The 458325-nt window shown below is 71.9% G+C and carries 411 protein-coding genes, 6 tRNA genes, 1 other RNA gene and 5 pseudogenes (1 of these 423 cut by a window edge); 176 read left to right on the top strand and 247 right to left on the bottom strand.

Translation table 11 applies throughout. The annotated features are described in order from the left end of the window. A protein-coding gene (locus ACOOHC_RS07000; RefSeq protein ID WP_420453284.1) for a diguanylate cyclase crosses the window boundary here: on the top strand, positions 1-1063 show its 3' portion. Its footprint begins 506 nt before the window's first position; 1063 of the gene's 1569 nt are visible here — the last part of the coding sequence; its start codon lies off the left edge, out of view; the stop codon is at positions 1061-1063. Between the two features lie 28 nt (positions 1064-1091). On the opposite strand, the gene ACOOHC_RS06995 is transcribed toward ACOOHC_RS07000, so the two are convergent. Both ACOOHC_RS06995 and ACOOHC_RS06990 read right to left on the bottom strand, forming a co-directional pair. Beyond that, positions 1092-2132 carry a serine hydrolase domain-containing protein gene (locus ACOOHC_RS06995; protein WP_420453770.1) on the bottom strand — a complete coding sequence of 347 codons (1041 nt, stop codon included), beginning with the start codon at positions 2130-2132 and terminating at the stop codon, positions 1092-1094. Next, a complete protein-coding gene (locus ACOOHC_RS06990; RefSeq protein WP_420453874.1) occupies positions 2129-2251 on the bottom strand; it encodes a hypothetical protein in 123 nt (40 codons plus the stop codon). The genes ACOOHC_RS06995 and ACOOHC_RS06990 overlap by 4 nt, the downstream gene beginning before the upstream one ends. A 111-nt stretch (positions 2252-2362) precedes the next feature. Between ACOOHC_RS06990 and leuS the strand changes: the two genes are divergently transcribed. Next, positions 2363-5233, top strand: coding sequence for a leucine--tRNA ligase (gene leuS / locus ACOOHC_RS06985; RefSeq protein WP_420453283.1), 2871 nt, complete (start codon positions 2363-2365; stop codon positions 5231-5233). Between the two features lie 30 nt (positions 5234-5263). On the opposite strand, the gene ACOOHC_RS06980 is transcribed toward leuS, so the two are convergent. Together ACOOHC_RS06980 and ACOOHC_RS06975 are read right to left on the bottom strand one after the other, a co-directional pair. Next, positions 5264-6214, bottom strand: a complete 951-nt coding sequence (locus tag ACOOHC_RS06980) for a lysophospholipid acyltransferase family protein (protein ID WP_420453282.1) — start codon at positions 6212-6214, stop codon at positions 5264-5266. Then, complete coding sequence (locus ACOOHC_RS06975; protein WP_420453281.1) at positions 6211-7653, bottom strand: class I adenylate-forming enzyme family protein; 1443 nt, start codon at positions 7651-7653, stop codon at positions 6211-6213. Before ACOOHC_RS06975 ends, ACOOHC_RS06980 begins: the two co-directional genes overlap by 4 nt. A gap of 148 nt (positions 7654-7801) precedes the next feature. Here ACOOHC_RS06975 and ACOOHC_RS06970 point away from each other — a divergent pair, with 148 nt between their 5' ends. The 3 genes from ACOOHC_RS06970 (at position 7802) to ACOOHC_RS06960 (ending at position 11841) form a co-directional block, all read left to right on the top strand. After that, positions 7802-9247: an HAD-IB family hydrolase gene (locus tag ACOOHC_RS06970; protein WP_420453280.1), complete on the top strand. Its 1446-nt coding sequence runs from the start codon at positions 7802-7804 to the stop codon at positions 9245-9247. Between the two features lie 93 nt (positions 9248-9340). Continuing rightward, positions 9341-10762, top strand: a complete 1422-nt coding sequence (locus ACOOHC_RS06965) for a wax ester/triacylglycerol synthase domain-containing protein (RefSeq protein WP_420453279.1) — start codon at positions 9341-9343, stop codon at positions 10760-10762. A 53-nt stretch (positions 10763-10815) separates the two neighbouring features. Continuing rightward, positions 10816-11841 carry a Vms1/Ankzf1 family peptidyl-tRNA hydrolase gene (locus ACOOHC_RS06960; RefSeq protein ID WP_420453278.1) on the top strand — a complete coding sequence of 342 codons (1026 nt, stop codon included), beginning with the start codon at positions 10816-10818 and terminating at the stop codon, positions 11839-11841. A gap of 57 nt (positions 11842-11898) precedes the next feature. Here ACOOHC_RS06960 and ACOOHC_RS06955 read toward each other — a convergent pair whose 3' ends face one another. Further along, positions 11899-13041, bottom strand: coding sequence for an aromatic ring-hydroxylating oxygenase subunit alpha (locus tag ACOOHC_RS06955; RefSeq protein WP_420453277.1), 1143 nt, complete (start codon positions 13039-13041; stop codon positions 11899-11901). 163 nt (positions 13042-13204) lie between these two features. Here ACOOHC_RS06955 and ACOOHC_RS06950 point away from each other — a divergent pair, with 163 nt between their 5' ends. Together ACOOHC_RS06950 and ACOOHC_RS06945 are read left to right on the top strand one after the other, a co-directional pair. After that, positions 13205-14020, top strand: a complete 816-nt coding sequence (locus tag ACOOHC_RS06950) for a sugar phosphate isomerase/epimerase family protein (protein WP_420453276.1) — start codon at positions 13205-13207, stop codon at positions 14018-14020. 92 nt (positions 14021-14112) lie between these two features. Further along, the gene (locus ACOOHC_RS06945) at positions 14113-15303 is read left to right on the top strand and encodes a winged helix DNA-binding domain-containing protein (protein WP_420453275.1); all 1191 of its coding nucleotides are present in this window, start codon (positions 14113-14115) and stop codon (positions 15301-15303) included. Here the strand turns inward: ACOOHC_RS06945 and glgA are convergent. The 5 genes from glgA to nadD all read right to left on the bottom strand — a co-directional run bounded on the left by glgA (position 15285) and on the right by nadD (position 19122). Continuing rightward, positions 15285-16439 carry a glycogen synthase gene (glgA, locus tag ACOOHC_RS06940; protein ID WP_420453274.1) on the bottom strand — a complete coding sequence of 385 codons (1155 nt, stop codon included), beginning with the start codon at positions 16437-16439 and terminating at the stop codon, positions 15285-15287. The genes ACOOHC_RS06945 and glgA overlap by 19 nt on opposite strands. 100 nt (positions 16440-16539) lie before the next feature. Next, positions 16540-16612, bottom strand: a tRNA-Ala gene (locus ACOOHC_RS06935). 65 nt (positions 16613-16677) lie between these two features. Further along, positions 16678-17061: a ribosome silencing factor gene (gene rsfS, locus ACOOHC_RS06930; protein ID WP_420453273.1), complete on the bottom strand. Its 384-nt coding sequence runs from the start codon at positions 17059-17061 to the stop codon at positions 16678-16680. Continuing rightward, positions 17054-18517, bottom strand: a complete 1464-nt coding sequence (locus ACOOHC_RS06925) for a hypothetical protein (RefSeq protein WP_420453272.1) — start codon at positions 18515-18517, stop codon at positions 17054-17056. The genes rsfS and ACOOHC_RS06925 overlap by 8 nt, the downstream gene beginning before the upstream one ends. Next, a complete protein-coding gene (gene nadD, locus ACOOHC_RS06920) occupies positions 18514-19122 on the bottom strand; it encodes a nicotinate-nucleotide adenylyltransferase (RefSeq protein WP_420453271.1) in 609 nt (202 codons plus the stop codon). The genes ACOOHC_RS06925 and nadD overlap by 4 nt, the downstream gene beginning before the upstream one ends. A 274-nt stretch (positions 19123-19396) precedes the next feature. On the opposite strand from nadD, the gene ACOOHC_RS06915 reads away from it, so the two are divergent. The 4 genes from ACOOHC_RS06915 to ACOOHC_RS06900 all read left to right on the top strand — a co-directional run bounded on the left by ACOOHC_RS06915 (position 19397) and on the right by ACOOHC_RS06900 (position 23046). Continuing rightward, positions 19397-20224, top strand: a complete 828-nt coding sequence (locus ACOOHC_RS06915; RefSeq protein WP_420453270.1) for a sigma-70 family RNA polymerase sigma factor — start codon at positions 19397-19399, stop codon at positions 20222-20224. Between the two features lie 123 nt (positions 20225-20347). Then, on the top strand, positions 20348-21697 hold the full coding sequence (locus tag ACOOHC_RS06910; protein WP_420453269.1) for a class II 3-deoxy-7-phosphoheptulonate synthase: 1350 nt from the start codon (positions 20348-20350) through the stop codon (positions 21695-21697). Between the two features lie 6 nt (positions 21698-21703). Then, positions 21704-22573, top strand: coding sequence for a serine hydrolase domain-containing protein (locus tag ACOOHC_RS06905; RefSeq protein WP_420453268.1), 870 nt, complete (start codon positions 21704-21706; stop codon positions 22571-22573). Then, complete coding sequence (locus tag ACOOHC_RS06900; RefSeq protein ID WP_420453267.1) at positions 22570-23046, top strand: hypothetical protein; 477 nt, start codon at positions 22570-22572, stop codon at positions 23044-23046. The genes ACOOHC_RS06905 and ACOOHC_RS06900 overlap by 4 nt, the downstream gene beginning before the upstream one ends. A gap of 59 nt (positions 23047-23105) precedes the next feature. Here ACOOHC_RS06900 and ACOOHC_RS06895 read toward each other — a convergent pair whose 3' ends face one another. From ACOOHC_RS06895 to ACOOHC_RS06885, 3 genes are all read right to left on the bottom strand, one after another. Then, on the bottom strand, positions 23106-24305 hold the full coding sequence (locus ACOOHC_RS06895) for an acetyl-CoA C-acetyltransferase (RefSeq protein ID WP_420453266.1): 1200 nt from the start codon (positions 24303-24305) through the stop codon (positions 23106-23108). A gap of 114 nt (positions 24306-24419) precedes the next feature. Further along, positions 24420-25001 (bottom strand): GGDEF domain-containing protein, encoded by a 582-nt coding sequence (locus ACOOHC_RS06890; RefSeq protein WP_420453265.1) that lies wholly within the window; start codon positions 24999-25001, stop codon positions 24420-24422. A 58-nt stretch (positions 25002-25059) separates the two neighbouring features. Further along, positions 25060-25776, bottom strand: a complete 717-nt coding sequence (locus tag ACOOHC_RS06885; RefSeq protein ID WP_420453264.1) for a PIG-L deacetylase family protein — start codon at positions 25774-25776, stop codon at positions 25060-25062. 128 nt (positions 25777-25904) lie between these two features. Between ACOOHC_RS06885 and ACOOHC_RS06880 the strand changes: the two genes are divergently transcribed. Both ACOOHC_RS06880 and ACOOHC_RS06875 read left to right on the top strand, forming a co-directional pair. Further along, the gene (locus tag ACOOHC_RS06880) at positions 25905-27161 is read left to right on the top strand and encodes a cytochrome P450 (protein ID WP_420453263.1); all 1257 of its coding nucleotides are present in this window, start codon (positions 25905-25907) and stop codon (positions 27159-27161) included. A gap of 1 nt (position 27162) precedes the next feature. After that, positions 27163-27627: a hypothetical protein gene (locus ACOOHC_RS06875; RefSeq protein WP_420453262.1), complete on the top strand. Its 465-nt coding sequence runs from the start codon at positions 27163-27165 to the stop codon at positions 27625-27627. A 69-nt stretch (positions 27628-27696) separates the two neighbouring features. Here the strand turns inward: ACOOHC_RS06875 and ACOOHC_RS06870 are convergent, their stop codons facing one another. From ACOOHC_RS06870 to ACOOHC_RS06860, 3 genes are read right to left on the bottom strand one after another with little or no spacing between them, the layout of a single operon-like run. After that, entirely contained in the window at positions 27697-28299 is a 603-nt protein-coding gene (locus ACOOHC_RS06870) for a thymidine kinase (RefSeq protein WP_420453261.1), read from the bottom strand. Between the two features lie 14 nt (positions 28300-28313). Continuing rightward, on the bottom strand, positions 28314-28637 hold the full coding sequence (locus tag ACOOHC_RS06865; RefSeq protein ID WP_420453260.1) for a hypothetical protein: 324 nt from the start codon (positions 28635-28637) through the stop codon (positions 28314-28316). Positions 28638-28646: 9 nt separating this feature from the next. Next, positions 28647-30221: an ATP-dependent DNA ligase gene (locus ACOOHC_RS06860; RefSeq protein ID WP_420453259.1), complete on the bottom strand. Its 1575-nt coding sequence runs from the start codon at positions 30219-30221 to the stop codon at positions 28647-28649. Between the two features lie 232 nt (positions 30222-30453). Here ACOOHC_RS06860 and ACOOHC_RS06855 point away from each other — a divergent pair, with 232 nt between their 5' ends. Next, positions 30454-32433 carry a 2-oxoacid:acceptor oxidoreductase subunit alpha gene (locus tag ACOOHC_RS06855; protein WP_420453258.1) on the top strand — a complete coding sequence of 660 codons (1980 nt, stop codon included), beginning with the start codon at positions 30454-30456 and terminating at the stop codon, positions 32431-32433. Beyond that, positions 32430-33452, top strand: coding sequence for a 2-oxoacid:ferredoxin oxidoreductase subunit beta (locus ACOOHC_RS06850; protein ID WP_420453257.1), 1023 nt, complete (start codon positions 32430-32432; stop codon positions 33450-33452). The genes ACOOHC_RS06855 and ACOOHC_RS06850 overlap by 4 nt, the downstream gene beginning before the upstream one ends. A gap of 25 nt (positions 33453-33477) precedes the next feature. On the opposite strand, the gene ACOOHC_RS06845 is transcribed toward ACOOHC_RS06850, so the two are convergent. From ACOOHC_RS06845 to ACOOHC_RS06830, 4 genes are all read right to left on the bottom strand, one after another. After that, positions 33478-35694 (bottom strand): acyltransferase family protein, encoded by a 2217-nt coding sequence (locus ACOOHC_RS06845; RefSeq protein WP_420453256.1) that lies wholly within the window; start codon positions 35692-35694, stop codon positions 33478-33480. 140 nt (positions 35695-35834) lie between these two features. Next, positions 35835-36710, bottom strand: coding sequence for a cobalamin biosynthesis protein CbiG (locus ACOOHC_RS06840; RefSeq protein ID WP_420453255.1), 876 nt, complete (start codon positions 36708-36710; stop codon positions 35835-35837). 3 nt (positions 36711-36713) lie between these two features. Next, positions 36714-39614 carry a UvrD-helicase domain-containing protein gene (locus ACOOHC_RS06835; protein ID WP_420453254.1) on the bottom strand — a complete coding sequence of 967 codons (2901 nt, stop codon included), beginning with the start codon at positions 39612-39614 and terminating at the stop codon, positions 36714-36716. Positions 39615-39701: 87 nt separating this feature from the next. Next, on the bottom strand, positions 39702-39998 hold the full coding sequence (locus ACOOHC_RS06830; RefSeq protein ID WP_420453253.1) for a hypothetical protein: 297 nt from the start codon (positions 39996-39998) through the stop codon (positions 39702-39704). Between the two features lie 365 nt (positions 39999-40363). Here ACOOHC_RS06830 and ACOOHC_RS06825 point away from each other — a divergent pair, with 365 nt between their 5' ends. Beyond that, positions 40364-41074 carry a dihydrofolate reductase family protein gene (locus ACOOHC_RS06825; RefSeq protein ID WP_420453252.1) on the top strand — a complete coding sequence of 237 codons (711 nt, stop codon included), beginning with the start codon at positions 40364-40366 and terminating at the stop codon, positions 41072-41074. On the opposite strand, the gene nrdR is transcribed toward ACOOHC_RS06825, so the two are convergent. Together nrdR and ACOOHC_RS06815 are read right to left on the bottom strand one after the other, a co-directional pair. Next, positions 41034-41507 carry a transcriptional regulator NrdR gene (gene nrdR, locus ACOOHC_RS06820; protein ID WP_420453251.1) on the bottom strand — a complete coding sequence of 158 codons (474 nt, stop codon included), beginning with the start codon at positions 41505-41507 and terminating at the stop codon, positions 41034-41036. The two genes, ACOOHC_RS06825 and nrdR, sit on opposite strands and share 41 nt — an antisense overlap. An 84-nt stretch (positions 41508-41591) precedes the next feature. After that, positions 41592-42056: a hypothetical protein gene (locus ACOOHC_RS06815; protein WP_420453250.1), complete on the bottom strand. Its 465-nt coding sequence runs from the start codon at positions 42054-42056 to the stop codon at positions 41592-41594. A gap of 170 nt (positions 42057-42226) precedes the next feature. Between ACOOHC_RS06815 and lexA the strand changes: the two genes are divergently transcribed. Continuing rightward, positions 42227-42856 carry a transcriptional repressor LexA gene (lexA, locus tag ACOOHC_RS06810; RefSeq protein WP_420453249.1) on the top strand — a complete coding sequence of 210 codons (630 nt, stop codon included), beginning with the start codon at positions 42227-42229 and terminating at the stop codon, positions 42854-42856. On the opposite strand, the gene ACOOHC_RS06805 is transcribed toward lexA, so the two are convergent. The 7 genes from ACOOHC_RS06805 to miaB are packed head-to-tail and all read right to left on the bottom strand — an operon-like array spanning position 42850 to position 49997. Then, positions 42850-43971 carry a hypothetical protein gene (locus ACOOHC_RS06805; RefSeq protein ID WP_420453248.1) on the bottom strand — a complete coding sequence of 374 codons (1122 nt, stop codon included), beginning with the start codon at positions 43969-43971 and terminating at the stop codon, positions 42850-42852. The genes lexA and ACOOHC_RS06805 overlap by 7 nt on opposite strands. After that, positions 43968-45122: an aminotransferase class I/II-fold pyridoxal phosphate-dependent enzyme gene (locus ACOOHC_RS06800; RefSeq protein ID WP_420453247.1), complete on the bottom strand. Its 1155-nt coding sequence runs from the start codon at positions 45120-45122 to the stop codon at positions 43968-43970. Before ACOOHC_RS06800 ends, ACOOHC_RS06805 begins: the two co-directional genes overlap by 4 nt. After that, positions 45119-46483 (bottom strand): GTPase HflX, encoded by a 1365-nt coding sequence (gene hflX, locus ACOOHC_RS06795; RefSeq protein WP_420453246.1) that lies wholly within the window; start codon positions 46481-46483, stop codon positions 45119-45121. Before hflX ends, ACOOHC_RS06800 begins: the two co-directional genes overlap by 4 nt. Beyond that, complete coding sequence (gene dapF / locus ACOOHC_RS06790) at positions 46480-47322, bottom strand: diaminopimelate epimerase (RefSeq protein WP_420453245.1); 843 nt, start codon at positions 47320-47322, stop codon at positions 46480-46482. The genes hflX and dapF overlap by 4 nt, the downstream gene beginning before the upstream one ends. Further along, positions 47319-48224: a tRNA (adenosine(37)-N6)-dimethylallyltransferase MiaA gene (gene miaA, locus ACOOHC_RS06785; protein ID WP_420453244.1), complete on the bottom strand. Its 906-nt coding sequence runs from the start codon at positions 48222-48224 to the stop codon at positions 47319-47321. The genes dapF and miaA overlap by 4 nt, the downstream gene beginning before the upstream one ends. Before the next feature lie 28 nt (positions 48225-48252). Beyond that, positions 48253-48555 carry a chorismate mutase gene (locus ACOOHC_RS06780; RefSeq protein WP_420453243.1) on the bottom strand — a complete coding sequence of 101 codons (303 nt, stop codon included), beginning with the start codon at positions 48553-48555 and terminating at the stop codon, positions 48253-48255. Between the two features lie 14 nt (positions 48556-48569). After that, positions 48570-49997 (bottom strand): tRNA (N6-isopentenyl adenosine(37)-C2)-methylthiotransferase MiaB, encoded by a 1428-nt coding sequence (gene miaB / locus ACOOHC_RS06775; RefSeq protein ID WP_420453242.1) that lies wholly within the window; start codon positions 49995-49997, stop codon positions 48570-48572. A gap of 65 nt (positions 49998-50062) precedes the next feature. On the opposite strand from miaB, the gene ACOOHC_RS06770 reads away from it, so the two are divergent. Further along, positions 50063-50500 (top strand): hypothetical protein, encoded by a 438-nt coding sequence (locus ACOOHC_RS06770; RefSeq protein WP_420453241.1) that lies wholly within the window; start codon positions 50063-50065, stop codon positions 50498-50500. A gap of 133 nt (positions 50501-50633) precedes the next feature. Here the strand turns inward: ACOOHC_RS06770 and recA are convergent, their stop codons facing one another. Next, positions 50634-51719, bottom strand: coding sequence for a recombinase RecA (gene recA, locus ACOOHC_RS06765; protein ID WP_420453240.1), 1086 nt, complete (start codon positions 51717-51719; stop codon positions 50634-50636). Between the two features lie 329 nt (positions 51720-52048). Beyond that, on the bottom strand, positions 52049-52513 hold the full coding sequence (locus ACOOHC_RS06760) for a DUF983 domain-containing protein (RefSeq protein ID WP_420453239.1): 465 nt from the start codon (positions 52511-52513) through the stop codon (positions 52049-52051). A gap of 38 nt (positions 52514-52551) precedes the next feature. On the opposite strand from ACOOHC_RS06760, the gene ACOOHC_RS06755 reads away from it, so the two are divergent. Then, on the top strand, positions 52552-53361 hold the full coding sequence (locus ACOOHC_RS06755) for a hypothetical protein (protein WP_420453238.1): 810 nt from the start codon (positions 52552-52554) through the stop codon (positions 53359-53361). Between the two features lie 18 nt (positions 53362-53379). Here ACOOHC_RS06755 and ACOOHC_RS06750 read toward each other — a convergent pair. From ACOOHC_RS06750 to ACOOHC_RS06740, 3 genes are all read right to left on the bottom strand, one after another. After that, positions 53380-53455 (bottom strand) — tRNA-Lys (locus tag ACOOHC_RS06750). A 54-nt stretch (positions 53456-53509) separates the two neighbouring features. Then, a tRNA-His gene (locus tag ACOOHC_RS06745) sits at positions 53510-53582 on the bottom strand. Between the two features lie 100 nt (positions 53583-53682). Further along, positions 53683-54570 (bottom strand): aldo/keto reductase, encoded by an 888-nt coding sequence (locus tag ACOOHC_RS06740; RefSeq protein WP_420453237.1) that lies wholly within the window; start codon positions 54568-54570, stop codon positions 53683-53685. Positions 54571-54631: 61 nt separating this feature from the next. On the opposite strand from ACOOHC_RS06740, the gene ACOOHC_RS06735 reads away from it, so the two are divergent. From ACOOHC_RS06735 to ACOOHC_RS06720, 4 genes are all read left to right on the top strand, one after another. Further along, positions 54632-55495: a phytanoyl-CoA dioxygenase family protein gene (locus tag ACOOHC_RS06735; protein ID WP_420453236.1), complete on the top strand. Its 864-nt coding sequence runs from the start codon at positions 54632-54634 to the stop codon at positions 55493-55495. Then, the gene (locus ACOOHC_RS06730; RefSeq protein WP_420453235.1) at positions 55492-56469 is read left to right on the top strand and encodes an ABC transporter ATP-binding protein; all 978 of its coding nucleotides are present in this window, start codon (positions 55492-55494) and stop codon (positions 56467-56469) included. The genes ACOOHC_RS06735 and ACOOHC_RS06730 overlap by 4 nt, the downstream gene beginning before the upstream one ends. Positions 56470-56504: 35 nt before the next feature. Further along, positions 56505-57683, top strand: coding sequence for an ABC transporter permease (locus ACOOHC_RS06725; protein WP_420453234.1), 1179 nt, complete (start codon positions 56505-56507; stop codon positions 57681-57683). Between the two features lie 125 nt (positions 57684-57808). Next, positions 57809-58306, top strand: coding sequence for a flavin reductase family protein (locus ACOOHC_RS06720; RefSeq protein WP_420453233.1), 498 nt, complete (start codon positions 57809-57811; stop codon positions 58304-58306). A 12-nt stretch (positions 58307-58318) separates the two neighbouring features. On the opposite strand, the gene ACOOHC_RS06715 is transcribed toward ACOOHC_RS06720, so the two are convergent. Continuing rightward, positions 58319-61714, bottom strand: coding sequence for a S8 family serine peptidase (locus ACOOHC_RS06715; RefSeq protein ID WP_420453232.1), 3396 nt, complete (start codon positions 61712-61714; stop codon positions 58319-58321). 209 nt (positions 61715-61923) lie between these two features. Here ACOOHC_RS06715 and ettA point away from each other — a divergent pair, with 209 nt between their 5' ends. Beyond that, a complete protein-coding gene (gene ettA, locus ACOOHC_RS06710; RefSeq protein WP_420453231.1) occupies positions 61924-63597 on the top strand; it encodes an energy-dependent translational throttle protein EttA in 1674 nt (557 codons plus the stop codon). 116 nt (positions 63598-63713) lie between these two features. Here ettA and ACOOHC_RS06705 read toward each other — a convergent pair whose 3' ends face one another. From ACOOHC_RS06705 to ACOOHC_RS06695, 3 genes are all read right to left on the bottom strand, one after another. Further along, entirely contained in the window at positions 63714-64544 is an 831-nt protein-coding gene (locus ACOOHC_RS06705; RefSeq protein WP_420453230.1) for a ferritin-like domain-containing protein, read from the bottom strand. Next, positions 64541-66517 (bottom strand): putative bifunctional diguanylate cyclase/phosphodiesterase, encoded by a 1977-nt coding sequence (locus tag ACOOHC_RS06700; RefSeq protein WP_420453229.1) that lies wholly within the window; start codon positions 66515-66517, stop codon positions 64541-64543. The genes ACOOHC_RS06705 and ACOOHC_RS06700 overlap by 4 nt, the downstream gene beginning before the upstream one ends. A gap of 79 nt (positions 66518-66596) precedes the next feature. Beyond that, positions 66597-67499, bottom strand: a complete 903-nt coding sequence (locus ACOOHC_RS06695) for an alpha/beta hydrolase family protein (protein ID WP_420453228.1) — start codon at positions 67497-67499, stop codon at positions 66597-66599. A 60-nt stretch (positions 67500-67559) separates the two neighbouring features. Here ACOOHC_RS06695 and ACOOHC_RS06690 point away from each other — a divergent pair, with 60 nt between their 5' ends. After that, a complete protein-coding gene (locus ACOOHC_RS06690) occupies positions 67560-68315 on the top strand; it encodes an inositol monophosphatase family protein (RefSeq protein WP_420453227.1) in 756 nt (251 codons plus the stop codon). Positions 68316-68325: 10 nt separating this feature from the next. After that, positions 68326-69144, top strand: coding sequence for an enoyl-CoA hydratase-related protein (locus ACOOHC_RS06685; RefSeq protein ID WP_420453226.1), 819 nt, complete (start codon positions 68326-68328; stop codon positions 69142-69144). Here ACOOHC_RS06685 and ACOOHC_RS06680 read toward each other — a convergent pair. The 4 genes and pseudogenes from ACOOHC_RS06680 to ACOOHC_RS06665 all read right to left on the bottom strand — a co-directional run bounded on the left by ACOOHC_RS06680 (position 69116) and on the right by ACOOHC_RS06665 (position 71341). Next, positions 69116-69262 (bottom strand): hypothetical protein, encoded by a 147-nt coding sequence (locus ACOOHC_RS06680; protein ID WP_420453873.1) that lies wholly within the window; start codon positions 69260-69262, stop codon positions 69116-69118. The genes ACOOHC_RS06685 and ACOOHC_RS06680 overlap by 29 nt on opposite strands. Before the next feature lie 52 nt (positions 69263-69314). Then, positions 69315-70304 (bottom strand): annotated as a pseudogene (locus ACOOHC_RS06675) (CaiB/BaiF CoA transferase family protein); the annotation flags it as partial. Between the two features lie 153 nt (positions 70305-70457). Beyond that, positions 70458-70937: a VOC family protein gene (locus tag ACOOHC_RS06670; protein ID WP_420453225.1), complete on the bottom strand. Its 480-nt coding sequence runs from the start codon at positions 70935-70937 to the stop codon at positions 70458-70460. Positions 70938-71212: 275 nt separating this feature from the next. Beyond that, positions 71213-71341, bottom strand: a complete 129-nt coding sequence (locus tag ACOOHC_RS06665; protein ID WP_420453224.1) for a hypothetical protein — start codon at positions 71339-71341, stop codon at positions 71213-71215. A gap of 82 nt (positions 71342-71423) precedes the next feature. Here ACOOHC_RS06665 and ACOOHC_RS06660 point away from each other — a divergent pair, with 82 nt between their 5' ends. Together ACOOHC_RS06660 and nucS are read left to right on the top strand one after the other, a co-directional pair. Further along, the gene (locus ACOOHC_RS06660; protein WP_420453223.1) at positions 71424-73085 is read left to right on the top strand and encodes an ABC1 kinase family protein; all 1662 of its coding nucleotides are present in this window, start codon (positions 71424-71426) and stop codon (positions 73083-73085) included. Positions 73086-73173: 88 nt separating this feature from the next. After that, positions 73174-73860 carry an endonuclease NucS gene (gene nucS / locus ACOOHC_RS06655; RefSeq protein ID WP_420453222.1) on the top strand — a complete coding sequence of 229 codons (687 nt, stop codon included), beginning with the start codon at positions 73174-73176 and terminating at the stop codon, positions 73858-73860. Positions 73861-73958: 98 nt separating this feature from the next. Here the strand turns inward: nucS and ACOOHC_RS06650 are convergent, their stop codons facing one another. Then, entirely contained in the window at positions 73959-74888 is a 930-nt protein-coding gene (locus tag ACOOHC_RS06650; protein ID WP_420453221.1) for a hypothetical protein, read from the bottom strand. Between the two features lie 53 nt (positions 74889-74941). Between ACOOHC_RS06650 and ACOOHC_RS06645 the strand changes: the two genes are divergently transcribed. The 3 genes from ACOOHC_RS06645 to manA are packed head-to-tail and all read left to right on the top strand — an operon-like array spanning position 74942 to position 77682. After that, complete coding sequence (locus tag ACOOHC_RS06645) at positions 74942-76057, top strand: S-(hydroxymethyl)mycothiol dehydrogenase (protein WP_420453220.1); 1116 nt, start codon at positions 74942-74944, stop codon at positions 76055-76057. A gap of 2 nt (positions 76058-76059) precedes the next feature. Next, entirely contained in the window at positions 76060-76680 is a 621-nt protein-coding gene (locus tag ACOOHC_RS06640) for an MBL fold metallo-hydrolase (RefSeq protein ID WP_420453769.1), read from the top strand. A gap of 33 nt (positions 76681-76713) precedes the next feature. Beyond that, complete coding sequence (gene manA, locus ACOOHC_RS06635) at positions 76714-77682, top strand: mannose-6-phosphate isomerase, class I (protein ID WP_420453219.1); 969 nt, start codon at positions 76714-76716, stop codon at positions 77680-77682. A 44-nt stretch (positions 77683-77726) separates the two neighbouring features. Here the strand turns inward: manA and ispG are convergent, their stop codons facing one another. The 13 genes from ispG to ACOOHC_RS06570 form a co-directional block, all read right to left on the bottom strand. Beyond that, on the bottom strand, positions 77727-78944 hold the full coding sequence (gene ispG, locus ACOOHC_RS06630; protein WP_420453218.1) for a flavodoxin-dependent (E)-4-hydroxy-3-methylbut-2-enyl-diphosphate synthase: 1218 nt from the start codon (positions 78942-78944) through the stop codon (positions 77727-77729). A 72-nt stretch (positions 78945-79016) separates the two neighbouring features. Then, complete coding sequence (locus ACOOHC_RS06625) at positions 79017-80333, bottom strand: M50 family metallopeptidase (RefSeq protein ID WP_420453217.1); 1317 nt, start codon at positions 80331-80333, stop codon at positions 79017-79019. After that, positions 80330-81490 (bottom strand): 1-deoxy-D-xylulose-5-phosphate reductoisomerase, encoded by a 1161-nt coding sequence (dxr, locus tag ACOOHC_RS06620; protein WP_420453216.1) that lies wholly within the window; start codon positions 81488-81490, stop codon positions 80330-80332. The genes ACOOHC_RS06625 and dxr overlap by 4 nt, the downstream gene beginning before the upstream one ends. Positions 81491-81527: 37 nt before the next feature. Then, positions 81528-83111, bottom strand: coding sequence for a phosphatidate cytidylyltransferase (locus tag ACOOHC_RS06615; protein WP_420453215.1), 1584 nt, complete (start codon positions 83109-83111; stop codon positions 81528-81530). Between the two features lie 28 nt (positions 83112-83139). Next, positions 83140-83697: a ribosome recycling factor gene (frr, locus tag ACOOHC_RS06610; RefSeq protein WP_420453214.1), complete on the bottom strand. Its 558-nt coding sequence runs from the start codon at positions 83695-83697 to the stop codon at positions 83140-83142. Between the two features lie 63 nt (positions 83698-83760). Continuing rightward, positions 83761-84495 (bottom strand): UMP kinase, encoded by a 735-nt coding sequence (gene pyrH, locus ACOOHC_RS06605; RefSeq protein WP_420453213.1) that lies wholly within the window; start codon positions 84493-84495, stop codon positions 83761-83763. A gap of 130 nt (positions 84496-84625) precedes the next feature. Then, positions 84626-85414: a translation elongation factor Ts gene (gene tsf, locus ACOOHC_RS06600; protein WP_420453212.1), complete on the bottom strand. Its 789-nt coding sequence runs from the start codon at positions 85412-85414 to the stop codon at positions 84626-84628. 5 nt (positions 85415-85419) lie between these two features. After that, positions 85420-86496: a 30S ribosomal protein S2 gene (gene rpsB, locus ACOOHC_RS06595; RefSeq protein ID WP_420453211.1), complete on the bottom strand. Its 1077-nt coding sequence runs from the start codon at positions 86494-86496 to the stop codon at positions 85420-85422. A gap of 125 nt (positions 86497-86621) precedes the next feature. After that, positions 86622-87185 (bottom strand): murein hydrolase activator EnvC family protein, encoded by a 564-nt coding sequence (locus ACOOHC_RS06590; RefSeq protein ID WP_420453210.1) that lies wholly within the window; start codon positions 87183-87185, stop codon positions 86622-86624. 108 nt (positions 87186-87293) lie between these two features. Next, complete coding sequence (locus tag ACOOHC_RS06585) at positions 87294-88055, bottom strand: FliA/WhiG family RNA polymerase sigma factor (RefSeq protein WP_420453209.1); 762 nt, start codon at positions 88053-88055, stop codon at positions 87294-87296. Beyond that, entirely contained in the window at positions 88052-88990 is a 939-nt protein-coding gene (locus ACOOHC_RS06580; RefSeq protein WP_420453208.1) for a tyrosine-type recombinase/integrase, read from the bottom strand. The genes ACOOHC_RS06585 and ACOOHC_RS06580 overlap by 4 nt, the downstream gene beginning before the upstream one ends. Positions 88991-89104: 114 nt before the next feature. Then, positions 89105-90235: a DNA-processing protein DprA gene (gene dprA / locus ACOOHC_RS06575; RefSeq protein ID WP_420453207.1), complete on the bottom strand. Its 1131-nt coding sequence runs from the start codon at positions 90233-90235 to the stop codon at positions 89105-89107. Between the two features lie 11 nt (positions 90236-90246). Further along, the gene (locus ACOOHC_RS06570) at positions 90247-91821 is read right to left on the bottom strand and encodes a YifB family Mg chelatase-like AAA ATPase (RefSeq protein WP_420453768.1); all 1575 of its coding nucleotides are present in this window, start codon (positions 91819-91821) and stop codon (positions 90247-90249) included. A 212-nt stretch (positions 91822-92033) separates the two neighbouring features. Here ACOOHC_RS06570 and ACOOHC_RS06565 point away from each other — a divergent pair, with 212 nt between their 5' ends. Beyond that, a complete protein-coding gene (locus ACOOHC_RS06565; RefSeq protein WP_420453206.1) occupies positions 92034-92465 on the top strand; it encodes a hypothetical protein in 432 nt (143 codons plus the stop codon). A 53-nt stretch (positions 92466-92518) separates the two neighbouring features. Here ACOOHC_RS06565 and ACOOHC_RS06560 read toward each other — a convergent pair whose 3' ends face one another. Further along, complete coding sequence (locus ACOOHC_RS06560) at positions 92519-93115, bottom strand: ATP-dependent Clp protease proteolytic subunit (protein ID WP_420453205.1); 597 nt, start codon at positions 93113-93115, stop codon at positions 92519-92521. Between the two features lie 44 nt (positions 93116-93159). On the opposite strand from ACOOHC_RS06560, the gene ACOOHC_RS06555 reads away from it, so the two are divergent. Then, on the top strand, positions 93160-94371 hold the full coding sequence (locus ACOOHC_RS06555; protein ID WP_420453204.1) for a hypothetical protein: 1212 nt from the start codon (positions 93160-93162) through the stop codon (positions 94369-94371). Between the two features lie 8 nt (positions 94372-94379). On the opposite strand, the gene ACOOHC_RS06550 is transcribed toward ACOOHC_RS06555, so the two are convergent. The 3 genes from ACOOHC_RS06550 to ACOOHC_RS06540 form a co-directional block, all read right to left on the bottom strand. Next, the gene (locus ACOOHC_RS06550; protein ID WP_420453203.1) at positions 94380-97007 is read right to left on the bottom strand and encodes a hypothetical protein; all 2628 of its coding nucleotides are present in this window, start codon (positions 97005-97007) and stop codon (positions 94380-94382) included. Positions 97008-97076: 69 nt separating this feature from the next. Further along, a complete protein-coding gene (locus ACOOHC_RS06545; RefSeq protein WP_420453202.1) occupies positions 97077-98408 on the bottom strand; it encodes a PLP-dependent lyase/thiolase in 1332 nt (443 codons plus the stop codon). Then, complete coding sequence (locus ACOOHC_RS06540; RefSeq protein WP_420453767.1) at positions 98405-99958, bottom strand: pyridoxal-5'-phosphate-dependent protein subunit beta; 1554 nt, start codon at positions 99956-99958, stop codon at positions 98405-98407. Before ACOOHC_RS06540 ends, ACOOHC_RS06545 begins: the two co-directional genes overlap by 4 nt. A gap of 240 nt (positions 99959-100198) precedes the next feature. Here ACOOHC_RS06540 and ACOOHC_RS06535 point away from each other — a divergent pair, with 240 nt between their 5' ends. Next, positions 100199-101662 (top strand): alkaline phosphatase PhoX, encoded by a 1464-nt coding sequence (locus ACOOHC_RS06535; protein WP_420453201.1) that lies wholly within the window; start codon positions 100199-100201, stop codon positions 101660-101662. A 21-nt stretch (positions 101663-101683) separates the two neighbouring features. Here the strand turns inward: ACOOHC_RS06535 and ACOOHC_RS06530 are convergent, their stop codons facing one another. Beyond that, positions 101684-102316 carry a nuclear transport factor 2 family protein gene (locus ACOOHC_RS06530; RefSeq protein ID WP_420453200.1) on the bottom strand — a complete coding sequence of 211 codons (633 nt, stop codon included), beginning with the start codon at positions 102314-102316 and terminating at the stop codon, positions 101684-101686. 135 nt (positions 102317-102451) lie between these two features. Here ACOOHC_RS06530 and ACOOHC_RS06525 point away from each other — a divergent pair, with 135 nt between their 5' ends. Beyond that, the gene (locus ACOOHC_RS06525) at positions 102452-104887 is read left to right on the top strand and encodes a helicase HerA domain-containing protein (protein ID WP_420453199.1); all 2436 of its coding nucleotides are present in this window, start codon (positions 102452-102454) and stop codon (positions 104885-104887) included. Between the two features lie 28 nt (positions 104888-104915). Here the strand turns inward: ACOOHC_RS06525 and ACOOHC_RS06520 are convergent. Continuing rightward, a tRNA-Leu gene (locus tag ACOOHC_RS06520) sits at positions 104916-104989 on the bottom strand. A gap of 60 nt (positions 104990-105049) precedes the next feature. On the opposite strand from ACOOHC_RS06520, the gene ACOOHC_RS06515 reads away from it, so the two are divergent. Next, a complete protein-coding gene (locus ACOOHC_RS06515) occupies positions 105050-106018 on the top strand; it encodes an endonuclease/exonuclease/phosphatase family protein (protein ID WP_420453198.1) in 969 nt (322 codons plus the stop codon). Here ACOOHC_RS06515 and rdgB read toward each other — a convergent pair. The 7 genes from rdgB to ACOOHC_RS06480 form a co-directional block, all read right to left on the bottom strand. Beyond that, positions 105993-106589: an RdgB/HAM1 family non-canonical purine NTP pyrophosphatase gene (rdgB, locus tag ACOOHC_RS06510; protein ID WP_420453197.1), complete on the bottom strand. Its 597-nt coding sequence runs from the start codon at positions 106587-106589 to the stop codon at positions 105993-105995. The two genes, ACOOHC_RS06515 and rdgB, sit on opposite strands and share 26 nt — an antisense overlap. Positions 106590-106595: 6 nt before the next feature. Then, positions 106596-107363 carry a ribonuclease PH gene (rph, locus tag ACOOHC_RS06505; RefSeq protein WP_420453196.1) on the bottom strand — a complete coding sequence of 256 codons (768 nt, stop codon included), beginning with the start codon at positions 107361-107363 and terminating at the stop codon, positions 106596-106598. Between the two features lie 10 nt (positions 107364-107373). Continuing rightward, on the bottom strand, positions 107374-108210 hold the full coding sequence (murI, locus tag ACOOHC_RS06500) for a glutamate racemase (RefSeq protein WP_420453195.1): 837 nt from the start codon (positions 108208-108210) through the stop codon (positions 107374-107376). A gap of 88 nt (positions 108211-108298) precedes the next feature. Beyond that, the gene (locus tag ACOOHC_RS06495; RefSeq protein WP_420453194.1) at positions 108299-109042 is read right to left on the bottom strand and encodes a hypothetical protein; all 744 of its coding nucleotides are present in this window, start codon (positions 109040-109042) and stop codon (positions 108299-108301) included. Further along, the gene (locus ACOOHC_RS06490; RefSeq protein ID WP_420453193.1) at positions 109039-111003 is read right to left on the bottom strand and encodes a hypothetical protein; all 1965 of its coding nucleotides are present in this window, start codon (positions 111001-111003) and stop codon (positions 109039-109041) included. The genes ACOOHC_RS06495 and ACOOHC_RS06490 overlap by 4 nt, the downstream gene beginning before the upstream one ends. 77 nt (positions 111004-111080) lie before the next feature. Then, positions 111081-112064, bottom strand: coding sequence for a PLP-dependent cysteine synthase family protein (locus ACOOHC_RS06485; RefSeq protein ID WP_420453192.1), 984 nt, complete (start codon positions 112062-112064; stop codon positions 111081-111083). A 241-nt stretch (positions 112065-112305) separates the two neighbouring features. Further along, complete coding sequence (locus ACOOHC_RS06480) at positions 112306-112722, bottom strand: Mov34/MPN/PAD-1 family protein (RefSeq protein WP_420453191.1); 417 nt, start codon at positions 112720-112722, stop codon at positions 112306-112308. 42 nt (positions 112723-112764) lie between these two features. Here ACOOHC_RS06480 and smpB point away from each other — a divergent pair, with 42 nt between their 5' ends. Next, on the top strand, positions 112765-113280 hold the full coding sequence (gene smpB / locus ACOOHC_RS06475; RefSeq protein WP_420453190.1) for an SsrA-binding protein SmpB: 516 nt from the start codon (positions 112765-112767) through the stop codon (positions 113278-113280). Positions 113281-113343: 63 nt separating this feature from the next. On the opposite strand, the gene ACOOHC_RS06470 is transcribed toward smpB, so the two are convergent. Continuing rightward, entirely contained in the window at positions 113344-115077 is a 1734-nt protein-coding gene (locus ACOOHC_RS06470) for a molybdopterin-dependent oxidoreductase (RefSeq protein WP_420453189.1), read from the bottom strand. Positions 115078-115237: 160 nt separating this feature from the next. After that, complete coding sequence (locus tag ACOOHC_RS06465) at positions 115238-116065, bottom strand: fasciclin domain-containing protein (RefSeq protein ID WP_420453188.1); 828 nt, start codon at positions 116063-116065, stop codon at positions 115238-115240. A 333-nt stretch (positions 116066-116398) separates the two neighbouring features. On the opposite strand from ACOOHC_RS06465, the gene ssrA reads away from it, so the two are divergent. The 3 genes from ssrA (at position 116399) to ACOOHC_RS06450 (ending at position 120219) form a co-directional block, all read left to right on the top strand. Beyond that, positions 116399-116784: a transfer-messenger RNA gene (gene ssrA, locus ACOOHC_RS06460) on the top strand. Positions 116785-116997: 213 nt separating this feature from the next. Next, complete coding sequence (locus ACOOHC_RS06455; RefSeq protein WP_420453187.1) at positions 116998-118641, top strand: alkaline phosphatase D family protein; 1644 nt, start codon at positions 116998-117000, stop codon at positions 118639-118641. A 741-nt stretch (positions 118642-119382) separates the two neighbouring features. After that, positions 119383-120219, top strand: coding sequence for a phosphatase PAP2 family protein (locus ACOOHC_RS06450; protein WP_420453186.1), 837 nt, complete (start codon positions 119383-119385; stop codon positions 120217-120219). A 334-nt stretch (positions 120220-120553) separates the two neighbouring features. On the opposite strand, the gene ACOOHC_RS06445 is transcribed toward ACOOHC_RS06450, so the two are convergent. Beyond that, entirely contained in the window at positions 120554-121081 is a 528-nt protein-coding gene (locus tag ACOOHC_RS06445) for a hypothetical protein (RefSeq protein WP_420453185.1), read from the bottom strand. Positions 121082-121280: 199 nt separating this feature from the next. Continuing rightward, positions 121281-121709 carry a pyridoxamine 5'-phosphate oxidase family protein gene (locus ACOOHC_RS06440; protein WP_420453184.1) on the bottom strand — a complete coding sequence of 143 codons (429 nt, stop codon included), beginning with the start codon at positions 121707-121709 and terminating at the stop codon, positions 121281-121283. A 417-nt stretch (positions 121710-122126) separates the two neighbouring features. Here ACOOHC_RS06440 and ACOOHC_RS06435 point away from each other — a divergent pair, with 417 nt between their 5' ends. From ACOOHC_RS06435 to ACOOHC_RS06420, 4 genes are all read left to right on the top strand, one after another. After that, the gene (locus ACOOHC_RS06435; protein ID WP_420453183.1) at positions 122127-123668 is read left to right on the top strand and encodes an AMP-binding protein; all 1542 of its coding nucleotides are present in this window, start codon (positions 122127-122129) and stop codon (positions 123666-123668) included. A 232-nt stretch (positions 123669-123900) separates the two neighbouring features. Continuing rightward, positions 123901-124755, top strand: a complete 855-nt coding sequence (locus tag ACOOHC_RS06430) for an alpha/beta fold hydrolase (RefSeq protein WP_420453182.1) — start codon at positions 123901-123903, stop codon at positions 124753-124755. A 404-nt stretch (positions 124756-125159) separates the two neighbouring features. Next, a complete protein-coding gene (locus ACOOHC_RS06425; protein WP_420453181.1) occupies positions 125160-125378 on the top strand; it encodes a hypothetical protein in 219 nt (72 codons plus the stop codon). Positions 125379-125600: 222 nt separating this feature from the next. Beyond that, the gene (locus tag ACOOHC_RS06420; protein WP_420453180.1) at positions 125601-125975 is read left to right on the top strand and encodes a VOC family protein; all 375 of its coding nucleotides are present in this window, start codon (positions 125601-125603) and stop codon (positions 125973-125975) included. 307 nt (positions 125976-126282) lie between these two features. Here ACOOHC_RS06420 and ACOOHC_RS06415 read toward each other — a convergent pair whose 3' ends face one another. Further along, positions 126283-126591: a DUF167 domain-containing protein gene (locus ACOOHC_RS06415; protein ID WP_420453179.1), complete on the bottom strand. Its 309-nt coding sequence runs from the start codon at positions 126589-126591 to the stop codon at positions 126283-126285. Positions 126592-126774: 183 nt separating this feature from the next. Between ACOOHC_RS06415 and ACOOHC_RS06410 the strand changes: the two genes are divergently transcribed. Both ACOOHC_RS06410 and ACOOHC_RS06405 read left to right on the top strand, forming a co-directional pair. Then, positions 126775-127167: a nuclear transport factor 2 family protein gene (locus ACOOHC_RS06410; protein ID WP_420453178.1), complete on the top strand. Its 393-nt coding sequence runs from the start codon at positions 126775-126777 to the stop codon at positions 127165-127167. Between the two features lie 360 nt (positions 127168-127527). Continuing rightward, on the top strand, positions 127528-127992 hold the full coding sequence (locus ACOOHC_RS06405) for an SRPBCC family protein (protein ID WP_420453177.1): 465 nt from the start codon (positions 127528-127530) through the stop codon (positions 127990-127992). A gap of 84 nt (positions 127993-128076) precedes the next feature. On the opposite strand, the gene ACOOHC_RS06400 is transcribed toward ACOOHC_RS06405, so the two are convergent. Beyond that, entirely contained in the window at positions 128077-128844 is a 768-nt protein-coding gene (locus tag ACOOHC_RS06400) for a helix-turn-helix domain-containing protein (RefSeq protein ID WP_420453176.1), read from the bottom strand. An 87-nt stretch (positions 128845-128931) separates the two neighbouring features. Between ACOOHC_RS06400 and ACOOHC_RS06395 the strand changes: the two genes are divergently transcribed. After that, positions 128932-129366, top strand: coding sequence for a hypothetical protein (locus ACOOHC_RS06395; RefSeq protein WP_420453175.1), 435 nt, complete (start codon positions 128932-128934; stop codon positions 129364-129366). A 58-nt stretch (positions 129367-129424) separates the two neighbouring features. On the opposite strand, the gene ACOOHC_RS06390 is transcribed toward ACOOHC_RS06395, so the two are convergent. The 4 genes from ACOOHC_RS06390 to ACOOHC_RS06375 all read right to left on the bottom strand — a co-directional run bounded on the left by ACOOHC_RS06390 (position 129425) and on the right by ACOOHC_RS06375 (position 133921). Next, entirely contained in the window at positions 129425-129823 is a 399-nt protein-coding gene (locus ACOOHC_RS06390; RefSeq protein WP_420453174.1) for a PPOX class F420-dependent oxidoreductase, read from the bottom strand. Between the two features lie 182 nt (positions 129824-130005). Further along, positions 130006-131802: an NERD domain-containing protein gene (locus tag ACOOHC_RS06385; protein WP_420453173.1), complete on the bottom strand. Its 1797-nt coding sequence runs from the start codon at positions 131800-131802 to the stop codon at positions 130006-130008. Between the two features lie 259 nt (positions 131803-132061). Then, on the bottom strand, positions 132062-132805 hold the full coding sequence (locus ACOOHC_RS06380) for an EcsC family protein (protein WP_420453172.1): 744 nt from the start codon (positions 132803-132805) through the stop codon (positions 132062-132064). 87 nt (positions 132806-132892) lie between these two features. After that, positions 132893-133921: a restriction endonuclease gene (locus tag ACOOHC_RS06375; RefSeq protein ID WP_420453171.1), complete on the bottom strand. Its 1029-nt coding sequence runs from the start codon at positions 133919-133921 to the stop codon at positions 132893-132895. Between the two features lie 163 nt (positions 133922-134084). Here ACOOHC_RS06375 and ACOOHC_RS06370 point away from each other — a divergent pair, with 163 nt between their 5' ends. Both ACOOHC_RS06370 and ACOOHC_RS06365 read left to right on the top strand, forming a co-directional pair. Then, positions 134085-135020: a hypothetical protein gene (locus tag ACOOHC_RS06370; protein ID WP_420453170.1), complete on the top strand. Its 936-nt coding sequence runs from the start codon at positions 134085-134087 to the stop codon at positions 135018-135020. A gap of 39 nt (positions 135021-135059) precedes the next feature. Further along, positions 135060-136331 (top strand): IS256 family transposase, encoded by a 1272-nt coding sequence (locus tag ACOOHC_RS06365; RefSeq protein WP_420451164.1) that lies wholly within the window; start codon positions 135060-135062, stop codon positions 136329-136331. A 249-nt stretch (positions 136332-136580) separates the two neighbouring features. Here ACOOHC_RS06365 and ACOOHC_RS06360 read toward each other — a convergent pair whose 3' ends face one another. After that, positions 136581-137060: a hypothetical protein gene (locus ACOOHC_RS06360; protein ID WP_420453169.1), complete on the bottom strand. Its 480-nt coding sequence runs from the start codon at positions 137058-137060 to the stop codon at positions 136581-136583. Positions 137061-137077: 17 nt separating this feature from the next. Then, on the bottom strand, positions 137078-140587 hold the full coding sequence (locus ACOOHC_RS06355; protein WP_420453168.1) for a DEAD/DEAH box helicase family protein: 3510 nt from the start codon (positions 140585-140587) through the stop codon (positions 137078-137080). Between the two features lie 242 nt (positions 140588-140829). On the opposite strand from ACOOHC_RS06355, the gene ACOOHC_RS06350 reads away from it, so the two are divergent. Beyond that, positions 140830-141489 (top strand): DUF433 domain-containing protein, encoded by a 660-nt coding sequence (locus tag ACOOHC_RS06350; RefSeq protein ID WP_420453167.1) that lies wholly within the window; start codon positions 140830-140832, stop codon positions 141487-141489. Then, positions 141486-141995, top strand: a complete 510-nt coding sequence (locus ACOOHC_RS06345; protein ID WP_420453166.1) for a DUF5615 family PIN-like protein — start codon at positions 141486-141488, stop codon at positions 141993-141995. The genes ACOOHC_RS06350 and ACOOHC_RS06345 overlap by 4 nt, the downstream gene beginning before the upstream one ends. A 312-nt stretch (positions 141996-142307) precedes the next feature. Here ACOOHC_RS06345 and ACOOHC_RS06340 read toward each other — a convergent pair whose 3' ends face one another. From ACOOHC_RS06340 to ACOOHC_RS06330, 3 genes are all read right to left on the bottom strand, one after another. After that, positions 142308-143018, bottom strand: a complete 711-nt coding sequence (locus ACOOHC_RS06340; RefSeq protein ID WP_420453165.1) for a GIY-YIG nuclease family protein — start codon at positions 143016-143018, stop codon at positions 142308-142310. Between the two features lie 151 nt (positions 143019-143169). Continuing rightward, a complete protein-coding gene (locus ACOOHC_RS06335) occupies positions 143170-144432 on the bottom strand; it encodes a restriction endonuclease subunit S (RefSeq protein WP_420453164.1) in 1263 nt (420 codons plus the stop codon). Further along, complete coding sequence (locus ACOOHC_RS06330) at positions 144429-146504, bottom strand: N-6 DNA methylase (protein ID WP_420453163.1); 2076 nt, start codon at positions 146502-146504, stop codon at positions 144429-144431. The genes ACOOHC_RS06335 and ACOOHC_RS06330 overlap by 4 nt, the downstream gene beginning before the upstream one ends. Positions 146505-146787: 283 nt before the next feature. On the opposite strand from ACOOHC_RS06330, the gene ACOOHC_RS06325 reads away from it, so the two are divergent. Continuing rightward, a complete protein-coding gene (locus tag ACOOHC_RS06325; protein WP_420453162.1) occupies positions 146788-147057 on the top strand; it encodes a hypothetical protein in 270 nt (89 codons plus the stop codon). Here the strand turns inward: ACOOHC_RS06325 and ACOOHC_RS06320 are convergent. Both ACOOHC_RS06320 and ACOOHC_RS06315 read right to left on the bottom strand, forming a co-directional pair. Next, positions 147010-148434 carry a DUF3427 domain-containing protein gene (locus ACOOHC_RS06320; protein WP_420453161.1) on the bottom strand — a complete coding sequence of 475 codons (1425 nt, stop codon included), beginning with the start codon at positions 148432-148434 and terminating at the stop codon, positions 147010-147012. The genes ACOOHC_RS06325 and ACOOHC_RS06320 overlap by 48 nt on opposite strands. Beyond that, positions 148431-150101: a DEAD/DEAH box helicase family protein gene (locus ACOOHC_RS06315; protein ID WP_420453160.1), complete on the bottom strand. Its 1671-nt coding sequence runs from the start codon at positions 150099-150101 to the stop codon at positions 148431-148433. Before ACOOHC_RS06315 ends, ACOOHC_RS06320 begins: the two co-directional genes overlap by 4 nt. A 152-nt stretch (positions 150102-150253) precedes the next feature. Between ACOOHC_RS06315 and ACOOHC_RS06310 the strand changes: the two genes are divergently transcribed. Continuing rightward, positions 150254-150709 carry a very short patch repair endonuclease gene (locus ACOOHC_RS06310; protein ID WP_420453867.1) on the top strand — a complete coding sequence of 152 codons (456 nt, stop codon included), beginning with the start codon at positions 150254-150256 and terminating at the stop codon, positions 150707-150709. Between the two features lie 114 nt (positions 150710-150823). On the opposite strand, the gene ACOOHC_RS06305 is transcribed toward ACOOHC_RS06310, so the two are convergent. From ACOOHC_RS06305 to ACOOHC_RS06290, 4 genes are all read right to left on the bottom strand, one after another. Then, positions 150824-151378 carry a DUF1440 domain-containing protein gene (locus ACOOHC_RS06305; RefSeq protein ID WP_420453159.1) on the bottom strand — a complete coding sequence of 185 codons (555 nt, stop codon included), beginning with the start codon at positions 151376-151378 and terminating at the stop codon, positions 150824-150826. A 190-nt stretch (positions 151379-151568) separates the two neighbouring features. Beyond that, positions 151569-151973 carry an SRPBCC family protein gene (locus tag ACOOHC_RS06300; protein WP_420453158.1) on the bottom strand — a complete coding sequence of 135 codons (405 nt, stop codon included), beginning with the start codon at positions 151971-151973 and terminating at the stop codon, positions 151569-151571. 181 nt (positions 151974-152154) lie between these two features. Beyond that, positions 152155-153438, bottom strand: coding sequence for an ergothioneine biosynthesis protein EgtB (egtB, locus tag ACOOHC_RS06295; RefSeq protein ID WP_420453157.1), 1284 nt, complete (start codon positions 153436-153438; stop codon positions 152155-152157). 320 nt (positions 153439-153758) lie between these two features. Then, entirely contained in the window at positions 153759-154082 is a 324-nt protein-coding gene (locus ACOOHC_RS06290; RefSeq protein ID WP_420453156.1) for a DUF1905 domain-containing protein, read from the bottom strand. A 294-nt stretch (positions 154083-154376) separates the two neighbouring features. Here ACOOHC_RS06290 and ACOOHC_RS06285 point away from each other — a divergent pair, with 294 nt between their 5' ends. From ACOOHC_RS06285 to ACOOHC_RS06275, 3 genes are all read left to right on the top strand, one after another. Continuing rightward, on the top strand, positions 154377-155846 hold the full coding sequence (locus tag ACOOHC_RS06285; RefSeq protein ID WP_420453155.1) for an HNH endonuclease: 1470 nt from the start codon (positions 154377-154379) through the stop codon (positions 155844-155846). A gap of 529 nt (positions 155847-156375) precedes the next feature. Beyond that, the gene (locus ACOOHC_RS06280) at positions 156376-157071 is read left to right on the top strand and encodes a hypothetical protein (protein WP_420453154.1); all 696 of its coding nucleotides are present in this window, start codon (positions 156376-156378) and stop codon (positions 157069-157071) included. 161 nt (positions 157072-157232) lie between these two features. Further along, positions 157233-158249 (top strand): hypothetical protein, encoded by a 1017-nt coding sequence (locus ACOOHC_RS06275; protein WP_420453153.1) that lies wholly within the window; start codon positions 157233-157235, stop codon positions 158247-158249. 31 nt (positions 158250-158280) lie between these two features. Here the strand turns inward: ACOOHC_RS06275 and ACOOHC_RS06270 are convergent, their stop codons facing one another. The 6 genes from ACOOHC_RS06270 to ACOOHC_RS06245 form a co-directional block, all read right to left on the bottom strand. Continuing rightward, positions 158281-160128, bottom strand: coding sequence for a flavin-containing monooxygenase (locus tag ACOOHC_RS06270; protein WP_420453152.1), 1848 nt, complete (start codon positions 160126-160128; stop codon positions 158281-158283). Between the two features lie 315 nt (positions 160129-160443). Next, entirely contained in the window at positions 160444-161040 is a 597-nt protein-coding gene (locus ACOOHC_RS06265) for a Rho termination factor N-terminal domain-containing protein (protein WP_420453151.1), read from the bottom strand. Positions 161041-161197: 157 nt separating this feature from the next. Continuing rightward, positions 161198-162847 carry an aldehyde dehydrogenase family protein gene (locus tag ACOOHC_RS06260; RefSeq protein WP_420453150.1) on the bottom strand — a complete coding sequence of 550 codons (1650 nt, stop codon included), beginning with the start codon at positions 162845-162847 and terminating at the stop codon, positions 161198-161200. Positions 162848-163247: 400 nt separating this feature from the next. Next, positions 163248-164093: an anti-sigma factor gene (locus tag ACOOHC_RS06255; RefSeq protein WP_420453149.1), complete on the bottom strand. Its 846-nt coding sequence runs from the start codon at positions 164091-164093 to the stop codon at positions 163248-163250. After that, positions 164090-164659: a sigma-70 family RNA polymerase sigma factor gene (locus ACOOHC_RS06250; RefSeq protein ID WP_420453148.1), complete on the bottom strand. Its 570-nt coding sequence runs from the start codon at positions 164657-164659 to the stop codon at positions 164090-164092. The genes ACOOHC_RS06255 and ACOOHC_RS06250 overlap by 4 nt, the downstream gene beginning before the upstream one ends. 89 nt (positions 164660-164748) lie before the next feature. Beyond that, a complete protein-coding gene (locus tag ACOOHC_RS06245) occupies positions 164749-165294 on the bottom strand; it encodes a hypothetical protein (RefSeq protein ID WP_420453147.1) in 546 nt (181 codons plus the stop codon). A gap of 368 nt (positions 165295-165662) precedes the next feature. Between ACOOHC_RS06245 and ACOOHC_RS06240 the strand changes: the two genes are divergently transcribed. Next, positions 165663-167102, top strand: coding sequence for a serine hydrolase (locus tag ACOOHC_RS06240; RefSeq protein WP_420453146.1), 1440 nt, complete (start codon positions 165663-165665; stop codon positions 167100-167102). Between the two features lie 79 nt (positions 167103-167181). Here the strand turns inward: ACOOHC_RS06240 and ACOOHC_RS06235 are convergent, their stop codons facing one another. Beyond that, complete coding sequence (locus tag ACOOHC_RS06235; protein ID WP_420453145.1) at positions 167182-168189, bottom strand: histone deacetylase; 1008 nt, start codon at positions 168187-168189, stop codon at positions 167182-167184. 45 nt (positions 168190-168234) lie between these two features. Here ACOOHC_RS06235 and ACOOHC_RS06230 point away from each other — a divergent pair, with 45 nt between their 5' ends. Both ACOOHC_RS06230 and ACOOHC_RS06225 read left to right on the top strand, forming a co-directional pair. Beyond that, a complete protein-coding gene (locus ACOOHC_RS06230) occupies positions 168235-170991 on the top strand; it encodes a GNAT family N-acetyltransferase (RefSeq protein WP_420453144.1) in 2757 nt (918 codons plus the stop codon). A gap of 102 nt (positions 170992-171093) precedes the next feature. Continuing rightward, on the top strand, positions 171094-171675 hold the full coding sequence (locus ACOOHC_RS06225; protein ID WP_420453143.1) for a nuclease-related domain-containing protein: 582 nt from the start codon (positions 171094-171096) through the stop codon (positions 171673-171675). A gap of 31 nt (positions 171676-171706) precedes the next feature. Here ACOOHC_RS06225 and ACOOHC_RS06220 read toward each other — a convergent pair whose 3' ends face one another. After that, complete coding sequence (locus tag ACOOHC_RS06220; protein WP_420453142.1) at positions 171707-172786, bottom strand: hypothetical protein; 1080 nt, start codon at positions 172784-172786, stop codon at positions 171707-171709. Between the two features lie 203 nt (positions 172787-172989). On the opposite strand from ACOOHC_RS06220, the gene ACOOHC_RS06215 reads away from it, so the two are divergent. Further along, positions 172990-174339 carry a M20/M25/M40 family metallo-hydrolase gene (locus ACOOHC_RS06215; protein ID WP_420453141.1) on the top strand — a complete coding sequence of 450 codons (1350 nt, stop codon included), beginning with the start codon at positions 172990-172992 and terminating at the stop codon, positions 174337-174339. An 86-nt stretch (positions 174340-174425) separates the two neighbouring features. On the opposite strand, the gene ACOOHC_RS06210 is transcribed toward ACOOHC_RS06215, so the two are convergent. The 4 genes from ACOOHC_RS06210 to ACOOHC_RS06195 all read right to left on the bottom strand — a co-directional run bounded on the left by ACOOHC_RS06210 (position 174426) and on the right by ACOOHC_RS06195 (position 177924). Beyond that, the gene (locus ACOOHC_RS06210; RefSeq protein WP_420453140.1) at positions 174426-175619 is read right to left on the bottom strand and encodes a Fic family protein; all 1194 of its coding nucleotides are present in this window, start codon (positions 175617-175619) and stop codon (positions 174426-174428) included. A gap of 2 nt (positions 175620-175621) precedes the next feature. Beyond that, the gene (gene cofE, locus ACOOHC_RS06205; protein ID WP_420453139.1) at positions 175622-176374 is read right to left on the bottom strand and encodes a coenzyme F420-0:L-glutamate ligase; all 753 of its coding nucleotides are present in this window, start codon (positions 176372-176374) and stop codon (positions 175622-175624) included. 16 nt (positions 176375-176390) lie between these two features. Next, positions 176391-177176, bottom strand: a complete 786-nt coding sequence (locus tag ACOOHC_RS06200; RefSeq protein WP_420453138.1) for an alpha/beta fold hydrolase — start codon at positions 177174-177176, stop codon at positions 176391-176393. A 133-nt stretch (positions 177177-177309) separates the two neighbouring features. After that, positions 177310-177924 (bottom strand): hypothetical protein, encoded by a 615-nt coding sequence (locus tag ACOOHC_RS06195; protein ID WP_420453137.1) that lies wholly within the window; start codon positions 177922-177924, stop codon positions 177310-177312. A gap of 283 nt (positions 177925-178207) precedes the next feature. Between ACOOHC_RS06195 and ACOOHC_RS06190 the strand changes: the two genes are divergently transcribed. From ACOOHC_RS06190 to purU, 3 genes are all read left to right on the top strand, one after another. Then, the gene (locus ACOOHC_RS06190) at positions 178208-179137 is read left to right on the top strand and encodes a 1,4-dihydroxy-2-naphthoyl-CoA synthase (protein WP_420453136.1); all 930 of its coding nucleotides are present in this window, start codon (positions 178208-178210) and stop codon (positions 179135-179137) included. A gap of 165 nt (positions 179138-179302) precedes the next feature. Next, positions 179303-180151, top strand: a complete 849-nt coding sequence (locus ACOOHC_RS06185; RefSeq protein WP_420453135.1) for a TrmH family RNA methyltransferase — start codon at positions 179303-179305, stop codon at positions 180149-180151. A gap of 9 nt (positions 180152-180160) precedes the next feature. After that, the gene (purU, locus tag ACOOHC_RS06180) at positions 180161-181021 is read left to right on the top strand and encodes a formyltetrahydrofolate deformylase (RefSeq protein WP_420453134.1); all 861 of its coding nucleotides are present in this window, start codon (positions 180161-180163) and stop codon (positions 181019-181021) included. A 105-nt stretch (positions 181022-181126) separates the two neighbouring features. Here purU and ACOOHC_RS06175 read toward each other — a convergent pair whose 3' ends face one another. From ACOOHC_RS06175 to ACOOHC_RS06125, 11 genes are all read right to left on the bottom strand, one after another. After that, on the bottom strand, positions 181127-181990 hold the full coding sequence (locus ACOOHC_RS06175) for an ABC transporter permease (protein WP_420453133.1): 864 nt from the start codon (positions 181988-181990) through the stop codon (positions 181127-181129). Between the two features lie 5 nt (positions 181991-181995). Beyond that, complete coding sequence (locus ACOOHC_RS06170; RefSeq protein ID WP_420453132.1) at positions 181996-183000, bottom strand: ABC transporter ATP-binding protein; 1005 nt, start codon at positions 182998-183000, stop codon at positions 181996-181998. A 307-nt stretch (positions 183001-183307) separates the two neighbouring features. Further along, positions 183308-183760, bottom strand: a complete 453-nt coding sequence (locus ACOOHC_RS06165) for a globin (protein ID WP_420453131.1) — start codon at positions 183758-183760, stop codon at positions 183308-183310. Between the two features lie 64 nt (positions 183761-183824). Next, complete coding sequence (locus ACOOHC_RS06160) at positions 183825-184016, bottom strand: hypothetical protein (RefSeq protein WP_420453130.1); 192 nt, start codon at positions 184014-184016, stop codon at positions 183825-183827. A 147-nt stretch (positions 184017-184163) separates the two neighbouring features. Beyond that, the gene (locus tag ACOOHC_RS06155; RefSeq protein WP_420453129.1) at positions 184164-185024 is read right to left on the bottom strand and encodes a crotonase/enoyl-CoA hydratase family protein; all 861 of its coding nucleotides are present in this window, start codon (positions 185022-185024) and stop codon (positions 184164-184166) included. 55 nt (positions 185025-185079) lie between these two features. Further along, on the bottom strand, positions 185080-185982 hold the full coding sequence (locus tag ACOOHC_RS06150; protein ID WP_420453128.1) for a cell division protein FtsX: 903 nt from the start codon (positions 185980-185982) through the stop codon (positions 185080-185082). 126 nt (positions 185983-186108) lie between these two features. Further along, the gene (ftsE, locus tag ACOOHC_RS06145) at positions 186109-186786 is read right to left on the bottom strand and encodes a cell division ATP-binding protein FtsE (protein ID WP_420453127.1); all 678 of its coding nucleotides are present in this window, start codon (positions 186784-186786) and stop codon (positions 186109-186111) included. 177 nt (positions 186787-186963) lie between these two features. Further along, positions 186964-187806 carry an alpha/beta fold hydrolase gene (locus ACOOHC_RS06140; RefSeq protein WP_420453126.1) on the bottom strand — a complete coding sequence of 281 codons (843 nt, stop codon included), beginning with the start codon at positions 187804-187806 and terminating at the stop codon, positions 186964-186966. Between the two features lie 304 nt (positions 187807-188110). Further along, positions 188111-189217, bottom strand: coding sequence for a peptide chain release factor 2 (gene prfB / locus ACOOHC_RS06135; RefSeq protein WP_420453125.1), 1107 nt, complete (start codon positions 189215-189217; stop codon positions 188111-188113). A gap of 9 nt (positions 189218-189226) precedes the next feature. Next, positions 189227-192076 (bottom strand): preprotein translocase subunit SecA, encoded by a 2850-nt coding sequence (gene secA, locus ACOOHC_RS06130; RefSeq protein ID WP_420453124.1) that lies wholly within the window; start codon positions 192074-192076, stop codon positions 189227-189229. A gap of 125 nt (positions 192077-192201) precedes the next feature. Beyond that, entirely contained in the window at positions 192202-192843 is a 642-nt protein-coding gene (locus tag ACOOHC_RS06125) for a ComF family protein (protein ID WP_420453123.1), read from the bottom strand. Between the two features lie 387 nt (positions 192844-193230). Here ACOOHC_RS06125 and ACOOHC_RS06120 point away from each other — a divergent pair, with 387 nt between their 5' ends. Beyond that, positions 193231-193941, top strand: coding sequence for a YczE/YyaS/YitT family protein (locus tag ACOOHC_RS06120; protein WP_420453122.1), 711 nt, complete (start codon positions 193231-193233; stop codon positions 193939-193941). A gap of 133 nt (positions 193942-194074) precedes the next feature. Continuing rightward, the gene (locus ACOOHC_RS06115) at positions 194075-194536 is read left to right on the top strand and encodes an SRPBCC family protein (RefSeq protein ID WP_420453866.1); all 462 of its coding nucleotides are present in this window, start codon (positions 194075-194077) and stop codon (positions 194534-194536) included. Positions 194537-194602: 66 nt separating this feature from the next. Here the strand turns inward: ACOOHC_RS06115 and ACOOHC_RS06110 are convergent, their stop codons facing one another. After that, entirely contained in the window at positions 194603-194890 is a 288-nt protein-coding gene (locus tag ACOOHC_RS06110) for an acylphosphatase (RefSeq protein WP_420453121.1), read from the bottom strand. 218 nt (positions 194891-195108) lie between these two features. Here ACOOHC_RS06110 and ACOOHC_RS06105 point away from each other — a divergent pair, with 218 nt between their 5' ends. Then, positions 195109-195609 (top strand): O-acetyl-ADP-ribose deacetylase, encoded by a 501-nt coding sequence (locus ACOOHC_RS06105; protein ID WP_420453120.1) that lies wholly within the window; start codon positions 195109-195111, stop codon positions 195607-195609. Positions 195610-195693: 84 nt separating this feature from the next. Further along, positions 195694-196620, top strand: coding sequence for a ribonuclease Z (locus ACOOHC_RS06100; RefSeq protein WP_420453119.1), 927 nt, complete (start codon positions 195694-195696; stop codon positions 196618-196620). A gap of 54 nt (positions 196621-196674) precedes the next feature. Here ACOOHC_RS06100 and ACOOHC_RS06095 read toward each other — a convergent pair whose 3' ends face one another. From ACOOHC_RS06095 to ACOOHC_RS06060, 8 genes are all read right to left on the bottom strand, one after another. Continuing rightward, entirely contained in the window at positions 196675-198219 is a 1545-nt protein-coding gene (locus ACOOHC_RS06095; RefSeq protein ID WP_420453118.1) for a phosphoenolpyruvate carboxykinase, read from the bottom strand. 77 nt (positions 198220-198296) lie between these two features. Then, a complete protein-coding gene (gene ahcY, locus ACOOHC_RS06090; protein WP_420453117.1) occupies positions 198297-199829 on the bottom strand; it encodes an adenosylhomocysteinase in 1533 nt (510 codons plus the stop codon). A 192-nt stretch (positions 199830-200021) separates the two neighbouring features. Further along, entirely contained in the window at positions 200022-201398 is a 1377-nt protein-coding gene (locus ACOOHC_RS06085; protein WP_420453116.1) for a hypothetical protein, read from the bottom strand. Between the two features lie 156 nt (positions 201399-201554). Continuing rightward, positions 201555-201791, bottom strand: a complete 237-nt coding sequence (locus ACOOHC_RS06080; RefSeq protein WP_420453115.1) for a Trm112 family protein — start codon at positions 201789-201791, stop codon at positions 201555-201557. A gap of 12 nt (positions 201792-201803) precedes the next feature. Continuing rightward, positions 201804-203192, bottom strand: a complete 1389-nt coding sequence (gene manB / locus ACOOHC_RS06075; RefSeq protein ID WP_420453114.1) for a phosphomannomutase/phosphoglucomutase — start codon at positions 203190-203192, stop codon at positions 201804-201806. Between the two features lie 89 nt (positions 203193-203281). Beyond that, the gene (locus ACOOHC_RS06070; protein WP_420453113.1) at positions 203282-206263 is read right to left on the bottom strand and encodes a 6-pyruvoyl-tetrahydropterin synthase-related protein; all 2982 of its coding nucleotides are present in this window, start codon (positions 206261-206263) and stop codon (positions 203282-203284) included. Between the two features lie 90 nt (positions 206264-206353). After that, a complete protein-coding gene (locus tag ACOOHC_RS06065) occupies positions 206354-207061 on the bottom strand; it encodes a CPBP family intramembrane glutamic endopeptidase (protein ID WP_420453112.1) in 708 nt (235 codons plus the stop codon). Positions 207062-207131: 70 nt separating this feature from the next. Beyond that, positions 207132-207647, bottom strand: coding sequence for a DUF3499 family protein (locus ACOOHC_RS06060; RefSeq protein ID WP_420453111.1), 516 nt, complete (start codon positions 207645-207647; stop codon positions 207132-207134). Positions 207648-207778: 131 nt separating this feature from the next. Here ACOOHC_RS06060 and ftsH point away from each other — a divergent pair, with 131 nt between their 5' ends. Then, positions 207779-209773 (top strand): ATP-dependent zinc metalloprotease FtsH, encoded by a 1995-nt coding sequence (gene ftsH / locus ACOOHC_RS06055; protein ID WP_420453110.1) that lies wholly within the window; start codon positions 207779-207781, stop codon positions 209771-209773. A gap of 75 nt (positions 209774-209848) precedes the next feature. On the opposite strand, the gene ACOOHC_RS06050 is transcribed toward ftsH, so the two are convergent. From ACOOHC_RS06050 to ACOOHC_RS06040, 3 genes are all read right to left on the bottom strand, one after another. Beyond that, positions 209849-210301, bottom strand: coding sequence for a hypothetical protein (locus tag ACOOHC_RS06050; protein WP_420453109.1), 453 nt, complete (start codon positions 210299-210301; stop codon positions 209849-209851). A gap of 90 nt (positions 210302-210391) precedes the next feature. Next, entirely contained in the window at positions 210392-211999 is a 1608-nt protein-coding gene (locus ACOOHC_RS06045; protein WP_420453108.1) for a DUF5719 family protein, read from the bottom strand. Continuing rightward, entirely contained in the window at positions 211996-215541 is a 3546-nt protein-coding gene (locus ACOOHC_RS06040; protein ID WP_420453107.1) for a glycosyltransferase, read from the bottom strand. The genes ACOOHC_RS06045 and ACOOHC_RS06040 overlap by 4 nt, the downstream gene beginning before the upstream one ends. A gap of 147 nt (positions 215542-215688) precedes the next feature. Between ACOOHC_RS06040 and ACOOHC_RS06035 the strand changes: the two genes are divergently transcribed. Further along, a complete protein-coding gene (locus ACOOHC_RS06035; RefSeq protein ID WP_420453106.1) occupies positions 215689-215889 on the top strand; it encodes a hypothetical protein in 201 nt (66 codons plus the stop codon). Between the two features lie 85 nt (positions 215890-215974). Further along, entirely contained in the window at positions 215975-217258 is a 1284-nt protein-coding gene (locus ACOOHC_RS06030) for a hypothetical protein (protein ID WP_420453105.1), read from the top strand. A gap of 7 nt (positions 217259-217265) precedes the next feature. Here the strand turns inward: ACOOHC_RS06030 and ACOOHC_RS06025 are convergent, their stop codons facing one another. After that, the gene (locus tag ACOOHC_RS06025) at positions 217266-218255 is read right to left on the bottom strand and encodes a GDP-mannose 4,6-dehydratase (protein ID WP_420453104.1); all 990 of its coding nucleotides are present in this window, start codon (positions 218253-218255) and stop codon (positions 217266-217268) included. Positions 218256-218346: 91 nt separating this feature from the next. On the opposite strand from ACOOHC_RS06025, the gene ACOOHC_RS06020 reads away from it, so the two are divergent. Both ACOOHC_RS06020 and cofD read left to right on the top strand, forming a co-directional pair. After that, positions 218347-219510 carry a glycosyltransferase family 4 protein gene (locus ACOOHC_RS06020; RefSeq protein WP_420453103.1) on the top strand — a complete coding sequence of 388 codons (1164 nt, stop codon included), beginning with the start codon at positions 218347-218349 and terminating at the stop codon, positions 219508-219510. A 2-nt stretch (positions 219511-219512) separates the two neighbouring features. Further along, positions 219513-220613: a 2-phospho-L-lactate transferase gene (gene cofD, locus ACOOHC_RS06015; protein ID WP_420453102.1), complete on the top strand. Its 1101-nt coding sequence runs from the start codon at positions 219513-219515 to the stop codon at positions 220611-220613. A 25-nt stretch (positions 220614-220638) separates the two neighbouring features. Here the strand turns inward: cofD and ACOOHC_RS06010 are convergent, their stop codons facing one another. From ACOOHC_RS06010 to ACOOHC_RS05950, 13 genes are all read right to left on the bottom strand, one after another. After that, a complete protein-coding gene (locus ACOOHC_RS06010; protein WP_420453101.1) occupies positions 220639-221553 on the bottom strand; it encodes an NAD-dependent epimerase/dehydratase family protein in 915 nt (304 codons plus the stop codon). Between the two features lie 104 nt (positions 221554-221657). Further along, positions 221658-222656, bottom strand: coding sequence for a sugar phosphate nucleotidyltransferase (locus tag ACOOHC_RS06005; protein WP_420453100.1), 999 nt, complete (start codon positions 222654-222656; stop codon positions 221658-221660). Continuing rightward, positions 222656-223573 (bottom strand): hypothetical protein, encoded by a 918-nt coding sequence (locus tag ACOOHC_RS06000; protein WP_420453099.1) that lies wholly within the window; start codon positions 223571-223573, stop codon positions 222656-222658. Before ACOOHC_RS06000 ends, ACOOHC_RS06005 begins: the two co-directional genes overlap by 1 nt. A gap of 11 nt (positions 223574-223584) precedes the next feature. Further along, the gene (locus tag ACOOHC_RS05995; protein ID WP_420453098.1) at positions 223585-224799 is read right to left on the bottom strand and encodes a glycosyltransferase family 4 protein; all 1215 of its coding nucleotides are present in this window, start codon (positions 224797-224799) and stop codon (positions 223585-223587) included. Positions 224800-224936: 137 nt separating this feature from the next. Then, positions 224937-226049 carry a glycosyltransferase family 4 protein gene (locus ACOOHC_RS05990; RefSeq protein ID WP_420453097.1) on the bottom strand — a complete coding sequence of 371 codons (1113 nt, stop codon included), beginning with the start codon at positions 226047-226049 and terminating at the stop codon, positions 224937-224939. Further along, positions 226046-227173 carry a glycosyltransferase family 4 protein gene (locus tag ACOOHC_RS05985; RefSeq protein WP_420453096.1) on the bottom strand — a complete coding sequence of 376 codons (1128 nt, stop codon included), beginning with the start codon at positions 227171-227173 and terminating at the stop codon, positions 226046-226048. The genes ACOOHC_RS05990 and ACOOHC_RS05985 overlap by 4 nt, the downstream gene beginning before the upstream one ends. A gap of 28 nt (positions 227174-227201) precedes the next feature. Beyond that, positions 227202-227789 carry a mismatch-specific DNA-glycosylase gene (locus ACOOHC_RS05980; RefSeq protein ID WP_420453095.1) on the bottom strand — a complete coding sequence of 196 codons (588 nt, stop codon included), beginning with the start codon at positions 227787-227789 and terminating at the stop codon, positions 227202-227204. 79 nt (positions 227790-227868) lie between these two features. Further along, positions 227869-228735 carry a dTDP-4-dehydrorhamnose reductase gene (gene rfbD / locus ACOOHC_RS05975; protein WP_420453094.1) on the bottom strand — a complete coding sequence of 289 codons (867 nt, stop codon included), beginning with the start codon at positions 228733-228735 and terminating at the stop codon, positions 227869-227871. A 40-nt stretch (positions 228736-228775) separates the two neighbouring features. Beyond that, positions 228776-229738: a dTDP-glucose 4,6-dehydratase gene (gene rfbB / locus ACOOHC_RS05970; protein WP_420453093.1), complete on the bottom strand. Its 963-nt coding sequence runs from the start codon at positions 229736-229738 to the stop codon at positions 228776-228778. Continuing rightward, positions 229735-230301 (bottom strand): dTDP-4-dehydrorhamnose 3,5-epimerase, encoded by a 567-nt coding sequence (gene rfbC / locus ACOOHC_RS05965; RefSeq protein ID WP_420453092.1) that lies wholly within the window; start codon positions 230299-230301, stop codon positions 229735-229737. The genes rfbB and rfbC overlap by 4 nt, the downstream gene beginning before the upstream one ends. Further along, positions 230298-231173, bottom strand: a complete 876-nt coding sequence (gene rfbA, locus ACOOHC_RS05960) for a glucose-1-phosphate thymidylyltransferase RfbA (RefSeq protein ID WP_420453091.1) — start codon at positions 231171-231173, stop codon at positions 230298-230300. The genes rfbC and rfbA overlap by 4 nt, the downstream gene beginning before the upstream one ends. A 43-nt stretch (positions 231174-231216) precedes the next feature. Beyond that, on the bottom strand, positions 231217-232254 hold the full coding sequence (locus tag ACOOHC_RS05955) for an LCP family protein (RefSeq protein WP_420453090.1): 1038 nt from the start codon (positions 232252-232254) through the stop codon (positions 231217-231219). Positions 232255-232312: 58 nt separating this feature from the next. Beyond that, positions 232313-233119, bottom strand: a complete 807-nt coding sequence (locus tag ACOOHC_RS05950) for a biotin--[acetyl-CoA-carboxylase] ligase (protein ID WP_420453089.1) — start codon at positions 233117-233119, stop codon at positions 232313-232315. A 19-nt stretch (positions 233120-233138) separates the two neighbouring features. Here ACOOHC_RS05950 and ACOOHC_RS05945 point away from each other — a divergent pair, with 19 nt between their 5' ends. Continuing rightward, positions 233139-234923: an acetyl-CoA carboxylase biotin carboxylase subunit gene (locus ACOOHC_RS05945; RefSeq protein WP_420453088.1), complete on the top strand. Its 1785-nt coding sequence runs from the start codon at positions 233139-233141 to the stop codon at positions 234921-234923. 19 nt (positions 234924-234942) lie between these two features. Continuing rightward, on the top strand, positions 234943-236844 hold the full coding sequence (locus ACOOHC_RS05940) for a glycosyltransferase (protein ID WP_420453087.1): 1902 nt from the start codon (positions 234943-234945) through the stop codon (positions 236842-236844). Positions 236845-236852: 8 nt separating this feature from the next. Here the strand turns inward: ACOOHC_RS05940 and ACOOHC_RS05935 are convergent, their stop codons facing one another. Beyond that, positions 236853-238244 carry a dihydrolipoyl dehydrogenase family protein gene (locus ACOOHC_RS05935; protein WP_420453086.1) on the bottom strand — a complete coding sequence of 464 codons (1392 nt, stop codon included), beginning with the start codon at positions 238242-238244 and terminating at the stop codon, positions 236853-236855. A gap of 137 nt (positions 238245-238381) precedes the next feature. On the opposite strand from ACOOHC_RS05935, the gene ACOOHC_RS05930 reads away from it, so the two are divergent. From ACOOHC_RS05930 to ACOOHC_RS05915, 4 genes are all read left to right on the top strand, one after another. After that, positions 238382-240631 carry an RCC1 domain-containing protein gene (locus ACOOHC_RS05930; protein ID WP_420453085.1) on the top strand — a complete coding sequence of 750 codons (2250 nt, stop codon included), beginning with the start codon at positions 238382-238384 and terminating at the stop codon, positions 240629-240631. A gap of 69 nt (positions 240632-240700) precedes the next feature. Continuing rightward, positions 240701-241240, top strand: coding sequence for an acyltransferase (locus tag ACOOHC_RS05925; RefSeq protein ID WP_420453084.1), 540 nt, complete (start codon positions 240701-240703; stop codon positions 241238-241240). After that, positions 241237-242226 carry a glycosyltransferase family 2 protein gene (locus ACOOHC_RS05920; protein ID WP_420453083.1) on the top strand — a complete coding sequence of 330 codons (990 nt, stop codon included), beginning with the start codon at positions 241237-241239 and terminating at the stop codon, positions 242224-242226. The genes ACOOHC_RS05925 and ACOOHC_RS05920 overlap by 4 nt, the downstream gene beginning before the upstream one ends. Continuing rightward, on the top strand, positions 242223-243128 hold the full coding sequence (locus tag ACOOHC_RS05915; RefSeq protein ID WP_420453082.1) for a glycosyltransferase family 2 protein: 906 nt from the start codon (positions 242223-242225) through the stop codon (positions 243126-243128). The genes ACOOHC_RS05920 and ACOOHC_RS05915 overlap by 4 nt, the downstream gene beginning before the upstream one ends. A 32-nt stretch (positions 243129-243160) precedes the next feature. Here the strand turns inward: ACOOHC_RS05915 and ACOOHC_RS05910 are convergent, their stop codons facing one another. Continuing rightward, positions 243161-244099, bottom strand: a complete 939-nt coding sequence (locus tag ACOOHC_RS05910) for a glycosyltransferase (RefSeq protein ID WP_420453081.1) — start codon at positions 244097-244099, stop codon at positions 243161-243163. 30 nt (positions 244100-244129) lie between these two features. Here ACOOHC_RS05910 and ACOOHC_RS05905 point away from each other — a divergent pair, with 30 nt between their 5' ends. Next, positions 244130-244756 carry a VanZ family protein gene (locus tag ACOOHC_RS05905; protein ID WP_420453865.1) on the top strand — a complete coding sequence of 209 codons (627 nt, stop codon included), beginning with the start codon at positions 244130-244132 and terminating at the stop codon, positions 244754-244756. A 175-nt stretch (positions 244757-244931) separates the two neighbouring features. Here ACOOHC_RS05905 and ACOOHC_RS05900 read toward each other — a convergent pair. Next, positions 244932-245543: pseudogene (locus ACOOHC_RS05900) on the bottom strand (O-antigen ligase family protein); the annotation flags it as partial. 452 nt (positions 245544-245995) lie between these two features. Beyond that, complete coding sequence (locus tag ACOOHC_RS05895) at positions 245996-247072, bottom strand: hypothetical protein (RefSeq protein ID WP_420453080.1); 1077 nt, start codon at positions 247070-247072, stop codon at positions 245996-245998. Between the two features lie 173 nt (positions 247073-247245). Between ACOOHC_RS05895 and ACOOHC_RS05890 the strand changes: the two genes are divergently transcribed. After that, positions 247246-247725: an acyltransferase gene (locus ACOOHC_RS05890; protein WP_420453079.1), complete on the top strand. Its 480-nt coding sequence runs from the start codon at positions 247246-247248 to the stop codon at positions 247723-247725. 63 nt (positions 247726-247788) lie between these two features. Here ACOOHC_RS05890 and ACOOHC_RS05885 read toward each other — a convergent pair whose 3' ends face one another. Both ACOOHC_RS05885 and ACOOHC_RS05880 read right to left on the bottom strand, forming a co-directional pair. Beyond that, complete coding sequence (locus ACOOHC_RS05885; protein ID WP_420453078.1) at positions 247789-249429, bottom strand: DUF1501 domain-containing protein; 1641 nt, start codon at positions 249427-249429, stop codon at positions 247789-247791. Positions 249430-249432: 3 nt separating this feature from the next. Next, entirely contained in the window at positions 249433-250944 is a 1512-nt protein-coding gene (locus tag ACOOHC_RS05880) for a DUF1800 domain-containing protein (RefSeq protein ID WP_420453077.1), read from the bottom strand. Between the two features lie 346 nt (positions 250945-251290). Between ACOOHC_RS05880 and ACOOHC_RS05875 the strand changes: the two genes are divergently transcribed. Continuing rightward, positions 251291-252352, top strand: a complete 1062-nt coding sequence (locus tag ACOOHC_RS05875; RefSeq protein WP_420453076.1) for a glycosyltransferase family 2 protein — start codon at positions 251291-251293, stop codon at positions 252350-252352. Here ACOOHC_RS05875 and ACOOHC_RS05870 read toward each other — a convergent pair. Further along, a complete protein-coding gene (locus ACOOHC_RS05870; protein ID WP_420453864.1) occupies positions 252287-253201 on the bottom strand; it encodes a phosphoribosyltransferase in 915 nt (304 codons plus the stop codon). The two genes, ACOOHC_RS05875 and ACOOHC_RS05870, sit on opposite strands and share 66 nt — an antisense overlap. A gap of 113 nt (positions 253202-253314) precedes the next feature. Here ACOOHC_RS05870 and ACOOHC_RS05865 point away from each other — a divergent pair, with 113 nt between their 5' ends. Beyond that, positions 253315-254691 (top strand): lipopolysaccharide biosynthesis protein, encoded by a 1377-nt coding sequence (locus tag ACOOHC_RS05865; RefSeq protein ID WP_420453075.1) that lies wholly within the window; start codon positions 253315-253317, stop codon positions 254689-254691. Further along, the gene (locus ACOOHC_RS05860; RefSeq protein ID WP_420453074.1) at positions 254688-255119 is read left to right on the top strand and encodes a lasso peptide biosynthesis B2 protein; all 432 of its coding nucleotides are present in this window, start codon (positions 254688-254690) and stop codon (positions 255117-255119) included. The genes ACOOHC_RS05865 and ACOOHC_RS05860 overlap by 4 nt, the downstream gene beginning before the upstream one ends. A gap of 54 nt (positions 255120-255173) precedes the next feature. On the opposite strand, the gene ACOOHC_RS05855 is transcribed toward ACOOHC_RS05860, so the two are convergent. Next, a complete protein-coding gene (locus ACOOHC_RS05855; protein WP_420453073.1) occupies positions 255174-256346 on the bottom strand; it encodes a nucleotidyltransferase family protein in 1173 nt (390 codons plus the stop codon). After that, entirely contained in the window at positions 256312-257376 is a 1065-nt protein-coding gene (locus tag ACOOHC_RS05850; protein ID WP_420453072.1) for a hypothetical protein, read from the bottom strand. The genes ACOOHC_RS05855 and ACOOHC_RS05850 overlap by 35 nt, the downstream gene beginning before the upstream one ends. A 177-nt stretch (positions 257377-257553) precedes the next feature. Here ACOOHC_RS05850 and ACOOHC_RS05845 point away from each other — a divergent pair, with 177 nt between their 5' ends. Then, complete coding sequence (locus tag ACOOHC_RS05845; RefSeq protein ID WP_420453071.1) at positions 257554-259608, top strand: ABC transporter ATP-binding protein; 2055 nt, start codon at positions 257554-257556, stop codon at positions 259606-259608. On the opposite strand, the gene ACOOHC_RS05840 is transcribed toward ACOOHC_RS05845, so the two are convergent. Together ACOOHC_RS05840 and ACOOHC_RS05835 are read right to left on the bottom strand one after the other, a co-directional pair. Further along, positions 259539-259904, bottom strand: a complete 366-nt coding sequence (locus ACOOHC_RS05840; protein WP_420453070.1) for a LuxR C-terminal-related transcriptional regulator — start codon at positions 259902-259904, stop codon at positions 259539-259541. The two genes, ACOOHC_RS05845 and ACOOHC_RS05840, sit on opposite strands and share 70 nt — an antisense overlap. Positions 259905-259908: 4 nt before the next feature. Next, positions 259909-260463 carry a helix-turn-helix domain-containing protein gene (locus tag ACOOHC_RS05835; RefSeq protein ID WP_420453069.1) on the bottom strand — a complete coding sequence of 185 codons (555 nt, stop codon included), beginning with the start codon at positions 260461-260463 and terminating at the stop codon, positions 259909-259911. Between the two features lie 103 nt (positions 260464-260566). On the opposite strand from ACOOHC_RS05835, the gene ACOOHC_RS05830 reads away from it, so the two are divergent. The 3 genes from ACOOHC_RS05830 (at position 260567) to ACOOHC_RS05820 (ending at position 263041) form a co-directional block, all read left to right on the top strand. After that, positions 260567-260737 (top strand): hypothetical protein, encoded by a 171-nt coding sequence (locus ACOOHC_RS05830; protein WP_420453068.1) that lies wholly within the window; start codon positions 260567-260569, stop codon positions 260735-260737. Between the two features lie 139 nt (positions 260738-260876). Beyond that, on the top strand, positions 260877-262079 hold the full coding sequence (locus ACOOHC_RS05825) for an asparagine synthase-related protein (RefSeq protein ID WP_420453067.1): 1203 nt from the start codon (positions 260877-260879) through the stop codon (positions 262077-262079). Then, positions 262076-263041, top strand: a complete 966-nt coding sequence (locus tag ACOOHC_RS05820; protein ID WP_420453066.1) for a hypothetical protein — start codon at positions 262076-262078, stop codon at positions 263039-263041. The genes ACOOHC_RS05825 and ACOOHC_RS05820 overlap by 4 nt, the downstream gene beginning before the upstream one ends. A 43-nt stretch (positions 263042-263084) precedes the next feature. On the opposite strand, the gene ACOOHC_RS05815 is transcribed toward ACOOHC_RS05820, so the two are convergent. Both ACOOHC_RS05815 and ACOOHC_RS05810 read right to left on the bottom strand, forming a co-directional pair. After that, positions 263085-263366 carry a PqqD family protein gene (locus tag ACOOHC_RS05815; RefSeq protein ID WP_420453065.1) on the bottom strand — a complete coding sequence of 94 codons (282 nt, stop codon included), beginning with the start codon at positions 263364-263366 and terminating at the stop codon, positions 263085-263087. Positions 263367-263462: 96 nt separating this feature from the next. Then, the gene (locus ACOOHC_RS05810; protein WP_420453064.1) at positions 263463-264938 is read right to left on the bottom strand and encodes a M15 family metallopeptidase; all 1476 of its coding nucleotides are present in this window, start codon (positions 264936-264938) and stop codon (positions 263463-263465) included. A gap of 119 nt (positions 264939-265057) precedes the next feature. Here ACOOHC_RS05810 and lysS point away from each other — a divergent pair, with 119 nt between their 5' ends. Together lysS and ACOOHC_RS05800 are read left to right on the top strand one after the other, a co-directional pair. Next, positions 265058-266653: a lysine--tRNA ligase gene (gene lysS / locus ACOOHC_RS05805; RefSeq protein WP_420453063.1), complete on the top strand. Its 1596-nt coding sequence runs from the start codon at positions 265058-265060 to the stop codon at positions 266651-266653. A gap of 142 nt (positions 266654-266795) precedes the next feature. Continuing rightward, entirely contained in the window at positions 266796-267749 is a 954-nt protein-coding gene (locus ACOOHC_RS05800; RefSeq protein ID WP_420453062.1) for a DapH/DapD/GlmU-related protein, read from the top strand. Positions 267750-267807: 58 nt separating this feature from the next. On the opposite strand, the gene ACOOHC_RS05795 is transcribed toward ACOOHC_RS05800, so the two are convergent. The 4 genes and pseudogenes from ACOOHC_RS05795 to ACOOHC_RS05780 all read right to left on the bottom strand — a co-directional run. Further along, complete coding sequence (locus ACOOHC_RS05795) at positions 267808-268689, bottom strand: transglutaminase family protein (RefSeq protein ID WP_420453061.1); 882 nt, start codon at positions 268687-268689, stop codon at positions 267808-267810. Next, positions 268686-270953: a circularly permuted type 2 ATP-grasp protein gene (locus tag ACOOHC_RS05790; RefSeq protein WP_420453060.1), complete on the bottom strand. Its 2268-nt coding sequence runs from the start codon at positions 270951-270953 to the stop codon at positions 268686-268688. The genes ACOOHC_RS05795 and ACOOHC_RS05790 overlap by 4 nt, the downstream gene beginning before the upstream one ends. Continuing rightward, positions 270950-271900 carry an alpha-E domain-containing protein gene (locus ACOOHC_RS05785; protein ID WP_420453059.1) on the bottom strand — a complete coding sequence of 317 codons (951 nt, stop codon included), beginning with the start codon at positions 271898-271900 and terminating at the stop codon, positions 270950-270952. The genes ACOOHC_RS05790 and ACOOHC_RS05785 overlap by 4 nt, the downstream gene beginning before the upstream one ends. 196 nt (positions 271901-272096) lie before the next feature. Further along, positions 272097-273494, bottom strand: a pseudogene (locus ACOOHC_RS05780) (circularly permuted type 2 ATP-grasp protein); the annotation flags it as partial. A gap of 65 nt (positions 273495-273559) precedes the next feature. Between ACOOHC_RS05780 and ligD the strand changes: the two are divergent. After that, positions 273560-274600 (top strand): non-homologous end-joining DNA ligase, encoded by a 1041-nt coding sequence (gene ligD, locus ACOOHC_RS05775; RefSeq protein WP_420453058.1) that lies wholly within the window; start codon positions 273560-273562, stop codon positions 274598-274600. Between the two features lie 94 nt (positions 274601-274694). On the opposite strand, the gene ACOOHC_RS05770 is transcribed toward ligD, so the two are convergent. The 4 genes from ACOOHC_RS05770 to proX form a co-directional block, all read right to left on the bottom strand. Continuing rightward, on the bottom strand, positions 274695-275609 hold the full coding sequence (locus ACOOHC_RS05770) for a glycine betaine ABC transporter substrate-binding protein (RefSeq protein ID WP_420453057.1): 915 nt from the start codon (positions 275607-275609) through the stop codon (positions 274695-274697). A 23-nt stretch (positions 275610-275632) separates the two neighbouring features. Next, on the bottom strand, positions 275633-277465 hold the full coding sequence (locus ACOOHC_RS05765) for a BCCT family transporter (protein WP_420453056.1): 1833 nt from the start codon (positions 277463-277465) through the stop codon (positions 275633-275635). Between the two features lie 125 nt (positions 277466-277590). Further along, positions 277591-278061 (bottom strand): hypothetical protein, encoded by a 471-nt coding sequence (locus ACOOHC_RS05760; RefSeq protein ID WP_420453055.1) that lies wholly within the window; start codon positions 278059-278061, stop codon positions 277591-277593. Next, positions 278025-279794 (bottom strand): glycine betaine/L-proline ABC transporter substrate-binding protein ProX, encoded by a 1770-nt coding sequence (gene proX, locus ACOOHC_RS05755; RefSeq protein WP_420453054.1) that lies wholly within the window; start codon positions 279792-279794, stop codon positions 278025-278027. Before proX ends, ACOOHC_RS05760 begins: the two co-directional genes overlap by 37 nt. 184 nt (positions 279795-279978) lie before the next feature. On the opposite strand from proX, the gene ACOOHC_RS05750 reads away from it, so the two are divergent. From ACOOHC_RS05750 to thrH, 3 genes are all read left to right on the top strand, one after another. Next, complete coding sequence (locus ACOOHC_RS05750; RefSeq protein WP_420453053.1) at positions 279979-280716, top strand: pirin family protein; 738 nt, start codon at positions 279979-279981, stop codon at positions 280714-280716. A gap of 41 nt (positions 280717-280757) precedes the next feature. Further along, positions 280758-281357, top strand: a complete 600-nt coding sequence (locus tag ACOOHC_RS05745) for a nitroreductase family protein (RefSeq protein ID WP_420453052.1) — start codon at positions 280758-280760, stop codon at positions 281355-281357. 94 nt (positions 281358-281451) lie between these two features. Next, complete coding sequence (gene thrH, locus ACOOHC_RS05740; protein WP_420453051.1) at positions 281452-282072, top strand: bifunctional phosphoserine phosphatase/homoserine phosphotransferase ThrH; 621 nt, start codon at positions 281452-281454, stop codon at positions 282070-282072. On the opposite strand, the gene ACOOHC_RS05735 is transcribed toward thrH, so the two are convergent. The 7 genes from ACOOHC_RS05735 to ACOOHC_RS05705 form a co-directional block, all read right to left on the bottom strand. Then, complete coding sequence (locus ACOOHC_RS05735; protein ID WP_420453050.1) at positions 281983-282924, bottom strand: phosphatase PAP2 family protein; 942 nt, start codon at positions 282922-282924, stop codon at positions 281983-281985. The genes thrH and ACOOHC_RS05735 overlap by 90 nt on opposite strands. A gap of 52 nt (positions 282925-282976) precedes the next feature. Next, complete coding sequence (locus tag ACOOHC_RS05730) at positions 282977-284575, bottom strand: acyl-CoA mutase large subunit family protein (protein WP_420453049.1); 1599 nt, start codon at positions 284573-284575, stop codon at positions 282977-282979. Between the two features lie 78 nt (positions 284576-284653). Next, positions 284654-285229 carry a sodium:calcium antiporter gene (locus tag ACOOHC_RS05725; RefSeq protein WP_420453863.1) on the bottom strand — a complete coding sequence of 192 codons (576 nt, stop codon included), beginning with the start codon at positions 285227-285229 and terminating at the stop codon, positions 284654-284656. A gap of 15 nt (positions 285230-285244) precedes the next feature. Continuing rightward, on the bottom strand, positions 285245-285718 hold the full coding sequence (locus ACOOHC_RS05720) for a sodium:calcium antiporter (RefSeq protein WP_420453048.1): 474 nt from the start codon (positions 285716-285718) through the stop codon (positions 285245-285247). An 81-nt stretch (positions 285719-285799) separates the two neighbouring features. After that, entirely contained in the window at positions 285800-286183 is a 384-nt protein-coding gene (locus ACOOHC_RS05715; RefSeq protein ID WP_420453047.1) for a RidA family protein, read from the bottom strand. Positions 286184-286269: 86 nt separating this feature from the next. Continuing rightward, positions 286270-287778 carry a PH domain-containing protein gene (locus tag ACOOHC_RS05710; protein WP_420453046.1) on the bottom strand — a complete coding sequence of 503 codons (1509 nt, stop codon included), beginning with the start codon at positions 287776-287778 and terminating at the stop codon, positions 286270-286272. 1 nt (position 287779) lies between these two features. After that, on the bottom strand, positions 287780-288484 hold the full coding sequence (locus ACOOHC_RS05705; protein WP_420453045.1) for a PH domain-containing protein: 705 nt from the start codon (positions 288482-288484) through the stop codon (positions 287780-287782). 110 nt (positions 288485-288594) lie between these two features. Between ACOOHC_RS05705 and ACOOHC_RS05700 the strand changes: the two genes are divergently transcribed. Further along, complete coding sequence (locus ACOOHC_RS05700) at positions 288595-289527, top strand: EamA family transporter (protein ID WP_420453044.1); 933 nt, start codon at positions 288595-288597, stop codon at positions 289525-289527. Positions 289528-289599: 72 nt separating this feature from the next. Continuing rightward, complete coding sequence (locus tag ACOOHC_RS05695) at positions 289600-290388, top strand: class II aldolase/adducin family protein (protein WP_420453043.1); 789 nt, start codon at positions 289600-289602, stop codon at positions 290386-290388. Between the two features lie 45 nt (positions 290389-290433). Here the strand turns inward: ACOOHC_RS05695 and moeB are convergent, their stop codons facing one another. Further along, entirely contained in the window at positions 290434-291594 is a 1161-nt protein-coding gene (moeB, locus tag ACOOHC_RS05690) for a molybdopterin-synthase adenylyltransferase MoeB (protein ID WP_420453042.1), read from the bottom strand. 145 nt (positions 291595-291739) lie between these two features. Between moeB and ACOOHC_RS05685 the strand changes: the two genes are divergently transcribed. Then, positions 291740-292987, top strand: a complete 1248-nt coding sequence (locus tag ACOOHC_RS05685; RefSeq protein ID WP_420453041.1) for a diguanylate cyclase — start codon at positions 291740-291742, stop codon at positions 292985-292987. Here the strand turns inward: ACOOHC_RS05685 and ACOOHC_RS05680 are convergent. Both ACOOHC_RS05680 and ACOOHC_RS05675 read right to left on the bottom strand, forming a co-directional pair. Continuing rightward, complete coding sequence (locus ACOOHC_RS05680; protein ID WP_420453040.1) at positions 292971-293147, bottom strand: DUF1059 domain-containing protein; 177 nt, start codon at positions 293145-293147, stop codon at positions 292971-292973. The two genes, ACOOHC_RS05685 and ACOOHC_RS05680, sit on opposite strands and share 17 nt — an antisense overlap. A 68-nt stretch (positions 293148-293215) precedes the next feature. Beyond that, positions 293216-293989, bottom strand: coding sequence for an SIR2 family NAD-dependent protein deacylase (locus ACOOHC_RS05675; RefSeq protein ID WP_420453039.1), 774 nt, complete (start codon positions 293987-293989; stop codon positions 293216-293218). 107 nt (positions 293990-294096) lie between these two features. Here ACOOHC_RS05675 and ACOOHC_RS05670 point away from each other — a divergent pair, with 107 nt between their 5' ends. Next, positions 294097-295674 (top strand): peptide chain release factor 3, encoded by a 1578-nt coding sequence (locus tag ACOOHC_RS05670; RefSeq protein ID WP_420453038.1) that lies wholly within the window; start codon positions 294097-294099, stop codon positions 295672-295674. Positions 295675-295719: 45 nt separating this feature from the next. Here the strand turns inward: ACOOHC_RS05670 and ACOOHC_RS05665 are convergent, their stop codons facing one another. Further along, on the bottom strand, positions 295720-297546 hold the full coding sequence (locus ACOOHC_RS05665) for a DUF2207 family protein (protein ID WP_420453037.1): 1827 nt from the start codon (positions 297544-297546) through the stop codon (positions 295720-295722). A 69-nt stretch (positions 297547-297615) separates the two neighbouring features. Beyond that, entirely contained in the window at positions 297616-298884 is a 1269-nt protein-coding gene (locus ACOOHC_RS05660; protein ID WP_420453036.1) for a DUF3048 domain-containing protein, read from the bottom strand. Positions 298885-299013: 129 nt separating this feature from the next. On the opposite strand from ACOOHC_RS05660, the gene ACOOHC_RS05655 reads away from it, so the two are divergent. Both ACOOHC_RS05655 and ACOOHC_RS05650 read left to right on the top strand, forming a co-directional pair. Next, positions 299014-299799, top strand: coding sequence for a hypothetical protein (locus ACOOHC_RS05655; protein WP_420453035.1), 786 nt, complete (start codon positions 299014-299016; stop codon positions 299797-299799). A 98-nt stretch (positions 299800-299897) separates the two neighbouring features. Further along, positions 299898-301097 carry an MFS transporter gene (locus ACOOHC_RS05650; protein ID WP_420453034.1) on the top strand — a complete coding sequence of 400 codons (1200 nt, stop codon included), beginning with the start codon at positions 299898-299900 and terminating at the stop codon, positions 301095-301097. Here ACOOHC_RS05650 and ACOOHC_RS05645 read toward each other — a convergent pair. From ACOOHC_RS05645 to ACOOHC_RS05600, 10 genes are all read right to left on the bottom strand, one after another. After that, positions 301060-302568: a leucyl aminopeptidase gene (locus ACOOHC_RS05645; protein ID WP_420453033.1), complete on the bottom strand. Its 1509-nt coding sequence runs from the start codon at positions 302566-302568 to the stop codon at positions 301060-301062. The genes ACOOHC_RS05650 and ACOOHC_RS05645 overlap by 38 nt on opposite strands. A 71-nt stretch (positions 302569-302639) precedes the next feature. Beyond that, the gene (locus ACOOHC_RS05640) at positions 302640-303542 is read right to left on the bottom strand and encodes an amino acid ABC transporter permease (protein WP_420453032.1); all 903 of its coding nucleotides are present in this window, start codon (positions 303540-303542) and stop codon (positions 302640-302642) included. Then, the gene (locus tag ACOOHC_RS05635; RefSeq protein WP_420453031.1) at positions 303539-304195 is read right to left on the bottom strand and encodes an amino acid ABC transporter permease; all 657 of its coding nucleotides are present in this window, start codon (positions 304193-304195) and stop codon (positions 303539-303541) included. The genes ACOOHC_RS05640 and ACOOHC_RS05635 overlap by 4 nt, the downstream gene beginning before the upstream one ends. Positions 304196-304237: 42 nt before the next feature. Then, positions 304238-305272 (bottom strand): transporter substrate-binding domain-containing protein, encoded by a 1035-nt coding sequence (locus ACOOHC_RS05630; protein WP_420453030.1) that lies wholly within the window; start codon positions 305270-305272, stop codon positions 304238-304240. Between the two features lie 73 nt (positions 305273-305345). Then, positions 305346-306110 (bottom strand): amino acid ABC transporter ATP-binding protein, encoded by a 765-nt coding sequence (locus ACOOHC_RS05625; protein WP_420453029.1) that lies wholly within the window; start codon positions 306108-306110, stop codon positions 305346-305348. Between the two features lie 76 nt (positions 306111-306186). Then, complete coding sequence (locus ACOOHC_RS05620) at positions 306187-307140, bottom strand: diadenylate cyclase (RefSeq protein WP_420453028.1); 954 nt, start codon at positions 307138-307140, stop codon at positions 306187-306189. A 113-nt stretch (positions 307141-307253) separates the two neighbouring features. Further along, positions 307254-309026 carry an ABC transporter ATP-binding protein gene (locus tag ACOOHC_RS05615; RefSeq protein WP_420453027.1) on the bottom strand — a complete coding sequence of 591 codons (1773 nt, stop codon included), beginning with the start codon at positions 309024-309026 and terminating at the stop codon, positions 307254-307256. Between the two features lie 5 nt (positions 309027-309031). Next, positions 309032-311059: an ABC transporter ATP-binding protein gene (locus ACOOHC_RS05610; RefSeq protein ID WP_420453026.1), complete on the bottom strand. Its 2028-nt coding sequence runs from the start codon at positions 311057-311059 to the stop codon at positions 309032-309034. Between the two features lie 32 nt (positions 311060-311091). Then, entirely contained in the window at positions 311092-311391 is a 300-nt protein-coding gene (locus ACOOHC_RS05605) for an arsenate reductase family protein (protein ID WP_420453025.1), read from the bottom strand. 163 nt (positions 311392-311554) lie between these two features. After that, positions 311555-312160, bottom strand: a complete 606-nt coding sequence (locus ACOOHC_RS05600) for a beta-class carbonic anhydrase (RefSeq protein ID WP_420453024.1) — start codon at positions 312158-312160, stop codon at positions 311555-311557. A 95-nt stretch (positions 312161-312255) separates the two neighbouring features. On the opposite strand from ACOOHC_RS05600, the gene ACOOHC_RS05595 reads away from it, so the two are divergent. Next, positions 312256-312732 carry a hypothetical protein gene (locus tag ACOOHC_RS05595; protein WP_420453023.1) on the top strand — a complete coding sequence of 159 codons (477 nt, stop codon included), beginning with the start codon at positions 312256-312258 and terminating at the stop codon, positions 312730-312732. Between the two features lie 123 nt (positions 312733-312855). Here ACOOHC_RS05595 and ACOOHC_RS05590 read toward each other — a convergent pair whose 3' ends face one another. Further along, complete coding sequence (locus tag ACOOHC_RS05590; RefSeq protein WP_420453022.1) at positions 312856-313158, bottom strand: DUF4031 domain-containing protein; 303 nt, start codon at positions 313156-313158, stop codon at positions 312856-312858. A gap of 177 nt (positions 313159-313335) precedes the next feature. Here ACOOHC_RS05590 and ACOOHC_RS05585 point away from each other — a divergent pair, with 177 nt between their 5' ends. Next, positions 313336-314001: a metal-dependent phosphohydrolase gene (locus ACOOHC_RS05585; protein WP_420453021.1), complete on the top strand. Its 666-nt coding sequence runs from the start codon at positions 313336-313338 to the stop codon at positions 313999-314001. Between the two features lie 93 nt (positions 314002-314094). On the opposite strand, the gene ACOOHC_RS05580 is transcribed toward ACOOHC_RS05585, so the two are convergent. Beyond that, a complete protein-coding gene (locus tag ACOOHC_RS05580) occupies positions 314095-314226 on the bottom strand; it encodes a hypothetical protein (protein WP_420453020.1) in 132 nt (43 codons plus the stop codon). A gap of 98 nt (positions 314227-314324) precedes the next feature. Here ACOOHC_RS05580 and ACOOHC_RS05575 point away from each other — a divergent pair, with 98 nt between their 5' ends. Together ACOOHC_RS05575 and ACOOHC_RS05570 are read left to right on the top strand one after the other, a co-directional pair. Continuing rightward, on the top strand, positions 314325-314618 hold the full coding sequence (locus ACOOHC_RS05575) for a DUF3039 domain-containing protein (protein WP_420453019.1): 294 nt from the start codon (positions 314325-314327) through the stop codon (positions 314616-314618). 23 nt (positions 314619-314641) lie between these two features. Further along, positions 314642-315166, top strand: a complete 525-nt coding sequence (locus tag ACOOHC_RS05570) for an NUDIX domain-containing protein (protein ID WP_420453018.1) — start codon at positions 314642-314644, stop codon at positions 315164-315166. 19 nt (positions 315167-315185) lie between these two features. Here ACOOHC_RS05570 and ACOOHC_RS05565 read toward each other — a convergent pair whose 3' ends face one another. Next, positions 315186-316025 (bottom strand): acyl-CoA thioesterase, encoded by an 840-nt coding sequence (locus tag ACOOHC_RS05565; RefSeq protein WP_420453017.1) that lies wholly within the window; start codon positions 316023-316025, stop codon positions 315186-315188. 63 nt (positions 316026-316088) lie between these two features. On the opposite strand from ACOOHC_RS05565, the gene ACOOHC_RS05560 reads away from it, so the two are divergent. Continuing rightward, on the top strand, positions 316089-317282 hold the full coding sequence (locus tag ACOOHC_RS05560) for a mandelate racemase/muconate lactonizing enzyme family protein (RefSeq protein ID WP_420453016.1): 1194 nt from the start codon (positions 316089-316091) through the stop codon (positions 317280-317282). Between the two features lie 43 nt (positions 317283-317325). Next, a complete protein-coding gene (locus ACOOHC_RS05555) occupies positions 317326-318255 on the top strand; it encodes a CobW family GTP-binding protein (protein ID WP_420453015.1) in 930 nt (309 codons plus the stop codon). A 124-nt stretch (positions 318256-318379) separates the two neighbouring features. Here the strand turns inward: ACOOHC_RS05555 and ACOOHC_RS05550 are convergent, their stop codons facing one another. Next, the gene (locus ACOOHC_RS05550) at positions 318380-321931 is read right to left on the bottom strand and encodes an error-prone DNA polymerase (RefSeq protein WP_420453014.1); all 3552 of its coding nucleotides are present in this window, start codon (positions 321929-321931) and stop codon (positions 318380-318382) included. Positions 321932-322098: 167 nt separating this feature from the next. Between ACOOHC_RS05550 and ACOOHC_RS05545 the strand changes: the two genes are divergently transcribed. Then, on the top strand, positions 322099-323334 hold the full coding sequence (locus ACOOHC_RS05545) for an MFS transporter (RefSeq protein ID WP_420453013.1): 1236 nt from the start codon (positions 322099-322101) through the stop codon (positions 323332-323334). 43 nt (positions 323335-323377) lie between these two features. On the opposite strand, the gene ACOOHC_RS05540 is transcribed toward ACOOHC_RS05545, so the two are convergent. Beyond that, a complete protein-coding gene (locus ACOOHC_RS05540; protein WP_420453012.1) occupies positions 323378-324178 on the bottom strand; it encodes an SDR family NAD(P)-dependent oxidoreductase in 801 nt (266 codons plus the stop codon). A 205-nt stretch (positions 324179-324383) separates the two neighbouring features. On the opposite strand from ACOOHC_RS05540, the gene ACOOHC_RS05535 reads away from it, so the two are divergent. After that, positions 324384-324623 carry a hypothetical protein gene (locus ACOOHC_RS05535; protein WP_420453011.1) on the top strand — a complete coding sequence of 80 codons (240 nt, stop codon included), beginning with the start codon at positions 324384-324386 and terminating at the stop codon, positions 324621-324623. A 70-nt stretch (positions 324624-324693) separates the two neighbouring features. Next, positions 324694-325647, top strand: a complete 954-nt coding sequence (locus ACOOHC_RS05530; RefSeq protein WP_420453010.1) for an LLM class flavin-dependent oxidoreductase — start codon at positions 324694-324696, stop codon at positions 325645-325647. 87 nt (positions 325648-325734) lie between these two features. On the opposite strand, the gene ACOOHC_RS05525 is transcribed toward ACOOHC_RS05530, so the two are convergent. Both ACOOHC_RS05525 and ACOOHC_RS05520 read right to left on the bottom strand, forming a co-directional pair. After that, positions 325735-328563 (bottom strand): hypothetical protein, encoded by a 2829-nt coding sequence (locus ACOOHC_RS05525; RefSeq protein ID WP_420453009.1) that lies wholly within the window; start codon positions 328561-328563, stop codon positions 325735-325737. 33 nt (positions 328564-328596) lie between these two features. Then, the gene (locus ACOOHC_RS05520; protein WP_420453008.1) at positions 328597-330315 is read right to left on the bottom strand and encodes a glutamine--tRNA ligase/YqeY domain fusion protein; all 1719 of its coding nucleotides are present in this window, start codon (positions 330313-330315) and stop codon (positions 328597-328599) included. A 187-nt stretch (positions 330316-330502) separates the two neighbouring features. On the opposite strand from ACOOHC_RS05520, the gene ACOOHC_RS05515 reads away from it, so the two are divergent. After that, a complete protein-coding gene (locus ACOOHC_RS05515) occupies positions 330503-331243 on the top strand; it encodes a class I SAM-dependent methyltransferase (RefSeq protein ID WP_420453007.1) in 741 nt (246 codons plus the stop codon). Here ACOOHC_RS05515 and ACOOHC_RS05510 read toward each other — a convergent pair. Then, the gene (locus ACOOHC_RS05510) at positions 331203-332087 is read right to left on the bottom strand and encodes an alpha/beta fold hydrolase (RefSeq protein ID WP_420453006.1); all 885 of its coding nucleotides are present in this window, start codon (positions 332085-332087) and stop codon (positions 331203-331205) included. The two genes, ACOOHC_RS05515 and ACOOHC_RS05510, sit on opposite strands and share 41 nt — an antisense overlap. Before the next feature lie 177 nt (positions 332088-332264). Here ACOOHC_RS05510 and ACOOHC_RS05505 point away from each other — a divergent pair, with 177 nt between their 5' ends. The 10 genes from ACOOHC_RS05505 (at position 332265) to ACOOHC_RS05460 (ending at position 342461) form a co-directional block, all read left to right on the top strand. Further along, entirely contained in the window at positions 332265-333035 is a 771-nt protein-coding gene (locus ACOOHC_RS05505) for a VOC family protein (protein WP_420453005.1), read from the top strand. Positions 333036-333133: 98 nt separating this feature from the next. Beyond that, positions 333134-334795, top strand: a complete 1662-nt coding sequence (locus ACOOHC_RS05500; RefSeq protein WP_420453004.1) for an acyl-CoA mutase large subunit family protein — start codon at positions 333134-333136, stop codon at positions 334793-334795. Between the two features lie 71 nt (positions 334796-334866). Further along, positions 334867-335733, top strand: a complete 867-nt coding sequence (locus ACOOHC_RS05495; protein WP_420453003.1) for a fumarylacetoacetate hydrolase family protein — start codon at positions 334867-334869, stop codon at positions 335731-335733. Positions 335734-335835: 102 nt separating this feature from the next. Further along, positions 335836-336303 (top strand): PPOX class F420-dependent oxidoreductase, encoded by a 468-nt coding sequence (locus ACOOHC_RS05490; protein ID WP_420453002.1) that lies wholly within the window; start codon positions 335836-335838, stop codon positions 336301-336303. A gap of 127 nt (positions 336304-336430) precedes the next feature. Continuing rightward, positions 336431-337090, top strand: a complete 660-nt coding sequence (locus ACOOHC_RS05485) for an HAD family hydrolase (protein WP_420453001.1) — start codon at positions 336431-336433, stop codon at positions 337088-337090. 28 nt (positions 337091-337118) lie between these two features. Further along, positions 337119-338348 (top strand): sedoheptulose 7-phosphate cyclase, encoded by a 1230-nt coding sequence (locus ACOOHC_RS05480; protein ID WP_420453000.1) that lies wholly within the window; start codon positions 337119-337121, stop codon positions 338346-338348. Positions 338349-338355: 7 nt separating this feature from the next. Beyond that, a complete protein-coding gene (locus ACOOHC_RS05475; protein ID WP_420452999.1) occupies positions 338356-339177 on the top strand; it encodes an O-methyltransferase in 822 nt (273 codons plus the stop codon). A 103-nt stretch (positions 339178-339280) separates the two neighbouring features. Continuing rightward, positions 339281-340564, top strand: a complete 1284-nt coding sequence (locus ACOOHC_RS05470) for an ATP-grasp enzyme (protein ID WP_420452998.1) — start codon at positions 339281-339283, stop codon at positions 340562-340564. A gap of 74 nt (positions 340565-340638) precedes the next feature. Continuing rightward, on the top strand, positions 340639-341682 hold the full coding sequence (locus tag ACOOHC_RS05465; protein ID WP_420452997.1) for a D-alanine--D-alanine ligase family protein: 1044 nt from the start codon (positions 340639-340641) through the stop codon (positions 341680-341682). After that, entirely contained in the window at positions 341679-342461 is a 783-nt protein-coding gene (locus ACOOHC_RS05460) for a TauD/TfdA dioxygenase family protein (RefSeq protein WP_420452996.1), read from the top strand. Before ACOOHC_RS05465 ends, ACOOHC_RS05460 begins: the two co-directional genes overlap by 4 nt. Before the next feature lie 11 nt (positions 342462-342472). On the opposite strand, the gene ACOOHC_RS05455 is transcribed toward ACOOHC_RS05460, so the two are convergent. The 3 genes from ACOOHC_RS05455 to ACOOHC_RS05445 are packed head-to-tail and all read right to left on the bottom strand — an operon-like array spanning position 342473 to position 344882. Then, the gene (locus ACOOHC_RS05455; RefSeq protein ID WP_420452995.1) at positions 342473-342988 is read right to left on the bottom strand and encodes an isoprenylcysteine carboxyl methyltransferase family protein; all 516 of its coding nucleotides are present in this window, start codon (positions 342986-342988) and stop codon (positions 342473-342475) included. Further along, the gene (locus ACOOHC_RS05450) at positions 342985-344067 is read right to left on the bottom strand and encodes a type III polyketide synthase (protein ID WP_420452994.1); all 1083 of its coding nucleotides are present in this window, start codon (positions 344065-344067) and stop codon (positions 342985-342987) included. The genes ACOOHC_RS05455 and ACOOHC_RS05450 overlap by 4 nt, the downstream gene beginning before the upstream one ends. Continuing rightward, positions 344064-344882, bottom strand: a complete 819-nt coding sequence (locus ACOOHC_RS05445; protein ID WP_420452993.1) for a nitroreductase family protein — start codon at positions 344880-344882, stop codon at positions 344064-344066. Before ACOOHC_RS05445 ends, ACOOHC_RS05450 begins: the two co-directional genes overlap by 4 nt. Positions 344883-345000: 118 nt before the next feature. Here ACOOHC_RS05445 and ACOOHC_RS05440 point away from each other — a divergent pair, with 118 nt between their 5' ends. Together ACOOHC_RS05440 and ACOOHC_RS05435 are read left to right on the top strand one after the other, a co-directional pair. Beyond that, complete coding sequence (locus ACOOHC_RS05440; protein ID WP_420452992.1) at positions 345001-345324, top strand: hypothetical protein; 324 nt, start codon at positions 345001-345003, stop codon at positions 345322-345324. A gap of 91 nt (positions 345325-345415) precedes the next feature. Beyond that, the gene (locus ACOOHC_RS05435) at positions 345416-346504 is read left to right on the top strand and encodes a phosphotransferase (RefSeq protein ID WP_420452991.1); all 1089 of its coding nucleotides are present in this window, start codon (positions 345416-345418) and stop codon (positions 346502-346504) included. Between the two features lie 61 nt (positions 346505-346565). Here ACOOHC_RS05435 and ACOOHC_RS05430 read toward each other — a convergent pair whose 3' ends face one another. Next, positions 346566-347870, bottom strand: a complete 1305-nt coding sequence (locus tag ACOOHC_RS05430; RefSeq protein ID WP_420452990.1) for a diguanylate cyclase — start codon at positions 347868-347870, stop codon at positions 346566-346568. Between the two features lie 87 nt (positions 347871-347957). Here ACOOHC_RS05430 and ACOOHC_RS05425 point away from each other — a divergent pair, with 87 nt between their 5' ends. Genes ACOOHC_RS05425 through ACOOHC_RS05415 form a run of 3 tightly spaced genes read left to right on the top strand, consistent with a single transcriptional unit; the run spans position 347958 to position 349582 of the window. Beyond that, complete coding sequence (locus ACOOHC_RS05425) at positions 347958-348416, top strand: RNA-binding protein (protein WP_420452989.1); 459 nt, start codon at positions 347958-347960, stop codon at positions 348414-348416. After that, positions 348413-348883: a glycine/sarcosine/betaine reductase selenoprotein B family protein gene (locus ACOOHC_RS05420; protein WP_420452988.1), complete on the top strand. Its 471-nt coding sequence runs from the start codon at positions 348413-348415 to the stop codon at positions 348881-348883. The genes ACOOHC_RS05425 and ACOOHC_RS05420 overlap by 4 nt, the downstream gene beginning before the upstream one ends. Positions 348884-348901: 18 nt before the next feature. Next, positions 348902-349582: a hypothetical protein gene (locus tag ACOOHC_RS05415; RefSeq protein WP_420452987.1), complete on the top strand. Its 681-nt coding sequence runs from the start codon at positions 348902-348904 to the stop codon at positions 349580-349582. A gap of 85 nt (positions 349583-349667) precedes the next feature. Here the strand turns inward: ACOOHC_RS05415 and ACOOHC_RS05410 are convergent, their stop codons facing one another. Next, on the bottom strand, positions 349668-350690 hold the full coding sequence (locus ACOOHC_RS05410) for a glutathione S-transferase C-terminal domain-containing protein (RefSeq protein ID WP_420452986.1): 1023 nt from the start codon (positions 350688-350690) through the stop codon (positions 349668-349670). 95 nt (positions 350691-350785) lie between these two features. Here ACOOHC_RS05410 and ACOOHC_RS05405 point away from each other — a divergent pair, with 95 nt between their 5' ends. From ACOOHC_RS05405 to ACOOHC_RS05395, 3 genes are all read left to right on the top strand, one after another. After that, positions 350786-351418: an alpha/beta hydrolase gene (locus tag ACOOHC_RS05405; protein WP_420452985.1), complete on the top strand. Its 633-nt coding sequence runs from the start codon at positions 350786-350788 to the stop codon at positions 351416-351418. Between the two features lie 81 nt (positions 351419-351499). Then, positions 351500-352390 (top strand): alpha/beta hydrolase fold domain-containing protein, encoded by an 891-nt coding sequence (locus ACOOHC_RS05400; RefSeq protein WP_420452984.1) that lies wholly within the window; start codon positions 351500-351502, stop codon positions 352388-352390. 196 nt (positions 352391-352586) lie between these two features. Next, positions 352587-354134, top strand: coding sequence for an MFS transporter (locus tag ACOOHC_RS05395; protein WP_420452983.1), 1548 nt, complete (start codon positions 352587-352589; stop codon positions 354132-354134). A gap of 169 nt (positions 354135-354303) precedes the next feature. Here ACOOHC_RS05395 and ACOOHC_RS05390 read toward each other — a convergent pair whose 3' ends face one another. The 3 genes from ACOOHC_RS05390 to ACOOHC_RS05380 all read right to left on the bottom strand — a co-directional run bounded on the left by ACOOHC_RS05390 (position 354304) and on the right by ACOOHC_RS05380 (position 357687). Then, positions 354304-355665: an acyl-CoA dehydrogenase family protein gene (locus ACOOHC_RS05390; RefSeq protein ID WP_420452982.1), complete on the bottom strand. Its 1362-nt coding sequence runs from the start codon at positions 355663-355665 to the stop codon at positions 354304-354306. Positions 355666-356062: 397 nt separating this feature from the next. Further along, on the bottom strand, positions 356063-357160 hold the full coding sequence (locus ACOOHC_RS05385) for a hypothetical protein (RefSeq protein WP_420452981.1): 1098 nt from the start codon (positions 357158-357160) through the stop codon (positions 356063-356065). Continuing rightward, positions 357157-357687, bottom strand: a complete 531-nt coding sequence (locus tag ACOOHC_RS05380) for a UGSC family (seleno)protein (RefSeq protein WP_420453862.1) — start codon at positions 357685-357687, stop codon at positions 357157-357159. The genes ACOOHC_RS05385 and ACOOHC_RS05380 overlap by 4 nt, the downstream gene beginning before the upstream one ends. A 227-nt stretch (positions 357688-357914) precedes the next feature. Between ACOOHC_RS05380 and ACOOHC_RS05375 the strand changes: the two genes are divergently transcribed. Then, complete coding sequence (locus tag ACOOHC_RS05375; RefSeq protein WP_420452980.1) at positions 357915-358589, top strand: nitroreductase; 675 nt, start codon at positions 357915-357917, stop codon at positions 358587-358589. 19 nt (positions 358590-358608) lie between these two features. Here ACOOHC_RS05375 and ACOOHC_RS05370 read toward each other — a convergent pair whose 3' ends face one another. Genes ACOOHC_RS05370 through ACOOHC_RS05360 form a run of 3 tightly spaced genes read right to left on the bottom strand, consistent with a single transcriptional unit; the run spans position 358609 to position 360777 of the window. Continuing rightward, positions 358609-360321 carry an N-acyl-D-amino-acid deacylase family protein gene (locus ACOOHC_RS05370; protein WP_420452979.1) on the bottom strand — a complete coding sequence of 571 codons (1713 nt, stop codon included), beginning with the start codon at positions 360319-360321 and terminating at the stop codon, positions 358609-358611. Continuing rightward, on the bottom strand, positions 360314-360553 hold the full coding sequence (locus ACOOHC_RS05365; protein WP_420452978.1) for a hypothetical protein: 240 nt from the start codon (positions 360551-360553) through the stop codon (positions 360314-360316). The genes ACOOHC_RS05370 and ACOOHC_RS05365 overlap by 8 nt, the downstream gene beginning before the upstream one ends. A gap of 5 nt (positions 360554-360558) precedes the next feature. After that, positions 360559-360777 (bottom strand): hypothetical protein, encoded by a 219-nt coding sequence (locus ACOOHC_RS05360; protein WP_420452977.1) that lies wholly within the window; start codon positions 360775-360777, stop codon positions 360559-360561. Positions 360778-360893: 116 nt separating this feature from the next. Here ACOOHC_RS05360 and ACOOHC_RS05355 point away from each other — a divergent pair, with 116 nt between their 5' ends. Continuing rightward, entirely contained in the window at positions 360894-361964 is a 1071-nt protein-coding gene (locus tag ACOOHC_RS05355) for an alpha/beta fold hydrolase (RefSeq protein WP_420452976.1), read from the top strand. A gap of 19 nt (positions 361965-361983) precedes the next feature. On the opposite strand, the gene ACOOHC_RS05350 is transcribed toward ACOOHC_RS05355, so the two are convergent. After that, positions 361984-363033: an LLM class F420-dependent oxidoreductase gene (locus ACOOHC_RS05350; RefSeq protein WP_420452975.1), complete on the bottom strand. Its 1050-nt coding sequence runs from the start codon at positions 363031-363033 to the stop codon at positions 361984-361986. A gap of 255 nt (positions 363034-363288) precedes the next feature. On the opposite strand from ACOOHC_RS05350, the gene ACOOHC_RS05345 reads away from it, so the two are divergent. After that, positions 363289-365214: an NAD(P)-binding domain-containing protein gene (locus ACOOHC_RS05345; protein WP_420452974.1), complete on the top strand. Its 1926-nt coding sequence runs from the start codon at positions 363289-363291 to the stop codon at positions 365212-365214. Positions 365215-365331: 117 nt separating this feature from the next. Here the strand turns inward: ACOOHC_RS05345 and ACOOHC_RS05340 are convergent, their stop codons facing one another. Further along, positions 365332-366633 (bottom strand): acetyl-CoA hydrolase/transferase family protein, encoded by a 1302-nt coding sequence (locus ACOOHC_RS05340; protein ID WP_420453861.1) that lies wholly within the window; start codon positions 366631-366633, stop codon positions 365332-365334. A 90-nt stretch (positions 366634-366723) separates the two neighbouring features. After that, positions 366724-368664 carry an ABC transporter substrate-binding protein gene (locus tag ACOOHC_RS05335; RefSeq protein ID WP_420452973.1) on the bottom strand — a complete coding sequence of 647 codons (1941 nt, stop codon included), beginning with the start codon at positions 368662-368664 and terminating at the stop codon, positions 366724-366726. A gap of 276 nt (positions 368665-368940) precedes the next feature. Here ACOOHC_RS05335 and ACOOHC_RS05330 point away from each other — a divergent pair, with 276 nt between their 5' ends. Beyond that, positions 368941-369327 carry an ArsR/SmtB family transcription factor gene (locus tag ACOOHC_RS05330; RefSeq protein ID WP_420452972.1) on the top strand — a complete coding sequence of 129 codons (387 nt, stop codon included), beginning with the start codon at positions 368941-368943 and terminating at the stop codon, positions 369325-369327. Then, positions 369324-369809 carry an SRPBCC family protein gene (locus tag ACOOHC_RS05325; protein WP_420452971.1) on the top strand — a complete coding sequence of 162 codons (486 nt, stop codon included), beginning with the start codon at positions 369324-369326 and terminating at the stop codon, positions 369807-369809. The genes ACOOHC_RS05330 and ACOOHC_RS05325 overlap by 4 nt, the downstream gene beginning before the upstream one ends. A 16-nt stretch (positions 369810-369825) precedes the next feature. Here the strand turns inward: ACOOHC_RS05325 and ACOOHC_RS05320 are convergent, their stop codons facing one another. Further along, on the bottom strand, positions 369826-370824 hold the full coding sequence (locus ACOOHC_RS05320) for an MBL fold metallo-hydrolase (RefSeq protein WP_420452970.1): 999 nt from the start codon (positions 370822-370824) through the stop codon (positions 369826-369828). 61 nt (positions 370825-370885) lie between these two features. Further along, positions 370886-372133: an acyl-CoA dehydrogenase family protein gene (locus ACOOHC_RS05315; RefSeq protein WP_420452969.1), complete on the bottom strand. Its 1248-nt coding sequence runs from the start codon at positions 372131-372133 to the stop codon at positions 370886-370888. Between the two features lie 253 nt (positions 372134-372386). Between ACOOHC_RS05315 and ACOOHC_RS05310 the strand changes: the two genes are divergently transcribed. Next, a complete protein-coding gene (locus ACOOHC_RS05310; protein ID WP_420452968.1) occupies positions 372387-373262 on the top strand; it encodes an SDR family oxidoreductase in 876 nt (291 codons plus the stop codon). Between the two features lie 99 nt (positions 373263-373361). On the opposite strand, the gene ACOOHC_RS05305 is transcribed toward ACOOHC_RS05310, so the two are convergent. Further along, positions 373362-373437, bottom strand: a tRNA-Glu gene (locus ACOOHC_RS05305). A gap of 154 nt (positions 373438-373591) precedes the next feature. Here ACOOHC_RS05305 and ACOOHC_RS05300 point away from each other — a divergent pair. After that, a tRNA-Gln gene (locus ACOOHC_RS05300) sits at positions 373592-373663 on the top strand. An 82-nt stretch (positions 373664-373745) separates the two neighbouring features. On the opposite strand, the gene ACOOHC_RS05295 is transcribed toward ACOOHC_RS05300, so the two are convergent. After that, positions 373746-374444, bottom strand: a complete 699-nt coding sequence (locus ACOOHC_RS05295) for a YdcF family protein (RefSeq protein ID WP_420452967.1) — start codon at positions 374442-374444, stop codon at positions 373746-373748. Positions 374445-374525: 81 nt separating this feature from the next. Then, positions 374526-375992 (bottom strand): glutamate--tRNA ligase, encoded by a 1467-nt coding sequence (gene gltX, locus ACOOHC_RS05290; protein WP_420452966.1) that lies wholly within the window; start codon positions 375990-375992, stop codon positions 374526-374528. 241 nt (positions 375993-376233) lie between these two features. Here gltX and ACOOHC_RS05285 point away from each other — a divergent pair, with 241 nt between their 5' ends. Further along, positions 376234-378804, top strand: coding sequence for a zinc-dependent metalloprotease family protein (locus ACOOHC_RS05285; RefSeq protein ID WP_420452965.1), 2571 nt, complete (start codon positions 376234-376236; stop codon positions 378802-378804). Between the two features lie 82 nt (positions 378805-378886). Then, entirely contained in the window at positions 378887-379255 is a 369-nt protein-coding gene (locus ACOOHC_RS05280) for a DUF2237 family protein (protein WP_420452964.1), read from the top strand. Between the two features lie 18 nt (positions 379256-379273). Here ACOOHC_RS05280 and ACOOHC_RS05275 read toward each other — a convergent pair whose 3' ends face one another. Together ACOOHC_RS05275 and ACOOHC_RS05270 are read right to left on the bottom strand one after the other, a co-directional pair. Beyond that, on the bottom strand, positions 379274-379666 hold the full coding sequence (locus ACOOHC_RS05275; RefSeq protein WP_420452963.1) for a cobalamin B12-binding domain-containing protein: 393 nt from the start codon (positions 379664-379666) through the stop codon (positions 379274-379276). 12 nt (positions 379667-379678) lie between these two features. Continuing rightward, positions 379679-380572 carry a 3-hydroxybutyryl-CoA dehydrogenase gene (locus ACOOHC_RS05270; RefSeq protein WP_420452962.1) on the bottom strand — a complete coding sequence of 298 codons (894 nt, stop codon included), beginning with the start codon at positions 380570-380572 and terminating at the stop codon, positions 379679-379681. 129 nt (positions 380573-380701) lie between these two features. Here ACOOHC_RS05270 and ACOOHC_RS05265 point away from each other — a divergent pair, with 129 nt between their 5' ends. Continuing rightward, positions 380702-382315: an alkaline phosphatase D family protein gene (locus tag ACOOHC_RS05265; RefSeq protein WP_420452961.1), complete on the top strand. Its 1614-nt coding sequence runs from the start codon at positions 380702-380704 to the stop codon at positions 382313-382315. A 107-nt stretch (positions 382316-382422) separates the two neighbouring features. On the opposite strand, the gene ACOOHC_RS05260 is transcribed toward ACOOHC_RS05265, so the two are convergent. The 4 genes from ACOOHC_RS05260 to ACOOHC_RS05245 form a co-directional block, all read right to left on the bottom strand. Next, entirely contained in the window at positions 382423-383841 is a 1419-nt protein-coding gene (locus ACOOHC_RS05260) for an aldehyde dehydrogenase family protein (protein WP_420452960.1), read from the bottom strand. 65 nt (positions 383842-383906) lie between these two features. Then, on the bottom strand, positions 383907-384950 hold the full coding sequence (locus tag ACOOHC_RS05255; protein WP_420452959.1) for a phosphotransferase family protein: 1044 nt from the start codon (positions 384948-384950) through the stop codon (positions 383907-383909). A 90-nt stretch (positions 384951-385040) separates the two neighbouring features. After that, positions 385041-386609 (bottom strand): glucose-6-phosphate isomerase, encoded by a 1569-nt coding sequence (gene pgi / locus ACOOHC_RS05250; RefSeq protein ID WP_420452958.1) that lies wholly within the window; start codon positions 386607-386609, stop codon positions 385041-385043. 152 nt (positions 386610-386761) lie between these two features. Beyond that, positions 386762-387448 (bottom strand): 6-phosphogluconolactonase, encoded by a 687-nt coding sequence (locus ACOOHC_RS05245; RefSeq protein ID WP_420452957.1) that lies wholly within the window; start codon positions 387446-387448, stop codon positions 386762-386764. Between the two features lie 64 nt (positions 387449-387512). On the opposite strand from ACOOHC_RS05245, the gene ACOOHC_RS05240 reads away from it, so the two are divergent. The 8 genes and pseudogenes from ACOOHC_RS05240 to ACOOHC_RS05205 all read left to right on the top strand — a co-directional run bounded on the left by ACOOHC_RS05240 (position 387513) and on the right by ACOOHC_RS05205 (position 398182). Beyond that, on the top strand, positions 387513-388898 hold the full coding sequence (locus ACOOHC_RS05240; RefSeq protein ID WP_420452956.1) for an EamA family transporter: 1386 nt from the start codon (positions 387513-387515) through the stop codon (positions 388896-388898). A 193-nt stretch (positions 388899-389091) separates the two neighbouring features. Next, positions 389092-389853: an ABC transporter ATP-binding protein gene (locus ACOOHC_RS05235; RefSeq protein WP_420452955.1), complete on the top strand. Its 762-nt coding sequence runs from the start codon at positions 389092-389094 to the stop codon at positions 389851-389853. Next, a pseudogene (locus tag ACOOHC_RS05230) lies at positions 389850-390554 on the top strand (ABC transporter ATP-binding protein); the annotation flags it as partial. The gene ACOOHC_RS05235 and the pseudogene ACOOHC_RS05230, both read left to right, overlap by 4 nt. A gap of 263 nt (positions 390555-390817) precedes the next feature. Continuing rightward, positions 390818-391738 carry a branched-chain amino acid ABC transporter permease gene (locus ACOOHC_RS05225; RefSeq protein ID WP_420452954.1) on the top strand — a complete coding sequence of 307 codons (921 nt, stop codon included), beginning with the start codon at positions 390818-390820 and terminating at the stop codon, positions 391736-391738. Beyond that, entirely contained in the window at positions 391735-393072 is a 1338-nt protein-coding gene (locus tag ACOOHC_RS05220) for a branched-chain amino acid ABC transporter permease (RefSeq protein ID WP_420452953.1), read from the top strand. The genes ACOOHC_RS05225 and ACOOHC_RS05220 overlap by 4 nt, the downstream gene beginning before the upstream one ends. Before the next feature lie 133 nt (positions 393073-393205). Then, positions 393206-394735, top strand: coding sequence for an ABC transporter substrate-binding protein (locus ACOOHC_RS05215; RefSeq protein ID WP_420452952.1), 1530 nt, complete (start codon positions 393206-393208; stop codon positions 394733-394735). A gap of 202 nt (positions 394736-394937) precedes the next feature. Further along, a complete protein-coding gene (locus ACOOHC_RS05210) occupies positions 394938-396434 on the top strand; it encodes an ABC transporter substrate-binding protein (RefSeq protein ID WP_420452951.1) in 1497 nt (498 codons plus the stop codon). 137 nt (positions 396435-396571) lie between these two features. Beyond that, a complete protein-coding gene (locus tag ACOOHC_RS05205) occupies positions 396572-398182 on the top strand; it encodes a hypothetical protein (protein WP_420452950.1) in 1611 nt (536 codons plus the stop codon). Positions 398183-398203: 21 nt separating this feature from the next. On the opposite strand, the gene ACOOHC_RS05200 is transcribed toward ACOOHC_RS05205, so the two are convergent. The 3 genes from ACOOHC_RS05200 to ACOOHC_RS05190 all read right to left on the bottom strand — a co-directional run bounded on the left by ACOOHC_RS05200 (position 398204) and on the right by ACOOHC_RS05190 (position 401458). After that, positions 398204-399181, bottom strand: a complete 978-nt coding sequence (locus ACOOHC_RS05200) for an alpha/beta fold hydrolase (protein WP_420452949.1) — start codon at positions 399179-399181, stop codon at positions 398204-398206. A 43-nt stretch (positions 399182-399224) separates the two neighbouring features. Further along, positions 399225-400511 carry a L,D-transpeptidase family protein gene (locus tag ACOOHC_RS05195; protein WP_420452948.1) on the bottom strand — a complete coding sequence of 429 codons (1287 nt, stop codon included), beginning with the start codon at positions 400509-400511 and terminating at the stop codon, positions 399225-399227. A 134-nt stretch (positions 400512-400645) separates the two neighbouring features. Further along, entirely contained in the window at positions 400646-401458 is an 813-nt protein-coding gene (locus tag ACOOHC_RS05190) for a glycosyltransferase family 2 protein (protein ID WP_420452947.1), read from the bottom strand. Between the two features lie 119 nt (positions 401459-401577). Between ACOOHC_RS05190 and ACOOHC_RS05185 the strand changes: the two genes are divergently transcribed. Beyond that, entirely contained in the window at positions 401578-401997 is a 420-nt protein-coding gene (locus tag ACOOHC_RS05185) for a hypothetical protein (protein WP_420452946.1), read from the top strand. A 156-nt stretch (positions 401998-402153) separates the two neighbouring features. Then, entirely contained in the window at positions 402154-403479 is a 1326-nt protein-coding gene (gene argG / locus ACOOHC_RS05180) for an argininosuccinate synthase (protein WP_420453860.1), read from the top strand. 76 nt (positions 403480-403555) lie between these two features. On the opposite strand, the gene ACOOHC_RS05175 is transcribed toward argG, so the two are convergent. The 3 genes from ACOOHC_RS05175 to ACOOHC_RS05165 all read right to left on the bottom strand — a co-directional run bounded on the left by ACOOHC_RS05175 (position 403556) and on the right by ACOOHC_RS05165 (position 406059). Continuing rightward, complete coding sequence (locus ACOOHC_RS05175; RefSeq protein ID WP_420452945.1) at positions 403556-403825, bottom strand: hypothetical protein; 270 nt, start codon at positions 403823-403825, stop codon at positions 403556-403558. A gap of 133 nt (positions 403826-403958) precedes the next feature. Next, complete coding sequence (locus ACOOHC_RS05170) at positions 403959-405017, bottom strand: M20 family metallopeptidase (RefSeq protein ID WP_420453859.1); 1059 nt, start codon at positions 405015-405017, stop codon at positions 403959-403961. Positions 405018-405066: 49 nt separating this feature from the next. Beyond that, complete coding sequence (locus ACOOHC_RS05165) at positions 405067-406059, bottom strand: PfkB family carbohydrate kinase (protein WP_420452944.1); 993 nt, start codon at positions 406057-406059, stop codon at positions 405067-405069. Between the two features lie 209 nt (positions 406060-406268). Between ACOOHC_RS05165 and ACOOHC_RS05160 the strand changes: the two genes are divergently transcribed. Both ACOOHC_RS05160 and htpX read left to right on the top strand, forming a co-directional pair. Next, on the top strand, positions 406269-407132 hold the full coding sequence (locus ACOOHC_RS05160; RefSeq protein ID WP_420452943.1) for a YihY/virulence factor BrkB family protein: 864 nt from the start codon (positions 406269-406271) through the stop codon (positions 407130-407132). 51 nt (positions 407133-407183) lie between these two features. Next, entirely contained in the window at positions 407184-408062 is an 879-nt protein-coding gene (htpX, locus tag ACOOHC_RS05155; protein WP_420452942.1) for a protease HtpX, read from the top strand. 3 nt (positions 408063-408065) lie between these two features. Here htpX and ppgK read toward each other — a convergent pair whose 3' ends face one another. Then, on the bottom strand, positions 408066-408803 hold the full coding sequence (ppgK, locus tag ACOOHC_RS05150) for a polyphosphate--glucose phosphotransferase (RefSeq protein ID WP_420452941.1): 738 nt from the start codon (positions 408801-408803) through the stop codon (positions 408066-408068). Continuing rightward, positions 408800-410086 carry an acyl-CoA dehydrogenase family protein gene (locus tag ACOOHC_RS05145; RefSeq protein WP_420452940.1) on the bottom strand — a complete coding sequence of 429 codons (1287 nt, stop codon included), beginning with the start codon at positions 410084-410086 and terminating at the stop codon, positions 408800-408802. The genes ppgK and ACOOHC_RS05145 overlap by 4 nt, the downstream gene beginning before the upstream one ends. On the opposite strand from ACOOHC_RS05145, the pseudogene ACOOHC_RS05140 reads away from it, so the two are divergent. Beyond that, positions 410073-410231: pseudogene (locus ACOOHC_RS05140) on the top strand (NAD-glutamate dehydrogenase domain-containing protein); the annotation flags it as partial. The gene ACOOHC_RS05145 and the pseudogene ACOOHC_RS05140 sit on opposite strands and share 14 nt — an antisense overlap. 153 nt (positions 410232-410384) lie before the next feature. After that, positions 410385-411455, top strand: a complete 1071-nt coding sequence (locus tag ACOOHC_RS05135) for a L,D-transpeptidase family protein (RefSeq protein WP_420453858.1) — start codon at positions 410385-410387, stop codon at positions 411453-411455. A gap of 202 nt (positions 411456-411657) precedes the next feature. Here the strand turns inward: ACOOHC_RS05135 and ACOOHC_RS05130 are convergent, their stop codons facing one another. From ACOOHC_RS05130 to ACOOHC_RS05110, 5 genes are all read right to left on the bottom strand, one after another. After that, positions 411658-412794 carry an EAL domain-containing protein gene (locus ACOOHC_RS05130; protein WP_420452939.1) on the bottom strand — a complete coding sequence of 379 codons (1137 nt, stop codon included), beginning with the start codon at positions 412792-412794 and terminating at the stop codon, positions 411658-411660. Continuing rightward, positions 412791-412967, bottom strand: coding sequence for a DUF1059 domain-containing protein (locus ACOOHC_RS05125; protein ID WP_420451729.1), 177 nt, complete (start codon positions 412965-412967; stop codon positions 412791-412793). Before ACOOHC_RS05125 ends, ACOOHC_RS05130 begins: the two co-directional genes overlap by 4 nt. Before the next feature lie 229 nt (positions 412968-413196). After that, the gene (locus ACOOHC_RS05120; RefSeq protein WP_420452938.1) at positions 413197-413682 is read right to left on the bottom strand and encodes a DUF2231 domain-containing protein; all 486 of its coding nucleotides are present in this window, start codon (positions 413680-413682) and stop codon (positions 413197-413199) included. 5 nt (positions 413683-413687) lie between these two features. Then, the gene (locus ACOOHC_RS05115) at positions 413688-414389 is read right to left on the bottom strand and encodes a hypothetical protein (RefSeq protein ID WP_420452937.1); all 702 of its coding nucleotides are present in this window, start codon (positions 414387-414389) and stop codon (positions 413688-413690) included. Between the two features lie 64 nt (positions 414390-414453). Continuing rightward, on the bottom strand, positions 414454-415305 hold the full coding sequence (locus ACOOHC_RS05110) for an LLM class flavin-dependent oxidoreductase (protein WP_420452936.1): 852 nt from the start codon (positions 415303-415305) through the stop codon (positions 414454-414456). A gap of 100 nt (positions 415306-415405) precedes the next feature. Between ACOOHC_RS05110 and ACOOHC_RS05105 the strand changes: the two genes are divergently transcribed. From ACOOHC_RS05105 to ACOOHC_RS05095, 3 genes are all read left to right on the top strand, one after another. Next, positions 415406-416224 carry an arylamine N-acetyltransferase family protein gene (locus ACOOHC_RS05105; protein WP_420452935.1) on the top strand — a complete coding sequence of 273 codons (819 nt, stop codon included), beginning with the start codon at positions 415406-415408 and terminating at the stop codon, positions 416222-416224. Next, the gene (locus ACOOHC_RS05100; RefSeq protein ID WP_420452934.1) at positions 416211-417092 is read left to right on the top strand and encodes a DNA-formamidopyrimidine glycosylase family protein; all 882 of its coding nucleotides are present in this window, start codon (positions 416211-416213) and stop codon (positions 417090-417092) included. Before ACOOHC_RS05105 ends, ACOOHC_RS05100 begins: the two co-directional genes overlap by 14 nt. A 62-nt stretch (positions 417093-417154) precedes the next feature. Continuing rightward, complete coding sequence (locus ACOOHC_RS05095; protein ID WP_420452933.1) at positions 417155-418837, top strand: hypothetical protein; 1683 nt, start codon at positions 417155-417157, stop codon at positions 418835-418837. Position 418838: 1 nt separating this feature from the next. On the opposite strand, the gene ACOOHC_RS05090 is transcribed toward ACOOHC_RS05095, so the two are convergent. Next, the gene (locus tag ACOOHC_RS05090; protein WP_420452932.1) at positions 418839-419474 is read right to left on the bottom strand and encodes a hypothetical protein; all 636 of its coding nucleotides are present in this window, start codon (positions 419472-419474) and stop codon (positions 418839-418841) included. Between the two features lie 90 nt (positions 419475-419564). Then, positions 419565-420110, bottom strand: coding sequence for a VOC family protein (locus ACOOHC_RS05085; protein ID WP_420452931.1), 546 nt, complete (start codon positions 420108-420110; stop codon positions 419565-419567). A 108-nt stretch (positions 420111-420218) separates the two neighbouring features. On the opposite strand from ACOOHC_RS05085, the gene ACOOHC_RS05080 reads away from it, so the two are divergent. After that, a complete protein-coding gene (locus tag ACOOHC_RS05080; protein WP_420452930.1) occupies positions 420219-422987 on the top strand; it encodes a DEAD/DEAH box helicase in 2769 nt (922 codons plus the stop codon). Positions 422988-423032: 45 nt separating this feature from the next. Here the strand turns inward: ACOOHC_RS05080 and ACOOHC_RS05075 are convergent, their stop codons facing one another. Further along, positions 423033-424394 carry a hypothetical protein gene (locus ACOOHC_RS05075; protein WP_420452929.1) on the bottom strand — a complete coding sequence of 454 codons (1362 nt, stop codon included), beginning with the start codon at positions 424392-424394 and terminating at the stop codon, positions 423033-423035. A gap of 147 nt (positions 424395-424541) precedes the next feature. On the opposite strand from ACOOHC_RS05075, the gene ACOOHC_RS05070 reads away from it, so the two are divergent. The 4 genes from ACOOHC_RS05070 to ACOOHC_RS05055 all read left to right on the top strand — a co-directional run bounded on the left by ACOOHC_RS05070 (position 424542) and on the right by ACOOHC_RS05055 (position 429358). Beyond that, positions 424542-426650, top strand: coding sequence for a RecQ family ATP-dependent DNA helicase (locus ACOOHC_RS05070; protein WP_420452928.1), 2109 nt, complete (start codon positions 424542-424544; stop codon positions 426648-426650). A gap of 109 nt (positions 426651-426759) precedes the next feature. Further along, a complete protein-coding gene (locus ACOOHC_RS05065) occupies positions 426760-427545 on the top strand; it encodes an SDR family NAD(P)-dependent oxidoreductase (RefSeq protein ID WP_420452927.1) in 786 nt (261 codons plus the stop codon). 51 nt (positions 427546-427596) lie between these two features. Then, complete coding sequence (locus tag ACOOHC_RS05060; RefSeq protein WP_420452926.1) at positions 427597-428898, top strand: MFS transporter; 1302 nt, start codon at positions 427597-427599, stop codon at positions 428896-428898. A gap of 91 nt (positions 428899-428989) precedes the next feature. Continuing rightward, entirely contained in the window at positions 428990-429358 is a 369-nt protein-coding gene (locus ACOOHC_RS05055; protein WP_420452925.1) for a hypothetical protein, read from the top strand. A 64-nt stretch (positions 429359-429422) separates the two neighbouring features. Here the strand turns inward: ACOOHC_RS05055 and ACOOHC_RS05050 are convergent, their stop codons facing one another. The 3 genes from ACOOHC_RS05050 to ACOOHC_RS05040 all read right to left on the bottom strand — a co-directional run bounded on the left by ACOOHC_RS05050 (position 429423) and on the right by ACOOHC_RS05040 (position 431815). Next, entirely contained in the window at positions 429423-431213 is a 1791-nt protein-coding gene (locus ACOOHC_RS05050) for an acyl-CoA dehydrogenase (protein ID WP_420452924.1), read from the bottom strand. Between the two features lie 111 nt (positions 431214-431324). Further along, positions 431325-431450, bottom strand: a complete 126-nt coding sequence (locus ACOOHC_RS05045; protein ID WP_420452923.1) for a hypothetical protein — start codon at positions 431448-431450, stop codon at positions 431325-431327. A gap of 59 nt (positions 431451-431509) precedes the next feature. After that, positions 431510-431815 (bottom strand): antitoxin, encoded by a 306-nt coding sequence (locus tag ACOOHC_RS05040; protein WP_420452922.1) that lies wholly within the window; start codon positions 431813-431815, stop codon positions 431510-431512. A gap of 291 nt (positions 431816-432106) precedes the next feature. On the opposite strand from ACOOHC_RS05040, the gene katG reads away from it, so the two are divergent. The 6 genes from katG (at position 432107) to ACOOHC_RS05010 (ending at position 436961) form a co-directional block, all read left to right on the top strand. Beyond that, positions 432107-434335 (top strand): catalase/peroxidase HPI, encoded by a 2229-nt coding sequence (gene katG, locus ACOOHC_RS05035; RefSeq protein ID WP_420452921.1) that lies wholly within the window; start codon positions 432107-432109, stop codon positions 434333-434335. Positions 434336-434607: 272 nt separating this feature from the next. Beyond that, entirely contained in the window at positions 434608-435174 is a 567-nt protein-coding gene (locus ACOOHC_RS05030; protein WP_420452920.1) for an AAA family ATPase, read from the top strand. A 152-nt stretch (positions 435175-435326) separates the two neighbouring features. Then, positions 435327-435593 carry a hypothetical protein gene (locus tag ACOOHC_RS05025; RefSeq protein WP_420452919.1) on the top strand — a complete coding sequence of 89 codons (267 nt, stop codon included), beginning with the start codon at positions 435327-435329 and terminating at the stop codon, positions 435591-435593. Between the two features lie 173 nt (positions 435594-435766). Beyond that, positions 435767-436249 carry a hypothetical protein gene (locus ACOOHC_RS05020; RefSeq protein WP_420452918.1) on the top strand — a complete coding sequence of 161 codons (483 nt, stop codon included), beginning with the start codon at positions 435767-435769 and terminating at the stop codon, positions 436247-436249. A 149-nt stretch (positions 436250-436398) separates the two neighbouring features. Further along, on the top strand, positions 436399-436638 hold the full coding sequence (locus ACOOHC_RS05015) for a hypothetical protein (RefSeq protein ID WP_420452917.1): 240 nt from the start codon (positions 436399-436401) through the stop codon (positions 436636-436638). Then, the gene (locus ACOOHC_RS05010; protein WP_420452916.1) at positions 436635-436961 is read left to right on the top strand and encodes a type II toxin-antitoxin system PemK/MazF family toxin; all 327 of its coding nucleotides are present in this window, start codon (positions 436635-436637) and stop codon (positions 436959-436961) included. Before ACOOHC_RS05015 ends, ACOOHC_RS05010 begins: the two co-directional genes overlap by 4 nt. A gap of 122 nt (positions 436962-437083) precedes the next feature. Here ACOOHC_RS05010 and ACOOHC_RS05005 read toward each other — a convergent pair whose 3' ends face one another. Further along, entirely contained in the window at positions 437084-437329 is a 246-nt protein-coding gene (locus tag ACOOHC_RS05005) for a hypothetical protein (RefSeq protein WP_420452915.1), read from the bottom strand. Between the two features lie 565 nt (positions 437330-437894). Between ACOOHC_RS05005 and ACOOHC_RS05000 the strand changes: the two genes are divergently transcribed. The 5 genes from ACOOHC_RS05000 (at position 437895) to ACOOHC_RS04980 (ending at position 440334) form a co-directional block, all read left to right on the top strand. Further along, on the top strand, positions 437895-438578 hold the full coding sequence (locus tag ACOOHC_RS05000; protein WP_420452914.1) for a DUF2975 domain-containing protein: 684 nt from the start codon (positions 437895-437897) through the stop codon (positions 438576-438578). Positions 438579-438603: 25 nt separating this feature from the next. Then, the gene (locus ACOOHC_RS04995; protein WP_420452913.1) at positions 438604-438825 is read left to right on the top strand and encodes a helix-turn-helix domain-containing protein; all 222 of its coding nucleotides are present in this window, start codon (positions 438604-438606) and stop codon (positions 438823-438825) included. A 227-nt stretch (positions 438826-439052) separates the two neighbouring features. Next, positions 439053-439622 carry a GNAT family N-acetyltransferase gene (locus ACOOHC_RS04990; protein WP_420452912.1) on the top strand — a complete coding sequence of 190 codons (570 nt, stop codon included), beginning with the start codon at positions 439053-439055 and terminating at the stop codon, positions 439620-439622. Between the two features lie 146 nt (positions 439623-439768). Further along, complete coding sequence (locus tag ACOOHC_RS04985; protein ID WP_420452911.1) at positions 439769-439987, top strand: ribbon-helix-helix domain-containing protein; 219 nt, start codon at positions 439769-439771, stop codon at positions 439985-439987. After that, positions 439987-440334 (top strand): type II toxin-antitoxin system PemK/MazF family toxin, encoded by a 348-nt coding sequence (locus ACOOHC_RS04980; protein WP_420452910.1) that lies wholly within the window; start codon positions 439987-439989, stop codon positions 440332-440334. The genes ACOOHC_RS04985 and ACOOHC_RS04980 overlap by 1 nt, the downstream gene beginning before the upstream one ends. A 166-nt stretch (positions 440335-440500) precedes the next feature. On the opposite strand, the gene ACOOHC_RS04975 is transcribed toward ACOOHC_RS04980, so the two are convergent. Next, positions 440501-441427 (bottom strand): phosphotransferase family protein, encoded by a 927-nt coding sequence (locus tag ACOOHC_RS04975; RefSeq protein WP_420452909.1) that lies wholly within the window; start codon positions 441425-441427, stop codon positions 440501-440503. Between the two features lie 23 nt (positions 441428-441450). Here ACOOHC_RS04975 and ACOOHC_RS04970 point away from each other — a divergent pair, with 23 nt between their 5' ends. The 4 genes from ACOOHC_RS04970 to ACOOHC_RS04955 all read left to right on the top strand — a co-directional run bounded on the left by ACOOHC_RS04970 (position 441451) and on the right by ACOOHC_RS04955 (position 443233). Further along, positions 441451-441840: a hypothetical protein gene (locus ACOOHC_RS04970; RefSeq protein ID WP_420452908.1), complete on the top strand. Its 390-nt coding sequence runs from the start codon at positions 441451-441453 to the stop codon at positions 441838-441840. Positions 441841-442026: 186 nt separating this feature from the next. Further along, complete coding sequence (locus ACOOHC_RS04965; protein ID WP_420452907.1) at positions 442027-442467, top strand: transposase; 441 nt, start codon at positions 442027-442029, stop codon at positions 442465-442467. Between the two features lie 131 nt (positions 442468-442598). After that, positions 442599-442910 carry a hypothetical protein gene (locus tag ACOOHC_RS04960; RefSeq protein WP_420452906.1) on the top strand — a complete coding sequence of 104 codons (312 nt, stop codon included), beginning with the start codon at positions 442599-442601 and terminating at the stop codon, positions 442908-442910. After that, positions 442907-443233 (top strand): transposase, encoded by a 327-nt coding sequence (locus ACOOHC_RS04955; protein ID WP_420452905.1) that lies wholly within the window; start codon positions 442907-442909, stop codon positions 443231-443233. Before ACOOHC_RS04960 ends, ACOOHC_RS04955 begins: the two co-directional genes overlap by 4 nt. Before the next feature lie 165 nt (positions 443234-443398). Here the strand turns inward: ACOOHC_RS04955 and ACOOHC_RS04950 are convergent, their stop codons facing one another. The 6 genes from ACOOHC_RS04950 to ACOOHC_RS04925 form a co-directional block, all read right to left on the bottom strand. Next, the gene (locus tag ACOOHC_RS04950) at positions 443399-443776 is read right to left on the bottom strand and encodes a type II toxin-antitoxin system death-on-curing family toxin (protein ID WP_420452904.1); all 378 of its coding nucleotides are present in this window, start codon (positions 443774-443776) and stop codon (positions 443399-443401) included. Continuing rightward, positions 443773-443982: a hypothetical protein gene (locus tag ACOOHC_RS04945; RefSeq protein ID WP_420452903.1), complete on the bottom strand. Its 210-nt coding sequence runs from the start codon at positions 443980-443982 to the stop codon at positions 443773-443775. Before ACOOHC_RS04945 ends, ACOOHC_RS04950 begins: the two co-directional genes overlap by 4 nt. Before the next feature lie 382 nt (positions 443983-444364). After that, the gene (locus ACOOHC_RS04940) at positions 444365-445558 is read right to left on the bottom strand and encodes an NAD(P)/FAD-dependent oxidoreductase (RefSeq protein ID WP_420452902.1); all 1194 of its coding nucleotides are present in this window, start codon (positions 445556-445558) and stop codon (positions 444365-444367) included. An 82-nt stretch (positions 445559-445640) separates the two neighbouring features. Then, positions 445641-447308 carry a hydantoinase B/oxoprolinase family protein gene (locus ACOOHC_RS04935; protein WP_420452901.1) on the bottom strand — a complete coding sequence of 556 codons (1668 nt, stop codon included), beginning with the start codon at positions 447306-447308 and terminating at the stop codon, positions 445641-445643. 52 nt (positions 447309-447360) lie between these two features. Beyond that, positions 447361-449481 (bottom strand): hydantoinase/oxoprolinase family protein, encoded by a 2121-nt coding sequence (locus ACOOHC_RS04930; protein ID WP_420452900.1) that lies wholly within the window; start codon positions 449479-449481, stop codon positions 447361-447363. A gap of 2 nt (positions 449482-449483) precedes the next feature. Beyond that, a complete protein-coding gene (locus ACOOHC_RS04925) occupies positions 449484-450302 on the bottom strand; it encodes an SDR family NAD(P)-dependent oxidoreductase (protein WP_420452899.1) in 819 nt (272 codons plus the stop codon). 247 nt (positions 450303-450549) lie between these two features. Here ACOOHC_RS04925 and ACOOHC_RS04920 point away from each other — a divergent pair, with 247 nt between their 5' ends. Continuing rightward, positions 450550-451242, top strand: a complete 693-nt coding sequence (locus ACOOHC_RS04920; RefSeq protein WP_420452898.1) for an EcsC family protein — start codon at positions 450550-450552, stop codon at positions 451240-451242. Between the two features lie 45 nt (positions 451243-451287). Here ACOOHC_RS04920 and ACOOHC_RS04915 read toward each other — a convergent pair whose 3' ends face one another. Next, the gene (locus ACOOHC_RS04915) at positions 451288-452196 is read right to left on the bottom strand and encodes an oxidoreductase (RefSeq protein WP_420452897.1); all 909 of its coding nucleotides are present in this window, start codon (positions 452194-452196) and stop codon (positions 451288-451290) included. 126 nt (positions 452197-452322) lie between these two features. Between ACOOHC_RS04915 and ACOOHC_RS04910 the strand changes: the two genes are divergently transcribed. Beyond that, complete coding sequence (locus tag ACOOHC_RS04910) at positions 452323-453729, top strand: class II fumarate hydratase (protein ID WP_420452896.1); 1407 nt, start codon at positions 452323-452325, stop codon at positions 453727-453729. Between the two features lie 110 nt (positions 453730-453839). Here the strand turns inward: ACOOHC_RS04910 and ACOOHC_RS04905 are convergent, their stop codons facing one another. The 4 genes from ACOOHC_RS04905 to ACOOHC_RS04890 form a co-directional block, all read right to left on the bottom strand. Then, a complete protein-coding gene (locus ACOOHC_RS04905; RefSeq protein ID WP_420452895.1) occupies positions 453840-454607 on the bottom strand; it encodes a sulfite exporter TauE/SafE family protein in 768 nt (255 codons plus the stop codon). Next, complete coding sequence (locus ACOOHC_RS04900) at positions 454604-456184, bottom strand: AMP-binding protein (RefSeq protein WP_420452894.1); 1581 nt, start codon at positions 456182-456184, stop codon at positions 454604-454606. The genes ACOOHC_RS04905 and ACOOHC_RS04900 overlap by 4 nt, the downstream gene beginning before the upstream one ends. A gap of 57 nt (positions 456185-456241) precedes the next feature. Beyond that, positions 456242-457273, bottom strand: coding sequence for a diadenylate cyclase (locus tag ACOOHC_RS04895; protein WP_420452893.1), 1032 nt, complete (start codon positions 457271-457273; stop codon positions 456242-456244). Between the two features lie 112 nt (positions 457274-457385). Then, positions 457386-457832 (bottom strand): ferritin-like domain-containing protein, encoded by a 447-nt coding sequence (locus tag ACOOHC_RS04890; protein WP_420452892.1) that lies wholly within the window; start codon positions 457830-457832, stop codon positions 457386-457388. Between the last annotated feature and the right edge of the window lie 493 nt (positions 457833-458325).

The following is a 458325-nucleotide window of genomic DNA, read 5'->3' as shown; positions in this document are numbered from 1 at the left end:
GATCTGGACCGATCCCTACACCTTCTTCTTCTCCGGTGAACCCGGCGTGACCGGGAGCCGGGCGCACGTCGTCGACGGGGAGATCGCCGCCGTCGTCGGCGTGGACGTCCGCCTGTCCGGACTCGACCGCATCCTCGACGACCTCGACGTGATCGAGGGGCACAACACCATGATCGTCGCCGGGGATCACGTCATCGGCAACCCGGACATGGAGGACCGCACGCTCCCCACGTCGGGCCCCCGCGCCCCCGACGCTCCCGAACTGCCCACCGCGGCCGAGGCGGGCATGACCCCTCCCGACGTCCCGACGGGGACCGTCGGTCGGGTGGACACGGCGTCCGGTCGCGATCTCGCGGTCGTGGTCGACATGGAGCGTCCGCTGGGGAAGGGGTGGGAGCTCCACCTCCACCAGGACGAGGCCGCGGCGACCGACGTCGCGACCAACCAGCAGTCGACGATGCTGAAGGTGATGATCGGTGGGACCGTCGTGATGCTGGGCGCCCTGTTCGTGCTCACGCGGGTGACCCGCCCGATCGACGTGCTCGCCGGACAGGCGGCGACGGACGCTCTCACCGGGCTGGCGAACCGACGCGGGATCGACGCCGACGGCGCCGAGATGGTCGCCGAGCTCGCGAACCGCACCGGCTTGCTGTCGGTGCTCGTGCTCGACCTCGACGGCTTCAAGGCGCTCAACGACCGCCACGGTCACCACGTCGGTGACGACGCGCTGCGCCTGCTCGGTCGCGAGCTCCGGAGCCTGACGCGGCGCGAGGATCTCGTCGGGCGGCTGGGCGGCGACGAGTTCGTCGTGGCGTCTCGCGTCGACGACCTGGCGAGCGCGATCGAGATCTCCCGCCGGGTGGTCGACCGGCTCGGCGAGCGCCTGCGCGTGGAGCTCCCCCAGTGCCCTCTCGGCGTCAGCGGGGGCCTCGCCGTGGGCGACTCCGCCACGGCGGCGTTCGGCGATCTGCTCGTGGAGGCCGACGAGTCCCTGATCGCCGCCAAGGTGGAGTGCAAGGGGATGATGCGGGTCGCCGACCGCACCGTGTCCGAGATCCTCTGATCGCTCCCGGCCTCCGGGCGATCGCCGATCAGAGGCAGGAGCGCACGGCGTCGTCGAGGCGCACGGGGCGAGGGTCACCGGCGATCCCGGCGAGCATCTGGTTCATGACGTACCCGGTGGCGACCCCGGTGTCGGGATCGGCCTGACCGAGCGAGCCCCCGGCGCCGGCGTGGCCGAACGCGTTCGGGCCGAGCAGCGGGACGAGGGCGTTGTCGAGCATGAAGCCGAGCGCGAACCGGGACTCCGCGACGAGCGAGCGGTCGGGCCCGTCGACCTGCTCGGCGGACATCGTGCGCATCGTGTCGTCGGACACGAGGCGGACGCCGTCGACCTCGCCGATCGTCGCGGCGTACATCGTCGCGAGCGAGGCCGCGTTCGTGATCCCGTTGGCGGCGGGCATCTCGGTCGCGTGCAGCTCGCGGGTGTTGAACGGGTTCGGCCCTCCGCCGAAGGCGGCGAGCGCCCCGCTCATCGTCAGCGCGTTGAACCCCATCGTCCCGGGGCCCATCACCTGCATCATCAGCGCGATCTCCTCGGGGTCCGTCGGAGCCGGCGCGGTCGCGAGCGTCGCCACCCGCCCCTCCTCGGACTCGGGGAGACCGATCCACAGGTCGAGGCCAAGTGGGCCGGACACCTCCTCGGCCAGGTACGTCCCGATCGATCGGCCGTCGACGCGCCGCACGAGCTCGCCGACCAGCCAGCCGTAGGTGAGGGCGTGGTAGCCGTGCGCGGTCCCCGGCTCCCACAGCGGTCGCTGCCGTGCCAGCGCCTCGACCACCGGGGTGACCTCGAGCAGCTCGTGCATCCCCAGACGCTGCTCGACGTACGGCAGGCCCGCCTGGTGGCTCATCACCTGACGCACCGTGACGTCGCCCTTGTCCGCGACCGAGAACTCGGGCCAGTGCATCGCGACCGCGTCGTCGTACGACAGCGCCCCCGACTCGACCAGGCGCGCGACGCAGATCGCCGCCGCCCCCTTCGTCGTCGAGAACACCAGCGCCAGCGTGTCGGCGTCCCACGCACGACCCGAGGCGCGGTCGGCCACCCCGGCGTGGACGTCGACCTTCAGCTCGCCGTCGACGCGCAGCGCGAACCCGGCGCCGAGCTCGGGTACTCGTCGAAGTTGGCGGCGAACGCGTCCGCCACCGCCCCGAAGCCGTCCTCGACCCACCCGTTCACCTCGACCATCGCCCGACCGTAGGCAGGCGCCCGCCACCGCCGACGAGCCGGGACGCACGCATCGATCCGGGAACGATCGTCGGCGGTCGCCGCACCGGCGCGACCCTAGGCTGGTCGGCTGTGACGAGCGACGACGCGGCCACCCCCGACACCCCACCCCACCGCTACACCGCCGAGCTCGCGCAGACGATCGAGTCGACGTGGCAGGATCGCTGGGACGAGCGGGGCACGTTCGAGACGCCGAACCCCGTCGGGCCCCTCGCCGACCCGGATGCCCTCGCCCGACGCGGCGAGAAGCTCTTCGTGCAGGACATGTTCCCCTACCCGTCCGGCGTCGGCCTCCACGTCGGCCACCCGCTCGGGTTCATCGGCACCGACGTGTTCTCGCGCTACCAGCGCATGACGGGTCGCAACGTCCTCTACACGATGGGGTTCGATGCGTTCGGCCTGCCCGCCGAGCAGTACGCGGTGCAGACGGGCACCCACCCGGCGATCACCACCGACGCGAACATCGCGAACATGCGGCGCCAGCTGCGTCGCCTCGGGCTGAGCCACGACACCCGCCGCTCGGTGTCGACGACCGATCCCTCCTACTACCGCTGGACCCAGTGGATCTTCTCGCAGATCTTCGAGTCGTGGTACGACCGCGAGCGCGGCACGGCGCGGCCCGTCTCCGAGCTGGTCGCCGAGCTCGAGTCGGGTGATCGGGCGACCCCCGACGGTCACCCGTGGAGCGAGCTCGACGACGCGGCGCGCGCCGCCGTGGTCGACGACCACCGGCTCGCGTACGTCAGCGAGGCCCCGGTGAACTGGTGCCCGGGGCTGGGCACCGTGGTCGCGAACGAGGAGGTCACCGTCGACGGCCGCTCCGATCGCGGCAACTTCCCCGTGTTCCGACGGAGCATGCGCCAGTGGATGATGCGCATCACCGAGTACGCGGACCGGCTGATCGACGACCTCGAGCTGCTCGACTGGACCGAGGCGATCAAGTCGATGCAGCGCAACTGGATCGGGCGCAGCCACGGCGCGACCGTGAGCTTCTCCACCCCCGCCGGTGAGATCGAGGTGTTCACGACGCGCCCCGACACCCTGTTCGGCGCGTCGTTCCTGGTGCTGTCGCCCGAGCACCCGCTCGTGGACGAGCTGACGACCCACGATCGCTCCGACGCCGTGGCGACGTACCGCGCCGAGGCGGCCGCGAAGAAGGACGTCGAACGCCAGGACGACTCGCGCACGAAGACCGGTGCGGCGACCGGATCCGACGCGGTGAACCCGGTGGACGGCCGGTCGATCCCGATCTGGATCGCGGACTACGTGCTGATGGGCTACGGGACCGGCGCGATCATGGCCGTCCCGAGCGGCGACCAGCGCGACTTCGACTTCGCCCGCGCGCACGACCTCCCGATCCCGGCGATCCAGCGCCCCCCCGACGCGTGGTTCTCGGCGCGTGACGTCGAGCCGACGCTCGACACGTCGCGCTGGCCCGAGGCGTTCGTCGGAGACGGGGAGTACGTCGACTCGACCAACGGCGATCTCGTCCTCGACGGGATGGCCGACATCGCGGCGGCGGTCGCCGCCACGACGAGCTGGCTTGCCGAGCGCGGAGCGGGGCGCGCCACGGTCACGTACAAGTTGCGCGACTGGCTGTTCAGCCGCCAGCGCTACTGGGGCGAGCCGTTCCCGATCGTCTACGACGACGAGGGCCGACCCCGCACCGTCCCCGACGAGATGCTGCCCGTCGAGCTCCCCGAGACCGACCGCTTCTCGCCGCGCACCTTCGACCCCGACGACGCGATGTCCGACCCCGAGAGCCCGCTCGACCGGCTCGGGGAGTGGGTCGAGGTCGAGCTCGACCTCGGTGACGGGCGCGGCACGCGCACCTACCGCCGCGACAGCAACGTCATGCCCCAGTGGGCCGGGTCGTGCTGGTACCAGCTGCGCTACATCGACCCCACGAACGACGAGCGCTTCTGCGCGCGCGAGAACGAGGAGTACTGGATGGGCCCGCGCACCGACGTGCGTGCGGACCACCCCGGCGGGATCGACCTCTACGTCGGAGGCGTCGAGCACGCCGTGCTCCACCTGCTGTACTCCCGCTTCTGGCACAAGGTCCTCTACGACCTCGGCCACGTGAGCTCGGTCGAGCCCTACGCCCGCCTGTTCAACCAGGGCTACATCCAGGCCGCGGCGTTCAAGGACGAGCGCGAGATCTACGTCGAGGCGACCGAGGTCGAAGGCGACGCGGAGTCGGGGTTCACCTTCGCCGGCGAACCCGTCACCCGCGAGTGGGGCAAGATGGGCAAGAGCCTGAAGAACGCCGTCTCGCCCGACGAGATGTACGACGCGTACGGCGCCGACACCCTGCGCCTCTACGAGATGGCGATGGGTCCGCTCGACGCGTCGCGCCCGTGGGAGACGCGCGACGTGGTCGGGATGTACCGCTTCCTCCAGCGACTCTGGCGCAACGTCGTCGACGAGGCGACGGGCGCGTGCGTGGTCACCGACGAGCCCGCCGACGACGCCACCCGGAGCCTGCTGCACCGCACGATCGACGTCGTCGGCACCGAGATGGGCGCGCTGCGGTTCAACACCGCGATCGCGAAGCTGATCGAGCTGAACAACGCCGTGACGAAGCTCGCGGCCACCCCGCGCGAGGTGGCCGAGCCGATGGTGCTGATGCTCGCCCCCCTGGTCCCCCACCTCGCCGAGGAGCTGTGGGAACGCCTCGGCCGCTCGACGGGGACCGGCGGCACGATCACCTACTGCGACTTCCCCGTCGCCGATCCCGATCTGCTCGTCGACGACACCGTCGAGATGCCGATCCAGATCAACGGCAAGGTCCGCAGCAAGGTCGTCGTCGACGTCGACGCCTCCCCCGGCGACGTCGAGGCCCTCGCGCTGGCCGATGCACGGGTGCTCGACGCGCTCGACGGCGAGTCGCCGCGCAAGGTCATCGTGGTCCCCGGCCGGATGATCAACGTCGTCGTCTGAACGGCCGACCGGGGCCGCCGGCTCCGCCGCTCAGGCCCCGATCCGGGCCTGATCCGCCGTGCCGCCCCGGCGACGGCGCATCTCGGGCATCGTCGGCGGGGTCGATGTGTCGGGGTCCGCGCCGTCGCCGCCCGGGCGTGAGCCTCCACGGGGTCGGCTCGGCCCCTTGGGGGACGGGATCGTCGACGGACCGGTCCCGACGACGCTGGGTCGGTCGGGGGTGATCCGCGCCTCCTCGTCGCTCGGGCGCGAGTCCGAGCCGGAGCTCCCCGACGACGACGACGAGCCCGCGTACTCGTCGACGTAGGTCTGCCCGGAGAGCTGCGAGATCTCGAACATCACCGCGTCGGTGTAGGCGCGCAACGTGCGCGGGTCGTCGCGATCGCCGAAGTCGTCGACGTGCATCTGCTCGCCGAAGCGCACGGTGACCGTCCGCCGGGGCTTCATCACCACCGAGTCGGGGGGCTGCACCTCGACCGTGCCCCGGTGCCCGACCGGGATGATCGGCGCGTCGCAGCGCAGCGCGAGGCGCGCCGCTCCGGTGCGGCCCTTGTGCAGGTCGCCGCTGCGCGAGCGCGTGCCCTCGGGGTAGATCATGAACAGGTGGCCGTTGTCGAGGACCTTCGCTGCCGTGTCCAGAGCGGCCTTGGCGGCGTCACCGCCGGAGCGGTCGACGGGGATCATCCCCATGGCCGGGAAGATGTAGCGCGTCTTCCAGCTGTCCATGTACTCGCCCTTGCCGATCGCCCACACCCGGCGCGGCAGCGCGGCGGGGACGAAGACCGAGTCGCAGAACGAGAGGTGGTTCGGGCAGATGATGCCCGGCCCCTCGATCGGGACGTTCTCGCGGCCCTCGACGCGGAAGTCCCACAACCCGAACGAGAGGTGGCGCATCCCGCCGAAGATGAGGCGCGCGAGGCGGTCGGCGCCGGGGAGCTCGGGCGCGGACTCGAAGCGGTAGTCGGGAACCCTCGTGATCATCGCAGCGCCCTCCGGATCGCCTTGCCGTTCGGAGCGATGGGGAGCTCGTCGACGAAGTGGTACTGGGTCGGCCGCTTGTAGCGGCTCAGGTTCGCGTCGGCGTGCGCCACGAGCTCCTCCTCGGTCGCCTCGCCCGAGACGTGGGCGACGACCGTCTCACCGGTGCGGATGTCCTCGGTGCCGGTGACGATCGCGCCGCTCACCCCCGGGTGGCGCATGAGCACCGTCTCGACCTCGGCGGGGTACACGTTGAACCCCGAGACGATGACGATGTCCTTGATCCGATCGACGAGGTAGAGGTATCCGTCGTCGTCGAAGATCCCGACGTCGCCGGTCCACAGCCAGCCGTCCTCGGAGAGCACGGCGTCGGTCGACTCGACGTCGTCCAGGTAGCCGACGAACACCCCGGGGCCGCGCACGACGATCTCGCCCTCGTCTCCCACGTCGACCGGCGTCCCCGACGCGTCGACCAGCGCGACGTCGACGCCGTCGATCGGGCAGCCGACCGACGACGGCCGGATCTCCCGGCCCCGCCCCGTGGTGACGACGGGGGACGTCTCGGTCAGGCCGTACCCCTGGGAGATCTCGACGCCGTAGCGGTCGCGGATCGTCTCGAACACCCCGAGCGGGAGCGCCGCCGCACCGGACCCCGCCAGGCGGACCGTGGCGAGCGAGTCGTCGGGGGCGTCGGCCTCGGCCCAGCGCTGCCACATCGGGGGAGCGCCGTTCATGATCGTCACCCCGTGCTCGCGCACCGCCCGGAGGCTGTCGACGGCGTCGAAGCGGTCCATCAGCACGATCGAGGCACCGGCGCGCAGCCCGGTGAGCAGGACGACGTTGAGTCCGAAGATGTGCGCGAACGGGAGCAGGCCGAGCAGCACGTCGTCGCTGGTGATGGTGGGCTCCGTCTCGAGCAGCGCCTGCTGGACCCAGTCGAGGTTGGCGTGGCTCAGCACGGCGACCTTGGCGTCGCCCGAGACCCCGCTGGTGGCCATGTAGAACGCGGCGTCGCCGTCGTCGCGATCGACGACGCGCACGTCGGCGTCGGACCCGTCGGCCGCGCCGCGCTCGGTCAGGTCGACGACCTCGACGCCGATCTCGTCGTCGTGGCCGAGGTAGCCGGAGCCGGCGTGCCCGACGAGGAGGGCCGACGGGGAGGCGACCTCCATCTTGCGGATCAGCTCGGGGAGGGGGCTGGTGGGGTTGAGCGGCATCACCACGCCGCCGAGGCCGAGCACCGCGAGCGACGCCACGACGAAGTCGACGTCGTTGCCGATCGCCAGCGCCACCACCGTGCCCTCACCGATCCCGCGTCCCGCGAGATCGTCCTGCAGGTCGGCGGCGAGGGCGCGCAGGCGGCCGTAGGTGATCGTCGCGTCGGCCGTGATCAGGGCCGGCCGGTCGGCTGCGTGGTCGACGACCACGTGTGCACAGTTCATCCATCCCCCTCGTCGTGCGGCGTCCCCTCTCGGTACCGCTGGTTTCAGTATTGCACGGTGGGGGTGGCAGGCTCATGGCCGGGCACGAGCGCACCCGCCCCGTTCGGTCGAGCACCGTCGGAGCCGGGGTCACGAGGGGAGACCACACATGCAATCCGCTGCCATCTTCGATCTCGACCGAACCCTGATCGCCGAGTCGTCGACGCCGATCTTCATGAAGCACATCTCCCAGGCCGGCCTGCGCGGTGAGTCGAGCGTCCCGTTCGCGGCACCGGTGGCGGAGGGCTTCTCTCGTGCCCTGCGCGCCGTGTTCAACACCGTCGGCGAGTCGCGCCTGCTGATGCAGCCCGCCAAGCTCGGGGTGCGTGCAGCCGCCGGGTGGCCGCGGATCAACGTCGACGAGGCGGCGGCGCTGGCCGCCGAGGAGCTGCTCGAGCTCGTGCTCCCGTTCGCGCGCACCGCCATCGAGGAGCACCGCGATGCCGGCGACCTGCTGGTGCTCGCCTCGACGTCGCCGATCGCGTTCACCAAGCCGCTCGCGGACGCCCTCGCGTTCGACGGGGTCGTGGGGACGGCCTGGAAGCACGACGGCGACTCCTACACCGGCGAGATCGACGGATCGTTCGTGTGGGGGCCGGCCAAGGCGACGGCCGTGCGCGAGTGGGCCGAGGCGAACGACGTCCGCCTCGACCGCAGCACGGCCTACAGCGACAGCTACTACGACGCCCCCCTGCTCGACCTCGTCGGCACCCCGGTCGCGGTGAACCCCGACCTGCGCCTCGAGGCCACGGCGCGCATCCGCGGCTGGAAGATCCGCCACTTCGACAAGAGCGACGGGATCGCGAAGTTCGGCGGCCGAGAGCTCCAGGAGTGGACCCGCCCGCTGATGCGCCCCGAGATCGTCGCGCCCTACGCCGACATCACGTTCCACGGGGTCGACAACATCCCCGCGGAGGGGCCGGCGATCGTGGTGTTCAACCACCGCTCGTACTTCGACCCCACCGTCATGGGTCTGCTGATCGCCCGGGCGGGGCGCAACGTGCGCGGCCTCGGCAAGAAGGAGGTGTTCGACGTCCCCCTGATCGGGCGGATGATGGAGAGCTCCGGCGGGATCCGCGTCGAGCGGGCGTCGGGTTCGGACGAGCCGCTCGAGGCCGCCGCCCGCGCCATCGACGGCGGCGAGCTGGTGATGATCGCCCCCGAGGGCACGATCCCGCGCGGGCCCGCGTTCTTCGAGCCCGAGCTGAGGGGCCGCTGGGGCGCGGCGAAGCTGGCCGCTCGCACCCACGCCCCGGTGATCCCCGTCGGGCTGTGGGGCACCGAGCGGGTGTGGCCGCGCAGCCAGCCTCTCCCGGACGTGAACCCCACCGAGCGGCCGCCGGTCAGCGCGACCGTCGGCGAGCCGGTCGACCTGAAGTACCGGAGCCCGGACGCCGACACCCAGCGGATCATGCGGGCCCTCGTCGACCTGCTCCCCGACGAGGCGCGCGAGCACCGGGAACCGACCGAGGAGGAGCTGATGCGGACCTTCCCACCCGGCTATCGGGGCGACCCCAACGCCGAGGTCGACCGTCGGCCCGGAACCGACACCTGACCGGCGCCCGAGCAGTCCCTCACACCCGGCCCCACGCACACGGAGACGACGACCATGGCACGACGAGAACGAGAGACCGACGACGCGGCCCGCATGAGCGAGCACGAGGCGCTGATGTGGAACGTCGAGAAGGACCCGTGGCTGAACCCCAGCGGAGGCTCGCTCGTGCTCCTCGACCGGCCGCTCGACATGGACGCGTTCCGCACCACGCTGCGCGCCGGGATCGCGAAGACGCCGCGGCTCTACCAGCGCGTGGTGCCCGGCTTCGCCCGCCTGTCGACCCCGGCCTGGGTGCCCGACCCCGAGTTCGACCTCGACTTCCACCTCCGCCGCGTGGTGCTGCCGTCGCCGGGCACCAAGCGCCAGCTGTTCGACCTCGCGACCCGGCTCTACGAGGAGCCCTTCGACCGGACACGCCCGCTGTGGAGGTTCGTCGTCATCGAAGGCCTGGAGGACGGAGCCGCGGCGATCTGGAGCATGATCCACCACTCCGTGTCCGACGGGATCGGCCAGCTGCGGATGGCCGAGCTGTACCAGCAGTACGAGCGCGACGCACCACCTCCCGACGAGGTCGACCTCGAGGGGATCATCGACGCCGCGATCGGCCGGGCCCGGGCGAAGGAGGTGGGCGGCGACCTCGCGACCAGCGCTCGCACGACCCTCCAGGCGTCGACCACCCACCTCGCACGACGCCAGGTCGGGATCGGACGCCGGGTCCTGGGTGAGCTCGCGATGTGGGGGGCGGATCCGTCGCGCATCGGCGGGGTGGTGGGGACGGCGGTCGACACCGTCCGCGGCGCCGTCGACCAGCTCCGCCCGTCCGACGACGATGAGGGCCCGAGCGGGTCGCCGCTGTGGACGAAGCGCTCCCGCCACCGCCACTTCGACTGGGTGCGCCTCGATGTCGAGGACCTCAAGCGCATCGGCAAGCTCGGCGGCGGCACCGTCAACGACGCGTTCCTGGCCGGGCTCGCCGAGGCCGCCCACCGCTACCACGCCGAGCGCGACGTCGAGATCGCCACGATCAACACCAGCTTCGTGATCAGCACGCGCACCGATGCGAGGGCCGGCGGCAACGCCTTCACCCCGGTCCCGGTGAAGCTCCCGGCCGGCGCGATGGGAGCGGCCGAACGGGTCGCGTCGATCGTCGCCGCGACCGAGTCGGCCAAGGACCGCGCCCAGCGCACCGGTGGCATGACCGGGCTGTCGGGGGTCGCGAACCTGCTCCCGACGTCGATGGTCACCTCGGCGGCGCGCAGCGCTGCGTCGCGGATCGACTTCGCCACCTCCAACCTGCGCGGCGCCCCGTTCGCCGTCTACTGCTCGGGCGCCGAGGTGGAGGCGACGATCCCGATGGGACCGGTCGCCGGCACCGGCGGGAACATCACCGCCCTGTCGTTGAACGGCAAGTTCGACATCGGCCTGTTCCTCGACCCGGCCGCGATCGACGAACCCGACGAGTTCCGCCGCCACGTCGAGGACGCCTTCGTCGCCCTCCTCGCGGCCGCGCCGTGACCCCCCGTGGCGCTCGACGTTTCGCGAACCGGGTCGCCGGGCACGAGGGAGCCATGAGCACCGACACGGCCGATCTGCGCGACCTCCTCGACGGTGAGGGGCCCTACCTGACGATCGCCCTGCCGGCTCCGAGCGCGCACCCCGACGCCGCCCACCGCTTCGACATCGAGCGCAAGAACGTGGTCCGCGCCATCCCCGGCGACTGGCCCGACGACGATCGGGACGAACTGGTCGCCGACCTCGACGACCTCCCCCACGACGCGGGCGCCGCGGTCATCGCCGTGCGCCGCCTCGGCGGGCCGACCCACGTCGAGTTCATCGCCGACGAGGTGCACGGCGCGTCGGTCTTCCAGGGTCCGCTCCCCCGCCTCGTCCCCCTGCTCGACGCCCGCCAGCGGACGATCGGCCACGTCGTGGTCGAGTGCGACCTCGCGGGCGCCGACATCGTCTCCTTCGACGGCGGGACCGTCCTCGAGACCGAGACGGTCGAGGGCGACACCGAGCACATCCACCGCGGGCACCCGGGCGGGTGGTCGCAGCGTCGCTTCCAGCAGCGCGCGGAGAACACGTGGGAGGAGAACGCCGCCGACGTGGTCGAGGCGACCATGGAGACCGTCGACCGCTCCGGCGCCCGCCTGGTGGCGGTGACCGGGCCGACGCGAGCGCGCTCGATGGTCGTGGAGGGGCTCCGCGAGGTCGTCGAGGGCCGCGGGCAGCACGCGGACGTCGTCGTGGTCGGCATCGAATCGGGTGACGCCGAGGGCATCGCCGCCGACGTGGTCCGCCACACCGCCGACATCGCGGCGCGCGACTCGATGGCGGCGATCGACGACGTCAAGGAGCGTGCGTCGTCGCCGGGCGGCTACAGCCCGGGCGAGATCTCCTCCGCGCTGGCCGAGGGGCGCGTCGAGCTGCTCCTCGTGGACGACGCGGACCCGACCGAGGTGCTCGACGATCCGGCCGAGACGCGCTTCGTCGACCACTGCGTCGCCGGCGCGCTCCGCTCGGGGGCGGACATCCGGGTGGTGCCGAACGTCGCCGTCGTCAACGACGGCGTCGGCGCGATCATGCGTTGGTGAGCGCACGGGGGCGGGCGCCGAAGCCGACGGTCGGGGTCGCGGCGGCCCGCGTCGCGATCAGTCGCGGATCTTCGCGTCCATGTTCTCGTGGTAGTGGGCGATCTTGCACTCCCGCTCGTTGAGGATGTTGCGGGTGTAGCCGCTGGAGCGCTTCGTCCGCTCGAGCTGCTCGTAGATCGCGATGTCCTCGCCGACGACCTTCTGCAGCCGGTCCCACTGGCGCATCGTCGTCTCGTGGTACGACGCGTACTCCGGGTCGTCGTGGTCGCCGGGGTAGATCAGCTCCCAGCACAGGAACCGCGTCCGGTCGACGTCGATCGGGATCGGGTTGAACACCTGCACGTGGCCCGGGTTGCAGTTGAACACCGTGTTGGGGAACACGACGTAGTGGCAGATCGCGAAGCGGTGGTGATCGGGGTCCTGCGCCAGGTCGTCGAGCTTGTCCGAGCGGGGGACGAAGCACATGTAGTTGTCGCCGAGGATGTGGAACGACGCCTGGCGGGCCGCCTTCACCCACTCGCCGTCGACGCCGTGCAGCGCCTTGGTGTGGTAGATCTCGTTGAAGCCGTCGACGATCGCCTTGTAGCTCACGGGGACGTCCCACTCGGCGACCTCGTGGAGGACCATGCCCTCCATCTCGAACCGCCCGAGGTCGGCGACGATCTCCTCCCCGATCGCTTCGGTGAGCGGGGGCGCGGCCTCGGGTCCCGCGAGGTTGATCCACACCCACCCGCCCCACTCGTCGACCGCGACCGCCGGTGAACGCAGCCCGTCGAGGTGGTCGGGGTCGAAGTCGCCCTTCTCGGGGACCCCGACGACGAGGCCGGTCGTGTCGTACACCCACCCGTGGTACGGGCAGGTGAACCGCCGGGCGCCGCAGCCGAACAGCTCGCCGACGATCGCGGGGCCGCGGTGCTGGCAGACGTTGTGGAACGCCGCGAGCGATCCGTCGTCCTGGCGGGTGACGACGACGGTCTCGCCGTGGCCCTCGAACGTCAGCCAGTCACCGGTGTCGCTCACCTGCTCGGAGCGGCCGGCGAGGATCCAGTGGGTGGAGAGCACGCGCTCGCGCTCGAGCTCGAAGCGGACCGGGTCTCGGTACACGTCGGCGTCCATCGTGCTCGGGCCGTAGTCGGGGACCAGTCGGACGTCGTCGCCGAGCCGGACCGGAACGTCACCTCGTGTCGGGATGTGGACCATGGTCCATGTATACAACGACGGTGGGGCAGCGTCGAGAGCGGGACACGATCGTCGCACCCGACGTCGACCCCGACCACGGCGCCGACGCAGGTGGGTCGACGGAGTGACCCCGGCGCTCGGATCGGGGCTCCGCCCGCGCGGGCTCGACGGGTCGGATCTGGTGATGAGCCACTTCACCCTCGGCCGCGAGCACCCCCTCGACGATCGGATCGCGCTCGCCGCCGGGGCGGGCTTCGCGGGGGTGGGGCTGTTCGCGGGCGAGCTGCGCCGGGTGGTCGACGACGGCTTCGATCTCCGCGAGCTGCACGAGCTGCTGGACGTCCACGACGTCGCGTTCGCCGAGGTCGAGGTGCTGGCCGGCTGGGGCGCCGCGCGGCCGACGGCGGAGTACCGCGCCTTCGAGGCGTTCGTGTGGGAGCTGGTCGACGAGTTCGAGGTGCCCTACGTGCAGGCGATCGGCCCCGTCGACGGCACCCCCGCCGACGCGGCGGTGGCGTTCGGTGCGCTGTGCGACCGCGCGCTCGACCACGGAGCGCTCGTCGGGCTCGAGTTCCTGCCGTTCACGAACGTGGTCGACGCCGCCGACGCCCTCGCCATCGTCGAGGGCGCCGACCGACCGAACGGCGGGGTGTGCGTCGACGTGTGGCACCACGCGCGCGGCGCCGACGACCTCGACCTGATCCGCCGCCTCCCGCCGGCCTCGATCGTCGCCGTCCAGATGAGCGACGGATCGATCGCACCGACGCTCGACGACTACAAGCAGGACTGCCTGCGCCACCGGGTGCCTCCCGGCGAGGGGGAGTTCGACGTCGAGGCGTTCGTCTCGCTCCTCGTCGAGGTGGGCGTCGACGTCCCGTGGGATCTCGAGGTGTGCGACGACGACGTGTGGGGGCCCGACCCGCGCCGCTCCCCCGCCAGCCACGTGGGCGCCGCGGCCGACGGCATGCGCCGCGTCCTCGACGCGGCTCGCCACGGCTGATCGCCGGCCGATCGGGCGTCGGTCGACGGCGCGCTCGTCAGGCGGTGCGATGACCGCCGGGTGCTCCGTCGGGTTCCGCTACGTTCGCGGACGTGAGCACGTCCGCCGGCACCCGCCTCGTGCGGGCCCTGCGGCTCCGGCACCAGGGGCTGGTCGCCGGTCGCCGGTGGCCGTCGATCCCGTCGACCGTCGCCGGGATGCTCGCCCTGCAGGCGCAGGACCGGACGGCGGCGACGGCGGCGATCTCGCTGCGCACCGATGGTCGTCCGGACGGGTCGGAGGTCCTCGCGTCGCTCGCCGAGGGCACCATCGTGCGCAACCGCCCGTCGCGGGGGACGCTGCAGATCACCGCACCCGAGGACCTGCGGTGGCTCAGCGCGCTGCAGACGCCGCGCTCGATCGCCGCGGCGGTGAAGCGACGCTCCTCGATCGGCGTGACCGCCGAGATGGTCGCCGAGGTCGAGCGGATCGTGCGGTCCGAGCTCGCCGGTGGCGCGACGCGCACCCGCGGCGAGCTCGTGGCGGCGTGCGCCGCGGCGGGGACCGAGCTCGACGGGAGCCAGGCGGGTCACGTGCTGCGGCACCTCACCGAGGCGATGGCGATCGTGTTCGCCGAGCCCCGTGGCCGAGACGACGCGTTCGCCCTGGCCGATGCGTGGATCGCCGATCCGCGTCGAGCCGAGGGCGACGCCGCGCTGGCGGAGCTCGCCATCCGGTTCGTCACCGCCCGGGGGCCGGTCACCCCGGCGTGCCTCGGGTGGTGGTCGAACCTGGCGATGGGTGACGTCCGCCGTGGCATCGACGTCGCCGGCGACGCCCTCGAGCACGTCGAGATCGACGGCGCCGCGTACCTGGTCCCGACCGGCGCGGCCGACCTCGGCGGCGACGACGTCGAGGCGGCGCTCGCCGAACCGCTGCTGCTCCCGGCGTTCGACGAGTACCTCCTCGGGTACCGCAGCCGCGACGCCGTCCTCGACGACGCCCACGCCGCGCTGGTGGTGCCCGGCCGCAACGGCGTGTTCCGGCCGATCGTGGTGGTCGACGGCGAGGTGGTCGCGACCTGGTCGGCGACCGCGAAGACGACGGAGCTCGCCGTGTCGATCCAGCCGTTCGGCGGGTCGGCTCTCGACGGGGCGGCTCTCGACGGCCCGGTCCTCGACGGCCTCGGGCGGCGCGTCGTCGAGCACGCCGCGTTCCTCGGTCGCACCGCTGACCCGACGGTCGAGCGGGCGCGCCGCGACGACGGGGCGATCGCCGTCGTCGCTCAGAGCACGTCGCGGTAGACGTCCATCGTCCGCTCGGCGGCGATGTCCCAGCCGAACTCGGTGACGGCGCGCTCGCGCCCCGCGGCGCCCATCCGCTCGGCCTCCCCGCCGTCGCGGACCACCTCGTTCACGGCCGCTGCGAGATCGGCCTCGAAGGCGCCCGGGTCGCTCTCGTCGTGGTGGACGAGTCGCCCGGTGCGCCCGTCGGCGACGACCTCGGGGATCCCTCCGACGTCGCTGGCGACGACGGCCGTCTCGCACGCCATCGCCTCGAGGTTGACGATGCCGAGCGGCTCGTACACCGACGGGCAGACGAACACCGTCGCGTGGGTGAGCACCTGGCGGACGTCGGTGCGCTGCAGCATCTCGGACACGAGGTGGACGCCGTCGCGCTCGCGGCGCAGGGCCTCGACGAGATCGTCGGTCTCGGCGGCCAGCTCGGGGGTGTCGGCCGCTCCGGCGAGCAGGACGAGCTGCACGTCGTCGTCGAAGTCGAGCGCGGCGCGCAGCAGGTGCGGCACCCCCTTCTGGCGGGTGATCCGCCCGACGAACACCGCCGAGGGACGACCGAGGTCGACGCCGAGGCGGTCGAGCACGTCGGTCTCGGCGACGGGGCGGTAGAAGTCGGTGTCGATCCCGTTGTGCACGACGTGCACCTTCGCCTCGTCGAGGTCGGGGTACGCCGCCATCACGTCGCGCCGGGAGCCGTGGCTGACGGCGATCACGGCGTCGGCCGCCGCGTAGGCCGTGCGCTCGGCCCACGACGACACGCGGTACCCGCCGCCGAGCTGCTCGGCCTTCCACGGGCGCTGCGGCTCGAGCGAGTGGGAGGTGACGACGTGGGGGATGTCGTGGAGCAGCTTGGCGAGGTGGCCGCCCATGTTGGCGTACCAGGTGTGGGAGTGCACGACGTCGCACCCCGCCGTGGCGTCGGCCATCGACAGGTCGGCGGCGAGGACGCGCAGCGCGGCGTTCGCGCCCTCCAGCGTCGGAGGGTGCTCGCTGTGGGCCGTGGCGCCCGGGCGGTCGTCGCCCATGCAGTGCACGTCGACCTCGGCGAGCTTCGCCAGCTCACGGACGAGGAAGTCGACGTGGACGCCCGCACCGCCGTAGACGTCGGGCGGGTACTCGCGGGTCAAGATGCCGATGCGCACCGGCCGATCGTAGGACCCTCCCCGCCACCGCCGTCAGCCCGAGCCCGCACGGCGACCCCCCGGGGGCGGCGGTCGACCCCGGGCCCCTCGTGCCTCGGTGTGGAGCTAAGGAGAATCGAACTCCTGACCTCTTCCATGCCATGGAAGCGCTCTACCAACTGAGCTATAGCCCCGAGATGTGCAGCCGACGACGCTATCGCACCGTCGGGCGAATCGAACGTGTTTCGCGTCGGACGCGTCAGGCGGGTGCCCACGCGAGGCGTGGGACGTCGCCGTAGAGGCGCTCGATCTCGTAGAAGTCACGCATCTCCTGGTGGAACACGTGGACGACGACGTCGCCGTAGTCGATGAGCACCCACTGCTTCTCGCGGTGGCCCTCGGTGCGCACGGGCGCACGATCCATCGACGACTTCGCCGCGGCCTCGACCTCCTCGGCGATCGTCTGCACGAGTCGACCGTTGCTCGCGCTGACGATCACGAACCACCCGGCGATCGCGAGCACCCGGCCCACGTCGAGGATGACGATGTCGTCGCCCTTCTTGTCGTCCGCCGTCCGCGCCGCGAGCACGGCCAGCGAACGGCCGTCGTCGTCGCCCTCGAGCGCACCGTCGTCGTCAGCCATCGGTACCGACCGTACCCGGCGAGGTCGTGGACCCGGCCGTGGTGCCGTCCGGTGTCGGGTCGACGGTCCCGACACCGCTCGGATCCGCGCGACCGGTGCCGCCGGTGGCGGTGGCCGGGGGCGTCGACCCGGGCGGCTCGCTCGCGGGCGCCGCGGTGCCCACCGGCCCGGACTCGCCGTCGGTCGTCGGGGCACCGGCGGCCGCCTCGCGGGCGAACACCTCGCGACGGGCCTCGAGGTAGTCCGCTCCGAGGACGACCACGACGTCGGTCTTGTCGATCAGCTCCTCCGCGACGCTCACCTCCGCCCCCGTGAGCAGCGCGTCGACGATCGGGGCCACCCCCTCCACGAAGGGTTCCTGGGACACCTCGATGCGGGTCGTCTCGGGGACCCCGTCGGGCATCGGCACCAGGTCCACCGCGACCACGTCGGCGCCGGCGAAGAGCAGCTCGGCGATGACGCGCGCAACCATGGCCTCCTTCGTCACCTCCGCGCCACGCCCGTCCCGGCCGAGGGTCGCGATCTGCTCGTCGTCGTAGCCGGCCACGAGTCGGAAGGAGAACGAGTCGTTCGGGGTCGTGACCAGCGCCGGCGAGACGGAGGCGAACACCAGCAGAGCGTCCACCCGGTCGAGGATCACGAAGTCGGCGTCGGTCTCGTTCTCCACGCGAGCCGTCTCGTTGATCCCGAGATCGCGCGCCTCGACCGGCCCGGCGAGCAGTCGTGCGAGCAGCTCGTCGACCGACGGCGGCGGGGCGGCCGGATCGTCGTCGCCTCCCGCCGAGCGCCCCGACGCGTCGGCGACCGCTCGCCACAGCGCGACGTCGACGTCGTGGTGGTCGTAGGCGTCCCCGTCGGCCGAGATCGCGGTGAGCACGGCGACGGCCTGGTCCACGTCCAGCACGGCCTCGCCGGCGGGCGCCACGACCCCGGATCCGACGGTGTCGACGTCGACCACCGTCTCGGGGAGGTCGACCTCGAGGGGTGCGAGCGGTGCGAGCAGCTCGCTCAGCTCCGCGGGACCCAGCACCGCCGATCGCTCGATCGTGGTCGAGAGGAGGGGCTCGAGGTCGCGTGCGATCTGGGCGGCCTGCTCGGGGTCGCCGGCGGCGAAGGGACGGCTGCTGATCGGGCGGCGCTCGACGCCGACGCCGTTCGAGGCGTCGGCGTTGACCGGCACGACCACGAGGCTCCCCCCGCGACCGGAGGGGTCGAGCGTCGCGACGACCAGCGACGTCAACCGGTCGAGGTCGTCGACGATGCCGATCGCGGCGTTCGGGGTGTCGGGGTAGAGCGCCACGGTGCGATCGTCGACGTCGGGGGCACGCCCCTCGCGCGACGACCGCAGCGTCGTCACCGCCAGCGCTGCGACGGCGACCACCGCCACGAGCGACGCCGAGACCACGACCGCGCCGACGACGGTCGCCTGGCGTCGACGACGTGGGTCCGCCGTCATCGCAGCGCCTCGCCGTACGACGATCGCTCGGCGATCACCGCCAAGGTGTCGTCGGTGACGAGGTAGTCGAGGGGGCGACCGTCGCCGAAGCGGGCGCGCAGGTCGGTGCTCGACACGTCGAGGCGGGGGACCTCGACGCGGATCCACTCCACGGACCCGTCGAGCTCCACCGGTGCCCCCGGTCGATCGACGACGACCAGGTGCGAGAGTCGCACCACCTCGGCGCTGCGTTCCCACGAGTGGAGCCCCGCCGCCGCGTCGTCTCCCACGATCGTGAACAGCTCCGCTCCGGGATGGTCCCGACCGAGCGCCACGAGCGTGTCGGCGGTGTAGCTGTTCCCGCCCTGGTCGATCTCGTGACGACCGGCCTCCAGGCCGGGCACGCCGTCGACGGCGGCCTCGACCATCGCCAGGCGATCGATCGCCGGGGTGATGCGTCGGGTCCCCTCCTTCTGCCACGGGACGTTCGCGACCATCATCACGACCACGTCGAGCTCCAGCGCGTGGCGGACGTTGACGGCGGTGACCAGGTGGCCGACGTGGGGTGGATCGAACGTCCCGCCGAAGAGGCCCACCCGGCGCGGCGTTCCGGTCGGTTCGGGCACGATCCGCCACTGTAGGAGGCGACGGGACGCATCCAGCGCTCCGATCCCGAATCAGGCGGGGGTGGGGGTTGACAACCTTGTTACTGTGAAACGTCCCCCACATCACCCCCCGGTTTCGATCGAGGTTCCTCCGGGAATCCTCTCTCATCGGCTCGTTCCCCCCCGAGCGCACCCTCGTTATCGCCGACGCGAGCGCGCCCCTCGCCGATCGTGTGCCTGACGGCACAACCCCCCGCCGGAATGAACAACACCACGAATGGTTGTACGAAGCATCATGAATGACTCCATCGGTCTCTACCTGAACGACATCGGCAAGGTCCCCCTCCTCACCGCCGAGGACGAGCGCGAGCTGTCGCGCACCATCGAGGCCGGGCGCGAAGCCCAGGAGGCCCTCGACAACGGCAAGCGGGGTGTGGCGCTGAAGCGCCAGGTGCGTGAGGCGGCGAAGGCGAAGGATCGCTTCATCCGCTCCAACCTCCGCCTGGTGGTCTCGATCGCCCGCCGGTACCCGCTGCCCCAGGGGATGGATCTGCTCGACCTCATCCAGGAGGGCAACCTGGGCCTCGAGCACGCCGTCGACAAGTTCGACTGGCGCCGCGGGTTCAAGTTCTCGACCTACGCGACCTTCTGGATCCGCCAGGCCATCGGTCGTGCGCTCGACCAGAAGGCCAGCCTCATCCGCATCCCGGGAGACCGCTCGGCCAGCCTGCGCGCCGCGCTGCGCCAGGCGTCGGGCGACGGCGAGACGCTCGACCAGCAGAACGCCGAGCTGCACCGCCTGACCACCCCGGTGAGCCTCGACAAGACGGTCGGCGACGATGGCGACGCGACCCTGGGCGACCTGATGGCGAACGGCGACACCACGCCGGAGGACGCCGTGATGGCCCTCGTCGAGAGCGACCTGCTCGACGAGCTGCTCGACACCCTCGACGCCCGTGCCCGCTTCGCCGTCGAGTCCCGCTTCGGGCTCGTCGACGGTGAGCGCAAGAGCTTCCGTGAGGTCGGCGAGCAGCTGGGCGTGACCGCCGAGGCCGCCCGCCGCCTCGTCTCGCGCGCCGTCGCCGGCCTGCGCGACGACGCCGAGCGCATCCTCGCGGTCTGAGCCACGGCGGCCGAGCCGCCACCCACCGCACGACGAACGGAGCCGCCGGACCCGGTCCGGCGGCTCCGTCGCGTCACGGGGACGACCTCGGAGCCGGAGCCCCGACCCGGATAGCCTGGTGCGATGCGCGATCAGTGGACGCCGTCGTCGTGGCTCGATCACCGAGTCGGCCAGCAGCCGCGCTGGCCCGACCCGGGGGCGCTCGAGGCCTCGCTGAAGACGATCGCCGAGTTCCCGCCGCTGATCTTCGCCGAGGAGGCCCGTTCCCTGCAGAGCGACCTGGCCCAGGTCGCCGCCGGCAACGCGTTCCTCCTCCAGGCGGGCGACTGCGCCGAGAGCTTCGAGGAGTTCTCGGCCGACAACATCCGCGAGAAGCTGCGCGTCATCCTGCAGATGGCGATCGTGCTGACGTACTCCGTCGGCGTCCCGACCGTGAAGGTGGGGCGCATCGCCGGGCAGTTCGCCAAGCCGCGCTCGTCGGACTTCGAGCGCGTGGGCGACGTCGACATCCCGTCGTTCCGCGGCCACATCGTCAACGACCCCACCTCGACCGGAGCCGCTCGGATGCCGAACCCCGAGCGGCTGGTCCAGGCCTACAACCAGTCGGCGTCGACGCTCAACCTGCTGCGTGCGTTCACCAAGGGCGGCTTCGCCGACCTGTCGCGCGTCCACTCCTGGACCCAGGAGTTCGTGGCGTCCAGCCCGGCCGGGCAGCGCTACGAGCAGCTCGCGTCGGAGATCGACCGGGCGCTGTCGTTCATGCGCGCCTGCGGGATCGAGACGGAGCAGAACGCGAGCCTCTCCGAGGTCGACGTCTACACCTCCCACGAGGCGCTGATCCTCGGCTACGAGCAGGCGCTGACCCGCCAGGACAGCCTGACGGGCGCCTGGTACGACTGCTCGGCGCACATGCTGTGGATCGGGGAGCGGACCCGTGACCTCGACGGCGCCCACGTCGAGTTCCTGCGCGGGGTCGGCAACCCGATCGGGTGCAAGGTCGGCCCCACCACGACCGCCGACTACCTGATCGAGCTGTGCGAGGTGCTCAACCCGTCGCGCATCCCGGGTCGGCTGACCCTGATCACGCGGATGGGGGCGTCCGCGATCGAGGACGGGTTGCGGCCCCTCCTGCGCGCGGTGACCGACTCCGGGCACCCGGTGGTGTGGGCCTGCGACCCGATGCACGCGAACACCTTCACCTCCCCGAGCGGACGCAAGACGCGCGAGTTCGACGACATCGTCGCCGAGATCGGCGGCTTCGTCCGTGCCCACCGCGCCGAGGGGACCTGGCCCGGTGGGATCCACGTCGAGCTCACCGGCGACGACGTGACCGAGTGCCTCGGCGGGGCCGAGGAGCTCGCCGACAGCCAGCTCGACGACCGCTACCAGACGGTCTGCGATCCCCGGCTCAACGGCCGCCAGAGCGTCGATCTGGCGTTCCGGGTCGCCGAGCTGATCCGCGACTTCACCTGAGCCACGATGGGCAGGGCGCTCGACCTCGTTCGCTCCTGGCCCGTCGGCACCGTCGCGGCGGCCGTCCTCGTCGGCGGTGAGCTGCACGACCGCGAGGGTCCGACCGACCACGTGATGCGGCTGGCGTCGCTCGCGAAGACCGTCACCGCCTGGGCGACGCTCGTCGCGGTCGAGGAGGGCGTCGTGTCGCTCGACGACCCGGTCGGTCCGGACCAGGCGGACGACGATCGACCCACACGGACCCTGCGCCACCTCCTCGCCCACGCCGGCGGGTACGGCTTCGATTCGCCGCGACCGATCGTCGCGCCGGAGCGCAAGCGGATCTACTCGAACACGGGGATCGAGGTGGCCGCGGCCCACGTGGCCCGGGCCGCGGCGATGCCGTTCGAGGAGTACCTCCGGCTCGGCGTGCTCGAGCCGCTGGAGATGACGTCGACGGAGCTGCGTGGCTCACCCGCCCACGGCCTCTGGTCGTGCGTCGACGACATGGTGCGGTTCCTCGCCGAGGTCCGCTCGCCGACGCTGGTCACCGAGGCCACCGCGGCCGACGCCCGACGCCAGCACTTCCCCTCCTTGGGGGGTATCGTTCCGGGCGTGGGTCGTTTCGACACGTGCCCGTGGGGACTGGGGTTCGAGATCAGGGGGGACAAGCGCCCCCACTGGACCGGGTCGCGCAACTCCGCCGACACCTTCGGTCACTTCGGTGGCGCGGGGACGATGGCGTGGCGCGATCCGAGCGTCGACGTGTCCCTGGTCGCCCTGACCGACCGACCCTTCGACGAGTGGGCCGCCGAGGCGCTGCGGGTGTGGCCCGAGCTGTCCGACGCCGTGCTCGACGAGGTGGGTGCCGGCCCGGCAGCGGAGGTGCGTCGATGACCAACCTGCGGCGGTTCAGCCACGGCGACCGGATCCGGTACGAGACCACCGGCGACGACGGCTACCCGCTCGTGCGCTACGGCTTCGTCGGCGGGGTCACCGATGACGAGGGGCCGGTCGTGATCATGCTCGACGGCGAGCTCGGCGGCGACGTCGTGGAGATCGCGCACCTGCAGCCGGTGAGCATCTGCAACGTCGTGCTGAAGCTGGAGGGCACCGACCTGCTCGACGACCCGGGCCTGCGCCAGGGACTGGTCAACCTGTGGCGGGCGGAGGCCGAGGAGGCCGGGCTGCAGATCGCCTCGCTGCACCCGATCGGCAGCGGGACGGGGGTGCGCGACAGCAGCGAGGGCTACGCGCTCGCCGAGCTCAGCACCGGCGGCGAGCAGTACGTGCTGAGGGCGACGGGTTGCCCCCACGACGCGGGCTCGGTGCTCGTGCGCTGCGACCGGCCGAACCGCTGGGACTTCTGAGCGCCACGGCGCATCGCTCGTGACCGACCGGCGCGTCGGGTCCGCCCCGACGGGGTCGATCAGATCCGCTCGATGATCATGGCCATGCCCTGACCGCCGCCGACGCACATCGTCTCGAGGCCGACGGTCTTGTCCTCGCTGCGCAGGTTGTTGATCAGGCTGGTCATGATGCGCGCCCCGGTCATCCCGAACGGGTGGCCGAGGGCGATCGCTCCACCGTTGATGTTCACCTTGTCGAGCTCGAAGCCGAGGTGCTCGGCCGACGGGATCACCTGGGCGGCGAACGCCTCGTTGATCTCGACCAGGTCGATGTCGTCGGCGCTCATCCCGGCGCGCTCCATCGCCTGGCGGCTCGCCTCGATCGGCCCGAGGCCCATGATCTCGGGGTTCAACCCCGTGACCCCGGACGAGACGATCCGGGCGAGGGGGGTGAGGCCGAGCTCGCGAGCCCTCGTGTCGCTCATCACCATCACGGCGGCGGCGCCGTCGTTGAGCGGGCACGCGTTGCCGGCGGTGATCTGACCGTCGGGGCGGAACACCGGCTTGAGCTGAGCGAGCTTCTCGACGGTCGTGCCGTCGCGCGGCCCGTCGTCGGTCGACACGACCGATCCGTCGGGGAGGGTCAGCGGGGTGATCTCGTTCTCGAAGTGGCCGCGCTGGACGGCGGCCACCGCTCGCTGCTGGCTGCGGGCACCGAACTCGTCCATCTCCTCGCGCGACACGCCCTCGACCTCACGCACGTTCTCGGCCGTCTGGCCCATCGCGATGTAGAAGTCGGGGAGCCCCTCGGGCGGGGTCCAGTCGGGCGCCCCGCCCTCGGCGCGCTCGGCGGTCCGCTCGCCCGGCTCCGAGAAGATCGGGTTCGGGGCGGTGTCGGACGCGCCCGAGGCGTAGCGGCTGACGGCTTCCACGCCCGCGGCGATGAAGCAGTCGCCCTCGCCGGCCTTGATGGCGTGGGCGGCCATGCGGATGGTCTGCAGCGACGACGAGCAGTACCGGTTGACGGTGACGCCGGGGACGTCGTCGAGGCCGGCGAGGCCGGCGACGATGCGACCGATGTTGAAGCCGGCCTCACCGGCGGGCTGCCCGCAGCCCATGATCAGGTCCTCGATGTCGGACGCCGACACCTCGGGGACCTTGTCCATCAGCGCGCGCACGATCTGGGCGGACATGTCGTCGGGGCGCAGCTCGACGAGGGACCCCTTCGCGGCGCGTCCGATCGGGCTGCGGGCGGTCGCGACGATCACTGCTTCGGTCATCGCTCCAGCGTATTCGCCGGACCCCGACGACCCCAATCCCGGTCGTGCGCCCGACCCGTGGCGTTCGGCGCTCGCGCCGTGCGGCACCGACCCGGTCGGGCGGTGGACGAGGGGTCAGGTCACGGGGGCGTGCTCGACGGCGTGCGCGCCCGGTCGCCCGCGCCGCGCCCGGCGGCGCGACCGCTCGGAGGCGCCGTCCCGGAACACCTGGTTGCGGCCGTGCGCGGTCCCGGCGACGAGTGCGCGGTCGGCTCGCTCGACCGTGGTCGCGAGGTCGTGGGACGCGCCGACGGCCAACCCGATCGAGACCGTCACCTCGGCGTCCGCCAGCTCGGGGATGCGCTCGACGTTGCGCCGGATCCGGCTCGCCACCTTCCACGCGGCGTCGTCGGTCGTGGCCGGGAGCAGCACGCAGAAGGTCGAGTGACGGGCCCGATACACGATGTCGGTGCTGCGCACCGTCGCCATCACGACCCAGGAGATCCGCTCGAGCACGGCGTCGGTGGTCCCGGCGCCGTGGCGACGGACGTGGTTCGCGAAGTGGTCGACGTCGATCCACAGCGACGCGGTGGGGCCCTCCGTCGGGTCGATGCCGGTCGCGAGGTCGCGGTCGAACTGGCGACGGTCGAGCACCCCCGTGAGACGGTCGATCTGACGTTCGCCACCCTTCGGACGACGACGGAACGAGAGGGCCATGCCAGGTCATCGACCGTGACGTCGGGCGACTTGAGCGATCGGCGGCCCCCACGGCCCCCTAGCGGGTGTCGAGCACGCGGAACGCCTCGGCGCTCGTCCCCGCCGGCATGTCGTGCTGAGCGGCGATGTCCTGCCACCAGGTGCGCACCCGCTCGACGGTGGCCTCCGGATCGGGGTGCTGGCTCTCGTGGCACATCAGCGCACGCAGCTTGCGCTCGAGCTGATCGGTGATGTCGACGGCGTCGGCCGCCCCGGCGCCGAACGGGATCCACACCTCCGACACCTTCCAGTCCGCGTGCTGCGCGATCGGGCGATCGGTGAACGCGAACGGGTTGCGCGCATCGGGGTAGACGGCCGCCATCGTGGCCTCCCCGGTCGCGATGTGGTCGGGGTGGGAGCCGTAGGTCGAGTCCAGGTCGCGCAGCGGGGACTGGGTGATCACGACCTGGGGACGCACCTGGCGGATGACCAGCGCGATGTCGTGGCGGAGGTCGAGGTCGGCGACCACCGTGCCGTCCACGTGCCCGAGGAAGCGCAGGTCCGTGACGCCGACCTCGGCCGCCGCGGCCGCCTGCTCCCGACGGCGGATCCGGGCCATCTCGGCTCGCGGGACGGAGTGGTCGAAACCGCCGGCCTGGCCGTCGGTGACCAAGCAGTAGACCACCTCGACGCCGGCGTCGGTCAACGTGGCGACCGTGCCGGCGGCTCCGAAGTCGACGTCGTCGGGGTGGGCGACGACGACGAGCGCCCGTTCGATCTCGGCAGCATCCAGCATCCGCCCAGTCAACGCGGGTCGATCGGCCGACCGCAACGTCGAGGCGGCACGGCGTGGACACCGACGGCACCCGCCCGGCTCCGTGCACGTGGGTGCCCGCGGCCCGACCGGCGCGTACAGTCGAGCGGATGGCGACGCGAACCCACCTCCCGTTGGAGCAGATCGACCTCTCGGACATGGAGTTCTGGGCTCGGCCGCGCGACGAGCGCAGCGCCGCGTTCACGACGCTGCGCGACACGCCCGGCCTCGTCCACTTCGAGGAGCGGGTGATCGAGGGCGCCCCGTTCCCGCCCGGCGACGGGTACTGGGCGCTGACGCGCCACGCCGACATCTGGCAGGTCAGCCGGAACCCGGCGCTGTTCTGCTCCGGGCAGGGGTCGAACATCGGCGATCTCCCCCAGGAGATGAACGAGTTCTTCGGGTCGATGATCAACATGGACGACCCCAAGCACCACCGGCTCCGCTCGATCGTGTCGAAGGGCTTCACCCCCAAGGAGGTCGCCCGGGTCGAGGCGGGCGTCACCGACACCGCCCGTCGGATCGTCGACCGGATCCAGGAGCGCTTCGACGGGTCGTGCGACTTCGTCGAGCACGTCGCCGCCGCGCTCCCCCTCGAGGTGATCTGCGACATGGTCGGGATCCCCGCCGAGGACCACGAGCAGATCTTCCGGTGGACGAACACGATCCTCGGGGTGGGCGACCCCGAGTTCGTGACCTCCTACGACGACCTGATGGCCCACTCGCTGGAGATGTTCTCCTACGCCCAGGCGCTCGGCGAGGACCGGCGCGCGAACCCGCGCGACGACATCACCTCGCTGATGATGGCCGCCGAGGTCGACGGCGAGCAGCTCAGCGCGCAGGAGTTCGGATCCTTCTTCATCCTCCTCGTCGTCGCCGGCAACGAGACGACGCGCAACGCCATCAGCCACGCGATGCTCGCGCTCACCGAGCACCCCGACCAGCGCGAGATCCTGTACGGCGACTTCGAGGCGCACCGCCGCACCGCGGTGGAGGAGTTCGTCCGCTGGGCGACACCGGTGATCCACTTCCGCCGCACCGCGACGGAGGACACCGAGATCGCCGGTCAGCCGATCGCGGCCGGAGAGAAGGTCGTCATGTTCTACAACTCCGGCAACCGCGACGAGCGGGTGTTCGACGACCCGCACCGCTTCGACGTCACCCGCCTGACCCAGCCGGCCCAGGTCGGCTTCGGGGCCGGCGGACCGCACTTCTGCCTCGGGGCGAACCTCGCCCGGCGCGAGATCACCGTGATGTTCTCCGAGATCATCGAGCGCCTGCCGTCGCTGCGGATCACCGGCGAGCCCGCCTACCTCCAGTCGAACTTCATCAACGGGATCAAGCGCCTGCGGTGCAGTTGGGACTGACGTGGGAGACGCTCGACAGAGCGACCTGATCCGCACCCTCACGATCACCGGAGCCCTCGTCCACGCCGCGTGGATCCTCTGGCTGTTCGACGTGGTCCAGCGCGCGACGCGCATCGGCGCGTCGCGCTTCGGGAACGTGTGGGAGGAGAAGATCGAGGCGCTGGTGTTCATCACCCTGCCCCCGAGCGCATCGGTCCTCGCCCTGGCGGCCACGGCGCTGTGCGTGGCGACCTGGCTCGCCGGGCCGACCCAGGAGCTGCCCCTCGCGATCCTGCTGCGACTCGTGCGGTGGTCCGCGAACGCGATGGTGGTCGTGGCGGCGCTCTCGGTCGTCACGGTCGTCGTCGGCGAGGCACCCGGGCCCGACCGGCTCGGGACGGTCGCCTTCCGCATCGCCGGCGTGCTGGTGCACCTCGCGATCTCGGTCACCTGCCGTGGCATCGGGCGGACCGCCCCGGGAGGCTGAACCCGCACCGCGCACCGGCCCGGTGTCGTCGCCTCGCCGGGCGGGCGTCACCGCACGGCGGCCGTGCGGTCAGCCGCCGAGGTCACCCGTGCGGAAGTGGGCGCGGCACAGCAGCTCGTAGCGCACCGAGTCACCGAAGAGGCGGTCGGCGTCGCTCCCCCGGGTGTCGCCGACCACGATCGTGTCCCCCTCGTGCACGACCGCCCCGTTCACCACCCGTGCGTTGTGGGTCGCTCGCGCGCCGCACCAGCAGCGGGCCTCGACCTGCAGCGGGACGTGCTCGTCGGCCAGCTCCAGCAGGCGCCGCGTCCCCTCGAACAGCTCGCCGCGGAAGTCGGTGAGCAGCCCGAACGCGAAGACGTCGACCGCGAGGTCGTCGACGACGCGGGCCAGCTGCTCGATCTGCTCGACGCGGTAGAACTGGGCCTCGTCGCACACCACGTAGTGGATCGGCCAGTGATCCGACGCGAGTCGGAACAGGTCGACGTCGGGCTGGACGTCGATGGCCGGCGCCGCCACCCCGAGCCGACTCGACACCCGGTGGCCGTCGCGGTCGAGCGCCGTCAGCAGCAGCCCGAAGAGCTGGCGCGTCGCCAGGTTGTGGTGGATCTGGAGCGCGACGGTGCTCTTGCCCGAGCCCATCGTCCCGAAGCTGAATCGCAGGGTCGCCATGGCGCTCCGGGAACCTAGCCGCCGTCGTCCACCCCGGCGCCGTCGTCCACGGACGCGGGTCCGTCGATCCCGGTGAGGCCACCACCGCCGCCGGGATCCGTGCCCCCGGTCGTCCCGGATCCAGCGCCGTCACCGGATCCGACGTCCGTCGAGCCGTCCGAGGCGGGCGCCGTCCCCGTCACCTCGGCGAACCCCCCGCCGTCGATCGTCGCGACGCCACCGGTCCCGGTGACCGGGTCGTCGACGTCCGGGACGTCGGGGTCGCCGTCGTCCGACGAGCACGCGCCCAACGCCATGGCGACGGTGACGAGGGGGATCAGCAACGGGCGACGACGCATCGCTCGAGCCTACGTGCGGTCGTCGCCGTCGGCCGCTCGACCGGGCGCCCCGCGCAGCATCGCCCGCACGGCCTCGATCGTGTCGGCCTCCGCCGGGGACTTGTCGTGGCGGTAGCCCTTCACCCGGGCGAAGCGGAGAGCCACGCCGCCGTCGTAGGTGGTCGAGGCCTGGACGCCGTCGACCGCGATCTCGACCACCTGCTCCGGGCGCAGTCGGACGGCGTGGCGCCGCTCGCGGCCCCGCTCGACCACCCCCTCGCCGACCTTCAGCTCGGTGAAGCGCTCGGTCTGCCACCGGAGCATCTCGTCGGTCATCCCCTTGAACGTCTTGCCGACCATCACGAAGCCGCCCGAGTCGTCGCGCGCCCCGAGGTGGATGTTCGACAGGAACCCGCGCCGTCGACCGCTGCCCCACTCGACGGCCAGCACCACCAGGTCGAGGGTGTGGACCGGCTTCACCTTGCGCCACCCCTTGCCGCGACGACCCGCTTCGTAGGGCTGGGCGAGGTCCTTCACCATGACCCCCTCGTGGCCGGCGGTGATCGCCCGGTCGAGGAACGCCTCCGCCTCGACCACGTCACCGGTCACGATCGACGGGAGCCGCGACCCCTCGGGCACCACCTCGGCGAGGACGTCGCGCCTCGCCGACAGGGGCTCGTCGTGGACCGCTCGACCGTCGGCGACGAGGACGTCGAAGAAGAACGCCCGCAACGAGACCCCGCGGGCGTGGATCTCGTCGGCCGAGAAGTCGCCCATCGTGTCCTGGAACCGACGGGGCGTGCCGTCGTCGGCGAGACCCATCGCCTCGCCGTCGAGCACCAGGTCGCCGCCGGGCAGGGCGCGCACCACCTCGACGACGCCGGGGAGGCGCGCGGTCACGTCGTTCAGGTTGCGGGTGAACAGCGCGACCTCGCTCCCCCGCCGGTGCGCCTGGAGTCGGGCGCCGTCGAGCTTCCAGTCCACCTGGGCCTCCCCGAGCTCGGCCAGGGCCTCGGACACGCCGGCCGCGGGACTCGCCAGCATCGGCTGGACCGGTCGCAGCGGCTCGAGGCGGACCGCGTCGAGCCCGGCGCGCCCGTCGACGAGCGCCGCCCGGGCGGCGGTGCCGAGGTCGCCGGCCATCATCGCCGCCCGCCGGACCGAGGTGACCGGCACGTCCGCGGCCCGGGCGACCGCCGTGGTGAGGACCCCGGCGAGAGCGCCCTGGCGCAGCTCGCCGTGCAGGATCGCGCGCAGCAGGCGCTGCTCGGGCTCGGTCGCCCGCGCGAGCAGGTCGCCGAGGGCGGCACGCCGAGCGGCCTGCACCCCGACGCCCGCGAGCGCCTCGAGGTCGCGCAGCGCCCGGTCGATCTCGACGACCTCCAGCTCGGCCACCTCCGCCGCGTCGTCGCGGGTCGACGACAGGGTCGACCACCCCACGCCGATGCGACCGATCGGCGTGGTGCCGACCAGGAAGGCGGAGGCGGGTTCGATCTCGTCGGGTGCGAGCCGGACGAGCACGTCGGCGAGCACGGCGACCTTGTCGTTGCGCTTGGTCGTGGCCGCCACCTCGTCGGACGCCACGGCGAGCTCGTGGAACAGCATCGTCGTCGAGTGTCGCAGCTCGGCACGAGGAGCGCATCGGCCAGGATCGACGGCGCTGCCGACGTCGACCACCCGTGGTGGTCGACGACGACCGAGGGTGCAGTCGCACGGCGCAGTCTCCTCGTGGGGCACCGGTTCGCTACGGTGACGCGCACGAGCTCCGGCAACGGTGCCGGAGCGTCCGGGCGTCGTGGGGACGGCGTGCGGGATCGGACGTTCCCAGGGGGACATGATGACCGACACCATCGAACGGTCGGACACCGAGGACGGCGACCGCGTCCTCGACCACCTCGTCGTGCGCTTCGCCGGCGACTCCGGCGACGGGATGCAGCTCACCGGCGATCGGTTCACCTCGGTGAGCGCGTCGTTCGGCAACGACCTGTCGACGCTGCCCGACTTCCCGGCGGAGATCCGAGCTCCCGCCGGGACGGTGAACGGGGTCTCGGCGTTCCAGGTCAACATCGCGGACCACGAGATCACGACGCCGGGCGACGAGCCGAACGTGCTCGTCGCGATGAACCCGGCCGCGCTGAAGGCTGACCTGCACCGCCTCGAGATCGGCGGGACGCTGATCGTCAACGAGGACAGCTTCGGCGACCGCGACCTCGACAAGGCGGGCTACGTCGACGACGCGGGCGAGGCGGTCAACCCCCTCCTCGACGACTCGCTCAACGGCTACCGGGTCCTGAGGGTCCCGATGACCAGCCTCACCAAGCAGGTCTGCGAGCCGCTCGGGGTGAAGCCCCGCGACGCGGAGCGCTCGAAGAACTTCTTCGCCCTCGGGCTCGTGTCGTGGATGTACACCCGGCCGATCGAGCCGACCGAGGAGTGGATCGACGAGCGGTTCTCGAAGAGCGCGCAGGTCGCGGCGGCGAACAAGGCCGCGTTCCACGCCGGGTTCAACTTCGGCGAGACGACCGAGGCCGTCGGCCACCGCTACGAGGTCCGCCCCGCCCGGCTCCCCGCCGGCACCTACACCTCGGTCACCGGGAACCAGGCGCTGTCGTGGGGTCTCGTCGCCGCCGGCCAGCTCGCCCGGCTCCCGGTGACGCTCGGCTCGTACCCGATCACGCCGGCGAGCGACATCCTCCACGAGCTGTCGAAGCAGAAGCACTTCGGGATCCGCACCCTCCAGGCGGAGGACGAGATCGCCGCCGTGGGCATGGCGCTCGGCGCCGCCTTCGCGGGGCACCTCGGCGTGACGACGACGAGCGGCCCGGGAGTCGCGCTGAAGAGCGAGACCATCTCGCTCGGCGTCGCGATCGAGCTCCCGATGCTGATCGTCGACATCCAGCGCGGCGGGCCGTCCACCGGGTTGCCGACCAAGACCGAGGCATCCGACCTCAACCTCGCGCTCAACGGCCGCCACGGCGAGTCCCCGCTCCCGATCGTCGCGGCGTACAGCCCGGCGCACTGCTTCCACGCCGCGATCGAGGCGGCACGCATCGCGCTCAAGTTCCGCACCCCGGTGATCCTGCTGTCGGACGGCTACCTCGCGAACGGCTCCGAGCCCTGGAAGCTCCCCGACGTCGACGCGCTGCCCGACATCTCGACCCCGTTCGCCACCGAGGCCAACCACGTCGACGCCGACGGGAACCCCGAGTTCTGGCCCTACCTGCGCGATCCCGAGACGCTCGCACGGCCGTGGGCGATCCCGGGCACGCCGGGCCTCGAGCACCGCGTCGGCGGGCTCGAGAAGGCCGACGGCACCGGCAACATCGACTACACCCCCGACAACCACCAGAAGATGACCGAGCTGCGCGCCGCGAAGGTGGCCGCCGTCGCGGCGGACATCGCCCCGACCGAGGTCGGCGGCGACGTCGACGCCGACGTGCTGGTCCTCGGCTGGGGCTCGACCTGGGCCGCGATCGACGCCGCGGTGCAGCGACGCCGCCGTGCCGGCGTCAAGGTCGCGAAGGCCCACGTCGTCCACCTCAACCCCCTGCCGCCCGATCTCGGCGACCTGCTCCGCCGGTACCGCCGCGTCGTGCTCCCCGAGCTCAACTCGGGTCAGCTCGCCCACCACCTGCGCGGCACCTACCTCGTCGACGTCACCTCGGTGTCGAAGGTCGCCGGGCTGCCGTTCAAGTCGCGCGAGATCGAAGCCGCGATCGACGCCGCCGTCGCCGAGGCCGCCGATGTGCCCGACCGCACCGTCGCGCCCGCCGGCGCGACGACAGCCAGCACCGACGAGAAGGGAACCGATTCATGAGCACCGCGCAGGTCGCCGTGACCACCAAGTCCGACTGGACCAGCGACCAGGAGGTGCGCTGGTGCCCGGGATGCGGCGACTACGGCATCCTCCTCGCCGTCCAGCAGCTGATGCCCGAGCTCGGCGTCTCGCCCGAGAACACCGTGTTCGTGTCCGGCATCGGCTGCTCCAGCCGGTTCCCGTACTACATGGACACCTACGGGATGCACTCGATCCACGGTCGCGCCCCGGCCATCGCCACCGGCGTCGCGACCGCTCGCCCCGACCTCGACGTGTGGGTCATCACCGGCGACGGAGACGGGCTGTCGATCGGCGGCAACCACCTCATCCACGCTCTGCGACGCAACGTGAACCTGAACATCCTGCTGTTCAACAACCGGATCTACGGGCTCACCAAGGGCCAGTACTCACCGACCTCCGAGGTCGGCAAGGTGACCAAGTCGACCCCGTTCGGATCCATCGACCCGCCGTTCAACCCGCTGTCGGTCGCGCTCGGAGCCGAGGCCAGCTTCGTCGCCCGCACCCACGACCTCGACCGCAAGCACATGCAGGAGACGTTCCGTGCGGCCCACGAGCACCGCGGCGCCTCGTTCGTCGAGATCTACCAGAACTGCAACGTGTTCAACGACGGGCAGTTCGACGACGTCACGAAGAGGAACGTGCGCGACGAGATGATGATCGACCTGGTGCACGGCGAGCCGATCCTGTTCGGGGCCGAGCGGCGCCGGGGCGTGGTCCAGGGCAGCGACGGGTTCCTGCGCTTCGCCGACGTCGACGAGGTCGGGCTCGACGCGATCCTCGTGCACGACGCCGCCGACGAACGACCGACGCTCGCGTTCGCCCTCGCCCGCCTCAGCGACGACGACCACTCGCCGACCCCGTTCGGGGTGTTCCGCGACGTCGATCGTCCCGAGTACGCGAGCGCCGTGGGCGACCAGGTCGTCGAGGCGTCCGAGAAGCGGGGTCCGGGCGACCTGGCCACGCTGCTCGCCTCGAACGGGACCTGGCAGGTCGGCTGACCGGGGCGGCGCCCGGCTCCCGGCCTCAACCGCGTCGGGCGGCGTCGAGGATCGCCTCGCCGAGGTACGCCTCCGCGAGCAGGGCGGACGCGTCCGCCGAGAGGTGGATGCCGTCGGGGCGGACGAGCGCGTCGTCGGGGATGCCTCCGGCCTCCACCGCGGCGCGCAGATCGAGGATCGCCACGTCGAACTCGCCGGCGAGGTCGCTCACGGCGGCCTCGACGACCTGCTGGCTCCCGTCGGTGAAGCTGCGCTCGACGCCGCCGCCGCCGCTCGGGCGGACCACCGGCGGGCGCACCCACACGATCCTGTCGGCACCGCCGTCGGTGACCCGCCGGGCGAACTCGCGGTAGTCGTCACGGATGCGGCGGGTGTACTCCGGGTCGGTCGGCTCGATCGTCGTCGCACCGCCGTCCCACGAGCGCGGCCAGGTGTCGGCGAGGGTGACCATCACCACGACGACGTCCACGTCGTCGTCGGCGAGCGTGGCGGGCACGGCGACGTCGTGCAGCGCCGGGCAGTCCATCTGCAGGGCGGCGTCGAGCATCGAGTCGCCGAACGTCCCGCCGCGCACCAGTCCGCACGCGCCGCTCGCCACGAGGCGCAGGTCCATCGCGTGGTCGGGTTCCGCCGCCCACCCGAGCAGGCCGGCGCCGGCTGCGACCGCGGTCGAGTCCCCGACCAGCAGCACGTCGGTCGCTCCCCCGTCGCCGGGCGCGGCGATCGTCGTGGGGGCGTCGGGGGGGACCTCCGGCGCCACGGGGGTCTCGGGTCGTTCCGGCGCGACGGCTGCGGAGCCCTCCCGTGTCCCGCCGGCGGCGTCGCCCCGCGGCGGCACCGCCGGCGGAGCCGTGGCCCGAGTCGGAGCGCCGGCGGCCACGGGCGGGGCCGTGTCGTCCTCGGCCCCCGAGCCCCTCGGCCCGGCCCGGCCCGGTTCGTCGCTCGACACGACCGAGGTCGGGATCGGGACGACCCGCTCGCGCAGGTCGGCGTCGATCTGATCGACCGAGGTCACCGACTCCGTCCCCCGCCCGGCGGCGGGGAGGGCGAGCGACGCGGCGACGAGCGCCGCCGGGACGCCGAGCGCGACGGCGATCGTGGTGGCGCCGGAGTGGACCCCACGGCGCAGGGGCGATTCCACCACCGCGAACGAGACGAGGGCGATCGCGAACGACGCCGCCCACCCGGCGAGGTCGCGCGTCCAGGCGTCGTCGGCCCACGGCTGCGACGCGACGACGACGAACACCGGCCAGTGCACGAGGTACAGCCCGTAGCTGATCGTCCCGATCGCGACCAGCGGTCGAACGGACAGCAGGGCACGGATCCGGCCGGGGCGGTCCGAACCGGCGAGCACGACCGCCACCGCCGCCGCGAAGATCGGCAGCCCACCCCGGTACGGCCAGCTCGACTCGACCGGATCGGCCACGAGCACCGAGATCGCGATCGCGACGGCCAGCGCCGCCACGATCGCGCTCCGCACGGGCCGTAGGGCGCCGCCGGCGACGAGCGACCCGACGAGGCCGCCGGCGGCGATCTCGGCCGCCCGCGCCCCGGTGCCGTAGTACACCTCGGCGGCGTCGCCACGGAGCGCCGCGAGGGCGACGTGGACGCACGAGGCCGCGAACGCGGCGGCGCACAGCGCTGCGGTCGTCCGCCACGGCGTGGCGAGCGCGACCCGACCGGTCCAGCGCGCCCGGATCGCGACCACGAGCGCGATCGACAGCGGGAAGCCGAGGTAGAACTGCTCCTCGATCGACAGCGACCAGAAGTGGTCGACCGGCGTCGGCTGGGTGAAGAAGTCGGCGTAGCTCTCGCCCGCCGCGACCTCGGCCCAGTTGAAGAGGTGCACCGCCGCCCAGGGGACGGACCCGCGGATCGCCTCGGCGTCGAAGATCCCGACGGCGGCGAGGCCGACGATCGTGGCGAGGGTCAGCGCAGCGGCCGGGATCAGCCGCCACACGCGGCGCGACGAGAAGCGTGCGAGGTCCAGGCGGCCGGTGCGACCGTGGTGCGCGAGGAGGACCTGGGTGACGAGGAAGCCGGACAGGGTGAAGAAGACCGAGACACCGAGGTAGCCGCCGTCGACGGGCTCGCCCCATCCGCTGTGGAACGCGAGCACGGCCAGCACGGCGAGCCCGCGCAGGCCGTCGAGCTCGGGGCGGTAGGTGAGCGTCCGGTCGCCTCCCGGGCGCTCGACCGCCTCCGGCACCGGTGACGGGCGAACCTGCTGCTCGAGCGTCACCGGCACACACTGCCAGCTCCTCGTGCCGCCTTCCACCCGTCTGCGCCCGATCCGCGCCCCATCCTCGTCCGATCCGCGCCCGATCCGCTCCCCACCCGCGCCCCATCCGCGTGGCGATCGGAACGGACGTGCCCGCGGGGTCAGCGGTCAGCGGCGCGCACCCCGAGCACCCACCCCTCCTCGCCCTCGACCACCGCCCGCGCCGCGGAGACACCGGGGTCGAACATCGCCGACACCTCCCCCGTGCGCACCGCGTCCGCGAGGTGCGCAGCCTGGGTCTCGACCTGCGCGTGGTCGCGCACGCGCACCGCGCCCCCGGGCACCTCGATGGCCGGGGGGAGCAGGGAGGGCCACACCTCGGCGACGACCACCGGGTCCGTCGGCGCACGCAGACCGGTCTCGAGCGGCCACAGCCGCGCCTCGCGCCCGACGGCTGCCAGTCGGTCACGCAGCCGGGCGAGCGCGACGATCCCCACCAGGGACTGGCTCGCGACCGCTCCGTTGCCGAGGAGCTGCCAGCACGAGAAGGGGCGCCGCCCGTCGTCGCGCATCTGCGCCTCGACCGTGCGCCACTCGGCCAGCGGTTCGCTCGGGACCTTCGTCGACGTGAGGGTGGGCGTCCGCTGCGACGGGGGGCACCCCCAGAACGGGCCCGGCCCCGCCGAGATGCGGCCGTTCAGCTCGGACGCGACGGCGAAGCGGTCGTTCGCGTTGTCGTCACCGTCGTGCAGCTCGGCGCGCAGCACCTCCCACATCGCACGCCACGGCGTGCCCTCGAGGCCGAGGGCGGCGGCGGTCCCGGCCGGGTAGCCGAGCGAGATGTCGATCCCGACGAGCACCCGGTCGGAGCCCGCCGCCAGCTCGGCGAGCACGTCGACGGCGGCCGCCCGGGTCGGCGGGTTGACGCTGCGCACCGACGCGTCGGCGACGGCGTGCTCGCAGATCCAGATCGAGTCCCGCCCACGCCTCGGCGTCGAGCTGGCGCTCCAGTCGACGACGACGATCCGATCGAACACCGCTCAGACGAGGGTGGAGATCAGCTCGACGAACGCGTCGCCGTACCTGTCGAGCTTGGCCGGCCCGACGCCCGAGATCTTCGACAGGTCGCGCTTGGTCGTCGGGGCCGTGCGCGCGATCGCCGCGAGGGTCTTGTTGTCGAACACGATGTACGCGGGCTTGCCCTGCGCCAGCTCGGTCCGCAGCGTCTTGAGCCGTTCGAAGCGCTGCGCCGCGTCGTCGTCGAGGTCGTCCGTCGGGTCGGACCGGCTCGTCGATCGGGCGGGTCGGGCGGCGGGCTCGGGGCGGTGCGACGTGACCGTCGAGGTCTCGGAGGGCTCGTTCGTCAACTCGTCGACGAACGGGCTCGGTGTCGGCCCGGTCACGATCGTGGCGCCGCGCGACGCCCGGGTGATCGCGACGTGGAACAGGCGCCGCTCCTCCTCGACGTCCTCGGCGAGCCGGTGCGGGTACTGCTCGGCGTCCGCGTGGTGGACCACGACGTGGGGCCACTCCATCCCCTTGACCCGGTGGACGGTGGAGAGCACGACCCCGTCGCCCGAGCGCGGAGCGGCGAGGCGGCCGCGCAACCACGAGTCGAAGTCCGACACGTCGTCGTGGAGCGCCGCGAGGTGGGTGATGGCCGTCAGGTCGTCGCCCTGCGCCGAGCGGTTCATGCCCCGGCGGGTCGTGTCGAGACCGGCCACGGAGCCGGCGAGACCGATCTCGTCGACCAACGTCAGCACGACGTCGGAGGTCGGGGCGCCGTCGCGGACCACCTTCTGCATCGTCTGGATGTCGGCGGCGAACTCCATCAGGCGATCGACGTCGCGATCGTTGTTCAACCGCCCCGCCAGCTTGAACAGCTCGACGACGTTCGCCTGCTCGGAGATCCACGACGTGATGCGCGGGTGGAACGAGCGCGACGGCCGCCGGATCGCCTCGCCGATGTCGGCCGGGGTGAACCGGCCGCGCTCGTCGGTCGAGGCGAGCCGCAGCCAGGCCAGGACGCTGCGCACGGCCGTGCGCTCCAGGAACTCGAGCCCGACCCCACCGGCCACCGGGATGCCCTCCCCCACCAGCGCGACCTGGACGGGCGCGAGCACCGAGTTCACCCGGGCGAGCACCGCGACCTGCGACGGCGCCGCTCCCGCCGAGAGCGCGCCGCGCACCGCGCCGACGGCGTCGGCGACCGGGTCCGCCGAGGACGCGACCGTCCAGCCCCCGGCGTCGTCCGAGCTCGCCCGGATCGTCTTGTCGACGCGCCGCCGGTTGTGGCGGAGCAGTCGGTCGGCCACCTCGACGACCCCACCGGGGCACCGGTAGTTCACCTCGAGGGGGTGCGCTCCGGCGCCCGGGAAGAGCGAGGCGAAGTCGATCAGCCACCCCGGGTCGGCGCCGTTGTAGCCGTAGATGGTCTGGTCGTCGTCACCCACGCCGAACACCGCCCCGCCCGGCGCCGAGAGCAGCCGGATCAGCAGGAGGTGGGCCGGGGTCAGGTCCTGGAACTCGTCGACGAGCATGACCCGGCACGCGCGCTGCGCGGCGCGTCGGGCGTCGGGCTCGGACAGCAGGATCACCAGCGCCCGGTGCACCTGGTCGTCGAAGTCGACCGCGCCGCGCCGTTCGAGCGCGTCGCGGTACGACGGCCAGAACCGCTCGAAGCCCTCGATGTCGCCGTCGTCGCGCGCCTCGACGTCACCGGGCGCGACGAGGCCGAGGCGCACCAGGCTCAGCGCCTCGATCCACGGCGCGACGGGGTCGCTGTTGCGCCGGCGGGGGAACGAGACCAGGTCGCCGATGATCCGCCGCACCTCGACCTCGTCGATCGTGCGCCACCGACGGGGCCGTGGCGCGAACGGCGCGGTGCCGTTGACGATCGCCAGCGCGATCGAGTTGATCGTGCGGATGTGCAGTCCCGGCAGGTCGGCGGTGCGCTCGCGCATCTCCTCCTGGGCCCGCTTGTTGAACGCGACGAGGCTCACCGCCCCCGGGGGGAGGTTCCACCTCCCCAGCAGGTGGCGGGCGCGCTCGGTGAGGACGCGGGTCTTGCCCGAGCCGGCCGGGGCGATGATCCGGGCGGCGGCGCCGGGGTGGGTGACCGCCGCGAGCTGGTCGGGGGCGAGGTCGGCGTCGGACTCGTTGGTCGTCGCCACGACGGGGACCCCGTGCTCGACTCCCACGACGTGGACGACGGGCGTGGACGCGACGGGCCCGACGTGGCGGACCGGTCCGGCGTCGAGCCAGACCGCGGTGCCGTCGGGGAGCACCACGTCACCGTCGACGTCGTCGGGGGTCGCGTCGAGGCCCGAGGCGACCGCCCGGTCGAGACCGTCCCAGGCGGCGCCTCCGTCGCGCAGGTCGACCGAGTTGGACCACAGCAGGTGGTGGACCTCCTCCCCGAGGAAGGCGAACTCCGCGCCGACCTCGAACGGCGCCGCGTCGGTGGCGAGAGCCGGGGCGCGCGACGCGTCGCGGTCCAGGTGCATCTCGATCGTCAGACGTCGTGCCTCGGCGGCGGCCGAGCGCAGGATCCGCAGCAGATCGGACGGCGCCGCCACCGCCTCGGCGTCGACCACGAGTCTCGGCGAGCCGCTCCACGGGTCGGGGACCGCGTCGCCCGGGCCGACCACGCAGTGCCGACCGAGCACGTCCGGCCCCGGTCGGGCGCGAGCAGCGCCACGCACCACGTCGGCTGCGGCGGTGGACGTCGGTCGTCGGGGCCGTGGCGAGGATCGCCCCGTCGGGCGGCCCGCCGGAGGGCGCGACTCCGCGGGCGGGTGAGGCGAGTCGAGCGAGACGTCGCCCTCGTCGCCGGGCACCGGGGCGACCTCGATGTCGGGCTCGCCGGTGCGGGACCAGCAGTCGCGCACCTCGGTGGGGCGCTCGTGCTCACCGCCGCAGTACGCACACGAGATCGCCATCGGTGCGACCATATCGAACCGCCGTCGGACCCGGACACCTGTTCGGTCGTGCCGCTCGGACCGACGGAGCGCTCCGACCGGTCGCGCTCAGGGCGAGAGGATCCGGTCCCCGACCTCGGGGGTGCCGTAGGTGACGCAGAGCCCGGCGCCGCTCACGACCACGAGAGCGGCGACGATCCCGGCCACCGCCAGTCGACGTCGCGGAGCGTGGCCACCCGCGGAGGCGGCACGGCCCGGCATGTACCAGTCGGGGAGCAGCCCCTCCCCGTGGCCGTCGAACGTGAACGGCACGGCGTCCGGTGCGACCTCTGCGTCGGGGTCGGCCGCGAGCGCCTCTGCGGTGAGCTCGTCGACGCCCACGTCACGTCGGTCCTCGTCCGGCACGTGGACGACGGTACACGGCGGCGCACGAGGGCCGACCGCAGCGCCACCCCACAGGTTCAGGGCACGAAGGTGCCCCAAGCGCCTCGTGGACGCATTCCGTGAGCCCCGCTGCGATCGGCCGAGCCCGACGGTAGAGGCACCCGCCTGTGTGGAGGAAGGGGGACAACTCCGACGATCCGGTGGACGAACGGTGGATGATCTCGGGTCAGCAGGGGTGCCGACTGTGGACATCTCCGCGTCGACGCTGCTCAGGCGGGTCCCCGTTCGATCGAGGTGCGCCTCGGCGCGGGGTGGACGAGGAGGCACGATCGCACGACCTCGTCGGACCGTGGCCCCGGGTCGACCGATCTGCCACGATCGCGCCCGTGCGACGTCTGCTCCCCACGCCCTCCGACACGACCACGGTCGCGGACGCCTACGCGTCGGCGCTCGGGACCCGCGCCGACGTGGGCGGGGAGCGCCCCTGGATCTGGGCGACGATGGTCCAGTCGCTGGACGGTTCCACCGTCGTCGACGGCACGTCGGGGGCGCTCTCGAGCGACACCGATTCGGCCGTCCTGCTCCAGCTCCGCTCGATCGCGGACGTCGTCCTGGTCGGCTCGGGGACGGCATCGGGCGAGGGGTACGGGCCACCGAGCAAGGAGGGTCAGCGCATCGGTGTCGTGACGGGGCGGGGCTCGGTCGACACCTCCGACGAGCTGTTCACCTCCGGGGCCGGGTTCGTGATCACCACCGAGACCGCGACCTTCGACGAGCGCGGGGTCGACGTGCTGCGGTGCGGTCGCGACGAGGTCGACCTCCTGCTCGCGGCGGGGCGCCTCGACGAGGTCTGCGCCACCGTCGACCTCGTCCAGCTCGAGGGCGGTCCGTCGCTGAACGGGGCGATGTCGGACGCCGACCTCGTCGACGAGTGGAACGTCTCCACCTCGCCCGCGGTGGTCGGCGGGGGCGGCCCGCGGCTCGTGACGGGCGCGTCCGACCTGGACAGACGCCTCGACCTCGTCCAGCTCGCCCTCGACGACGACTCGTTCGTGTTCAGCCGCTGGCGCCGCCGGCGGGAGCCATCTTCTCCATGAGCTCGAGCTCGCGGTGGAAGTCGGCGGCGGCGTCGAAGTGCTTGTACACGCTGGCGAAGCGCAGGTAGCTCACGTCGTCGACGACGCGCAGCTCGTCGAGCACCGCGAGCCCGATCGCGGCGGAGGAGACCTCGTCGCCGGCCATCCTCAGCGAGTCCTCGACGCGCGTCGCCATGGCTTCGAGATCGTCAGCGTCGACGCCGCGACCCTTGGTCGCGGCCGAGAGCCCGGACACCACCTTCGACCGGTCGAACGCCTCGGTGGTCCCGGTGGACTTGAGCACCGTCAGCGGGGCGTGGTCCACGCGCTCGTAGGTCGTGAACCGGTGGTCGCAGGACGAGCACCGGCGCCGACGGCGAGTCGCGGTCCCCTCCTCGGCGATGCGCGAGTCGACGACGCGACTGTCGACGGCGTTGCAGGCGGGACAGCGCACCCGGCCATGGTACCGAGCGCACGCGTGCACCGAGGGCACGCGTCGGCGGCGTCGCCCGCCTCCTCACGCCCTCCTCACGACGGCTCAGGGCAGGAGGACGGACTGACCCACGTGGACGACGGTCGAGGAGTTGAGCCCGATCAGCGCGTCGAGGTAGCGGCCGTGCTCGATGTCGCCGCGGTGAGCCTCGGCGATCGACCACAGCGAGTCGCCGGCCCGGGCGACGTGGGTCTCGGTGGGGGCTCCGTCGGCCCGGGCTCCGGCGGCCGAGGCAGCTCGACCACCGGAGCTCGCCACCACGCTCACCGCCGACATCGCGACGACGGCCAGCGCTGCCGTCACCACGACCGCGAGCGCACCGACCACGGCCCGCCGCACGAGGTACGTGGACGACGTGCGATCCCGCCGGCACGGGCGCGGGGCGCGGCGCTCGACGCGCCGGTAGCGGCTGGCAGGCCCACCTCCGGCGATCGGCGCCGCGCCCGGCGAGCTCGTGGTCCACGCGAGCTGAGCGGTGGGTGCGGTGGTGGTGACGGTGGGTGCGTGCATCGTGTCGGGCCTCCCGGCGGGTGTTCGGCTCGATCGCTCGAACCCAACGTGTGTTCGACATCCAAGCATCGATCGAACAGCACGTCAAGCCTCGGGCCGGGCATTCCTCGATCGCGTGTTCGCAGTACAGGTGTTTGACCCCGTCCCCGCCGTCCCGTACCATGTTCGAGATGGCACCCAAGATCAGCACGCGGCAACGGTCGATCCTCGACTTCATCGAGTCGCAGATGCGCGATCGCGGGTTCCCGCCGTCGGTCCGCGAGATCGGTGACGCCGTCGGTCTCACGTCGCCGTCGACGGTGCACAGCCACCTGAACACGCTGCAGCGGCTCGGCTACCTGCGGCGGGACCCCGACAAGCCGCGGGCGATCGAGGTCCGCTTCGACCCGAACAGCGGCGCGGTGATGGATCGGCGCCCGGCGCGCTTCGTCCCCCTGGTCGGCGACGTCGCCGCCGGCACCGACGTGCTCGCCGAGGAGAACGTCGAGGAGCTGCTCCCGGTGCCGGTCGACTTCACCGGTGACGGCGAGCTGTTCATGCTGCGGGTGCGCGGCGACTCGATGATCGATCTCGGGATCCTCGACGGCGACTTCGTCGTCGCCACCCAGGTCGACCACCCGAACAACGGCGACATCGTCGTGGCGGGCATCCCGGGCGGCGAGGCGACGGTGAAGACCTACGAGCGCTCCGGAGCGCAGGTCACCCTGGTGCCGGCCAACCCCGACCTGGAGCCGATGGTGTTCCGCGCCGACGAGGTGGAGCTCTACGGCAAGGTCGTCACCGTGATGCGGCGCTACTGAACGTCGTCTCGGCGCCGTTCGTCGTCCGAGTCGGGCGCGACCGGCGGGTACCAGGCGACCTCCCCGGGGATCGGCTGCCCGTGCGCCGATCGTTCCGGGGCGTCGGGGAGCCGGGACGGCGGCGCAGAACCCGGCGAGCGCGGCGGTGGTGGCGGGACCGCCGGAGGCGGTGGTGTCGCAGCGGTCCCGGGTCGCGGCGGAGGAGGAGGCGACGGGGCCCCGGATGGTGGAGGCGGGGCCGAGGGAGGTCTCGTCGAGCGTCCCGGATCGGGCGACGACGGGCCCGGCCACGACGCCGGCCCAGGCGGTGGCCCCATCGGCGGCCTCGTCGGCGGCCCGCTCGGCGGCGGTGGACCGGGTCGCGACGGCGGAGCCGGCGATGGGCCCGCCGGTGCGCTCGGCGGTGCGGTCATCGGCGGCCCGTCGGGCATCCGAGGTCGTCGGGGCGCGACGCCGGACGGCGCTGCGGGTCGAACCGTGCGGCCGGTCGATCCCGGGCTCCGCCGACCGGCCAGCAGGAGCGCGAGCCCCGCCATCAGCGAGGCCAGCCCGAGCGCCACCGCGCCGACGCGCAGCGCTGCGGTCTCGTCGGAGGGGTCCTGGCCCACCGACACCGCGAACCTCGCCTCGACGTCCGACTCGACTCGCATCCGGTGCTCCCCGACCTCGTCGACGTCCACGACGAAGAGCGCGGTCCCCACGTAGTCGATCCCGTCGACGTCGGCGTCGTAGGACGCCGACACGTCACCGACGAGGTCGTCGGTGAGGTCGGCCCCTTCCGGGGCGCGCAGGTCGATGCGGACCTCGGGCAGCTCGTCGTCGTCGAGCTCGAACGCCCCGTCGATCTCGCAGTCGCCGGCGACGCGCTCGATGCGCCCGGAGGTCTCGACGAAGATAGTGTACTCCCCGGTGCGCTCGAACTCGAGCGAGGTGTCGCACCCGACGGGGGCTCGCGCCAACCCCGAGACCACGTCGTCGAACCGTTGGGCAGCGACGATCCACAGCACGACCGCCGTGATCAGCCCCACGACGAGCACGGCGAGACCCAGCGCGGAGCGCACGCGCCCGCCGGCGGTGCGCGTCGCCCGCTCGGGCCCGGTGTCGAGATCGGTCACGCCGACCCCGCTCCCGCTCCCGCCCGGATGTCGCGTCGACGACCCCGCAGTCGGCGAGCGACGCGCTCGACCGCCTCGGACGGCTGCACGGCCGCGACGCGCACGTGACCGGACCCGGCGGGTCCGTAGAACTCGCCCGGGCTGACGAGCGCTCCGCCGTCACGAGCGAGATCGGCGGCGTACGACCACCCGTCGTCGGTGGGCACCCAGAGGTAGAACGCGCCGTCGGGCAGCTCGACCGCTCGCCCGGACCACGAACCCAGCGCATCGGCGAGCGATCCGAGGCGCGAGAGGTAGCGAGCGCGCTGCGCGTCGACGTGCGCGTCGTCGTCGAGGGCGAGCACGGCGGCCGCCTGGACCGGGCCGGGCACCATCATCCCGGCGTGCTTGCGCACCTCGCGCAGGTACTCGACGAGCTCGCGGTCACCGGCGTAGGACCCGACCCGCGCCCCGGCGAGGTTCGATCGCTTCGACAGCGAGTGGACGGCGATCACCCCCTCGGTCCCGTGCTCGAGGATCGTGCGCGGCGGACCCGACCAGGTGAACTCGGCGTAGCACTCGTCCGACAGGACCGGGATCTCCCGACTCCTCCCCCACCGCGCCGCGGCACCGAGGTCGTCGAGCAGCCCGGTGGGGTTGGCGGGGCTGTTGACCCACAGCAGCAGGGCACGATCGACGTCCGAGCTCGCGACCGAGTCGAGATCGAGCCGCCCGCCGCCGAGCGTGGGGACCGCGACGCAGCGCAGGCCCGCCAGCGTCGCCCCCATCGCGTAGGTCGGGTACGACACCGCCGGGTAGAGCACGGTGTCGCGATCGGGTCGGCGCAGGTGGAGGTGCCCGGGCGCCGAGGCGACGAACTCCTTCGAACCGATCGTCGCTCCGATCGCCACGTCCGAGGCGTCGACGCCGAACCGTCGCTCGATCCACCGCCGGACCGCGTCGAGGTACGCGACCGAACCCACGCTCGGCGGGTAGGCGCGGGCCGAACCGCCCCGTGCGAGCTCGGCGACCACCTCGGGGGGCGGCTCGTCGAAGGGCGTCCCCACCGAGAGGTCCACGACCTCGCCGTGGAGGGAGCGGATCGTCTCGGTGAGCTCCGAGAGCCGGTCGTACGGGTACGGGGGGGGAACGAACCCGGTCGGCGCGCTCACGGACGCACCTCCACGAGGGAGCCGGATTCGTCACGCTCCATCGGTCGGCCGTCGGCCTCGACGACGAACTCCGCGAGTCGGCCGGCGGAGGCGTCGGAGAGGCGGGCACGGATCGTCCAGCTCGTCTCGCCGTCACCGACGGAGACGACCTCACCCTCGCGGTGGACCGCTGCGAGGACGTCGCCGCGCTCGTAGGGCACGACCAGCTCGTAGACCGTGCTCAACGAGCGGAGCCGATCGCCGAGGGTGCGCAGGAAGTCCTCGACCCCCTCGCCGGAGACGGCGCTGAGCGCGACGGATCCGGGGTGGTCGGCCGCGAGCTCCTCGGCGGGCCCGGGCGCGAGATCGGCCTTGTTGAACACGAGCAGCTCGGGGACGTCGGAGGCGTCGATCTCGTCGAGCACCTCACGCACCGCAGCGATCTGGCCGGCGGGGTCCGGCGCGCTCGCGTCGACGACGTGGACGAGGTAGTCGGCGAGCGCCGCCACCTCGAGCGTCCCCTGGAACGATTCGACCAGGCCGTGCGGCAGGCGGCTGATGAACCCGACGGTGTCCGTCAGCAGGACCGGCTCACCTCCGGGGAGGGCCAGGCGGCGCGTCGTGGGATCGAGGGTGGCGAACAGGCGGTTCTCGGTGAGGACCCCCGAGTCGGTCAACCGGTTCAACAGGGTCGACTTGCCGGCGTTGGTGTAGCCGACGATCGCGACCGAGGCGAGGCCGCTGCGGCGCCGACCCTGGCGCTGCAGCGCCCGGGTCTCGGCCAGCGAGGCCAGCTCCCGCTCGAGCTTGGTGATGCGGCGCATGATCCGACGGCGGTCGGTCTCGATCTTCGTCTCACCCGATCCGAACCGGCCGCCGACGCCGCCGCGCTGCTGGCTGAGCTTGGCCGACGCGCCGCGCCGCAGGCGGGGGAGGCGGTAGCGGAGCAGAGCGAGCTCGACCTGGGCCTTGCCCTCCATCGTGTGCGCGTTCTGGCCGAAGATGTCGAGGATGACCGCGGTGCGGTCGATCGCGGTGCGTCCGAGCAGCTTCTCGAGGTTGAACTGCTGCGCCGGAGCCAGCTCGTTGTCGAACACCACCGTGTCGGCGTCGACGGCCAGGCACAGCGCCTTGAGCTCGTCGGCCTTGCCCTTGCCGACGTACCAGGTGTGATCGGGGGCGTCGCGACGCTGGACCATGCGCGCCACCTCGTCGGCGCCGGCGGTGTCGACCAGCAGCGCCAGCTCGTCGAGGCTGGCGTCGACCTGCTCGTCGTCGTCTCCGGGGAGGGCGACCGCGACGAGCACGATGCGCTCGCGGATCGAGCGGTCGATCAGGGTCGAGGCGAGCGCCTCGTCGTAGGGGCTGCTCGGAGAGCTCACGTCCGGTCGACCTCGATCGTGGCGACCATCGTGGCCGGGCCGGTGAGCACGGCGCGACGGGTGTCGTCGGGGTCGAAGGAGACGATCGCGTGGCCGCCGTCCATGTGCACGACCACCTCGGGCTCGGCGGCGGGCACGAGCCCCCACCTGCGCGCGGCGTGGGCGGCGGCGCACGCGCCGGTGCCGCAGGCGGCGGTGACGCCGGCGCCGCGCTCGTGGACGCGCATCGTGATCGCGTTCGGCTCGGGCCCCGGCTCGACGATCTCGAGGTTCACGTGGGGCACCTTCGCGCCGAGGGTGTCGAGGTCCACCGAGCGGACGTCGTCGACGCCGACGACGGAGTGGGGGTTGCCGAGGGAGAGGTGGGCGACCGGTCGGTCGGGGTGGGCCTCGAGCGCCGACCACCCGTCGGGCTCGTCGAGGTCCCCCACCTCGCCCATCTCGACCTGCGCGGTGATCACACGCGGATCGTCGGTGCTCGCGAGGGTGACCACCCGGTCGCCGGCGTCGGTGGCGATCAGCTGGGGCCCCAGATCGCCCCGGCGCGCGGCGACCGCCTGGGCGAAGCAGCGGATCCCGTTCCCGCTCATCTCGGCGCGCGACCCGTCGGCGTTGAACAGCGTCATCGTCGCGGCGTAGCCGTCGGCGGAGCCGGCGACGAGCAGTCCGTCGGCCCCGATGCCGGTGCGCCGGTCGCACAGCTCCAGCGCCAGGCGGGCGACGTCGTCCTCGGCCACGGGTTCGGCCGCGTCCGAGCCGTCGCCGACGTCGAGGTCGGCCAGGAACACGACCAGGAAGTCGTTGCCGAGGCCGTGGTGCTTCGTGAGCCGGAGAGTCATGTGGTCGTGCGGTCGAACGCCTGGATCACGGACGGGACCACCTCGGACACCGGATCGGACTCGACATCGATCCAGCGTACGCGGGGATCACGTCGGAACCATCGCTCCTGGCGCACGGCGAAGCGCCGCGTCCGGGCGATGATCGTGTGGACCGACTCGTCGAGGGAGGCACGGCCCTCGAGGTGGTCGACGACCTCCTTGTAGCCGAGCGCCTGCGAGGCCGAGCGGGAGAGACCGGCCTCGGCGAGCGTGCGGACCTCGTCCACGAGACCGGTCTCGAGCATCCGTCGCACCCGCCGCTCGACCGACTCGGCCACGACGGGGCGAGGCCGACGGATCCCGATCTGCGCGACGGCCGACGGCGGGTAGGCGTCGAGACCCGGTCCGTGGCTCGAGAACGGCCGACCGGAGCCGAGGCAGACCTCGAGCGCGCGCACGACGCGCCGACGGTTGTCGGGTTCCATCCGCGAGGCGGCGAGCGGGTCGAGCGTGCGGAGTCGGTCGTGGAGCGCCCGGGTGTCGGGGTCGGCGTCGAGCTCGGCGCGCACGGTCGGGAACTCCCCGGGGAGGTCCAGGTCGTCGATCACGGCTCGGTGGTAGAGCCCGGTGCCGCCCACCAGCAGGGCCGCACCACCCCGGGCACCGATCTCGTCGACCGCCCGCGCGTGGGCATCCTGGAAGTCGCGGACCGTGAACTCGTCGCTCGCGTCCACCAGATCGAGCAGGTGGTGGGGGATCTCGGCACGCTCGGCGGCCGTCGCCTTGGCGGTGCCGATGTCCATCCCCCGGTACACCTGCATGCTGTCGACCGACACGAGCTCGACCCCGGGGAGGCGGCGGGCGACCTCGAGCGCGACCGCCGACTTGCCCGATGCCGTCGGCCCGACGATCGCCACGCGCACGAGCCGGCGACGACCGTCGACGACGCGCTCAGAGATGCTCGCCCTCCGCGATCCGCTGGTGGTGGTGGATGACCTCGGCGACCACGAAGCGCAGGAACTTCTCGGTGAACACCGGGTCGAGCCCCGACTCCTCGGCCAGTGCCCGCAGTCGAGCGATCTGCACCTCCTCACGACCGGGATCGGCCGCCGCCAGATCGGCCTGCTTCTTGTAGCGACCGACGGCTTTGGTGATCTTGAACCGCTCCGCGAGGAGGTGGACGAGGGCCGCGTCGATGTTGTCGATGCTCGACCGGAACTCGGCCAGGCGGTCGTCGTGCTGCTCCTCGCCCACGTCGTCGTCCCGCCTCAGAGCGCCGCCACCGGGATGCGGACCGTGTGGCGCGCATCGACCGACCGCTCGACGAACTCACCGAGCAGGTGGTGGGGTGCGGCTCGGGTCACCTCGACCATCGCGTAGCTCCCGGCGCGCAGCGGGACGGGGGCGTCGAAGTGGACCAGCTTGTTCTGGCGGGTGCGACCCGAGGTGATCGACGGGTCCTTCTTCGACGGACCCTCGACCAGGACCTCCTCCACCCGCCCGACCCGGGCCTGGTGGCGGAGCAGGGCGGAGCGCTCGACGACGGTGCGCAGCCGCTCGAAGCGATCGGCGACCACGCGGGGGTCGACGAAGTCGGCCTCCATCGCCGCCGCCTCGGTTCCGTCACGCGGGGAGAACACGAAGGTGTACGCGTAGTCGTACTCGGCGGCGGCCGAGACCTCGAGGGTGCGCTCGAAGTCGTCGTCGGTCTCCCCCGGGAACCCGACGATGATGTCGGTCGACACCGCCAGGTCGGGGATCGTGGAGCGGGCCTGCGCGAGGCGCTCGAGGTACCGCTCGGCGGTGTAGCCGCGGTGCATGAGGGCGAGCACCCGGTCGCTCCCCGACTGCAACGGGTAGTGGAGGTGCTCGCACACCGCCTCCGTCTCCGCCATCGCCGAGAAGGTCTCCGGGCGCATGTCCTTGGGGTGGGGGCTCGTGAACCGCACCCGCCGGATGCCCTCGACGTCGCCGACCGCGCTCAGCAGGTCGGCGAACAACGGGCGCGGCCGCGCCGAGGTGTCGCCGGCGCGCCGCGCGGCGATCTGGAGGTCGCGCCCGTAGCTGTTGACGTTCTGGCCGAGGAGGGTGACCTCGCTCACCCCGTCGGCGGCGAGGCGGCGGACCTCGTCGACCACGTCGTCGAACGGGCGGCTGATCTCCTCGCCGCGCACGGCCGGCACGATGCAGAAGGCGCAGCGGTTGTCGCAGCCGATCTGGATGGTCACCCAGCTCGCGTAGGACGTCTCGCGCCGCACGGGGAGCGCGGAGGGGAACATCGCCTGGTCCTCGACGACGGCGGCGTCGAGGATCTCGGTGATCGGCGCACCCGCCCCCGCCGCCTCGGCCAGCAGCTCGGCGGCCCGGTGGACGTTGTGGGTGCCCATCACGACGTCGACGTGGCCGGCACGGCGTGCCACCTCGTCGCGATCCTTCTGGGCGAGGCAGCCGGACACGACGATCTGTCGCCCGTCGCGCTGCGACTTCCACGTCTTGAGGTGGCCGAGGTTGCCGTAGAGCTTGTTGTCCGCGTTCTCGCGGATGCAGCACGTGTTCAGCACGACGACGTCGGCGTCGGCCTCCGAGCCCGCCGCGACGAGGCCGTCGGACTCGAGCAGCCCGGCGATCCGCTCCGAGTCGTGCTCGTTCATCTGGCACCCGTAGGTGCGCACGACGTAGCGACGGGGGTCGGACATGGGCGCGAGGCTATCCCCGCCACGGCGGCGGGACCGGGTGGCGCGGCGCCGGTATGGTGCCGACCGTGCTCGCCATCCTGGAACCCAACGACACCGTCACCCGGATCCTGTACTTCGTCCACATCCTGAGCGCGATCGCCGCGTTCGGGCCGCTCTTCCTCTACCCGCAGATGCACCGGGCGGGCGAGACCCAGGCCATGGCGGCGCTGCACACCAAGCTGGTCCTCCCCGCCCTCGTGGTGCTGTGGATCGCGGGGATGGGGATGGCCGGGACGCAGAAGATCTCGCTCGGCGGCACCTGGTTCGTGACGATCACGATCCTGCTGTGGATCGTCGCGGTCGCGGTGAGCTGGTTCATGGTCCGCCCGGCCACCGCCGACACGGGCGATCAGGCGCGCAAGATGCTCGCCGCCGGGATCGGCATCACGCACCTGATCCTCGTGGTGTCGCTCTACCTGATGGTGTTCAAGCCCGGCGGCTACGGCGCCGGCACCGGCGCCTGACCCCGCACCGCACCATCTCCCGACGCCGACGCGCCTCGCGCCCCTTCCCGCGACGGATCCGTCGCCGGCGACGGGCCTGGTCGCCGATCGGTGCGGGGCGCAGGGCATCGTGACCAGAGCACGGCCCTGGAGGTCAATCGAGGACGATCGGCTCCTCGTCGGCCTCGGTGAAGCCCTCGGCGCCGTCGGCGTTCTCGTCGACGACCTCGACCACGGCGTTGGGATCCTCCTTGAGGCCCGAGGCGATCAGCACCTTGTCGCTGATCTCCATCATGATCTCGGGGTTGGTCCGCAGGTACTCCTTGGCCTTCTCGCGACCCTGGCCGAGCTGCTCCCCCTCGTAGGTGAACCAGGCTCCCGACTTCTTCACGATCGCGAGGTCGACCGACAGGTCGATCAGCGACCCCTCGCGGCTGATCCCCTTGCCGTACATGATGTCGAACTCGGCCTGGCGGAACGGCGGGCTGACCTTGTTCTTCACGACCTTGACGCGGGTGCGGTTGCCGACCACGTCGGTGCCGTCCTTCAGGGACTCGATGCGACGGATGTCGAGGCGCACCGAGGAGTAGAACTTGAGCGCACGACCACCGGGGGTCGTCTCGGGCGAACCGAACATGACGCCGATCTTCTCGCGCAGCTGGTTGATGAAGATGCAGATCGTGTCGGTCTTGGAGAGGTTGCCGGTGAGCTTGCGCAACGCCTGGCTCATCAGCCGCGCCTGGAGGCCGACGTGGGTGTCGCCCATCTCGCCCTCGATCTCGGCCCGTGGCGTCAGCGCCGCCACCGAGTCGACCACGACGACGTCGATCGCACCCGAGCGGGTGAGCATGTCGCAGATCTCGAGCGCCTGCTCACCGGTGTCGGGCTGGGAGATGAGGAGCTGGTCGACGTCGACCCCGATGGCCGCGGCGTAGGCCGGGTCCATCGCGTGCTCGGCGTCGATGTAGGCGCACACCCCGCCGTTGCGCTGGGCCTCCGCGACGACGTGCATCGCCAGCGTGGACTTGCCCGAGGACTCGGGGCCGTAGATCTCGGTCACCCGGCCCCGCGGGAGCCCCCCGACGCCGAGGGCGAGATCGAGCGCCAGCGCCCCGGTCGGGATCACCTGGATCTTCATGTTGGTGCGCTCGCCCATCTTCATGATGGCACCCGTGCCGAACTGCTTGTCGATCTGCTGGAGCGCGATGTCGAGGGCCTTCGCCCGGTCGTCCTTGGCCATGTCGTTGCTCTCTTTCGGTTCGTTCCTGCGAGGGAGGGGAGTCGGTCACCATCTTGACGAGGGGGTACCTCGGAGTCGGCGGGGTGCGACCGATCGGTGGTGTCGGTGCGCTGTGAGCTGATCGGCGACGACGTCCGACGCCTCGATCGGGGCCCCGCTCCGAGCCCCGTTCCGAGCTCACGGATCGAGATCGCGGTTCGATTTCCCGGGCGAGAATCCCAACGTCGTGATTCGATCGTACCCGACGAACAACCGTTCGGGCAAGCACCGCCCGGACGAACGCCGTGGGCCGTCCCTCGACGCCCGCGGACCGGATCGCTCGTCGCCGATCAGTCGTCCCCGGCGCCTCCCTCGACCCGGCCGTCGTCGCCGTCATCGCCGTCATCGCCGTCGGCGGCGTCGAGGTGGTCGAGCGCGAAGTCGTCCGGCTCGACCGGGCGCATCATCAGGTCGACCGCCTGCCACATCGAGTACGACATCGGGTACAGCACGACGGGCAGCACCAGTCCCGCGGTGAGGAACCCGATCATCAACCCGGTGACCGGGACCTCGGGCCAGGTGATCGCGAGCGCGACCGCGAGCGCCAGGATCAGCGGGCCGAGCACGATCATCGCCGCCATCGCCGCCGCCCCGAGCTCGAAGCCCACGTCGCCGCGCCGCCACCGCAGACCGCACGTCCGGCATGCCTCGGCCTTGCCGAACCAGGAGGTGAAGAAGGCTCCCCGCCCTCCGCACCACGGGCACCGCCGCAGGGCGCCGCGCAGCAGCATCCGAGCGAGACCGGCGCGTCGCATGCTCGCAGCGTAGGGGTCACGTTTGGCAGACTCGGCGGGTGCGTCGCTCGGTGGGTGGTCTCCTGTTGCTGGTGGCGGGGGTGCTGCTGGCCGTCGCGACGGGTCTGCTGTGGATGGACCGCGTCGCGTTCACCCCCTCCCCCGACACCGGATCGACGTTCGCGATCGTCGGCGACGAGGACATCCGCCTGCAGATCGCCAACGTGGTGTCGGGGTCGGACGCCGCGACGATGAGCATCTCGCCCGCAGCGCTGCGCGACCGGATCGAGGGTCACCTCCAGGTCCGCGAGATGTCGAAGGAGATCCGCGGCTTCACCGCCGACGCCCACGCCCGGCTGATCGGCGACACCGACGAACCGGTGCTGATCGAGAGCGCGGAGCAGGTCCAGCTCGTGCGCAGCGAGCGCGTCGCCCTCCAGCCGCCGATCGCCCTGCCGGTCCAGCGCGTCACGTCGCTGGCCGTGGTCGCGACGGCGACGACCTGGATCTGGATGGTCGGTGCCGGCCTCGGCCTGGTGGCGCTCGTGCTCGGTCTGCTGCTGCGCCCCGAGCGCGGCGAGTCCTCGTTCGCGTTCGCGATCGGGTGCGCCGCGATCGGGCTGTCGATCGTGACGTTCGGGTACGCGGTCCCGGCGTTCGTCGTCCCGGCGCTGTCGGGCGACGTGTGGGTCGCCGCCATCCCCCGCCTGGCGACCTACCGCCGGGCGACCACGACGATCGCCGGGGTGGTGCTCGTGGTGATCGGTGCGGTGGCGTTCCTCGCCACGACCAGGGCCCGCCAGCGACGAGCTCGCTCGACGCCGCTGTCGGTCGGCCGGTTCCGCGAGCAGCAGCGCTGGAGCGGCTGAGCGCGGCGCCGGGGCCGGTGGTGCTTCCCCTGGGACTCGAACCCAGAACCAATGGATTAAGAGTCCACTGCTCTGCCAATTGAGCTAGAGAAGCAAGGCGGAGCGGGAGGGTACCTCTCGCACCGCGGGTTCACGCATCGCTGCGCAGGGTGGCCAAGGGGACTTGAACCCCCAACCGCCAGGATCACAACCTGGTGCTCTACCTGTTGAGCTATGACCACCATGGGGCGCCCGGGTATGAGGGGCGCGTCGGCGTCAGTCTGCCAGGCGTCGGTCGGAACCGCACAGCCCGTCGAGGATCGACCCGTCCGGCGCGACCCCTCAGATGCTCACCGGCCGGCGCTCGTCGAACAGCGGGGTGATCCCCTCGCGCTCCACGTCGGCGCGCATGTCGGCGTCGTCGGGCGCGGAGAGGTCACCGGTCGCGGCGTCGACGATCATCTCGAGCTTGCGCGCGTCGCTCGTCGTGTTGAGGAACAACCGCTCGTCGCCGAGGACGTAGCGGACGGCGCGGCCGATCGGCTCGGGGTCGTCGAGCGGTTCGTACCAGCTGAAGCGGGGGCCCTCGTCGTCGCTCCACCGGCCACGGGCGATCGACTTGATCGTCTGGATCGCGACGCCGCGGTCGGTGCACGCCTCGACCAGCGCCTCCACGTCCGCTCGGTAGGTGGGGTTCTCCATGAGCACGAAGTTCACCGGGAACAGCACCGAGGCGAAGTCGAAGCGCTCCAGGCTGCGCAGGTGCTGGCCCGGGACCGGCAGCCCGTGGCCGGTGACCCCGATGTGGGAGACCACCCCCTCGTCACGGGCCCGGGCCAGACCCTCGACGGCTCCGCCGGGGGCGAAGGCCGTCTCCCACTCGTCGGGGTCGACCAGGTTGTGCAGCTGGATCAGGTCGACGCGATCGACGTCCATCCGCTCGAGCGACCGCTCCAGCTCGGCCCGTGCGGCGTCGCCGCCGCGCTCGCCCGTCTTGGTGGCGAGGAAGACCTCGTCGCGGTGGTCGGCGAGCCACGGCCGCAGGCGGTCCTCGGACTCGCCGTACGAAGCGGCCGTGTCGATGTGGTTGATCCCCCACCGCACCACGTCGGCCAGGGTCGCGTCGGCACGCTCGGGGCTCATGGCGCCGAGCGCGGCGGCGCCGAACAGGAGCCGGGTCGATCGGTGACCCGTCGATCCGAAGGGGGCGGTCGGGATCCGGGTGCTCATGGACCGACGGTACCCGGAGCCCGCCGTCGCAGGTCGCCTGGACCGGTGCGAGACTGATCCGGTGCCGTCGATCGACCCCGCCGACGTCGAGAGCTTCTCGCGCCACGGTGCCCACGTCCTGCGCGGGGTGCTCGACGACGAGTGGCTCGCCGTCCTCGCCGACGGGGTCGAGCGCAACCGCACGCACCCGAGCGGGTGGGCCCACTGGTACACCCGTGCCGACCGTGCGGTGGGGTTCTGGACCGACTACGTGACGTGGCCCGAGGTGGAGCCGCACCGTCGGGTGGCCTTCGAGGGCCCCCTCGCCTCGGTCGCGCGCACGCTGATGCGATCCGAGCGGGTCCGCTTCTTCCACGAGCACGTGCTGGTCAAGGAGCCGGGTGCGCTCGAGCGGACGCCCTGGCACCACGACCAGCCGTACTACTGCATCGACGGAGACCAGAACGTGAGCCTGTGGGTCGCGCTCGATCCGGTCCCCGCCGCGAGCGGGATGCGCTTCGTCGCGGGATCGCACCGCTGGGACCGTTGGTTCGTGCCGCGCCGCTTCCTCGACCACGACCCCTACTCCCCCGCCGTCACCGGCGGCGGGCACGACTTCGAGATCGTCCCCGACATCGACGCCGAGATCGCGTCGGGCGAGCACCGGGTGCTGAGCTTCGACGTCGAGCCGGGTGACGTGGTCGCGTTCCACTACCGGACGCTGCACGACGCCCCGGGCAACGACCTCGACCACCGTCGCCGTGCGGTCAGCTTCCGCTGGCTCGGCGACGACGCGACGTTCGCGACGCGCCCGTGGGAGGTGTCGCCGCCGTACGCGGCCGACGGCCTCGAGGTCGGCGGGCCGCTCGGCGACGACCCCCGCTTCCCGGTCGTCGACGTCGATCACCCCGTCGATCACCGCATCGGCGGGAGCGACCGCGCGTGACCTCAGCGGGCCTGCGGGTCGCCGGGCTCCGCAAGCGCTACGGCGACGTCGTGGCCGTCGACGGCTGCGACCTCCACGTCGAGCCGGGCGGGCTCGTCGGCTTCCTCGGGCCGAACGGGGCGGGCAAGTCCACCACGATGCGGGCGGTGATGGGCCTCGTCTCGACCGACGGCGGCGAGATCACCTGGAACGGCGCAGCGATCGACGGTGCCGTGCGACGACGCTTCGGGTACATGCCCCAGGAGCGCGGGCTCTACGACCGGATGCGCGTCCACGAGCAGGTGGCGTACTTCGGCCGCCTCGGGGGGCTCGACGGACGGCGGGCGCAGGCACGCTCCGACGCCCTCCTCGCGCGCGTCGGGCTCTCCCATCGCCACGACAGCGAGCTGCAGGAGCTCTCGGTCGGGAACCAGCAGCGGGTGCAGCTGGCCGTCGCGCTCGTCCACGAACCCGAGCTGCTCGTCCTCGACGAGCCGTTCGCCGGGCTCGACCCGTTCGCGATCGACGCGCTGCGCGAGATCATCACCGAGCAGACCGAGCGGGGGGTCGCGGTGCTCCTCTCGAGTCACCAGCTCGACCTCGTGCAGGAGATGTGCCGCGAGGTCGTCATCGTCGACGAGGGCCGGGTGGTCGAGTCGGGGCCGGCGAGCGAGATCCGGACGCGCTCGAGCTGGCGTGAGCTCGAGATCTCCTGGGGAGACGAATCGGTCGACGTCGGCACCTGGAGCCCGCCGGGAGCGCGGCTCGTCGCGCGCGGACCGGGCCGGTGCGTCTTCCGCCTCCCCGCCGAGGCCGACCCCACCGCGCTGATGGGTTCGGCCGCCGCGCTCGGCGCGGTGGTCTCGTTCCGGTTCGAACCGCCGTCGCTCGACGTCGTGTTCACCGAAGCGGTGTCGCGGGGCCGTGCGGATCGCGCGGACCGCGTCGACGACTCGCAGCGGGTGCGGGCGCACGACCGGGAGGTCGCGACGTGACCCGGGCGGAGGGGACCGTCCGTCGTCGATCGGCCGTGAACGAGGTGGCGCGGCGCGAGGTGGTCACCCGCGTCCGCTCGACGGCGTTCCGGGTCACCACCGTCGTCCTCGTGCTCGTCTCGGTCGCGGCGGTCGTCGGTGCCGCCCTCTTCGGCGACGGCGACGACGACGAGACGAGGACCTACGAGGTGGCAGCGGGTGCGGAGCTCGGGCCGGCGCTCCGGGCGGGCACGCCCGACGGCATCGAGGTGGACGTGGTCGAGCTCGGCGAGGCGGCCGCACGGGAGGCGGTGTCGAACGGTGAGGTCGACCTCGCCGTGCTCGCCGGCGGGACCCTGGTGTGGGAGCGCGAGGCCGACCCCGAGCTCGGCTCGATCGTCGTCGGCGCCCTCACCCGCGCCGAGCTCGACGCCCGCGCCGTCGACCTCGGGATCTCGCCGGACGACGCCGCCGAGCTGGTCGCCCCGGTCCGCACGACGGAGGAGATCGTCGATCCCGCGAGCGACAGCGCCCCCGCACGCACCGCCGTCGCGCTGATCGCCATGCTGGTGATGTTCTTCGCGATCCAGGCGTACGGCTCGCAGGTCGCGATGGTCGTCGTGGAGGAGAAGTCCAACCGGATCGTCGAGATCCTCCTGTCGCTCGTCTCCCCGCGCAGCCTCCTCGTCGGCAAGATCGCGGGGATCGGCGTCCTCGCCCTCTGCCACGTCGTGATCATCGTGCTCGGCCTGCTCGGGGCGCTCGCCGTGTCGGACTTCGCCGACGTCCCGGTCTCCGCCTACACGTCGCTCCCGCTGGTCGTGGTCGTCTTCGTCCTCGGGTTCACGCTGTACGGGACGATGTTCGCGCTCGTCGGATCGCTGATCTCGCGCCAGGAGGACGGCCAGCAGGCGATGCTCCCGGTCTTCCTGCCGATCTTCATCGGGTACGTGCTGGCGTTCCAGGCGGTCGGATCGCCCGACTCCACCCTCGCCACGGTGGTGTCGATCGTCCCGCTCACGTCGCCGTTCGCCCTCCCGATCACGGTCGCCCAGGGGACGGCCTCGCTCGGCGTGGTGATCGTCGCGCTCGCGCTCCTCGTCGCGTCGGCCGTCGCCGTTCTGGCGCTCGCCGCTCGCGTGTACGAGTTCACGCTGCTGCGGACCGGCAGCCGGATCCCGCTCGGCGAAGCGCTCCGGCTGGCCCGCGGCGATCGGTCCTCCTCGCGGCGGTGACGTGCATCGACGCCTCGGGCGTGAGGTCCTCGCCTCGGCGCGGTGACGTCCTCGCGTCGCCGCGGTGACGTCCGCGTCTCGCCGACGTGAGCGCCCCGGCGACGTCATGTCCTAGCCTCGGCGGCGTGAGCGTCGACGCAGAGCTGATCAACAAGGTGACCTGGAAGATCCCGAACGCCTTGGCGCTCGTCGGGTCGGCCCACGACGGACGCCGCAACGCGATGACCACGAGCTGGATCACGCAGCTCTCGATGGAGCCGGTGCTGATCGGCGTCGGCGTCGACGACGACGCCGTGACCCACGAGCTGATCTCGGGTGCCGGAGCGTTCTCGGTCAACCTGTGGGACGCCGAGGACACCCGGGTCTTCGTCAAGTTCTCCAAGCCCGCCGACGACGACGGGGACTCGCTCAACGGCCGCCCGGTGTCGAGCGCGACCACCGGCGCGCCGATCTTCGACGGAGCGCTGGCGTGGGTGGACTGCGAGGTCCGCCACACCCTCGCGCTCGGGACGCACACCCTGTTCGTCGGCGAGATCGTCGACGCCGGGGTGAACGACGACGAGGCGCGTGCGGCCGCGATGTCCGACACCCGGATGAAGTACGGCGGCGTCAAGCGGCACTGACGCCGCTCGACCTCACAGGCGCGAACCGTCGCACACCGCCGCCCGGCACCCCTGCCGCGGCCACGACCGCGCCGAGAGACGGGCGAGGGAGGTTCCCGACGACGGGGTCCGCATCGTCAGGCGCCCGAGGGCCCTCTCGAACGGAGGAGCCGTCGGTGTCGGAGCGGGGGCGGCGGTCGTCGGCGACGGCGAGGTCGGCGCCGGTGGCGTGGTCGGCGTGGGTGACGTCGTCGGCGTCGGAGACGTGGACGGGGTCGGAGACGTCGGGGCGCCGCTCGGCGGCGGAGGCGTCGGCGCGCCGGGCCCCGGGCCGCCCGACGGCGCGCTGGTGGGAGTGCTGGTGGGTGCGGTCGGCGGCGCCGTCGTGGGGGTCGCCGGCCCGCCACCGGATCCGCCCGGGACGGGTGGCGCGGCGGGCGCCGTCGTCGCCGGCCCGTTCGGGGTCGAGGGACCCGACGGGGAGTCGTCGACGTAGGTGAACGCCGCCGGGAGCCGCAGCTCGTGGGGCCGGTCGGTGGAGAAGCGGATGACGACGTCGCGCACCCCCGCCGAGTCGACCGCCGGGGCCTCCACGACGATCTCGTCCGCGCCCGGCCGTGCCTGGGCGGCCGCCGTGCGCTGGTCGCCGAACCACACGTACACCGGGACCGACGTCGGGAACCGCCCGTCGATCACGACACGCGTCGAGCCGGAGGTGCCTCCGACGGCGGGGCTGATCGAACCCGCCCGGTACCGACCGCCACGGGCGCCAGCGCCGGTGGGGTCGGACGGCGCCGTCGTCGGCGTGGCCGGGGCCGTCGTCGGCACCGGGGAGGTCGACGGGACCGGGGCCACGGTGGTCGTCGGGGCGATGACCGGGGTCGTCGCCGGTGTCGAGCCGGCGCCGGACGGAGCCGTCGTCACCGGCACGCTCGGGCCACCGGTCGGCGGCGTCGAGCGGCGCACCGTCGTCGGTGTCGGGCTCGCGGTCGTCGGCCCGCTCGTCGGCCGACCCGATCCACCGGGCGCGGTCGGGACGGGGCCGCTCACCGGCACCGTCGGGGCCGTCGGGCCCGATCCGGACGAGGGCGCCGTGGTGGGCGTCGGCGAGCTCGGCGGCACCGGGCTCGGCGCGGTGGACGGCGTCACGTCCGGCGTGCTCGTCGGGGTCGAGGGCGGGTTCGCCGCGGGCGGGTTCGCCGTCGACGTCGGCGTCGGTCCGTCCGCGCCCGACGGGTCCCGGGTCGTCGGCGTCGTCGCTCCGCCTCCGCTCGCGGGCGGGGGCGCGTCGGTCGACGAGACGTAGGTGACGTACGGATCGGACATCCGGTCGCCGTCCGCGTCGACCAGCTCGAGGACGAAGGCGTACTCCGCGGCCGGAAGGGACATCGACGCGGACAGCACGAGACCGTCGGCGACGAGGAGGTCGCGGTCGCGCACCGGGAGAACGGGGAAGCGCCCGGATCGGTCCGACGTCACGACCCCCAGGCCCCCGACGGCGTCGGAGACGTCGAGCTCCAGGCCGTCGACGGCGCCGACGAGGCCGTCCGCGCGCGCGGCGACCGAAACCCGCACCCCGGCGGCCGTCGTCTCCGTGGGCGCTGCGATCGTCCACGCCAGGTCGGACACGACGTCGGCGACGAGGCGGTCGGCGCCGGCGAGCGTGACGTCGAGCTCGTCCGCGCCGAGCGGCGGCTCCCAGCCCACCGCGGCGGCGAGGTCCAGGCGGCGACCCCACCCGAGATCGGCCGAGGTCGACCGCAATCGTGCGATCACGTCGCGCGGCGCCGTCGCGAGACCCGACGCGATGACCGCGGCCGCTCCGGCCGCGGCGTACGGAGCCGCCATGGAGGTGCCGAAGCGGAACCCCTCCACGTCGCCCGGCAGCGTCGAGAGCACGGCCCACCCCGGCGCGTGCAGGCCGACGTGGGAGCCGCGGTTGGAGAACGACGCACGCGCGTCGCTGTTCGTCGAGGCGCCGACGGTCAGCACGTTGTCGTAGGACGTGGAGAAGCCGGCCGGCCAGCCGGGCCCGGTCGAGTCGAGGTCCGCCCCGTCGTTGCCGGCCGCGACCACGACCAGGACCCCGCGGTCGCGAGCGTGTCGGATGGCGAGCTCGGTCGTCGAGTTCGAGCCGATCCGCGAGCCCGGTGCCGTGCCGAGCGAGACGTTCACCACCCGGGCGCCGTTGTCGACGGCGTAGCGGATCGCCGCCGCGACGCCCGACATCGGGATCGCGCCGTCGTCGCGGGCGACCTTCAGCGGCATCAGCGTCGCGTCGGGGACGGCGCCGACGACCCCGACGCCGTCGGCCGCGGCGGCGATGATCCCCGCGACGTGGGTCCCGTGCTCGCCGTCGCTGCTCGGCGGCGTGCTCGGGTCCGCGTCGCCGTTGCCGAAGTCCCATCCCCGGCAGTCGTCCACGTAGCCGTTGCGGTCGTCGTCGATCCGGTTCGTGCAGTCCTCACCGGGGTTGGTCCACCCGTTCGCGGCGAGGTCGCGGTGGCCGAGGTCCTGACCCGAGTCGATCACCGCGACCACGACGCCGCTCCCCGTCGTGACCTCCCACGCCTCGTGGGCGTCGATGTCGGCGTCCGCGGTCCCCGACCACCCCGCGGCCTGCGACCCCGCTCCGGTGTTCGCGAGCGCCCACTGCTCGGCCTCGCGGGGGTCGGCGGAGAGGGAGGCGAGGAGATCCCGCTCGACGCCGACCACCCCGTCGAGATCCGCGATCTCGGATTCGACGGCGTCGCTGCCCGCATCGGCATCGACCGACACCGTGACGATCCCCGGACCGACGACCTCGACCGCCACGACCCCCGGCAGGGCGGCGATCCGCTCGGCGATCGCCGCGTCGATCCCCTCGTCGCCCACCTGGACCCCGATCCCGTCCGAGGGGTCGGCGACCGCCGGTGCCGAGGTGTCCTCGTCCAGCTCGGCGTGCACCTCGTCGGGGTCGACGGGCGTCGCGGTCGCCGCCGCTCCGCCGTCGATCGCTCGCAGGGTGGTGAGGGTCCGCAGGTAGCGGGTCCCCGCGGGGCCCACCTCGCCGAGGACGTCGACGGCGATGAAGCTGCCGGGCCCGGCCTCGGCGACCGCCGCGATCTCGGCCGCCCCGCGCGGCGCCACCGGGGTCAGGCCCGGGGGCGGCGCGTCGAGCGCGAGCGTCGGCGCGGCACCGGTCGCCGAGCCGACCGCCGGCGTGGCCCCGACGGTCGCCACGACCAGGTGGACGTCGTCGTCACCCCACCCGACCGCGTCGGCGGCCGTCGGGTACTCGACCCGCGCGGCGCCGGAGGCGTCGTCGGCGATGGTCGACGCGGAGCACGCCCCGAGCGCGATCGACCCCGCCGCGACCAGCGACGCCGCCCGGGGCGTCCGCCTGCGCCGCAGCCCCTCGGTCGCGGGTGCGTCGGTGATGTCTCGCATTCGGTCCGGTCCTGTCCGCTCGATCGTGCGGGTGACCGTGCGCGCGCGGCGCACCCCCGACCGCCATCTGGACGGACACTTGACGGAACCGGTCCCGGTGCACCCGGTCCGACGCGCCGCGGGGCGGAGATCGCGATCGGCGCGACGGATCGCCCGGAGGCCGCCGACCGGCCGGGGCCCATCGGCCCCGGCGATAACCTGCGCGCACCATGGCGCACGAATTCATCTACCAGGCCCACAAGCTCAAGCGCGTGCACCCGCCGGACAAGACGGTGCTGGAGAACATCTCGCTGTCCTTCTACCCGGGAGCCAAGATCGGCGTCCTGGGGGCCAACGGCGCCGGCAAGTCGTCGCTGCTGAAGATCATGGCGGGCCTCGACGACGGGTACTCCGGCGAGGCCCGACTCACCGCCGGTCACACGGTCGGGTACCTGTCCCAGGAACCGCAGCTCGATCCCGACAAGGACGTCAAGGGCAACGTGATGGACGGCGTCGCCGCCGTGCAGTCGATCATCGACGAGTACAACGAGGTGATGGCCAGCTGGGCCGACCCCGACGCCGACTACGACAAGATCGGCAAGCGCCAGGCCACGCTCGAGGACCAGATCTCGGCGACCGACGCCTGGTCGCTCGAGCGCAACGTCGACATCGCGATGGACGCCCTGCGCTGCCCGCCCGACGACGCCGACGTGTCGGTGCTGTCCGGCGGCGAGCGACGCCGCGTCGCTCTCTGCCGCCTGCTGCTGTCTCGCCCCGACCTGCTGCTGCTCGACGAGCCGACCAACCACCTCGACGCCGAGTCGGTCGACTGGCTGGAGCGGTTCCTCGCCGACTACGCCGGCACCGTCGTCGCGGTCACCCACGATCGCTACTTCCTCGACAACGTGGCGAAGTGGATCCTCGAGCTCGAGCGCGGCCGCGGCCTCCCGTTCGAGGGCAACTACACCTCGTGGCTGGAGCAGAAGCAGGAGCGACTCGAGCGCGAGGAGCGCAGCAACGACGCCCGCAAGCGCACGCTCGCACGCGAGCTCGAGTGGGTCCGAATGGGGACCAAGGCACGCCAGGCCAAGGGCAAGGCGCGCCTCAACGCGTACGAGAAGCTGCACGCCGAGGCCAAGGCCGCCGAGCTGCAGGACTCCACGCTGCAGATCACGATCCCGGCCGGCCGTCGCCTCGGCGACAACGTGATCGAGGTCGAGGGCCTGTCGAAGGGCTTCGACGACAAGCTGCTGATCGACGACCTGTCGTTCTCGCTGCCGCCGGCGGGCATCGTCGGCATCATCGGCCCCAACGGCGCCGGCAAGACGACGCTGTTCAAGATGCTCGCGGGTCGCGAGGAGCCCGACTCCGGGTCGATCCGCATCGGTGACACCGTCGACCTGTCCTACGTCGACCAGGACCGTGACGACCTCGACCCCGACGCCACCGTCTACGACGAGATCACCGGTGGCGGCGAGGTGCTCGACGTCGGGGGTCGCGAGATCCACGGGCGCACCTACGTGTCGAGCTTCAACTTCAAGGGGACCGACCACGGCAAGCGGGTCGGCGACCTCTCCGGCGGGGAGCGCAACCGCGTCCACCTCGCGAAGCTGCTGAAGTCCGGCGGCAACGTGCTCCTGCTCGACGAGCCGACCAACGACCTCGACGTCGACACCCTGCGCGCCCTCGAGGCCGGCCTCGAGTCGTTCCCCGGGTGCGCCGTGGTGATCTCGCACGACCGGTGGTTCCTCGACCGCATCGCGACCCACGTCCTCGCGTTCGAGGGGAACAGCCAGGTGCGCTGGTTCGAGGGCAACTTCAGCGAGTACGAGCAGCGCCGCAAGGCGGAGCTCGGAGCCGGCGCGGACACCCCGCACCGGATCAAGTACAAGAAGCTCGCCTGACGGCGCGCGCCGCCGCGCCAGAGACCGGTGTCGGCGGCGTGCGGCGCGTCGGACGTGAGCTCGGTCGAGCCGGGATCGACGACCGGCGGGGTCAGCGACCCGACCGCGCCGCCCGATCAGGACACCAGGCGCAGGACCGGATCGGGTGCCGGCGCGCTCGTCGACGCACCGCAGACGCGGGTGCGCACGCCCCGGACGAGATCGAGACCGCCGAGGCCCGGCAGGCGGTGGATCCGGCGGTCCACCCGGTCGGCGATCGCCTCGCCGTCGGGGCCGGCGAAGAGGTGCCCGATCAGGTGCTCCGTCTCGGCGGCGGGCATGACGTTCGCACCGACGGGTGACCACTTCGCCCGCAGCGCCGCCCGGGTGACGAGCCGCGCCCCGGCCGAGCGGGACAGCCGCTCCTCGGCCTGCGACGCGTAGAAGTCGATGTGGCGGCCCTCCTGGCGCGCGATCCGGCGCAGCAGGGGCGCGAGCACCTCGTGGCGCGAGGTCTCGGCCAGGCGCAGGTAGCCGGCCTGCGTCGTCCACTCGTTGATCGCCCCCCAGGTCATCGCGATCGTCACGACGTGGTCGGTGACGCTCGACGCCGCCATGAACCCGAGGGTGCGCAGGCGGTCGCGCCCGACGCGCGAGCGCATCGCCGCGACCCGTGGCCGGCCGGCGGGCTCGGCGTGGCGGGCCAGGACCTTGGCGATCGCCTCGCCGTGCCAGAACTCCTCGTACACCCACATCGCCAGGAAGGACGTGACGGTCGGATCGTCGTGGGCCGAGGTGACCAGCAGGTCGCGCAGGTAGCACGTGGTGTGGTGCTCGACGTCGTGCATGTAGCGCAGGCACCGCAGCGATCCCTCGTCGAGCGGATCGTCGAGGAACGCGTCGTAGTCGATGTCGTCGTCGTCGAGGGCCTCCACCGCCGTCAGGTAGCGATCGATGTCGAACCTCATCGTGCGCGGGGTGCGGTCGGGACCGGACGACCGGTCGAATCCAGGACGATCGGGGTCTGCACTCTCGGGTCGTGCGCCGTCGAGAAGTCGTCCTGGGCGGCGAGCCGGGCGATCAGCTGGTCCTCGGGCATCGGACGGGCGAAGTGGTAGCCCTGGAGGAGGTCGTACCCGAACACCGTCATCAGGTCGGCGAGCTCGGAGTCCTCGACGCCCTCGGCGACGACGGTCAGACCGAGGCGGTGGCCGAGCTCGCACACCGATCGCACGATCGCCTCGCTCGCCGACGACGTGGTCGCGCCGCACACGAACTCCTGGTCGACCTTGAGCTCGTCGAGGGGGAGCTGCGGGAGGATCGCGAGCGAGGTGCAGCCGGTGCCGAAGTCGTCGATCGACACCTTCACCCCACGCGCCCGCAGCGGGGCGAGGCGCTCGACCGCCTCGGGCACGTCGAACGCCACCGACTCGGTCACCTCGAGCATCAGCACGTCCGAGGGGAGGTCGCGGACGTCGATCTCGTCGATCACCCGTTCGGCGAACTCGAGCGACCGCAGCGAGAGCGGCGACACGTTGACCGACACCGTGATGTCGTGGCCGAGCCGTCGCCAGCGCACCTGCGCGTCGAGCGCCTCCCCGAGCACCCACTCGGTCAGTCGGTCGACGAGGCCCGTCCGCTCGGCCAGGGGGATGAACCGCCCGGGCGGGACCGCGCCGTGGGTCGGGCTCGACCAGCGCAGCAGCGCCTCGGCGGCGACGATCCGACCGTCCGGCGCCCGCACCTGGGGTTGGTACGCGATCCACAGCTCACCACGGTCCGAGGCGGTCCGCAGGTCGGCGAGGATCTCGAGGTCGGCGGCGCTGAACGCCGTCTCCTCGCCGCTCCAGCGTGCGCACGAGCGCCCCTGGTCGCGCGCCTCGCGGGCGGCGAGCGCCGACTGGCGCAGCAGCTCGCCGGCGCCGTGCTCGGCGCGGGGGTCCGTCGTGGTCACCCCGACGTGCGCGATCAGCGCCACCTCGATCTGGCCGACCATGTAGCGCCCGCTGCCGATGGCGGTCTCGATGTGGCGGACCGTGCGCGCCACCACGGACTCGATCGCCTCGCGGAGGGGTCCGGTGCCCGAGGTCGCGTCGCCGTCGCGCCCGAGCGCTCCGCACGCGGGCGGCTCGACGTCGACGACCACGACGATGTCGTCCCCGCTGCGCCCGATGCCCGTCGACGCCGGGAGCACCTGACCGAGGTCCTCCACCGCACGACGGACCAGTTCGGAGCCCGCGTTGTGCCCGAGCGCGTCGCGCACCTCGTTCACCCCGCTGAGGTGGATCGTGGCGATCACCTGGTCGACACCGCTCTCGCGCGAGACGATCCGACGCTCGATCCCCCGCGCGTTCGACAGGCCGGTGTCGGCGTCGAGCAGGCCGGCCATGCGCGACGTCCGCGCCGACAGGGCGGTCATCGACGACAGCACGACGGCGAACACCAGGACCGAGGCCCCGTCGCCCGTGCCGGTGCCGTGGCTCGTCCAGCCGAGGGTCGCGAGCATGACCGCACACCCCACGAGCTGGGAGAGCAGCAGCGCCCGTGGGCGCGAGAACAGCCCGACGTACACCGACAGGATCGCCAGCAGGGGGGCGTGCAGCAGGACCCGGTCGGTGCTCGACGACGCGGCGACGGCGATCGCGATCGCTACGAGCGTGGCAGCCGCCATCGCGGTGCCCTGTCGCTGCGCGAGGGCGCGCATCGACGCCAACGACCCGACGGCGCCGGCCGCGGACGCGGCGAGGACGAGCCCGATCACGGTCGGCACCACCCCGGCGAGCGCACCGAGCAGCCAGGTCGCCGAGGCGGCGATCGCGACGACCCGTGCGATCGACAGCGGGCTCAGCAGCTCGAGCGGGGCCCCGAGGGCGATCCACGAGCGCACCTTGGGGAACATGCGGTTGGCGACCTGGTCGGTCGCAAGCCGTTCGCTCGTCACCCTCACCTCGGCGCCCGAAGCGGTGGTCGACCACCCGCTCCATCCGCTCGGCGCGCGCCCGCTCGTGCCCACGGCTCCACTATCGGGCCGGCGACCCCCCGTCTTGAGCGGTCCCTGAGGTTCCGAACCACTCAGAGATCGCGAGAGCGGCCTCGGTCCACGACCGCGACCCCGGTCGCAGGCCGTCGCGGTGGCCCTCGTCGGCGATCTCCACGAGGCGAGCGTCGTCGCCGGCGCCGACCGCGGCCTCCACGAAGCGCCGCGACTGCGTCGGCGACACCGTCTCGTCGAGCGAGCCGTGGACGCACACCACCGGGGTGCCGAGCGGGAGCCGGTGCAGCGGCGAGGTGAGCTCGAGGCGACGATCGGGGGGCGCGTCGGCGATCAGGCGCACCACGGCCTCGTCCCCCCTCGTCCACCCCGGGGCGAGGTCGCACACCCCTCCCAACGACACGACGCCGATCGGCTCGACCGGGCGAGACCGGTCGCGGTCACCCGGGCGTCCCGCATCGCGGTCGTCCGCGTCGCCTTCGCCGCGGTCGGCGCGCCTCGTCGGATCGCCACCCGCGGCCCACAGCGCCAGGTGGCCGCCGGCGGAGTGACCGACGAGCACGATCCTCGACGCGTCGACCACGTCGACGCGCCCGCCCACCGCCGCGATCGCGTCGCGGACGTCGTGGAAGGTCTGCGGCCAGCCCCCGGGCCCCGGGTCCCGGCCGAGGAGACCGAGCGAACGGTGCACCCACGCACCCCGCCCCCGCCCGCCCGGTCCGAGCAGGCGGTAGCGGATCGTCGCGGACGCCCACCCCCGCGCCCGGACGTCCCGCCCGAGCAGCACCGTGCTCCACGAACCCCACGGCCACCTCCAGAACCCGCCGTGCACGACCACCACCGTCGGGTGCGGCCCCCGGCCCGAGGGCGCTCGGAGCGAGACCACCTGTCGCAGGTGGTCGCCGTAGCGGACCGTGATCGCTCGTCCCATCGTGCTCCTCGCTCGCAGCGAGTCTGCCAGAGACGGCGACCTGCTGGCATGATGTCGGCCATGTCCCCCGTCGAGACCGATGCCGAGCTCGCGACTCGGCTGTCGGTCGACGCGGGACGGATCCTCGTCGGGCTGCGCGAGGAGCTCTTCGCCCGGGGGGCGTCGCAGTGGGACGTCAAGGACGCCGGGGACGCCGCCGCCCAGGAGTTCCTGGCTCGCGAGCTCCACGCCCACCGCCCCGACGACGCGGTGCTGTCGGAGGAGGAGGGGTCGACCGATCAGCGGCGCTTCGACTCCGGTCGGGTGTGGATCATCGACCCGCTCGACGGCACCCGGGAGTTCAGCGAACCGGGGCGCAGCGACTGGGCGGTCCACGTCGCGCTGTGGACCCACGACCGCTTCGGAGCGGCGGCGGTCAGCCTCCCGGCGATGCGCGCCGTGTTCGCCACCGAGCCGGCGCCGTCGATCCCGCCGATCGAGCGCGACCGGCCGATCGTGGTCACCTCGCGCAGCCGCGCGCCCTACTCGGCCGTCCTCGTCGCCGAGGGGCTCGGTGCCGACGCCGTGCGCCTCGGCTCCGCGGGGGCCAAGGCGATGGCCGTGGTCATGGGCAGCGCGGACATCTACGTCCACGACGGCGGCATGTACCAGTGGGACTCCGCCGCGCCGGCCGCGGTCGCGATGGCGGCCGGGTTCCACGCGTCGCGCCTCGACGGCACGCCGCTCGTGTACAACGAGCGCGACCCGTGGCTGCCGGACTTCATCGTGTGCCGGCCCGAGCTCGCCGACCCCGTGCTGCGCTCGCTCTGGGGCTGAGGTCCTCGTCGTGGTGGACGAGCTGCGCGCGACCCGCTCGGAGGTGAGCGACCGGGTGGCGACGGTGTGGCTGTCGCGCCCGCACCGGGCGAACGCGTGGACCGGGCGGATGCACGCCGAGTACCGCTCGATCATGGCCGACCTCGAGCACCGCGACGACGTCCGGGTGGTCCTGGTGACCGGCGACGGGCCGACCTTCTGCGTCGGCGGCGACAGCGAGGCGCTGCGGGGCCACGTCGAGCGTGGATCCTACGACACCGGGCTGCCGCCGCAGCACGCCACCCCCGGCGGCGGCGACCGCCTCGACGCCGACTTCGCCTGGCAGCTGGGGTACCGCCACCCGATCGTCGCCGCGATCAACGGCGCCTGCGCCGGGATCGGGCTCTCGCTCGCCCTGTTCTGCGACCTGCGCTTCGTCAGCGCGACGGCCAAGCTGACCACCGCCGCCCCGAAGCTCGGGCTCCCCGCCGAGTACGGCGCGACCTGGACCCTCCCGCGCCTGGTCGGCACGACGCGCGCCGCCGACCTGCTGCTGTCGGGCCGGGTGTTCACCGGCGCGGAGACCGCCGACTGGGGCCTGTGGAACGCCGTGCTCGGCGACGGGCCCTCGACCGTCGCGGCGGCACGCGACTGGTGCGACGAGCTGGTCGCGCGCACCGGCCCGGAGGCGGTCGCCACCACCAAGCGCCAGCTCGTGGCCGACCTGCTCCGCCACGACCCCGCATCCAGCGTCGCCGACTCGTTGCGCCTGATGGGCGAGGCGATGGCCGGCGAGGAGTACGCCGAGGGCATCGCCGCGTTCACCGACGGGCGGCTCCCCCGCTTCTGAGGTCGCCGGGCCCGGCGCCGCCGTCGGCGCCCGACCGTGCGGCGTCGAGCTCGGCGGCGATCTGCGCGTTGATCTCGTCGGTGTGCTCGCCGAGTCGTGGCACGGGGCCGGGGCGCATCGTGCGATCGTCGAAGTCGACCGGGGTGGCGACGGCCCGGAACGGCTCCTCGCCGGCGCGGGGTCATCTCGACGAAGCCCGGCTGGGCCTGGGGGTCGTCGATGACCTGCTCGATCGACTGGATCGGGGACCACCACACGTCGTGGGCGTCGAATCGCTCGCGCCACCGCTCCATCGGCTCGGCGGCGAACGTCGCCTCGAGCTCGGCGACGAGCGCCGGGCCGTGGTGCATCCGGTCGCGGCTCGTCGCGAAGCGCTCGTCCGCGGCGAGGTCGTCGCGCCCGGTCGCCGCGACCACCTTCGGCCAGTGCCGATCGCCCTCGAGGCAGATCAGCCAGAAGCCCGCTCCGTCGGAGGCGAGGTAGCTGTTGACGAGCGGGGTGGGGCTCTCGTCGCGACCCACGGTCGGGGTTCGGCGGTCGAAGCGGAGCTGGATGCCGATGTCCCACCCGATCGAGTACATCCCCGTCCGCAGCAGGCTCGTCGTCGCGAACCCGCCGATCCCGGTCCGGCCGCGCTCGACGAGCTTGGCCATCACACCGGCGGCCAGGGTCATCCCGGTCTGGTGGTCGCCCATCCCCGAGCGCGGGCTCGGCGGCAGCGCGCCGGGCGGGACCAGTGTGTGGGCGAGGCCCGACCGGGCCCAGTAGGCACCGACGTCGTACCCGGCGCGATCGCGCTCGTCGCCTTCGTGGCCGTAGCCGGTGACCAGCCCGTACACGAGGTGCGGGTGGCGATCGCGCACCGTCGGGTGGTCGAGGCCGAGACGCTCGAGGGCACCGACGCGCATGTTGGTGACCATCACGTCGGCGGACGCGAGCAGCGAGTGGAACCGCTCGAGCTCGTCGGGGTCGCGCAGATCCATCACGATCGACCGCTTGCCGCGGTTGTCGATCTCGAAGGGTGGGACGGGGATGTCGGACCGCACGCCGATGGAGCTGAACACCGCCCGCTGGGGATCGCCGGCGGCGGACTCGACCTTGATCACGTCCGCTCCCCAGTCGGCCATGATCCCGGCAGCCGACGGGCCGGCGACCCACACCGCCAGCTCGACGACGCGGATGCCGTCGAGCGGGCCCGGTGCTGCGTCGGTGTCGCTCACAGGAGCGCCAGGTTGCCAGAGGCGACGGCGGGCGGCCGAGTCGTGGCGACCTCGCCGGGTGGCGATCGGCGCGCGGCCGGGGGCGGCGACGTGTCAGCCGAGTGCGGCGACGACGTCGTCGGGCGCCTGCACCAGCTCGATCAGCACGCCCTCGCCCGAGCGGGGAGCGTCGTCGCTGCCGCGCGGGTGCACGAAGCAGACGTCGTGGCCCGACGCGCCCCGTCGGATCCCGCCGGGGGTGAAGCGCATCCCGCGCTCGCTCAGCCAGTCGACGGCGGCCGGCAGGTCGTCGATCCACAACCCGATGTGGTTGAGGGCGGGGACGTGGACCTTCGGGGCGCGATCGGGGTCGATCGGCTGCATCAGGTCGATCTCGACGGCGTGGGGGCCGCTGCCGATCCTCAGCACGTCCTCGTCGACGTTCTCCGACTCGGCCCGGTAGTCGCCGACCTTGTCGACGCCGAGCAGCCCGGACCACAGCGACGTCAGCGGGTCCTTGTCGAGCGCGCCGATCGCCACCTGCTGGATCCCGAGCACGCGGAAGGGACGCTCGTCGTCGGTGTTCTCGCTCATCGCGGCCACCGTAGCCAGCGAGGCGGCTCGACCCCAGGGCGGGAGCGCCCGCGCGACCCGTGGCGCTCGAGGAGGTCGGCGAACCGGCCCGGTGCTCCTCGGAGTCGGCGGCGCGTCGCGTCCCGGATCGTGGTCCACGCGAGGGGGCTCACCGGATCGGGGAGGGCCTCGCCGGCGTCGGCCCGGGTGCAGGAGGGGTGACGCCGCGACGGCGTGCTGCCGACGATCCAGCGGACGGCGTCCATCCGCGCGACGTCACGGTCGAGCGGTGCCGATCAGCGGTCGAGCGACGTCGGCGCCCGCGCCGGGATCGGGCGCAGCGCGCAGGTGCGCTTGCGGACGAGAGCGCCCAGCATGGTCGTCAGCGTCACGAGCTCCACCGAGGTCAGGATGATCACGGACATGGTCGTGCATCGACCCGTGTGGCGGGCGTCTTGATTCACGTTCTGATCAGGAATCCGACGCCGATCTCGACATCATGGAGCCATGACCCCCACCAGCGGTGCCGACGGCGCGACGGCCACCTCGAACCCGTCGGAGGCGTCACCGGACCCGGTGGGCTCCGATCTCGACTGGGCGTCGTTCACCCAGGTCGGCCCGTGGACGATCCACCGCTCCGACGCACGCTGGCTCGACCTCGCCCGGGTCCTGCGGCGACGCGCGGTGGCCGAGGTCCCCGAGCTCGTGGCCGAGCGGCGCTCGCCCCCCGGTCTGCGCGTGCTCACCGTCGTCGGCCGGCTCGGCCGGGCGCTGCTGCCGTGGATGGCCCGCAAGCGCCTCGGGCGCCTACCGGATCCGGCGGCGAGCCGAGCGGACATCTCGCGGCGGCTGCGCCTCGCCGCCGAGGCGCTCGGCCCGACCTACATCAAGCTCGGCCAGATCATCTCCTCGGGCGAGGGGCTGTTCCCCGCCGAGCTGGTCGACGAGTTCAAGCGCTGCCGCGACCAGGTGCCACCGGAGCCGTTCGAGGTCGTCCGGCTGACGGTCGAGCAGGACCTCGGCGCGCGCCTCGACGACGTGTTCGAGTCCTTCGACGAGACGGCGCTCGCGGCCGCCTCGATCGCCCAGGTGCACGCGGCGCGGCTGCGCACCGGCGAGGAGGTCGTCGTCAAGGTGCAGCGACCCCAGGTCGCCTCCCTCGTGCGCAAGGACCTGAAGGTGATGTCGTGGCTCGCGCCGTCGCTCGTCGGGCGGATCCCGGTGGCCGCGCTCGCGAACCCGCCGGCGCTGGTCGAGCTGTTCGCGGAGACGATCGTCGAGGAGCTCGACTTCCGCGTCGAGGCGGCGAACATGCTGGACATCGCGGGGATGCTCCACGACCTCGGCCAGGATCGCTACGTCACCCCCCGACCCCACCCGACGATGGTGACCCGACGGGTGCTGGTGATGGAGCGCGTCCACGGGTTCAACTTCGACGACGTCGCGGGGATGCGCGACGCCGGGATCGACACCGAGGACGTCGTGCGGACCGCGATGATCGCGTTCATGGAGGGGGCGATCGTCGAGGGGATCTTCCACGGCGACCTCCACGGGGGGAACCTGCTCGTGCTCGACGACGGCCGCACCGCGCTGCTCGACTACGGCATCGTCGGCCGTCTCGACAGCGGCCGGCGCAACGCGTTCCTGCGCCTGATGCTCGGGGCCACCACGAACGATCCCCGGACCCAGGTCGAGGCCCTGCGCGACCTCGGAGCTCTGCCGGTCGACACCGACGTCGACGCCGTCATCCACGACCTCCGCCTCGACCAGGAGGTCATCGACCCGACGTCGCTGACCGGCGAGGAGATGGTCGCCGAGGTGCAGCGCGTCGTCAAGGCGATGCTCGGCTACGGGGCGAAGCTGCCCAAGGAGCTGATGCTGTACGTGAAGAACCTGGTGTTCCTCGACGGGGCCATCTCGCGCCTGGCCCCCGAGCTCGACCTGCTCGGCGAGGTGTCGAACATCTCGATGCTGTTCGCCCAGAAGCACGGCGAGCGCCTCGGGCGGGAGCTCGGCGTCGACCCGAACGCCGTCGAGTTCGACCTCGACGGCGTCAAGGCGTCGATGGGCCTCGAGTCGTCGGTCAACCGGATCACGTACCGCGAGCTGCAGGAGCGCCGCGCCCTCATCCAGCGACGCATGGCCGACCACGTCGAAGGTCGCGACTGACGCGAGCTGCCCGCATCGCAGATGGGGTTCTGCCCCCCGTGCGATGTCCGGTCCGGTGGCGGCGGGGTGGTCGGTAGCGTCGGACCGCGTGCGCCTCGTCATCGCCCGCTGCTCGGTCGACTACGCCGGGCGCCTCGACGCCCACCTCCCCGAGGCGAACCGGTTGATCATGGTCAAGGCGGACGGTTGCGTGGCGATCCACGCCGACGGCGGCGCGTACAAGCCGCTCAACTGGATGAACGCGCCGAACACCCTCGTCGAGCACGCCGAGGGGGCCGACGTCGAGGGGGTCGTGGCGCGCTGGGTCGTCACCAGCCCGAAGGACGAGACCCTGACCATCACGTTGCACGAGGTGCTCAGCGACGTCTCCGTCGAGCTCGGTGACGACCCGGGGCTGCAGAAGGACGGGGTGGAGGCGCACCTCCAGGAGCTGCTCGCCGCCAGCCCCGGCTCCATCGAGGCGGGCCTGCGGCTCGTCCGACGCGAGTACCCGACCGCGATCGGTCCCGTCGACCTGGTCTGCCGTGACGGCGACGACCGGGTGGTCGCGGTGGAGGTCAAGCGGCGCGGCGAGATCGACGGCGTGGAGCAGCTGGCCCGCTACGTCGAGCGCCTGGAGATGGACTCCTCGCTGGGCGACGTGCGCGGGGTGTACGTCGCGCAGTCGATCAAGCCGCAGGCGAAGGTGCTCGCCGAGGCGCGCGGGTTCACGTGGGTCGAGGTGGACTACGACGCGCTCCGCGGCCTGCGCTCCGCCGACCTCACCCTGTTCTGACGCGCCCTTCGACGCGCCCGGCGACCGGGTTCGGCGCTCGGAGCCCGGCTCCCGGTGCCCGGGTTCGGCGCTCGGAGCCCGGCTCCCGGTGCCCGGTGTCAGCACTCGCGGCCCGGGTAGGCCGGGCGGACGGTGACCGCGTAGGTGACGCCACCCTGGCGGAAGCGGGTGAGCGCATCGGCGTCGGCCAGGATCGGACCCAGGGACTCGGCGCTCACCTCGGTGCAGCCCGACGCGGTCGCGAGGTCGACACCGGACGATCCGGGCCAGTCGAGCACCGTCGGTTCGGGCTGCGAGGGGTCCGCCTCGGGAGCCGGCTCGGCGACGATCTGGTACGCCGGGGGCTCCCACGCCGAGGGCTCACCCAGCTCGCCCGCGCCGATCAGGGATCCGGGATCCGCGACGAGCGAGTCGAGGAAGTCGGCCAGCGCCCGACGGCGATCGGTCGACTCGCCGCCGTCGAGGCCCGGTCCCCCGCCGATGCCGAGCGCGTACGCCTCGTGCGTCCAGGTGCCCTCGTCGGTGGAGATCGCGAGCGTCGCGGTGGAGGCGTCGGCGATCAGGTCGTCGCGCTCGTACTCGACGTCGGCGAGCAGCCCGGCGTCGGCGGCCGAGCTCACGATCGCGTCGATGCCGGCGGGGTCGATCGGACGGACCAGGTGCTGCGGCACCGCCGGTGGCGGGAACTCCTGGGTCGTGACCGCCGTGGTGATGAACTGCCCGCCGGCGGTGATCAGCACCAGCGGCGGGTCCTGGAAGGCGTACTCACGGGTGGTGAACCCGCCCGATTCGGTGTAGCTCAGCACCAGGTCGCCGGGGGCGTCGGACGCCGGGACCGCGGTGCCGGTCGGGCTGTCCGTCGTCGGCGGCGTCGAGAGCTCGGCGGGCGGGTCCGTCGCCGGGGGGAGCGTCTCGTCGGGTGCGGCGGCCGGGGCCGCGGCGTCGTCGATCGCATCGGAGCCGCACGCGGCGACGACCCCCAGTGCCGGGGTCGCGGTGAGCAGGGTGAGGAACGTTCGTCGGTCCATGTTCGTTGGACGACGGTAGCGACCCGTTCGGTTCCCGAACTACGGTCCCCGACATGAGTCGACACGTCCAGGGAATCGTCGCGACCGCCGAGGGCGAGCCCGTCTCGCTGGAGACGATCGTCATCCCCGACCCCGGCCCGAACGACGTGGTGGTCTCGATCGCGGCGTGCGGGGTGTGCCACACCGACCTGCACTACCGGGAGGGCGGGATCAACGACGACTTCCCGTTCCTCCTCGGGCACGAGGCGGCGGGCACGGTCGAGGAGATCGGCGATCGGGTCACCCACGTCGAGGTCGGCGACTACGTGGTGCTCAACTGGCGTGCGGTGTGCGGTGAGTGCCGGGCGTGCAAGCGCGGCCAGCCGCACTACTGCTTCGACACCCGCAACGCGCAGGGGACGATGACCCTCGAGGACGGGACCGAGCTCTCGCCCGCGCTCGGCATCGGAGCCTTCTGCGAGAAGACGCTGGTCCACGAGGGCCAGTGCACGAAGGTCGACCCCGACGCCCCGGCCACCGCGGCCGGGCTGCTCGGGTGCGGTGTCATGGCCGGCCTGGGTGCCGCGATCAACACCGGCGAGGTCACCCACGGCGAATCCGTCGCCGTGTTCGGCTGCGGTGGGGTCGGCGACGCCGCGATCGCCGGGGCGAAGCTGGCCGGTGCGTCGACGATCATCGCGGTCGACATCGACGACACCAAGCTGGAGTGGGCGAAGGGGTTCGGCGCCACCCACACCTGCAACTCGTCGAACGACGACCCGGTCGAGTTCATCCGCTCGGTCACCGACGGCAACGGCGCCGACGTGTGCATCGAGGCGATCGGCCACCCCGAGGTCTACAAGCAGGCGTTCGACGCCCGCGACCTCGCCGGCCGCGTCGTCCTCGTCGGCGTGCCGAACCCCGAGATGACGATCGAGCTCCCGTTCATCGACGTCTTCGGCAAGGGCGGGTCGCTGAAGTCGTCGTGGTACGGCGACTGCCTCCCCGAGCGCGACTTCCCGATGCTGATCGACCTCTACCTCCAGGGCCGACTGGACCTCGACGGCTTCGTCACCGAGACGATCGGGCTCGGCGACGTCGAGGAGGCGTTCCACAAGATGGAGCGCGGTGAGGTGCTGCGCAGCGTCGTCGTGCTCGACGACGCCGCGACCGACGGGAGCGCGTCGTGAGCATCGAGCTGGTCACCACCGACGGGCTGTTCAAGCTCGACGGGGGGGAGTGGGAGGTCACCAACAACATCTGGATCGTCGGGGACGACTCCGAGGTCGTGGTGTTCGACGCCGCCCACGATCACCAGCCGATCGTCGACGCGATCGGCGGTCGGAGGGTGCGCCAGATCGTGCTGACCCACGGCCACAACGACCACATCAACGCAGCCGTCGCGCTGCGCGACGCGGTCGACGCCCCGATCCTGCTCCACCCCGACGACCGGATGCTGTGGGACGAGGTGCATCGCGGCGAGTCGCCGGACCGCGACATCGAACCGGGCACGACCCTGCGTGCCGGCGGCCACGAGTTCTCGGTCCTCCACACCCCCGGGCACTCCCCCGGCTGCTGCTGCTTCCACGACGTCGAGACCGGGGTGCTGATGAGCGGCGACACCCTGTTCTGCGGCGGACCCGGGGCCACCGGGCGCACGTACTCCGACGAGCCGACGATCATCGCCTCGATCCGTGACCTGCTGCTCCCCCTCCCCGAGGACACCGTCGTCCACACCGGCCACGGCGACACCACGACCGTCGGAGCCGAGCGCGAGGGCGTGCTCGATCGGGCCGCCGAGCTCGGCGTCTGACGGGACTCGTCCGATCCGTCGTACGCTGGGTCGATGCCGGCGCGGGTGATCACGGGACACGTCCAGCACTACGACTGGGGCGACGGGGAGTTCATCCCCCGCCTGCTCGGTGTCGCGGCTCGCGGCCAGACGTGGGCGGAGCTGTGGCTGGGCACCCACCCGAGCGGGCCGAGCCTGCTCGAGGACGGCTCCGAGCTCGTCGAGCTCACCGGGGAGCTGCCGTACCTGCTCAAGGTGCTCGCCGCCGGCCGGCCGCTGTCGCTCCAGGCCCACCCGTCGCGCGAGCAGGCCGAGGCCGGGCACGACCGAGGCGACTTCGACGACCCGAACGCCAAGCCGGAGCTGCTCGTCGCGCTCACCCGCTTCGAGGCGCTGTGCGGCTTCGCTCCCGTGGGGCCGTCGGTCGAGCACCTCCGCGCGCTCGGGCTCGACGAGGTCGCCGACGTCCTCGACGGCGACGGGACCGACGCGGCGATGCGTGCGATCTACGCGCACGACGTCGACGTGGCGGGCGCGACCGCCACGCTGGAGGGCGCCGACGATCCGCACGCCCGCTGGGCGAGGCGCCTCGCCGAGACCTACGGGTCCGACGACCCGAGCGTGCTCGTCACGATGCTGCTCAACCACGTGGTGCTCGAGCCGGGCCAGGCGCTCCACCTGACGGCGGGCAACCTCCACGCCTACCTCGGAGGGGCCGGGCTCGAGCTGATGGGCGCCAGCGACAACGTCGTGCGCGGAGGCCTCACCTCCAAGGAGGTCGACGTCGAGCTGCTCCTCGAGGTGGTCGATCCGACCCCGCTCGACGAGCCGACGATCGAGCCGACCGACGGCCGCTACGCGCTCCCGGAGGCGGGGGTGGCGCTCGTGCGCCTGGAGCCGGGCGACGACCACAGGGCGGTCGGTCACGAGATGGCCGTCACCGTCGACGGCACGACCCTGCACCTCTCGCCGGGCACCCCGATCCACCCGGAGCACACGACCTACGTCGTCACCCCGCTCTGACAGCGGATGCGCCCGGCGGCGTGACCCGGCGCCGTCACCCGGGTTCAGCGCTTGCGGATCTCGACGATCCTCTCCCCCGCGTCGTTGACGTCGTCGCCCTGCTCGGCGAGCAACCGGGCGCGGTCCTTGTCGGCCTCGCGCCGCGCCTTGTCGAGATCGGCGCGCTCGAGGGCGGCGTCGATCCCGTGCTCGGCGATGAACTCGGCCCACTCCACGAGACGGTCGACCATCTCGTCCTCGGGGACGACGGCGACGTTCTGCCCCTTGATGAACAGGTGGCCGCGCTTGTTGCCGGCGGCGATCCCGATGTCGGCGTCGCGGGCCTCGCCGGGTCCGTTGACGACGCAGCCCATCACGGCCACCTGGATCGGCAGCTCGCGCTCGCCGAACGCCTCCATCGCGTCGTTCGCGACCTTGATCACGTCGACCTCGGCGCGCCCGCACGACGGGCACGCGATGAGGTCGACGTTCTTGCGCTCGCGCAGCCCGAGCGACTCGAGCAGCTGGCGGCCCGCCCGGGCCTCCTCGACGGGGTCGGCGGTGAGCGAGTAGCGGATCGTGTCGCCGATCCCCTCCATCAGCAGGGTCGCGATCCCCGCCGTCGCCTTGATCAGCCCGGCGGGAGGTGGCCCGGCCTCGGTGACACCGAGGTGCAGCGGGTGGTCGGTCACCTCGCTGAGCGCCCGGTACGACTCGACCATCAGCGGGACCGACGACGCCTTCACCGAGATCTTGATCAGGTCGAAGCCGACCTCGTCGAAGTAGCGCATCTCGGTCTCGGCCGACTCGACCATCGCCTCGGGGGTGGCCGAGCCGTACTTCTCGTAGAGCTTCGGGTCGAGCGAGCCGGCGTTCACGCCGATGCGGATCGGCAGGTTCCGGTCCTTCGCCTCCCGGGCGACGGTCTTGATGTGATCGGGCTTGCGGATGTTGCCCGGGTTGAGCCGCAACCCGTCGACCCCGGCCTCCATCGCGGCCATCGCCATCTTGTACTGGTGGTGGATGTCGGCGATGATCGGTACCGGCGAGCGCGGGACGATCCGTGCGAGCCCCTCGGCGGCCTCGATCTCGTTGCACGTGCAGCGCACGATGTCGGCGCCGGCCGCGGCGAGGGCGTAGATCTGCTGCAGCGTCCCCTCGACGTCGGCGGTCTTGGTGATCGTCATCGACTGCACGGTCACCGGCGCATCGCCGCCCACCGCGACGTCGCCGACGGTGATCTGCCTGGTCGCTCTCCGAGCCGCTGACGCCGTGACTTCCATGGACCCAGTCAACCAGCCGCCGCTCGTCGGCGCAGCCCGGCGTCGGGAGAACGCGCGCGGCGGGACCGGCGCCTACAGCGGTCGCGAGATGTCGAGGTACAGACCGGCGAACATGAACGCGAAGAGCAGGACGACGACCCCCATCGCCAGCGGCATCAACCGCTCGACGTCGGCGAAGTAGCGCTGGCGCCCGCCGCGCATCGCCTCGCGCACCCGCTCGTAGACCGCCACCGCCGCGTGGCCGCCGTCGAGGGGGAGCAGCGGGAACATGTTGAACACCCCGACGAACACGTTGAGCACGGCGAGCAGCCACAGCACCCCGAAGAAGCCCTCGGACTCGCCGACGTCGTCGGAGAGCCCCGTCACGCCGACCAGGGTCACCGGCCGCGTCGTGGGGTCGTCGTTCGATCCGTCCAGGTGGGTGAGGATGTTGATCGGGTTCAGCGCCTTGAGCACGCCCTTGGTCGACTCCCACGCCGTGGGCACCACGTCGACGATCGCGTTGCCGGCAGCGGCGGGGACGCCGTGCTCGACGTAGGTCACCGGGTTGAACGACGACACCCCGAGGTAGGTGGTGCCGAACAGCTCGTCGCTCTCGGGGACGTCGGTGCGCGCCGCCAGCCCGACCGGGATCGTGAGCTCGCGACCGTCGCGCACCACGCCGACGTCGACGACGTCGCCGGGCTCGTAGGAGCGCACCGCGTCACCCAGCTCGAGCGGGTCGGCGACGGCGGCCCCGCCGACGGCCACGATCCGGTCCCCGTCGCGCACCCCGGCCTGCTCGGCCGGGAGACCCGGGATCGCCTCGCCGACGACCACCTCGGGGACGATCGTGCGCTCGCCCTGGCCCACGTAGACCACGAACAGCAGCACGACGGCGATGATCATGTGCATGATCGAGCCGGCGGAGATGACCAGCAGGCGGCGCGGGAAGCTCTTCTGGCGGTAGGTGCGGTCCTCGTCACCGGGCTCGACGTCGGCGTCCATCCGGTTCATCCCGATGATCCGCACGAACGCTCCCAGCGGGAGGGCGCGCACGCCGTACTCGGTCTCGCCGCGTCGGAAGCTCCACAGCCGCGGGCCGAAGAAGAGGAAGAACTGCGTCGCCTTCATCCCGGTCCACTTGGCGGTCAGGAAGTGGCCGAGCTCGTGGAAGAACACCGAGATCACGACCCCCACGACGAACATGAACCACCACAGGTTGATCGTCGCGAGCCACACGAACAGGGCGATGATCGCCGCCATCGCGAGAGCGCCGCGCCATCCGCCGGCGAGCTCGTCCTCGGCGTTCTCGCGCACCGATCCGCCGGCGACGATCTCGCTGCGGAACCTGTCGGCGCGCGTCATGGGCTCCGGCGGGGGGAGCTGGCGGTTCAGTTGATCGGTCATCTGGTCTCGACGATCTCTTCGGCGACTCGCCGGGCGACGTGATCGGCTTCGATCACGTCGGCGACGGACGTGGGAACGGAACCATCATGGCGCTCCAGCACCCCGTTGCACACGTCGGCGATGGCGTTCCACGCAAGGTTTCCGGAGAGGAAGGATCCCACCGCCACCTCGTTGGCGGCGCTGAGCCACGCGGGTGCCGTGCCCCCGAGCCGACCGGCCTCGTAGGCCAGGTCGAGGCAGCGGAACGTCGAGCGGTCGGGGGGCTCGAAGTCGAGGCGCGACAGCGTCGTCCAGTCGATCGATCCGAACGGGGTCGCGATCCGATCGGGGTAGCCGAGGGCGTACCCGATCGGGAGGTGCATGGTGGGCATCGAGAGCTGGGCGATCGTCGAGCCGTCGCGGAACTCGACCATCGAGTGCACCACCGACTGGGGGTGGACGACCACGTCGATCGAGTCGTACGGGGTCCCGTACAGCTCGTGGGCCTCGATCACCTCGAGGCCCTTGTTCATCAAGGTGCTCGAGTCGACCGTGATCTTCGGCCCCATCGCCCACGTCGGGTGCGCGAGGGCCGACTCGACGGTCACCTCGGCGAGCTCGTCCGCGTCGCGCCCGCGGAACGGTCCGCCGCTCGCCGTCAGCAGCAGCCGGGCCACCTCGCGCCCCGGGGCGGACGACGAGCGCAGGCACTGGTGCAGGGCGCAGTGCTCGCTGTCGACCGGGATCAGCTCGGCGCCGGGGACGTCGCGCAACGGCTGCACCACGGGGCCGGCCGCGATCAGGCTCTCCTTGTTCGCGAGCGCCAGCCGACGTCCGGCTCGGAGGGTCTCGACGGTGACCCCCAGGCCGGCGAACCCCACCACGCCGTTGACCACCACGTCGGCCACCTCGACGACCTCGGTCGCGTCGGCGACGATCTCGACCCCCCGCCCCGACGTGCGGTCGGCGAGCTCGCGGCGCGCGTCGGGGTCGGCGACGGCCACCAGCTCCGGCGAGAACTCGACGACCTGGTCGACGACGAGGTCGATCGACGACCCCGCGGCCAGCGCGACCACCGAGTACGACCCCGGTACGCGCTCGTTCTCCGCACGGACGACGTCGAGCGTCTGGGTCCCGATGGAGCCCGTCGACCCGGCGACGGCGACGCGCGTCGTCACGGTCGGCGCACGGCGACGGGCGCGCGGCCGGCGGCGATCAGACCCGGGCGGTCCACGGCTCGAGGACCACGAACAGGTAGTAGACCCCCGGCAGGGCGACGAGGACGCCGTCGAAGCGATCGAGCACACCGCCGTGCCCGGCGATCACGGTCCCGAAGTCCTTGATCCCGAGGTTCCGCTTGAACATCGACTCGATCAGGTCCCCGAGCGGCGCGAGCAGCGAGATCACGATCCCGAGCATCAGCAGGTGGCCCATGTTGCTCCAGGTGTCGCTCCAGTCCTGGAGGCCGATGATGACCATCACGATCAGCGTGAGCACCGTGCCGCCGAGGAACCCCTCGACCGACTTCGCGGGGCTGATCCAGCTGCGCAGCGGGGTGCGGCCGAACGCCGAGCCGACGAAGTAGGCGCCGACGTCGTTCGCGACGACGCCGATCGCGAGCAGCACCATCGTGTCGGTGCCCCACGGACGTCCGTCGGGACCGCCCCCGTTGGAGAAGTCGAGGATCAGGCCGGCGTAGGAACCGAGCAGCCCGATCCACACGATCCCGAGGGTGGTGATCGCCATGTTCGGCATCGGCCCCGCCTCGATGGAGGGGGCCGCGATGAAGCCGAGCGCACCGACGAGGAAGGCGAAGGCGATCGTGATCACCATGCCCTCGGGGCCGACCCAGTAGGCCGCGAGCGTCGAGGCCGCGATCGCGATCACGCCGGGGGCGACGGCGGGTCGGTAGCCCTTCTCCGTGACCTTGCCGAAGTACTCGACGCCCGAGATCGCGAGCACCGCGACGACGAACAGCAGCGAGCCGAGCGGGCCGACGAAGATCGTCAGGGCGAGGAAGGCGGCCGCGAGGGCGAGCCCGCTGGCCACCGCGACGGGGAGGTCGCGCCCGTCGGAGTCGGTCGGGTTCAGCGAGCTCGACGGCGGCCGCTGCGGCGTCGATCCGCGTCGCGCCGGATCCGGGCGACGGGGCATCCCCGACGGGTCGGTGCCGATCGTGATCCGCGGCGGGTCGCGCGGCACGTCGGACCCGACGACCTCGGTCGAGGTGGTGACGGCGTCGCTCCCGGACGGATCGGCGCCGAGCGGATCGAGGGCGGACCCTCCGGAGGGATCGTCCTCCCAGCGCAGCTCGCCGGTCGGGTCGGCGGGGGCGTCGGGACCCCCGACGCGAGGCGTCCGTCCGGACGAGCCGGTCGGGCTGGACGAGGCGAACGCCGGTGACGGCTCCTCGGGGGCGTCGACGTCGGTGGTGCCCAGCGAGCCGGTCGGGGCGTCCACGCTGTCGCCCTCCTTCCACACGGGGGACTCCGAGGTGAACGTCGACCACACGTCGAGGTCGTCGCCGTCGTCGGTGTCGGTGGACGCGGACTCGATGCGCGGCACCTCCCCCGTCGGAGGCTCCGTCCAGTGGGGCAGCGGCCCGGTCGAGTCGTCGGAGAGGTCGAGGCCGGCGTTCTCCCCGGTCGGGGTCCGGGTCGGCTCCGAGTCGTCGCCGAACAGCGGACCGCCGAACTCCTCGGAGTCGAAGTCGTCCATCTGCGCCTCGAAGCGCCCGGGACGGCGCGAACCGGTCGACGGATCCCCGCCGTCCTCGTTGCGCCAGATGTCGTCCGTCATGTGTCTCCCCCTCGTGTGCGAGCCGCGCTCAGACCTCGAGCAGCTCCTGCTCCTTGCGACCGAGCGCGGTGTCGATCTGCTCGACGTGGTCGCTGGTCACCCGATCGAGCTCCTTCTCGGCCCGCTCGAGCTCGTCTTCGGAGACCTCGCCGTCCTTCTCCTCGGCCTCCATCGCCTTGCGTGCGTCGCGGCGCACGTTGCGCAGGGTGATCCGCCCGTCCTCGGCCATGTTGCGCGCCACCTTGACGTACTCGCGGCGGCGCTCCTCGGTGAGCTGCGGCAGCGACAGGCGGATCGCGATCCCGTCGTTGTTCGGGTTCACCCCCAGGTCGCTCTCGCGGATCGCCTTCTCGACGGCGTCGAGCGAGTTGCGGTCGTGGGGCTTGATGAGCAGCTGGCGGGCCTCGGGGACCGAGATCGAGGCCAGCTGCTGGAGCGGGACCTGCGCGCCGTAGTACTCGATCGTGATGCGCTCGACGAGGGACGGGGTGGCGCGCCCGGTGCGCACGGTCGCGAACTGCGACCGGGTGTGCTCCACCGCCTTCTCCATCTTCTCCATCGCCTCGAGCATGGTGTCGTCGATCACCGTCCGGAGGCTAGCCGTCGCGACGCGCCGGGCCTGGGACGGCTCCGGCTGCCACCGTGGCGATCAGTCGCGCACGAGGGTCCCCTCGTGCCCTCCCTGGACGATGCTGCGCAGCGACCCCTCCTTGGACATGTCGAAGACCACGATCGGGATGCCGTTCTCCCGGCAGAACGCGATGGCCGTGGTGTCCATGACCTTCAGGTCCTTGGTCATCACGTCCATGTAGCTGATCTCCTCGAACTTCGTCGCGGCCCGGTCCGTGCGGGGATCGGCGCTGTAGATGCCGTCGACCCCCGAGTGGGTGCCCTTGATCAGCACCTCGGCGTCGATCTCGGCGGCGCGCAGCGCGGCGGCGGTGTCGGTGGTGAAGAACGGGTTGCCGGTCCCGGCGGCGAAGATGACGACGCGGCCCTTCTCGAGGTGGCGCACGGCGCGGCGACGGATGTACGCCTCGGCGATGCGCGGCATCTCGATCGCGGACTGCACGCGGGTCTCCTGGCCCTCGCGCTCGAGCGCGTCCTGCAGGGCCAGCGCGTTCATCACGGTCGCGAGCATCCCGATGTGGTCGGACTGGGTGGCGTCCATCCCGCGCAGCGAACCCTCGCGGCCACGCCAGAAGTTGCCGCCGCCGACCACGACCGCGACGTCGACGTCGAGGTTCTGGCGCAGGTCGATGATCTCGCGGGCCGTCGCCTCGATCGTGTCACCGTCGAGCCCCGTCCCGCCCTCCCCGGCGAGCGCCTCACCCGACGGCTTGAAGACGATCCGCCGGAAGCTGGGGCGTGGCGTGTCGGTCATGGTCTCTCCCTGGGTGGTGCGGGGTTCGCCGTCCCTGCCCGGACGTGCGACGGCCCCGCCGACGCTACCTGCGTGGACGGGGCCGTTCACCGGGACTCCGACGGCGCTCGTGCGGCGCGCCGGCGGGGGTTCAGCCGATCTCGACCTGGGCGAAGCTCACGACCGTCGCGTCGCCGATGAACTGCGCGACGGTCTGCTTGTCGTCCTTCGCGTACGGCTGGTCGAGCAGCGCGATGTCCTTGAAGAAGCCCTGGATGCGACCGTCGACGATCTTGCCGATCGCCTGCTCGGGCTTGCCCTCGTTGCGGGTGATCGTCTCGAGCGTCTCGCGCTCGGCGCCGACGACCTCGGCCGGGACGTCGTCGCGGCTCAGGTAGGTCGGCCGAGCGAACGCGATGTGCACCGCGAGGTCGTGGGCGAGCTCGGGGGAGCCGTCGGCGACCTCGACGAGGACGGCGTTGACCCCACGCCCGCCCTGGACGTGCTGGTACTTCCCGAGGTGGTTGCCCTCGGCGGCCTCGATGCGCTCGACCCCGCCGAGACCGATGTTCTCCTTCAGGGTGACCTTCAGCTCCTCGAGCTGCTCGGCGCGCTCGGCGACGGCGTCGGTCCCCTTCCGCGCGACGAGCTGGGCCAGCGCCTCGGCCTCGTCCTTGAACTGGTCGGACCCGGCGACGAAGTCGGTCTCGCTCTTCAGCTCGACGATCGCTCCGACCGTGCCGTCGACGACGAGGGCGACGACGCCCTGCGACGCCTCGCGGTCCTCGCGCTTCGCGCTCGCCGCAAGGCCCTTCTCGCGCAACCACTTCTTCGACGACTCCATGTCGCCGTCGTTGGCCTCGAGGGCCTTCTTGCAGTCCATCATCCCGGCGCCGGAGGAGTCGCGCAGGGCCTTGACGTCGCGTGCGGTGAATGCCATCGGGATCAGCTCTCCGTCGTGGTGTCGGGGGTCGAGTCGGGCATGTCGGGCGAGCTGCTCGACGTCGCCGAGTCGGCCTCGGGGTTCGTCGCCGGGTTCGCGCCGTGATCGGCGCCGGCGGGGACGGGCGGGGTGTCGGCCGGGGTCTCGCTCAGCGGAGCCTCCGGAGCCGGCTCGTCGCTCCCGGCCGGTCCGGTCGTCTCGCCGGCGACCGAGCTCGGGGTTCGTGCGGCGTCGGAGGCGGCCGCCGACTGGTCCTTGGCGGCGTTCAGACGGGCGTCGCGGTCGGCCTGGGCCTGGGCGGCCGCGTCACGGGCGGCGCGCTGGGAGGCCTCGAACGCGGCCGTCTCCTCGAGCGTCTTCTCGGCGACGGGCTCGGGGGCCGGGTTGCGCTTCTGGGCGATGAAGCGGCCCTCGGCGACGGCGTCCGCGACGACGCGGGCGAAGAGGCTGTTGGAGCGGATCGCGTCGTCGTTGCCCGGGATCGGGTAGTCGACGACCTCGGGGTCGACGTTGGTGTCGACCACCGCGACGACCGGGATGCCGAGCTTGCGCGCCTCGGTGACGGCGATGTGCTCCTTGACGGTGTCGAGCACGAAGATCGCGTCGGGGGTGGTCTTCAGGTCGCGCAGGCCGCCGAGGTTCTTCTGCAGCTTGGTGAGCTCGCGGTTCAGCAGCAGCGCTTCCTTCTTGATCATCACCTCGGTCTCGCCGGAGGCCTCCATGCGCTCGTACTCGAGCATCTTCGCGACGCGCTTGGAGATCGTCTCGAAGTTCGTCAGCATCCCGCCGAGCCAGCGCTCGTTCACGTACGGCATCCCGCACTTGTCGGCGTAGCTCTTGATCGGGTCCTGCGCCTGCTTCTTGGTGCCGACGAAGAGGATCGTCCCGCCACCGGCGACGAGGTCGCGGACGTAGCCGTACGCCTGCTCGACGCGGGGCAGCGTCTGCTGCAGGTCGATGATGTAGATGCCGTTGCGCTCACCGAAGATGAAGCGCTTCATCTTCGGGTTCCAACGGCGGGTCTGGTGCCCGAAGTGGGCACCGGCTTCGAGCATCTGACGCATCGAGATGACGGCCATGGCGTGGTTCTCCTTGTTGCGGTTGATCCCCGCCGACCGGCGCCGCGACGAGCACGGCGACCGCGATGGATCGGAGGGGCGATGAGGTGGTGCCGCACCGGTCGGAGCGACGAGCGTGCAGGCTATCAACGCTGTCGCGGGACGCCACCGGGGCGGGGTCCCACCCGGGCGCCGCACGACAGTCGTGGCGGCGGGGCCGGGCGCGCCGGCGTCGCGTCGATCGGCACGAGGCGTCGGCGGCCGACGAGGTGCCCGATGCGCGGCATCGGGTCGAGGTAGGTCGCGCCGGAGCGCAGGCTGAGCGACGCGCGCTCCGTCGCGGACCCCAGCCGGGTCCGCGCCAGCACCCGATCCCCCGCTCGCACGGACACGCTCCCCAGTCGGCCGTAGGTGGTCCGCAACCCACCCGGGTGCTGGACCACCACGTAGAGGGTCCCGACGACCCGACCCGTCCAGGTCACCGTCCCCGCGGCCACCGCGCGCACGGCGCTGCCGTGCGCGACGCGGAAGTCGACCGCGCGGTTGCCGGCGCAGTAGGGGCAGGGAGGTTCCTCGAAGGGCTCGACGACGGACCCCACGACGGGCGGGGACCAGCACGGCGCAGCCGACACGGGCGGAGCCGACGCGGCGAGCGACGAGGCGGACAGGACGGCGACGGCGAGGCGTCGGGACGGCACGAGACGTGACACGCTTCCTCCACGGGACGGCGGGGACGGCGGGACGCGTGCGGCGTCGACGAGCTCGATCGAGCGAGGTGGGGTGACCCGGTGGGCGAGGTGGCTCGGGACGAGCGACGATCAGGAGACGCCGGCGGCGTGGAGGCGTGAGCGCAGGTGCAGCACCGACTTGGTGTGGATCTGCGAGACCCGGCTCTCGGTCACGCCGATGACGTCACCGATCTCCGAGAGGGTGAGCCCCTCGTCGTAGTACAGCGAGAGCACCAGCTTCTCGCGCTCGGGCAGCTTGCGGATCTCGACGCGCATCAGGTGGCTGAGCTCCTTGTCCTCGATCACGGCCGAGGGGGAGCCCGACATCGCCGTGTCGGGCGCGGACGGTTCGATGCCGGCCGCGATCGCCCGATCGAGCGGGCCGATCGTGGTGCTGGCGATCGACGACAGCCACTTGGCCAGCTCCTTCTCGGAGATGTCGAGGTGCGCGGCGAGCTCCTCGTCGGTCGGTGCCCGACCGGCGCGGTGCTCGAGCTCGGCGAAGGCCTTCTCGACCTCACGGGCTCGGCTGCGCACCGATCGCGGCACCCAGTCGAGCTGGCGCAGACCGTCGTAGATCGCGCCGCGGATCCGCGGCACCGCGAAGGTCTCGAACTTCACCCCGCGGTCGGGGTCGAAGCGCTCGATCGCGTCGATCAGCCCGAACACCCCGGACCCGACGAGGTCGCCGGAGTCCACGTTGGAGGGCAGCCCGGCCCCGATGCGGCCGGCGACGAACTTGACCAGCGGCGAGTAGTGGACGATCAGGTGGTCGCGCGCCGCGGTGTTGCGACGGCGCAGCCACCGCGTCCACTGCATCTGCAGGTCGGCGTCTTCGGGAACGATGCTCATGCTCGGGGGTGCGCCTCACGGTAGGCCGCCGAGAGGCGTTCCCGGCTGACGTGAGTGTACCGCTGGGTCGTCGCGACGTCGGCGTGCCCGAGGAGGTCCTGGACCGCGCGGAGGTCGGCTCCCCCGTCGAGGAGGTGGGTGGCGAAGCTGTGGCGCAGAGCGTGGGGGTGGGTGGGCACCGGTGAGCGGCGATCGACGACGCGACGCACGTCGCGCGGCGTCATCGGCCGGGCGCGCTCGTTGACGAACAGCTCGTCGCCCGGCTCGTCGCCGAGCGCGGCGTCCCGCACCGAGAGCCAGCGTCGCAGCGCCGCGACGGCCGGATCGCTCATCGGGACCCTCCGCTGCTTCGACCCCTTCCCCCAGACCGTCACGGCGCAGCGGTCGAGATCGATCGACGACACGCCGAGACCGCACAGCTCGCCGACGCGCAGCCCGGAGCCGTACAGCAGCTCGAGCAGGGCGTCGTCGCGCGAACGTCGCCACCCGTCGTCGCAGTCCTCTCCCGAGCCCCCCTCGCCGGTGACCCCGTCGCCCGTGACCCCGTCGCACGTGACCCCGTCGCTCCCGGGGGCGTCGAGCAGGCCGTGGATCTCGGCGTGGTCGAGGACGCGCGGCAGGCGACCGTCGCCGGCCGGCACCGACACGGCCGCGGTCGGATCGGCCGAGAGGAGCCCGTCGGCGAGGGCCCAACCCGAGTACCTCCGGATCGAGGCCGTCTTGCGGGCGATCGTCCGCCGGGCGTAGTCGCGGGTGGTCAGGTGGGCCAGGTAGCGACGCACGGTGGTGCGCGTCACCTCCGACGGATCCTCGATGCCCGCCCGTCGGCACCACCCGGCGAAGGCGCCGACGTCGGAGGAGTAGGCCGCGACCGTGTGCTCCGACAGCGAGGTCAGCGACGCGGCGAAGCGCACGAGGTGCCAGGCGTCGTCCATCGGCCAGATGGTAGGAGGAGTTCGAAGGTCGCGCCCGGTTTCGGACTCCGAACCCGTCGCGGACCCCCCGATCGGGCCCCTCCACGGCCGACGGCGCGACCCCGGGCGGCGCGCTCACGCCAGGTCGCCGAACTCGTCGACCGCCTCGAACCACCCGGCCGTGGCGACGAGCCACCCGGCGCTCTCGAGCCGGGCGAGCGTCATCGCCGCCTCGGCCAACGTCATCGAGGTGGCCTCGACGACGTGGTCGAGGGTGCGCGGCCCCCGCCGGCACAGCGCGAGCACCTCCGCCTCGGCGCCCGTCGGCCGCCGCCGGGCGTCGTAGCGCCGGCGACCCGACCTGCGGCCGTCGAGCCCCAGGGCCACGAGCACGGACTCCGGCGAGCAGGCCGGGTGGGCACCATCCTCCAGCAGGGCGTTCGTGCCCGACGAAGCACGACCGTCGACGGGCCCGGGGACCGCGAGCACCTCGACCCCACGCTCGGCGGCCTGGGTGGCGGTGATCAGGCTCCCGCCGCGCTCGCGGCTCTCCACGACCACCAGCACCTCGGACAGCGCGGCGATGATCCGGTTGCGCTGCGGGAACCGGAACGCCTCGGGCCGGGTACCGGGCGGCCACTCCGAGAGGACCACGCCGTTGTCGGCGACCCGGCGCCACAGCTCTGCGTGGCGGCGCGGGTACGGGTCGCCGTGGCCGTTCGCGACGACCCCGACGGCGACGCCGCCCGCATCGAGCGCCCCGCGGTGGGCGGCCCCGTCGACGCCGAGCGCGAGGCCCGAGACGATCGCGACGCCGGCCGCGGCGAGATCGTGCCCGAAGCGAGCCGCCGTCTGAGCGCCGGCACGGGTGGGGTTGCGCGTCCCGACGATGCCGACGCGCCGGCCCTCGACCGCTCGCAGGTCGCCTTGGGCGAACACGAAGGCCGGCCGGCGCGGGTCGTCGAGCAGCTGCGCCGGGAACCCGTCGTCACCGGGGAGCAGGACGCGGACCCCGAGCTCGTCGCAGCGCGCGGCGAGGCGCTCCGGCCGCGCCGAGCGCGCCGAGGCCACCCACCGTCGGCGCAGCTCCGGCTCCGCGGCGAGCAGCGCGGCGATCGTGCTGGTCGCCGGCTGCTCTCCGGCCGCGATCGCGAACGCGTGCTCGGGCGTCCGTCCGGCGAGGAGCGCGTGGAGCCGGGCGGTGGTCATCCGGTCGAGGGCGGCCAGCGCGGCCACGTGGGCATGCGCCGAGGAGATGTGGCCCACGCCGTGCACCCTCACGCCACCCACCGGGGACGGCGCCGCCGCAGCGAGGTGCGCATCTCCAGCGCCAGCGCCACCGTCGCCTCGTCGATCGAGGTGGCCTCCTCGACGCTCCCGCCCGCGCTCGCGTCGGCCGTCGCGACGGCCAGATCGGCGATCGTGCGGGCGACGCGCCGCACCCGGTGGTACCCGCGCGCGCTGAGTCGCTCCGCCTCGATCTCCGCACGGAGCAGCGTCCTCGCCCCCGAGGTCAACGGAGCGAGCTCGTCGAGGTCCCGTGCCGACAGCTGGGCGTTCAACGCACCCTGGCGGCGAACCGAACCCGAGCGGACCGCCGCGACGCGCCGTGCGACGACCTCGGTGCGCTCCCCCGGTCGGGTGTCGAGCAGGTCGTCGACCGACGGCCGCTCGACCCGCACGCGCAGGTCCAGGCGGTCGAGCAGGGGCCCCGACACCCGACCCGCGTACCGCTCGACGCGGTGCTCGCCGCAGGCGCACTCCCCGGGCCGCGCTCCTCCTCCGCACGGGCAGGGGTTCATCGCGGCCACGAGCTGGAACCGGGCCGGGATGGTGGCGTGCGCGGCCGCGCGTGCGACGCGCACCACGCCCTCCTCGATGGGTTGCCGGATCGTCTGGATCACCTTCGGGGCGAACTCGGGGAGCTCGTCCATGAACAGCACGCCGCAGTGCGCGATCGAGATCTCGCCCGGCCGCAACCCGCGCGACCCGCCCCCGACGATCGAGACCTCCGAGCTCGTGTGGTGGGGGGCACGGAACGGGGGCCGGGTGACCAGCCCGGCGGCGGGCAGCTCGATGCCCGCCGCCGAGTGGATCATCGTCACCTCGAGCGCGCTGTCGCGGTCGAGCTCGGGCAGCAGGCCGGGCAGGCGCGACGCGAGCATCGTCTTGCCCGCACCCGGCGGCCCGACGAAGAGGCAGTGGTGCCCGCCCGCCGCCGCGATCTCGAGGGCGCCGCGCGCCAGCGGCTGGCCCTGGACGTCGGCGAGATCCGGGATCGGCGCGTCGTCGGGCACCGGCGCGGGGATGTCGTGGTCGGGCCACGGAGCGAGGTCGCGGTGGACGGCGATCACCTCGGCCAGATCGCCGGCCGGGCGGACCCGCCCCGACGAGACCACGGATGCCTCGTGGGCGTTCGCCACGGGGACCACGACGACGTCGACGCCGTCGGGGCGGCCGGGGTCGGCCAGCGCTCCGACCATCGGAGCGACCCCCGTCACCGGGCGCACCGTGCCGTCGAGGCCGAGCTCGCCGATGAACGCGCACCCGCGCAACGACTCGATCGGGATCTGCTCGTCGGCGGCGAGGACCCCCAGCGCGATCGCGAGGTCGAGCCCGGAGCCGCTCTTGCGGTGCTGCGACGGGGCGAGGTTCACCGTGACCTTGACGTCGGGCCACGACGCCCCGCACGACATCACCGCGGCGCGCACCCGGTCGCGCGACTCCCGCACCGACTCGTCGGGGAGCCCGACCATGTGGAAGCCGGGCAGGCCCTTGCCGACGTGGACCTCGACGGACACGGCTTGGCCCTCGGCACCGAGGATCACCGCCGACGGAACGGATGCGAACATGCGCACCTCCCTGGATCGTGGGTGGATCGGGAGGTTCTCGGTGACCTCGAGGCGGCCGTCCGGCGCCGAGCCGGAGAGCGATGTGCGTGACGGTAGCGCGGGGGTGCCCCGGAGTCGACGCGACGGGCGGCGAGCCGTCACCGCGTCGAGCTGCGACGTGCGTGCGTCGCGCCGACCCGCGGAGGTCGCGATCAGCTGGCATGATCGTCGGCGTGCCCCGCCGTCCGTCGCCGATCGCCGTCGCGCTCGCGCTGGCCGCCGTGACCTCCGGAGCGGGCTGCGCCGACGGATCCGGTTCCGGCGGTGGCGCCGGCGACGTCGAGCGGTTCTGCGAGCAGGTCACCACCAACCGCGACGCGCTGCGCGAACCCCGGTTGACCTCGTCGGACGACATCGAGCCGTTCCTCGCCCTGTACCGCGAGATCGGCGAGTCCGCCCCCCTCGTGATCGAGCGGGAGTGGGACCAGCTCGTGGTCAACTACGAGACGGCGAGCACGGTCGTCCCCGGCGACGCCGAATCCGAGCAGATCGTGATCGCGACGGCGCTGAGCAGCGAGGGATCGGCCGCGACCGTCAACCGGTGGCTGATCGAGAACTGCGACGTCGATCTCGGGCCGGTGGCCACGATCGTCCCGCAGGAGTGAGCCCGCGCAGCACGTCCGCCGAGATCCGCGCGACGATCACACGGACCGCGGGCTCACAGGATCTCGCCGCGGCGCAGGATCACCGAGTCGCAGAGGCCGTAGTCCTTCGCCTCCTCGGCGGTGAACCAGCGGTCGCGCTCGGAGTCCTCCTGGATCTGCTCGAGCGACTTGCCCGAGTGGAACGCGATCAGCTCGGCCATGCGGCGCTTGGTGTAGCGGAGCTGCTCGGCCTGGATCGCGATGTCGGAGGCCTGGCCGCGCAGGCCGGCGAGTGGCTGGTGCATCATCACCCGGGCGTTGGGGAGCACGTAGCGCTTGCCCTCCGCACCCGCGGTGAGCAGGAACTGGCCCATCGACGCGGCGAGGCCGAGGCAGACGGTGGCGACGTCGCAGCCGACGAACTGCATCGTGTCGTAGATCGCCATCCCCGCGGTCACCGACCCACCGGGGCTGTTGACGTAGAGCCAGATGTCGGCGCCCGGGTCCTCGCCCTCGAGGTACAGGAGCTGGGCGCAGATCTGGTTGGCGATGTCGTCGTTGACGTCGGAGCCGAGCATGACGACCCGGTTCTTGAGGAGGCGGTCGAACACGGCCGATCGAGGGTCGGATGCGGTCTCGAGTGCGAGCGGAGCGGCGATCTCGGCGGTCATCGGCACATGCTACCCGTGCCGGTTTCCGAGTACGGTTCTGCGCCATGTCCGTCACCGCCTCCTTCGAGCCCGACCGCGTCCACGCGGTCCCCGGTGAGACGGCCGCCCTCGCCCTGCACCTGCGCAACGACTCCGACGCCGAGCGGATGGTCACCCTCCGCCCGGGCGGCGAGCTGGCGGCGCAGACGCTGCTGCAGACCGAGACGATCTACCTCGATCCCAACGAGCACTTCGAGGTGACGGTCATCGTCGACGCCGGCCGGAACCTGCTCGCGGGCAGCCACGACTGCGTCGTCGAGGTCGTCGACGCCGACGAGACGTCGAGCGCGGCGGCGACGCTCGACGTCGACGCCACCGAGGCGTGGAGCGCCCGGCTCGAGCCCGAGCGCTCCGCGTCGCCCACGGCCGGCCGGCACCGGGTCGTCGTCGAGAACCGGGGCAACGTCGCGATCACCACCGAGCTGGCGGTCGCGTCGAGCGACACCCTGGCGGTCGAGATCGCCGCGCCCGCGGTGAACGTCGACCCGGGCGAGACCGCGAAGGTCGACCTGCGCGCCTCGGCGCCGGGCGCGTTCTGGAACGGCCCCGCCGTCGACCACCCGTTCTCGGTCTCGATCACCGGCAGCGACGGCGAGCGGGCCGAACTGGAGGGCGCGTGGGAGCAGGGCCCGCGCGTGCGGTCCTGGTACCTCCCCGCGGCCGCGGGAGCGCTGGCAGCGCTGGTGCTCTTCACCCTCGCCTGGTTCGCGCTGCTGCGACCCTCGGTGCGCGACATCGCCCGCGAGGAGGCGGCGCGCCTCGATGCGGAGCAGCAGCTCGTGATCGACGACCGCGTCGCCGAGATGCAGGCGGCGGCGGACGAGGCCTCCGAGCTCCCGCTGGGCCGTCCCGCGGACGTCCAGCTGCGCGTCGACGCCGCGGCGGCCACCTCGGCGACCGTCGGCCAGGTCTTCAGCGATGCGACCCCCGGTCGGCGCCTGTCGGTGACCGACGTCGTGTTCCAGAACCCGACGGGCGCGATCGGGCGGCTGCAGCTCGTCCGCCAGGTGGGTGAGTCCCCCGACCCCGACGAGGACGACGTCCTGCTCGATCAGGAGCTCGCCAACTTCCGTGACCTCGACTTCCACTTCGTCGCACCGCTGACGTTCGACAGCGGTGAGACGATCGTGCTGCGCCTGGAGTGCGAGAGCCCGGGCCCCGGAACGGGAGCGTGCGAGGCCTCGGGGACCGTCGTCGGGTTCGTCGACGAGATCTGACGCTGGCGTCAGCCCAGCGGTGCGACGCCGGCACCGTCGAGGACGGCCGGGCGTGAGCGGTCGCTCGTGCGGGTGACGATCATCGAGGTGGCCACGTCGCCGAACAGGTCGGCCCGGCCGTCGACGTCGACGGCCACGGGCCCGGTCGGCACGTGGCGGGCGACGACGACGGGGACGACGAACGTGCCGTCGGCGCCGACGTCGACGTCGGTCGTCACCATCCCGTCGTCCCACGAGACCGTCAGCGTCAACCCGGTCGGGAACCCGGTCCCGCCGACGGTGACGACCTGACCCGAGGTGGCGACATCGGGGAAGACCGTCAGCTCGGGTGGCGGCGCGCCGACCCCGGTCACCTGCGCGGCGACGCTCCCGCCGCCCTCGACGAGCGCGACCAGCTCGGTCGACAGCGCGCCCTCGGCGGTGGGGGCGAAGTCGATGTCGATCGTGCAGCGGCTGCCCGCCGGGACGGCGACGTCGAGGCAGGTCGTCCCGACGACGGTGAAGTGGGGGTCACCGGGCGGGATCGAGACGCCGGTCACGACCACCGGGCCGTCCGAGGAGTTGATCAGCTCGACGCGCGCCGTTCGACGACCGGCTCCCGCGATGGTCGGCGCGAACTCGAACGTCGGCGGGCCGAACGTCACCCCCGGACCCGGGGCGACGGGGGTCGTCGTCGTGGTGACCGAGGGGACCGTCGACCGCGTCCGGTCGAACCCGGAGGTCGTGCGGTTCGACCCGGAGGTCGTCCGGGTGCGCGTCGGGAAGCCGGTCGTCGTGCGGCGCGTCGTCGTGCGGCGGGTGGTGGTCCGGGTGGTCCCCGACCCGCTCGTCCCCGTTCCGCCCGATCCGGAGCCGGACCCCGAGCCCGAGGCGGCCGTCGTGGTGGTGGTGGAGGTGGTGGGCGGCAGCGGTCCGACGGAGTCGCTGGGCGCGGTCAGCGGCCGCTCTCCGAGCGCCGTGACCTCCGTCGCGTAGCTCGTCGGCTCCCCGGGGACCGGCGGTCGGTCGACGTCGAGCGTCAGCGTCGCGAACACGTCCTCGTAGCGCTCGACCGCGAAGCTCACCTCGATCTCGCAGGTCGTCCCCGGCCGGAGCCGACCGGCGCAGGTGCTGTCGCCGAGCACGAAGGGCGACTCGACGGCGACGGCGCCGACCGCGATGCTGGCGGGGCCCTGGTTGCTGAAGGTCGCGGTGGCCGTCAGCGTGGCGCCGATGTCGCCGGTGCCCAGGTCGACCGCCTCCGACCCGAACCCGGCGTCGGCGCCGATCGCGATCACGGCGATGTCACGGTCGCCCGACGCGACGACCGGATCGGTGACCACCGTGGAGCCCGTCGCGTCCACGCTCGCCACCGACTCGCCCCGGCGGGACGGCCCGGCGACCTCGGCGAGCGAGGTGACCTCGAACGGGGCGGACCCCGCCCCCACCCACGACAGCACCGAGATTCCCGAGGCCGTCTCGTGGACGAGGTGGGCGCCGTCGGCGCTCAGGCGCGGGCGGGACGCCCCCGGTACCAGCGCGAGGGGTCCCGCGCCGACGTCGACGCGGTCGACGATCGCGGCTCCGTCGGCCCGCTCGAGCCCGACGAGCCGACCGTCGTCGGACACGCTCGGCCACGACGCTCCCGTCGCGACGGTGGTCACCGTGCCGTCGACCCAGGCGCGGACGTCGGTGACCGGGTCGTCGCCGGCCGGACCCGAGGCGAACACGACGACGGATCCGTCACCGGACACGTCGACGTCGAGGGCGGTGACCACGTCGGGCGACGCTGCGCCCGGCCCGTCGAACGCTGCGGGAGCGCCGTAGCGGCCACGCTCGCCGGTGAAGCGGAGCACCTCCTGCCCGGTGCTCACCGCGAGGACCGAACCGTCGGACGACAGCGCCGCGGCGCCGACGGACTCCGCCTCGATCGACAGGGTGGGCCGCGGGGCCGCGACCCCCGACGGGGTGCAGCGGTCGAGGAGGTGGATCGTCGTCTCGCGCGGTTCGACGGGCGGGGCGGGTGGCGCGGCGGGCGCCGTCGTCACGACGGGTGCGTCGGTGCCGGTCGGTGCGTCGGTGCCGGTCGGTGCGTCGGTGCCGGTCGGTGCGTCGGAGCCGGTGGGTGCGTCGGAGCCGGTGGGTGCGTCGGTGCCGGTGGGTGCGTCGGTGCCGGTCGGTGCGTCCGTGCCGGTCGGTGCGTCCGTGCCGGTCGGTGCGTCGGTGCCGGTCGGTGCGTCGGTGCCGGTCGGTGCGTCGGTGCCGGTCGGTGCGTCGGTCCCGGTCGTGTCGCCGGGGAGCGGACCCCGGCCGGAGCCGTCGCCGAGATCGGCGGACGCCGGGACCGAGTACGCCACGATGCACCCGTCGCCGCTGATCGCCGGCGTCCGGACGTCGGTCACCGGGGGCAGCGGGAGCAGCAGCCCCGTCGCTGCGTTGGTCCGGTCGTGGAGCACGATCGAGGCGTCGCCGGAGCCGTCCACCGAGCGGAACACGACGACGCGCCCGTCGTCGGAGATCGCGGGGCTCGAGTCGACGCCGGTGAACGGGATCGTCGTCGGCGGGGCCTCCTGCGCGCGACCGGCGGAGGTCACGGTGACGACCGTCGCGGTGATCGCCAGCACCCCCGCTCCCGCCGCACGCCCCCAGGAGGTCATCGGCTGGACTCTACTGGCAGCCGCCCGCCCCGCAGGCGCCGCGCACGCTGCATCGGCGGGCGGGGTGGATCACCGGGCGATCCCGCTCATGACGACGGCGATCCGCTCGTCGGGGGAGATCTCGCGGCCCCGGCCGGCGCCGCCGAGCTCGACGAGACCCGCCAAGCCGGCGCTCCCGGTCGGGCTCACGTCGAACCCGGCGGCGCGGGCGAGCTCGTGGGCGCGCACGACGCTCGCCTCGCTGGCCACCACCGACGTCCCCCCCGAGGCGCGCACGGCGTCGAGCACCCCGAGCCAGTCGTAGGTCTCGTCGTCGAGGATGCCGTCCGCGACGGAGCGCGGGTCGTCCCACGGCGTCATCAGCTCCGCCCAGCGCGACGCCGGGTCCTCCATCCCGTCGGCCCGCCGGCGGGCCCGGTCGAACGGAGCGCACCCCGCGGTCTGGACGGCGACGAGCGACGCGCCGGAGCCGGCCCCGGCCAGGCCGTCACCGACGCAGGTGGCGAACGCTCCCCCGCCGACCTGGACGAGGGCCCGGTCGATCGCGGGCCGGCCACCGCCCTGCGCGCCGCTCCCGGCTCCCGCCATCTCCCAGCCGATCGTTCGGCCCCCGTCCAGGCACAGGCCGTTCTCGGGACCCTGGACGGTGAACGGGACGGCTCCGTCGGTGACCGCGTCGCGGAACCGCAGCATCGCCGGGTCGCCGGGCGGGTCGTCGGAGCGACGCTCGCAGCGGTGGATGGTCGCGCCGAGCTCGTCGAGTCGGTCTCCGAACGCATCGGACATCCACGTGGGGACGTACACGTCGATCGGAGATCCGTCGGCGCGGGCGAGCGTCGCCGCCGCGAGCGCAGCGTTGCCGCACGACGCGATCGCGAGTCGTGGCCGGGGCGTCGACGGGTCGAGGATCCGGGTCGCCGCGAGGTGGAGCGAGATGGTGAACAGGTGCCGTGCCTTCTGGCTCCCGGCCACTCCCCCGGTCTCGTCCTTCACCCACACCCCGCCGTCGGCCGAGAAGCCGAGCTCGTCGCAGAGCGCGTCGCAGCGCTCGAACGGCGTCACCTCGAACCCGGTGCCGGCGACCTCGCGCACCGCGTCGTCGAGCCCGACGACGAGATCGAGGCGCTGGGCGGTGCTCATCCCCCGCGCAGCCGCCGAGGCGGCCCAGGCGAGGCGACCGTCGAACGCGACGAAGGGGTTCGTCGACGTCGAGGCGTCGACGTGGCCGCGGGAACCAACGGGGCCCGCGTGGCCGTCGGCGGTGTCGTCGTCGACCGCGCGCAGGACGTGACGGCGATCGGTGGGGCTCGAGCGCGGGCACCGCCACGGCGTCGGGTCGGTGAGCGCCACCTCGGTGCCGCAGACCCGGCAGCGCCAGCCGGTGACCAGGTGCTCGCTCACCCCGACGCGGCGACGCGCTCGTTGAACTCGCCGATCATCTCGTCCCACACCCCGACGTAGCGGCGCAGGCCGGTCCAGAACTCCTGGCGCCGGCGCGCCTCGAACAGCTCGAACGGGGTTCCCTGCTGCTCGACCCAGGTGTAGTAGCCGAGGTTGAAGATCCGCCGCCGGTCGGCTGCGGTGCAGTCGATCACGTTGTCGGTGTCGACGTCGGCCAGGTGGGCGCCCCACGCCTCGGCCGCGTCGGAGGCGTCGAAGTCGCCGTCGTAGCGGGTGGCGAGGAGCTTGGCGCGCTCGCTGGGGTAGAGCGCGGCACCGTCGGTGGCCACGGTGATCAGGGCGTCGTCGGGTCCGAGGTCCAGGACCTTGGCGGTCTTGATCGCGGCGAGCACGTTGCAGATCGAGGAGAACCCGAAGTGCTCGAGCTGAGCGACGAGCTCCTCGGGGACGCCCTTGCGGGCGAGGTGGGCGCGACCGGCGTCGGAGTTGAACAGCAGGTCGAGCTCGTCGGTCGCGTCGTCGGAGATCGCCACCACGAGATCGGTGCTCATCACGTTGTGGATCAACGGGATGTGCTTGTCGCCGATGCCCTGGATGTTGTGCTCGCCGTAGCCGTTCTCGAGCATCGTCGGGCACTCGAGGGCCTCGACGGCGACGGTGCGCGAGCCGTAGGCCTCCTTCAGGTGGTCGCCGGCGGCGATCGTGCCCGCCGAGCCGGTCGCGGACGTGAACGCGGCGAGGCGCAGGTCGCGCTCCGACGACGCACGCACCGTCTCGAAGACGTGACCGAGGGCGCGGCCGGTGACGGTGAGGTGGCCGAGGTGGTTGCCGAACTCGGAGAACTGGTTGAGCACAAAGTTCTCGGGGTCGAGGGCGAGCTCGTTGCAGGCGTCGTAGATCTCCTTCACGTTCGACTCGGTGCCGAAGGTGCGGATGACGTCCTCGTCGGGGTCCGCGCACCACCGGTCGAGCCAGTCGAAGCGCTCCTGGCTCATCCCCTCGGGGAGGATCGCGACCCCGCGGCTGGCCATGATCCGCGAGATCGCGATCCCGCCGCGGGCGTAGTTGCCGGTCGACGGCCAGATCGCTCGGTGCCGGGTGGGGTCGAACTGGCCGGTGACGACGCGCGGAGCGAGGCACGAGTAGGCGGCCAGCACCTTGTGCGCCGTGATCATCGGGAAGCGGTCGCCGAACACGACGACGATCGGCGACTCGACACCGGTGAGCGACGACGGCAGCACGACGTGGTCGGGGACCTCGACCCGGCCGCCGGCGAGGTCGCCGTACCAGTGGACCCGCCACAGGTTGCGGGCATCGGGACCCTGCGGATCGGCGTCGCCGACGCGCTCGTCGTGATCGAACGACGAGGGATCGGCGAGCTGGGCGAACGTCGGCAGCGTGATCCCCCGCTCGCGGAAGCGCTCCACGCTGTTCGCGAGGGCGTCGGGGTCGACGACCCGGTCGGCCAAGCCGAACTGGTTCTCGAGAGCGGCGGTCGTCGTGTCGCCCTGCGCGTCGGCGGTGGGGATGTCGGTGACGGTCACCGGCACAGTCTGGCGTCGGCGTGCCCCCATCGGTCACCGGCGTCGAGCGATCGGGCGACGAGCCGCGGTCGCCGACCACCGACCGTCGACGTCACGTCGGGTCCGGGGAGAGGTTCACCTGATCGACACGTGCCCGTCGCCGCGGGGACGCCCGGCCGAACGATGTGCGTCACGGGGGGTTCCTACCTTCGCCTCGTCCACTCCCCCGGGCGTCGCGACGACGTCCACCAGCCGCAGGAGAACCCCATGACCGATCAGATCCACCGCTCGTCCACCGGCGTCGACGTCCCCGGCGTCTCGCGCCGCGACCTGCTCAAGGGCGGGGTCGCCGGAGCCACGGCGATCGCCCTCACCGCGCTCGCCGGCCAGCAGGCGGCGGCCGGCCGCGGCGTCACCCCCGCTCGCGGACCCCGCAAGGGCGGCTACGGCCCGGTCCGCCCGGCCGTCGACCAAGCGACCGGCCTCGAGCTGCTCGCCCTCCCGGAGGGGTTCACGTACTTCTCCTACGGCTGGACCGGCCAGACGATGAGCGACGGCCGCCCCACGCCGACCGACCACGACGGCATGGCGGTGGTGGCCAAGCGCGGCCGAGACATCTGCCTCGTGCGCAACCACGAGCTGTCGCAGGGCGAGAGCGCCCAGGCGATCGTCGAGGGCGGGACGTACAACCCCGACGAGTACGGGGGCACGACCAACCTGGTCTTCGACACCGTCGCCGGGCGCTTCACGGACAGCTACACCAGCCTCGGCGGAACGATCCGCAACTGCGCCGGCGGGCCCACCCCGTGGAGCAGCTGGATCAGCTGCGAGGAGACGTTCCACCCGTGGGGGTCTCGAGACGACGGGGTGAACCACGGCTACGTCTTCGACGTCCCCGGCTTCGGGATCAGCGACGGCCGGGCGATCACCGCCGCCGGTCGCTTCTCCCACGAGGCCGTCGCCGTCGACCCGAAGACCGGGATCGTCTACGAGACCGAGGACGCCGGCAGCTCCGCGCTCTACCGCTACCTCAACCCCGCCGGCAAGAAGGGCATCGCCGACGGGGGCGAGCTGCAGGCGATGGTCGTGCGCGGCACGTCGCGCTTCGACCTCACGCAGGGCTTCGCCGCCGGGACCACGTTCCCGATCACCTGGGAGGCGGTGGGCGACCCCGAGGGCCGCACCGGGCGTGCCTTCGACTCCGCTCCCGACGCCGCGGTGATCAGCCGCGGGGAGGGCGCGTGGTGGGACGCCGGGCTCTGCTGGTTCGTGTCGACCGACGGCGGCGCGGCCGGGCTCGGCCAGGTGTGGGCGCTCGACCCGAAGCGCGACGAGCTGACGATGGTCTACGAGTCGCCCTCGAGCTCCGAGGTCGACGGGCCCGACAACATCACCATCAGCCCCCGCGGCGGGATCGTGCTGTGCGAGGACGGCGACTCGAACCCGAAGCGCCTCGTCGGGCTCAGCCAGCGAGGCGAGGTGTTCACCCTGGTCGAGAACCGCATCGACCTCGGCCCGGGCGACCTCGCCCGCATCGACGACGTGTTCCCGGGTGTGGGCGCGGACTTCTGGGACAACCGCTCCGACGAGCCCGACGAGGACGGCGTGGGCGACTACGCCAGCAGCGAGTGGGCGGGCGCGACGTTCCACCGCGACTGGTTGTTCGCCAACGTGCAGTCACCGGGGGTGACGTTCGCGATCACCGGCCCCTGGCAGCGTGGCGCCCTCTGAGCCCGGCGCGGCGAGGTCGCGCTAACCGACCGGTGGGAGGGTGCGCTCGATGGTGCTGAACGAGAGGAACCGCAGGAAGCGGTCCGCGATCCGCCAACCGTCGCGCGTGCGCTCCACCCGGTCGACGTAGGTGCCGAGCACCGTGAGCAGCTCGGGGGTGTCGCGGTAGACGTGGGTGGCCTGGAGGTAGCTGGTCATCGCGGCCGGCTGGTTCCGGTTGCCGCCCAGGCTCACGTCGATCGTGCCGAGGAGGTGCTGGGTCGCGGTGAACGGGGCGAACGCGGCGATCACGGCATCCGTCCACTCGTCGGGTCCGGTCGAGCTCAGGCTCGGAGCGGACGGATCGAACCCCGCGGTGATCGAGGCGTCGGCGGTGAAGATCCGCCGGTAGATCTCGCGACCGGTGTCCGCGTCGCCGACGGCGATGGCGTCGGTGCCGATCGCGTAGTCGATGCTGAGCTGGCGGATCTCGGCGGCGTCCGACGTCCGCGCCGGGTTCGAGCGGGCGGCGACACCACCGCCCGGCACGGCGAGGGCGGCGGTCCCCGCCACCACGGCGGCTCCTCCGCCGAGCAGCGACCGCCGTCCCAGCCCGAGGCCTCGTCCGGCGGTGCGGTCGTCGGTGTTCGTCGACCTGGGGTCCTGCTCGCTCATCGTCCCTCGCTTCACGTCGTCGGCGGTTCGTGCACGACGCTACGGATCGTGGTCGGGCGGGGACGATCCGGAGCCACCCGGTGGCCGGTGCCGGTCCGCCGGGCCCGGACCGGCTCGACCGCTACGGTCGCAGCCATGCCCGAGCTGTTCCTCGGCGGGTCGATCGACCCCGCCACCCACGAGCGCACCACCGACGACGCGACGAGCCACGTCCGCATCGACACCGAGGACCTGACGACGCACGCGGTGATCGTCGGGATGACCGGGTCGGGCAAGACCGGGCTCGGCGTGGTCGCGATCGAGGAGGCGCTGCGCTCGGGCGTGCCCGTCCTCGCGATCGATCCGAAGGGCGACCTCACCAACCTGTGCCTCACGTTCCCCGACCTCGCGCCGGGTGACTTCCGACCGTGGATCGACGAGGCGCAGGCCCGCGGGGCGGGGCGGACCCCCGACGAGTTCGCCGCCGACCAGGCGGGCCTGTGGACCGACGGCCTCGCCGGCTGGGGGTTGTCGGGAGCCGACATCGGCGGCCTGCGCTCCGCCGCCGACGTCACGATCTACACCCCGGGATCGGCGGCCGGCGTCCCGGTGAACATCGTCGGCTCGCTGCAGGTCCCCGCCGACTCCGGCGACGCCGAGGTGGTCGGCGACGAGATCGAGGGGTACGTCACCGGGCTGCTCGGTCTCGTCGACGTCGATGCCGACCCGCTGTCGAGCCGGGAGCACATCCTGCTGTCGAACCTCATCGCGCACTCGTGGGCCGATGGGCGCGAACTCGACCTGATGACCCTGGTGGGGATGATCGCGACTCCGCCGATCCGCAAGCTCGGGGTGTTCGAGCTCGACCGGTTCTTCCCCCCCGACGACCGGATGGAGCTCGCGATGAGGCTCAACGGCCTGCTCGCCTCGCCGTCGTTCGCCGCGTGGGCGGCGGGCCCGCCGCTCGACATCGACTCGATGCTCTTCCGCGACGGCCGGCCGCGGTGCGCGATCGTGACCACGGCGCACCTCTCCGACGACGAGCGCCAGTTCGTCACCTCGCTGATCCTGTCGAAGCTGGTCACCTGGATGCGGCGGCAGTCGGGCACCAGCGACCTGCGCGCGATGCTCTACATGGACGAGGTCGCCGGGTACCTGCCGCCGAGCGCGATGCCGCCGACGAAGAAGCCGATCATGCTGCTGATGAAGCAGGCACGGGCGTTCGGGGTCGGCGTCGTGCTCTCCACGCAGAACCCGGTCGACGTCGACTACAAGGCCATCTCCAACGCCGGCACCTGGATGATCGGGCGCCTCCAGACCGACAACGACAAGCGCCGCCTGCTCGACGGGATGACGTCCGCGGCCGGCGACGTCGACGTGGCCGCAATCGACGCGACGATCTCCGGGCTCGCGCGGCGCGAGTTCGTCCTGCGCCGTGCCGGCGAGGACCGCCCCGAGCCGTTCACCACCCGCTGGGCGATGTCGTACCTGCGCGGCCCGATGACCCGCGACCAGATCGAGCGGTCGATGGACGACCGGCGCGTCGAGTCGGAGACGGCGGCCGCGCCCGCCGCGAGCAGCGGGGTGCTGGGCGCCGCGACCCCGGTGCCGGGCGAGCCGACCGCCGAGCCGGAGCTGGCGGACGACGAGAGCGCGATGATGCCCGACGTCGCCGACGGCACCCCGGTGCGCTGGGTCGACCCGGCGGCTCCCTGGCTCGCCGAGGTCGGCGGGGACGAGCGCGGTCGCACCATGGCGGCCGCCGCGGTCGCGCGCGTCTCGCTGCGCTACGACGAGACGAAGGCCGACCTCGTCCACGACGACGAGTTCGAGTGCGTCGTGTTCCCGCTCGGCGAGCAGTTCGACGCCGACGCGATGACCCCGGTGGACCACGACGAGCGCGACCTGCGACCGAGCGCCCCCGACGGCGTCGCGTACCGGATGTGCGACGCGAAGATCGCCACGAAGACCTACTGGTCGAGCCTCGGCAGGTCGATCCGCGACGAGCTCGTGCGCACCTCGACGATCGAGGTCGCGACCAACGACGAGCTCGATCTCCACGGCCGGCCCGGCGAGTCCGACGACGACTTCGCCCGACGCTGCCGCGAGCGCGCGGACGAGCTCGCGGACGCCGAGATCGCGAAGCTGCGCGACGGGTACGAGACGAAGGCGAAGCGGCTGCGCGACCGGATCGCCGACGCCGACGACCGCATCGACGTGCTCGAGGAGCAGTCGAGCGCGAAGCGCAACTCCGAGCTGCTGTCGACCGCCGGATCGGTCATCGGCGGTCTGCTGGGGGGTCGGCGCTCGAAGGGGGGCCTGCTCGGCTCCGTCCTCGGCCAGGCCGGCTCCGCCGCGCGGCGACGGGGGTCGACGCGCGCCGCCTCCGAACGGGTCGACGCGGCGGAGAACAAGCTCGCCCGGCTCCGCGACGACCTCGCCGATCTCGAAGCCGAGCTCGTCGACGAGGTGGCCGAGATCGGCGGGCGGTGGGACGTCGCGGCGGAGGGCACCTCCACGCTCGAGGTGGGCCTGGAGTCCTCCGACGTGAAGATCACCCAGCTCGCGCTGGCGTGGATCCCCACCACGTGAGGAGCGCCGCGGCCCGGGTCGGCTGCCGTGCCGACGGTGGGACTCGAACCCACACTGACGGCCACCTAAAGACCGTGCCTCTGCCAGTTGGGCTACGTCGGCGCCCGTCGGAACACTACGCACGACGGCGGCCGACGCGTCCGGCGCCCTAGCCTCACGGCGATGGGCGTGCCGCAGATCGCCGGGCGCGCCGCCGAGGCAGCCGGGTGGGCCCTGGTGGCCGGCGTCGGCGTGGTGATGCTGACCCAGGCGCTCGGGCGTGACGTGAACCGGGTCGTCGCCGCGCTGCAGGCGTTGACCCCCTACGCGCTCCCGGCGCTGCTGGTGGTCCTCGCGATCGCTTCGCTCTCGCGACGGGTGCCGCTGGCGGCTGCCGCGGCGACGCTGGTGGTCTCGGTGCTCGTGCTGGTCGTGTCCGTGGTCGCGGGCGCCAGCACCGATCGACCGCCGGCATCCGACGTCGAGCTGCGCGCCGCGTCCGTCAACCTGCTGTTCAGCAACGACCGTGTCGACGAGGTCGCCGACGACCTCCTCGAGCGCGACCTCGACGTCGTCGTGTTCCACGAGCTCACCCCGGCGCACGCTCGCGACCTGCGCGCCCACCGCCTGGCGGCGCGGTACCCCCACCGCGTCGACCTCGACCGGGTGACGGCCGGCGGGATGGCGATCTGGTCGGTCCACCCGTTCGCCGACGAGGAGCGCCGCGAGTCGATCGCACGCACGATCGACACCGTCGTGGTGTCCCCCGACGGACCGATCCGCGTGCTCGCCGTGCACCCGTCGACGCCGATCCACGACCACGGCGCGTGGACGCGCGACCTGCGACTGGTCGCGCGGAGCGTCGAGCGCTCGAGCGGTCCGATCCTCGTGATCGGCGACTTCAACGCGACCTGGTGGAACCCGGTGATGCGACGGGTGCTCGACACCGGTCTCGTCGACGCCCACGTCGCCCACGGGCGGTGGTTCAGCGCCTCGTGGCCCACCGACCGCTGGTTCCCGCCCTTCGTGCGCCTCGACCACGCGCTCACCGGGGGCGGGCTGGTGTCGACGGGTGTCGAGGACTTCGCGATCCCGGGCAGCGACCACCGCGGGTTCGCGGTGTCGGTCAGCCTGAGCCGGTCGCCGAGCTGAGCCGGGCGACGAGGCTCCCCATCGCCCGCCCGCGGTGCGAGATCGCGTTCTTCGCGCCGGAACCCATCTCGGCGAAGGTCGACCCGTCGCCCTCGTCGGGGACGAAGATCGAGTCGTAGCCGAAGCCGCCGTCGCCGCGCTCGGAGGTGGCGATGCGCCCGGCGCACACCCCCTCGCAGACGACCTCCGACCCGTCGGGCCACCGCACGAGCACGACGGTGCGGAAGCGGGCGGTCCGATCGTCCACGCCGTCGAGCTCGCTCAGCATCCGCCGGCGGTTGTCGGCGTCGCTGCAGCCCTCGCCGGCGAAGCGGGCCGTGCGCACCCCCGGGGCCCCGCCGAGGGCGTCGACCTCGAGCCCCGTGTCGTCGGCCACCGCGCCGAGACCGGTCGCGTCCACGAGCGCTCGCGCCTTCAGCCGGGCGTTGCCGACCAGCGTGTCCGCGTCCTCGGCGACGTCGGCGACCTCGGCGGGACGCTCGACGAGGTCGACGACCCCGTCGAGCAGGGCGCGCATCTCGGCGACCTTGCCGGGGTTGGCCGACGCGCACACGAGGCGGGTCGTCGACACGGGCGCTCAGCCGCCCCGAGCGGGCGGGACCGTCGAGACCACGTCGGCCTGCATGGCGGCGATCAGCTCGAGCCCGCCCTGCGCGAGCTCCAGCATCCGATCGAGCTCGGAGCGGGAGAAGGCGGTGCCCTCGGCGGTCCCCTGCACCTCGACGAAGCGGGCCTCGCCGTCGGGGACGCCGTCGACGTTCGGCTGCAGCATGACGACGTTCATGTCGACCTCGGCGGCGGAGTCCTCGACGTAGGGCAGGTCGAGGACCGCCTCGCCGTCGACGATGCCGACGCTGATCGCCGCGCAGAACGAGTGCAGCGGGTTCGCCGGCAGCTCCCCGCGCTCCACCAGCCGCTGGAGGGCGTCGTGCAGCGCGACGAAGCCGCCGCAGATGCTCGCGGTGCGGGTCCCGCCGTCGGCCTGGAGGACGTCGCAGTCGACGGTCACCTGACGCTCGCCGAGGGCGACCATGTCGCACGCCGCACGCAGCGACCGGGCGATCAGCCGCTGGATCTCGACGGTCCGGCCGCTCTGCTTGCCCTTGGCCGCCTCCCGACCGATCCGCTCCGGCGACGCGCCGGGCAGCATCGAGTACTCGGCGGTGACCCAGCCCTTGCGGCTGCCGCGCATCCAGCGCGGCACGTCGTCGTCGATGCTCGCGGTGCACAGCACCCGGGTGCGCCCGAAGCTGACGAGCGCGGAGCCCTCGGCCATCTCGGTGAAGTCGCGCTCGAAGGTGATCGGGCGGAGCTCGTCGGGGCGGCGGCCGTCGGGTCTCGTCATGGCGAGGAACCTACCCGGCGCCCGGCGCCGCCCGGTCGTGGGTCGGCGGCCACGCCTCGGTCCGGTCGAGCTCGGGCCCGAGCAGGCGACTCCCGAGGTCGCGGAACACGTCGATGTCGCCGCTCGAGGCGAACCGGTGGTGCCCGGGTCCGCTCGCCGAGCGGATGTCGCGCACCAGCCCCGCCTCGGCCAACCGACGCCGGATCGCGAACGCGGTCTCGTCGGCCGAGCTGACCAGGGTGACCTCGGGGCCCATCACGTCGCCGATGACGCGCGCCAGGAACGGGTAGTGGGTGCACCCGAGCAGGAGCGCGTCGACGCCGGCGTCGACCATCGGGGCGAGCAGCCGCTCCGCCAGCACCGTGACCTCGTCGCCCGTGGTCTGGCCACGCTCGACGAACTCGACGAAGCCCGGGCAGGCCGCGCTCGTCAGCGTCACCGGCACCCCCGTCTCGGCGATCGAGCGGACGTAGGCCCCCGACGACACGGTGCCCACGGTCCCGATCACCCCGACCCGACCGGTGGTGGTCGTCGCGACGAGGGCGCGCGCCCCGGGCCGCACGACGTCGATGACGGGGACGTCGAGCTCGGCGCGCAGCTCGTCGAGACCGGCAGCCGTCGCCGTGTTGCAGGCGACGACGATCGCCTTGGCGCCGTAGTCGTGGACCAGGCTGCGGGCGAGCTCGCGGGCGTAGGAGCGCACGTCGTCGAGGGGCTTGGAGCCGTACGGGTAGCGGCCGGTGTCACCGATGTAGACGAGGTCCTCGGCGGGCAGGAGATCGATCGTCGCACGGGCGACGGTCAGCCCTCCGAAGCCCGAGTCGAACATCCCGATCGGACCGTCCATCGACGGCGAGGGTAGCTCCGGGCTGCCCGGGGCCGGGTCGTCTCGGCGGGCCGGGCGCTCCGGACGGACGTGCCGGTGCAGCAGCCGGTCAGCGGCCGATCGGCGACGACAGGGTCAGCTCCCCGACGAGCGGCGACCAGGTGGTCACGGCGCCGTCGGGCACGGTCCGCGCGACCTCCACGACGCGCCCGTGGGCGTCGAGCCCCACGGCGAGCTCGGCGTCGTCGGGTCCCGAGAGGGCACGGTCGCGACGCCACCGGGCGGCCAGCGACGGATCGGACGCGACGAGGTCCGCGACATCGATGCGGACGGTGAGGACCCGCGCGGCCTCGCCGTCCCCGGGCACGTCGGACACCAGGTCGGTGTACGGCCACACCTCCGCCACGACCACGTCGTCGAGCGAGGGAGGGGCGACCGACGCGAGGCGGACTCGCTCCGCGAGAGCGTCGTCGTCGGCGACCGGCGACCACGACCCGTCCGAGCTGGTCCAGATCTCCTCGCCATCGGTCTCGGACACCGAGACGACGGAACCGTCGGGCGCGATCTCGCTCACCCGCGTGCGACCCCGCGCATCGGCCTCGACGCGCTGCGAGCCGTTCCCCCCGGCGCGCACCACGGTCGAGGTCCACGACGACCAACGGGCGCGACCGGAGTCCACGTCGTCGGGCCACGGCCGTCCGACCGCCTCCGGCGGGGCGGGCTCGGCGCCTGCGGCCGCGGCGATCAGCTCGTGATCGGCGAGGTGCTCGTCGTAGCCGAACCACGCGCCGGCGCCGGCGCCCATCACGACCACGATCCGCAGCATGCGGGCGATCCCGCCTCCGCCGCTCATCCGTCGGCCCCGGTCGTCTCCGCCGCCGCCGGATCGATCGCGTCCGCGGCGCCGTCCGCGCCACCCGCCGTCGACGGCGGCGTCGCCGCGGCGACCGGACCGGCCAGGAGCGCTGCGGGGTCGTCTCCGATCCCGACGAGCTCGTAGCGGTCGCCGACGCCGAACGGGTCGCCGGTGGTGACCATGCGTCGCAGCGCACCCGATGCGTCGACCCACAGCTCGATCTGGGTCGTGCCGGTCTCGTCACCGGCCCACCCGGCTGCGACGGCCGCACCGTCGCGTGACGTGCGCATCGCCGCGACGTCGAGGATCACGACGAGGTGGCGCACCGCGACGGTCGACGGGACGGACCCATCGGCCCCCGCCCCGGGTGCGGGCGGCGTCGCCACGTCGGCCGGGGTCGGGGTCGGGGTCGGAGACGGTGCGACGGTGCCGCCGGAAGAGACCGGGAGGACGGACTCGCCGGGGACCCCGAGCGGCCGGCCCGGGATCGACTCGACCGAATCGCTGACCACGGTCAGGTGCCGGTGGGTCTCGGCGGGGAGCACGTCGGTGATCGTCAGGGCGCTCGGTCGACGCAGGAACCCCACGACGGCGCCGTCGGCGGCGAGCTGCTCCGGGGTCACCGGCACCCACCCCGCGCCGGCGTCCGCCCGGTGCTCGACGCCGCCCGGTCCCGAGCGGTAGGCGGAGCCGTCGGTCGAGGTGGCGACCGCGTCCCCGGTCGCGAGGTCGGCGGTGACGGTGACGGTGGTCCCGGTCGCGCCGGGGACGTTCGGGTCGACGTCGCCGCCGAGGCGGACGGCCAGGTGCCTCCCGGCGGGCGGGCGCACCGTCGCGTCGGGCAGCTCGGCGACCGCGCCGGACTCGAAGCTCTCGTAGCGCTCCCAGCCGATCCGACCGGCGACGACGACCAGCGCCACCACGATCGCGACGACGAGGGTGCGCACGATCGATCCGAGGGCGGCGACGAGGCCGCCGCCGGACTCCTGGGCGCGCTCGTCCGATGCGGTCGTCTCGAACGAGGTGTACGACGAGGCGGCGGGCGCCGCGGGCGAGGGCGCTGCGGCGACCAGGGAGGGGTCGGGGAGCGAGGGCGTCGACCTCGTCGCGTCGTGCACCGCAGCGGCGACCGGCGCAGCAGCGTCGGCCGGCGTGACGGACGCGTCGGGGGCGGTCTCGTCGCCGGCCCTCGGAGCGGAGGCTTCGCTCGGCGCGACGGGCGCGGCGGCGCCGGTCGTCGGGGCTCCCGGCGGTGCCGGACGCCGGGGCGGCGGCGGGGGGACCGCAGCCGTGGGCGGATCGGCGGGCGGCGCCGTGCCGGGTGACGTCGAGACGGTCGGGGCGGTGCTCCGTGTCGTCGTCGCGCTCGAGACCGCGTCGGGCGCGCCCGATCCGACGCCGGGAACCGACGGGGCGCCGTCGGGTTCCACGCTCGGCTCCGGCGTCGGCGCCTCGGCCGACGGGATCGAGAGGCGGATGGCCTGGGCGAGCGCGTCGTGGTCGATCGCGGACGTGGCCGGACCGACGGTGGGCGCATCGACGGCCGACGACCGAGCCGCGGCGCTCGCATCCGCGGCGACCGAGGCGGTGGGAACGCCGCCGGGTCCGTCGTGGCCTCCGGGTTCGTCGTGCACGTGGGGGCGAGGGTCGTCGATCGGGGGGATCGCCGGCCCGGTGCCGGTCACGAACGAGGGCAGCGTGGGGACGTCCGGCACCGAGGCGGTCGCAGCGGTCGCCCTCGCGGACGACTCGCCGGCGGACGGCTCGCGGTCGCGGTCGCGGTCGCGCTGGTCCGTCCCACCGTCGCCCGATCCCGCGTCGTCGCGGTGGTCGGCGGACGGGTCGTCGGACGGGTCGGGGCCCGGAGGGGTCCGGTCGATCGTCGACACCGACGAGCGGAAGCCGAACCGCGGCAGCGACGTCGACGGCGACTCGCTCGCGGGGGACGGATCGGACACACCTCCTCATCGGCGCGCTGGCAGCCGTGCTTGACACCCGAGATGCAGCTCGAATCGACCGCCCGACCGCGGCGGCGTCAGAAGTAGATGATCTTCTCGGCGTTGGCCTCGGCGATGTCGAGGTCGTCGGTGTACGCCCCCGTCGAGAGGTACTTCCACCCGCCGTCGCACACGATGAACACGATCGTGCCGGAGGCGATCTCTCCGGCGACCTTCGCGGCGCCCGCCATCGCCGCACCCGAGGAGATCCCGGCGAAGATCCCGCACTCGCCGACCAGGCGCCGGGTCCACTCGATCGACTCGCGCGGTCGCACGACGCGCTTGCGGTCGAGGATCTCCGAGCCGTTCCACTCGTCGAACACCGGGGGGATGTAGCCCTCGCCGATGTTGCGCAACCCCTCGACGCTCTCCCCGAGCGGGGGCTCGATCGCCACGATCTGGATCGTCGGGTCGTGCTCCTTGAGGAAGCGACCGGTGCCCATCAGCGTGCCGCTCGTTCCGAGCCCGGCGACGAAGTGGGTGATGTCGGGGACGTCGCGCAGGATCTCGGGCCCGGTCCCCTCGTAGTGGGCGCGGGGGTTCGCGTCGTTCGCGTACTGGTAGGGGAAGAACCAGTCGGGGTTCTCCGCGGCGAGCTCGCGCGCTCGGGCGACGGCCCCGTTGGACCCCTCCTCCCCAGGGGTGAGCAGGATCTCCGCACCGAAGATCTGCAGCATCTGACGCCGCTCCACCGACACCGAATCGGGCATCATGATCTTGACCGGGTACCCCTTGAGCTGGGCGATCGCAGCGATGGCGATGCCGGTGTTGCCCGACGACGGCTCGAGGATCGTCTGTCCCGGGCGGAGCCGGCCGTCCGATTCGGCCTCGACGATCATCGCCTTCGCGATGCGGTCCTTGACCGACCCGAACGGGTTCTGCATCTCGAGCTTGCCGACGATGCGCACGTCGGGGTTGGGCGACAGGTTCGACACGTCGACGACCGGGGTGTCGCCGATCATGTCGAGCACGTGGGCGTGGGCCGTGCTCGGCATCGGCAGGTTCGGGGCGGTCATGCTCATGCTGCTGCTCATCTCCCAGGGGGTCGACCTGATCGTGCCCGTCGGCATGCCGACAAAACCGATCTGCTTGCTCAGGAATCGTACCGAGCGGACGGGAGGTGGCCGCAACGCACCTGGAGACGTCACACCGCCACCTCGCGCGGAGGGGTTCCCCCGAGGGCGACCGGGGGCCCACCCGAGCACGGCCCTCGCGAGCGTGCACCGGCCGCCCGCAGCGGCTCCGGGAGGTGCTCGGAGCAGGTCAGACGACGGCGAGCTGCTCGGCGACGATCTCCCCGTCGACGATGCGGTAGCTGCGGACCTCGGGGGCACCGCGCTTGAGCCCCACGATCACGTAGTGCCAGTCGGGCGTCACCGCCGCCTCGACGTCGGTCGGGCTCGGGTAGGGCTCGGAGTGCGTGTGGGAGTGCACCACCGCGTTGATCGCCCAGTCGCGATCGTCCGCGTCCATCTCGGCGCGCATGAAGTCCTTCGGGTCGAGGGTGTACACGCGGGCGGACTCGGCGGCGTTGCGGCAGGGGTGGAAGGTCCGGCCGTCGTCGCCGGGCCGGCCGTCGTGCGACAGCGGCCCCGACACCAGGCCGCACGCCTCGAGCGGGTACTCGTCGAGGGCGAGCGCGACAAGGCGGGCGTGGACCTCACGGGTGATCCGGAACACGCCGTCAGCCTAGGTGCGCAGCTGGGTACCCTCGGCGACGACATGGCCAAGAAGGGCAAGAAGACGAAGCGGGGGACCCCCGCCGACGGGACGAAGCTCATCGCCAGCTACAAGCGCGCCCGGCGCGACTACGACATCCTCGACACGTACGAGGCGGGGATGGTGCTCACCGGCAGCGAGGTGAAGAGCCTGCGCGAGGGGAACGCGCAGATCTCCGAGGGCTACGCACGGGTGCGCGGCGGCGAGATGTGGATCGACGGGGTGCACATCCCGCCCTACACCAACGCGATCGGGTTCGGCGCCCACGATCCCGACCGGGAGCGCAAGCTGCTGCTGCACCGGGCCGAGATCGACAAGCTCGACCTGCGCACCGCCCAGGGCGGCCTGACGATCGTCCCCCTGCGGCTGTACTGGAAGGAGGGACGGGCGAAGATGGAGCTCGGCCTGGCGAAGGGCCGCACGAAGGGCGACAAGCGGCACACCCTCGCCGAGCGCGACGCCGATCGTGAGATCGAGACCGCGTTCAACCGGGCGCAGAAGTACTCGACGCAGGCCTGAGCGGGCTCCGCCCGCCGGCCGCCCGGCTCGGTCGGTGCACGCACGGTCTGCGGCGCCCGACGATCAGGGGGCGAAGACGATGATCTTGTGCCACCCCGACGCGCCGTCGGGCAGCGGATCGGCACGTTCCTCGGTCTGCACGTTCCCGTCGCCGTCGACGGCGCGGGTCGTGATCTCGACCCGGCCCGTCGAGCCGGGCGTCCAGCGGTACGCCCACTGGCGCCAGGTGTCGTCGTTGAGCGCCTCGCCGAGCTCGGCCCGCTCCCACTCGCCGTCGTCGATGCGCACCTCGACGGCGCTGATCCCGCGGGTCTGCGCCCACGCGACACCGCCGATCGCGGCCTGCCCGTCGGCGTCGAGCTCGAGGGTGCTCAACCCGTCCACGGAGTCGATGCGGCTCTGCATCTTGATCGGTGCCCGATCGGCGTAGCCACGTGGCACCCAGTACTGCTCGAAGTCCTCGAACGTCGTGAGCTCGATCTCGGTGAGCCACTTGGTGGCGGAGATGTAGCCGTACAGCCCGGGGACGACGAGGCGGACGGGGAAGCCGTGCTCGAGCGGGAGCGGCTCGCCGTTCATCCCGAACGCGACCATCGCGTTGCGCCCGTCGGTCGCGGCCTCGATCGGGAAGCCGCAGGTGTAGCCGTCGACGGAACGGCCCACCACCTGGGTCGCGTCGGGTGACACCCCGGCGTCGGCGAGCAGGTCGTCGAGGCGGATGCCGAGCCAGCGGGCGTTGCCGACGAGCTCGCCCCCGACGGTGTTCGACACGCAGGTGAGCGTGATGTCGTGCTCGACGACCTCGCGCCGGAGCAGGTCGTCGAACGACAGGTCCAGCGTCCGGTCGACCATGCCGGTGACAGCGAGTCGGTAGTCCTCGGTGCGCAGCTGGGGGACGGTCAGCGCGGTGTCGATCCGGTAGAAGGTCTCGTTCGGGGTGTACAGCTCCGACACCCCCTCGACGTCGACGCTGGCGCCACCGGGTGCCTCGGCGAGCGGGGACGCCGCCTGCGGCAGCCGCAGCGCGGCCCGTGAGTCGGCGGCGCTGAACCTGCTGCGGATGGACCGACCGATCGCCCCGGTCACCCCGCCGGCGATGGCGAACACGCCGACCGCGACGCCGGCGCCGGCGAAGAACTGGCGACGGGTGCCCGACGGGCGCGGCGCACCGGCGGCGACCGGCGTGCGGTCGACGTCCGCATCGGGATCGACGTCGTCGGCGTCGTCGGTCGTGGTCGGCGCGCCGGATCCGTCGACGGTCGCGTCACCGTCGTCGGTGTCCGAGCGGGCGGCGCGACGGTCGGGCGGTTCGTGCGCGACGAGCAGGGCGGCCGCTCCGGCGAGGGCGGCGGCGCCGATCACGGTGCCGACGATGATCGGCGTCGTCGCCGCGATCTGGGGCGAGGTCGACTTGGTCAGCACGGCGACCATCCCGATCGCGCCGAAGAGCGCGAAGCCGATGACGCCGACGAGCGCGCCCCTGCGGAACGCGAGCGCGCCGACGACCATCGAGTACAGGGCGAGCACGACGCCGATCCCGATCAGCAGCGCGGGCTTGTCGTTCGTGCCGAAGACGTCGATCGCGAACTTGGTGACGAACGAGGGGGCCAGGTCGATGACCCGGTCGCCGACGTCGAAGATCGGGGACCGCCACGTGGCGACGATGCCGGCGACGAGCTCGGCGACGCCGAGCGCCAGCGCGGCGCACGCCACGCCGACGAGCGCTCCCACGGCGGTGATCGTGCCGGGTGCGGGTCGCGGTGGGGGGGTCGATGTGGGGGTCGTCGTGTCGCTCATGGTGTCCGCCTGTTCAGGTGTGTCCGCGTGGCGCCCGCCGCCCGGATGGTGCTGACGGTGCCGAGGAAGCGAACGAGCGCCACACGGTGACGTGTGGCGCTCGTTCGGTGGTTCGATCCCCGTCGACCCCGGCCGATCGGGACGGGGGTGACGGAGGGGATCAGCCGGTCGGCATCAGGACGCCGTCGATGATGTGCACCGTGGCGTTGGCGGTCTGCACGTCGGCGCAGCCCACGGTCGCCTGGCCGTCGTTGAGGGTCAGCGTGCCGTCCTCCATCGAGAGCATGATGTCGCCGCCCTGGACGGTGGTGACCATGTCCATCTCGGCGAGATCGGTGCTGGCGAGCTGCTCGCCGCCCACGACGTGGTACGTCAGGACCGTGGTGAGCTGCTCGGTGTCGGCGAGGAGCGCGTCGAGGTCCTCCTGCGGGATGGCGTCGAACGCCGGGTTCGCCGGAGCGAAGATGGTGAAGGGGCCGTCGCCGTTCAGCGTGTCGACCAGGCCGGCGGCGTCGACGGCGGTGACCAGCGTCGACAGGGCCGGGTTGTTGCTCGCCGCGGTGGCGGCGGGGTCCTCGGTCATGCCGGCGAACGATCCGTCACCCTCTTCCGGGACCTCGGCGCAGAGCGGGCCGCTCGGCTCCATGGCCATCGCCTCGCCACCGGTTCCCTCGGTCATCGCGTCGGTGGTCTCGGTCATCGCGTCGGTCGACTCCGTCATGGCGTCGGTCGACTCGGTCATCGCGTCGGTGGTCTCGGTCATCGCGTCGGTCGACTCCGTCATGGCGTCGGTCGACTCGGTCATGGCGTCGGTGTCCTCCGTCATCATCTCGGAGGTCTCGGTCATGGCGTCGGAGGTCTCGGCCATCGCCTCGGTGGTGACGGACTCGACCGCGTCGGTCGCGTCGTTGCTGTCGCTGCCGCAGGCTGCGGCGGTGAACGAGACGGCGGCGCCGAGGGCGAGGATGGAGCGGGTGGACTTGCGCATGTGGGTTTCCTTCTGTGGGGGGTGGTCGACTCGGAGGTCGAGGTTCTCGGAGGCTCCGAGAGGATGTGCTGTTGGTTCGTGGAGCGACCCGTTCTGGATCACACCTCGTTACGCAAATCGCACAATGCCCGCGCACGACGCGCAAGAAACGTCAAGGAGCCGGATTTCTCGCCGGACTCTTGTCACGTACCGTCCCGGGGCGGACGCTTTCGGTGCCCCTCCGTGCGACGTCTCGGCGCGACCCGTCCGGGGACGACGAGGCGAGTCGAGCCGGCTCGGCTCGGCGATGGACGTCGGCGACCGGTATGGTGGTGGGTCACATATCGAATGCACGGGGCTGACTGGTTTCGACGTCAGTGACGCTGTTCGAGTTCGCGACCCGAGTTCCTCAGACTCGCTAAACGGGGGAACCAAAGAATTGCCGATGAGCAGTTCGCTCTCACCGCCTGATCTGATCAGGTGAGTGCAGAGTCATCGTGAGCAGAGATGTCGCACGGGGCCACTCCACCACAGCCCGGCAACAGAAGTGGGGGATGACGGAGGGAAAGGACTCTGACGGCGAGAAAGACCGCTGACCTCTCGGAAAGACGAGACGTGGCCGGCCTCGAGCCGGCAGCCGACCCGTCGGTGGCGCAGCGTCAGCGTCGATGTCGGGAATGGTCGTAGCGAGCACGTTCACCGGCTGATGGACGGGGGTTCGATTCCCCCCAGCTCCACCGAACGCACGAGAACCGAGGCGCACGGGTCCACCAGGGCCCGTGCGCCTCGCTCGTTCGGAGCCCTCGTCGGCGCCGGCGGCCCGCCTGCATCCGTCGGGGCGGCCCGTCTGGTCGCGCATCGGTGCGGCTCGCGCACGACATCGCGACCTGACCGACGGGGAGGTCGGTGTCGGGGGGGCGGAGGAGCGGCGCCGGACGTGCTACACCTCCCGGGTGACCGGTCGACCGACCCTCGTCCTCGGGCCGCTGCTGCGCCACGTCGGCACGACCGGGGCCACGGTGTGGGTCGAGACCGACCGGCCGTGCGCGGTCGAGGTGAACGGCGTGGCCCAGCCGACGTGGACGGTGCACGGCCACCACTACTGCCTCGTCGTCCTCGACGGTCTCGAGCCCGGCAGCCACGCGCCCTACGAGGTCCGGCTCGACGGTGAGCTGGTGTGGCCCGAGCCGGGGAGCGACTACCCGCCGTCGCGGATCTCGACGATCGATCCCGGCACGCCGACGCGGCTGCTGTTCGGATCGTGCCGCTACGCCCGGCCCGAGGCGGTGGCGGGCGACCCGAAGTTCGAGCCCGACGCCCTCGACACCTACGCGCACCGCATGCTGCGCAGCGACCCCGAGACGTGGCCCGACGCCGTCCTGCTGCTCGGGGACCAGGTGTACGCCGACGAGACGACCGCGGAGACCCAGGCCCGCATCGCCGAGCGGCGGAGCCTCGAGGTCGCTCCGTACGAGCAGGTCAAGGACTACGAGGAGTACACCTGGCTGTACTCCGAGAGCTGGACGGATCCCGACATCCGCTGGCTGCTGTCGACCCTGCCGACGGCGATGATCTTCGACGACCACGACGTGCGCGACGACTGGAACACCTCCGAGGCGTGGCGCGAGGACATGCAGGCGACGACGTGGTGGCAGGAGCGCATCGTCGGCGGCCTCGCGTCGTACTGGGTGTACCAGCACCTCGGGAACCTGTCGCCGCGCGAGCTGGAGAGCGACGTGCTCTACCAGCGCGTGCTCGCCCACGACGGCGACTGCGGCGAGATGCTCGACGAGTTCGCCCGGGCCGCGGACGCGGAGGCGGACGGCCGCAAGGGTGCCCAGTGGTCGTTCCGCCGAGACTTCTCGAACTCGGTGCTGCTGATGATCGACTCGCGCTGCGGACGGATCCTCGCCGACGATCGAAGGTCGATGGTGTCGGAGGACGAGTTCGCCTGGATCGTCGAGCAGGCCGAGGGCAGCTACGACCACCTCCTCATCGGGACGTCGCTGCCGTGGCTGCTCCCCCGGTCGTTCCACGACGTCGAATCGTGGAACGAGATGCTGACCCGCGGCGCACGCGGGCCGCGCATGGCGCGGTTCGCCGAGTGGTTCCGCCGAGCGGCCGACCTCGAGCACTGGGCGGCGTTCCGCGACTCCTTCGACGCCCTCGGCGAGCTCATCGCGCGGGTCGGGCGGGGCGAGCACGGGGGCGACGCGCCGGCGACGATCTGCGTGCTGTCGGGCGACGTCCACCACGCGTACGTCGCCGAGGCGCACTTCGACGCCCCGGTCCGGTCGTCGGTGTACCAGCTGACGTGCTCGCCGGTGCACAACTACGTCCCCCGGGCGTTCCAGCTCGGGTTCCGGGTGGCGTGGAGCCGGGCGGCGGCGCGGCTCACCCGGTTCCTGCTCGAGCGGGTGACGAAGGTCCCCGATCAGCCGCTCACGTGGACGCGCGAGGCGGGCCCGTTCTGGGGCAACGAGATCGCCACCCTCGTGCTCGACGGGCGCTCGGCCCACGTCGAGATCGAGCGAGCGGGGCGCGACGACCACGGCACGCCCGAGCTCACCCAGGTCGTCTCCCTCCGGCTCTCCTGACCGCTCCCCCACCGCTTCCCGCCGCCGCCGGCACCGCCCGGCAGCCTCCGGTCTGGTTACGATCCTCTGCGCATCCCGCACCGATCCGCGACCAATCGGCTGATCGCCTCCGGCGCCTGGCCGTCTGCGCCCGGTTCCCGTGGCGGCGCTAGTCGATCGCCCCGACCGCGCCGCCACGGACCACCGGACGACCACCGCACCGGCGCGCCGACCGTCGTCGACCACCTGCTCGGCACCACCGGCGGCTACGGGCACGTTGGAGAGCAGGATCGAGCCGGCGAGCGCAGCCACCTCGGGAGCGCCCGCGCCGATCGGCGCGACGCCGAGCGCGAGGTTCTCCGGCAGGCCGTCGAGCGAGATCGCGGCGAGCAGCCCGCCGCCCGAATCGCTGCCCGACGTCTCGTCGACGAGGTGGCCGACTCCGGTGAACACCAGCGCCCCGAGCCCGAGGAAGCGACGACGAAGGCCAGGGTGGACGCGTCGGCCGAGGGCTCGACGAGCTCGGTGACGACGGACAGCACGAGCGCGCCTCCCGCGAACGCGACGAGGACGCCCTGGACACGGTCGGGCAGCGGGCCGATCGCACCCCACACCGAACCGAGGACGAGCGCGCTCGAGACGGCGGCGACGACGAGCGACGTCGCGCTCGAGCGTGGCGCACCTCCGGCGGCAGGGTCCGAATCCCGAAGCGCTCGCCGGGTACGGAGGCGGCGCGGCGCCCGGCGCCGCCTCGAACCGACGATGACCGCCCTCGACGTCTCCCCCGCCCGGCCGCCGGCCGGGTCGCGACCGGCGACACCGGCTCGGCTCGACGCGACGACGCCGCTGGTCGCGAGGCGCGAGGTGGCGATCGTCGCGGCGACGTTCGCGCTGTTCCCGCTCGTGGCAGCCCTCGCTCCCGGGACGCCGACGTCGGCGAAGGCCCGGGCGCTCGCGCTCACCAGGCTGCAGGGCACGCACGTCGTCGGCGCCGAGGAGCTGCTGCGAGCGTGGTTCGACCGGCTCCCGCCGGCGGTGAGCGCCGCCACCGAGATCGCCTACCTGACCCTGCACGTCACCGCGATCGTCGGCGTCGGCGTGTGGCTGGTGGTGCGGCGGCCGTCCGACTACCGGCGGTTCCGGATCGCGTTCGTGATCGCGCAGCTGATGACGATCGCCACCTACGTGCTGCTCCCGACCGCGCCACCGCACCTCGCCTCCACCCCCGGTCTCGACGCCGCCTCCTGGTCCGATGTCGTCCAGTACCGCTACGCAGCCTTCCCGAGCGGCCACGTCGTGTTCGCGTGCCTGGTCGCGGGCACGGCGGCCTGGTGGGTGCGCGGGCGGCGGCTGGCGCCGCTGTACCCGACGGCGGTCGCCCTGGTCGCGATCGCGACGGGGCACCACACGGTGGCCGACGTGGTCGCCGGCGCTCTGATCGCCGCGGTGGCGCTCGTCGTGGCGCGTCGCCCGTCGCGCGGATCACGCGCCCTCGGCCCCGATCGCGTCCGGCGACGGCAGGGGCACGGGCACGGGCAACGGCGAGGGAACGGGCAGCGACGGGGGCACGCGGCGGCGCCCGTGCGCGACGGGACCTGACCGGGTCGCGCACCGCTCCGCGGCGTCGGCGCGGTGCCGACACCGAGACCACCGAGACCTCACCGCATCGGCCGACCGGGTGCTCGCCGCCTTCGGAGACCGGTCTTCGCGACGATCGAGATGGGTGACCGAGTCGCCCGGCCCGTGCCGAGTCCGATGGATGCCGGGTTCGCGCCCGTCGGCTGCCGGGTCCGGCCAGGTTCGACCGAGGTCGGGTTCGGTGGAGGTCGGGTTCGGTGGAGGTCGGCTCGGTGGAGGTGGGTTCGGTGGGGGCCGACACCGGGTGCCGGGATGCCGGGTGACGTCGCGCTGGCCGGTGCCGGTCGTCAGCCGGTCAGCTGGCGGCGGGGCCGCTCTCGCGGACCTCGTCGACGCTGCGCAGTGCGTCGCGCAGCTCGCTGAGCCAGTCGTCGGCGTTGCGTCCGACGAGTCGCACGCACCACGCCACCGCGTCCGCCCGGGAGCGAGCGATGTTGGCGCGGATCAGCGTGTCGAGCACCTGCCGCTCGGGCTGGCGAAGCCGGGTCATGACCGGCACGGCGAGGTGGGTGAACACCTCGGTCGTCTCGCCGACGGCGACCGCCCACGCCACCTTGCGGTCGAAGCGGTGCTCCGCCTCCCGCGCGATCGCCATGCGGCGATCGCGGGTCTCCTCGCGGAACTTGCGGATGCGGCCGTCGGTGGCTTCGGCGACGTCGGCCGGCGACGCGTCGTCGGACATGGACGGGGTGTCGACCCGGAGGGTCACGATGATCTCCTCCCGGTCGACCTCGACGTCGGCGGCGCCGGCGGTCGTCCAGTCGTCGGGGAGGCGGCCCGTGAACCACGAGGCGATGGACGAGTCGGTGCGATCTTCGGGCATGCTCCGACACTAGCGGGCATTACATCATTACACACTTACGAACTAGCGCCCGCTCGGCGCCCGTCGGCCGAACAGGAGGTCGACGGGTGCACCCCGGGCATCGTGACGGGCGACCGAGCCTCGTGGACGGGCACCCTCGGGCACCGCCGACACGGAGAGTCGCTCGACGACGGGTGGTGCGGTTCGCCGGCGAGCAGCGTCAGGACGACGTCGCGGCCCAGCCGTTGAGCGCCCCGAGGCGCAGCACGAGCACCGTGGTGAACGAATCCCGGTCGTACTGGCGGTACCGGTCGCGCAGGCGGTTCGACAGGTCCTCGACCAGCTCGGCGGCGGGATCGGCGACGTGCTCCAGCTCGGCACGAACCCACCAGAGCTGCGACCAGTCGGCCCGATCCCAGTGCTCGACGAGGAGGGTCGCTCGCGGATCGGCATCGAGGTTGCGCTCACGCTGGAGGCGCTGCGACGCCTTCGGCTTCACTCGGTCCACCGGGATCCCGACGTGGTCGGCATCGTCCACGGCGAACACGACCGGGACCGCGTCGACCCCGCGCTCGTGGTGCGCGGTGCACAGGATCGCGTGGTCGTGGCCGGCGAGTCGCCCCCGGCAGTCGTCGCGGTCGAGCCTCATCGGCGGCCGGCCGGAGCGGGTTCGCCGTGTCGGAGCGGGGGTCGGATCATCGTCGCTGGGCCCGACGCCACGAGGCGCGGTCGGTGCAGGGTAGGTCGACTCGAACGCTGCGGCGGTGACGGTGCAGGCGGGCTGACGCCAGACGTACTCGAGTACCGATCGAGTACCGATCGCGTCAGACGCCAGACGTACTCGCTTGCCGATCGAGTACCGATCGCGTCAGACGCCAGACGTACTCGCTTGCCGATCGAGTACCGATCGCGTCAGACGCCAGACGTACTCGAGTGCCGATCGCGTCGGACGCCAGATCGGCGGCGGGCGGTGGGTGGTGGCTACCTTCGGCGGCGTGACGGGATCCGCACGACTCCTCCATCCGACCGAGCTCCGTTCGACGGACGACACCGGGACGTTCGCACGATGAACCTGGCGTCGTGGGTCGAGCGCCACGGTCGACGGTTCGCCGACGCCCCGGCGCTCGCTTCGGGCGAGCGGGTCCACTCGGACTGGGCGACGTTCGCCGCCCGCACGGCGAGCGTGGCGAACGGGCTGCGCGACGACCTCGGCCTCTCCCCCGGCGACCGGGTCGCGATCCTGATGCGCAACCGGCCCGAGTACCTCGAGGCGATGTTCGCCGCCTGGCACGCCGGGCTCGTCGCCGTCCCGGTCAACGCCCGCCTTCACCGTGACGAGGTCGGCTACATCCTCGACCACAGCGCGACGAGCGTGGTGATCACCGACGACGATCACGCCGACGACGCCGCCGCGCTCGTCGACGACGTCGAGGTCCTGCGCGAGGTCGTGGTCGCGCCGGGCGAGCGGTGGGACCGGCTGACGTCGGCGTCCGCGCTGACCCTGGTCGATCGCGCCCCCGACCACGCGGCGTGGCTCTTCTACACCAGCGGCACGACCGGTCGGCCGAAGGGGGCGACGCTGACCCACCGCAACCTGTTGATGATGTCGCTGAGCTACCACGCCGACATCGACCCGGTCGCGCCGGGCGACTGCGTGCTCCACGCGGCGCCGATCTCCCACGGATCGGGGTTGTACGGACTCCCGCACGTGGCGAAGGGAGCGTGCAGCGTCGTCCCCGAGTCGGGGGGAGCCGATCCGACCGAGATCGCCACCCTCCTCGACAGGTGGTCGGGGATGTCGTTCTTCGCGGCGCCGATCATGGTCAAGCGCCTCGCCGCCGACGCGACGTTCGCATCGGCGAACCTGGAGCACCTGAAGACGATCATCTACGGCGGCGCCCCGATGTACCTCGCGGATCTCGAGGCCGCGCTCGAGGCGCTCGGTCCTCGGCTCGCGCAGATCTACGGACAGGGCGAGACCCCGATGACGATCACCGCGCTGTCGAAGGCCGACCACGGCGACCGCGATCACCCCCGGTGGCGCGAGCGCCTGGCGAGCGTCGGCCCCGCGCGCACCGACGTCGAGGTGCGCGTCGTCGACGGCGTCGGCCGCCAGCTGCCGACCGGCGAGGTCGGCGAGGTCGTGGTCCGCGGTGACGTGGTGATGGCCGGGTACTGGGACCAGCCCGATGCGACCGCCGAGGCGCTGGCGGGAGGGTGGTTGCACACCGGCGACGTCGGCAGCTTCGACGATGACGGGTACCTGACGCTGCGCGACCGCTCGAAGGACCTGATCATCAGCGGCGGGATGAACGTCTACCCGAGGGAGGTCGAGGAGGTGCTGCTGCGCCACCGCGGCGTCGGCGCCGTGTCGGTGGTCGGACGTCCCGACGAGGAGTGGGGCGAGTCGATCGTCGCCTTCGTCGTCGCCGCCGACGGCGAGCGGGCTCCATCGGTCGACGAGCTGGATGCGACCTGCCTCGATCACATCGCGCGCTTCAAGCGGCCGAAGGACTACCGCTTCGTCGACTCCCTGCCGACGAACAACTACGGCAAGGTCGTCAAGCGCGAGCTGCGCGAGCAGCTCGTCACCGAGTCCGGCACCTGACGCACGACGCCGCGATCGTCCGTCCGCCGGGTCGGCCGGAAGGATCGCGCACTCGGCGGGCACCCCAGGCCGTCGACCCGGTCGTGACCGGTCCCCGTGCACGTCGGACACGGAAGCCGCACCACCCCCCGTCGGCTCGCTGTCGGCCCCTCGTCGGCGGAACGTGCACGCGTTCGCCCGCCGGGCGGGTGTCGCTTCGCGTCGGCGCGTGACGATGGGACATGATGCGGCGATGCAGATCCGCAACGACGACGTGTCGCTCCACGTGGCCGTCGACGGCCCCGACGACGCCCCTCCGATCCTGCTGATCCACGGCATCCTCGGCTGCGGGAGGACGTGGGAGTGGATCGTGCCGCGCCTGTCCGATCGCCACCGGCTGCTGCGCCTCGACCTGCGCGGCCACGGTCGCTCGGACCGTGCTCCGGACCGGTACCAGCTCGCGGACTACGTCTCCGACGCCCGTGCGGCGTGCGAGCAGGTCGCCGGCGCGCCGTGCGTCGTCATCGGGCACTCGCTCGGGGGCGCGACGGCGGCCGGCCTGGCCCAGTCGCACCCCGACCTCGTGCGTGGCGTGGTGCTCGAGGACCCTCCGCTGAGCGTGCCCGACCCGACGGCCGAGGGCGCCGCACGCAACAGCCTGATGGACGTGTTCGGCGTGCTGCGAACGGTCATCCCCGAGGTGCAGGAGTCGGGCGCGAGCGTCGACCAGGTCGCGGGTTCGACGGCGATGGCACCGAGCGCCGCGGGACCACCGCTCGGCGAGATCCTCCACGACGACGCGATCCTGACGACCGCCGCGGGGACGCTCGCCGTCGACGCATCGGTGCTCGACCACGTGCTCGCCGGGACGTCCACGCCCGTGTTCGACCCCTCCCGTCCCCTGCCGGTGCCGGCGATGGTCGTCGCGGCGGACCCGTCGTCACCCGACGCGGTGACGCGGCCGACCGACATCCCGCGGCTGGCCGAGGTGAGCCCGCACGTCGAGGCGCGCACCCTCACGGGTGCCAACCACCTGATCCACGACTCGGTCGGCCAGCGCGAACCGTTCTTCGCGATCGTCGAGGAGTTCCTCGCCTCGCTCGACTGAGCGATGCGTCGACCTCGACGACCGGCGCCATCCCGCGTCCCCGTCCGGTGTGAGGCACCGGATCGGTCAACCGGGCCGGACGGGTCCGCACCACCCTCGGATCTCGTCTCGGCGCGTTACGCCGAGTCGGTGCGACGCCATCGGCGCCGACCGTCTCGGAGGGGTCGGCGGGGTCGCGGAGCACGTCAGGTCTGGTCGTGCGATCCTCATCCGGCGCGAGATCGTGATCGGACCCGTGACCCGCCCGGCGCCCGCTCCGTCCGATCGCGATCCGGTGCGGATCGCGCCGCACTTCGCGACCAGACCGGACGGCTGAGCCGCGGCGGGTGCACGAGGAGGCGGGGTACGGTCGCCGGTCATCATGGTCGCGCGAACGGAGTCCGAGGGCTGGTCGGCAGTCGTCGGTGGGTGAGGCCGGCGGGTTCGAGTGGGAGCGTCGCAAGAACGGCGACGTCGTCATCACGCACCACGGGCGGCGAGCGACCGTGCTGCGCGGTCGTCGCGCCGCCGAGTTCCTCGACGACGTCGGAGCCGGTGACGACCAGGATCTGATGGCGCGACTCACCGGGAACTACAAGCGAGGCAACGAGCGAGATGCCGGCCGCCACCCGAGGAACCGCTGATCCGGGACTCGGCGACGAGGGACGTCCGCACGGTTCGCCGTCCGGTGCTCGACGCTCGATCGAGCGACGCGCACCCCCGAGCGCTCGATCTCGGGCCGCCCCCTGGTACGCGAGCGAGCGGTCGCGTATCGTCGTCGGGGTCGGGACGCCACCGTCCGGCGAGGCCGAAGGGTCGCACGGCCTCCCGTCCCGTCGAACCCGGCGACGAGGAGAGCAACCCCGATGAGCACCACCGTCCGCTACATCGTCGACGATGTCGACGCCGCCATCGCCTTCTACCGCGATCGCCTCGGGTACGAGGTCGAGATGCACCCCGCACCCGGGTTCGCCGCGCTGGAACGTGACGAGCTGCGATTGATGCTCAACGCACCGGGCGCCGGCGGGGCCGGCACCGCGGGTGGCACGCCGGAACCGGGAGGTTGGGCGCGCTTCCAGCTCGCGGTCGATGACCTCGACGCCACCATCGACGAGCTCTCGGCGGCCGACGTGTCGTTCCGTGGTGAGCTCGTCGAGGGGAACGGGGGCCGTCAGATCCTGGTCGAGGATCCGGCCGGCAACGTCGTCGAGCTCTTCGAACCGGCACCCGATCGAGGCTGACCGCCCGCCCCGGCGGTCGCCGCGTCGAACACCTCGCCGAGCTCGACCACTCCGGTCACGATGGGGTGCGGATCCTGCGAGACGTCGCGACCAGATCGGACCTGCCGGTCGAGGGATCGGCCTCGACGGCGGCGTCGGGTCGCGATCCCGTGCGGATTCCGAACGACATCGCGAGCAGACCGGACACGACCAGCGGCGCACGCGAGCTCCGGTCGCGATCCGGTGCGGGATGCGCCTCGGATCGCTGCGCCTCCGGCGCGTCCGGCCGCCTGCACCGCACCTCGGATCGAGCCGTCGGCGCCCGACGTCAGGACCCGTCGAGGGAGCGTGCGAGCAGGACGACAGGCGGAGCCTCGATGCCGACGACGGCGACGGTCTTGATGCGCGAGCGGTGGCCCCGCCGGATGCTGACCGCGTGGCGGCGCACCTCGCAGAGGTCGGACACGAACGAGATCAGCTCGGCGTTGGCCGCGCCCTCGACCGCCCGGGCGCGCAGCCGGACGCGCACGTGGTCCGGTCCGACGTCGATCAGCCCCGACCGGGACGCACCCGGGTTCGCCCGGACCTGCAGCTCGATCCCCCGATCGGTCCGGTTCCACCAGCTCACCTCGGCCACCGCACCAGTCTCGCGTGCGCGGCCGCACCGGTCGGTCACGACGTCGGCCCCGTGGCTCGGTCGTCGACCTCGCGAACGTGACGATGTTCGGTCCGATCGCGACACCCGACGGGCGCGCCGTCCGCGACCCGGCGCGGGCCCTCCGACTGGCCGCCGCACGGCGACGGTTCGTACGGTCGCGTCGTGACCTCCACCGAGACGAACGACGACACCGCCGCCCTCGCCGAGCGGGTGTTCGCGGCGATCGAGGCGGGGGATCTCGATGCCGTGTCGCGGATGTGGGCCGACGACGTCGAGGTGTGGCACAACGACGACGGCGTGGTGCAGACGAAGGGCGAGAACCTGAAGGTGCTCGGCTGGATCGTGCGGAACACGGCGAGTCGGGCGTACCTCGACGTCGTCCGCCACGTCCACGCCGACGGGTTCGCCCAGCGGCACGTCCTGCGCCTCGAGTTCGACGACGGCCGCACCGCCGACATCCCGGCGGCGATCTTCGTCGGCGTCCGCGCCGGGCAGGTGGTCCGCGTCGACGAGTACCTCGACTCCGCCCACGTCGCCACCGCGTTCGCTCGCTGACGGCGTTCCCCCGGTCGGAGCACGACTCGGCGATCCCGAACGACCGGACGGTCGCCTCACACGAGATCGCACGCCGGCATCGATGACCGAACCCGTTCGCGACGGATGGATCCCCCGGCCCCGCCGAGCAAGCGGGGGAGGTGCCCGACGCAGATCGCGACGTCGACCCTGCGTCCATCGGCTGATCGACGCCGAGCTCGAACGTGGCGCTGACCAGGTTGCCGGCGGACCGGTCCGCCGTGACCTCGACCCGTCGCAGCGACGGTCGGGCACGCCGAGGAGGCGCGTACGCCTGCATCCGCTCCACCCCGGCAGCCGCCGGGATCGGTGCCCTCGGGCGTCGAGACTACGGTCGACGGCATGGCCGATGTGAGCGTCACCCGTCAGATCGCGGCACCGCCCGAGGTGGTGTGGAGCCTCGTGTCCGACCTCCCTCGCATGGGCGAGTGGTCACCGGAGAACACGGGCGGAACGTGGCTCGGCGACGCGACGGGCCCGGAGGTCGGAGCGCGCTTCGAGGGCGACAACGAGAACGACGGTCGGACGTGGTCGACGGTCGCGACGGTCACCGAGGCGAATGGGGGACGGTCCTTCGAGTTCGACATCGACGTCCTCCGCTTGCTCCCGATCGCGAGGTGGCGCTTCGACATCGAGCGGTCCGAGTCGGGGTGCACGGTCACCGAGAGCTGGACCGATCGGCGCCCCGGGTGGTTCACACCGATCGGGACGAAGCTCACCGGGGTCCCCGATCGGGCGGAGCACAGCCGTGACTCGATGCGCCAGACGCTCGACGCTCTCGCCGCCGAGGCCGAGACAGCGGGCTGAGCCCGGGCGGCGCCGCGGTGCCGTCCGTCGTCGGTCGCCGTCTCGTGGGCGCCCGCAGGCCGAGCGGCCGACGACCCGTCGAGCTCAGGTGCGTCGGTCGGTGACGTCGAAGAAGGTCTCGATGACGAGCTCGCTGGCGGTGACGTCGAGGGCCGTGCCGAACGTGGACACGACCGAGAGGTACTGGCGCACCTCGCCGTCGACGGTGAGGCGCACCTCGATCGCCGCGTCGGCGTTCGGGAAGTCGACGGGGTCGACGGTGGTGGTGACGAGCGACTCGGCTTCGGCGAGGAGGTCGGCGATGACGGGGTCACCGGTGACGCCGAGCTGACGCCGGAGCCGGTGCACGAGGTGCGCGGCCACCTCGTCGAGGTCGTCGATGGCCGACGCGAGGCCGTCGGGGTGCAGCGTCATGCGGATGACGTTGAGCGGCGGGCCGAGGAGCTCGGGGGCGACGAGGCGGGTCCAGGCGAACGCCGACTCGTTGGCCATCACGAGGTTCCAGTGACGGTCCATGACGAGGGTCGGGTTCGGCTCCATCGCCTCGAGCATCGACTCGAGGGTGGCGACGACGGGGCGCATCGTCGGAGACGTGAGGCCGAGCTCGGAGTAGGCGGGTGCGTAGCCGGCGGCGAGGAGGAGGTCGTTCTGCTCCCGGTGCGGCACGTCGAGGTGGGTCGCCAGGTGGATGATGAGCTCGCGACTCGGGGTGGAGCGTCCGGTCTCGACGTAGGAGAGGTGACGGGTCGACACCTCGGCGCTGGTGGCCAGGTCGAGCTGGCTCATCCGGCGGCGTCCGCGCCAGTCGCGAAGGAGCGGCCCCACCCCGCGCTGGCCGGTCCTCGTGGTCACGTCGATCACCGTAGGGCGGGCGCCGTCCGGCCTCCATGACCTGTCAGGTCATGGATCCGATGCGGCGGGACGGCTCACGATCGATCCATGGACATCGACACCGCCTCCCCGACCACCACGACCCCCTCCCCCACCGTCGGCCTCGGGCCGGCCGGGCGCCTGCGACGCATCCTCGCCGTCGACGCGCTCACGTCCGGGCTCAGCGGGCTAGCGATGGCGGTCGCCGCCGGCGGGGTCGACGACCTGCTCGGGACGGGGCGTCCCGGATGGGTCCGGGGCGTCGGCGTGGGGTTCGTCGTGTTCGCGGCGGGCGTGGCGTGGGTGGCCCGCGCCGACGAGTCGTCGCTGCGGCGCCTGTCGCTCGACGTGGTGATGGCGAACGTGGCGTTCGTCGTGGCCATGGTCGTGGGACTGGCGCTCGGGTGGTTCTCCGGGGTCGGGATCGCGATCGCCGTGGCGGTCGCCGTCCACGTCGACGTCCTCGCCGTGCAGCAGTGGCGTGAACGGCGACGGCTCGCCTGACCCGGTCGCGCGAGGGGCTGGGACCCGGGCCCGCCGGATGCACCGGCGGGCCGAGCGGTCAGGCGCCCATCTGGGTGGTGTGGGTCGGCTCGATGCGCATCACGACTCGCTCGTCGCCGGGCTGGTGGAACGGGTACTCGTCGGCGTCCATGTACTTCTTCGCCATCGAGTCGATGAACGAGTTGTCGGAGTCGTCGTCGACGCGCGCGAGGGTGCCACGGATCTCGAGGTAGCGGTACGGGTTGTCGGGGTCGGTGCCGGAGACGGCGATCGTCGGGTTGCGCTCGAGGTTGTGGAACTTCTGACGACCCTTGGTGAGCGAGAACACGAAGTGGCCGTCGTCGAAGCCGCCCCACACCGGGCTGGACTGCAGCTCACCGTCGGGGCCGAGCGTGGCGATGTGCCAGAAGGTCTTCTTGTCGAGCAGGTCGGCGTAGTCGTCGGGGATCGTGGTCATCCCCCATTCGTACCAAAGGCTCGGCCGGTTCCACACCGGCGCGCACGACCGCCGGTGTTCACGCCCCGATCGATCTCGGCGGCGCGTTCGTCGCCCGAGAGAGCCATGCTCGCCGTCGGTCGACCCGACCGGTCAGCGTCGAACGGTCCGTAGGTCGTCGTCAGGCTCGAGCTCCGCCGAGGTCACGCCACCTGATCGGGGGCGACGGCCGGCGGTGGAAGCGGGATGCCGTCCTTGAAGAGCGAGCGGAACTCGTTGAGCTCGGGGTGCGCGTTGACGATCCCGACGTAGGACCCCCGGACGTCGCTCTTGAGCCGGGTGAGAGCGACGTAGCCGAGGCGTGGGGACCACCGGGCACCGCCGATGCACACGATGACGGCGCGCGACTCCCATCCCTTGAAGCTGTGGACGGTGCAGGCCTTGATCCCGGGAGCATCGACCCAGAACCGCTGCTTGCGGCGCTGCTGCTCGGAGGGGTTCGAGGCGAAGATGTGGTTCACCTCGTGGCCTCGGCGTTCCAGTTGGCGAACGACGCGCAGACCCTGATCGTGGCTCTCGCACAGCACGACGACCTCGGAGGGATCGAGGTCGTCCTGGTTCTCGACCAGCGCAGACGTCATCTGCGCCGCCACCAGCGGGAGCGACGACGTGGAGGGCACGTTCTGCCACCGCCGTGCGGTCGGGACGTCGAACGACGAGATCCGCTCGCCTGCGTCCGGGGCCGTCGGCCCGACGATGTCGCCCGGCACGTATCGCTCGCCGAACACGCGGACGACCGACACCACGTCGGACGGGAGTCGATGCGACGCGCCGAGATCGGTCCACGGACCGGAGAACCCGGCGCCGACCATGTGCTCCTCCTCGGTCCACGGCGTCTGGTCGAAGATGTTCTGGGTCGGATCGGCCACGAGCAGCATCTCGCCGTCAGGTCGCAGCTGCGCACGCAGCAGGTTCCACCAGCTCAGCTCGAAGTCCTGGCCCTCGTCGACCAGGATCGCGTCGAACGGGATCCGTGCTCCCGTCTCGGACGCTGCGATCGCACGATCGACCACGTTCACGGTCGAATCGCCGCCGCGGCCGCCCCCGGTCGGGTCGGCCATCTCGTCGAGACGACGACAGAAGCCGTGGAAGTGGACACACGACACGAGCGCCGGGTCCGCCCCGTAGCTCGCGCAGTGCCGGGAGATCAGCGAGCGCAGGTAGTGGCTGAGCGTGATGTTGTACGAGACCACGAGGGTCGACTTCCCCTCGGCGGCGAGCGCGGCGGCGCGTGCGGCCAGGCCGTACGACTTGCCGCACCCCGCCGAGCCGCGCACCCGGCGCATCCTCGCACCGTTCGGGTTGCGGGCGATGTTGCTGGCGCCCCGGCTGAGCCGGTCGGGGGCCACGAGTCGGTTGACGTAGGTGGCGGTCTCGAGGTGGCGCTGCGCCTTGTCCAGCGAGACCGGGCAGGGCCGCGCGGGAGCGGGCCCGATCAGAGCGTCTTCGAGGTGGTCGAGCACGTCGTCGCCGTGGATCGCGACACCCGCACCCGGTGCGCCCTGCGCGCATCGCAGCACCTCTCGGGCTCGGTGCGTCGGATGGTTGAGGAGGATCACGATGGCTCGCACCGATGGTGGTACCGGTCCCCCGTCGGCGGGGCGGGCGAAGTGGTGCTCGTAGATGGTCGATCGGTAGCGCTCACCCTGCGAGCACGGGTGCTCGCGCACCGGTGCCCACCCATCGCCGGTGCGGTACTGGATCTCGCCGTTCTGGTTGCGGTACGCACCGTGCCGCCACTCCTTCACCTCGATCGCGCAGATGCCATGATCGCGATGGAGGGCGACGAAGTCGGGGCGATCGAGGCCGAGGCGCGGTTGGACGTAGACGGTCCATCGGTCGTCGATCCGGCCGAGGGCGCGAGCGACCCGCTCCTCCCCGGCGTTGATCCATCCGCTTCGGTCGACGCACTCCTGCAACGTCGGGACGAGCTCTGCCACACCCACCTCCCTGCCACGTTCGGGGTGTCGGCCAGTCATCGGCGCAGAACGCCGACGACTTGAGTTCTTGCAACGGGGTCGAGCCTCGACGGCGGCGGATCGTCTCGACGAACGACGAACTCCGCTGCTTCCGAGCACGACGTCAAGTCGAAGTCACCTCGGCCCATCCCGCGTGTTGGTCGAGCTCTCGTCGATGGGCGACGGGTCGAGCGATATTGCGGAGATCCCGGCGGTCTCGCCCGACGTCGCAGCGGATCTCTCACTCAGCAGGTGCACCACCATCACCCACGTCGACAGCGACTGCCTCATCTCCGTCGTCGACCACGATGAAGGGAAGGTCGCGGAAGAAGGAATCGGCGTGACGTGCGAGCACACGAACCGTCACGTAGTTGGCCGTGCCCCCGATGGCCATCCCGATCCCGAAAGGCAGGACGCGACCGAGCGCGACGACTCCCCGTTTGGTGCCGTACTTCGTCACGATCGTTCGTCCCATCTTGCCGTTGACCGTTCGAAGCAGCGACATCGGAACGCGGGCGGTTCCCTTCTTCCCCAGCCCCTTCCCCACCTCAGACGCGAGGCGACCGAATCCCGCCGCCGCTCCATCGCCGAAGAGGAGGACCGAGAGGATCCACGCTCGACGCTCGTCGACGGTGGCCGAGTCGTGTCCGTGAAGGGCCGCGATCGTCAAGATGAGTTCGGCGGCCCGGCCCGTGAACCAGGCGAAATCCGCAGCGGACGTCGCCAGACCTGCAGCGGTCCCGACACCGGGAACCGCTGCGACGCCACCGCTCGCCGCGCCGATCGTCCCGAGTTCCCGTGCGAACGCTCGGCTGAGCGCCTCTACCCGCTCCTCCACCGTCGCTCCAGCGACCTTCGCCGCACGCTGCTGCGCGTTCCCGTATCCGGTGTCGATGGCGCCGTCGATGGCGTCCAGGATGAAGCCCTTGCCGTCCGTCGACCTCGATGGGCCCCGTGCGAGGCGAATCGCTCTGTTCACGATCATCCTCCGAAACTAGGCCAGAGCGCGATTCTTCGTCCGAGGCGCCACACCAGCTTCGTCGAGACGTCGATGCGACGACCCCGTGTGGGATCAGCCCGCTTCGGGATCTTGGTCGACGACGAAGACCTGACGGAGCGGGATCAGCCGCTTCCAGCGAGGATCGAGTTGCTCGTAGTGCTTCGTCACCAGGTCGACGACATCGTCACCCGTGACGAGCCGGAGGTCCGATCTCGATCGCTCGAGAGAACGGGCGTCCTTCGAGTACGAGCCCAGCGTCACGTACAAGCCGAGCTCCGCGCCACCAGGTGCCAGCGTGCCGGTGAGCTGCTGCACGTCTGGCCCTCCCTTGCTCGCCTCGGTGTGCTTGCACTGCACCTTGATCAAGGGGGGCTCAAGGCCGAGTTCGTCACGATGCGCGAGGACGTCGATCCCGCCGTCTCCGCTCTTCTGAGTGACTCGAGCCTCGTACCCCATCGCGATGAGCAGGTCGGCGACGAACTCCTCGAACTCGAAGTGGTCGAGCTCGCTCATGAGCGTCGAGACGATGAAGTCGCGTGTGTGTTGCTCGATCCGCTCGGCTGTGATCGCCTGGGCTGCATGCTCGACAGCGTCTTCGATCGAGTCGTCGGGAACGACGTCGGGATCCACCTCGGGGACCGTGCCGTTGACGACGGATTCGAACTCCGCTGCGTTCGACCTGATCCGGAACATGGTGACCGCCGAGCCGATCTCGTTCCGAGCCGCCTGCGAGAACCTCGTGCGAGGGATGTCCGTGCTCACCCATTCGACATCTCGCCGGTGCGGGTGCGCCTCGCCCGCCACGAACGAGTACGGGCCCGCCACACGACCGATGTTGACGGTGCTGTCTGGCTTGTGCGGGTACACGACGAGATCCCCGATCTCCATCTCGTAGGCGAAGCGACGGAGCACACCCGCCCACACCGGGATCGCGCCGGGCTTCGCGTCCGGGAACACCTCGGCGACCCGCGCCTTGATCGAGTCGCGATCGTCCCCCAGAGCGCTGATGTCGCCGATCCCGGGCCACCCGATCCCGACGAACCCGTTCTCGACGAGATCGAGGTTGGGCCGATCGTTGTGGATGCCCCAGAAGACCGCCATGTGGAGAACGGTAGCCCGCAGAGCTTGACGAGATGGGCGACGCCCGACCGGACCGAGCGGCACGTGACCGAGACGCTGACGTGCCGCAGCGCCGGGCCCGAACACGACAGGTGGGGCTGGCGTGCTGCGTGTTTCGGAGTCAGATCGATCACGACGCTTCGGAGTGCTGCTCATCCTCTCGACACGACGAAGGAGGATCCTCCGGGACTACGACGTTCGAGTGATGGGTCAAGTCAGTTCAGATATCGCCGATCTCGCATTCATGGGCCTTCGACGAACGCTCCGACCGATCGAAGCGCGTTCCCTCGTGGGGAGGATGCTGGCATCGGTCTCGCTCATCGCGCTGCTCGGGTGCGCTCCGAGCGAGTCTTCGAACTCCGAAGGACGTCCGGCCGCGACCTCACCCGCACCGTCGGCACCACCGACCGCACCATCGACGACGGCGCCGGCCGAGCCAGCCGCAGCCGCCCCGCCCACGACGGTCGACGCGGCCCACGTCGACACCTGCGTCGAGCAGACCATGGTTCGGGCGTACATCGGCCATGCGCATTGGAGAGGGATCTGGGACGAGCTCGGCCAAGACCGTGAACGACTCACGTCATGGTGCGTCGAGGTGGGCGAGAGCGATCCGCGCGAACTGGCGCGCTTGCACGAGAACTGGCGACGCCTCGCAGAAGCGGCCACGACCACGACCTTCGCAGCACCGAGGAGACGAGCCGACATCGACGTCCAACCGTGCATGGAGTGGATGCGATGGTTCCGTGATCGAGGCGATGCCCGAGCGGCGAACGTGTGGCGTGCCGTCGGTCGTTCCGAGATCGAGCTGCGTTGGCACTGCGAGGGCGTCGGCATCGAACGGCCGGACGTGATCGACGCGATGGCCGCCGAGATGCGCGACATCGGACGCTTCCTGCGGGCCGTCTCTCAGCCCGAACCGCCCCCACCGCCACCTCCACCACCACCGCCGCCACCCGTCTACGCACGACCGCAGCCCACGCGGCCGATGTTCAGTCAGCCGTCCGGGGATTGCAATCCGAACTACTCAGGTTGCGTCCCGAATGGGGACTGTCAGATCCGCGGTGTAACTGGTCTGGCCTGAAACGCTGAGCGACTCGCTTGGCCGGAAGGACAGACAACGATGACAGACCATGATGTGGCGGTGGTGACACCGTCGGATGAGACAAGCGAGGAGCGGCCAGATCGGTCGCTTGCCGAGCAGCTCGTCGACCAGGCACGATCGGACGGGCGGAATCTCGTCGGCCCCGGCGGGCTGCTGAGCGATCTCACGAAGCAGGTCCTCGAGACGGGTCTCGAGGTCGAGATGGAAGAACATCTCGGCTATCCGAAACACGCCGTCGAGGGCCGCAACGGTGGCAACAGTCGCAACGGGACACGTTCGAAGACGGTGATCACCGAGATCGGCCCGATCGAGCTGGAGGTGCCACGCGATCGTGACGGCAGCTTCGAGCCTGAAACGGTGCGCAAGAACCAGCGCCGGCTCGACGGGGTCGACTCGATGGTCATCTCCTTGACGGCGAAGGGTTTGACGACTGGTGAGGTCGAAGCCCATCTGGCCGAGGTGTACTCGACGAACATCTCCCGCGAGACGATCTCGAAGATCACCGACCGGGTCCTGGGCGAGTTGGCCGAGTGGCAGAACCGGCCGCTCGACCGCGTCTATCCGGTCATCTTCATCGATGCGATCGTCGTGAAGATCCGCGACGGTCAAGTCGCCAACCGGCCCGTGTACGCGGCGATCGGTGTCACCGTTGACGGTCAACGCGACATCCTCGGCCTCTGGGTCGGCACCGGTGGCGAGGGCGCCAAGTACTGGTTGCAGGTGCTCACCGAGATCAAGAACCGCGGCGTCGAAGACGCCTGCATCGTCGTGTGCGACGGACTCAAAGGCCTGCCCGAGTCGATCGAGGCGACCTGGCCGTTGGCGATCGTGCAGACCTGTGTGCTGCACCTGATCCGCAACACCTTCCGCCTCGCCAGCCGCGCCGACTGGGACAAGATGGCACGCGATCTGCGACCCGTCTACACCGCCGTCAACGAAGCCGACGCCGCAGCGAGATTGGACGAGTTCCACACCATCTGGGGCAACCGCTACCCGGCGATCCAGTCGCTCTGGAAGAACGCGTGGGCCGAGTTCGTGCCGTTCCTCGACTACTCACCGGAGATCCGCCGGGTCATCTACTCGACGAACGCGATCGAGTCGTTGAACGCCCGGTTCCGGCGAGCAACGAGGGCACGCGGTCACTTCCCCAACGAGCAAGCAGCGCTCAAATGCCTCTACATGGTCGTGCGGTCGCTCGACCCGAAAGGCACCGGCCAGGAACGCTGGATGAACCGCTGGAAGCCCGCCCTCAACGCCTTCGCCATCACCTTCGAAGGCCGCCTCTTCTAAGGCCCTAAGATCCCAACAACAACCATGAGCCAGGTCAGTTACACCAACGATCTGACAGTCCCCCCGAATGCGTCCGACGTGGATTGCGCCGGCGGATCGGGCAACGGTCCGGCGTACGCACGTGGGCCGGTGCAGGTACTCGGACGAGACGTCTACGGCCTCGACCGAGACGGCGATGGCTGGGGATGCGAGTAGCCGGCGCTGCGCACCAGCCCGCCGGGCGGCGGCGCGCCGGTCGACCGCACGATCTCAGTCATCACCAGAACGCATCCCGTAGAAGTCTCCCGCTCGGTCGATGAGCGATCGAAGCGCTGACATCGTCTCAGCCCGCCCCTCCTCCCAAGCGGCATCCTGTGGCTCGAAGCCCCGCTCCGCGATCACCTTCAACTTCTCCAGCCCGGACCCGACCGCGTCGATCTCGGGGCGCAGCGCCGGGTTGGACATCGCGGCGCAGGCCTCGGCAACTCGAAGTTCGTCGTAGCGACCTCGTGAGACGTTCTTGAATCGACGAAATGACTCGGAGTCAGGTCCCCGCTTGGCCTTCGTGTGGCCCCGGTCGTAGAGCGCGCCGATCACGAGGTTGGCCGACGAGATGTAGTCACGAAGCTCGTCGAAGCCCCGTTGATCCCAGCGATGACGCAACTCCCGTCGCTCGCGCAGCCGATCGACGACGATCGTCGAGATGAGCGCGATGGTTCCACCGAGCAATGTGCCGAGCAGTCCGGTCATCTCCACAGCTTTGGTCGTCAGGCGGCCCAACGGCGGGCGATGATGTTGTCTCGTTCGACGGCGTCGCTGATCGCGTCGGTGCTGACGGGGGTGCGCCACCAGAAGAGCTGCTCCTTGCCCTTCGTCTCGTAGACCGGGTGGTCGCTCGGCTCGATGCTGATCCGGCAGACATCGGCATCGTCGATGGTGAAGAACTCCCAGTCGACGAGCGATGCAGCTGACTTGCCGAGCCGGTCGAGCAGATTCTTCAGGTGCTGACCCCACAGGTCGCGGTCACCGCGCTCGCCTCGTTTGGAGAAGGTGGCGTAGTCGTCTTCGAGGCCGTGGATTTTGCCGTCGTCGGCGACGCCGACCAGCAGGGTGCCGCCGTAGCGGGAGTTGGCGAACCCGGCGATCGTCTTGACGACGGCGTCCTCCATCACCCCAGACTTCTGACAGAGCTGCACATCCCAGCGAAGCGTCGACTTGTACTCGAGGAAGCGGGTCTCGCCGTCGGACCGAATCAGGTCGCCGACCGGACACGTCCGCTGGCGCGCGACTCGGGCCTGGGCGTAGATGCCTGGGGCGCTCCGGTCGAGCCAAGCCTCCTTCAGCTCAGGGTTGTCAAGCGCCGCGTAGACGAGGTCTTCGTTGACCTTGAGCTGTTCGATCAGCTTGGCGTCCCACTTCTGCTCGAGTCCGACTCGGAACCGCTCGAACGGGTTCGCTGCCGCCTCAGCCTGCACCTGGGCATCACCCGCCACGGCGGTGTCGACCGACCCATAGAAGACGGCGTTCTCCTCGGAGAGGTTGACTGCGAACCGCTCGTTGATCTTACGGATCTCCTCCGACAGCGGCACCTCGTCGACCTGCTTGCTGCGACCGCTCCCTCCATAGATCGTGACGACCTCGCCGTCGGCGTCGTCGAGTGAGGCGTCGCCTGACCACGCCTGCTCCATCTTCAGGTGCGTGAGCTCGACCTTGTCGCCGAGGTCGACGCCACCGGCCGAGTCGCGCTTGACCATCTGTGCGAGGCGACGGCAGAAGAGGTAGTCGCGCTCGAGCTTGACGTCGGTGAACGACACCACCTGCGAGAGGAAGCTGTAGATCCGGGTGAACCGGGTGAGGAGATCGCGGAACTCGTCCTGCCGCTCCTCGCTGAGGGCACCGAACCGGTCGACGGCCGGGCCCATCATCGACACGATGCGCTGGTGGTTCTTCTCCGGGTCGTCGAGGAGCAGGCCGACCATCGTCTCGACCTCGTCGGTGCGCAGCACGTCGAACGGCCCGAGCTCGGCGTGGGTGTCGTACAGCAGGTGCGGGTCGGTCGGCGGGGCGTGGGTGCGCACGTACCACGGGGCGAACGCCTGCTGGATCTGCTCGTGGTCGTTGCGGAAGTCGAGCACGAACGTGCCGGTCTTGGCCGGGTGCGTGCGGTTCAGGCGGGAGAGCGTCTGCACGGCGGCGAGCCCGGTCAAGGTCTTGTCGACGTACATCGCGTAGAGCTTCGGTTGATCGAACCCGGTCTGGTACTTCTCGGCGACGACGAGGAGCTGCCAGTCGTCGGTGTCGAAGCGCTTCGGCGTCTCCGACTCGGGGAAGCCGTTGACCTTCGACTCTGTCCACTCCTCGCCGTCGTCGTCGAGCTTGCCGGAGAACGCGCACAGCACGCCGACGTCGCCGATGCCGTGCTCGGTGCAGTACCTGTCAAGCGCCCGCTTGTACCGCAGGGCGTGCAATCGCGAGGCGGTGACGACCATCGCCTTCGCCTCACCGCCGACCTTCGAGGCGACGTGGGTGCGGAAGTGGTTGATGACGACATCGGCGCGCTGGGAGAGGTTGTGCTCGTGCAGCGAGACGAACCGGGCGATGGCGGCGCTGGCGCGCGCCTTGTCGAGCTCGGGGTCGTCGGTGATCGCCTTGTCGATCTTGAAGTAGGTCTCGTAGGTGACGTAGTTGGCGAGCACGTCGTGGATGAACCCCTCCTCGATCGCCTGGCGCATCGAGTAGAGGTGGAACGGCTCGTACTTGCCGGTGTCGTCGTTCCGCCGGCCGAACAGCTCGAGGGTGCGGCCCTTCGGGGTGGCGGTGAAGGCGAAGAACGACATGTTCGCCTGACGCCCGCGGGCGCGCACCTCCTCGAGGAGACGGTCCTGCACCGGGTCGGGCACCTCGTCGACGAGCCCGGCTTCGGCGGCTTCGGCTCGGGCGAGGGCGTCCGCGTCGGTGGTGGCCGGGTCGGTGTCGCCGCCGCCGAGGACCTTCTTCATCTCCTTGGCGGAGTCACCGGTCTGGGAGGAGTGGGCCTCGTCGATGATGACGGCGTAACGCCGGGCCTGGAGTTCTTCGACGTGGCGCATCACGTGGGGGAACTTCTGGATCGTGGTGATGACGATGCGAGACGACTCACCGGTGAGCGCCTCGGCGAGCTGCTTGGAGTTCTCGTCGATCTTCTGGACGACGCCGTGGGTGTGCTCGAACTGGTAGATCGTCTCCTGGAGCTGACGGTCGAGCACGAGCCGGTCGGTGATGACGACGACCTTGTCGAACACCTTGGTGTCGTCGGCGTCGTGGAGCGAGGAGAGCCGGTGGGCGAGCCAGGCGATCGTGTTCGACTTGCCCGACCCCGCCGAGTGCTGCACGAGATACGAGTGCCCGGCCCCGTGCTCGCGGGCATGCGAGGTGAGCCTGAGCACGGCGTCGCGCTGGTGGTAGCGGGGGAAGAAGACGGTGCGGTCGGCGCCGGTGCCGCGCACGAACACGAACCGGGCGAGCAGGTCGAGCCAGGCGTCGCGTGACCAGACGTCATCCCACAGGTAGCTGGTGAGGTACCCGTCGGGGTTGGCCGGGTTGCCCTTCCGGTCGCCGTCGCCCCGGTTGAACGGGAGGAACCGGGTGCCGTCACCGTCGAGCTTGGTGGTCATGTACACCTGCTCGGTGTCGACGGCGAAGTGCACGATCGCCCGGCGCAGCAGCGCGTTTCTGGGGTCGCGATCCTTGCGGTACTGCCTGATGGCATCTTCGACGGTCTGGCCGGTGAGGTGGTTCTTGATCTCGGCGGTGGCGACTGGGATGCCGTTGAGGAACAGCCCAAGGTCGAGCGTCTTGGTCGACCCCGGGTCGTACGGCAACTGCCGAGTGACCGTCAGCCGGTTGGCCTGGTACTTCGCCTCGAGGTCGGCGTTGAGCCCCGACGCCGGCCGGAAGTACCCAAGCCGGAACTCCGCCTTCTCGTGCCCGGCGTACACGACCCCGTGCCGCAACACATCGACCGCACCCCGGCTCTCGATCTCCTTCGCCAGGCGTTGCGCGAACGCCCGCTGCGCCTCATCCGGCGACGAGTGCGACTTGCGAACCTTCTCCCACTCATCCGCCTGCGTCGCCCCAATGAACGCGAACAGCTCGGCGGTGTCGAGCGCGAGTTCGGCCGAGAAATCGTCGGCGTCGCGGTCGGCGGCGTTGCCGACCTTGACCGCGGAGTACCCGCCCGCGGACGCGAGGGATTTGCAGATGGTCAGCTCGAACGCCTGCTCACTCGGGCTGCTCACCGGCCCAGTGTCGCGCATCATGGCAACCCGCTGCCGAGACACGGCCCACCGGCACCCGCGCCAGCGAGCGCAGGAATCGGTGGTCAATACCGTGAGCCTCTGCGAGTTCGGCCGCCCTCTTGTTCATGACGGCCCCAGCAACCGCCACCACAGGAGCCGTGATGGCAGCACTCGCCCATGAACCCGAGGAGTCGCCTCGTCACGGACCGGGATGGAGACAGCCCTTCGGTACTGTTCCGGACATGGCGACCAACACGATGATCGGGAGCGGCTTGTACGACGCGTCCGAGGTCGCGCTGCTCGTCGGGCTGGCCGGCGACCAGGTCGTCCGGTGGAGCACCGACACCCAGCACGGTCCTGCGGCGGTCACTCCGTCGTTCGATCGGGCGTTCTCGTTCGGCGATCTGATCGCCCTAACCGTCGCCAGGCAGATCCGGGCTGCTGGGGTTTCCGATCGGCACCTCCGGAGTGGAACGGCCTTTCTCAGAGAGCGGTTCCAGTCACACAACCCACTCTCATCGCACGAGGCGATCGAGCGGCTCGCCACGAGTGGCAACAGCTTCTTGCTCCACGAGTCCGACGACCAGTACGACGACATCGGTCAGGGCGGACAAGGCACGTTCAAGGACGTCGTGAGAATCGGGCTCAAGCGGGTGGAGTTCGACGAGGCGGGAGGCCCGCACCGGTGGGTTCCGGTCGACGGAGTCGTCATCGACCCGCGTATTCAGGCTGGTGCGCCGTGCGTGTCCGGAACTCGACTGCCCACGAGCGTGATTGCTGGGCGGGCGATCGACGAACCGCTCGACGACCTCGCCTTCGACCTCGGCGTCGAGCTGGCTGCACTCGAAGCAGCGATCCGGTTCGAAGAACTGCTCCACGACGGAGGCGGCGTACCGGCGTGACCCGAACGCGGGCGTCGGATCGTCCGAACGTCCGCCTGCTGTGGGACGAGGACGCGAGCAGGTCTGTTGCACGCGCGCTTCGCGCCCTCGGTCTCCGAGTGACATGGATTGGCGCAGACGACCATGGTGTGCCCGACAAGGGAGCGACTGACGAGGAGGTAATCGTCTTTGCGCAACAGACCAATCAGATCATCGTCACCAAGAACCACGACATGATGATGTTGTGCGACGAGGCCGGCCAACGGTTCGTTTGGATCGACTCGCGCGGCAAGTCGCTCCCGAGGGAGCGGCAGGTGATAATCGCGTTCACGCAGATTCGGGATTGGCAGCGAATCCTGCTGGGAGACGATCACTCCTGCGTCCGCGCCCTTCGCACCGGAGCGCGGCCGATCGTGAGCGCTGAGGCGGCCCGGCTGGCGCGGCAACGATTCAAGGCGATCGAGCGCAAGCGCCGCTCGGCTCGTCGCAAGAAGATGGCGGACCAGCAGTTGCTGCACGACGACTGACGTGGCGCCGCAGAATGCTTGGCGGAGCGAAGATCCGCCAAGCATGAGCGGCACGAAGAACCCACAGCTTCCGGAGGCCCGGTGAATGCTGTTCGCCACTCGTCGGTCAGCAGCAAACGAGTCGACGATGACGAGCGGGCGCACAACGCGCCTGCGGATGCGTCGTCGACAAGGGGCACTCAGATCGAGTGATACACCCGTTCGCTAGGCCGGATCTCGCCAGCGCGATCCAGCCCGGCGCTGTCGATCCGCTCGGCGACAAGCACCGCCCCGGTGCCTTGAGCTTCCTCCGGGCACACGCCCCCGGGGGAGTCAGGCTTGGCCGGTCGCGGCGACTTGGCGTTGCTTGAGGCTGACGCCGTCGGAATCGATCCACTCGGTGCGTCCGTTGGCGCTGCGGCCGAGCAGCACCGCAGCGGCCGCCGACGGCGAGGCGAACAGGGTGTCGTTCGTGAGGTGGCTACTCGAGCCGTCTGCGACCAGGTCACCGGTCTCGATCAGTCGGCGGCGCAGCCGGGAGTACGAATCGCCGATCGACTGCACCTCCTCGAGTCGCGCCTTTGCGCCGGCGAACACGAGGAAGCCATCGGACCGCTCCTCGCCCTCGCCCGAGGCGTCGGGCCCGGTGAGGAAGTAGCGCCGGGTGGTCTCGGGCGACTGGGCAACGGCGACGTCGAAGGCATCGACGCCGAGTACCGGGAAGATCGCTCGCATCTCGGCGAGGAAGCCGCTGGCGACCGCATGGTCGGCGGCCGCCATGTGAGGGGTGCCGGGCTGGTTGCCGTTGGCGACCTTCGACCGCCGGGCCTCCTTGGCGAGGCGGACCAGCTCCGACTCCAGGAACGAGATGTGCGCCCGGTTCAACGACTGGTTGCCCGACTGGGACACGATCGTCGTCCGCCACCAATCCTTTCCGTCGTCCTGCACGTGCTGCTTCAGCCGGACGTTCACGTCCTCGGCCTGCCCGACGTAGACCTGCGTGTCGAAGTCGCCGTCAGGATCGTCGCCGAGCAGCACGTACACCCCCGGCGAGGCGAGCCCCTGCTCCGACCCACCGGCAGATCGGACCGGGCGAACACGATCCCCCGCCCCGTCCAGTTCGACTTCTCGACCACCCCCACCCCGTCGGGATCACCCGCCGTGACGAGGATCGTGATGACGTACGGCTGCGCCATCATGCCGCCCCCGGCGCTGCGAATTCGCCAGTCATAGCAGCCGTGATCAACGCCTGGCGGTGCTCGACGAGGAGGTCGATCTGACGGCTCACTCGGTCGTGGAGCACCTCGCTCGATCGACTGATTCGCTCGCAGGCGTTCGCAACCTCGCCCTGAGCCTCAAGGTCGGGTGCAGGAATGCGCAGTGAACGGATCGTCTCCTGGCTGATGTTCGGCTGACCGGCTCCGTAGCTGAGGTCGATGATCTCCTTGCGGTATGCCCAGAGCCACCAGTACAGGAAGCTCTGGTCGAGCCCCCGGCCGCCGTAGAGCGCACAGCACGCTTGGTTCGTCGTTGCAGCCACCCTCAGACGGCCCAGGCGACCAACAGTTGCGCCGTACATGGCGATGAGAACGGTGCCTGCCGGGAACACCTCAAGTGCGGAGTGGGCCAGCAGCGCTTCTTCGGTGATGAACTTGTTCGTCGTGTTGATCCTGCGCTCGCGAAGTTCCGACGTCGTCACCCACGGAGTCCCTTCCTCGGCGTAGAAACGCTCGTCACCGCTCGCAGGAGTTGTGCCGCTGCCGGTTCGTTTGACCCATGCGATCTTCTTCGGTGACCAGCTCAGCGGAATGGACAGGGACCAGACGGGGCCTGGTCGCCAACGTTCGCCCGGCTGCCCGGCTCCGCTCACAACGGATCGGATCGATTCGACCCGTCGCTCTTCGAGGAGGTGGATGAGTTGTTGTTTTTTGGCGATCAGGGCGTCGATGCGGGCGGTCTCGGCGTCCAGGTAGTCGGCGATCGCCCGCTGCTCGGCGAGCCCCCGAAGCGGAATCGGCGTTTCGGCAAGAGGGGCGAGGTTGAGGGCCCGGAAGGTCGCTCCCCCGACCGAAGCGTCCCAGTGGGCGATGGCCAACCTCGACCTGAGTGCCCAGCGAAGGTAGCCAGTATCGACATTTCGGGCGGGAGCGACCCGGGCGGTGCCCTGCGTGAGGTTCGCTCCGTCCAACTCAGCGGGGACGACCATCGTCTTGCCATACGAGGGGCCGATCGACACGACGATGTCGCCGGACCGCACTGACGACCGACGGTACTGAGCGGCGATCTCATGCGAGGTCGTGCGGAGCTCACTCGGATCGGCGACGCCACCGTGCCCCGACATGTCGACGGGACGGATGTAGCGGATCCCGCCATCAACGTCCGGGCCAGCCTGGACGATGCCATAGGTGATGGGCCTACTCGGGTCGATAAGTCGCTTCAGCGGGAGGAGCGTCTTCACTCCGTCACCTCGCGGAGCAGCTCTTCAATCTCGCGCTCCAGCTGCTTGATCTCGGCGTCGATCTCTTCCTGCGGCCTCGGCGGTGTGTAGACGTAGAAGTGCCGCGTGAGGGGGATCTCGTAGCCGATCTTGGTCTTCGTGTGGTCGACCCAGGCGTCGGGGACGTAGGGATGGACCTCCTGCTCGACGTACTGCTCGACGGCCTTGGCGTAGGTGTCGGTGGCGAGGCGTTCGGTGGGGTCGGGTTCGTAGCGGACCGGGTCGGGCGGGAGCGGGACGTTCTCGTTGTCGCGCAGGTCGGCGTCGGGCTCGGGGGTGCCCTGCTTGTCGGTGATCGGGGCGGCGTCGGGGTCGCGGACCGCCAGGGCGTCAACGACGGCGGACTCGATCGGCTTGCCCTTGAGGTCGAAGTCGGCCATCCAGCGCTTCGCTTCGGCGCGGGCGTCGGCATCGGTGGCGAACGTCGTGCCGACGCGGCCGCCGGCGCGTTCGGCGAGCGCGTCACGCTGGTCATCGGTGAGCTTGGCGAGCTTCTTGTGGGCTCGCAGCGCGTCCGCGGTGTCGTCGATGATCTCGTAGCGGAGGCGGAGGGGGCGTTCGACGGTGATTCGGAGGAAGCCGAACGACTCGTTGGGGAAGCTCTTGACCCGGGCCTCGTCGGCGTCGTCGTCTTGCTGGTCGAAGTTGCCGTAGAGGCGGACGATCTCGGCGATCTGGTCGTCGGCCACTTCCTTGCGCTTCTCGCCGAGGCTCTTTCGAATCTTGGTGAAGCTCTGCCGGGCGTCGATGAGCTGCACCTTGCCCTTGCGGGCCGGGCTCTTGCGGTTGCTCACGATCCAGAAGTAGGTGGAGATGCCGGTGTTGTAGAAGAGCTGGTCGGGCAGGGCGACCACGGCCTCGAGCCAGTCGTTCTCGATGATCCAGCGGCGGATCTCGCTCTCGCCCGAGCCGGCGGCGCCGGTGAACAGCGGGGAGCCGTTGAACACGATCGCCAGGCGTGAGCCGCCCTGCTCGGGCGGGCGCATCTTCGAGATCATGTGCTGGAGGAACAGGAAGCTGCCGTCGTTGATCCTCGGCAGGCCCGCACCGAACCGGCCGGCGAAGCCCTGGGTCTGGTGCTCGGCCTTCACCGAGTCGGCCACCTTCTTCCACTCCACCCCGAACGGCGGGTTGGCGAGCAGGTAGTCGAACCGCTCGGTCGGGTGCTGGTCGCCCTGGTCGCCGGGATCGTCGGGGCTGTACGTCTTGAGCGAGTTGCCGACCTTGATGTTCTGCGCGCTCTGGCCCTTCAGCATCATGTCGGAGCGGCAGATGGCGTACGACTCCGAATTCAGCTCCTGGCCGTAGACGGTGAGGGTGGCCTGCGGGTTGTGTTGGCGGACGAAGTCTTCCGCCACGCTCAACATGCCGCCGGTGCCGCACGCCGGGTCGTACAGCGTGGCCTTCGCACCCGGCTTGGAGAGGATGTCGTCGTCTTCGATGAACAGCAGGTGCACCATCAGCCGGATCACCTCACGAGGCGTGAAGTGCTCACCCGCCGTCTCGTTGCTGAGCTCCGAGAACCGCCGGATCAGCTCCTCGTACAGGTAGCCCATCTCCAGGTTGGAGACCCGGTCGGGGTGCAGGTCGAACTCGGCGAACTTGCCGAGCACCAGGTACAGCAGGCCCGACTTGTGGAGCCGGGTGACCTGGGTGGCGAAGTCGAACCGCTCGAGGATCTCGCGGGCCTCGTCGGAGAAGCCGGCGACGTAGGCGAGGAGGTTGTCGCGGATGTTGTCGGGGTCGTCGAGCAGCTTGGCGATGTCGAACCGGCTCACGTTCCAGAGGCCGTCGGTGTCGGTCATCGCGTCGAGCAGCGGGGCGAAGTTCTCGACCCGGCCCTTGAGGGACTCGTGCTTGTCGAGCATGTCGGCCTTCACCGGGGCCAGCACGCAGTCGAATCGGCGCAGGACCGTCAGCGGCAGGATCACCTTGCCGTAGTCGGACTGCTTGTAGTCACCACGCAGCAGGTCGGCCACCGACCAGATGAAGGCCGCGTGGTTCTTGATCGTCTCGGTGCCCGCCACACCCACATGGTGCCACGGTGGCAGCGCCCTTCCAGGACAACGCACATGTCGTCGGGCCCGAGCGAAGTGCGAGCGATCAGCTCCCGGCGCGACCGGTCGAGGTGTGGAACAGTCACCCCCATTGACCGAACACCCACCGCCCGAGATGAGTGACCGAGCGGCCGTCGTCCGGTCGGGTCGCGGCGCATCGGCCGAGCAGCCCCGTGCGTCGGCGCAGCCGGCCACGCGGGACGGCACGTTCCGGTTCGACGGCGGGGCAGACACGTACATCGGCACGGCGTTGCTCGGTGTGCTGCTCACCGTCGTCACGTTCGGCATCGGTTTCCCGTTCGACGTCGTCCTGCTGGAGCGCTGGCGTGCGAAGCACACCACGATGAACGGCGCGAGGACCCGCGCCACCGGTTCGGCGACAGGCCCGCTCGCCCGGTTCGGCGAGCTGCACGCGCCTCCAGCACTCCCCCGGGTGGCCGCCACCGGCTCGACGCGGCGGCCCGAGACCGGATGGGGCGGCTCAGGCCACCGCAGCCGCGGCGAACTCGGTGAAGATGTCGCCGGGTAGGCGGTGGTGGAGGCGCCAGGTGATGGCGATCGGGCGATCGCCCTCGTGACTCACGTAGGTCGCCGGGCCGAGGCACCAGTACGAACGCTCGTCGGCCCGCAGGCGACCGAACAGGGCGACCGTCGTGTCGTCGTCCGCCTGGCTCACGTAGCGCTGGCCGGTCGGGCTGGCGAGCGACGTCGTCGACTGCGTCTCCCAGTGGATGAGGTCTCGACTGATCGCGTAGTCCCGGTACCTCGTCGTCGGTGAGAAGTCGCCGCTCGACTTGTCGAGCGTGAAGGCGAACAGGTCGGTCCGTTCGTCGGGCAGCCACTTCACGCCGCTGTCCCATCGCGGGGGCATGACCCCGTCGCCGTCGCCGAACGCCGCCTGGATCTCGAGGCGTGAGTAGCGAGCGTGAACCCGCAGCGGCACGTCGCCTGACGATTCGAACGAGTGATGGAGGTGCGTCACCCGCTCGGCCGTCACCCCCATCACCTCGGCCAGCTCGGCGCAGACCGCCCGAAACCTGCGCAGTTCGGCGAGCGCCTCGGCCAGGGTGGGCGGCGCGCTCCGGAGGAACATCGATGCGAGCAGCATCCGCAGCAGCCGCCGCTCCCGCTCGCCGAGCGCGTCGACGTCGATCGCAGCGTTCGAGACGAAGTGGGAGTAGGCCTCACCCCGGTCGTCGTCGTCGACGTGGAGCAGCCGCCCGATCGCTCTCAGGAACCGCTTCTCCTGATCTCGATCGAGGTCATCCGCCGGCGGCGGTGCGAAGCCGGCGGCACGGCGGAGGTCGGTCCAGCTCCGGCCGTTCGCGTAGACGTCGCCGAGCTCGAGGCCGCTCTCCCGCAGGAACGTCGCGAGGTCGACGTCGCCGATCGATCGCAGCTCCGCCACCCGCTGCGGCCAGTTCGACGGGATCGCGCTCCGGATGCTGTCGAGCACCACCCCTTCGGCGACCGGGTCGAGCTCGAGGTGGCACCCCGACGGCAGGAACGGGAAGCGCCGCTTGACCTGGCTCTCCAGATCGCTTCGGGTGCCACCCAGCAGCGCCCGGTACCGCAGGTCGAAGCGGAACTCGCGTCGGTGCGTGCCGACGAAGTCGAGCACGGTGCACACCGCCTTGCCCTCCGCACGTCGCAACCCACGACCGAGCTGCTGCAGGAACAACGTGGCGCTCTCCGTCGGGCGCAGCATCAGGAGGGTGTCGATCGTCGGGACGTCGACGCCCTCGTTGAACAGGTCGACGGCGAAGACGACGGCGATCCTCCCGTCGCGCAGGTCGCGCAACGCCTCGGCGCGCTCGGCCTCCGACGACTCGCCCCACACCGCACGCGCCGGGATCCCGTGCTCGACGAACCGCTGCGCCATGAACCGGGCGTGCTCGACGCTCACGCAGAACCCGAGCGCCCGCATCCCCGCGGGTCGGCCACTCGCCGCCGGAGCTGCTCGATCAGCTGGCCGACCCACACGTCGTTGCCCGTGTACACGTTCGTCAGCGCGCCGACGTCGTATCCGATCCCGCGTGTGAACGGGACGTCGCGCAGGTCGAGGCCATCGTGGATCCCGTAGTAGGTGAACGGCACGAGGTGCTGCTGGTCGATCGCGTCCCACACCCGCAGCTCGGCGGTGATCTGCCCGTCGAACAGGCCGAGGACGTCGAGGCCGTCGGCGCGCTCGGGCGTCGCGGTGAGCCCGACCAGTTCCACCGGTCGGAGGCGATCGAGGAGCCGCGAGTAGGTCGGCGCCGCGGCGTGGTGGAACTCGTCGACGATCACCACGTCGAACCGGTCGGGCTCGATCGCGTCGACGCCCGACGCGGTGAGGCTCTGGATCGAGGCGAACACCGCGTCGAAGCGATCCGGCCGCTCGCCTCCCACCCACAGCTCCCCGAACGAGGCGTCGCGCAGCGCGTGGCGGAACGTCGCCCGGCTCTGCTCGAGGATCTCACGACGGTGCGCGACGAACAGCAGGCGCGCCCGGTCGAGCCGCCCGTGCAGGCGGGCGTAGTCGACGGCGGCCATCACCGTCTTGCCGGTGCCGGTCGCTGCGACGAGCAGGTTCCGGTGCCGGCCGTGCTCTCGGGCTACCTCGATCTGCTCGACGAGGCGCTCCTGGAACGGGCGCAGCGTGAGGTCGGTCGGCGGCAGGTAGGTCAACGACGGCTCATCCGCTCGCTGCTCCGTGCGCCGGCGGAACTCGGCCACCTCGAACGGGACGAAGCCGTCACCCTCCCAGTACGAGTCGAAGATCGCCGCCATCCGGTCGACGACATCGGGGTTGCGGATCCCCGACAGCCGCACGTTCCACTCCAGGCCGGGCACCATCGCGCTGTGGGTCAGGTTCGACGAGCCGACGTACGCGGTCGAGTTCCCCCTGGCCCGATGGAACAGCCACGACTTCGCGTGCAGGCGCGTCGTCGACGTGTCGTAGGAGACGCGCACCTCGACGCCTGCGTCTCGCAGAGCGTCGAGCGCCGCCAGCTCGGTCGAGCCCGTGTAGGTCGTGGTCAGCAGGCGGACGCGCCCGCCGTCCGCGATGTGGCGAGCGAGCACGTCGAGCATCGGGCGGATGCCGGAGAAGCGGACGAACGCCATGAGCACGTCGATGCGATGAGCGGACGGGATCTCGGCCCGTAACTCGTGGCTGAGGGTCGGCTCACCGGGCGCGTTGGCGAGGATCGTCGTGTCGAGCAGCGGGGTGAGCGGTCGCTCGGGCGCCGCGAACGACCCGTCCGGCCGGCGGGTCGCGACGCTGCGCAGCGTCGTCGTGGGTTCGACGAGGGCCAGGTCGCTCGCGAGACCGGCGTCGTGTCGGGCGAGCACCGCCAGCACCTCGGCGACGATCGCGGTCCCCTCCACGAGACGCTGCCGATCCGGGAGCGAGTCGACGACGATCGAGACGGCTCGAGCCACGTGAGCAGCGAGGCGGTCGGCGGCCTCGGCGAGGCGCAGCTCGTCGTGCTCGGCGCGCCGTGACTCGTCGAGATCCTCGACGAGACGGGCCAGAGCCTCGGTCAGCAGCTCGTCGTACAACCCCGCCGGGAGCTCGCCCTTCCCCACCGGGGGGATCCTCCCACACCCGTCGACAGCAGATCCGAGAACCGAGCGCGCAGATGTTGGTGATCTCGCAGTTGGCGGTCGACTGGACGTTCATGGATCAGCGCGACCAGCTCGCAGAGAGCGGCGACCGTCCCGCTCCACGGACGGTCGTCGTGGGGCCGGGGGTGCGGGTGCCGTACCCCGAACCGACGTCGGCGGCGGCGTCGCTGATCGGGCGGGCCAACCGGCGGCGGGACACACGCGCCGAGGTGCGGCTGCGCTCAGAGCTCCACCGCCTCGGTCTGCGGTTCCGCATCGATCTGCCGATCGTGGCCGGCGGCGTGCGGGTCCGACCCGACATCGTGTTCACACGGGCGAAGGTGGCCGTCTTCGTCGACGGGTGCTTCTGGCACCTCTGCCCCGACCACTGCCACCTCCCGAAGCGGAACCGTGCTTACTGGATCCCGAAGCTCGACGCGAACCGGGCTCGCGACGAGCGGGTCACCGCCGCCCTGCGCTCCGACGGGTGGCACGCCATCCGGGTCTGGGAGCACGAGGATCCGGCAGCGACGGCGCAGATCATCGCGCCAGCCGTGCGCGCTCGCGGGCCGCGCTCGCCGAGAGGCTGATCGGCAGCGGGCCCGATCCGACGGGGTGATCCGGCGGTCGCGGCGAGCACATGCCCAACCCCGACGGATCATCGTCCGAATCCTCGAACGCCGTTCTCGGCGTCGCTCCGTCGGTCAGGAGCGAACACCGGCGACGAGGACGGCACCCGACCCCGTGAGGACACGCCGCAGGGCCTCGATCGTCATCCCGAACACGAGGTGGGAGCCGAGCTCCCAGATCCACCACGCACGAGGCATCTGGTCCGGACGGCCCTGGATCCCGATCAGGGGCAGCGACGAGGCGTGGGTGGCGAGGAACAGACCGGCTCCAGCAGCGGCGCCGAACCCGACCGCCGCTCGACGGTCGTGCGTGACGGCGACGGCGTAGGCGACACCCGCTGCCGTGCCGAACGCGTAGTGGATCGACTCCATCGCCGTCGACCGCTCGTCGTCGGACAGCTCGCTCCCCCGGGTGCGCCGGGCGACGCGATCGGCGAGCACGGCGGGCGGCATCGTCTCGTCGTCCTCGATGTCGGCGCCGAGCTCGTCCTTCGCCTCCGGGTCGGGCGGGAGCAACCGCTCCCCCAGCCTCTGCAGCTGGGGCTCGGCCATCGACTTCACCCACGACGCCGCCGCGCCCGACAGCGCGCCGACCGCGACGACGCCCGCCCACCTCGACTCGCCGCTCACGACGGTTCGCTCATCGGACGCACGGATGTACCTCTTCCCATCTCGCGCCGGTACCCCGCCGCTCGAGCGTCCATTCCACGTTCCCACGCTGCAGCCGCGGCCAGCTCGAGCGAGCGCGAACGCCGGACCCCAGCTCCGTCGTCTGACCTCCGGACATCGACGAACACCGTCCGGCGCCGGCGCACCGACCTCAGGTCGACGACGACTCGAGGATCTCCTTGATCCGGTCGAGGACCTCTCGCAGGCTCCCCTCGAGGTCGTCGCCGGCACCCTCGCGCTCGGTGTGGATCGTGATCTCGACCGTCGACGCCGTCGCGCCGTCCGACTCGACCCGCAGCGACCCGTGGTAGTCGTCGTCGCCCTCCGACCCCCACTCCACCGAGCGGGTGGCCTGATCCGTCCGGAACCACGCCTCGCCCTCGACGGTCCGGCCGTCGTCGAGCTCGGCGGTGGTCCGCACGGCCTCACCGCTGTCGACCGACTCGGCGGACGTCATCTTCGGGAAGTACTCGGGGAGGTTCGACACCTTCGAGAGGTAATCGAACAGAGCGTCGGCGGGGACGGCGACCCCGGACTGGACGGTGGATTCGGGCACGGTGATCTCCGATGGTTCGTCGGGACCGAGGTGATCCCACGAGTCGGTACCCGCGTCGGATCGCCTCGAACCACGGTCGACGCGATCACCTCCTGCGGATCGTCACACCCTCGCACCGAGGCCGTCGTGAGGACCGTTGACCTGGTTGTCGTGGCCGACGGAGAACCGTCGGAACGGTGGCTCAGGGCGTGCGGGCGAGCCGCAGACCGAGCATCTGCCAACGCTGATGCGGGTGGAAGAAGGTCCGGTAGCTCGGCCGCATCTGCGCCAGCGGGGTGGCGCAGGATCCGCCGCGCAGCACCATCTGGTTGATCATGAACTTGCCGTTGTACTCCCCGAGCGCACCGACGGGCGGCTGGAAGCCGGGGTAGGCGCTGAACGACGACGAGGTCCACTCCCACACGTCGCCCCACGGGCCGTTCCCCGGCATCGGACGCAGCTGCCCCTCGTCCGCGCCCGGACGGGTCGCCGACGCGTCGAGGAAGTTGCCGGCGATCGGGACCTCGGCGAAGGCGTGCTCGTGCTCCTCCTCGGTCGGCAGCCGTGCATCGCTCCAGCGGGCGAAGGCGTCGGCCTCGAAGTAGCTCACGTGCACGACGGGAGCGTCCAGCGCCACGAGTTGCGGACCGCGCAGCGTGTAGGTCCACCACTCGCCGTCCTGTCGCCACCAGTAGAGCGGATGCGACCACCCCTGCTCGGTCGCGACGGCGTGGCCCTCCATCAGCCAGTGCTCGGGCGTCGTGTAGCCGCCGTCGTCCATGAAGGCGATCCAGTCGCGGTTGGTGACGGGGCGGTCGGCGATCTCGTACGGCTCGAGCCAGTGCCGATGGCGCGGCCCCTCGCAATCGAACGCGAAGCCCCCGCCGTCCTGGCCGATCTCGACGAGCCCGCCCTCGTGGCGCGTCCAGGTCAGTGGGATCTCGGACGTCACCGGGAGCGGTTCGGATGCCTTGTAGACCGGCAGCAGCGGGTTGTGCGACAAGCCGTGGAGGAGGTCGGTGACGAGCAGCTCCTGGTGCTGCATCTCGTGGTGGCATCCGAGCTCCACCAGGGCCGCGATCTCGTCGCCGTCGGCGCGCCCGGCGTCGAGCAGCGCCGCGACGGCGTCCTCCACGTGCGAGCGGTAGTCGCGCACGGCGTCGACACCCGGTCGCGAGACGAGGCCGCGCTCGTCACGGGCGTGACGGGGCCCGGCTTGCACGTAGTAGCTGTTGAACAGCACGGCGAACCGGTCGTCGGGCGAGACGTAGTCCGCGACTCGGGGACGCAGGACGAAGGTCTCGAAGAACCAGGTGGTGTGCGCGAGGTGCCACTTCGCCGGAGAGGCGTCCTCCATGCTCTGGAGCATGGTGTCCTCGGGGGTCAGCGGGGCGACGAGGCGGTCCGTGCGGGCACGGGTCCGTTCGAACAGCGCGAGCGCGGCCGAGGCCGGGAGGGGTGCGGAGGCGAGAACGGGTTCAGGCATGAGCGTCTCCTTCTGCTCGCGATGCTGTCACTGCGGCACGGGTACTGGGCGGTTCACCGTCGGAACTCGTGCGAGATCGACGGATGGTGTGGGATCGCTCCGATGCGGACGGGGAGTCGGCCGATCTCGGCGCAGCCATCGGACCCGGACCCACGAACTCACGTACCCGTGCGGGGCTCGAGCATTCGTTCTGAGTTCAACGATCGGCCCAGAACTCGCATCCGTCCGGGGCTCACCCATCCGTCGAGGACTGCGAGCCCGTTCGGGGGTCACGCATCTGTTCGACAACTTGCGTCCGTCCGAGGCACTGCGTTCGACGATCACACGTCCGACGGACCGTCGTCGACGAGGACGGTGATCTCGACCTCGACGGATCCTCCCGGCTCGATGCCCTCGGCCACCCGCACCGCCTTCTTGACGGGCAGGACGAACGTCGCCTCCTCCTTGCTGGGGAAGATCGACGTCCGCCACGTCGTCGACCCGACCGTGACCTCGACCGGGAGCGAACCGAACCCCGCCGTCGACCCACCGTGACGTTCGTCGATCAGGTCCGTCGTCTCCTCCGGCAGCGACACGAAGAACCACGACGTGCGCGACACCCACTCCCACAGCTCGCCCGTGAAGCGGTAGGTGCCGGCATCCACCATCCCGATCGTACGATCTCGCCCACGGCGAGTTCGACAGCGTCGGGTCCGAAGCTCGCTCCGCCTGCGCGCCCACGAGAGGGACGTCGCGCTGGACCGAGTTGCTCGCCAACCATCCGACGTGGGTGCATCGAGGCGAACCGCATCCGACGTCGGCGCCACGACCCGATCTCGATCAGCCGACGATCCGGTCGATCTCGGACCGACCGTCGAATCTGTCTGAGTGGTGTCCCTCATCCGATCCCCGGAGCGGTCGGAGAACCCTGTGGCACCCCGATCGTACGCTTGTTCGACATGGACATCGGTGCCGCGATCGAACGTCTCGAACGCATCGCCGTCGTGCGCACCGACGCCGCTGCGATCCCCGACGAACTGACCGGCGCCCTGCGCGCCTGCCACGAGCTCACCGCGTTCCTCGCCGCCGCCGAGGCCGACCTCGCCCGGCGCCTCACCGCCAGCGTGTCGTTCCCCGAAGCCACCATCGCCGACATCACCCGCGACACCCTCTCCGCCGCCACGAAGACCATCGAACGATCCACCACCCTCGACGCGCTCCCCGCGATGGCCGCCGCCCTCGACACCGCCCGCACCACCCCCGCCCACATCGACGCCATCACCCGCGAGACCAAGAACATCGACCCGCGCGAACGCGACCACGTCAACGAACGCCTCGACACCCTCGTCGACATCGCCACCCACGCCACCGTCGACCAGTTCCGTCGACGCGTCCGCACCGAGATCGAGCGCGCCCGCAGCGACGACGGCACCGACCGCCTCGAACGACAACGACGCGCCACCCGACTCCGCACCTGGACCGACACCGACGGCATGTGGAACCTGCGCGGACGCTTCGACCCCATCACCGCCCTGCGCATCTCCTCCGCCCTCGACCGCGCCGTGGAGGCCTCGTTCGCCGACGCAGCGCCCGACACCTCCCCGAGCGACCCGATCGACAAGCAGCACCACCTGCGAGCCCTCGCCCTCGCATCGCTCGTCGACGGCACCGACAGCGCCCGACGCCCCGGACGACCCGAGTTCGTCGCCGTCATCGACATCTCCGCACCACCACCCGAGACCTCGACCTCGATGCCGGCCGCTGATGGGCCATGCGGTCATCGCGCAACCTCATCGACCGGCGGCGCACCGACCGGCGACGGCAGACCGATGACCACCCGCCGCACGACGTCACGGATCGGTGGCAGCCAACGTCGCGGCGGCTCCGAACGATCAGGGTCGCCGAACGATCGCACCGACGAGCCGGTGCTTCGAACCGAACGAGCAGACGGCGCCCCCGCTCGACCACCCACACCGGCCGACTCCTGTCGTGCCGGACCCCGGGTGACGTGGCCGATCCCGATCGAGGTGCCCACCCCGGTCCTCGCCCAGATGATCGAAGACGCCGACACCACCACCGTCGTCGTCCGCGACGGAGTGGTCCTGCACGCCCCCGGCCGACTCGACCTCGCACGCACCACCCGCCTCGCGAACCGCGCCCAACGACGAGCCCTGCGCGCCCTCTACCCCACCTGCGCCATCCCGTCGTGCACCGTCGCCTACGACCGCTGCAAGCTCCACCACATCACCTGGTGGCGCCACGGAGGAACCACCGATCTCCAGAACCTCCTTCCGGTCTGCGTCCGCCACCACACCAAGATCCACGACTCCGGATGGATCGTCCACCTCGACCACCACCGACGACTCACCCTCACCCTCCCCGACGGAACCACCCGAACCACCGACCCACCCCGCCGTGACACCTCGTGAACGACCGAGCGAACGGGCCACGGCTCCACGCCGACGGGGTGGGTGGCGTACGGGGTCCGGTTTCCGGTTCGGTCGGCCAGACACCCACTGCCTCGTCGTGGAGCGACATCGTCAGGGACCACATCGCTGCGGGCGGACACGTGCGCACCTCCGGGGCGGCAGATGCGTGCTGCGGCCCCGAGCACCGAGTGCGGGAGAGCGACCGGGCCCAGCCGACGGAGCACGCCCCGACAGATGCAGGTCGCGCTGGTCACGGTGAGCGGTCGCGAACTACGCTGGTGATCGGCGAGGCACACGAGACGGGGAACAGCGGGAAGCGGTGGGGACGACAAGGGCGACGAGAGGCGGAGCACGCCGACGGATCTGGTGCGTCGCGATCACCGCTGCCGTCGGAGTCGCTGCCTGCAGCTCGGACGGTGAGTCCACCACGACCGCACCCCTCCCCGACCGCTCGGGCGGCACGGCGTCGACGACCCCCGATACCGACGGTGTCCCTGCGACACCAGCCACGGCCGACCCCCCTCCGTCGATGGAACCCGAATCGTCGACGACCGGATCCGCGGTCGCATCGACGACGGAACCGTCGGATCCCTCGACCTCGGTACCACCGACCACCGAGGGCGAGCCCGAACGGCTGCTGCCCGACGATCTCGGTCCCATGACCGAGTCCATCCCGTTCGACGACGCACCGGGAGTCGACACCCCCGGTCAGTTCTACGAGATCTACGAGATGGGCTACCTCTACCTGCCCGACACCACCGACCCCGACGACCGCGACGTCCGACCCCCCACCGAAGACGAGCTCCCCATCATCGCTGCATATGGCCGGGCTCTCAAAGCGTTGTTTAACCAACTGACGGTGTTCCCGGTCGAACGCGAGCCGAGCCCCGCAATGAAAGAAGCCTTTGTAGATGGCGGAGTGGCGTACAGTGAGAACGCCTTCAAACGCTTTCGCGAGGACGAGGTATTCATCGGATTTCCTCTCGGGCGCCCCGACATCCATCGTCCGTACGTTCTAACAGAACCAAGGTCCGAACTTGAGGCTGTCATCTGGAACTGCAAATACGACGCCTCGATCCCGATCAGAGCTGACGGGTCGATAGCGATTGATGAAGTTTCCGAAATCTACGAACGGGCAGGGAACGAGGTTGCCGTCAGACTGATTGACGGGCAATGGAAAGTGAGTTCGATCATCACGAAAGAGGCCGCGTGCGGCGATCTGTAGCTTCGATCTTGGTGCTTCTTTGCGGGAGCATCGTCTTTGCGATGACACCCGGGAACGTTGATGCCTGTGACCGGAACAACGTGACCTGTGGGGCTACCGGTGGGAGTGGCTCGACCGCTCGCACGGCTCACGTTCGTGACGGCAACGGCAACATCGTCGCGTTGACGTCGATCGCATCGGGGTCGGCGCTGGTGACGTCGTTCCCACCGCCGGCGTGTCGGTACAACAGCTACCGGGAGGAGACCACCGTCGTCCCCGTCGAGCCGGACCCCGACGCCGACCCCGAGGCACCGCTGCCGCCGCCGGCGATCCAGACCGAGAACGTGCCGACGATCCGAGACGACGGCAGCTACCGCTACGTCGAGTTCCCGGTCGACTCGAGCATCACCAACCAGGACGTCGCCGACGACGTCGCCGACCGGCTCGAATCCGGCAACGACTACAGCCGTGGGCTCGCCCAGGCCATCGCGATCTCGTACACCCCGCTCGAGGAGGCTCGACGGCGCTTCCGGATCGGCTGCGTCCCCGACGCCGGCGACACCCTCGCCCAGACCGCGATCGAGTTCTCGCTGTACCCCGCCTTCATCGACATCGGGCCCGACGACCCGCTCTTCGACGTCCGTGGACAGATCGCCGACCTCTACAACAGCCTCCAGCTCACCCGCCCGCGGCCGCAGCCACCCGCGAGCGTCGACACCTGGGGCGGGCTGGTCGTGCGCTCCCCGGCCTGGCTGTCGATCGACGCCGACGCCTGGCGCGTCCACACCAGCGACACGGTCGACCACCTCGGCTGGCAGCTCCAGCTGCTCGCCGTCCCCTCCACCCTCCACTTCACCGTCGACTTCCAGCCGTCCGACGCCGACGCCCAGCACCTCGCCGTCAGCGGCCTCACCGTCGACTGCCTCGGCGATGCCACCACCGAGAGCCTCGGCACCGGCGGCGCACGTGTGCCGGCCCAGCCCGCCGACCTGCCCGACTGGTCCGAACCCGGCGTCGGTGGGTCGTGCCGGTGGACGCCTCCCGCGCGCGGCACCGCCACGGTCACCGCCCACGTCACCTACGGCATCACCTTCCTCGCGTCCGGCTACGGCACGGCCCTCCCCGACTACGAGTGGTCATCGGACCCGTCGCCGACGTTCACCGTCGGCGAGCTGCGCGCCGTCAACACGAACGACTGAGAGCGACCGCACCGCCGTCACCGCGGAACGGTCAGCTGATCTCGCAGCCCTCGAGGTCGCCCGAGGCTCGCCACTCCCGGATGATCTCGAAGAACCGCACCGGACCCTCGCCGTAGCTTGCGCTGAAGAAGCCGTTCGGGTTCCCGGCCCGGCCCTCGTTGTTGTAGTAGCCGGGCGTGCACTCGGCGCGGAACCGGGCGCCGATGCGCGCCTTGTCGGCCATCTCGTCGACCCACGCCTGCTCGGCCTCGGCGGTCACCTCGACACGTGAGCCGCCCCGCTCGCGCACCTCGTCGAGCACGTAGGCGACGTGGACGGCCTGCTCGTTGAGCGTCTGGGGGATGTTCACCGTCACCGCGCCCTGGATGAAGCCGAGGAAGAACGCGTTCGGGAACCCGCTGCTCTGCAACCCGTGCAGCGTGCGCGCCCCGTCGGCCCAGTGGTCGCTGAGGTGGACCCCGCCGCGCCCGACGATGTCGTAGCCGGAGCGCCGGGTGTAGCTCGTCCCCACCTCGAACCCGGTCGCGAAGACGATGCAGTCGAGCTCGTGGTGCTCGCCGTTCGCGATCACCCCGGTCTCGGTGAAGCGGTCGACACCGGTGCCCTCGGTGTCGACGAGGTGCACGTTCGGCCGGTTGAACGTCGGCAGGTACTCGTCGTGGAAGCACGGCCGCTTGCAGAACTGGCGGTAGTACGGCTTGAGCGACTCCGCCACCTCGGGGTCGGCGACGATCTCGGCGGCCCGGCGCCGGACCTCCTCCATCTTCTTGTAGTCGGCCATCTCCATCAGCTCGGCCCGCTCGGCCTTGGTCAGCCGACGACCGAGCCTGCGCGACGCCGTCTTGGCGGCGATCCCGGTCAGGTTGCGGAAGATGTCGGTCCACCCGTCGTCGACCAGGTCCTCCTCCGCGTCGGCGCCGGTGACCAACCGGTTGAAGTTGTCCATCCGCCGGTCCTGCCAGCCCGGCTCCAACGACTCGACGAAGTCGTCGGGCGTCTCGCGGTTGTCGCGCACGTCGACCGACGAGGGCGTCCGCTGGAACACGTACAGCTCCTTCGCCGACGCCCCCAGGTGGGGCACGCACTGCACCGCCGTCGCCCCCGTGCCGATCACGCCGACGCGCTTGTCGGCGAGGCGATCGAGGCCGCCGGAGCTGTCGCCGCCGGTGTAGTCGTAGTCCCAGCGGCTGGTGTGGAACGTGTGGCCCCGGTACCGGTCGATCCCCTCGACGCCCGGCAGCTTCGGTCGGTTGAGCGGACCGTTCGCCATCGCCACGTACGTCGCGGTCATCCGGTCGCCGCGATCGGTCTCGACGAGCCAGTGGCCGGCCTCGTCGTCCCACTCCATGCGCGTCACCGCCGTCGACAGCAGGGCGTCGTCGTACAGCCGGTAGTGGCGGGCGATGTTCTTCGAGTGCTCCATGATCTCGGGAGCGAAGGAGTACTTGTGCTTCGGGACGTAGTCGAGCTCCTCGAGCATCGGCAGGTAGCAGTACGACTCGACGTCGCACATCGCGCCCGGGTAGCGGTTCCAGTACCAGGTCCCGCCGAAGTCGCCGCCCTTCTCGATGACCCGGATCGATTCGATGCCGGCCTCGCGCAGGCGGCCGCCCATCAGCAGACCTCCGAAGCCACCGCCGACGATGGCGACCTCGACGTGGTCGAACAGCGGGTCGCGCTCGACGGGCTCGGCGTAGGGGTCCTCGATGAAGTCGGAGAAGTCGCCGGTGACCTCGATGTACTGGTCGTTCGCCTCGTCGCGCAGGCGCTTGTCGCGCTCGGCGAGGTACTTCGCCTTCAGCGCACCGGGGTCGAAGTCGATCCCGCCGAGCGTCTCGATCAGCAGATCGTCGAACTCGACCAGGTCGTTCTCAGCCATGGACCGACGCTAGATCGGCGATCACGACCGCACGAACCCCGGCACGCACATCACGGACCGGCCGACCGAGTGCTGCGGTCGACGGGATCCGCGCTCGCTCCGGTAACCGGCAGCCGGACGAGGGTCGACCGAGCCGCACCCGATCGACGCAGGACCGCCCGGAGCACGCCGGCGGGCGAACGTCGACGGAGGGATCGGTCCCGATCCGGGGCGCGAGCGTGCCCCGCCCTCCCGAAGGGGAGACGGGGCACGTGGTCCTCGTCGAGGCGGGCGTCGACGCACCCCTCCCTCGTCACCGGCCGGAGCCGGCGGTGATCAGGTCGCCGACGAGATGGCGTTGACGAGCTGCGCCTTCGACATGTCGGCGCGGCCCTCGATCTCGAGATCCTGGGCCCGCTCGTAGAGCTCGTCCTTGGTCATCGAGCGCAGGACGCGCTTCTCGGACTTGACCTCGGCGGCGCGGATGCCGTCGAGCTCGGCCTCGACGCGGTCGACGGTCTCGTCGGCCAGGTCGGTGACCTGGTCCTCGACGGAGTCGGCGGCGATCTTGGCCTGCGCACGGGCCTGGCCGGCGATCTGGCGCAGACCGGACGACGCGGCGTCGACGGTCTTCTCGGTCGTCCAGCGGATCGTCCCGACCACGGTGCGGACGCTGGAGTCGGTCGTCTTCGCGACCGTCTGCACCGACTCGACGAGCAGGTCGAAGTTGCGACGGTTGTTCGCCGCGGTGCGATGGGCCACGGCCCGGTTCAGCTCCATGAGCTTCGCGGGGATCGTCGGGAGACCGTTCTGGATCTCGTCGAGTCGGAACTCGATGCGCTCCGCGATCGTGCGGGCGTCGAGGTCGTCGGCGAGCTCCTCACCGACGGCGGTGCGAGTGGTGGACTTCTTGGACTTCGTTGCGGTGGCCATCAGAGCCTTCCTTCTACATTTCTGGCGGACTTCGGAATTGCGTACTATTCTACGCAACCGCTGCCGAGAGTCAACGGTCGACCTTGAGCCATCCGACACGCACCACGTGTGCGCCGTCACCCCCGGCGTGCGCGACGGCCGTGCGAGCAGCGTCCACTCACTGCACGCGCTTGATCAACCACTCCTTCCACGATGCGTACGGCGGGTAGAGCATCGAGGGGTCCGGGAACGTCCGCCGGTCGAAGACCGACTTCATGTGACTGAACGTCTCGAAGCCTGCCTCCCCGTGGTACGCCCCCATCCCGCTCGGCCCGACACCGCCGAAGGGCAGCTCGGGCGGCCCGATGTGCATCAGGGTGCCGTTGACGCTGACCCCGCCCGACGAGGTCCGCCGCACCACCCGGTCGGCGACCTCGTCGTCGCCGCTGAACACGTAGAGCGCCAACGGCTTCGGGCGTTCGTTGACGAAGTCGATCGCGGCGTCGACGTCGTCGACGGAGAGCACCGGCAGGATCGGGCCGAAGATCTCCTCCTCCATCGACGCCGACTCGAGGGGCGGGTCGACGATCACCGTCGGGGCGATGTAGCGGTCGGCTCTCTCGCTCCCGCCGCCGAACGCCAGACCGGACCGGGCCGTCGCTGCGGTCGCACCTGCGGCGGAACCCTTCCGGGCCGACCCGGCCCCTCCGAACGTCTGCTCGGCGGGGACGCCCGTGACGTCGGGATCCGCCGCGTCGCCCGCGTCCGATGAGACCGGGTCCGCGGCGGTGTCGTCCGCCGTGCCGGCGACGCCGCCGCCGCAGCCGCGGCCGCGGCCGCTGCCGCTATCCATGTCGATGTCGATGTCGTCGGCCGCGCCGCTGTCGACGTCGTCGAGGAGCGCGACGACGCGGTCGAAGTGGTCGTCGGACACCATGCGCCCGTAGTCGTCGCTGGTCTGCGGGTCGGCTCCGTAGAAGTCGCGCACGGCGTCCTCGATCGAGGCGACGAGGCGATCGCGCACCGACCGCTCGACGAGGACGTGGTCGGGGGCGATGCAGGTCTGGCCGGCGTTGACGAACTTGCCCCAGGCGATCCGACGTCCGGCGACCTCGATGTCCGCATCGGCGGCCACGATCGCCGGGCTCTTGCCGCCCAGCTCGAGGGTGACCGGGGTGAGGTGCTCGGCCGCGGCGCGCATCACGATCTTGCCGACCCGTGTCCCTCCGGTGAAGAAGATGTGGTCGAAGCGCTGCTCGAGCAGCGCGCTCGACTCGTCGACTCCCCCGCCGACGACGGCGACGGTCGAGGTGTCGAGGTACTCGGCGCATCGGGCGACGAGCGCAGCCGACGTCGCCGGCGCGAGCTCGGACGGCTTGGCCACCACGGCGTTGCCCGCCGCGATCGCCGCGGCGAGCGGCGAGAGCAGGAGCTGCAGCGGGTAGTTCCACGGGGCGATGACCAGGACGACGCCCTTCGGTTCGGGGACGATCCGTGCCGACGCGGGCCGGAAGACGAGGGGGACCTTGACCTTGCGTGGCGACGTCCACTCGTCGAGGTGATCGAGCTGGTGATCGACGTCCGCGAGCGTGAAGCCGATCTCGGTCGTCCACGCCTCCGTGCGGGGCTTGCGCAGGTCGTCGTGCAGCGCCGTGGTGAACTCATCGGCGTGGTCGCGCAGCATCGCCTCGATGGCCCGCAGTTGCTCACGACGCCACGAGAGCGGGCGCGTCGTCCGTCGGTCGAACCCGTCGCGGACGTGCTGCACGATCGCACCTGCGTCGAATTCCGCGCCGGAGCCGGTGACGTGGTCGTTCGCCGCGCTCATCGTGCGCTCGCGCCGAGGTCCGCCCGCACCGGTCGGCCACGTGCCGGATCCGGCTCACGTCGGCGTCGGTCGGGGGATCGGGATCGGCCGGTGCTGGTGGCGGTGCCGGTGGCGGTGCCGGGGGCGGTGGCCGGAGGGATCGTGGGGTGGTGGATCGTCGTCATCGGAGGGTCCGTTTCGTCGCTCACGGGATCGGCCCTGCCGAACCCGTGGCCAGCGTTCCCGATCCGACCGTTCCGACACGGCGCGACGAGGAGGCGAACGGGATCGCAGCTCTGCCGACCGTGGTCGGTCACTCGCACCCCTCCGCCCGGCGACGTGAGATCCACGCTCGTCGCTCGTCGCTCGTCGCTCCGAGCTGCGCGGCCCGGGTCCGGCGCGGCTGCCGATGCGGCCGACGTCAGGACGTGGCGAGGATCGGCTCGGTCGGCGTGTCGACCTGTCCCGAGGTCTCCTCGGTGATGCCGAGCTGCGAGTCGCCCGGGGCGACCTCGTCGATGCGCACCGTCACGGTGCCGTCGTCGTCGGGGCGGAACTCGCCGAGCGGCGTGGCTCCGTCGTCGGTGATCGACCACAGCACGTAGACCCGGTCGGCGCGGTCGGGAACCGGGATCTGGGAGCCGTCGACCACGACCGCCCGCTCGCTCGCCGATTGCACCACGGTGAACGTCCCGCCGAGGTCGCCACGGAGAGGTCGCGACACGGCGTCGTCCGCGTCCTCGATCGCCGCCAACTGGCTCGTGTCGTCGCCGCCCCGCCCGATGACCAGCGCACCGACGCCCATCAGCAGCACCACCACGGCAGCGGCCGCCGCCACGAGGAACCCGTTGCGACGCCGACGGGCCGCCGAGAGGTCGACCACCTCGGCGCGGTCGTCGCTGGGGGGCGGCCGACGACCGGAGTCGAGCGAGTCGGCGGATCTGCCCGTCGATGCCGCGCTGTCGGCGACGGGGTCGGTCCCGACATCGGAGCCGCGACCGTCCACGGTCTCGCCGCCCGGCGGTCCCCAGACCGGGGTCTGCGACGTCGCCGCCACGGCGGTCAGCACCGCGTCGCGCATCTGCGCCGGCGGCGGGGTCGCGAGCGACTCCTGGATGCGTCCCGCCACCTCGAGGGCATCGTCGAGCTCGGTCGCGAGCGCGGGATCCTGGGCGATCGCGTCGTCGAGCTCGAGCCACCCGTCCGCGTCGAGCTCACCCAGCGCGGCGAGGGCGATCAGTTCGTCGGTGCGTCCCACGTCGCTCATCGCGTGTGCCCCAGGGACGTCTTCATCTTCTTCAGCCCGCCGCGCACACGTCCCTTGACGGTGCCGAGGGGCAGGTCCAGCCGGCGCGCGATGTCCCCGTGGGCGCGCCCTTCCAGGAACGACAGGCACAGCACCTCGCGCTGGTCGTCGGGGAGCGAGGCGAGGGCGTCGCGCACCTCGACCGCCTCGATCTGCGACATCGCGTCGTTCTCCGGGCCGTCGTCGTCGATCTCGCGCAGCGTCGCGACCTGCTCGATGCGGTCCCGCTGCGACTGCTCGCGCCGGACCCGGTCGACCGCACGTCGCCGGGCCATGGTGGTCGCCCAGGTCGAGAGGCTCGCTCGCTCGGGATCGAAGCGGGCAGCCGTCTGCCACAGCTCGACGAGCACCTCCTGGGAGACCTCCTCCGACATCGCCGGGTCGCGCAGCACCCGCAGGACCGTCCCGTAGACCTTCGGTGCCACCTCGTCGTAGACCACGGCGAAGGCGGCTCGGTCGCCGTCGGTGCGCACACGCTCGAACGCGGCCTCCGCGCTGAGCGCGTTGGGTCGACGATCAGCGGGCACGATCGCGTCAGTCTGTCGATCGCGCCCGCGAATCACCACCACGGCGGTCAGGACGTCGAGGAAGGTGCCGGGCGAGAGGGCCGCGGCGATCATCCCCCGGCGTCCAGGAACTCGCCGTGGGTGAGCGCGGTGGCGGCGACGACGCGGATCGGACGCTCGGTCGCGATCTGCGAGGTCTCGAGCACGATCGGGTCGCTCCACACGGGCGGCTCGAGCGGTCGCCCGTCGGACGGGACGACGCCACCGAGCACGAGGCGGGTGTCGCCGTCGCGCAGCGCACGGTCGATCCGCACGGTTCGCCGGCCGTGATCGAGGGTGTCGAGCACGATCACCTCGGCCTCGGCCGACAGCTCGACGCGCGTCAGCAGGTCGACGAGCTCGATGGTGCGCACGTCGAAGTCGCTGAGCCGATCGGAACCCGCCAGCGCCCGCAGCTCGCCGAACGACAGCCTCCCGGTCCGCCCGCAACGGCCCGCGACCTCGAGGCCGGCCAGGGATCCGACGGTCGCCGCGAGGCGCGCCCGGTCGTCGCGACCCGGCGCGTCGTCTCCGCACTGCTCGTAGTACCCGGCGACGCGAGGATCGGATCGACGGACCGACGTCGCCCGATGTCGTCTCTGTCGTTGCTCCGCCACGATGGGTGTTCGATCCTGCGGTCGGTTCGGATCACCCGCGCTCGCTCCGACCCCGTTCGCTCGGAGGCGCGTCCCGTGGTCGTCCCGTGGCACCCGATCGCCGAACCCCGCGCCTCGACGCACCCTGACCCGCCAGCAGCGATGAGGGCCCAGCTGTCTGTTGCACCGGCTGCGATCGTGGCCCAGCTGTCCGTCGCGGCTGCGGACGTGGTGGTCCACGCCGCAGCCGACCGGGGGTCCCGTCCCCGGCGCCCGGAACTCGACGACCGACGGCGGGATCCGGGACGGGGGAACCCTCGTGCGGTGCGGGGCCGGATGGGTGGGTGGCGACCGATCGTGGACGGCCCCCAGCGGTACAGTCGCTCGGCGTGGGAGCGGGGCGGGCCGAGCGCAGGACCCGTGCGACGAGCACGCTGGCGGCGGCGCTCGCCGCGTCCGTGCTCGTCGTGAGCGGGTGCGGCTCGACGTCGACCGGGATCCCGGTCCCCGTCGTCGCCCCCCGGCCCACGCCCCCGAGCGACGCCGATGCCACGGCCGCCGCCACCTCCACCGCCACCCCGGTCACCGACGGGCGGGTCGCCGATGACGGACCGGCACCGACCGGCGCGGCCCGCTCCGGTCCGGACGACACGGTGCCGGGAGGATCGACCCCCCTCGAGCTCGACGGAGGGCCGCCCACCGACGGCTCGACCGGCGGACGGGTCCTCGTCCCGGCCACCACGTCGCCGCCCCCGACGACCGACGCCACGACCGTCCCGGCCACCGGACCGGACCCCGACGATCCGACCGGCGACGCCCGAGACGACGACGCCCCCGTCGCGGATCCGTCCCGTCGCGCCGGCCCGCCTGCGCAGGACCCGCCCGGCTCGGCGACGGGCGCATCCGCGCCGGGGACGTTCGCGACCACCGAGGCCACGTTCGCCCGCCTCGCCGCAGCGAACGTCGCCGCCTCGCTCACGATCGTCGACGACGGCGCGATCTCGCTGTCGACGGCATCGGGACCGACCATCGGCGGAGCCCCGGCCACCGGCGACTCGCCGATGATCGTCGCGAGCGTCAGCAAGGTCGTCGTCGCCGTCGCGATCGCCCGGCTGGCCGCCGAGGGCCGGCTCGACGTGGACGCACCGATCCCGTGGGCCGAGATCGGGCTGTCCCCCGACCCGGGGTGGGCCGACGTCACGGTGCGGGAGATCCTCGACCACCGCGGGGGCCTGAAGAAGGACCGCGACTCGTGGTTCGACGAGCCCGGGACCTGCCGCGACCACATCCCGAGCCTGCTGCGCATCCCACCCGACCAGCACCGGGGGCGGTGGTACTACTCGAACGCCAACTACTGCCTCCTCGGGCTCGTGGTCGAGGCCCGGGCCGGGGCCGACCTCGGCACGGCGCTGCAGCGCCTCGTGTTCGATCCGATCGGGCGCGACGGCGTCCACCTCACCACCGACGGCCTCCGCCCCGACGACACCCCCTACCGCCTCGCGCCCGAGCGCCTGTCACGCCTCGGCGGAGCCGGCACGGTGGTGGTGTCGACCGACGACCTGGCGGTGATGTTCGCGACGACGGACGCCGACGACGCCGCCGTGCTCACGCCTCCGTCGCTGTTCGTCGACCAGTACGGCACCGGCCACACGGGGACGGTGGACGGATCGCGGGCGTGCCTGTGGCGCTTCGCCGCCACCGGCACCGTCGTCGCGGCCGCGATCGCCGGCGACTCGGTGCGCTCGGGCGGGGCGCTGTGCGACCTGATCGTCCACGCCGTGGCGATCGACCTCGGCATCGACGCCGGCGTCCCCGACCGGCTGCGCTGACCACGCCCTCGGCGCGATCGCGGCTCGTCGGCCGCGGCGGGGCGGGGTCCGGGCGTCGAGCCCGTCGGCGGGTCGGTCCTCAGACGTCCCAGAGCTGGCGGGCGGCGGTGATCGTCGGCAACCCGATCTCCCCCGTCGACGCGTCCTCGGGTCGGTACTCCCCTCCGACCAGGGCGCTCAGCGTCGAGCCCGTCGACATGCTCAGCGCGTCGAAGTCGTAGCCCCCCTCGAGCACGACCGCGAGGCGGCGGGCGGGGACGAGGCCCTGCAGCGTGAGCGCCAGGTCGGCGTAGTCGGCCGAGGTGAGCTGCAGCGACGCGAGCGGGTCGTTGCGGTGGGCGTCGAAACCCGCCGAGATCAGCAGCCAGGTGGGGTCGAAGCGCTCGACGACCGGGGCGACGACCTCGTCGAACGCCCGGCGGTACACGTCGCCACGGGTGCCCGGCGGCATCGGCAGGTTGAGGTTCGTGAACGGCGCGGAGTCGCCGCCGGTCTCGGCGAGGTCGCCGGTGCCGGGGTACAGCGGCGACTGGTGCGTCGACACGTACAGCACCCGCGGGTCGTCGTAGAAGATGTCCTGGGTGCCGTTGCCGTGGTGGACGTCCCAGTCGACGATCGCCACCCGCTCCCCGCGCTCGGCGAGGGCGGCGGCGGCGACCGCGACGTTGTTGAACAGGCAGAACCCCATCGCCCGGCGCGCCTCGGCGTGGTGCCCGGGGGGACGGCTCCCGGCGAACGCGACGTCGCACTCCCCCGCCTCGAGCGCGTCGACGGCCTCGAGCACCGCACCCGCAGCCCGGCGAGCGGTCGCCCAGGTCCCGGCGGCGACGTAAGTGTCGGCGTCGACGCGGCCGCCGCCGTCCGCGCACATCGCCTCGATGCCGGTGACGAGGTCGGGATCGTGGACGCGGTTGAGCTCCTCGACCGTCGCGAGGCGCGGTTCGCGGAAGGTGGCCCCCTCGGACAGCCCGGCGGCGGGGATCCCGGCGAGCGCGGCGTCGAGGCGGCCACGACGCTCCGGGTGCCCGGTCGGCTCGACGTGCTCGTCGAGCTCGGCGGCGGCGAACACGGCGATCGGGCGATCCACGGTGCCATCGTACGGGCCCGTCCACGCGGTGCCATGCTGGAGCCCGTGAGCAGCACCGCCGGCGCCGAGGGCTCGGGTCCCGAGCCCTCGGCGGAGCCGGAACCCGAGGCGCGCTCGGACGCGCAGCGCGCGACGGGGTCCGAGCCGGGCGCGTCGGCGACGCGCACCGACCCGACACCGACGAAGCCGAGGGCGGTCGCGGGGGCGACGCCGGAGCCCGAGTCCCGGTGGTCGGCCACCGTCGTCCTCGGCGACGGCGAGTCGGCCCACATCCGCCCGCTCGTCCCCGCCGACGCCGACGATCTGCTCGCCTTCCACGAGCGCCAGTCCGGGGACTCGGTCTACCGCCGCTACTTCTCCCCCAAGCCGACCCTGACGCGACGTGAGCTCGACCACTTCACCCGTGTCGACATGGTCGACCGCGTCGCCCTCGCGGTCGAGGTCCACGACGAGTTCGTCGCGTGGTCGAGCTACGAGCGCTGGCCCGGCCGCGACGAGGCCGAGGCCGCGTTCATGGTCGACGACGAGCACCACGGCCGCGGCATCGCCACGCTGATGCTGGAGCACCTCGCCGCGATCGCCCGGACCAACGGCATCGAGCGGTTCACCGCCGAGGTGCTCAGCGACAACCGGGGGATGCTGTCGGTGTTCGCCAAGGCCGGGTGGCCGCTCCAGCGACGGTTCGAGTCGGGGGTCGTCGACCTGGACTGGGAGCTCGCCCCGACGAGCGAGTTCCTCGACACGGTCGAGGGTCGCGAGCACCGCGCCGACTCGCGCGCGGTCGCACGGATCCTGCTGCCCCGGTCGGTCGCGGTGGTCGGCGCGTCGGATCGCGAGTCGTCGGTGGGCAACATCGTGTGGCGCAACGTGCGCTCGAGCGCCTCGGTGCCGGTGTACCCGGTCAACCCCCGCCTGGAGGACCTCGACGGCCAGCGCTGCTACGGCTCGGTCGGCGACCTCCCCGACGGCGTGTCGCTCGCCGTCGTGGCCGTGCCCCCGGGCGCGCTCGAGGCGACGATCGACGCGTGCATCGCCAAGCGGATGCGCGGGGCGGTGATCGTGACGAGCGTGGAGGCGAACGACGACGAGGGTTCCCCCGCGATCGACGTCGCGGCGCTGGTGTCGCGCGCGCGCCGCAACGGGCTGCGGCTGATCGGGCCGTCGAGCATGGGGTTCGCCTCGCTCCACGCCGACTCGGCGATCCAGGCCTCGCTCGTCGAGGTCGACCTCCCGGCCGGCGGGGTGTCCATCTCGATGCAGTCGGGCAGCATCGGCGCCTCCCTGCTGCGCCGCGCCCACGGCCTCGACCTCGGCCTCAACTGGTTCGTGTCGCTCGGCGACAAGTCGGACGTGTCGGCGAACGACCTCCTCCAGTTCTGGGAGGACGACCAGCTGACCAAGGTGATCGGCCTCTACACCGAGACGTTCGGCAACCCGCGCAAGTTCGCGCGCCTCGCCCGACGGGTGTCGCGGTCGCGACCGATCGTCGCGGTCCGCACGGGGGCGGCGGCCGATGCGATGGGAAGCGCCCTGTACCAGCAGGCCGGCGTGATCGAGGTCCCCACCGTCAACGCGATGCTCGACGCCTGCCGGGTGCTCGTGCACCAGCCCGTGCTGCGCGGGCGCCGAGTCGCGGTGGTGAGCAACTCGTCGAGCCCGCGCACCCTCGCCCAGGCGGCGCTGACGACAGCGGGGTTGGAGATCGCTCCGGTGACCGAGCGACTCGACTGGAGCGCGGACTCCGCCGACTACGAGCGCGCGATCGCCTCGGCCCTCGCCGATCCCGACGTCGACGGCGTCCTCGTGGTGTTCGCCCCGCCCGTGCCGACCGCGCACGACGCGATGGGCGAGACGATCGATCGCGCCGCGTCGGGTGCCGACAAGCCGGTGGTCGCGGTGATGATCGGCTCGGAGGACGGACCCGTGTCCGCCGGTGCGACCGTCCCGAGCTTCACCTTCCCGGAGCAGGCGGCCGTCACCCTGGCGCGCTCGCACGCGTACGGCCGATGGCTGCGGACCGAGGCCGACACCGCCCCCGTCCCGACGCGCCCGGTCGACCCGGTGCACGCGGAGGAGTTGATCGCCGTCGCCCTCGCCCGACGCGGCGAGGGCCCGCCCGCACCCGATGCGGCGCCCGACGACGGCGAGGCGACGTTGGGGATCGAGGCGGCGGGCCACCTGCTCGCCACCTACGGGATCGCGACCGCCGCCGCGGTGACCACCACCTCCCAGCGCGCCGGCGAGGTCGCCGACCGCATCGGCTACCCGGTCGCGGTCAAGGCGGTCCACCGCCGCCCCGGCCGCTCCGCCCGGGCCGGCGTCGCGCTCGACCTCGCGGAGCGCAGCGACGTCGACGAGGCGGTGCGCACGATGGTCGACTCGCTCGGCGCCGGTGCGGACCGGGTCGTCGTCCAGCAGATGGTCGACCCCGGGATCGACGTGCGGATCCACTGCGAGCGCGACCCCCGACTCGGGGTCATCGTCGAGGTGGGCTACGGGGGGATCGATGCCGAGATCATCGACGACCGGTCGAGCCGGCTGGCGCCGGTCGGCCCGGCGAGCGCCACGGCGATGCTGACCGAGACCAAGGTCGGCAGCGCGCTGGCGGACGCGGGGTGGGATCCGTCGCCGCTCGTCGACGCGATCGTGCAGGCCGCCCAGCTCTGCGCGGAGCACGGCGCGATCGACCAGCTCGACATGAACCCCGTGATCGTGTCCGACGACGGCGCGATCGTCACCGACGTCACGGTGGTCCTGCGTGACCGACCCGACGTGCACGCCCCGCTGCGGCGCCTCGAGTGAGCGGCGCTCCGGCGTGCGCGCCGGCTCGAGGATCGGAGGCGTCGCGATCTCGTCGAGGTCATCCGTCGCGCGCGGGGTCCGAGGTGCTGGACTGATGGGCGCATGACTCCCCGGATCATCGTCCCCCTCGTCCTGATCGCCATCGCGATGCTCGCGTTCTGGCGGTGGTACGGCATCAAGATGCGCGAGCTGCGCCCGGACGACTCGACGCGCACGATGCCCGGGAACCGGCTCACCTCCGAGCGCTTGCGGCAGCTGTCGTCACCACCGTGGCGGGTCGTCCCCGAGATCACGGCGCACCTCGGCCGGATCGACCACGTGGTCGTCGGCCCGACCGGCGTCATCGCGATCGAGACGATCGTCCTCGACCGGCCCGACGTCGATCCGAGCGGTGTCGACGACCCCGAGCGTGGCGCCGCGGCGGCCCTCGCCCGCTCCGATGTCGACGACGTCACCAGCGCCCACGGCGTGCGCTGCGAGGCCCTCGCCAAGGTCTACTGGGGAACACCCCACCCCGAGCGCCCGGCCGGGGAGCGGGTCGCTCCCGGCCAGTTCGCGGTCGAGGGCCAACGCCTCGAGCAGTGGCTCGTCGGTCTGCCGCCGGGCCCGCTGACCCGCGAGCGGGTCGACGAGGTGTGGAGCGCGCTGCTGACCGCGATCGGCCGGCCCGACCCGCGCTCGTGAGCGCGCTGGCGGTCACCGGCGGGAGCCGACGTCAGCGGTAGAACTCCCACAGGTCCACCTCGTCGGGACCGCGGTTCGTGGTCACCGGCGTCTCCCCGGTCGGTGCGTCGGCGGACGGCATCCGGCGCGTCGTCGGCGTCGACGTGGGCGTCGGCGTGGGCGTCGGCGTCGGTGCAGACGACGGCCCGGCGCTCCCCGCCCGACGACGCGAAGGTGCCGAACCGGACGGAGCGCTCGATCCCGATGGCGCACGGCGCGCCGACGCGGCGGGACCGCTCCGCGCGACCGTCGAGCGTGGCGTCGCCGGGGTCGTGGGCCCCGGCGTCGTCGCGTGGGCGACGCCACGACGGGCCCGTCCGTGAGCGCCGGTGGGGACCGCCCGCTCCGGGACCGAACGCGGCCACACGAGCGAACCGACGACCGCTGCCACGCCGAGCGCGACCAGCGCGATCGCCGCCGGCCGCAGCCCGGAGGTCGCCTCGCGCACGGCGACCTCGACCAGGGCGTCCGAGCCGCGCACCCACCACCGTGCGAGCTGCACGGCGATCGGCGGCACGGCGACCCACAGGGCTCCGGCGAGGACGGCCCAGACGCCGATCCGGCGCACGACCCATCGGCGATCCCCGGCGGCGACGAGCGCGATCAGCGCCAGCGCCCCCGCGACCAGCGCCATCGGCACGACGGCCGACGCGACTCCCCGCCGGACGTCGCCGAGCCAGGGGAACGGGGTCCCGGGGAGCGACACGGCGGGGACCGCCACCCCCGCCGAGCCGAGCACGGAGGGGTCGACGCCGGCCGGCAGCAGCTCGGTCCCGATGTCGTCGACGACCGGGGCGAGATCGAACACGGCCGGCCGGGGATCGTCCTCGCCGAGCACGCGTGCCCACGAGCCCGCGAACGGGTCGATGAACGCCTGAGCGCCCGACGGCTCGCGCAGGGCGCGATCGACGGCGTCGGAGACCTGCGCCGAACGGGAGGTCGGGAGCCCCGTCGTCGACATCACCGACGAGGAGATGGGCGCCACCACCTGGGCGCGGGCCGCGTCGTCGTCGAGCACGGCACGGGCCATCCGCTCGCCCCGATCGGGGTCGCCGACCGTCTGGGTGAGCACGAACCCGCTCCACGCGAGCGTCGCCAGGAACAGGGCGAGTCGGAGGACCAGGCGTGCGGCGATCCCCGGATCGTACGACGACCCGACGGCCCGCGCCGGTCGATCGACGTGGGATCGGTGCGATGGTCGAACGTCACTCGTCGGGGACAGGACCGCCGGGGGGTCGCGTCGACCCGGGACCGGGCGATCGCTAGGTTCGGGGGATGCCGACCGCCGAGGAGTTCGAAGGACCGACCACGGAGCTGCTGCAGACGCTCATCCGCAACGAGTGCGTCAACGACGGGACCGGCGACACCGGTTTCGAGACGCGCAGCTCCGACACCCTGAAGCAGTACCTGGAGGGGTCCGGGCTCGACGTCCAGACCTACACCCCCCGTGACGGGCGCGACTCGATGGTGGCGCGCATCGAGGGCTCCGACCCGGATGCGCCGTCGCTGTGCCTCATGGGACACACCGACGTGGTGCCGGTCAACCCCGACGGGTGGGACAACGACCCCTTCGGTGGCGAGGTGATCGACGGCGAGGTCTGGGGCCGTGGCGCGATCGACATGCTCAACCTCACCTCGTCGATGGCGGTGGCGTTCCGTCGCCTCGCGGACGAGGGGTTCCGTCCGAAGGGGGATCTCATCTACTTCGGCGTCGGCGACGAGGAGGCCGGCGGGGTGTGGGGCGCGGAGTGGATGGCCGAGCACCACTGGGACGTCATCGACGCCGACTACGTGCTGACCGAGCTCGGCGGGTGGTCGCACGAATCCGCCGATGGGACGCGGAAGGTCACGATCAACGTGAACGAGAAGGGCATGGCGTGGCGCCGCCTGCGCGTGCGCGGGACCCCCGGCCACGGCTCGATGCCCTTCGGCGCGGACAACGCCCTCGTGAAGACCGCCGAGATCGTGCGACGCCTCACCGAGTACCGGCCGACGCCGAACCTCGACGACATCTGGCGGCGGCAGGTCGCGTCGATGTCGCTGCCCGACGAGGTGCGCGACGGTCTGCTCGACCCGGCGTCGATCTGGGACACCCTCGAGACGATGCCCGCACCGGCGGCACGCGTGTGCCACGCGTCGACGCACACGACCTTCTCGCCGAACGTGGTCTCCGGCGGCCAGAAGACCAACATGGTGCCCGACGTGATCGACCTCGAGGTCGACATCCGGACCGTGCCCGGCGAGGACGGCGACAGCGTCGACGAGCACCTGCGTCTCGCGCTCGGCGACCTGTACGACCACGTGGAGGTCAGCGAGCTGCAGAGCTCGCCGTCGACCACCTCGCCGTACGGGGAGGACAACGCCCTGTGGCGCTCGGTCGAGAAGCACACCCAGATCGCGTACCCGGGAGCGGAGCTCGTCCCGGGCCTGATCGTCGGGGGCACCGACGCCCGCTTCTACCGCGAGCGGGGCAAGACGGCCTACGGAGCCGGGCTGTACTCCGCCGACGTGGACTTCGCCACGTTCGGGTCGCGCTTCCACGGGCACAACGAGCGCATCGACATCACGTCGCTCGGGCTGTCCGGGCAGTACTTCCACGGCATCGCCCGCGACCTCCTCTCCTGACGTCTCGCGTCACGGACGGGGCCTGACCCCATCGGTGCCGTGCCCGTCGCGTTACGGGTCTGACCCGTAACGCGACGGTCGTGGAGTCAGTGGCGGCCGAAGGGGTTGATCGAGCGGGTGGTGAAGGCGTTGAGGGCGCGGACGATCTCCTGGCACACGTAGCGTTGCGACCCGGTGCCGTCGTGCTCGATCGGGGTGACCACGCGGCGCTCGTGGAGCTCGCCGAGGGCGCGCACGATCGTGGGCTCGCTCGCGCCGACGATCGACTCGAGCAGCGCGGAGTCGACCACCGGGTGCTCGAGCAGCAGGTCCACGACGCGGTGCGCGACCGCGTCCGAGCGCAGCTCGCTCGTGCGCTCCTCCCACTCCCGCCGCATCCGCAGGACGTCGTCGTACAGGTGGGAGGCGTTCTGCAGCGCCGCGAACATCGCATCCGCCCCCAGCTCGACGATCGGGACGAAGTCGCCGTGGCGGTACTCGGTGAGGGCCTCGATGTAGCGGTGCTTCTGCGACACGATCCCCGCCGAGATCGGCAGCGTCGCCGCCTTGGTCAACCCGTCGCGACGCAGCAGCGCGTGGATCAGGGCGCGACCGACCCGGCCGTTGCCGTCGGCGAACGGGTGGATCGTCTCGAACTGGGCGTGCATCACCATCGCCTGGACGAACACGGGCATGTCGGTGCGACCGATGAAGTCGCACAGGTCGTCCATCGCGTCGGGGATCCGACCCGCCGCCGGGGGCACGTACTCGGCCGCCGGCGGCCCCGCCGAGTAGCTGCCGATCCACACCGGCTCGGTCCGCCACCGCCCGGCGAGCACGGGGTGGGTGTCGGACAGCAGCGCCCGGTGGATGCCCAGCACGGCATCGGGGGTGATGTCGCTGGACAGGTCGATCGCGACGTCGGTCGCGCGCACGTTGCCGAGGACCTCGGTCACCGAGCGCGCCTGCTCACCTCCCACCTCGGCGATCAGCAGATCGGGGACGGGGGCCGCGACGTTCTCGATCCGTGACGAGGCGGAGGACTCGATCTTTCGCAGGAGCGACTCCAGCGGGGCCAGGGTGTCGCCGACGCGCACGTCGAACGCGGCGATCGCGGTGCGCACGTCCTCGGAGACGAGAGCGCACTCCGACGGCAGCAGCATGTCGTGGGTCGCGATCGACGGCACGATCGCCGAGTCGTAGCGATGCCGGCCCACCGAGCGGCGCGAGTCACCGCCCTGCTCGATCAGCCAGGTGAGACGTTCGTGGGTGACGGCGGGCCACGGCGCGTTCCGCGGCATCGTCAGCGGAAGAGGTCTCGCTCGGCGTCGCGCAGCACCGGCGCCATCGACGCGTCGTCGTCGGGCTCGAACTCGTAGCCCCGGACCACCGCGACCGGCACCCGCGACGTGTTGCCCTTCACCAGCTCCGCGGCGCTCGCCAGCTCGTCCGCCGAGCAGATCTCCTGGACGCGGAACTCGTGGCCGTGGGGGTCGTGCTGGCCGATGTAGCTGCGCAGAGGGTCCATCCCGGCGATCCCGATCGCGATGTCGGTCTGGCCCTCGCGCCACGGGCGCCCGAACGTGTCGGTCATGATCACCGCGACGTCGGCGCCGAGCTGGGCGAAGCGGGCACGCTGGGCACGGCACGTCGAGTCCGGATCCAGCGGCAGGGTGAGGATGCGCCCGTGCGCCCCGCTGGAGGACTGGTCGACACCCGAGTTCGCGCAGCAGAACCCGTGGTGCGTCTCGGTGATCAGCACCGGCCCGATCTGGCGGATGATGCGCTTCGACTCGCGCAGCACGACCTCGGTGACGCGCGGGTCCTTGTCCCACGTCGTCGACCACCGTCGGGCGAAGTCGGACGGCTCGACGTCGTCGAGCTCGACGGTGCGGCCTTCGACCTTCGACACGATCTTCGAGGTCACCAGCACGACGTCGCCGTCGACGATCGGGTCGCCCTGCGCCGCGGCCGCGTCGACGATCATCCGTGCGAGGTCCATCCCCTCGGTGATCTCGGGCAGGCCACCGACGCCGAACACCTCGAGGCGCGTCATCGGGGCCCCGTCGCGATCACGTCGGCAACCCTGCGAGGAACGCCTCGATCGCGGCGTTCACCGGCCCCGGGTCGGTCATGCTCGCGGCGTGGGCGCCACCGACCCTCACGACCCGACCTGCGCCGGGCAGGCCGTCGGCGAGGGCCTCGGCGTCCTCCATCGTGATCGCCGTGTCCTCGGTGCCGTGGGCCACGAGCGCCGGGCAGGTGATCTCACCGAGCCGGTCGGAGATGTCCTCTCGCCCGAGCAGCGCCTCGCCCGGTTCGCGCAACTGCTCCTTCGGGAGCTCGCGCCACTTGTCGATCCAGCGCTCGTCGTGGTCGGGGTCGGCGATGATCATCCCCGCCACCGCGTGCGCCAGCTCGTCGACGGGCCCGACCGTGACCCAGGTGTCGATCATCTGGCGGTAGCCCTCCACGTGCCGCGCGTCCTCGGCTCCGGCCTGGGTGTCGAGCAGGATCAGCGCACGCACCCGCTCGGGGGCCGTGAGCGCGGCGCGCAGCGAGAGGAAGCCGCCCTGGCTCATCCCGCCGAGCACGGCGCGGTCGACGTCGAGGTGGTCGAGCAGGCCGAGCACGTCGGACGCCGAGTCCCAGTAGGTGAAGGGCTCGCCGTCGAACTCGGTGCGGCCGAAGCCACGCTCGTCCCAGGTGATCACCCGGTGGTCGCCTCGGAGGAACTCGACCTGGGGAGCGAACATCTCGTGGTCCATCAGGAAGCCGTGGGAGAGCACGACGACCGGTCCGTCGCCACCGGTGTCCTCGTAGTGGAGCTGCTGGCCGTTCACCGGCGCCTGGGGCATGCGCGGAGGCTAGTCGCGCTCCGACGCCGCCGATCCAGCGGTGTCGCTGCGACCGTGGTGCCCGACCGGGGCGGATCGCGGACCGCTCGATCCCGCGACCGAGGGAGCCCGGGCCCATCGCCCCCGGCCGGGCTCAGCAGTCGTCGGTCTCGTCGCGCCCGACGACCGACAGCAGCGCGTCGCGCTCGCCGATCTCGACCCCGGGCTCGGGTGACTGGGCGACGACGACCCAGTTGCGGTCGAGGATCTGCCGGCGCCCGGCCCCGGTGGCGTCCTCGCTGCGCGACAGCAGCACCCCGCGGTCCTGGATCTCGTCCTGGGCGTCCTGCAGGATCATGCACACCACGTCGGGCATCCGCCGGTCCTCGGGGTCGTCTCCGCCGAACGGGTTCAGCCCGTCGCCGGATCCGTCCGCCGACGTGGGAGCGTCTCCCGCCACGAGTCCGTCGGCGCCGTCCTGCCCGGACGAACCCTCGCCGGACGAGCGATCGCCGGTCGAGGCACGGCCGGGCGAGACATCGCCCGTGGCCGGCGGCACCGACCCGATCACGATGGGTTCTCCCGCCAGATCGTCGGGATCCACGGTGACCACCACGTCGTCGAGCTCACCGAGGGTCGCGACCACCTCGTCGTCGACGGCGGGTTCCGGACCCGAGCACCCGGCCCCGACGGTGGCCACGACGACGGCGATCGCGACCGCCGCCCTCGTCGAGCGGAGCGCGGCGGCGCCGGGGGATCGTGGTCGCATCCCGCCCGGTCTAGCACCGTGCGCGCCGGTGCCGGCTCGCGTCGAGCGCCACCGGGCCCGTGCGCGAACGACGACGCACGCACGACCGGCGCGCTCGACGCGGCGACGGGCGGCGGACCCCTGCGCGAACGATGACGGACGGACCACCGGTGTGATCGACGCGAAGCGGGCGGCGGCCGGCGGGCGGCGGGCGGCGGGCGGCGGGCGGCGGCGCGCTCGCGCACGACGACGCCGGGGCGGCGCGTCGCACGTCGGCGCACCCGGGCACGCCAGACTTCGACCCATGAGCAGCGACGACCGCCACGTCTCGGAGATCTTCGACCCCGATGCCTGGGACGAGGTGCCCGGGTTCGACCTGACCGACATCACGTACCACCGCGCCCGCGGCGAGGGCCGGGCGTCGGGGGTGGTGCGGATCGCGTTCGACCGCCCCGAGATCCGCAACGCCTTCCGCCCGCGCACCGTCGACGAGCTGTTCCGCGCCCTCGACCACGCGCGCACGTCGACCGACGTCGGGTGCGTCCTGCTGACCGGCAACGGGCCGTCGCCACGCGACGGCGGGTGGGCGTTCTGCTCCGGTGGCGACCAGCGGATCCGCGGCGCGGACGGGTACAAGTACGCCGACGGCGAGGACGCCGCGTCGATCGAGCCCGGTCGGGCCGGGCGGCTGCACATCCTCGAGGTGCAGCGCCTGATCCGGTTCATGCCGAAGGTGGTGATCTGCGTCGTCCCCGGGTGGGCCGCAGGCGGCGGGCACTCGCTGCACGTGGTGTCCGACCTCACCCTGGCGAGCACCGAGCACGCGCGCTTCAAGCAGACCGACGCCGACGTCGCCAGCTTCGACGGCGGGTTCGGCTCCGCGTACCTCGCCCGCCAGGTGGGCCAGAAGTTCGCACGCGAGATCTTCTTCCTCGGCCGCACCTACAGCGCCGACCAGATGAAGGAGATGGGCGCCGTCAACGAGTCGGTCCCCCACGCCGAGCTGGAGGCGACCGCCCTCGAGTGGGGACGAGAGATCTGCGCGAAGAGCCCGACGGCGCAGCGCATGCTGAAGTACTCCTTCAACCTGATCGACGACGGCCTCGTCGGGCAGCAGATCTTCGCCGGCGAGGCCACCCGCCTCGCCTACGGCACCGACGAGGCCGCCGAGGGCCGCGACAGCTTCCTCGACAAGCGCGACGCCGACTGGTCCCCCTTCCCGTACCACTTCTGAACCGCACCCACGCCCGTCGGGACCGACGCGCACCGCTCGCGTCTCGCTACGGGTCAGACCCGTACCGACACGGGCCACCGTCGACCGCGCCGCGCCGCGCTGCGCCGGGCCGGGGCACCGGCCGAACCCGTGGCGCGAGGCACGCGGGCTGGCATGCTCGGCGGCGTGGCCGCGGTGATCATCGTCGACGACCCCGACGACGAGCGCTTCGCCCAGTTCCGGATGAACGAGCGCGGCCTCGCGAGCCGCAGCGACAAGCGCGACGACGCCGGCGCCGGTCGGTTCCTCGCCGAGGGCGTCCTCGTCGTCGGGCGCGCCCTCGACGCCGGCTGCCGACCGATCGCGGCGCTCGTCGACCCCGACCGGGTCCCCGCCGTCGCCGACCGCCTCGACTGCCCCGTCTACGGAGGCGGCGAGCGCGTCCGTCGCATCGTGTCCGGGCTGGGCATGCCCCAGTCGGTGATCGCCCTGTTCCACCGACCGGCGCGCCCCGCCGCGCTCGACCTCGCCCGTCGCTGCGACCGCCTCGTCGTGCTCGAGGCGGTCGACAACCCGGCGAACGTCGGCGCGATCGTGCGCAACGCCGCCGGCCTCGGCTGGGACGGGATCCTGCTCGACCACACCAGCGCCGACCCCCTCGCCCGCCGCTCGCTGCGCGTCGCGATGGGGACCGCGTTCGCGCTCGCTCACGCGCGCACCTCCTCGCTCGCCGACGACCTGCGCCGGCTCGGCGACGTCGAGCTCTACGCCCTCACGCCGGCCGCCGACGCCGTCGCGCTCGAGGAGATCGACGCCGGTCGGCGCGCCGCGATCCTCGTGGGGTCGGAGCGCGCCGGTCTGTCCGAGGAGCTGGTCGCTCTCGCCATCCCGGTGCGGATCACGATGGCGCACGGCGTCGATTCCCTCAACGCAGCCGCCGCCACGGCGATCGCGTGCTGGGCCCTGCGACCGCGGCGCGACGGCGGCCGCGGCGACGAGCGCACGTCCACCACCGACCGGGCGGGGATCGTGTAGAACGAGGCGGTGTCGAACGTGCTGCTGGTGTCGTGTGCCGATCGCCCCGGTCTCTCCGCCGCCACCGCGGAGTTCATCACCCACCACGGCGGCAACATCGTCCACGCCGAGCAGCACATCGAGCGTGGCGCAGCCCCCGACGAGGCGGTGTTCTTCCAGCGCGTCGTGTTCGACCTCCTGCGCCCCGAGATCGACGCGGAGCGCTTCGCGACGTCCTTCGAGCCGCTGGCGCGCCACTTCGGGATGGACGTCGAGCTGCACGACGACGGCGTCGAGGTCCCGACGGCGATCATGGCGTCACGCCAGGCGCACTGCCTGTACGACCTGCTCGCCCGGTGGCGGAGCGGGGAGCTGCCGATGGACCTGCGCGTCGTGGTGTCCAACCACCCGGACCACGCCGCGTTCTGCGAGCACATGGGCCTCCCCTACGTCCACCTGCCGGTGACCGCGGAGAACAAGGCGGACCAGGAGCAGCGCCTCCTCGAGGTGCTGGTCGAGCACGGCGTCGAGCTGGTCGTCCTCGCCCGCTACATGCAGATCCTGAGCGACGCGGTGATCGAGGCGTACCCGTCGAGGATCATCAACATCCACCACTCGTTCCTGCCGGCGTTCATGGGCGCGAACCCGTACCGGCAGGCCCACGAGCGGGGGGTGAAGCTGATCGGGGCGACCGCCCACTACGCCACCGCGGAGCTCGACGAGGGCCCGATCATCGCCCAGGACACCGAGCACGTGACGCATCGCGACGACGTCGCCCGCCTCACGGCGATGGGTCGCGACCTCGAGACCGTCGTGCTCGCCCGCGCCGTGCGCGCCCACCTGGAGCACCGCGTCGCCGTCCACCGGCACCACACCATCGTCTACACCTGATCGTCGACACCTGATCGTCGACCACTGATCGACGACACCTGATCGTCGACGGCGGACCGGTGGTCCCGGATCGGCGTCACACGCTCGACGACGGGACGTCCGCCCTCACTCGGAGCGACGCGACCGACGGCCGCGGGGAGCGGCTCCCGACGGTTCCCAGGAGAAGCGCGACAGCGCGACCAGGAGCCCGACGACACCCCAGGTCGCGACGAAGGCGAGGCTCCCCCAGGCGAACGCCGGAGCGTCGACGAGCGGGTTGAAGCAGTCCTGGAACGCGTTGACGAACGGCTTGAGCGGGAACGCACCCCCCACGACCTCCATCCAACGAGGCGCGTCGTCGATCGCGAGGAACACGTCGGAGACGAACGCGAGCGGCAGGATCACGGCGTTCGCCACGGCGGAGGCCGACTGGGCCTGGCGCACCAGGGCGGCGACCGCCATCCCGAGCGCCGCGAACGACGTGACCCCGACGACGAAGGTGACCAGCGCCGCCGGCATCTTCGCCGGCTCGATCTCGAGGCCGTAGAGCACGACACCCATCGCGAGCATCAGCACGACGCCGGCGAGCGCGATGAGCACGGACGAGAGCACGAAGCCCCCGATGTGCACCCAGGTCGGCAGCGGTGTCGTCCGCCACCGCTTGAGCACCCCCTCGTCGCGGCGGATCGGCACCATGTTCGCCAGGTTGGTGAACGTCGCGGACACGGCCGTGAACGCCGCGAGCCCGCCGGTGAAGAACTGCTGCGCCGTCCACGTCCCCTCGTCGGTGCGCACCTCCGAATCGCCGAAGAGCGCGTTGAACAGGACCAGCATGACCAGCGGGAGCACGAGGGTGAAGAACAGGGCGACCGGGACGCGCCGGAAGTAGGTGATCTGGTAGCCGGTCTGGCGCAGGAGCAACCCCAGCGCGGACGGGAACGCTCCCCTCGGCGTCGAGCCGGGCTCGTGCGGCGCGCTCCCGTCGGTCACGGCGCTCACGCGACGGGACCGCGCCCGGCGGCCGCGTCGGTCTCGGCGACCGAGTCGATGTCGGTGCCGGTCTCGGAGACCGGATCGGTGTCGGCGTCGGTGCCGGTGTCGGTGAGGCGGAGGAACGCGTCCTCGAGCGAGGCGCGCACGACGGTGAGGCCCTCCAGCTCGATCCGCCGCTCGATCGCCCACCCGGTGGCGCGGTGGACCACCTGGGTCGGGTGGTCGACGTTCGCCTGGACCAGCCGGCCCGACACGCGCAGCTCGGTCGCGAGCGCCGCCCGCAGCGAGTCGACGGCGTCGGACAGCTCGACGGAGTCGGGCAGCGAGAAGCTGACGGTCGTCCCGCTGATCCCCTCGATCAGCTGGGCGGGCGGGCCCTCGGCGACGAGGCGCCCGCCCATGAGCACACCGACCCGGTCCGCGAGGTGCTCGGCCTCGTCCAGGTAGTGGGTGGTGAGCAGGACCGTCGTGCCACCGGCGCACAGGGCCTCGACCAGGTCCCACGAGCGTCGGCGGGCGGTCGGGTCGAAGCCGGTGGTCGGCTCGTCGAGGAAGAGCACCTCCGGGCGGCCGACGATGCCGAGCGCGAGGTCGACGCGCCGCTTCTGTCCACCCGACAGCGAGCCGACGCGGTCGTCGACCTGGTCCTCCAACCCGACGAGCCCCAAGACCTCGTCGAGGTCCCTCGGGTCGCGGTAGGCGCTGCGGTACAGCTCGACCACCTCGCGCACGCTGAACTCGGACTCGATCCCGGCGGACTGCAGGACGACCCCGATCCGGTCGCGGAAGTCGCGGCCGGCGTCGATCGGGTCGACGCCGAGCACCGTGACCTCGCCGGCGGAGCGCTCTCGATGCCCTTCGAGGATCTCCACGGTGGTGGACTTGCCGGCTCCGTTCTCGCCGAGCAGCGCGTACACCTCGCCGGGCTCGACCTGGAACGAGACGCCGTCGACGGCACGCCGGTCGCCGTAGGACTTGACCAGGTCGCGCACCTCGATGACCGACACGGTCGCGACGTTAGCCCGGGTCCACGCGAGGGCCCACGGAAGGTCCGCTCAGCGGTGCACCAGACGAGTGTCGTCGGCGCCTGACGGATTCGGTACTCGGACGAGTGTCGTCTGCGCCTGACGGATTCGGTACTCGGACGAGTGTCGTCTCCCCCTTGTCGTCGGCGTCTGACGGATTCGGTACTCGGAGGAGTGTTGAGTGTCGTCTGCGCCTGACGGATTCGGTACTCGGATGAGTGTCGAGTGTCGAGTGTCGAGTGTCGTCTGCGCCTGACGGATTCGGTGCTCGTCCACCGTGGGGGGCCGTTCAGCGGTGCACCGGACGGCTGCTCGAGATCGGCAGGCCGGTGTCGTTGCGCAGGTGCTCGGCGGCGGGGACGAAGTAGGCGAGCAGCTCCTCGGCCACCCCGACAAGGGTCGAGGCTCCCGTCGTGGCTCGCTCCGAGCAGGCGGTCTCGACAGCGGCGGCCATGTGCGTCAACCACCGGTCCCGCTCGAGCGGTCCGACGTGGAACGGCAGGTGCCGCATCCGCAGACGGGGGTGGCCCCGCTCATCGGAGTACGTGGTCGGTCCTCCCCAGTACTGGACGAGGAAGAGGGTCAGGCGACGCCGGGCCCCGGACAGGTCCGGCTGCTCCGGGTAGAGCGGCAGGAGGACCTCGTCGGTCGCGACGGCGTCGTAGAACACCTCGACGAGGCGCTCGAAGAACGCCTCCCCACCGACCCGTTCGTACAGGGTGGGCGGATCGACGTCGGGCACGGCTCCCACGCTAGTGGGGCCGACGCCGACGCCGGTGGGCCCTCGACGGGCACGCGCCGGCTCGTCAGCCGTCGAACTTGCGGTACCCCACCAGCTCGCTGCTCTGCAGGACGAAGGGCGTCGTGCCGTCGCAGGGGTCGAGGATGACGAACTGGTCGGTCGCCAGCAGCACGAGGGCGGTCATCGCCTCGTCGGTCCTGGTGGTGACCTCGATGACGTCTCCGGTGCTCAGCTTCTCCATCAGCATGGTGACCATTGGGGGCTCTCCTCGATGTGTCGGTTCGGCGGCGCTTCTGCACCGTCCCTGATACACCATCGGATGGTCTTCAAGAACCTTGAGATGGAATCTCAAGACCACCGATCGTTCTTCAGGAGACGATGACGAAGCGAGACCGCGAGGCGATCACTCGAAGACGGGTTCGCTGCGGTTCGGGAACAGGTCGGGCAGCTCCTCGCTGACGGAGTTCGTGTAGTTCGCCGAGCGCTTCTCGAGGAAGCTCTCGACGCCCTCGCGCGAGTCGTCGCTCGATCCGCGCTCGAGGATCCCCCGTGAGTCGGCGCGATGGGCGACCATCGGGTGGTCGGCGCCGAGCATGCGCCACAGCAGCTGGCGGGTGAGCGCGACCGACACGGGGGCCGAGTTCTCGGCGATGTCCGACGCGATCGCACGTGCCTGGCCGATCAGCTCGTCGGCGGGGTGGACGCTGCGCACCAGCCCCCCGGCGAGCGCCTCCTCGGCGGGGAACACCCGACCCGAGTAGCACCACTCGGCCGCCTGGCTGATCCCGACCACCCTCGGCAGGAACCACGACGAGCAGGCCTCGGGCACGATCCCCCGGCGGGCGAAGACGAACCCGAACTTCGCGTCCTCGGAGGCGATGCGGATGTCCATCGGCAGCGTCATGGTCACGCCGACACCGACCGCGGCGCCGTTGATCGCGCCGATCACGGGCTTCTTCGAGTCGTAGATCCGCAGGCTGACGAGGCCCCCGCCGTCGCGCGGGACGCCGACATCGGTCTGGACGTCGCTGCCGCCCTTGGAGAACGTGCTGCCCCCGCCCCCGAGGTCGGCCCCGGCGCAGAACCCCCGCCCCGCCCCGGTGACGATCACCGCACGAACGTCGTCGTCGGCGTCGGTGGTGTCGAGGGCGTCGATGATCTCGCGCATCATCGTCCCGGTGAACGCGTTCAAGCGGTCGGGTCGGTCGAGGGTGATCGTCGCGATGTGATCGTCGACGTCGAACTGGATCTCGGTGTACTCCATCTCGCGACCGTAGACACCGGTCGACGACGCCCCCGATTCCGCCGGGGCGCGTCGCTCACACGTCGAGGAACTTCGACGCCGCGATCCCCGATCCGATGGCTCCCGCGACGGCACCGATGCCCAGCATCAGCAGCATCACCGTCTTGTCGTACCCGTCGGTGACCACGAGCGCCGCGAACCCGCTGTTGTCCGGGAACTCCTCCACCCCGTTCGTCCACTGCGAGTTCCAGATGAACAGCCCGAGGCTGGCGAGACCACCTCCGATGATCCCGTGGAGCAGGCCCTCGAGCATGAACGGGATCCGGATGAACCAGTCGGTGGCGCCGACGAGCTTCATCACCTCGATCTCGCGCCGGCGCGCGAAGATCGCGGTGCGGATCGTGTTCCAGATGAGCAGGACCGCCGCGAGCAGGAGGAACCCCGACAGCAGGAACAGGCGGAACCCGAAGAACGACTGGAGCTGCTCGATCAGCGAGATCTGGTCCTCCGCGAAGACCACCTCGAACACCCCGGGCCCGTCGGCGAACGCCTCGGTCACCGTGCGCAGCAGCTGGACGTCGGTCTGCTCGGTCGGGACGGCCTTGTACTGGGTCGGGATGTTGTCCGCGTTCAGCAGGTCGGCCGTCCCCGGCTCGCCGGCGAGGACGCGATCGCGCTCCTCGAGCGAGCAGTCGACGTCGCAGTAGGTCCACGACTCGATGAACTGGTCCTGGGCGTCGAGGTTCCGCTCGATCAGAGCGCGCTGGTCGTCGGTGACGTCGGGGCGCATGAAGATGATCATCTCGACGCCCCCCTCCCACTTCAGCAGGAGGTTGTCGAAGCCGTGCTGGCTGAGGAACGTCAGACCCACACCGAGCAGCGAGATCGCCGCGGTGATGATCGCCGCCACCGTGAGCGTCGCGTTGCGACGGAAGCTGTCGAGGGTCTCACGGAACGTGTATCGGAGGCGGGAGAGCAACGGTTCGGTCCTTCCTGGTCGTGTGGCGCCCGGTCGAGCCCGGCGGCGACGCCACGGGCGGTGACGGCGAGTCCGGGGTCGGCGGGGGCGTGATCTGCGGGGACGTGATCGGCGGCCGGCGCGTCGTCACTCGTACACGCCGCGGGCCTGGTCGCGCACGATGATCCCGCGGTCGAGCTGGATCACGCGCTTGCGCATCGTGTTGACGATGCGCTGATCGTGGGTGGCCATCACGATCGTCGTCCCGGTCTTGTTGATCCGGTCGAGGAGGCGCATGATGCCCTCCCCCGTCGCCGGGTCGAGGTTCCCGGTGGGCTCGTCCGCCAGCAGGATCAGCGGACGGTTGACGAAGGCGCGTGCGATCGAGACGCGCTGCTGCTCGCCACCGGAGAGCTGGTTCGGCATCCGCTCCTCCTTGCCGGCGAGGCCGACGAGGTCGAGCACGGCGGGCACCTGCTGGCGGATCACGTGCTTCGGGCGACCGATGACCTCCTGCGCGAACGCGACGTTCTCGAAGACGTTCTTCTCGAGCAGCAGCTTGTAGTCCTGGAAGATGTTGCCGATGTTGCGCCGCAGCATCGGGATGCGGCCACCGGGCAGGTCGACGATGTTGCGGCCCGCCACCCACACCGCGCCGCGCTCGGGTCGGTCCTGGCGGTTCAGCATGCGCAGGAGCGTGCTCTTGCCGGAGCCCGACGGGCCGACGAGGAAGACGAACTCCCCCTTCGCCACGTCGAAGCTCGCGTCCTTCACGGCGACGACCTCGGCCGAGTAGCTCTTGGTGACGTTCTCGAGGCGGATCATGGTGCGGGGGCCTCCACGGGCCGCAGCGAGCGTACCGCCGCTCGGAGCCCGTGCTCGGGCACCCCGACCGGTCCGGCCGGCGGCCGTGCGCGACGCCGGGCCCGCGTTGTGCGAGCCCGGCGTCGTCGGCGGCTGGTTCGTCGAGCGCCGGTTGGTCGATCCGGGCTCGCCGAGGGGTCAGAGCGAGCCGAGGAACTCCAGCAGGACCCGGTTGAACTCCTCGGTGTGGCTGTCGTTGATGCCGTGCGGCCCACCCTCCACGACGTGCAGCGTCGCTCCGTCGACCATCTCGGCCGTCCGCTTGCCGCTGACGTCGATCGGCACGATCTCGTCGCCGGCACCGTGGATCACGAGGGTGGGCACGTCGACCTTCGCCAGGTCGTCGCGGAAGTCGGTCCGAGCGAACGCGTCGATGCACTCGAGCGCCGCCTCGGTCGAGGCGTCCGACGCCAGGGCCCGCCAGTTCTCGACGGTCCCGCCGTCGACGCGCAGCTCGCCGTCCGCGGTGAAGAAGTTCTCGGAGAACTCGGAGAAGAACCCGTCGCGGTCGCTCGACAGCCCGTCCTTCATCTCCTGGACGTCGGCGTCGCCGAGGCCTCCATCGGGGTTGTCGTCGGTCTTCAGGAGGAACGGGGGCACCGCGGACGCGAACACGACACCGGAGAGGCCGCCCGTCCCGTAGCGCCCGACGTAGCGGGCGACCTCGCCGCCGCCCATCGAGAACCCGACGAGCACGGCATCGGAGAGCGACAGCTCGTCGACGATCGCCTTCACGTCAGCGGTCATCGTGTCGTAGTCGTACCCCTCCCCCGGCTTGTCGGAGTCGCCGAAGCCGCGGCGGTCGAACGCGATCACCCGGTATCCGGCCTGCTCGAGGACGTCCTTCTGCGGGCGCCACGCGTGGCCGCTGAGCGGCCAGCCGTGGATCAGCACCACGGGGCGGCCGTCGCCGCCGGAGTCGTAGGTCTCGATGCCCACCGGCGACGTGCCGGCGCTGGACTGGATCTTCATGGTGGCCATGTGTGGGAGCCTTCCTCTCGATCGAACAGGAGCGCGAGTGCCGTACCCGACCGCTCCGGGGCTCACACGTCGACCCACCCGTGGAGACCGATCACCTCCGCACGATCCTGCCGCCCGATCCCCGAGCCCGCACGACTCCCGTGTGCTCCTTCCCGTCAGGCGGAAACGGTACGAGTGTTCTTCGCGTCTGACGGGAACGGTACGAGTGCGCTTCGCGTCTGACGGGAACGGTACGAGTGCTCTTCGCGTCTGACGGGAACGGTACGAGTCGCTCGGTGCCGAGGTGGACCGGGCGCGAACCGCGTCAGGCGTCGTCGGTGCCGGAGCGGCGCAGCTGGAGGTAGCCCTCGATGAACACGTCGAGGTCGCCGTCGAGCACGCCCTGCACGTTGGCCGTCTCGATCTCCGTGCGCAGGTCCTTCACCATCTGGTACGGCTGCATCACGTAGCTGCGGATCTGGCTGCCCCAGCCGACCTGGGCCTGCTTGCCGGCGATCGAGTCGAGCTCGGCCTGGCGCTCCTCGGCGGCCTGCGCCGCGATCATCGCGCTCAGCCGGTTCATCGCCCGCTCGCGGTTCTGGAGCTGGCTGCGCTCCTCCTGCGAGCTCGCGACCAAACCGGTCGGGTGGTGGATCAGGCGGACGGCGGACGACGTCTTGTTGATGTGCTGGCCGCCGGCACCCGATGCGCGGAACACCTGCATCTCGATGTCGGAGTCGTCGATCTCGACGTCGACGTCATCGAGCAGGGGCCACACCTGGACCGCCGCGAACGACGTCTGGCGACGGCCCTGGTTGTCGAACGGGCTGATGCGCACGAGGCGGTGGGTGCCACGCTCGGCCGACATCAGGCCGTACGCGTAGCGGCCCTGGATCGTGACCTCGGCCGACATGATCCCGGCCTCCTGGCCCTCGGAGACGCCGTTGAGGGCGATGGAGAAGCCGCGCTTCTCGCACCACTTCTCGTACATCCGCAGCAGCATCTCGGAGAAGTCCTGGGCGTCGACGCCGCCGTCCTTCGCGTTGATCTGGACGATGCAGTCGCTGTCGTCGTGCTCGCCGGTGAACAGGCTGCGCAGCTCGAGCACGTCGAGCTGACGTGAGACGTCGCCGAGCTGCTCGGCGATCTCGGGCTCCTGGGTCTCGTCGTCCTCGTCGCGGGCGAGCTCGTGGAGCACCTCGACGTCCGCGAGCTGCTCGGTCAACCCGTCGAAGGTGTCGAGGTCGTCCTTGAGGTTGGAGTACTCGGTGTTGAGCTTGCGCGCCCGGTCCTGGTCGTCCCACAGCGCGGGGTCCGCGACCTCGGCCTCGAGCACGGCGAACCGCTCCCGGTTGTCGGTGATCGCCAGGTAGCTGGACGCCTCGTCGAGGCGGCGGCGCGCGTCGGAGATGTCGGAGGAGAAGTCACGCACGGCGCGCCCTCACGAACCGTGGCAGTTCTTGAACTTCTTCCCGCTCCCGCACGGGCAGGGCGCGTTGCGGGGCGTCTTCGCGAACTCGTCCTTGACGACGGTCTGCTGCTTGGTCGTCCCCTCCGGCTCGACGCGCTCGGGCATCGGGCCGGCGCCCGACGCGGCGGCCGTGAAGCCGTCGGTGTCGACGTCGTCGGACGAGCTCGTCGTCAGGTCCGCGACACCCGACTCGGCGGCGTCGATGACGCCGTCGCCGTCGGTGTCGGCCGGATCGGCGATCGCGGTGCGCCCGTCGGTCGACGTCGGGGCACCGGTGGCGCTCGGAGCGACCTGGACGTGCATCACGTACTTGACGAAGTCCTGCGCGATCCCGGTCATCATCGCCCCGAACATCTCGAAGCCCTCGCGCTGCCACTCGGTCAGCGGGTCCATCTGACCCATCGCACGGAGGTTGACCCCGGTCTGCAGGTAGTCCATCTCCTCGAGGTGCTCGCGCCAGCGCTGGTCGATGATGCGCAGCATCACCTGGCGCTCGACCTGGCGCAGCACGTCCTCACCGAGCTCGGCCTCGCGCGACGCGTAGTGGGCGGTCGCGTTCGACATGATCATGTCGTAGATCTCGTCGGTGCCACCCGCCGCCCGCAGCTGCTCCTCGGTGCTCGAGTTCGGCCAGTAGAGGGTCAGCTCCTTCTCGAGCCCGCCGAGGTCCCACTCGTCGTCGGCCGCGGACGCGCAGTGGGTGGCGATCAGCGAGTCGACGGCCTCGGCGAGGTACTCCATCCCGGCCGAGCGCAGGTCCTCGCCGTCGAGGATCTGGTCACGGCGCCGGTAGATGATCTTGCGCTGCTCGTTCATCACCTCGTCGTACTTGAGGACGTTCTTGCGGATCTCCGCGTTCTTCGTCTCGACGGTGGTCTGGGCGCGCTCGATCGCCTTGGTGACCATCTTCGCCTCGATCGCCTCGTCGTCGGGCAGAGCACGGCCCATCACGTAGTTCAGGGCGCCCGTGGCGAAGAGGCGCATGAGATCGTCCTCGAGGCTGAGGAAGAATCGTGACTCGCCCGGGTCGCCCTGTCGCCCGGAGCGGCCGCGGAGCTGGTTGTCGATGCGCCGGCTGTCGTGGCGCTCGGAGCCGATCACGTACAGCCCCCCGGCGTCACGCACCTCGTCGCCCTCCGCTCGGCAGATGGTCGAGTGGTGCGCGAGGCGCTCCGCGTACAGCTCCAGCGCCTTCTTGCGCTCGATCTGGAACTCCTCGGGCATCTGATCGGCGGGCATCGGCAGGTCGAACTCGTCGACGAGCAGGCCCTCGTCGAACCCGGCTGCCAGCACGTCGTCGGTGGCGAGGCCCTCCGGGTTCCCGCCGAGCTGGATGTCGACGCCGCGACCGGCCATGTTGGTGGCGACGGTGACCGCACCGAGGCGACCGGCCTGGGTGACGATCTGGGCCTCTCTGGTGTGCTGCTTCGCGTTCAGCACCTCGTGGCGGATCCCCCGCTCGTCGAGCAGGCGCCCGAGGGTCTCGCTCCGAGCGACGCTGGCCGTGCCGACGAGGATCGGCTGGCCGCGCTCGTGGCGGGGCTCGATGTCGTCGATGATCGCGTCGAACTTGGCCTGCTCGGTCTTGTAGATGAGGTCGGCCTCGTCGAGGCGGGCGATCGGGCGGTTGGTCGGGATCGGCACGACGCCCAGGCCGTAGGTGTTCATCAGCTCGGCCGCCTCGGTCTGGGCGGTGCCGGTCATCCCGGCGAGCTTGTCGTAGAGGCGGTAGTAGTTCTGGAGCGTGATCGTCGCGAGGGTCTGGTTCTCCTCCTTGATCTTCACGCCCTCCTTCGCCTCGACCGCCTGGTGGATGCCCTCCGACCAGCGGCGACCCTCGAGGATGCGCCCGGTGAACTCGTCGACGATCTTCACCTCGCCGCCCTGGACGATGTAGTCCTTGTCGCGGCGGTACAGCTCCTTGGCCTTCAGCGCCACGGTGAACTGGTGGACGAGGTTCGCCTGCACGTTGTCGTACAGGTTGTCGACGTCGAGCGCCGCCTCGACCTTCTCGATGCCCTGCTCGGTCGGGACGACGACGCGCTTGTCCTCCTCGAACTCGTAGTCCTCGTCGCGCTTCAGCGTGCGCACGATCGAGGCGAAGCGGTAGTACAGCTTCGCGGCGTCGGCGACGCGGCCGGAGATGATCAGCGGGGTGCGGGCTTCGTCGATGAGGATCGAGTCGACCTCGTCGACGATGCAGAAGTTGTGACCGCGCTGCTGGGTCTTGGCGTCCTTCGTGGGCGCCATGTTGTCGCGCAGGTAGTCGAATCCGAGCTCGTTGTTGGTGCCGTAGGTGATGTCGGCCTGGTAGCTCTTGCGCTTCTCGGCGGGGGTGTTGCGGAAGCCGGGCACGATGAGCCCGACGTCGAGGCCCAGCCACCGGTGGACCTGGCCCATCCACTCCGCGTCGCGCTTGGCCAGGTAGTCGTTGACGGTGACGAGGTGGACCCCCTTGCCGGTGAGCCCGTTGAGGTAGGCCGGAAGCGTCGAGGTGAGCGTCTTGCCCTCGCCGGTCTTCTGCTCGGCGACCCAGCCGAAGTGGAGGGCGGCGCCGCCCATCAGCTGGACGTCGTAGTGGCGCTGGCCGAAGACCCGGGTGCTCGCCTCGCGCATCACCGCGAACGCCTCCACGAGGAGGTCGTCGACGTCCGCGCCACGCTCGAGGCGGGTCCGGAACTCGACCGTCTTCGCCTTCAGGGCGTCGTCGGACAGCGCGGAGGTCTCGTCCTCCAGCGCGTTCACGTCGGGCACGATTCCGTGCAGCGCCTTGAGCTTCTTGCCCTCACCGGCGCGGAGGATGCGATCGAGGATTCCCATGCGACCGAGCATCCTACCGGCCGTGCCCGGCTCGGACCGGAGGTCCGTCCGACCATCGGCGGTCGAGCGACCGCGGTCCGAGACGGCGTCGAGCGCGAACGAGCGCGATCCGGCGGCCTTCCCGGTCAGGCCGCGTGCGACCGGCGGGCTCGCAGCTCGACGACGTTCGCCGGTCGACGCTCGGGGGTGGCGGCGACCGCGGCCAGCACGGGCTCGGCTCCGCGAGAAGCGAGGGCCGCGCCCGCGGCCTGGAGGGTCGCTCCGGTGGTGACCACGTCGTCGACGACGAGCACGCGTCGCCCTCCGAGCTCGGGTCGGGCCCGGAACCGGGGTCCGCGCAGCCGCTCGGCGCGCGACCGCCCCGTCTGGCTCGGGCCGGTGTCGCGCTCGAGCAGTCGCCGGCACGGGAGGCCCAGCTGGCGGGCGACGGTGCGCGCCAGCAGCTCGCCCTGGTCGAAGCCTCGCTCGCGACGCCGTCGGGGACTCGTCGGCGCCCACGTGACGACGTCGAGGCCCTGGTGCGCGCCGGTCTCGACGACGCGGTTGACGACCAGACCGGCGAGGTGGCGACCGACGGCGCGCCGGTTGCGGTACTTCAGCCCGATCACCACGTCTCGGGCGCGGCCCGTGAAGGCGAGCGCGGCGATGACGCCGCCGTCGTGTCCGTCGTGGTGGCGGGGGGCTCGGCCGAGCAGAGCGAACCGGCAGACGGTGCAGATGGCGCCGCCGGGGGTGTCGCACCCGGCGCAACGGGTCTCGAAGATCATGCCGAGATCGTGCGCACGGGGGTACCACGGAGTTCGGCGGGCGCCGCAGCACAGGGAGGACCATGGGGTCGGGGGTCGGGGGTCGGGGGTCGGGGGTCGGGGGTCGGGGGTCGGGGGTCGCAGGTCGCGGGTCGGGGGTCGGGGTCGGGGTCGGGGATCGCCACGCACGCCCGAGGCGTCGCCACGCACGCCCGAGGCTCCGCCACGCACGCTCGACACCCCGCCTCGCCCGGTCGGTCGCGCGACCCGCCCGCGGAGCGCATCGGTCGCCCGACCCGCTCGCGGAGCGCGCCCGACGACGGACCCCGTCCGGGGATCGCCGGACCTCGCCCGGCGAGCGGGCGAACCGCTCCCGTCCGGGCCGGGCGCTCCCTCTACGCTGCCGCGGTGACCGCCGCCGCGACGTCCCGCCCGTCCGCCGGTCTGCTCCTGCCCCGAGATCGCGCCGTCGAGCGGATCGTGCGGTGCGTGGTCGGCCTCGTCGTCTTCGGTGTCGGCATCACCCTGCTGATCCGCTCCGACCTGGGTGCGGCGCCGTGGGACGTGTTCCACACCGGGGTCGGCCGCCTGACCGGGATCTCCACCGGGTGGATCATCATCGCGACGGGGATCGCGCTCCTCCTCCTGTGGATCCCGCTGCGCGAGCGGCCCGGGCTCGGGACCATCCTCAACGCCGTCGTCATCGGCATCGTCGTCGACATCACCTCACCCCTGCTCGCCGACACCGACCGCCTCGTGCTGCGGGTTCCGATGATGCTCGGCGGCGTCGTGCTGGTGGCGATCGGCTCCGGCTCCTACATCGGCGCCGGCCTCGGACCGGGCCCGCGCGACGGGTTGATGACCGGGCTGGCCCGGGTGGGGATCGCCGGCCGTCGCATCTCGATCCGCGCCGCCCGCACCGGGGTCGAGATCACGGTCCTGGTCGTGGGGGTGGCGCTCGGCGGAGCGATCGGGATCGGCACCGCCGTGTTCGCGCTCGGGATCGGTCCGCTCGTCCAGGTCTTCCTCCCCCGCCTCCGGGTCGACCCCGAGACCGCGACGGGGGCGTCCACGGCCGGGACGACGCCGGACGGCCCCCTCCCGGGCCGGGGCCGGTGAGTGCCCGCACGTGGCTAGCGTCACGCCGATGGACATCCCCGTGATCGGACCGCTGCTCGAACGGCTCTCGGCGACCTGGTCGGGTCGCGAGGACGATTCCGGTGACGGGCGGTGGGGCACCGGATCGGTGACGATGACGATGCACGCCCCGGTCGAGCGGGTCTGGGACCTGGTCAGCGACGTGACGCGGATCGGCGAGTTCAGCCCCGAGACCTTCGAGGCCGAGTGGGCCGACGAGGCGGCCGAACCCGGTGTCGGCCGCCGCTTCCGGGGTCACGTGCGACGCAACCAGCGCGGCCCGACCTACTGGAGCGAGTGCGTCGTCACCGACCACGAGCCGCTGCGCCGGTTCGGCTTCGACGTGGTGGTCGGGGGCGCTCCGGTCAACCACTGGCAGTACGACCTCGAGCCGGTCGACGGCGCCGACGCCACCGTGGTCACCGAGTCGTTCCGCCTCGCGGCGTCGCCGATGACCCGTGCGTACTGGGCGGTGCTCGGCCGCTGGCGGTCGGGCACCAACGAGCGGGGGATGCGGACCACCCTCGAGCGGATCCGCGACGTCGTCGAGGCAGAGGCCAGCGCCGCCACCGGCTGAGCTGGCATCGCTCATCCACGAGCGCGTCGCTGCGCGGCGGCCCCGTCGCGGTCCACCGCGTGGCGGTCAGCCGACGACCTCGAAGCCGTGGACGGCGCGAGGGGGCTCCTCGCTCACCTCGACGTGGACGACCTCGGCGCGCGGCGGACCGGTGCGGCTCCACGCGATCAGTCGCTCGACGGCCGACGCCGGGCCCTGCGCATCGATCTCGACGGCCCCGTCGGACCGGTTGCGCACGGTGCCGGCCACACCGAGATCGATCGCCGTCGACCGGCACGAGTCGCGGAAGAACACCCCCTGGACGCGACCGGTCACGGTCACCCGGCGTCGGATCGGCCCGGTCGAGTCTCCCATCGCACCAGTGTGGACGATGCCGACCCATCCGGGGCCGTCGAGGTCCGCCCGGCGCGACGACCTCCACGACGCGCCCCGCCGCCCGACCCAGGAGCTCGGTGGGTCCGGCGCCGGGGTCCGCCTCCGCGTCGGGCGAACGGCCCGGGCGAACGGCCCGGGCGCGGCGTTCGGCGACACCGCTTCGACACGTGGGACCACCTGGCTGCGAGACTGACCTCGTGGCACCGCGGCTCGAGATCGTCCACGGAGACATCACCGTCGAGGAGGTCGACGTGATCGTCAACGCCGCGAACTCCTCGCTCCTGGGCGGCGGCGGTGTCGACGGCGCGATCCACCGGGCAGCGGGACCGGCGCTGCTCGCGACGTGCCGTGAGCTCGGCGGCTGCCTGACCGGTGAGGCCGTGATCACCGACGGTTTCGACCTCCCGGCACGGTGGATCGTCCACACCGTCGGCCCCGTCTGGCACGGCGGCGAACGCGGCGAGGCCGACCTGCTGGCCTCGTGCTACCGCGAGTCGCTGCGCCTCGCCGACACGGTCGACGCACGCAGCGTCGCGTTCCCCGCGATCTCGACCGGCGTCTACGGCTACCCGCCCGCTCCGGCGGCGCGCGTCGCGGTCGAGGCGGTCACCACGACACCCACCTCGGTGGCGGCGGTGCGCTTCGTGTGCTTCGACGAGGCGGCGATCGCGGCCTACGAGTCGGCCGTCGAGCGATGAGGCGACCGGCCCGGACGTGACCTGGAGCCGACCGAGCCGACCGAGCCGACCGCCGAGCGCGCCGCGGCGGTTTCGACCGCGGCCGTGAGCGAGCCGACCGCGTCACGCGAGCTGGTCGTGCTCGGCACCGCCAGCCAGACGCCGACGCGCCACCGCAACCACAACGGCTACCTCCTGCGCTGGGACGGCTCCGGGATCCTGTTCGACCCCGGCGAGGGGATCCAACGCCAGTTCACCCGCGCCGACGTCTCCCCCGCCGACGTCGATCGGATCTGCCTCACCCACTTCCACGGGGACCACTGCCTCGGACTGCCGGGGATGTTGCTGCGGATCGCTCTCGATCAGGGCCCCGTCCCGGTCGTCGTGCACTACCCGGCGAGCGGCCAGGAGTGGTTCGACCGGCTCCGATCGGCCAGCGCCGGCCAGGAGCACGTCGAGGTCGACCCCCGCCCGATCGACGCCGACGGCGTGATCCACGTCGAGGAGGCCTTCGAGATCACGGCGGCACGGCTCGCGCACCGGATCGACGCGTTCGGCTACCGACTCGCGGAGCCCGACGGGCGTCGGATGCTGCCCGAGCGACTCTCGGCGCGCGGGATCGACGGGCCCGACGTCGGCCTCCTGATCGAGCGGGGTGAGATCACCCTCGACGGCGTCACCACCGTGCTCGCCGAGGTGAGCGAGCACCGTCGCGGCCAGTCGTTCGCCTTCGTCATGGACACCGCCTGGTGCGAGGCCGCGGTCGAGCTGGCGTCGGGGGTCGACCTGCTGGTGTGCGAGTCGACGTTCCTCGAGCGCGACACGGACCGTGCCGCGCGCTGGGGGCACCTCACGGCACGCCAGGCGGGGCGACTCGCCCACGAGGCCGGGGCGCGCCGCCTGGTGCTGACCCACTTCTCGCGTCGCTACGACGACGTCGAGGCCTTCGCCGAGGAAGCTCGACTCGAGTTCGACGACGTGGTGATCGCGAACGACCTCGACCGCATCGCCGTGCCGGCGCGCACCACCTGAGCGCACCCGCCGCCGCCGAGCGGGGCTCGACGTCGCTCAGCCGGCGCGCACCGCTCAGCCGGCGCGCGCCACCCGGTCGTCGAGCCCGGCGAACGACGCGAGGTAGCGGTCTCGGTCGGCCTTGAGGGTCGCGACGATGTCCTCGTACTCGGCGGTGCGGCCCTGCGACTCGTAGAGCGAGCGCGGCCGCAGCTTGCCGTCTTCCACGCCGTCGATCGACTCCGCCACGTAGTAGCCGAAGTCGGGATCCTCGATCCACGCGATGGTCCCGTCGACGATCCCCTGCTGGACGGCCGCCGAGTCGGCGATCTCCACCTTCATCGACCCCGCGACGTCGGCACCCCCGCCGACCCGACCGGTCGACAGCAGGTACACCTCGAGGGGGTGCTGGGCGAGGATCTCGAGCAGCCGGTTGGCCTGGGACGCGTCGTTCTCGAACCAGAACGGGTTGGTCCCCGGGACGCGCAGCGACCTTCCGGCTTCGGAGGCGCCGCCGGCGCTCGTCCCCTTGGTCTCGCCGAGCATGAAGTAGTAGGCGGCCTGCTCGGGTCGCAGCTTCGCGACCGCCGGGATGATGTTCTCGTTGCGGTTGAGGATGAACAGGTACTTCGCCTTCGGGAGATCGGTCGGCTCCCGGTGGCGGATGTCGGCGAGCGGGAAGGTGACGCGACCGTTGGCCGTGTAGCTGTCGTCGAAGAAGTCGACGCTGCCGTCGTCCGCGACGTGGGTCGACTCGAGCCACGCACCCGGCTGGGTCGCGCCGTGGTGGATGGTCGGCTCGTCGTCGGGGTCGAGACCGAACGTCTTCGCGAAGCAGCCGTTCTCGGTGGCGTGCACGGTGCCGTCGGGCATCAGCGCGATGAAGTCGTCCTGGACCGGCATCGACCCCTTGACGTCGCGGAACGTCGTCGTCGTCTTGCCCGTGCCCGACAGCCCGATGATCAGCGCGAGCTCCTCCTCGCCCGAGCGCGTCTCCTCCGCCGGGAAGGTCTTCGCTCCCGAGTGCATCGCCAGGCCGCCGCGGTCGTACACGAGGCGGTTCCACATCCGCAGCCCGCCCATCTTCGACTCGCCGAAGTAGTCGGAACCGAGGACGCGCGTCACGTAGCTGTCGAGGTCGACGAGGATCAGGCAGTCGTTGCCGAACTGGGGGGTGCGCAACGACGGCGTGTAGACGATGGTGAACTCGGCCTCGAAGTCACCGTCGGCGCCGAGGTCCGGCTCGAAGTACAGCTGCTGCTGCATCGCCGGGATGTTCGCCTGCGTCCTCTCCATGTACAGCTGGCACGGGGTGCGGAAGTCGGGGTCGGGCCCGATCGTGCCACGGATCAGGATCATGTCCTGGGAGGCGATGTGCTCGTCCTGGCGCTTCGCCCACGTCGCGGCGTCCGAGGTGGACATCGTCGGCTTGTCGTTGGGCTCGTCGGTGACGAAGAAGGTGGACGGCGCCTGCCGGGCCTTGATCCGTGCCCGGTAGTTGAGGTTGCCGAACTCGGTCTCGGAGACGTCGTCCATGTGCTCGACCGCCCACCTGCGCATCTCGTCCTGGGTGGGGTCGACGGCGACCGATGCCGCCTCGGGGAGCGTGAAAGAGGCCATGCCCTCCTTCCTACCCGGCACCCGCCACCGCGAACCAAACGACCCATCCGGTGACGGCACCGGATGGGTCGTGGAGGTCAGTAGCGGTAGTGCTCGGGCTTGAACGGGCCCTCGGGCTCGACGCCGATGTACTGCGCCTGCTCACCGGTGAGCTGGGTGAGCTTCACGTCGAGCGCGTCGAGGTGCAGGCGGGCCACCTTCTCGTCGAGGCGCTTGGGCAGCACGTACACGTCGAGCGGGTAGTTCGCGGTGTTCCGGAACAGCTCGATCTGGGCCAGCACCTGGTTGGTGAACGAGCACGACATCACGAAGCTCGGGTGGCCCGTCGCGCACCCGAGGTTCACCAGACGGCCCTCGGCGAGCACGATGATCTGCTTGCCGTCGTCGAAGCGCCACACGTCGGTGCCGGGCTTGAGCTCGTCGCGGGTCGCCCCCGAGCGGGCCAGTCCGGCCATGTCGATCTCGTTGTCGAAGTGGCCGATGTTGCAGACGATCGCGTTGTGCTTCATCTCGCGCATGTGGTCGACGGTGATCAGGTCCATGTTCCCCGACGCGGTGACGAAGATGTCGATCGATCCGATCACGTCCTCGAGCGGCCGCACGAGCAGACCCTCCATCGCCGCCTGCAGCGCGTTGATCGGGTCGATCTCGCTGACGATCACCCGGGCGCCCTGGCCCTGGAGCGACTCGACGCAGCCCTTGCCGACGTCGCCGTAGCCGAGCACCATCGCGGTCTTGCCGCCGATCATCACGTCGGTCGCCCGCGAGATCGCGTCGACGAGGGAGTGGCGGCAGCCGTACAGGTTGTCGAACTTCGACTTGGTCACCGAGTCGTTGACGTTGATCGCGGGGAACATCAGCTCGCCCTCGCGCATCATGTTGTACAGGCGATGCACACCGGTGGTCGTCTCCTCGGTCACTCCCCTCACCTGGGCCGCCATGCGGGTCCACTTGCCCGGATCGGACCTCAGGGTGCGCTGGAGCAGGCCGAGCACGATCGCGAACTCGGCGCTCGTGGCCTCGGTCGGGTCGGGCACCTCGCCGGCCTTCTCGAACTCGACCCCCTTGTGCAGCAGCATCGTGGCGTCGCCGCCGTCGTCGAGGATCATGTTCGGACCGTCGTAGGTGGTGCCGTCGGCGGCGTCGGGCCAGGTCATCATCTGGTCGGTGCAGAACCAGTACTCCTCGAGCGTCTCGCCCTTCCAGGCGTAGACGGGGACCTCGTCGGGCTCCTCGACGGTCCCGTTCGGGCCGACGACGACCGCGGCGGCCGCGTGGTCCTGGGTGGAGAAGATGTTGCAGCTCGCCCACCGGACCTCGGCTCCGAGGGCGGTGAGCGTCTCGATCAGCACGGCGGTCTGGATGGTCATGTGCAGCGATCCCGAGATCCGTGCGCCGGCCAGCGGCCGGGACTCGCCGTACTCCTCGCGCAACGCCATCAGGCCGGGCATCTCGTGCTCGGCGAGCAGCATCTCCTTGCGACCGAAGGGGGCGAGCGAGAGATCGGCGACGCGCCAGTCCTTGCGGGCGGCGAAGCCGACGCCCGACGAGACGCCGGAGCTCGACTCGGAGCTCGCGGCGGTCTCGGCATCGGTGGTGGGGACGGACATGGGGGTACCTCCTGGTGGTTCGCGGGTGGTGCACGGAGTGCGAACCGGGCCGGGACCATCAGGTCCGAGCAGGATCAGCCCAGCGCTCGGAGTGTACCGGGCCCGGGCGCGCACGAGCCCGGCGCGCACGCTGCGGCCGGGCTCGTGAGCGTCGGGGACCGCGACGAGGTCGCAGTGGCGCCGGCCGAGGCGTCAGTCCAGCACGACGGCGTAGACGTCGAGGATGTAGTGCACCGAGCCGTCCGCGTTGTACGCGGACACCATCTCGTCGTCGCCCTCGCCGTCGGTGCCGTAGGTGACGACGGCGGAGTTCGCCACGGCCCCGCCGACCTCGAAGTTGAGGTTGGAGTTGCCCGGGGCGTCGGAGAAGCCCTCGGGGCGGCTCGGGTTGAGCGTCATGTAGCTGTTGGCGTCGCTGAAGCCCGGGTTGGGCTGGAGGCCCGCGGCGGTGAGGTTGCCCACGAGCCCGGCCTGAGCGCCGACCTCGACGCCGTTCAGGCTCACCGACTCGGCGAACTCCTGGAAGCTCCAGCTCTCCCACGACGAGTAGCCGAGACGGCGGCTGCCGAACTCCTCGCTGCGCGTGTCGAAGGAGCGGAACGGCGACTCGAGCGGGACGATGCGGCCCGTCCGGTCGTCTCCGGCACCGCCGGACCGCATGTAGCCGACCACGTCGATCGCGACGTCGGTGGCCCCGGCCCGGTTGAAGACGAAGAAGCTCCCGGCGTCGTTGACGGGGACGATGGCGAGGTTGGCCTTGACCACCCCTGCCGGGTAGTTGCCGTTGGAGCTGTTCGCCTCGCGCTGACCGTCGGCGACCGGGTCGGCGGACGCCGACAGGTAGGTGGTGGTGCTCCCCGGACGGTTGTTGATGCCGGTGAGGTTGATCACCACCGCGCTCACGTCGGGGGAGTCGGGGACCGGGCCACGCCCGCGCGCCGGCACCTCGAGCGAGTCGCGCGTGCCGAGGCGGTCGCCCGACTCACGGGTGTCGACGAGGCGCTGGGGGGTGACGGTGACGAGGCGAGCCCCGTCCTCCTCGGCGACGTCACCGTCGCCGTCGAAGGCCGACTTGGCGACCCAGCCGAAGATGTCGACCGCGACGCGCACGTCGCCGCTCGCCTCCGAGCGGACGTCGATCGTCAGCCTGCCCTCGCTGCCGACACCGATGATCCCGAAGTTGGGGACGGTCTGGCCGTCGGTCTCGAAGTTGATCAGCGACGTCGGCAGGTCGCCAGACGCGTCGTAGTCGGAGGGTCGCACCGAGACGTAGCCGCGACCGGGGGCGTCGACGAGGGTGATGTTCGCCGCGACGGCGAGCACGTCGTCGTCGGGCACCCCGCCCTCGCCCAGGACGTCGACCTCGAACGACGAGTTCACCGGGACGCGGCCGCCGTTGAGGTTGGTGTCGAACACGCGGATCGGGGTGATCGGGAAGTACTCACCTCCCGCACCGAGGTCGGCGGCTTGCGCCGACACCGTGGGCGTCGAGGTCACGGTCGGCAGCACACCGATCGTCGCGGCGCCGACCAGCAGGGCGGCGGTTCGGCGGATCTTGGACGCGGACATCATCATGGATCGTAACTCATTCGTCATCTCGGGGGCGGTCGACGGGGGGCGAAGCGAGGCGTGTGCGCCGGGCAGCCACCATGGTGTCGGCACGCGGGAGGTACGCCTTGAACCCGTCCCGGCCGGCGGTCGGGCGCGGACGTGCGCAGCTCCAGCTCACCGCTCGAAGGTGGGCTCGATCCCCGACGACTCGATCAGCGAGACGAGCCGTCGGTGCTCGTCGTCGTCGAGGGTGTCGGCCTCCTCGACGAGCATCACGGGGATGTCGTCGTGGATCCGGTACGCCCGGGTCAGGCGGGGGTTGTAGAGCAGGTCCTCGTCCTGCACGTAGTACAGGGGACCCTTGTCCTCGGGGCACGCGAGGATGGCGAGGAGATCGGGAGACAGGGTCATCGCGCCAGTGTGTCAGGTGGTGATCATGGACAGCAGCTCGGCGACGTGCTCGTCGCACTCGTCACGCGTCGGCGCCTCGAGGTTGAGGCGCAGCAGCGGCTCGGTGTTCGAGGCACGCAGGTTGAACCACCAGTCGTCGCAGCGCACGGTCAGCCCGTCGAGGTCGTCGGTGTCGCAGCCGTCGAACCGCTGGCGGATGCGTGCGATGACGGCCTCGGGGTCGTCGACCTGGGTGTTGATCTCGCCGCTGTCGCAGTACCGCTCGAAGGGGGTGCGCAGCTCCGACAGCGGCGTCCCCGAGCGGCCGATCTCGGCCATCACCAGCAACGACGCGATCAGGCCGCTGTCGGCGTTGTAGTTGCGCGCGAAGTAGTAGTGCGCCGAGTGCTCGCCGCCGAACACCGCCCCGGTCTCGGCCATCACCTGCTTGATGTAGGAGTGCCCGACGCGGGTGCGCACGGGGGTGCCCCCGTGCTCGGTGACGACCTCGGGCACCGCGTGCGAGCAGATCAGGTTGTGCAGGATCGTCGCGCCCGGCTCCTTTCGCAGGGTGGCGGCAGCGAGGATCGCGGTCGTCGTCGACCCGCTCAGCCCGACCCCCTTCTCGTCGACCACGAACACCCGGTCGGCGTCGCCGTCGAAGGCGAGCCCGAGGTCGAACCCGCCCGACACCACGCGAGCGCGCAGATCGCGCTGGTTGGCGGGCTGGAGCGGGTCGGCGGGGTGGTTGGGGAAGGTGCCGTCGAGCTCGGGGTACATGATCTCGAACTCGACGCCGTCGAGGCGCTCGAGCACGGCGGGCACGACCAGGCCGCCCATCCCGTTGGCGGTGTCGGCCACGACTCGGAGGGGTCCGATCTCGGCGGGGTCGACGAACGTGAGCACGTGCTCCACGAAGGCGTCGAGCATCGAGTCCTCGTTGCGCGACCCGGCCTCGGGCGCCCGATCGGGCTCGTCGCCGTCGAGCACCCGCTCGGCGACGGACTTGACCTGTGCGAGACCGGAGTCGGCCCCGACCGGCCGTGCGGCCGACCGGCACAGCTTCACGCCGTTGTAGCCGGCGGGGTTGTGCGACGCGGTGAACATCGCCCCCGGGACGTCGAGCTGGCCGGACGCGAAGTACATCAGGTCGGTCGAGGCGAGCCCGATGTCGACCACGTCGACGCCGTGCGCGAGCAGGCCGCGGGTGAAGGCGTCGACGAGGATCGGGCCCGACGGGCGCATGTCTCGTGCGATGACCGCACGGGGCGCCGACGCTCCCGGACTCGCCGCGCGATCCGGGTCGTCGAGGATGAGCGAGGCGAACCCGACTCCGAGGGCGTAGGCGACGTCGGCGTTGAGCTCGTCGTGCACGGTTCCGCGGATGTCGTAGGCCTTGACGATCTGGTCGAGGACTGACATGTCGGCTCGGGACGCTATCGCGGGAAGTGCGGGCCGTGTCGACGTCGCCGCCTCGTTCGGGCGCGACCCCGACGCTCGCACCGCCTCCGTCAGGGCGTGGGACCACCGTCGGCGCCGGTCCGCCGGGTGTCCCCAGGGGCCCACGGATCGTCGTCCGGGGCGACGCCACCGGCTCGCGTGCGGTCGAGGAGCACGTCGTCGAGGTCCGCGTCGCCGCGCTCCGTGCCGTGGGGGTCCGTGTCGTCGAGGGACGTGTCGTGGTCGGACCGGCCGTCGGTGGACCGGTCGTCGAGCGCGTCGTCGCTGCCGGCGCCGGAGGCGTCGTCCTCCCCGTCGCCGCGCCGCCGTCGGCGGCGGCCCAGCGAGCCGAGCGAGGGGACGGGGCCGGCGTGGCCGACGTCGCCGAGGCGCCACAGGGCGACGCACAGCGCGATGCCCGCGAGCGTCACGCCGTAGAAGAACCAGTCGAGGGTCCCGCGCGGGTCGTACGTCAGCGTCACCTCCTCGCTCGTCGGGACGACGACCATCTGGTTCGCACCGGCGCGGAAGGGGCCCTGCGCGCCCGCCACCTCCCAGTTCGGGAAGTAGCTGACCTTGACGACCACCGGGACACCGACTCGGTCGACGCGGAACGACAGCGACTGCTCACCGGTGTCGATCGCGGAGACCGCCACGGGGGGCAGGGGGGTCGGCTCGATCGGCGCGAGCGGGCGCACCCGGTCGACCTTGCGCGCCTGATCGTCGAAGGGCTCGATGCGGTCGTCCTCGGCGATGGTGGCGGTCGCTCGCTGCCACCCCTCGGGGCCGTCGTCCACCGGCATCGCCGGCCACGCGGCGCGATCCTGGAACCAGCTCGTCCCGAGCTCGAGGTTGCGCTCACGATCGTCGCCGGGCTTGTACCACGCCGCGCCCGGGTCGTGGTCGACGACGACGGGTTCGACCTCGAGCGCCTCGACCTGCTCGGATCCGCTCACCTGGTACACGTCCCACGTCCCCGACGAGACGACGAACTCGAGCCCGTCGACCTCGGCGGCCGCGCTCTTGGCCGCGTCGGTGCGCACCATCAGGTAGCGGGCCCCGATGTCGTCGAGGTGGCGCACCCCGACCTCGGTGTCGAGGTTCTCGTAGCGCAGCTGGCGCACGGGGTTGGACGAGCTCTCCGAGACAGCGGCGGCGGTGAGGAAGTGGTAGTTGGTCGAGGCCGTCGCCTCGAAGAACAGGCCCTCCGACGACCCGATGCACCCGCGCGTCCAGTGCGGGAGCAGCATCAGCGCCATCGTCGTGCCGTACTCGCTGTTGTCGCTGTTGTTCTCCCACACGGCCTTGCCGCACCCCCTCTCGGGGTCGCGACCGATCTCGGCCATCGTCTCGACCAGGTGGTGGTACGCCGGGTAGGCGGTGCGCCCCTCGTAGCCCGTGAAGTTGTACCGCGACCACCCGTCGGCGACGGCCCGCCCGCTCTCGGGGCCCTTGCGGAACGGCCCCCACGCGTAGACGGCCGACTCCCCCTCCGTCTCGACGACGCGCCCGCCGTTGGGGAGGACCTCGTACATCCACCCGAAGACGGTCACGATCGACAGCCCGACGATCGCGAACGCCGTGGCCGCCTCGCTGGCCCGCAGGCGCTCGGCGGCACGCCGGTCGCGGGCGGCGTTGATCCCCCAGGCGATCACCTCGTACGCGCCGACGACCATCAGCAGGTAGCGGGTCAGGTACACGAACGGCAGCAGCCGCGGGTTCCACAGCAGGCCGATCACCGGCAGGCTCTCCCGGGTGTTCCACACCAGGATCGCGAACACGACGCAGATCAGGCCGAGGGCGGTCCCGGTGAGCTGGCGACGCAGCACGAACGCGACCACCGCGATCACCGCGAGGGTGGTGATCGCGATGTCGAGCGCGGGCGTCAACGGGAAGTACATGTCCCAGAACGAGTCGTCCGAGCTGTTCGGGCGGTAGCCGTACTTCATGTCGGTCATGAACTCGTGGCCGAACAGGAACGGGCCCACCCACCACGCGGAGAGCAGGACCGTGGCGGCGCCGGTGGTGAGGGCGTAGCGCAACCGGGTGGAGTCGACCCACACCAGGCACAGCAGGGTCGCGGCGACCGCGACGAAGATCAGCACGATGCCGTGGCAGACCGCGGCGAGCGAGAGCACGATCGCCGCGCGGACGCGGAAGCGCCCGGTGCGCAGGCCGTGGGCGAGCAGGCCGAGGCCGAGCACCGCGAGGGTCAGCGCGATCGAGAACGAGTACTCCCCCGCCATCGTCGACTTCACGTTGCCGCCGTAGATCTCGAAGCTCTCGTCGAGCAGGAAGCAGACGCCGCCGAAGGCGAACAGCTCGGGGATCGGGTGGCGGAACGCGGCCAGGCGCCCGAACGCCCAGCACGCCACGGGGAAGGTCACGATCCCCGAGATCGCGACGAGCTTGAACGCGATGCCGTAGGGCAGGAGCACGTCGAGCGCGACGATCGCGAGCGCCGGGATCACCATGTAGAAGCGGTACAGGGGCAGCCCGCCGTACCAGTCCATGCTCCACCCCGACAGCTGGAGGTTCGGCAGCAGGTGGTCGCGCAGGAAGGCGGGAGCCCACACGTGCGCTCCCATGTCGCCGCCGGTGGGGGTCGTGCGGTCGAGGATCAGGTCGCGGCCCCCGATGAACGGGATCGGCTCGAGGTGGACGACGAGCATCACGATCACGGTCGTCACCGCGAGCGACACCGCGGTGACGACGAGCCGGATGATCCGCTCCGTCGTCCACTCCCGGTTCCACCACGCGGTCGGGCGACGCCCCGCACGGGCCAGGGCCCGTCGGGGCCGGGGCGGGGGCGGATCCGCCGGCGCGCCGCCGGCGTCGGGTGCGTCGGGGGAGGTCGCGGGGTCGTCGACGTCGCCGGGCGGGTCGTCGCCGACCGACTCGCGCCCCACCGTCGCGGAACCGCCCCCTGGGGCGTCGACGACGATCGTCGCCGCTCGGCCCCGACCGTCGTCGGCCGCCGCCTCGTCGTCCGGACTCGACGCGTCGCCGGTGCCGTCGGTCGTCGGGGCGCGGCCGAACCGTTCGTCGCTCATGGGGTGCGGATCCTCACAGGTCGACCATTCTGACAAAGGTCCCGGGCACCTCGCGGTCACACGTGCGCCTTTCGGTCACGTCGCCCACCGTCAGATGACCATCGCCAGGCCGGTGGCGTTGAACGCGAGGTGGGCGGCGATCGAGGTGCCGAGGCGCCCCGTCCACCAGGCGGCCGTCCCGAACACCAGCCCCGCGACGAGCAGCCCGGGGAACTCGACGGGCCGGAAGTGGATCGCGGCGAACACGACGGCGACGAGGACGATGGCGGGCCCGGCGGGCAGCGACGTGAGCAGGGGTCGCTGCAGCAGGCCCCGGTAGACGATCTCCTCGACGACGGGTGCGCCGACGACGACGAGCGCTCCCAGCAGCAGGATCAGAGCGCCCGGGGAGCGTTCGACGAGGTCCTCCGCGGTCTCGACGAGGGCCCCGTCGTCGAACGTCTCCGGCCAGCGTGCGCGCAACGGGACGTAGACGGCGGGCACCGCGACGATCTGCGCCACGACGCCGAGCGGGATGCCGACCAGGTCGGCGGGCGCGACCCGGATCCCGAAGTCGGATCGGACGTCACCCGAGCCGAGGCGGGTCGAGGTGAGCGCCACCCCGACGCCGTAGACGACCCAGCCGGCCAGCAGCGACGCCGCCAGCACGCCGATCGCGACGTCGTCCGTCGCACCCGCCGCCACGAGCACCACGGACGACGCGACGGCTGCCAGGAGCCAGGTGGCGAGGAACGCGACGACTCCGTCCCGGGCGTCGACGGGGCAGGAGCGCGCGACGCTGCGACGAGGGCTCGGCACGGAGCGCGACGCTACCGGCGACGGATCGAGGCCGGATGGCGCCAGCGCCCTCGTCAGACGGCGATCAGGGTCAGACGGCGATCAGGGCGCCGCGTCGGACGCGGCGGCGGTCCTCGAGGTGCCACCCGCGCGGCACCGACATCCGCCCGGCGTGGTGGGAGCACAGGTCGTAGCGGTGCGGATCGCGCTCGGGCGCGAGGTGGTCGATCCACACCTGCGAGGTCTCGTAGTGGTAGCTGAGCGTCACCGCCGCGACGTCGGAGCACCCGCTGCGCGAGCACTGGCGGTTGGCGATCCGCGGACGGTCGATCTGGGTCGAGATGTCGGGCGCGGGCCAGCTGCCGGTCCCGTCGAGCACGACCCCGCCGGGCGGGGAGCCGTCGACCCCCGATGCGCTCAGGTCGGACGGCGACACGCCGGCGGCCGCGACCCGGGACTCGGAGGACATCTCGGTCGCGATGCGCTCGAACAGGCTGTCCATCCCGCCGCCCGAGTCGGGCGGCGCGGGCGTGGCGGGACCCTCGGAGCCCGTGGGCCGTCCCGTCGCCTCGTTCGCGGTGGACTGGCCCTGCGGTCCCTCTGCCATCTCGAAAACGGTAGGCGAACGTCCGCGCGAGCTGGTGGATGGTCATCGGCGGGTGATCCACCGGTGACGGTTCGGTGAAACCGCGCGGCGCACGACCTGACGTCGACCGCGCAGCCTCGTATCATGGATCCATGAGCGACCTGCCCCCTCCCCCTCCCCCGCCCCCGCCGGGTGGCGGACGGGGTTCGCGTCGGCCGAACAAGTCGGCGCGGCCCGCCCCGAAGAGCAAGTTCGAGCCGGAGGGCTCGTCGAACCACGGCGGTGGTTCCGGTGAGACTAAGACGGGGTTCCCCAAGTGGGGCTGGTGGATCATCGCGGGCGTCGCGGTCGCGGCCCTGCTCGTCCCCAGCTTCTGGCCGAGCGACGACGGCACCGACCTGACCTACACCGAGTTCATCAGCCAGGTGGACGAGGGCAACGTCGGCTCCGTCGAGGTCGACAAGGGCAGCGGCAACATCACCGGCGAGTACACCAACGGCGACACGTTCAACACCACCGGTGGCGGCGAGGCCGGGCTGTTCGAGGGTGACCAGGCGTTCCTCGAGGAGAGCGGCGTCTCGATCACCTACGACGCGCCGAGCAACAACGCGCTGCTCAACCTGCTCGGGTTCATGCTGCCGGTGTTCCTGATCATCGGCTTCCTCGTCTGGATGCAGCGGCGCGCCGCGGGCCAGATGGGCGGGGTCATGTCGATCGGCAAGAGCAAGGCCAAGGCGTACACCACCGACAAGCCCTCGACGACCTTCGACGACATCGCCGGCTACGAGGGCGTCAAGCAGGAGATCAGCGAGGTCGTCGACTTCCTGCGCTACCCCGAGCGGTTCAAGGAGATCGGCGCACGGGTGCCCAAGGGCATGCTCCTCGTCGGCCCTCCCGGCACCGGCAAGACGCTGCTCGCCCGGGCGGTCGCGGGCGAAGCCGGCGTCGGGTTCCTCTCGGTCACCGGGTCCGACTTCATGGAGATGTTCGTCGGGGTCGGCGCGAGCCGTGTGCGCGACCTGTTCCAGCAGGCCCGCCGGATGGGTCGGGCGATCATCTTCATCGACGAGATCGACTCGATCGGGCGCAAGCGCGGCGCGGGTCTCGGCGGCGGTCACGACGAGCGCGAGCAGACGCTCAACCAGATGCTCGCCGAGATGGACGGCTTCGAGGCGTCGGAGGGCATCGTGATCATGGCGGCGACGAACCGACCCGACATCCTCGACCCGGCGCTGCTGCGCCCCGGCCGCTTCGACCGCCAGATCGTCGTCCCCCTCCCCGAGGCCGACGAGCGACGTGCGATCCTCGAGGTCCACAGCCGGGACAAGCGGATGGGCGCCGACGTCGACATGGAGACGATGGCCAAGGCGACGGTCGGGATGGCCGGCGCCGACCTGGCGAACCTGGTCAACGAGGCCGCGCTCGTCGCGGTGCGGCGCGGCTCGAAGGAGATCGAGCGGATCGACTTCGAGAACGCCCGTGATCGCGTCGTCCTCGGCGCTCAGCGCGAATCGGTCATCATGACCGCCGAGGAGAAGAAGGCGACCGCGTACCACGAGGGCGGGCACGCCCTGCTCGCGACCGTGCTCCCCAACGGTGACCCGCTGCACAAGGTGACGATCCTCCCGCGCGGCATGGCGCTCGGGGTCACCTGGTCGCTCCCCCAGGAGCGCCACACCTACTCCAAGGAGTACTTCGAGGACACCATCTGCAAGGCGATGGGCGGCCGCGTCGCCGAGATCGTCGTGTTCGGCCACCTCAACTCGGGCGCCGCCAACGACCTCGAGCAGGCCACCGGGATCGCTCGCCGCATGGTGCGCGAGTGGGGGATGTCGGATCGGGTCGGGCCCCAGGCGTGGTCGAGCCAGCAGCAGACCTTCCTCGGCGACGACCTGATGTCGTCGGGCCGTGAGTACTCCGACGACACGGCGAAGCTGCTCGACGAGGAGATCGCGAAGCTGCTCACCGATCAGGAGCAGCGTGCGAAGCGGACCCTGACGCGGCACCGCCGCGGCCTCGAGCTGATCGCCGAGTCCCTGCTGGAGCACGAGACGATCGACGGCCCGACCGTCGCCCGTCTGATCCAGCAGGGGATGATCGAGTCGGGCGAGGACGCCGAGACCCTCGACGACATCATCCTGCGCTGACCCGTCGGCGGCTCGTCGCCGCCGCGGGTTCGCCACCCCGCGCTCGGCGCTCGGACCGCCGCCCGGGCGGTGCGCTCACACGGCGTGGTGATCGCAGGCCGACGGCGTCGAACCGGGATCGCGAGCCTCCGCGACGGCGGCCCACAGATCCGTGGCGCTCATCGGCCCGAGGAACCCCCGGCGGGTGACGCCGTCGGGGCCCGCGACCACCAGCGTCGGCACGGCGTCGATGCGGTAGCGCTCGTGGAGCGCCCGCTGCTCGGAGAACTCGATCGTCGCCACCGCGACGTCGCGGCTCTCGAGCACCGCCGCCTTCGACGCCACCTGGAGGCACTGATCGCAGGTCGCCGAGGTGAACACGGCGACGAGCCAGGGCACCTCCGGTCGGGGGAAGTCGGCCCGGTCGAGCTGCTCGGGCACGTGGAACCGCCGCTGGGTCGGCGCGTCCGGCACGCGCCGGCGGGCGACGAGGTGCGCGATCGCGGCTGCGATCGCGACGATGGCCAGCGCGACGACGATCCGGGTCACCCCCTCAGGCTACCCACCCTCCCCGACGCGACGGCCGCGAGGACCGCGCCGTGACGACCCGTCGTCGGCGGACCGTCGGCGACGGACGGATCAGCCGGCCTGGGGCAGCGGCCACGAGCCGCTGCGACCGGCGAGGTCGCCGCCGCGCGGCAGGGATCGCTCGACGAACACCTGCGTGGTCGCCGACACGACCAGCTCGCGACCGAGCAGCTCGGGATCGACCAGGTCGATCGTCGCGATCGCCCCCTCGGCGAGCGGGATCTCCGACAGCGACGGAACGACGGACGCGCCGTCGGGCCCGATCACCGACACGCTGACGGTCGAGGGCACCTGGTCGATGTTCCACACGACCAGCGCGTCCTCGGTGGGCTCGGTCGGCCCGACCCCCACTCGCCAGGCGCTGGCGACGAACCCGTTCGGCGGGCGCACGGTCGCGCCCTGCACCACCGTGGTCGAGATCGAGTCGCCGCTCGGTCGCGTCAGCACCCGCTCGACGACGATCGACGGCTGGGCGAGGGTCGAGAACACGGTGGCGTGGCGACCGACGGGGAGCTCGAGGCTCGGGTCGTCGAACTCGACGAACGCATCGTCGTCCGCCCCCTCCTCGTCGTCCGTCCCCTCGCCGTCAGCGGGTGCCGATCCGTCGGGTGCCGTTGCGTCGGGTGCCTCGGTGCCGGGCGGATCAGCGTCACCCGACGTGCCGGCCTCCCCGGTCACCACGGTCGGGTCGTACACGACCACGCGGCGCGGGGGGACGACGATCGGGTCGCGCTCGTTGACCCCCGTCGCGGACAGCGGGAGCCCGCCGAAGAAGACGGTGACCTCCACCTCCTCGTCGGTCGGGTTGTACACCGAGAAGGTCTCGGTGATCCCGTCCGCCCGCTCGCCGTCGGCGAACCACCACTGGTCGCGCAGCGCCGGCGCCGCGAGCGACACGTCGTAGCCGACCCGGTCGCCCCGGTACTCCTGCGCGCGGCCGACCACCAGCCGCCCCGAGCGCGCCTCGATCGCCACGGAGATGACCGGCTCGTCGCGAGCTCCGAGGTCGGCGATGCGGATCGTGCGGACCGAGCGCGGCAGCACGATGAAGCCGTCGAACTGGCCCGGTTCGGCCTGGCGCGACTCGGTGGAGAACCGCAGGTCGGCGCTGACCGGCTCGTCGAAGGGGTTGGTGAGCACGAGCGTCTCGACGCTGTCGTCGAGGGTGTACCCGTCCGCGATGTACCAGTCGGGAGAGGTGTCGTTGGAGCACGCCGCGACCGACGTGCCGAGCGGGTGCCGGGCGATCTGCTCGACGAACCCCCGCCCGCCCTCGACCTCGACGACGACGCTCGAGAACGACGCCCCGTCCGCCGACTCGTCGACGTCGAGGCGCGCCTGGGACCGGGCGGCGACGCTCAGCTCCCCCTCGGTCACGACCCCGGCGTCGGTGAGCACGGCGTACGACGCGATCAGCTCCTCGGCTCCGCCGTTCGACACGACGATCTCCCCGCCGACGCCGTCGGCGTCGTCGGTCGGGACCCCGGGGCAGAACCAGCTCCCGCTGAGCGCCCCGGAGACCCCGACGGCGGGCATCCACGTGCCGTCGGCCGTGGCGAACAGCGGAGCGCTGCGCACCGGCGCCTCGCGACCGACGGCCAGGATCCCCCCGAGCCCGACGACGAGCAGCGCGATCGCGGGGATCGCCCGACGGGTCACCGGGTCGCCCCGCCGTCGTCCACCTGGATCTCCGAGGAGCCGCCGGGCGCGTCGTCACCCGCTCCGGTCGCGGACTCCCCGTCGGAGACCCCGTCGGACGCTCCGTCGGAGGAGGTGTCGGGCGCGGCGCCGGGTGCGACCTCGTCGGAGGGGCCGTCGACGCGCTCGGGGACGACGCCGATCGGATCCTCGACCTCCTCGATCAGGTCGTCCACCCACGGGAGCTCGTCGATGATCCCGTCCGCGGGCGCGCCCGCGCGGTCGCCCGGCGGATCGATCCCGGCCGGATCCGGCTCCCCGCCGGTCGAGGTGGCGACCGCGGGGATCGAGGCACCCGCCCCGACGGCGTCCTCGAAGCCCCGGTCGACCTCGGCGTCGATCGTGATCAGGGTCTCGTCGGTCACCACCCGGCGGCGACGTCGGGCGAACGGGAGCTCGACGCGCGTCGCGGTGTACAGCGCGACGGCCCACAGCAGGAGCTGCAGCACCAGCAGAGCGGTGCGCGACGACGCGGTGTCGTAGCTCAGGGTGGCCACCCCGCCGGCGCCGACGTCGAAGGCCGTGGTCAGGCCGAACGCCGGCCGGGCGACGACCTCCCCGCCTCCCACCTCGAGGCGCCACCGGTCGTCGAAGGGCACGGCGAGGTGGACCACGCCCGGCTCGACCTCGAAGCGCACGTCGTCGCTCGACCACGAGTCGGCACCGGTGGCGATCGCACGGACCGAACCCAGGTCCGCGCGCACGAGCGCCTCGTCGCCCGCCGAGCGACTCGCCTCGGCGGTCGGGCCCTCGAGCAGGGACAGCGTCGGCATCCACGACGCGTTGCGGTACATCTCGACGGTCGGCAGGCCGTCGGCGACGATGTCGAGCTGGTCGTCGAACGCCTCGACGAGACCGACGGGGAGCGGGAGCGGCTCGCTCGACGTCGACACGACGCCGTCGAGCTGGGGGATGACGATGTAGCGCACGCCGAGCGGCGCGAGCAGCTGACCGGCCCGCTGGGTCGATCCGAGCGCGATCTGGTCGAGGATGCCGACGACGGTCGCGTCGAGCTCGCCCGGCGACGACCACGTCGAGCGCACGTCGAGATCGGCGTCGTCGCTCAGCGCGAACGACACCCCGTCGCGGTACTCCACGGCGGGCGTGGGCAGCAGCCGGGCGTCGCCCAGGTAGAGCACCCGGTAGTGGGCGGGATCGTCCTCGGGCACGTCCGGCAGCGCCGTCTGCACCAACCGCAGCAGCGGGGTCGTCGGCGCGTCCCAGTCCCCCGGTCCGACGGCCAGCACCCCCGGAACCAGCCCGACAACGACCGCGGCGCTGGCGGCGATCCCGAGCGGCTGGCGCCACCCGAACGAGCCGCCGCGCACGTCGAGGTCGAACGCCGCGAGGGCGGCGGCCGCGGAGATCGCCACGCCGAGGGCGACCGGGACGAGCAGGATCCCGGCGGCCGGGGCCGCGACGGGCAGCGACGACCGGTCGGCCAGCACCGCGAGGAAGCCGAACACGACGACGAGGAAGCCGGCGCGCACCGCCCACGTCAGCCGCCAGGCGCGCGCGAGCAGGACCGCCGCCACCACGGGGACGTACCAGGCGAGGCAGAGCGCGGCGAACGTGATCGGCGCGATGCGGAAGGCGGCGAGGTCGGCCAGCCCCCGGCCCGGGTCGCCGACGGGGGGCGCCCCGGCGATCGCCGCCCACTCCCACGAGGTGATCCACGGCAGGTTCAGCACGGCGGCGCCGGCGAGCGCGGCGGCGGTCACGCCGAGGTGATCGAGGGCGGTGCGCCACGGGGCGAGAGCGATCAGGGTGGCGACCGCCATCGTCATCCCGACGACCGCGGCGACCGCCGCCACGGCCGGTTCGAACGCCGCGCCGAGGCCGATCACCACGGCGAGCTGGACGGTCCGCCGGATCCGCTCGGGCCACCCGAGCTCGATCACGGCGTCCGCCACGTCGCTCTCGGCGATCCGCGGGTCCGCGGTCTCCACGCCGACCGCGAGGCGCAGGGTGTGCACGACCCAGGGGACGGCCGCGTAGGTGACGAGCACGTCGAGCGACCCCAGCGCGAACGCTCCGCCGACCAGCGGGGACGCGGCGTACACGACGAGCGCCGCCACGCGCGCGCGCGTCGAGGGGAACACCGTCGCCGTCCGCCACAACCCGATCAGGCCGACGACGACCAGGCCGAGCGCGAAGGCGGTCTGCAGCAGGCCCATGCGGAGCAGGGTCCCGACCGAGAGCACGGACAGCACGGCCCACCCCGTCGGGTTGGGGCTCGTCGACCCTCCCCCCGTCGGGTTCCAGCCCCGTGCGAAGCCCTCCAGGAGGTCGCGGGGGCTCTCGGGGAAGGGGAGGAACTGCCCGACCTCGGGCAGGCCGCCCGCGAAGAAGCGGCGGGCGCCGATCGCGAGCAGCACGAGCACCGCGATCCAGGCGAGGACCGGAGCCGTGGTGCTCTCCCTCCACCGGCGCACGTTCGAGTCGGCGCCGACGTAGGTCGTCGTGTCACGGCTGCGCAGGAACGAGCTGAGGCGGGCGCTGCCGCGCTGCTGGAGCCCGATCACCTCGCGCTCGGGGACGCGCCGCAGGTCGCGCACCCGGCGACGCCGGCTCGCGATCGCCCCCGCACGCGGGATCAGGCCGACCAGGGCTCGCGCGGACGCGAGCCCCTGGCGGAGCCGTCCCGAGAACAGGCCGACGACCACCTCGACGAGGGTGAGCACGGTCAGCTCCAGCAGCCGCACCGGGAGTCGCGCCGCCCCGGTCATCGTCGCCAGGGTGCGCAACCGGTGGCGAGCCTCGAGGCGGGGGTGGTTCAGGTCGTCGCGCCGGGACTCGAGGTCGGCCCGGTGCCGGACCCGCGCGCTGGGGGCGACGACCACCCGGGCCCCGCTGTGGTGCACCCGCCAGCAGAACTCCACGCTCTCGCCGTGGAGGTCGATCGCCGGGTCGAAGCCGCCCAGCTCCCGGAACAGGTCCGCCCGCGCCAACATGCAGGCGCTCGGCACGACGAACACGTCGCGCACCCCGTCGTGCTGCTCCTGGTCGACCTCGTCGGGCTCGATCGCCTGGTCGATCTGGCCGAATCGGTCGAGGCCGAGCCCGACCTGGAGCAGGACGCCCGGGTCGTCCCAGTCGACCAGCTTGGGACCGACGACGCCGGCGTTGGACCGGTAGAGCTCCTCGACCATCAGCCGGACGGCGTCGCGATCGGGGGCGACGTCGTCGTGGCAGAACAGGAAGAAGCCGTTCTCGCCCTCGACGAGCCGCAGCACCTCGTTCGCCGCCGGCCCGAACCCCGGGTTCGCTCCGAGCGAACGGACGAAGCAGGTGTCGAAGCGCCCCGCGACGAGCGCCTCGACCTGCTCGGCGACCGCGTCGACGTCGTCGTCGGCGCCCTCCCCCGCGACGAGGAACAGCAACCGCAGGTTCGGGTAGTCCTGGTCGGCCATCGCGTCGACCACCTCCGCGAACCAGTCGCCCGGATCGTGGACGACGACGACCGCCACGACCGGGGGCGCGCTCTGGACGGGTGCTTCCACGACCATCCGAGGCTAGCGGTGCCGCCGCGGCGTCGGCCGTCACGCCCCGCTCGGTCGCCCGGGCCCGCGCCGCGACGCCGACCGCGCCTGAGCAGGCACGTCGCGGCCCCACGGGTCGCGACCGAACGGGGTTGGTAGCGTGAGCGGATGCCCGCCCCCGCCCCGTCGGGGGGACCCGAGGAGCTGCCGACGGTGGCCGGGTCCCTCAACCGGACCAGCGACGCCGCCGCGTCGGTCGCCTGCGGCCTCGTCCGCGAGGCGGCGTACGCCGCGATCGGGCTGAGCGTGCTCACCTACCAGCGGATCCAGGTGCGGCGGCGCGAGATCGAGGCGCAGCGATCTCGCTGAGCCGAACCGACCGACCCGAACGACGACCTCCGTGACGGACCACCAGCCCCCCACGCCCCGGCCCACGTCGGCAGGTCGCGCCGCCGTGCCCGACGGGACGATCCCGGTCGGCATCGCCCTGGTCGTCGCGGGGATCGCCACCTACGCGTTCTTCCGGGTCGGGCTGCTCGGGGTCGGCGGCGAGGAGGAGTTCAAGCCGATCGCCAGCCTGTGGTTCGCGACGTTCGCTCTCGCTCCGGGCTTCTTCCTCCCCCTCGAGCAGGAGCTCGGTCGGGCCCTGTCGGCTCGACGAGCGGTGGGCGAGGGCACCCGCCCCGTCGTCCAGAAGGTCGTCCGCCTGGGAGCGGTCCTCGTCGCCGCGACGGCGCTCGCGATCGTCCTCGCGAGCCCGTTGATCACGGAGGTCTACTTCGACGGCGACTGGGTGATGCTGGTCGCCCTGGTGTGCACCTTCGCCGCCTACGCCCCCGCCCACCTCGCGCGCGGGGTCTGCTCGGGGAGCGGGAGGTTCCGCGAGTACGCGCTGATCATGGGGTCGGACGGGCTGGTGCGGATCGCGCTCTGCGCCGTGCTCGCGATCGTCGGCGTCACCGCGGCCGGGGCCTACGGCCTGGTGATCGCGCTGTCGCCGCTGGTCGCCGTCGGCTACGTGTGGAGGCGGGGGGCGCTGACGACCGACGACGGCCCGCCGGCCGAGTGGAACGAGGTCACCCCGAACCTCGGGTGGCTGCTGCTGGGCTCGGTGTTCGCCGCGACCCTGCTGAACGCCGGTCCGATCACCGCGACCCTGCTGTCGGGCGACGCGGACGCCGAGAAGGTCCTCGTCACCCAGTTCTCCTACGGGGTGCTGCTGGCGCGGATCCCGCTGTTCCTGTTCCAGGCGGTGCAGGCGGCGCTGCTGCCGGGGCTGAGCCGGCTCGCCGCGCGCGGCGAGCTGCGCGAGTTCCGCTCCGGGCTGGCGCGGCTCCTCGTCGTGGTCGTCGTGGTCGGCATCGTCGGCACCCTCGGCGCGTTCGCGATCGGGCCGTGGGCGATCGAGGTCGTGTACCAGGCCGAGCTCAGCGGCGCGACCCTCGCTGCGCTCGCCCTCGCCAGCGGCACGTACATGATGGCCCTCGCCCTCGCCCAGGCCGTGATCGCGCTGAAGGGCCACGCGCTCGTCGCGCTCGGCTGGGCGGTCGGGGTCGGGGTGTTCGTCGTGACGACGGCCGTCGCCAGCTCGGACCTGTTCCGCCGGATCGAGATCGGCCTGCTGGCCTCGTCGGTCGCGTCGCTGATCGTGTTCGCGCTCGCGCTGCGGCTGCGCCTCGCCGACGGCGCCGCCCCCGACCGCGCCTCGGTCGTCCAGGCGACGGCGCCGCTCGACTGACCGGGCGTCAGCTCCGACGGGCCTTGGCCTCCTCGATCGCGACGTCGTTCGCGACCATCATCCGCACGAGGGTCTCGAAGTCGACCTCGGGCTCCCAGCCGAGCACGTCGCGCGCCTTGGAGGCGTCACCGATCAGCAGGTCGACCTCGGCCGGTCGGTAGAACTTCGGGTCCTGGCGCACGTAGCTCGACCAGTCGTCGATCCCGACCTCCCCGAACGCGAGGTCGACGAGCTCCTCGATCGAGTGCGTCTGCCCCGTCGCGAGCACGTAGTCGTCGGGTTCGTCCTGCTGGAGCATCATCCACATGCCCTTGACGTAGTCGCCCGCGTAGCCCCAGTCGCGCTTGGAGTCCAGGTTGCCCATCACCAGCTCGTGCTGCAGGCCGAGGCTGATCCGGGCGGCCGCGTTGGTGACCTTGCGGGTGACGAACTCGAGCCCGCGCCGCGGCCCCTCGTGGTTGAACAGGATCCCCGACGACGCGTGCAGCCCGTACGACTCGCGGTAGTTGACGACGATGTCGTGGCCGAAGACCTTGGCGCAGCCGTACGGCGAGCGGGGGTGGAACGGCGTGAGCTCGTTCTGCGGGGTCTCGCGCACCTTGCCGAACATCTCCGACGACGACGCCTGGTAGAAGCGGATCGGGTTGTCCACCGACCCGCCGACCATCCGGATCGCCTCGAGCATGCGCAGCACCCCGAGCCCCGAGATGTTCGCCGTCAGCTCGGCCTGCGAGAACGACAGGGCGACGAAGCTGATCGCGCCGAGGTTGTACACCTCGTCGGGCTGGGCGACCTGCATCGCGGCGACGAGCGAGGGCAGGTCCGCGAGGTCGCCCGGCACCAGCTCGAGGAACGGCAGCTCCTCCTGCAGGCGCTCGGCGCGGGGGTTGTTCTGCCCCTTGACCATCCCGTACACGTCGTAGCCCTTCGCGTGGAGGAACTCGGCGAGGTGGAAACCGTCCTGGCCGGTCACCCCGGTGATGAAGGCACGTGGCATGACCGGCGAGTGTAGGGGTGAGCGCGCCCCCGTCGGCCGACCCCGTCCACCTCGTCGGTGGCGGGGTGGGCGGCCTCGGTACGCTGCGGCGATGCCCGTGGTCGCGATCGACGCAGGACCGCTGCACGGTCGACGCACCGGTGTGGGCGAAGCCGTCGCCGGCACCCTGGGGGCGCTGCGCGACCTCGACGACGACCACGATCTCGTCCCGCGCGACGACGAGGCGCTCGACGCGGCGACAGATGCGGAGCCGATCGAGCTGGCTCCCTACGTGGTCTCGATGCGTGCGCGCGCCATCGCCCCGACCCACCGGCGCCTGCCGGTCCCCGCCGCCGTGGCGCACCGGATGTGGGCCCGGGCCTCGGTGCCCCCGATGGACCGCTGGCTGGGGAACCCCGACGTGGTGCACGGCACGAACTACGTCGTCCCCCCGGCACGAGCGCCGCGGATCGTCAGCGTGTACGACTGCTGGTTCCTCGAGCACCTGGACGAGGTCGACCCCGCGGTCCGCCGCTCCGCCGCCGTCCTGCGTCGCAGCGTGGCCGAGGGCGCGCACGTCGTCACCTCGTCGAGCGCGACGAGCGCGCGCGCCCGGTCGCTGCTCGCGACCGAGCGGGTGCACACGGTGCGCCTCGGCCCGCCACCGGCGACCGAAGATCCCGGACGCATCCCGCACACGTTGACCGGGGTCGCGCTCGACGCGGACACCCCGTTCGTGCTCGCGCTCGGGACCCTGGAGCGCCGCAAGAACCTGACCACCCTGGTGCGCGCGTTCGCGCGGCTGGGCGCGGCGCACCGGCGGGTCCACCTCGTCGTGGCCGGCTCCCCCGGTGACGACGAGGAGGCGATCCACGCCGCCGTGTCCCGCCTCGACGATCACATCCGCTCCCGGGTCCACGTCATCGGCCCCGTCGACGAGGGAGGGAAGCGCTGGCTGCTCGCGCAGGCGCGCGCGCTCGCCTACCCCTCCCTCGACGAGGGGTTCGGCTTCCCGGTGCTCGAGGCGCAGCGCGCCGGGACCCCGGTCGTCGCGAGCACCGCCGGGTCGATCCCCGAGGTCGCCGGGCCGGCCGCCCTGCTGAGCCTGCCGTCCGACCCCGATGCGCTGGCCGCCAACCTCCACTGGGTGGTGACCGACGACGAGCGGCACCGGTCGCTGGTCGCGCTCGGCGAGCGCAACCTGCGCCGGTTCTCCTGGCAGCGGACCGCCACCGAGCTCGCCTCCCTCTACCGGCGCGTCGCCGAGGAGGGATGAGCGTGGGAGCGAGCACGGGCAGCGGATCGGCCGACGGTCGGTCGACCGACGGTGGCGAGATCTCCGAGCGCGTCGCGGTCGTCTCGGGCGGGGTGGGAGCGGCGCGCTTCCTGCGCGCCCTGTCGAGCGCGATCGATCCCCGCCTCGTCACCGCGGTGGTGAACACCGGCGACGACACCGTCCTCCACGGGCTGTCGATCTCGCCCGACCTCGACACCGTGGTGTACACCCTGGCCGAGGCGATCGACCCCGAGCGCGGGTGGGGTCTGGTCGACGAGACGTGGCGCGCGATCGAGTCGCTGGAGCGCTACGAGCAGGTGCGCCCGGACGGGTCGGGGGCGGCGGCGCGCTGGTTCAACCTCGGCGACCGCGACCTCGCCACGCACCTGTACCGCACCGCCCGGATCGACGAGGGCGCCACCCTCACCGAGGTCACCGACGAGATCCGCCGGGCGTGGGGTCTCGACGTCGAGGTCGTGCCGATGTCCGACGAGCGGTGCTCGACCGTCGTCGCGCTCGCCCCCGACGCCGACGGGTCGGGCGACGACGGCGGCGCGGACCTCGACGAGGTCTCGTTCCAGGACTACTTCGTCCGGCTCCGGCACTCGGTGCCGGTCGCCGCGGTCCGCTTCGACGGCGATGCGATGCTGTCGGCCACCGCTCACCGGACGCTCGAGTCGGCGCGCACGATCGTCGTCGCGCCCTCGAACCCGTTGGTGTCGATCGGGCCGATCCGTTCGTTGCCCGGTGTCGACGATCTCCTCGCGTCACGCCGCGACCGCACGGTCGCAGTCTCGCCGATCGTCGGGGGCGCGGCGCTCAAGGGCCCGGCCGATCGGATGATGGTCGAGCTCGGTCACGAACCGACGGTGGTGGGCGTCGCCCGGCTGTACGCCCCCATCGCGTCGGTCCTGGTCGTCGATCCGGCCGACGAGCACCTGCGCTCAGCGGTCGAGGCCGAGGGGATCGCCTGCGTCGTGCAACCGTCGATCATGTCCGAGCCGGGGGTCGCCCGGGACCTGGCGATCGCCACCCTCGCCTCGGTCGGCCACGCCGTGGGCGACGCGCCGGGGCCGGCGTCCGATGGCCCGAGCGCGTCGTAGCGCACCGCGCCGGGCACGCCGCCGGTCACGTTCGGGTGCGGGCGATCCCGTCGACGAGCTCGGTCCACGGCGACCAGCCGAGGTGGATCCGGGCGCGCACCGGCGACACGGCGAAGCGGAGCAGATCGTCGGGGCGGGCGGGCGCGAGCTCGGGTTCCGGCCCGACGCCGCCGCTGATCGCGTCCCACAGGTCGCGCAGCGTCGTCTGCTCCCCGGTGCCGACGTTGATCACCAGACCGCTGCCGCGCTCGCCCGCCCGCACGAGCGCGTCGACCGCGTCGTCGATGAACAGCAGGTCGCGCGTCTGGCGGCCCTCGCCGTCGAGGCGCGGGGGCACCCCGCGCTCGTGGGCGTCGACGAACGCCGCCACGACCCCGCCGTGCGCGCCCTGCCGCGGCCCGTACACCGTCGCGAGGGCGAGCGCGGTGAACTCGATCACGTGACGTTCGCGGTACGTCGACATGAGGTCGACCACCGCACGCGCGACCACCCCGCGCACCCCGCGCGGGACGATCTCGCTCTCCTTGACCGGCAGCGACGACGCGGCCGGGTGCCCGTACAGGGCGGAAGCAGGGAGGGTGGCGACCACCTTGGTGACGCCGTGGCGCCGCGCCGACTCCATCGTCGACAGGGCGGCGTGGAACCCCGTGCCCTGGCCGCGCGCCGAGCGGTCGGTGCGCGAGAACAGCGACAGCTCGTACACCAGGTCGGGGCGACGCAGCCCGAACAGCGAGTCGCCGGCGTCGGAGCGGGCGTCGAGGTGGTGGATCGTGAGCGACCCGCCCGTCCCGTGGCCGCTCGCCGTGCGGGCGTCGGCGAGGTTCGCGAGCGCCCCCGAGGAGAGGTCGTCGACGACGTCGACGTCGTGGTCCTCGGCGAGGAGCCGATCGACGAGGTGGGAGCCGATGAACCCGGCTCCGCCCACGACCGCGATCCTCATGCGCCGAGGCTACGCACCGTCGTGGACGCGAACGACGATGCCGCGCCGAGGTGCGCCCGGCGAACGGGTCCGGCCGCCGACCGTGCGGGTCGGTGGCCGCGCGCTCACTCGGTCGCGGGCACGCTCTCGTACGCGACGTGGCCGCCGTCGTCGACCACCCCGTCGGCCCCGATGACGCAGTCGATCACCGTGGCGTCCGCACCGACGCGGCCCATCACGACCGACGACTCCACCTGGGCGCGCGCCCCGACCACCGCTCCGGGGAGGATCACCGAGTCGACGATCGTCGTCCCGGCCTCGACGACGGCGCCCTCCCCCACCAGGCTCCCGCTGACCGTCGCGCCCGGGTCGACCCGGGCGCCGGGAGCGACCGCGACGCAGCTCTCGGCCCGACGGAGACCGCCGAGCAGGTCGAGGTTCGCCCGTCGGAACAGCTCCGGGACGCCGGCGTCGATCCAGTAGTCCTGCGTCGGGTGGCCGCGCAGGGCACCGCGCTCGACGAGGGCTGGGAACACCTCACGCTCCACCGAGGTCCGCACGCCGACGGGAACGAGGTCGAGCACCTCCGGCTCGAACACGTAGGTGCCGGCGTTGACGAGGTCGCTCGGCTCGGTGCCCGGTGCGGGCTTCTCGACGAACCGGCGGATCGACCCGTCGTCGCCCAGCTCGACCACCCCGAACGCGGACGGATCGGCGACCCCGATCAGGTGCAGCGTCGCCAGCGCGCCACCCGCTCGGTGGGCGTCGACCAGGCTCGACACGTCGAGGTCGGTCATCACGTCGCCGTTCGCGACGACGAACGTCTCGGAGATCCCCGCGGCGTCGGCTGCGAAGCGGATCGCCCCGCCGGTGTCGAGCGGCTCGGGCTCGACGGCGTAGCGCAGCTCCACCCCGCCGCAGCGTCCGTCGGGGAAGGCCTCGACGAAGGGCTCCGGTCGGAACCCGAGCGCCAGCACGACCTCGGTCACCCCGCCGCGCTCCAGGCGGCCGATGAGGCGCGAGATCATCGGCTCGTGGCCGACGGGCAGCATCGGCTTGGGGACGTGGCTCGTGAGCGGCCGAAGGCGGGTCCCGAACCCCCCGACGAGGACGACGGCCTGCATCAGCTCTCGGCTTCGTCCTCCGCGCCGGTCGTCCCGGCCGGCGCGCTCGTCCCTTCGGCACCCGTGACGGCCGAACCGATCGGAACATCGTCGATGGGCACCGAATCGATCGTCACGTCCTCGCCGTCGACCTGGACACCGGGGAAGAGCTGGTCGGGGTCGAGCTGGGCCTGGTCGTTCGCGGCGGCCTCGTCGAAGGTGTCGGTCCACGGCGGCTTCTCGAGGTCGGTCCCATCGGGCACGAACCCGATCGAGACCACCATCGCGTCGCGGTCGAGGCGGATCTGGTCGAACGCGGAGCGGAACGTCTGGCCCTCGGTGTCGCTGAGGTTGTTCCACACCGTCACCTGGATGTCGGCCGACTCGGTGCTGACCTCGCCGTCGGAACCGGTGATCTCGCACTCGGTCTCGCCGGGGATCATCTCGCCGGTCTCGCGGAGCGCGTCGGGGAGCTGCCCGAGCTGGTCGTCGGGGAAGGTGAGCTGGTCGCTGTCGAGCTCGACGCCGTACACGTCGAGGAAGACCCCGAGCTGGGCCCGGCTGCCGATCGCGGCCGGCGAGAACGGGTGCCAGTGGATGAGGCCGTCGTCGTGGGAGTGGATCCCGGTGAGCACGTAGTCGGTGTTCACCGGGTTGCCGGCGGAATCGGTGCCCTCGGCGTCGCCGGTGAGCTGCACCCACTGGTCGCAGAGGTAGAAGCCGTAGACGTGGTGCCAGTGGTCGGCCTCGGTGGGCGGGACGTCGTCGAAGGTCGGACGGGTCTGTCGGGCGTAGACGACGAGGCCGGAGCCGAGGACGACGACCAGGGCCACGATGATCGGGAAGAGGGCGCCGCCCTGGAAGCGGACCTTCTGTCCCTTGCCCTTCTGGGCCAGGCGGGCGGCCTTCTTGGTGGATGACGAGGAGGGTGTTGCCACGGCTCGGCAGGCTAGCGCTGGGTCCGTGACTTCCGGGGTCGCCCACCCCCGCCGGGGGCGGCGCGGAGCCGCTCGATCGCCTCGGCGTACGCGGCCCCGACGGCCGCCGGGGAGGCGTTGTCGACGACCCACCGGCGGCCCCGCTCGCCCATCCGCGCCGCCTCCGCCGGGTCGTCCAGGACGGATCTCAGCGCGTCGACGAACCGCTCGGCGTCGTCGGGGCCGACGGCGACGCCGCCTCCGGACTCGGCGAGCATCCGCGGGACCTCGGTGCCCGGGTCGATCGCCGCAACGACCGGACGGGCGGCGGCCATGATCGAGTACGTCTTCGACGGCACCGACACACTCCCCAACCCGCGACGCAGCGGCACCACGTGGACGTCGCCCGTGGCGAGCAGCTCGGCGAGGCGGTCGGGTTCGATGTAGCCCCGGAACACCACGTTCGCCAGCCCCCGCGCCGCCTCCTCGAGGGCGGAGCGCGCCGCTCCGTCGCCGTTGACGAGGAAGGTGACCTCGTCGAGGCGGGCGGCGGCGGCGAGGACGAGGTCGAGCGACTGCGAGAAGCCGACGTTGCCGGCGTAGAGCACCACCGGGCCGTCACCGAGGCCGAGCTCGCGCCGGTAGGCGGTGCTCCGATCGAGGGGGCGGATCGCCTCGGTGTCGACGAAGTTCGGGATGACCCGCACCCGGTGCAGTCGCGCCGGGGGCATCTTCGCGCGCACGTTCTCCGCGAGGTCGTCGGAGAGCACGGTGACGACGTCGCTGGCACGGTACGTGGCGCGCTCGAGGGCTCGGGCGAGCGCGATCACCCAGCGCGAGCTGATCGCCCCGGTCTCGATCGCCGCGTCGGGGAAGACGTCCTGGACGTTGAAGATCAACGGGGCGCGCCGCCAGGCGGCCACGAGCCGCCCCGCGGCGCCGAGGGTGAGCGGCGGCGACATCGCGATGACCGCGTCGACGCGGCGCCGACGTCCGCCGGCACCGAGGGCGACGGCGGTGGCGAGGGCGCTGAACCCGACGAAGCCGGCGGCCCGGCGCACGAGGTTCGACCGGTCGCCGCCGGGGAAGGGGTCGACGCGGGTGATCGACCCCCACCGGGTGACCTCGCGACGGACCCGTCGACCGTCCCAGCCCTCCTCGATCGCGTGATCGCGGTACCACGGCAGCGACGTGACGACGTGGACCTCGTGCCCGAGCCCGACGAGCTCGTCGACGATGCGAGCCATGACCGTCCCCGTCGGGGCGTTGTCGGGAGCGAAGTGGGGGCACACCACGATCACCCGCGGATCGCCGGCCGCCTGCGGACCCCCGGGCACCCTCGGACCTCCGCCGCGCCGACCGGGTCGGGGCCGTCGGGGGAGCCTCATCGCCCGAGCGCCCGCCGGTAGGCGGCCTCCAACGCCGCCCCCGACGCCTCCGTGGTGAAGTCGCGCGCACGGCGCAGGCCGGCCTGGCGCAGCGCGGGTGCCTCGCGCTCGAGACGATCGATCGCCCCGGACCAGGCGTCCGCGTCGAGCGGCAGGACGATCGCGGCGTCCGACGCCACCTCGGCGAGGGCGGGCTGGTCGGAGCAGATCACCGGCGTCCCGAGCGCCATCGCCTCGACGATCGGCGCCCCGAACCCCTCGTACTCGCTGGGGAACACGAGCGCGTCGGCGAGCGCGATCAACCCGTCGCGCTCCGCGTCGTCGACCCTGCCGAGGCGGACCACCCGTCCCGCCAGGCCCAGCCGCTCGATCGCGGCCGTCACCTCGTCGTCCGCGGATCCGGCGCCGCCGAGGAGGACGAGACGGAGGTCGGGATCGGTCCACGAGCGCGCCACCACCTCCAGCAGGAACACGTGGCCCTTGTGGGGGTGGGTGATCGCCGGCAGCACGAGCACCGGTCCGTCGCCGAGGCCGTGGCGCGAGCGCAGCTCGTCCGCGCCGGGCGCAGCGCGCCCGAGCTCGGATCCGACCCCGTGGGGGACGACGACCACGTCGTCGGCGTCGATGTCGAAGCGATCGACGACGGTGCGGCGCACGTAGTCCGTCGGCACCGTGACCACCGTCGAGCGCTCGACCGAGCGCGGCACGACGGCGCGCAGGTAGCGCAGCTTGAGCGGGGCCGCGTAGCGGGGGAAGGTGAGGTACTGCAGGTCGTGGACGGTCAGCACGATCGGGCGCGGCCCGGCGAGCGGTGTCGTCCCGCCGCCGTGGTGGACGAGGTCGAACCCCGAGCTGCGCCGGGTCAGCCAGCCGTGCTCGGCGAGGATCCGTCGACCACGGCTCAGCCCGTCGATCGGGGCGGTGGCGGTCGGGTGGCGGGCGACGAGGTCCGGGTGGGCGCGCGCGAACGACTCCAGGCAGAGCAGGGTCGCCTCGGGCGCGCCCGCCCGGGCCGAGAGGCCGGCGAGCTGGCGGACGAGGTACTGCTCGGAGCCGCCGACCTCACCGGGGACGCACCACAGCAGGTTGACCGCCACCCGCGGCGTCATCGGCGCAGCTCCCGGTAGACGTCGAGCGTGGCGACGGCCGAGCGCTCCCAGGTGAGCTCGGCGGCGCGCGCCCTGCCGGCGGCGACCAGCTCGTCGCTCCGGCCCAGCGCCTCGGCGATCCCCCGGGCGATGTCGTCGACGTCGAACGGGTCGACGAGCACGGCGGCGCCGCCCGCGACCTCCTCGGTCGAGGTGGCCCGACTGGTGACGACCGGGGTCGACCGGGCCATCGCCTCGGCGACGGGCAGCCCGAAGCCCTCGCGCTCGCTCGGGTAGGCGAACACGGTGGCGCAGGCGTAGATGCCACGCAGGTCGGCGGCGTCGACGAACCCGGTGAAGCGCACGTCGACCGTGCCGGGCCCGACCCCGCCCGCGGCGTCGCCGAGTCCGGCGCGCACGTCGCCCCACCCGTTCGCGCCGACCACGACCAGGGGGAGCGCGGTCCCGGACGCGGCCAGTCGACGCATCGCGTCGAGCAGCCGGGGCAGGTTCTTGCGCGGTTCGAGGGTGCCGACGAACAGCACGTACTCGTCGGGGAGGTCGTGTCGACGGCGAGCGTCGGCGCGCTCGGAGGCGGTGGCGACGACGGGGTCGACGCCGAGGGGGACGACGCGCACGACGTCGGGGTCGAACCCGTGCTCGAGCAGGTCGTCGTGGGTGGCGCGACTCGAGCACACGACCCGGGCGGCGCGCTCGCGGGCGACCGCGAGGCTGCGCGTCATCAGCGCGACCCCGTGGCGGGTGAACTTGCCGGGGTCGTGGAGGAAGGCGACGTCGTGGACGGTGACGACCAGCGGCGCCGAGGACGCGCACGGGACGAGGCCGGTGGCGTGGGCGACGTCGACCGGTCCGGTGACGGACTCCACCTTCGGCCACCGCAGCCGGGTCCACGTCTCGTACAGCAGGGGCCGGGCGAGGGGGAGCATCGCGACCGGACCGGGCGGGGCGAACGTGGCCTCCGGCGGGCGGGGGTGCTTGCCGGCGACGAAGCGCACGTCGACGTCGCAGCGGGACCGGAGCTCACGACCGATCTCGACGGCTGCGACGGCGGTCCCGCCGGGCGCGTCGTGCCAGCACTGCTCGACGGCGTACGCCACCCGCACGGGGTCTGCGCCCGCGGTCACCCTCGACGCTCCCGCCGGTCGCTCGTCGTCACGGGCGCCACCCCCCGTCGGCCTCGATCACCCCGGCGGCCCGCGCGGGGGCCGCGTAGGCCTCGGCCAGGGAGTCGACGGTCTCGTGGGCGTTCAGTCCGCTGGGGTTGGGGACGATCCACAGGCGCGCCCCCTCGAACCGCTCGGCGCGCTCGCCGGTCGTCGCGGTCCGATCGCCGAACGCGACCCGGTAGGCGGTCACCCCGGCGACCGCGACCACCGCGGGGCGCCGGGCCCGCACGAGCGCTCGCAGCTCCTCGCCGCCGGAGCGCAGCTCGTCGGCCGTCAGCTCCGACGCCTTGGCGGTCGCCCGCCGTGCGATGTTCGTGATGCCGATGCCGAGCGACACCAGGTGCTCGCGGTCGTCGTCGGACATGCCGCTCCCCCGATCGATGTCGCGCTCGATGATCCCCGCGAGGCGCAGCGCCGGGTAGAAGCGGTTGCCGGGGTGGGAGAAGTGGGTCCTCGTCGCAGCGGTCCACAGCCCGGGGTTGATGCCCACGAACAGCAGCGCCAGCCCCGGTCCGACGAGGTCGTCGACCTCGGCGCCGACGAAGGACCGCAACTGGTCGCGCGTGAACCCCACGCTCCCGACCGTATTGCCTCGAGACGTCCGGCGGGCAGATCCGTCGAGCGCGGCGACCGGTGGGCGTGCGGCCGCGCGGTCAGGCGCCGGTCGAACGGAGCCGACGGACGAGCTCGTCGAGCGGAGCGGAGAACCCGCGCATCGGCGGGTGGCCACGCGACCGCCACGCCACGTCGTCGAGCACGCTGTTCGCCGGCCGCGGCGCGGGGCGGGGCGGGTCGAGGTCGGCGGTCGAGATCGGTGAGACCCGGTCGGGGTCGCGGCCGTCCGCGGCGAGGACGGCACGGACGAACTCGTACCACGACACGGCTCCGGAGTTCGTCACGTGCACGACGCCGCCGGCGCGCTCGGCGGCGAGCGTGCGCAGCGCGACCGCCAGGTCGGTGGTGAACGTCGGGCACCCGCGCTGGTCGTCGACGAAGGCGAGCGGGGTGTCGGAGTCCGCGAGGCGCAGCACGGTCTTGACCATGTTCGCGCCGTGCTCGCCGCAGACCCACGAGGTGCGCACGACCGTGGCCGCGTCGCCGAGGATCTCGGCCGCCGCCCGCTCGCCGGCCAGCTTCGACGCCCCGTACACCGAGCGGGGGTTCGTCTCGTCGTCCTCGCGGTACGGACGGTCGAGCTCGCCGTCGAACACGTAGTCGGTGCTCACGTGCACCAGGTGGGCGCCCGCCTCCGAGCACGCCCGAGCCAGGTTCGCCACCGCGCCCTCGTTGACCGCGTACGCCCGCTCGCCCTCGGCCTCGCAGGCGTCGACGGCGGTGAACGCCGCGCAGTTGACGACGACGCCGGGGTCCGCGTCGGCGACCCGCTCGCGCACCTGGTCGGCGTCGGTGACGTCGAGCGACGAGCGATCGTGGGCGACGACGTCGTCGCCGGCGGCGGCGGCGGCCGCGACGACGTCGTGGCCGAGCTGGCCGTTCGACCCCGTGACCAGGATCCTCATCGGGTCCCGGCCGTCGTCGCTCGGCGGCCCGCGGCGGCCGTCATCGGGTCGCGGCCTTGAGCGGCTCCCACCACTCCCGGTTGCTCCGGTACCACTCGACGGTCTCGGCGAGACCGGTGTCGAAGTCGCGACCCCGGGACCAGCCGAGGTCGGCGATCTTGGTGGTGTCGACCGAGTAGCGGCGGTCGTGGCCGAGGCGGTCCTCGACGGGGCGGATGAACGACTCGTCGCGACCGCACAGCTCGAGCAGGCGGTGGGTGAGCTCGACGTTCGTCAGCTCGTTCCCGGCGCCGATGTTGTAGATCTCCCCGGGCGTCCCCGACTCGAGGACGAGCTGGGCGGCGATGTTGTGGTCCTCGACGTGGATCCAGTCGCGCACGTTCATCCCGTCGCCGTACAGCGGCACCTGCTCCCCGTCGATCAGGTTCGTGGTGAACAGCGGGATCATCTTCTCGGGGAACTGGTACGGGCCGTAGTTGTTCGAGCAGCGCGTCACCACCACGGGCAGGCCGTAGGTCACGTGGTAGCTGAGCGCGATCAGGTCGGAGCCGGCCTTGGCCGCCGAGTACGGCGAGCGGGGCTGGAGCTGGTCGCCCTCGAGCGACGACCCCTCCTCGACGGAGCCGTACACCTCGTCGGTGGAGATGTGCAGGAAGCGGTCGACGCCGACCTGGTTCGCGACGTCGCAGAGGACGTTGGTCCCGATGCAGTTGGTGCGCACGAACGCCGACCCGTCGGCGATCGAGCGGTCGACGTGGGTCTCGGCCGCGAAGTGGACCACGGCGTCGTGCCCGTCCATCGTCCGGGCGACGTCGTCGGCGTCGCAGATGTCGGCGTGGACGAACTCGCAGCGCCGGTCGTCGAGCACGTCGCGGATCGACGCCACGTTCCCGGCGTAGGTGAGCGCGTCGTAGATCGTCACCTCGTGGTCGGTGGCGTCGAGCACGTGGCGCACGTAGTTCGATCCGATGAACCCGGCGGCGCCGGTCACGAACAGCTTCACGGTGTCTCCTCGTCGAACAGGTCGGGTTGGTCCGCGAGCAGGGGGGCGGCGGCGTCCTTGGTCGACAGCACCGGGTCGGGTCCGTCGATCGGCCAGTCGATGCCGAGCTCGGGGTCGTCCCAGCGCACCGCCCGCTCGCACTCGGGGGCGTAGCGACCCGACACCTTGTACGCGACGCGGGTGTCGGGCGAGGTCGTCACGAACCCGTGGCCGAACCCGGCCGGCACGAGCAGCTGGTTCCCCTCGGCGGCGGTCAGCTCGACCGCGACGTGGCGACCGAACGTCGCCGACGAGCGCCGCAGGTCGACGGCGACGTCGACGATCGAGCCGTCGACGACGCGCACCAGCTTGGCCTGGGGGTGCGGCGCGACCTGGTAGTGGATGCCGCGCAACGTCCCCACCGCGGCCGAGAACGACTCGTTGTCCTGGACGAAGTCGACGTCGACCCCCGCCTCGGCGAGCACGTCCGCACGCCACACCTCGCTGAACCAGCCGCGGTCGTCGCCGTGGCGAACGGGGCGCACCTCGACGACCCCGGCGAGCGCGGTGTCGACGACCTTCACGCCCGGCCTCCGTCGAGGCGCGACAGCAGGTACTGCCCGTAGCTGTTCTTCGCCATCGACTCCCCCGAGGCGCGCATCGCGTCGTCGTCGATCCACCCCTTCTCCCACGCGATCTCCTCGAGGCACGCGATCTGGCGGTTCTGGCGGTGCTGGATGACTCGGACGAACTCCGAGGCCTCGATCATCGAGTCGAAGGTGCCGGTGTCGAGCCAGGCGTGGCCGCGGTCGAGCAGCTCGACGGACAGCTCGCCGCGCTCGAGGTAGCGCTCGATCACCGAGGTGATCTCGAGCTCGCCGCGCGCCGACGGCTCGACCGCGCGGGCGGCGTCGACCACGTCGCCGTCGAAGAAGTAGAGGCCGGTGACCGCCCAGTGGCTGCGGGCCACCTCGGGCTTCTCCTCGATCGAGACCGGGCGCCCGTCGGTGTCGAGCTCGACGATCCCGTAGCGCTGCGGGTCCTTCACGTGGTACCCGAAGATCGTCGCCCCGCTGTCCCGCTCGGCGGCGGAGGTGACCATCGCCGAGAAGCCGGCCCCGTAGAACATGTTGTCGCCGAGCACGAGCGACGCTCCCCCGCCGTCGAGGAAGTCCGCGCCGATCAGGAAGGCCTGGGCGAGACCGTCGGGGGACGGCTGGACGGCGTACTGGAGCTCCATCCCCCACTGGCTGCCGTCGCCCAGCAGCCGCCGGAAGCCGGCGGAGTCCTCGGGGGTGGTGATGATCAGCACCTCGCGGATCCCGGCCAGCATCTGGACCGAGAGCGGGTAGTAGATCATCGGCTTGTCGTACACCGGGAGGAGCTGCTTGGAGGTTCCGATCGTGACCGGGTGCAGGCGCGAGCCGGTGCCGCCGGCGAGAACGATTCCCTTCACCGGGGGCAGGATAGGGGTGATCGCCGGGAACGGACCCCGGCCCTCAGCCCTCGGCGTCGACGGCCACGGGCGGCAGCGGGCCGGCCCCGCGGAAGTAGTCGAGGATCGCCTGGGTCTCGGGTCCGTCGACGAGGGTGAGCACCGACTTGCCGTCGATCGAGGCGTTCTGGCTGGGCAGCGTGTAGGTCGTCAGACCCGTCGAGAACGCCTTGCGGAGGGTCCCGGCAGCGCCGAGCGGGTCGAGGTTCGGGTCGAGGCGCAGCGACCCGGAGGTCGCCTCGATCAGCTCGGAGGCGAGGAACGGATCGCTCTGGAGGCGCTGGAGGGTCTGGGTGACGGTGTCGCCGATGAACGCCTGCTGGCGCTCGACGCGCCCGATGTCGGCCGTGCCGTCGGTCTGCCACTCGCCGTCGATCATCTGCTGGTAGGTGCGGCTGCGTGCGAGGGCGAGCGCCTGCTCGCCGCTGAGTCGGTTGCAACCGGCCGGCTGGTCGAGGCCGCTCTTGACGTCGCGGGTCGGGTGGTCGAAGCAGACGGTGGTCCCGCCGATCGTGTCGACGATCTCCTTGAACCCGTCGAAGCCCACGTCGACGACGTGGTTGATCTCGATGCCGTAGTTGCGGGTGATGGTCGAGGCGAGGACCTCGGTGCCGCGGTTGTACGCCGCGTTGATCCGGTCCATGCCGCCCGTGTCGGCCTGCTCGACCCACAGGTCGCGGTTGAGGCTCAGCAGCGCGGCTCCGTTGCCGTCCTCCTCCTGGCGCAGGACGATGATCGTGTCGCTGCGGCGTCCCCCGACGTCGCCCTCGCCGCCGGTGTTCGCGAAGTCGCCCGACCCCTCGTCGATCCCCTCGCGCGAATCGGATCCGATCAGCAGGTAGTTGACGGCGGGGCCGTCGACCGCGACGAGGGCGTCCTCGAGGTTCTCGATCCGGTCGACGTCGCCCACCTGGCGATCGGCGGCCGTGGTGATGCCGAGCGCTCCGGCGAAGGCGACGCCCAGCGCGAGCAGCGCCCCGATCGACGCCGAGCTGCGGCGCCGGGGGCGCGCGGGCGCTCCGTGCTCGGATGACGACTGCATCGACACGACGCTAGACGTGCACGGGCCCCGCGCCACGGCACCCGCCGGCACGCCCGCGTCATCCGGGTCGCCGTTCGAGGGGGCGGAGGTGGACGACGTCGCCCACGTCGAGCACGTGGGACCGGCCGTCGTCGGTCTCCACGACGAGGCGGCCGACGTCGTCGACGCCGCGTGCGGTCCCGACCAGCTCGCGCTCCGCCGGGAGCAGGACCCGGACCCGACGACCGATCGTGGTCATCCTCGCGATCACGGCCGCCCCGCGGCCGACGGCGTCGGCCACGAGCGCGTCGTGCGCCACGAGGAGGTGGTGCAGCACCTCGGCCGGGGCGACGTCGAGGTCGAGGTCGTCGAGCACCGACGCGGCCCCGGGGGGCGCCCAGCCGACGTTCACCCCGGTGCCGACGACGACGGCGCCGGTGGTCGTGCAGCGCTGCGCGAGCACCCCGGCGAGCTTGCGGTCGCCGATCACGACGTCGTTCGGCCACTTCAGCCCGAGTCGCGGGCCGAGCGGACGCCCGGCGAGCGACTCGAGGCCGTGGACGAGCGCCAGGCCGACGGTCTGGGTGAGCACCGACGCGACCTCGGGCACCTCGCGGAAGAGGATCGACACCAGCAGGTTGCGGCCCGCCGGGGCGTCCCAGCGCCGATCGAGGCGTCCGCGCCCCGCCGTCTGGTGGTCGGCGGCGAGGACGCCGCGGTCGGGCACCTCGTCGCGCCGGGCGGCGTGGAGCAGGTCGTCGTTCGTGCTGGTGGTCTCGGCGACGTGGTCGACGCTCCACCCGTCGGGCCAGGGTCCGCTCCACCGGCCGTCGGGCTCACCGTCGGGGCCCGACCCGTCTCGGGGAATGACGTCCGACCCGGCCACAGCACCTACATTTGCACCCGTGCTGAAGAAGATCCTGATCGCCAACCGCGGCGAGATCGCCGTCCGTGTCATCCGCGCCGCGCGGGAGATGGGCATCGCGACGGTCGCCGTGTACTCCGAGTTCGACCGCGACGCGCTCCACGTGCGGCTCGCGGACGAGGCCTACGCGCTGGGAGGGACGACCGCGGCCGAGAGCTACATCGACTCCGACAAGCTGCTCGACGCGATCCGCACGAGCGGCTGCGACGCCGTCCACCCCGGCTACGGGTTCTTCTCCGAGAACGCGGACTTCGCCCGCTCGGTCACCGAGCTCGGCATCGAGTTCATCGGCCCGCCGGCGTCCGCGATGGACGAGATGTCCGACAAGGTCTCGAGCCGCCTCGCCGCGCAGCGCGGCGGCGCCCCGATCGTCCCCGGCACCACCGAGTTCGCCCAGGGCCCCGACGACATCCGCTCCTTCGGGGACGAGCACGGCTGGCCGGTGTGCATCAAGGCGGCGTTCGGCGGCGGCGGCCGCGGGATGAAGGTCGTGCAGTCGGCGGACCAGGTGGCCGACGCGATGGAGTCCGCCCAGCGCGAGGCGAAGAGCTTCTTCGGGCGCGACGAGGTCTACGTCGAGCGCTACCTCACCTGGCCGCGCCACGTCGAGGTGCAGCTCGTCGGTGACAAGCACGGCGACGTGGTGTGGGTGTCGACGCGCGACTGCTCGGCCCAGCGACGCCACCAGAAGCTGATCGAGGAGGCGCCCGCGCCGGGGCTGCCCGACGGGGTGGAGGCAGCGATGGGCGAGGCGGCCGTCAAGGCGGCCAAGGCCGTCGGCTACCACAACGCGGGCACGGTCGAGTTCATCTACCAGGACGGCGACTTCTTCTTCCTCGAGATGAACACCCGCCTGCAGGTCGAGCACCCGGTGACCGAGATGATCACCGACATCGACCTCGTCGAGTGGCAGATCCGCGTCGCCGCCGGCGAGCCGCTGCCGATGACCCAGGACGAGATCCTCGCGGCGCGCCGCGGCCACTCGATCGAGGTGCGGATCAACGCCGAGGACCCCGCCGGCGGCAAGTTCCTCCCCTCCCCGGGCCCGATCACGACGCTCGTGCCCCCGGACGGGTTCGGGGTCCGCTTCGACAGCGGCTACCTGTCGGGCGACGAGATCAGCCAGTACTACGACAACCTCGTCGGCAAGCTCGTGGTGTGGGGACGCGACCGCGACGTGGCGATCGCCCGCACGATCCGCGCCCTCGACGAGCTCGTGGTCGACGGGGTGAAGACGACGATCCCCGCCGACCTCGCGATCCTGCGCCACCCCGACTTCGCGGCGGTCGAGCACTCGACGAAGTGGGTCGAGGAGACCCTCGACCTGTCCGGGGTGTCCGACACCGCCGCCGGCGACGCGCCGCCGCAGGTCACCGGGAGCGACGACGACGACGCTCCGGAGATGGTGCGCCGCAGCACGACGGTCGAGGTCAACGGCAAGCGCTTCGACGTGTCGATGTGGGTCCCCGAGCAGCCCGCGGTGGCCGCCGGATCGGCCCCGGCGAAGAAGCGCGAGCGCCGCGCCGCGTCGAGCGGCGGCGGGGCCGTCGCGTCGGGGAGCATCGAGGCCCCGATGCAGGGCACGATCGTGAAGATCCTCGTCGAGGTCGGCCAGGAGGTCGAGGTCGGCGCCGGGATCATCGTGCTCGAGGCGATGAAGATGGAGAACCAGATCAACGCCGAGTCGGCCGGGACGGTGAAGGAGATCAAGGTCTCCGCCGGCGACACGGTCGGCGGGGGCGACGTGCTCGCCGTGATCGAGTGACGGGAGCCGGCGGCTCGCGGTGACGGCGGCGACGGCAGCCGAGCCGGAGCGCGCTGCGCTCCGTGGGCGCGCCGCGACCGCCGAGCGCGCCGCCGGGCTGCCCCGCTCCGGGGTCTCGATCGTCGTCCCCGCCTCCGGCGAGCGCACGGCGATCACCCACCTGCTCACGTCGCTCGTCGACCAGGGCGACCTGATCGACGTCGAGGTGGTGGTCGTCGCGAACGGCCCCGACGACGGCACCGCAGAGGCTGCGGAGGTCTTCGCCGAACCGCTCGCCGCAGCCGGCGCCGCCCTGCGCGTCGCCCGCATCGAGGAGGCGTCGAAGCCGGGGGCGTTGAACGTCGGCGACTCGCTCGCCGGCCATCGCGACCGGATCTACCTCGACGCCGACGTCGTGCTCGCGCCGGGCTCGATCACCGACGTCCGCCGCGCCCTGGACGCCGCGACCGCACGCGGCGAGGTGCTGCTGTGCGCGCCGCGCATCGTCGTGCGCCCGAGCGCGTCGGCCGTCGTGGGCGCCTACGCCGACGTGTGGACACGGATGCCGTACACCAACGACCACGTGCCCGGGGTCGGCTGCTACGCGGTGAACGCGGCCGGGCGCCGGCGATGGGGCGCGTTCCCCGACATCGGCGCCGACGACAAGTTCGTCCGCCTGCTGTTCTCCCCCGGCGAGTCGACGATCCTCGGCACCTCCTCGTTCACCGTCTCGCTGCCCGAGTCGGCGCTGGAGCTCGCGCTGGTGCGGGGCCGCTGGACGTACAACAACCTGGAGCTCGCCCACCGCTTCCCCGATCTCGTGCGCCCCGACCGCACGACGCGGCGCGCGACGTGGCGCCACCTGCGCCACGCGCGCACCCGCGACGTGGCGCTGTTCGCGGTCGTGTGGGCTGTCGGGTACCTGGTCGCCGCCCTGCGAGCGGTCGGGCTCCAACCCCGCTGGTACCGCTCGGGGAGCTCGCACGTGCGCTCCACCCCCGTCGGCCCCGCCGGCGGCGCCGTCTCCGGCCCGCGACCCCTCGTGGTCGTCGTGGTCAGCTTCCGCACACCCGCCCTGATCGTGCGCTGCATCTCGTCGATCATCGACCAGCTCGGACCCGACGACCGCGTCGTCGTGGTCGACAACGCGAGCGGCGACGGTTCGGTCGAGCTCGTCCGCGAGCGCTTCCCCCACCCCGCCGTGGAGATCGTGGAGAACGCGACCAACGTCGGGTTCGCCCGAGCCTGCAACCAGGCGGCAGCCGGACGTCGCCACGACGTCGTGCTGCTCAACTCCGACGCGGTGGCCGAGGCCGGGATGCTCGAGGCGCTGCGCCGACGGGCGGGCTCGCTCGCCGAGCCGACCATCCTCGGCGGATGCGCGCTCGATGCCGACGGCTCGATCGACGTGCGCTCGTGCGGGCGCGCACCGACTCCGTGGAGCGTCGCGTGCTTCGCCACGGGGCTGTCGAGCGCGCTGAAGCGCCGCCCCATCGCGGACCCGGAGTGCATCGCGACGTGGGACCGCTCGACGACGCGGCGGGTCGAGATCGTGACCGGAGCGATGATGTACGTCCCTCGCGTGGCGTGGGATCGACTCGGCGGCTTCGACGAGCGGTACTTCGTCTACGGCGAGGACGTCGACCTGTGCCTGCGGGCCCAGCGGCTCGCCATCCCCCGCGAGTTCGTCCCCGAGGCGCGGTTCACCCACGTCGGCCAGGCCTCGAGCGACCCCGCCACGATGAGGAGGTTGCTCCTGCAGGGTCGGATCACGGCGATCCTCGCGCACGAATCGCCCCGTCGCGCGGAGTTGATGCGCCGCCTCACCGTCGGCGGGTGCGCGCTGCGTGCGGCGATCTACGCGACCCTCGGCCGGGACTCGTCGTGGCGCGACACCTGGCGAGACCGCGCCCGTTGGCGGCACGGCTACCCCGCGCCCTGACGCCGCGCCTACTCCGCTGCTTCGGCGAGCGCCTCGCTCAACGCCGGGTGGACGAGGATGCTCTCGACGAGGTCGGTCACCGTCAGGTTCGCGGTCACCGCCACCGCGATCACCGAGATCAGCTCGGCTGCGTGGCGACCGACGATCGAACCGCCGAGGATCACCCCGGTCGCCGGGTCGGAGATGATCTTCACGAACCCGCGGGTGTCGTTGTTGATCATCGCCTTGGCGGTGGCCGAGAACGGGACCTTGGTGACGCGGATCTTGCGACCCGACGCGAACGCCTCGGCCTCGGCGAGGCCGACGTCGGCGATCTCGGGCTCGGTGAAGATCGCCGACGCCGCCTTGTCGTAGTCGAGGTGGCGGTGGCTGCGGGTGTGCAGGCCCATCACGTGCTCGGCCACCTTGCGGCCCTGGATCGACGCGACCGACGAGAGCGGCAGCTTGCCGCTGATGTCGCCGGCGGCGTAGATGTGCTCGACGTTGGTCACGCAGTGGTGGTTGATCCCGACGTAGCCCCACTGGTCGACCTCGACCCCCGCCGCGTCGAGGCCGATGTCGGCGGTGTTCGGGATCGACCCGATCGCGAGCACGGCGTGCGAGGTCGTCACCGAGCGACCGTCGTCGCAGCTCACCGTCACCCGGTCGCCGTCGGGGTCGGGGTCGCCCGCGTCGTCGACGCGCTCGATCGACTGCGCGCGCGCTCCCATCAGCAGCTTGACGCCGCGACGCATGAACTCCTCCTCGAGCACGGCGGCGACCTCGGGGTCCTTGCCCGGCAGCACCTGCTGGCGGCTGACCACCAGGGTCACGTCCGCGCCGAAGGAGGAGAACATGTGCACGAACTCGACACCGGTGACGCCGGAACCGACCACGGTGACGCTCTCGGGGAAGATCGAGGGCGGGTAGCAGTCGCGGGTCGTGAGGATCCGCTGGCCGTCGGGCCGGCACCACTCGGGGATCCGCGGTCGCGACCCCGTCGAGACGAGCGCGGAGTCGAACTCGAGCGTGTCGACCACGTCGCCTCCGCGCACGACCTCCAGGCTGTTCGGGCCCGTGAAGCGCCCGTCTCCCGAGATCAGCCGGACCCCCTGGCTCTCGAGCAGGGTCGTCGTGTTGCCGGCCATGTTGTCCTTGATCCGGTCGATGCGGCTGGTCAACGCCGACGTGTCGATCGCAGGCGATTCGGGGTCGAGCCCCATCCCCTCGGAGCGGCGCATGAAGCTCATCGCGCCGCCGGTCGCGATCATCGACTTCGACGGGATGCAGTCCCACAGGTGGGCGGCCCCGCCGATCACGTCACGCTCGACGACCGTCACCTCCGCCCCCATCCGGGCGGCGTAGGTCGCCGCCACGTTGCCCGCGGGTCCGCCGCCGATGATCACGAAACGTTCTGGCACGCCGCCAGGCTACGCGGCCGTCGCCCACCGGACTCCCGGGCCCGTCGGCCGAGGCGATCCTCGCTCCCGGGCGCGGATCCGGGCGCGATCGGCGGCTCGCCGTGCGACGAAGGTCTCGCACGGCTAGCTTCGCGCCGATGCGTCGCCGGATCGCCATGTTCGCCTCATCGCTGGTCGCCGTCGCGAGCGTCGGCGCGCTCGGGGTGGGGACGGCCGTGGCCGACGAGATCCCCGAGATCGAGACGATCGTCCCGATCCGCCTCCTCGACACCCGCTCCAACGGCGACACGATCGACGGCGCGCAGGAGGGGATCGGCCGACGGGGCGCCGGCAGCGTGACCGAGGTCCAGGTCACCGGGCGACCCGGCGTGCCCTCCGACGCGACGGCGGCGGTGCTCAACCTCACCGGCATCCAGGCCTCGACGCGCGGGTTCCTCACCGCCTACCCCTGCGGCGCGGACCGCCCGACCGCCTCGAACCTCAACTACGAGCGCGGGGCGAACGTCGCCAACGGCGCGATCATCGAGATCGGCACCGGCGGCCGGGTGTGCGTGTTCAACAGCGAGGCCGTCGACCTCGCCGTCGACCTCACCGGGTACGCCCCCGCCGAGGCCGACCTGGACACCCTCGTGCCGTTCCGCCTCCTCGACACGCGCTCGGGCGGCTCCCGACTCGCGGCGGGCACCGAGACCCCGGTCCAGGTCACCGGCCGCGCCGGCATCCCCGGCGACGCCGCCGCCGCGATCCTCAACATCACCGGCATCCAGGGGTCCTCGCTGGGGTTCCTGACCGCCTACCCGTGCGGCGCCGCACGGCCCGTCGCCTCGAACCTCAACTACGACCGCGGGATCAACATCGCGAACAGCGCGATCATCGAGATCGGATCCGGCGGTCGCGTCTGCATCTTCAACAGCGCGCCGGTGAACATCGCCGTCGACGTGACCGGCTACACCCCGAACGAGGCCGACCTCGACACGATCGTGCCCGCCCGCCTGCTCGACACGCGTGGTGCCGGCGCGACGATCGACGGCCTGCAGCAGGGCGACGGCCGCGTGCCGGCCGGCGAGACGACCGAGGTCCAGGTCCGCGGTCGGCCCGGCGTCCCGAGCGACGCGGTGGCGGCGATCCTGAACATCACCGGCATCCAGGGCTCATCGCGCGGCTTCCTGACCGCCTACCCGTGCGGGGCGGACCAGCCCCTCACCTCCAACCTCAACTACGAGGCACGGACGAACATCGCGAACGGCGCGATCATCCGCATCGGCGACGCCGGCAAGGTCTGCATCTTCAACAGCGCTCCGCTCGAGATGGCGGTCGACATCACCGGCTACACGGTCGCGGTCACCGATGGCGCGGGCGTGGGGACCACCACGACCCTCGCTCCGGAGACGGCACCGCTCGCGTTCCGCGAGTTCGCCAACGCCGGCGCCCGCATCTGGTGCACCCTCGGCGACCCCGACCCCCAGTGCGACCGGGCCGTCGGCGGCGGCGAGGTCGAGCGCGACGTCTACCCGACCCTGCGCTCGGCCACGAACATCGCGGCGGGCGCCTCGTTCGGCTGCGCCCGGCTCGGTGACGGCACCGTGCGCTGCTTCGGGAACAACGGGTCCGGCCAGCTCGGCGACGGGACGACCACCTCGTCGTCGACGCCGGTGCCGGTCGCCGGCATCTCGAACGCCCGCGACGTCGACGCCGGCCTCACCGAGTTCGCCTGCTCCGCCCTGCGGACCGGGCAGGTCAGGTGCTGGGGCGAGAACGGGTCCGGCCAGCTCGGCGACGGGACCACGACCGACTCCACGACCCCGGTGACCGTGCGTGGCATCGACGACGCGATCGCCGTGTCGGCCGGCGGGACGTTCGCCTGCGCCCTGCGCGGCGACCGCACCGTGACGTGCTGGGGGTCGGGCCTGCTCGGCGACGGTCGGACGTCGATCGCGCGGACCGGTGTCGACGTCCTCGGACTGTCGGACGTGACGATGCTGAGCGTCGGCGAACGTCACGCCTGCGTGGCGATCGCCGACAACTCGGTCGCCTGCTGGGGCCGCAACGGTCGCGGCCAGATCGGCAACGGCACCCGCGAGGACGCTCCGATCACCGACATCGCGACCGGTCTCGACGACTTCATCGCCGTGTCCGCCGGTGACGCCCACTCGTGCGGTCGTCGGGTCAACGACGAGGTCGCCTGCTGGGGCAACAACTCCTCCGGTCAGATCGACTTCGACCCGGGCCCCGACGTGCTCTCACCGCAGACGATCGACGACCTCGACGACACCGAGGCCATCGCCACGGGCCAGCTCTTCACGGTGGCCCTCAGCGGTCGCCCGGCCAACAGCGCCGGTACGCTCGTCGCCGCCGATGCGACGGCGGTGCGCGGATCCCTCGGCTGACCGTCGCCGGGTCCACGATCCGCTCCCCCACGTCGCGGCCACGATCGCGCCCCCAGGAGCCACCCCGACATGGACACACCAGCTCGCACGGCACGACGGCTCGCACGCGCCGTCCGATCGACCCTCGATCCGCGGATCTACCTGCACGCGTTCCGGCTCCTGCACTACTTCAACTACTCCCACGTGTCGCAGCGCCGTCACGTCTCGGTCGGCCAGGACGTCCTGCTCGCACCGAACGTGTCGTTCATGAACGGGGCGCGGATCACGATCGGCGATCGCGCCCACATCGGTGCCCGCTGCTACCTCTGGGCGGGTGACGAGAGCGCCACGATCACGATCGGAGCGGACACCCTGCTCGGCCCCGAGGTGTTCCTGATCGCGTCGAACTACGGCCTCGACCGTGACCGGCTCCTGCTCGACCAGCCCAAGGAGGAGGCGAGCATCAGCATCGGTGCCGACGCGTGGCTCGGCGCCCGGTGCACCATCACCGCAGGCGTGACGGTCGGCGACGGCGCCGTCGTCGCGGCGGGCGCCGTGGTGACGAGCGACGTGGAGCCGTACGCGATCGTCGGGGGCGTCCCGGCGAAGCGCATCGGGTCACGCCCGTGACGACGTCGGCTCCGCAGGCGAGCCGTTCGGCCGCGCTCGAAACGGTCTCGATCCTGATGGTCGCCTACCGGGCGACCGACGAGCTGCTCGCGTGCGTGCGCAGCATCCGGGAGCTCCCCGACCGGTCTCCGAGGGAGATCATCGTGATGAACAACGACCCCGGTGACGGCCTCGTCGAGCTGATGGCCGAGCGGGAACCCACGGTCCGCGTCGTGGAGTCACCCGGCAACGTCGGCTTCGCCCGCGCCGTCAACGCGGCGGCGCACGAGGCGACCGGGCACCACCTGCTGCTGCTCAACCCCGACATGGTGATCCGCCCGGGCGCCGTCGACGCCCTCGTCGACCACAGCTCCGCCCACCCGGGCGCCGGTCTCGTGGGTGGTCGCACGCTCAACCCGGACGGCAGCGTCGAGCCCCGCTCGTGCTGGGACGCGCCGAGCCTGTGGAGCGTCTTCTGCTTCGCGACGGGGCTGTCGACCGCCTTCTCGTCCCATCCGGTGCTCGACCCGGAGGCCATCGGGGGTTGGGACCGCGACACGGTCCGCGACGTCGGGGTCGTGACCGGGTGCATGCTGATGGCGACGCGCGACGTGTGGGACCGCCTCGGCGGGTTCGACGAGCGGTTCTGGATGTACGGCGAGGACCTCGACCTCTCGCTGCGCGCCCGTGACCTCGGGTTCCGCCCGCAGATCACCCCGGATGCGGAGGCGGTGCACTACGTCGGGGTGTCGTCGTCGTCGGACGACCGCCGGGTGATGGTGCTCAAGGGACGCATGACCGTCTACCTCACCCACTTCGGGCGCGTCCGCGGACGGGTGGCGCAGTCGCTGACCCTCGGCGGCGTCGCGGCGCGCGCCGGCGCGTCGCGGCTCCGGCGTGCGACGGAGCGCGGTGACGCCGGCTCCGGGAGGCGGTCGGACTGGGAGGCGGCGTGGGTCCGGCGACGCGAGTGGCGCTCGGGGTACGGACCCGGCGACGACTCGTGATCCTGGACACCGATCTGGCCGTCGTCATCCCCCACCACGACGACGTCGAACGCCTCGAGCGCTGCCTCCGCTCGCTCGAGGCGCCCCGTGCCCGGAACCGCGGCGTCGAGGTCGTCGTCATCGACAACGCCTCGACGGTCGACCTCGCCGAGGTCCGGGCGTCGTTCCCGTGGGTCCGCTTCGACTCCCATCCCGATCCGGGACCCGGCAACGCCCGCAACCGTGGGGTGGAGGTGACGAGCGCCGGCGTGGTCGCGTTCCTCGACTGCGACTGCGTGGCGTCACCCGACTGGCTCGACGAGATCCGGGCCCACGCGCACGATGCCGACGTCCTCGGGGGCGAGGTGGCCATGTTCGACGAGGGAGCCGGGCCGCGGACCGGCTCGCAGGCGTTCGAGACCGTGTTCGCGTTCGACCAGCGACGCTACGTCGAGCGTGAGGGCTTCACGGTCACCGCCAACATGGTCACCTCGCGACGGGTGTTCGACGCGGTCGGCGGGTTCGAACCGGGCCTCGGCACGGTGTCGGAGGACGCCGAGTGGTGCCGTCGGGCGACCGCGATCGGGTACTCGCTGCGCTACGTCCCGTCGATGGTCGTCGCCCACCCGACCCGCGGCGACTGGGGCGCCCTGCGGGCGAAGTTCTGGCGCATCACGACCCAGCTCTTCCACGCCGAGCCCGCCACCGCCGCCCGCCGGGTGCGGTGGGCGGCACGGGCGGTGCTGGTGCTCGGGAGCATCGGCGTCGACGGCTGGACGCTCCTCCGGTCGGACCGTCTCGACGATCGCGTCGAGCGGGCTCGCGGGGTGGTCGCGTTGGCACGGATCCGGGCGCTGCGCGCGTGGTGGATGGTCCGCCAGAGCGTCGACCCGACGTTCGGCATGTCGTCCGGCCGTCCCTGACGAGGCGCTCGGGTGCGCCGGCGGCCGGTGGGTCAGCTCAGATCGAAGGTCGGGATCAGCTCGTCGCGGCGCGACTCGAAGCACGCGGCGCGCTCGATGTCGCTCCAGGCGATGTCGTCGACCTCGCGGACCATCGCGAGCCCCATCTCGCCCAGCCGGTTCGCGATCTGACCCTGGTGACCGTCGACGTGCTCACCGTGCTCGGCGCGACGAGGGACGATCAGCGGATGGCGACCGGCGGTGATGGCCGTGAGGGAGATGCCCGCCCCGGCGTGGGCGATGACGACGTCGGCGTCCTCGATCGCCTTCTCCAGCTTGTCGCCGGGGACCGTGGGCATCGCGTCGATCCCGAGCTCGGAGGTGTCCGTCGACCCGGTCTGCCAGAGCACGCTCACATCGGGCGGGATCACCTCGACGAGGCGCTCGAGAAGCCGACGGAAGCCGTAGGTCTGCGAGGTGCCGAGGCTGACCACGATGCTGTTCACGGTCGTGTCGCAGGTCTGCGAGGCCGAGAAGCCGTCGAGCACCGAGCCCCGGTACTGCCAGTGCTCGTCGGCCATGTGCGGCCACTGGGTGTACATCTTGACCCGTGGCGCGTGGCGCAGCACCCGGCCCGACAGCGAGAAGCTGTCGGCACGCGTCACGCTCTCGATGTAGTGGGCCGGGGTGTCGTGGATCGCCGCGATCGGCAACGACGACAACGCCAGGCTCGCGCCGGTGCTGACGATCTTCGACGGGCGGTGGCGGGCGACGACCGAGCGCATGAACTGGGTGTTGCGAGCGACCGCCCGAAGGTCCCGTGTCGGCGCCGGGTGCGTCCACTCGACGCACGAGCCTTCCAGCAGCGTCTCGGTCTGCGGGGTCGGCACCGTCGCCCACACGACGTCGTCGAGGTCCAGACGCTTCGAGAGGGTGAGCATCTGCATGAAGTGCCCGCCGTCGTTCGCCACCAACAGGGTCGTGTCACTCATCTGGCCTCGCCATCTCGATCATCGCCCAGGATGCCCGCATCCCGCCGCCACGAAGCCTACGGCACGCACCGGGAGCGAGAGACTCCTGCACCGCGATCCTGCCGACGCCTGTCACACTCGAACGGGGGAGCATCTCCGAGCAGGACGACGCCCGTCGCAGCGCTCCCCGACCTACGCTGCGCCGTCGCGATGCGCAGCGCCGACGACATCTCGCCCCGTCGGGACACGAACCGCTGGCGACCGCTCGTCGCCATCCTCCCGCTCGTGGCGGTCGCCGCCATCACCCTCGGTCCGCTCCCGGTTCGCCTGCTCGACCTGGCGACGGACCTGACGGGGTGGATCGCATCTCGCGTCGGACTCGCTCCGCCCAGCCATCCCAGGAGGGGTCAGGTCGAGGCGGCGCTGAACCTGGTCGTCCCGGCCGCCGCGGCGATCCTGTTCCACCTGGGCTTCCCCCGCGTCCGTCCACGCTCGATCGCGCTGGGCGGTCTCGCGACCACCCTGGCGATCGAGACGCTCCAGCTGATCCTCCCCGGGCGTCATCCCGATCTGCGAGACCTCGTGCTGAACTCGTGCGGAGTCCTGCTCGGGGTCCTCCTGATCGCGATGGTGCGTCACCTCGCAGGTGCCACAGGACGCCGAGCAGACCGAGGTTGACGTACAGCACACCCGAGAGGATGTGGTAGAAGAACGCGTCGAAGGTGTAGGAGCTCACGAGGGTCGCAAGCACCGACGCGAGGAGGCCGAACGCCAGGATCCGGTGCTCGGGGGCGTCCTGGGCGATGCGAACGGCCGTCCACACCATCGCCACGATCCAGAGCGCGAACACGGCCAGGCCGACGACTCCGATCTCGATCGCCAGCTTCTGGATCTCGTTGTCGAGCAGCAGGTACTCGGTGGGCGTGAAGGTCCCGTACCCGCGTCCGAACCAACGGTTCTCCGAGACGAGCCGGAGGACCTCGGGGGTCCGTGCGAGCCGGGACTGCACGCTCGGATCGCTGTCGGCGTTCGCGAAGAGCGAGCGCAGCGTGCCGACGAGCCCCGGCACGAGGGAGCCGGCGACGATCACGAACACCACCGCCCCGATCGCCAGGTTCGCACGCTGGCGCCAGCCGAAACCCAGGAGCAGGACGGCGAACATGATGCCCAGCGCGAGCACGGCCGACCGGGAGATCGAGATCATCGCGCAGAACGCGAGGACGAGGACGGAGATCCGCAGCCACGTCGATCGATCGGTCGCGGCGCGAGCGACCGCGAGCGGGACGAGCGCGCCGGTCACGACGCCGAACTCGATCGGGTGGAGAGCGGTGCCGAACGGGCGGTTGAAGATGGACCGCTGCTGGACCTCCTCGATGCCGGGCGTGTTGGCGACGAGCCCCGGGATGCTCAGCGTCGCCGCCAGATCGACCCCGAAGAAGAACTGCACGAGCCCGAACCCGCACATGATCATCGAGAAGGCGATGGTGAGGTCGACGATGCGGTTGACGGTCGCCGCGGTGCGCACCCGGCACGCGACGAAGATCGTGAGACCGGCGAGTGAGAAGATCGTGATCATCGCTCGGTCCGAGGTCGAGATCGCCAACGTCGACAGGGCCCTGACGTGCGCGTTCGCGTAGCCGGCGACCGTCACCGCCAGGTAGGCGAACATCCCGTGGACGATCGGCGACGTCTGGAAGCGGTTCGACTCCCCGTGCAGCGCGGTGAGCACGACCAAGCCGAGCATCACCAGGCCGACCAGGGAGGCAGGCGACCCGGCTGCTCCGAAGCCCGGGACGACGAAGCGAGCGGGGACCGCGAAGAGGAGGAAGAGGAAGACGGTGACGATGGCCGGCACGTCGCCGCCTGCACGACTGGTCACGTGGGGGCTCCTCGACGACGACAGCGTGGTCGTCGTCGTCACTTGCGAAGGGCGCTCTCGAACTCGCGCTCGTCGGCGAACTCATACTCGACCGTGTCGTCGAACCCGTCGCCGTCGGCATCCCCCGACGACGCCTGGGCACGCGGCTGCCTCTTCGCACGACGACGCAGGATGAGGCCGTCGACGACGACGGCGAGCACGCAGGCCGCTGCGATCCCGAGCAGCGCGACGCCGGCGGCGGGTCGGACGATCGAACTCGACGAGCGGACCCCCTCCGCTGGCGGGTTGAGCGTCGTCAGGGTCGTCAGCTGCCCGGCCTCGAGGCCGGCTGCGAACTGGAGATCGGCGAGCTCGCGGTCGAGAGCTTCGACCACGGCTGCGTACGCCGGCTCGATCTCGGCAGCGACCGTCGAGGTCACAGCGACGGTCACGATCGGAGCCGTGTCACGAGGCTGCACCGTGACCGCGTAGGTCGAGTTGGGCGCTGCGTTCGCGACGGCCTCCTGGACGTTCGGTCGAAGCGCGAGATCGGTCACCAGGCGCATCGTCGAGAGGCTCGGGGGGTAGGGGTTCACACGGCCGCCGGCGCTCGGCAGCACGGCGATCGACACCGTCAGGGTGCTCACCTCGCCGAAGGCGACGACGTCGTCCGCGGTCAGGTCGCTGACCGGCCGCAGGGTGACGGCCGACGCCCCGGCACCGACGGCTCGGACGAGCAGATCGGTCGCTTCGGCGGTGATGGTCTGCCCGGTCTGCAGCACGTTCGCCGCGTCGGGGCCCTGGATCTGCAGCGTGACCACCGACGGGGTGAGGTTCTCGACGAGCAGGTAGCTGTCCACCAGGCCCCGCTCGGCGAGGCTCCGACGGTAGCTCTGCTGGTCGAGGGCGGTGCGCAGCAGCGGTCCGGCGACCGCCGTCTGCACGACGGAGTCCGCTGCCGCTCCGGCGGCGTTCGACTGCGCCTGGTCGATCACCAGCAGCTCCGAACCGACGGAGCTGTACCGGATCTCCGGTTCTCCGATGAAGGTCACGCCGAGGTAGGCAGTGAGCGCCAGGATCGGGAGGACCACGAACCACCGGCGGAACATGATCCGGAGGAGACCGAAGAAATCCATGTGCGTACGTGCCCTTCGTGAACCGTCGATGCTGATCGAGCCGGTGGTCGATGTGTCTGTCGTGGGTCCGTGGAGCATCACGATGCCGATCGCGACGACGCCTCCGTACTCCGCCGCACCGAAGGGTACCGGAGGGTCGGTGGCCCCGGCGGTCAGGCTGTAGCTTACCTCGCGTGGCCCCGCGCCTGACCAGCATCAACCAGTTCAAGGGGCTGCGCCGGCGCGTCGTGGACGCCCGGAAGTGGTGGCTCCGCTCCGTGTGGGGCATGGACATCGCCGACTCGGTGGAGCTGTCGATGTCGGCGAAGCTCGACCGGAACTTCCCGCGAGGCGTCCACATCGGCGCGCACTCCTACGTCGCGTTCGAAGCGCGGATCCTGTGCCACGACCGCACGCGCGGCCTGTACCTGCACACCCGCATCGGTGAGAACTGCTTCATCGGCGGCCGGAGCCTGATCCTGCCCGGCGTCGAGATCGGCGACGGCTGCGTGGTGGGCGCCGGTGCGATCGTGACCAAGTCGGTGCCCGCCGGTTCGATCGTCGCCGGCAACCCGGCGACGATCGTCCGCACCGACATCGAGGTCGGACCGTACGGTCGGTTCCCCGACGCCGATGCGAACACGCTGCGCCTGAAGGCCGAAGGCAAGTTCTGACGGCGCCATCGGCGGGCGCACCTCCGCTCCGATGGCGGTCGACGAGGCATCGCACCCGGGCGCTCACGCAGTCGTGCGAACCGCCCGTCGCAGGGCGGTGCCCGCCGACGTCACCGTCGGCCCGACCCCCGGGTCACGGAACCCCGTGGGCGTCGATCCGCCGCCGGATGTCGAGCCGGTGTCGCCCGCCACGTCGCACGGCGGCGGTGCGCACGCACCCCCGTCACCCGAGACGAGGGGTTCGGCCGGGAACAGACCCAGATCGGCGGTCTCGAAGCGACGCACGTTCGGCGTGACGACGGACAGCACCTCTTCCTTCGCTCCCATCCACTTCGCCATCGTGCTCGCGTACTGATCCACCGCTGTCGTCGGGATCAACCGGCCCCGTCCGACGTCTCCGTCACCGCCGTCTCGGACCTGCGGCAGTCGACCCACCACGCGGCCACCGAGGACCGAGCCACCCATGACCATGTGGTGCGAGCCCCACCCGTGGTCGGTCCCGTCTCCGTTCGACGTGAGGGTGCGGCCGAAGTCGGACGCGGTGAAGGAGGTGACCTGGTCGTTCGTCCCCAGCGCCAGCATCGCTGCGCGGAACGCGAGGAGCGAATCGCACAGGTCACGCATCAGCTCGGGCTGCGACGACGTCTGACGGGCGTGGACGTCGAAGCCGCCCGTGGACACGAAGAACACCTGTCGCCTGAGGCCGAGGCCGTTGCGGCCGGCGTCGATCAGCCGTGCGACCATGGCCAACTGGTCGCCGAGGCTGCTGTTCGGGAACGCCGCGCCGGAACCGGGGGGCATCACCGAGGCCAGACGGCCGGCCGAGGAGAGCGCCCGGCGGGTGGCGTCGCGGTAGGCGTCGGATAGCAGGCCCCCGCTCGAGGTGCCCATCACGTCGCGCAGGGCGTCCATCACCGGATCGGAGCCGATGGCCGGGGCCAGCTCCGTCACGCCTCGGGTGTCGACGTGGTACTGGTTCGCAGCGCTCCCGGTCATCATCGTCGTGTTGCCCGAGGTCGACATGCAGGTGAAGACCGAGTCCGCCCCGTTGCCGTCGAGCATGAGGTCGGCGAGGCGGCCCCCCCACCCGTGCGAGCTTCGCTCGTCCTGGGTCGTCTGCCACATGGTCTGCTGGTCGTTGTGCGAGAACAGCTGGGCAGGGCGGTTCGTGACCGATGCGAGGTACTGGGCCTTGGTGGTCGGCCCCTTCAGCGTCCCGAGGTTCGCGACGACCGCCAGGTCTCCGCTCGCGAACACCTCTGCCAGCCCTCGGAGCTCGGGTGCGAGCGAGAGCTGACGTCCTTCGCCGTCCGGATCGCCGAGCGGTGTGAGCTCGGACCGCGACGGGGTGAGGTCGGGGCGCAGGTTCCGACAGGTGCCGTAGCTCTCCGTGTCGTAGGGGACGTAGGTGGAGTTGTGATCGTTCCCTCCGGAGAGGAACACGCACACGAGAGCTCGGTAGTCCGAGCCTCCGGTCGTGCTCGATCGCGTGGTGAGCGCATCGGCCGCAGAGGCGTCCGCTGCGTCACCGGGCGGCGTCGGACCGACCGATGCGGACAGCTCCGCACCTGAGACTCCGGCCAGGTCGAGGGCGAACGGCGTGGCGAAGCCCGCCGTCGCGGCGATCATCCCGGTCCGGGTGAGGAACTGCCGACGGCTGTGCTTGCGAGGGACGTGGAAGTGGGGGGAGTTGTTCTCAGACATGGCTCAGTGCTCGATCAGGAAGTCGGTGGTCGCAGCGGTCAGGAGGACGGCGCTCAGGGCGCGCTCGCGCTGCTGGGTGGACGGGACGCGATTGGTGATCGCCGAGACCGCGGCGATGATCCTCTCCCGGGTCGGGGCGGCCAGGCCGCCGGGACACAGGCGGCGGACCACCTCGTCGACCAGAGCGGGCGGTGACGAGAGCCCCATCAGCCCGGTGAGGTCGAGGGAGATGCCGGTCGGTTGGCGGTTCAGGAAGCCGGAGAGCCAGTTGATCCACCCGATCGTCGACGCAGCGGTCACGATCTCCATCTCCGGCGCGACGAGGCGCCGGGAGTCGAGCTCGGTCGAGGGCGGGGTGTAGCTCGGGCTGTAGAAGTTGAACACCGACGACGAGTAGTACGGCTGCTGGCCGATCGCGGTCGCGGCGTTGTCCAGACGACCGATGCGCCAGACGGGATCGGTCGACGAGATCCCGAGCGCTCGTGCGATGACGGTGAAGCGCAGCGCCGGTTCGCGCAGCTTGCCGAACACCGCCGGATCCGGCGGCGAGACCGCCTCGATGTCGGTCAGGACGGCCATCACGACCGCCCCGAGGTTGCCGCGACGGCCCGTGCCGTCGTCGTGGAAGGTCTGCGCCACCCGTTGGACGTAGGACGGGCTCGGATTGCTCGTGACGAGTCGCTGGATGAGCTGGCGTCCGATGAAGGGGCCTACGTTGGGGTGCGCCGACAGGTGGTCGAGGGTGAGGCGCAGCGTCTCGTCGATCGACGTGCCGGCGGGGATCGTGAGGCCGAGGAAGCGCTTCTCGCCGGACTCGTGCCACCGGTCGACCGGCTCGCGCGGGGCGAGCCTGATCCCGTACCGCTCGGGCAGCGGCGCGGTCGGCAGGATCCAACCGGTGAACGCCCTCGCCAGCCCCATGACATCGTCGAGGTCGTACGTGGGGATCGGTTCGCCGCCGCTGAGCCGCCGGGTCCCGTCGGACTTCAGCTCCCACAGACCGATCGTGAAGAGCTGCATGATCTCTCGGGCGTAGTTCTCGTCCGGGCTCGATCCCTTCGAGGCACCCTCACGGGCGCTTCGCTGCAGGGACAGGTAGCGCGACATCGCCGGGCTCAGGGTGACCGCCTCGATCAGTTGGCGGAAATCACCGAAGGCGTGTGTCTCGAGGAGGTCGGCGAACGCCGCCACCTCGTTCGAGTTCACCGCCTGATCCGAGACCACGAAGATCTGGGAGAGGGCGTACCCGACCCGGCGGCGCAGCAGGTCCTTCCCGGTCAGCGCGTGACGCCAGACGGCGTACTGCAGCCGTTGGGCGTCGCTCGACATCATGATGTCCAGGTGCCGATCGCCTCGAGGAGCCGAGAACTGCTCGTCGAACCACTTGTCGGGGCCGACGGCCCGGAGGTGGCTCACGTCCCCCGGCCGTGCGCCGAAGGTGGCTCGTTGCAAGAAGCGGTGGGCACCTTGCTCGGTCGCGCAGAACTGCGCGATGTGGCTCTGTGTCGTTCCCATGGGAGGTTTCCTCGGTGCGATCGTCGGCCGCTGCACTCAAGAGTCTCTGAAGAGTTCGCGATCCACGAGCACGCGATCGTGTGCGTTGCTAGCTTCGATCTCTCGCGTGTCTCGGCGGGCCTGTCGTCGAGGGTACGTGACGCGCTCCGGAAGTGGTCGGCTCTCACCTCATGCGTTCACACACCGCTTCGGCGGCGTTCACAGACTCGTCATCGCCGGGCCGGGGCACGGCCCCCACCCGTCATGGAGCGATCCGAGGCCAGCGGCGGCCCGCTCCCAGCCGGGCGCGCGGTCGGATCGCCGGACGGTCGCGGGCAGGCGCCCGATGGGGCGGTACGGTCGCCGCATGGCCCCCGGTGACACGCGGCTCGTGACCGAGCGCCGCGAGGATCCGGTGGCGTCGGCGATCCCGTCGTTCTCCGTCGTGATCCCGGCCTTCAACCGGGAAGCGAGCATCGATGTAGCGATCCGCAGCGTCCTGCTCCAGACCGAACCGTCGCTCGAGGTGATCGTCGTCGACGACGGATCGACCGACGACACCGTGGCAGTCGTCGAATCGATCGTCGATGATCGCGTCCGCGTCATCCGCCTCGAGCGCAACCGAGGTGCGAACGCGGCACGCAACGTGGGCATCGAGGCGGCCCGAGCTCCGTGGATCGCGTTCCACGACAGCGATGACGAGTGGTTGCCGAGGAAGCTCGAGCTCCAGCTCCGGGCGCTGTCGGACAACCCGTCTGCGATCGGGGCGTGGTGCGCGATGGTCGTGGTGGACGAGACACCCGCCCGGAGCAGATCCAAGTTCCTCGCGTACGTACCGGACCTGCCGGTCGACGAGGTGCGCGGTTCGTTCTCGCGTCACGTGCTCGAGAGGAGCATGGTCAGCAACCAGACCCTGATCGTCGACGCTGCGACGATCCGCGCCATCGGCGGCTACGACGAGTCGATGCCGGCGCTGCAGGACTGGGAGCTCGTCCTCCGGCTGCACCAGCGCGGCGAGCTCGCCTTTGTCGACGAACCGCTCGTGATCCAACGCCTCAGCACCGACTCCATCACCCGCTCGGGTGCGAAGAGGGTGGCAGCGCGATCATCGATCGTGGACAAGCACATCGACCTGTTCTCCCGTCAGCCCGACGTCCTCGCGCTCAACCTCTACGCGATCGCCGGCGGGTGGCGCATCGTGGGCGATCGGGACCGGTCCACGACAGCGCTCGACCGTGCCATCGCCGTCCGACCGTGGTGGGTGCGCGCCCGCTTGATGCGCTTCGCCGTGGCGAGGCCGAGCGTCGATCGAGCCGTGAGCCGGTTCCGTGCGCTCTCGGACGGATCTCGCGAGCGCGAGGATCTAGATCAGGCGGCGGAGACGCTCGGCGACGCTGCGGACGACCGGCGCGGATCGAGCGCGGGCTGATGTCAGCGTCGACTGGAGCAGGACGTTCTCCGACCAGCAGATGACGGGTCGGCCCGTCAGCCGTTGGATCTCGTACGCCTGCGAGGGATCGCTCTCGACGAACAGGTCGAGGCCGCTCGCCGTGTAGTGACGTGCCTTGTGCGCGGCGTGCAGACCGAGTGCTCGGCGAGCCGCGCCGGTGCCGGGGAAGAGGATGAGGTCGTCGTACTCGACATCGTGCTCCTCGAGCCAGTCCCTCGTCACCCCCTCGAACCGCGTGCTGCGACTGGAGATCACCGCTCCCAGTCGATACGTCGGTGCGACGCGCATCGGCGCGGTCCGGTAGTACTCCTCCAACGTCGCGTCATCGGTCGACGCCCGGTCCGGAGGATCGGGGCAGAAGATCCCGTCCAGGTCGAACCCGATCGAGCGCGACTTCGGGTGGTGCAGCAGGTTCCACTCGAACACCCGTGGTTGATCGACGATCTCGCACCAGTGGTCGACGAGGTCCGCGGATCGCGAGGTGGCGTAGACCACCATCGTCGTGACGTCGGCCGTGGGGTCGCCGCACCGCACCGCCGCGACGGCGTCGCGCAGGGAACTGCCGGTGTTGCAGCTGTCGTCGACCACGAGGACACGGCGACCCGCTCCGCCGGATCTGTCCCGCCTCGGTCGACGGGTGGTGCCGTGGACGGCGCGCCCGGCTGCGAACATCGCCGGCGACGTGAACAACTCGACGTTGCGATAGAGGGACACGAGCGTGGCCGGCACCAAGCCGCTCCGCGGGATGGCGACCACGCAGTCGATGTGGCCGATCACGTCGAGACCACCGATCAGCGACCGGTTCATTGATTCGACGCTCCGGTACATCACGGCGCCAGAATGATACCGGTCATCCGGACGAGCGGGATCGGCCGACGGTCGACCGTTCCCGCGGCCCGGACGGCGAGCCATCCACCCTCGTTCGGTGTTGACTCTCACTGATGCTGGGCAGGTTCGACGCGCACGTGCGCTCCTTGCGATCGCCACGAGCCGTCTTGACCGGGGGGAACCTCGTCGCCCAGGGGATCAGCTTCTTCGGCGGCCTGATCCTGGCGAAGGTGCTGGGCGCGTCGGGGCGGGGAGACGTCGCCGCCATCGCCGTCTACAACGAGGCCAGCACCCGAGGGTTCGCGCTCGGGATCCCCGCCGCGGTGGGGCATCACGCGACTCGTGCCGACGAACGGGATCGCACGCACGCCGAAGCGCAGCTCCTGGGCGCGGCCGCTCGCCTCTCGTTGCTGATCGCACCCGTCGGAGCACTCGTCGCGTGGCTCGTCTTCACGTTCGCGCTCGGGGAGACGTCGCGGCCGATCCGATTGCTGATCGTCGCAGCGATCGTGGCCACCCCGGCGTTCAGCACCGTGCCGAACTCGGGGAGGATGATCCTCGTCGCACGGGGACAGCTGCGCGCCGTCGGTGTCATCACCGTGGTCCAAGCGTCGTCCCGTGCCGTCCTCTACGGGGCCTTCGCGCTGGCCGGAGGTCTCACGGCGACGAGCGCCGGCCTCATCCTCCTGGGGACCGAGTGGGCCGTCGCCGCCGTGACCCTGGTCGTGGTCGGGGTCCGGCCGCGCCGTGGCGGATCGGCTCGACCGCTGATGGGCTACGGGATGAAGACCGTGCCGGGGTCGCTCGCCACGCTGACCAACTCCCGCCTCGACCAGATCCTGATGGTCCCGCTCCTCTCCAGCGCCGACCTCGGCATCTACGCCGTGGCCGTCGGGATCGCGTTCGTCCCGATCAACCTCGGCAGCACCCTCGGCCTGTCGGTGTTCCGCGAGGCCGCCGCCGACGACGCGACCCGCCGGGTGACAAGCATGCGCATGATCCAGGCGACGCGGTGGATCGTCGCGGGCACGGTGGTGAGCTGCCTCGCCGCGTACCTCCTGATCGTCCCCGTCTACGGCGAGGAGTTCTCACGCTCCACGTGGCCGGCGGTGCTGCTGATCATCGGATCCGGCTTCGCGGGGTGCGCATCGGTGCTCGTCCAGATCGCCAACGCCTGCGGGCGCCCCAGCTACGGCTCGTGGGGGTCGGTCTCGGCGCTGGTCGTGACGCTCGTCGGGCTGCCGATCGCGCTCCCGGCGCTCGGGGTCGTCGGGGCCGCTCTGGTGTCCCTGGTGGCGTACAGCCTGACGGCCGTCATCCTGTTCGCCCTCGTGCGTCGCGACGGCCTCGTGTTCGTCGATCCGGCCTCCGTCGACGACGAGACGGGACCGCACCAGCCGACAGGGGTCGGCGCCGGTCCGGTCGGCGACCCCGGGGCACCGCGGACCGACCCGACCGGGGACGGGCGCAGCCGGGGGGACCTGTCGTGACGGCGTCGCGTCCGGGCGCGCTGCGCCGACTCGCCGAGCTCCGTCCGCTCGACGTCGCGCAGGTCGTCGTCGTCGCCGCCCAGCTCGCGCGCGCGGAGGCGCTGCTGCGGCTGCGACCGGTGGACCGGGTCGCGGCCGCCTACGGGATGCTGTTCGACGAGGAGGGGCCCGCCCAGACCGGACCGGTCGCGCTGAGCGACGCCGAGCGACGCTGGCTGCACAACGCCACCCGCATGATGCTTCGCTGGCCGCTCGACCGCTCCTGCCTGCGCCGCTCGCTCACCCTCGGGTGGATCCTCCGGCGCCGACGCCCGGAGCTGGTGATCGGCACCCGCCTCGACGACGGCGTCCTCGCGGCCCACGCCTGGGTGCGGCTGGGCACCATCGACCTCGACCCGTCGGCCACCGAGCACGTCCGCTTCGACTGACGCGGGCGGCCCCGTCGGCAGGCCCCGCCGGACCGGCGGCCCGTCGCGCCGACGTCAGCTCGACGCAGCGACCACCGCGTCGAAGTAGCGACGACGATCGCCGTCACCCGGGCGCTCGACGAACAGCTCGGTCGCGCTCATCGGCTCACCGTGCAGCAGGCGGCGACGGGCGAACGCGATCGCGCGGCGCCCGAACCGCTCGACCGTGACCCAGGTCGTCGGGCCGAGCGAACGGGTCGCGAGGCGCAGGATGGACTCGTCCAGCTCGGCGTCGGCGACCGGCCGACGCCGGTCGAGGAGCTCCAGCGCGAGGCGCAGGGCCCGGTTCGGGACCAGTCGCTCGATCACCCCGTCGGGCACGTCCAGCCCGAGGTGGCGCTGGGTGCGACCCACGATCGCGCCCACCTGGATGGCCGCTCCCCACGAGCGCGCAACGTCGACCACGTCGTCCCAGTCGGGCTGGTCCGCGAGCACGAGCTGCTCGACGTCCTTCAGCCACACGAGGCGGTGGCCGCCCGAGATGCAGGCGTGGACGCAGGAGTACACGAGGGTCTCGGCGGGGCCGAAGGTCGGCACCTCGACGCCGTCGAGATCCACGGTGCGTGCGGTGTCGAAGATCGCGGCGTGATCGGGCGTCGACATCGTCCGCATCGACTCGTTGACCAGCAGGTTCCAGTGGAGGTCGAGCGATGTCCCCATCGGCATGATCAGGTGGACCTCGCCGATCACCCGCTCGAGCATCAGCTCCCAGTTCTGGTCGAGGTGGAAGCCACCGGCATCGACCAGGAGATCGATCGCGCGCTCGAGGTCGCGCCCGCGCACGAGGACGTCGAGGTCGGTCGTCGGGCGCTCCCAGCGGTCGCAGCCGGCGATGGTGGTGAGCACCGGCCCCTTGAAGGCGAGCCAGTCGATGTCGGCGCCGGCGAACACCTCGGCCATCCACTCGACGTCCAGCAGCGCCGTCATCCGCGCGATCGCGTCGTCGACGGCGCGGGCGTGCAGCGCTCCCTCCCCGGCGACCCCGTGGTGGCGGAAGGTGTGCAGCAGCGGCCCGGGCACCCGGTGCACCAGCGCCTTCTCGATCAGCTGGGGCCCGAAGCGCTCGAGCAGGGCCGGTTCGACCGCACGGTGGCGCGCGCTCGAGACGGCGTCCGCCAGCACCCGCCCCACCTCGGTCGTCCGCATCCCGCCGTCAAGAGTAGTTCTCACGTCGGTCACGTTCGGCATCACCCAGCACCACCTTGACCGGTTCGATCAGATCGGGCAGGTCGCCGTGCCACGGCAACCGGGCCACGCCGACCTGCGCCGACGACGCCAGCGCGGAGACCGCCGTGAAGTGGTCGTCGAGCAGCGCGGGGTCGACGACCCCCGGCACGCGGATCTGGCCGAGCAGCGTCATCAGGGCGATCGCGGGATCGACCTCGAGCCACGAAGCGGCGTCGGCATCGGGATCCAGCCGGACGAACGCGATCCGATCGATCGCGATCGGATCGCGGCGACCGGGCGGTTCGAGCGAACCCGTCACCTCGGTGGCATCGATCGGCGGGAGCATCGTTGCGTCGACGGTCACGCGACCGTCGGAGCTCGCGCCGACGTCGAGGCCGGGGAACGACCGGCGGACCTCGCCCGGCGTGCGGCGCAGCCGGAGGATCCTCGGCCCCGGGTGGGCGACCCAGCCCGACTCCCCACGCTCGACGCGCACGGAGTCCTCCGCGACGAGCCGGGCGCCGCCGGCGACGGCCGCCGCCGCGGTGACCGACTTGCCGTGTCCGCTGGGGGCGACGAGCAGGGTGCCCGAGCCGTCGACCTCGACGACGGTTCCGTGCAGCACGGTCAGCGAGCGCGACATCGCCGCGATCGCCAACCCCACCCCTCCGACGAACCACCCGACGGTCCCCGCCGCGTCCGGTCGATGCGCGACGCGCAGCGTCGTCGGCCCGCCGGCGGTGGCATCGACGACCACGGTGATCCCCTCGGCGGCGACGTGCCAGCGACCCCCCGACGCCGTGATCGCCATCGTGCGCCCCGGCGTCTCGTCGCGCGCGATCACGCTCCCCTCGGGATCGGCCGCCGTGGCCGGCCCGTCGTGGATCGCGACGACCACGTCGGCGGCCGAGGCGGGTTCGCCCACGGACCGGCCGAGACCGGGGAGCTCGATCTGCGATGACACGTCGAGCCCGTGCACGCGGTGCACCCGCAGCGGGCGCTGCGCCCGCGCGCCGTCGGCCGGCGCACCGCCGCTCGACCGGGAGCTCACGACGATCGCCTCGCGCACGGGCGCTCGAGCGGTGTCGGATCGGTCGACATGGGCACGCCACGCTACCCACCCCACCGGTCGGGGCGCGGAGCTGCGAGACGTGGCGGGGGCGGAGCGCGGACCGCGAGCGGCGGGGTGGCCGGGCGGCCGCGGGTCGCCAGCGGTACCGTGTGGGCGGTGGCGGCGACGAGACGCAGGTCGGTGAGCGGCGCGGCCGCCGCGCTCCCCCGGCTGCTCGCACGTGCCCTCGCGCTGGTGTGGGCGAGCGGGCGTGCGTCCTGCCTCCGCCTCGGGGCGCTCACCGTCGTGCAAGCCCTCGCGACGGTCGTGCAGCTCGCCCTCGCCGGTCGGCTCGTCGGCCAGGTGCAGGCGATCGCCGAGGGATCGGCCGAGCTGTCCGACGCCCTCGTGGTGGTCGCCGCGTTCGGGGTGGCGTTCGCCGTCCAGGGTGCGGCGTCGGTGTGGCTCAACGAGGTGCGCGTCGTGCTCGGCGAGCTCACCACCCGCCACGCGCTCGCGCAGATCTCGGGGGTGGCGACCCGGGCCCCGCTGATCGAGTTCGACCGACCCTCCTTCCACGATCTGCTGACCCGTGCCCTGCGCAGCGGCACGTCACGCCCGATGCAGGTCACCTCGGCGCTCACCACGATCGCCTCCGCGCTGGTGCTCTGCGTCGCCCTCGTCGTGACGCTCGCGCTCATCCAGCCCCTCGTGCTGCTGGTGCTGCTCGCCGGCGGGGTCCCGGCGTGGCTCCTCACCCGCCAGGCCACGCGGCTCGGGTACCGGTTCCAGGTCGACGAGACCGAGCCCGATCGCCGACGCTCGTACCTGCTGTACCTGCTCACCTCGCGCGCAGCGGCGGCGGAGCTCCGCGCGTACCAGCTCGCCGACGAGGTCGACCGCCGCCACGACGCCAGCTGGGGCGGCCGCATCGAGCGGATCACCCGGGTCGCCCGCCGTCGTGCGGTGCTCGGCTCGGCCGGTCGGTCCGTCAACGCGCTCGCGATCGCGATCATCATCGGGGTGCTCGTGTGGACCGTGTCGAGCGGGCGCGCCGACCTGACCGCCGCGGCGACCGCGGCCGGCGCCGTCGCCCTGCTGGGCCAGCGCCTCACCGGGCTGCTGGCCGGGGTCGGGGTGCTCTACGAGTGCGCCCTGTTCCTCTCCGACGTCGACGAGTTCTCGTCGATGTTCCCCGAGCGCTCCCACCCTCCCGCCGTCGACGTCCAGCGCGGCGGCGACGGCGCCGACGACGGCGTGCTGCGCGCCAGCGACGTGTCGTTCACCTACCCGACCGGGAACCGTCCCGCGGTCGACGCGGTGTCGGTGGAGGTCCGCACGGGCGAGGTGATCGCGCTGGTCGGCGCGAACGGGTCGGGCAAGACCACGCTGTCGAAGGTCCTCGCCGGCCTGCTCACGCCCGACGGGGGGACGCTCACGTGGAACGACCGGGGCGTCGACGCCGACGACGTCTCGTGGCACGACCGCGTCGCCGTCGTCTTCCAGGACTTCAGCCAGTACATGCTCCCGCTGCGCGAGAACATCCGCTTCGGGCGCGTCGCGCGCGACGCCTCCGACGACGAGGTCCGCTCGTCGCTCGGGTTGGTCGGCCTGGACGACCTCCCGGACTCGCTCGACGACGGCCTCTCGACGGGGCTCGGCCCGGAGTACCAGGGCGCGACCGACCTGTCCGGCGGGCAGTGGCAGCGGCTCGCGATCGCGCGCGCGTTCTTCCGCGACGCCCCGATCGTCATCCTCGACGAGCCCAGCGCGGCCCTCGATCCCGACGCCGAGGCCCAGCTGCTCGACGGCATCGAGCAGCTCACCGTCGGGCGGGCGACGATCATCGTCAGCCACCGCCTCAGCACCGTGACGCGCTCGGACCGGATCTACGTGATGAGCCACGGGCGCGTCATCGAGGCCGGCCCGCATCGCGAGCTGATGAGCCGCGGCGGCGAGTACGCGCGGATGTTCCGCCTGCAGGCCGACCGCTTCGCCGGCACCGACGACGACCGCCCGTCGACGCACGCAGCCGAGGGTGCGCGTGGCGACCTGCCCGCACCGCTCGTGCCGACGCCCGGGTCGGACCCGCGGGTGGCGACGCCGGACCCGCGCCCGGACCCGAGCGGATGGGGCGCCCCCGACGGGGTGTCCCGCGCCGCTCAGAGCGGGCCGACGGCGCGATCGAGCTCGGCGGCGGAGTGGACCCCGAACCGCAGGAACAGCCGGTGACGGCCGTTCTCGACGGTCTTGCGACTGACCCCGAGCCGACGTGCGGTCTGCTTGACCGACTCCCCCGCGCGGATGCCCTGGACCACGTCGAGGTCGCGCGGGCTCAGCTCGCTGGTCGTCGCTCCCTCGTTCCACGCCTCGTCCACCAGGCGGTGCAGCGTCGGCGGGGGAAGGGTCGGCCGACCGGCGGCGGCGTCGTCGATCGCACGGCACAGGTGGTCGAGCGTGGTCGTCGCCACCGGCAGGTGAGCGACCATCCCGGCCTCGATCGCCTCGACGACGGTCAACTCGCCCACGAGCTCACCGACGACGACGAAGCGCGCTCGACCCCACGGCGGCGAAGTCGCGCACCGTCGGGGCGACCATCACCCGGACCCGGTCGTCGGCGCGCACCGACGGCACCTCGTTGACGTCGGCGCGCTCGGCTCTGAGGCAGGTGTGCACGACGTCTCGGGTGAGCCCCGGCGCGCCCACGACCGAGACGCCGCGCGAACCGCCGACCACCTCCGCGGCGGGCTCGCGCTCGCGCAACCGACGTCGCAGGGTGGTCACCGTGCGCTCGCTGACGCCCAGCTCCTCGGCCAGCTCCCGCGTGGTGGCGCCGCGGGCGACGCCGCGCGAGACCACCGCCTCGCGATCGGTCATCGGGGCGTCGCCGATCACGGGTCGACGCCAGGCGGGGCGCCGTCCGAGCGCGGCCATGACGTCGTCGAGCGAGTCGCGGCGCACCCCCGAGGCGTCGTGCACCACGAGACCGCCGCGCTCGACGCCGACCACGAGCTCGGCGAGGGCCGGTGTCGCCTGGCCACGGTCGCCGAGCCGGATCGCGACCGCCCGCTCGACGAGGTCGGTCACCGCCGCGCTCCCGGGCGCTCCGACGGAGTTGCGGGATCACCCTGGGGTGATCGGTAGGTGATCGGCATTGCATCGGACCATATCCGCTGCCATCATGGAGCCCATGACAAAGGCATATGCGAAGGCGGAAATCAAGGACCTCGGAGCGATCCGAGACATCACGCAGGGCAACCTGAACGGCAACTCCGACGACGGCGTGAAGATCACGATCAACGTCGAGGGACTGGGCGTCGTCACGGCGTTCGGCACCGTTTCGGGCATCCCCGTCCCCTGATCCTCACCCGAGCGGCCCTCTCGGCCGCACGGACGATCTGACGAACGGCTGCCTCGCCTCCGGGCGAGGCAGCCGTCGCGCGTCCGAGCGGACCCCGCCCGATGCCCGGATCGACGGCACCGCCTGCATGATGGAGGCCATGTCGAGCACCGATGCTCCCACCCCGGAGGAGATCGCCTTCGGTCACGGCGTCGGGATCGACGACGACGTCCGGCGCCTCGTGCTGCGTCGCCAGCGGGCGGCCGTCGCACGCGAACCCTCCGCCGTGCTCCTGGGAGCGATCCGCGACCGGGTGCGCGAACGGTGCTTCGTCGAGTTCTCCGGGGGCGTCGATTCCAGCCTCGTGCTGTCGGCCGCGGCTCGGGTCGCAGCCGAGCGCGGCGCCCCCGCCCCGGTCCCGGTCACCTTGCGCTTCGCCGCGCGATCCACGCGCGAGGACGAGTTCCAGGAGCGCATGATCGACTGGCTCGGGCTCACCGACTGGCGCATCATCGACGTCGACGACGAGCTGGACCTCGTCGGTGAGACCTCCCGGCGCTCGCTGCTCGAGCACGGCCTGAACCACTCGCCGCGCACGGCCGGCCGGCCCTGGTGGCTCGCCCGCCTCGACGTCCGCGACGGCGACGTCCTGATCAACGGCGACGGCGGCGACGAGGTGCTCGCGACGGCACCCCTCGTCGTGCTGCACGCCCTGCGCTACGCAGCCCGCAGCGGCCGGTTCCGTCGCCAGGCGCTCCAGCTCGCCGACGAGCGACTCCGGCGACGCATCCGGCCGGCGGCGGCGATCGCCCACCCCGCCTGGCTCGACGAGCGCGGGCGCGCCGCGCACCGCGCCGCCCTCGACGCGGATCGGCGGCGGGCGCTCACCATGAAGCAGTTCCTGCGCGACTACCGCTCGAGCCGGGCCCTCGTCATCGGCGAGCGGCGCCTCGCCGAGCAGGCCCGGCGCTTCGGGCTCGACTACTTCGCTCCCCTGCTCGACATCAACGTCATCTGCGACCTGGCGGCCTCGATCCCCGACCACCACTTCATCAACCGCAGCCTCGTGGTGCGGCGTCACTTCGCCGACCTCCTCCCCCCGGAGATCCTCCACCGGACGAGCAAGGTGTACTTCTCCGAAGCGATCTACAGCACCGCCACCCACGAGTTCGCGCGGCGCTGGGACGGGGTCACCGGGATCCCCACGCCCTACGTCGACGCGGAGGTGCTCCGACGGACCTGGCTCGACGCGAGCGATGCCCGCAGCGGGCTGATGCTGCAGGCCGCCTGGCTCGCGACGCGGAGAGCCGCGACCGGCGCCGAGCGGGGGACGGCCGCCGACCCGGGCGACGACGACCGATGAGCCGCTACCGCTTCGCCGGCGACGTCGTCGACTCCGACGTCACGCTCGGGCTCACCCCGGGCGACGGACCCGCCGACGTCACCGTCACCACCACGCTCACGACGCGCCTCGTCGGCCCCGAGGTCGCCGACGTCCTCCACCACGGTCGCCTCGACGGAGCGCCGTGGTCGCTCGCGACCCGTGGGGACGGGCCGGGCTGGTGCATGGTCTTCGGCCACGGGTGCGTCGCCACGATGAGCGCCGACCGGAGCCGGATCGAGCTCCGCGTCCACCCCGACGGGCCCGACGAGTGGATCGCCGAGGTGATCACCGGCTGGGCCCTCGTCTACCGGCTCGCCGTCGCCGGGCGCGCCACCTTCCACGCGAGCACGGTCACCCTCGACGGCGCCGACGCGGTGGCGATCGCCGGACCGGGGCACTCGGGCAAGTCGACGATGGCGGCCGCCGTCGTCGCGCTCGGCGGCTCGCTCCTCGGAGACGACGTGCTGGCCGCCGAGGTCGACGCCGAGGTCGACGTCGGAGTCGGCGGGAGCCGCGTCGGCGGGAGCCGCGTCGGCGGTCGCGGCGGCGTCGTCGTCCACTCGACGTCCTCGGTGCTCAAGCTGCGCGGGCTCGCGCAGGAGCTGCGGCGACGATCGACCTCGGCGCCCACGACGACCTTCGACGGACGTCTGGCCGTGCGAGCCGACCCCGCCCCCGACCGGGCTCGCCTCGTGGCGCTCCACTTCCTGGACCCGGCGGCCCCCGCCGGACGACGACCGATCGACCCCGACGAGGCGGCCGTCCTGCTCGTCGCGAACTCCAAGGTCGGCACGTGGTCGTGGGACGAGGCGAGCGCGAACGAGTTCGACGCCGCCTGCGACCTGGCCGATCGGGTGCCCGCCTACGTCGTCGGGCGCGGCGACGGCGCGACGACGGTCGCGCAGCTCGAGCGGATCGCCGCGGACCTGTTCGACGTGTGAACCGGGATCGCGCCGCGATCGGGTCGATGCCGACCCGGACGGCTCAGCGCGTCTCGAGGACGCCGCGCTCGTCGAGGTTGCTGCAGAGCTCGACGAGGTCGGTCTCGATCTCGGACGCATCGGTGTCGAAGACCTCGGCGAGCGAGGTCGCCGCGTCGCGCAGGACGACGCCCTCGACGAAGGCGGGCCACACCTGGGCGATCGATCCCTCGATCGAGAAGTAGACCGAGTTCTTCAGGTCCATGATCACGATCGAGTCGCCGACGTCGCGCGACCGGGCCGACGCCCGGTCGAACTTGACGAAGGTGTCCCTCGTGATGCTCATCGATGGGAATCTAACCGGAGGTCCGCCGACCGGCCGCCCACGACCACGTGACTTGACCGAAGGCAGAGGTTCGTGACACCCACGGTGTCAAGACCGCTACTCTGCGATCAAACCGGCGTCGGCGAAGATCGTCGGGCGCTGGGTCGACTCGACCGGCAGCTCCGCGTCGGGGTCGACGAGGGCGCCCTCGACGAGGTTCGGGCAGTACCGCGACGGGTACGGGAGCTGATCGCGGCGCTCGCCGACCCACTCGAAGTGCATCCCGTCGGGGGTGAGGAAGTTGCCGCCCCAGGCGAAGCCGTGCTTGCGGAAGATCCGGACCGCGGTGCACCCGCCGGGATCGGTCGCGAAGTCCGGAGGCGCGCAACCCTGGCAGGAACCCCGGGTGTTCGTGTCGAGCGCCATCCCCCACGAGTGCCGCGACAGGAACCCGACCGTCCGACTCCGCGACAGGGTGTTGAACCGGGGGTTGTGGCAACCGCCGGCGAGGTTCGCGTCACCCACGTCGAACACCCCGCCGACACCGGCCGCGGCCGCTTCGGCCAGCGCGGCCTGGATCGCTGGCTGGACGACGTCGTGGCATCGGGCGCGGATCGCGATGAACGGGTTCAGCAGCACCCGCCCGCCCGGCAGGTTCTCGACCTGCCAGCGGTACTCCTGGGTCACCGACCCGTTCGAGTTCACCCGGAAGCCGAACTCGCCGAGGAGGGCCTTCGTCGCCCCCATCCCCAGGGTGTCGTCGGGATCCGCGGGATCCCAGCTGCGACGGATCCGGATCCGCGTCGACACCAGCGAGCTGTCCGCCAGCGCACGGTCGATCGCGCTGCGCGAACCGAACCCCCAGATCACCACGCTGCTCGCGCGCGACAGCCCGAGGCGGGCAGCGGCCGCGGGCGCCAGCAGCAGCTCGGTCCGGCCGGTGACGGCGTCGTCGACGACCGATCCGATGGTGAACTCGACGTCCGCACCGCTGAACGACCGCAACGTGACGACGTCGCCCGCCCGAGCGCCGCGCAGCGCCGCGGTCCCGCTGCCCATCACGATCTCGGTCGCGCTCATCGCCGAGGCCACCGGCGGCCCCATCAGCGCGGCGACCGTCTCGCGGTCGAGGACCGTGGTCCCCATCGGGTACGACATCGTCGAGGGCGCCTCCTGCACGACGGCGCCGCCACGGGTGACCCGGCGCAGCGAGAGCGACGCCGAATCGCGCACGACGGCGCGCGCCCCGGCCTGGCGGGCCGCCGCGAAGGCCCGGTCGCGCGTGGAGGCGTCGAGCGCCCCGCTGTCGTAGACCGTCACGACGTCGACGATCTCCGGAGCGAGCCGCACCGCCCGCGCCGTCACGCGCGCCCCCGGGCCGTCGAGGTCGAAGCCGGTGGTGGGCGCGGGCGCCGCGCCGTCGCCCGGAACGGTGGTCGGCGGCGTCTGCGCGTCGACGACGTCCGCTCCCCCGACGAGCGTCGCACCTGCGCAGACGGCGGCCGCGACGACCGTCGAGAGCGCTGCACGACGAGGGCGGACCGAGGCGCTGTGGCCGGGACGACGGCGAGGACGAGGGGTGCGGCGGAACACGCGCTCATGATACGAACGCCCCCGGCGCGATCGACGTCACCGCAGGTCGCCCGCACGGAGGCGCCGGGTCGCGGACGTGGTGCCGCCCGGCCGCGTGACCTCGCTACCGTCTGGCAGTCGTGAGCTCGCAACCTCCCTCCTCGACCGGCGACGAGACCGCGCCCGAGCACCCGCCCGTGGACGGGGCTCCGTCCTCGACGACGAGCGGCTCCTCGAGCGGCGGTGACGGCACGACCGCGGGGAGCGGACGCGAGGCGGAGACCGCCCGGCGTCTGCAGCGCCTCGACGCGATGCGCGCCGAGGGCGTCGAGCCCTACCCGTACCGATTCGACCGGACCCACTCCCTGGTCGACGTCCGAGCGGGGTGGGGCCACCTCTCCCCCGGCGACGAGACCGAGGACGAGGTGTCGGTCGCCGGCCGCGTGATGCTCAAGCGCGACACCGGCAAGCTGGTCTTCGCGACCGTCCGCGACCGCACCGGCGACCTCCAGCTGTTCGTCTCCAAGGCGGTCATCGGCGACGACGCGTTCGCCGACGTGAAGGGGCTCGACCTCGGCGACTGGGTGGGCGCGCACGGCACCGTGATGGTGACCCGCACCGGTGAGCTCTCCGTCCGGCCGGACCGCGTCGAGCTGCTGTCCAAGGCGCTGCGCCCGCTCCCCGACAAGTGGCACGGCCTCTCCGACGTCGACACCCGCTTCCGGCAGCGCTACGCGGACCTGATCGTCAACGAAGCGGCGCGCCGCAACTTCGAGATCCGCCACGAGACGATCTCGAGCTTTCGCCGCACCCTCGCCGCCCACGGGTTCGTCGAGGTCGAGACCCCGGTGCTGCACCCCGAGGTGGGTGGCGCCCACGCCCGCCCGTTCACGACGCACCACAACGCGCTCGACATGGACCTCTCGCTGCGGATCGCGGTCGAGCTGTACCTCAAGCGGCTCATCGTCGGCGGGATGGAGCGCGTGTACGAGATCGCGCGCACCTTCCGCAACGAGGGGATCGACACCCGGCACAACCCCGAGTTCACGATGATGGAGCTGTACCAAGCGTTCGCCGACTGGACCGACGTGATGGACATCACCGAGGAGCTGGTGACGACGGCGGCGCGCGACGCGCTCGGCACGACCGTGGTGACGGTGGGCGGAACCGAGGTGGACCTCGCCGAGGACTGGCCCCGGGTCCGGATGATCGACGCCGCCTCCGAGGCGACCGGGGTCGAGCTGCACCCGTCGATGCCGATCGAGCGAGCCCGCGAGGTCGCGGCCGATCACGGGGTCCGCGTCGAGCCGTTCTGGGGCCCGGGCAAGATCGTCGAGGAGCTGTTCGAGGCGACCGCCGAGGCCTCGATCGTGCGACCGACCTTCGTCACCGGGCACCCGGTGGAGATCTCCCCGCTCGCCCGCGTCGATCGGGACGACCCGCACCTGACCGAGCGCTTCGAGCTGTTCGTCGGCGGGCGCGAGCTCGCGAACGGCTACTCGGAGCTGAACGACCCGGTCGAGCAGCGTGCGCGCTTCGAGGAGGAGCAGGCCGCGAAGGAGGCGGGCGACCTCGAGGCCGGCACCGTCGACGAGGACTACCTGCGCGCCCTCGAGTACGGCATGCCCCCCACCGGGGGCCTGGGCATCGGGATCGACCGGCTGGTGATGCTGCTCGCCGGCGTCGAGAACATCCGCGAGGTCATCCTGTTCCCCACCCTCCGCCCCGAAGCCTGACCTGCGTCGCGCCACGGGCGCGCGTCGCGCTCGGGGTCCGACCCGGAGCGCGACCGAGCACCGAGGGTCCGACCGTCGACGGCTCCGGCCGTCATCGGACCCGAGGCGGCGGGGGTCGGGTGGGCCGTCTAGCTTCGCTGGGATGGCACGAACGGCATGGGGCGCTGGGCTCGCGACGGTGGACTCGACGGGGGCGACCCTCGACACCTGGTACCGGTGGATCGGGTGGGGGGAGTTCGGCGACGACGACATGGCCGGCCCCGGTGGTGCGCTGAGCGAGATCGAGGAGAACCTCGGCCTGCGCGACACCGACGACACCGAGCGCCGGGTGACCGTGCGCCCCGTCCGCATCACCATCGACGTCGACGAACCACCCGCGTCGCCCGAGGACGCGTACCTGCGCCTCCACCTCCTCTCGCACCGCCTCGCCGCACCTCGCTCGATCTCGATGGACGGGACCTTCGCCGTGCTGAACAACGTGGCGTGGACCGACCGGGGTCCCGTCGCGATCGCCGACGTCGACGCCGTGCGCTTCGCGGTCCGCCAGGCGGGCGGGGTGCTGGCCGTGCGCGGGATCGACAAGTTCCCGCGGATGACCGACTACGTGATCCCCGCCGGGGTGCGCATCGCGGACACCGACCGGGTGCGCCTCGGTGCCCACCTCGCCGCCGGCACCACCGTCATGCACGAGGGCTTCTGCAACTTCAACGCCGGAACCCTCGGGACGTCCATGGTCGAGGGGCGCATCTCCAACGGGGTCGTCGTCGGGGACGGATCAGACATCGGGGGCGGCGCCTCGATCATGGGGACGCTCTCGGGAGGCGGTACCGAGGTGGTCTCGATCGGCGAGCGCTGCCTGCTGGGAGCGAACGCCGGCATCGGGATCAGCCTCGGCGACGACTGCGCGGTCGAGGCTGGGCTGTACGTCACCGCCTCGACACCGGTGTTCACCCCCGACGGCGTCAAGAAGGGCAAGGAGATCTCGGGGATGGGCGGACTGCTGTTCATCCGCGACGGCCAGACCGGCCAGGTCATCGCCCGGCCGCGCACCCGCACCTGGGGGGAGCTGAACTCCGAGCTGCACAGCAAGCAGTAGCCGCGGCGACGGAGCGTCGCCCGGCTCGCTCCCGGTCGCTCGCGGCGACGATCGCACGTCAGCCGCGCGCGACGTCGACGGCGACGTCCATCGTCTGCGCCCCCGACGGCCCGAGCACCACCCCGCGCACGGGCGCGACGTCCGCGTAGTCGCGACCCCACGCCACCGTCACGTGGCGCGTCGGCGGGGTCTGGTCGTTCGTCGGATCGAGGTCGAGCCAGCCCGCCCCGGTCCACGCCGACGCCCACGCGTGCGACGCGTCGGCGCCGATCGACTTGACCTCCCCGGGAGGCGCCTCGGTCTCGATGTACCCGCTCACGTACGACGCCGGGATGCCGACCGAGCGGAGCACCGCGGTGGCCAGGTGGGCGAAGTCCTGGCACACCCCGCGCTGCTGCTCGAGCACCGTGTCGAGCGGTGTCGTCCAGTCCGTGGCCGTCGGGTCGAACGACCATGTCGCGAAGATCTCACCCGCCAGGGCGCGCACCGCCTCGACGATCGGGCGACCGGGCACGAACACGCGGTCGGCGAGCATCGCGAGCAGATCCCCGCGCCGCAGCGGGGTCGATCCCTCGGTGCGCGCGAGGTAGGGGCCGACCCGGATCGCGTCCGGTCCGCGCAGCGCGCGCACCCGCTCGGCGACGTCCCCCCACGCCTCGTCGGTCGACGGGGGCTCGGGCACGTCGACGTCGACGGTGCTGCGCGCGACGAGCTCGAACGCGTCGTGGCGGTGGTGCACCCCCAGCGAGAGGATGCGGTTGCCGAAGACGTCGGTCGACTCGCTCGTGTCGTCGGGGGTCGGGGTGGCGGTGACCTCGGCGTCGATCACCTGCTGGAACGGCCGCTGGCGGGGCAGCAGGCAGGCGACGGAGTATGCGTCGGTCACCGGCCGCTCGTAGCCGTACGAGGTGCGGTGGGTGACGTGGTACCGCCGGCTCACGCGACCGCTCCCGGATCGACGATGCGCGAACGCACCACACGGGGGTGCGGCGGGGCGACGAGGCGGGTGGAGGTGAGCTCGGCCGCGAGGCCGTGGAGGCCGTCGGCGGCCGCGTCGATGTCGCCGGCCGCGGTGTCGGGGCCCATCGCGTCGACCGCACGGGCGACCGCTTCCAGCCGCTCCGAGCCCGCGTCCCACCCGATCGCCGCCGCGTTGCGGATCAGCCCGGCCACCGATGCGGCCGCCGAGCGCGGGTTGCGCTCGTCGTGGAGCAGGAGCTGGAGCACCGCCCCGACCTCGACGTCGCTGCGGTGGCGGCGGCGGTAGGCGACCAGGCTGTCGTTCGCGGACAGCACCCCCTCCAGGCCGCGCCGGCGCTCGAGCTCGACGAGGCGCGGGTCGCGCTCGATCCGGATGGCCATCGCCGCTCCGGTCATCGCGACCACCGTGCGCTCGTAGCGCTTGGCGAAGTCGCCGAAGTACCACGCCGGCCCGCGCACCACGCTCTCGCTCCACAGGCCGCCGAACGCCGAGAGCTGGAACAGCAGCGTGTCGAGCGCGTCGACGTCGTCGGGGTGCTCGGCGAGGTGGCCCCGTGTGGTGACCATCTCGCCGAGCACCCGCCCCGTCGTGGCGGAGAGGAACTCGCGCACGCTCGCCGACTCGGCGAGCATCGCCCCGATGTGGAACTCGAGCGACGACGACGCCGCCGCGACCGCGGCGCGACGTGCCTCCGCCAGGTTCATCGAGGCACCGCCCGCGACGACGGCGTCGAGCGGGTCGGTGGTGCCGGTGAGCGCTGCGAGCAGCCGCATCGACGGGGTCGGTCGACCGGACCAGTGCGCGAGCGGCGGGGCCGCGGCGATCGCGCGCATCGCCCGGGCGACGGCCTCGGCGCGCTCGGCGGCCCGACCGAGCCAGTACAGCGAGTCGGCGGCGCGGGTCGGGACGGAGGTGATGAAGTCGACCTGGGGCGCGGAGCGCACCGGTTGGTCGAACGGCACCGTCGGCTCGTCGCCGAGGACCCACACGTCCTTCGCGCGGCACGGGGTCGGCAGCGTCGGGTCGTCGAAGGGCTCGATCACGCGCCCGTTCGCTCCCGGGACGACCGAGATGCCGTCGTCGGTGGCCACGGCGTGGAAGCGCAGCACGATCGGCTGGGGTCGCAGGAAGCCGTCGACGAAGCAGTCGACGCGCTCGGCCGGCGCGCCGAGGACGTCGTCGATGCGCGTCGAGCCGGCCGAGGTCCGGGGCGACGCGAGGGTGAGCCACGGAGCCTCGCCGGTGATCGACTCGCCGGCGCGATCCCACAGGCCGAGCAGCGTCGCGTCCTCGAGCACCCCGCTGCCGTGGGCGTTGGCGATCGAGAGCGATCCCGCCTCCTCGGCCATCAGCACCGCGGGGATGCCGGCCGCGCCGAAGGTGTTCGTCTCCATCGGATCGAGCTGCCGGTCGCCGATGCGACGGTGCAGGACGTCGATGCGCTCGAGGCCGCCGAGGGTCTGCAACCACAGCTCGTCGTCGCGCACCACCAGGTCGGGACCCTCGACGATGTTGAACCCGAGCTGGGTCGCGAGGTAGGAGTGCTCGACGTAGGCGGGGTGGTCGATGCCGCTGGTGAGCATCACCACCCGCGGCCCCTCGACGGCGGTGGTGTCGACCAGCGCACGCCGCACGAGTGAGAGCGCCGGATCGATCGGCCGCGGCAGGTCGGCGCCGAGGTCGACGACCTGCGAGAGCACGTTGCGGTCGAGCAGGGTGTAGCCGAGCCCGACCGGGGCGTCGGTGTGGTCCGCGATCGCGAACCACACCCCCTCCGCCGTGCGCACGACGTCGACGGCGTAGGTCGACAACCAGCGTCGGTGCGGACGGTGGCCGTCACGCTCGACCGCGGCGAGGCGGTAGGCGCTGGTCCCCCACAGGCGAGCCGGGTCGATCACCCCGTCGGAGACGAGCGAGCGGGCGCCGTAGAGGTCGTCGAGCAGCGCCTCGAACATCGCCATCCGCCGCGTCACGGCCTCCTCGATCCAGCGGAACTCCGCCGCGCTCAGGACGTACGGCACCGGATCCAGCCGCCACGGTCGGCTGGCGAGCGACACCGAGCGACCGTCGGCGCGCACCGGGAGGTCGTGGACGATGTGACCGGCTCCCTCCGCCATCAGCAGCCGATCGAGTGCCGCCTGTCGACGACCGAGCTCGAGCGGGTCCGGGGTCCCGGCGGCGTCGACCGTCGAGCTCACCGTCGATCCGCCACCCACGCTCACCCCGGGTCGATGCTGAGGAAGCGCTCGGTGATCGCGCCGTTGACCTGGCCGAGCAGGGACTGGACCAACTCCATCGCCGAGTCGAGGTCGGCGCCGTCGTCGGTGGTCGCCATCGTCGACATCAGCGCCGTGCGGGCCTGCGCGACGGCGACGCGCACCATGTCGGGGCGGCTCAGCCGATCCAGGCAGCGGTCGAGCTCGTCGAGGCAGAAGCGCACGGCGCGCGGGAACTGGTCGTCGAACAGCAGGAAGCGGACGACCGACGACGCCTCGATCGGGCCACGGGTCGCCCGCTGGTACATCTGCAGCGCGGACAGCGAGCGCAGCACCCCCATCCACTGCACCTCGTCGTACTCGCGCGCTCCGTCGTCGTGGGCCATCAGGCTCGCGGCGCGGACCCCGACCACCCGGGTGGTCATGTCGGCGCGCTCGAGGTAGCGCCCGAGGCGCCACATCTCCCACGCCGCGTCGCGGGTCATCGAGGAGGTGAGGATCCCGTCGAGGCGTCGGCTGTCGTTCGCGACGCGCCCGAGCACGTGCGCCCGGAAGCGTCGGTCCTCCGCGCGACTCCCGTCGGACCCCATGAACAGGAAGAGGTCGTTGACCGTCCTCCACGCCTCGCGTGGGAGCACCTCGCGCGTCGTGCGCAGGTTGGACCGCGCGGACGACACGCAGGCGGTGACGCTCCCGGGGTTCTCGGGGTCGCACACCAGCTCGTTGACCACCTCGCGCTCGGTGGCGGCCCTCTCCTCGACGGGGGCGTCCTCGTCGGGGGCGTCACCGCACACCGCGAGCAGCGGGACCCAGCGGTGCGAGCCCTCGTGCTCGGTCGGCATGTCGTCGAAGAGCTCCCCGAACTCCTGCACGAGGCGCGCCGTGTCCTCGGCGCGCTCGAGGTAGCGGGCGGCCCAGAAGATGCGATCCGCGTTGCGCGACAGGAGCGCCACGTCAGCCCGCCCCGCCGCGGGTGGACGGCGCGTCGGCGGAGGCCGACTGCGACTGCGACTGCGACCGCGACCGCGACTGCGGCGGGGGCTCGGCGCTCGCCGCCGCCTGGAACGAGGTCTGCGACCGGGCGGCCGTCTCCGACGCCGTCACCGGTGCCGCGGCACCCGCTCGGCGCGCCGCGCCGCCGGGGGCGAGGTCGACGATCCAGGTGTCCTTGCTCCCCCCGCCCTGCGAGGAGTTGACGATCAACGACCCCTCGGCGAGCGCCACGCGGGTGAGCCCGCCGGCGGTCACGTAGCTCGTCTCGCCGGTGAGGACGAAGGGGCGCAGGTCGACGTGGCGGGATCGGAGCTCACCGTCGATCAGGGTCGGGACGGTCGACAGGTCGAGGATCGGCTGGGCGACCCAGTTGCGCGGGTCCTCGAGGATCGACGCCGCGCACGCCGCGAGCTGCTCCTCGGTCGCCTTGCTGCCGATCGTGATCCCGTAGCCGCCGCTCTCGTTCGCCGGCTTCATCACCAGCTCGTCGAGGTGGTCGAGCACGTACTCGCGCTCGTCGTCGTACATGCAGCGGTAGGTCGGGACGTTCGCGATGCGCGGCTCCTCGCCGAGGTAGTAGCGGATGATGTCGGGCATCCAGGCGTAGACGCACTTGTCGTCGGCGACGCCCGCGCCGGGAGCGTTGGCGATGCCGACGTTGCCGGCCCTCCACGCCCGCATCAGCCCCGCGCAGCCGAGCAGCGAGTCGGCGCGGAAGGCCTCGGGGTCGATGAACAGGTCGTCGATGCGGCGGTAGACGACGTGCACCCGCTCGCGCCCCTCGATCGTGTGCATGTACACGCAGTCGTCGTCGCCGACCACGAGGTCGCCGCCCTCGACGAGCTCGGCGCCCATGCGCTGCGCGAGGAACGAGTGCTCGAAGTAGGCCGAGTTGAAGATGCCCGGCGTGAGCACGGCGATGGTCGGGTCGACGACGCCGTCGGGGGCCAGCGAGCACAGCAGCTTGTTCAGCTCGTCGGTGTAGGTGTCGACCGGGCGGATCTGGTCCTTGCCGAACAGCTCCGGGAACGCCCGCTTCGTCACTGCCCGGTTCTCGATGACGTAGCTGACACCGGAGGGCACCCGCAGGTTGTCCTCGAGCACGTAGAACGTCCCGTCGTCGTCGCGCACCAGGTCCGAGCCCGAGATGTGGGCCCACACGCCGAACTTCGGGTGGGCGCCCACGCACTCGGGGCGGAAGTTCACCGAGTCGGCGAGCAGCTCCGCGGGGAACACCCCGTCGGCGATCACCCGCTGGTCGTTGTAGATGTCGTCGATGAACATGTTGATCGCCCGCAACCGCTGCGCGAGGCCGTCCTGCACCCGGCTCCACTCGTCGCCGGGGATGATCCGGGGGATCACGTCGAAGGGCCACGCCCGGTCGATGTTCTCGCCGTCGGAGTAGACGGTGAAGGTGATCCCCATCGTCAGGATGTCGAGCTCGGTCGCCTGCTGGCGGGCGAGCAGCTTCTCGGGGCCCATCTCGTCGAGCAGCGTCCACAACCCCGTCGCGGTCGGGCGGGGGGTGCGGTCGTCGAGAAGGAGTTCGTCCACGGACGCCGAACGTATCCCGTCGTGGCGTCGGCGACGTGCGCCGGTCGAGGAAGTAGCGTCGGCGCATGGCCAGATCCGACGAGTTCGGCGATCCCGTCGAGCTCGAGGCCGGCGGGAGGGTCGTCGCGATCACCAACCCCGGCAAGGTGATGTTCCCCTCCGTCGGACCGGGGAAGGAGGAGCGCACCAAGCTCGACCTGGCCCGCTACTACCTGGAGGTCGGTGAACCGCTGATGCGCACCCTCTCCGACCGGGCGGTGCTCCTCGAGCGCTACCCGAACGGGGTGCGCGGCACGTCGTTCTTCCAGAAGCGGATCCCCGACTCCGCCCCCGGGTGGCTGACGACGACGACCGTGCAGACGATCAACGGCACCGCGTCGCGCGCGCTGGTGATCTCCGACCTCGCGCACGTCCTGTGGGCCGCCAACCAGGGCGTGCTCGGGCTGCACGTGTGGCAGTTCCGCGCGACGCACCCCGAGGAGGCCGACGAGCTGCGGATCGACCTCGACCCCTCCCCCGGGGTCACCTTCGAGATGACGCGCGAGGCGGCGGGGTTCACCCGCGACCTGCTCGCCGAGCTGGGGATGGTCGGCTTCCCGAAGACGACCGGGTCGAAGGGCATCCACGTCTACGTGCGCGTCGAGCCGGGGTGGGACTCGTTCGCGATCCGTGGGGCGGTCGTCGCGCTCGGGCGCGAGCTCGCCCGGCGGCACCCCGACCTGATCACCGACCGGTGGTGGAAGGAGGAGCGCGGCGAGCGGGTGTTCGTCGACTTCAACCAGAACGCGCCGCACAAGAACATGTTCGGCGCGTGGGGCGCACGGCCGCGGGTCGGCGCGCAGGTGTCGACGCCGTTCGGCTGGGACGAGCTCGACTCGATCGACCCCGAGGTGCTCACGATCGACACGGTGCCGGCCCGCGTCGCCGAGCGCGGTGACCCCTGGGAGCTGATGGACGACGCCGAGTGCTCGATCGCCCCCCTCGTCGAGCGCTTCGCCGCCGACCTCGCCGACGGCGTGCCCGACCCGCCGTGGCCGCCGCAGTACCCGAAGATGCCGAACGAGGCCCCGCGGGTGCAGCCGAGCCGGGCGCGCCGACCCGACTGACGGAGCGCGACGTGCGTGGCCCGCTCGACCGGGACGGCCGGGGGAGACCGGGTCCGGGCGGGGTCTGCCCACGCCCGGACCCGAGCTCGGCGGCTCACACGATGTCGAAGCGGCGGAGGTAGTCCTGCGCGACGTCGGCGACCGGCTCGCCGTCGCTGACCCGGCGGTTGAGGTCGATCATCCGGCGTTGCGACATCGGGCGCAGGATGTCGCGCACGAGAGCGTCGAGGTCGTCGGCGTGCTCGTCGTAGACCTCGGAGCGCACGTTCAGCGACACGTTGTAGACGTAGAACACGCCGTCGTCGACGACGAGGTCGAGGTCGAACGCCTCGATGCGCCCGTCGGTGGTGAACACCTCCCCGAAGTCGCAGTCGTCGAGCGCCGTCGCCTCGTAGATCTCCGCGGCCTCGAGCACGCGGAGCTGCGAATCGGGCACCTCGTAGCCGGTCTCGTCCTCGAACAGCACCAGACCGTCGGCGCGCTCGGTGAACTCCGGCTCGACGCAGACGACCGCGTCGTCGTTCTCCTCGAGGTGCTCGGCCATCGCCTGGAGGTCGAACGCCTCGACCGAGTAGCGCGTCGCCCGGGTGTCGGCGGCCACCTCGGGGCTCTTCGCGAACCCGTAGGTGTCGTTGAAGGTGGAGCGCCCGAGCCACTCGATGCCGTTGTCGGCGTCGAGCTCGCGGACGGCCTCGGTCAACGCCTCGCCGTCGGAGTCGGGCGGAGTGCCCTGCTCGAGGATCTCGACCCAACCCGTCGAGTTGTACTCGAAGTAGGCGTCGATGTCACCGGCCTCGAGGGCCGCTCGCGTCGTGGGGGTGTCCCCGGTGTCGACCGCGTCGGTGACCCCCGCCCCGTTCGCCGCGAGCGCCTGCAACAGGATCTCGCTGAGCACGTACTGCTCGGTGAAGTTCTTCGACCCGACCGTCACGCTCAGCCCCTCGAGGTCGATCTCCGAGGTGGCCACGTCGTCGCCGCAGCCGACGGCGACGAGGCCGAGAGCGGTCACCGCGCCGATGGTCGCGCGCGCCCTCACGACCCCTCCTCTTCCTCGGTGGACATCGTCGAGCCGGCGGCGGCCGACGCCGCCGCCACCCTCTCGGCTTCGACGCGCCGGTCCTCCTCGGCCTTCAGTCGGGCCCCCTCGGCATCGGCCAGGCGAGCCTTCGACGGCGGCACCATCCCCACGTCCATGAACCGCAGCTCGTTGTCGAACGCCTGCTTCATGCTGTAGATCGCGACCATGATCACGCAGGCGAACAGCAGCCCGCTGGCCACCGCCGCGGACTGCAGGGCGACGAGCCCGCCGCCCAGCAGCAGCACCGCCGCCACCGCCCCCTCCATGATCGCCCAGAAGATGCGCTGCGGCACCGGCGACTCGAGCTTGCCCCCGGAGGTCAGGTTGTCGACCACCAGCGATCCGGAGTCCGACGAGGTGACGAAGAACGACGTCACCAGGAGCACGCCGAGCAGCGACGTCAGGAACGTCAGCGGGAACGCCTCGAGCAGGTCGAACAGCGCGGTCGAGGTGTTCGCGTTGACCGCCGCCGCGACGTCGCGCACCCCGTCGATCTGGGTCTTCAGGGCCGCACCGCCGAACGCCGACATCCACAGGAACGTGACCGTCGACGGGATGACGACCACGCCGACGACGAACTCGCGGATCGTGCGGCCCTTGGAGACGCGGGCGATGAACATGCCGACGAAGGGTGCCCACGAGATCCACCAGCCCCAGTAGAAGACCGTCCACGGCCCCTGCCAGTCGCTCTGGGTGACCGATTCGGTCCAGAAGCTGAGGCTCGGCAGCGTCTGGAGGTACTGACCGGTCGACTCGACGAAGGTGCCGATGATGAACAGCGTCGGGCCGACCACGATGATGAACAGCAGGAAGGCCGCGGCGAGGCCGAGGTTGAGCTGGCTCAGCCGCTTCACGCCGCCGTCGAGGCCGGCGACGACCGACAGCGTCGCGAGCCCGGTGATCGCCGCGATGAGGATCACCTGGAACACCACGACGTCGGGGGTGCCGAACAGGAAGTTCAGCCCCGACGACATCTGCTGCACCCCGAAACCGAGCGACGAGGCGAGGCCGAACAGCGTCGCGATCACCGAGACGATGTCGATCAGGTTTCCCCAGAACCCGTAGATGCGCTCCTTCAGGATCGGGTAGAAGACCGAGCGCATCGTCAGCGGGAGGCCGCGGTTGAAGGTGAAGAAGCCGAGCGCCAGGGCGACGAGGGCGTAGATCGACCACGGGTGCAGGCCCCAGTGGAAGAAGGTCGTCACGAGCGCCGCTTCGGCCGCGTCGGTCGACTCGGGTTCGACGCCGAAGAACGGCGGCGGCGTCTGGTAGTGGAAGATCGGCTCCGCCACGCTCCAGAACATCAACCCGATGCCCATCCCCGCCGAGATCAGCATCGCGTACCACGCGACGTTCGTGAACTCCGGTCGGGCGTGCTGGCCGCCGAGGCGGATCTTGCCGTACTTCGAGAAGGCGAACGCGAAGATCGCGATCACGAACACGTTCGCCGCGAGGATGTAGAACCACCCGAAGGTGTCGCCGATGAACGCGAGCGACGCCTCGAAGAAGCTCTCCGCCTGGTCCTTGAACACGAGCGTCAGCGCGAGGAAGACGATCAGGAACCCGGCGGCCCAGAACGTGACCTGGGGGTGCAGGTCGAAGCCCCACTTGACGATGTTGGTGTCACCCGGCTTGCGGTCGCGGACCTCCTCGTAGTACACGTTCTCGGGCTCGACCTGGAGCCCCTCGAACTCGGGGCGCTCCCGGATCGCCCGCTCGCGCTCGGCCTCGTCGATGTCCTCCATCTGGCGTGCGTGGCGGCGCCGGTCGTCGGTGGCGTCGGTCACGTGACGTCTCCTCGTCTGGTGCGTTCGGGTGCGGTTCGCATGTCGTGGTCCCTCTCGTTCGGTGAGCTTCGGGTGTGTCGGACGGATGGCGGGCGGGAGCCATCCGAAGCGGCGGTGCGTCGGAGTCAGTCCATCGCCACCTCCCCGAACCAGCGCTCCAGCAGGCGATCGTGGTCACCGGACTCGAAGACGTCGAGCAGGGCGCGGTTGAGCGGTTCGCGCAGCGGATCGTCGGCGGCGACGACGAACCCGTACTGCTGCGGGTCGAACGGGGCGCCGACCAGTCGCAGGTCGCCGGTGGCGTCTTCGGTGACCTCGTGGCGAAGGATCGCCGCGTCGTGCACGACGGCGTCGACCTCACCCGAGCGCAGGGCGGCGTACGCGTCCCGTGCGCTCGCGAAGCCGCTCGACGCGATGCCGAGGCGGGACAGCTGCGCGTCGGCCTCGGACTCGACAGGCACCGCGACCCGGTGGTCCCGCAGGTCGTCGACGGAGTCGATCGAGCTCTCGATCTCGTCGAGCGTCAGCGCCGAGGCGATCCCGGCGGTGACGTAGGCGATCAGGAACAGCCCGGTGAACATCCACACCAACCCCACGACGCGACCCGTTCTTGACCCTTCGGCGTCCGGTCGCCGTACCCGACCGTGGTGGCCGTGACGGCCGCCCACCAGAAGGACTCCCAGATCCCGGTCCGGTAGTCGGCCGGGAAGTCGGGGTTGCGCCCTCGCTCGGTCCACCAGACGATGTGGGCCGCGATCGCCAGGGCACCGACCAGCAGCAGCACGATGGCCAGGACGTCGAGGGACAGCACCCTGCGGGCGAGCGCGCCGACGGTGCCGCCGAGGAACCCCCGGTCGCCGTCGGCCACCATGATCTGCAGCCCGCTCTCGATGAACGGGTAGCTGAAGTCCGCGCGCTCCTCGCGCCGGGCGGTGATGCCGGTCGCGCCGACGCCGACGTCGACCTCGCCGCGCACGACCTCGTCGACCAGCTTGACGGAGCTGTCGACCGCGCGGACCTCGTAGTCGACACCGAGTCGCACGGCGACGGCCTCCCACACGTCGAGCGCGAAGCCGTCGAAGCGGTCGTCGACGTAGGTGACGAAGGGCGGCGAGATCCTGGTGGCGACGCGCAGGGTGCCGAGGTCACCCACGTCCGCGCCCTCCTCGGTCGGCAGCTCGCTCGACAGCTCGAGCCCCGCGTCGAGGTGGGCTCGGGTCGCCGACTCCATCCACCCGTCCACCGTCGAGCGGTTCGCCGAGATCCACTCGCGGGCGTGCAGCGCGATGTCGTCGGCGTCCGGCCGGTCGGACACGAGCCGGGCGTTCTGCGCCTCGATGTCGTCGAGCGGGATGCGCAGGTCGACCAGCAGGCGCGCCACGGCGGGGTGCTCGTCCACGATGCGCCGCGCGGTCACCGCCCGGATGTCGTTCGGCGCGAACCCCATGGCGCACGGGTCCGCGAGGCACCCCTGGACGTCGGCGACCTCGATCGCCGACTCCTGGTCGGCGAGCTCCGCCGGCAGGCTGGCGAACGGGACCGGGACCCACGCGACGTCGTCACCGGCTACCAGCTCGCCGGTCGTCCAGTTCGGCGTGAACGTGTAGGCCAGGACCGGCTCACCGCGGGCGGCGCGGTCGACGGTCGTCTGCATCAGCGGTCCGTAGGAGCCCTGCACCTGCTCGACGGTGCCCGAGAGGCCGTACGCCTCGAGGTGGTGGTCCACGATCGGCCCGCACGTCCACTCGAGCTCGCAGCCGATCAGATCGGCGAGGCCGTCGCCGTCGGTGTCGAAGACCTCGGCCACCTCGGGATCGGCGAGGTCCCCGAGGTCCTCGATCCCCAACCGCTCGACGGTCGCCCGGTCGATCACGTAGCCCTGGAGGGCTCCGTCGTCCACCTCGCTGCCGAGCGCGACGATCTCGGGGCGCTCGCCGACGAACGGATCGTGGAGCGGGAACCAGCCGTTCGCCCAGACGTCCACGTCACCGTCGACGAGGCCGTCGTAGAACCCCTCGTTGTCGTAGGTCACCGGATCGGACGCGTCGTAGCCGAGCTCGCGGAGCAGCGCCACGAGGATCTCCGCCTGGAACCAACCCGTGTCCCACGTGGGTCGTGCGACCCGCAGCTCGGTCGCCGCCCCGGGCCTGCCCACCTCGTGCGCCGTGGCTGCGGCGTCGTCGCCCACCGGCGCGGCGTCGACATCGCCGAGCGGCCCCCCGAGCGGCGCGCCGACCACCACGAGGGCGACCACCACCAGGGCGACCGTCCACGGTGCCGAGATCGCGCGGCCGCGAGCCGGCGACGGGCGGTGGTTCCTGGGTTGCACGGGTCTCCCTGCTCGCGCCCGCTCGCTCGGTGACCTCCGCGACGGTAGCGAGACCTCGGGGCCCGCCGGAGACACGGACCGACCCGACCACGGCCCGGCCCGACCGAGCGAGCCGTCGCGATCGGGGGCGCCGCGGCGACCGAGCCCCGGGAATGCCGGCGCACCCGCGGCGGTTGCACCGATCATGACCGTCACCGCACCGTCCGAGCGTCGGGCTCCGAGCATCGAGGTCCGCCGGGCCGCCGACCGCTTCGAGACGACGGCCGGCTGGCTCGACTCGCGACACTCGTTCTCCTTCGGCCGCCACCACGACCCGGCGAACACCGGCCACGGCCTCCTGCTCGTCAGCAACGACGACGTGGTCCGCGCCGGCACCGGGTTCGACACCCACCCCCACCGCGACATGGAGATCGTCACCTGGGTGCTCGCGGGCGAGCTCGAGCACCGCGACTCCGAGCGCAACCGCGGGGTGATCTACCCCGGGCTCGCGCAGCGGATGTCGGCCGGGCGGGGCATCTGGCACTCCGAGAAGAACCCCTCGCCGACCGACGACGTGCGCTTCGTGCAGATGTGGGTCCTGCCCGACACCGAGTCGGTCGACCCCGGGTACGAGCAGCTCGACGTCAACGCCGAGCTCGATCGAGGCGGGCTCGTGCCGATCGCCTCGGGCCGTGGCCACGACGCGGCGATCTCGATCCACCAGGCGGGCGCCGTGCTGCTCGGCGGGCGCCTCTCCCCGCACGAGGTCGTGGCCCTCCCCGACGATCGGCACGTGCACGTCTTCGTCCCCGTCGGCTCGGTCGAGCTCGAGGGCGCCGGCACCCTGGCGACGGGGGACGCGGCCCGCCTGACCGCCGCCGGTGACCTGGCGCTGACCGCCGGGGACGAGGGGGCCGAGGTGCTCGTGTGGGCGACGGCCTGACAGACTGGCGCGGTGTTCGAGCGGCGGGGGACGGTGAGCCGGTGACGGCCGACGACTCGACACCGACCCCGCTCGCGCCCTACGACGACCTGGCGCGCCTGATCGCGTCGCGCCGCACCTCGATGTTCGTCCAGTCGGGCCGCGAGGTCCCGGTCGACGTCGTCGAGCAGCTGTGCGAGCTCGCCGCGTGGGCGCCGAACCACAAGCGGACCTGGCCGTGGCGGTTCGCGCTGTTCACCGGGGGCGGGCGTGCCCGCCTGGGCGAGACGATGGTCGCAGACATGGTCGACGCCGAGTTCGGCGACGAGGGCAAGCGGCTGAAGACGGCGACGAAGTACCTGCGCACCCCCGCGGTGCTGGCCGTCGGGTGCGCCCCGCACCCCGACACGATGCTCGACCAGGAGAACCGGGACGCGGTGGCTGCCGCGATCCAGAACCTGATGCTCGGAGCCACCGCGATGGGGATCGCCACCTTCTGGTCGACCCCGGCGCTCACCCGCCCGCCCAAGGTCCTCGACCTGTGCGGCTTCGACCACGACGTGCGGGTGGTCGGCCTCGTGTACCTCGGCTGGGCCGACGACGACAACTGCCCGCTCGCGCCCGAGCGACCCCCCGTCGACCTCGCCGTCGTCGACTCCTGACACCGCCACCGCCCCCGTCGTCGCGGACGGGGTCCGACCCCGGCTGCGCCGAGACGGGTTGGGCGACGTCGGGGGTGGGCGCGAAGATGGGGCGGTGACGACCGCCGACGCCTCCCGCCAGACGATCGTCACCCTCGACCTCGAAGGCGTGCTGATCCCCGAGGTGTGGATCGCGGTCGCCGAGCGGACGGGCATCGACGGTCTGCGCCGCACGACCCGCGACGAGCCGGACTACGACGTCCTGATGCGGTACCGCCTCGACCTGCTCGCCGGCCACGACCTCGGGCTCGGCGCGATCCAGGACGTGATCGCCGGGCTCTCGCCGATGCCCGGAGCGCGACGCTTCCTCGACGACCTGCGCGAGCGGACCCAGGTGATCATCCTGTCCGACACCTTCGAGCAGTTCGCCGCGCCGTTCATGGCCCAGCTCGGGTGGCCGACGATCATGTGCCACCGGCTCGTCGTGGACGACGACCGGATCGTCGACTACCGGCTCCGCCAGCCCGACCAGAAGCGCCGCGCCGTCGAGGCGCTGCAGTCGCTCGACTACCGCGTCGTCGCCGCCGGCGACTCGTACAACGACACGACGATGCTCGCGGCGGCCGAGACCGGGTTCCTGTTCCGGTCACCGGACAACGTGATCGCCGAGTTCCCCGGGTTCCGCGCGCTCACCGAGTACGACGAGCTGCTCGACGCCATCACCGCCGAGCTCTGAGCGCTCCGCCGGGCTCGGCGCACCGCGCCGGCGCCAGCGCTCGAGCCCGCTGCGTGCGACCGCGTCGATCACCACGGCGAGCGCCACCAGGACGAGCGCGACGATCCCGTCGAGCCACCAGTGGTGGCCGGTGACGACGACGACCAGGATCGTGACCGGGAGGTGCGCCGCGGCCAGCCACCGCCACCGGCTCGGGCTCGACGCCGCGATCCCGAACCCGATCACCGCCGCCCACGCCACGTGGATCGACGGCATCGCGACGAACTGGCCCGACACCCCGGTCCCGACCGGGCCGTAGACCGACATCGAGTGGATCTCGGAGAGGTCCACGTAGCCGAGGTCGACGAGGAAGCGCGGTGGCGCGACCCGCTGGAAGCGGATGAGCAGGCACCCCGCGGTGGTCAGCGCGAGCACGTCGCGCCAGCGCCCGTATGCGTCGCGGTGGCGCCAGAACATCCAGGCGAGGAAGGTGAGCAGCGCCGGCACGTGCATCCCCGCGTAGTAGGCGGCGGACAGCCACCCGAGCGGATCGCGCTCCACCACCCACCGCTGGAGCGAGAGCTCGGTGGGCAGGCCCATCGCGTCCTGCACCTCGACGATCCGCCGGGCCCGCTCCATCGCACCCTGCGACTGCACGAGCGGGAGCAGCTTGGCGGTGCGCCACAGCGCGTAGAGCCCGGTGAGCACCGCCAGCTCGCGCACCGCCGGCAGCACGATCTCGGTGGTGCGCGTCGGGCGCATCCGCCCGAGGAGCAGCCCGACCGCGGCGCACACCACGCAGGCGACGGCCCCCTGCTGCCAGGTCGGCCACCTCGTCGCCGCCACCAGAACCGCCGCGCTCGCCCCGATCATCGCCGATCCAGTGTGGCGCGGACGACGCAGCGGTCGCGCGCGCGGAGCCGCCTCAGGGGGTGTGCTGGCCGAACACGGAGCGGAGGCTGTCGCTGATCTCGCCGAGGGTGCACCGGGCGCGCAGCGCGTCCTTCATCGAGTAGAGCAGGTTGTCGGTCCCCTCCGCGGCGTGCGCCACCGCGGCGAGCGCGGACTCGACCTCCGCGGTGTCGCGGTCGGCCTTGTACGCCTCGGTGGAGGCGACCTGGGAGCGCTCGAGGTCGGGATCGCCGGGGAACGGCTCGGGGTCGGGATCGTCGTCGACGGTGAACCGGTTGACCCCGACGACCACCCGCTCGTCGTCGTCGATCGACTTCGTGTACGAGTAGGCGGCGTCCTCGATCTCGTCCATCTGGAAGCCGGCCTCGATCGCCGCGACGGCTCCGCCCTTGGCGTCGATCGCCTCGATGTACTCCCAGGCGAGCTGCTCGATCTCGTCGGTGAGGGTCTCGACGAAGTACGACCCGGCGAGCGGGTCGACGGTCTCGGTGACCCCCGACTCGTAGCCGATGATCTGCTGGGTGCGCAGCGCGATGCGCGCCGCGGTCTCGGTCGGCAGGCTGAGCGCCTCGTCGTAGCCGTTGGTGTGCAGCGACTGCGTCCCGCCGAGCACCGCGGCCATCGACTGGATCGCGACGCGCACGACGTTGTTGATGGGCTGCTGCGCGGTGAGCGTCGATCCGCCGGTCTGGGTGTGGAACCGCAGCATCGACGACTTCGGATCCTGCGCGCCGAAGCGCTCGGTCATGATCCGGTACCACATGCGCCGGCTGGCCCGGAACTTCGCGGCCTCCTCGAAGAAGTTGTTGTGGCCGTTCCAGAAGAAGCTGAGCCGAGGCGCGAAGTCGTCGACGTCGAGGCCGGCGTCGATCGCCGCCTGGACGTAGGCGATCGCGTTCGCGAGCGTGAACGCGATCTCCTGCACCGCCGTCGAGCCGGCCTCGCGGATGTGGTAGCCCGAGATCGAGATCGTGTTCCACGACGGGACGTGCTTCGAGCAGTACTCGAAGATGTCGGTGATCAGGCGCATCGACTCGCGCGGCGGGTAGATGTACGTCCCCCGGGCGATGTACTCCTTGAGCAGGTCGTTCTGGATGGTGCCGCCGATCTGCTCGGCCGTCACCCCCTGCTCCTCCGCGACCAGCTCGTACATCAGCAGCAGGATCGCGGCCGTCGAGTTGATCGTCATCGAGGTGGTCACCTCGTCGAGCGGCAAGCCCGCGAGGAGCTGGCGCATGTCGTCCATCGTGTCGATCGCGACGCCGACCTTGCCGACCTCGCCCTCGGCGCGCGCCGCGTCGGAGTCGTAGCCCATCTGCGTCGGGAGGTCGAACGCGCACGACAGCCCGGTCTGGCCGGCACCGAGGAGGAACTTGAACCGCTCGTTGGTCTGCGCCGCGGAGCCGAAGCCGGAGTACTGGCGCATCGTCCACAACCGGCCGGTGTACATCGAGGGGTAGACGCCCCGCGTGTAGGGCGCCTCGCCCGGGAGGCCGAGCTGGCGCTCGGCGTTCCAGTCGGCCAGCGCCTCGCCGGTGTAGATCTTCGCGATCGGGATGCCGGAATCGGTGGTGGGCAGTTCCGGGGGTGCGTCGCTCGCCGTGGAAGCCATGAGCAGATGGTACGCACCCCCGCCGTGGCCGACCCAGCGGTCGTCCCGGCGCGCCGGCGCGGCCCGCCGAGCGCCCGCTCAGCGCGTCGCCGTGGGGAGCGCCGTGGCGGCGGTGTCGGAGCTCTCCGGGAGCAGCGACATCACGTCGACCTGCTCGAGCACCATCCACGCCACGAAGGTGGCGTAGGTCGCGAGCAGGATCCAGCACTCGCGCCGGGAGAGCAGCAGACCGGTCCGCAGCTGGGTGAAGAGGACGATCGTCGCGAGCGTGAGGAACCCGATCAGGGGGACGGCGACACCGAACTGGAACGCGATCGACCCGGCGATGAGGACGCCGACCGGCACGGCGATCAACAGGTCGAAGATGTTGCTGCCGAGCACGTTCGACATGCTCACGACCCCCTCGCCGCGACGGGCGAGGCGGATCGAGATGAGCGCGTCGGGGACGCTGGTCACCGCGGCGATCACCGTGATGCCCCACACGAACGGGGGGATGCCGGTCTCGTCGCCGAAGAACAGCGCCGCCCGCACCAGCAGCTCGACGCCGATCACCACCAGGACGAGGCTGACCGCGAGCTTCGTCCACGCCGCGCCGAGCCCGAAGCCCTCGGGCGGCGCGCCGGGGGTCGAGTCACGGACCTCCTGCTGCTGGATGAAGACGTACAGCCCCTAGAGCGCGATCGGGATCAGCGCGAGCGGGCGGGTCATCGTCCCCGTCAGCGTCTCGATGCCGGCGGCGGTCGTGTCGGGGTTGTAGATCAGGGCGAAGCTGAACGTGAGCACGAACACCGCGACCGAGATCAGGTAGAACTGCGCGTCCTTGTAGACGAGCTCCTTGTCGCTGAGGACGCCCTCCTCCGACAGCACCCCCGACAGGCCCGGGATCACGAGGATGTTGAAGATCGCGGATCCGACGACGACGCTCAGGCCGAGCTCGAACTCGCCGTGCACCAGGGTGGCGAGGACGGTGCTCGACAGCTCGGGGAAGCTCGAGCCGATCGCGACCACCATCGCGCCGTGGACGACCGGCGGGAGCCCGTTGTGCAGCGAGAGCCCCTCCGCGCTCGTCTCCAGCAGATCCGACCCGCGCCAGACGACGACCCCGCCGACGAGCGCACCGACGATCCACACGACGACGTCCACGCCGGCGAACCGTAGACCGGAACCGACCGGCGTCGAACGGATCGCGCCGAACCGCGCGCGACTCCTCGTCACCGCGGCACGTCACCGCGCTGCGACGATCGCGACCTCCATCCGCCACTGCGGGCGGGCGAGCCCGGGCACCGTGACCAGCGTCGACGCCGCGAGGTGACCGTCGAGGAACCGGTCGCGCGCCGCCATGACCGGTGCGAGGTCCTCGCCGGCCACGACGTAGGTCACGACCGACACGACGTCGACGGGGCCCATCTCGGCGTCGGCGAGCATCGCCGCGATGTTCCCCCACACCACGTCGGCCTGCTCGGCGACCCCGTCCGGGGTCGTCCCGTCGGGGGCGGTGGGCACGACGCCCGAGGTGTGCAGCCAGCGCCGCGGCGCCTCGACGAGCATCGCGTGGACGTAGTCGGCCGCGGGGGCGGCGATCGAGGACGGTGAGACGGGTCGCAGCACCCGCCCATCCTCGCCGATCGCGCCCACCCGAGCGATCCCGTCGCCGGCGACGGCCCCCGCATCGGGCCGAGGCGAGCCCGGTGCGGTCACATGAACGGCCGGCGGCTGGTCTCGACCGCCGCGAGCACGTGATCGCGCAGCGCCCGCGCCTCCTCGTGAGCGATGAGCGGCACCTCGAGGTGCCCCTGCGCGGTTCGCACGTCCACCGTCGCGAGGTCGCGCCGACGCTCGAACAGGCTCCGGGTCACCGTCACGGTCTGCACCTTGACCAGCGACAGCTCCCCGGTGCGGTGGGTGAGCCACCCGTGCGCCTCGCACAACCGGTCGTCGGTGACGCCCCACCGACGCCGCCGCCAGCGCGCTCGCGCCGTGAGCCACCGCACCGGGACGAGAGCGAGGAGCACGAGGAACCACGGACCGCCCGCCGAGACGAGCGCGATCGTGAGCGGCACGACGATCACCGCCCTGTTCCGCACGGCCCGGAGCACGATCGCCTCCGACACCATCCGGTCGTGCGCGGGCGGTGCGTCGGTGCCGAGGACGAGCCGGCGCAGCGCACCGAGCTCGGCACCGGTCGAACCCGGCAGCGACAGGCTCCCCTCCCCCACCGTGCGCAGCTCGATCTCGCGGATGCCGAGCCACCGGTGCGCGGGGGTGCGCTCGGTGGCGATGGTCTGCACGCGCCGCAGCGACGAGGCGCGGCTCGTCTTCGTCAGCAGTCCCGCGGTCCTGCGCAACCCGCCGCGGGTGTGGCGCACGGTCAGGTCCCAGTTCGTCACGAGCTGGCGAACCACCTGGAGCACGAACCCGACGACGGTCACGAAGACCGACCCGATGAGCACGACGACGAGGACCTCGGCGGCGGACGCCGTCGCCAGGTCGTCGGCCAGCCGCTCGTCGGCGTCGAGATCGACGCCGACGAGATCGCGGACGTCGTCGGCGAGCGCGAACAGGGGGGCGAGCGCCACGAGCCCCGCCCACGGCAGCCGCGCCGCGCCGACGCGGACCAGGTCGAGCGCCGTCCGCCGGAGGACGATCTCGCCGTCGTCGCGGTCGTCGACGACGGCTCCGTCGCCGCCGGTGGCCGACGGGGCGCGGCCACGGTCCTGCTCGGCGGCCAGCCGGGCCAGCGCCTCGGCACGGTCGCGCACGACGGCATCGATCCTGAGCTCGGTCTCGGTGGACCCGGCCGTGTCGACCGTCGCGCTGACGAGGCCCGCCAGGCGGTGGAGGAGCTGCTGCTCGATGCCGACGCTCTGGATCCGGTCGAGCGGGACGATGAGCCGCTCGACCGTCGCCAGCCCACGCGTCACGATCAGCTCGTCGTCGTGGACGACGAAGGTGAAGCGCCACCAGCTCGCGGTCGCGACGCCGGCGAGGACGGTCGCCGCGACGACGCCCACGATCCACAACGAGACCTGCAGGGTGCCGCTGGCGACGAAGATCACCGCCACCACCAGGTTGACGATGCCCGCCCGTCGGAGGAACCGCCACGCGATCAGGAGGAGGGCGAGCGGCGATTGGCGAGTCGGCTGGGCGAGCAGTCGGCGATCGGCGCCCTCCCGGTCGGCGTGCCCGTCCACGGCGGAGGTCACCTCAGCCGTCCGCCTCCGGCGACCGGCTGGTCGGCGGGGGCGGCGGGGGCGGCGGAGGGCCGGCGATCGGTGGCGGGGGCGGGACGGGCGGCATCGCCTCGTGCGCCGACGCCTCGTGCGCAGACGCCTCGTGCGGCGTCGCGTCGTGGCCCGACTCGTCGTCCGTCGCCTCGGCGGCGGCGAGCTCGCCGGCGCGATCGACGACGAGGGCCTTCAGTCGCTCGGCGGTGTCCAGCGACATCCCGGGGACCGAGATGCTGCCTCCCGCGGTGCGGAGCTGGAGGGTGGCGAGCCCGAGTCGACGCTCGATCGGACCGCGGTCGATCCCGACGTCCTGGACGCGCGCGTACGGCGCCGTGCGGACCGTGCGGTTGAGCAGCCCGCGTCGCGCCGAGACGTCGAGCTCGCGCACCGCGTACCCCATCGAGCGAACCTCGAGCGCGGCGACGACGGCGCTCGACGCGACCAGCACGAGCGCGAGCAGACCGATCGCGATCGCCGGCACCACCGGCGCTCGAGTCGCGGCGACCGCCGCGACGACGACCGCGACCACGACCACGGCCGCGGCCAGAGCGCCGAGGAGTCGCAGGCGCAGGTAGAGCGGGTGGAGCGGTTCGAACTCGACGTCGTCGAGACGTGGGAGGTGCGCCGAGGCGATCGGGTCGTTGCGGACCTCGCCGAACTCGCCGCCACCGTCGTTCGTCACGTCCCGAGCGTACCGATGGCATCGGCTCCGACCCGGACCTCGGTGCCCGCCGTCCGCGTCCGAGCCCGCGCCGCCTCCGAACGTCGCCGTGGACTCCTAGCGTGCAGACCGTGAGCGCCACGTCCGGCCATCGCCCCGCGCCGGCGCGGTCCACCGCATCGGAGCGGGCGTCGCAGCGGATGTCGACCGCTCGCCCCGAGGCCCTCTTCGTGCTCTCCGCGATCGCCCAGTACGTCGGGGCGGTGATCGCCGTCGGCCTGTTCGACGAGGTCGAACCCCAGACCGTCGCGTGGTTCCGGGTGATGGGCGCGGCGATCGCCCTGCTCGCGGTGTCGCGCCGGTGGCGCTCGGGATGGACGCGCTCGCAGCTCGCGGGCGTCGCCGTGTTCGGGACCGCGACGGCCGCGATGAACGTGTTCTTCTACCTGGCGATCGATCGCATCGACCTCGGCAAGGGCGTGACGATCGAGTTCATCGGCCCGATCGCCGTCGCGGCGTGGTCGACCCGCAGCCGCCGCAACGCGCTCGCGCTCGCGTTCGCGGTCGGCGGCGTCGCCGTCCTCGGCGGGGTCGAGCTCGACGACAACGTCACCGGCCTTGCGTTCATCCTCGCGGCCTCCGCGATGTGGGCCGCGTACATCGTGGTCGGCTCGAAGGTCGCCGAGGTCGACCGCGGCGTCGCCGGCCTCGGCCTCGGCCTCGCGATCGGGTCCGTCGTCGTCGCGCCGATCGGCGCGCCGTGGAGCGGGCCGGTGTGGGTGAGCCCCGGCCTGCTGGCGCTGTGCCTGCTCGTCGGGGTGTTCTCCAACGCGATCGGGTACGGCATCGACCAGTTCACGATGCGTCGGATCCCGATCCGACGGTTCTCGCTGCTGCTCGCCCTGCTCCCGGTCACCGCCGCGCTGATCGGGTGGGTCGCGCTCGGCCAGCGGCCCTCGCCGGTCGACGCCGTCGGGATCGTCCTCGTCCTCGTCGGCGTCGCGATCCAGGAGCGCGACGAGATCGAGCGCGTCGAGCGGGTCGTGCGCGCCGATCCCGGGTGACCGCCCTCTCGACCACCCCGCGTGACCTCGGGTACGCTCGAGAGGAGACGACGACACCCGGGAGGGACGATCATGGCGAACACGCTCGACGACAAGTTGGCGGAGCTCCAGGACGAGGCGACCAGCTCGAAGGAGGATCTCGCCGCCGAGCGCCTGCACCGCAAGCAGCGGCTGGCGTGCGGTCTGCGCACGATGGGCCGACTGCACCTCGCCGAGGGGGTGGCCGGCCACGTGACGGTTCGCGACCCCGAGCACGCCGACCGCTTCTGGGTCAACCCGTTCGGCAAGAACTTCAAGCTGATGACGGTGAGCGACCTGATCTGCGTCGACCACTCCGGCGAGATCGTCGAGGGCGACGGTGCCCTCAACCAGGCGGCGTTCGCGATCCACGGCCAGATCCACCAGGCCCGACCCGACGTCGTGGCCGCCGCGCACTCGCACTCGATGTACGGCAAGACCTTCTCGTCGCTGGGTCTGCCGCTGAAGATGATCACGCAGGACTCGACGATGTTCTACGACGACGTCGCGCTGTGCAACGACGGCAGCGGCGCCGTCGTCCTCGACACCGAGGTCGGCCGCAAGATGGCCGCCGCCCTCGGTGACCGCAAGGCGCTGATCCACCAGAACCACGGTCTGGTGACGACCGGCGGGTCCGTCGACGCGGCGGTGTGGTGGTTCATCGCGCTCGAGCGCTGCTGCCAGAGCCAGCTCGTCGCCGAGTCGGCCGGGACCCCGATCGAGATCCCCGAGGAGTACTGCCGCGACGGCTTCAAGGCCCAGGGCAGCGACGTCGCCGGGTGGTTCCAGTTCCAGCCGTTCTGGGACGAGCTCGTCGCGCGCGAGCCCGAGTTCCTCGACTGACGACGTCGGGCCGGCCGACGCCGCCCCGCTCGGGTCGCGACCGGCTCAGTCGAGGCCGGGGGCGCAGAGGCCCTCGAGCTCCTCGATGCGGATGCGATCGCGGTTCTCCCAGGTGACCTGGTTCGACGGGTCCGACTTCAGGTTGAAGGTGCGGAACTCCATCTCGGTCGTGTCGATCGTGAGGATCCGTCCGACCAGTCCCTCCCCGAGGCCGAGGATCAGCTTGATCGCCTCGAGCGCCTGGATCGAGCCGACGATCCCGGGCAGCACGCCGAGCACGCCGGCCTCGGCGCACGACGGCGCGAGCTCGGCGGGGGGCGGCTCGGGCACCATGTCGCGGTAGGTCGGCCCCTCGGTCGGGTGGAACACGCTGACCATCCCCTCGAAGCGGAAGATCGACCCGTGGACGACGGGGATGCCGAGCTTGACGCTCGCGTCGTTGAGCAGGTACCGGCTGGGGAAGTTGTCGGCCCCGTCCACCACCACGTCGTAGCCCTCGATGATGTCCATGATGTTCGTCGCGTCGAGGCGGGTGTCGTAGGTGACGACGTCGACGTCGGGGTTCAGCATCGTGAGCGTCTTCTTCGCCGAGTCGACCTTGCGGTCGCCGATGCGGTCCACGTTGTGCAGGATCTGGCGCTGCAGGTTCGACGAGTCGACGTCGTCCATGTCGACGATCCCGAGCGTGCCGACCCCGGCTGCGGCGAGGTAGAGCGCGGCGGGCGAGCCGAGCCCGCCGGCGCCGAGCAGCAGCACCTTCGACTCGAGCAGCTTGATCTGACCTTCGACGCCGACCTCGGGCAGGAGGAGGTGGCGCTTGTAGCGGTTCGCCTGCTCGGGGTTCAGCGACGCCGGGGTCTTCCAGTCACGGCCCTCGTCCTTCCAGCGGCCGAATCCGCCGTCCATCGAGACGGCACCGGTGTAGCCGAGCTCCTCCATCGTCTGCACGGCGAAGGCCGAGCGGACCCCGCCGGCGCAGTACACGACGACGGGCGCCTCCTTGTCGAGCAGCTTGCCCTCGACCTGGGCCTCGAGGTGGCCCCGGGGGATGTGCACGGCGCCGGGGAGCGCCCCCTCGGCGTACTCGTCGGGCTCGCGCACGTCGAGCACGAGCGCGCCGTCGGCGATCCTCGACTCGGCCGACGAGGTGTCGACCTCGGTGATCGAGGACTTGGCGGCGGAGAGCAGGTCGCGGAACGTTGCCATGCGACGAGCCTAACGGCGAAAGCCGATCGGTCCGGTCGGGTATCGGTGCCCGGGGGCCTCGACGGACGCGGGTCGGGGGACGTCGTCGCCGGGTTCTTCGCCTCACCTGTTCGAGTGAGCCGCCTCCCGTGCCGATAGGCGCTCCATGGAGGTCGAGACGGGATGCGCGCTCGACGGTGGGCCGCCCGACGCCGCCGTCGTCGAGATCGACGCCATCCCCGTCGCGACGGCCGCCGTGGATCCCGACGGGACCATCGTCGCGGTGAACCCGCGCTTCGCGCAGCTGTCTACCCTCGCCGTCGGCGGGCGGATCGATGGCATCGTCGCGCGGGGCCGGCGCGACGAGGTGCGGGCGCTGCTGCATCGCGGGGACGGGACCACCACCGTTCCGCTCGACGGCCCCGTCCACCTCGTCGGCCCGGCCGAGGTGACGGTCGCGCGCTCCGCGGCCCCACGCGCGATCGTGGTCTTCGTCGTCCCGCTCCCCCTGGGGGACTCGGCCGTCGCTGAGCTCATCGACCGGGCGCGCGCCCACGACCTGCACGACCAGGGGGTCGTGGTCGGCGACGGCTCGCGCATCGTGCACGTGAACGCGACCGCCGCGGCCATCTACGGCCGCCCGGCGCACGAGCTGCTCGAGATGGGTTCCCTCTTCTCGCTGTTCCCCCTCGACGAGCGGCGGCGGATCGACGATCTGGTCGCCGAGGCCCGTGCGGCGGGCGTCGCGATCCCCGACCGCTTCGAGACCTTCGTCGACCGGCCCGACGGCTCGCGCCTGGCGGTCGACATCTGGGTGAAGGCCACGCTCTCCGCAGACGGGGGCGCACGCACCTACACCCTCATCTCCGACGCCACCGCCCGGCGCGAGCAGGAGCGGCGACTCACCGCGATGGCGCACCACGACCCGTTGACCGGGCTCGCCAACCGGCACCTGCTCGTCGAGCGGATGACGAGCGCCCGGTCACGGATCGCGACGGGCGCGGACGCGGGTGCGCTGTGCTTCATCGACCTCGACGGCTTCAAGGACGTCAACGACGACCTCGGGCACGGGGTGGGCGACGAGGTCCTGGTCGAGATCGCGTCGCGGCTGCGGTCCCACGTCCGCCCGTGCGACACGGTCGCTCGCGTCGGTGGCGACGAGTTCGTGGTGCTGGTGGAGGGCGCCGAGTCGGCGGGCGACCTGGCGACGCTGGGAGAGAGGTTGCGCTCCGTCGTGCGCCAGCCGGTCGAGCGCGACGGATGGACGGTGACCGTCGACGCGAGCATCGGAGCGATCGCACTCGACGATCCCGACGCGGACGTCCGCGAGCTGCTCGACCGCGCCGACCGCTCGATGTACGAGCAGAAGCGATCGCGACGAGCGGGGACGCCGCCGCTCAGGGTCGCCGGATGACCGACCGGACGGCACCGACCGTCTCGTCGTCCATCGAGGTGATCCCGTGCTCCGTGCGCGCGTGCTCGGCGACCTGCGACATCAACGCGGACTCGTCCTCGGCCTCGAAGACCGCGGCGCACCCGGGGATCACGTCCCCGCAGCTCAAGTTGACACCCATCGACGTACCTCCCTGTGTGCTCGCCGTCACGGACCGTAGCCGATGCGGCCGAGGCGTGCCGCGTGCGGTCAGGCGCCCGGGACGAGGGCCGGGAGGATGTCGCCGATCGAGCCGACCAGCAGGTGGTCGGCGTAGCGGTCCATCGCGGTCTCGTCGCCGTTGACGATCACCACGTCGGCTCCCGACGCCTTGGCTCGCGGCACGCAGTTGGCCGCCGGGAACACCGACAGCGTCGAGCCGACGGCCAGCATCACGTCGCACTCCTCGCTCACGCGCAGCGCCCGATCGATCACCTCCGGCACGAGCGCCTGACCGAAGCTGATCGTGTCGCTCTTGACGATCCCGCCGCACTCGAGGCACGCCGGATCGGGCTCACCGGCGCGGACGCGGTCGAGCGCCTCGGCCATCGGGCGCCGGTCCTCGCACTCCCAGCAGCGCGAGAACCAGACCGTGCCGTGGACCTCGATCACCTTGTCGGGGTCGTTGCCCGCCTTCTGGTGCAGCCCGTCGATGTTCTGGGTCACCAGGGCGTGCAGCCTGCCCTGTCGCTCGAGCTCGACGATCGCCCGGTGGCCGTCGTTCGGCTCCGCCGACCACGCCGGGGTCGTGAGCCGGTTCTGCCAGGCGGCGACGCGCACCCCGGGCTCGTTGAGGTAGTGGGTGATGTTCGACGCCTTCTCGGCGGCCGGGTTCTTCGTCCACACCCCGTCGGGGCCGCGGAAGTCGGGGATCCCCGAGTCGGTCGAGATCCCCGCCCCCGTCAGCACGACGATCCGCTCGGCCGACTCCACGAGGCTCCGGGCGGTGTCGAGGTCCGGTGGCGCGCTCACCCGCCCGATCATGCCAGCCGACGCCCGGATCGGCCACCCGGAGGGCGATCGCCGGCGGCCTCGACGACGGGCGCCGCTCCCCGGCTGCCGGCCGCGGCGCACCGGTAGCGTGGAGGGCCGTGTCGAACCAGGTGGTGGACGAAGCGCAGCGTCGTCGGACGTTCGCGATCATCTCGCACCCCGACGCGGGCAAGACGACGCTCACCGAGAAGTTCCTGCTCTACGCCGGTGCGATCCAGTCGGGAGGCGCGGTCAAGGCCCACGAGGGGCGCCGGGCGGCGACGTCGGACTGGATGGACATGGAGCAGAAGCGCGGGATCTCCATCTCGTCGACGGCGCTCAACTTCCCGTACCGGGGCCACGAGCTCAACCTGCTCGACACCCCCGGGCACCGCGACTTCTCCGAGGACACCTACCGCGTCCTGTCCGCGGTCGACGCGGTGGTGATGGTCCTCGACTCGGCGAAGGGCATCGAGCCCCAGACCCTGAAGCTGTTCGAGGTCTGCCGCTCGCGCGAGCTGCCGGTGCTGACCTTCCTCAACAAGCTCGATCGGCCCGGCCTCGAGCCCCTCGAGCTGCTCGACCAGATCGAGGACCAGATCGGGCTCCGCCCCACGCCGGCCACCTGGCCGGTCGGCTCGTTCGGCGACCTGCGCGGGGTCCTCGACCGCCGCGACGACGTGTTCACCCGCTTCACCCGCACCGCCCGGGGCAGCCAGATCGCGCCGGAGGAGGACGTCCCCGCCGAGCGGGCCGCCGCCGAGGAGGGCGCGGCGTGGCTCAAGTGCGCGGAGGAGTCCGAGCTGCTCGAGGCGACCGGGGCCGACGTCGACCTCCCGTCGTTCCTGGCCGGCGCGTCGACCCCGGTGTTCGCCGGCTCGGCGCTGACCAACTTCGGGGTGCGCCACCTGCTCGACGCGATCGTCGACCTCGCCCCCGCTCCCGGCGGGCGCGCCGACGTCGACGGGGCGGTGCGCCCCCTCGAGCAGCCGTGCTCGGCGTTCGTGTTCAAGGTGCAGGCCAACATGGACCGCAACCACCGCGACCGGATCGCGTTCGCCCGCATCTGCTCGGGGCGCTTCGAGCGCGGGATGGTGATGACCTGCGAGCGCACCGGCCGCCCGTTCGCCACGAAGTACGCGTCCACCGTGTTCGGCGCCGAGCGCACGACGATCGACGAGGCGTTCCCCGGTGACGTGGTCGGTCTCGTCAACGCGACCGGGCTCAACATCGGTGACACCCTCTACGACGAGTCGGGGCCGGCCGTCGAGTTCCCGAAGCTGCCGCAGTTCGCCCCCGAGGTGTTCGCCACCGCCCGCCCCCAGGACTCCGGCAAGGTCAAGCAGTTCCGCAAGGGGCTCGACCAGCTCGGCGAGGAGGGCGTCGTCCAGGTGCTGCGCGACCCGGACTGGGGCGAGGCGTCGCCGGTGCTCGCCGCGGTCGGCCAACTCCAGTTCGACGTGTTCGCCAACCGCCTCGACGTCGAGTTCAACGCCCCGATCGAGCTGTCGGGGTCGCCCTTCCAGGCCATCCGCCTCACCGATGCGCCCTCCGCCGACGCGCTGCGGGCCAAGCAGGGCGTGCGCATCCTCCAGCGCACCGACGGCGCGCTCGTCGCGCTGTTCGAGAACCGCTACGCGCTCCAGCGCATCGAGGCGAACGAGCCCGAGCTCACCCTCGACCAGATCATCGCCTGACGGTCGCCGCCCGTCGGACGGCCGGAGCCGGCGCGCTCGATGCGGTCACCAGCTCCCCGAGCTGCCCCCGCCTCCGCCGCCGCCGACACCGCCCCCGCTGAAGCCTCCACCGCCGCCGCCGGAGCCGGAGCTCGACGGAGGCGTGCGCGCCGAGCGGAACGACGAGCCGTACGAGTGCACCAGCAGCGGGGCCGTGAACCGCTCGGGGTGCGCGATGTCGCTCGACTCGATCGCCGCGGACCACGCGGTCGCCTCCCCGAGAGCGACGGCCCACGCCGAGTACTCCCGGACGAGGCCGTGCTCCCAGGCCCACTCCACGTGGCGTGCCTCGCTCGCCTCCAGGAACCGACGGAACGACTCGGTCCTCAGGGCGAGGGCGGAACCGGTCGCGGTGCGCGAGGCGAGCATCGTCCAGTAGGCCGTGACCGCGAGCGCGATCGTCACGACGACGGTGAGCGCCACCGCTCCGAGCCAGTGGCCGAACGCCCCGAACACGGAGATCGCGACGGCCGCCGACGTGGCCGTCGTCGCGAGGACGAACAGCGCCACCAGCGCGTACACGACGACGCGCACGACCGACGACGAGCCCGACGAGCCCGACAGCGGCGAGTCCCACCACCCGGCGGAGTCCACGAGCCGCTTCTGCTCCGCTCGGATCCTCGACCAGACCGAGGTGAAGGCGGGGTCGTACGTCCCGAGCTCGACGGCGGGGCCCCGCTCGAACAGCTGGGCGAGGTGGCTGCGGTCGACGGCGCTCAGGCGCGCCGTGGCCTGCCCCGGGCGCAGGACCAGATCGGACCCCTCCCCCGTCACCACGATCGCCTCGCGCCCGATCATCTCGGAGAACCACGCCGAGACGCTGTCGTCGTCGACCCGTTCGCGCAGCAGCACGTAGCCCTGCCACGGCTCGACCCCACGGGGCGGGGAGAACTCGATCGTCGCCAGCTCGGCGAGGCGGTCGTCGGGGACGCGGTGGGTCGGCACGTCGGCGACCGGATCGCCCTCCCGGGGGACGCCGAGCGGGGAGGCGAGCTCGCCGTGGGCGGCGTCGGCGGCCCCGCCGGCTCCGAACACGACGTTCGAACCGGACCGACGGAACCAGCGGTGGATCGCGAGCGCGATCAGCGCGCCGATCCCCAGCTGCAGGAGACCGAGCGGTCGGAACCCCGTGCGCACCCGGTCGGGCAGGGCGGGCGGCTCGGGCACCGCGGTGTCGACGACCGCGTCGACGTCGGCGAACACGCTGATCCCCTCGCGGGCCTCGAGCGGCTCCACGACGGCCCGGTACCGACCGTCGGACACCCGCTCCAGCGTGCACCCGCCGAACTGCCCCGCCGTCCCGACGTCGCAGCTCGGGTCGCTCAGCTCGAACCCGACGAGGTCGACCTCGAAGCGGTCGGTGCGCAGCGCCTCGTCGGTCCCGATCACGTCGAGCGCCAGACGCCCGGACGCGAGCTGCGCGTCGGGGAGGGTGTACTCGAGCACGTAGCGGCGCTGACCGGTGAAGGTGATCGCCGGGTCGCCGATCCGCAAGCGGGTGTCACGTCCGATCGGGAGGACGTCGAGGGTCGCGTCCGCGTCGGGCGACGACGCGGTGACGTCGACGGGGGCGCCGAAGTCGTTCGGCACGATCCGCTGGTAGCCACGGCGCTCGCTCGACCCGAAGTCGATGTCGACGACCTCGCGGATGCGCACCCCGTCGGGTCGGTCCACGCCCGCCGGCGTGACGACGACCTGCTTGGCGTCGAAGTGCTCGGAGCGCAGCACCCCGTCGTCACCGGCGCCGACGACGCCGAACGCACCCAGCGCCGCGGTCCCGAGCACACCGGCCGCGACGACCACGTGGCGCAGCGGTGAGATCGACCGGAGCACGACGTCAGCGTCGCGGATCGCGCGGTCGGTCGGCCACCGGGTTCGCGCTCGGCGGCCGGGTGCCCCCGCTCACGTGCGCGCCAACTCGACGAACGTGCGGCCGGTGTCGAGCGGGATCGGCTCGCCCGACGCGGGGTCGATGAACACGAACGGGTCGTACGGGGAGGCCCGCGTCCACGCGCCCTCGATCGCGAGGCCGTCTCGGTGGATCGTCGCCTGGCCGAACCCGACGGTGATCGGGTTCGGCGATCGGGCGTCGACGGTCGACGGCGGGTGGGCGGTGCGCACGACCACCACGTTGCTCGCCGTGATCTGCGCGCCCGACACGCCGACGTGGCGGTTCCCGTTCTGGGAGCGGAGGTACACGCCGAGCTCGGGATCCCAGCGCCACCCGGCGATCAGGTTGTCCATCCCGACGTCGAACGTGGTGTCGGCGCCGACCACGAACCCCTCGGGCGGCGTCCACGCCTCGTCGAACGTCCACAGCGGCCGCGCCGGCCCCGGCTCGATCGCGGTGGTCACCGCGCAGGCCGGATCCAGGAGCAGGTTGTGCGGCGCCCGGCGCGACGAGGTCCGCTGGTAGCACGGGTTGAACTGGGCGCTGAAGTCGACGAGGACGCCGGCCGCGGCGGCCGATCCGACCCACCGGGTGACGCCCGGGTTGCCACCGGACCAGGCGAGGACCGGTCGGTTCATCCCCGCGAGCAGGTCGAGGTCCCCGGTGCGCGCCGAGCGCACCGGCCCGGCACGGTCGGGGAGCTGGCTGTGGAACAGGGCGACGAAGCGCGTGATGCCCTCGACGTTCTCCTCGATGACCACGTCGGCCACGTCGAGGCCCCACTGGGGCCGCCCCTGGGGGCGGTTGTCGATCTTGACCGCGAGGATCGGCCGACCGGTGATGCTCTCGTCCGCCGGGGAGCCGAGGAGCGCGGCGACCCCGTCGAGCGGACCGGCGAGCTCGTAGGGCGGCCACACCGGGATGCCGGCACCGTCGAGGATCGTCGTCGGCGGGGGGAGCGTCGTGGTGGTCGTGGTCGTGGTCGTCGAGCTCGTGGTCGTGGTCGTCGTCGTGGTGGTCGACGTCGTGGCGGTCGTCGTGGTCGCCGGCGTCGTGGTCGTCGTCGCGGCGCTCGTCGTGGTCGCGGCCACCGAGCCGACCCGATCGGCGCCACCGCCGGCGGTGCTCGCCACCGTCGCGACGACGGCGGCGACGAACGCCACGAGGCCGAGACCGACCGCGGTCCGACGCCGCCGGTACACCGCGGCGTCGTCGCGCGATCCGGTCGGCGTCTCACCGTCGGGCGTCGCGGCAGCGTCGCCGTCGGGGGTCTCGGTCACGTCGACCGACGGTAGCCGGGTGGGCGCGGCGGACCGGGTCACCGGAATCGCTTCCGGTTCCGCGTTCTGATCACCCACGGAAGACGTGCCGACCCCTCCCGACGCGACCGATCCCCGGAGGAACCCCACGTGGACGAACCCACCGACATCCCGCCGCTCGCCGCCGACATCGGCCCGCCCCTCGCCGCGCCCCCTCCGCCCGCCGTCGCCCCGTCCCGGCCGATCCCGCCACCTCCGGGTCACCACGTCGCCCGGCCCGGATCGCGGCACGAGGGACCGACAGCGACGGCCGCGCCGGGATCGCGCCGCCACCCGGCCGACCCCGCGAGGGCGTCGACCTCCGATCCCGAACCGGCCCCCGGGTCGACGGTCACGATCCGGCCGTGGATCGACCCCGTCGTCGACGAGTCCGGTCACGATCCACGCTCGCTCTACGTCGAGCGGTTCTGGCTCGGGGTGCTCGGCCCGACGGCGACGTGGCTCGTCCGTCGCCTCGTCGCGGGCTTCGAGACCTCCCCCGACGGCTACGACCTCGACCTCGCCGCCACCGCTCGCGCGATGGGGCTGTCGTACTCACCGGGCCGCTCGTCGCCGTTCTCGAAGGCCGTGCAGCGATGCACGATGTTCGGGCTGGCCCACTCCACCAGCGACGGGCTCGCGATCCGGCGCCGGATCCCGACCGTCGCCCACCGGCACCTGCGGCGGATGCCCGACGCCGTCGTCGAGGCCCACGAGAGCTGGCAGCGCACCACCATCACGATCGACGAGCTCTCGCGCGCCCACCGCCTGGCGGTGGCGATGCTCGAGGTCGGCGACCCGGCCACCGCCATCGAGCACCAGCTCGTCGCCCTCGGGGTGAACGACGTCGCCGCCGCCGAGGCCGCCGACAACGCCTGTCGGCTCGAGGCGCCCTGACCCGGGCCGACCGCCCCGGCACGACCGGGCGGCGCGCGCCTCCGGCATCGATCGTGTTCGGTCGGTCCGCGGGCGCGGGCGCCACGTAGGTTCACCCCGTGGTCCCGACCATCGAGATCGACTCCACGCGTGCCTGGGTGGCGGCGGTGGCGGCCTCGACCGCGAACGGGATGGCCTTCGGCACGGCCTACACCTTCGGCACGTTCTTCGACTCGATGGCCGACGAGTTCGGCGCCCAGCGCGGATCGACGGCGCTGCTGTTCGGGATCACGCTGCTGTTCTTCTTCGGCTTCGGCGTCGTCGCCGGGCCGCTGTCCGACCGGTTCGGGCGGCACCGCCTGTTCGTCGTCGGCGCGACGCTCTTCGTCGTCGGTCTCTGGCTGACCGCACGGGTGTCGAGCATCGAGGTCGGCTACGTCACCTACGGGGTCGGGGTCGGCATCGGCTCGGGGTGCTTCGTCGCCCCGCTGACCGCTCAGGTCGGGCAGCTCTTCGTCCGCCACCGCGGCCTCGCTCTCGGTGTGGTCGCGACCGGGAACGGGGTGGGGACGCTGGTGCTCAGCCCGCTGTCGGAGAGCCTGATCGCGTCGGGCGGGTGGCGATCGGGGTACCGGGTGCTCGCCGTCGTGGCGGCGGTGATCTTCCTCGCCGCGCTCCCCGCCGTCCGAGGACGACCGGCGGCCCCCGACACGGCGAGCTCCGGGCTCGCGCCGACGGGCTTCCTGCGCACCCCGGCGTTCGCGTCGCTGTTCACCTCCGGCACGCTGATGTCGGTGGGGCTCTTCGTCGCCTTCGCCTTCGTGGTCCCCTTCGCGACCGACGAGGGCGTGAGCTCCGCGGGGGCATCGCGCCTGGTGGCGGTCATCGGCCTGGCCAGCATCGTCGGGCGGCTCGGCCTGACGAGCATCACCGACCGGCTCGGGTCGGTCGCCGTCTACCGCGCCGCGCTCGCGATCCAGCCGGTCGCGTTCGTGGTGTGGCTGATCGCCGGGGGCAACTACCCCCTGCTGGTGCTCTTCGCCGTGGTGCTCGGGGTGTCGTACGGCGGCTTCGTGGCCGTCGCCCCCGCGTTGCTCATCGACGTGTTCGGCACCGAGGACCTCGGACGCAAGATGGGCGCGGTCTTCTGCGGGTTCGGGATCGGCGGCCTGATCGGGCCGACGCTCGCCGGGTCGGTCGCCGACGCGACCTCGGGGCGGTCGGCGCCGATCGTGCTGGTGCTCGTGATCCTCGTCGTGGCGCTCGCGACGACGTCGCCGCTCAGGCGAGCCGCGACGGCGCCGGCTCCGGTGCGCTGAACGAGCACGCGAGGTCGATCAGCAGACGGGTCCCGAACCCGGTGGCGCCCTTGGCGTAGATCCCCTCGTCGCTGTCGACCTTCATCGGCCCCGCGATGTCGAGGTGGGCGTAGGGCACGTCACCGGTGAACTCCGACAGGAAGATCGACGCCGTGATCGTCCCCGCGTACGGGCCGCCGATGTTGCGCATGTCGGCCACGACCGAGTCGAGCAGCTTGCGGTAGCGCTCGGTCTCCAGCGGCAGCTGCCACGTCGGTTCGCCGACCCGTTCGCTCGCTGCCGACACGGCGTCGATCCAGTTCTGGTTGGTCCCGAGGAGGCAGGCGACCTCGGGGCCGAGCGCGGTCAGCGCCGCACCGGTGAGCGTGGCGATGTCGACGATCGCGTCGACGCCCTCCTCGACGGCGAGCGAGAGCCCGTCGGCCAGCACGAGGCGGCCCTCTGCGTCGGTGTTGTGGATCTCCACCGTCTTGCCGTTGCGCATCGTGAGGACGTCGCCCAGCTTGAGCGCCGAGCCCGACGGCATGTTGTCGGTGCACATCAACCACGCGGTCACCTTCGTCGGGCAGTCGAGCGCACGCAGGGCCGACATCGCCGACAGCACGGCCCCGGCTCCGGACATGTCCATCTTCATCACCTGGTGGAACGCGTCGTTGCCCTTGATGCTGATCCCGCCCGAGTCGTACATGATCCCCTTGCCGACCATCGCGAGGTGCGCGACGTCGCCGTCCGCGCCGTCGGGGGTGTAGGTCAGCTTGACCATCCGCGGGGGCTCGGTGGAACCTCGGTTCACGCCGAGCATGCCCCCGCACCCCATCTGCTCAAGGTCGTCGCGGTCGAACACCTCGACCTCGAGCCCGGCGTCGGGGCCGAGATCGACCGCGCGCCGAGCGATGTCGGCGGCGTTGAGGTAGGTGGGCGGGGTGTTCGCGAGCTCGCGCGCGAGCGCCGCGGCTCCCGCGATGGTGCGCCCGCGCTCGATCCCCGCGCCCACCTGCTTCGAGCGCTTGGAGGCGGCCAGCAGGGTCAGCTCCGTCAGGTTCGACGCGACGTCGTCGTCACCCTTGAGCCCGACGTAGCGGTACGACGCGAGCAGCGCCGCCTCGGTGACCGCCTGGGCCGCCTCGGTCGGGTCGAGGCTCGTCGCGTCCGCGAGGTTCGTCGCCAGGTGATCGTGGCTCGACGCGGCGCGCGTGAACGCGGCGGCGGCTCGGCGCAGGACCCCCGCGTCGGCCTCGTCGGCGTCGCCGATGCCCACGGCGACGAGCAGACCGTCGTTCGACGGGACGGCGAGCGTCTGGCCCGGCTTCGCGTGGAAGCCGTTGTCGGTGAGCGTCGAACGGCTCACGCCGAGCTGGCGTGGGACGGACCCCGACGCCGCCACGGCGTAGCCGACGGCCGTCGCGCCCTCGGGCACCGACCGGGCGGTGGACACGGAGACGGAGCTGACGGCGTGGCTGGCATCGGTCATGGTCGTCATCATGCCCGGTCGTCGGGCGATGACCGACACCGATCTCGCGTCGGCGCGGATCGAGCGACGCCTCAGGCGCTCTCGGTGGCGGCGACCGACATCGCGTCGTCGGTCGCCTCCTCGCCGGCGCCACCGGCCGGGGCGTCGACCTTGACCGACGTCCGCTGGCGGCCCTCGAGGAACCGTGCCAGCCGGGCGATGGCCCACACCAGCACGAAGTACACGACCCCGATCATCACGTAGGCCTGGAAGTTCGTGGTGGCGCCGAAGTTCGCCGTCCCCGATCCGCGGCGCACGAACTCGACGTAGCTGATCACGAAGCCGAGCGACACGTCCTTGGTCAGGGTCGCCATCTGCGCCACGAGGGCGGGGATCATCCGGCGAACGGCCTGGGGCAGGACGACGAGGAACATCGTCTGCCAGTACGACATCCCGACCGAGTGCGCGGCCTCGGACTGGCCCGAGTCGAGCGAGCGCACGCCGGCGCGGAAGATCTCCGAGAGCACTGCCGAGTTGTAGAGCACGAGCGCGACGACGATCGACCAGAACGTCCCGAGGAGCGCGTCCCCACCCCGCCCGCGCGAGAACGACGTGTCGAGGTAGAACACCCCGAAGATCAGGAACAGCAGCGGGAGCGCACGGAAGAGCTCCACCCACGCGACGGCCACGATCTGCACCGCTCGCGACTTCGCCAGGCGCATCAGGGCGAGCGCGAAGCCGAGCACGGTCGCGATGATCGCCGCGACGACGGCCGCCTCGATCGTTCCAACGAGGCCGCCGAACAGGAACTTCACCGTCGCCCACTCGGTGAGCGCACGCCACCCGGCGATCTCCGTCTGGCCGTTCTCGTCGAGCTTGCGGTACGCCCACCACAGCACGAGCGCGAACACGACGAGTGCGACCGCGGTGCCGATCCGGACGCGTCGCTTCCCGCGCGGGCCGAGCTCTTCGGTGATGACGTTCGCGGTGCTCATCGCTTGATCGAGTAGCGCGCCTCGAGCCACCGGAAGACGAAGCCCATCGGCAGCAGGAAGATCAGGTAGATGACGGCGACGACCGCCAGCACCCTCCACGTCCCGACCGCGGCGTTGTTGAACATCCGCTGCGAGAGCGCCGTGAGCTCGACGACCGAGATCGTCGACGCCACGGCGGTGTTCTTGAAGTTGGCGACGAACAGGTTCCCGATCGGGCCGATGACGGTGCGGGTGGCCTGCGGGATGACGACGTTCGAGAGCAGCTGGACGAAGTTGAGCCCGATCGCCCGGCCCGCCTCGGCCTGGCCCTGCGGCACCGCGTTGATCCCCGAGCGCAGGGCCTCGGCCATGTAGGCACCGGTGTACAGGCCCAGCGCGACGGCCGCGGTGGGGAAGAAGTCGTAGACCAGCCCGAGGTCGCCGAGGCCGAACAGGGCCAGGAAGAACACGACCAGCAGCGGTGTGTTGCGGAACAGCGACACGAAGAAGCTCGCGAACCGCACGAGCGGCGGGACCGGGCTGACCCGGAAGGAGACGATGACGATGCCGACGACGATGGAGATGGCGAAGCTGACCAGCGCCAGCTTCACCGTCGTCCAGGTCGCGTCGACGAGCTGGTCGCCGTACTCGTCGAGGAACTGCGACCAGGTCATCGTGCCTCCTCCCGGGTCAGGACGGTGATCATGGGGTGGGGATCAGCACCCCTCGTCGTCGAGCTCCGGCGGCTCCGGCGTCTGGGAGGCGACGGCGCCGACGGTGTCCTCGTAGATCTGCTGCCACGTGCCGTCGTCGTACATGGTCTGCAGGACCTCGTTGACCTCGCAGCGCAGCTCCGAGCCCTCCGGGACCCCGATGCCGTACGGCTCCTCGGTGAACGGGTTCTCGACGAGCACGTACTCGCCACCCGACTCGTCCGCGAGCCCGAGCAGGATCACGTTGTCGGTGGTGACGGCGTCGACCCGGCCCTGGCCCATCGCGTCGGCGCACTTGGAGTACGTGTCGAAGGTCGTCACGTTCGCGTCGGGCGCCATCTCGTTGAGGTTGTCGAGCGACGTCGAGCCCTCGACGGTGCAGGTCGCCACGTCGGGCGAGTCGAGGTCGTCGATGCTCGCGATCCCCAGCGGGTTGTCCGCGGTGACCATGATGTCCTGACCCGCCACGTAGTACGGCCCGGCGAAGTCGACGATCTCGTCGCGCTCGTCGTTGATCGTGTAGGTGGCCACGACCATGTCGACCGTGCCGTTCTCGAGGAACGACTCGCGGTTGGCCGAGACCGCCTCGGAGAACTCGACCTCGCGCCCGAGCTGCTCGCCGATGTAGCGGGCGATGTCCGCGTCGAAGCCCTCGACGCCGCTCGGGGTGTTGACCCCGAACAGCGGCTGGTCGTACTTGGTGCCGACCCTCAGGGTCCCGCCGCCGCCCTCGGCCGGCGCCGCGGCCTCGGTGCTCTCGGTCATCGCGTCGGTGGTCTCGGTCATCGCGTCCGAGGTCTCCGTCATCGCGTCGGTGGTCTCGGTCATCGCGTCCGAGGTCTCCGTCATCGCGTCGGTGGTCTCGGCCATCGCGTCGTCGGCGGCGTCGGACGTCTCCGACATCGCTTCGTCGGCCGCTGCCGAGATGTCGGTGACGGCGTCGTCGACCTCGGCGCTCGTGTCGTCGCTGCCGCACGCGGCCACGACGAGGGCCGTCGCCGCCAGGCACGGGACGATCCGTGTGTAGGTGCTTCTCATTGGGTTCCTCCAGTTGTCTTCGTTGTCCACGGTGTCCGCCCGCGTTCGATGACCGACCTGGTCGCTCGGGTCCTCAGTGCTGGATGATCTTCGAGAGGAAGTCCCGTGCTCGTTCGGTCTTCGCGTCCTTGTAGAACGACTCGGGGTCGTTCTCCTCCACGATCGCGCCGTCGGCCATGAAGATGACCCGGTCGGCCGCGGACCGTGCGAAGCCCATCTCGTGCGTCACGACGACCATCGTCGTGCCCGACTTGGCGAGGTCGAGCATCACCTGGAGGACCTCGTTGATCATCTCCGGGTCGAGCGCGGAGGTCGGCTCGTCGAAGAGCATGATCTTCGGCTCCATCGCCAGCGCCCGGGCGATCGCGACGCGCTGCTGCTGGCCGCCGGAGAGCTGGGCGGGGTACTTGGCGGCCTGGTGCCCGACGCCGACGCGCTCGAGCAGCCGCTCGGCGCTCTCGCGCGCCTCCGACTTCGACCTCTTCAGCACCTTCAGCGGACCGAGGGTGACGTTCTCGAGGATCGTCTTGTGCGCGAACAGGTTGAACGACTGGAACACCATCCCCACCTCGGCGCGCAGCCGGGCGAGCTCCTTGCCCTCGAGCGGGAGGAGCTCGCCGTCGATGCGGATCTCCCCCTCCTGGATCGTCTCGAGCCGGTTGATCGTGCGGATCAACGTCGACTTGCCCGACCCCGACGGGCCGATCACCACGACCACCTCGCCCTCGGCGACCTCGAGGTCGATGTCCTTGAGCGCGTGCAGATCCCCGTACCACTTGTTGACGCCGCGCATCGTCACGAGGGCGTCGGTCGACGTTCGATCCGGTGTCGTGGTCATCCGCCGGTGACACTACGCCACCCGGCGGATGCGCCGTGACAGCGCACGGTGCGCCGGACCGGCCCCGAGGCGGACGTCAGTCGGGGACGCCGATGCACACGGCGATCGGCTGACCCCGCCGGAACAGCGTGACCGGACCGTCCTCGCTCACGACGAACGCGACCGTGTGGTCGTGGTCCCACGTGTAGCGGGCGGCCGAGCGGTGGCGCATCCCCTCGTCGAGGTGGACGGCGGACTCCGACGCGATCGAGCTGCGCAACCCGACACCGAGCGAGCCGATCGCGCCGTCCGCCCCCACCAGGGTCGCGAGGTCGGTCTGGTTGAGCACGGCGAACAGCGCCGCGAAGTGGTGCCGCTCGAGGACCGACAGATCGGGCGACGGGAGGGCCGCGCTCATGTCGAGGCCGTGGTCGTCGTGGTCGACGGGATCGAGGTCGAGGAGGAACGTGGCGCCGATGCGCGCCGGGCTGAGCCAGTGCACGGCGAGGTCGAGCAGCCCGAGCAGGAGGGCGCTCGACGCCTCGGGGACGGCGGCGCGCACCGCGGGGAGGTACACCTTCGCCGAGGGGCGGTGGCGCCAGCGGTGGCCGTTCCACTCCACGACCCCGGTCGGGGTGAACACCCGTGACATCCCCATGACGGTGCGCTGGACGATCACCGCTCCGGTGGCCTGCTCGATCTCGACGAGGTCGGCCTCGTACTGCACGGTGCGGCGGAAGCAGGCGAGCTGGGCGGATCCGTCGCGGGCGCGCACGAGGAACGCCGATCGACCGTCGGCGAAGCGCCGGGCGAGCTCGATCGGCATGTCGAGGTCGACGATCTCGACGAGGTTGTCCCCCACGACCAGCGACCGCTCCCCCGGCAGCACGAACGAGCCGTAGATGCTGGTGTGGTTCTCGAACACCGGCGGGCGCCACGCGTGCTCGAGCTCGGTGATCAGCACGTCGACCTCGTCGGGCGAGCCCGGCAGGGTGATCCCGTCGTCGTGGGGCTCCTCGCGCAACCGCTCGTGCGCCCGGGTCAGCTGCATCCCACGACCCTACCGACGCGCCGTGCCCCCCTCCCGACGCTCCACGGTGACCGTCGCCCCGATCGGCGTCGCCCCCGCGCGGCGCGGCCCGACGAGGTCGGTGACCCGTCGGTTCACACCGTCGGCAGGCTGCGGTCCCACGCGCTGGCGAGGGAGGCGTAGCGGCCCCCGAGCTCGACGAGCTCGTCGTGGGTGCCCAGCTCGGCCAGGCGCCCCTCGTCGATCACCGCGATCCGATCGGCGCCGCGGATGGTCGACAGGCGGTGCGCGACGACGATCGTCGTGCGACCCTCCATCAGGCGGTCGAGCGCTCGCTCGACGATCACCTCGGTCCCCGGGTCGAGGCTGCTGGTCGCTTCGTCGAGGACGAGCACCGCCGGGTCGACGAGCGCGGCCCGGGCGAGCGAGACGAGCTGGCGCTCCCCCGCCGACAGCCGCGACCCGCGCTCGCGCACCTCGGTGTCGATGCCGTCCTCGAACTCCGAGAACCGGTCGAGCGCGCCGATCGCGTCGAGCGCCTCGCGCAGCTCGTCGTCGGTCGCGTCGGGTCGGGCGATGCGCACGTTGTCCGCGATCGACCCCCCGAACAGGAAGCCCTCCTGGGGGACCACCACGACCCGGTGGCGCAGAGACGACAGGGTCGAGTCGCGCAGGTCGACGCCCCCGAAGGAGATCCGGCCCACCGTCGGGTCGTAGAGCCGCGCCATCAGCTTCGCGACCGTCGACTTGCCCGCGCCGGTCGGGCCGACGAGGGCCAGGCGCTCGCCGTCGCGCACGGTGATCGACACGTCGCGCAGGACCGGCGTGGTCGTCGCCGGGTAGGTGAAGCCGACCCCGTCGACGACGAGGTCGCCGTGGCGCTCGAGGTCGCGCTCGCCGCTCACGACGTCGGGCTCGGTGTCGAGGATCGAGAACAGCTTGTCGAGGGCGGCGGCCGACGACTGGACGGTGTTGTAGAGCTGGGAGAGCTGCTGGACCGGCTCGAAGAGCTGGGCGAGCAGGAGGACGAACGCGATCACGGTGCCGATCCCGACGTCACCGCGCCCGACGAGCCAGCCGCCGATGCCGATCGCGATCGCGCTCGCGACGACCCCCATCGCCTCCACGAGGCCGAAGTACCACGTCGACACCCGGATCGAGTGGACGTGGGAGCGGTACAGCGAGCGGTTCGACCGGACGAACTGGCGGGTCTGCTCGCCCTCCTGGGCGTAGGCCTGGATGACGCGCACCCCGGCGATGCCCTCCTGCAGCTCCGACAGGTTCTGGCCGACCCGTTCGCGCACCTCGAGGTAGGCGGCGTTGGAGTCGCGCTGGAACTTGCGCGACGCGACGATGATCACCGGCATCACCAGCAGGGCCGCGATGGTGAGCTGCCACGACATCGCGAGCATCAAGACGAGCGCGATGGCGATCAGGAAGACCGCCGCGACGAGCTGCAGGAGACCCCACTGGACCAGCTCCGACATCGTCTCGATGTCGGCGGTCATCCGCGAGATCAGCACCCCGGACTGGTGGCGGTCGAAGAACCCGAGCGACTGGCGCTGGATGTGGTCGAAGGTCCGCACGCGCAGCGCCCGCAGGAACCCCTCACCGGCGCGGTTGACGAAGATGTACTGCTGTCGACCGGCCAGGTAGGCGATCACCACGACCACCACGTACGCGATCGCGGCGCGCCCGAGCGTCGAGCGGTCGCCGTCGTCGATCCCCGAGTCGATCCCCCACCCCACGATCACCGGGCCGAGGAGGACCCCGAGCGTGGAGATGGCGACGAACACCAGGGCGGCGGCGACCGTCCGCTTGAACGGCGCGGCCATGCTCAGCGCCCGACGCAGCACCTGGCGCGCTGCGTCCCGGTCGAGCTTGTCGTCGTCGGCGACCCCGCCCATGCGCATCATCGGCGATCGACCCCGTCCCCGCCGCCGACCGGGGCGAGCGGGTCGTCGGACCCGTCGCCCTCCTCCGTGGCGGCGACGGCGTCGCCGTCATCGCCGCCGCCGTCGCCCGCCCCGTCGGCGGTCGCCATCGCCGCCAGGACGTCGCGGTAGCGCGGCTCGGTGGCGAGCAGGTGATCGTGGGGGCCGCGGGCGACGACCCGGCCGCCCTCGAGCAGGACGACGGTGTCGGCGAGCGCGATGGTCCCGGGGCGGTGCGCGATGACGATCGTCGTGCGACCGTCCATCACCGTCGACATCGCGGAGCGGATCTCGTGCTCCTTGGACGGGTCGACCGCCGAGGTCGCGTCGTCGAGCACGAGCACCCGGGGGTCGGCGACGATCGCCCGTGCGATCGCGATGCGCTGGCGCTGCCCACCCGACAGCGAGAAGCCCCGCTCGCCGAGGATCGTGCCGTAGGCGTCGGGGAGCCCCATGACGAAGTCGTGGGCACCGGCGAGGCGAGCGGCCCGCTCGATCGCGGCGTCGTCCGCCTCGGGGTCGGCGAAGGCGATGTTGGCGCGGACCGTGTCGTGGAACAGCAGGGTGTCCTCGAACACGATCCCCACCGCCCGCCGCAGGTCGTGGAGGCTGAGGTCGCGCACGTCGACTCCGTCGATCGTGATCGAACCGGAGTGGACGTCGTAGAACCGCACCAACAGGCGCGCGACGGTCGACTTGCCCGATCCGGTGGCTCCGACGATCGCGACCGACTCCCCCTCGGCGAGCTCGAGCTCGAAGCGCTCCAGCACGGCGCCCACGTCCGCGGGTCCGGGTCCCGCTCCGATGTCGAGCGCGCCGTCGGGACCGGTCGCCTCTTCGGGACCGGGAGCGCCGTCGGCCCCGTCGGCGACGCCTGCGCCGAGACCGTCGCCCGAGGTCCCGGCCCGGGTCGCGTCGTACGCGAACGTCACGTCGCGGAAGCGCACGGCGCCGCGGCCGGAGCCGACGTCGTCGAGCGCGGGCAGCGAGGTCGGTCGAGCCGGATCGGTGACCTGCGAGGAGGTGTCGAGGATCTCGTTCACCCGGGCCAGGGCCGCCGCGGCGCGCGAGGCGAACGCGATCGTCATGCCGATCATGCGCAGGGGCCACACGAGCAGGGCGACGTAGACGTTGAACTGGACGAGGGCGCCGAGGCTGATCTCGCCGTCGATCACCCGGTTGCCGCCGAACCACAGCACCGCGATCAAGCCGATCTGGGGGAGAAGCTCCATCGCCGGGAGGAACTTGGCCCGGATCCGCGCCGCGCCGATCGACTCGCGCCGGATGTCGTCGGCGGCCGTGCGCAGCTTGGCCGCCTGCACCCCCTCGGCACCGAACCCCTTCACCACCCGCACCCCGCCGACCGTCTCCTCGACCACGGTCGCGAGCTCGGCCTGCTCGTTCTGCACCGCGAGCACGGCCGGGTGGATCGAGCGCGAGAAGCGGCCGCCGAGGACCTGGATGAACGGGAGCGAGGCGAGGGCGAAGATCGCGAGCTGCCAGTCGGTGAGGAACAGGATCACCGTGACGGCCGTGATCATCGCGAGGTTCGACAGGGTGATCGGGATCATCACCACGAACATCTGGATCTGGTTGAGGTCGCTCGACGAGCGGCTCATCAGCTGGCCGGTCTGGGAGCGGTCGTGGTAGCCGATGTGCAGCGACATGATGTGGCCGAACAGGCGCTCGCGCAGGCGCGCCTCGGTCCAACGGGCCTCGCGGAACGCGTAGAAGCGGCGGAACGCGGTGAAGAACCCGGCGACGATCCCGGCGAGCGCGATCAGCCCGGCCCACAACCACAGCAGCTCGCCGTCGCCGATCCCCCGGTCGATGCCGAAGCGGATGAGGACCGGAGAGGCCACCTTGCCGACCGTCCACGCGAGACCGATCGCGGTGCCGATCGCGAGGTTGCGCCGCTGGGCTCGCAGGGTCTCCCACAGCAGGCTCCAGCGCGTCGTGGACCCCGCGGCGGCGCCGTCGCGGCGACGGCGAGGTGAGGACGGCACGGAGCGGGACACGTCGGTTCGGCGGCGCGGCGTCAGCCGAGCAGGCGAGCGACGCGGTCCTTGGGCCGCCCGATGATCGCGGTCTCGGCCGTGACCACCACCGGCCGCTGCAGGAGCTGCTTGTGGCGCACGAGGACGTCGACGATCTGATCCTCGGTGGCGACGTCGTCGTCGGTCAGGCCGAGCTTCGCGAACTTGCTGTCACGGCGGACGAGATCGGTCGGCGGATCCTCGAGCTTGGCGATGATCTCTCGGAGCGCGTCGGCGTCCGGCGGCTCCCTGATGTACAGCACGACGTCGTGGTCGACCCCGAGATCCTCTGCGATGCGCACGGCATTGCTCGACGAGCCTCAATGCTGGTTGTGGTAGATCGTCACGTCCGACATGGTCCCGACACTACGTCGGCACCCATCGCACACGACCACGACGTCGGCTGTGACATCGGCTGCGGTCGCTCCGCGACCGTGGTGCGAGGCGGGGTGCGGCCGCCCCGGCTCAGCCCGCCGCCGGGTCGACCTCGTCGAGCGACCCGGTCGTCACGTCGTAGACGAACCCGCGGACGTGGTCCTTGTGGGGCACGAACGGGGTGAGCTCGAGTCGCCGCATCGACTGGCGGACGTCGAGGTGGGGGTCGTCGAACGACTCGACGGCCCACCACGGCTTGATCCCGATCTCGGCCTGCAGCTCCGACTTCAGTCCGTCCTCGGTCACCATCTGCAGCCCGCAGTCGGTGTGGTGCACCAGCACGATCTCGCGCGTCCCGAGGTACCGCTGCGACAGGCACAGCGACCGGATCACGTCGTCGGTGATCACCCCGCCCGCGTTGCGGATGATGTGCGCCTCGCCGTTGCCGAGCCCGAGCAGGGCGAACACGTCCATGCGCGAGTCCATGCAGGTCACGATCGCCATCTTCCGCGTCGGGCGGACCTGCAGATCGCTGCCCTCGAACCCCTCGGCGTGCGTCCGGTTCCGCTCGACCAGCTCGTCGGCGGAGGGTGAGAACCCGTCGCCGGTCCCCGACGTGCGGGGTTCGCCGCCGGGCGCGTCGGACGGGTCGGGCCGTGGGTCGGATGGTCGGTCGGTGCTCTCGGGATCGTCCACGGCACGAGTGTGGCACCCCCGACCTAGGGTCGGGCGCACCGACTCCCTCCCCGTCTCGCACCGGCTCGCGCCGGACACCGCCCCGAGGGGGTCCCATGTACCGACACCGCTCCGCCCGACGCATGCCGCGAGCGCGGATCGACCCGATCGTCGACGACGACACCGCCCGGATCGTCGTGGAGTCCGTGCTCGCCGCGCCCCGCCGATCCGAGACGGTCGCGGTCGTCCTCGACCACGAACGTCGAGGGGTCGCGATCGTGAGCGTCGACCACGACGACCTCGAGTCGTCACCCGCCGCGCCGCACCGCCACGGCCTCGAGCGCGACGACGTCGTGCTCGGCGTCGCCGAGTGGCTGATCGACGCGTGGCGGCCGAGTCCCGACGTCGGCGCGGTGATCCTCGCCTCGGTCCGGCCCGGCGGCGGCGAGCAGATCGACGACATCGAGCGGTGGCTGACCCTCGACGAGATGTTCGACGTGTCGGGGATCGAGCTCGTCGAGTGGTTCGTCGTCGGCGGCTCCAGCTCGTGCCCGCGCACCCTCGTCGGCGAACCCGACCGGTGGGTGCCGTGACGGCCGCGACGGTCGTGGCGGCCGGGCCGTGGCGATCGTGGTGTCGGATCCTGCCCCGCCCGCCCTCGGCGCGCCGACCGACGGTCGGCCACGCGAGCGTCGGCCGTGTGCGACGAGCGACGGTCAGCCGTCGTCGGCCGCGCTCGCCGCCGCCGTGCGCGCCCGTCGCTCGGCCGGGCTGAGACGGAGGCCGGCCGCACGCAGGCGGCGGACGAGCTCGCGGCTCTCGACGACCCGGGCCCCGGCGGCGATCATGGCGTCGCGGTGCTCCTCGGGGATGTCGAAGTGATCGCCCTGGAACGCCCGGCGCGCGATCCCCAGCGAGTCGGTGAACTCGAACAGCTCGTCGTACGACTCGTCGCTCACGAGGTGGCACCACCGGCGACCCCGCAGCCACCACCGGGCCTCGTCCATCAGGATCGTCACGGAGCCGAGACTGCCACGACGTGGCACACTCCGTGGGTGTCCGCGGACCGCTCCACCCCCCGGCGAGCCGATCCCGCGGACGCGCTCGCCGCCGACGGTGGCCCCGGGTCGGCTGCGGGCGCACCCGGCGCCGCCGGGCCAGCCGGGGGCCGACGGCGCGAGCGCGAGCGTCGGCTGGTGGAGATCTGGGTCGAGCACGTGTGCGCCGACACGACCCTCGCGCAGCGCCTCCTCGGGCGGCACCGCGAGAAGCACCGGCGCTACCACACCGTCGAGCACGTCGACGCCGTCGTCCACGACGTCCTCGAGCTCGCGGAGGTCGAGGAAGTGGAAGACGTCGCCGTCGTCGTCGCCGCGGCGCTGTACCACGACGCCGTCTACGAGCCCCGCTCGTCGGCCAACGAGCGGGCGAGCGCCCGCCTCGCCCGGCGCGACCTCGTCGCGTGCGGGTGGTCCGTCGAGCGCGCCGAGCGCGCCGCCGAGATGATCGAGGGCACGGATCGTCACCTCGGCCCGCCCGACACGGGCACCGCCGTGCTCTACGACGCCGATCTCGCGGTGCTGTCGTCGGAACCCGTGCGGTACGCGCGCTACGTGGACGACGTGCGAGCCGAGTACCGCCACGTCGGTGACGGCGCCTGGGTCACCGGGCGCTGCGAGGTGCTCTCGGGGTTCCTCGAACGGGAGCGGATCTACGCCACCGACACGGCGCAGCGTCGCTGGGAACGAGACGCCCGCTCCAACCTGGTCGCGGAGATCGAGGGGCTGCGCGGGACCACGGGCAGCGGCGCCGACACCGGTTCGCGGTCCACCGGACCAGCATCCGAGGGAGCGACCGACTGAGCACCACCGGTCGGGGCACCGGCGGACCCGGCCCCGACGTACGGGTCCGGCACGGGAGCGAGCGACGAGCGACCTCCGCCGAGAGGCGGCGGGTCAGCCGCGGGGGCGGCGGGGCCGGTCGACCGGGATCGGGATCATCGCCGGCTCGGGGTCGCGACGACCCGCCACGACGCCGCTCGCGATCGCGGCAGCGGCGCCGATCGTGGTGATGATGGTGATGAGCACGAGATCGACGGTACCCCGGCGTCGACGGGCCCACGCATCGGTCGACCGTGTTCTCGGCGTGTTCACCGACCCCCGTCGGGCGGTGGCACACTGGACCCATGACGGATCTGGAGACGATGCCGCAGATCGACTTCGACACCGAGCTCGACCAGGAGACGGAGACCGACGAGCCGACGATGGCCCACATCGTCAAGGCGGAGCCGGGCGAGAACGGCGCGGCCAAGGTGCTCGAGGCGCGCATCATGGGAACGCCGGTCGAAGCGCTGTGCGGCTACGTCTGGGTGCCGTCGAAGGACCCCAAGCAGCTCCCGCTCTGCCAGCGGTGCAAGGACGTCTACGAGATGTACAAGGCCTTCAGCGACGGCGTCAACCGCGACGTCCCGATCGACTGACCGGACGGGCGACCCGAGCCCACGTGGTGGCCCGAGGCGACGGCCCCGACGCCCCGGCGGGCGAGCTGCGGATCCGCGAGGCGGTCCGCGGCCTCGTGCTCGCTCCCCCGTCGTCGCTCCTCCTCGTCCGCTTCGAGTTCCCCACCGCCACCGTCTGGGCACCGCCCGGCGGCGGCCTCGAGCCCGGGGAGGACCACGAGGGCGCGCTGCGCCGGGAGCTCCACGAGGAGCTCGGGCTCGTCGACGTCGACGTGGGTGCCCACGTGTGGACCCGCGAGCACGTCGTCGCGTTCCTCGACGGCCTCTGGGACGGCCAGCGCGACCGGTACCACGTCGTGCCCGTCGACGACCGCTTCGAGCCGCGGCCGGCGCTGGGATGGGACGCGCTGCGTGCCGAGCGCGTGCACGAGGTCCGCTGGTGGACCCTCGAGGAGATCGACGCCGCCACCGCCGCCGGGACCCGCTTCGCTCCCGGTCGCCTCGCCGAGCTGGCCCGCGACCTGATCGAGCAGGGTCCACCCGACTCCGTCGTCGACACCGGGGTCTGAGCCCGGCCGACCGACCGGGTCAGCGGATCCGGTCGTGGTGGCTGCGCCGGATGATCGCCGACTGCTGGGCGATCCCGAGCAGACGGCCGTCGCGGCTCCACGTCCGCGCCGTCGAGTGCCCCACCGAGCGGTGGAACCCGTCCGCTGCGATCTCGATCAGCACCCACTCGCTCGCACGGGCGTCGACGACCCGGATCGTGTTGTCGAGGCTCGTCCCACCGGGGGCGATCCCCATCGCGGCGCAGAGCGCCAGGGGCCCGAGGTCGGCGACGAAGCCCTGGGTCGCCGCCGAGCCGATCCCGGTGGTGGTGAGGCGGCACCAGATCGCCAGCGGTCCGTCCTGGGGGTCCCCGTCGGCGTCGGGACCCACCCTCCCGGCAGCGACGCGCCGCTCGAAGTGATCGAAGAAGGAACCGGCCACGCCGGTGTCGAACAGCTCGGCGAAGGGGTCGCACGCCTCGGGCTCGTCGACGACGGGCATCGTCGCGAACGCCCGCTCGTCGCCGGCCGGGCGGACGTTGTGCGCGCACAGCGAGGTGAACGCGACCGATCCGCCGATCGTTCCGTGCACCTGGGTCTGGGTGGTCGAGCGACCCGTCGCGGACACGACGACCTCAACGTCGACGACGTCGCCGGGGGCGGGGGACCCCACGAACTGGGTCGTGATCCACTGCAGCGGGCGCCCCGTCGCCCGCTCGGAGGCCTCGACGCTCGCGGCGATCCCCGACCCCCCGTAGAGGAAGCCGAACGGGGTGCACAGCTCGGGCCGAACGTCGAGGCGGAACGTGGACGGCGAGGCTCCGCCCTCCAGGCCGAGCAGGTCGAACGTCGCGAGCTCGTGGCTCTCGGGGTCGGGCACGGATCCAGCGTGGCACCCCCGCTCCCCCGGCCGAAATCCTCCCGCTGTGGCAGGCTCTGCGACGTGAAGATCACCGACGTCACGACCTTCGTCATCCGCAACCCGCCCCCCGGGTTCGGCGGGCGGTACTTCGTCGTCGTGAAGCTGACCACCGACACCGGCGTCGTGGGCTACGGCGAGATCTACGCCGCTACGTTCGGCCCTCACGTGATCGCCGCGATGGTCGACGACGTCGCCGAGCGCTGGGTGATCGACCAGGACCCGAACCGGATCGAGCTGATGTGGCGCCGGATCTACTCGAGCGGCTACTCGCTGCGACCGGATCCGACCCTCGTCGGGATCATGAGCGGGCTCGAGATCGCCTGCTGGGACATCGTCGGCAAGGACGCCGGCAAGCCGATCCACGACCTGCTCGGCGGACGGGTCCACGAGAAGCTGCGCACCTACACCTACCTGTACCCGAGCGCCGGGTGGCGTGACGTGTACACCGACCCCGACCACGCGGTCGCACGTGCGGTGAACGAGGTCGAGCGGGGCTTCACGGCGCTGAAGCTCGACCCGGCCGGCCCCTACACCGCGTTCGACGGCCACATGCCGAGCCAGGACGACATCGTCGCCTCCACGCGCATGGTCGCCGCGCTGCGCGGCGCGGTGGGGCCCCGGGCGGACCTGCTGTTCGGGACGCACGGCCAGTTCACCGCCGCCGGGGCGATCCGCCTGGCCCGCGAGCTCGAGCCGTTCGACCCCCTGTGGTTCGAGGAGCCCTGCGCCCCCGACCTGCCCCACGAGATGGCGCGGGTCGCCGCGCAGACGTCGATCCCCGTCGCGACCGGCGAGCGCCTGACCACCGTGACGGAGTTCGCGGCCCTCGGGCGCCACCAGGCGGCGTCGGTCTGGCAGCCGAACCTCGGCCGCTGCGGCGGCATCCTCGCCGGCAAGAAGATCGCGGCCGTCGCCGAGGCGAACGGGTGCCAGATCGCACCCCACCTCTACTCGGGACCGATCCTCGGCGCCGCCAACGTCCAGCTCGCCGCGACGCTGCCGAACCTGCTGATGATCGAGGGCATCCGCGAGTGGGGCGGCTTCCACGCCGACCTGCTCACCACGCCGATCCGGTGGGAGGAGGGCTACGTGATCCCGTCGACGGAGCCGGGTCTCGGCGTCGAGCTCGACGAGGACGAGGCCCTGGCCCACGCGTGGCCCGACACCCCCGGCGGGCCGCTCCACCTGTCGATGGTCCCCGACCCCGTCCGCTGACACCGAGCCGACCGCGCCGGACGGGGCCCCGTAGCGTGGCGGGGTGTACCGGGAGCCGGAGTTCCTGCCGTGGGACGGGCGTCGGGCGCCGCTCACCTTCGTGGGCGGGTACCTCGGCGCCGGCAAGACGACGGCGATCAACGAGATCCTGTCCGAGACCGACCGACCGATCGCCGTCGTCGTCAACGACGTCGGCTCGGTCAACATCGACGCACGGCTGATCCGGTCCCGGTCGGGCGACGCGATCGAGCTGACCGACGGGTGCGTCTGCTGCTCGTCGATCGACGGCTTCGGTGCGGCGTTCGACACGATCCGCGAGCGTCCGGAACCGCCCGAGCACGTGATCGTCGAGTTGAGCGGTGTCGCCGAGCCGGGCAACGTCGTGCCGTGGGGTTCCTCCGCCGGGTTCGTGCTCGACGGCGTGGTCGTCGTGGCCGCCGTCGATCAGCTCGTCGACGACTCGATGCCGGGCTGGATCCGCGCCCACCTCGACGCGCAGCTCGCCGCGGCCGATCTGGTCGTGCTGACCAAGGCCGACCTCGCCGACGCGACGAGCGTCGCGGACGCCCGGGAGCGCCTGGCGCTGGCCGCGCCCGGCGCCCCCGTCGTCGACGCGAGCAGGGGGCGCCGCGAGGTGGGAGCCCTGGGCCGCTTCCTCGCGCTCGGCGGCCACCGGGCGGGCGACGCGATCCGCCTCCCCGGCCCGACGCTGTTCGACCTCCACGAGACCAGCACGATCCCCGTCGACGGGCCGCTCGACCGTGCGGGGATCGACGCGCTGCTCGACGAGGTCCCCCGTCACGTCGGGGGCCGGATCGCCCGGGCGAAGGGCGTCATCGACACCCCCGACGGCCTCGTGCTCGTCCAGGTCGTCGGCCCCCGGCGAGAGGTCACCGCGCTGCTGCCCTCCGAGCACCAGGCCCCGACCGATCTCGTCGTCATCTCGCTCCCCCCGGACACCGGCACCACCTGACCGGCGCGCCCGGGCAGCGACGCAGCTCGCAGACCCGAAGTATCGAATCCGTCTGACCGGATCGGTACTCACGCTCGGACCCGAAGTATCGAATCCGTCTGACCGGATCGGTACGAGCGAGGGGTCAGCGGAAGTCGCGGCTGGCGGTCGTGGCGGGGAGCGGGAGCGGCGCGATGTGGTCGGCCACGATGTTGATCACGCCCTCGCTGCGCTCGAGGCGACCGCGCACGACCATCGCCGCCGCGCCGCGCGCCACGGTGCGGTACCGCTCCCAGCACCCCTTCGAGACGACGACGTTGATCAGGCCGAACTCGTCCTCCAGGTTGAGGAAGGTCGTCCCCTGCGCGGTCATCGGCCGTTGGCGGTGGGTGACCACCCCCGCGACGTGCACGTTCGAGCGCACCGGGGCGTCGTGCAGGTCCTTCGAGGTCAGCACCCCCAGCGCCGAGAGCTCCCGGCGCACGAAGACCGTCGGGTGCCCCTCCGGTGACACACCGGTCGCCCACAGGTCGGCGACGGCCTCCTCGACCGGCGTCATCCCCGGCAGCCGGGGTGCGGCGGCGCCGGTGACCACCCCCTCGAGGCGGCCCGGGCGCGACTGCGCGGTCGCGCCGACGGTCCACAGCGCCTCGCGCCGGTCGAGGCCGAAGCACTCGGCGAACACCCCGGCGGTCGCCATCGCCTCGAGGTTCGCGAGCGTCAACGCCGGGACCCGCCGCACCAGGTCCTCGGTGCTCGCGTAGGCGCCGGAGCGATCGCGCTCGGCCTCGATCTCGTCGGCCAGATCGGCACCGATCGTGCGGACCGACGACAGCCCGAGCCGCACGGCGAGCCCCTCGTCGAGGTCACGCTCGACGGTCGACGCCGTCGCGAAGCCGTGGGAGACGGGGCGTGCGGTCGAGCCGAGCGAACCGGGGCACACCTCGAGCGTCGCCCCCGCGCTCGACGCGCCCAGGTCGGGGGTGCGCACGACCACCCCGTGGCGGCGGGCGTCCTGCACGAGGGTGTGCGGCGACCAGAACCCCATCGGCTGGGCGTTGATCAGCGCTGCGCAGAACGCGGCCGGCTCGTGGTGCTTGATCCACGACGACGCGTAGACCAGGTAGGCGAAGCTCACCGAGTGCGACTCGGGGAAGCCGTAGTTCGCGAACGCCTTCAGCTTCTGGTACAGCTCGTCGGCGATCTCCCCGGTGATCCCGTTGCCCTCCATCCCGGCGTAGAGCCGTTGCTTGAGCGCCTCCATCCGGCGCGCCGAGCGCTTCGACCCCATCGCCTGGCGCAGCTCGTCGGCCTCGGCGGGGGTGAAGTCCGCGACGTCGATCGCCATCTGCATCATCTGCTCCTGGAACAGGGGCACGCCGAGGGTCTTGGCGAGCGAGTTCTCGAGCAGGGGGTGGAGGTAGGTGACCGGCTCCTGGCCGTTGCGCCGCTTGATGTAGGGGTGGACCGAGCCGCCCTGGATCGGGCCGGGCCGGATCAGCGCGACCTCGACGACGAGGTCGTAGAACTTGCGCGGCCGCAGCCGGGGCAGGGTCGCCATCTGGGCGCGCGACTCGATCTGGAAGACGCCGACGGTGTCGGCGCGGCACAGCATCGAGTACACGTCGTCGTCCTGGGGGATGGTCGCGAGGTCGACCTCGTAGCCCCGGTGCTCGCGGATCAGGTCGACCGCGCCGTGCAGCGCGGAGAGCATCCCGAGCCCGAGCAGGTCGAACTTGACCAGGCCGGTCGCCGCGCAGTCGTCCTTGTCCCACTGCAGGACCGAGCGCTTCTCCATCCGCGCCCACTCGACCGGGCACACCTCCACGACGGGCCGATCGCAGATCACCATCCCGCCCGAGTGGATCCCGAGGTGGCGCGGAGCGTCCTCGACCTCGGCGGCGAGCGCGAGCACCGGGGCGGGGATCGTGCAGTCGGGCTGCTCGGCGGTGGCGGCCACGTTCCCCCACGCGTCGACCTGCTTCGACCACGCGTCCTGCTGGCCGGGCTCGTAGCCGAGCGCCTTGGCCATGTCGCGGATCGACGACCGCGACCGGTAGGTGATCACGTTCGCGACCTGGGCCGTGTGGTGGCGGCCGTAGCGCTCGTAGACGTACTGGATGACCTCCTCGCGCCGATCGGATTCGATGTCGATGTCGATGTCGGGCGGGCCGTCGCGCTCGGGGGACAGGAACCGCTCGAACAGCAGCCCGAGCGAGACGGCGTCCGCGGCGGTGACCCCGAGGGCGTAGCAGACCGCCGAGTTGGCGGCGGACCCTCGCCCCTGGCAGTAGATGCTCGACCGGCGGCAGAACTCGACGAGATCCCAGACGATCAGGAAGTAGCCGGCGAAGTCGAGCTGCTCGATCAGCGCGAGCTCGTGGTCGATCGTCGCCCACGCCCGTGCCCGCAGCGACAGGTCCTCGTCGGGGCCGGGGCGCTCGCCGTAGCGACGACCGGCACCGTCGGCGACGATCCGCCGGAGGTGCTCCATCTCCGAGATCGGTCGCCCGTCGGGTCCGGCGGGGCAGGGGAACGGCGGCAGGTTCGGGGCGACCAGGGACAGGTCGAACGCCGCGGCGCGGCCGATCTCGACCGCGGTCTCGATCGCGCCCGGGTACCTGCGGAACCGCCACGCCTGCTCGGCCCCCGAGCGGAGGTGGGCGCCGGCCGAGCAGGGCAGCCACGCGTCGACCTCGGCGAGGCTGCGACGGGAGCGGACCGCGGCGAGCGCGGTCGCGAGGCGCCGCTGGGCCGGGGTGGCGTAGCGCACGTCGTTCGTCGCGACGCACCCCACCCCGACGCGCGCCGCGATCTCGTGCAGCACGTCGTTGCGCGCCGTGTCGGTCGGGTCGCCGTGGTCCCACAACTCGACCAGCACCCGGTCTCGGCCGAGCGCGCCCACCAGCCGCTCGAGCTCGCGGCGCGCCGCGGCCGGGCCGTCGCGGACGAGCGCGGCGGGCACCGCCCCCTTGCGGCTCCCGGTGAGCACCCACCCGTGCGTCCCGGTGGGGCCGACGAGACCGTCGTCGCCGCCTCCGACGAGGTCGGCGAACGAGAACCGGGGGGCGCCCTTCTCCCCCGCCAGGTGGCCGTGGCTGAGCACCCGGGCGAGGCGGGCGTACCCGGCGGGGCCGTCGGCGAGCACCACGAGGTGGGTGCCCGCGGGGTCGGGGGCGTGGGAGTCGGGGACCGACCCGGTGTCGACCTGGGTCAGGGTCTCGGACTCGCTGCGCGCCACGCGGTGCTCGAGCGGACGCCCGTCGCGACCCACGGTCAGGGTCACCTCGGCCCCGAAGACGGTGCCCAACCCCACGGCGCGGGCGGCCTCGGCGAAGCGCACCACGCCGTAGAGGCCGTCGTGGTCGGTGATCGCCAGCGCCTCGAGCCCCAGCCGGGCGGCCTCCGTCGCGAGCTCCTCGGGGTGCGACGCCCCGTCGAGGAAGGAGAAGTTCGAGTGGCAGTGCAGCTCGGCGGAGGGCACCTCGAGCGCGCCCGACGCGCCGCGCAGGTCGTCGGGGGCCTCGAAGGGCTGCCGCTTGCGGCTCCACCCCGGTGCGTCGCCACCGGCGTTCCACGACGGCGACCCCGGGGCGCGCCCGTCACGGCCGGTGCGTGGCGCCCTCGGCGTCGGACCCCGGTCGGACAGCGTCGACTCCAGCTCCTTCCACGACCAGAGGGGGTTCTCGAATCCCATCCACCCCATCATCGAACAGGTGTGCTATGAATGCAAGGAGATCCCGGACCCCGCACCACGCCCGCCCACCGGGCCGCTCCCGCGCCCTCCCGCTTCGTGCGCACCGCACTCCCCCGACCGCTAGCTTCGGGCCCCAGCGGTCGGAGGCGAGAGACGAGGATCCCCAGTTGCGAGACGTCCGGCGAGGTCTCGGTGCGCCGTTCCGCACCCTGTGCTCGGCCGCCGCGCTCTCCTCCACCGGGACGGGGATCACCGACGCCGCCCTCCCCCTGCTCGTGCTGGCGATCGCCGGCGAGGGCGCGACCCCCGCCGCGCTCGGCCTCGTGGCCGCGGCGACGCAGCTCCCCGTGGTGCTGTTCGCCCTGCCGTCGGGGATCATCGCCGACCGCTACTCGCGGCGCACGATCATGCTCGCCTCCGACGCAGGCCGTGCGGTGTGCCTCGCGATCTTCGCGCTCGTCGTGCTCGTCGGCGACGTCACGGTCTGGACCACGGCGATCGCCGCCTTCGGGGTCGGGGTGGGGCGTGCGCTGTTCACCGGAGCGATCCAGCCGCTGCTGCCCACCCTCGTCCCCGACGACCAGCTCGACTCCGCCAACGGGCGCCTGACGACCGCCACCGACGTCGGGGCCGAGTTCGTCGGTCCGCCGATCGGTTCGCTGCTGTTCTCGATCGCCTCCTGCGTCCCGTTCGTCGCCGACGCCGCCACCTACGTGGTGTCGTCGGTGCTCGTCGCCCGCCTTCCCGCCGACGCCCCGGGCGCCCGGGCCTCGCAGCGGCCGCGGGTCGGTCCGGCGTTCGCGGCGGTGCGCTGTTCGGCGACCCTGCGCTCGCTGTGGTTCGCGCTCGTCGTGCTCGCGCTGTGCAACTCGGTCGTGTCCACCCTCGCGGTGCTCGTGCTGAGCGACCGGGTCGGGCTCTCCGAGCGGTACTACGGCCTCGCGCTCACCGTCCTCGCCTCCGGCGGGATCGTCTCGGGCCTGGTCTCGTCGCGCCTCTCCGCGCGCTGGGGGAGCCGACGGGTGCTCGTCGCGGCCATCGTGGTCAACGCCGGGTCCTACGTCGTGTTCGGCCTGGCGACGAGCATCGCCGTCTCGTTCGCCGCGCTCGTCGCCTGGGGGTTCTCGGTGACGACCGGGGTGATCATCGCGATGTCGATGCGCCAGCGCCTGACCACCGACGACATCCGGGGGCGCGTGATGTCGGTGTTCCGGTTCGGGATCGGGGTCGGCGGCGTCCTCGGCGCGGTCGCGGCCGGGATCATCACCGCCGAGATCGGCCTGACGACCACGATCGTGGGATCCGCCGTGGTCCAGCTCCTGGCCGCGGTCGTCATCGTGTCGGGCGGCCGGGCCGAGGTCGTCGTCGTCGACCGGGCGCAGCGCACCGGTCACGTCCGCTGACGCCGCCGCCCCCTCGCCGGTCGCCGTCGCCGTCACCTGTGCGTCAGCGGGCCGACCACCCGCCGTCGACGAGCAGGCTGTGGCCGTTCACGTAGGCCCCGGCCGGGCTGGCGAGCAGCAGCAGCGCCCCGTCGAGCTCGTGCGCCGCTCCCATGCGCGGGATCGCCGCCATCGACCGGACGTAGTCCTGGCTCGACTCGTCGCTCTCCATCCCGCTGGTCATCTCGGACTCGAAGTAGCCGGGGCTCAGCGCGTTGACGCGCACCCCCTTGCGGCCCAGCTGGACGGCCAGCTCCCGGGTCATGTTCACCACCGCCCCCTTGCTCGCGCAGTAGTGCGCCTGCTTGATCGGGGTCGACGCGACGTGGCCGAGCATCGACGCGACGTTCACGATCGAACCCGATCCGGCGTCGACCATCGCGGCGGCGCACAGCTTCGACAGGTGCCACACCGCGGTGACGTTGACCTCCATCGCGAAGCGGAACGTGTCGAGCGACTCGACGTCGATCCCGCCGACCTCGCTGACGCCGGCGTTGTTGACCAGGACGTCGATGCGACCGAACCGGTCCAGGGCCTCGCGCACCAGCCGCTCGCGGTCCTCGGCGAGCGACAGGTCGGCGCCGACGACGAAGGTGCCGGGGAGCTCCTCGGCGAGCGCCTCGAGCCGCTCCACGCGCCGCGCCGCGACGACGACGTCGGCCCCGACCGCGTGCAGCACGCGCGCGAAGCGCGCACCGAGCCCCGACGACGCGCCGGTGACGATCGCCACCGATCCCTCCATCCGGAACGGCGCGAGCGGATCGAACGATCCGGACGTGGAGGGGCTCGACGAGTCGGAGGTCATGGTCCGACACACTAGGAACCGGCCCGACCCGCACCCGCAGCCGATGTCGACCACGCCGGGACGCGGTCACCACGTCACTCCCGGCACGGAGCTCGGGATCCTCGGGCCGACGGTCGTGCGACGTTTGTCGCGATCGCGTGACAGTTCTCGCGCAAGGCTCCCCCCGCACCACGCGGGGCCGATGACACCACCGATGATCGAAGAGATGGAACTCCGACGACGCACCTGGTCCGCCGCCGTGAAGCTGGCGACCGTCCTCTCGGTGGTCGCCGCCTCCGTCACCTTGGTCGCGCTCCGGGTCGGCGACGTGCCCGCTGCCGCGCTGATCGCCCCGGTCGCCACCGTCGCGTTCGTCGCGAGCTGGATCCAGACCGGCCGGATCCAGCGACGTGCCGTCGCAGAGGTCGTCGTCATCGGGGTCCGCACCCCGACGCGCACCGCCTGAGCGGAACCGGCTGCCACGCCGGATCTGCCGCGGCTGCCGCACCCCGCCGGAGGTGTGCCACGATCGCGACGTGAGCACCATCACGCCCTCGACGTCCACCCCGCACGAACCCCACGACGTGGCCAAGGTGCGCATCGGGTTCGGCCTCGGGACGCGCACCCGCCTCCACGACGAGTCGTTCGCAGCGGTCGTCGACGCGCTCGAGGAGCTCGACTTCGACTCGCTGTGGCTGTCGGAGCGGATCAGCGGTGACGCGCCCGACCCCCTCGTCGCGATGGCGTACGGCGCCGGCCGCACCGAGCGCCTCAAGTTCGGGACCTCGGTGATGGTGCTGCCGGGGCGCAACCCGGTCGTGCTCGCCAAGGAGCTCGCGACCCTCGCCTCGATGTCGTCGGGCCGCCTGCTCCCGGCGTTCGGGCTCGGAGCCGTCGATCCGATCGAGCAGCAGGCGTTCGGGGTCGAGCGATCCGAGCGCGCCCGCATCTTCGACGAAGCCCTCGCGGTGATGCGCGCGTGCTGGAGCGGCGAGCCGTTCTCCCACCACGGCGATCGGTTCCACTACGACGACGTGGTGGTGCGGCCAGCTCCGGCGCGGATGGACGTCTGGCTCGGCGGGATCGCCCCGAGCGAGCTGCGGCGGGTCGGGCGCCTCGCCGACGGCTGGCTCCCCTCGTTCGTGCTCCCCGCCGACGCCGAGGCGGGACGTGCGACGATCGAGCAGGTGTGCGCCGAGCACGACCGCGAGATCGACGACGACCACTACGGGGTGCTGATCCCGTACGGATCCGGCCCGGTCCCCGATGCGCTCGCGGCCGTGCTCGCACGCCGGCGCCCCGACCTCGACGACGTGACGCAGCTGATCCCCGGCTCGTGGGAGGCCCTGGTGTCGATGGTCCGGGCGTTCGTCGACGTCGGCACCACCAAGTTCGTCGTGCTGCCGATCGACGAGCCCGGCTCGGCCGAGGGGTGGGTCACCCACCTGCGCGACGCCGCCGACGCGCTGCGGCCGCTCGAGGTCGGGTGAGCCGACGGTCGGCGGACGACGACCCCGGGTCACCGGCGCCGCTCACCCGCTGACCGACGCCGCCCGGCGCGGCGGCACGACGAGCGCTCAGGGCGCCTCGACGGAGCCCCCGGCCGCCGCTCGCAGCTCGCCGGCGTCGAAGGCGCTCGGGGCGTACTTGACGATCCGGTAGGCGACGTCTCCCGACGGGAGCACGACCCGGAGGAGCTCGCGTCCGGTGCGGGTGTACTCGACGAAGATCGGCTGGGTCGCGCCCCAGCCGACCAGGAGGGCACCGTCGGGGGTGGCTCGCAGGCTCCCGAGCTGGTTGCTGGTGCGGCCCTCCGGGTGATCGATCTGGCTGACGAGGGTCGCGGTGCGCGCGACGGGGTCGATCCGGTACGCGACGATCCGCGAGGGGTCGTCGGTCCCGGTCCGGTTGTCGTGCATCGTGAGCAGGCCGCCGATGAAGCGGCCGTCGTGCATCCGCAGCGGTCCGCCGAGCGGGTCGTTCACGATCCGCAGCCGGGGCGCTCCCGACGCGTTCGGGACGTGGCCGGGGTCCGTCGGTTCGCTCGGCAGGCTCGACAGGATCCACTCGACGTCGCCGGACGAGCGGTCGACGCGGAACACGGCGTCGAGGTGCCGGGCCGACACGATGTAGTCGCACTCGGGCTCGCACCCTCCCTCCACCACCCGCTGCAGGGAGTTGATGTGGAAGGCGTCGATCTCGGATCCGGCCGGTGCGGCCGGGAGGTTCTCGAAGCAGACGGGGTAGGTGACCTCGGCGTACGAGAAGTGCTCCCGGACCGACCAGATCCACTCGTCCGCGGCGAGCGGCTCGGTCGCCGCGGCGGCCGTCTCCACGATCGCGCCGTCGGCCACCCAGCGGCTCGACCGGTCCGCCCCTCCCGGACCGAGCCGGCACCGGGGATCGATCGGATCGCCCGTGAAGCGGTCGACGCGCGGCAGCGCGGAGACGTCCTGGCCGCGCAGGATCGGGTAGCTGATCACGGCGCGCCCGTCGACGAGGCCCGGCCGGACGATCTCGACGTAGTCGTGCTGATCGACCGGGTACGTGGCCGGGTCGTCGGTGAAGCGCACGTCGACCAGCTCACCGTCGAGCCCGAACACGCGGTGCCCGACGTCGGCGCGCACCCCGAACCCGGTCCCCGAGATCGGCGAGGCGACGAGGTCCCCGGTCGACAGCAGCTTGGCGTCGACGAGCTTGCGCTCGGTGCGCTTGAACCACACCGGCACCCCCCGCTCGTCGAGGATCGCGAGGAACCGCCCGTTGCCGGGGGTCGCCCACCCGAGCTCGGTGAGGTACCAGCCCGGCGCGTTGCCCGAGCGCTCCACGTCCAGCCGGGGGAAGTCCATCGGGAGGCAGCGGACGTGGTGGACCTGGGTGCGCGCCCCCCGCTGCGCGCTGACCGTCAGCAGGCCGTCGGCGTCGACGTCGATCGGCGTGTCGATCGCGCTCCGCCCGGGGCCGCCGACCGCGGCGCCGTCGACGCGAGCGCGGGCACCGGGGGCGAGCCCGAGGCGCAGCCGGCCGTCGAGGCCGTCGGGCCCGCAGTGCACGGTGAGGTCGGTCGCGGCCGGGTCGAAGACCGGCTGGTCGAGCTCCACGATGGCGGAGCCGTCGCCCGTGTCGTCGGTGATCGTGAGCTCGTTGAGCAGCGAGTCGGGCGGGCCCGCGTAGACGCCGACCAGATCGATCACGACGTCGACCGCGCTCGAGGTGCGCACGCACACCTCCGCGCTCGGCGACACGGCGGTCACGACGAGGTTCGCGGTCTGGCCGAGCCCGTGGTTGAGCGACGACGTGCCCGGCGCCGCCCCGCACGGATCGACGGTGACGAAGCCCGAGCGGTCGGCGCGGGTCGCGACGACGTTCAGCACGACGGCGACCGCGTCGCCGGGACGGGGGATCGTGCGCGACAGGTCGAACCGGCGGATGTCGCCCGCGCCGAAGCGCTCGCCGGGCACGTTGGCGACGCGCGTGTCGACGACGCGGGTGTCGTCGACGGGGGTCAGCGCGACGCGCGGACCGGTCTCGGAGGCCGGGGCGTGGTACCCGGTGACGTCGAGGAGGTGGTGGGTCGTCACGTTCCCCGTCACGCACACCTGGCCACCGACACCGATCTCGACGATCGCGGCCACCGCTCGCGTCTCGCCGGCGGCGACGTTGAGGTTCGACGCGAGGGGGACCTCGCGCCCGCACGGGTACACGACGAGGTAGCCGTCCGACGCGGGGTCCACCGCGGCGAGGTTCACCGACACCGCGGTCGCGCCCGCCGGGACGTCTCCGCCGACGACGCCGATCGCACGCACGTCCCCCGGTGGGCGGCGGATGCCGCCGAGCTGGGTCCGGGTGTCGAACGCCCGGACGGGAGGGATCGCGGCGAAGGCGTCGCCGCCCGGTGCCCACCACCCGGACACGTCGACGATCACCTGGCCGCCGGCGCTCGAGTACAGGCAGACCTCGCCGTCGTCGTCGGGGGTGGCGATCACCAGGTTCGCCGTCGGCAGCCCGGGACGGGCGTTCACGCTCGACGTGCCCGGTCGGCCGGCGTCGCACGCGAACGCGGTGAGGAAGCCGGGGTCGCTGGACGCGACCGTCACCGACAGGGCGACGCCGATCCCGCCCGCCGGGGCGATCGGCACGGTGTCGATCACCAGGGTGCACCCGGCGCCGACGGCTCCCGTGACCCCTCCCGTGCCGATCCGCGTGTCGACGATCCGCTCCGGCGCCTGGGGGACGTAGGAGTCGAGGGGTGCCCGTGGCGCCGCCCCGGAGACCGGGACCTCGTCGCAGGTCACGGTCGCGACCTCGGCGGCGGCGGCCGGCGTCGCCGCCTGCGCCACGAGCGAACCAGCGCCGATGACGACGGCGAGCAGCGCGCGCCGGACGCACGACGTGGTGGTGGTCACGACGAGGCAAGCTAGCCCCGCCCGCTCCGGTCGTCAGCCTCGGCGCTTGCGGATGTTCGCCCACTCGTCGCGCAGACCGACCGTGCGGTGGAACAGCCCCGCCTCGTCGGGGTCGTGGGCGAAGTAGCCGAGCCGCTCGAACTGGACGACGTCGCGGGGCGGGGTGTCGCCGAGCGCCGGTTCGAGCCGGCACCCGGTGAGCACCTCGACCGAGTCGGGGTTCAGGTCGTCGAGCACGTCGCCGGTCCGCTCACCGGGGATCTCGGCGGTGAACAGGCGGTCGTAGAGCGCGACGCGACCGTCGAGCGCGTGCGCTGCGGACACCCAGTGCATCGTCGAGCGCACCTTGCGACCGTCGGGGGCCGTGCCGCCCTTCGTGTCGGCGTCGTAGGACACCTCCACGCGGGTGACCTCGCCGTCGTCGTCGGTCTCGTAGCCGGTGCACGTGACCAGGTAGGCGCCGCGCAGGCGCACCTCGCGACCCGGCGACAGGCGGTAGTACTTCGGCGGCGGGTCGGCAATGAAGTCGTCGCGCTCGATCCACAGCCGCCCGGTGAACGGCACCGAGCGCGTCCCGGCCGACTCGTCCTCGGGGTTGTTCACCAGCTCCATGTGCTCGACCACCGGCTCGCCCGCGTCGTCGGTCGGCCAGTTCGCGACGACGACCTCGAGCGGCCGCAGCACCGCCATCCGGCGCAGGGCGATCGCGTTGAGGCGGGTGCGCACGAACGACTCGAGCAGCTCGATCTCGTTGCGGCTGTTGGTGCGTGCGACCCCCACGAAGGAGCAGAACTCGCGGATCGACTCGGCCGGGTAGCCCCGTCGCCGCAGGCCCCGCAGCGTGGGCATGCGCGCGTCGTCCCACCCGTCGACGCGCCCGGACTCGACCATCTCGCGCAGGATGCGCTTCGAGGTGACGGTGTGGGTGAGCGCGAGGCGGGCGAACTCGGTCTGGCGCGGCTGCTCGGCGGGGAGCTCACCCCTCTCGGAGAGCCGGTCGAGGTACCAGTCGTAGAGGGGGCGGTGGCTGTCGAACTCGAGGGTGCACAGCGAGTGGGTGACGCCCTCGATCGCGTCGCTCTGGCCGTGCGCCCAGTCGTAGGTCGGGTACACCTTCCACGTCTCGCCCGATCGGTGGTGCTCGGTCTCGCGGATGCGGTACATGATCGGGTCGCGCAGCTGCATGTTCTCCGCCTGCATGTCGATGCGCGCGCGCAGCACCTTGGATCCGTCGGCGTACTCGCCGGCGCGCATCCGGCGGAACAGATCCAGGCTCTCCGAGCTGGGCCGGTCGCGGTGCGGGCTCTCGATCCCCGGGTTGCCGTACCCGCCCCGCTGGGCCGAGATCGTCTCGGAGTCCTGCTCGTCGACGTACGCGAGCCCGTCCTCGATCAGGCGCTCGGCCCAGGTGGCGAGCTGATCGAAGTAGTCGCTCGCGAACAGCGGCTCGTCGTACGACTCGCCCCGCTCGTAGCCGAGCCACGCGAGGTCGGCGACGATCGCCTCCACGTAGCTCGCGTCCTCGGTGTCGGGGTTGGTGTCGTCGAAGCGCAGGTTGCAGTCGCCGTCGAACTCGCGCGCGAGCTCGAAGTCGACCGTGATCGCCTTCGCGTGGCCGATGTGCAGGTACCCGTTCGGCTCCGGCGGGAACCGGGTGCGGACGCGGCCGCCGAAGGTGCCGCGCTCGATGTCGGCGGCGACCAGCTCGCGCACGAAGTCCCCCGCGGGCGGATGTGCCTCGGAACCGCTCATCGGACCAGTATGCAGCGGCGCGAGGCCCATCGCCGCGGTGCCCGCACCGGCCCCTCCGCACCGCTGCGACCGCACCTCGGCGGCGCGGCGACGACCCCTCGGGGTCGAGCCGCCGTCCCCTCGGGGTCGTCGTCGCCGAACCGACGTGGCGGTCGTCACACCACCCGCGGATCTGCGAGACTGGCACATGACCGTTCCGGCCGAATCGATCTTCTTCGACCTGTGGTCGGCGAGCTACGACCGCGCCGGGCTGCAGGAGGCGACCAACCGCCCGGTGCACGACGCCGTCCTCGAGCGCCTCGGCGACGCCCGACCCCGCTCGGTGCTCGACCTCGGGTGCGGGACGGGCCAGCTCTGCGAGCGCCTGCGCGCCCTCGACGCGGACTCGCGCATCGTCGGCGTCGACCTCTCCGACGGTGCCCTGCTGCACGCGTCGGGCCGGTCGGGGGGCGACGACGCGACGCCGGGCGACGACGTCGCCGCCGGAGCCGGCGCCGGGCCTCGGCCGATCGAGTTCGTCCGCGCCGACGCGCAGGACCTGCCCTTCGACGACGGGGCGTTCGACCTCGTGATCTGCACCCAGTCGTTCCACCTCTACGCGGACCAGGTGGGCGCGGTCGCGCAGGTCCACGCGCTGCTGGCGCCGGGGGGGCGGTTCATGATCGCCTCGGTCGCGACGGTGACCGGCTTCGGCGACGACGCGATCCGCCGTGCGACCGCCCTCGCGGGGCGACCGGTGAAGGCGATCCCGAAGCGGCGGCTCCGGACCCTGCTCGACGACGGAGGCTTCGACGTGGAGCACCAGGGTCGGATCCCGCGGCTCGGGCTCGTTCCCTGGCCGGTCCTGACCGACGCCACCCGCCGGGGATCCCGAGCGCGCCCGGCGGTCAGCTCCGCCGCTCGAGGAACTCGACCACGGCGTCGGTGAAGACGTCGTTGCGGTCGCCGGCGACCATGTGGCCGGCTCCCTCGACGTCCGCGAACTCGGCGTCGGGCGCGAACTCGAGGAACCGCCGGGCGCCCTCCTCCGACAGGAGGTCGGACTGCCGGCCGCGCACGAGCAGCGTGGGGATCGTGAGCGAGCGCGCGGCGTCCTCCAGATCGGCGCCGCGACGCTCGAACTCGGCGATGCGGGTCTCGTCGGACTCGGAGTGCTCGCCCCACATGAACGCCGGGTCCCAGTGCCAGTACCAGCGGTCGCCCCGACGGCGGACGTTCTTCTCGAGCCCCGACAGGTCGGTCGGGCGAGGTCGGTGGGGGTTGTACGCCTGGACCGCGTCGGCGACCTCCTCGAGCGAGGCGAAGCCGGTCTCGATGTGCTCGTGCATGAACGACCGGATGCGGTCCACGCCGGCCGGCTCGATGTTCGGCGCGACGTCGACGAGGACCAGGGCCGAGGCGATCTCGTCGTCGGCGCGGTGGATCGCCATCAGCGACGAGGTGCCGCCGAGCGACGCCCCGACGAGCACCGGCCGGTCGAGGGAGCGAGCGACGGCGGCGACGTCGTCGGGGAACACGGTCGCCCCGTAGTCACCGTCGGGGGACCAGTCGCTGTCGCCGTGCCCGCGCAGGTCGACCGACACCACGTGGTACCCGCGCCCGACGAGCTCGCGCTGGGTGCCGCCCCACGAGTGGCGGGTCTGGCCGCCGCCGTGGAACAGCACCACCGTGCGGCCGGATCCGTCACCGGCGACATCGGCCGCAAGGCGCACGCCGTCGCCGACGTCGATGCGCACGGTGCGGGTCGCGGGGTCCGTCACGGGGCGCAGCATCGCGGATGGCGCGCGGCGGCCACGACTCGACGAGCGCGGCCCGTGCGCGACCGTCGGACCCGGCCGGTGCGTGCACCGGCATCGGGTGGTGGGATGATGTGGTCGGGCGCGGGACCCACCGGACCGCCGGCCGAGAGCACCAGCCGAGACCCCGGCGAGATCACCAGGAGGACGCACGTGACCGCGATCGACACCCAGCACGCCCTGGACCGCACGACCGACGAGGGGTCGCCCCGTCGCCCGGAGGACCTCGACACCGGAGCCGTCCCCGCTCCCGATCTCCACCCCGGCGGCGTCAACCACCTCGCGCTCGCGACCTGCGACATGAAGGCCCAGCTCGAGTTCTGGGGGGACGTGCTCGGGTGCCCGACGAAGGGCCTGTTCTGGATGCACGGCGTGGAGGACACCTTCCACGGGTTCGTCGAGCTGTCGCCCGGGTGCTGGTTGTCGTTCGTCCAGTCGCCGGCCAACCCGCCCGAGCCGGTGTGGGGGGTGAGCCACGCGGGGAACGCGGCGAGCCCGGTGACGGCGGGCGCGATGCAGCACGTCGCGGTCGACGTCGGCTCCTTCGACGAGCTGCTCACGATGCGCGACCGGATCCGCAGCCGCGGGATCCAGGTGATGGGCCCCATCGACCACGGCTTCTGCCAGTCGATCTACTTCGCGGGCCCCGAGAACCTGAGCCTCGAGGTGTGCTTCGGCGAGGCGCTCGACGAGAGCCGCTGGATCGACCCCGAGGTGCGCGACCTGTGCGGCATCGACGCCGAGCAGATGGAGCGGTTGAAGCACCCCGCGGGCTTCACCCGCCCGGACGACCCCGTCGCCCAACCCGAGCTCGACGAGTCCAAGCCCTCGATGCGCTACCCCCGCCCGGTGCTCGACGCGATCATGTCGACCCCCGACGCCGAGATGTGGGACCGCGTCGAGAACACCCCGCCCGTCCCCTGACCCACGTCGGCGGGACCGCCGGCTCGGCGCGCCCGTCGCGGCACGAGCCGGTGATCGCCGGTCGGTGCGCGCCCGCCGCGCCGGGGTACCGTCGGGACATGACGTCCGAGACGAACGGTGCGACCCCCACCCCGACCAATCGCGAGCTGTGGGAGGAGGCCTTCGGCGAGTCCCGTCTGCGTGACGCGGCGTTCGAGACGATGTCGGGCGTCGAGCTCGACGCGGTCTACGGGCCCGACGACGGCGAGTTCCCCGGCCAGTACCCCTACACCCGGGGGCCGTACGCGTCGATGTACCGCTCGAAGCTGTGGACGATGCGCATGTTCGCCGGCTTCGGCACCGCCGAGGACACCAACTGGCGGTTCAAGGAGATCCTCAAGTCCGGCGGCGACGGCCTGTCGACGGCGTTCGACATGCCGACCCTGCTCGGGCTCGACTCCGACGACCCGATGTCGCTCGGCGAGGTGGGCCGCTGCGGGGTCGCGGTCGACTCGCTGGCCGACATGGAGGACCTCTACGCCGACATCGACCTGGGCGGGATCACCACGTCGATGACGATCAACTCCCCCGCCGCGCCGATCTTCGCGATGTTCGTCGCCCAGGCGGAGAAGGCCGGGATCGAGCGCGCGAAGCTCGGCGGGACGCTGCAGAACGACATCTTGAAGGAGTACCAGGCCCAGAAGGAGTTCGTGTTCCCGCCGCGGCAGTCGATGCGCCTGGTGCGCGACACGATCGCGTTCACCGCCGAGGAGATGCCCCGGTGGAACTCGATCTCGATCTCGGGGTACCACATCCGCGAGGCCGGTTCGACCGCGGCCGAGGAGCTCGCGTTCACCCTCGCCAACGGCTTCGCCTACGTCGAGCTCGCGCTCGAGGCCGGCCTGCCCGTCGACGCGTTCGCTCCGCGCCTGTCGTTCTTCTTCAACGCCCACATCGACTTCTTCGAGGAGATCGCGAAGCTGCGTGCCGCACGCCGCATCTGGGCGCGCTGGATGAGGGAGCGCTACGGCGCCGAGGCCGAGCGCTCGATGCAGCTCCGCTTCCACACCCAGACCGCCGGGGTCTCGCTCACCGCCCAGCAGCCGGAGGTGAACATCGTGCGCACCGCGATCGAGGCGCTCGCCGGCGTGCTCGGTGGCACCCAGTCGCTGCACACCAACTCGATGGACGAGGCGATGGCGCTGCCCACCGAGAAGGCCGCGCGCATCGCGCTGCGCACCCAGCAGGTGATCGCCCACGAGACGAACATCCCCCACGTCGCCGATCCGCTCGGCGGGTCGTACTACGTGGAGGAGCTGACCGACGAGATGGAGCGTCGAGCGGAGGAGATCTTCTCGAGCCTCGACGAGTTCGGGGAGGGGTCGATGCTCGAGGGGTGCATCCAGGGGATCGACGAGAACTGGTTCCAGGGGCGCATCGCCGACTCGGCGTACGAGCTCGAGCGACGGTTCAACGCCGGCGAGCGCACGATCGTCGGGGTGTCGGGGTTCACCGAGGGCAACGCCGATCGCATCGAGCTGCTGCAGATCACCAACGAAGACGAGCAGCGCCAGCGCAAGCGCCTCGACCAGGTGCGCCACGATCGCGACTCCGAGGCGGTCGACGCGGCGCTCGCGACTCTGGCGGCCCACGCCGCCGACCCGGAGGTCAACCTCATGCCGACCCTCATCGAGGCGTCCAAGGCGTACGCCACGCTCGGCGAGATGATGGGCACGATGGCCGACGTGTTCGGACGACACGTCGAGGTCCCCACCATCTGACCCCCGTCGCCGCGTCGCTCGCCCCCGATGGCGCGACGTCCGCGATCCTCCTCTGCGAAAGGAGCCCACCCGTGGGATTCCGACTGGCCAACGTCGAGGGCCGGGCCGTGCTCGTGTCCGGCACCGACTACCACGACCTCGAGGCGCTCAGCGCCGGCGCGCTCGGCCCCGACCCGATGGACGCGCTCGCCCTCGCCGACGCCGTCCGCGGGTTCGCGGACGGCCTGGGGTCGGCGACGCCCACCGGGTCGCTCGACGACGTGGTCATCGGGTGCCCGGTGCCCCGTCCGCGCGACGTGTTCGGGATCGGACTCAACTACCGCGACCACGCGGCCGAGACCGGGCGGGACCAGCCGACGTCGCCGTTGGTGTTCACCAAGTTCCCGTCGTGCCTGTGCGGGCCCGACACCACCATCGAGCTGCGCAGCGACGCCGTCGACTACGAGGCCGAGCTGGTCGTCGTCATCGGGACCGGCGGAAAGGACATCGCGGAGGCCGACGCCTGGGACCACGTCGTCGGGCTCACCATGGGCCAGGACGTCTCCGACCGGGCGATGCAGTTCGCCGGGTCGCCGGCGCAGTTCGGCCTGGGCAAGTCGTTCGACACGTTCGGGCCGATCGGCCCGGCGGTGGTCTCGCTCGACGAGATCGGTGACGTCGACGAGCTGCGCGTGCGGTGCTCCGTGAACGGCCAGCAGCGCCAGGACGGCTCGGTGCGCGACCTGATCTTCTCGATCCCCCGGCTGATCCACCACCTGTCCCACGTGACCACGTTGAGCACGGGTGACCTGATCTTCACCGGGACGCCCGCGGGCGTCGGCGCGCCGACGGGTGACCTCCTCGTCGACGGCGACGTCGTGGTCACCACCATTTGCTCGGAGTCCGCGACGCTCGGCACGATGACCAACCGCTGCGTGCGCGTCTCCGACCACGTCTGAGTCGACCCCTCCCGCCGCGGCGGGGAGAGACCGGTTCGTCGCAGCGGGCGCGGCGCGGTGCCGGGGTGGGCGCGACGGCCGCCGCGCGGCGAGACTGGCTCGATGGCCCGGCAGATCGCGACCGAACGAGACGTCGAGCGCGCCGAGGTGGAGGACTTCGTCCGCCCCAGGCACCACGGTCTGCTCCTGGCGCGCAAGCGCGATGGTTCGCCGCAGGCCTCGCTCGTCACGATCGGCCTCGACGACGACGGTCGCGTGGTCGTGTCGAGCTACCCCGAGCGCGCCAAGGTGCGCAACCTGCGCCGGGACCCCCGGGTGTCGATCGTCGTTCAGTCCGACGACTTCGGCGGTGAGTGGGTGCAGCTCGACGGCACCGCCGAGGTGGTCGACCTCCCCGACGCGCTCGACGGGCTGTGCGACTACTTCCGGGTGATCTCGGGCGAGCACCCCGACTGGGACGAGTACCGCGAAGCGATGCGCGCCCAGGGCAAGTGCCTGATCCGGATCACCATCGACGGGTGGGGTCCGATCGCCAGCGGCGGCTTCCCGGCACGCCTGGCCGACGACTGAATCGTCGACCGGTCGGCGCCCGATCGGCGGACCCGGGGCTGGGTTCATCAGCGGACGGGGTTTAGTGCCAAATTCAGCGGGCACGATCCGCACCCACACCACCATCCCCCGATCTGAGGAGATCCACATGCCCGCACTCCTGTTCGGTTCCATCGGCGCCGTCGTCGACACCTCCGAGATGCAACGAGACGCCTACAACCGAGCCTTCGAGCAGCACGGACTCGACTGGAGCTGGGAGCGCGCCGACTACGTCGAGATGCTGCGCGAGAGCGGAGGGCGCGACCGGGTCGCCGCCTACGCGTCCGAGCGCGGCGACGACGTCGACGCCGAAGCCGTCCACCGGACCAAGTCCGAGATCTTCCGGACCTCGATGGCCGACGGGGGCCTCTCGGCGCGACCCGGGGTGGTCGATGCGGTGAAGCGGGCACGCGCCGACGGCCACAGCGTCGCCCTCGTGACCACCACCTCGCCCGACAACGTGTCCGCGATGCTGTCCGCCCTCGGATCGGAGATCTCCGAGAGCGACTTCGACTTCGTCCTCGACACCTCCGACGTCGACCAGCCCAAGCCCGACCCCGAGGCCTACCGCGTCGCGATCAGCCGGCTCGCCCTCGACGCCAGCCGCTGCGTGGCGGTCGAGGACAACGTCGGCGGGGTCCGATCGGCCGTCGACGCCGGCCTGACCTGCGTCGCGTTCCCGAACGCGAACACCGCCGAGCACGACTTCGACGGCGCCCGCAGCACCGTCGACCGCCTCGACTACGACCAGCTCTCCGAGCTGCTCTGACCCGTCCCACGACCGACCGGAGATCACGATGAGCAACGTCACCGGAACCTACCGAGCCGACGAGACGGGCTTCCACGTCAGCGGCGTCGAGACGATCGACTTCAGCCTCGAGTACGTCGACGGGGTGTTCGACCCCGCCAACACCGAGCTCGCCGACGAGTACCGCCCCCACGGGCGCTGCCTGATGGTCGTCGATCGCAACGTCCTCGACCACCACGCCGAGAGCATCCACGCCTACTTCGACCACCACGGGATCGACCTGACCGTGTTCGACGTGCGCATCGCCGAGACCGACAAGACGCTGCGGACCGTGGAGCGCATCGTCGATCGCTTCGCCTCGTTCGGCCTCCTGCGCACGGAGCCCGTGCTCGTGGTCGGCGGCGGGCTGACGACCGACGTGGCCGGGTTCGCGTGCGCGTCGTACAAGCGCAGCACGCCCTACATCCGCATCCCGACCACCCTCATCGGGCTGATCGACGCGAGCGTCGCGATCAAGGTGGCGGTCAACCACGGCACGTACAAGAACCGCCTCGGCGCCTACCACGCGTCACGCAAGGTGCTGCTCGACTTCTCGTTCCTGGCGACCCTCCCCGTCGACCAGATCCGCAACGGGATGGCCGAGCTGGTGAAGATCGCCGTGGTCGGCGACGAGTCGATCTTCGAGCTGCTCGAGCAGCACGGCGAGGCGCTGCTCGAGACCCACTTCGGCCACGTGTCGGGCAGCGCCGAGCTGCGCGAGGTCGCCCACCGGCTCACCTACGACGCGATCGACACGATGCTCGAGCTCGAGGTGCCGAACCTGCACGAGATCGACCTCGATCGGGTGATCGCGTACGGGCACACCTGGAGCCCCACCCTCGAGCTGACCCCCGACCCCCACCTGTTCCACGGGCACGCGGTGGCCGTCGACATGGCGTTCTCGGCGACCATCGCCGAGCGGCGCGGCCTGATCGACGAGCACCAGCGCGACCGGATCCTCGGGGTGATGAGCTCGCTCGGGCTGTCGATCGACAGCCCCTACCTCACCGCCGAGCTGGTCGCCGACGCCACGGCGTCGATCCTGCAGACCCGCGACGGCTCGCTGCGGGCCGCCGTGCCCGCTCCGATCGGGACCTGCCGGTTCCTCGACGACCTCGGGGTCGACGAGCTCGCACGCCTGCTCGAGGAGCACCGCGAGGTCGCGGCCGCCTACCCCCGCGAGGGTCTCGGCGAGGACGTCTACACCCCGACGGGCGACCCCGTCGGCGCGAGCGCCTGAGCCCGGGATGGAACCCGCGACGTCGAGCGAGCTCCGGCCCGTCACCCCCGTCTCGATCCTGGCCGCGGGGTTGCGGTCGCTGCTCGACGACCTCGGGAGCGGCGAGCGCTGGAGCGATCGGCACCACGCGGAGCTCGCCGCGCTGAGCGAGCTGGCGTCGGGGTTCGATCCGTACCTGGAGGCGATGACCACCCCGGCGTCACCCGACCTCGACGACCTGGCCCGGCGCACGGTGGAGGCCGACTGGGGCGGGGGCGGGTCCGGACCGGGCCTCGAGGCCGAGATGCTGTCGGGCCACGTCGAGGGCCGGTTCCTGCGCTTCCTCGTCGCCGCCACCGGCGCCCGACGGGTGCTCGAGATCGGCATGTTCACCGGGTACTCGGCGCTCGCGATGGCCGAGGCGCTCCCCGACGACGGCGTCGTCGTGGCCTGCGAGCTCGACGCCGACGTCGCCCGGTTCGCCCAGGACCGCTTCGACCGCTCGACGCACGGCGACCGCATCGAGGTGCGCGTGGGGCCGGCGATCGAGACGCTGACCGAGCTGGACGACCGGGGCGAGTCGTTCGATCTCGTCTTCGTCGACGCCGACAAGGCCGGCTACGTCGGCTACCTCGACGCCGTGCTCGACGGTCGCCTCCTCGCTCCCGGAGGCATCGTGTGCGTCGACAACACCCTGCTCCAGGGCCGACCGTGGCTCGACGGCCGACGATCGGAGAACGGCGACGCGATCGCCCGCTTCAACCGCCACGTGGCCGACGACGGCCGCGTCGAGCAGGTGGTGCTCCCCGTCCGCGACGGCCTCACCCTGATCCGCCGTGTCGACGACTGAGATCGCGGCGGGTGCGACCCCGAGCCCGACTCGGTCGGCGACCCCTGCCGTGGCGAGCCCGGCGACAGCGCGCCTCGGTCCGCGCGCGATCGCTCGTTCGCTCGTGACCCAGCTCGCCCTCGCGACGGCCGCGCCGCTCACCCTGGCGATCACGCTCGCGTCCGCGGCGCGCACGCGCACCCCGCAGCGTGCTGCGGCCGCCGACGCACGCACGATCCTCATCAGCGGGGGCAAGATGACCAAGGCGCTGCAGCTCGCGCGGTCGTTCCACCGCGCCGGCCACGACGTGGTGCTGATCGAGACGGCTCGGTACCACCGGACGGGCCACCGCCGCTCGCGCGCCGTGCGCAGCTTCCACGTGGTCCCCGAGCCGGGCGCCCCCGGCTACGTCGATGCCCTCGCCGAGCTCATCGAGCGCGAGCGCGTCGACGTGTGGGTCCCGGTGTGCAGCCCGGCGGCGAGCCTCCACGACTCGGTCGCCGCCGAGTCGCTCCGCGACCTCTGCGAGGTGATCCACGTCGACGTCGCGACCGTCACCCGCCTCGACGACAAGCACCTGTTCGCACGTACCGCCGAGGAGCTCGGGCTGGGCGTGCCCGAGACCCACCTCGTCACCGACCCGGCCCAGGTGCTGGCGTTCGACTTCGCCCGCGACGACCGGCGGGGGCGCTCCTACGTGATGAAGAGCATCGCGTACGACCCGATCCGCCGCCTCGATCTCACCCGCCTCCCCCGTGACACCCCGACCGAGACCGCCGAGTTCCTCGCGACGCTCCCGATCTCGGGCGACAACCCGTGGATCCTCCAGGAGTTCGTCGAGGGCACCGAGTACTGCACCCACGCGACGGTGCGCGACGGCCGGCTCCAGCTCCACTGCTGCTGCGAGTCCTCGGCGTTCCAGATCAACTACGCCGCGATCGACGATCCGGAGATCGAGGACTGGGTCCGCCGCTTCGTCGGGGCCCTCGGCCTGACCGGGCAGATCTCGCTGGACTTCATCCGGACCCCCGACGGGGAGCTGAAGGCGATCGAGTGCAACCCGCGGACCCACTCCGCCATCACGCTCTTCCGCGACCACCCCGACGTCGCGAGCGCCTACCTCGACGACGGCGTCGAGACCGTCACCCCGCTCCCCGGTGCCCGCCCGACCCACTGGATCGCCCACGAGCTGTGGCGTGCGCTCAGTCGACCGTCGACGGCCCCCGAGCGGTGGCGCGTCGTGCGCTCGGGAGTCGACGCGATCTGGGACCGCGAGGACCCGTGGCCGTTCTTCGCCGTCCACCACGAGCAGATCCCGTCGCTGCTGCTCGACGCCCTGCGCCGAGGGCGCGACTGGGTCCGCATCGATGTCAACATCGGCAAGCTCGTCGAGCCGGGCGGGGACTGAGCGGTGACCTCCGAGACGGCGTGCGTGGCGATCGGGGCGGCGACCGCGGTCACGATCGTCGTGGTGGGCGGGCGATGACGACGCAGGTGCTGCACCTGGTGGGGTCGCCGACCGACGAGTTCTTCGCCGAGTTGTCGGGGCTGTACGCCGCCGGCTGCCTGGACGTGATCGCCGACGACGATCGGTGGACGTCGACGGTGGCCCTCGTCTCGCCCGACGCGTCCTGGCGCTTCACCCCCGACCTCTCCGCCGACGCGCTCGAGCGCGCCGCGCCCGTGCCGCTCGCCGCCGCGATCGCCCGACTCGTCGAGTCCCCTCCCGACGTGGTCGTGCCGCAGATGTTCTGCGTGCCGGGGATGACGACCTACCGGTCGCTGTTCGACCTGCTCGGGGTTCGCCTCGTCGGCAACACCGCGACCACGATGGCGCTGGCCGCCGACAAGTCGCTCGCCCGCGCGGCGGTGGCGGCCGCCGGGGTCCGGGTGCCCGACGGCGAGGTCGTCGAGCGCGGCGGGTGGCCGACGACCGAGCTCCCGGCCGTGGTCAAGCCGGTCGATTCCGACAACTCCCACGGCGTGGGGTTGGTCACCCGCCCCGACCAGCTCGACGCCGCTCTGGAGGCGGCGTGGGCGTGCTCGCCGCGGGCGCTCGTCGAGCGCTACGTGGAGGCGGGCCGCGAGGTCCGCTGCGCGACGGTCGAGCTCGACGGCGAGCTCGTGTGCCTGCCGCTCGAGGAGTACGACGTCGACCCGCGCCGCAGACCGATCCGGGACGCGGCCGACAAGCTGCGGCGAGACGCCGACGGGAGGATGGGCCTCGTCGCTAAGGACGACGAGCACGCCTGGATCGTCGACGTGGCCGACCCGATCACGCCCTCGGTGCACGAGGCGGCGCGCCGGTGCCACCGGGCTCTGGGGTGCCGCCAGTACGGACTGTTCGACTTCCGGATCGACCCCGACGGGCACCCGTGGTTCCTGGAGGCCGGGCCCTACTGCTCGTTCTCCCGCACGAGCGTGGTGGTGACGATGGCCGCCGCCGCGGGCATCGCACCGGTCGAGCTGTTCGCCTCGATGGTCGACGCCGCCGTCGCGCGGCCCGGCGTCGGGACGCCTCGGTGAACGTCGAGCTGCTCGCACCGCTCGGAGCGGTCGTGTCCGGGATCGAGCTCGCCTCGGTCGACGACGACGACGTGGTGCGGCTGGAGCGCCTGCTGGCCGAGCGCGGGGTGGTGGTCCTGCCCGACCAGCACGTCCACGACGATCCGTTCGCCGCGTTCCTCGGCCGGTTCGGCGAGCTGACGTTCACCGTCGGCGAGACCCCGGTCGCGGGTCGAACCGATCTCAACGTGGTCACCAACGTGGGCCGCGATCGCCCGCCGCGCAGCTCCTTCCACACCGACACCAGCTACGTGCGCGACCCTCCGACGCACACGGCGCTGAGGATCGTCGAGGTTCCCCGCAGCGGTGGCGACACCCTGTTCAGCGATCAGTACGCCGCGGCGGCCACGTTGCCCGCCGACGTGCGCGCCGCCCTCGACGGCCGCAGCATCGAGCACGTCGTGACGGGTCTCGTGCTCGACGGCGACGCCGAGTCGTCCGCGTGGCACCCGGCGCTGCGCACCCACCCCGTGTCGGGCCGGGTGGCGCTCTTCCTCTCGACCCCGCAGCGCTGCGTGCGCATCAGCGGGATCGACGACGACGAGAGCGCTCGGATCGTCGCCGAGCTGCACTCCCACTCGATCGCCCCCGAGCGGGTGCTGCGCCACCGGTGGTCGCCCGGCGACGTGGTGATGTGGGACAACCGGTGCGTGATGCATCGTGCGGACCACGCCGACGTGATCGGCGACCGGGTGCTGCACCGCGGGATGGTGATCGCACGTCGCGACCCCTCGCCCTGACGGGCGGCGGGTCAGGTCCGCGCCGCGACGGCGGCGTCGAGGGCACGTCGCTCGGCCGGGATGCGGATCGCCATCAGCGCGGCGTTGAGCACCGAGGTGACCGCGGCGGTGCGCGGCGCGCCCACCCCGAGCGGGAGCACGACCAGCTCGGCGGCGACGACGAGGTAGTTCGGGTGCTCGACCCACCGGTACGGGCCCGAGGTGACCGGCGCCTCCCCCGGCACCACGACGATGCGCGTGGTCCACCGGTCGCCGAGGGTGCGGATCACCCAGTACCGCAGCGGTTGCAGCAGCGCGTACGCGGCGAGCGCTCCGGGGCGTGCGCGCCCTCCCCGTGACGCCTCCCAGGCGGTCGCGACGATCCACCCGCTGTGCAGCGCGACCATCGCCGGGTGGTGCCCGGAGTCGGACTCGACGCCCCCGCGCCGGGCGAGGCGCCCCTCGTTGCGCCGGGACCAGGCGAGCTCACCGAGGCGCTGGGCGACGACGACGGCGAGCGCGCCACGGCCCGATCGGGCGATCGTCACCGGTCCGGCCCGTCGCAGCGCAGGACGAGGTGCTCGGCGGCGAACCCCGGGCCCATCGCCGAGACCAGCACCAGGTCGTCCGCGTCCGGCGACCCCCGTCGGAGGAAGTCGTCGAGGACGAACAGCACGGTCGGAGCCGACATGTTGCCGAAGTCGCGCAGCACCCGGCGCGAGTGGACCAGGTCGTCGTCGTCGAGGTCGAGCGCGCTGCGCAGCGCGTCGAGCACCGCGGCGCCGCCCGGGTGGAGCACGAACCGCGACAGCTCGTCGCGACCGACCCCGGCGGCGGCGCAGACCCGGTCGACGCTCTCGGCCACGTGCTCGCGGATGATCGCCGGGACGCGGCGCGAGAGCACCACCCCCATCCCGGTGTCGCCGAACGTCCACCCCATCACGTCGCCGGTCCCCGGCCACAGCACGCTCGACTCCGCGAGGATCGACGGCCCGGCCCCGTCGGTGCCGACGACCACCGACGCGGACCCGTCCGCGAACAGGCTCGTCGCCACCAGGTTCGTCCGCGAGACGTCGGAGCGCTGCAGCGTCAGGCCGCACAGCTCCGTCGCGACGACCAGGACGTGGCGGCCCGGGTTCGCGCGCGCCCACTGCGCAGCTCGGGCGAGCCCGCCGGCACCGCCGGCGCAGCCGTGGCCGAAGGTCGCGTCACGACGCACGTCGCAGCGCAGACCGAGCTCGCCGACGAGGACGGCGTCGAGCGACGGCGTCGCGAACCCCGTGGAGGACACGAAGAAGATCGCATCGACGTCGTCGGGCGCGACGGCCGCGTCGTGCAGCGCGGCCGACGCCGACGCGACCGACAGCGGCACCGCCTCGCGCCGGTAGATCTCGTTGCGCTCCTCGAGGCCGTGCTCGGTCTCGAACCACTCGGGATCGACCGCGAACCAGCGGTCGTCGACGCGGACGTTGCCGAACAGCCGCAACAGGCGGTCGAGGTCGTCGAGGTGGTCGGCGAACAGCCGTCGCGCGAAGTCGCGCGCCTCGTCCTGGCCGACGTGGTGCCGCGGCACCGCCGTCCCCACGCCGAGCACGCGAGCCGGACGAGGTGCGTCGGGACCGGTCACGGCGACCCCTCCCCCGGTGCGTCCTCGTCGGGCGCGCCGGACTCCGGCGTCCGGCACGTGTTGCGGAAGACGTAGTCGCCGATCCGCAGCCGTTCCCGGCTCGACCAGTCGATCGACGGCCGCCGCTCGTCGTCGGGGAGGTAGCCGAGTCGGTACATCGCCATGAGCTCGAGTCCGTCGGGCACCTCGAGCAGGTCGACGATGGCCGCCCAGCGCTCGGGGACCTCCATCGGGAACGAGATGAACTGGATCCCCATCCCCAGCTCGACGGTGGCGAGCCAGATGTTCTCCACGGCGGCTCCCATCCCGAACACCGAGTAGAAGCCCGACAGCTCCCCCGGGACGTACTCGGTCCGGTCGAGGAGGACGGCGAGGATCAGCGGCGCCCCCGCCACCAGGTCGCGGTTGTCGGCACCGAGTCGCTCGGGGACGCCGAGCCGGTTCATCACCGAGGTCGCCCGGTCGGTGAAGACGTATCGGGTGAACGGGCGCAGCACGGCCGGCATCCGGTCGAACAGGATGCCGCTGCGGTGCCGCTCCATCTCCTCGGCCGAGAACCGGAAGTGGCGCCGGTAGCGGCGGAAGAAGCGCCCCTCGCGGAACACGGTGGTCATCGACTCGCCGCTCCACTCCGCGATGGTGTCGATCAGCTCGCGATCGTCGATCAGGACGAACCGCCACGGCTGGCTGTTGAAGTGCGACGGCGCCATCCCCGCGACCTCGACGAGGGTGCGCTGGTCGGCGGCGGCCACGGGCCGGGGGTCGAGGGCACCGTTCGTGGTGCGGCGGCGTCGGACCACCTCCATGAACTCCATCGCTCAGCACCCCCGCCCGTGACGGGTCGCGTCCCGTCGGGATCGGATCTGCTCCACGGGACCACGCTGCCACGGTCGGCACCATCGTGACAGACCCTGCGTGCGCTAGACCGTGGCCATGCGGCACGTCGCGACGGTCTCGATCGCGGCGGGCGCGGCGATCGGGCTGGCGTCGTGGAGCCGGACCCGCCGGGGCCGCCGCCCTCCGCCGCCCCGGTGGGCGCACCAGGCGGCCTACGCGTGCTCCCTCGCGTCGCTCGCGGCCACGACCTGGTCGCGCCGCGGCGCGCCGGGCGGCGCGGCGCCCCACGCCGCGGCGATCGTCGTGCTCGCGTCGCTGCGTGCGACGCGTGGGGGCAGCCGGCGCCACGTCGCCGTGGCGACCGCCGCGGGAGCGATCCACCTGCTCGGCCCGTCCGTGGTCGGTGGGTGGATCCGCTGATCGACGGGGCCGTGCGCGGTGCCGTTCGACGCCGGGGCCGGCGGTGCGCGATCGTGCGGACCGACCTGGACCGATCGCGAGGGGGATGACGATGAGCAGGGTGCGCAGCGAACCGGAGCTGATCACGGCCGAGTGGCTCACCGAGGCGCTCGAGGAGGGCGGCGTCGCGCGTGGCGCGTCCGTGACGGAGGTGTCGTTCGTCGGGTGGATCGGCACCGGCCAGACCGGGCGCAACGCCCGGTTCGCCCTCGAGTGGGATCGGCCCGACGGACGACCGACGAGCATCGTCGCGAAGTTCCCCTCCGGCGATCCCGCCGCGCGGGCGTCGGCGTTCGAGAACGACACCTACGTGAAGGAGTGGCTGTTCTACGACCGCATCGCCGCGACGGTCGACATCCGCACGCCGCGCTGCCACGTCGCTCGGTTCGACGCGGACGCGCCGGACTTCGTCCTCGTGATGGAGGACATGGCGGACTCGCGGCAGGGGGATCAGCTCGAGGGCCTCGACCCCGACCGGATCGCCACGGCGATCGGCGAGCTCGCCGGGCTGCACGCCCCCCACTTCGGCTCGCCCGGGCTCACCGCCCTGTTCGACGACACCGCGCCGCGACCGGACCCGGGTGAGGTCGGCCAGCTGGTCCAGGCGTTCTACGCGATGACCCTCCCCGGCTTCGTCGAGCGCCTGGCCGACCGCATCGACCCCGACGTCGTCCGGCTCGCCGGCGACTTCGCGCCCCACGTCGGGCGGTGGGTCCAGGGCACCGACACCCCCGCGACCCTCGTCCACCTCGACTACCGCGCCGACAACCTCCTGTTCGGCGACGGTCCGGGGGCGCCACCCCTCGTCGTCGTCGACTGGCAGACGATCGGGGTCGGCCTTGGCGCCAGCGACCTCGCGTACCTGGTCAGCGGAAGCCACCCGGACGCGGCCGAGCGCGCATCGAGCGAGCGCGACCTGGTCGCGGAGTACCGCGCGTCGATGGCGACCGCCGGCGTCGAGATCGACGCCGACGACATGTGGCGCGACTACCGCTTCGGGAGCCTGTGGGGGATGATCATCACCGTCATCGCCACCGTCGCCGCGGCGCGCACCGAGCGTGGCGACGACATGTTCGTCGCGATGGCGCAGCGCCACGGACGCCAGGCGCTCGACCTCGAAGCGCTGTCGCTCGTGCGCTGAACGGGCGCCCGACCCCGGGGGTCGCTCCGACCCGAGGCGACCCGCGCCGGGCGAGCGTCGATCAACGCGGACGGTCGTCGCGCCGCTCGCCGCCGTTCGCCGGGCGCCGGCGCTTCGCGTCGTACTGGTCCCGATCGGCGCGATCGATCAGCTCGTGGAGCTCGACGTCGATCGATCCCTCGTGGCGCCCCGCGCCCACGCTCGCGGTGACCCCGAGGGATTCGGGAGCGGCCCCGTCGATCGGCTCCCCCAGCGCCCGCTGCACCGACGCGACCGTGCGATCGAGGTCGCCGGCCGGGACGATCACGACGAACTCGTCGCCGCCGACCCGCGCGACGACCCCGCCGCCGGTGGACCGCACGCTCCCGGTGAGGCGTCGTGCGATCTCGACCAGGACGAGGTCGCCGCATCGATGGCCCCAGCGGTCGTTCACCGCCTTGAACTCGTCGAGGTCGATGTACACCGCGCCGTAGCCGTCGCGGCCGTCCATCTCCGAGATGCGCGACGCCAGGCCCGTCCGGTTGAGCACGCCGGTGAGGGCGTCGTGCTCGGCCTCGAAGCGGTGCGCACGGGCGGCGTCACGAGCCGCCATGCGCAGCGAGACCATCTCGCTCCACAGATCACGACCGTCGCGCATCTCCGACAGGACGACCAGGACGAACGCGACGACGCCGGCCGCGATCACCGACGATCCCGTGGCGAGCAGCGCCGTGGCGCCGCCGACCCACATCGCGATGACCACGTTGCGGCCGATCACGTTGACCGAGGCCATCCCCGCGGTCGCCCCGCAGGTGACCGCGACCATGATCGCGATCGACGACCACCGGTACTCGGGGAGGCGGGTCGCGTCGAGGTCCATCCACAGGACCGCCCCCCAGCCGACGCCGACCGCCGCGTGCGCGACGTGGGTCGCGACCGGGAGCCCGTCGTCGAGGTGACCGAACGAGACGAGACCGCTCGTCGCGGCCACGACCGCGAGGTGCGCCGCCGTCATCAGCGCGAACCACGTCCACGTGGTGGCCGAGCCCAGCACGTCCACCTGGACGACGACGAACACGACGCTCGCCGCGACGAGCCCGATGACGTGGTTCCACCCGTTCTGCTGGAACAGCGAGCGTCGCTGAGCCACCAGCTCCCGCTCCAGCGCGTCGCGCTCCACCACCCGGCCGTCGTCGCGATCCTCGTCGGGATCGGCATCGGCGACCGATCTCGCCGGTCGCCACCACCCCGGCGCGCTCTCGGAGCGCGTCACGGGATCGGGTGGAGCGGGGCGTCGGGCATCGTCGTTCTCGTCGGGACGCGGGTCACGCCCGACTCGCCATCGTAGGACATGGTCGTGATCTCGCCCCGTCGAGACCATCGACATCGCGGACCGCCTCGCGCCGTCGCGCCCGGGTCCGAGCCCGGCTGCGATCGCGGCGGGTGCGGTGCCGGTGTGGGTACGGTCGCCGACGTGCGGTGGGTGATCGACGCGAACAACGTGATGGGGTCCCGCCCCGACGGGTGGTGGAACGACCGCGACGGCGCGGCGCGCCGGCTCGTGGGCGAGGTGGCCGACTGGTGCCGCGACCTCGACGACCACGTGGTCATGGTCTTCGATCCGCCCCTCGACGCCTCGGTCGTCGAGTCGGCGGGCGGGAACCTCGAGATCGTCGTGGCTCCACGACGTCGCCCCGACGCGGCCGATGACCGGATCGTCGAGCTCGTGGACGACGCGCTCGGTGGCCGCGGCGACCCCCTCACGGTCGGCGGCCTCCGGGTGGTCACCTCCGACCGTGGGCTGCGTCGGCGGATCACGGGCCGGGCGGGCGCGCTGTCGATCGAGGGTGCCGGTCGCTTCGCGGACCGTCTCGGGCGCGGCGGGCCTCCGCGACGAACCCGGGGAGGCGCGACTGGAAGGATGGGTCGATGAGCGACGAACGAACCCTCGGCGACACGGCGATGCGCCGGTACGGAGCGACCCAGGAGGTGCCGACGTTCGACGACCCGGCGTTCAGCCCGCTCGAGCGGCCGCTGTCGGCGGCCACCGTCGCGATCGTGACCTCCGCTGCGCTCCACCGACCGGACCAGGACGGCTTCGCACCGGCGGACACCGGGTTCCGAACCCTCGACCGGTCCGATCGCGGCATCGTGATGGGCCACTGGAGCCCGAACTTCGATCGCAGCGGGTTCGAGGTCGACCTGAACGTCGTCTACCCGATCGACCGACTCGAGGAGCTCGCCGCCGACGGCGTGATCGGTGACGTCGCGGCGCACCACCACGCGTTCGCCGGCAACCAGCCGGCGACGGTGTCCGAGCTGCGCCTCGACACCGGTCCGGCGTGCGCCCAGCGGATGATCGCCGACGGTGTCGACGTGGTGGTCCTGACCCCCGTTTGACCCGAGTGCACGCGCACCGTGAGTGCGCTCGCCCACGTCTTCGAAGCCGCCGGCCTGTCGACGATCGTCCTCGCCTCGATGCGCGAGGTCGCCGAGCGGATGGCGCCCCCGCGCGCCCTGCACTGCGAGTTCCCGCTCGGCCGTCCGCTCGGCCACCCCGGTGACGCCGCCTTCCAGCGCGACGTGCTCGTGCGCGCCTTCGCCCTGCTCGACGCTCAGGGCCCGGTGCTCGAGTCGCACCCCGAGGTCATCGAGTCCGACGAGGAGCCGCTCGCGTGCTCGATCCCGCCGCGGTTCGATCCCTCGCTCCCCGCCGCCGTCGACGAGGCCAACGGGCTGCGCGCCGCCTACGACCGTGCGGTCGCGTCACGCGGCCGCACCTCGGTCGGTCGGGTGATCGACGCGGACGGCGTCACCGAGGCGCTCGGCGTCCTGCACCGCTGGGCGCAGGGCGAGCGATGGGACGAGGTGCCGCTCCCGGGGAAGAACACCACGGCGGTGTGCCACGACATCCGCTCCTACTACGGCGAGGCGGCGCTGGAGCTGGCGACCGGACCGGCTCCCGGTGCCCGCTCGGTCGAGGCGTGGTTCCACGAGGAGACCGAGGCCGGCGCGACGATCCTCGCCGCCCGGCGGGCGATGGCCGACCAGGGCGCGCCGCAGCCGTTCTGGTTCTACATGGCTCCCGGTCACCGCTGAGTCGACCACCCCGCTCGGACCGCTCGGCGCCGGGTCGATCGCCCGGCCGCGACCGCTGCGATCGGGCGGTTCGCCCGCTCGCCCGTCAGCGGGGCCAGTACGGGTTCGCCCCCTCATCGGGGGCCTCGTCGGCCGCGACCTCGCCGGGAGGCGAGCCGTCGCCGAACGGGCGGCCGCCGAGCTGGTCGCGGTCGTGCGCCGTCGTCCACCCCGTCGTTTCCGGGCCGATCGGGACGATCCCGGACGGGTTCAGCTGGCGGTGCACGCCGTAGTAGTGCTCCTTGATCTGCGGGAAGTCGATCGTGTCGCCGAACCCGGGCGTCTGGAACAGATCGCGTGCGTAGCCCCACAGCGCCGGCATCTCGGACAGCTTGTTGCGGTTGCACTTGAAGTGGTTGTGGTACACGGCGTCGAAGCGCACCAACGTCGGCCACAGGCGGACGTCGGCCTCGGTGATCGTCTCGCCGACGAGGAACCGCCGATCGGTGAGCTGCTCCTCGAGCTCGTCGAGCCGGGAGAAGAGGCGGTCGTAGGCCTCGCGGTACGCGCCGGCGTCGGTGGCGAAGCCCGCCTCGTAGACGGCGTTGTTCACGTCGCGGTAGTTGGCGTCGGCGACCTCGAGGATCTCGTCGCGCAGCTCGCTCGGGAACAGGTCGTGGGCCCCGGGTCGGTGGTGCTCGGCCCACTCCTGGCCGAGGTCGAGGGTGATCTGGTGGAAGTCGTTGGTGACGACCTTCCCGCTCGGGACGTCGACGATGGCGGGCACGGTGACCCCGCTGCCGGCGTCGGCGTCGCGCGCTTCGTAGGCCTCGCGCAGCAGGTGGATGTCGAGCACCGGGTCGCGCTCGCCCGGGTCGAGGTCGAACGTCCACGACTCCTCGCCGTGGGTCGGGCCCGCCAGAGCGAGCGAGATCACGTCGTCGAGCCCGTACAGCCGCCGCGCGATCAGCGCTCGGTTGGCCCACGGGCAGGCTCGGGCCGCGGCCAGGCGGTACCGGCCCGCCTCCACCGGCCACTCGTCGTCGCCGCGGGTGATGCGGGTGGAGATGTAGTCGGTGTCGCGCGCGTACGCGCCCGTGTCGTCGGCGTAGCTGGTCTCGGATCCCATGCCCGCACCTACCCGTCGCGCACGCCCGTCACACGCCCCGGTGGGCGCGCGGCGGTGCGGCGTTTGCCCGACGCCGGTTCGGGAACCCGCAGGCCATGGATCTGACCTCGTACCGACTCGAGCGCGACGGAGCCGAGCGCCTGCTCGTGCTGCTGCACGGATGGAGCGCGGAGCAGCACCACCTCGCCGCGTACGTCCCCCTCGTCGACCCCGACGAGCGGTTCACCGCGGTGTGCCCACGCGCCCCGCACGACCTCCCCGACGGCGACGGCGCGTCCTGGTACGACAGGTCGTCGGAAGCCGACTCGACGTCGTATCGCACGTCGCTCGACGGGGTCGCCGAGCTCGTGCGAGCCGAGGCGGAGCGCACGGGCATCGGACCCGAGCGCACGGTCATCGCCGGGTTCTCCCAGGGCGGGTTCCTCGCGCTCTCCACGGTGCTGCGCTCGGGAGCGCCGCGCTACGCCGGCGTCTGGGCGATGTGCTGCGCGGTGCGCGACGTCGACGGCGTCGAGCTCGACCTGGCCGATGGCAGCGGCGACGAGCGCCCGGCGCTCGTCCAGTTCGGCGAGGAGGACGAGGTCATCCCACCCGAGCGCTCCCGCGCCGCCGCCGACTCGATGGCGCGGGCTGGATGGGACGTCGCCGCACGCGGCTACGCGATGGCGCACAGCCAGACGATCGAGATGATGGTCGATGCTCGAGAGTGGCTCGCGAGCGTCGAGTGACCGACGGGGCGGCCGCCGCTCCTCGCCGTGCGTCCGGCGCGCACGGATGCCGCGACGGGTTCGTGGACCTACGGTGGCGGGATGAAGCTCAGCCGCCGTGCCCGCCTCGTCCGCCGCACGATCCCCCGCCTGGTGCGTGAGTCCGACGCGACGCTCGAGGAGCGACGGGCCGCGATGGAGAAGATCGACCGCCTCCCACGACCGCGCCGCGTGGACTACGTCGACACGGTCGTCGGCGGCGTCCCGGCGATCGTCGCCACCCCGGTCGACGCGCACCCCGCACGCCACGTGCTGTACATCCATGGCGGTGGGTACGTGCTCGGCTCGCCGCGCACGCACGTCGCGATGTGCGCCCGCCTCGCGCGCCGGGCGGACGCGGCGATCACCGTCATCGACTACCGGTTGGCGCCCGAGCACCCCTACCCGGCGGCGATCGACGACTGCGTCGCCGCCTACCGGGAGCTCGCCAGCCGGGTCGACCCCGCCGTGGTCGCGATCGCCGGCGACTCGGCCGGAGGCGGTGCGGCCCTCGCGACCCTGTGCGCCCTGCGCGACGCCGGCGACCGACTGCCGGCCTGCGCCTACCTCCAGTCGCCGTGGACCGACCTGACCGCGTCCGGCGAGACGGTCCGCACGATGGTCGACGACGACGTGATGATCGACGCGGCGACGATCTCCGAGACCGGTCGCCAGTACGCCGGTGACCGACCGCTGGACCACCCGGGGGTGTCCCCGCTGTTCGCCGACCTCTCGGGGCTGCCGCCGACGCTGATCCAGACGGGCACCCACGAGGTGCTGCTGTCGGATTCGACCCGGCTCGCCGATCGCCTCACCGAGTCCGGCGTCTACAACGAGCTCGACCTCGCCGACGGCCTGTGGCACGTCTACCCCTCCTTCGCCGGGTTCGTCCCGGAGTCGACGGCCGCGCTGATCCACGCCGCCCGCTTCATCCGCGCCCACTGCCGCGACTGACCGCAGCGACCGGACGCGCGCCTGCGCAGATCCTCCGACCCGCCCACGGCAGCATCGGGGAGCTCGATCGAGCACGTCCGCGCCGCACGCGTATCGTCGGGCGCATGCCGCTCCCCGACCGGTCGTCCGCGGTCCACGACCCGGCGACGATCACCCGAGCCCCGTGCCGGCGCGTCGAGGTCACGGTGACGTGGCCGTGAGCTCGGCGATCGAGGACTCCCGCCGACGGTTGATCGAACGACTCGAGGAGCGCGGCACGTACCGCCGGTGGGTGCTGGTCACGACCCTCTGCGGGATGTTCGCGACCTCGTTCCCGGTGACGATCCTCACCGTCTCGCTCGGCGACATCGCCGACGACTTCGACACGACCGACACGATGCTCACGTGGGTCATCTCGGGTCCGATGCTCGCGTCCGCCGTCGCTCTCCCGATGCTCGGCAAGCTCGGTGACCTGCGGGGGCAGCGCAAGGTGTTCCTGCTCGGGTTCGTCGCGGCGACGATCGTCGCCGCGCTCACGGCGCTCTCGTGGGATCCGCTGTCGCTGATCGGGCTGCGGACGGCGTCGCAGGTGATCGGTTCCGCGACGCTTCCGACCGCGATGGCGCTGATCGTGCGGGAGTTCCCCGACGAGGAGAGGGCGAAGGCCCTCGGGTGGTGGTCGCTGGTCGCTGCCGGAGCGCCCGCTGTCGGGCTCGCGATCGGCGGTCCGATGGTCGAGGCGGTGGGGTGGCGTTCGGTGTTCGTCGCGCAGGCGGCGCTGTCGGTGCTGCCCGTCGTCGCCGCCACCGTGGTCCTGCGCTCCGACGAGCCCGAGCACGCCCACGCCCGGATGGACGTGCGCGGAGCCATCGCCCTCGCGGTGGCCGCCGGGGGGTTGCTGCTCGGACTCAGCCAGAGCGCCGACTGGGGCTGGACGCACCCGGCGGTCGTCGCCGGGTTCGTGCTCGCGCCGATCGGCGCCTGGGCCTTCGTGCGCATCGAGCGCAGCGTGAGCGATCCGCTCCTCCCCTTGTCCATGGCGCGCGACCGGAACGTCTCGTCGAGCCTGATCTCGCAGGCGCTGGCGGGGGCCGCCTACATGGGCGGCTTCGTGCTCACCCCGCTGCTGGTGCGCGGCGTCCTCGGGTGGTCGCTGTCGTCGGTGGCGGCGCTGATGCTGCTGCGCCCGCTCTTCTACAGCCTGTCGTCCCCCCTCGGCGGCCGACTCGGTCAGCGCATCGGCGAGCGGGCGGGGGCGCTCCTGGGCAACGTGCTGCTGGCCACCTCGATGGGGGTGCTCGCCGCCGGGGCGTTCGGCCGAGAGGTCGTGCTGATCGGCGTCGGGCTCGTGTTCCAGGGGGTCGGCAACGGCATCGCCCGGCCCTCCCTCGGTGCGATCCTGGTGAACAACGTCGCCGACGCGGACGTCGGGATCGCCACCGCGGCTCAGCGGATGATGCGCCTCGTCGGCAACGCGTTCGGGATCGCCGTGCTCACCGCCGTCTACGCCGGCGCCGGGACCTCGGCGGCGTTCGGGCGAGCCTTCCTCGTCGCCGTCGTGCTGGCGGCGGCCGGCGCGATCGTCGGTGCCCGCTGCCGCGACTCGCGCGGTGCCGAGAGCGGCGAGGCCGAGGCGGAGTCCCCCGGTCGGGTGCGCCCCGATGCCGACGGGGAGCAGGGGACCGTGCACGCGGCCGATCACGACGACGCCCGGGCCGCCGGATCCTCGAGCGACGACGCGAACCAGATCCGCACCTCGCGCTGAGCGGCGGTTCGCGAGCCGGCGACCCCCGACGGTCGCAGCGGTCGCGATCGCGGCGCGACCCGCCGGTTCGGGTCGGCCCTCGGCGCGCAGCTCCTCGATCGTCGACTCCCGCCGTGTCGGCGCGGGCGCTCGTCACCGGCGCGAGACCCGCGCCGGCGCGGAGGGCCGATCAAGCGTTCTTCGGCAGGTCGCGGAAGGGGGTCGAGCGATCGTCGTTCGGTTCCTTGGGCAGACCGAGCACGCGCTCGCCGATGATGTTGCGCTGCACCTGATCGGTCCCGCCGTAGATCGGCGGGGCCTGCGCGAAGAGGGCGAGCTCGGTGACGGTGCCGAGTCGACGCAACCCGGTGGCCTCGACGATGTCGTCGGCGCCGTCGCCGTCGTAGCTGTGCAGCATCCCGGCCGGGCCGGCGATCCGCAGCCCGAGGTCGCGTTGGAGTCGCACGACGTCGCTCATCGACAGCTTCGCGAGGTTCCCCATCCCGGGCAGGTCGCGGCCCGCCTGCTTGGCCGCCTTGACCCGCAGGTTGTTGATCCGTCCGATCTCGTTCAGCGTGTGCAACCGCACGAGGTCCTGGCGGACCGTCGCGTCGCCGAGGACGCCCGTCGAGCGGGCGAGGCCGGCGAGCAACCTCGCCATCCCGCCGAAGCGGCCCTGCTCGGCGCTGGGGGCCTCGGCCTCCTTCTTCTCCTCGCCCGGCGCGGCCTCCGGCGTCGTGCGCTTCGACGACGCCCGTCGCTCGTCGTCGGGCACGAAGTCGCCGGCGCGCCGCTCCAGGTGCCCGGCGACCGTCCCGGGCAGCGCCGCGCTGCGCGCCGAGCTCCCACCTCCGGATCCGAGGCCGGACCGCTCGAAGGCGAGGGTCGCGTTGGCCACCGCCCACCCGTTGTTCGCGTCTCCGATGATCGTGTCGGCCCCCGTCGTCGCGTCGGTCAGGAAGACCTCGTTGAACAACGCCCTCCCGGTCATCTCGCGCAGGGGGCGGATGTCGATCCCCGGCTGGTGCATGTCGATCGCGAAGTAGCTGATCCCGCGGTGCTTGGGCGCGTCGGGGTCGGTGCGTGCGATGAGCATCCCGAGGTCGGCCACGTGACCGCTCGACGTCCACACCTTCTGACCGTTGACCACCCACTCCTCGCCGTCGCGCTCGGCGCGCGCCTGGAGCCCGGCCAGGTCGGAGCCCGCTCCCGGTTCGCTGAACAGCTGGCACCACGCCCGCTGCCCGGTGACGATGTCGCGGACGTAGCGCTCCACCTGATCGTCGGTGCCGTGCGCCGCGATGGTCGGCGCGGCGAGCAGCAACCCGAGCCCGCCCGGAGCCGGGAGCGCTCCGTGCTCGGCGATCGCGTCGTGCACGGTGACCGCGTCCCCACGGGAGAGATCGTGGCCGTAGGCGTTCGTCGGCAGGGTCGGAGCCGACCAGCCGGCGAGGCCGAGGCGCTCCCACCACTCACCCACCGACAGGTCCGGATCCCAGTTGGTCGCGAGCCACTCGTCGATCTCGGTGCGGACGGGGTCGGAGGTCGCCATGTCCCCACGCTTCCCGATCCGGTCCGCCCGGATCGAACCGTGAGCACGTTCCGCTCCGTCCGCCGACCCAGAGGCGTCCCCGCCGACCCCGTACCGAAACCGTCAGACGGAATCGATACACGGGCCCGACCGACGAACGAGTACAGAACCCGTCTGACGGAATCGAGTACAGAACCCGTCTGACGGAATCGATACTCGGGCCGAGTACAGAACCCGTCTGACGGAATCGATACTGAACGAGTAGAACCCGTCTGACGGAATCGATACTCGGGCAGGACCGACGAGGGAGTACGGAATCCGTCTGACGGAATCGATACTCGGGCAGGACCGACGAGGGAGTACAGAATCCGTCTGACGGGATCGGTACTCGGGCGGGTGGGCGCTCGGTACCGGCGGGTCAGGCGTCGGCGAAGGCGGGGATCTCGCAGGCGTCGCCGATCTCGATCTCGACCGTCACGGCGCGGTTGCGATGGGGCCCGGCGCACCAGCTCGGGAACGCCGCCGAGTACAGACCTCCGCCACCGGCGACGAACACGAGCAGGTCCTCCGGTCGCTGGAAGCACCTGCGCCGATGCTCCGGGCTCGGCCGCGATCCCATGTAGCCCGCCGACGCCGCGAGGTCGTCCCCCTCCACGATCGCCTGCTCGGTCACGCGCTGCTGGATCGAGGCCCGGTCGTGGCCGGCGGCCGCGAGCACGGCGGCGTGGTCGGGGTTGATCGCGAGCGCCGCCTGACCGCCGCCGATCGCGACGTTGTTCGTCGTGACGTTGGCGAAGGCGCGGGCGAACGAGCGCAGCAACCGGTCGGGGCCGGACGGATCGTCGCCGTCGACGACACCCATCACGGACTGCGGGGCGTCCGCGCCGATCACGGTGACGGTCGACGTGCCCTCGGCGTGGCCGAGCGCGACGTGCAACGGTTCGAAGGGGCTGTGCTCGGCGTCCTCCGCGAGGCACATCGTGAACTTGCCGGGGTGCCCGAGCAACGACATGTCCGACGTGCCGGCACGACCCCCGCCGACGTTGATCATCGCGAGGCGCAGCGCCCGGCCGATCGTGGCGTTCGCGCGGTGGCCGGGGCCGAGCGCGCCGTACCCCCCGCTCACGTCGCACCAGCCGGCGGCCGGGCCGTTGACGATGATCAACGGCGCCGTCGAGTAGGTCGTCGCCTGCATCTCGGTGAGGTCGAAGCGCTCGTCCATCACGGCGATCGCGGCCGCCACCACCACGGGTGCGACGTCGGGGACGCACCCGGCCATCACCGCTGCGGTCGCGAGCTTCTCGATCGTGCACGATCCCTGGTTCGGGCCCATCGAGCCCAGTGCCATGTCGGCCTCGTACCCGGTGGCGGTCACCATCCGCTCGACGCGCGCCGGGGTCGGCACGACGACCGGCAGCCCGTCGGTGCACCCCAGCTCGTGGAGCCGTTCGAGCGCGGCGGCCTCGTCGGCTGCCTCCAGCAGCGCCCCGCCGGGCGGTGCGACGGTCACGCTCATCGGCCGTCGCGCCACGTCGCGACGAGGGTCGCCGCGATCGACGACGCGACCTGGGCCATCGCCTCCGCGCCGGTGCCCGCGACCGGGTGCGGCAGACGGACGCGCGGCACGTCGGGCATCCCGACCGAGCGAGCGACGAAGTCGCCTTGCGGCCAGAAGTCGTCGGTCACCAACGCGATGCTGGGCACGCCCCGTCGGGCGATCGTCACTCCGTCACGCACGGTGCCGGTGGTGCAGCTCCCTCAATGCCCGTACGCGCCGACGACGGCGTCGCAGTCGGCGACCACCTCGTCGAGCATCGACGCCGAGAGCTGCGACGAGGCGTCGCCCTTGTCGAAGCGGCGGAACATCGCGTGGGGCACCTCGATCGCGAGGGCCTTCTCGACGTGGTCGAGGAAGCGAGCGGAGTCGGGGAAACCGTTGGCCACGAGCCCGATGGTGACCGGTGCCTCGGTGACGTCGACGTGGAGGTCGTAGTCCTCGATGGGTGTGCCGGGCTCGCTGCGTGGATCGACGAAGGTGATCAATGGACGCTCCTCTCGCGCTGGTGACGACGTTACGCCCCACCCACGGACCGCGGCGACCCCGATGCATCGGACGACACGGCTCGCCGGATCGACGGATCCGGTCGCCGGACCGACGGAGCGTCGTGGATCTCGGGCGAACGGACCGCCGACTGGGTGGTGCGGCGCGCCGTCGGCCATCATGCCGCATCGGCCGCTCACGAGGGGCGGCTCCGCCGAGGAGGACGGACGTGGATCACGAATCGCTGGTGCAGTCGCGCCGGAGCACCCGGGGCTTCCGCGACGAGGTCGTTCCGAGGGAGCTGATGGTCGAGATCGTCGGGCTGGCGTCACGGGCGCCGTCGTCGATGAACACCCAACCGTGGAACTTCCACGTGGTGTCGGGCTCCCCGCTCGAGCGGATCCGGGGGGGCAACACCGAGCGGATGCTCGCCGGTGAGGCCGTCGACCGTGAGATCACCGTCGCGTCCCACGGCTACCAGGGCGTCCACCGTGAGCGACAGATCGAGATCGCGGTGCAGCTGTTCGAGGCGATGGGCATCGAGCGGCACGACGCCGAGCGACGACAGGACTGGGTGATGCGCGGGTTCCGCCAGTTCGACGCCCCGGTCTCGGTCGTCGTCACCGTCGACGCGGACCTCGCCGACGACACGATCGCCCACTTCGACTGCGGCGCCGCGACCTACGGGCTCGTGCTGGCGGCCACGTCGAAGGGGCTGGGCTGCGTCATCAATGGACAGGGAATCATGCAGTCGTCGGTGGTGCGCGATCACGCGAGCATCCCCGACGACGAGGTCATCATGACGTGCGTCGCGATGGGCTGGCCCGATCACGACTTCGTCGCCAACGACGTCGTCTCGCGCCGGGTGGCCGACAACGTCTCCTTCGTCGGCTTCGAGGGGTGACCGGCCCGAGCCCCGCCGGTCAGCGGGTCGCGATGACGCCGGCGCGGGCGTCGGCGACGTAGCCGTCCTGCGCGGTCCACGACACCTCGCCGTTCACGACGACGGCGTCGATGCCCTCCTGGCGGCGGATCCACCGGATCCCCTCCCCCGGGAAGTCGTCGGAGGCGATCTCGGGACCGCGCCCGATGCGCTCGGCGTCGAACACGACGACGTCGGCGGCGTTGCCCGGCGCGAGCAGGCCCCGGCCGTCGAGGCCCCAGATCGTGGCGGGGTCGAGGGTGATCTTCTTGACCGCCTGCTCGAGGGTCAGCGATCCGTTCCCGCGCACGAACTCCGAGAACAGGTAGCCCGTGTCGCCGAACGTGGAGAACGACCCCACGTGCGCGCCGCCGTCCGACGCGCCGACGTGGACGAGCGGATCGGCGAGCAGCTCGCCGACGAACGCCGAGTCGTCGTGGCCGACCGACGCGCGGATGAACCACGTGCCGAGGTCCTCGTCGAGCACGAGGTCGACGACCGCCTCGCCGTGGGTGCACCCGCGCTCGTCCGCGATGTCGGCGATCGTGCGGCCGACGAGGTCGGCGTTGCGCTCGTGCACGACCTCGCGCACCGTGAAGTCCCCGGCGCCGCGCCCGCGCCCCGGGCGCTGCGCGAGAGCGTCCATCTCGGCGATGAGCGCATCGCGCCGCTCGCCGATGGCGGTGACCTTCTCCGCGTGGTCGGCGATCGACGCCACCTTCCACCACCCCGGCATCGTCAGCAGCATCAGGCTGCGCTGGTCGAGGGTGAAGCTGATGTCGATCGGGCGGGTCTGGGCCTGCGGCCACACCGCCGCGCCCCGGGCGCGGGCTGCGGCGACCGCCTCCATCACGCGCGGCACGGCGTCGGGGGTGGTGGAGTTGTGGAACAGCGGTGACAGCGTCGTGGTGATCTGGTGGCGCAGCGACAGCTCGGCGAGCTGCTCGACGCGCGCGATCGTGAGGTCGGCGTCGAAGAACTCGTGGACGATCTGCAGGATCCGGTCCCGTTCGCCCAGCACGGCCGCCAGCGCGTCGAGCTCCTCGGGCCCGGCCCACCGGCTCGGGACCGGGCGGTAGCTGTCGTCGACGTCGACGAAGCTCGTCGACATCCCGACCGCCCCGGCGTCGAGGCAGGCGCGCAGCGCGTCGGCCATCGCCGCGATCTCCTCGGCGGTCGCGGTGCGCTCCTGCGCGTCGGGGCCCATCACGTACATCCGCAGCACCGAGTGCCCGACGAGCGGGGCGACGTTGAGCGCGAGGTCCTCGGAGAGGGCGTCGAGCCAGGCGCCGAACCCCTCGCCCCAGCGCCAGTCGACCCCGGCGTCGAAGGCCGCCTCGGGCATCTCCTCGATCAGGCGGAACATCCGGCTGAAGGCGGGCCGCTGGTCGGCGCGCAGCGGGGCGAGCGAGAGCGAGCAGTTGCCGGGGACGACGGTGGTGACGCCGTGCTCGAGCGCCGGGAACGCGTACGGGTCGAAGCAGAGCTGCGCGTCGTAGTGGGTGTGCGGGTCGATGAAGCCCGGAGCGACGACCTTGCCCGTCGCGTCCAGGGTCCGGCGGGCCTCACCGGCGCGACCGCCGACGGAGACGATGCGCCCGTCGCGGATGCCGACGTCGCCTCGCCGGCCCGGCAAGCCGGACCCGTCCACCACCAGTCCGTCACGGATGACGAGATCGAGCATCGATGCCTCCTTGTCGTTGTCCTCAGCCATTGACGTGTCCTTCCGAGCGCACCTGCGCCTGTCGTCCGAGAGCGGGGAGCACGGCGGTCCAGGGCCGTCCGACGAGCTCGGTGATCGACGCGACCCCGGCCTCGTCGAGCGACGCCAGGCACGCCTCCTGCTCCAGGGAGATGACGGCGGTGCCGCCGTTGTCGTAGGCCACCTCGACGAGCACCTCGGCGCGCCCGTCGTGGCCCGCCACCACCTCGGCCCGGGCGATCACCGCGGTCACGTCGGGGCCGACGAGCTCGGCGGCAGCGGTGGCTCGACGAAGACGAGATCGCTCGGCAGCACCGACGCCGACCGCTTGGTGCCGAGACGGGCGGCCAGCGGCAGGTTCCACGAGAGCAGCTGGTCGGCAGCCCCCTCCACCCCGGGGAGCTCGCGCTCGGCGATGCTCGCGAGGTCGTCACCCGGGCGGGGGTGGACGTAGCGACGAGCAGCCATGGCCGAACGCTACGGCGGCGTCGGCTCGTGCGACGAGGCGGACGGCGCGGACCGATCCCCGCCGGGAGCGGGCGCGTGGCGACGCTCGGGCTCGCCCGGGCGGGTGCGCCCCGAGCATGCTGCGGTGCGTGGGAGATCAGAGCGCCGTGGACCGCGAGACCGATCCGGATCCGGCCGTCGCGCCCGATCGCGGCACGGGGGGAGACGTCGCGGACCTCGTCCCCGGCACCACGTCGCGCTGCGTCGACGTCGACGGCACGCGGATCCACCTCGTCGAGGCGGGGACCGGTCCTGTGGTGCTGCTCGTCCACGGCTTCCCCAAGTCGTGGTACTCGTGGCGCCACCAGCTGACGTCGCTCTCGCGGGCCGGGTACCACGCCGTCGCGATCGACGTGCGCGGGTACGGCCGCTCCTCCGCGCCGCTCGACGTCGAGGAGTACCGCATGGTGCGACTCGTCGCCGACAACGTCGGCCTCGTGAGCGCGCTCGGCGAGGACAGCGCCGTCATCGTCGGCCACGACTGGGGAGCGCCGATCGCGTGGACCTCGGCGCTGCTGCGGCCGGACGTCTTCCGCGCCGTCGCCGGGCTGTCCGTCCCCTACGCACCGCCGTCGGACGTCGCACCGCTCGTGCGGATGCGCGAGATGGCCGGCGAGGAGGAGTTCTACATCGAGTACTTCCAGCAGCCCGGCCGGGCCGAGGCCGAGATCGAGGCCGACGTCCGCTCGTGGCTGCTCGGCTTCTACCACACGGCCTCGGGGGACGCTCCGAGCCCGGACCCCGCCGTCGGCACGATCGCGACGATCGCGCCGGGCGGGCGCATGCGCGACCGGATGGCGTTCCCCGACGAGATGCCGAGCTGGATGAGCGAGCGCGACCTCGACGTCTACGTCGGCGAGTTCGAGCGCACCGGCGTGCGCGGCGGGCTGAACCGCTACCGCAACGTGCAGCGCGACCACGAGGACCTGGCGGCGTTCCGCGGGCGCCCGATCGAGGTGCCGTCGCTGTTCGTCGGGGGCCGCCGCGACGGCCCGACGATCATGGGCGCCGCCGCGATCGCGGCGTTCGACGAGACGCTGCCGCGCCTGCACCGCTCGACGATCCTCGACGGGTGCGGGCACTGGACGCAGCAGGAGCGCCCCGCCGAGGTCGACGCCGAGCTGCTCGACTTCCTGTCGAGCCTGTGACGGCGCTCGGGCGCGCCGCTCAGGCCGCCCAGGTCTTGATCTTCTCGATCACCTCGAGCGGGTTCTCCGTGCCGCGGGCGACGTCGATGTCGAGGTGGGTCACACCGACCTCGCGGTAGACCTCGATGCGCTCGCGGACGCGGCCCTCGTCACCGGTGAGGCTCGCCCGGTCGATGTAGTCCTCGGGGACCGCCGCCATCGCCTCGGCCCGCTTCCCGCTCAGGAACAGGTCCTGGATGTCGGTCGCCTCCTGCTCGTAGCCGTAGCGCTTGAACAGGTCGTTGTAGAAGTTGGTCTCGCGCGATCCCATGCCGCCGACGTAGAAGCCGATCCCATCGCGGACCTGGCGTCGGGCGTCCTCGACCTCGGGGCCCGTCCCCAGCGCCACGACCCCGCCGGCCTGGATGGAGAGCGGGCCGAGCTCGGGGTCGCGCTTCGCCTCCCCGGCCTCGAGCGGCTCGCCCCACACCTCTCGGAACTTCTCCGGCAGGAAGTGGATCGGCTGCCACATCTGGGCGATCTCGGCGGTCATCTCGACGTTCTTCGGCCCGATCGCGGCGATCGCGATCGGGATGTCCCGGCGCAGGGGCTCGCACATCAGCCGCAGGGCCTTGCCGGCGCCGGTCCCCTCCCCCTCGGCGAGGGGCAGGTCGACGACTCGCCCGTCGTGCTCGACCTTGGCGCCCGACCACACCTTGCGGCAGATCTCGACCACGTCGCGCGTGTGCGACAGCGGCTTCTCGAAGGGCACGCCGTGCCAGCCCTCGATCACCTGCGGACCCGACGACCCGAGGCCCAGCGTGAAGCGCCCGCCCGAGAGGGCGTCGATCGTCACGGCGGTCTGCGCGATCAGCGCCGGGGTGCGGCTGTAGATCGGCATGATGCCGGTCATCAGCTCGATCGTCTCGGTCTTCGCGGCGGCGAAGGCGAGGGTCGACACGAGGTCGTAGCCGTAGATCTCGCCGCCCCACACCAGGTCGACCCCGGCGCGCTCGAGGTCCTGGACGTGCTTCGTCAGGCTCTGGGGGTCGAGGCTGTTGCCGGCCCCGATGCTCGTCGAGATCTTCATGTTCGCTCCTCGTCGTCGGTCGGACGGCCGACCCTACCCGGGGGCGCTCCCCGGCGACGGGCTCGCACGGGCCCGCCGCCGCAGGGCGCTCGGTGGTGATCGCCGGGCCCGCGTCGGAGCGCGCCCCTCGTCGGCGCACCGTCCGCCTGCGAGCCGCCGCGGGGTCTGCGGTACCGTCACCGCCGGAGCGCAGGGGGCGGGCCTGCGACGTGTCGGACGTCCCGGCGCGCTCCGCCGACCCGAGGAGGACCGCCCATGGCGCTCGCCGGACCGATCGAGGAGATCACCGCCGCCGACGACGAGCTGCGCGCCGCGCTCGAGGTCGCCGACCTCCCGGCGCTGCTGCCCGCGCTCGCCCACGTCACCGGTGACCTGTCGCTGCTGCGTCCCGAGCTGCGCATCGACCCCACCCTGATGGGAGAGGAGCAGGGCGGGCTCACCGCCGAGCAGCAGGACTCGATCCGCGAGCTCGCGCTCGGCGCTCTCGTCGCCTTCCGCGACGGGGGCTCGGTCGCGGCGCCGACGCCGACGGGAGACGACCTCACGGCCATCCTGGAGTTCATGGCCGGCGGCCTCGACATCGACGACTACCTGCCGATGATGCGCGAGGAGCTGGCGCTGAGCGCCGACCTGCGCGCCCCCACCTGGCGCAAGGACGTGGTCGCCCCCGAGCGCGACCTGCAGGTCGTCGTCATCGGCGCGGGGATGTCGGGGATCGTCGCCGCCTTCCGACTCGCCGAGGCCGGGGTGCCCTACGTCGTGCTCGACAAGAACGACGACGTCGGCGGGACGTGGCTCGAGAACGTGTACCCGGGCTGCCGGGTCGACGTGCCGAACCACTACTACAGCTACTCGTTCGCGCAGCGCGACGACTGGCCGCTGTTCTACAGCCCGCAGGCCGAGCTGTTCGACTACTTCCGCGAGTGCGTCGACGAGTTCGGCATCCGCCCGAACATCCGCTTCGGCACCGAGGTCTCCTCCGTCGAGTGGGACGAGGCGACCTCGACGTGGAACGTGCAGACCGTGGATCGCGACGGTCAGGAGTCGACCATCACCGCCGAGGTCGTGATCAGCGCGGTCGGCCAGCTGAACCGGCCGCAGCTCCCCGAGATCGAGGGGCGCGACTCCTTCGCCGGTCCGGCGTTCCACTCGGCGCGCTGGGACCGCTCGGTCGACCTGGCGGGCAAGCGGGTCGGCGTGATCGGCACCGGGTGCAGCGCCGCGCAGTTCGCGCCGATCGTCGCCGAGCGCGCCTCGTCGCTCGAGATCTTCCAACGGACCCCCAACTGGCAGTTCCCCGTGCCGCACTACAAGCACGAGGTGCCCGACAGGTTCCAGTACCTGCTGTCGCACGTCCCGTGGTACCGCCAGTGGTACCGGTTCTGGCTGTTCTGGCGCTCGGCCGAGCTGCTGCGCCCGATGGCCGAGGTCGACCCCGACTGGCCCGACCAGGCCCGATCGGTGAGCGCCGGCAACGACGAGCTGCGCGAGGCGCTGACCGAGGCGATGGTGGCGCAGTACCCCGACCGACCCGACCTGCTCGAGCAGGTCGTGCCGCGGTACCCGCCGGCAGCGAAGCGCATCATCGTCGACGACGGGTCGTGGGCCGAGATGCTGCACCGCGACGACGTGACGCTCACCTCGACCGCCATCGAGCGGATCGTGCCCGAGGGCGTCGTCACGGTCGACGGCGAGGTGCACGAGCTCGACGTGATCCTCTACGGGACCGGGTTCCAGCCGTCGCGGTTCCTCACCCCGATGAAGGTGGTCGGCCGCGGCGGGGTCGACCTGCACGGCCGCTGGGACGGCGACGCCCGGGCGTACCTCGGGGTGACGGTCCCCGACTTCCCCAACTTCTTCCTGCTCTACGGGCCGAACACGAACATCGTGGTGAACGGCTCGATCATCTGGTTCACCGAGTGCGAGGTGCGCTACGTGATGGATGCGTTGCGGGCGATGCTCGAGGGCGGCCACCGAGCCCTCGACGTGAAGGCCGACGTCCACGACGAGTACAACGCCGAGGTCGACGCCGAGAACCTGCGCATGGCGTGGGGGGTGTCGACGGTGAGCTCGTGGTACAAGAGCGACAGCGGCCGCGTCGCCCAGAACTGGCCGTTCCCCCTCCTCGACTACTGGGATCGCACCCGCGAGATCGACCTCGACGACTACGTCCTCACCTGACACCGCGGCGCACGTGGCGTGGTCGCCGAGCCGGCCCGCCTGCACGCGCCGGGATCGTTCACCGCTCGGCGAGGACGTCGACGATCGAGCGATCGACGAGTCGCTGGCCGGGGGTGCTCAGAGGTAGCCGATGCGACGTGCGTCGCGCTCGAGCTCGTCGCGGTGCGCGGGATCGGCGATCGCGATCAGCGCACGGGTCCGCTCACGGATCGATCGGCCGCGCAGCTCGGCGACGCCGTGCTCGGTCACGACCTTGTCGACCGTGTTCTTCGGGGTCGTCGCGACGTCGCCGGGGGCGAGCTGGGGGACGATCCGAGTGGCGCCGCCCGACGTCGTCGAGTGCAGCACGACGAAGCCCTGGCCGCCGTCGGAGTACATCGCTCCGCGAGCGAAGTCGTTCTGCCCGCCCGACGACGAGTGGTAGCGGCCGGCGATCGTCTCCGAGGCGCACTGGCCCAGGAGGTCGACGGAGAGCGTGGCGTTGATCGAGACGAAGTCGTCCTCGTTCGCGATGATCCGCGGGTCGTTGACGTAGCGGACGGCGTGCAGCTCGATCGCCGTGTTCTCGTGCAGGAACCGGTGCAGCCGGTCGGTGCCGAGGGCGAAGGTGCCGACGGTCTTCGTCCGGTTGAGTCGCTTGCGCACCCCGTTGACGACGCCCGACTCGAGCAGGTCGACGACGCCGTCGGAGAGCAGCTCGGTGTGGATCCCGAGGTCGCGGTGGTCGGCGAGGTCGGCCATGATCGCGTTCGGGATCGCGCCGATGCCGGTCTGGATGGTCGCCCCGTCGGGGATGCGCTCGGCGACGAGCGCAGCGATCGCCCGGTCGGTCGGGCCGGGCGCGGCGGGCGGCACCTCGACGAGCGGGCGGTCGCTGCGGCACCACCCCACCACCTGCGACACGTGGACCTGGTTGCGCCCGAACGTGCGCGGCATGGCGTCGGTGACCTCGAGGAAGAAGCGGGCGCGGCCGATGAAGCTCGCCGTGTAGTCGGCCGAGACACCGAGCGAGAAGTAGCCGTGGCGGTCGGGCGGCGTCGCCGCCGCGACGACGAGGGGGTCGTCGGTGCGCCCGCGCATCAGGTCGAACACCTCCGAGAAGTGCGCCGGGACGAGGTCGAGCCCGCCGGATGCGAAGTGCGGGCGGGTCACGTGCGACAGGAAGTACGAGACGTGGCGCATCCGGTCGCCGAGCTCGCCGGCGAGGTACGGGCGGTCGTGGAGCGCGTGCATCTGGTGGGCGCGCACCGGGCCCAGGCGAGCGGGGTCGTCCGCGATCGCCGACTCGATCGCGTCGAGCACGGCGGTGGGCTCGCCGTTCGCCAGCGGGACGATCAGGTCGCTCGTCGCGGCCACGTGGTCGAGCACGCCGGAGGGGTCGTCGGGCGCCCCGACGGGCGTGGGGTGGTGGTGCTCCATGGCGATCGCGATCGGCACCAGTGTGCCAGCGCCCCGGCCGGGCTCACCCGGGGCGCGGTCGGCGCCGGTGCGCGACCGCCGACCGCTCGCTCAGCCGCAGTCGCCGTCGGTGCACCACATCTGGTTGGTCAGGTGCCGCCCGGCTCCCGCCAACCCGATGCCCTCGCCGCCGTCGGGGAGCGTGTTCGCCTGGACGCCGTTGACGGACGGGTCCGACACGATGCCCCACAGCGTCCACGACAGCCACAGGTTGTAGACCTGGTCGCCGAAGATCCGGTTCACCTCCTCCGTGGCGGCCCGCCGCGCCTCGGGATCGGGGTCCGACTTGATGATCTCCATCTGGGCGTCCATGTCGGCGTCCTGGAACCGCCCGAAGTTGAGGGCCAGTCCGCCGATCGGCTGAGCGGAGGTGCTCTGCCACCACAGCCGCTGGGTGTCCGGGTCGACGCCGCTGTGGCTGCGCCAGCCGAGCGCGTCGAAGGAGCCCACGAGCGCGAGGCCGATGTACTGGCCCTGCTCGGCCGGTGAGATCGTCGCGTTCACCGCATCGCCGAACGCCTCGTTCCACATCGACAGGATCAGCGTGTTCGACTCGACGTTGAACGGGTCGTTGGTGGTGTTGTAGCTGAACTCGATCGAGTCGGTGCCGAGCGCTTCGAGGCACGAGTCCATCATCTGCTGGGCCATGTCGAGGTCGAACTCGGGGTACCCCGAATCCTCGAGGTGGCCGAGCGAACCCGGCGGGAACGGTCCGTTGGCGGGCGGGATCAGCCCGGCGCCACGCTCCTCGACGTAGCGCTCCCGGTCGATCGCGTGGGCGAGCGCCCGTCGGCAGTCGACGTTCAGCAGCGGGCTGTCGGCGTTCTCGCCGGCGGGATCGAGCTCGCCCTCCGCGACGTTCAACATCGCGTAGTTCGTGTCGCCGTAGAGCGTCGAGGAGTCGACGTCGAACTCGCCGTCGTCGATGAAGCCGCTGATGGTGTCCGCGTTCGCCGTCATCATCACGTCGAACTGGCCGCTGCGCAGACCGTTGCCGCGCCCCTCCTCGTCGACCGCGACGACCGCTTCGATCGCGTCGAGGTACGGCAGCTCCTCACCGGTGATGCCGTTCGGACCTCGCCAGTAGTCCTCGTTGCGCACCGCGCGGAACGAGTTGCCGTTGCCCGGCGTGTACGACTCGAAGGTGAACGCTCCGAGGCCGACCGGGCTGGCCGGGTCGCCGTCGGCCGGCGTCGCCGCGAGCTCCTCGTCGAAGACCGCGCTCTCGGGGTTCCGCTGCGGGATGTCGGCCAGCGTCTTCAGCCACTCGGCGGACATCTGGTAGCCGCAGCCGGAGACGAAGTACGACGGGAACGCGACCCACGACCCTCCGCGCACGTTCACCGCGACCTCGAGGCCGGACGCCTCGACGCTCTCGATCGTCGTCAGCGCCGCCCCGGTCAGGGCCGAGTGGATGCAGCTGTCCATGTTGAACTTGACCGCCTCGGCGTCGAACGGGGAGCCGTCCTGGAACGTGATCCCCTCGCGCAGGCGCATCGTCCACCGTGAGTGGTCCTCGTCGTGCTCGACCGACTCGACGAGGTTGCCGACCACCTCGCCCTCGGCGTCGACGCTGAACAGCGAGTCGGTGACCGAGCTCAACGGGATGTAGCCCGACGTGGCCAGGCTCGAGCGGTAGGGAGCCCAGCCGTTGGCCGTGTCCGCCTCGAGCGCGTAGATCAGCGTGCCGCCGGGCACGGGCTCGCCGTCGTCCTGCGACGTGCGCACCCCGGACGACTCGGAGCCGTCGCCGCCGGTGGACGGTGACGACCCGGACGACTCGGTCACCGTGGCCTCCGTCGCGGACGTGGCGGTGTCGGCTGGAGACGATCCGGTCTCCGACCCGTCCGACCCCGTCGGCTCGGATGCCGGAGCCTCCGAGCCCGTCTCCACCGAGTCGCCCGCGTCGTCGTCGGCGCACGCCGCGACGAGGAGCGAGACGGTCACGAGCGTTGCGACCGAGCGCAGGCCCGACCTCCGAAGCGTGGTCATCACGGTTCCCCTTCCGTTCCACCGGTCCCCCGACCGGTACGAGATGCCTCGACCGACGTCGTCCCCCGACGAGCCGGTCGAGGCCACCGTAGGTGGCGGCTTCGTCCCCGCACGAGTCGAAGACGACGCACTCCCCGTACGCCCGAGCGCAGCCGAGATCCGCGGGCCGATCCGCGGGGCCGATGGGTGCGGTCGGGGGTTGACACCTGCGGCCTCGCTGGTGTACTTTCCACATCGGTAACTTAACGACAATCGACAGTTCGAGAGGGAGGCACGATGACCGCGACCACGACCGCAGCGAGGGAATCGGCTCGCCTCGACGAGACGTTCGCGGCCCTGGCCAACTCGACCCGTCGGGCGATCCTCGCACGCCTCGCCGACGGCGAGGCCAGCGTCAACGAGCTCGCCGCGCCGTTCGACCTGACGCTCCCGGCGATCTCCAAGCACATCAAGGTGCTCGAGCACGCCGGGCTCGTGACGCGTGGACGGCGGGCGCAGTTCCGGCCCTGCACCATCGACGCGACCCCCCTCGCCGAGGTCGCCGGCTGGGCCGAGCGGTACCGACACATCTGGGACGACCGGTTCGACCGCATGGACGACGTCGTCCGCACGCTCCGGAGCACCGAGACACGAGAACCCGACGAGCAGGAGGACCAGCCGTGACCGACACCCGAGACGTCAGGATCGAACGAACCTTCGACGCTCCCATCGAGATCATCTGGGCGATGTGGACCGAACCCGAGCACTTCGCCGAGTGGTACGGGCCCGAGGGCGCCAGGATCCCGCACGCCACCATGGACGTGCAGGTCGGAGGTCGACGCCGGATCGCGATGGAGGTGGACACCCCGGACGGCCCGATGCAGATGTTCTTCGTCGGCGAGTACCGCGAGGTCGACCCGATGACACGCCTCGTCTACACCGAGAGCGTGTCCGACGCCGACGGACGCGCGCGGACCGCCGAGGAGATGGGCATGCCGGCCGGCACGCCGACCGAGACGACCGTCGTGGTCGAGCTCGACGACCTCGATGGGCGGACCGCGATGACCATGACCCACACCGGCGTCCCCGCCGATTCCCCCGGCGGCCGGGGGTGGGCGACGGCGATCGACGCCTTGGGGTCACGGGTCGCCGAGCTCCGCGGCTGACGCACGCGATCCGGCGTCAGCGGCGGGACCAGACGGCGGGCTCACCATCGGTGGCCACCAGCACGCCGCGCACCTCGAGCTCACGCAGGTGGGCCATCGTCTCGGCCACCGCGGCCCGCCGCATGAACCCGGTGATCTGATCCCACGGGCGCGACCAGCGCAGCGTCCCGGCGAGGCTCCACGCCGTCGCGCCGCCGTCGTCCAACGCCTCGCAGATCTCGTCGAATCGTTCCTGGTGGTGCGCGCGCAGCTCGGTCAGCCGACCCTGCAGGTCGACGAAGCGGTACTCGTGGGCGGGCAGCACCTCGTCGGCGTCGTACTCGCCGACCTTGTCGAGCGAGCGCAGGAAGTCGCTCAGCGGGTTCGCTCCCGACTGGGCGTGGAACGGGATGTTCGGCGTGATCCGCGGCAGCACGTGGTCGCCGGCGAGCAGCAGACGGTTGGTCGGCTCCCAGAAGCACAGGTGACCCGGCGAGTGCCCGGGGGTCCAGATCGCCGACAGGTCCCAGCCGGGCACCTCGGGGCGGTCACCGTCCTCGAGCAGCACGTCGGGGGTGACGAGGTCGACGAGCGGGCGCACCGGCATCGCAGCCGACACCAGCTCGGCCGCTTCGTCGTCGGGAGCGCCCCATCGCGCGAGCAGCCGACCCATCTCCGCCATCAGCTCGTCGGGCCGCCCGTAGCGGGAGTCGATCAGCGCGGCGTCGCTCGGGTGCAGCGAGATCCACGCACCCGATGCCTCCTTCACCCGCCCGGCGAGGCCGTAGTGATCGGGGTGGATGTGGGTGACCATCACCCCGCGCACGTCGGCCATCTCGTACCCGGCCTTCGCGAGGCCCGCGCTCAGCGCGTCGAAGGCATCGTTCGTGTTCCACCCGGCGTCGACGATGTACGCGCCCTCGTCGGTCTCGAACAGGTACACGAACACGTAGCGCAGCGAGCTGTTGGGCAACGGGACCGGGATCGTCCACAGACCCGGGCGCAGCCGCTCGACGGGAGGCAGCACGCCGCTCATCGCCGACCTCCTCGAGCCGGGAGCGAGCGCGCCGGCGCCCTCGTGTTCGTCGCCGGTCTCGTCAGCTCCGTGGTACGTCGCGCCACGCTTCCCCCTTGTGCGGATCGGGTTCGCGAGGCAGTCCGAGCACCCGCTCCCCCACGATGTTGCGTTGGATCTCCGAGGTGCCGCCCTCGATCGAGTTGGCCCGGGTCCGGAGGAACTGCGTGATCCAGTCGCCGGCGGCGTCGTCGCCCTCCGCCCACGCCGCCGCGTCGACACCAAGGATCGACATCGCGAGCTCCTGCAGCCGCTGGTTGGTGCCCGCCTTGGCGATCTTGCCGATCGAGCCCTCCGGACCGGGGGCGTGCCCCGAGCGGGAGCGGGCTCGGGCCCGCGCGGCGGTCCAGGCGAGGAGCCGGTCGGCGGTGGCGGCCCGGGCGAGCTCGTCGACGATCACGGCCGAGGTGGTCGCGTCGCGAGCGCTCGCCGCACCCGCGACCTCGGCGAAGGGCGCACCGCCGAGGATCTCGTCGCTCGCCTTCCGCTTCCGTACGACCCCGGAGAGCGCGAACCGCTCGGCTCCGAGCGTCGTCATCGCTGCCGTCCACCCGGCACCGACCTCGCTGATCCGGTCGACGTCGGCGATGCGCACCCCCGTGAGGAACACCTCGTTGAACTCGAGCTGACCCGCCATGTTGACCAGCGGACGGACCTCGACGCCGGCGGCTCGCATGTCGAGTCCGAAGTAGGTGATGCCGGCGTGCTTGGGGAGGTCGGGATCGGTGCGCGCGATCAGCATCGCCCGCTCCGACTCGTGGCCGAACGTCGTCCACACCTTCTGCCCGTCGACGATCCACTCGTCGCCGTCGCGCACCGCGGTCGTCGCGAGCGACGCCATGTCGGATCCGGCGCCGGGTTCGGAGAACAGCTGGCACCACCGCTCCTCGCCGGTGAGCAGCGGCGGGAGGAGGCGGCGCTTCGTGTCGTCGCTCGACCAGGCCTGGATCGTCGGAGCCGCGAGCGCCAGCCCCGATCCTCGGGGAACGTGGGGGACCTCCCACGCCGCCAGCAGCGACAGCGCCCGGCGGGCGTCGTCGTCGGCGAGCCCGCGCCCGCCGTGCTCGGGGGCGTAGTGCGGGGCCACCCACCCGGCTCCGCCGAGCGCCGACACGATCGCCGGGTTGTCGAGCTCGTCGGCCAGCGCCCGGCGTCGAGCCTCGTCGCCGTCGGTGGTCGCCTCCTCCCACCCCTCGGGGACGAGGGCGCGCAGCAGCTCCTCGAGCTCGTCACGGCCCGGGAACGGGGCGGGGTCGCCGACGCCGCTCAACCTGCCCCGCCACGTCGATCGTCGATCCCGGCGCGCTGCACGTGAGCGAGCATCGCACGCGCCCCCCTCCGCCGTCGGGCCGAACCGCCCGGTCGAAGATCCGTGGCGTCGGTCGGTGATGATGGATCGGTGGTCATGGATCGGTGGTCACGGGTCGGTGGTCACGGATCGAAGACCTCGGATCGGCCATCGCACGCGGCCGTCCGCGACGACCGCTCGTGATCGAGGCCGCTGGGGTGGGGTACTCCACCGCATGACGAACGCAGCGAACGCCCCCGTCGACGCCCCCGACCCCGGGCCCGAGCAGATCGAGCACCCGGGGCGGACAGGCGACCTCGGCGAGCAGCCCGACCACGGCGAGGAAACCTACGAGGGCCACGGCCGCCTCCTCGACAAGCGGGTGGTGCTCACCGGCGGCGACTCGGGGATCGGGCGCGCCGTCGCGATCGCGTTCGCCCGGGAGGGCGCCGACATCTGCTTCAGCCACCTCCCCGACGAAGCCGACGACGCGGCGCGCACGGTCGAGCTCGTCGAAGCGGCCGGGCGGACGGCCGTGGCCGTCGAGGTCGACCTGCGGACGCGCGCGGCGTGCGCCGGCCTCGTCGAGCGGTGCGTCGAGGACCTCGGCGGGCTCGACGTCCTCGTGCACGACGCGGCGTACCAGATGTCGATCGACTCGATCACGGACCTCACCGACGACCAGCTCGAGAGGACGTTCACGACGAACGTGTTCGCGGCGGTGTGGTTGGTGCAGGCGGCGCTGGAGCACCTCGGGCGTGGCTCGTCCATCGTGATCACGACCTCGATCCAGGCGACCGAACCGTCGCCGGGCCTGCTCGACTACGCCGCGACGAAGGCGGCGCTGGTCAACCTCACCCGCGGCCTGTCGGCCGAGCTCGCCGAGCGGGGGATCCGGGTCAACTCGGTCGCGCCCGGGCCGATCTGGACACCGCTCATCCCCGCCACGATGCCTGCGGAGAAGGTCGACTCCTTCGGCGCCGACACCCCGCTCGGCCGCGCCGGGCAGCCCGCCGAGATCGCGCCCGCCTTCGTCTACCTGGCCTCCGAGGCGAGCACCTACGTCACCGGTGAGGTGATCGCCGTCACCGGCGGCCGCCTCTTCGTGTGAACCCACCTCGGGGCGCTCGGCGGACGGCGCACGACCCATGTCGGCACCTCAGGAGCAGGAGAGCCACCCCCGACGGGGGTGGCTCTCCTGATCGCTCCTTGGCAGCCCGTACGGGATTCGAACCCGTGCCGCCACCTTGAGAGGGTGGTGTCCTAGGCCTCTAGACGAACGGGCCGTGCTGCGCACCGGCCGGTGCGGACCCCGACGATATCGCACGGCGACGGCGTTCCCACGGGCACGACGTCCGCGGCTCGCTCGGTCGGGAGTCGAAACGCCCAGGTCGCGCTAACCTGCGGATCGCACCGGTCCCCTCGGGACCGACGCACCGATGGGGTGTGGTGTAATTGGCAACACGACAGTTTCTGGTTCTGTTATTAGGGGTTCGATTCCCTTCACCCCAGCACCGCGACGGCCGGCCCTCGGGTCGGCCGTCGTCGCGTCCGCACTCGTGGGCATCGGCCCGGGAGCCGGCCGGCGTCGCGTTCAGCCGACGAGGTCGGTGAGCCGCTCGAAGCCGATCAGGCGACCGAGCGCCACCCCACCGGCCTCCTCGACGTGGCGCGCGACGGAATCGCTCCCCGTCACCACCGACGAAGCCGTCGACGACACGTTGGCGTCGAGACCCACCTCCTGCGCGATCAGGCGGCTGCGCAGCGCGTGGTACGGATCGGTCACGACGACGACCTCGCCCATCCCCCGCGCGAGCAGGATCTCGGCGACCGCGGCCAGCGATCCGTACGAGCTCTCGCCGCCGTCCTCGCGCACGATCGATTCCTCCGGGATCCCGCGATCGGCGAGGTAGCGCATCGACGCCTCGGCCTCCGTGAAGCGGTCGCCGGGCCGGTTGCCCCCGGTGACGACGACCACCGGCGCGACGTCGAGCGGCCACAGCTCGAGGACGTGATCGAGGCGAGCGGCGAGCTGGGGTGACGGCCGTCCGTCGTACTGCGCGGCCCCCATCACCACGATCGCGTCCACCGGGGTGCGCTCGTCGGCCTGCCCGGCACGCCACACCTGGACGAGGGTCAGCGCGAAGTAGAGCACGGCGACGACGACGAGCGCGAGCACGGCGCGCACCGCCAGGCGCAGAGCCCGTCCGTGGCCTCGCCGGGCGCTCGACGGCGAACCGGCGACGTCGTCGCCAGCGGTCGTCGCGGACCCCTGGTGGACGTCGACGGGCATGGGGTCAGTCTGGCCGGTCGACGAACGTCGCGAGCGTCAACGACCGTCGGATCGGGTGGAGCGGATGCGGCGTCGCCGGCATCAGTCGCCGGAACCGCCCCCGACCTCGTCCGCCCTCCCGGTCCGATCGTCGCGATCGTCGAGGAGGAGCAGCGCCGCCCGCATCCGACGCAGCGCCTCGTCGCGGCCCATCACCTCGAGCGCCTCGAACAGCGGGGGGCCGACCGTGCGGCCCGTCACCGCCACGCGCACGGGTGCCTGGGCCTTTCCGAGCTTCAGGCCGTGGGCCGCCATCACCTCGCGCTCCATCGTCTCCTTCAGCACCTCGTGGCGCCACTCGGCGGCCTCGTAGGCGGAGATCGAGTCCGCGAGCACCCCGCGGGCGTACTCGGTCGACATCGTCTTCGACCACGCCTGGTCATCGATCTCGGGATCGTCGAGGAACAGGAAGTCGACCCACCCGGGGGCGTCGGCCAGGGTGGTCAGGCGCTGCTGGACGTGGGGGGCGATCGCGGCGAAGCGGTCGCGATCCCAGTCCGCCGGCAGCCACGGATCGCACGCCGCGACCAGCTCGTCCGCGCTCAACCGCCGGATGTGCTCGCCGTTGAAGGCGAGCAGCTTGTCGATGTCGAAGAAGGCCGGTGACGAGGTCACGTGGTCGAGCGAGAAGCGCTCGAGCATCTCGTCGAAGGAGTAGATCTCGCTCCCGGCCTCCTCCGAGCCCGGCATCGTCCACCCCAGCGTCATCAGGTAGTTCACCATCGCGTCGGCGAGGATGCCGTCGTCGCGGTACTGCTCGAGGGCGACCTTGTCGCGCCGCTTCGAGAGCTTCTTGCGCTCGGCGTTGACCAGCACGGGCACGTGAGCCCAGCGCGGCGGGGAGTGGCCGAGCGCCTCCCACAGCATCTGCTGCTTCGGGGTGTTCGGCAGGTGCTCCTCGCCACGCACCACGTCGGTGATCCGAGACCCGATGTCGTCGACCACGTTGGCGAGCACGAACACCGGCGACCCGTCACCGCGGACCAGGACGAAGTCCTCGATCGTCGCGTTGTCGAAGACGACCTCGCCCCGGACGGCGTCGCTCACCACCGTCGACCCCTCCGGCACCCGGAAGCGCAGCACGCGACCGGGCCCCGGGCCGAGGCCGCGGTCGCGCGAGTGCCCGTCGTAGCCGGTCGTGCCGTTCGCCTCGGCGCGCTCGCGGACCTGCTCGGGGGAGAGGTCGCAGTAGTAGGCGGCGCCCGAGGCGAACAGCCGGTCGGCGGCCTCGCCGTGGGCGGCCGCGCCGGCGCTCTGCATGAACGGTCCCTCGAAGCGCTCGTCGTCGGCCGAGATCCCGATCCACGCGAGCGCGTCGACGATGCCGTCGATCCACGTCGCCTCGTTGCGGGCGGCGTCGGTGTCCTCGATGCGCAGGACGAAGGTCCCCCCGTGGCGATGGGCGAGGGCCCAGTTGTGCAGCGCGGACCGCGCTCCGCCCACGTGGAAGATCCCGGTGGGCGAGGGGGCGAAGCGGAAGCGGGGGCCGGGGCGGTCGTCGGAGCTCATCTCGCGAGCACGCTAGCGAGGGCGCCACCGCTCGGTTCTTGATGCCGACGAGAGGTTCGTGCGCGAACCCCGAGAGGCGCCTTGACCCGATCGAGACCTTCGGGCGGATCGCTCAAGGGCCCGGAGCGCGCACCCGACATCTCGCCCGAGGCAGATGATGGGCTCACCGACCGACACCCCGCTCCCGACCGGCCGCCGTCGTGATCGCGGCCGGGCGCGACCGCGGCTCGCCTCGCTCGCCGTGGCCCTCGTGGCGCTGGCAGCGGGCTCGTCCGTCCCGGTCGCCGTCGGTGCCTCCGACGACGGCGCCGGCCGCCTCCTCCACGACGAGCCGGTCCCCGAGCTGTCGTTCGACGAGGTGATCGAGGTCATCGGCGATCCGCACCTCGAGTTCGATCACGGCCTCGTCCGGGCGATCGACCCACCGCAGCTCGAGCTGCCGGCCGGCGTCGACGATCCGGGCGGCGATCCGAGCGGTCAGCGATCGCTCGCCCGGGCTGCGGGGTTCGAGGCGATCTCCGCATCCGATGCTCTCTCGCTGCACTCGAAGCCCGGCTCCACGCGCACCGTGTTCCTCGACCTCGACGGCCATGTCACCACGGGAACCGCGTGGAACAGCGGCTTGGAGGACCCGAAGGACAGGATCGAATCCGGACCGTACTCCCGGGAGCCGCTCGGCTCCGAGGACGACACCCTGTCGTCGCACGAGCTGGAGGGCATCGTCGACATCTTCGAGCGCGTCGCCGAGGACTTCGCGCCGTGGGACATCGACGTCACCACCCAGGACCCCGGCGTCGACGCGCTCGCCAAGTCCTCGGCGAGCGACCAGCGGTACGGGGTGCGGGTGGTGATCTCCCCCGACTACACCTGGCTCGACAGCCGCCGCTTCGGGGGCGTCGCCTACGTCGGCTCGTTCGACAAGTACGACCTGCCGGCGTTCGTGTTCTCGTCGAACCTGGCGCAGGGCAACCCGAAGTCGGTCGCCGAGGCGGTGTCCCACGAGGTCGGACACGCGCTCGGGTTGACCCACGACGGGATCCACCGCTCCGGCGAGAGCAGGCTCGACTACTACGACGGCCACGGAGACTGGGCGCCGATCATGGGCGTGGGCTACCGACGTCCGATCACCCAGTGGTCGAGGGGCGAGTACACGGGCGCCACCAACAAGCCGGCCCCGGAGGGCAGCGACGAAGAAGGTGGCGACGACGATCTCGAGGTGATCGACTCCCACCTGACGCGTCGACCCGACGACTCCGGCGCCACGGTGCTCGGCGCCTCCGACACGAGCACCCGCCACACCCTCAGCGTCGGCGGCGCGACCGCACGCCACCGCCTGGTGACCGCCGGCGGGCGCGTCGAGGTCTCCGTCGAGCGGTGGCACCCGTTGGGCAACCTGCTGGCCGAGCTGCGCATCCGCGACGCCTCGGGCACCGTCGTCGCCGTGTCGAGGCCGAGCGATCCCGCCAGCTGGAGCCTCTCCGCGACCCTCGCCGACGCGACCCCGTCCGCGGAGTACACCGTCGAGGTCCGCAGCGTCGGCTGGGGCACCGCCGACGACGGCTTCACGGCCTACGCCTCGATCGGCGAGTACGTGCTCGGAGTCGACGTGGAGCGTCCGTCGGGTCCCGTGACGCCCACGACCGTCCCCTCGGGAGGCGGCGGCTCCTCGTCGTCGACCCCGCCGCCGAGCGACGCCGGCACGACGACCACGGTCCCGAGGACCGACCCGCGGCCCGCCGACACCGGCCACCGCCTCACGGCGACGCGACCCCGACGCATCCTCGACACCCGCACGGACCCCGCGATCGGTCGCCTCGCTGCGGGCGAGACGGTGCGCGTCGCGGTCGCGGGCGTCCCGTCGACGTCGACCGCGGTGGTGGCGAATGTCGCCGCCGTCCGCCCGGGTGGACCCGGTTTCGTGTCCGTGACCCCGTGCACCGGGCCGGTGGGCGCCACCTCGTCGCTGAACTACCTCGCAGGCCGCAACGTCGCGAACTCGATCACGACGCCGCTCTCGGGCGCCGGGGAGCTCTGCGTCCACAGCTCGGCCGCGACGGACATCGTCCTCGACGTCACCGGCTGGATCGGTCCCGACGGCGAGACGGCGCTCCAGGCGATCGAGGCCGTGCGCGCGGTCGACACGCGGATCGGGATCGGGCTCGACGGCCGCCTCGTCGCCGGGCGTCGCGGCGTGATCGAGCTCCGTGACGTGATCGGCGCCGAGACCGGTGCCGTGGCGGTCAACGTGACCGCCGTGAACCCGTCGGCCTCCGGCTTCGTGAGCGTGGACGACTGCTCCGAGCAGGCCACCGAGAGCTCGGCGCTCAACTTCACCGCCGGCCGCACCCGCGGGAACAACGGGGTGTTCGCCGTCGGTTCGCGACGTCGTCTGTGCGTGACCAGCTCGGTCGCGACCCACCTCACGGTCGACGTCACCGGGCGGTTCGGCGCCGGCGACGGCCTCACCTTCGTCCCCGCGGAGCCGGCCCGGGTGCTCGACACCCGCAGCAGCGGCCGCCTGTCCCCCGGTGCGAGCACCGGTGTCGAGGTCCCCTCGCCGAGCACCCCGAACGGGCTCACCGCCCGCCCCGTCGCCGCGAGCGTGAACATCACCGCCGCTCTCCACGACTCGGGCGGCTACGTGACGGCGTGGGGCTGCGGACCCCGACCCACCACCTCGGCGCTCAACCCAGTCGCCGGGATCGCCACCGCGAACAGCGCGCTGGTCCCGCTGACCGACACGGGGCGGACCTGCATGTTCCACGCGAACGGCGGCCACCTGATCGTCGATCTCGCCGGTTGGTGGGTCTGACCCCCGACCTCGCCGCACGAACCCGGCGGGCGCGATGCGGATCGTGGGGGCACCCCGGCGCGAGACGTGCCAGACTGGCGGGATGCAGCAGCTCAACGTGCTCGGTGAACCGCTGCAGACGTGCTCGACCGACCCGTTGACCGGGTTCCGGCGAACGGGTTGCTGCGACAACCACGGCGACGACCCGGGGATGCACACCGTGTGCTGCCGCGTCGACGACCGGTTCCTCGAGTTCTCCCGCCAGCAGGGCAACGACCTGACGACCCCCAACCCACGGTTCGGGTTCGAGGGGCTGCGTGACGGCGACCGGTGGTGCGTGTGCGCGCCCCGGTGGAAGGAGGCCTTCGATGCCGGCGCCGCGTGCGACGTCGTCCTCGAGGCGACCCACCTGTCGACCCTGGAGTACGTGGACCTCGCCGACCTCCGACAGCACTCGATCGACCCCCGCTGACCTCGCCCGACGGGCCGGTCAGGCTCCGTCGATGGCCTCGCGCACCGCCGCCGCGACCTCGCTGGCGGTGGCCCCCGGGGTCAGCACCTTGGCCACCCCGGCCGCGTGCAGCGGTTCGACGTCGGCTTCGGGCACGATGCCCCCGACGACGATCGGGATGTCGACACCGCGCTCGCGGACCTTCTCGACCACCAGCGGCGCGAGCGTCATGTGCGCCCCCGACAGCATCGACAGCCCGATGGCGTCCACGTCCTCGTCCACCGCCGCGGCCGCGACGGTCTCGGGCGTCTGGAAGAGGCCGGTGTAGATCACCTCGAAGCCGGCGTCGCGCAGGATGCGCGCCACCACCTTCACCCCCCGGTCGTGGCCGTCGAGGCCGACCTTGGCCACCAGCACGCGCTCACCTGACATCAGCGATCCCCCTCATCGATCCGAGTAGTCGTAGAAGCCGCGACCGGCCTTGCGTCCGAGCAGCCCGGCCTCCACCATCCGCGACAGCATCGCCGGTGAGGCGTACAGCGGTTCCTTGAACTCGGAGTACATCGACTCGGCGACGGCCTGGGTGGTGTCGAGGCCGATCAGGTCGGCCAGCGCCAGCGGACCCATCGGGTGGTTGCAGCCCTCGACCATCCCGGCGTCGATGTCCTCGGCGGTGGCGAACCCCGACTCCATCATCCGGATCGCGGAGAGGATGTACGGGATCAGCAGGGCGTTCACGACGAACCCGGCGCGATCCTGGCTGCGGATCACGATCTTCGACAGCACGTCCTGCGCGAAGCGCTCGGCCGTGGCCACCGTCTCGCGCGACGTCATCAGGCTGGTCACCAGCTCCACCAGGCGCAGCACGGGGACCGGGTTGAAGAAGTGGATGCCCACGACCCGGTCCGGACGCTGGGTGGCGATGCCGAGCTTCATGATCGGGATCGAGCTGGTGTTGCTCGCGAGGATCGCGTCCTGCGACTCGACGACCTCGTCGAGGGTCCGGAAGACGTCGATCTTCAACGCCTCCCGCTCGATGACCGCCTCGATGACGAGCTCGCGGTCGGCGAGGTCGCCGAGGTCGGTCGTGAAGTCGAGTCGTGCGACGGTCGCGTCGCGCTCCTCGGCGGTCATCCGGTCACGTGCGACGGCCTTGTCGAACGAAGCGAGCAGGCGGTCGCGACCACGCTCGGCGGACTCGGCGTCGACCTCGCGCACCACGACGTCCATCCCCGCTCGAGCGCACACCTCGGCGATGCCCGCCCCCATCTGACCGCACCCGACGACACCGACCCGCTCGATCGACGTCGTGTCCCTCTGCGTCGTGGTGTCGCTCATCGACGCGCCCAGCGGTGCGGGCGGTGGGTGATCGTGGACGAGGGACGTGTTCGCACGTGCGGAGTCTGGCACCTCGGGCGCCCGGCACGCGAGACCGGGACGCGGGGCCCTCCGTGGGACACTGGCGGGATGCAGCTGTCTCGCCGTCGCTTCCTCGCCCTGTCGGCCACCGTCGTCGTCGGGGCGTGCTCGGGCGACGACGTCGCGTTCGATCCCGACGACTCCGCGCCGACGCCGACCGGTGACGGTTCCGCGTCGACCGTGGCGGGCTCGACGTCGAGCACCGCCGCGGACACGAGCACCACGACGACGACCACGACGACGACCACGGACCCTCCCGTGGAGACCGCCCCCGGAGCGCTCCTCGACGCCGACCCCTTCGCGTTCGGCGTCGCCTCGGGTGACCCCGACGAGTCGTCGGTGGTGCTCTGGACGCGCCTCGGCCGCGATCTGCCCGTCGACGAGGTGGCCCTGGAGTGGGAGCTCACCACCGACGACGGCACGACCGAGTCCGGCTCGGTCACCGTCGACGCCTCCACGGGCTTCAGCGCCCACGTGGTGGCGAGGGCCTCGGGGCCGGGCGAGTTCGTCTTCCGCGCCGGGGAGTGGACGTCGCCGACGGGTCGGACCGCTCCGATCGACCCGACCACCTCCGAGCTGCGCATCGCCACGGCGAGCTGCCAGAACTACGAGGCGGGGTTCTACGCGGCGCACCGCGACATCGCCGAGTGGTCGCCCGACCTGGTGCTGTTCCTCGGCGACTTCGTGTACGAGAACGCGGCGCGCGAGGTCGGCGACGGGGTCGTTCGCACCCACGAGGGTCCCGAGCCGACCGACCTCGACGGCTACCGCACGCGCTACGCGACCTACCTGAGCGACCCCGATCTGCAGGCGTGCCGAGCCGCGGCTCCGTGGATGGCGATCTGGGACGACCACGAGGTCGACAACGACTACGCCGGCCTCGTGTCCCAGGACGGCGACGACCCCGACGAGTTCGCTCGGCGCCGGGCGATGGCCTACCGGGCGTGGTGGGAGAACACCCCGACCCGCCTCGACCCGCCCGACCCCGCCGCCGGGTCGGACGTCGCGTACGAGATCCACCGCGGCGTCGACGTCGGCGACCTCGTCCGCATCTCGCTGCTCGACGGGCGCCAGCACCGATCCGACCAGTTGAGCGACGCGACCCTCGACCCGGCTCCCCCGCCACCCGGGTGGGACGATCCGGAGCGCACGATGCTCGGTGGCGCCCAGGAGGGGTGGATCGCGCAGCGCTTCTCGACGTCGGGCGCCACGTGGAACTGCTTGGCGCAGCAGACGGTGCTCAGCGACGCCCGCCTCGGCGAGGCCGTGCTCAACTACGACCAGTGGGATGGCTACGTCCCCGCCCGCCAGCGGATGCTGGCGGACGCGCCGGCGAACCTCGTCACCCTCACCGGCGACATCCACCTCGCCGGCGTCGGCCTGGTGGGTCCGATCGACGGACCCGTCGGGGTCGAGTTCATCACGACCGCGATCTCGTCGTCGGCCAACGTCCCTGCCGACCTCGCGCCGCTGCTCGACTCGCTCCCGGCGATCCTCCACTCCGAGCTGGTCTCGCGCGGCTACACCCGCCACGTCGTGACCCCCGAGTCGTGGACCGCGCAGTACCGACAGGTCGTCGACGTGCTCGACCCCGCTTCGGAGGTCGTCACGTGGAAGACCTTCCGCGTCGACGCCGGCACCACCGCCGTGACGACCGTCTGACCGTCGCGCCGCACCGCACCGTCGCGCTACGGGTCAGACCCGTAGCGCGACGACGGTCGGTGTCCGTCGCGAGCGCGCCACGGGTCCGACCCGTGACGCGACGTTCGTCAGAGCTGGAGGGACTTGGTCTGCAGGAACTCCTCGATGCCGTACTCGCCGTTCTCGCGGCCGTAGCCGGACTGCTTGTAGCCACCGAACGGGGCGGCGATGTTGAAGCTGCCGCCGTTGACGTCGACCGCCCCGGTGCGCATCCGTCGCGCCACCGAGATCGCACGGTCCTGATCTCCCGACCAGACACCCCCCGACAGCCCGTAGAGGCTGTCGTTCGCGATCCGCACGGCGTCGTCGTCGTCGTCGTAGCCGATGATCGACAGCACCGGGCCGAAGATCTCCTCCTGCGCCACGGTCATGTCGTTGGTGACGCCGGCGAGCACGGTCGGCTTCACGAAGTAGCCGGTCTCGCGGCCCTCGGGCTTGCCGAGGCCGCCGGCGGCGACGGTCGCGCCCTCGTCGATCCCGGTCTGGATGTAGCCCTGCACCCGGTCCCACTGGGCCTGGCTGATGAGCGGGCCGAGGTGCATGCCCTCCTCGGTCGGATCGCCGACCTGGGTCTGCTCGGCGGCGGCCGACGCGATCTGCACCGCCTCGTCGTAGCGGCTGTTCGGCACGAGCATCCGCGTGTGCGCTGTGCACGTCTGGCCGGAGTTGAGGTAGCAGGCGAACAGGCCCTTGGGGATGACCTGCTCGAAGTCGGCGTCGTCGAGCACGATGTTCGCCGACTTGCCGCCGAGCTCGAGCGCGACCCGCTTGACGGTCTGCGACGCGACCTCGGCGACGCGCTTGCCGGCGCGCGTCGAGCCCGTGAAGCTGACCATGTCGACGTCGGGGTGCGACGCCAGGGCCTCGCCGACGACCGGGCCGGTCCCGGTGACGAGGTTGAACACCCCGGCCGGGAGGCCGACCTCGTGCATGATCTCGGCGAGGATGAACGCGTTCAGCGGAGCCACCTCGGAGGGCTTGAGCACGATCGTGCACCCCGCCGCCAGAGCCCCTCCGACCTTGCACACGATCTGGTGCAGGGGGTAGTTCCACGGGGTGATCGCGGCGACGACGCCGACCGGCTCCTTGACGACCAGGCTGTTGCCGATCTCCTCCTCGAACCGGAACGTGTCGAGGAGCGTCGCGAACGTCTGCATGTTGCCGGCGGGGAGCCCGGCCTGGATCATGTTCGACCAGGTGATCGGCATCCCGACCTCCCCGGCGATCGTCTCGGCGATCTCGGCGCCGCGCGCCTGCAGCGCCTCGTTCAGGCGGACGAGGTACTTCTGGCGCTCCTCGACCGGGGTCTGCGACCACGACTCGAACGCGGCCTTCGCCGCGGCCACCGCGCGTGCCGCATCGCTCTCGTTGCCGTCGGGGATCGACCCCATCACCTGCTCGGTCGCCGCGTTGACGACGTCGATGGAGCCCTCGCCTGCGGAGGCGACCCAGGCGCCGTCGATGTAGATCTGATCGTGGTTGCGCATCGGATCAGTCTGACAGGCGGCAGACCGACCGGCCCCACCGGCCCGGATCCCCGACGGGCCCCGGTTCAGACGCCGGGCTGCGCGTCGAGGTGCTCGGTGGATCGGTCGATCGACTCGCCGATCCGCTCGTGCAGGCGCTCCATGTCGACGCCCTCGGTCGACTTCATGCCGAGGCGGTAGCGCGCGTAGACCCCGTGGATGATGCAGGCGGTCTTGAACGAGTTGAACGCCCGGTAGTAGTTCAGATCCGACAGGTCCGCCCCGGTCCGTTCGCGGTACCAGCGCACGAGGTCGTCGCGCGAGGCGAAGCCGTCGAGCGCGGTCGGTGCGGTCTGCGCCGCGAGCGCGGAGTCGTCGGGCTCGGCCCAGGCGTTCAGCGCGTAGGCGAAGTCGGCGAGGGGATCGCCCAGGGTCCCGATCTCCCAGTCGAGCACCGCCGTCACCTCGCCGCGGTCGTCGACCATCACGTTGTGCACGCCGTAGTCCCCGTGAACGACCCGCGCCGGGCCCTGCTCGGGGATGTTCGCGCTCAGCGTCGCGTGCAGCGCGTGGAGGCGGTCGTCGTCGTGGTCGGCCGCCTCCGCCGACGACGTCCACGATCCGTACCACGTCGCCAACTGGCGGGCGACGTACCCCTCGTGCCGGCCGAGGTCGTCGAGGCCCACCTCGGCGGGATCCACCGAGTGCAGGTGCGCGAGCACCGACACGAACGACTCGCCGACGCGGTCGCGCGCCTCGGGGTCGAGCCGCGGTGCGGTCTGCTCGGCGGTGTACAGCGCTTCGCCTCCGACCTTGCCCATCACGTAGAAGTGGCGATCGCACACCGCCCGGTCGTCGCAGTACCCGATCGGCTCGGCCACGGGGACGCCCACCGGGTGGAGCGCGTCGATGATGCGGAACTCGCGGTGCATGTCGTGCGCCTTGGGGAGCAGCTCCCCCTGCGGCGGTCGGCGGATCACGAAGTCCTCGCCGTCGGCGTCGGTCAGCGCGTAGGTGAGGTTGGAGTGACCGCCTTCGAGGCGCTCCCACGTGCAGGGGGGCACGGCTCGGGTGCGCTCCCCCATCCACGCCTCGACCACGGGTACGTCGAATCCGACCACGTCTGCCACCCCCGCATCCTCGCAGGCGCACGCCGCGTGGCGAGAGGCAGCGACCTCCCGACCGCCGACCGCCGCCGTCACCTCGGTCGCGACCACCCGTCAGCGGTGGGAGCGGTACCAGTCGATCAGCGCGTTGGTCGAGGCGTCGTGGAGCTCGGGGTCGGGGGTCCCGGTCAGCTCGGGGGTGATCCGGTTCGCCAGCTCCTTGCCGAGCTCGACGCCCCACTGGTCGTAGCTGTCGATCCCCCAGATCGTGCCCTGGACGTGGACGACGTGCTCGTAGAGCGCGATCAGCTGGCCGAGCACCGACGGCGTCAGGCGCTCGGCGAGGATCACGGTGCTCGGTCGGTCGCCCTCGAAGTCGCGGTGCGGTTCGTCGTCGTTCGACCGGCCGAACGCCAGGGCCTCGGACTGCGCGATCAGGTTCGAGACCAGCAGGTCGTGGTGCTCGGGGTGGGGGTCGTGGGATCGGGCGAAGCCGATCAGGTCACACGGGACGATCCGGGTCCCCTGGTGGAGCAGCTGGTAGAACGCGTGCTGACCGTTGGTGCCCGGCTCCCCCCAGATGATCGGGCCGGTGTCGTGCCCGACGCGCTCGCCGTCGAGGTCGACCGACTTGCCGTTGGACTCCATGTCGAGCTGCTGGAGGTAGGCAGGGAACCGCGCGAGGTCGTGGGCGTAGGGCAGCACCGCCTTGGTGTCCCACCCCAGGCGGTTCGCGTACCAGACGCCGATCAGCGCCAGCAGCACCGGTGCGTTCGCCTCGAGGGGAGCCGTGCGGAAGTGCTCGTCGACGGTGCGGAACCCGGCGAGCAGCTCGGCGAAGCGGTCCGGGCCGATCGCGATCATCAGCGACAACCCGATCGCCGAGTCGACGGAGTAGCGGCCGCCGACCCAGTCCCAGAACCCGAACATGTTGTCGGTGTCGATGCCGAACTCGGCGACGCGCTCGGCGTTCGTCGACACGGCGACGAAGTGGTCGGCGACCGCCTCCTCGCCGAGGGCCTCGACGAGCCACGATCGCGCGGTCCGGGCGTTGGTCAGCGTCTCGATCGTGCTGAACGTCTTCGACGCGACCACGAACAGCGTGGACGCGGGATCGGAGCCGGCCAGCACCGAGGCGATGTCGGCACCGTCGACGTTCGACACGAACGAGCAGCGGATCCGCTCGTGGCGGTACGGGCGCAGCGCGAGGTACGCCATCGCCGGGCCGAGGTCGGAGCCGCCGATGCCGATGTTGACGACGTGGGTGATCGACGGGTCGGACCGCACGCGCTCCGCGAAGGCTCCCATCGCGTCGAGGACCTCGTGGACGTCCGCGACGACGTCGACGCCGTCGATCGTCATCTCCGACCCGCGCGGCGCGCGCAGCGCCACGTGGCCCACCGCGCGGTCCTCGGTGACGTTGACGTGCTCGCCGGCGAACATCGCGTCGCGGCGCCCCTCGACGTCGCAGGTGCGGGCGAGATCGAGCAGCGCCTCGACGATCGCGTCGTCCACGCTCGCCTTCGAGTAGTCGACGCGCAGGTCGCCCGCGCCGACGACGTATCGCTCGGCACGCCCGGGGTCCCGCTCGAGCAGGTCGCGCAGGTGCCCGGCAGCCGGGACGTCGGCGAGGGCGGCGAGGGCGCGGGTGCGGTGTTCGCTCATGGCGGCGACCGTACCCACCGGCCGTCTCCCCCACCCGCCCGCACCGATGCACGCCCGCGCCCCGCCTCGCGGCCGCGCCGGGGACGCCGGCGACCTGGCCGCTCGATCCCGATCCGCCGCACGGACGACGACCGCCCGGACCGGGTCCGACGACGTCCGATCCGCGCGGTTCAGTCCCCGAGCAGCGAGGCCGCGCCGTGGTCGAGGAAGACGACGGTGCCGTCGGGGCCGACCGCGGCGATCGGCAGGGTCGTGTCGACGGCCGGGAGCTCGCGGCCGCCCAGCCAGCGCTCCACCGCCGGCGCCTTGGCCTCGCCCGCGACCAGCACGACGCGGCACCGCGCCGCGTCGACGACCGGGCGGCCGAGGGTCATCCGGACCCGCCCGTCGAACTCGGCGACGACGAGCGAGCGCTCGGTGCTCGTCAGCGCCCGATCGGCGTCGGGGTGGGGGTCGGGCGGCCACGACGCGGTGTGCCCGTCGTCGCCGAGACCGAGGTGCACGACGTCGAGCGGGTCGACGATGTCGTCGCCGTAGCGGCGCGCCTCGGCCACCAGGTCGATCGCGGTGACCGGCATCGGGACCGCATCGCACGGCAGCACCACGAGCTGGCCGGCGTTGCGGTCGGCGTCGCCGTCGGGGGCGACTCGCTCGTCCACCTGGAACACCGTCGTGACCGACCAGTCGACGTCCCCTCCGACGCCGGGGTCGACGAGAGCGTCGAACAGGGGCGGTGCGGTGCTCCCCCCGCTGACGGCGATCGTGGCCGAGCCGCGATCCGCGATGGCGTCCCGCAGCCGCTCGGCCACGAACGCCGCCGCCGCCGAGGCGGGGTCCGACGAGATCCGCACGTCCATCTCGCCACGCTAGCCACGCGGGGCGGGCCGCTCGTCGCCCGGGTGACCGCCGTAGGGTCGCGCCGTGACCTCGCCCCGCGCCGCGCACCCGGCCGCGCCCGATCCGGCCCACGACGGCGTCGACGACACCGACGGCGCGGATCGGGCGCGCGTCGAGCGGGGGGTGCGCGTCGGGGTCGTCGCCTACCTGCTGTGGGGGCTGCTGACGATCTACTGGAAGCAGCTCGGGGCGTTCGACGCCTTCGAGCTCATCGGGTGGCGGATGGTGTCCGCGGCGCTGGTGATGGCGGTGGTGGTCACGGTGCGCGGCTCGTGGGGCGTGGTCGCGAGGGCGATCGCCGACCGGTCGACGATGTCGCGGCTGGTGCTCGCCGCCGGGCTCCTGACGGTGAACTGGGGGAGCTACGTCTGGGCCGTCGTCGACGGTCGCGTCATCGAGACGGCGCTCGGGTACTTCATCGCCCCGCTCGCGACGATGGCGATCGGGGTGCTCCTCGACGAGACACCCACCGGCGCGCAACGGCTGGCGTTCGCGCTGGCGTCGGTCGCGGTCGTCGTGCTCACCGTGGCGAACGGCTCGCCGCCGTGGATCGCGATCCTGCTGGCGGGGTCGTGGAGCGCGTACGGGCTGACCAAGCGGCGCATCGGGCTCGACTCCGTCGACAGCCTGGCCGGCGAGACCTTCGTCCTCGTGGGTCCCTGCGGCGCTGTGGTTGCTCGTGGTCGGATCCCGACCGGGCAGCGTCGTCGCGTCCGCCGAGGTGCTCGACGGGGTCCTCGTCGCCGGCACCGGGTTGATCACCGCGATCCCGCTGGTGCTGTTCGCCTCGGCGGCCCGGTCGATCCCCTTCACCCTGCTCGGCCCCCTGAACCTCATCGTCCCGGTGGTCAACTTCGGGCTCGGGTGGCTGGTCTACGGCGAGGCGATGCCACCGGAGCGGGCGGTCGGCTTCGCGTTCGTCTGGGTCGCGCTCGCCGTCGTGATGTGGGATCGGGTGCGCGCGGCTCCTCGACGCACCGGTCGGCTCGCGGTCTCGACGTCGCGGGGACGGGCGCGGCCTCGTCGGGCGCGATGACCGTCGGGATAGTGTCGCCCCCCATGCGCCGAACCCTGCTCGCCACGTCGGTCGCGGCCCTGTGCGTCGCGTCGTGCACCGGCACCGGCACCTACAAGGACCAGACCGAGGACTTCCTCGAGGACGACTCCCAGGTCGAGACCCAGGTCGGCGGCGACGTGACCGGCGCCGAGTGCGAGGAGCCGGGCAGCACCGACGTCGGCACCACCTACACCTGCACCGCCGACATCGGCGACACGGGCCCGACCACCTTCGACGTGTGCATCGACGGGGACAACTCGTTCCTCGTGCAGGTCTACGAGTCCGGCCTCGGGGCCGGTGGCGGCGAAGCGTCGCCGTGCCCCCCGGTCAGCCCGGTCGGCACCGAGGCCTGAACCCGAGCGCCCCGCGCCCGACGCATCCGGCCGCCCGGCACGCCGCGTCATCGCCACGCGGAGGGATCGGCTCGCGCGCAACGCAGCGAATTTCGGGAGACGCACGTCACATGACTAGTGTCGCCGCGGACGAGCGGCGACCTGCTCGCAGGATCAGGTGAGGAACAGGGGGACTCGAGCTCCGGCTCAGCTCATGGCACTACTCGACGTGCACGACATCACCGTCAAGTTCGGCGGGATCACGGCGTTGGACGATCTCTCGTTCACGATCGACGAGGGGCAGATCTGCGGTCTGATCGGTCCGAACGGCGCCGGCAAGACGACCCTCTTCAACGTCGTCAGCAGGATCTACGACCCGACCTCGGGCGGGATCGACTTCGACGGCGAGGACCTCCTCGACTACGCACCGCACCGGATCAGCCAGCTCGGCATCTACCGCACGTTCCAGAACCTCGCGCTCTGGCCCGGGATGACCGTCCTCGAGAACGTGATGGTCGGAGCCCACTCCCGCTCCAAGCAGAACATGGTGACCGCGGGTCTGCGCATCGGCCTGAGGAAGGAGGAGAACGACCTCAAGGTCCGAGCGTGGAACGCCCTCGACGAGATCGGCCTCACCCAGCACGCCTACCAGCCCGCCGCCGGGCTGCCCTACGGCACGCTCAAGCGGATCGAGCTCGCACGTGCCCTCGTCGGCGAGCCCCGCCTGCTGATGCTCGACGAGCCCGCTTCGGGGCTCACCCACAACGAGGTCGGCCAGCTCGGTGACCTGCTGAAGGACCTCGTGCGCCGACACAACCTGACGATGCTGCTGGTCGAGCACCACATGGGGATGGTGATGGGCACCTGCGAGAAGGTGGTGGTGATGAACTTCGGCTCGAAGATCGCGGACGGAACGCCGACCGAGGTGCAGGCCGACCCCGACGTGATCGAGGCCTACCTGGGAGGAGACGACTGATGGCGCTGCTCGAAGCCAAGGACATCCACGCCGGGTACGGACCCGTCGAGGTCCTGCGCGGTCTCGACTTCGAGGTCAACGAGGGCGAGGTCGTCGTCATCCTCGGCGCCAACGGCGCGGGCAAGACGACCACGCTGCGGGCCCTCTCGGGGATGATCGACACCCGGGGCTCGTTCCGGTTCAAGGGCGACGAGCTCGTGGGCAAGGACCCGGCCGACATCGTCCGCCTGGGGATCGCCCACGTGCCCCAGGGGCGCGGGACGTTCCCCGAGCTGACGGTCGAGGACAACCTCCACGCCGGTGCCTACGCCCGCAAGGACGGCGAGATCAAGGACGACATCGAGTCCTGGTACGACTCCTACCCGGTGCTCGGCGAGCGTCGGCGCCAGCAGGCGGGCAGCCTCAGCGGTGGTGAGCAGCAGATGCTGGCGGTCGCCCGCGCCCTGATGTCGCGGCCCGAGGTGCTCCTGCTCGACGAGCCGTCGCTGGGCCTCGCTCCGCTCATCGTCAAGGACCTGTTCGAGCGGTTCGCCGAGCTCAACCGCGAGCGCGGCGTGACCATGCTGCTCGTCGAGCAGAGCGCCCAGATCGCGCTCGGCATCGCCGATCGCGCCTACGTGCTCGAGTCGGGCTCGATCGTCGTCGAGGGCACCGCGAAGGAGCTGCGCGAGGACGATTCGATCCGCCGGGCGTACCTCGGCGTCGACGTCGACGATGACACCTCGAACGAGGAGAAGACCACGCCGGGCGCCACCGGCGCGACCGCAGCCCCGCCGACCGCGGGCACCCCCACGCCGACGGAGGGTGCCGCCACCTCGACCGCCGCGACCTCGACCGCTGCGACCCCGACCGTCGCATCCTCGACCGTGGCGTCGTCGACCGCAGCCCCCGCCGCTCCCCCCGCCGACACGAACCCCGACCCGGATCGCCGCGGCGATCCCCACCCGAACGGAGAGACCCGCTGATGCAACTGCTCGTCGCACGGATCATCGACGGCCTGTCGAACGGCGCCACCTACGCCGCGATCGCCCTCGCCCTGGTGCTCATCTTCAAGGCGACCACCCTGATCAACTTCGCGCAGGGGACCCTGGCGATGCTGGGCGGCTTCGGCGTCTACGTGCTCGCGTCCGAGCAGGGCATCCCCGTGTGGATCGCGCTGCTGATCTCGATGATCCTCAGCGGGATCGTCGCCGCCGGTCTCGAGCGCACCCTGATCCGTCCGTTCGATCCGGCCGACCACCTGCCGCTGGTGATCATCACCCTCGGCCTGCTGCTGGCGGGCGACTCCCTCGCCGGGGTCATCTGGCGCAACGACCCCCGCGCGTTCCCCCGCCTGTTCCCCGACGGCAACGTGTTCACCTGGGGCATCACCCAGCTCCGCTGGTACGACGTCGGCGTCGTGGTGTCGGTGCTGGTGCTCGTCGGCCTGCTCGAGCTGCTGCTGAACAAGACCAGGATCGGGCTCGCGTTCCGCGCCGTGTCGTCGAACCTCGAGTCGAGTCGGCTCGTCGGGATCAAGGTCGGCCAGACCCTGATGTTCGGCTGGGCGCTCGCAGCGGCCGTCGGCACCTTCGCGGCGGTGCTGTACATCTCCAGCCCGATCCGCCAGATCGAGCCGACGTTCATGCTGCGCGTGCTCATCTTCTCGACGGCCGCCGCCGCCCTCGGCGGTCTCGACAGCGTCAAGGGGGCGCTGGTCGGCGGGATCCTGATGGGGATCATCCAGGCCTTCTTCGGCTACGTCGTGAGCTGGAGCAGCGACCTGTCCTGGTTCCCCGACATCGGCAACGAGCTGAACCTGGCGACGGCGTTCCTCGTCCTGCTCGTCGTCCTCCTCGTCCGACCTGCCGGCCTGTTCGGCACCAAGAGCATCGAGCGCGTATGAGCCTGATCACCGTCACCCGCAACTCCACCGAGCACCGCACCATCCAGATCGTCGGTTGGGCGATCGCCGCCCTGGTGATCCTCGCGGTCCCGTTCTTCTTCGACGAGACGTGGGTCTTCAGCCCACCCGGCGTCGTCGGCGACTACACGATCGGGATGAGCCAGATCCTGCTCGCGATGGCGTGGGCCGTCGCGGTGCTCGGCCTCAACCTGCTGATCGGGTTCAGCGGGCAGATCTCGCTCGGGCACAGCTTCTTCGTCGGCATCGGGGCCTACACCGCGGGCATCTTGATGCTGGACTACGACTGGGGCTTCCTCGCGACGCTGATCGTCATCGTGCCCGCCTGCTTCCTGCTCGGGATGATCGTCGGGATCCCGGCGCTGCGGATCAAGGGGCTCTACCTGGCGCTCGTGACGCTCGTGCTGTCGGTGATCTTCCCGACGCTGGTCCGACTCGACTGGCTGGCCTCGTTCGGCCCCGACGGCGCGTACGGGACCCGCGGCTCCAACGGCCTCAACGTCGGAGCCAGCTACGAACCGCCGGGGTGGTTCCCGGTCGACGGCCTCTCGAACCTCTTCCAGGGGATCCCGCTGATCGGCGGGATCTTCGGCGAGGGCGAGCTCGGTCGTCGCTCCCCCGAGCGGATCTGGACCTACTTCCTCGCTCTCCTGATCGTGCTGGTGATGTTCTGGGTCGCGCACAACGTCATCCGCAGCCGCGTCGGTCGGGCGTTCATCGCGATCCGCGACAACGAGACCGGCGCCGCCGTGTCCGGGGTCAACGTCCCGCTCTACAAGACGCTCGCGTTCGGTCTGTCGTCGGCCTTCGCCGGCGTCGGCGGGATGATGTACGCGTTCACCATCGGGGCTCTCGCTCCCGACGTGTTCGGCCTGAACCTCGCGATCTTCTTCATCGTCGGCCTCGTGCTCGGCGGGGTCGCGACCTTCCCCGGCGCGATCATCGGAGGTCTGGCGATCGTGCTGATCCCCGAGCTGTCGAGCCAGTGGGCCACGCAGAACACCTCCCTCGCGGGGTTGCAGGTCACCGGCGACCGGCCCTACGCCGGGGTGCTGCTCGGGCTGTTCCTGATCATCGTCACCTTCGTCCTGCCCGGCGGGATCATGGCCGGGGTGACGCGCCTCAAGAAGGCCGTCTTGAAGGTCGTCCCGGTGCCTCCGTCGGGCGTCGACGCGAGGGGCGTCGAGCTGACGGAGGACCCCGACGACCTCGCCGAGGGCGACGACCACGAGACGCGCGGCGAGAGGGTCCTCGGCACCGAGGACGACCACGTCGACGATCACGTCCGCGCCGGCGAGCAGACGACGGGCGCCTGAGCACGGGGTCCACGACCGGCGAACCGCGTGCCCGAAGTCACGCGCCGGGACACGATCGACTACAGTCTCGACACAACCGCCGCCCGAACCGGGCGGTCGAACATCAGGGGGAGAATCCATGAGAAGATCACGAATGACACGCGCTCTCGCGCCTGTCCTGGCTCTCGGTCTCGTCGCCGCCGCCTGCGGCAGCGACGGCGATGCGAGTGACGAGGTCGACGAGGCCACCGACGTCGCGGACAGCGCGATCGACGACGCCGCCGAGACCGCCGACAGCCTGGCCGACGACACGATGACCGACGACACGGCGACCGACACCGCGGCGACCGACACCGCCGCGACGGACACCGCCGCGGAGGGCACGACGGCCGAGGGCGGCACTGCCGCCGAGGGCGGCGGCTCCGGCGAGTACGGCGGCGAGCCCGTCGAGGGCATCGTCGAGGTCGGCGCCGGGACCCAGATCGACACGAACGAGTGCCCCAGCGACTGGAGCAACACCGACGGCCTCGAGGGCCCGATCGAGATCGGCGTCTCGCTGCCCCAGTCGGGTCAGCTCGCCGCGTTCGGGGCGATCGGCGAGGGCCTCGAGGCCTACTTCGACATGCTCAACGAGTCGGACCCGATCGACGGCAAGCAGGTCGAGTTCGTGCTGCGCGACGACGCCTACGACCCGGCACGCACGCAGTCGAACATCGAGGACATGCTCGAGACCGACGACATCGGCGCCTTCTTCTCGATCATCGGCACACCGAACAACGCGGCGGTCCGTCCGATCCTCGACGAGGAGTGCGTCCCGCAGCTGTACAACTCGACCGGCTTCCCGGCGTGGGGCGACCCCGAGAACTTCCCGTGGACGATCGGCGGCCTGCTGCCGTACAACACCGAGGCCGACATCTGGTGCGAGCACATCACCTCCGAGCTCGGTGAGGGAGCGACCGTGGCCGGTCTGTTCATGAACAACGACTTCGGCGCCGTCTACCAGGACTCGATGGAGGCCTGCGAGGGCATCGAGCTCGTCGAGAGCCTGACCCACGAGGCCACGGCGGCCGACATCTCCAACGAGCTGACGACGCTGTCGGCGTCCGACGCCGATGCGTTCGTGCTCGGCTCGACCGCGGCCTTCTGCCCGCAGGCGATGGCCGGTGTGGCCGGTAGCCCGTGGGAGCCGCTGTTCCTGATGTCGAACACGTGCAGCTCGATCTCGTCGTTCTTCACCCCGGTCGACCCGGCCGGGCAGGGCGTGCGGATCGTCGGCTACACCAAGGAGGTCTCCGACGAGGCCTTCGCCGACGACCCCGCCGTCCAGGAGGCCCGCCAGGTCCTCGAGGACGCCGGGATCGACCCCGACTCCGGTTCGGCTCCGACGGGCGTGATCTTCGCGCTGACGCTGGAGCAGATCCTGCGTGAGGCGGCCGCGCTGCCCGGTGGGCTGACCCGCACCAACATCATGGCGGCGACGTGGAACCTGGACTTCACGAACGACCTCCTGCGTGAGGGCGTGAACCAGCAGACCGACGGCATCAACGACGCCTACGCCAACGAGGGCGGGTACATCGTCGAGTACCAGGCCCCCGAGAGCGGCGGGAACGGCCGGTACGAGACCGTCTCCGACCTCATCTCGGTCGAGGGCGAGACCGGTTCGGTGAGCCAGCCCGGGAGCTGATCCCGGCGAGCCGCCCGCTCCCTCGGGGGCGGTGCTCACCACCACGCGAGGCGCAGGCCCGGCGACGTCGTCGCCGGGCCTGCGCCGTTCCGGGAGCGTCCGGCGGCGTGGCGGTCGCCGGGCGGCCACGTCGCCCTCGCTACGGTGTGCGCCCGAGAGACCGCTCCACCCCACGGAGCGGTCGCGAGCACCGGAGGCACCCATGCAACGAACACGTCTGACCCGAGCCGTCGCGCCCGTCGTGGCGCTCGGCCTCGTCGCCGCCGCCTGCAGCAGCGACTCCGACACCGCCGAGACCGTCGACGACGCCGCCGAGACGGTCGAGAGCGCGGCCGACGACGCCGGCGAGACCGTCGAGAGCGCCGCGGACGACGCGACCGGATCCGTCGGCGACGACGCTCCCGGTGACACCGCCGGAGGCGAGGGCGGCGACGTCGCGGGCGGGTACGGCGGGGAGCCCGTCGACGGCATCGTCCAGGTCGGCGCCGAGACGGAGATCGACGTGGAGGAGTGCCCGAGCGACTGGAGCAACACCGCCGGGCTCGAGGGGCCCATCACGATCGCCCAGTCGCTCCCGCAGTCCGGCCAGATCGCGGCGTTCGGCGCGATCGGCGAGGGGATGGTCGCCTACTTCGAGCACGTCAACGAGACCGACCCGATCGACGGCAAGCAGGTCGAGATCGTGCTGCGCGACGACGCCTACGACCCGGCGCGCACCCAGTCGAACGTCGAGGATCTCGTCAGCACCGAGGACGTCGGCGCCTTCTTCGGGATCATCGGGACCCCGAACAACGCCGCGGTCCGTCCGATCCTCGCCGAGGAGTGCATCCCGCAGCTGTACAACTCGACCGGCTTCCCCGCCTGGGGCGACCCGGCCGAGTTCCCGTGGACGATCGGCGGCCTGCTGCCGTACAACACCGAGGCCGACATCTGGTGCCAGCACATCACCTCCGAGCTCGGTGAGGGCGCGACCGTGGCCGGTCTGTTCATGAACAACGACTTCGGCGCCGTCTACCAGGACTCGATGGAGGGGTGCGAGACGATCGAGCTCGTCGAGAACCTCACCCACGAGGCGACCGCCGCCGACATCACCAACGAGTTGACGACGCTGTCGGCATCCGATGCGGACGCCTTCGTGTTCGGTTCGACCGGGGCGTTCTGCTCCCAGGCGATGGCCGGGATCGACCAGAGCCCGTGGGACCCGCTGTTCCTGATCTCCAACACCTGCCAGGCGATCGCGTCGTTCTTCACCCCGGTCGACCCCGCCGGCCAGGGCGTGCGCCTCGTCGGCTACCTGAAGGACGTCGCCGACCAGAACTACGCGGACGACGAGACGGTCCAGGAGGCACGCCAGATCCTGAACGACGCCGGCATCGACCCCGACTCGGGATCGGCCCCGACCGGCGTCAGCTTCGGCATCGCGCTCGAGCACGTCCTGCGTGAGGCCGCGACGCTGCCGGGCGGCCTGACCCGCACCAACATCATGGCCGTCACGTGGAACCTCGACTTCTACAACGGCCTCGTGCGCGAGGACATCCAGGCCGTGACCGACGGGGTGAACGACGCGTACATCTACGAGGGTGGCTACATCGTCGAGTACCAGGCACCCGAGGGCGACGGCACCGGCAGCTACGAGACCGTGTCCGAGCTGATCTCGGTCGCCGGTGAGACGGGCTCGGTGAGCCAGCCCGGAGGCTGACGCGCAGCAGGTGGGAGCGGCCCGGCCCGTCGACCCGCCAGACCGCCACGGGGGCCCGGTGACACCGTCGCCGGGCCCTCGGCGCGTCCGGCGGCCGCCGCGGCGGCTCCGTGCGACGCTGCCTCTAGAGTCGACACGTGGCCCGCCGCGCATCCTGGGACGTCCAGCGATCGCTCCCGATCGCGCTCGTGGTGGCCCTGGCGGTGCTGCTCGCCTCGTGCGGATCGGTCGAGGTGTTCGTGACGACCGACCGCTCGGATCGCATCCTCGACCTCGGGTCCGACCGCTCGGAGTCGACGACCACGATCGCCGACGGCACCGATCCCGACGACGTCCCCGATGCCTCGGACGGGCCCGCCGCCACCGACGACGCCCCGATCGACCCGGCCGACCCGGAGGTCGACGACCCGGTCGACGACGAGATCGACGCCTCCGCCATCGATCCGAACGCGATCGACTTCGGGTCGGACAAGCCCCCGCGCGACTACGACGAGTTCCTGCTGGCGGCGCTCGGTGACATCGACACCTGGTTGAAGAGCGAGTTCGAGCCGGCGTTCGGCCTCCCCTACCGACCCCTCGACGGAGCCGTGTTCGCCGGCTACCCCGAGCGGCAGGACGACCTCCCCGGCTGCGGGGAGCCACGCACGGACTACGACGACCTCCAGCTCTTCGTCGCGTTCTACTGCCCGATCGGTGACTTCATCGTCTACGACGACGGCCCGGACGGCCTGCTCGCGGGTCTCGCGCGCGAGTTCGGGCCGGCCACGATCGGCATCGTGCTCGCCCACGAGTACGGCCACGCCGTCCAGCAGCGCACCGGAGCGCTGGAGCTCTCGCTGCCGACCGTCATCACCGAGCAGCAGGCCGATTGCATCGCCGGCGCCTGGGCCGGCCGGGCCGCCTCGGGGCTCGCGAGCGGGATCCCGTTCGACGACGCGGACATCCGCGCCGGGCTGATCTCGATGATCACCGTGCAGGACCCGGTCGGCCTCGACCCCGCCGCAGCGGGCGGCCACGGCTCGGGGTTCGATCGCGTCGGAGCGTTCCAGACCGGCTTCGACAGCGACCTGGGGCGCTGCGCCACCCTGATCGAGGATCCTCTCCCGCTCACGCCGCTGTCGTTCCTCGACGTGAACGACCGCCTCAGCGGGGGCAACGCCACCTTCGGCTTCGCCGAGGGCGAGCTGTTCGGCTTCCTCGTCCCCGACCTCAACCTCCTGTTCGACAACGACCTCGTCGCCGAGTTCCCCGAGTTCACGCGGTTGGAACTCGTCCCGACCGAGAGCGCGGACGAGATCGACTGCGACGAGCCCTTCGGCCTGTACCCGCTCGGAGCCGAGCTGTGCTCGGAGAACGACACGGTCTACCTGAACGTCCCGGTCGCCCGCGAGCTCTACGACGACTTCGGCGACTTCGCGCCCGCCTACGTGCTCGGCCTCGTGTGGTCCGAGCACGCGCAGCGCTCGAACTCGTCGCAGCTGACCGGCGAGGCCCGTCAGCTGCGCAACGACTGCCTCACCGGGGCGTGGGTCCGGTCGGTGACCCGCGACCCGCAGACCGGTGCGCTCCCCCAGCCCCGCGACCCGGACCGACAGGCCTCGGTGTCGCCGAACGACCTGACCGAGGCGATCCAGGCCGCCATCCTGATCGGCGACCCGACCTCGGACACCGACGTGCTCGGGACGCCGTTCCAGAAGATCAGCGCCTTCCGCGACGGAGCGCTCGGGAGCATCGTCGCCTGCTCGTGAGGCGGGCCGAGCCGGTGGGGCTCAGCCGAGGAGACCGTCGAGGATCGCGGCGAGCTCGACCGGGCGGTCGCCCTGCACGCTGTGCCCGGCGCCGTCGACGACGCGCACGTCGAGGTCGGGCTGGCGACGGCGGGCCTCGGCGACGTCGTCGTCGTCGACGACGGGCGACGCGGACCCGCGCACCAGGGTCATCGGCGCCTCGACCGCACCGAACACGTCCCACAGCGACGGGTCCGCGCCGCCGCTCGACACGGGGCCGCCGCCACCGGCGTGTTCGCCGGATCCGCTCCCGTCGGCGTGCGCGTCGTCGCCGGCGCGCTCACGGGCGCGGGAGTGACTCGAGCGGTCGTAGCGCCACCGCCAGGAGCCGTCGGGGTGCTTCGCCGCGTTGTGCAGGATCCCCCGCCGCAGCGACGACTCCGAGCGCGTCGGGTTGTGCTCGATCGTGCGGGCCAGGAGATCGTCGAAGCTGGCGAACTCCTGCGGGCCGTCGACGAAGTCGATGATCGCCTTCGCCTTCTCGCCGTCGACGCCCGGCGTGATGTCGACCATGACCAGCGAGCGCACCAGGTGGGGGTGCCGCACGGCGAGGTGCATCGAGGTCAGCCCGCCCAACGACATCCCCACGACCACCGACGCGTCCGGGGCCAGATCGGAGACGACCACGGCGATGTCGTCGGCCAGGTTGGTCGGTGAGTAAGCGCCGTCGTCGCGCCAGTGCGAGTGGCCGTGGCCGGGGAGGTCGATGGCCAGCGCCGGGCGTCCGAGCGCGAGCGCCACCGTGTCCCAGGTGTGCGCGTTCTGCGCGCCGCCGTGGACGAAGACCACCTCGACCGGCGACGTCCCCCACCGCAGCGCGCTGACGTGGCGCCCGGGCGAGGTGGGCAGCGACACGTCGATCCGCTCGACCGGCGGGATCCCGACGTCGAGGTCGAACTCGTCGATGTTCTCCGTGAGCAGGGCGAACTCTTCGTACTCGAACGACTCGGGATCGACCATCGACCGATCGTACGGGCCGGGTGCCGGGCGCCCGTCACCGTCGTCAGGGTTCGGCGGGTCCCCCGGAGCCCGAACCGCCCCGGCCGGCCGGTGCCGTCGTGGGCGACGGGTCCGCCGACGCCGCGCTCGTGGGAGCCGAGGTCGTGGGCGCAGCGGTCGACGGGGTCGGCGCCGTGGTCGTCGGCGGAGCGGTCGACGGGGCGGGCGTCGCCGGCGGGGTCGTGGTCGCGGGAGCCGTGGCGGGAGGGGCCGTCACGGCGACCGTCGTCGTCGACTCGGCGACGGTGGCGGTGGGCTCGGGCACCGTGGTCGTCGACTCCGGGACCGTCGTGGTCGTCGTCGAGACGTAGTCCGGATCGAGCCAGTTGAACGTCGGCGGCTGGTCGCCGTACTCCTCGGGCTCCTTCACCCCGTCCCACACGAACACCTGGTCGCCGAGGTCGATGAGGCCCTGCACGGTCTCGGAGATGTTCAGCGGGACGCGGATGCACCCGTGCGATGCCGGCTGCAGCGGGACGTTCATCGCGCCGTGGATCGCGATCCCGTAGTTGAAGTAGGACGGATCCCACATGCTGCCGAGCGCGCTCTCGCGGATGCCCTCGACCTCGCGGTAGAACTCGAAGACGCCGCCGGGGGTGTCGGAGCGACCGCACTCGCCGCGCTTGAGCTCCTCGGTGCCGTCGCGGTTGCCGTACTCACCCGGGCTGATCGTGACCTCCTCGCACCACTCCTCCCCCGTCCCGCTGGACATGTGGGTGATGATCACCGGGACGTCGTCGTGGAACACGGCGAGCACCTGCTCGGGGAGGTACACCTCGGTGTGATCGGGCGTGGAGTTCGGGCGGCGCGGCTCGACGGTGAAGGGCTCGCGCATCGCCTCCCACATCTGCGGCGTGACCTCGCCCGACGGCGACGCGCTCGGCGCCCCCATGACGAGCTTCTCGAAGGCCCACACGGCGCGGATCGTCTCGTCGCCGTAGATCCCGTCGACCGGACCCGGGACGAACCCCAGGTCGGTGAGGCGCTGCTGGACGTCGGCGACGTCGTCGCCGGTGACGCCGCGCACCAGGGTCCGCTCGAGATCGACGGCCGTGGTCGGAGGCGTCTCGGCGACCGCCGCCGCACCGGTCGTGGTGGTGGGCGCGGCCGACTCGTCGGAGGACGGCGGAGCGGGTTGCGCGACGGCGGTCACCGGAGCCGGGGCGGCCCCGTCGTCGGAGCCGCCGAGGGCGACCCCCGCGACCACGACGGTGCCCACCAGACCAGCGGCGGCGGCGGCCGGCAGCCACTGCGCGACGGGGCGTCGCGCTGGGTCGGTCGGTTCGTTCACGGTGCTGTCCGGGGTCGTCCTCGTGGTGTCCGCCGGCTCGAGTCAGCCGTCGCCGGCGGGCTCGACCGACGATGTCATCGGAGCGGACACACTACCCGCCCACCCCCGGTCGGCCCCGGCGCGTTCGGGACTGTTCACACGCCGTCGAGCGGCGCACGCTCGGCGGTGCGCACCGGCTCGATGCCGTCGAGGTCGCTGCGCAGCTCGCGCATCTCGCGCAGGATCGTCCAGATGATCCCGGGCGAGCTGAGCGTCGACTCGCCGCGGGTGCGCGGGAAGTAGTCGACACCGAACTGGAGCATCTCGAAGCCGAGGCGCGTCGAGCGGATCACGAGCTCCGCGTCGATGAACGACCCCTCGCTGCGCAGCTCGACGTGGTCGAACAGGCGTGCCCGGCACAGCTTGAACGCGAAGTTGATGTCGCGCGCCTTCACCCCGAACATGGTCCGGACGAGGAGGTTGTACACGAAGGTGTACGCGAGCCGCAGGTAGCCCTCGCCCGTGCGGTCGAAGCGGTAGGCGCTGACCAGGTCGACGCCGTAGTCGCTGAGCAGGCGCACGGCGCGCGGCAGCTCGGCCATGTCGAAGGGCAGGTCGGCGTCGGTGTAGAGCACGAGGTCGCCGGTCGCCGACGCGAACCCGGTCTTGATCGCACCGCCGAGCTTGCGGTTGCGATCGTGGTGCAGGACCCGCACGTGCGGGTCCTGCGCGGCGATCGCGTCGGCGATCTCGCCCGTGCGGTCGGTGGAGGCGTCGTCGACGACGATCAGCTCGTAGTCGGCGATGTCGCCACGCTCGATCAGGCGAGTCGCCGCACGCCGCCCGGCGTCGAGCGCCCGCTCGACGTAGAGCTCCTCGTTCCACATCGGGTAGAAGACGGACAGCTTCTCGAAGCGCTCGACGGGCTCCACCGGAGCGCCGATGTCACGGGTCGCGTCGGAGCTCATCGGGCGCCGAGGGTAGCCGTCGCGCCACCGTGGCGCTCGGCTGCAGCGTCGGCGACGCTCCCGCCCGACCGATCGGTCGACGTCGGCGGGCGGGGTGCGACCGTTATCGTCCGGTGCCAATGAGCGAGCGACCGGGCGACGACGACGCTCACGACGGCGGCGGGGTCGGGTCCGACGGTCGTCTCGACCCGACGTGGCGCGCCGTGCTGGCCGCCGCCTGGGTCGGCGCGTTCCTGTGCTACGCCGCCGTCTGGCAGGCGAGCGTGCAGATCGGGATCGCGACCTGGTGGGTGGGTCCCCGGGGCGACCCGTCGAGCATCGTCGTGCGCCTGGCGCCCTTCGTCGTGGCGCTCGCGATCGTCCTCCACCTCATCTACCAGCGCCCCCACGCCATCGTCCTGAGCGCGGTCGGGGTGGCGGCGTCGTTCGCGCTCGCCGTGCCCGACATGTCCAGGTCGACCGGGCTCGCGACGACCGAGCTCGCGATCGCCGCGCTGCTCGGCGTCGTCACGGCGTCGGCGGCCGTCGGCCGTCGGTGACCGGGACACCGGGACGGCCCGCCGGCTCGCCCGCCTCGGACCGTTAGTGTCTCGCCCGTGTCCGACGACCCCCTGACCACCGAGCTCCCCGACGACGAACCCGCCTTCCCGGTCGACGACCCGACGATCGGGACGGCGTCCAACGCCAAGGTGCTGATGGCGATCCCGACCGGCGAGCGCGTCGGCATCGCCTTCTCCGGCGGTCTCGACACCTCGGCCGCGGTCGCCTGGATGCGCGAGAAGGGCGCGATCCCCTACACCTACACCGCCGACATCGGCCAGTACGACGAGCCCGACCTCGACTCGGTCCCCGGTCGGGCGAAGCAGTACGGCGCCGAGGAGGCGCGCCTCGTCGACTGCCGCGACGAGCTGGTCCACGAGGGGCTGATCGCGCTCCAGTGCGGTGCGTTCCACGTCCGCACGGCGGGTCGCACCTACTTCAACACCACGCCGCTCGGGCGAGCGGTCACCGGCACGCTGCTGGTGCGCGCCATGCACGACGACGGGGTCGACATCTGGGGCGACGGCTCGACGTACAAGGGCAACGACATCGAGCGGTTCTACCGCTACGGCCTGCTGGTGAACCCCGACCTGCGGATCTACAAGCCGTGGCTCGACCCCGACTTCGTCCACGAGCTCGGCGGGCGCCAGGGGATGAGCGACTTCCTCACCACCCGCGACCTCCCGTACCGCGACCCGTCGGAGAGGGCGTACTCGACCGACGCGAACATCTGGGGCGCCACCCACGAGGCCAAGGCGCTCGAGGAGCTCGACACCACGATGGAGGTCGTCACCCCGATCATGGGGGTGCGGCACTGGGATCCCGACGTGGAGATCGCGAGCGAGGACGTGACGATCGGGTTCGAGGAGGGGTGGCCGACGACGATCGGCGGCTCCACGTTCGAGTCGGCCGTCGAGCTGGTGATGCAGGCCAACGCCACGGCCGGCCGCCACGGGCTCGGGATGAGCGATCAGATCGAGAACCGGATCATCGAGGCGAAGTCGCGTGGGATCTACGAGGGCCCGGGGATGGCGCTGCTGCAGATCGCCTACGAGCGCCTGCTGAGCGCGATCCACAACGAGGACACCCTCGAGAACTACTCGACGATGGGACGCAAGCTCGGTCGACTGCTCTACCAGGGCAAGTGGTTCGATCCGCAGTGCCTGATGCAGCGCGAGTCGCTGCTGCGCTGGGTGGGTGCCGCGGTCACCGGCGAGGTGACGGTGCGGCTCCGGCGTGGTGACGACTACACGATCGTCGACACCCGCGGCGACGGCTTCACCTACGAGCCGAACCGGCTGTCGATGGAGCGGGTGGAGGACGCCGCGTTCGGTCCGCTCGACCGGATCGGCCAGCTGACGATGCGCAACCTCGACATCACCGACACCCGAGCGAAGCTCGACGTGTACCGGCGGGTGGGCACCCTCACGTCCGGCGACATCACGCCGGCCCTCGACCGCTCCGCCGACTCAGCCGACTGACCTCGGCCACGGGACCGCTCCCGCCCCGCTCCGACGGGCCGGTTCCGCCCGGCCCGTCGGCGGTGGGTGGTGGCGATCAGGCCTTGCAGCCGCGACGCGGGTTCGACTGGTCGCCGCCGTCCTCGGGCGCCCGACCCGGTGCGGTGGTGTGGTCGCGGTTCGGATCGCCCTTGCCGAGGCCGGGGCGCAGATCCAGCGGGTCGAGGCCCGGCGCCGCCTGGTGCGAGTGGTTGGTGTCGCCGTAGCCGCAACCCGGGCGCGGCGGCTCGGCGGACGCGGTGCCGGCGGCCAGGCAGGCGGCGGTGAGCGCTGCGGCGACGGAGGCGGCGATGGTGCGTCGTGTCATGGTTCGTGGGTCCCCTTCTGGAACGTGTCGTGGTACGTGTCCGCGACGAACCGTGTGCCCGCCGCCGCGAATCGACTACCCGAAGCCCCGCCCGCTCACACCTGACCGCTGCTGCGTCGCTCGGTCGCGGGGCTCAGCCGACGAGGGCACCGACGATGTTCGCGACGAGGGCACCGCGGGCGGGCATCGTCTCCACCACCACGTGCTCGGTGTCGGCGTGCGCCCCGCCTCCGACGGCCCCGAGACCGTCGAGGGTGGGGACCCCGATCGCCGCGGTGAAGTTGCCGTCGCTGCCACCGCCGACCGCGCACCCCTCGATCCCCGGTTCGGCGTCCCGGGCCAGCGGGAACAGCGACGCCGAGGCCGACTCGGGCATCGGCGGTCGCCCGATCCCGCCGAGCACCTCGATCGTCGCGCCGGGGTCGACCGCGACGAGCGAGCGCATCGCCGACTCGACCCGCTCGGTCTCGGCCGCCGACTCCACGCGCACGTCGACCACCACGTGCGCGGACGCCGGGACGACGTTGTCGGTGGTCCCCGCCGACGCGACCGTCGGGGTGACGGTCGTGCCGAGCGCCGCGTCGGCGATGGCTCCGATGGCGAGCACCTGGTGGGCGCACTCGACGAGCGCGTTCACGCCGTTCTCGGGCTCCAACCCGGCGTGCGCCGCGCGCCCGGTGACGACCACCTCGAACGTTCCGCACCCCTTGCGCCCGGTCTTCAGCGACCCGCCGTCGCCGGACGGCTCGAGCACGAGCACGTTGCCGCACGCCCGGGCGCGCTCCTCGATCAGCTCGCGCGACTCGCGTGAGCCGACCTCCTCGTCGGACGAGAACAGCAGCTCGACGCCCGACGTGTCGCCGAGGCGCGCCAGCCCGTGGACCGCCTGCACGATCCCGCCGAGCATGTCGAACACCCCGGGACCGGTCGCGATGCCGTCGGTGACGGCGAACGGCCGCGCCTCGAGGGTCCCGAGCGGGAACACGGTGTCGTGGTGGCCGAGCAGCAGGACCTCCGGCTCGCCGCCTCCGCTCCAGTGGACGTGCGGACCCGCCGGCGAGTCGATCAGTCGGCACGTCCCCCCGAGGTGGCGCTCGATCATCGACGAGAGGGCGGCGGCGGACCTCTCCAGCGCCTCGACCTCGCGCGACGGCGACTCGATCCCGACCAGCGTCGCGAGGTCGTCGAGCATCGCATCGAGGTCGAGGTCGGCGGCAGCGATCGGTTCCACCCCGTCGAGGCTACGCCCCGCCGTCCGGGCCGTCCGCGTCGGTCGTCCCGAGCGCGGAGGGGCCGGTCGTGCGCGGCCACTCGATCGCGAGGTCGTCGATGCGCGGAGGGTCGGCGCCGCGCCGCGACACCACGACCGCCGCGGCGGCGTGACCGGCCGCGACCGCACCGCCGAGCGCGTCGAGGGTCACGTCGCCGCGCCCGAGGCCCGACGCCACCCACCACGCGACCAGGCCGGCTCCGAAGGTGTCGCCGGCGCCGATCGTGTCGACGATCCCGTCGACCGGGGCGACGTCCACCACCACCGCTGCGTCCGCGCCGACCACGGTGGTGCCCGACGCCCCCGCCGTCACCACCACCGCCCCCGCGCCGCCGTCGATCAGCCGGCGCGCGGCGTCGAGGGGTTCCGCGCCGGGGTCGAGGAACGCGAGGTCCTCGTCGGACACCTTCACCACGTCCGCACGGCGAACGACCGCCGCGACCCCGCGCAGGTAGTCGTCGCGGTCGTCGACGACGGCGGGTCGGCAGTTGACGTCGAGCACGAGCGCGGTCGCCGGGTCGAGCTCGTCGACCGCGTCGACGACCGATCGGCGCATCGGATCGAGGACGAGGGCGAGCGCACCGGTGAGCACGATGTCGGCCGGAGCCGCGCCGTCGCCGACGAGAGCGGCGGTGATCGCCCCGGGGGTCACCACGGGCGCCGCGGTCCCGGCGAAGTAGAAGCGGTAGGTCGCCGAACCGCGATCGTCGATCTCCGCCGCGGCGAGGGTGGTCGGGAGCTCGCTGCGCACCGCGAACCCGACGTCGACGCCGTCGTCCACCAGCGCGTCGGTGAGCCGCGCGCCGAAGCGGTCGTGGGACAACCCGCCGACGAAGCGGACCGGCGCCCCGAGGCGTGCCGCGGCGCGCGCCGTGTTGTACGGGGCGCCCCCGATGACGGCCTCCACCGCACCGGCCGGCGGGATCACCAGGTCGACGAGGGCTTCTCCCACCACCACGATCATCGGCCCATCGTCGCAGGTGGCCGGACGTGCGCGGCACCGGCACCGCACCCCCGCACCGGCCGACCCCGAGCCCGCGGACCCGCAGGGTGCGATCCGTGCGCGAGCACCGAGCGCCGCGACCCCGTGACGGACCGCCGTGGCGGCCCCCGACGCGCCGGTCCGGTCGCGACGTTGCCGCCGCCGGTGGGGACGACCACACTCGGGCGCGGATGGGACCCCGGCTGGTGCGCGCCACGATCCGTGAGATCCGTGAGGACGGGTTGTTCGACGTCGCGGCGGGGGTCGCGTTCTGGCTGCTGCTGAGCATCCCGGCCGCGCTCCTCGCCGGGCTGTCGTCCGTCTCGCTGCTGGGCGACGACCTCGCCGGCGAGCTGCGCGTCGCCGTCGACGAGGTCGTCGAGCGCGTCCTCACCTCCGAGGCGGACGCGTTGCGCTCCTCGATCGACGGGCTGTTCGAGCAGGACCGGCCCGGGGTGCTGAGCGCCTCGATCGCGACGGCGGTGTTCACCCTGTCGCGCGGCTTCGCCGGGCTGGTGCGCGGCCTCGACGTGGTCTACGACGTGGTCGAGACGCGCAACTTCGTCCACACGCGCGCGTTGTCGATCGGGCTCGCCGTCGGGACGCTCGCGACGGTCGCCGCGTCCACAGCGCTGTGGTCGGTGACCGACGACGCCGGGATCGGGGTGATCGCCCGGCCGGTCATCGCGCTGTCGGTGCTCGTCGTCTGGTCCGCGACGATGTTCCACATCGGTCCCAACCACCACACCCCCTGGCGCTACGACCTCCCGGGCGCGGTCGTCTCGGCGCTCGGGTGGTTCGCCCTGTCGGTCGGGTTCGGGTGGTACGTCCGCCTGCTCGGCGGTGGGGGCGGCAACGACGTGATCGGGGCGGCCGGCGCCGTGCTGCTCGGCCTCACCTGGATGTGGGGAGCGTGCGTGGTGTTCCTGATCGGCGGCGAGCTGAACCAGATCCTCGCCGCCGAGGCCGGCGTCATCGGCGAGTCGCGCTCGGTCGTCGGCCGGGTGCGGCGTCGGAGGGCCGAGCGCGGACGACCCCCGATCGACGACCGGTAGCCTGGACCGGGTCGCGGAGCACGATCGGGAGGTCGGATGGACACGAGTGGGATGACGGTCTCGACGCCGTCGAAGATCGGGGGGTTCGGCACGCGCATCGCCCTGCTGATCGGCACGAACGTGGCGGTCATCGCGCTGCTGACCGTGATCGCCTCGATCTTCGGCGTGGAACCCCGTGGGCTCGTCGGGCTGACGGTGATGGCCGCGCTGTTCGGCTTCGGCGGATCCTTCGTCTCGCTGCTGATGTCGAAGAGGATCGCGCTGCGATCGACGGGGGCGGTGGTCATCGAGCAGCCGAGCAACGACGCGGAGCGGTGGCTCGTCGACACGGTGGGTCGCCTCGCGCGCGACGCCGGGATCGGGATGCCCGACGTCGCCGTCTTCGGCTCGCCGGCGCCGAACGCCTTCGCCACCGGCGCGAAGCGCGACGACTCCCTCGTGGCCGTCAGCGTCGGTCTGCTCCAGCAGATGAGCTCCGAGGAGGTCGAGGCGGTTCTCGCCCACGAGGTCGCCCACGTGGCCAACGGCGACATGGTCACCCTCACCCTGATCCAGGGCGTGGTGAACACCTTCGTCATCCTCATCTCCCGGCTCGTCGCGAACACGGTCGCGAGCGGGCGCGGGCGTGGCACGTACTTCGTCGTCGTGATGGCGCTGCAGGTCGTGCTCGGCTTCTTCGCCACGATGATCGTGATGTGGTTCAGCCGTCGGCGCGAGTTCCGTGCCGACAGCGGGTCAGCGCAGCTCACGAGCGCGCCCCAGATGACCTCGGCGTTGCGTGCGCTACAGCGGCAGCAGACCTCGGGGAACCTCCCGGACGAGATGGCCGCGTTCGGCATCAGCGCCAGCGAGGGCTCCGGGATCCGCAAGCTGTTCGCCTCGCACCCCCCGCTCGAGGAGCGCATCGCCGCGCTCGAAGCCGGTCGCTGACGCTCAGGGCGCGACGAGGGCCGCGCCGACGATGCCGGCGTCGTTGTGCTTCGCGGCGACCACGATCTCGGTGTCGATCGAGACGTCGTCGAGCCACTTCGCGGCCTTCTTGCTGGCGCCCCCTCCGATGACGAACAGATCGGGGCTGAACAGGTCCTCGACGTGCTCGAGGTACCGGTCGACGCGCTCGCCCCACTCCGACCAGGTCAGCCCGTCGGGCTTGCGGATGCTGGCCGCTGCTCGCTTCTCGGCATCGAAGCCGTCGAGCTCGAGGTGGCCGAGCTCGGTGTTCGGGACGAGCACGCCGTCGACGAACAGGCCGGACCCGATGCCGGTGCCGAAGGTGAGCATCATCACCACGCCCGTGCGACCCCGGGCCGCCCCGTAGCGCACCTCCGCGAGGCCGGCCGCGTCGGCGTCGTTGATCATGTGCACCTCGGCGCCGAGCGCCTCGGTGAACACCCCGTCCGCGTCGACGTCGAGCCACGAGCGGTCGATGTTCGCCGCCGAGCGCACGATCCCGGCCTTCACCACGGCGGGGAACGCGCAGCCGACGCTGCCGGTCCACCCGTGGTGCTCGACCAGCTCGACCACCACCTCGGCCATCGCCTCGGGGGTGGCCGGCTGGGGGGTGTCGATGCGGTAGCGGTCGGTGACCAGCTCGCCGGAGTCGAGGTCGACCACCGCGGACTTCATCCCCGATCCGCCGATGTCGATCCCGTAGGCGAGGTCCTCGCTCACGAACGCGCCGTCCCGGTCGAGGCGGCGGTCGAGGTCGTCGAGGTGGAGGCGGACGAGCCCTGGGTCTCGGACCAGGACGAGCCGCGCTGGACGTCGGGTTCGCGCGGCAGGCCGAGCACGTGCTCGGCGACGATGTTCCGCTGGATCGCGAAGGTCCCGCCGCCGAGGGTCAGCGCCGGGTGGAACAGGTAGCCGTAGTGCCAGATCGGGTCGACGGCGGCGACGTCGGCGTCGCCCGCCCGGTCGACGAACCTGTTCTCCGTGGGGGTGCCGTGCATCGACTCCGGTACCTCGCCGGCCGGCCCGGACCCCTCGAGCATGCCGTCGGCGCCGGCGACGTCCTTGGCGAGCGACAGCACGTGCTGACCGTGGTCGTCGGCCATGATCTTCTGGATCGACGCCTCCGGACCGGGCGTCTTGCCCTGCAGGGTCGCGCTGAGGCTGCGGAAGCGGTTCAGCCGCAGCAGCTCCGCCTCGATGCGCACGTCGATCGCCCGCTGGCGCAGGACCGGGTCGTCGACGCCCCCCTGCTGGCGCAGCAGGTCGATCAGCAGCTCGGCCGACGGCCCGACGCCCCACATCGAGCCGGCCGACGACAGCGACACCCGCTCGTTCGACAGGGTGACCTTGGCCAGGCGCCAACCGTCGCCCTCCTCACCGACGCGCAGCGACGCGGGGATGCGCACGTCGTCGAAGAACACCTGGTTGAACGAGTGCGCCGTCGTCATGTCGACGATCGGGCTCATCGACAACCCCTCGGAGTCCATCGGCATGATGAAGTACGAGATGCCGCGGTGCTTCGCGACGTCGGGGTCGGTGCGTGCGATGAGGATGCCGAACCGCGCGTGGTGGGCTCCGCTCGACCAGATCTTCGAGCCGTTGATCACGTACTCGTCCCCGTCGCGCACGGCGCGGGTCGCGAGGTTCGCCAGATCGGATCCGGCCTCGGTCTCGGAGAACAGCTGGCACCAGATCTCCTCCCCGGAGAAGATCGGCGGGAGGTAGCGCTCGTGCTGCTCGGAGCTGCCCGCGAGCAGGATCGTCGGCGCGGCCCAGCCGATGCCGATCTGGTTGCCGGGACGACGGATGCCCGCCCGGTGCAGCTCGTCGTCGATCACCAGCTGGTCGATGGGGTCGGCGTCGAGACCCCACGGCGCGGGCCAGTGCGGGACGACGTAGCCGGCCTCCGCGAGTTCGCGCCCGGAGGGATCGGGGTTGTCGGCGATCCACCCGCGGACCCGCTCGCGCGTCGGGTGGTCCTCGCTGGGCATGTCGAAGTCCATGGCGTCGAGTCTGCCCGCTGCGCCGGGAGGTCGGCGCATCGTCGCCACGCCCGTGGAGCGCTCCGGCCCGGAGCGCTCCGCTCGCGGCGGTCTCCGCTGTAGCGACCGCACCGAGGACCTCCGCACCGAGGTGCTGGGCCCGGTCGAGGCACGGATGGACGCGCGGGGTCCTGAGGAGGGCGCACCTCGGGCCGGCGGGAGACGACCCCGATGCACGACTCGGCGCGCGTCGTCGGCCACCCAGCGGGCGGCCACGGATGCGCGCCGTGGCCGGCTCTGCGTCGCTAGCATCGGGCCCGTGCGCGCACACGGCCTGGATCACGACCACGACGAGCTCGTCGCGGGCGCATCGGGCTCCGCCAAGCCCCCCGAGCAGCGTCGTCGGGAGCTCGGACTCGCCGTCGCGACGGCCGGGATCCTCGGCATCGCCACGATCGCCGCCGTCGCGACGGCCGACGAACCGTCGGTGCTCGCCGGCACCGAGGGCACGGTGGTTGCGGCCGACGAGGGCCCGGCCGACTCGGCGTTCGTCGACTTCGTCGACGCCGACCTCGACCCCGAGCCCGCCGACGGCGACATCGACGCCGACGCCGACGCCGACGCCGAGAGCGACGACGACGCCTCCCGCGCGGACGGCGGGTGCGTGATCGGTGCCGACTCCGTCCGGCAGGGGTCGTCCGGCGACGGGGTCGCGTGCCTGCAGCGCGCCCTGACCGTCGCCGGGGTCTACGACGGACCCGCCGACGGCGACTTCGACCGGGCCATCCACGAGGCGGTCGTCGAGTTCCAGGAGCGCGAGCACCTCTTCGTCGACGGGGTCGTCGGTCGCGAGAGCGCCGTCGTGCTCGACGTGTGGCCCGACGAGGACTCGCTCGTGACCCGCACCCCTCGGCCGGCGCCCGGCGCCACCGATCTGTGGGGGGTCGAGCTGTCACCGGTCGCCTCGGCCGGCGACGACGCTCCCCCGTTGCCGGAGGGCTCCGGGTCCGGCTACCGCGTCGTGTACGAGAAGGCCGGCCAGCGCGTGTGGGCCGTCGACGGTGACGAGCGGATCATCCGCTCCTGGCTGGTGTCGGGCAGCACGACCGCCAACGAGCTCCCCGGGACGCACACCGTGTACAGCCGCTCGGAGCGCTCGACGGCGTGGAACGGCAAGGCCTACCTGCCGTACATGATCCGCTGGTTGAAGACCGAGCGGGGCAACATCGGGTTCCACGGGATCCCGACGAAGGTCTCGACCGGCGAGGTGTACCAGACGACCGACCAGCTCGGCGAGCGCCTGTCCGGCGGGTGCCAGCGCCAGCACGACACCGACGCCGCGTTCCTGTGGGGCTTCGCAGACGTCGGTACCTCCGTCGTCGTCATCTGATCTGCGCGAGCACCTCGGGGCACGGGGACACCGATGGGTGACGAGTCGGGAGCCCTGCACCCGACCGGCCCGACGCCGCGCTCCGAGCGGCTCGGCCCCCACCCCGGACCCCGACCGACTCCGAGCACCCGCCGGGTGGGCCGACGACCTCCCGGACGACCGTGCGCCCCACGGGGCCGGCCGAGCGGCCGCTCGGAGCGCGTCAGTCGGCGCGACCGACCCGGTTCAGGAGTCGACGGAGCCGGATGATGCCGAGGTAGCGGCCGTTGTCGTCGGTGACGATCACCGGGACGTGCGGATCGCCGGCGAAGGTGCTGAGTCGTTGCGCGACGTCGAAAGGTGAGGAGCTGACGTTGACGACGAGCGCCGGGACGACGGATCGGGTCATGAGCGCGTCGGCGTCGACCATGCCGAGGGGTCGACGATCGGTGTCGATGGTCGCTCGCCACGGATCGTCGGCGTCGAGCCAGTCGCCGGTCATCTCGTCGCCGGCACGGACCGGTGCGGCGGCGTCGACGAGGCGGTGCAGGGTCTCACCAGATGCCGGCGCCTCGTTCAGGGTCGACCTCGCCGTGGGCTCCATCGACGCCCAGGGGGGCGCGGGCTGCGCGAAGTAGAAGCCCTGGGCGAGGGGGACGCCGAGATCGGCGATGCGGAGCGCTTCGGCTCGGGTCTCGATGCCCTCGGCGAGGATCCACGCGTCGATCCTGCTGGCGAACACGCCCATCATCTCCACCAGCGAGGCCTTCGCCTCGTCCTGGTCGATCGATTCGACGAGCGATCGATCGAGCTTGAGGATCGAGGGGCGCAGGCGCAGGATCTGCTGCAGCCCGGAGTAGCCGGATCCGGCGTCGTCGATGGCGATGAGGGCTCCCGACGACCGCAGCATCTGGACCGACGAGGCGACGAGCTCCCAGTCCGACGAGCGGTGCTCGGTGAACTCGATGACCAGACCCCGCGACATCGGATGCGACGCCAGGACCCCACGCACCGACGGCTCGAGGAGGTAGCCGGGGTCGACGTTCACCGTCAGGAAGCAGTTCCGCGGCATCGACGATCGGTGCGCCAGCGACGCAGCGAGGGCTCGGGCCTCCAGCTCCGCCCCGACCCCCAACCTGGCTGCTTGAGCGAACCAGCGGTCCGGACCGACGTCGGGGGTGTCCGGGTGCGTGAATCGGGTCAGCGCCTCGTAGCCGACCACCGCGGCGCGCTCGACGTCGATGATCGGCTGGAACACCGAGGTCAGGCGGTCGTCGTCGTGGAGCGCGCTCGCGACCAGACGACCCCAGTCGACCCCGGAGTCGAGCTCGACGTCGGCGACCACGTCGGGCAAGGTCACGCGACGGTCTGGATGTTCCCGATCACCTGATCGACGAGCGACCGAGGCACCTCGGAGATGCCGTGGACGGCAGCAGCGTGAGCCGCGACCGACTGCAGGATCTCGTCGTCGGACGAGCACGTGAACACCGCATCGCACCCCGGCACCACGTCCCCACAGGCGAACTTCTTCATCGGACACCGGCTCCTTCTGATCGCTTCATCGACATCGGCTCGTCGGTATCGGGTGGTCCGGACGCCACTTGAGCAGAGATCGCAGGCGCTCCGATCCGATGCCGACCGCCACATCGCAGCACATCGCACCCGGTCGTGCCCGACCCTGCCCGGTGCGGGACCGGTCTCGCCCTCGCCGGATCGCCGATCGTGGCCGGCGATCGTCCGTGGCGCAGCTCGCCGACGCCCCTCAGCCGACCCAGCGCGACCGGGAGCCCGCGTGGCCCGTGCGGACCAGCCAGACGGTGGTGACCGCCGCCAGCAGCGCGAACACCACGGCGAGGGTCACGGTCAGCGCGTCGCGCGGGGCGGTCGCCACCCCGGCCCCCGACGACGACCGCAGCCGTCGGTCCCCGACCACCAGCGCGACCGCAGCGGCCAGCCACACCAGGCTCATCACGAACGTCGCCTCGGCGAGCTCGGTGTGCTCCTCGACGTCGCCGAGGACGTTGCCCGAGCTCCGCAGCGCCTCCCCCGACTCCTTCGCGAACCAGAGCAGGCCGACCAGCACCGCGACCCCCGGCGCCAGCCACCACCCGACCCGGTGTCGCCAGTCGGCGCGCACCGCCAGCGCGACGGCGACCACGGACCCGAGGGGGACGAGCACCACGGGAGCGTGGATCGCGAACGCGTGCGTCGGGATCCCGAACAGGGAGTCGAGCAGACCCGCGAGCACGACGGTCAGGACACCGTGATGTCCAGGCGCTGGCCCTGGCCGGCGTGGCTGTTGCCGCCGGAGCCGAGGTTGCACAGCAGGACGTAGCTCCCCGCGACGAGGTCGACGGTCAGGTCCTCCGAGGACCCTGCCGAGAGCCGATCGGTGCGCCCCAGCAGGGCGCCGGTCGGCAGTTCGTCCTCGATGATCTTGCCGCCCTCGTCCTGCGGGAGCGCCTCGTAGCCGTCTCCCTCGATCACCACGAACTCGTGGACGAACTCGCCGTCGTTGGTCGCGGTGAACGTGACCTCGCCCGCCGTGTACTCGCTCGGGGCGTCGATCGCCCACTCGACGAGGGACGCGCTGGCCCCCTCGGATCCCGACGCGGACGGGGCACCGCCGTCGGCGGTGGCCTGGGTGGCGACGGGTTCGTCATCGGTCGCCGGGGCGTCGCCGCTCGTGGCGGGCGGCTCCTCCGCCGTCGATCCCGACGCTGCCTGGTCGTCGTCGGCATCGGACCCCGTGTCGGTGGCCGTCACCGCCGTGCCGTCCGCCGCCGTGCCGTCCGCGGGGGACGTGCTCTCGGTGAAGTCCTCCGGCGCCTCGGTGGAGGGCGCGGGCTCGGTCACGCCGACCGTCGTGTCGGTGGCGTCGTCGGAGCCGCCGCACGCAGCGAGCGCGAGCAGCCCGACGAGGGTCGCGGGGACGAGTCGTCGTGGGGTCGTCATGGAGACGAACCGTACCGGCCGAGGCGGGCACTGCGCTCGCGCTCGTCGGGCGGGCGGCGCGGCCTCACCGCGTCCAGTCCACGAGGTCGAGCACCGTGGGGTCGTGGCGGGGTGAGACGCCGACGATCAGGCGATCGACGCCGGCGCCGGCGAGGCGATCGATCCGGGCCGGGTCGGCGACGACGTCGTCGATCTCGACGAGGACGCTCACCTCGAACCCCGGTCGGCGCTGCGCGTCGAGGCGCTCCAGCTGGCGCCCGAGGCGGTCGGTGTCGCGCAGGTTGACGCCGTCGGCGTGCGCGAGCGCGACGTCGATCGTCCCCCACGACGACGCCCCGACGATCAACGGGGGGATCGGCGCGCCGTCCACCACCCCACCCGCCGCGCTCGCGCCGACGTCGTCGGCTGCGCCCTCGGGGCCGGCTGCGTCGCCGCTCCCCTCCGACGCGTCGTGCCGGCGAGGGGTCGCTCCGCCCACCGGCGTCGCCCAGATCGCACGCAGGGCAGCGAGGTGGGCGACGAGGTCGGCCCGGCGCCGTGCGGTCGGTTCGAGCGTCCGGCCGATCGCCTCGTGCTCGAGCGCGAACCGCGAACCGGGCCCCGCCCCCGAACCGACGCCGAGCAGGACGCGACCCGGAGCGAGCGACTGGACCGAGTTCACCGCGCACGCGAGCTGGGCGGGGTGGCGGTTGACCATGTTCGCGACCAACGTCCCGAGCCCGATCCTCGAGGTGCTGGCCGCGAGCGCGCCGAGCAGCACGAAGGGGTCGCGCGACCACGCGCGATCGATCATCCGCGCGGAGAAGTGGTCGGGTACCCACGCCGCTCCCGCACCGCGTCGCTCGGCCGCCACGCCGGTGCGCACCAGCGATGCGACGTCGGCACCGAAGGGGTGGAGCGCCACGTCGACCTGCACCCGACGACCCTACGCGCATCCGGCCGTGCCCCCGGGCCGACGCCCCGGTGGCGACGCCACCGTGGGTCCCGTGGGGGTCCGTCGGCCGTACGCTCGCGCCGTGGCCGGACATCCCGTCGACTCCCACCTCGCCCGGATCGGGCTCGAGCGCACCGACATCGAGACGGGCGGCGAGGGCCTCGCCCGGCTGCAACGGGCGCACATGGCCGCCGTCCCGTTCGAGAACCTCGACATCGCGCTTGGCGACGGCGTCCCCCACGACGTCGATCTGGCGCTCGAGAGGATCCTCGGCGGCCGGCGCGGCGGCTGGTGCTTCGCGCTGAACTCGACCTTCGCGCTGCTGCTCGAGGCGCTCGGGTTCGACGTCGTGCTGCTGGGGGCCGCGGTCCTCCTCGACGGGCCCTCGACCACCATCGACCACCTCGCGCTCGAGGTCGCCGGCGGGGAGGGCGACCTCGTCCCCCACCTGGTCGACGTGGGCTTCGGCGACTCGTTCGACATCCCTCTCGCCCTCAACGATCGCAGCCCGCAGGACGGGGGTCCGGCGCGGTTCCAGCTGATCGACGGCACGCACGGGACGACGCTCACCGAGATCGTCGACGACGTCCCCGCCGCCCGGTACCGGTTCAAGCGCGTCGCCCACCGCTTCTCGCAGTTCGCGCCGGTCGCCGAGCGGCTCCAGACCGATCCGGATCTGCACTGGTCGATGAAGCCGTTCGCGACCCGCCTGCTCGACCCGTCGTCGTCGGACCGCGTCACGCTGACCCGCGACCGGCTGGAGCTGCGCCGGGGATCCACCGAGATCGTCGAGGACGTGGCGGCGCGGGACTGGGACGACGCGCTCGCCGAGTGGTTCGGGATCACTCCCCCTCCGGGCGGCTGGCGCCGAGCGCCGGGAGTCGCCGATGCCCGAGGGTGACACCATCCGCCGGCTCGCGGACCGGGTGTCCGCCCGCTTCGTGGGCGAGACGTGCCGCCGCTCCACCATGCGCGACCCGCGGATGGTGGGCGCCGACTTCGAGGGCGCACGACTGCTCGAGGCCGACGCGATCGGCAAGAACCTGCTGCTGCGCTTCTCCAACGAGGTGACCCTGCACTCGCACCTGCGGATGCACGGCACGTGGCAGCTCGGTCGCCGCGCCCAGGTGCCGGAGTGGAAGCGTCGCGTCGAGCTGCGGATGGAATCGGGCTGGATGACCGCGATCGACGTCCCGATCCTCGGCACGGTGGCGACCCGCGACGAAGGCGACGTCGTCGGCCACCTGGGGCCCGACCTGTGCGGTCCGGTCCCGCCGGACGTCTCCGTTCTCACCGAGTCGCTCCGCCACGACCCCTCCGCGCCGCTCGGGACCGCGATCCTCGACCAGCGCCGGATCGCCGGGTTCGGCAACCTGTACGCGGTCGAGGTCGCCTTCATCGCCGGCGTGTCGCCCTTCCGCCGGATCGACGAGATCGAGCGCCTCGACCAGCTCGTCGCCGCGGGGACCGCGCTGATCCGCACCAACGCCCGGCGGGGACCGCAGAACACGACGGGGCGCCAGCTCACGACCTCCCACCACTGGATCTACGGACGGGCCCGGCGCCCGTGCCCGTGGTGCTCGACCACGCTGTCGGGCGCGGGCGAGGACGAGACGCCGTGGGGCCGCGTCACCACCTGGTGCCCGTCGTGCCAACCCGCCGAGGGCCCCACCGGGGCCGATCCCGCACGCATCCGGCGGGCGCTGGCGCTGCACCCGGCGCGCCGGGACCCGGCGATGGACCACGTCGCGACCCCCGATCCCGGCTGACGTCGGGCGAACGGCGCCCGACCGGGCCAGACTGGTCGCCTCCCTCGACGAGGACGCCACCGATGGACCCCGACACCCGCCCCGACGATGCGCTCGCGCCGGGCTCCGACGCGCGGCACGGCACGTCGCGCCGCAGGTCGAACGCGGAGCGCGACGCGCCAGCACCGATCGACGGGCCGGACGGGCACCGCGACGGGTGGAGGCGGTTCGCTCGCCGAGCGCTCGGGCCGCTCGCGTGCCTCACGGCGGCGGTCGTCGTGGCGGCGTGCGCGACCGCCGCGGACGACGCCGGCGACGGCGCGCCCCCGGAGCCGACGGCCGCCCTCGCGACCGAGGGGTCGGCGGCGCCGCCGACCGATCCCGACGTGGCGACCGACCCCCCGGCGGCGGCGGCGAGCGGGTCGGGGGACGCGAGCGGCGACGCGCCGTCGTACGCGCACGACATCGAGCCGATCCTGTCCTCGACCTGCGCGAACTGCCACATCGGATCGGGGCCGGGCACGCAGCACGTCCGCTTCGACACCGCCGGCATCGCGGCGAAGAGCTCCGCCGGGATCGCGACCGTCGTGGGATCCGGCTTCATGCCGCCGTGGCCGGCGTCCGACGACAGCGTCGAGTTCGACCACGACTGGTCGCTGACCGACGCCCAGGTCCGCACCCTCGTCGCCTGGGACGAGGCCGGCAGCCCCCTCGACGTCGACGAGGACCGGGAGATCGTCGCGTCCGACGCCGGGGTGCGACTCGACGACCCCACCGAGGTCATCGCCTCGGACGGCTCCTACGACGGCGAGGTCGGTCAGCCCGACGAGTACCGCTGCTTCGTGTACGAACTGCCCACCGACGACCGCGGTGGCTTCCTCACCGCGATGGACTTCCTCCCCGACCAGGAGGTCGTCGTCCATCACGCCGTCGGGTTCCTCGTGCGCGATGCGGACCGTGACGCGATCGCAGAGCTCGACGACGCCGACCCCGGGGGCGGCTGGACGTGCTTCGGGTTCACCCCGTCGCCGACGGCCGAGCTCGTCTACGGCTGGGCGCCCGGCCAGAACGCGACCCGCTTCGGCGACGGCGCCGGGCTGCGTCTCGAGCCCGGCGACCTCTTCGTCATGCAGACCCACTACCACTTCGACGTGGAGGCGCCCGCCGATCGCTCGGAGCTCGCGATCGAGGTGGTGCTCGACGACGAACCGGGGGCGGACCGTCTCACCGCGCTCGACGTCCAGACGCTCGTCGGCCCGGCCGAGATCCCCTGCGCGCCCGACGAGTCCGGACCGCTCTGCGAGCGCGACGCCGCGCTGGCGGCCGCGGTCGGGCGCTACGGGGTGACCGGTGCGATCTCGAACGCGATCAACGCGGTGTGCGGGTTCGACGCCTCACCGGACCTCCTGTCGGCGGACGGCATCGCCCGGTCGAGCTGCGACCAGGCGGTGCGCACGTCGGGGGAGATCGTCGCGCTGTTCGGCCACGAGCACGAGCTCGGCGCGTCGTTCCGCATGACCCTGCACCCCGATACCCCCGACGAGGTCGTGCTGCTCGACATCCCCGAGTGGGACTTCGACTGGCAGCTCGTCTACGAACCGGCCGAGCCGATCGAGGTCCGCGCCGGCGACACCGTCCGCCTCGAGTGCTCCTGGGACCGCTCCCGGCGCGACCCCGACCTCGAACCCGCCTGGGTGCTGTGGTCGGAGGGCACCGACGACGAGATGTGCTTCGCGATGGTGACCGTCCGCCCGGACGGGGCGTGAGTCAGCGGCGCTCGCCGCCGCCCTGATCGATCACCGCGGTGACGAGACGGCACAGGGCCCGGGTGGTCGCGACGTCGTCACCGCCGAACGCGTCGCGCATCGAGCGCACCGTCCGCAGCCGGAAGAGCCCGCACAACGTCTCCGCCAGCCCGTCGGTCCGCTCCGCGATCTCGACGGCGAAGGCCTCGCGCACCTCGGCGTCGAGGGACTCGACGTACGTCCCCGTCTCGATCCGGGTCCCGATCGGCTCGACGATCCGATCCAGTCGCAGACGGCGGAGCACGAGCAGGGCCAGTCGCTCGTCGAGCGGTGCGTCACGACCGATCTTGGGTTCGCTGCGGAACGCGGCCACCGCCCGGTCCCGGCGGGACTCGACCGCGCTCGCGATCGCTCCCTCCGCGTCGCCGAAGTAGCGGTACACCGAACGGGTGGTCATGCCGGAGCGGCGAGCGATGTCGGACACCCGCGGCTCCACCCCCTCGGAGAGCAGCTCGATCACCGCGGCGCGCACGGACTCGATGTTGCGCTCCCGCTTCAGCCGCCGGCCGTCGGGCGGCTCCGCCGTGCGATCCGGCTCGGTCGGACCGCGCGAGCGCGCCGGGTCGCCTGGCGGATCGGGAGGACGTGGACGGCTCATGGCGCTCCCCACCACCTTGTCCGATGGGGCGGGGCCGTGCACGCGAGTCGTGTGAACTCCCGCCGCCGGGAACCGGGTGCGACGGCGGGCTCAGCCGGCGGCGATGGCGTCGGCGGCCGTGCGCGGGAGGTGCGACACGTCGTCGGCGACGAGCGGGCGCGTCCACGCCGCGATCTCCAGCGAGATCCCGTCGGGATCGGTGAAGTACACCGACCGCACGAAGACCCCCTCGTGCTGCTCGCGCGCGACCCCGTACTCGCTGTCGTCGTGGTTCCACACCTCGGTGCAGTCGACGCCGGCCGAGCGCAGCGCCTCCACGCACCCCTCGACCTCGCCGGGTGCGACGGCGAACGCCACGTGGTTCATCGACCCGTGCGCGCTGACGATGTCGCCGCGATCTGGGCGGTTCGCCGGCGCCGTCACCCCCGGGACGGCGGACGGGGCGTGGGGGAACCAGAAGAACGCGAGCGAGTCCCCGTTGCCGCAGTCGAAGAAGAAGTGCTGCCCGCCGCCGGGGAGCTCGATCGTCTTGGTCAGCGGCATCCCCAGCACGTCACGGTAGAACGCGACGGTGCGGGCCATGTCGCTGCTGACCAGGGCGAGGTGGTTGATGCCCGTGAACTGGATCGCGCTCATCGCGCGAGCTTCGCAGCGTCCGGGGCGCGATGCCGAAGCCGACGGCGTCGACGGGGCCGGCCGCCAGCCCACGGCGCCCGACGACGACGCCCGGTACCGTCTGCGACGATGACCGAGACGGCCCTCGTCGACCACCTCCCCACCCCGGGACCCGACGGCACGGTGTCCGACGACGCGGTCTTCGACGCGTTCAGCGCGCACACCGCCGAGGTCGGTCTCGAGATGTACCCCGCGCAGGAGGAGGCGATCTTCGAGCTCCTCGTCGGGAACCACGTGATCGTGAACACCCCCACCGGCTCCGGCAAGTCGCTCGTCGCCACCGCCGCGCACTTCGCCGCGCTCGCCACCGGTCGGCGCAGCTGGTACACCGCGCCGATCAAGGCGCTCGTCAGCGAGAAGTTCTTCGCCCTGTGCCGCGAGTTCGGCTCCGAGCGGGTCGGGATGATCACCGGCGACGCCTCGGTCAACGCGGACGCCCCGATCGTGTGCTGCACCCAGGAGATCCTGGCGAACCTGGCGCTCCGGCACGGGCCGAGCGCCGAGATCGACGTGGCGATCGTCGACGAGTTCCACTACTACGGCGATCCCCAGCGGGGCTGGGCCTGGCAGGTGCCCCTGCTCGAGCTCCCCCACGTCCAGTTCGTCCTGATGTCGGCGACCCTCGGCGACGTCGGCTTCCTCCAGCGCGACCTCACGGCGCGGACCGGTCGCGAGACCTCGGTCGTGCGGTCGTCGCAGCGCCCGGTCCCGCTGGGGTTCGAGTACCGCACCTCGACGCTGCACCACAGCGTCGAGGAGCTGCTCGCCGCCGGGCGCGCCCCGATCTACCTGGTCCACTTCACCCAGAAGGACGCGACCGATGCCGCCCAGGGGTACCTGGCGCTCGACCCGTTGACCAAGGCGGACAAGACCCGGGTCAAGGAGGTGATCGGCGGCTTCCGCTTCGATTCGCCGATCGGCAAGGACCTCAAGCGGTTCCTGTCGGCCGGCGTGGGGGTGCACCACGCCGGCCTGCTGCCGAAGTACCGGCTGCTCGTCGAGAAGCTCGCGCAGGACGGGTTGCTGAAGATCATCTGCGGGACCGACACCCTGGGCGTCGGGGTGAACGTGCCGATCCGCTCGGTGCTGTTCACCCAGCTCTTCAAGTACGACGGCACCTCGACGCGCGTCCTCACCAACCGCGAGTTCGCCCAGATCGCCGGTCGGGCCGGGCGCAAGGGGTTCGACGACTCCGGCGACGTGTGGGTGCAGGCCCCCGAGCACGTCGTCGAGAACCTCCGCCTGCAGGAGAAGGCCGACGCCGGCGGCCGCAAGAAGGTCGTCAAGAAGAAGGCCCCCGACCGCAACTTCGCGCACTGGGATCGCAACGTCTTCGACAAGGTCGTCGAGGGGCGGCCCGAGGAGCTGCGCTCCCACTTCCACGTCAACCACCAGATGGTGATGTCGGTGCTGGACCGGGCGGTGGCGCTCGACGCCGACGGTGAGCGCGTCGACGGGTGCCGAGCGCTCAAGCGGCTGCTCACGGACAACCACGAGACCCGAGCCCGCCGCCGCGGGCACATCCGCCGTGCGATCGCGATCTACCGCTCGCTGGTCGACGCCGGCATCCTCGAGTTCCTCGACGAGCCCGACGAGCTGGGCCGGACCGTGCGCGTGACCGTCGACCTGCAGGACGAGTTCGCCCTCCACCAGCCGCTCTCGCTGTGGGCGCTCGAGGCGATCCTGCAGCTCCAGGAGCAGCGCGACGCCGCCGAGGCGGCGGACGGGACCGCTCCCCCCACGATCGCACCGCTCGACGCCGACGCGACGACCCGCGACGGAGCCGACGCCCCCGTCACCGATCCGGGCGCCGCCGGCCCCGAGGCTGCGTCGGCGGACGACGACCGGCACGCCGCGGTCGCCGCTCCCGCCCCCGCCCCGCGCAACGACGTCGCCCACGCCCTCGACGTGCTCACCGTGATCGAGGCGGTGCAGGAGAACCCCGGGGTGGTCATCGCCGCCCAGGTCGCCGAGGCCAAGGACGAGCTGATGGCCGAGATGAAGGCCGCCGGGGTCGAGTACGAGGAGCGGATGGAGCGCCTCGCCCAGGTCGAGGCCCCGAAGCCGAACCGCGACTGGATCTACTCCAGCTTCAACGAGTTCCGCTCGCGCCACCCCTGGGTCGGCGGCGACACCGTGCGACCCAAGTCGGTCGCCCGCGACCTCCACGAGCGCTCGATGACCTTCGGCGAGTACGTCTCGCACCACTCGCTCAAGCGGTCCGAGGGCGTCGTCCTGCGCTACCTGTCCGACGTCTACAAGGGGCTCGTCCAGAACGTCGCGGAGGAGTTCCGCACCGAGGAGATCGACGACCTCACCCACTGGCTCGGGGCCCTCGTCCGCCAGGTCGACTCGAGCCTGATCGACGAGTGGGAGAGCCTCGTGAGCCCCGACCCCGGCACCGACGCCGCGCCGGTCCGCCCCGCCCCGCCCCCGTCGGTCGTCGACGACGCACGCGCCTTCCGGGTGATGGTGCGGAACCAGATCTTCGAGTGGGCCACCCGGCTCGCACGTCGGCGCGACTACTCGGCCCTCGTCGCCGACCCGGTCGACCCCGAGCGGTTCGCGACGATCGAGGACGTCGCCGCCGCGATGGCGCCCTACTGGGAGCGCCACGACGAGATCGGCCTCGGACCCGATGCGCGCAGCCCGGAGCGGTTCGCCTTCGACGCCTCGACCATGCGGGCGTCGCAGATCCTCCACGACCCCGAGGAGACGAACGAGTGGCGCGTCGAGGCCGTCGTCGACGTCGAGGCATCGATCGAGCGCGGCGCTGCCGTGCTGCGCCTCGCCGACATCATCGGGGACGGCGACGACGGTCCGTCGCCCCCGGACTGATCGCGGCACCGCACCGCCGGATCGACGGATCGACCGGCGCGGTGCTCAGAGGTCGGCGGCGCCGTCGGGCCCGGACGATCCGATCGCGTACGGGCGCCGCTCGAGGTCGGCCGACTTGATCTCCTCGACGATCCTCCACGCCGAGACCACGTCGTCGATCTGGGCGAAGTGCCGGGTCGCGCCGCTCATCGCGTTGTCCAGCATGATCGCGTAGTCGCCGAGCGCCCCGTGGTCGGCCGGTCCGGACGCGACGATCGAGGCGGGGGTCGTGTCGTGGGTGTCGGGGTCGAGCACCCCGATGTCGAACTCGACCGAGGTGCCCGGCTTCACCCCGAAGCGGATCCGGTTCGTGATCCGTTCGCCCTGGGCCGTGCCGGTCCGCAACGTGATCGTCGCCCGGGTGAGGTCGTCGTCGAGCCGCTTGCCCGTGCGGACCGTGATCGGCACCCCGCCCCACCGGTCGTCGTCGACCGTCGTGGTGGTGGCCACGAACGTCTCCACCTCCGAGTCGTCGTCGACGTCGTCGAGTTCGCGGTACCCCTCGTACTGACCGAGGACCGTGCGCGCCGGGTCGAACGGCGACAGCGAGGCGAGCAGCGCCGACCGGGAGCGGTGGTACGCCTCGTCGGAGGGGTCGTCGGGTGCCTCCATCATCAGCACCGCGAGCATCTGCAGCAGGTGGTTCTGGAGCACGTCGTCGATCGCCCCGACCGACTCGTAGAACGAACCACGGCCGTCGACGCCGCCGGATTCGCGCATCTCGAGCTCGATGGACTCGACGAACGACGCGCACATGCTGTTCTCGATCAGCGGGTTCGAGGAGCGCACCACGAGCATGTTCTCGATCGCGCTCTTGGCGAGGAAGTGGTCGACGATGAACAGGCGCGATCCGTCGAGCTCCGCGGTGATCTCGTCGTGGAGCTCGCGCGCCGACGTGGCGTCGGACCCGAAGGGCTTCTCGACGACCAGCCGGGTGGTGTCCGGCAGCGAGCTCGCGTCGATGCCTCGAGCGACGTCGCCGAAGATCCCCGGCGGGAGCGCCGCGTACACGACGGGGAGGCGGACGTCTCCCAGGCGCTCCGCGAGCTCGTCGTAGGTCGAGGGCTCGGTCGAGTCGCCCGACAGGTACGACAGATCGATCGAGGAGACCACGTCGGGATCGAGGTCGGAGCCGTCGGCGGGAGAGTAGCCGTCGAGGGAGCTGTCGAGCATGTCGCGCAGATCGGAGTCGGTGTGCTCGGAGCGGCCGACACCGATCACCGGGACGCCGAGGCGCCCGGCGGCGGTCAGGTCGTAGAGCGCCGGGAACAGCTTCTTCTCCCCGAGATCGCCGGTCAGGCCGAACATCACCAGGGCGTCGGCGCGATCGGGCGTTCGATCGGACGGCTCGGTCGAGGTGTCGCTCACGGCGCAGCCGTACCCGAACGTTGAGGGCACCGAACCCGCCCGCATCGGCGTGACCGACGCCTCCGGCGAGCAGCTCGAGGCGCGCGACCGCGTCACGCTGCGCCGGTCCGGTCAGGCCCGCGGCACCCCCGCACCATACTCGACGCGATGTCCCCGCCCGACACCCCGCCCACCACGGACGACCCGCTCCTCGACGCGCTGCGCGCGCTGACCAGGCGCGAGGGCGCCGCGTTCCGACCGGGCCAGCGCGACGCCGTCGAAGCCCTGGTCGCCGGCCAGCGGGTGCTCGTCGTGCAGCGAACCGGGTGGGGCAAGAGCGCGGTGTACTTCCTCGCGACCCACCTGCTGCGTCGGGGCGGGACCGGGCCGACCCTGCTCATCTCGCCGCTGCTCGCGCTGATGCGCAACCAGATCGAGGCCGCGACGCGCCTGGGCCTGCGGTGCATGACGGTCAACTCGTCGTCGGTGACCACCGTCGACGAGCTGTCCGACGCGCTGTCCGCCGACTCGCTCGACCTCGTGCTCGTCTCCCCCGAGCGCCTGGCGAACCCCGAGTTCGCCGCCAAGGTGATGCCGCTGCTGGAGGAACGGCCGGGGATGATGGTCATCGACGAGGTGCACTGCATCTCCGACTGGGGCCACGACTTCCGACCCGACTACCGGCGCATCGGTCGGATGCTCGACGAGTTCGCCGGTGGCGACGTCGCGATCCTCGGGTGCACCGCGACGGCGAACACCCGCGTGGTCGACGACGTCGCCGAGCAGCTCGGCGCGGAGCTGACGACGTTCCGCGGCGCGCTGGGTCGCTCCGGTCTCGGCCTCGGCGTGATCCACCTGCCCGCGCAGCCGGAGCGACTCGTGTGGCTCGCGGAGCGCCTGGGCGACATCGAGGGCTCGGGGATCGTCTACTGCCTGACGATCCGCGACACCGTCGCGGTCGCCGACTGGCTGCGCTCGCGCGGACACGAGGTCGCCGCCTACTCGGGGGCGACCGACCCCGCCGAGCGCGAGGAGCTCGAGCGGCGTCTGCAGACCAACGACGTCAAGGCGCTGGTCGCCACCAGCGCGCTCGGGATGGGCTACGACAAGCCCGACCTCGGGTTCGTGATCCACTTCCAGATGCCCGGGTCCCCGATCGCGTACTACCAGCAGGTCGGCCGAGCCGGGAGGGCGCTCGACACGAGCGCCGCGGTCCTCCTCGTCGGCCAGGAGGACCTGCGCATCCAGGACCACTTCATCGACCGTGCCTTCCCCCGCCCCGAGCGGGTCGACGAGGTGCTCGCCGTGCTCGATGCGGCGGGGGGCCCGATCGGGCTGCGCGACGTCGCCGCCGAGGTCAACATCGCGTGGGGCGACATCGAGTCGATCCTCAAGCAGCTCGACGTCGAGGGAGCGGTCCGACGCACCCGGGGCCAGTCCTACGAGCGCACCGGCGGGGCCTGGGTCTACCCGACCGAGCGCGTCGCCGGGGTCACCGAGGCGCGGCGCCTCGAGCAGCAGCTGATGATCGACTACGCCGAGACGTCGGGCTGCCGGATGCAGTTCCTCACGTCCCTCCTCGACGACCCGGCCGACGAGCCGTGCGGCATCTGCGACAACTGCCTGCGCACCGAGCGGGTGGTCGCGGGAGCGGACGACGCCCTCGTGGGCGCCGGGGTGTTCGCGCCCTTCGAGCACGATCCGGGAGCGCTGGAGCGCGCCGGGGACTTCCTGCGGAACCGGCCGATCGTCCTCGCCCCGAAGAAGCAGGGGATCCCGGCCGACGAGCGCAGCGAGGTCGGCCAGGCCCTCGCCGTGTGGGGCGACGACGGGTGGGGCCGTGCGATCGAGCGCGGCAAGTACCGCGATCGCCGCTTCGACGACGACCTCGTCGGGGCGCTCGCCGCGCTGGTCGGGTCGTGGGCACCCGACTCCGGCGTCGCGTGGGTCACCGCTGTCCCCTCCACCCGCACGGGCGACCTCGTCGGTGGCCTCGCCGAGCGTCTGGCCGCCGAGCTCGGCGTGCCCTACCACGCCGCTGTCGAGCGGAGCGACGAACGACCGCCCCAGGAGGAGATGTCCAACAGCGCCCACCAGCGCTCGAACGTCGAGGGAGCGTTCTCGGTCGTCGACGACGTCGATCCCGGCGCCGTGCTCGTCGTCGACGACCTGATCGACTCGGGCTGGACGCTCACCGAGGTCGGGCGCGTCCTGCGGCGCGCCGGCAGCGGGCCGGTTCTCCCGCTCGCGCTCGCGACCACCCCCGTGCGCTCGTGACGGGCCGACCCCCGGTGCGCCGCACCCCGGACCGGACGGCCGGTCGCCCCGTCCCCGCCACCGACGGGCGGGTACGGTGGCGCGCTCCGACACCGACCGGGAGGAACCGATGAGCGAACCGACGGAGCCGAGCTGCGATCTGAGCGGCAGGACGGCCGTGATCACCGGAGCGTCGTCGGGGATCGGGCGCCGCATCGCCCTCGCCTGCGCGCAGCACGGCGCGTCGGTGGTGGTCAGCGACGTCGAGGAGTCCCCGCGCGACGGCGGGCAGCCGACGGCGGACGAGATCGCCGATCGCTTCGGCACGGAGGCGGCATTCGTCCGCTGGGACGTGACCGATCTCGACGGAGCCGAGGCCGTGATGGACGCAGCAGACGGGTTCGGCGGCGTCGACGTGTGCGTCAACAACGCGGGGCTGTTCCGCGGCACCCCGTTCCTCGAGACCACCGTCGAGGACTACGACCAGCTGATGGACGTCAACGTCAAGGGGGTCTTCTTCGCCGCGCAGGCCGCCGCGCGCCGCATGGTCGGCCGGGGCGGATCGATCATCAACATGTCGTCGGTCGCCGGGATGCAGGGAGCCGCCGGGTTCAGCGTCTACAACACCACGAAGGGAGCGGTGCGGCTGCTCACCAAGGGCCTCGCCGCCGAGCTCGGCCCGATAGGGATCCGGGTGAACGCCATCCACCCCGGCGTCGTCGAGACCTCGATGACGGTCGACGACGTCCCGCTCGCCCGTGGCGACGCCGCGGAGATGTACTCGGGGATGGTCCCCCTCGGACGCCTCGGCCACCCGACCGACATCGCGGGGGTCGCGGTGTTCCTCGCGTCGGACCTCGCGCGCTACGTCAACGGCGCGTCGATCGTCGTCGACGGCGGCTACCTGCGCACCTGACCCGCGGCCGCCCGCCGCCCCTACGCTGCCGCCCATGACGGCGGCGCCCTCGTGACCGAGCCGCGGGTCGACCCCGACGGCGGCTCATCCGGCGACGCCGAGGTCACCTCGGCGGAGGTCCTGGGGTACCCGGCCGTGCGGCGCTACCTCGCGTCGACCGCGCTGGCCGCGATCGGCCAGAACGTCCTCGTCACCGTCCTGTTCAAGCAGGTCTTCGACATCACGGGAGACGAGCTCGACATCGGCTTCATCGGCCTCGCCCAGTTCGTCCCCGCCCTGCTCCTCGTGCTCGTCAGCGGCTGGATCGCGGACCGCTTCGACCGCCGCCGGGTGACCGGGCTGTTCCTCGCCGGGCGCGGTGCCTGCGCGATCGCCCTCGTCGTCTACAGCGTGAACGGGTCGGGACCCGTGTGGCAGCTGTTCGCGATCGCGTTCGTGCTCGGGACGGCGGACGCGATGATCGCCCCGTCGCGTCGCTCGATCGCGCCGCTGCTCGTCGCCCCCGAGGTGTTCCCGCGCACCGTCGCGCTGTGGACCGCGACGTTCACCGGGGCGTCGATCGTCGGCCCGGTCGTGGGGGGCTTCCTGTACAGCCTCGGGCCGTCGTGGGCGTACCTCGTGGCCGCCGCGCTCCAGTTCGGGGCCATCCTCCCCGTCCTCGCGATCGCGTACCACCACGACCCGGGGCGGATGACCCAGCGGCCGACCTGGTCGAGCGCCGTCGGTGGGCTCCGCTTCGTCCGGCGCACCCCCGTGGTGCTCGCGGTGATCTCGCTCGACCTGTTCGCCGTGCTGTTCGGCGGGGCCGTCGCGCTGATCCCCGCCGTCGCGAGCGAGCGGCTCGGCGTCGGTGACATCGCGTACGGGTGGCTGCGCGCGGCCCCCGGGATCGGGGCGGCGTCGATGGCCGTGTGGCTCGCGCTGCGCCCGGTGCGGCGTCGGGTCGGGCCGACCCTGCTGGTGGTGGTCGCCGTGTTCGGCGCCGGCACCGTCGTGTTCGGGCTCACGCGCAGCTACGCCCTGGCGTTCGTCGCCCTGGTCGTGGTCTCGGCGGCCGACATGATCTCGATGTACATCCGCGGGTCCATCGTCCCGCTGGTCACCCCCGACGATCAGCTCGGCCGGGTCAACGCGGTCGAGGGCGTGTTCATCGGCGCGTCGAACGAGCTCGGCGCGTTCGAGAGCGGGGTGGCGGCACGGGCGCTCGGGTTGCCGTGGGCGATCGCCGGGGGTGGCCTGGTGACCGTCGCGATCGCGGCCGGGTTCGCGCTCGTCTTCCCCTCGCTGCGACGGATCGACACCTTCGAGGAGCTCCGGCCGCCCGTCGACCCGGTCCCGCCGACGGCTCCCTGATCCCTCGGCGCGTCGCGCCCGGCCGCCTCGGCGCGCCGCGATCGCACGCCCGGATGCGTGGACCGGGCGCCGATCGGGCACCATCGGTCCCATGGCCGCCGACGTACCGGAAACCGACAACGCCCCCGACGACTCCTCGCTGGTCTCGGTGCTCGACACCTTCGGCGAGGACGGGTGGACGGCGAACCACCTCGTCCAGGAGGGCGCGCGGATGAAGTGCGGGGAGTGCGGCGAGCTCACCGCGGCCTCCGAGCTCACCGTCTCGGCCCGGCACCGGATCGAGGGGGCGTCGGACCCCTCCGACATGCAGGCCGTGTTCGGGATCGAGTGCCCTGCGTGCGGAGCGAAGGGATCGCTGGCGGCCGGCTACGGACCCGAGGCGTCCGAGCAGGACGCCGACTTCACCTCGGACCTCGACGAGACGAACGAACCGCCCGACCCGCTCGCCGCGTCGAACTGAACGGCGATCCGCCGGCGCGATCGTCGTGGCCGACGGGGTCGGTCCCCGCCCCGGACGGTGCGGCTCAGCCGAGCTGGTCGGCGTCGAGCGCGTACAGGACCTCGCTCGTCGAGGTGGTCGCCGCGAGCAACCCGCACGACTGCGGGAGGATCTGCTCACCGAAGAAGCGTGCGCTGGCGACGCGCGTCGCGAGGAAGCCGTCGTCGAAGTCGGCGCCGTTGGACGCCTCGATGGCGGAGGTGGCGAGCAGCCCGGCGCACACGGTCGTGCCGAGCAGTCGCAGGTACGGCGTCGACGCCGCCAGCAGGGACCGCTTGTCGTCGGCCTGGATCGACAGCAGGTGCGCGGTCGCGGCGCGTGCCGAGCCGATCGCATCGGCCAGGCGGTCGGCGAACGTCGTCAGCCCGTCGATGTCGGCGAGCTGCTTCAGCTTCGCCTCGAGCTCGCCGAGCAGGTCCTCGACAACTCCCCCGTCGCGCACGGCGAGCTTGCGGCTCACCAGATCGGCCGCCTGGATGCCGTTCGTCCCCTCGTAGATCGGGCCGATGCGCACGTCGCGGTAGTGCTGGGCGACTCCGGTCTCCTCGACGTAGCCCATCCCCCCGTGGACCTGCACGGCGAGCGAGGTCATCTCGGTCCCGACATCGGTGCACAGCGCCTTCGACAGCGGGATGAGCAGGTCGGCGCGCTCGCGCCACCGGGTGCGCTCGTCTACATCGGCGGCCGCCTCCGATCGGTCGAGGGCGGCGGCGTTGGTGTACACCAGGGCGCGCATCGCGTCGATCCACGAGCGCTGGGTCATCAACATCCGACGGACGTCGGGGTGCTCGATGATCGGGCTCGACGCGCCGGGCTCGGCCCCGACGGATCGACCCTGCAGGCGCTCCCGGGCGTACCCGAGCGCCTGCTGGTAGGCGCGCTCGGCGACGCACAGCCCCTCGAGGCCGACGGAGAGGCGGGCGTTGTTCATCATGGTGAACATGTTCCGCATCCCCTCGTGCTCACCGCCGACCAGCCACCCCGTCGCGCCCTCGAACGACATCACGCACGTCGGCGACCCGTGGATGCCGAGCTTGTGCTCGATCGAGACGCACTCGACCGAGTTGCGCTCCCCGAGCTCGTCACCGTCACCCGGCAGGCGCTTGGGGACGAGGAACATCGAGATGCCCTTGGTCCCCGGGGGCGAACCCGGGGTGCGTGCGAGCACCAGGTGGACGATCTGCTCCGCGAGGTCGTGCTCACCGAAGGTGATGTAGATCTTCTGGCCGGTGATCCGGTAGGGCCCGTCGGGGTCGTCGGCGTCGACCGGCACCGCTCGCGTCGACACCGCCCCGACGTCGGAGCCGGCCTGCGGCTCGGTGAGGTTCATCGTGCCGGTCCACTCACCGGTCAGCATCTTCGCGAGGTAGCGGTCCTTCTGGGCCGTCGACCCGTGGGCCGAGATCGCGTCGATCGCTCCCTGGGTCAGCAGGGGGCACAGCGAGAGGGCGAGGTTGGCGCTGGTGAAGAACTCCTGCACCACGATCGCGGTGATCCACGGGAAGTCGGCGCCGCCGTACTCGGGATCGAACGGCATCGCGCCGAAGCCCGAGGCGACCCACGTCTCGTACGCCCGGTGGAAGCTGTCGGGGGTCGTCACCGAGCCGTCGTCGTGCCAGCGCGCGCCGATCCGGTCGCCGTCCACGTTGGTGGGAGCGATCTCGGTGGCGATCAGCCGGGCGACCTCGGCCGTCACCGCATCGATGCTCTCGACGTCGACGTGCGAGTAGCGCTCGGTCTCGACGATCGCCTCGAGGTCGACGACGTGGCGCAGCACGAAGCGGACGGCGTCGACCGGCGGGGTGTATGAGCTCATCGCCCGTGGATCCTACCGATGCCGCGCTCCCGCCCCCGGGCGCACGACGGCCCGCCCACCGAGTGGTGGGCGGGCCGTCGGGGTGATCGAAGGGTCCGTCGCACGGGCCGCTCAGCCCGTGAAGCCGTCCTCGTCGCCGAGCGCGTCCGCTCCGGAGCGGTCGACGGGTTCGGTGGTGTCACCGTGACCCTCGGAGGGGCTCACCTCCGACAGGACGTCCTCGACGATCTCCTCCACTTCGCGACCGACCGGTTCGCCTGCGGGCTCCGCGGTCCGATCGGACGGTTCGGGAGCGCTCACGGTCGAGGAGGCGTGCGATCGTCGGACGAGCCGGCGGGCCGGGTCGCGGAGTCCGTCGTCCCGGTCCCGGGTCGGGCCGGGTCGGTCGATGCGCCGCCGCCGGCGGTCGTCCCCGCTCCGTCACCGACCCCGGTCGAGGGCTCACCGGCGTAGTCCGCCGCGGCACGGTCGACCTTGTCGAGGTGCTCGGTGTGCTTGCCCCCCGTCTTGCGATCGACGGTGTCGGTCGCCGTGTCGACGCCCGATGCCACCTTGTCCTTGTTCTTGCCGACCAGATCCTTGGCCTTGTCGAGCAGTCCCATGTGTTCCTCCTGAGTGCGTTCGTCGTGTGCGGACGACGAAGACGTCGTCCGGTCGTCGCAGCGCGACGCTTCCTGGGGTCGGCGTTCCCGTTCACGGGCGATCGAAACGACCGGCCAGGCCCGAACGCAGCTCGGCGACCGCTTCACCCACCGGTGCGCGGACCTCGGGCGCCGGGAGTGGACTCGATCCAGAATTTGTGTTTGTATGGGAAACGGATGGGATCGGCTCACGGTCGTCCCGTCCTCCGCCCACGACCGCCACGGCGGGCACCCCACCCGCAAGGAGTACCGATGACCGAAGAGAACACCGACTCGAACCAGTCCGACGTCTGGGAGATCAACGAGAGCGAGCGCGGCTGTCCGGTGATGCACAGCGAGATCGCCGCGCACACCGGCAAGGGCATGACGGCGAACCAGCACTGGTGGCCGAACCAGCTCGACTTGCGCATGCTGCACCAGAACCACCCGGCCTCGAGCCCGATGGACGACGACTTCGACTACACCGAGGCGTTCGGCAGCCTCGACTACGAGGGCCTGAAGCAGGACCTGCGCGACCTGATGACCGACTCCAAGGACTGGTGGCCCGCGGACTACGGCCACTACGGGCCGCTGTTCATCCGGATGGCGTGGCACGCGGCGGGCACCTACCGCGTCGAGGACGGCCGCGGCGGCGGCAACACCGGCAACCAGCGCTTCGCACCGCTCAACTCGTGGCCCGACAACGGCAACCTCGACAAGGCGCGCGCCCTGCTGCAGCCGATCAAGCAGAAGCACGGCAACAAGATCTCCTGGGCCGACCTGATGCTGCTCACCGGCAACGTCGCGCTCGAGTCGATGGGCTTCGACACGTTCGGGTTCGCTGGCGGGCGCCCCGACGTGTTCCAGCCCGAGGACGACATCTACTGGGGCCCCGAGACCGAGTGGCTCGGCGTGGCACGCTACGACGAGGACGGCGAGCTCGAGAAGCCGCTCGGCGCCAGCACCATGGGGCTCATCTACGTGAACCCGGAGGGCCCCAACGGCGAGCCCGACCCGCTCGCCGCGGCGCGCCACATCCGCGACACGTTCAGCCGCATGGCGATGAACGACGAGGAGACCGTCGCGCTGATCGCCGGGGGCCACACCTTCGGCAAGACGCACGGCGCCGGTGACGGCGAGGAGCACGTCGCCGCCGAGCCCGAAGCCGCCCCGATCCATCAGATGGGGATGGGTTGGAAGAACTCGATGGGCACCGGCAAGGGAGCCGACACGATCACCAGCGGGCTCGAGGGAGCCTGGACCCAGGAGCCGACGAAGTGGACGAACCTCTACTTCGACAACCTGTTCGACTACGAGTGGGAGAAGTACAAGGGACCGGGCGGTGCCTGGCAGTGGCGGCCGGTCGACGGCGGCGGCGAGGGAGAGGTCCCCGACGCCCACGACTCCGAGAAGCGGCACGCCCCGTTCATGCTGACGACCGACCTGTCGCTCAAGATGGATCCGGTCTACGAGCCGATCTCGCGCCGGTTCCACGAGAACCCGGCCGAGTTCGCCGACGCGTTCGCCCGTGCGTGGTTCAAGCTGCTCCATCGCGACATGGGTCCGATCTCGCGGTACCTCGGCCCCGAGGTCCCGAGCGAGGAGCTGACCTGGCAGGACCCGATCCCCGCCGGCAACGCCGATCTGAGCGATGACGACGTGGCGAACCTGAAGTCGAAGATCATGGACACCGGTCTGTTGATCTCCGAGCTCGTCGCGACGGCCTGGGCCTCCGCGTCGACGTACCGCCAGAGCGACATGCGCGGTGGCGCCAACGGGGCTCGTGTCCGACTCGAGCCCCAGATCGCCTGGGAGGTCAACGACCCCGACCAGCTGCGTCGGGTGCTGGGCAAGCTCGAGGAGGTGCGGTCGTCGTTCGACGGGACGGTCTCGATGGCCGACCTGATCGTGCTCGGCGGGTGCGCCGCGGTCGAGGCCGCCGCGAAGAACGCCGGCCACGACGTCACGGTGCCGTTCACCCCCGGCCGCGGCGACGCGACGGCCGAGCAGACCGACGTCGAGTCGTTCGAGCCCCTCGAGCCGACCGCCGACGGGTTCCGCAACTTCCTCGGCAAGGGCCACGAGCTGCCGGCCGAGGCGCTGATGATCGACCGGGCCCAGCTCCTGTCGCTCAGCGCACCGGAGATGACGGTCCTCGTGGGCGGGCTGCGCGTCCTCGGCGCGAACACCGGCGGGACGAACCACGGGGTGCTCACCGAGCGCACCGAGTCGCTGACCAACGACTTCTTCGTCAACCTCCTCGACCTCGAGCTCGAGTGGGCGCCGACGTCGGAGTCCGAGGACATGTTCGAGGCCACCGAGCGCTCGGGCGGGCAGCAGAAGTGGACGGCGACGCGCTGCGACCTCGTGTTCGGCGCCAACTCCCAGCTCCGGGCGATCTCGGAGATCTACGGCTCCAGCGACTCCGAGGACAAGTTCGTCCGCGACTTCGTGTCGGCCTGGGACAAGGTGATGAACCTGGACCGCTTCGACGTGAGCTGACCGACGACGGACGTCGCTCCGGTCGCTCCGGGGCCCGATCCGCGGACACGGCCCGCCGTCCACGCCCTTCCGGGCGCAGGCGGCGGGCCGTGCCGCGCCCGGCCACGACGACGCTCTCGATGGTGTCGTCAGTGGTCGGCGCGCCGTGATCTTCCGGGCGGGCCAGCCCGATCGAGGTGCCGATCTCGAGCAGGGCTGATGGCTCGAGGCCGACGTCGATGCGAGCGACGCGTCGACCGGGTTCGGTCGATGGACTGAACTACGGTTCGGCGATGATCGTGTGGATCAACGGGACGTTCGGCGTCGGCAAGACGACGACGGCCAACGCACTGCTGGGCCGAGACGGCTGGAGATCGTTCGACCCGGAGCACGTCGGGTTTCTGCTCGCCGGCAACCTGCGGGATCGAGAGTTCAGGGACTTCCAGGACCTTCCACCATGGCGCGTGTTGGTTCCAGCAGTCGCGGACGAGATCTACCGATTCACCAGTCCGAGCGCGATGATCGCCGTGCAGACGGTTCTCGTCGCTGACTACTGGGAGGAACTCGTCGCAGGTTTCCGTTACCGTGGCTTGCCCATCTTCCACGTCCTCCTCGAGTGCGACGAGAGCGAACTCCGTCGACGCATCACCGCCGACGAGGTCGAGAGCCAGGCGTTGGAGTGGCGACTCGATCACATCGCCGAGTCCCGAGCGGCTCGGTCGTGGATGGCGGACGCCGCAGACCTCGTTCTCGATACGACTGATGTCGGACCCGAGGCAGCGGCCGACCGCATCGCCGATGCTCTCACCGCCGTTCTCGCCAGCGACGCATCGCTGGGGCGTCTTGGATGTCAGCGATGATCGCCGACGCCGCCGCCGACGTGCGACCGCATGATCCGATCGGGCCCGGTGAGGAAGATGTGCCGGTCACGACCACACCGCCTGTTGATGTGCGCTCGACGTAGGCGTATGCCGCGTGTGCGCAGGAGCCGTGGCCGCCGGTGGTCCCGACGGTGGTTCTCGTCGAGTCGCTCCATGGCGATCCACGGCGCGACGCCGACACCCACCGGTTCTCGAAGATGTGCATCATCGAGTCGGCGGTCAGCGAGTCGACTGCGCGGCGAGCAGCCGAGCTGCGGCGACGGGCCCGAGCCGGTTCTGCTGTCGACGCGCTCGTCGTCGCGATCGCGGAGCCCGGCGGGACGGTTCTGACGAGTGACCGCGCCGACATCGAAGCGCTCGCCGCTCACGCGGGTGCAGTCGCCGTCGAGGTCGTCTGACCGCTGGCGATCTGGAGCACCTTGCCGAACGCCGAGGTGACGGTGCCGGATGCATCCCTCCTCGCGCCCGACGGTGGCGATGCAGAGCGGACGTTCGGCTCGCGACTGCTGAACGGATCACACCGGTCGGTCAGCAGTGATGTGCCCCTCGACGTCGATGACAGACCGGTCACGTGGACAGGCCGCTCACGATCAGCGTCGCTTCATCTGTCGACGCGACACGAGCCACCGTGTGGAACAGCATCTCGACGATGACCGGCGTGAACGACGAACTGCACCCGTTCATTCGAATGACCAGCCCGCGAACGCAGCACACGCTGCCCACCGAGGTGGACGGAAGCGTGATCTTCGAGAGTTGGCTCCTGCTGTTCGGGGTCGTGCCGCTCGATCGCCATGCGCTCGCGCTGGCGAGCGTGCACGAGGGCGTTGGCTTCGTGGAGGAATCCAGTTCGTGGTTGCAGCGTCGTTGGCGTCACGAACGAACGCTGACCGCGACTGAACCAGGCGGCTGCACGATCGAAGACCGCGTCGTGATCGAACCTCGACTCGGGTCGTTCCGGCCCGTGATGTCATCTCTCGTCGAGAAGCTCTTCGCGCACCGTCACCGTCGTTTGGCGAAGCGGTTCGGGGGCTCCGTTCCATCGAAGCGCGCGTGAGCTGCACGCGAGGGGCGCAGTGATCCCCGCACGTCTCCGAGCGGGTACCCGAGCACCGACGTGCCGTTCACGAGCGCCCCGGGGTGGTGGGGCCGGCCGAACACCCTGAGCGGCTTCCTCTGGCAGCAGAACCGTGGCATCATCGTGGCATGACTCGCGCCCGGATCAGTACGACCGTCGACCGCACCCTCCTCGACGACGCTCGCCGACTCCACGCTGGAACCACCGATGCCGAACTCGTCCATGAAGCACTGACAGCCCTCCTCGACTGCTACCGATCTGCCGAGTTCGATGCCGCCTACGCAGCTGCATACGAAGCGCATCCCATCGACCACGAAGATGACTGGGGTGACCTCGCTTCGTTCCGACGCGCGGCGTCGGCCACGTGAGCGCTCTGCCCGCCCGCGGTGAGCTGTGGTGGTGCGAACCTCCGGAGATCGGTCGACGACCAGTCGTGGTCCTGTCGCGTGACGCAGCCATCCCGCGGCTCCGTCGTGCCCTCGTCGCACCGTGCACGACCACGATCCGAGGTCTGCCGAGCGAGGTCGTCCTCGACCCTGGCGAGGATCCGATCGGTCGCCGCTGCGCCGTCCTCCTGGACTCGATCGAGTCGGTGTCGACCGCCGCACTGGTCGAGCGGATCGGTGCGCTCAGCGGCACGCGGATGCGAGAGATCTGCGAGGCACTCGAGGTTGCGGTCGACTGCCGATAGCACGATGTTCTGGAGCACCTGAACGAGCACCGACGTGCCGATCTGATCGGTGAACGGTCGTTGTCGCTGCTACGAGCGGTCTGGACCCTCTGAGCGAGGTCCGAATGGTTCCGTACGACGTCTCAGGAACCGATCGCCCGTCGATCGTCGCGTGCTCGCAGGACCGCCGCCAAGACCATGGCGGGGAAGGATCCGATGGCGTACAGGAAGAGCCCCACGGTCGGGAGCGCTGCACTCGGAGCGTCGCACTGAGGCGGAGACGAATCGTCGACCGAGAGAATTAGCGGCCCCTCGCAGATCGGCTCGCCCTCGCTCATGAGGTACGCGACCACGAGAAGCACCAGCCAGATCAGGGACCAGACGATCAAGGCTCGAGCAAGGCGCTTCATCTGAGTTCGACGACGTCGAGGCGAGGACAGTTCCAGAAGCGCGTCGTCGATCCGCGATCACCACGCCAGCAGCGATGGGTACGCCCGCGAACCAACCCCACAGAAAGATCAGCGCTGACGTCGACGAGTCGGTCGAAGCGAACGGCCACCACATGCCGATCATCGCGGCGCGCACCCGATCCCGGGATCAACTTCGCGACGGGCAACCACCGGCCGCCACGTCGAACGCCGATCGCTGTCGACCCAGATCTCATTCGGGCGTCTCCTCGGGCGCCGCTCGACGCGCACCTGACGGAACCTTCCAACCGAGCAGGATCGACATCGCGCAGGTCGGCGAGCGCATCCGTGCCGATCCTGCGCAGGTGACCGGTCGCTGTGATTCGAAGGTGATCGGGTGGTTGTTCGCCCCCGCTCCCTCGCCGGGTATGGCACACCGGGGCCATCTCGAGCAGGGAGTTCTCTCGTTGACATATCGTTCTTCGATACGCATGATGGGGTTCAGGCATATCGAAAGTCGATATGAATCGAGAGAAGGAACCAGACCATGTCCAACGACCGTCCCAGGGACTCGGCCCGCTCGCTCGGTCGAGCCGTCGAGATCATCGCCACCATCGCAATGTTCTCCGCCCTCATCACCATCGTCGCGTCGCTCGTGGGCGGCAACGGGTTGCGCATCACCGATCGCCCCGACGGCACGGACGCGATGATGTCGATCGTCGCGCAGCCGTCAGCAGAGTTCGACATCGACCTCGGCGACCCGCTCCCGACCACGGTCGACGAAGCCGACGGCACCACATCGGTGTTCGGTCAGGCAGTCGTCGAGATCGGTGGACCGCTCACGGTCACGGCATCACTGCTCGACCCGACGCCCTCCCAACGCGTCATCTGGTTGATCTGGCGAGTTTCGGGCCCGCTCCTGGTGCTGCTCGTCGTCTGGCCGATCCGGCAGATGGCCCGATCCGCCACGGACGGAGATCCGTTCACCGCCAGGAACGAACGGCGGCTCTGGTTGATCGCAGGTCTGGTGATCATCGGCGGAGTCGTCGTCAGCATGATCAACGGATCGGCCCAGACGATCATCCTGGGCCGCTCGGCCGCTTCAGAACTGTTCATCGTCGAGTTCGAGATCAGCTTCCTGCCGATCATCGCCGGACTCGTCATCGCAGCCCTCGCGGCGATCTGGCACATCGGCGTCGACATGCGCGACGAACTCGACGCCACGATCTGATGCGGCCCTTGGACGGAGCGGTCTGATGGGCGCCACCGAACCACACCGGGTGCGCTGCCACCTCGAGGACCTGCTCGTTGCCCGAACGATGACGCTGGTCGACTTGGCTGATGCCGTCGGCATCACCGTCGCCAACCTGTCGATCCTCAAGAACGACCGAGCCAAAGCGATTCGCTTCACCACGATGACCGCAATCTGCGATGTACTCGACTGCACACCAGGCGACCTGTTCTCCGTCGTTGATTGAGCTGTCGAGATCGATTGCAGTCCCGGCCCGGAGCCCTCGACGAAGCGGAGCCTCCGGGACCACGACAACGCCCGGCCAGGACGCCCACTCGCAACGAAAGTGTGACCGCCCGCGATCGATCCGAGACCAAACCCCGGAGAGTTCGCCGACGGTGCGTTCAGCCGCAGGAACTCGATCACGTGGCCGATCGCGTACGTCGCGATCCTCCTCGGGTCCGCTGTTGTCAAGTGGGGGTTGTCACGAGCGGTTTGCTCGCCGTCAGCGACGCCGCTGATGAGTCGATCCCGATGGGCGTCCCGCCTCGATCTAGCCTCGTCATCGTGGATCAGAACGACACTCCTCGCTTGGCCGATGCGAGCGAGGCTGATGAGGTCGGTCGGCTTCTCCACGACTTCAACACCGAGTTCGAGACACCCTCTCCAGGCGCCGACGTCCTGAGCGAACGTCTTGCCGTTCTCCTCGACGGCGAGTCCATGTTCGCGATCCTCGCGGGAAGACCGGCGTTCGCTGTGGCGCTCGTCAGTGTCAGGCCGAACGTCTGGTACTCAGGGCGAGTCGGCCTCCTCGATGAGTTGTACGTCGATCCGAGTCGCCGCAGCGAGGGAACCGGATCGGCGATCCTCAGCCTGCTTTCCGACCACGCGCTCACGCTGGGCATCGACGCGATCGAGATCAACGTCGACGAGGGCGACATCGATGCGCAACGCTTCTACGAGCGACACGGCTACTCGTCGATCGAACCCGAGACGAACGAGCGGGCGTTCTACTACCACCAAGAGCTCCGGGCACCCGACTGAGGCTTTCCTGCGATGACGGACCCGCACGTTCTCGAGCACCTCGCCGCTCCCCGAAGTGCCGTACCTGAGCGGTCTGGTGAGAGCCGCCGCCGGTGGAGACATGCGCTGCGCCCACCCCTTGATGCTACTACTGGTAGCATCCTGGTATGAAGGTCAGCGTTTCCCTCCCGGATGAGGACATCGAGTTTCTCGATGCCTACGCAGCGAGCAACGGCATGGCGTCACGATCGGCCGCTGTCCACAAAGCGGTCCGCCTTCTCCGCTCGTCCGGACTCGGCGCTGCCTACGAGCAGGCGTGGGCAGAGTGGGCCGCGGGTGACGATGCAGCCGATTGGCAAACGGTCGTGAGCGACGGCGTCGCCTGATGAGGCGCGGCGAGATTCGCATGGTCGACCTCGACCCCTCACGTGGAGCGGAAGCAAGCAAGCACCGCCCCGCGGTCGTCGTCAGCAACGACGGGGCGAACACCACCGCGGAGCGACTCGGGCGAGGTGTGATCACGGTCGTGCCGGTGACCTCGAACACCGCCCACATCTACCCGTTCCAGGTCCTGCTCGGCGCCGATTCAACCGGGTTGCCACGCGACTCGAAAGCTCAGGCGGAGCAAGTCCGATCGGTTGATGTCGAGCGCATCGGAGCGCTGGTCGGCACGCTCGATGGACCACTTCGTGCCGAACTCGACGAAGCACTTCGGCTCCATTTGGCCCTCTGACCCTGGGCCCGATCTGGTCGGCCCGATGCGATTGTCGATCTCGAGCGGTCTGCCCGATCGGATGTGCCGCTATGGGCGGATCCTTCGGGTTCGAGCAGCCGTTGATGTGCGCTGATCGCGGGCGGGTCCATCGTCAGGACGACCCGGCGCCGAGAAGAATCCGTGGTCAGATCAGGTCGAGCGCTGCCATGCGGTCGACGACGTCATCGAGATCGTTCCAGCGCTCGATGACGGCGTTGTAGATGAGATGTTCCAGGCCGATGTAGACGAGGCACGCCCTTGTGCGGTCTGCTTCAAGATGCGGCGCGTGGTTCGCCTTCGACCATCGATCGTGTAGCGCTTCACGGAGTGCCTTGATGTCGAGGTTCGGATACCACGGTGACCAGAAGTCGAACCAGGCCAGATCGAAGAGATGGTCGCCCCACCGCTGGCATCCCCAGTCGAAGATGCCCGTGATCGAGCCGCCCTCGACGTGAACGTTGCGGTTGATGAGATCTCCGTGAACCAGGGTGAGCGGCACGTCGCCGACGTCGGTCGCTCGCAGGCGAGCAACCCCACGATCGAAAGCTTGCTTGCCCCGTGCTGACTTGGCGAGCTTGGCGGGCCACCCGGCACCACGGGGGTCAAGATCATCGCGTTCGATCAGGAGCAGTTGATCCGGCCACGACACGACCCTGCGTTCGGTCGCACCCTGGGCTGCGAGTCGAGGGGTCCAGGCACGCATCGCTTCGAGGGCGTCTGCGACTTGTTCGACAATCGTGAGCCACTCCTCGACGCTGCACGCCTCGAGTGGTGTGCCGAAGGCCCGCGTCGAGACGCAGTAGTGAAGTCCCTCGGCCAAACTCGACGATGGCGCCTGTCCGACGTCGAGCACCTCAGGAACCGGGAGCGCTGGCGATGTCAGCCGAGCCATCTCCTGATCGCGCCGGAAATCGCTCCCACATTCTCCAATACGGATCACCAGATTGCGCGCGCCGTCCCGAAAGCCGAACGCAGTCGACCATGCTCCCGCGCCGATCTCAGCTACGTCTACGGCGTTCGGCCACGACAGCTCACGAGCAAGGAGTTGCTCGACGGCGGCGATACTGAGCACCAACGAATCGTAGACACGCACGCATGCGTGAGCACCACGACTCGATTCGCAGTCACTCACGATCTGCACGATCTGAGCGGGCCCCATCGTTTGCGTCGACCGGCGAGTACTCGGTCAATGACGGCGACCTCTCCGGCTCAACCGACACGTTCGATCTCACCGGCATGCCAGCCGGTTCGTACACCTCGTGTGTCGACCTCGTCGGAAAGGACATGCGAGCTCGCACGGCGTTCACCACGCCCTCGCCGCAGTCGACCTTTCGGCGACTGCGCCGATCGATGACGACTGATCCCCATACCTTCGTTAGCGGTCGCATCGCCTGCTTGCCATTCGGTGCGGGCAACGGCGTCATCGAGTGCTTGCCAAGCGCCGAGGTGTCGATCACGAGCGGTCTGGGTCGCACCGGCACGTGAACGTTCTGGAGCGGTTCCAGCTGGCGACGGGTGCTCGGCTGAGTGAGGCGGGGCGCGTCAGGCGGAGCGTCGTGACACCGGGATCAACAGCCCTGCCGCCGGCACCCCTGTCTGTCAGGCTGAGGTGAGACACCGGTGATGCCGGTGCTCACTGTCCATCGGGGCGAGAACAAGGACACCTGACCGATGACCATGACCACAACCACCACATCAGTTCGCGCCCAGAATGGGAGCGTGAACGAACACGATGATGCTGTCGATCCGGCAGCGAAACCGACCCGTCGACGGTTCTCGAACGTCTTCAAGGACCGCGTCATCGACGAGTACGACAACGCCGCGACCAGCGAGGAGCGCGGTGCGTTGTTGCGCCGCGAGGGCTTGTACACGTCGCATATCTCGGAGTGGCGCAACCAGCGCGCCCGCCGCGACCAGCCGGCCACAACGGCCAAGGATCGTCGACGTCGCAGCGCGGAGCAGGCCGAACTCGACCGGCTCCGGAAGAAGAACGCGAAGCTCGAGTCGGAGCTGGAGCGCACGAAGTTGGCGTTGGAGATCACGGGAAAAGCACACGCGCTCTTGGAGCTGCTCTCCGAGAGCGCGGACATCGACCCGAAGTACAAGCAGTGATCGACACCCACCTCAACGACCTCACCGCAGCGACGTCGACCAGACAAGCGTGCCGTCTGCTCGGCCAGCCCCGGGCCTCGCACTACCGGCGCTGTCGACCACCCAAGTTGGGTCCGCCCGCACCTCGACCGGTGCCACCGAACAAGCTGACCGAGGCCGAGCGCCAACACGTGCTGGCGGTGCTGCGTTCGCCGGAGTTCTGCGACCTCGCACCCGCCCAGATCTGGGCGCGACTCCTCGACAACGGCACCTACCTGTGCTCGATCTCGACCATGTACCGCCTGCTGCGCATCGCGGGTCAGAACCGCGAACGACGCCGCCAGCGCACCCACCCGGCACGCAAGAAACCCGAACTCATCGCCACTGCACCCAACGCCGTCTGGTCGTGGGACATCACCAAGCTGAAGGCCCGACGCGTGGCGTCTACTACGAGTTGTTCGTGATCATCGACATCTACTCCCGCTATGTCGTCAACTGGTGCGTCGCACCAGCAGAGACCGGCCAACTCGCTGCCGACTTCATCGACGCCGCCTACCGAGACCAAGGTGTCGCGAAGGGCGAGTTGGCGTTGCACGCCGACCGCGGCAGCGCAATGACCTCCAAGCCGGTGTCACAACTGCTGGTCGATCTCGGCGTCGCACGATCCCACTCCCGGCCGCACGTCTCCAACGACAACCCCTACTCCGAAGCCCAATTCAAGACGCTGAAATACTGCCCGGCGTTCCCCGACCGATTCGGCTCCATCGCGGATGCCAGAGCGTTCTGAAGCGCCCCGGGTTCGGTAGAGGCTCTGATGTCAACTAGATCGGGGGCAGACCCCGATCGGGGTGAGCGGGGTCGGGATCGAGATCGCTGAACCGAGCGACCGGGTCCTCGTCTCCGACGCAGGTCCAGACAGCGACTGACAGCGCTGCGAAGTACACAGCGCCGGTCAGCCCGCAACGGCGAGCCATGCTTCGTCGACGTCGCGTGCGGCAACGGAGAGCATGGCGTCGACGGCCTCGTCGGTGTCGGGTTGTGAGTCGTTCCACGATCCGTCGTTGAGATCGATGAACAGTACGAGGCACGCCCACGCTGCTCGCTTGTTGCCGTCGGGGAGCGGATGATTCCAAGCGATCCGACAGGCGAGTACAGCTGCCTTGTCGTAGACGTTCGGGGTAGAAGTCGGTGTCGTCGAAGCGGCCTGGGGGGCATGGAGCGCAGAATCGGCGAGATCGACACGGCTGGCCTTGATCAGCGTCGCAGCGTCGATTCCGGTGACGAGTGCGGAGAGATACCAGAACTCAGCGAGGCTGAGGTAGCGGGTCACTGTGCGAGTCGGTCGAGGATCTCCCGGTCGCGTTCGAGCAGCTTCTTCGCGCGGGCGGTGAAGTCGTCATCCGCTCGCACCCGTTCGATCTCGGCAGCGAGCGAGTCGATGATGAGTTGGTTGACGCTGTCGCCGCGGACCCGTGCGACGGCTTCCGCATCGTCGGCGAGGTCGTCGGGCAACCGAACAGTTGTCTGCTTCGTCATGACATCATGATACCACGATGCGGTCAGCGCGACATCGACACCGCTGCCGTGCTCTCCAGGGAGCGAAAGAACCGGCGATGTTCTCCGACCGAGGCGCTCGAGGCGCTCGATGCCACGCGACCAGCGGAACGTGCTCGACGACACGCGAGGTGTGAGCCGTCGCGACCCGCTCCGCGACCGGCAGACCTGAGCACCTGCGATCGGCGTGTCGACCGACCGATCGCACCTCGATGTGCTCCACATCGACAGGACGACGACCGTCGACGGTCTCAGGTGCGTCGGATCTTCCGACACCTCGGTCCATCCACCAGGTGCGCACCCGCGTCCCGTGCCCGCCGGTCCGGCGCTCGCCCCCCGAGCCCTGCGAGGGGATGCCGACCGCTCAGATGACGGCGGACTCGAGGATCGGCTCGCCCCGGGCGAACCGATCGACACCGAACGGCGACAGGTCGATCGTGCGGTACTCGCCGAAGACGATCCACTCGGCCAGCGCCCGACCGACCGCCGGCCCCTGCTGGAGGCCGTGACCCGAGAACCCGTTGGCGAGCAGCAGGTTGTCGACCTCGGCCGACGCCCCGACGACGAGGTTGTGGTCGATGACGTTGAAGTCGTACTGACCGCCCCACGAGGCCAGGACCCGCACCCGGTCGAAGCGCGGCACGTAGGCCGCGAGGACCGGCCAGACGAGGTCCTCGAACTCCTCGACGCGCGCCGCCAGATCAGACGGATCCACGGCGACGTCGAGAGCCGGGACGGTCCCGCACACGTAGTGGCGCTGCTCGCGGCGGAAGTGGACCCCGTCCGGGGTGATCGTCAGCGGGACGTCCCCCTCGATGGGTCGACGGCAGTCGAAGACGAAGCTCGTGCGCGACCGCGGCTCGATCGGCAGCTCGACACCGGCCATCGACGCGACCTCGGGGGCCCGGCACCCGGCCGCGTTCACCACCCAGCGGCACCCCAGCGTCGCGCCCGACGCGAGGCGCACGCCGGTCACCCGGCCCCCGTCGACGTCCAGCCCGACCACCCGATCGTCCAGGTAGGTCGCTCCGCGGTGGATCGCACGCCGACGCATCCCGTGGAACAGCGCCCATCCGTCGAACGACCCCTCGCGTGGACCGCCGAGCCGTCCGCCGGCGACCCGTGTCGCGTCGAGCCAGTCGAAGCGGTCGGCCAGCTCCTCGGGTCCGAGCATCGAGACATCCGCCCCGGCCGCGCGCATCTCGACGGCGTCGTGGGCCATCCGACCCAGGTGGTCGTCGTCGGCGGCGAGGAACAGGTAGCCGGTCCCGCGGAAGTTCAGCTCGGGCGAGACGCCCTCCACCTCGACGTTCGAGTGGAAGTCGGCGATGAACTCCATCCCGAACCGGCTCAGCGAGCGGTTCAGCGGGCTCGTGAACTGCTCCCGGATGCTGTTCTGGGCGCGCGTCGTCATCGCGGAGGAGTACGACGTGTCGGCCTCGACCACGGCGATCGACCCGTCGAAGTCCTCGCTCTCCCCCAGCCAGTACGCCACGGAGCTCGCAGTCATCGCGCCGCCGACGCACACCACGTCGTGGTGGGTGGCGGCGCGGGTCATCGGGGGCCGTCGAGCGCGCCGGTCACCTCGGCTCGGCGGCGCGCACCGGCGCCGACGACGTCGGTCACGTGACGGACGTCGGTCACGTGACGTACCCCTGGGCCCGGTCGTGGCGCGTCGCGTCGGGGTCGCGATCGGCGGGATCCCCGAACCCGCCCCCTCCCGGCAGCTCCAGCACGAGGCGTCGGCCGGCGGGGACGATCTGCTTGCCCTTCCCGGCGAACGGGGATCCGTCGTCCAGGCGGACGGCGCCGGGCGCCCCGTCGCCCCCGCCGGCGCGCCCGCGGGCGGGGTGCTCGATGCGGTCGAACATCGCCGAGAACTCGAACAGGTAGCCGTCGGTCGGACCGATCTCGATCGTCTGCCCCAGGCCCCCGCGCTGCGCCCCGGCGCCGCCGCTGTCGGGTCGGATCTCCTTGCGCCAGATGACGATCGGGCCGACCTGCTCGGTCGCCTCGGTCGACATCGTGCGCACCCCGGACGGGAACGCCGTCGAGGTCAGGCCGTCGAGGTGGGGACGCGCCCCCGTCCCCCCGCTGTTGAACATCAGCAGCTCGACGGGGGGGCGCGGGTCGGCGGGGTCCGCCGAGCGCGCGCTCGCCTGGAAGTTCCACAGCGCGCCGGACCCCTCCGCCGGGATGCGATCGGGCAGGGCCTGCGCGATGGCACCGAGGCACAGGTCGGTGACGAAGTGGCCGAGCACGTGACGGACCGACACCGGGTGGGGGTGGGTGGCGTTGAGGATCACGTCCCTCGGCGCCTCGACGGTGAACGGCTCGAGCGACGCGAAGTTGTTCGGCAGCTCGGCCGCGATCGCGACGAGCATGCCGTAGGTGAAGTAGGCGTGGGCGTAGCCGAGCGGCACGTTGATCCCCAGCGGGCACACCGGCGAGGTCCCCGTGAAGTCGGCGTGCATCGCCTCGTCGGTCACGGTCAGCGTGACCGCGAGGGTCACCGGCTCGCCGTAGCCGTCGACGACCATCTCGTTGCGGTAGGTGCCGTTCTCGACGTCGCCGATCGCCTCGATCGTCGCGGCCCGGGTCCGGGCGAACACGAACTCGGCGAGCCCGACCAGGTCGTCGAGGTCGAACTCGTCCAGCATGTCGTCGAGTCGGCGGCGCCCGGTCTCGTTCGATGCCGCCAGACCGTGGACGTCACCGACCACCTGGTCGGCCTCGCGCACGTTGCCACGCAGGATCGTCACGAGATCGCGGTTCAGCACTCCGCGCTCGGCCCACTTCATGATCGGGATGCGGATCCCCTCCTCGTACACCTCGGTGCCGTCGGGGCCGTACCCGCGCCCGCCGATGTCGACCACGTGGGCCGTCGAAGCGAAGAAGCCGATCAGGGAGCCGCCGCGGAACACCGGGGTCGTCACGGTGATGTCGTGGAGGTGGCCGGTCCCCTTCCACGGGTCGTTGGTGATGTAGACGTCGCCGTCGAAGATCCGCTCGGGTCCGATGTCGTCGATGAAGTGCCCGACGGCGGCCGCCATCGTGTTGACGTGGCCGGGGGTGCCGGTCACCGCCTGCGCGATCATCCGCCCCCGTGCGTCGAAGACCCCGGCGGACAGGTCACCCGCCTCGCGCACCGAGGTGCTGAACGCGGTGCGCACGAGGGTGAGCGCCTGCTCCTCGACGACCGAGATCAGCCGGTTCCACATCACCTGGCGGTGCACGTCGTCACGCCCGCTCGAGGGGGCGGGTGGCGGTGACGGCGCCTCGGTGGTCCGTTCGTCTGTCGCGGTCATGGTCGTCCCTCCCGGGGGGTGCTCGTCGCGTCGAACCGGCAGCCGGAGCGCATCACGGACGGGGTCCGGCCCCGTCTGCGACGTCGTCGGGGGCGCGGGTGATCAGCAGGGAGCCGTCGCGCTGGACGGTGCAGCAGTGCTGCGACGACAGCACGGTCGTCGTCTGGGGCTCCACGACGATCGCCGGCCCGAGCAGCGTCGAGCCGGGTGCCAGCTCGTGGCGGCGCACGGTCGGGGTGTCGACGAGCTCTCCGGTCGCGACGTCGTGGGCCGGGCGGGTGGCCGTGGCGAGCCCGTCGGCGGTCGCGTCGACCACCGTCCCCGCCGCCGTCAGCTCGACCGGTTCGGGAGCGGGCGCCACCGAGGCGACGGTGACCGACCAGCTCACGGCCTCGATCACCAGGTCGTCGATCGCACGACCGAAGAACTCCTCGTACGCCTTCGTGAAGCGGGCCGACAGCAGCTCGGCGCCGAGCTCGTCGAACGACTCGTCGCCGAGCACCACCGGGATCTCCCAGCCCTGGCCGACGTAGCGCATCGACACCCGCCGCTCGACGGTGATCTCCGTGCCCTCGTCGACGCCCTCGCGGACGAACGAGGTGGCCTCGTCGGTGAGCGCGTCGAGCACCTCGTTCGCCCCGTCGACGTCGAAGTCGGCGGTCGAGGTGTAGAAGCTGCGGACCGCCTCGTAGGAGAACGGCGCTACCAGGAACCCGATCGCGGAGCCGACGCCGGCGCCGGGCGGCACGATCGCCTCGTCGAGGTGCAGCTTGTCCATCAGGCGCGCCGCGTGGAGCGGCGCTCCGCCGCCGAAGGCGATCATCGTGCGCCCAGCGAGGTCGGTCCCGCGCTCCACCGCGTGCGCCCGGGCGGCGTTCGCCATGTTCTCGTCGACGACCTCGGCGATGCCGACCGCGGCGTCGTCCACGGACATCGACAGCACGTCGGCGACGGCGGCGGCGATCGCGTCGTGGGCGAGGTCGGGCGAGAGGTCGATGCCGGTCGCGCCGAAGGTGTCGGGGTGGAGCCGGCCGAGCCGGAGGTTCGCGTCGGTGACGGTGGCGTCGGTCCCGCCGAGCGCGTACGCGGCCGGGCCCGGCTCGGAGCCGGCGCTGCGCGGACCGATCCGGATCTGGCCGAGGCGGTCGATCGACGCGATCGAGCCTCCGCCGGCGCCGATCTCGATCATGTCGATCACCGGGATCGACACGGGCATCCCGCTGCCCTTCTTGAACCGCGCCGTGCGGTCGACCTCGAAGGTGGTGGAGGTCCGCGGCCGGTGGTCCTCGATCAGGCTGATCTTCGCGGTCGTGCCGCCCATGTCGAACGACAGCACCCGGTCGCGCCCGTATCGAGCGGCGAGGTCGGCGGCGAAGATCGCACCCCCCGCCGGACCCGACTCGATCAGGCGCACCGGGAACGCGGCGGCGGTCTCGACGCTCATCAGCCCGCCGCCGGAGTGCACGAGGTGGAGGGGGCAGGTGATGGAGCGCTCGGCGAGCTGGTCGCGCAGGCGGACGAGGTACGAGGCCATCAGCGGCTGCACGTACGCGTTGGCGCACACGGTGTTGAACCGCTCGTACTCACGCATCTGCGGGGAGACCTCGCTGCTGATCGAGACCGCGACGTCGGGGAGCACCTCGTGCAGCAGATCGCGGAAGCGGCGCTCGTTGGTCGGCTCGACGTAGCTGTGGAGGAACCCGACCGCCACCGACTCGTAGCCCTCCTCGGCCAGTCGGTCGACGAGGGCTCGCGCGCCGGCCTCGTCGAACTCGATCAGCTCGGCGCCGCGGGCGTCACGTCGCTCGACCACGGTGTGGCGGTCGCGTCGCTCGATCAGCGGACTCGGCAGGACGATGTCGAGGTCGTACTGCTCGAATCGGCTCTCGGTGCGGGTCTCGATCACGTCGCGGAACCCGTCGGTGGTGACGAGCGCCGTGCGCGCCCCGCGCCGCTCGATCAGCGCGTTCGTGGCCAGCGTGGTGCCGTGGACGAACTGCTCGACGTCGGCGAGCTCGACGCCGTCGTCGGCGGCGAGCGAGCTGACTCCGTCGAGGATCGCCCGCTCGGGGGCGTCGTGGGTCGTCAGGACCTTGGTCGAGGCGTAGGTGCCGTCGGCGCGCTCGAGCACGACGTCGGTGAACGTGCCACCCACGTCGGCGCCGATGCGCACGCTCACAGGTCCTCCACCGAGGGGAACCCCGACGGCGGCACGATGTCGACCGTCGCGGAGCGCTGCTGGGCGAGCATCCCGCCATCCACCTGCAGCACGTGGCCGGTGACGTAGGACGCGTCGTCGGAGGCGAGGAAGAGCGCGGCGCCGGTCATGTCGTCGGGTTCGCCGATCCGCCCGAGCGGCACGTTCTCGCCGCGTCGGCGACGCTCGTCGACGTCGAGGCCGCTGGTGTCGATCGACCCCGGCATCAGGGCGTTGACCCGGATCCCGTAGGGGCCGAGGTCGAGCGCCATCGCCCGGGTGAGCGCCTCGATGCCGCCCTTGGTGGCGTCGTAGGCGGTGAACGCGCGGTGGGCGCGGGTCGCGCCGCCGGAGCTGAGGTTGATGATCGAGCCGCCGCCGGCCCGGGCCATCGATCGAGCCGCGCGCTGCGAGCAGAGGAAGTGACCCGTCAGGTTGACGTCGACGATGCGCCGCCACCACGACTCGTCGGCGTCGAAGAAGTGGAGCATCGGCGACACGATCCCCGCGTTGTTGACGAGCACGTCGACCGCGCCGAGCTCGTCGGCGAACGCGTCGAACATCGCCGCGACCGCGGCGTCGTCGCTGACGTCGGCGACGGCGTGGATCGCCGTCCCGCCGTCGTCGCGGATCGCGCCGGCGACGGCGGAGGCCGCCTCGGCGTCGACGTCGTTGACCATCACGCGCGCCCCCTGGTCGGCGAAGCGGCGGGCGATCGCCGCCCCGATCCCCCGCCCCGCACCGGTGACGAACACGGCCCGGTCGCGCACGGAGGCGTACGTGGTGGAGCCGGTCACACCGCCGTCGTATCCCCTCCGCGACCCGCTGTCAACCCGGCCCGAGCCTCCGTGCGGGATCGGGATCCACCCGATGCGGGACGGGTAGCGTCGGAGGTGACGTGGGAACGATGCGCGACGACTCCGACAGCTCCTTCGAGGGGTGGACGGCGGTGACCGTCCGGTGAGCCGGCGCGGGTGGGATCGAGACGCCCGACGCGGCCCCGCCCCCCGGCGTGACGGAGCCGACACGCTCGTCGACGCGCCGATGGCCCAGCAGCTGCTCGACGCGGTCGACCGCGCCGTGGAGGGCCGCTGGACGGCGGCGCAGGAGCGAGCGCGCTCGATGAGCGGCGACCGCGACGCACGGGTCGCCGAGGTGACCGAGGCGATCCGTCGTGAGCTCGCGGTCGCCGGAGCCGCCTCGGGTGGTGCGGCAGCGGTCCCGGGGATCGGGGTCGGCGCGGCGGCGGCGACGTTCGTCGTCGAGATCGGCTGGTCGACCGTGCGCCTGACCGACCTCATCTTGACGATCGCCGCGATCCACGGCCACGATCGCGCCGGGGTGGAGGAGCGTCGCCTGTGGGTGCTGTCGATCCTGACCTACCGCGACGGCGCCGCGGCGATGGTCACCCAGCTCGCCGAGCAGCTCGCCGCCTCCCGCCGGTCCGAGGGGCGGTCACCGCTGTCGAGCCGGTCGCTGCAGCGGATCAACATGACCATCGGTCGTGCGCTCGCCACGCGCTACGGGGCGCGGCGCGGTGCGGCCGCGATGGCGCGGCTGGTCCCGCTCGGCGTCGGCGCCGCTCTCGGCTACGGCATCAACCGTCGGCTGGTGACGCTCACCGCCGAGCACGCGCACGCGTTCTTCTCCCAGTTCCCGATCGGTCTCGAGGCGATCGACGTCGACGCGACGGTGAACCGCCGCCCGGTCGAGCCGCACGGTTCGCTCGATCGCTGAGGCGCGCCACGTCGGTCTCGTCGCCGACGTGCCCGCCCGAGGGGATCAGATCCCGGGATCGACGCCCGTCATCTCCACCGAGACGTCCCACAGGCGGTGCGCCAGGTCGTGGTCGTGGCTCGCCGACGTCGAGGTCACGTGCTCGGCCGGTCCCGACGTCTCACCGAAGCGCGACGGTCCCAGGTAGTCGCCGCCGTCGATCGACGACGAGGTCGCCGCCATCAGCGTCGGCCACGCGCCCTGCTCGGCGCTGTTGAGGAAGGGTCGGGCGAGGGGCATCGCGAGCTGCACGACCTTCGGCAGGTGGCGGGTCAGCTCGGTCGTGGCGATGCCGGGGTGGCAGGCGACCGCGATGGTGCTCGACCCCGACGTGCGCAGCCGCCGGTCGAGCTCGTAGGTGAACAGCAGGTTGGCGAGCTTGCTCTGGCCGTAGCGGGCCTGGGCGCCGTAGCCCTCCTCGGCTCCGAGGTCGTCGAAGGTGATCCGCGCCCCGCGGTGGGCGATGCTGCTCGTCACGACGACCCGCGAACCGGGCTGCTCGCCGAGCGCGTCGAGGAGGCGGCAGGTCAGCGCGAACGTCCCGAGGTGGTTCACCCCGAACTGCGACTCGAAGCCGTCGGTGGTGAACTGCAGCGGCGGCATCATGACCCCCGCGTTGTTGACCAGCACGTCGAGGCTCTCGGTGCCGGCCACGGTCTCGGCGGCCGCCTCGACGCTCGCCAGGTCGCCGAGGTCGAGCGGGACGGACGCGAGGTCCGCGTCGGGCACGTCGCGGCGGATCGCATCCATCGCGCCGTTCGCCTTCTCGTCGGACCGGCAACCGAGGAGGACGCGTGCGCCCCGCTCGGCGAGGACCCTCGCGGCCGCGAACCCGAGACCGGTGTTCGCGCCGGTCACCATGAGGGTCCGTCCGGTGAGATCGGGGACGTCGTGATCGGTGAATCCGCTGCTCATCGTGTCGGCCTACCACCGATCGCGACCACATGCGACCACGAACCCGCCGGTCCCGTCGCGGCGTGCGGGGGCTCGCCCCGAGCTGCTCTCGACCGCGACGGCGGATCGGCGCGAGGATCGTGCCCGATGTCCTCGAGCGCCGCTCCCCCGCCCTCCTCACCCGACGGCGCCGACCGTCCCTCCGAGCCCGCCGGGGACGAGCGCCGACCGCTGTGGGGCGCCGAGACGTCGAAGGCCGTGGAGAACTTCGCGATCTCCGGGGAGCCGATCCCCCGGCGCGTCGTCCACTGGCTGGGACGGATCAAGGCCGCTGCCGCGCTGGTGAACGCGGATCTCGGCCTGCTCGACGACGACCTGGCGGCGCGGATCGCCGCGGCCGCCGACGACGTCGCAGCCGGTCGCCACGACGGCGAGTTCCCGGTCGACGTCTTCCAGACCGGCTCGGGGACCTCGTCGAACATGAACGCGAACGAGGTGATCAGCGCGCTCACCGACGGCGACGCGCACCCCAACGACCACGTGAACCTCGGCCAGAGCTCGAACGACGTCTTCCCGTCGGCGGTGCACCTCGCCGCCCTCGAGGCCGCGCACGACGACCTCCTCCCGGCGACCGCGACGTTGGCCGCCTCGCTCCGCGGGCGCGCCGACGCGTTCGCGCACGTCGTCAAGGCGGCGCGCACCCACCTGATGGACGCGGTGCCGGTCACCCTCGGCGACGAGTTCGGCGGCTACGCGCAGCAGGTGCGCAGCGCCGGTGAGCAGATCGCGGCCACGCTGCCGATGGTCGGCCAGATCCCCCTCGGCGGCACCGCCACCGGCTCGGGCCTGAACACGCACCCCGACTTCGCCGCCGGGGTGCGTGCGCGCTTGGCCGCCGGGTCGAGCGACGCCGTGGGCGCCGACATCGCCGCGCCGCCGGACCGGTTCGCCGCGCAGGGCGCCCGTGACGGTCTCGTCGCGCTGTCCGGCTCGCTGACGGTGCTCGCGGTGGCGCTGACGAAGATCTGCAACGACCTGCGGTGGATGGCGAGCGGCCCGCGCGCCGGGCTCGGCGAGATCACCCTCCCGGCCCTGCAGAAGGGGTCCTCGATCATGCCGGGGAAGGTCAACCCGGTGATCCCGGAGGCCGTCGTCCAGGTCGCCGCGCAGGTGATCGGCAACCACGGCGCCGTCACCGCCGGGGCGATGCAGGGGAACTTCGAGCTGAACGTCACGATCCCGCTGCTCGCCCGGAACGTGATCTCCTCGATCGAGCTCCTGGCGTCGGCGTCGGAGGTGCTCGCGATCTCCTGCGTCGACGGCATCGAGGCGGACGAGGAGCGCTGCGAGGAGCTCGCCGAGCTGACCCTCGCGACGGCGACGGCGCTCAACCCGGCCATCGGCTACGACGCGGCGACGGAGATCGTCCACGAGGCCCACGCCTCGGGGCGCCCGCTGCGCGACGTCGCCCGCGACCACGGAGTCGATGCCGAGGCGCTCGACGACGCGCTCGACCTGCGCCGCATCGCGGCGGGCAACCGCGACGACGGCTGAGCGGGTTCCTCGAGGACGTGGGCCGGACGAGCTGACGACGGTGGGCCATCGGACTCCGGCGAGCGGCGGGCGAACCTCGCAGCGGGGATCGGATCGGAGGAGGAACCGGATCAGAGCAGGAACCGGATCGCGACGATCACCCCGAACGCGACGACGACCGCGCGCAGGATGCGCGGGTCGAGGCGCCCGGCGACGCGCCCGCCCGCCATCCCCCCGAGGAGGCTCGACACCGCCATCACCGCGGCGAAGTCCCACTCGACCTTCCCGCTGAACACGAAGAAGCAGGCCGCGAGCACGTTGATCAGCAGCGACAGCGTGGTCTTCAACGAGTTGATCCGACCGAGCGGGTCGTCGAGCGCGAGCCCCAGCACGGCGAGCAGCATGATCCCGAGCCCGGCCCCGAAGTAGCCGCCGTACACGGCGCCGGCGAACACCGCCGCGGTCAGGGCGACCGGGTGGCGGGTGGGTTCGGGCCCGCCGTCGGGGGCGGGCCGGTGCCGGACGTACCAGGCCTTGATCCGCTCCTGGAACCCGAGCAGGCCGCACGCCAGCAGGATCAGGAACGGGACCAGGTCGCGGAACACCTCGTCGGAGGTGCTCACCAGCAGGATCGATCCGATGAGCCCGCCCACGCCCGCCGCGACCACCAACCCCCGCAGGCGCCCGGCGTAGGTCAGCAGGTCGCGACGCTGAGCCACCGCCCCGCCCAGGTACCCGGGCACGAGGGCGACGGTGTTGGTCACGTTCGAGGCGACCGCGGGGACCCCGAGCGCGACCAGCGCCGGGAACGACACGAGCGTCCCGCCGCCGGCGATCGCGTTGATCAGCCCGGCCGCCACCCCTGCGAGGGCGGCGAGCGCCGCCTGCGACGCCGTCACCCCGCGAGCCGGCCGCGTCGGACCTTGCCGGTCGTGGTGCGCGGGAGCTCGTCGAGGAAGTGCACGTCGCGGGGGACCTTGTGGCGAGCGAGGTGGCTCCCCACCAGCGACCGGACGTCGCCCGCGGTGAGCGAGGCCCCGTCGCGCACCACCACGTGAGCGGCGAGGCGCTGGCCGAACTCGTCGTCCGCGACGCCGACGACCGCGACGTCGTCGACGGCGTCGTGGCCCAGCAGGAGGTCCTCGATCTCGGCCGGGAACACGTTCTCACCGCCGCTCACGATCATGTCGTCGGCGCGACCCGTGACGAAGAGCAGGCCGTCCGCGAGGTGGCCGACGTCGCCCGACGACATCAGGCCGTCGACGATCTCCTTGCCGCCCCCGCCCGTGTACTCCTCGAACTGCGAGCTGCCGCCGACGAAGATCCGCCCGTCGACGCCGTCGGGGCAGACCCGGCCGTCGGCATCGAGGATCCGCACCACCGATCCGGGCAGCACGTGCCCGGCGGTGTCGGGGTGGCGCGCCAGCTCGGTCGGGTCCGCCATCGTCGCCTGCCCGACCTCCGTCGAGCCGTACAGGTTGTACAGGTGGGGCCCGACGCGGTCGAGCCACCCGGTGACGACCGGGACCGGCAGGGCGGAGCCGCTCGACGCCGTGATCCGCAGCCTCGAGAGGTCCGTGCGCTCGAGCGCCGGGTGCGCGAGGAGGCGCTGCAGGATGACGGGGACGACCGCGAGCACGGTGACGTGCTCGTCCTCGATCCTCCGCAGCGTCTCGGCCGGGTCGAAGGTGTCGCTGACCACGGCGCGGGCGCCGAGGGCGAGGCACAGAGCGAGCTGGGCCAGGCCCCAGGCGTGGAACAGGGGGGAGGTGATCGCGACGACGTCGTCGCAGCGGTAGGGGATCTCCCGGAGCACCCCGGTCGACGCCGACGCATCGGGTCGTCCCGTCCCGCGCCGCGCTCCCTTGGGCGTGCCCGTGGTGCCCGACGTCAGCAGGACCGGGGCGAGGGGCAGCGATGCGAGCAGAGGCCGCCACCCGGCCCTGCCTCGGACCGCCGACAGGTCGAGACCGCCGTCGTGATCACGGCCGCCCGCGACGTCGGCGAGCACGACCGGACCGCCGAAGCGATCGGCGTCGACCAGGTGGGCGAGGCTCCCGTCGACGACCAGCGCGTCGATGCCCTCGCGCTCGACGATCTCGGCGACCTGGGGGCCGGCCGACCCGGTGTTCAGGTACACGACCTCGAGGGAGGCCTTCGCAGCGGCCACCGTGACCTCGACGAAGTCGCGGTGGTTGCGGCACAGCACCCCCAATCGGGCGCCGCGCCCGACGCCGAGCGCGTGGAAGCCCTTCGCGAGCCGCGTCGAACGGCGGTCCAGCTCCGCGTGGGTGAGCCGACCCCGGCGATCCGACACGGCCGTCCCGCGGGGGGAGACCAGCGCCGACGCCGCGACCGGTGCCGCCAGCGTCGGTCCCCACCGCGCGACGGCGCTCGTCAGCGCAGCGGCGCGACGGGGATCGAGCAAGCCGATTCGCGACACCAGGTCCAGCAGAGCGCTCGGTGAGGTGGCCACGTCCTCGATCGTCGCACAGCGGCCGTCGTGCGTCCCGATCCGCCCGTGCGCCCGTCGTCAGCCGATCTGCTGGTCGCGCGGTTCGACCTTCGACACCACGGATCCCCGGTGCATGATCGTGACCGGACCGGCATCGGAGACGACGATCACGACGCACCCGGCATCGTCGTAGGAGTAGCGGATCGCCGAGGTGTGGCGCATCCCGCTCATCGAGGGGACGTTGCTCTCGGCCGCGGACGAGGGCGCCAACCGCAACCCGACCGAGCGCAGCCGCCCCTCGCCGTCGAAGATCGCGGCGCCGTCGGTCTGGGCCAGGGCGTGGGCGATCGCGGCCGCCTCCCCCGGCTGGCCGAGCCGCAGGGTCGGCACGTTGTGCACCAGCGGCTCGACACGGCCGCCGGGCAGGTGCGGATCGATCGGACGCCAGATCAGGGTCGCTCCGATTCGGCGCCCCCCGAGCTCGTGCACGGCGAAGCGCAGCACGGGCCGCATCGTCTCGACCGGGAGGTCGTCGGCGGCGCCGGTCAGGCGCGACAGCCAGGCGTCGAGCGGCGGGTCGTGGTGCCAGCGGATCCCGTCCCAGCGCACGACGCCGGCGGGACCGAACACCCGCACCTGCCCGCTGCCGTGGCGCTGGATGACGAGGCCGCCGACCAGCGCCTGCAGCCCGACCAGCTCGTACTCCGCCGACACGTCGCGCCCGAAGCACGCGATGTGGGTAATCGCGTCCTTCGAACGCAGCGCGAAGGTGGTGCGTCCGTCGGCGAAGCGGCGGGCGAACTTGGCGTCGAGGTTGGCGACGGGGATGAGCGTCGCGCCGGCGTCGGACGTCATCGCCGGGTGGTCCGCGAGGACGGCGGAGGACGCGACGACGGCTCCGTAGGTGGGGACCCGGCCCTCGTGGATGTGCGGGCGCAGCGCGTAGCTCAGCTCGACGAGCGACCCCAACCCGGCCGGGGCGCCCTCGAGCGCCGGGACCCCCTCGTCGCGCAGCTCGCCGAGGAGGCGCTCCAGCCGTCCCGGGAGCACGGCGTCGTCGAGCGACCACATCGCCCGACCCGCCGCGGTCTCGCCCTGGTCGGTTGCCACGACCCGACGTTAGGTGCTCGCCGCGGCCGCCGTGACGCGGACGATCCCGCTCACGTCCATCGGGGTGGTCGTGAGCGGGATCGCCCGGGGGGGGGTTCGTCGAGCGGGAGGCTCAGCTCGTGGAGTCGCGGAGGCGCTTGACCTCGTCGTGCGCCGTCTGGATCGCGCTGTACTGGCGCTGCACGGTGGTCTTCAAGTCGGCGGAGATGTCCTTGTCGAGAGCGTCCTTGTACTCGGAGAGCGCGTGGTCCTCGCCCTGCTCGGCGGCATCGAGCACGCCGTCGGGATCCGATCCGCTGAGCGCGTCCTTGAGCGACATCCACCCGCGGTGGACCGCGGCGCCGACCGAGCCGTCCTCGTCGATGTCGTCGCCGTACGCGGCGGCCATCGTCTCCAGCTCGGCGTGGAAGCCGGCTCGCTGCTCGGAGAGCTCACGGAACTTCGAAGCGAGGTCGGAGCGGTTCGAGTCGGCGAGCTTCTCGGCGGCATCGCTGAAGCCCTTGCGGCCGTCGGCGAGGGTCTCCATCAGGTCCTTGGTGACTCTGGCGTCTTGTGACATCGGGTCCTTCTCTCCTCTGAGTCGTGTTCGCTAGCGCGTGGGTGCGTGGCGGATCGGGTACCCCACCCCCCACGGTTCCGAAACAACCGGCCGGGAGGCACCCGTCACGAGCTTGCGCCGGCGGACGTCCGGGTACGCCCCGTCGCATGGAACCGTCCCAGACACCCACCACGAGCACCCCGGAACCGATCGTGCCGGATCCCGATCCGACGCACACCCCCACGATCCCGGATCCCGACCCCACCCACACGCCGACGATCCCCGACCCCGATCCGACGCAGGACCCGCCGGTCCCCGATCCCGCACCGGATCCCTCTCCCGCCGTCCCGTCCCCGGCTCCGGCCCCCGATCCGTCGTCCCCCGAGCCGGATCCCGCGCCGGGACGGCCCGTGGGCTGACGGGAGCGAGGCTCGACGGGCTGATCCGTCGAGGGGATCGCGCTCGGTTCGTCGCCGACGTGCATGGCCCGGGCCACGGCGGGGTAACGCTCCGG

Origin of the sequence: Ilumatobacter sp. (assembly GCF_965215205.1) — a bacterium.
GTDB lineage: Bacteria > Actinomycetota > Acidimicrobiia > Acidimicrobiales > Ilumatobacteraceae > Ilumatobacter_A.
This window is presented reverse-complemented; position numbering and strand designations above follow the sequence as displayed.

What these genes read in the sequence shown, in the direction of transcription:
- ACOOHC_RS06990 (WP_420453874.1), bottom strand. Translation starts at nt 2,251, where the DNA reads ATGGTCGAGGTGAACGGGTGGGTCGAGGACGGCTTCGGGGCGGTGGCG.
- ACOOHC_RS06980 (WP_420453282.1), bottom strand. Translation starts at nt 6,214, where the DNA reads ATGATCACGAGGGTTCCCGACTACCGCTTCGAGTCCGCGCCCGAGCTC.
- ACOOHC_RS06975 (WP_420453281.1), bottom strand. Translation starts at nt 7,653, where the DNA reads ATGAACTGTGCACACGTGGTCGTCGACCACGCAGCCGACCGGCCGGCC.
- ACOOHC_RS06970 (WP_420453280.1), top strand. Translation starts at nt 7,802, where the DNA reads ATGCAATCCGCTGCCATCTTCGATCTCGACCGAACCCTGATCGCCGAG.
- ACOOHC_RS06965 (WP_420453279.1), top strand. Translation starts at nt 9,341, where the DNA reads ATGAGCGAGCACGAGGCGCTGATGTGGAACGTCGAGAAGGACCCGTGG.
- ACOOHC_RS06960 (WP_420453278.1), top strand. Translation starts at nt 10,816, where the DNA reads ATGAGCACCGACACGGCCGATCTGCGCGACCTCCTCGACGGTGAGGGG.
- ACOOHC_RS06955 (WP_420453277.1), bottom strand. Translation starts at nt 13,041, where the DNA reads ATGGTCCACATCCCGACACGAGGTGACGTTCCGGTCCGGCTCGGCGAC.
- ACOOHC_RS06950 (WP_420453276.1), top strand. Translation starts at nt 13,205, where the DNA reads ATGAGCCACTTCACCCTCGGCCGCGAGCACCCCCTCGACGATCGGATC.
- rsfS (WP_420453273.1), bottom strand. Translation starts at nt 17,061, where the DNA reads ATGGCTGACGACGACGGTGCGCTCGAGGGCGACGACGACGGCCGTTCG.
- ACOOHC_RS06925 (WP_420453272.1), bottom strand. Translation starts at nt 18,517, where the DNA reads ATGACGGCGGACCCACGTCGTCGACGCCAGGCGACCGTCGTCGGCGCG.
- ACOOHC_RS06915 (WP_420453270.1), top strand. Translation starts at nt 19,397, where the DNA reads ATGAATGACTCCATCGGTCTCTACCTGAACGACATCGGCAAGGTCCCC.
- ACOOHC_RS06910 (WP_420453269.1), top strand. Translation starts at nt 20,348, where the DNA reads ATGCGCGATCAGTGGACGCCGTCGTCGTGGCTCGATCACCGAGTCGGC.
- ACOOHC_RS06905 (WP_420453268.1), top strand. Translation starts at nt 21,704, where the DNA reads ATGGGCAGGGCGCTCGACCTCGTTCGCTCCTGGCCCGTCGGCACCGTC.
- ACOOHC_RS06900 (WP_420453267.1), top strand. Translation starts at nt 22,570, where the DNA reads ATGACCAACCTGCGGCGGTTCAGCCACGGCGACCGGATCCGGTACGAG.
- ACOOHC_RS06895 (WP_420453266.1), bottom strand. Translation starts at nt 24,305, where the DNA reads ATGACCGAAGCAGTGATCGTCGCGACCGCCCGCAGCCCGATCGGACGC.
- ACOOHC_RS06890 (WP_420453265.1), bottom strand. Translation starts at nt 25,001, where the DNA reads ATGGCCCTCTCGTTCCGTCGTCGTCCGAAGGGTGGCGAACGTCAGATC.
- ACOOHC_RS06885 (WP_420453264.1), bottom strand. Translation starts at nt 25,776, where the DNA reads ATGCTGGATGCTGCCGAGATCGAACGGGCGCTCGTCGTCGTCGCCCAC.
- ACOOHC_RS06880 (WP_420453263.1), top strand. Translation starts at nt 25,905, where the DNA reads ATGGCGACGCGAACCCACCTCCCGTTGGAGCAGATCGACCTCTCGGAC.
- ACOOHC_RS06870 (WP_420453261.1), bottom strand. Translation starts at nt 28,299, where the DNA reads ATGGCGACCCTGCGATTCAGCTTCGGGACGATGGGCTCGGGCAAGAGC.
- ACOOHC_RS06865 (WP_420453260.1), bottom strand. Translation starts at nt 28,637, where the DNA reads ATGCGTCGTCGCCCGTTGCTGATCCCCCTCGTCACCGTCGCCATGGCG.
- ACOOHC_RS06860 (WP_420453259.1), bottom strand. Translation starts at nt 30,221, where the DNA reads ATGCTGTTCCACGAGCTCGCCGTGGCGTCCGACGAGGTGGCGGCCACG.
- ACOOHC_RS06855 (WP_420453258.1), top strand. Translation starts at nt 30,454, where the DNA reads ATGACCGACACCATCGAACGGTCGGACACCGAGGACGGCGACCGCGTC.
- ACOOHC_RS06850 (WP_420453257.1), top strand. Translation starts at nt 32,430, where the DNA reads ATGAGCACCGCGCAGGTCGCCGTGACCACCAAGTCCGACTGGACCAGC.
- ACOOHC_RS06835 (WP_420453254.1), bottom strand. Translation starts at nt 39,614, where the DNA reads ATGGCGATCTCGTGTGCGTACTGCGGCGGTGAGCACGAGCGCCCCACC.
- ACOOHC_RS06815 (WP_420453250.1), bottom strand. Translation starts at nt 42,056, where the DNA reads ATGCACGCACCCACCGTCACCACCACCGCACCCACCGCTCAGCTCGCG.
- lexA (WP_420453249.1), top strand. Translation starts at nt 42,227, where the DNA reads ATGGCACCCAAGATCAGCACGCGGCAACGGTCGATCCTCGACTTCATC.
- dapF (WP_420453245.1), bottom strand. Translation starts at nt 47,322, where the DNA reads ATGACTCTCCGGCTCACGAAGCACCACGGCCTCGGCAACGACTTCCTG.
- miaB (WP_420453242.1), bottom strand. Translation starts at nt 49,997, where the DNA reads ATGTCCGACCCCCGTCGCTACGTCGTGCGCACCTACGGGTGCCAGATG.
- recA (WP_420453240.1), bottom strand. Translation starts at nt 51,719, where the DNA reads ATGGCCAAGGACGACCGGGCGAAGGCCCTCGACATCGCGCTCCAGCAG.
- ACOOHC_RS06760 (WP_420453239.1), bottom strand. Translation starts at nt 52,513, where the DNA reads ATGCGACGCGCCGGTCTCGCTCGGATGCTGCTGCGCGGCGCCCTGCGG.
- ACOOHC_RS06740 (WP_420453237.1), bottom strand. Translation starts at nt 54,570, where the DNA reads ATGAGCACCCGGATCCCGACCGCCCCCTTCGGATCGACGGGTCACCGA.
- ACOOHC_RS06715 (WP_420453232.1), bottom strand. Translation starts at nt 61,714, where the DNA reads ATGCGAGACATCACCGACGCACCCGCGACCGAGGGGCTGCGGCGCAGG.
- ettA (WP_420453231.1), top strand. Translation starts at nt 61,924, where the DNA reads ATGGCGCACGAATTCATCTACCAGGCCCACAAGCTCAAGCGCGTGCAC.
- ACOOHC_RS06705 (WP_420453230.1), bottom strand. Translation starts at nt 64,544, where the DNA reads ATGAGGTTCGACATCGATCGCTACCTGACGGCGGTGGAGGCCCTCGAC.
- ACOOHC_RS06695 (WP_420453228.1), bottom strand. Translation starts at nt 67,499, where the DNA reads ATGGGACGAGCGATCACGGTCCGCTACGGCGACCACCTGCGACAGGTG.
- ACOOHC_RS06690 (WP_420453227.1), top strand. Translation starts at nt 67,560, where the DNA reads ATGTCCCCCGTCGAGACCGATGCCGAGCTCGCGACTCGGCTGTCGGTC.
- ACOOHC_RS06680 (WP_420453873.1), bottom strand. Translation starts at nt 69,262, where the DNA reads ATGCGCCCCGGCCCCGTGCCACGACTCGGCGAGCACACCGACGAGATC.
- ACOOHC_RS06670 (WP_420453225.1), bottom strand. Translation starts at nt 70,937, where the DNA reads ATGAGCGAGAACACCGACGACGAGCGTCCCTTCCGCGTGCTCGGGATC.
- ACOOHC_RS06665 (WP_420453224.1), bottom strand. Translation starts at nt 71,341, where the DNA reads ATGTCCGTGATCATCCTGACCTCGGTGGAGCTCGTGACGCTGACGACC.
- ACOOHC_RS06660 (WP_420453223.1), top strand. Translation starts at nt 71,424, where the DNA reads ATGACCCCCACCAGCGGTGCCGACGGCGCGACGGCCACCTCGAACCCG.
- ACOOHC_RS06650 (WP_420453221.1), bottom strand. Translation starts at nt 74,888, where the DNA reads ATGGACCGACGAACGTTCCTCACCCTGCTCACCGCGACCCCGGCACTG.
- ACOOHC_RS06645 (WP_420453220.1), top strand. Translation starts at nt 74,942, where the DNA reads ATGAGTCGACACGTCCAGGGAATCGTCGCGACCGCCGAGGGCGAGCCC.
- manA (WP_420453219.1), top strand. Translation starts at nt 76,714, where the DNA reads ATGCCGGCGCGGGTGATCACGGGACACGTCCAGCACTACGACTGGGGC.
- ispG (WP_420453218.1), bottom strand. Translation starts at nt 78,944, where the DNA reads ATGGAAGTCACGGCGTCAGCGGCTCGGAGAGCGACCAGGCAGATCACC.
- ACOOHC_RS06625 (WP_420453217.1), bottom strand. Translation starts at nt 80,333, where the DNA reads ATGACCGATCAACTGAACCGCCAGCTCCCCCCGCCGGAGCCCATGACG.
- ACOOHC_RS06615 (WP_420453215.1), bottom strand. Translation starts at nt 83,111, where the DNA reads ATGACGGACGACATCTGGCGCAACGAGGACGGCGGGGATCCGTCGACC.
- pyrH (WP_420453213.1), bottom strand. Translation starts at nt 84,495, where the DNA reads ATGACCGACACGCCACGCCCCAGCTTCCGGCGGATCGTCTTCAAGCCG.
- tsf (WP_420453212.1), bottom strand. Translation starts at nt 85,414, where the DNA reads ATGGCATTCACCGCACGCGACGTCAAGGCCCTGCGCGACTCCTCCGGC.
- rpsB (WP_420453211.1), bottom strand. Translation starts at nt 86,496, where the DNA reads ATGGCCGTCATCTCGATGCGTCAGATGCTCGAAGCCGGTGCCCACTTC.
- ACOOHC_RS06585 (WP_420453209.1), bottom strand. Translation starts at nt 88,055, where the DNA reads ATGAGCATCGTTCCCGAAGACGCCGACCTGCAGATGCAGTGGACGCGG.
- ACOOHC_RS06580 (WP_420453208.1), bottom strand. Translation starts at nt 88,990, where the DNA reads ATGGACGACGCCTGGCACCTCGTGCGCTTCGCCGCGTCGCTGACCTCG.
- ACOOHC_RS06570 (WP_420453768.1), bottom strand. Translation starts at nt 91,821, where the DNA reads ATGTTCGCATCCGTTCCGTCGGCGGTGATCCTCGGTGCCGAGGGCCAA.
- ACOOHC_RS06560 (WP_420453205.1), bottom strand. Translation starts at nt 93,115, where the DNA reads ATGACCGCCGAGATCGCCGCTCCGCTCGCACTCGAGACCGCATCCGAC.
- ACOOHC_RS06555 (WP_420453204.1), top strand. Translation starts at nt 93,160, where the DNA reads ATGTCCGTCACCGCCTCCTTCGAGCCCGACCGCGTCCACGCGGTCCCC.
- ACOOHC_RS06550 (WP_420453203.1), bottom strand. Translation starts at nt 97,007, where the DNA reads ATGACCTCCTGGGGGCGTGCGGCGGGAGCGGGGGTGCTGGCGATCACC.
- ACOOHC_RS06535 (WP_420453201.1), top strand. Translation starts at nt 100,199, where the DNA reads ATGACCGATCAGATCCACCGCTCGTCCACCGGCGTCGACGTCCCCGGC.
- ACOOHC_RS06530 (WP_420453200.1), bottom strand. Translation starts at nt 102,316, where the DNA reads ATGAGCGAGCAGGACCCCAGGTCGACGAACACCGACGACCGCACCGCC.
- ACOOHC_RS06525 (WP_420453199.1), top strand. Translation starts at nt 102,452, where the DNA reads ATGCCCGAGCTGTTCCTCGGCGGGTCGATCGACCCCGCCACCCACGAG.
- ACOOHC_RS06515 (WP_420453198.1), top strand. Translation starts at nt 105,050, where the DNA reads ATGGGCGTGCCGCAGATCGCCGGGCGCGCCGCCGAGGCAGCCGGGTGG.
- rph (WP_420453196.1), bottom strand. Translation starts at nt 107,363, where the DNA reads ATGACGAGACCCGACGGCCGCCGCCCCGACGAGCTCCGCCCGATCACC.
- murI (WP_420453195.1), bottom strand. Translation starts at nt 108,210, where the DNA reads ATGGACGGTCCGATCGGGATGTTCGACTCGGGCTTCGGAGGGCTGACC.
- ACOOHC_RS06495 (WP_420453194.1), bottom strand. Translation starts at nt 109,042, where the DNA reads ATGAGCGGCGGAGGCGGGATCGCCCGCATGCTGCGGATCGTGGTCGTG.
- ACOOHC_RS06485 (WP_420453192.1), bottom strand. Translation starts at nt 112,064, where the DNA reads ATGAGCATGACCGCCCCGAACCTGCCGATGCCGAGCACGGCCCACGCC.
- smpB (WP_420453190.1), top strand. Translation starts at nt 112,765, where the DNA reads ATGGCCAAGAAGGGCAAGAAGACGAAGCGGGGGACCCCCGCCGACGGG.
- ACOOHC_RS06470 (WP_420453189.1), bottom strand. Translation starts at nt 115,077, where the DNA reads ATGAGCGACACGACGACCCCCACATCGACCCCCCCACCGCGACCCGCA.
- ACOOHC_RS06465 (WP_420453188.1), bottom strand. Translation starts at nt 116,065, where the DNA reads ATGCGCAAGTCCACCCGCTCCATCCTCGCCCTCGGCGCCGCCGTCTCG.
- ACOOHC_RS06450 (WP_420453186.1), top strand. Translation starts at nt 119,383, where the DNA reads ATGACCGCCCTCGACGTCTCCCCCGCCCGGCCGCCGGCCGGGTCGCGA.
- ACOOHC_RS06445 (WP_420453185.1), bottom strand. Translation starts at nt 121,081, where the DNA reads ATGCCCGAAGATCGCACCGACTCGTCCATCGCCTCGTGGTTCACGGGC.
- ACOOHC_RS06440 (WP_420453184.1), bottom strand. Translation starts at nt 121,709, where the DNA reads ATGAGGCTCGACCGCGACGACTGCCGGGGGCGACTCGCCGGCCACGAC.
- ACOOHC_RS06435 (WP_420453183.1), top strand. Translation starts at nt 122,127, where the DNA reads ATGAACCTGGCGTCGTGGGTCGAGCGCCACGGTCGACGGTTCGCCGAC.
- ACOOHC_RS06430 (WP_420453182.1), top strand. Translation starts at nt 123,901, where the DNA reads ATGCAGATCCGCAACGACGACGTGTCGCTCCACGTGGCCGTCGACGGC.
- ACOOHC_RS06420 (WP_420453180.1), top strand. Translation starts at nt 125,601, where the DNA reads ATGAGCACCACCGTCCGCTACATCGTCGACGATGTCGACGCCGCCATC.
- ACOOHC_RS06405 (WP_420453177.1), top strand. Translation starts at nt 127,528, where the DNA reads ATGGCCGATGTGAGCGTCACCCGTCAGATCGCGGCACCGCCCGAGGTG.
- ACOOHC_RS06395 (WP_420453175.1), top strand. Translation starts at nt 128,932, where the DNA reads ATGGACATCGACACCGCCTCCCCGACCACCACGACCCCCTCCCCCACC.
- ACOOHC_RS06390 (WP_420453174.1), bottom strand. Translation starts at nt 129,823, where the DNA reads ATGACCACGATCCCCGACGACTACGCCGACCTGCTCGACAAGAAGACC.
- ACOOHC_RS06380 (WP_420453172.1), bottom strand. Translation starts at nt 132,805, where the DNA reads ATGATCGTGAACAGAGCGATTCGCCTCGCACGGGGCCCATCGAGGTCG.
- ACOOHC_RS06375 (WP_420453171.1), bottom strand. Translation starts at nt 133,921, where the DNA reads ATGGCGGTCTTCTGGGGCATCCACAACGATCGGCCCAACCTCGATCTC.
- ACOOHC_RS06365 (WP_420451164.1), top strand. Translation starts at nt 135,060, where the DNA reads ATGACAGACCATGATGTGGCGGTGGTGACACCGTCGGATGAGACAAGC.
- ACOOHC_RS06360 (WP_420453169.1), bottom strand. Translation starts at nt 137,060, where the DNA reads ATGACCGGACTGCTCGGCACATTGCTCGGTGGAACCATCGCGCTCATC.
- ACOOHC_RS06350 (WP_420453167.1), top strand. Translation starts at nt 140,830, where the DNA reads ATGGCGACCAACACGATGATCGGGAGCGGCTTGTACGACGCGTCCGAG.
- egtB (WP_420453157.1), bottom strand. Translation starts at nt 153,438, where the DNA reads ATGCCTGAACCCGTTCTCGCCTCCGCACCCCTCCCGGCCTCGGCCGCG.
- ACOOHC_RS06285 (WP_420453155.1), top strand. Translation starts at nt 154,377, where the DNA reads ATGGACATCGGTGCCGCGATCGAACGTCTCGAACGCATCGCCGTCGTG.
- ACOOHC_RS06280 (WP_420453154.1), top strand. Translation starts at nt 156,376, where the DNA reads ATGGAACCCGAATCGTCGACGACCGGATCCGCGGTCGCATCGACGACG.
- ACOOHC_RS06270 (WP_420453152.1), bottom strand. Translation starts at nt 160,128, where the DNA reads ATGGCTGAGAACGACCTGGTCGAGTTCGACGATCTGCTGATCGAGACG.
- ACOOHC_RS06265 (WP_420453151.1), bottom strand. Translation starts at nt 161,040, where the DNA reads ATGGCCACCGCAACGAAGTCCAAGAAGTCCACCACTCGCACCGCCGTC.
- ACOOHC_RS06260 (WP_420453150.1), bottom strand. Translation starts at nt 162,847, where the DNA reads ATGAGCGCGGCGAACGACCACGTCACCGGCTCCGGCGCGGAATTCGAC.
- ACOOHC_RS06255 (WP_420453149.1), bottom strand. Translation starts at nt 164,093, where the DNA reads ATGAGCGACGTGGGACGCACCGACGAACTGATCGCCCTCGCCGCGCTG.
- ACOOHC_RS06225 (WP_420453143.1), top strand. Translation starts at nt 171,094, where the DNA reads ATGACTCCCCGGATCATCGTCCCCCTCGTCCTGATCGCCATCGCGATG.
- ACOOHC_RS06215 (WP_420453141.1), top strand. Translation starts at nt 172,990, where the DNA reads ATGCCGACCGCCGAGGAGTTCGAAGGACCGACCACGGAGCTGCTGCAG.
- ACOOHC_RS06210 (WP_420453140.1), bottom strand. Translation starts at nt 175,619, where the DNA reads ATGCCGCGGAACGCGCCGTGGCCCGCCGTCACCCACGAACGTCTCACC.
- cofE (WP_420453139.1), bottom strand. Translation starts at nt 176,374, where the DNA reads ATGACGCGCCTCGAGGTGTTCGGCGTCGGTGGCCTGCCCGAGATCACC.
- ACOOHC_RS06200 (WP_420453138.1), bottom strand. Translation starts at nt 177,176, where the DNA reads ATGCCCCAGGCGCCGGTGAACGGCCAGCAGCTCCACTACGAGGACACC.
- ACOOHC_RS06195 (WP_420453137.1), bottom strand. Translation starts at nt 177,924, where the DNA reads ATGCGACCACGATCCCCCGGCGCCGCCGCGCTCCGCTCGACGAGGGCG.
- ACOOHC_RS06190 (WP_420453136.1), top strand. Translation starts at nt 178,208, where the DNA reads ATGAGCAGCGACGACCGCCACGTCTCGGAGATCTTCGACCCCGATGCC.
- ACOOHC_RS06160 (WP_420453130.1), bottom strand. Translation starts at nt 184,016, where the DNA reads ATGGTCACCATGCTGATGGAGAAGCTGAGCACCGGAGACGTCATCGAG.
- ACOOHC_RS06155 (WP_420453129.1), bottom strand. Translation starts at nt 185,024, where the DNA reads ATGGAGTACACCGAGATCCAGTTCGACGTCGACGATCACATCGCGACG.
- ftsE (WP_420453127.1), bottom strand. Translation starts at nt 186,786, where the DNA reads ATGATCCGCCTCGAGAACGTCACCAAGAGCTACTCGGCCGAGGTCGTC.
- ACOOHC_RS06140 (WP_420453126.1), bottom strand. Translation starts at nt 187,806, where the DNA reads ATGGCCACCATGAAGATCCAGTCCAGCGCCGGCACGTCGCCGGTGGGC.
- secA (WP_420453124.1), bottom strand. Translation starts at nt 192,076, where the DNA reads ATGGGAATCCTCGATCGCATCCTCCGCGCCGGTGAGGGCAAGAAGCTC.
- ACOOHC_RS06125 (WP_420453123.1), bottom strand. Translation starts at nt 192,843, where the DNA reads ATGATCTTCGAGACCCGTTGCGCCGGGTGCGACACCCCCGGCGGCGCC.
- ACOOHC_RS06115 (WP_420453866.1), top strand. Translation starts at nt 194,075, where the DNA reads ATGACGATGCACGCCCCGGTCGAGCGGGTCTGGGACCTGGTCAGCGAC.
- ACOOHC_RS06110 (WP_420453121.1), bottom strand. Translation starts at nt 194,890, where the DNA reads ATGGGAGACTCGACCGGGCCGATCCGACGCCGGGTGACCGTGACCGGT.
- ACOOHC_RS06095 (WP_420453118.1), bottom strand. Translation starts at nt 198,219, where the DNA reads ATGGCCTCTTTCACGCTCCCCGAGGCGGCATCGGTCGCCGTCGACCCC.
- ahcY (WP_420453117.1), bottom strand. Translation starts at nt 199,829, where the DNA reads ATGTCCGTCCCCACCACCGATGCCGAGACCGCCGCGAGCTCCGAGTCG.
- ACOOHC_RS06085 (WP_420453116.1), bottom strand. Translation starts at nt 201,398, where the DNA reads ATGTCCGCGTCCAAGATCCGCCGAACCGCCGCCCTGCTGGTCGGCGCC.
- ACOOHC_RS06080 (WP_420453115.1), bottom strand. Translation starts at nt 201,791, where the DNA reads ATGACCCTGTCTCCCGATCTCCTCGCCATCCTCGCGTGCCCCGAGGAC.
- manB (WP_420453114.1), bottom strand. Translation starts at nt 203,192, where the DNA reads ATGTCAGTCCTCGACCAGATCGTCAAGGCCTACGACATCCGCGGAACC.
- ACOOHC_RS06070 (WP_420453113.1), bottom strand. Translation starts at nt 206,263, where the DNA reads ATGAGCGACGAACGGTTCGGCCGCGCCCCGACGACCGACGGCACCGGC.
- ACOOHC_RS06060 (WP_420453111.1), bottom strand. Translation starts at nt 207,647, where the DNA reads ATGGCAGAGGGACCGCAGGGCCAGTCCACCGCGAACGAGGCGACGGGA.
- ftsH (WP_420453110.1), top strand. Translation starts at nt 207,779, where the DNA reads ATGAGCGACCTGCCCCCTCCCCCTCCCCCGCCCCCGCCGGGTGGCGGA.
- ACOOHC_RS06035 (WP_420453106.1), top strand. Translation starts at nt 215,689, where the DNA reads ATGCCCGCCCCCGCCCCGTCGGGGGGACCCGAGGAGCTGCCGACGGTG.
- ACOOHC_RS06025 (WP_420453104.1), bottom strand. Translation starts at nt 218,255, where the DNA reads ATGCCACGTGCCTTCATCACCGGGGTGACCGGCCAGGACGGTTTCCAC.
- ACOOHC_RS06020 (WP_420453103.1), top strand. Translation starts at nt 218,347, where the DNA reads ATGCCCGTGGTCGCGATCGACGCAGGACCGCTGCACGGTCGACGCACC.
- ACOOHC_RS06010 (WP_420453101.1), bottom strand. Translation starts at nt 221,553, where the DNA reads ATGAGGATCGCGGTCGTGGGCGGAGCCGGGTTCATCGGCTCCCACCTC.
- ACOOHC_RS06005 (WP_420453100.1), bottom strand. Translation starts at nt 222,656, where the DNA reads ATGCAGGCCGTCGTCCTCGTCGGGGGGTTCGGGACCCGCCTTCGGCCG.
- ACOOHC_RS05995 (WP_420453098.1), bottom strand. Translation starts at nt 224,799, where the DNA reads ATGGCTCGCATCGTCGACGAGCTCGTCGGGCTCGGGCACGAGGTCCAC.
- ACOOHC_RS05990 (WP_420453097.1), bottom strand. Translation starts at nt 226,049, where the DNA reads ATGACGCCGCGGGTGGCGGTCAACCTGCTGTGGTGCGTCCCCGGTGAG.
- rfbD (WP_420453094.1), bottom strand. Translation starts at nt 228,735, where the DNA reads ATGAGGATCCTGGTCACGGGGTCGAACGGCCAGCTCGGCCACGACGTC.
- ACOOHC_RS05955 (WP_420453090.1), bottom strand. Translation starts at nt 232,254, where the DNA reads ATGCAGTCGTCATCCGAGCACGGAGCGCCCGCGCGCCCCCGGCGCCGC.
- ACOOHC_RS05930 (WP_420453085.1), top strand. Translation starts at nt 238,382, where the DNA reads ATGCGTCGCCGGATCGCCATGTTCGCCTCATCGCTGGTCGCCGTCGCG.
- ACOOHC_RS05925 (WP_420453084.1), top strand. Translation starts at nt 240,701, where the DNA reads ATGGACACACCAGCTCGCACGGCACGACGGCTCGCACGCGCCGTCCGA.
- ACOOHC_RS05910 (WP_420453081.1), bottom strand. Translation starts at nt 244,099, where the DNA reads ATGAGTGACACGACCCTGTTGGTGGCGAACGACGGCGGGCACTTCATG.
- ACOOHC_RS05905 (WP_420453865.1), top strand. Translation starts at nt 244,130, where the DNA reads ATGCCCGCATCCCGCCGCCACGAAGCCTACGGCACGCACCGGGAGCGA.
- ACOOHC_RS05895 (WP_420453080.1), bottom strand. Translation starts at nt 247,072, where the DNA reads ATGGATTTCTTCGGTCTCCTCCGGATCATGTTCCGCCGGTGGTTCGTG.
- ACOOHC_RS05885 (WP_420453078.1), bottom strand. Translation starts at nt 249,429, where the DNA reads ATGTCTGAGAACAACTCCCCCCACTTCCACGTCCCTCGCAAGCACAGC.
- ACOOHC_RS05880 (WP_420453077.1), bottom strand. Translation starts at nt 250,944, where the DNA reads ATGGGAACGACACAGAGCCACATCGCGCAGTTCTGCGCGACCGAGCAA.
- ACOOHC_RS05875 (WP_420453076.1), top strand. Translation starts at nt 251,291, where the DNA reads ATGGCCCCCGGTGACACGCGGCTCGTGACCGAGCGCCGCGAGGATCCG.
- ACOOHC_RS05870 (WP_420453864.1), bottom strand. Translation starts at nt 253,201, where the DNA reads ATGTACCGGAGCGTCGAATCAATGAACCGGTCGCTGATCGGTGGTCTC.
- ACOOHC_RS05865 (WP_420453075.1), top strand. Translation starts at nt 253,315, where the DNA reads ATGCTGGGCAGGTTCGACGCGCACGTGCGCTCCTTGCGATCGCCACGA.
- ACOOHC_RS05855 (WP_420453073.1), bottom strand. Translation starts at nt 256,346, where the DNA reads ATGCCGAACGTGACCGACGTGAGAACTACTCTTGACGGCGGGATGCGG.
- ACOOHC_RS05830 (WP_420453068.1), top strand. Translation starts at nt 260,567, where the DNA reads ATGACAAAGGCATATGCGAAGGCGGAAATCAAGGACCTCGGAGCGATC.
- ACOOHC_RS05825 (WP_420453067.1), top strand. Translation starts at nt 260,877, where the DNA reads ATGTCGAGCACCGATGCTCCCACCCCGGAGGAGATCGCCTTCGGTCAC.
- ACOOHC_RS05820 (WP_420453066.1), top strand. Translation starts at nt 262,076, where the DNA reads ATGAGCCGCTACCGCTTCGCCGGCGACGTCGTCGACTCCGACGTCACG.
- ACOOHC_RS05815 (WP_420453065.1), bottom strand. Translation starts at nt 263,366, where the DNA reads ATGAGCATCACGAGGGACACCTTCGTCAAGTTCGACCGGGCGTCGGCC.
- ACOOHC_RS05800 (WP_420453062.1), top strand. Translation starts at nt 266,796, where the DNA reads ATGGCACGAACGGCATGGGGCGCTGGGCTCGCGACGGTGGACTCGACG.
- ligD (WP_420453058.1), top strand. Translation starts at nt 273,560, where the DNA reads ATGGCCAGATCCGACGAGTTCGGCGATCCCGTCGAGCTCGAGGCCGGC.
- ACOOHC_RS05750 (WP_420453053.1), top strand. Translation starts at nt 279,979, where the DNA reads ATGACCGTCACCGCACCGTCCGAGCGTCGGGCTCCGAGCATCGAGGTC.
- ACOOHC_RS05735 (WP_420453050.1), bottom strand. Translation starts at nt 282,924, where the DNA reads ATGATCGGGGCGAGCGCGGCGGTTCTGGTGGCGGCGACGAGGTGGCCG.
- ACOOHC_RS05730 (WP_420453049.1), bottom strand. Translation starts at nt 284,575, where the DNA reads ATGGCTTCCACGGCGAGCGACGCACCCCCGGAACTGCCCACCACCGAT.
- ACOOHC_RS05695 (WP_420453043.1), top strand. Translation starts at nt 289,600, where the DNA reads ATGGCGAACACGCTCGACGACAAGTTGGCGGAGCTCCAGGACGAGGCG.
- moeB (WP_420453042.1), bottom strand. Translation starts at nt 291,594, where the DNA reads ATGGCAACGTTCCGCGACCTGCTCTCCGCCGCCAAGTCCTCGATCACC.
- ACOOHC_RS05685 (WP_420453041.1), top strand. Translation starts at nt 291,740, where the DNA reads ATGGAGGTCGAGACGGGATGCGCGCTCGACGGTGGGCCGCCCGACGCC.
- ACOOHC_RS05680 (WP_420453040.1), bottom strand. Translation starts at nt 293,147, where the DNA reads ATGGGTGTCAACTTGAGCTGCGGGGACGTGATCCCCGGGTGCGCCGCG.
- ACOOHC_RS05675 (WP_420453039.1), bottom strand. Translation starts at nt 293,989, where the DNA reads ATGATCGGGCGGGTGAGCGCGCCACCGGACCTCGACACCGCCCGGAGC.
- ACOOHC_RS05645 (WP_420453033.1), bottom strand. Translation starts at nt 302,568, where the DNA reads ATGACCGATGCCAGCCACGCCGTCAGCTCCGTCTCCGTGTCCACCGCC.
- ACOOHC_RS05640 (WP_420453032.1), bottom strand. Translation starts at nt 303,542, where the DNA reads ATGAGCACCGCGAACGTCATCACCGAAGAGCTCGGCCCGCGCGGGAAG.
- ACOOHC_RS05635 (WP_420453031.1), bottom strand. Translation starts at nt 304,195, where the DNA reads ATGACCTGGTCGCAGTTCCTCGACGAGTACGGCGACCAGCTCGTCGAC.
- ACOOHC_RS05630 (WP_420453030.1), bottom strand. Translation starts at nt 305,272, where the DNA reads ATGAGAAGCACCTACACACGGATCGTCCCGTGCCTGGCGGCGACGGCC.
- ACOOHC_RS05625 (WP_420453029.1), bottom strand. Translation starts at nt 306,110, where the DNA reads ATGACCACGACACCGGATCGAACGTCGACCGACGCCCTCGTGACGATG.
- ACOOHC_RS05620 (WP_420453028.1), bottom strand. Translation starts at nt 307,140, where the DNA reads ATGCAGCTGACCCGGGCGCACGAGCGGTTGCGCGAGGAGCCCCACGAC.
- ACOOHC_RS05615 (WP_420453027.1), bottom strand. Translation starts at nt 309,026, where the DNA reads ATGGGCGGGGTCGCCGACGACGACAAGCTCGACCGGGACGCAGCGCGC.
- ACOOHC_RS05595 (WP_420453023.1), top strand. Translation starts at nt 312,256, where the DNA reads ATGTACCGACACCGCTCCGCCCGACGCATGCCGCGAGCGCGGATCGAC.
- ACOOHC_RS05575 (WP_420453019.1), top strand. Translation starts at nt 314,325, where the DNA reads ATGACGGATCTGGAGACGATGCCGCAGATCGACTTCGACACCGAGCTC.
- ACOOHC_RS05550 (WP_420453014.1), bottom strand. Translation starts at nt 321,931, where the DNA reads ATGGGATTCGAGAACCCCCTCTGGTCGTGGAAGGAGCTGGAGTCGACG.
- ACOOHC_RS05540 (WP_420453012.1), bottom strand. Translation starts at nt 324,178, where the DNA reads ATGACCTCCGACTCGTCGAGCCCCTCCACGTCCGGATCGTTCGATCCG.
- ACOOHC_RS05535 (WP_420453011.1), top strand. Translation starts at nt 324,384, where the DNA reads ATGGAACTCCGACGACGCACCTGGTCCGCCGCCGTGAAGCTGGCGACC.
- ACOOHC_RS05520 (WP_420453008.1), bottom strand. Translation starts at nt 330,315, where the DNA reads ATGAGCGGTTCCGAGGCACATCCGCCCGCGGGGGACTTCGTGCGCGAG.
- ACOOHC_RS05515 (WP_420453007.1), top strand. Translation starts at nt 330,503, where the DNA reads ATGACCGTTCCGGCCGAATCGATCTTCTTCGACCTGTGGTCGGCGAGC.
- ACOOHC_RS05510 (WP_420453006.1), bottom strand. Translation starts at nt 332,087, where the DNA reads ATGCTGCGCCCCGTGACGGACCCCGCGACCCGCACCGTGCGCATCGAC.
- ACOOHC_RS05500 (WP_420453004.1), top strand. Translation starts at nt 333,134, where the DNA reads ATGACGTCCGAGACGAACGGTGCGACCCCCACCCCGACCAATCGCGAG.
- ACOOHC_RS05490 (WP_420453002.1), top strand. Translation starts at nt 335,836, where the DNA reads ATGGCCCGGCAGATCGCGACCGAACGAGACGTCGAGCGCGCCGAGGTG.
- ACOOHC_RS05485 (WP_420453001.1), top strand. Translation starts at nt 336,431, where the DNA reads ATGCCCGCACTCCTGTTCGGTTCCATCGGCGCCGTCGTCGACACCTCC.
- ACOOHC_RS05480 (WP_420453000.1), top strand. Translation starts at nt 337,119, where the DNA reads ATGAGCAACGTCACCGGAACCTACCGAGCCGACGAGACGGGCTTCCAC.
- ACOOHC_RS05475 (WP_420452999.1), top strand. Translation starts at nt 338,356, where the DNA reads ATGGAACCCGCGACGTCGAGCGAGCTCCGGCCCGTCACCCCCGTCTCG.
- ACOOHC_RS05465 (WP_420452997.1), top strand. Translation starts at nt 340,639, where the DNA reads ATGACGACGCAGGTGCTGCACCTGGTGGGGTCGCCGACCGACGAGTTC.
- ACOOHC_RS05445 (WP_420452993.1), bottom strand. Translation starts at nt 344,882, where the DNA reads ATGGAGTTCATGGAGGTGGTCCGACGCCGCCGCACCACGAACGGTGCC.
- ACOOHC_RS05440 (WP_420452992.1), top strand. Translation starts at nt 345,001, where the DNA reads ATGCGGCACGTCGCGACGGTCTCGATCGCGGCGGGCGCGGCGATCGGG.
- ACOOHC_RS05435 (WP_420452991.1), top strand. Translation starts at nt 345,416, where the DNA reads ATGAGCAGGGTGCGCAGCGAACCGGAGCTGATCACGGCCGAGTGGCTC.
- ACOOHC_RS05430 (WP_420452990.1), bottom strand. Translation starts at nt 347,870, where the DNA reads ATGTCGATGGTCTCGACGGGGCGAGATCACGACCATGTCCTACGATGG.
- ACOOHC_RS05420 (WP_420452988.1), top strand. Translation starts at nt 348,413, where the DNA reads ATGAGCGACGAACGAACCCTCGGCGACACGGCGATGCGCCGGTACGGA.
- ACOOHC_RS05410 (WP_420452986.1), bottom strand. Translation starts at nt 350,690, where the DNA reads ATGGGATCCGAGACCAGCTACGCCGACGACACGGGCGCGTACGCGCGC.
- ACOOHC_RS05405 (WP_420452985.1), top strand. Translation starts at nt 350,786, where the DNA reads ATGGATCTGACCTCGTACCGACTCGAGCGCGACGGAGCCGAGCGCCTG.
- ACOOHC_RS05400 (WP_420452984.1), top strand. Translation starts at nt 351,500, where the DNA reads ATGAAGCTCAGCCGCCGTGCCCGCCTCGTCCGCCGCACGATCCCCCGC.
- ACOOHC_RS05390 (WP_420452982.1), bottom strand. Translation starts at nt 355,665, where the DNA reads ATGGCGACCTCCGACCCCGTCCGCACCGAGATCGACGAGTGGCTCGCG.
- ACOOHC_RS05385 (WP_420452981.1), bottom strand. Translation starts at nt 357,160, where the DNA reads ATGAGCGTGACCGTCGCACCGCCCGGCGGGGCGCTGCTGGAGGCAGCC.
- ACOOHC_RS05370 (WP_420452979.1), bottom strand. Translation starts at nt 360,321, where the DNA reads ATGGCTGAGGACAACGACAAGGAGGCATCGATGCTCGATCTCGTCATC.
- ACOOHC_RS05360 (WP_420452977.1), bottom strand. Translation starts at nt 360,777, where the DNA reads ATGGCTGCTCGTCGCTACGTCCACCCCCGCCCGGGTGACGACCTCGCG.
- ACOOHC_RS05355 (WP_420452976.1), top strand. Translation starts at nt 360,894, where the DNA reads ATGCTGCGGTGCGTGGGAGATCAGAGCGCCGTGGACCGCGAGACCGAT.
- ACOOHC_RS05350 (WP_420452975.1), bottom strand. Translation starts at nt 363,033, where the DNA reads ATGAAGATCTCGACGAGCATCGGGGCCGGCAACAGCCTCGACCCCCAG.
- ACOOHC_RS05345 (WP_420452974.1), top strand. Translation starts at nt 363,289, where the DNA reads ATGGCGCTCGCCGGACCGATCGAGGAGATCACCGCCGCCGACGACGAG.
- ACOOHC_RS05340 (WP_420453861.1), bottom strand. Translation starts at nt 366,633, where the DNA reads ATGGAGCACCACCACCCCACGCCCGTCGGGGCGCCCGACGACCCCTCC.
- ACOOHC_RS05335 (WP_420452973.1), bottom strand. Translation starts at nt 368,664, where the DNA reads ATGACCACGCTTCGGAGGTCGGGCCTGCGCTCGGTCGCAACGCTCGTG.
- ACOOHC_RS05330 (WP_420452972.1), top strand. Translation starts at nt 368,941, where the DNA reads ATGACCGCGACCACGACCGCAGCGAGGGAATCGGCTCGCCTCGACGAG.
- ACOOHC_RS05320 (WP_420452970.1), bottom strand. Translation starts at nt 370,824, where the DNA reads ATGAGCGGCGTGCTGCCTCCCGTCGAGCGGCTGCGCCCGGGTCTGTGG.
- ACOOHC_RS05310 (WP_420452968.1), top strand. Translation starts at nt 372,387, where the DNA reads ATGACGAACGCAGCGAACGCCCCCGTCGACGCCCCCGACCCCGGGCCC.
- ACOOHC_RS05295 (WP_420452967.1), bottom strand. Translation starts at nt 374,444, where the DNA reads ATGCCCGTCGACGTCCACCAGGGGTCCGCGACGACCGCTGGCGACGAC.
- gltX (WP_420452966.1), bottom strand. Translation starts at nt 375,992, where the DNA reads ATGAGCTCCGACGACCGCCCCGGCCCCCGCTTCCGCTTCGCCCCCTCG.
- ACOOHC_RS05280 (WP_420452964.1), top strand. Translation starts at nt 378,887, where the DNA reads ATGCAGCAGCTCAACGTGCTCGGTGAACCGCTGCAGACGTGCTCGACC.
- ACOOHC_RS05275 (WP_420452963.1), bottom strand. Translation starts at nt 379,666, where the DNA reads ATGTCAGGTGAGCGCGTGCTGGTGGCCAAGGTCGGCCTCGACGGCCAC.
- ACOOHC_RS05270 (WP_420452962.1), bottom strand. Translation starts at nt 380,572, where the DNA reads ATGAGCGACACCACGACGCAGAGGGACACGACGTCGATCGAGCGGGTC.
- ACOOHC_RS05265 (WP_420452961.1), top strand. Translation starts at nt 380,702, where the DNA reads ATGCAGCTGTCTCGCCGTCGCTTCCTCGCCCTGTCGGCCACCGTCGTC.
- ACOOHC_RS05260 (WP_420452960.1), bottom strand. Translation starts at nt 383,841, where the DNA reads ATGCGCAACCACGATCAGATCTACATCGACGGCGCCTGGGTCGCCTCC.
- ACOOHC_RS05245 (WP_420452957.1), bottom strand. Translation starts at nt 387,448, where the DNA reads ATGGACGTGCGGATCTCGTCGGACCCCGCCTCGGCGGCGGCGGCGTTC.
- ACOOHC_RS05235 (WP_420452955.1), top strand. Translation starts at nt 389,092, where the DNA reads ATGGCACTACTCGACGTGCACGACATCACCGTCAAGTTCGGCGGGATC.
- ACOOHC_RS05225 (WP_420452954.1), top strand. Translation starts at nt 390,818, where the DNA reads ATGCAACTGCTCGTCGCACGGATCATCGACGGCCTGTCGAACGGCGCC.
- ACOOHC_RS05220 (WP_420452953.1), top strand. Translation starts at nt 391,735, where the DNA reads ATGAGCCTGATCACCGTCACCCGCAACTCCACCGAGCACCGCACCATC.
- ACOOHC_RS05215 (WP_420452952.1), top strand. Translation starts at nt 393,206, where the DNA reads ATGACACGCGCTCTCGCGCCTGTCCTGGCTCTCGGTCTCGTCGCCGCC.
- ACOOHC_RS05210 (WP_420452951.1), top strand. Translation starts at nt 394,938, where the DNA reads ATGCAACGAACACGTCTGACCCGAGCCGTCGCGCCCGTCGTGGCGCTC.
- ACOOHC_RS05200 (WP_420452949.1), bottom strand. Translation starts at nt 399,181, where the DNA reads ATGGTCGATCCCGAGTCGTTCGAGTACGAAGAGTTCGCCCTGCTCACG.
- ACOOHC_RS05190 (WP_420452947.1), bottom strand. Translation starts at nt 401,458, where the DNA reads ATGAGCTCCGACGCGACCCGTGACATCGGCGCTCCGGTGGAGCCCGTC.
- ACOOHC_RS05185 (WP_420452946.1), top strand. Translation starts at nt 401,578, where the DNA reads ATGAGCGAGCGACCGGGCGACGACGACGCTCACGACGGCGGCGGGGTC.
- argG (WP_420453860.1), top strand. Translation starts at nt 402,154, where the DNA reads ATGGCGATCCCGACCGGCGAGCGCGTCGGCATCGCCTTCTCCGGCGGT.
- ACOOHC_RS05175 (WP_420452945.1), bottom strand. Translation starts at nt 403,825, where the DNA reads ATGACACGACGCACCATCGCCGCCTCCGTCGCCGCAGCGCTCACCGCC.
- ACOOHC_RS05170 (WP_420453859.1), bottom strand. Translation starts at nt 405,017, where the DNA reads ATGCTCGACGACCTCGCGACGCTGGTCGGGATCGAGTCGCCGTCGCGC.
- ACOOHC_RS05165 (WP_420452944.1), bottom strand. Translation starts at nt 406,059, where the DNA reads ATGATCGTGGTGGTGGGAGAAGCCCTCGTCGACCTGGTGATCCCGCCG.
- ACOOHC_RS05160 (WP_420452943.1), top strand. Translation starts at nt 406,269, where the DNA reads ATGGGACCCCGGCTGGTGCGCGCCACGATCCGTGAGATCCGTGAGGAC.
- htpX (WP_420452942.1), top strand. Translation starts at nt 407,184, where the DNA reads ATGACGGTCTCGACGCCGTCGAAGATCGGGGGGTTCGGCACGCGCATC.
- ACOOHC_RS05145 (WP_420452940.1), bottom strand. Translation starts at nt 410,086, where the DNA reads ATGGACTTCGACATGCCCAGCGAGGACCACCCGACGCGCGAGCGGGTC.
- ACOOHC_RS05125 (WP_420451729.1), bottom strand. Translation starts at nt 412,967, where the DNA reads ATGAAGAAGTTCGCCTGTGGGGACGTGGTGCCGGGGTGCGATGCGGTG.
- ACOOHC_RS05115 (WP_420452937.1), bottom strand. Translation starts at nt 414,389, where the DNA reads ATGACGACCCCACGACGACTCGTCCCCGCGACCCTCGTCGGGCTGCTC.
- ACOOHC_RS05100 (WP_420452934.1), top strand. Translation starts at nt 416,211, where the DNA reads ATGCCCGAGGGTGACACCATCCGCCGGCTCGCGGACCGGGTGTCCGCC.
- ACOOHC_RS05095 (WP_420452933.1), top strand. Translation starts at nt 417,155, where the DNA reads ATGGACCCCGACACCCGCCCCGACGATGCGCTCGCGCCGGGCTCCGAC.
- ACOOHC_RS05090 (WP_420452932.1), bottom strand. Translation starts at nt 419,474, where the DNA reads ATGAGCCGTCCACGTCCTCCCGATCCGCCAGGCGACCCGGCGCGCTCG.
- ACOOHC_RS05085 (WP_420452931.1), bottom strand. Translation starts at nt 420,110, where the DNA reads ATGAGCGCGATCCAGTTCACGGGCATCAACCACCTCGCCCTGGTCAGC.
- ACOOHC_RS05080 (WP_420452930.1), top strand. Translation starts at nt 420,219, where the DNA reads ATGACCGAGACGGCCCTCGTCGACCACCTCCCCACCCCGGGACCCGAC.
- ACOOHC_RS05070 (WP_420452928.1), top strand. Translation starts at nt 424,542, where the DNA reads ATGTCCCCGCCCGACACCCCGCCCACCACGGACGACCCGCTCCTCGAC.
- ACOOHC_RS05065 (WP_420452927.1), top strand. Translation starts at nt 426,760, where the DNA reads ATGAGCGAACCGACGGAGCCGAGCTGCGATCTGAGCGGCAGGACGGCC.
- ACOOHC_RS05055 (WP_420452925.1), top strand. Translation starts at nt 428,990, where the DNA reads ATGGCCGCCGACGTACCGGAAACCGACAACGCCCCCGACGACTCCTCG.
- ACOOHC_RS05050 (WP_420452924.1), bottom strand. Translation starts at nt 431,213, where the DNA reads ATGAGCTCATACACCCCGCCGGTCGACGCCGTCCGCTTCGTGCTGCGC.
- ACOOHC_RS05040 (WP_420452922.1), bottom strand. Translation starts at nt 431,815, where the DNA reads ATGGGACTGCTCGACAAGGCCAAGGATCTGGTCGGCAAGAACAAGGAC.
- katG (WP_420452921.1), top strand. Translation starts at nt 432,107, where the DNA reads ATGACCGAAGAGAACACCGACTCGAACCAGTCCGACGTCTGGGAGATC.
- ACOOHC_RS05030 (WP_420452920.1), top strand. Translation starts at nt 434,608, where the DNA reads ATGATCGTGTGGATCAACGGGACGTTCGGCGTCGGCAAGACGACGACG.
- ACOOHC_RS05015 (WP_420452917.1), top strand. Translation starts at nt 436,399, where the DNA reads ATGACTCGCGCCCGGATCAGTACGACCGTCGACCGCACCCTCCTCGAC.
- ACOOHC_RS05000 (WP_420452914.1), top strand. Translation starts at nt 437,895, where the DNA reads ATGTCCAACGACCGTCCCAGGGACTCGGCCCGCTCGCTCGGTCGAGCC.
- ACOOHC_RS04995 (WP_420452913.1), top strand. Translation starts at nt 438,604, where the DNA reads ATGGGCGCCACCGAACCACACCGGGTGCGCTGCCACCTCGAGGACCTG.
- ACOOHC_RS04985 (WP_420452911.1), top strand. Translation starts at nt 439,769, where the DNA reads ATGAAGGTCAGCGTTTCCCTCCCGGATGAGGACATCGAGTTTCTCGAT.
- ACOOHC_RS04980 (WP_420452910.1), top strand. Translation starts at nt 439,987, where the DNA reads ATGAGGCGCGGCGAGATTCGCATGGTCGACCTCGACCCCTCACGTGGA.
- ACOOHC_RS04970 (WP_420452908.1), top strand. Translation starts at nt 441,451, where the DNA reads ATGCGTGAGCACCACGACTCGATTCGCAGTCACTCACGATCTGCACGA.
- ACOOHC_RS04965 (WP_420452907.1), top strand. Translation starts at nt 442,027, where the DNA reads ATGACCATGACCACAACCACCACATCAGTTCGCGCCCAGAATGGGAGC.
- ACOOHC_RS04945 (WP_420452903.1), bottom strand. Translation starts at nt 443,982, where the DNA reads ATGACGAAGCAGACAACTGTTCGGTTGCCCGACGACCTCGCCGACGAT.
- ACOOHC_RS04940 (WP_420452902.1), bottom strand. Translation starts at nt 445,558, where the DNA reads ATGACCCGCGCCGCCACCCACCACGACGTGGTGTGCGTCGGCGGCGCG.
- ACOOHC_RS04935 (WP_420452901.1), bottom strand. Translation starts at nt 447,308, where the DNA reads ATGACCGCGACAGACGAACGGACCACCGAGGCGCCGTCACCGCCACCC.
- ACOOHC_RS04920 (WP_420452898.1), top strand. Translation starts at nt 450,550, where the DNA reads ATGGCCCAGCAGCTGCTCGACGCGGTCGACCGCGCCGTGGAGGGCCGC.
- ACOOHC_RS04915 (WP_420452897.1), bottom strand. Translation starts at nt 452,196, where the DNA reads ATGAGCAGCGGATTCACCGATCACGACGTCCCCGATCTCACCGGACGG.
- ACOOHC_RS04910 (WP_420452896.1), top strand. Translation starts at nt 452,323, where the DNA reads ATGTCCTCGAGCGCCGCTCCCCCGCCCTCCTCACCCGACGGCGCCGAC.
- ACOOHC_RS04890 (WP_420452892.1), bottom strand. Translation starts at nt 457,832, where the DNA reads ATGTCACAAGACGCCAGAGTCACCAAGGACCTGATGGAGACCCTCGCC.